369 protein-coding genes, 1 tRNA gene and 1 riboswitch (1 of these 371 only partly in view) are annotated in these 373,011 nt (G+C 70.0%); of the genes, 227 read left to right on the top strand and 143 right to left on the bottom strand.

The window, feature by feature from the left end:
- Nucleotides 1-374: 374 nt before the first annotated feature.
- From rpmH to ACSQ18_RS15480, 9 genes are all read left to right on the top strand, one after another.
- Nucleotides 375-512 (top strand): 50S ribosomal protein L34, encoded by a 138-nt coding sequence (rpmH, locus tag ACSQ18_RS15520; RefSeq protein ID WP_033105593.1) that lies wholly within the window; start codon nt 375-377, stop codon nt 510-512.
- A gap of 12 nt (nt 513-524) precedes the next feature.
- Nucleotides 525-863, top strand: a complete 339-nt coding sequence (gene rnpA, locus ACSQ18_RS15515; protein WP_436038367.1) for a ribonuclease P protein component — start codon at nt 525-527, stop codon at nt 861-863.
- Between the two features lie 41 nt (nt 864-904).
- On the top strand, nt 905-1,216 hold the full coding sequence (gene yidD, locus ACSQ18_RS15510; protein ID WP_436038466.1) for a membrane protein insertion efficiency factor YidD: 312 nt from the start codon (nt 905-907) through the stop codon (nt 1,214-1,216).
- Nucleotides 1,217-1,222: 6 nt separating this feature from the next.
- A complete protein-coding gene (gene yidC / locus ACSQ18_RS15505) occupies nt 1,223-2,374 on the top strand; it encodes a membrane protein insertase YidC (RefSeq protein WP_436038465.1) in 1,152 nt (383 codons plus the stop codon).
- A gap of 20 nt (nt 2,375-2,394) precedes the next feature.
- Nucleotides 2,395-2,883 carry a R3H domain-containing nucleic acid-binding protein gene (locus tag ACSQ18_RS15500; RefSeq protein WP_144806724.1) on the top strand — a complete coding sequence of 163 codons (489 nt, stop codon included), beginning with the start codon at nt 2,395-2,397 and terminating at the stop codon, nt 2,881-2,883.
- A gap of 19 nt (nt 2,884-2,902) precedes the next feature.
- The gene (gene rsmG, locus ACSQ18_RS15495; protein WP_436038464.1) at nt 2,903-3,532 is read left to right on the top strand and encodes a 16S rRNA (guanine(527)-N(7))-methyltransferase RsmG; all 630 of its coding nucleotides are present in this window, start codon (nt 2,903-2,905) and stop codon (nt 3,530-3,532) included.
- 836 nt (nt 3,533-4,368) lie between these two features.
- On the top strand, nt 4,369-5,301 hold the full coding sequence (locus tag ACSQ18_RS15490; RefSeq protein WP_436038366.1) for a ParA family protein: 933 nt from the start codon (nt 4,369-4,371) through the stop codon (nt 5,299-5,301).
- A complete protein-coding gene (locus tag ACSQ18_RS15485; RefSeq protein WP_436038365.1) occupies nt 5,301-6,248 on the top strand; it encodes a ParB/RepB/Spo0J family partition protein in 948 nt (315 codons plus the stop codon). Before ACSQ18_RS15490 ends, ACSQ18_RS15485 begins: the two co-directional genes overlap by 1 nt.
- 49 nt (nt 6,249-6,297) lie before the next feature.
- The gene (locus tag ACSQ18_RS15480; protein ID WP_301038738.1) at nt 6,298-6,636 is read left to right on the top strand and encodes a tryptophan synthase subunit alpha; all 339 of its coding nucleotides are present in this window, start codon (nt 6,298-6,300) and stop codon (nt 6,634-6,636) included.
- A 70-nt stretch (nt 6,637-6,706) separates the two neighbouring features.
- Here the strand turns inward: ACSQ18_RS15480 and trxA are convergent, their stop codons facing one another.
- The 4 genes from trxA to ACSQ18_RS15460 form a co-directional block, all read right to left on the bottom strand.
- Complete coding sequence (gene trxA / locus ACSQ18_RS15475) at nt 6,707-7,030, bottom strand: thioredoxin (protein ID WP_144806720.1); 324 nt, start codon at nt 7,028-7,030, stop codon at nt 6,707-6,709.
- A 72-nt stretch (nt 7,031-7,102) separates the two neighbouring features.
- Complete coding sequence (trxB, locus tag ACSQ18_RS15470; RefSeq protein WP_144806719.1) at nt 7,103-8,089, bottom strand: thioredoxin-disulfide reductase; 987 nt, start codon at nt 8,087-8,089, stop codon at nt 7,103-7,105.
- Nucleotides 8,090-8,202: 113 nt separating this feature from the next.
- A complete protein-coding gene (gene murJ / locus ACSQ18_RS15465) occupies nt 8,203-9,807 on the bottom strand; it encodes a murein biosynthesis integral membrane protein MurJ (protein WP_436038364.1) in 1,605 nt (534 codons plus the stop codon).
- Nucleotides 9,800-11,908 carry a DUF6049 family protein gene (locus ACSQ18_RS15460; RefSeq protein ID WP_436038363.1) on the bottom strand — a complete coding sequence of 703 codons (2,109 nt, stop codon included), beginning with the start codon at nt 11,906-11,908 and terminating at the stop codon, nt 9,800-9,802. The genes murJ and ACSQ18_RS15460 overlap by 8 nt, the downstream gene beginning before the upstream one ends.
- Nucleotides 11,909-12,016: 108 nt before the next feature.
- Between ACSQ18_RS15460 and ACSQ18_RS15455 the strand changes: the two genes are divergently transcribed.
- From ACSQ18_RS15455 to ACSQ18_RS15430, 6 genes are all read left to right on the top strand, one after another.
- Nucleotides 12,017-13,576: a DUF7059 domain-containing protein gene (locus ACSQ18_RS15455; RefSeq protein ID WP_436038362.1), complete on the top strand. Its 1,560-nt coding sequence runs from the start codon at nt 12,017-12,019 to the stop codon at nt 13,574-13,576.
- A 23-nt stretch (nt 13,577-13,599) separates the two neighbouring features.
- Nucleotides 13,600-15,057 carry a CCA tRNA nucleotidyltransferase gene (locus ACSQ18_RS15450; RefSeq protein ID WP_436038361.1) on the top strand — a complete coding sequence of 486 codons (1,458 nt, stop codon included), beginning with the start codon at nt 13,600-13,602 and terminating at the stop codon, nt 15,055-15,057.
- A 90-nt stretch (nt 15,058-15,147) separates the two neighbouring features.
- Nucleotides 15,148-16,467: a GAF domain-containing protein gene (locus ACSQ18_RS15445; RefSeq protein WP_436038360.1), complete on the top strand. Its 1,320-nt coding sequence runs from the start codon at nt 15,148-15,150 to the stop codon at nt 16,465-16,467.
- Between the two features lie 61 nt (nt 16,468-16,528).
- Nucleotides 16,529-18,658 carry a 4-alpha-glucanotransferase gene (gene malQ / locus ACSQ18_RS15440; RefSeq protein ID WP_436038359.1) on the top strand — a complete coding sequence of 710 codons (2,130 nt, stop codon included), beginning with the start codon at nt 16,529-16,531 and terminating at the stop codon, nt 18,656-18,658.
- Between the two features lie 297 nt (nt 18,659-18,955).
- Entirely contained in the window at nt 18,956-20,503 is a 1,548-nt protein-coding gene (exaC, locus tag ACSQ18_RS15435) for an acetaldehyde dehydrogenase ExaC (RefSeq protein ID WP_436038358.1), read from the top strand.
- A 205-nt stretch (nt 20,504-20,708) separates the two neighbouring features.
- Entirely contained in the window at nt 20,709-21,104 is a 396-nt protein-coding gene (locus tag ACSQ18_RS15430) for a DUF779 domain-containing protein (RefSeq protein WP_436038357.1), read from the top strand.
- Between the two features lie 56 nt (nt 21,105-21,160).
- Here the strand turns inward: ACSQ18_RS15430 and ACSQ18_RS15425 are convergent, their stop codons facing one another.
- The 3 genes from ACSQ18_RS15425 to ACSQ18_RS15415 all read right to left on the bottom strand — a co-directional run bounded on the left by ACSQ18_RS15425 (nt 21,161) and on the right by ACSQ18_RS15415 (nt 24,195).
- On the bottom strand, nt 21,161-21,901 hold the full coding sequence (locus ACSQ18_RS15425) for a FadR/GntR family transcriptional regulator (protein WP_144806710.1): 741 nt from the start codon (nt 21,899-21,901) through the stop codon (nt 21,161-21,163).
- Nucleotides 21,902-21,918: 17 nt separating this feature from the next.
- Nucleotides 21,919-23,115: a mandelate racemase/muconate lactonizing enzyme family protein gene (locus ACSQ18_RS15420; protein WP_436038356.1), complete on the bottom strand. Its 1,197-nt coding sequence runs from the start codon at nt 23,113-23,115 to the stop codon at nt 21,919-21,921.
- Between the two features lie 81 nt (nt 23,116-23,196).
- The gene (locus tag ACSQ18_RS15415; protein ID WP_436038355.1) at nt 23,197-24,195 is read right to left on the bottom strand and encodes a hypothetical protein; all 999 of its coding nucleotides are present in this window, start codon (nt 24,193-24,195) and stop codon (nt 23,197-23,199) included.
- A 141-nt stretch (nt 24,196-24,336) separates the two neighbouring features.
- Between ACSQ18_RS15415 and ACSQ18_RS15410 the strand changes: the two genes are divergently transcribed.
- The 7 genes from ACSQ18_RS15410 (at nt 24,337) to ACSQ18_RS15380 (ending at nt 31,754) form a co-directional block, all read left to right on the top strand.
- Nucleotides 24,337-25,098, top strand: coding sequence for an SDR family NAD(P)-dependent oxidoreductase (locus ACSQ18_RS15410; RefSeq protein WP_436038354.1), 762 nt, complete (start codon nt 24,337-24,339; stop codon nt 25,096-25,098).
- 74 nt (nt 25,099-25,172) lie between these two features.
- Nucleotides 25,173-26,492 (top strand): ABC transporter substrate-binding protein, encoded by a 1,320-nt coding sequence (locus tag ACSQ18_RS15405; protein WP_436038353.1) that lies wholly within the window; start codon nt 25,173-25,175, stop codon nt 26,490-26,492.
- Between the two features lie 68 nt (nt 26,493-26,560).
- Nucleotides 26,561-27,427, top strand: a complete 867-nt coding sequence (locus ACSQ18_RS15400) for a carbohydrate ABC transporter permease (RefSeq protein WP_160142572.1) — start codon at nt 26,561-26,563, stop codon at nt 27,425-27,427.
- Nucleotides 27,424-28,263, top strand: a complete 840-nt coding sequence (locus ACSQ18_RS15395) for a carbohydrate ABC transporter permease (protein WP_436038352.1) — start codon at nt 27,424-27,426, stop codon at nt 28,261-28,263. Before ACSQ18_RS15400 ends, ACSQ18_RS15395 begins: the two co-directional genes overlap by 4 nt.
- The gene (locus tag ACSQ18_RS15390; protein WP_436038351.1) at nt 28,260-30,158 is read left to right on the top strand and encodes an alpha-galactosidase; all 1,899 of its coding nucleotides are present in this window, start codon (nt 28,260-28,262) and stop codon (nt 30,156-30,158) included. The genes ACSQ18_RS15395 and ACSQ18_RS15390 overlap by 4 nt, the downstream gene beginning before the upstream one ends.
- Nucleotides 30,155-30,829 carry an SDR family NAD(P)-dependent oxidoreductase gene (locus tag ACSQ18_RS15385; protein WP_436038350.1) on the top strand — a complete coding sequence of 225 codons (675 nt, stop codon included), beginning with the start codon at nt 30,155-30,157 and terminating at the stop codon, nt 30,827-30,829. Before ACSQ18_RS15390 ends, ACSQ18_RS15385 begins: the two co-directional genes overlap by 4 nt.
- Nucleotides 30,830-30,887: 58 nt before the next feature.
- The gene (locus ACSQ18_RS15380; protein WP_436038349.1) at nt 30,888-31,754 is read left to right on the top strand and encodes a fumarylacetoacetate hydrolase family protein; all 867 of its coding nucleotides are present in this window, start codon (nt 30,888-30,890) and stop codon (nt 31,752-31,754) included.
- On the opposite strand, the gene ACSQ18_RS15375 is transcribed toward ACSQ18_RS15380, so the two are convergent.
- Both ACSQ18_RS15375 and ACSQ18_RS15370 read right to left on the bottom strand, forming a co-directional pair.
- Complete coding sequence (locus tag ACSQ18_RS15375; RefSeq protein ID WP_436038348.1) at nt 31,735-32,955, bottom strand: hypothetical protein; 1,221 nt, start codon at nt 32,953-32,955, stop codon at nt 31,735-31,737. The genes ACSQ18_RS15380 and ACSQ18_RS15375 overlap by 20 nt on opposite strands.
- A complete protein-coding gene (locus ACSQ18_RS15370) occupies nt 32,952-33,950 on the bottom strand; it encodes a hypothetical protein (protein WP_436038347.1) in 999 nt (332 codons plus the stop codon). Before ACSQ18_RS15370 ends, ACSQ18_RS15375 begins: the two co-directional genes overlap by 4 nt.
- Before the next feature lie 196 nt (nt 33,951-34,146).
- On the opposite strand from ACSQ18_RS15370, the gene rpsF reads away from it, so the two are divergent.
- The 4 genes from rpsF to rplI all read left to right on the top strand — a co-directional run bounded on the left by rpsF (nt 34,147) and on the right by rplI (nt 35,844).
- Nucleotides 34,147-34,485: a 30S ribosomal protein S6 gene (rpsF, locus tag ACSQ18_RS15365; RefSeq protein ID WP_284528807.1), complete on the top strand. Its 339-nt coding sequence runs from the start codon at nt 34,147-34,149 to the stop codon at nt 34,483-34,485.
- Between the two features lie 5 nt (nt 34,486-34,490).
- On the top strand, nt 34,491-34,985 hold the full coding sequence (locus ACSQ18_RS15360; protein WP_144806697.1) for a single-stranded DNA-binding protein: 495 nt from the start codon (nt 34,491-34,493) through the stop codon (nt 34,983-34,985).
- 140 nt (nt 34,986-35,125) lie between these two features.
- On the top strand, nt 35,126-35,380 hold the full coding sequence (rpsR, locus tag ACSQ18_RS15355) for a 30S ribosomal protein S18 (RefSeq protein WP_005054609.1): 255 nt from the start codon (nt 35,126-35,128) through the stop codon (nt 35,378-35,380).
- Nucleotides 35,381-35,391: 11 nt separating this feature from the next.
- The gene (rplI, locus tag ACSQ18_RS15350) at nt 35,392-35,844 is read left to right on the top strand and encodes a 50S ribosomal protein L9 (RefSeq protein WP_436038346.1); all 453 of its coding nucleotides are present in this window, start codon (nt 35,392-35,394) and stop codon (nt 35,842-35,844) included.
- A gap of 150 nt (nt 35,845-35,994) precedes the next feature.
- Here rplI and ACSQ18_RS15345 read toward each other — a convergent pair whose 3' ends face one another.
- From ACSQ18_RS15345 to ACSQ18_RS15335, 3 genes are all read right to left on the bottom strand, one after another.
- Nucleotides 35,995-37,182 (bottom strand): chaplin family protein, encoded by a 1,188-nt coding sequence (locus ACSQ18_RS15345; RefSeq protein WP_436038345.1) that lies wholly within the window; start codon nt 37,180-37,182, stop codon nt 35,995-35,997.
- Nucleotides 37,183-37,275: 93 nt separating this feature from the next.
- Nucleotides 37,276-38,154 carry a hypothetical protein gene (locus ACSQ18_RS15340; RefSeq protein ID WP_436038344.1) on the bottom strand — a complete coding sequence of 293 codons (879 nt, stop codon included), beginning with the start codon at nt 38,152-38,154 and terminating at the stop codon, nt 37,276-37,278.
- Between the two features lie 169 nt (nt 38,155-38,323).
- Nucleotides 38,324-39,241, bottom strand: coding sequence for an NADP-dependent oxidoreductase (locus tag ACSQ18_RS15335; RefSeq protein ID WP_436038343.1), 918 nt, complete (start codon nt 39,239-39,241; stop codon nt 38,324-38,326).
- A gap of 401 nt (nt 39,242-39,642) precedes the next feature.
- Between ACSQ18_RS15335 and dnaB the strand changes: the two genes are divergently transcribed.
- A complete protein-coding gene (gene dnaB, locus ACSQ18_RS15330; protein WP_144806692.1) occupies nt 39,643-41,013 on the top strand; it encodes a replicative DNA helicase in 1,371 nt (456 codons plus the stop codon).
- Nucleotides 41,014-41,139: 126 nt separating this feature from the next.
- Here the strand turns inward: dnaB and ACSQ18_RS15325 are convergent, their stop codons facing one another.
- Nucleotides 41,140-41,466: a DUF6221 family protein gene (locus tag ACSQ18_RS15325; RefSeq protein ID WP_436038342.1), complete on the bottom strand. Its 327-nt coding sequence runs from the start codon at nt 41,464-41,466 to the stop codon at nt 41,140-41,142.
- Nucleotides 41,467-41,861: 395 nt separating this feature from the next.
- Here ACSQ18_RS15325 and ACSQ18_RS15320 point away from each other — a divergent pair, with 395 nt between their 5' ends.
- The 3 genes from ACSQ18_RS15320 to ACSQ18_RS15310 all read left to right on the top strand — a co-directional run bounded on the left by ACSQ18_RS15320 (nt 41,862) and on the right by ACSQ18_RS15310 (nt 45,899).
- Nucleotides 41,862-43,031, top strand: a complete 1,170-nt coding sequence (locus ACSQ18_RS15320; RefSeq protein WP_436038341.1) for a helix-turn-helix domain-containing protein — start codon at nt 41,862-41,864, stop codon at nt 43,029-43,031.
- A gap of 1,524 nt (nt 43,032-44,555) precedes the next feature.
- Nucleotides 44,556-45,173: a dihydrofolate reductase family protein gene (locus ACSQ18_RS15315; protein WP_436038340.1), complete on the top strand. Its 618-nt coding sequence runs from the start codon at nt 44,556-44,558 to the stop codon at nt 45,171-45,173.
- A gap of 12 nt (nt 45,174-45,185) precedes the next feature.
- Complete coding sequence (locus tag ACSQ18_RS15310; protein ID WP_436038338.1) at nt 45,186-45,899, top strand: tyrosine-protein phosphatase; 714 nt, start codon at nt 45,186-45,188, stop codon at nt 45,897-45,899.
- A 40-nt stretch (nt 45,900-45,939) separates the two neighbouring features.
- On the opposite strand, the gene ACSQ18_RS15305 is transcribed toward ACSQ18_RS15310, so the two are convergent.
- Nucleotides 45,940-46,389, bottom strand: coding sequence for a DUF6326 family protein (locus tag ACSQ18_RS15305; protein ID WP_436038337.1), 450 nt, complete (start codon nt 46,387-46,389; stop codon nt 45,940-45,942).
- Nucleotides 46,390-46,495: 106 nt separating this feature from the next.
- Between ACSQ18_RS15305 and ACSQ18_RS15300 the strand changes: the two genes are divergently transcribed.
- From ACSQ18_RS15300 to ACSQ18_RS15270, 7 genes are all read left to right on the top strand, one after another.
- The gene (locus ACSQ18_RS15300; protein ID WP_436038336.1) at nt 46,496-47,155 is read left to right on the top strand and encodes a TetR/AcrR family transcriptional regulator; all 660 of its coding nucleotides are present in this window, start codon (nt 46,496-46,498) and stop codon (nt 47,153-47,155) included.
- 143 nt (nt 47,156-47,298) lie between these two features.
- Entirely contained in the window at nt 47,299-47,619 is a 321-nt protein-coding gene (locus ACSQ18_RS15295; RefSeq protein ID WP_436038335.1) for a hypothetical protein, read from the top strand.
- A 91-nt stretch (nt 47,620-47,710) separates the two neighbouring features.
- Nucleotides 47,711-48,433, top strand: coding sequence for a class I SAM-dependent DNA methyltransferase (locus ACSQ18_RS15290; RefSeq protein WP_436038334.1), 723 nt, complete (start codon nt 47,711-47,713; stop codon nt 48,431-48,433).
- A gap of 25 nt (nt 48,434-48,458) precedes the next feature.
- Entirely contained in the window at nt 48,459-48,686 is a 228-nt protein-coding gene (locus ACSQ18_RS15285) for an RNA-binding S4 domain-containing protein (RefSeq protein ID WP_144806685.1), read from the top strand.
- Nucleotides 48,687-48,693: 7 nt separating this feature from the next.
- Entirely contained in the window at nt 48,694-49,188 is a 495-nt protein-coding gene (locus ACSQ18_RS15280) for an N-acetyltransferase family protein (RefSeq protein ID WP_436038333.1), read from the top strand.
- A 65-nt stretch (nt 49,189-49,253) separates the two neighbouring features.
- Nucleotides 49,254-49,583: an ArsR/SmtB family transcription factor gene (locus tag ACSQ18_RS15275; RefSeq protein ID WP_436038332.1), complete on the top strand. Its 330-nt coding sequence runs from the start codon at nt 49,254-49,256 to the stop codon at nt 49,581-49,583.
- A complete protein-coding gene (locus ACSQ18_RS15270) occupies nt 49,565-50,269 on the top strand; it encodes a cation diffusion facilitator family transporter (protein ID WP_436038331.1) in 705 nt (234 codons plus the stop codon). The genes ACSQ18_RS15275 and ACSQ18_RS15270 overlap by 19 nt, the downstream gene beginning before the upstream one ends.
- Nucleotides 50,270-50,272: 3 nt before the next feature.
- Here the strand turns inward: ACSQ18_RS15270 and ACSQ18_RS15265 are convergent, their stop codons facing one another.
- The 6 genes from ACSQ18_RS15265 to ACSQ18_RS15240 all read right to left on the bottom strand — a co-directional run bounded on the left by ACSQ18_RS15265 (nt 50,273) and on the right by ACSQ18_RS15240 (nt 56,147).
- Nucleotides 50,273-51,121 (bottom strand): helix-turn-helix transcriptional regulator, encoded by an 849-nt coding sequence (locus ACSQ18_RS15265; RefSeq protein ID WP_436038329.1) that lies wholly within the window; start codon nt 51,119-51,121, stop codon nt 50,273-50,275.
- An 87-nt stretch (nt 51,122-51,208) separates the two neighbouring features.
- Entirely contained in the window at nt 51,209-52,147 is a 939-nt protein-coding gene (locus ACSQ18_RS15260; protein WP_436038328.1) for an SDR family oxidoreductase, read from the bottom strand.
- Nucleotides 52,148-52,258: 111 nt separating this feature from the next.
- Nucleotides 52,259-52,717, bottom strand: coding sequence for an SRPBCC family protein (locus tag ACSQ18_RS15255; protein WP_436038327.1), 459 nt, complete (start codon nt 52,715-52,717; stop codon nt 52,259-52,261).
- Nucleotides 52,718-53,226: 509 nt separating this feature from the next.
- A complete protein-coding gene (locus ACSQ18_RS15250) occupies nt 53,227-53,766 on the bottom strand; it encodes a YaeQ family protein (RefSeq protein ID WP_436038326.1) in 540 nt (179 codons plus the stop codon).
- A 37-nt stretch (nt 53,767-53,803) separates the two neighbouring features.
- Entirely contained in the window at nt 53,804-55,198 is a 1,395-nt protein-coding gene (locus ACSQ18_RS15245; RefSeq protein ID WP_436038324.1) for a serine hydrolase domain-containing protein, read from the bottom strand.
- A gap of 34 nt (nt 55,199-55,232) precedes the next feature.
- Nucleotides 55,233-56,147, bottom strand: coding sequence for a DUF808 domain-containing protein (locus ACSQ18_RS15240; protein WP_144806675.1), 915 nt, complete (start codon nt 56,145-56,147; stop codon nt 55,233-55,235).
- Between the two features lie 124 nt (nt 56,148-56,271).
- Here ACSQ18_RS15240 and ACSQ18_RS15235 point away from each other — a divergent pair, with 124 nt between their 5' ends.
- The 4 genes from ACSQ18_RS15235 (at nt 56,272) to ACSQ18_RS15220 (ending at nt 60,056) form a co-directional block, all read left to right on the top strand.
- The gene (locus ACSQ18_RS15235) at nt 56,272-57,138 is read left to right on the top strand and encodes a 3-methyladenine DNA glycosylase (protein WP_436038463.1); all 867 of its coding nucleotides are present in this window, start codon (nt 56,272-56,274) and stop codon (nt 57,136-57,138) included.
- A 118-nt stretch (nt 57,139-57,256) separates the two neighbouring features.
- The gene (locus ACSQ18_RS15230) at nt 57,257-58,789 is read left to right on the top strand and encodes an MATE family efflux transporter (RefSeq protein ID WP_436038322.1); all 1,533 of its coding nucleotides are present in this window, start codon (nt 57,257-57,259) and stop codon (nt 58,787-58,789) included.
- Between the two features lie 60 nt (nt 58,790-58,849).
- Nucleotides 58,850-59,617: an alpha/beta fold hydrolase gene (locus tag ACSQ18_RS15225; protein WP_436038462.1), complete on the top strand. Its 768-nt coding sequence runs from the start codon at nt 58,850-58,852 to the stop codon at nt 59,615-59,617.
- 142 nt (nt 59,618-59,759) lie between these two features.
- A complete protein-coding gene (locus tag ACSQ18_RS15220) occupies nt 59,760-60,056 on the top strand; it encodes a hypothetical protein (RefSeq protein ID WP_436038320.1) in 297 nt (98 codons plus the stop codon).
- Nucleotides 60,057-60,285: 229 nt separating this feature from the next.
- Here ACSQ18_RS15220 and ACSQ18_RS15215 read toward each other — a convergent pair whose 3' ends face one another.
- Nucleotides 60,286-61,209 (bottom strand): NADP-dependent oxidoreductase, encoded by a 924-nt coding sequence (locus ACSQ18_RS15215; RefSeq protein WP_436038318.1) that lies wholly within the window; start codon nt 61,207-61,209, stop codon nt 60,286-60,288.
- Nucleotides 61,210-61,279: 70 nt separating this feature from the next.
- Between ACSQ18_RS15215 and ACSQ18_RS15210 the strand changes: the two genes are divergently transcribed.
- From ACSQ18_RS15210 to pdxH, 8 genes are all read left to right on the top strand, one after another.
- Entirely contained in the window at nt 61,280-62,230 is a 951-nt protein-coding gene (locus ACSQ18_RS15210; RefSeq protein WP_436038316.1) for a Gfo/Idh/MocA family protein, read from the top strand.
- Between the two features lie 137 nt (nt 62,231-62,367).
- Nucleotides 62,368-63,555, top strand: coding sequence for a cytidylyltransferase domain-containing protein (locus ACSQ18_RS15205; RefSeq protein WP_436038461.1), 1,188 nt, complete (start codon nt 62,368-62,370; stop codon nt 63,553-63,555).
- Between the two features lie 247 nt (nt 63,556-63,802).
- The gene (locus ACSQ18_RS15200) at nt 63,803-64,675 is read left to right on the top strand and encodes an N-acetylneuraminate synthase family protein (protein WP_436038314.1); all 873 of its coding nucleotides are present in this window, start codon (nt 63,803-63,805) and stop codon (nt 64,673-64,675) included.
- Nucleotides 64,672-65,985 (top strand): DUF6716 putative glycosyltransferase, encoded by a 1,314-nt coding sequence (locus tag ACSQ18_RS15195; RefSeq protein WP_436038312.1) that lies wholly within the window; start codon nt 64,672-64,674, stop codon nt 65,983-65,985. The genes ACSQ18_RS15200 and ACSQ18_RS15195 overlap by 4 nt, the downstream gene beginning before the upstream one ends.
- Nucleotides 65,986-66,106: 121 nt before the next feature.
- A complete protein-coding gene (locus ACSQ18_RS15190) occupies nt 66,107-66,481 on the top strand; it encodes a helix-turn-helix transcriptional regulator (protein WP_436038460.1) in 375 nt (124 codons plus the stop codon).
- Between the two features lie 10 nt (nt 66,482-66,491).
- Nucleotides 66,492-66,923, top strand: coding sequence for a VOC family protein (locus tag ACSQ18_RS15185; protein WP_436038310.1), 432 nt, complete (start codon nt 66,492-66,494; stop codon nt 66,921-66,923).
- The gene (locus tag ACSQ18_RS15180) at nt 66,916-67,362 is read left to right on the top strand and encodes an iron chaperone (protein ID WP_436038308.1); all 447 of its coding nucleotides are present in this window, start codon (nt 66,916-66,918) and stop codon (nt 67,360-67,362) included. The genes ACSQ18_RS15185 and ACSQ18_RS15180 overlap by 8 nt, the downstream gene beginning before the upstream one ends.
- A gap of 1 nt (nt 67,363) precedes the next feature.
- Nucleotides 67,364-68,023, top strand: a complete 660-nt coding sequence (gene pdxH / locus ACSQ18_RS15175) for a pyridoxamine 5'-phosphate oxidase (RefSeq protein ID WP_436038307.1) — start codon at nt 67,364-67,366, stop codon at nt 68,021-68,023.
- A 126-nt stretch (nt 68,024-68,149) separates the two neighbouring features.
- Here pdxH and ACSQ18_RS15170 read toward each other — a convergent pair whose 3' ends face one another.
- A complete protein-coding gene (locus ACSQ18_RS15170; RefSeq protein ID WP_436038305.1) occupies nt 68,150-69,325 on the bottom strand; it encodes a PQQ-dependent sugar dehydrogenase in 1,176 nt (391 codons plus the stop codon).
- Between the two features lie 102 nt (nt 69,326-69,427).
- Here ACSQ18_RS15170 and ACSQ18_RS15165 point away from each other — a divergent pair, with 102 nt between their 5' ends.
- The 4 genes from ACSQ18_RS15165 (at nt 69,428) to ACSQ18_RS15150 (ending at nt 73,943) form a co-directional block, all read left to right on the top strand.
- Nucleotides 69,428-69,802: a nuclear transport factor 2 family protein gene (locus tag ACSQ18_RS15165; protein ID WP_436038303.1), complete on the top strand. Its 375-nt coding sequence runs from the start codon at nt 69,428-69,430 to the stop codon at nt 69,800-69,802.
- Between the two features lie 103 nt (nt 69,803-69,905).
- Nucleotides 69,906-70,553, top strand: coding sequence for an acyl-CoA synthetase (locus tag ACSQ18_RS15160; RefSeq protein ID WP_436038301.1), 648 nt, complete (start codon nt 69,906-69,908; stop codon nt 70,551-70,553).
- Nucleotides 70,550-70,924 carry a hypothetical protein gene (locus tag ACSQ18_RS15155; RefSeq protein ID WP_436038299.1) on the top strand — a complete coding sequence of 125 codons (375 nt, stop codon included), beginning with the start codon at nt 70,550-70,552 and terminating at the stop codon, nt 70,922-70,924. The genes ACSQ18_RS15160 and ACSQ18_RS15155 overlap by 4 nt, the downstream gene beginning before the upstream one ends.
- Nucleotides 70,925-71,141: 217 nt before the next feature.
- The gene (locus ACSQ18_RS15150) at nt 71,142-73,943 is read left to right on the top strand and encodes a hypothetical protein (protein ID WP_436038298.1); all 2,802 of its coding nucleotides are present in this window, start codon (nt 71,142-71,144) and stop codon (nt 73,941-73,943) included.
- Between the two features lie 4 nt (nt 73,944-73,947).
- Here the strand turns inward: ACSQ18_RS15150 and ACSQ18_RS15145 are convergent, their stop codons facing one another.
- The 4 genes from ACSQ18_RS15145 to ACSQ18_RS15130 all read right to left on the bottom strand — a co-directional run bounded on the left by ACSQ18_RS15145 (nt 73,948) and on the right by ACSQ18_RS15130 (nt 77,383).
- Nucleotides 73,948-74,658 carry a sigma-70 family RNA polymerase sigma factor gene (locus tag ACSQ18_RS15145; protein WP_436038296.1) on the bottom strand — a complete coding sequence of 237 codons (711 nt, stop codon included), beginning with the start codon at nt 74,656-74,658 and terminating at the stop codon, nt 73,948-73,950.
- Between the two features lie 214 nt (nt 74,659-74,872).
- A complete protein-coding gene (purB, locus tag ACSQ18_RS15140) occupies nt 74,873-76,264 on the bottom strand; it encodes an adenylosuccinate lyase (RefSeq protein ID WP_436038294.1) in 1,392 nt (463 codons plus the stop codon).
- A gap of 32 nt (nt 76,265-76,296) precedes the next feature.
- A complete protein-coding gene (locus ACSQ18_RS15135; RefSeq protein ID WP_436038292.1) occupies nt 76,297-76,812 on the bottom strand; it encodes a low molecular weight protein-tyrosine-phosphatase in 516 nt (171 codons plus the stop codon).
- A gap of 55 nt (nt 76,813-76,867) precedes the next feature.
- Entirely contained in the window at nt 76,868-77,383 is a 516-nt protein-coding gene (locus ACSQ18_RS15130; protein WP_436038290.1) for a DUF3060 domain-containing protein, read from the bottom strand.
- A gap of 160 nt (nt 77,384-77,543) precedes the next feature.
- On the opposite strand from ACSQ18_RS15130, the gene ACSQ18_RS15125 reads away from it, so the two are divergent.
- Together ACSQ18_RS15125 and ACSQ18_RS15120 are read left to right on the top strand one after the other, a co-directional pair.
- Nucleotides 77,544-77,780 carry a hypothetical protein gene (locus ACSQ18_RS15125; protein WP_436038288.1) on the top strand — a complete coding sequence of 79 codons (237 nt, stop codon included), beginning with the start codon at nt 77,544-77,546 and terminating at the stop codon, nt 77,778-77,780.
- Nucleotides 77,777-79,105: a lipase family protein gene (locus ACSQ18_RS15120; protein ID WP_436038286.1), complete on the top strand. Its 1,329-nt coding sequence runs from the start codon at nt 77,777-77,779 to the stop codon at nt 79,103-79,105. The genes ACSQ18_RS15125 and ACSQ18_RS15120 overlap by 4 nt, the downstream gene beginning before the upstream one ends.
- A gap of 1 nt (nt 79,106) precedes the next feature.
- Here ACSQ18_RS15120 and ACSQ18_RS15115 read toward each other — a convergent pair whose 3' ends face one another.
- The 3 genes from ACSQ18_RS15115 to ACSQ18_RS15105 are packed head-to-tail and all read right to left on the bottom strand — an operon-like array spanning nt 79,107 to nt 80,081.
- Entirely contained in the window at nt 79,107-79,502 is a 396-nt protein-coding gene (locus tag ACSQ18_RS15115; protein WP_144806651.1) for a phage holin family protein, read from the bottom strand.
- 7 nt (nt 79,503-79,509) lie between these two features.
- Nucleotides 79,510-79,878, bottom strand: a complete 369-nt coding sequence (locus ACSQ18_RS15110) for a type II toxin-antitoxin system death-on-curing family toxin (RefSeq protein WP_436038283.1) — start codon at nt 79,876-79,878, stop codon at nt 79,510-79,512.
- Nucleotides 79,875-80,081, bottom strand: a complete 207-nt coding sequence (locus ACSQ18_RS15105; protein WP_436038281.1) for a ribbon-helix-helix protein, CopG family — start codon at nt 80,079-80,081, stop codon at nt 79,875-79,877. The genes ACSQ18_RS15110 and ACSQ18_RS15105 overlap by 4 nt, the downstream gene beginning before the upstream one ends.
- Nucleotides 80,082-80,166: 85 nt before the next feature.
- Between ACSQ18_RS15105 and ACSQ18_RS15100 the strand changes: the two genes are divergently transcribed.
- From ACSQ18_RS15100 to ACSQ18_RS15065, 8 genes are all read left to right on the top strand, one after another.
- Nucleotides 80,167-81,228 carry a histidinol-phosphate transaminase gene (locus ACSQ18_RS15100; protein ID WP_436038280.1) on the top strand — a complete coding sequence of 354 codons (1,062 nt, stop codon included), beginning with the start codon at nt 80,167-80,169 and terminating at the stop codon, nt 81,226-81,228.
- Nucleotides 81,229-81,425: 197 nt separating this feature from the next.
- Nucleotides 81,426-81,632, top strand: a complete 207-nt coding sequence (locus tag ACSQ18_RS15095; protein WP_436038278.1) for a hypothetical protein — start codon at nt 81,426-81,428, stop codon at nt 81,630-81,632.
- 37 nt (nt 81,633-81,669) lie between these two features.
- Nucleotides 81,670-82,335 (top strand): hypothetical protein, encoded by a 666-nt coding sequence (locus tag ACSQ18_RS15090; protein WP_436038277.1) that lies wholly within the window; start codon nt 81,670-81,672, stop codon nt 82,333-82,335.
- A 25-nt stretch (nt 82,336-82,360) separates the two neighbouring features.
- Nucleotides 82,361-83,959: a hypothetical protein gene (locus ACSQ18_RS15085; RefSeq protein WP_436038275.1), complete on the top strand. Its 1,599-nt coding sequence runs from the start codon at nt 82,361-82,363 to the stop codon at nt 83,957-83,959.
- 92 nt (nt 83,960-84,051) lie between these two features.
- Nucleotides 84,052-85,683: an alpha-amylase family glycosyl hydrolase gene (locus ACSQ18_RS15080; protein WP_436038459.1), complete on the top strand. Its 1,632-nt coding sequence runs from the start codon at nt 84,052-84,054 to the stop codon at nt 85,681-85,683.
- Between the two features lie 116 nt (nt 85,684-85,799).
- Nucleotides 85,800-86,939: a thiamine pyrophosphate-dependent dehydrogenase E1 component subunit alpha gene (locus ACSQ18_RS15075; protein ID WP_436038273.1), complete on the top strand. Its 1,140-nt coding sequence runs from the start codon at nt 85,800-85,802 to the stop codon at nt 86,937-86,939.
- A complete protein-coding gene (locus tag ACSQ18_RS15070) occupies nt 86,936-87,952 on the top strand; it encodes an alpha-ketoacid dehydrogenase subunit beta (protein WP_436038271.1) in 1,017 nt (338 codons plus the stop codon). Before ACSQ18_RS15075 ends, ACSQ18_RS15070 begins: the two co-directional genes overlap by 4 nt.
- A gap of 47 nt (nt 87,953-87,999) precedes the next feature.
- Nucleotides 88,000-89,334 carry a dihydrolipoamide acetyltransferase family protein gene (locus tag ACSQ18_RS15065; protein WP_436038269.1) on the top strand — a complete coding sequence of 445 codons (1,335 nt, stop codon included), beginning with the start codon at nt 88,000-88,002 and terminating at the stop codon, nt 89,332-89,334.
- A 239-nt stretch (nt 89,335-89,573) separates the two neighbouring features.
- On the opposite strand, the gene ACSQ18_RS15060 is transcribed toward ACSQ18_RS15065, so the two are convergent.
- The gene (locus tag ACSQ18_RS15060; RefSeq protein WP_436038267.1) at nt 89,574-90,584 is read right to left on the bottom strand and encodes a LacI family DNA-binding transcriptional regulator; all 1,011 of its coding nucleotides are present in this window, start codon (nt 90,582-90,584) and stop codon (nt 89,574-89,576) included.
- A 184-nt stretch (nt 90,585-90,768) separates the two neighbouring features.
- Between ACSQ18_RS15060 and ACSQ18_RS15055 the strand changes: the two genes are divergently transcribed.
- From ACSQ18_RS15055 to ACSQ18_RS15030, 6 genes are all read left to right on the top strand, one after another.
- Nucleotides 90,769-91,788, top strand: coding sequence for a glycoside hydrolase family 68 protein (locus ACSQ18_RS15055; RefSeq protein WP_436038265.1), 1,020 nt, complete (start codon nt 90,769-90,771; stop codon nt 91,786-91,788).
- Nucleotides 91,785-93,029, top strand: coding sequence for a serine hydrolase domain-containing protein (locus ACSQ18_RS15050; protein ID WP_436038264.1), 1,245 nt, complete (start codon nt 91,785-91,787; stop codon nt 93,027-93,029). The genes ACSQ18_RS15055 and ACSQ18_RS15050 overlap by 4 nt, the downstream gene beginning before the upstream one ends.
- A 109-nt stretch (nt 93,030-93,138) precedes the next feature.
- Complete coding sequence (locus tag ACSQ18_RS15045; protein WP_436038262.1) at nt 93,139-94,446, top strand: ABC transporter substrate-binding protein; 1,308 nt, start codon at nt 93,139-93,141, stop codon at nt 94,444-94,446.
- Between the two features lie 4 nt (nt 94,447-94,450).
- Entirely contained in the window at nt 94,451-95,422 is a 972-nt protein-coding gene (locus ACSQ18_RS15040; RefSeq protein WP_436038260.1) for a carbohydrate ABC transporter permease, read from the top strand.
- Nucleotides 95,419-96,243: a carbohydrate ABC transporter permease gene (locus tag ACSQ18_RS15035; protein ID WP_144806640.1), complete on the top strand. Its 825-nt coding sequence runs from the start codon at nt 95,419-95,421 to the stop codon at nt 96,241-96,243. Before ACSQ18_RS15040 ends, ACSQ18_RS15035 begins: the two co-directional genes overlap by 4 nt.
- A 245-nt stretch (nt 96,244-96,488) precedes the next feature.
- Complete coding sequence (locus ACSQ18_RS15030; RefSeq protein WP_436038258.1) at nt 96,489-97,538, top strand: metal ABC transporter solute-binding protein, Zn/Mn family; 1,050 nt, start codon at nt 96,489-96,491, stop codon at nt 97,536-97,538.
- Between the two features lie 36 nt (nt 97,539-97,574).
- Here ACSQ18_RS15030 and csrA read toward each other — a convergent pair whose 3' ends face one another.
- The 14 genes from csrA to ACSQ18_RS14960 all read right to left on the bottom strand — a co-directional run bounded on the left by csrA (nt 97,575) and on the right by ACSQ18_RS14960 (nt 109,792).
- A complete protein-coding gene (csrA, locus tag ACSQ18_RS15025) occupies nt 97,575-97,829 on the bottom strand; it encodes a carbon storage regulator CsrA (protein ID WP_144806638.1) in 255 nt (84 codons plus the stop codon).
- 18 nt (nt 97,830-97,847) lie between these two features.
- The gene (locus ACSQ18_RS15020) at nt 97,848-99,914 is read right to left on the bottom strand and encodes a flagellar biosynthesis protein FlhA (RefSeq protein ID WP_436038256.1); all 2,067 of its coding nucleotides are present in this window, start codon (nt 99,912-99,914) and stop codon (nt 97,848-97,850) included.
- Nucleotides 99,911-101,008: an EscU/YscU/HrcU family type III secretion system export apparatus switch protein gene (locus ACSQ18_RS15015; RefSeq protein WP_436038254.1), complete on the bottom strand. Its 1,098-nt coding sequence runs from the start codon at nt 101,006-101,008 to the stop codon at nt 99,911-99,913. The genes ACSQ18_RS15020 and ACSQ18_RS15015 overlap by 4 nt, the downstream gene beginning before the upstream one ends.
- Nucleotides 101,005-101,766, bottom strand: coding sequence for a flagellar biosynthetic protein FliR (locus ACSQ18_RS15010; protein WP_436038252.1), 762 nt, complete (start codon nt 101,764-101,766; stop codon nt 101,005-101,007). The genes ACSQ18_RS15015 and ACSQ18_RS15010 overlap by 4 nt, the downstream gene beginning before the upstream one ends.
- 22 nt (nt 101,767-101,788) lie before the next feature.
- On the bottom strand, nt 101,789-102,064 hold the full coding sequence (gene fliQ, locus ACSQ18_RS15005; protein ID WP_144806634.1) for a flagellar biosynthesis protein FliQ: 276 nt from the start codon (nt 102,062-102,064) through the stop codon (nt 101,789-101,791).
- Nucleotides 102,061-102,900: a flagellar type III secretion system pore protein FliP gene (gene fliP / locus ACSQ18_RS15000; RefSeq protein WP_436038458.1), complete on the bottom strand. Its 840-nt coding sequence runs from the start codon at nt 102,898-102,900 to the stop codon at nt 102,061-102,063. The genes fliQ and fliP overlap by 4 nt, the downstream gene beginning before the upstream one ends.
- 96 nt (nt 102,901-102,996) lie before the next feature.
- Nucleotides 102,997-103,491: a flagellar biosynthetic protein FliO gene (locus ACSQ18_RS14995; protein ID WP_436038250.1), complete on the bottom strand. Its 495-nt coding sequence runs from the start codon at nt 103,489-103,491 to the stop codon at nt 102,997-102,999.
- A 61-nt stretch (nt 103,492-103,552) separates the two neighbouring features.
- Nucleotides 103,553-104,200: a flagellar motor switch protein FliN gene (fliN, locus tag ACSQ18_RS14990; RefSeq protein ID WP_436038249.1), complete on the bottom strand. Its 648-nt coding sequence runs from the start codon at nt 104,198-104,200 to the stop codon at nt 103,553-103,555.
- The gene (locus tag ACSQ18_RS14985; protein WP_436038247.1) at nt 104,197-105,123 is read right to left on the bottom strand and encodes a flagellar motor switch protein FliM; all 927 of its coding nucleotides are present in this window, start codon (nt 105,121-105,123) and stop codon (nt 104,197-104,199) included. The genes fliN and ACSQ18_RS14985 overlap by 4 nt, the downstream gene beginning before the upstream one ends.
- A 233-nt stretch (nt 105,124-105,356) precedes the next feature.
- The gene (locus ACSQ18_RS14980) at nt 105,357-106,184 is read right to left on the bottom strand and encodes an OmpA/MotB family protein (protein ID WP_436038246.1); all 828 of its coding nucleotides are present in this window, start codon (nt 106,182-106,184) and stop codon (nt 105,357-105,359) included.
- Nucleotides 106,181-106,984 carry a motility protein A gene (locus tag ACSQ18_RS14975; protein ID WP_436038245.1) on the bottom strand — a complete coding sequence of 268 codons (804 nt, stop codon included), beginning with the start codon at nt 106,982-106,984 and terminating at the stop codon, nt 106,181-106,183. The genes ACSQ18_RS14980 and ACSQ18_RS14975 overlap by 4 nt, the downstream gene beginning before the upstream one ends.
- Entirely contained in the window at nt 106,984-107,340 is a 357-nt protein-coding gene (locus tag ACSQ18_RS14970; protein WP_436038244.1) for a flagellar FlbD family protein, read from the bottom strand. The genes ACSQ18_RS14975 and ACSQ18_RS14970 overlap by 1 nt, the downstream gene beginning before the upstream one ends.
- Nucleotides 107,341-107,644: 304 nt before the next feature.
- Nucleotides 107,645-109,174: a DUF222 domain-containing protein gene (locus ACSQ18_RS14965; protein ID WP_436038243.1), complete on the bottom strand. Its 1,530-nt coding sequence runs from the start codon at nt 109,172-109,174 to the stop codon at nt 107,645-107,647.
- Between the two features lie 249 nt (nt 109,175-109,423).
- Complete coding sequence (locus ACSQ18_RS14960; RefSeq protein ID WP_436038241.1) at nt 109,424-109,792, bottom strand: winged helix-turn-helix transcriptional regulator; 369 nt, start codon at nt 109,790-109,792, stop codon at nt 109,424-109,426.
- A gap of 111 nt (nt 109,793-109,903) precedes the next feature.
- Here ACSQ18_RS14960 and ACSQ18_RS14955 point away from each other — a divergent pair, with 111 nt between their 5' ends.
- Complete coding sequence (locus ACSQ18_RS14955) at nt 109,904-110,779, top strand: SDR family oxidoreductase (RefSeq protein WP_436038240.1); 876 nt, start codon at nt 109,904-109,906, stop codon at nt 110,777-110,779.
- A 294-nt stretch (nt 110,780-111,073) separates the two neighbouring features.
- Here the strand turns inward: ACSQ18_RS14955 and ACSQ18_RS14950 are convergent, their stop codons facing one another.
- The gene (locus tag ACSQ18_RS14950; RefSeq protein ID WP_436038238.1) at nt 111,074-111,427 is read right to left on the bottom strand and encodes a metalloregulator ArsR/SmtB family transcription factor; all 354 of its coding nucleotides are present in this window, start codon (nt 111,425-111,427) and stop codon (nt 111,074-111,076) included.
- An 85-nt stretch (nt 111,428-111,512) separates the two neighbouring features.
- Between ACSQ18_RS14950 and ACSQ18_RS14945 the strand changes: the two genes are divergently transcribed.
- From ACSQ18_RS14945 to ACSQ18_RS14925, 5 genes are all read left to right on the top strand, one after another.
- The gene (locus ACSQ18_RS14945; protein WP_436038237.1) at nt 111,513-112,832 is read left to right on the top strand and encodes an NAD(P)-binding domain-containing protein; all 1,320 of its coding nucleotides are present in this window, start codon (nt 111,513-111,515) and stop codon (nt 112,830-112,832) included.
- Nucleotides 112,829-113,338 carry an N-acetyltransferase family protein gene (locus ACSQ18_RS14940; RefSeq protein ID WP_436038236.1) on the top strand — a complete coding sequence of 170 codons (510 nt, stop codon included), beginning with the start codon at nt 112,829-112,831 and terminating at the stop codon, nt 113,336-113,338. The genes ACSQ18_RS14945 and ACSQ18_RS14940 overlap by 4 nt, the downstream gene beginning before the upstream one ends.
- A gap of 65 nt (nt 113,339-113,403) precedes the next feature.
- Nucleotides 113,404-114,369 carry a metalloregulator ArsR/SmtB family transcription factor gene (locus ACSQ18_RS14935; RefSeq protein WP_436038234.1) on the top strand — a complete coding sequence of 322 codons (966 nt, stop codon included), beginning with the start codon at nt 113,404-113,406 and terminating at the stop codon, nt 114,367-114,369.
- A gap of 49 nt (nt 114,370-114,418) precedes the next feature.
- Nucleotides 114,419-114,844, top strand: coding sequence for an arsenate reductase ArsC (locus tag ACSQ18_RS14930; protein WP_436038233.1), 426 nt, complete (start codon nt 114,419-114,421; stop codon nt 114,842-114,844).
- Nucleotides 114,841-115,545 carry an aquaporin gene (locus tag ACSQ18_RS14925; protein ID WP_436038231.1) on the top strand — a complete coding sequence of 235 codons (705 nt, stop codon included), beginning with the start codon at nt 114,841-114,843 and terminating at the stop codon, nt 115,543-115,545. The genes ACSQ18_RS14930 and ACSQ18_RS14925 overlap by 4 nt, the downstream gene beginning before the upstream one ends.
- 163 nt (nt 115,546-115,708) lie before the next feature.
- Here the strand turns inward: ACSQ18_RS14925 and ACSQ18_RS14920 are convergent, their stop codons facing one another.
- From ACSQ18_RS14920 to ACSQ18_RS14850, 15 genes are all read right to left on the bottom strand, one after another.
- Nucleotides 115,709-116,866: a flagellar hook protein FlgE gene (locus ACSQ18_RS14920; RefSeq protein WP_436038230.1), complete on the bottom strand. Its 1,158-nt coding sequence runs from the start codon at nt 116,864-116,866 to the stop codon at nt 115,709-115,711.
- 25 nt (nt 116,867-116,891) lie between these two features.
- Nucleotides 116,892-117,314 (bottom strand): flagellar hook assembly protein FlgD, encoded by a 423-nt coding sequence (locus ACSQ18_RS14915; RefSeq protein WP_436038229.1) that lies wholly within the window; start codon nt 117,312-117,314, stop codon nt 116,892-116,894.
- 15 nt (nt 117,315-117,329) lie between these two features.
- Nucleotides 117,330-118,847, bottom strand: a complete 1,518-nt coding sequence (locus ACSQ18_RS14910) for an NlpC/P60 family protein (protein ID WP_436038228.1) — start codon at nt 118,845-118,847, stop codon at nt 117,330-117,332.
- Entirely contained in the window at nt 118,844-119,284 is a 441-nt protein-coding gene (locus ACSQ18_RS14905; protein ID WP_436038226.1) for a hypothetical protein, read from the bottom strand. The genes ACSQ18_RS14910 and ACSQ18_RS14905 overlap by 4 nt, the downstream gene beginning before the upstream one ends.
- On the bottom strand, nt 119,281-120,576 hold the full coding sequence (locus tag ACSQ18_RS14900; protein WP_436038225.1) for a FliI/YscN family ATPase: 1,296 nt from the start codon (nt 120,574-120,576) through the stop codon (nt 119,281-119,283). The genes ACSQ18_RS14905 and ACSQ18_RS14900 overlap by 4 nt, the downstream gene beginning before the upstream one ends.
- Nucleotides 120,573-121,193 carry a FliH/SctL family protein gene (locus ACSQ18_RS14895; RefSeq protein WP_436038223.1) on the bottom strand — a complete coding sequence of 207 codons (621 nt, stop codon included), beginning with the start codon at nt 121,191-121,193 and terminating at the stop codon, nt 120,573-120,575. Before ACSQ18_RS14895 ends, ACSQ18_RS14900 begins: the two co-directional genes overlap by 4 nt.
- On the bottom strand, nt 121,183-122,187 hold the full coding sequence (gene fliG, locus ACSQ18_RS14890; protein ID WP_436038222.1) for a flagellar motor switch protein FliG: 1,005 nt from the start codon (nt 122,185-122,187) through the stop codon (nt 121,183-121,185). The genes ACSQ18_RS14895 and fliG overlap by 11 nt, the downstream gene beginning before the upstream one ends.
- A complete protein-coding gene (gene fliF / locus ACSQ18_RS14885; protein WP_436038220.1) occupies nt 122,184-123,800 on the bottom strand; it encodes a flagellar basal-body MS-ring/collar protein FliF in 1,617 nt (538 codons plus the stop codon). Before fliF ends, fliG begins: the two co-directional genes overlap by 4 nt.
- Nucleotides 123,800-124,102: a flagellar hook-basal body complex protein FliE gene (fliE, locus tag ACSQ18_RS14880; protein WP_436038218.1), complete on the bottom strand. Its 303-nt coding sequence runs from the start codon at nt 124,100-124,102 to the stop codon at nt 123,800-123,802. Before fliE ends, fliF begins: the two co-directional genes overlap by 1 nt.
- Nucleotides 124,102-124,494 carry a flagellar basal body rod protein FlgC gene (locus tag ACSQ18_RS14875; RefSeq protein ID WP_436038217.1) on the bottom strand — a complete coding sequence of 131 codons (393 nt, stop codon included), beginning with the start codon at nt 124,492-124,494 and terminating at the stop codon, nt 124,102-124,104. The genes fliE and ACSQ18_RS14875 overlap by 1 nt, the downstream gene beginning before the upstream one ends.
- The gene (locus tag ACSQ18_RS14870; protein ID WP_144806607.1) at nt 124,491-124,832 is read right to left on the bottom strand and encodes a flagellar basal body rod protein FlgB; all 342 of its coding nucleotides are present in this window, start codon (nt 124,830-124,832) and stop codon (nt 124,491-124,493) included. The genes ACSQ18_RS14875 and ACSQ18_RS14870 overlap by 4 nt, the downstream gene beginning before the upstream one ends.
- Nucleotides 124,833-124,970: 138 nt before the next feature.
- A complete protein-coding gene (locus tag ACSQ18_RS14865; protein WP_436038215.1) occupies nt 124,971-125,237 on the bottom strand; it encodes a hypothetical protein in 267 nt (88 codons plus the stop codon).
- The gene (gene fliS / locus ACSQ18_RS14860; protein ID WP_436038213.1) at nt 125,234-125,614 is read right to left on the bottom strand and encodes a flagellar export chaperone FliS; all 381 of its coding nucleotides are present in this window, start codon (nt 125,612-125,614) and stop codon (nt 125,234-125,236) included. The genes ACSQ18_RS14865 and fliS overlap by 4 nt, the downstream gene beginning before the upstream one ends.
- The gene (fliD, locus tag ACSQ18_RS14855; RefSeq protein ID WP_436038212.1) at nt 125,611-126,990 is read right to left on the bottom strand and encodes a flagellar filament capping protein FliD; all 1,380 of its coding nucleotides are present in this window, start codon (nt 126,988-126,990) and stop codon (nt 125,611-125,613) included. The genes fliS and fliD overlap by 4 nt, the downstream gene beginning before the upstream one ends.
- A 213-nt stretch (nt 126,991-127,203) precedes the next feature.
- Nucleotides 127,204-128,007 carry a sigma-70 family RNA polymerase sigma factor gene (locus tag ACSQ18_RS14850; protein ID WP_436038210.1) on the bottom strand — a complete coding sequence of 268 codons (804 nt, stop codon included), beginning with the start codon at nt 128,005-128,007 and terminating at the stop codon, nt 127,204-127,206.
- A gap of 247 nt (nt 128,008-128,254) precedes the next feature.
- Between ACSQ18_RS14850 and flgN the strand changes: the two genes are divergently transcribed.
- The 4 genes from flgN to fliW are packed head-to-tail and all read left to right on the top strand — an operon-like array spanning nt 128,255 to nt 131,450.
- On the top strand, nt 128,255-128,737 hold the full coding sequence (flgN, locus tag ACSQ18_RS14845; RefSeq protein ID WP_144806604.1) for a flagellar export chaperone FlgN: 483 nt from the start codon (nt 128,255-128,257) through the stop codon (nt 128,735-128,737).
- A gap of 7 nt (nt 128,738-128,744) precedes the next feature.
- Complete coding sequence (flgK, locus tag ACSQ18_RS14840; RefSeq protein ID WP_436038208.1) at nt 128,745-130,154, top strand: flagellar hook-associated protein FlgK; 1,410 nt, start codon at nt 128,745-128,747, stop codon at nt 130,152-130,154.
- 49 nt (nt 130,155-130,203) lie between these two features.
- Nucleotides 130,204-131,085, top strand: a complete 882-nt coding sequence (gene flgL, locus ACSQ18_RS14835) for a flagellar hook-associated protein FlgL (protein WP_436038206.1) — start codon at nt 130,204-130,206, stop codon at nt 131,083-131,085.
- Nucleotides 131,082-131,450: a flagellar assembly protein FliW gene (gene fliW / locus ACSQ18_RS14830; RefSeq protein WP_436038204.1), complete on the top strand. Its 369-nt coding sequence runs from the start codon at nt 131,082-131,084 to the stop codon at nt 131,448-131,450. The genes flgL and fliW overlap by 4 nt, the downstream gene beginning before the upstream one ends.
- Before the next feature lie 437 nt (nt 131,451-131,887).
- On the opposite strand, the gene ACSQ18_RS14825 is transcribed toward fliW, so the two are convergent.
- Together ACSQ18_RS14825 and ACSQ18_RS14820 are read right to left on the bottom strand one after the other, a co-directional pair.
- The gene (locus ACSQ18_RS14825) at nt 131,888-132,988 is read right to left on the bottom strand and encodes a sugar-transfer associated ATP-grasp domain-containing protein (protein ID WP_436038202.1); all 1,101 of its coding nucleotides are present in this window, start codon (nt 132,986-132,988) and stop codon (nt 131,888-131,890) included.
- Nucleotides 132,989-133,101: 113 nt separating this feature from the next.
- Nucleotides 133,102-133,926: a flagellin gene (locus ACSQ18_RS14820; protein ID WP_144806599.1), complete on the bottom strand. Its 825-nt coding sequence runs from the start codon at nt 133,924-133,926 to the stop codon at nt 133,102-133,104.
- A gap of 171 nt (nt 133,927-134,097) precedes the next feature.
- On the opposite strand from ACSQ18_RS14820, the gene ACSQ18_RS14815 reads away from it, so the two are divergent.
- The 11 genes from ACSQ18_RS14815 (at nt 134,098) to rpsN (ending at nt 142,383) form a co-directional block, all read left to right on the top strand.
- Nucleotides 134,098-134,895 carry a metal ABC transporter ATP-binding protein gene (locus ACSQ18_RS14815; protein WP_436038201.1) on the top strand — a complete coding sequence of 266 codons (798 nt, stop codon included), beginning with the start codon at nt 134,098-134,100 and terminating at the stop codon, nt 134,893-134,895.
- A complete protein-coding gene (locus ACSQ18_RS14810) occupies nt 134,892-135,758 on the top strand; it encodes a metal ABC transporter permease (RefSeq protein ID WP_436038199.1) in 867 nt (288 codons plus the stop codon). Before ACSQ18_RS14815 ends, ACSQ18_RS14810 begins: the two co-directional genes overlap by 4 nt.
- Before the next feature lie 176 nt (nt 135,759-135,934).
- Nucleotides 135,935-136,339 (top strand): Fur family transcriptional regulator, encoded by a 405-nt coding sequence (locus tag ACSQ18_RS14805; protein WP_436038197.1) that lies wholly within the window; start codon nt 135,935-135,937, stop codon nt 136,337-136,339.
- 40 nt (nt 136,340-136,379) lie between these two features.
- A complete protein-coding gene (locus ACSQ18_RS14800) occupies nt 136,380-137,324 on the top strand; it encodes a permease (RefSeq protein ID WP_436038457.1) in 945 nt (314 codons plus the stop codon).
- The gene (locus tag ACSQ18_RS14795; protein WP_436038196.1) at nt 137,317-138,147 is read left to right on the top strand and encodes a TIGR03943 family putative permease subunit; all 831 of its coding nucleotides are present in this window, start codon (nt 137,317-137,319) and stop codon (nt 138,145-138,147) included. The genes ACSQ18_RS14800 and ACSQ18_RS14795 overlap by 8 nt, the downstream gene beginning before the upstream one ends.
- 2 nt (nt 138,148-138,149) lie before the next feature.
- Nucleotides 138,150-139,592 carry a hypothetical protein gene (locus tag ACSQ18_RS14790; RefSeq protein WP_436038194.1) on the top strand — a complete coding sequence of 481 codons (1,443 nt, stop codon included), beginning with the start codon at nt 138,150-138,152 and terminating at the stop codon, nt 139,590-139,592.
- Nucleotides 139,589-140,260, top strand: coding sequence for a DNA-3-methyladenine glycosylase (locus ACSQ18_RS14785; RefSeq protein ID WP_436038192.1), 672 nt, complete (start codon nt 139,589-139,591; stop codon nt 140,258-140,260). The genes ACSQ18_RS14790 and ACSQ18_RS14785 overlap by 4 nt, the downstream gene beginning before the upstream one ends.
- A gap of 32 nt (nt 140,261-140,292) precedes the next feature.
- On the top strand, nt 140,293-141,294 hold the full coding sequence (locus ACSQ18_RS14780) for an SDR family oxidoreductase (protein WP_436038190.1): 1,002 nt from the start codon (nt 140,293-140,295) through the stop codon (nt 141,292-141,294).
- A 372-nt stretch (nt 141,295-141,666) separates the two neighbouring features.
- Nucleotides 141,667-141,903 (top strand): 50S ribosomal protein L28, encoded by a 237-nt coding sequence (rpmB, locus tag ACSQ18_RS14775; RefSeq protein WP_047543954.1) that lies wholly within the window; start codon nt 141,667-141,669, stop codon nt 141,901-141,903.
- Entirely contained in the window at nt 141,903-142,073 is a 171-nt protein-coding gene (gene rpmG, locus ACSQ18_RS14770; protein WP_005051772.1) for a 50S ribosomal protein L33, read from the top strand. Before rpmB ends, rpmG begins: the two co-directional genes overlap by 1 nt.
- 4 nt (nt 142,074-142,077) lie before the next feature.
- On the top strand, nt 142,078-142,383 hold the full coding sequence (gene rpsN, locus ACSQ18_RS14765; protein ID WP_144806591.1) for a 30S ribosomal protein S14: 306 nt from the start codon (nt 142,078-142,080) through the stop codon (nt 142,381-142,383).
- A gap of 97 nt (nt 142,384-142,480) precedes the next feature.
- Here the strand turns inward: rpsN and ACSQ18_RS14760 are convergent, their stop codons facing one another.
- Nucleotides 142,481-143,299, bottom strand: a complete 819-nt coding sequence (locus ACSQ18_RS14760; RefSeq protein ID WP_436038188.1) for an alpha/beta hydrolase — start codon at nt 143,297-143,299, stop codon at nt 142,481-142,483.
- 133 nt (nt 143,300-143,432) lie between these two features.
- On the opposite strand from ACSQ18_RS14760, the gene ACSQ18_RS14755 reads away from it, so the two are divergent.
- From ACSQ18_RS14755 to ACSQ18_RS14745, 3 genes are all read left to right on the top strand, one after another.
- On the top strand, nt 143,433-144,041 hold the full coding sequence (locus tag ACSQ18_RS14755; protein ID WP_436038187.1) for a TetR/AcrR family transcriptional regulator: 609 nt from the start codon (nt 143,433-143,435) through the stop codon (nt 144,039-144,041).
- A 219-nt stretch (nt 144,042-144,260) separates the two neighbouring features.
- Complete coding sequence (locus ACSQ18_RS14750) at nt 144,261-144,539, top strand: HU family DNA-binding protein (protein ID WP_067165507.1); 279 nt, start codon at nt 144,261-144,263, stop codon at nt 144,537-144,539.
- 127 nt (nt 144,540-144,666) lie between these two features.
- Nucleotides 144,667-146,637, top strand: a complete 1,971-nt coding sequence (locus tag ACSQ18_RS14745) for a cytochrome c oxidase assembly protein (protein ID WP_436038185.1) — start codon at nt 144,667-144,669, stop codon at nt 146,635-146,637.
- A 46-nt stretch (nt 146,638-146,683) separates the two neighbouring features.
- Here the strand turns inward: ACSQ18_RS14745 and ACSQ18_RS14740 are convergent, their stop codons facing one another.
- Nucleotides 146,684-147,193, bottom strand: coding sequence for a MarR family winged helix-turn-helix transcriptional regulator (locus tag ACSQ18_RS14740; RefSeq protein WP_436038183.1), 510 nt, complete (start codon nt 147,191-147,193; stop codon nt 146,684-146,686).
- An 82-nt stretch (nt 147,194-147,275) separates the two neighbouring features.
- Here ACSQ18_RS14740 and ACSQ18_RS14735 point away from each other — a divergent pair, with 82 nt between their 5' ends.
- The gene (locus tag ACSQ18_RS14735) at nt 147,276-149,372 is read left to right on the top strand and encodes an MMPL family transporter (protein WP_436038181.1); all 2,097 of its coding nucleotides are present in this window, start codon (nt 147,276-147,278) and stop codon (nt 149,370-149,372) included.
- Here ACSQ18_RS14735 and ACSQ18_RS14730 read toward each other — a convergent pair.
- The gene (locus tag ACSQ18_RS14730) at nt 149,361-150,458 is read right to left on the bottom strand and encodes a hypothetical protein (protein WP_436038180.1); all 1,098 of its coding nucleotides are present in this window, start codon (nt 150,456-150,458) and stop codon (nt 149,361-149,363) included. The genes ACSQ18_RS14735 and ACSQ18_RS14730 overlap by 12 nt on opposite strands.
- A gap of 35 nt (nt 150,459-150,493) precedes the next feature.
- Here ACSQ18_RS14730 and ACSQ18_RS14725 point away from each other — a divergent pair, with 35 nt between their 5' ends.
- Nucleotides 150,494-151,879 carry an ATP-dependent DNA helicase gene (locus ACSQ18_RS14725; protein WP_436038178.1) on the top strand — a complete coding sequence of 462 codons (1,386 nt, stop codon included), beginning with the start codon at nt 150,494-150,496 and terminating at the stop codon, nt 151,877-151,879.
- A 29-nt stretch (nt 151,880-151,908) separates the two neighbouring features.
- Here ACSQ18_RS14725 and ACSQ18_RS14720 read toward each other — a convergent pair whose 3' ends face one another.
- Nucleotides 151,909-152,565 carry a heme oxygenase (biliverdin-producing) gene (locus ACSQ18_RS14720; RefSeq protein ID WP_436038456.1) on the bottom strand — a complete coding sequence of 219 codons (657 nt, stop codon included), beginning with the start codon at nt 152,563-152,565 and terminating at the stop codon, nt 151,909-151,911.
- A gap of 482 nt (nt 152,566-153,047) precedes the next feature.
- Nucleotides 153,048-153,248 (bottom strand): hypothetical protein, encoded by a 201-nt coding sequence (locus ACSQ18_RS14715; RefSeq protein WP_436038176.1) that lies wholly within the window; start codon nt 153,246-153,248, stop codon nt 153,048-153,050.
- Nucleotides 153,249-153,658: 410 nt separating this feature from the next.
- Here ACSQ18_RS14715 and ACSQ18_RS14710 point away from each other — a divergent pair, with 410 nt between their 5' ends.
- The 4 genes from ACSQ18_RS14710 (at nt 153,659) to ACSQ18_RS14695 (ending at nt 156,417) form a co-directional block, all read left to right on the top strand.
- Nucleotides 153,659-154,828: a hypothetical protein gene (locus ACSQ18_RS14710; RefSeq protein ID WP_436038174.1), complete on the top strand. Its 1,170-nt coding sequence runs from the start codon at nt 153,659-153,661 to the stop codon at nt 154,826-154,828.
- Nucleotides 154,825-155,322, top strand: coding sequence for a hypothetical protein (locus tag ACSQ18_RS14705; protein WP_436038173.1), 498 nt, complete (start codon nt 154,825-154,827; stop codon nt 155,320-155,322). Before ACSQ18_RS14710 ends, ACSQ18_RS14705 begins: the two co-directional genes overlap by 4 nt.
- A 226-nt stretch (nt 155,323-155,548) precedes the next feature.
- Nucleotides 155,549-156,076 (top strand): hypothetical protein, encoded by a 528-nt coding sequence (locus ACSQ18_RS14700; protein ID WP_436038171.1) that lies wholly within the window; start codon nt 155,549-155,551, stop codon nt 156,074-156,076.
- Between the two features lie 143 nt (nt 156,077-156,219).
- Nucleotides 156,220-156,417, top strand: coding sequence for a hypothetical protein (locus ACSQ18_RS14695; protein ID WP_436038169.1), 198 nt, complete (start codon nt 156,220-156,222; stop codon nt 156,415-156,417).
- Here ACSQ18_RS14695 and ACSQ18_RS14690 read toward each other — a convergent pair.
- A complete protein-coding gene (locus tag ACSQ18_RS14690; protein ID WP_436038168.1) occupies nt 156,407-156,562 on the bottom strand; it encodes a hypothetical protein in 156 nt (51 codons plus the stop codon). The genes ACSQ18_RS14695 and ACSQ18_RS14690 overlap by 11 nt on opposite strands.
- Nucleotides 156,563-156,863: 301 nt before the next feature.
- On the opposite strand from ACSQ18_RS14690, the gene ACSQ18_RS14685 reads away from it, so the two are divergent.
- From ACSQ18_RS14685 to ACSQ18_RS14675, 3 genes are all read left to right on the top strand, one after another.
- The gene (locus ACSQ18_RS14685; RefSeq protein WP_436038167.1) at nt 156,864-157,436 is read left to right on the top strand and encodes a hypothetical protein; all 573 of its coding nucleotides are present in this window, start codon (nt 156,864-156,866) and stop codon (nt 157,434-157,436) included.
- On the top strand, nt 157,436-157,960 hold the full coding sequence (locus ACSQ18_RS14680; RefSeq protein WP_436038166.1) for a hypothetical protein: 525 nt from the start codon (nt 157,436-157,438) through the stop codon (nt 157,958-157,960). Before ACSQ18_RS14685 ends, ACSQ18_RS14680 begins: the two co-directional genes overlap by 1 nt.
- A gap of 112 nt (nt 157,961-158,072) precedes the next feature.
- Entirely contained in the window at nt 158,073-158,813 is a 741-nt protein-coding gene (locus ACSQ18_RS14675; protein ID WP_436038165.1) for a hypothetical protein, read from the top strand.
- Nucleotides 158,814-159,442: 629 nt separating this feature from the next.
- Here ACSQ18_RS14675 and ACSQ18_RS14670 read toward each other — a convergent pair.
- Complete coding sequence (locus ACSQ18_RS14670) at nt 159,443-159,754, bottom strand: DUF2470 domain-containing protein (RefSeq protein WP_436038163.1); 312 nt, start codon at nt 159,752-159,754, stop codon at nt 159,443-159,445.
- Between the two features lie 122 nt (nt 159,755-159,876).
- Between ACSQ18_RS14670 and ACSQ18_RS14665 the strand changes: the two genes are divergently transcribed.
- The 12 genes from ACSQ18_RS14665 to ACSQ18_RS14610 all read left to right on the top strand — a co-directional run bounded on the left by ACSQ18_RS14665 (nt 159,877) and on the right by ACSQ18_RS14610 (nt 173,295).
- Nucleotides 159,877-161,133, top strand: coding sequence for a serine hydrolase domain-containing protein (locus tag ACSQ18_RS14665; RefSeq protein ID WP_436038162.1), 1,257 nt, complete (start codon nt 159,877-159,879; stop codon nt 161,131-161,133).
- The gene (locus ACSQ18_RS14660; RefSeq protein ID WP_436038160.1) at nt 161,130-161,999 is read left to right on the top strand and encodes an EamA family transporter; all 870 of its coding nucleotides are present in this window, start codon (nt 161,130-161,132) and stop codon (nt 161,997-161,999) included. Before ACSQ18_RS14665 ends, ACSQ18_RS14660 begins: the two co-directional genes overlap by 4 nt.
- Nucleotides 162,000-162,134: 135 nt before the next feature.
- Nucleotides 162,135-163,382, top strand: a complete 1,248-nt coding sequence (locus tag ACSQ18_RS14655; RefSeq protein WP_436038159.1) for an extracellular solute-binding protein — start codon at nt 162,135-162,137, stop codon at nt 163,380-163,382.
- A gap of 56 nt (nt 163,383-163,438) precedes the next feature.
- On the top strand, nt 163,439-164,317 hold the full coding sequence (locus ACSQ18_RS14650) for a carbohydrate ABC transporter permease (protein WP_301038554.1): 879 nt from the start codon (nt 163,439-163,441) through the stop codon (nt 164,315-164,317).
- Nucleotides 164,304-165,146, top strand: coding sequence for a carbohydrate ABC transporter permease (locus ACSQ18_RS14645; protein ID WP_436038156.1), 843 nt, complete (start codon nt 164,304-164,306; stop codon nt 165,144-165,146). Before ACSQ18_RS14650 ends, ACSQ18_RS14645 begins: the two co-directional genes overlap by 14 nt.
- Nucleotides 165,147-165,160: 14 nt before the next feature.
- Nucleotides 165,161-166,588, top strand: coding sequence for a glycoside hydrolase family 5 protein (locus ACSQ18_RS14640; protein WP_436038154.1), 1,428 nt, complete (start codon nt 165,161-165,163; stop codon nt 166,586-166,588).
- A 17-nt stretch (nt 166,589-166,605) separates the two neighbouring features.
- Complete coding sequence (locus ACSQ18_RS14635; RefSeq protein WP_436038152.1) at nt 166,606-167,853, top strand: ROK family transcriptional regulator; 1,248 nt, start codon at nt 166,606-166,608, stop codon at nt 167,851-167,853.
- A 228-nt stretch (nt 167,854-168,081) separates the two neighbouring features.
- Nucleotides 168,082-169,362 (top strand): ABC transporter substrate-binding protein, encoded by a 1,281-nt coding sequence (locus ACSQ18_RS14630; protein WP_436038150.1) that lies wholly within the window; start codon nt 168,082-168,084, stop codon nt 169,360-169,362.
- Between the two features lie 5 nt (nt 169,363-169,367).
- Nucleotides 169,368-170,372, top strand: a complete 1,005-nt coding sequence (locus tag ACSQ18_RS14625; RefSeq protein WP_144806576.1) for a carbohydrate ABC transporter permease — start codon at nt 169,368-169,370, stop codon at nt 170,370-170,372.
- Entirely contained in the window at nt 170,362-171,285 is a 924-nt protein-coding gene (locus tag ACSQ18_RS14620; RefSeq protein ID WP_144806575.1) for a carbohydrate ABC transporter permease, read from the top strand. The genes ACSQ18_RS14625 and ACSQ18_RS14620 overlap by 11 nt, the downstream gene beginning before the upstream one ends.
- 8 nt (nt 171,286-171,293) lie before the next feature.
- Nucleotides 171,294-172,415 carry a Gfo/Idh/MocA family protein gene (locus ACSQ18_RS14615; protein ID WP_436038148.1) on the top strand — a complete coding sequence of 374 codons (1,122 nt, stop codon included), beginning with the start codon at nt 171,294-171,296 and terminating at the stop codon, nt 172,413-172,415.
- Nucleotides 172,408-173,295 (top strand): DUF6807 family protein, encoded by an 888-nt coding sequence (locus ACSQ18_RS14610; RefSeq protein WP_436038146.1) that lies wholly within the window; start codon nt 172,408-172,410, stop codon nt 173,293-173,295. The genes ACSQ18_RS14615 and ACSQ18_RS14610 overlap by 8 nt, the downstream gene beginning before the upstream one ends.
- A gap of 57 nt (nt 173,296-173,352) precedes the next feature.
- Here the strand turns inward: ACSQ18_RS14610 and ACSQ18_RS14605 are convergent, their stop codons facing one another.
- The 10 genes from ACSQ18_RS14605 to ACSQ18_RS14560 all read right to left on the bottom strand — a co-directional run bounded on the left by ACSQ18_RS14605 (nt 173,353) and on the right by ACSQ18_RS14560 (nt 188,215).
- Complete coding sequence (locus ACSQ18_RS14605; RefSeq protein ID WP_436038144.1) at nt 173,353-174,366, bottom strand: LacI family DNA-binding transcriptional regulator; 1,014 nt, start codon at nt 174,364-174,366, stop codon at nt 173,353-173,355.
- Between the two features lie 36 nt (nt 174,367-174,402).
- On the bottom strand, nt 174,403-175,788 hold the full coding sequence (locus ACSQ18_RS14600; RefSeq protein WP_436038142.1) for an FAD-dependent oxidoreductase: 1,386 nt from the start codon (nt 175,786-175,788) through the stop codon (nt 174,403-174,405).
- Nucleotides 175,785-176,564, bottom strand: a complete 780-nt coding sequence (locus ACSQ18_RS14595) for an enoyl-CoA hydratase/isomerase family protein (RefSeq protein ID WP_436038140.1) — start codon at nt 176,562-176,564, stop codon at nt 175,785-175,787. The genes ACSQ18_RS14600 and ACSQ18_RS14595 overlap by 4 nt, the downstream gene beginning before the upstream one ends.
- Nucleotides 176,561-177,736 (bottom strand): CaiB/BaiF CoA transferase family protein, encoded by a 1,176-nt coding sequence (locus tag ACSQ18_RS14590; protein ID WP_436038138.1) that lies wholly within the window; start codon nt 177,734-177,736, stop codon nt 176,561-176,563. The genes ACSQ18_RS14595 and ACSQ18_RS14590 overlap by 4 nt, the downstream gene beginning before the upstream one ends.
- A 57-nt stretch (nt 177,737-177,793) precedes the next feature.
- Nucleotides 177,794-178,849: an NAD-dependent epimerase/dehydratase family protein gene (locus tag ACSQ18_RS14585; RefSeq protein ID WP_436038136.1), complete on the bottom strand. Its 1,056-nt coding sequence runs from the start codon at nt 178,847-178,849 to the stop codon at nt 177,794-177,796.
- 17 nt (nt 178,850-178,866) lie between these two features.
- Nucleotides 178,867-179,946 (bottom strand): dihydrodipicolinate synthase family protein, encoded by a 1,080-nt coding sequence (locus ACSQ18_RS14580; protein WP_436038134.1) that lies wholly within the window; start codon nt 179,944-179,946, stop codon nt 178,867-178,869.
- 108 nt (nt 179,947-180,054) lie between these two features.
- Entirely contained in the window at nt 180,055-181,491 is a 1,437-nt protein-coding gene (locus ACSQ18_RS14575) for an enolase C-terminal domain-like protein (protein ID WP_436038133.1), read from the bottom strand.
- Nucleotides 181,488-184,562 carry an alpha-mannosidase gene (locus ACSQ18_RS14570; protein ID WP_436038131.1) on the bottom strand — a complete coding sequence of 1,025 codons (3,075 nt, stop codon included), beginning with the start codon at nt 184,560-184,562 and terminating at the stop codon, nt 181,488-181,490. Before ACSQ18_RS14570 ends, ACSQ18_RS14575 begins: the two co-directional genes overlap by 4 nt.
- On the bottom strand, nt 184,555-187,047 hold the full coding sequence (locus ACSQ18_RS14565; protein ID WP_436038130.1) for a hypothetical protein: 2,493 nt from the start codon (nt 187,045-187,047) through the stop codon (nt 184,555-184,557). The genes ACSQ18_RS14570 and ACSQ18_RS14565 overlap by 8 nt, the downstream gene beginning before the upstream one ends.
- A gap of 142 nt (nt 187,048-187,189) precedes the next feature.
- On the bottom strand, nt 187,190-188,215 hold the full coding sequence (locus ACSQ18_RS14560) for an SDR family NAD(P)-dependent oxidoreductase (protein ID WP_436038129.1): 1,026 nt from the start codon (nt 188,213-188,215) through the stop codon (nt 187,190-187,192).
- A 134-nt stretch (nt 188,216-188,349) separates the two neighbouring features.
- Between ACSQ18_RS14560 and ACSQ18_RS14555 the strand changes: the two genes are divergently transcribed.
- Nucleotides 188,350-188,904 carry a TetR family transcriptional regulator gene (locus ACSQ18_RS14555; RefSeq protein WP_436038127.1) on the top strand — a complete coding sequence of 185 codons (555 nt, stop codon included), beginning with the start codon at nt 188,350-188,352 and terminating at the stop codon, nt 188,902-188,904.
- Between the two features lie 7 nt (nt 188,905-188,911).
- On the opposite strand, the gene ACSQ18_RS14550 is transcribed toward ACSQ18_RS14555, so the two are convergent.
- The 3 genes from ACSQ18_RS14550 to ACSQ18_RS14540 form a co-directional block, all read right to left on the bottom strand.
- Nucleotides 188,912-189,520: a dihydrofolate reductase family protein gene (locus ACSQ18_RS14550; RefSeq protein ID WP_436038125.1), complete on the bottom strand. Its 609-nt coding sequence runs from the start codon at nt 189,518-189,520 to the stop codon at nt 188,912-188,914.
- Nucleotides 189,521-189,595: 75 nt separating this feature from the next.
- Nucleotides 189,596-190,069, bottom strand: coding sequence for a MarR family winged helix-turn-helix transcriptional regulator (locus ACSQ18_RS14545; protein ID WP_436038123.1), 474 nt, complete (start codon nt 190,067-190,069; stop codon nt 189,596-189,598).
- A complete protein-coding gene (locus tag ACSQ18_RS14540; RefSeq protein WP_301038522.1) occupies nt 190,066-190,572 on the bottom strand; it encodes a glutathione peroxidase in 507 nt (168 codons plus the stop codon). Before ACSQ18_RS14540 ends, ACSQ18_RS14545 begins: the two co-directional genes overlap by 4 nt.
- A 93-nt stretch (nt 190,573-190,665) precedes the next feature.
- On the opposite strand from ACSQ18_RS14540, the gene ACSQ18_RS14535 reads away from it, so the two are divergent.
- Nucleotides 190,666-191,541: a zinc-ribbon domain-containing protein gene (locus ACSQ18_RS14535; RefSeq protein ID WP_436038122.1), complete on the top strand. Its 876-nt coding sequence runs from the start codon at nt 190,666-190,668 to the stop codon at nt 191,539-191,541.
- 13 nt (nt 191,542-191,554) lie between these two features.
- On the opposite strand, the gene ACSQ18_RS14530 is transcribed toward ACSQ18_RS14535, so the two are convergent.
- Nucleotides 191,555-192,583 carry a LacI family DNA-binding transcriptional regulator gene (locus ACSQ18_RS14530; RefSeq protein ID WP_436038121.1) on the bottom strand — a complete coding sequence of 343 codons (1,029 nt, stop codon included), beginning with the start codon at nt 192,581-192,583 and terminating at the stop codon, nt 191,555-191,557.
- A gap of 159 nt (nt 192,584-192,742) precedes the next feature.
- Between ACSQ18_RS14530 and ACSQ18_RS14525 the strand changes: the two genes are divergently transcribed.
- From ACSQ18_RS14525 to ACSQ18_RS14515, 3 genes are all read left to right on the top strand, one after another.
- On the top strand, nt 192,743-193,678 hold the full coding sequence (locus ACSQ18_RS14525) for a dihydrodipicolinate synthase family protein (RefSeq protein ID WP_436038120.1): 936 nt from the start codon (nt 192,743-192,745) through the stop codon (nt 193,676-193,678).
- 90 nt (nt 193,679-193,768) lie between these two features.
- Nucleotides 193,769-195,085 carry an Nramp family divalent metal transporter gene (locus ACSQ18_RS14520; protein ID WP_436038118.1) on the top strand — a complete coding sequence of 439 codons (1,317 nt, stop codon included), beginning with the start codon at nt 193,769-193,771 and terminating at the stop codon, nt 195,083-195,085.
- A 147-nt stretch (nt 195,086-195,232) separates the two neighbouring features.
- Entirely contained in the window at nt 195,233-196,003 is a 771-nt protein-coding gene (locus tag ACSQ18_RS14515) for a GntR family transcriptional regulator (protein WP_436038117.1), read from the top strand.
- 276 nt (nt 196,004-196,279) lie between these two features.
- Here ACSQ18_RS14515 and ACSQ18_RS14510 read toward each other — a convergent pair whose 3' ends face one another.
- Nucleotides 196,280-196,579 carry a helix-turn-helix domain-containing protein gene (locus tag ACSQ18_RS14510; protein ID WP_436038116.1) on the bottom strand — a complete coding sequence of 100 codons (300 nt, stop codon included), beginning with the start codon at nt 196,577-196,579 and terminating at the stop codon, nt 196,280-196,282.
- Between the two features lie 179 nt (nt 196,580-196,758).
- Here ACSQ18_RS14510 and ACSQ18_RS14505 point away from each other — a divergent pair, with 179 nt between their 5' ends.
- Complete coding sequence (locus ACSQ18_RS14505; RefSeq protein ID WP_436038115.1) at nt 196,759-197,388, top strand: hypothetical protein; 630 nt, start codon at nt 196,759-196,761, stop codon at nt 197,386-197,388.
- A 92-nt stretch (nt 197,389-197,480) separates the two neighbouring features.
- On the opposite strand, the gene ACSQ18_RS14500 is transcribed toward ACSQ18_RS14505, so the two are convergent.
- Entirely contained in the window at nt 197,481-197,831 is a 351-nt protein-coding gene (locus ACSQ18_RS14500; RefSeq protein WP_436038114.1) for a hypothetical protein, read from the bottom strand.
- Nucleotides 197,832-198,108: 277 nt separating this feature from the next.
- Here ACSQ18_RS14500 and ACSQ18_RS14495 point away from each other — a divergent pair, with 277 nt between their 5' ends.
- Nucleotides 198,109-198,831 carry a DUF2599 domain-containing protein gene (locus ACSQ18_RS14495; protein WP_436038112.1) on the top strand — a complete coding sequence of 241 codons (723 nt, stop codon included), beginning with the start codon at nt 198,109-198,111 and terminating at the stop codon, nt 198,829-198,831.
- A 179-nt stretch (nt 198,832-199,010) separates the two neighbouring features.
- Here the strand turns inward: ACSQ18_RS14495 and ACSQ18_RS14490 are convergent, their stop codons facing one another.
- Nucleotides 199,011-199,181: a hypothetical protein gene (locus ACSQ18_RS14490; RefSeq protein ID WP_160142570.1), complete on the bottom strand. Its 171-nt coding sequence runs from the start codon at nt 199,179-199,181 to the stop codon at nt 199,011-199,013.
- Between the two features lie 176 nt (nt 199,182-199,357).
- Between ACSQ18_RS14490 and ACSQ18_RS14485 the strand changes: the two genes are divergently transcribed.
- The 9 genes from ACSQ18_RS14485 (at nt 199,358) to ACSQ18_RS14445 (ending at nt 209,338) form a co-directional block, all read left to right on the top strand.
- Complete coding sequence (locus ACSQ18_RS14485; RefSeq protein ID WP_436038111.1) at nt 199,358-200,068, top strand: hypothetical protein; 711 nt, start codon at nt 199,358-199,360, stop codon at nt 200,066-200,068.
- Between the two features lie 223 nt (nt 200,069-200,291).
- Nucleotides 200,292-201,266, top strand: coding sequence for a sugar ABC transporter substrate-binding protein (locus tag ACSQ18_RS14480; RefSeq protein ID WP_301038510.1), 975 nt, complete (start codon nt 200,292-200,294; stop codon nt 201,264-201,266).
- A 101-nt stretch (nt 201,267-201,367) separates the two neighbouring features.
- On the top strand, nt 201,368-202,837 hold the full coding sequence (locus tag ACSQ18_RS14475) for an ATP-binding cassette domain-containing protein (RefSeq protein ID WP_301038509.1): 1,470 nt from the start codon (nt 201,368-201,370) through the stop codon (nt 202,835-202,837).
- Nucleotides 202,834-203,892, top strand: coding sequence for an ABC transporter permease (locus ACSQ18_RS14470; RefSeq protein ID WP_436038110.1), 1,059 nt, complete (start codon nt 202,834-202,836; stop codon nt 203,890-203,892). The genes ACSQ18_RS14475 and ACSQ18_RS14470 overlap by 4 nt, the downstream gene beginning before the upstream one ends.
- 53 nt (nt 203,893-203,945) lie before the next feature.
- The gene (locus tag ACSQ18_RS14465; RefSeq protein ID WP_436038109.1) at nt 203,946-205,304 is read left to right on the top strand and encodes an aspartate aminotransferase family protein; all 1,359 of its coding nucleotides are present in this window, start codon (nt 203,946-203,948) and stop codon (nt 205,302-205,304) included.
- Complete coding sequence (locus ACSQ18_RS14460) at nt 205,301-205,963, top strand: HAD family hydrolase (protein WP_436038108.1); 663 nt, start codon at nt 205,301-205,303, stop codon at nt 205,961-205,963. Before ACSQ18_RS14465 ends, ACSQ18_RS14460 begins: the two co-directional genes overlap by 4 nt.
- An 86-nt stretch (nt 205,964-206,049) precedes the next feature.
- Nucleotides 206,050-207,486 carry an amidase family protein gene (locus ACSQ18_RS14455; protein ID WP_436038107.1) on the top strand — a complete coding sequence of 479 codons (1,437 nt, stop codon included), beginning with the start codon at nt 206,050-206,052 and terminating at the stop codon, nt 207,484-207,486.
- Nucleotides 207,483-208,403 carry a hypothetical protein gene (locus ACSQ18_RS14450; RefSeq protein WP_436038106.1) on the top strand — a complete coding sequence of 307 codons (921 nt, stop codon included), beginning with the start codon at nt 207,483-207,485 and terminating at the stop codon, nt 208,401-208,403. Before ACSQ18_RS14455 ends, ACSQ18_RS14450 begins: the two co-directional genes overlap by 4 nt.
- A complete protein-coding gene (locus ACSQ18_RS14445; RefSeq protein ID WP_436038105.1) occupies nt 208,403-209,338 on the top strand; it encodes a phosphotransferase in 936 nt (311 codons plus the stop codon). The genes ACSQ18_RS14450 and ACSQ18_RS14445 overlap by 1 nt, the downstream gene beginning before the upstream one ends.
- Before the next feature lie 28 nt (nt 209,339-209,366).
- Here the strand turns inward: ACSQ18_RS14445 and ACSQ18_RS14440 are convergent, their stop codons facing one another.
- Nucleotides 209,367-209,912, bottom strand: coding sequence for a Dps family protein (locus ACSQ18_RS14440; RefSeq protein ID WP_436038104.1), 546 nt, complete (start codon nt 209,910-209,912; stop codon nt 209,367-209,369).
- A 322-nt stretch (nt 209,913-210,234) separates the two neighbouring features.
- On the opposite strand from ACSQ18_RS14440, the gene ACSQ18_RS14435 reads away from it, so the two are divergent.
- Entirely contained in the window at nt 210,235-210,723 is a 489-nt protein-coding gene (locus ACSQ18_RS14435) for an FBP domain-containing protein (protein ID WP_436038103.1), read from the top strand.
- A gap of 49 nt (nt 210,724-210,772) precedes the next feature.
- On the opposite strand, the gene ACSQ18_RS14430 is transcribed toward ACSQ18_RS14435, so the two are convergent.
- Both ACSQ18_RS14430 and ACSQ18_RS14425 read right to left on the bottom strand, forming a co-directional pair.
- On the bottom strand, nt 210,773-211,759 hold the full coding sequence (locus ACSQ18_RS14430) for an aldo/keto reductase (RefSeq protein ID WP_436038102.1): 987 nt from the start codon (nt 211,757-211,759) through the stop codon (nt 210,773-210,775).
- A gap of 18 nt (nt 211,760-211,777) precedes the next feature.
- On the bottom strand, nt 211,778-212,674 hold the full coding sequence (locus ACSQ18_RS14425) for a helix-turn-helix domain-containing protein (RefSeq protein ID WP_436038101.1): 897 nt from the start codon (nt 212,672-212,674) through the stop codon (nt 211,778-211,780).
- Nucleotides 212,675-213,211: 537 nt separating this feature from the next.
- Between ACSQ18_RS14425 and ACSQ18_RS14420 the strand changes: the two genes are divergently transcribed.
- Nucleotides 213,212-213,508 (top strand): hypothetical protein, encoded by a 297-nt coding sequence (locus ACSQ18_RS14420; protein ID WP_436038100.1) that lies wholly within the window; start codon nt 213,212-213,214, stop codon nt 213,506-213,508.
- A gap of 39 nt (nt 213,509-213,547) precedes the next feature.
- The gene (locus tag ACSQ18_RS14415; RefSeq protein ID WP_436038099.1) at nt 213,548-213,937 is read left to right on the top strand and encodes a VOC family protein; all 390 of its coding nucleotides are present in this window, start codon (nt 213,548-213,550) and stop codon (nt 213,935-213,937) included.
- A gap of 63 nt (nt 213,938-214,000) precedes the next feature.
- Here the strand turns inward: ACSQ18_RS14415 and ACSQ18_RS14410 are convergent, their stop codons facing one another.
- Nucleotides 214,001-215,044: a LacI family DNA-binding transcriptional regulator gene (locus tag ACSQ18_RS14410; protein WP_436038098.1), complete on the bottom strand. Its 1,044-nt coding sequence runs from the start codon at nt 215,042-215,044 to the stop codon at nt 214,001-214,003.
- Between the two features lie 185 nt (nt 215,045-215,229).
- On the opposite strand from ACSQ18_RS14410, the gene ACSQ18_RS14405 reads away from it, so the two are divergent.
- The 5 genes from ACSQ18_RS14405 (at nt 215,230) to ACSQ18_RS14385 (ending at nt 222,080) form a co-directional block, all read left to right on the top strand.
- Entirely contained in the window at nt 215,230-216,552 is a 1,323-nt protein-coding gene (locus ACSQ18_RS14405; RefSeq protein ID WP_436038097.1) for an ABC transporter substrate-binding protein, read from the top strand.
- A gap of 68 nt (nt 216,553-216,620) precedes the next feature.
- Nucleotides 216,621-217,508, top strand: coding sequence for a carbohydrate ABC transporter permease (locus ACSQ18_RS14400; RefSeq protein WP_436038096.1), 888 nt, complete (start codon nt 216,621-216,623; stop codon nt 217,506-217,508).
- 2 nt (nt 217,509-217,510) lie between these two features.
- Nucleotides 217,511-218,419 (top strand): carbohydrate ABC transporter permease, encoded by a 909-nt coding sequence (locus ACSQ18_RS14395; RefSeq protein WP_436038095.1) that lies wholly within the window; start codon nt 217,511-217,513, stop codon nt 218,417-218,419.
- Nucleotide 218,420: 1 nt separating this feature from the next.
- Nucleotides 218,421-221,021, top strand: coding sequence for a family 78 glycoside hydrolase catalytic domain (locus ACSQ18_RS14390; protein ID WP_436038093.1), 2,601 nt, complete (start codon nt 218,421-218,423; stop codon nt 221,019-221,021).
- A 21-nt stretch (nt 221,022-221,042) separates the two neighbouring features.
- The gene (locus tag ACSQ18_RS14385; RefSeq protein WP_436038092.1) at nt 221,043-222,080 is read left to right on the top strand and encodes a family 43 glycosylhydrolase; all 1,038 of its coding nucleotides are present in this window, start codon (nt 221,043-221,045) and stop codon (nt 222,078-222,080) included.
- 67 nt (nt 222,081-222,147) lie between these two features.
- Here the strand turns inward: ACSQ18_RS14385 and ACSQ18_RS14380 are convergent, their stop codons facing one another.
- Nucleotides 222,148-223,134: a type I phosphomannose isomerase catalytic subunit gene (locus ACSQ18_RS14380; protein ID WP_436038091.1), complete on the bottom strand. Its 987-nt coding sequence runs from the start codon at nt 223,132-223,134 to the stop codon at nt 222,148-222,150.
- A 78-nt stretch (nt 223,135-223,212) separates the two neighbouring features.
- A complete protein-coding gene (locus ACSQ18_RS14375) occupies nt 223,213-224,289 on the bottom strand; it encodes an HAD family hydrolase (RefSeq protein ID WP_436038090.1) in 1,077 nt (358 codons plus the stop codon).
- Here ACSQ18_RS14375 and ACSQ18_RS14370 point away from each other — a divergent pair.
- The 3 genes from ACSQ18_RS14370 to ACSQ18_RS14360 are packed head-to-tail and all read left to right on the top strand — an operon-like array spanning nt 224,243 to nt 227,966.
- Complete coding sequence (locus ACSQ18_RS14370; protein WP_436038088.1) at nt 224,243-225,628, top strand: PTS sugar transporter subunit IIC; 1,386 nt, start codon at nt 224,243-224,245, stop codon at nt 225,626-225,628. The two genes, ACSQ18_RS14375 and ACSQ18_RS14370, sit on opposite strands and share 47 nt — an antisense overlap.
- Nucleotides 225,629-225,687: 59 nt before the next feature.
- Nucleotides 225,688-227,133 (top strand): glycoside hydrolase family 1 protein, encoded by a 1,446-nt coding sequence (locus tag ACSQ18_RS14365; protein WP_436038087.1) that lies wholly within the window; start codon nt 225,688-225,690, stop codon nt 227,131-227,133.
- Nucleotides 227,133-227,966: a 3-keto-disaccharide hydrolase gene (locus tag ACSQ18_RS14360; protein WP_436038086.1), complete on the top strand. Its 834-nt coding sequence runs from the start codon at nt 227,133-227,135 to the stop codon at nt 227,964-227,966. The genes ACSQ18_RS14365 and ACSQ18_RS14360 overlap by 1 nt, the downstream gene beginning before the upstream one ends.
- Nucleotides 227,967-228,028: 62 nt before the next feature.
- Here ACSQ18_RS14360 and ACSQ18_RS14355 read toward each other — a convergent pair whose 3' ends face one another.
- Together ACSQ18_RS14355 and ACSQ18_RS14350 are read right to left on the bottom strand one after the other, a co-directional pair.
- Nucleotides 228,029-228,322: a PTS sugar transporter subunit IIB gene (locus ACSQ18_RS14355; protein WP_436038085.1), complete on the bottom strand. Its 294-nt coding sequence runs from the start codon at nt 228,320-228,322 to the stop codon at nt 228,029-228,031.
- Between the two features lie 52 nt (nt 228,323-228,374).
- Complete coding sequence (locus ACSQ18_RS14350; protein ID WP_436038084.1) at nt 228,375-230,273, bottom strand: BglG family transcription antiterminator; 1,899 nt, start codon at nt 230,271-230,273, stop codon at nt 228,375-228,377.
- A gap of 217 nt (nt 230,274-230,490) precedes the next feature.
- Here ACSQ18_RS14350 and ACSQ18_RS14345 point away from each other — a divergent pair, with 217 nt between their 5' ends.
- From ACSQ18_RS14345 to ACSQ18_RS14305, 9 genes are all read left to right on the top strand, one after another.
- Entirely contained in the window at nt 230,491-230,835 is a 345-nt protein-coding gene (locus ACSQ18_RS14345) for a PTS lactose/cellobiose transporter subunit IIA (RefSeq protein ID WP_436038083.1), read from the top strand.
- Nucleotides 230,836-230,838: 3 nt separating this feature from the next.
- Nucleotides 230,839-231,582 (top strand): ribulose-phosphate 3-epimerase, encoded by a 744-nt coding sequence (locus ACSQ18_RS14340; protein WP_436038082.1) that lies wholly within the window; start codon nt 230,839-230,841, stop codon nt 231,580-231,582.
- Nucleotides 231,579-231,845 carry an HPr family phosphocarrier protein gene (locus tag ACSQ18_RS14335; protein WP_436038081.1) on the top strand — a complete coding sequence of 89 codons (267 nt, stop codon included), beginning with the start codon at nt 231,579-231,581 and terminating at the stop codon, nt 231,843-231,845. Before ACSQ18_RS14340 ends, ACSQ18_RS14335 begins: the two co-directional genes overlap by 4 nt.
- 78 nt (nt 231,846-231,923) lie before the next feature.
- Nucleotides 231,924-233,336: a glycoside hydrolase family 1 protein gene (locus ACSQ18_RS14330; RefSeq protein WP_436038080.1), complete on the top strand. Its 1,413-nt coding sequence runs from the start codon at nt 231,924-231,926 to the stop codon at nt 233,334-233,336.
- A 1-nt stretch (nt 233,337) separates the two neighbouring features.
- Complete coding sequence (locus ACSQ18_RS14325) at nt 233,338-234,411, top strand: Gfo/Idh/MocA family oxidoreductase (RefSeq protein WP_436038079.1); 1,074 nt, start codon at nt 233,338-233,340, stop codon at nt 234,409-234,411.
- Nucleotides 234,408-235,385 carry a Gfo/Idh/MocA family protein gene (locus tag ACSQ18_RS14320; protein WP_436038078.1) on the top strand — a complete coding sequence of 326 codons (978 nt, stop codon included), beginning with the start codon at nt 234,408-234,410 and terminating at the stop codon, nt 235,383-235,385. The genes ACSQ18_RS14325 and ACSQ18_RS14320 overlap by 4 nt, the downstream gene beginning before the upstream one ends.
- Nucleotides 235,386-235,537: 152 nt before the next feature.
- Nucleotides 235,538-235,987 (top strand): MarR family winged helix-turn-helix transcriptional regulator, encoded by a 450-nt coding sequence (locus tag ACSQ18_RS14315; RefSeq protein ID WP_436038077.1) that lies wholly within the window; start codon nt 235,538-235,540, stop codon nt 235,985-235,987.
- On the top strand, nt 235,984-236,967 hold the full coding sequence (locus tag ACSQ18_RS14310; protein WP_436038076.1) for an alcohol dehydrogenase catalytic domain-containing protein: 984 nt from the start codon (nt 235,984-235,986) through the stop codon (nt 236,965-236,967). Before ACSQ18_RS14315 ends, ACSQ18_RS14310 begins: the two co-directional genes overlap by 4 nt.
- Nucleotides 236,939-237,571, top strand: a complete 633-nt coding sequence (locus tag ACSQ18_RS14305) for a hypothetical protein (protein ID WP_436038075.1) — start codon at nt 236,939-236,941, stop codon at nt 237,569-237,571. Before ACSQ18_RS14310 ends, ACSQ18_RS14305 begins: the two co-directional genes overlap by 29 nt.
- Nucleotides 237,572-237,745: 174 nt before the next feature.
- Here ACSQ18_RS14305 and ACSQ18_RS14300 read toward each other — a convergent pair whose 3' ends face one another.
- Nucleotides 237,746-238,573, bottom strand: a complete 828-nt coding sequence (locus ACSQ18_RS14300; protein ID WP_436038074.1) for a CPBP family intramembrane glutamic endopeptidase — start codon at nt 238,571-238,573, stop codon at nt 237,746-237,748.
- A 214-nt stretch (nt 238,574-238,787) separates the two neighbouring features.
- Here ACSQ18_RS14300 and ACSQ18_RS14295 point away from each other — a divergent pair, with 214 nt between their 5' ends.
- Nucleotides 238,788-239,042 carry an SDR family NAD(P)-dependent oxidoreductase gene (locus ACSQ18_RS14295; RefSeq protein WP_436038455.1) on the top strand — a complete coding sequence of 85 codons (255 nt, stop codon included), beginning with the start codon at nt 238,788-238,790 and terminating at the stop codon, nt 239,040-239,042.
- A 4-nt stretch (nt 239,043-239,046) separates the two neighbouring features.
- Here ACSQ18_RS14295 and ACSQ18_RS14290 read toward each other — a convergent pair.
- Together ACSQ18_RS14290 and ACSQ18_RS14285 are read right to left on the bottom strand one after the other, a co-directional pair.
- Nucleotides 239,047-239,120: transfer RNA gene (locus ACSQ18_RS14290), tRNA-Gly, on the bottom strand.
- 215 nt (nt 239,121-239,335) lie between these two features.
- Nucleotides 239,336-240,016 carry a response regulator transcription factor gene (locus tag ACSQ18_RS14285; protein WP_436038073.1) on the bottom strand — a complete coding sequence of 227 codons (681 nt, stop codon included), beginning with the start codon at nt 240,014-240,016 and terminating at the stop codon, nt 239,336-239,338.
- Between the two features lie 242 nt (nt 240,017-240,258).
- Between ACSQ18_RS14285 and dcd the strand changes: the two genes are divergently transcribed.
- Together dcd and ACSQ18_RS14275 are read left to right on the top strand one after the other, a co-directional pair.
- Complete coding sequence (gene dcd, locus ACSQ18_RS14280) at nt 240,259-240,864, top strand: dCTP deaminase (RefSeq protein ID WP_144806521.1); 606 nt, start codon at nt 240,259-240,261, stop codon at nt 240,862-240,864.
- A 24-nt stretch (nt 240,865-240,888) separates the two neighbouring features.
- Complete coding sequence (locus ACSQ18_RS14275) at nt 240,889-242,781, top strand: BCCT family transporter (protein ID WP_436038072.1); 1,893 nt, start codon at nt 240,889-240,891, stop codon at nt 242,779-242,781.
- 96 nt (nt 242,782-242,877) lie between these two features.
- Here the strand turns inward: ACSQ18_RS14275 and ACSQ18_RS14270 are convergent, their stop codons facing one another.
- Nucleotides 242,878-243,570, bottom strand: a complete 693-nt coding sequence (locus ACSQ18_RS14270) for a MarR family winged helix-turn-helix transcriptional regulator (protein ID WP_436038071.1) — start codon at nt 243,568-243,570, stop codon at nt 242,878-242,880.
- A gap of 120 nt (nt 243,571-243,690) precedes the next feature.
- On the opposite strand from ACSQ18_RS14270, the gene ACSQ18_RS14265 reads away from it, so the two are divergent.
- Nucleotides 243,691-244,299 carry a MarR family winged helix-turn-helix transcriptional regulator gene (locus tag ACSQ18_RS14265; protein WP_436038070.1) on the top strand — a complete coding sequence of 203 codons (609 nt, stop codon included), beginning with the start codon at nt 243,691-243,693 and terminating at the stop codon, nt 244,297-244,299.
- A gap of 29 nt (nt 244,300-244,328) precedes the next feature.
- Here the strand turns inward: ACSQ18_RS14265 and ACSQ18_RS14260 are convergent, their stop codons facing one another.
- Both ACSQ18_RS14260 and ACSQ18_RS14255 read right to left on the bottom strand, forming a co-directional pair.
- The gene (locus ACSQ18_RS14260) at nt 244,329-245,816 is read right to left on the bottom strand and encodes an MFS transporter (protein ID WP_436038069.1); all 1,488 of its coding nucleotides are present in this window, start codon (nt 245,814-245,816) and stop codon (nt 244,329-244,331) included.
- A gap of 87 nt (nt 245,817-245,903) precedes the next feature.
- A complete protein-coding gene (locus tag ACSQ18_RS14255; RefSeq protein WP_301038455.1) occupies nt 245,904-246,485 on the bottom strand; it encodes a GNAT family N-acetyltransferase in 582 nt (193 codons plus the stop codon).
- A 171-nt stretch (nt 246,486-246,656) separates the two neighbouring features.
- Between ACSQ18_RS14255 and dnaK the strand changes: the two genes are divergently transcribed.
- Genes dnaK through ACSQ18_RS14235 form a run of 4 tightly spaced genes read left to right on the top strand, consistent with a single transcriptional unit; the run spans nt 246,657 to nt 250,614 of the window.
- Nucleotides 246,657-248,525, top strand: coding sequence for a molecular chaperone DnaK (gene dnaK, locus ACSQ18_RS14250; RefSeq protein WP_144806517.1), 1,869 nt, complete (start codon nt 246,657-246,659; stop codon nt 248,523-248,525).
- Between the two features lie 2 nt (nt 248,526-248,527).
- The gene (locus ACSQ18_RS14245; protein WP_436038068.1) at nt 248,528-249,172 is read left to right on the top strand and encodes a nucleotide exchange factor GrpE; all 645 of its coding nucleotides are present in this window, start codon (nt 248,528-248,530) and stop codon (nt 249,170-249,172) included.
- 15 nt (nt 249,173-249,187) lie between these two features.
- Nucleotides 249,188-250,180 carry a DnaJ C-terminal domain-containing protein gene (locus ACSQ18_RS14240; protein WP_436038067.1) on the top strand — a complete coding sequence of 331 codons (993 nt, stop codon included), beginning with the start codon at nt 249,188-249,190 and terminating at the stop codon, nt 250,178-250,180.
- A complete protein-coding gene (locus ACSQ18_RS14235; protein ID WP_301038449.1) occupies nt 250,177-250,614 on the top strand; it encodes a heat shock protein transcriptional repressor HspR in 438 nt (145 codons plus the stop codon). Before ACSQ18_RS14240 ends, ACSQ18_RS14235 begins: the two co-directional genes overlap by 4 nt.
- Nucleotides 250,615-250,663: 49 nt before the next feature.
- On the opposite strand, the gene ACSQ18_RS14230 is transcribed toward ACSQ18_RS14235, so the two are convergent.
- Genes ACSQ18_RS14230 through ACSQ18_RS14220 form a run of 3 tightly spaced genes read right to left on the bottom strand, consistent with a single transcriptional unit; the run spans nt 250,664 to nt 253,401 of the window.
- A complete protein-coding gene (locus ACSQ18_RS14230) occupies nt 250,664-252,013 on the bottom strand; it encodes a DUF2252 domain-containing protein (RefSeq protein ID WP_436038066.1) in 1,350 nt (449 codons plus the stop codon).
- Between the two features lie 4 nt (nt 252,014-252,017).
- Nucleotides 252,018-252,740, bottom strand: coding sequence for a potassium channel family protein (locus ACSQ18_RS14225; RefSeq protein ID WP_436038065.1), 723 nt, complete (start codon nt 252,738-252,740; stop codon nt 252,018-252,020).
- A 55-nt stretch (nt 252,741-252,795) separates the two neighbouring features.
- Nucleotides 252,796-253,401 carry a hypothetical protein gene (locus tag ACSQ18_RS14220; protein WP_436038063.1) on the bottom strand — a complete coding sequence of 202 codons (606 nt, stop codon included), beginning with the start codon at nt 253,399-253,401 and terminating at the stop codon, nt 252,796-252,798.
- Between the two features lie 30 nt (nt 253,402-253,431).
- Between ACSQ18_RS14220 and ACSQ18_RS14215 the strand changes: the two genes are divergently transcribed.
- From ACSQ18_RS14215 to ACSQ18_RS14200, 4 genes are all read left to right on the top strand, one after another.
- Complete coding sequence (locus ACSQ18_RS14215) at nt 253,432-254,652, top strand: endonuclease/exonuclease/phosphatase family protein (RefSeq protein ID WP_436038062.1); 1,221 nt, start codon at nt 253,432-253,434, stop codon at nt 254,650-254,652.
- 90 nt (nt 254,653-254,742) lie between these two features.
- On the top strand, nt 254,743-255,963 hold the full coding sequence (locus ACSQ18_RS14210; protein WP_436038061.1) for a glycosyltransferase: 1,221 nt from the start codon (nt 254,743-254,745) through the stop codon (nt 255,961-255,963).
- Between the two features lie 10 nt (nt 255,964-255,973).
- Complete coding sequence (locus ACSQ18_RS14205) at nt 255,974-257,065, top strand: glycosyltransferase family 4 protein (protein ID WP_436038454.1); 1,092 nt, start codon at nt 255,974-255,976, stop codon at nt 257,063-257,065.
- 375 nt (nt 257,066-257,440) lie between these two features.
- Complete coding sequence (locus tag ACSQ18_RS14200; RefSeq protein WP_436038060.1) at nt 257,441-258,415, top strand: GlxA family transcriptional regulator; 975 nt, start codon at nt 257,441-257,443, stop codon at nt 258,413-258,415.
- A 15-nt stretch (nt 258,416-258,430) separates the two neighbouring features.
- Here the strand turns inward: ACSQ18_RS14200 and ACSQ18_RS14195 are convergent, their stop codons facing one another.
- Complete coding sequence (locus ACSQ18_RS14195) at nt 258,431-259,678, bottom strand: DUF2254 domain-containing protein (RefSeq protein ID WP_436038059.1); 1,248 nt, start codon at nt 259,676-259,678, stop codon at nt 258,431-258,433.
- A gap of 107 nt (nt 259,679-259,785) precedes the next feature.
- Between ACSQ18_RS14195 and ACSQ18_RS14190 the strand changes: the two genes are divergently transcribed.
- The 3 genes from ACSQ18_RS14190 to ACSQ18_RS14180 all read left to right on the top strand — a co-directional run bounded on the left by ACSQ18_RS14190 (nt 259,786) and on the right by ACSQ18_RS14180 (nt 263,421).
- Nucleotides 259,786-261,948 carry an ATP-dependent Clp protease ATP-binding subunit gene (locus ACSQ18_RS14190; protein WP_436038058.1) on the top strand — a complete coding sequence of 721 codons (2,163 nt, stop codon included), beginning with the start codon at nt 259,786-259,788 and terminating at the stop codon, nt 261,946-261,948.
- A 149-nt stretch (nt 261,949-262,097) separates the two neighbouring features.
- Complete coding sequence (locus tag ACSQ18_RS14185; RefSeq protein ID WP_436038057.1) at nt 262,098-262,556, top strand: hypothetical protein; 459 nt, start codon at nt 262,098-262,100, stop codon at nt 262,554-262,556.
- A gap of 7 nt (nt 262,557-262,563) precedes the next feature.
- Nucleotides 262,564-263,421, top strand: a complete 858-nt coding sequence (locus ACSQ18_RS14180) for a UbiA family prenyltransferase (protein ID WP_436038056.1) — start codon at nt 262,564-262,566, stop codon at nt 263,419-263,421.
- 21 nt (nt 263,422-263,442) lie between these two features.
- Here ACSQ18_RS14180 and ACSQ18_RS14175 read toward each other — a convergent pair whose 3' ends face one another.
- From ACSQ18_RS14175 to ACSQ18_RS14160, 4 genes are all read right to left on the bottom strand, one after another.
- A complete protein-coding gene (locus tag ACSQ18_RS14175; protein WP_436038055.1) occupies nt 263,443-264,591 on the bottom strand; it encodes an FAD-dependent oxidoreductase in 1,149 nt (382 codons plus the stop codon).
- Entirely contained in the window at nt 264,584-265,276 is a 693-nt protein-coding gene (locus ACSQ18_RS14170) for a methyltransferase domain-containing protein (protein ID WP_436038054.1), read from the bottom strand. The genes ACSQ18_RS14175 and ACSQ18_RS14170 overlap by 8 nt, the downstream gene beginning before the upstream one ends.
- Nucleotides 265,273-266,490 (bottom strand): type III polyketide synthase, encoded by a 1,218-nt coding sequence (locus ACSQ18_RS14165; protein ID WP_436038053.1) that lies wholly within the window; start codon nt 266,488-266,490, stop codon nt 265,273-265,275. The genes ACSQ18_RS14170 and ACSQ18_RS14165 overlap by 4 nt, the downstream gene beginning before the upstream one ends.
- A 68-nt stretch (nt 266,491-266,558) precedes the next feature.
- Nucleotides 266,559-267,923, bottom strand: coding sequence for an MFS transporter (locus ACSQ18_RS14160; protein ID WP_436038052.1), 1,365 nt, complete (start codon nt 267,921-267,923; stop codon nt 266,559-266,561).
- A 56-nt stretch (nt 267,924-267,979) separates the two neighbouring features.
- Here ACSQ18_RS14160 and ACSQ18_RS14155 point away from each other — a divergent pair, with 56 nt between their 5' ends.
- On the top strand, nt 267,980-268,477 hold the full coding sequence (locus tag ACSQ18_RS14155) for a helix-turn-helix domain-containing protein (protein WP_436038050.1): 498 nt from the start codon (nt 267,980-267,982) through the stop codon (nt 268,475-268,477).
- 29 nt (nt 268,478-268,506) lie between these two features.
- On the opposite strand, the gene ACSQ18_RS14150 is transcribed toward ACSQ18_RS14155, so the two are convergent.
- Nucleotides 268,507-269,088, bottom strand: a complete 582-nt coding sequence (locus ACSQ18_RS14150) for a nitroreductase family protein (protein WP_436038049.1) — start codon at nt 269,086-269,088, stop codon at nt 268,507-268,509.
- 305 nt (nt 269,089-269,393) lie between these two features.
- On the opposite strand from ACSQ18_RS14150, the gene ACSQ18_RS14145 reads away from it, so the two are divergent.
- On the top strand, nt 269,394-269,774 hold the full coding sequence (locus ACSQ18_RS14145) for a VOC family protein (RefSeq protein WP_436038048.1): 381 nt from the start codon (nt 269,394-269,396) through the stop codon (nt 269,772-269,774).
- Between the two features lie 214 nt (nt 269,775-269,988).
- Here ACSQ18_RS14145 and ACSQ18_RS14140 read toward each other — a convergent pair whose 3' ends face one another.
- The 4 genes from ACSQ18_RS14140 to ACSQ18_RS14125 all read right to left on the bottom strand — a co-directional run bounded on the left by ACSQ18_RS14140 (nt 269,989) and on the right by ACSQ18_RS14125 (nt 274,082).
- On the bottom strand, nt 269,989-271,086 hold the full coding sequence (locus tag ACSQ18_RS14140; protein WP_436038047.1) for an ABC transporter permease: 1,098 nt from the start codon (nt 271,084-271,086) through the stop codon (nt 269,989-269,991).
- The gene (locus tag ACSQ18_RS14135; RefSeq protein ID WP_144806497.1) at nt 271,083-271,967 is read right to left on the bottom strand and encodes an ATP-binding cassette domain-containing protein; all 885 of its coding nucleotides are present in this window, start codon (nt 271,965-271,967) and stop codon (nt 271,083-271,085) included. Before ACSQ18_RS14135 ends, ACSQ18_RS14140 begins: the two co-directional genes overlap by 4 nt.
- Before the next feature lie 148 nt (nt 271,968-272,115).
- Nucleotides 272,116-272,778: a response regulator gene (locus ACSQ18_RS14130; RefSeq protein WP_436038046.1), complete on the bottom strand. Its 663-nt coding sequence runs from the start codon at nt 272,776-272,778 to the stop codon at nt 272,116-272,118.
- Nucleotides 272,775-274,082 carry a sensor histidine kinase gene (locus tag ACSQ18_RS14125; protein ID WP_436038045.1) on the bottom strand — a complete coding sequence of 436 codons (1,308 nt, stop codon included), beginning with the start codon at nt 274,080-274,082 and terminating at the stop codon, nt 272,775-272,777. Before ACSQ18_RS14125 ends, ACSQ18_RS14130 begins: the two co-directional genes overlap by 4 nt.
- A gap of 411 nt (nt 274,083-274,493) precedes the next feature.
- On the opposite strand from ACSQ18_RS14125, the gene ACSQ18_RS14120 reads away from it, so the two are divergent.
- Entirely contained in the window at nt 274,494-274,751 is a 258-nt protein-coding gene (locus ACSQ18_RS14120; protein ID WP_436038044.1) for a hypothetical protein, read from the top strand.
- Nucleotides 274,752-274,776: 25 nt separating this feature from the next.
- Nucleotides 274,777-275,406: a dihydrofolate reductase family protein gene (locus ACSQ18_RS14115; RefSeq protein ID WP_436038043.1), complete on the top strand. Its 630-nt coding sequence runs from the start codon at nt 274,777-274,779 to the stop codon at nt 275,404-275,406.
- 46 nt (nt 275,407-275,452) lie between these two features.
- Here ACSQ18_RS14115 and ACSQ18_RS14110 read toward each other — a convergent pair whose 3' ends face one another.
- On the bottom strand, nt 275,453-276,289 hold the full coding sequence (locus ACSQ18_RS14110) for an exodeoxyribonuclease III (protein WP_436038042.1): 837 nt from the start codon (nt 276,287-276,289) through the stop codon (nt 275,453-275,455).
- A 38-nt stretch (nt 276,290-276,327) separates the two neighbouring features.
- Between ACSQ18_RS14110 and ACSQ18_RS14105 the strand changes: the two genes are divergently transcribed.
- On the top strand, nt 276,328-276,873 hold the full coding sequence (locus ACSQ18_RS14105; protein WP_436038041.1) for a hypothetical protein: 546 nt from the start codon (nt 276,328-276,330) through the stop codon (nt 276,871-276,873).
- Between the two features lie 12 nt (nt 276,874-276,885).
- Here the strand turns inward: ACSQ18_RS14105 and pntB are convergent, their stop codons facing one another.
- Together pntB and ACSQ18_RS14095 are read right to left on the bottom strand one after the other, a co-directional pair.
- Complete coding sequence (pntB, locus tag ACSQ18_RS14100) at nt 276,886-278,301, bottom strand: Re/Si-specific NAD(P)(+) transhydrogenase subunit beta (protein ID WP_436038040.1); 1,416 nt, start codon at nt 278,299-278,301, stop codon at nt 276,886-276,888.
- On the bottom strand, nt 278,298-279,845 hold the full coding sequence (locus ACSQ18_RS14095; protein WP_436038039.1) for a Re/Si-specific NAD(P)(+) transhydrogenase subunit alpha: 1,548 nt from the start codon (nt 279,843-279,845) through the stop codon (nt 278,298-278,300). Before ACSQ18_RS14095 ends, pntB begins: the two co-directional genes overlap by 4 nt.
- 136 nt (nt 279,846-279,981) lie before the next feature.
- Between ACSQ18_RS14095 and pyrE the strand changes: the two genes are divergently transcribed.
- Nucleotides 279,982-280,560, top strand: a complete 579-nt coding sequence (gene pyrE, locus ACSQ18_RS14090; protein WP_144806489.1) for an orotate phosphoribosyltransferase — start codon at nt 279,982-279,984, stop codon at nt 280,558-280,560.
- Nucleotides 280,561-280,757: 197 nt separating this feature from the next.
- Here the strand turns inward: pyrE and ACSQ18_RS14085 are convergent, their stop codons facing one another.
- The gene (locus ACSQ18_RS14085) at nt 280,758-281,567 is read right to left on the bottom strand and encodes an HAD-IIA family hydrolase (RefSeq protein ID WP_144806488.1); all 810 of its coding nucleotides are present in this window, start codon (nt 281,565-281,567) and stop codon (nt 280,758-280,760) included.
- Between the two features lie 42 nt (nt 281,568-281,609).
- On the opposite strand from ACSQ18_RS14085, the gene ACSQ18_RS14080 reads away from it, so the two are divergent.
- Nucleotides 281,610-282,563 carry an SDR family NAD(P)-dependent oxidoreductase gene (locus ACSQ18_RS14080; RefSeq protein WP_436038038.1) on the top strand — a complete coding sequence of 318 codons (954 nt, stop codon included), beginning with the start codon at nt 281,610-281,612 and terminating at the stop codon, nt 282,561-282,563.
- Between the two features lie 122 nt (nt 282,564-282,685).
- Here the strand turns inward: ACSQ18_RS14080 and ACSQ18_RS14075 are convergent, their stop codons facing one another.
- Nucleotides 282,686-283,324, bottom strand: coding sequence for a metal-dependent transcriptional regulator (locus tag ACSQ18_RS14075; protein ID WP_436038037.1), 639 nt, complete (start codon nt 283,322-283,324; stop codon nt 282,686-282,688).
- 8 nt (nt 283,325-283,332) lie between these two features.
- Nucleotides 283,333-284,607, bottom strand: a complete 1,275-nt coding sequence (locus ACSQ18_RS14070; protein WP_436038036.1) for an Nramp family divalent metal transporter — start codon at nt 284,605-284,607, stop codon at nt 283,333-283,335.
- A 447-nt stretch (nt 284,608-285,054) separates the two neighbouring features.
- Here ACSQ18_RS14070 and ACSQ18_RS14065 point away from each other — a divergent pair, with 447 nt between their 5' ends.
- Nucleotides 285,055-285,669 carry a TrmH family RNA methyltransferase gene (locus ACSQ18_RS14065; protein ID WP_436038453.1) on the top strand — a complete coding sequence of 205 codons (615 nt, stop codon included), beginning with the start codon at nt 285,055-285,057 and terminating at the stop codon, nt 285,667-285,669.
- Between the two features lie 227 nt (nt 285,670-285,896).
- Here the strand turns inward: ACSQ18_RS14065 and ACSQ18_RS14060 are convergent, their stop codons facing one another.
- A complete protein-coding gene (locus tag ACSQ18_RS14060) occupies nt 285,897-287,216 on the bottom strand; it encodes an MATE family efflux transporter (protein ID WP_436038035.1) in 1,320 nt (439 codons plus the stop codon).
- Nucleotides 287,217-287,267: 51 nt separating this feature from the next.
- Between ACSQ18_RS14060 and ACSQ18_RS14055 the strand changes: the two genes are divergently transcribed.
- The 3 genes from ACSQ18_RS14055 (at nt 287,268) to ACSQ18_RS14045 (ending at nt 292,105) form a co-directional block, all read left to right on the top strand.
- On the top strand, nt 287,268-289,070 hold the full coding sequence (locus ACSQ18_RS14055) for an alpha/beta fold hydrolase (RefSeq protein ID WP_436038034.1): 1,803 nt from the start codon (nt 287,268-287,270) through the stop codon (nt 289,068-289,070).
- Between the two features lie 20 nt (nt 289,071-289,090).
- A complete protein-coding gene (locus ACSQ18_RS14050) occupies nt 289,091-291,070 on the top strand; it encodes a M13 family metallopeptidase (protein ID WP_436038033.1) in 1,980 nt (659 codons plus the stop codon).
- Nucleotides 291,071-291,151: 81 nt separating this feature from the next.
- Nucleotides 291,152-292,105: a serine hydrolase gene (locus ACSQ18_RS14045; protein ID WP_301038401.1), complete on the top strand. Its 954-nt coding sequence runs from the start codon at nt 291,152-291,154 to the stop codon at nt 292,103-292,105.
- A 223-nt stretch (nt 292,106-292,328) separates the two neighbouring features.
- Here ACSQ18_RS14045 and purU read toward each other — a convergent pair whose 3' ends face one another.
- The 3 genes from purU to ACSQ18_RS14030 all read right to left on the bottom strand — a co-directional run bounded on the left by purU (nt 292,329) and on the right by ACSQ18_RS14030 (nt 296,294).
- Nucleotides 292,329-293,210, bottom strand: a complete 882-nt coding sequence (purU, locus tag ACSQ18_RS14040; protein WP_301038400.1) for a formyltetrahydrofolate deformylase — start codon at nt 293,208-293,210, stop codon at nt 292,329-292,331.
- Nucleotides 293,211-293,280: 70 nt separating this feature from the next.
- Nucleotides 293,281-294,843, bottom strand: a complete 1,563-nt coding sequence (locus ACSQ18_RS14035) for a peptide MFS transporter (protein WP_436038032.1) — start codon at nt 294,841-294,843, stop codon at nt 293,281-293,283.
- Nucleotides 294,844-294,899: 56 nt separating this feature from the next.
- Nucleotides 294,900-296,294 (bottom strand): MFS transporter, encoded by a 1,395-nt coding sequence (locus tag ACSQ18_RS14030; protein ID WP_436038452.1) that lies wholly within the window; start codon nt 296,292-296,294, stop codon nt 294,900-294,902.
- A gap of 93 nt (nt 296,295-296,387) precedes the next feature.
- Here ACSQ18_RS14030 and ACSQ18_RS14025 point away from each other — a divergent pair, with 93 nt between their 5' ends.
- The 3 genes from ACSQ18_RS14025 (at nt 296,388) to ACSQ18_RS14015 (ending at nt 297,732) form a co-directional block, all read left to right on the top strand.
- Nucleotides 296,388-297,116: a GNAT family N-acetyltransferase gene (locus ACSQ18_RS14025; RefSeq protein ID WP_436038031.1), complete on the top strand. Its 729-nt coding sequence runs from the start codon at nt 296,388-296,390 to the stop codon at nt 297,114-297,116.
- The gene (locus tag ACSQ18_RS14020; protein WP_436038030.1) at nt 297,113-297,490 is read left to right on the top strand and encodes a hypothetical protein; all 378 of its coding nucleotides are present in this window, start codon (nt 297,113-297,115) and stop codon (nt 297,488-297,490) included. The genes ACSQ18_RS14025 and ACSQ18_RS14020 overlap by 4 nt, the downstream gene beginning before the upstream one ends.
- A gap of 116 nt (nt 297,491-297,606) precedes the next feature.
- Nucleotides 297,607-297,732 carry a hypothetical protein gene (locus ACSQ18_RS14015; RefSeq protein ID WP_436038029.1) on the top strand — a complete coding sequence of 42 codons (126 nt, stop codon included), beginning with the start codon at nt 297,607-297,609 and terminating at the stop codon, nt 297,730-297,732.
- A gap of 2 nt (nt 297,733-297,734) precedes the next feature.
- On the opposite strand, the gene ACSQ18_RS14010 is transcribed toward ACSQ18_RS14015, so the two are convergent.
- A complete protein-coding gene (locus ACSQ18_RS14010; protein ID WP_436038028.1) occupies nt 297,735-298,247 on the bottom strand; it encodes a hypothetical protein in 513 nt (170 codons plus the stop codon).
- A 91-nt stretch (nt 298,248-298,338) separates the two neighbouring features.
- On the opposite strand from ACSQ18_RS14010, the gene ACSQ18_RS14005 reads away from it, so the two are divergent.
- From ACSQ18_RS14005 to ACSQ18_RS13990, 4 genes are read left to right on the top strand one after another with little or no spacing between them, the layout of a single operon-like run.
- Nucleotides 298,339-298,893, top strand: coding sequence for a cysteine hydrolase family protein (locus ACSQ18_RS14005; protein ID WP_436038027.1), 555 nt, complete (start codon nt 298,339-298,341; stop codon nt 298,891-298,893).
- 29 nt (nt 298,894-298,922) lie between these two features.
- Complete coding sequence (gene menC, locus ACSQ18_RS14000; RefSeq protein WP_436038026.1) at nt 298,923-300,086, top strand: o-succinylbenzoate synthase; 1,164 nt, start codon at nt 298,923-298,925, stop codon at nt 300,084-300,086.
- 58 nt (nt 300,087-300,144) lie between these two features.
- Nucleotides 300,145-301,023: a hypothetical protein gene (locus tag ACSQ18_RS13995; protein ID WP_436038025.1), complete on the top strand. Its 879-nt coding sequence runs from the start codon at nt 300,145-300,147 to the stop codon at nt 301,021-301,023.
- Between the two features lie 58 nt (nt 301,024-301,081).
- Nucleotides 301,082-301,489, top strand: a complete 408-nt coding sequence (locus ACSQ18_RS13990; RefSeq protein ID WP_301038388.1) for a DUF4870 domain-containing protein — start codon at nt 301,082-301,084, stop codon at nt 301,487-301,489.
- 12 nt (nt 301,490-301,501) lie between these two features.
- On the opposite strand, the gene ACSQ18_RS13985 is transcribed toward ACSQ18_RS13990, so the two are convergent.
- Complete coding sequence (locus ACSQ18_RS13985; RefSeq protein ID WP_436038024.1) at nt 301,502-302,560, bottom strand: class I SAM-dependent methyltransferase; 1,059 nt, start codon at nt 302,558-302,560, stop codon at nt 301,502-301,504.
- A 77-nt stretch (nt 302,561-302,637) separates the two neighbouring features.
- Nucleotides 302,638-303,246, bottom strand: coding sequence for a hypothetical protein (locus ACSQ18_RS13980; RefSeq protein ID WP_436038023.1), 609 nt, complete (start codon nt 303,244-303,246; stop codon nt 302,638-302,640).
- Between the two features lie 1,037 nt (nt 303,247-304,283).
- Between ACSQ18_RS13980 and ACSQ18_RS13975 the strand changes: the two genes are divergently transcribed.
- Entirely contained in the window at nt 304,284-305,672 is a 1,389-nt protein-coding gene (locus ACSQ18_RS13975; RefSeq protein ID WP_436038022.1) for a glycine--tRNA ligase, read from the top strand.
- A gap of 187 nt (nt 305,673-305,859) precedes the next feature.
- Here the strand turns inward: ACSQ18_RS13975 and ACSQ18_RS13970 are convergent, their stop codons facing one another.
- The gene (locus ACSQ18_RS13970; protein WP_436038021.1) at nt 305,860-308,559 is read right to left on the bottom strand and encodes a S8 family serine peptidase; all 2,700 of its coding nucleotides are present in this window, start codon (nt 308,557-308,559) and stop codon (nt 305,860-305,862) included.
- Nucleotides 308,560-308,679: 120 nt separating this feature from the next.
- Nucleotides 308,680-309,252: an HhH-GPD-type base excision DNA repair protein gene (locus ACSQ18_RS13965; protein ID WP_436038020.1), complete on the bottom strand. Its 573-nt coding sequence runs from the start codon at nt 309,250-309,252 to the stop codon at nt 308,680-308,682.
- Between the two features lie 82 nt (nt 309,253-309,334).
- On the opposite strand from ACSQ18_RS13965, the gene ACSQ18_RS13960 reads away from it, so the two are divergent.
- The 6 genes from ACSQ18_RS13960 (at nt 309,335) to ACSQ18_RS13935 (ending at nt 313,462) form a co-directional block, all read left to right on the top strand.
- Nucleotides 309,335-310,735: a protoporphyrinogen/coproporphyrinogen oxidase gene (locus ACSQ18_RS13960; RefSeq protein WP_436038019.1), complete on the top strand. Its 1,401-nt coding sequence runs from the start codon at nt 309,335-309,337 to the stop codon at nt 310,733-310,735.
- 99 nt (nt 310,736-310,834) lie between these two features.
- Nucleotides 310,835-311,266, top strand: a complete 432-nt coding sequence (locus tag ACSQ18_RS13955) for a hypothetical protein (RefSeq protein ID WP_436038018.1) — start codon at nt 310,835-310,837, stop codon at nt 311,264-311,266.
- 1 nt (nt 311,267) lies between these two features.
- Complete coding sequence (locus ACSQ18_RS13950) at nt 311,268-311,678, top strand: phage holin family protein (protein ID WP_144806466.1); 411 nt, start codon at nt 311,268-311,270, stop codon at nt 311,676-311,678.
- The gene (locus tag ACSQ18_RS13945) at nt 311,668-311,940 is read left to right on the top strand and encodes a hypothetical protein (RefSeq protein WP_436038017.1); all 273 of its coding nucleotides are present in this window, start codon (nt 311,668-311,670) and stop codon (nt 311,938-311,940) included. Before ACSQ18_RS13950 ends, ACSQ18_RS13945 begins: the two co-directional genes overlap by 11 nt.
- A gap of 175 nt (nt 311,941-312,115) precedes the next feature.
- A complete protein-coding gene (locus tag ACSQ18_RS13940) occupies nt 312,116-312,919 on the top strand; it encodes a uroporphyrinogen-III synthase (protein WP_436038016.1) in 804 nt (267 codons plus the stop codon).
- A gap of 81 nt (nt 312,920-313,000) precedes the next feature.
- A complete protein-coding gene (locus ACSQ18_RS13935) occupies nt 313,001-313,462 on the top strand; it encodes a hypothetical protein (RefSeq protein WP_436038015.1) in 462 nt (153 codons plus the stop codon).
- 8 nt (nt 313,463-313,470) lie between these two features.
- On the opposite strand, the gene ACSQ18_RS13930 is transcribed toward ACSQ18_RS13935, so the two are convergent.
- The gene (locus ACSQ18_RS13930; protein WP_436038014.1) at nt 313,471-314,307 is read right to left on the bottom strand and encodes an ABC transporter permease; all 837 of its coding nucleotides are present in this window, start codon (nt 314,305-314,307) and stop codon (nt 313,471-313,473) included.
- Entirely contained in the window at nt 314,304-315,329 is a 1,026-nt protein-coding gene (locus ACSQ18_RS13925; RefSeq protein WP_436038012.1) for an ATP-binding cassette domain-containing protein, read from the bottom strand. Before ACSQ18_RS13925 ends, ACSQ18_RS13930 begins: the two co-directional genes overlap by 4 nt.
- A 188-nt stretch (nt 315,330-315,517) precedes the next feature.
- On the opposite strand from ACSQ18_RS13925, the gene ACSQ18_RS13920 reads away from it, so the two are divergent.
- The 3 genes from ACSQ18_RS13920 to ACSQ18_RS13910 all read left to right on the top strand — a co-directional run bounded on the left by ACSQ18_RS13920 (nt 315,518) and on the right by ACSQ18_RS13910 (nt 317,747).
- Nucleotides 315,518-315,670, top strand: a complete 153-nt coding sequence (locus tag ACSQ18_RS13920; RefSeq protein WP_436038011.1) for a hypothetical protein — start codon at nt 315,518-315,520, stop codon at nt 315,668-315,670.
- Between the two features lie 103 nt (nt 315,671-315,773).
- Nucleotides 315,774-316,811 (top strand): enoyl-CoA hydratase/isomerase family protein, encoded by a 1,038-nt coding sequence (locus tag ACSQ18_RS13915; protein WP_436038451.1) that lies wholly within the window; start codon nt 315,774-315,776, stop codon nt 316,809-316,811.
- 3 nt (nt 316,812-316,814) lie between these two features.
- Nucleotides 316,815-317,747 carry a DnaJ domain-containing protein gene (locus ACSQ18_RS13910; protein ID WP_436038010.1) on the top strand — a complete coding sequence of 311 codons (933 nt, stop codon included), beginning with the start codon at nt 316,815-316,817 and terminating at the stop codon, nt 317,745-317,747.
- Between the two features lie 56 nt (nt 317,748-317,803).
- Here ACSQ18_RS13910 and ACSQ18_RS13905 read toward each other — a convergent pair whose 3' ends face one another.
- Nucleotides 317,804-319,390, bottom strand: a complete 1,587-nt coding sequence (locus ACSQ18_RS13905) for a D-alanyl-D-alanine carboxypeptidase (RefSeq protein WP_436038009.1) — start codon at nt 319,388-319,390, stop codon at nt 317,804-317,806.
- Nucleotides 319,391-319,438: 48 nt separating this feature from the next.
- Nucleotides 319,439-319,548: riboswitch (TPP riboswitch) on the top strand.
- Between ACSQ18_RS13905 and ACSQ18_RS13900 the strand changes: the two genes are divergently transcribed.
- From ACSQ18_RS13900 to ACSQ18_RS13875, 6 genes are all read left to right on the top strand, one after another.
- Nucleotides 319,541-320,170: an ECF transporter S component gene (locus ACSQ18_RS13900; RefSeq protein WP_436038008.1), complete on the top strand. Its 630-nt coding sequence runs from the start codon at nt 319,541-319,543 to the stop codon at nt 320,168-320,170. Its footprint overlaps the riboswitch before it by 8 nt.
- On the top strand, nt 320,167-321,648 hold the full coding sequence (locus ACSQ18_RS13895) for an ABC transporter ATP-binding protein (protein WP_436038450.1): 1,482 nt from the start codon (nt 320,167-320,169) through the stop codon (nt 321,646-321,648). Before ACSQ18_RS13900 ends, ACSQ18_RS13895 begins: the two co-directional genes overlap by 4 nt.
- Nucleotides 321,645-322,433, top strand: a complete 789-nt coding sequence (locus ACSQ18_RS13890; protein WP_436038007.1) for an energy-coupling factor transporter transmembrane component T family protein — start codon at nt 321,645-321,647, stop codon at nt 322,431-322,433. Before ACSQ18_RS13895 ends, ACSQ18_RS13890 begins: the two co-directional genes overlap by 4 nt.
- Nucleotides 322,434-322,552: 119 nt before the next feature.
- Entirely contained in the window at nt 322,553-323,314 is a 762-nt protein-coding gene (locus tag ACSQ18_RS13885) for an SDR family NAD(P)-dependent oxidoreductase (RefSeq protein ID WP_436038006.1), read from the top strand.
- Nucleotides 323,315-323,351: 37 nt separating this feature from the next.
- On the top strand, nt 323,352-324,128 hold the full coding sequence (locus tag ACSQ18_RS13880) for an enoyl-CoA hydratase/isomerase family protein (RefSeq protein ID WP_436038005.1): 777 nt from the start codon (nt 323,352-323,354) through the stop codon (nt 324,126-324,128).
- Nucleotides 324,125-324,970: an SDR family oxidoreductase gene (locus ACSQ18_RS13875; protein ID WP_436038004.1), complete on the top strand. Its 846-nt coding sequence runs from the start codon at nt 324,125-324,127 to the stop codon at nt 324,968-324,970. Before ACSQ18_RS13880 ends, ACSQ18_RS13875 begins: the two co-directional genes overlap by 4 nt.
- A 44-nt stretch (nt 324,971-325,014) precedes the next feature.
- Here the strand turns inward: ACSQ18_RS13875 and ACSQ18_RS13870 are convergent, their stop codons facing one another.
- On the bottom strand, nt 325,015-325,932 hold the full coding sequence (locus ACSQ18_RS13870) for a Cof-type HAD-IIB family hydrolase (RefSeq protein WP_436038003.1): 918 nt from the start codon (nt 325,930-325,932) through the stop codon (nt 325,015-325,017).
- A gap of 32 nt (nt 325,933-325,964) precedes the next feature.
- Nucleotides 325,965-326,603 (bottom strand): LysE family translocator, encoded by a 639-nt coding sequence (locus ACSQ18_RS13865; protein ID WP_436038002.1) that lies wholly within the window; start codon nt 326,601-326,603, stop codon nt 325,965-325,967.
- A 73-nt stretch (nt 326,604-326,676) separates the two neighbouring features.
- Here ACSQ18_RS13865 and ACSQ18_RS13860 point away from each other — a divergent pair, with 73 nt between their 5' ends.
- Together ACSQ18_RS13860 and mmuM are read left to right on the top strand one after the other, a co-directional pair.
- Nucleotides 326,677-327,528 (top strand): helix-turn-helix domain-containing protein, encoded by an 852-nt coding sequence (locus ACSQ18_RS13860; protein WP_436038001.1) that lies wholly within the window; start codon nt 326,677-326,679, stop codon nt 327,526-327,528.
- 26 nt (nt 327,529-327,554) lie between these two features.
- Nucleotides 327,555-328,412, top strand: coding sequence for a homocysteine S-methyltransferase (gene mmuM / locus ACSQ18_RS13855; RefSeq protein WP_436037999.1), 858 nt, complete (start codon nt 327,555-327,557; stop codon nt 328,410-328,412).
- A gap of 99 nt (nt 328,413-328,511) precedes the next feature.
- Here the strand turns inward: mmuM and ACSQ18_RS13850 are convergent, their stop codons facing one another.
- From ACSQ18_RS13850 to ACSQ18_RS13840, 3 genes are all read right to left on the bottom strand, one after another.
- Nucleotides 328,512-329,930 (bottom strand): glycoside hydrolase family 1 protein, encoded by a 1,419-nt coding sequence (locus ACSQ18_RS13850; protein ID WP_436037998.1) that lies wholly within the window; start codon nt 329,928-329,930, stop codon nt 328,512-328,514.
- Nucleotides 329,931-330,015: 85 nt separating this feature from the next.
- On the bottom strand, nt 330,016-331,872 hold the full coding sequence (locus ACSQ18_RS13845) for a beta-glucoside-specific PTS transporter subunit IIABC (protein ID WP_436037997.1): 1,857 nt from the start codon (nt 331,870-331,872) through the stop codon (nt 330,016-330,018).
- A gap of 199 nt (nt 331,873-332,071) precedes the next feature.
- A complete protein-coding gene (locus ACSQ18_RS13840) occupies nt 332,072-333,010 on the bottom strand; it encodes a PRD domain-containing protein (protein WP_436037996.1) in 939 nt (312 codons plus the stop codon).
- A gap of 236 nt (nt 333,011-333,246) precedes the next feature.
- Between ACSQ18_RS13840 and ACSQ18_RS13835 the strand changes: the two genes are divergently transcribed.
- The 14 genes from ACSQ18_RS13835 (at nt 333,247) to ACSQ18_RS13770 (ending at nt 349,254) form a co-directional block, all read left to right on the top strand.
- The gene (locus ACSQ18_RS13835; RefSeq protein ID WP_436037995.1) at nt 333,247-334,833 is read left to right on the top strand and encodes a peptide ABC transporter substrate-binding protein; all 1,587 of its coding nucleotides are present in this window, start codon (nt 333,247-333,249) and stop codon (nt 334,831-334,833) included.
- Between the two features lie 104 nt (nt 334,834-334,937).
- Nucleotides 334,938-336,284, top strand: a complete 1,347-nt coding sequence (locus tag ACSQ18_RS13830; protein ID WP_436037994.1) for a M14 family zinc carboxypeptidase — start codon at nt 334,938-334,940, stop codon at nt 336,282-336,284.
- Nucleotides 336,281-337,213, top strand: coding sequence for an ABC transporter permease (locus tag ACSQ18_RS13825; protein ID WP_144806441.1), 933 nt, complete (start codon nt 336,281-336,283; stop codon nt 337,211-337,213). Before ACSQ18_RS13830 ends, ACSQ18_RS13825 begins: the two co-directional genes overlap by 4 nt.
- Entirely contained in the window at nt 337,206-338,096 is an 891-nt protein-coding gene (locus ACSQ18_RS13820; protein WP_436037993.1) for an ABC transporter permease, read from the top strand. The genes ACSQ18_RS13825 and ACSQ18_RS13820 overlap by 8 nt, the downstream gene beginning before the upstream one ends.
- Complete coding sequence (locus ACSQ18_RS13815) at nt 338,093-339,520, top strand: serine hydrolase domain-containing protein (RefSeq protein ID WP_436037992.1); 1,428 nt, start codon at nt 338,093-338,095, stop codon at nt 339,518-339,520. The genes ACSQ18_RS13820 and ACSQ18_RS13815 overlap by 4 nt, the downstream gene beginning before the upstream one ends.
- On the top strand, nt 339,517-340,038 hold the full coding sequence (locus ACSQ18_RS13810; protein ID WP_436037991.1) for a GbsR/MarR family transcriptional regulator: 522 nt from the start codon (nt 339,517-339,519) through the stop codon (nt 340,036-340,038). The genes ACSQ18_RS13815 and ACSQ18_RS13810 overlap by 4 nt, the downstream gene beginning before the upstream one ends.
- Nucleotides 340,035-341,660 carry an ABC transporter ATP-binding protein gene (locus ACSQ18_RS13805; protein ID WP_436037990.1) on the top strand — a complete coding sequence of 542 codons (1,626 nt, stop codon included), beginning with the start codon at nt 340,035-340,037 and terminating at the stop codon, nt 341,658-341,660. The genes ACSQ18_RS13810 and ACSQ18_RS13805 overlap by 4 nt, the downstream gene beginning before the upstream one ends.
- Nucleotides 341,661-341,690: 30 nt before the next feature.
- Nucleotides 341,691-342,914 carry a 23S rRNA (adenine(2503)-C(2))-methyltransferase RlmN gene (gene rlmN / locus ACSQ18_RS13800; RefSeq protein WP_436037989.1) on the top strand — a complete coding sequence of 408 codons (1,224 nt, stop codon included), beginning with the start codon at nt 341,691-341,693 and terminating at the stop codon, nt 342,912-342,914.
- A 116-nt stretch (nt 342,915-343,030) separates the two neighbouring features.
- On the top strand, nt 343,031-344,044 hold the full coding sequence (locus ACSQ18_RS13795; protein ID WP_144806434.1) for an aldo/keto reductase family protein: 1,014 nt from the start codon (nt 343,031-343,033) through the stop codon (nt 344,042-344,044).
- A gap of 15 nt (nt 344,045-344,059) precedes the next feature.
- Entirely contained in the window at nt 344,060-344,545 is a 486-nt protein-coding gene (locus ACSQ18_RS13790) for an NUDIX domain-containing protein (protein WP_436037988.1), read from the top strand.
- A gap of 374 nt (nt 344,546-344,919) precedes the next feature.
- Nucleotides 344,920-345,552 (top strand): LuxR C-terminal-related transcriptional regulator, encoded by a 633-nt coding sequence (locus ACSQ18_RS13785; RefSeq protein WP_436037987.1) that lies wholly within the window; start codon nt 344,920-344,922, stop codon nt 345,550-345,552.
- A 414-nt stretch (nt 345,553-345,966) separates the two neighbouring features.
- Complete coding sequence (locus ACSQ18_RS13780; protein WP_436037986.1) at nt 345,967-347,439, top strand: SpaH/EbpB family LPXTG-anchored major pilin; 1,473 nt, start codon at nt 345,967-345,969, stop codon at nt 347,437-347,439.
- A gap of 74 nt (nt 347,440-347,513) precedes the next feature.
- Nucleotides 347,514-348,584 carry a class C sortase gene (locus tag ACSQ18_RS13775; RefSeq protein ID WP_436037985.1) on the top strand — a complete coding sequence of 357 codons (1,071 nt, stop codon included), beginning with the start codon at nt 347,514-347,516 and terminating at the stop codon, nt 348,582-348,584.
- 307 nt (nt 348,585-348,891) lie between these two features.
- The gene (locus ACSQ18_RS13770) at nt 348,892-349,254 is read left to right on the top strand and encodes a VOC family protein (RefSeq protein ID WP_436037984.1); all 363 of its coding nucleotides are present in this window, start codon (nt 348,892-348,894) and stop codon (nt 349,252-349,254) included.
- Nucleotides 349,255-349,330: 76 nt separating this feature from the next.
- On the opposite strand, the gene ACSQ18_RS13765 is transcribed toward ACSQ18_RS13770, so the two are convergent.
- The 4 genes from ACSQ18_RS13765 to ACSQ18_RS13750 are packed head-to-tail and all read right to left on the bottom strand — an operon-like array spanning nt 349,331 to nt 352,891.
- Nucleotides 349,331-349,864, bottom strand: coding sequence for a ribonuclease H family protein (locus tag ACSQ18_RS13765; protein WP_144806428.1), 534 nt, complete (start codon nt 349,862-349,864; stop codon nt 349,331-349,333).
- Between the two features lie 10 nt (nt 349,865-349,874).
- Nucleotides 349,875-350,342, bottom strand: coding sequence for a GbsR/MarR family transcriptional regulator (locus ACSQ18_RS13760; RefSeq protein ID WP_144806427.1), 468 nt, complete (start codon nt 350,340-350,342; stop codon nt 349,875-349,877).
- A 9-nt stretch (nt 350,343-350,351) separates the two neighbouring features.
- Nucleotides 350,352-351,971 carry an ABC transporter permease gene (locus tag ACSQ18_RS13755; protein ID WP_436037983.1) on the bottom strand — a complete coding sequence of 540 codons (1,620 nt, stop codon included), beginning with the start codon at nt 351,969-351,971 and terminating at the stop codon, nt 350,352-350,354.
- Nucleotides 351,968-352,891 (bottom strand): ABC transporter ATP-binding protein, encoded by a 924-nt coding sequence (locus ACSQ18_RS13750; RefSeq protein ID WP_436037982.1) that lies wholly within the window; start codon nt 352,889-352,891, stop codon nt 351,968-351,970. Before ACSQ18_RS13750 ends, ACSQ18_RS13755 begins: the two co-directional genes overlap by 4 nt.
- Nucleotides 352,892-353,075: 184 nt before the next feature.
- On the opposite strand from ACSQ18_RS13750, the gene ACSQ18_RS13745 reads away from it, so the two are divergent.
- From ACSQ18_RS13745 to ACSQ18_RS13710, 8 genes are all read left to right on the top strand, one after another.
- On the top strand, nt 353,076-353,705 hold the full coding sequence (locus tag ACSQ18_RS13745; RefSeq protein ID WP_436037981.1) for a GntR family transcriptional regulator: 630 nt from the start codon (nt 353,076-353,078) through the stop codon (nt 353,703-353,705).
- Nucleotides 353,702-355,237, top strand: a complete 1,536-nt coding sequence (locus ACSQ18_RS13740) for an MmgE/PrpD family protein (protein WP_436037980.1) — start codon at nt 353,702-353,704, stop codon at nt 355,235-355,237. The genes ACSQ18_RS13745 and ACSQ18_RS13740 overlap by 4 nt, the downstream gene beginning before the upstream one ends.
- Before the next feature lie 109 nt (nt 355,238-355,346).
- Nucleotides 355,347-356,255: a methylisocitrate lyase gene (prpB, locus tag ACSQ18_RS13735; RefSeq protein ID WP_436037979.1), complete on the top strand. Its 909-nt coding sequence runs from the start codon at nt 355,347-355,349 to the stop codon at nt 356,253-356,255.
- An 88-nt stretch (nt 356,256-356,343) separates the two neighbouring features.
- On the top strand, nt 356,344-357,528 hold the full coding sequence (locus tag ACSQ18_RS13730) for a bifunctional 2-methylcitrate synthase/citrate synthase (RefSeq protein ID WP_436037978.1): 1,185 nt from the start codon (nt 356,344-356,346) through the stop codon (nt 357,526-357,528).
- A 1-nt stretch (nt 357,529) separates the two neighbouring features.
- A complete protein-coding gene (locus tag ACSQ18_RS13725; RefSeq protein WP_436037977.1) occupies nt 357,530-358,702 on the top strand; it encodes a thiolase family protein in 1,173 nt (390 codons plus the stop codon).
- 125 nt (nt 358,703-358,827) lie between these two features.
- Entirely contained in the window at nt 358,828-364,878 is a 6,051-nt protein-coding gene (gene pulA, locus ACSQ18_RS13720) for a pullulanase-type alpha-1,6-glucosidase (protein WP_436037976.1), read from the top strand.
- Between the two features lie 213 nt (nt 364,879-365,091).
- Entirely contained in the window at nt 365,092-366,300 is a 1,209-nt protein-coding gene (locus ACSQ18_RS13715) for an acyl-CoA dehydrogenase family protein (protein WP_436037975.1), read from the top strand.
- 38 nt (nt 366,301-366,338) lie between these two features.
- The gene (locus ACSQ18_RS13710) at nt 366,339-367,115 is read left to right on the top strand and encodes an enoyl-CoA hydratase-related protein (RefSeq protein WP_436037973.1); all 777 of its coding nucleotides are present in this window, start codon (nt 366,339-366,341) and stop codon (nt 367,113-367,115) included.
- 1 nt (nt 367,116) lies between these two features.
- On the opposite strand, the gene ACSQ18_RS13705 is transcribed toward ACSQ18_RS13710, so the two are convergent.
- Nucleotides 367,117-367,629: a MarR family winged helix-turn-helix transcriptional regulator gene (locus ACSQ18_RS13705; RefSeq protein WP_301038314.1), complete on the bottom strand. Its 513-nt coding sequence runs from the start codon at nt 367,627-367,629 to the stop codon at nt 367,117-367,119.
- 99 nt (nt 367,630-367,728) lie between these two features.
- Here ACSQ18_RS13705 and ACSQ18_RS13700 point away from each other — a divergent pair, with 99 nt between their 5' ends.
- The 3 genes from ACSQ18_RS13700 to ACSQ18_RS13690 are packed head-to-tail and all read left to right on the top strand — an operon-like array spanning nt 367,729 to nt 371,194.
- Entirely contained in the window at nt 367,729-368,505 is a 777-nt protein-coding gene (locus ACSQ18_RS13700; RefSeq protein ID WP_436037972.1) for an electron transfer flavoprotein subunit beta/FixA family protein, read from the top strand.
- 11 nt (nt 368,506-368,516) lie between these two features.
- Nucleotides 368,517-369,488: an electron transfer flavoprotein subunit alpha/FixB family protein gene (locus ACSQ18_RS13695; RefSeq protein WP_436037970.1), complete on the top strand. Its 972-nt coding sequence runs from the start codon at nt 368,517-368,519 to the stop codon at nt 369,486-369,488.
- Complete coding sequence (locus ACSQ18_RS13690; protein WP_436037968.1) at nt 369,488-371,194, top strand: cytochrome b/b6 domain-containing protein; 1,707 nt, start codon at nt 369,488-369,490, stop codon at nt 371,192-371,194. The genes ACSQ18_RS13695 and ACSQ18_RS13690 overlap by 1 nt, the downstream gene beginning before the upstream one ends.
- Nucleotides 371,195-371,277: 83 nt before the next feature.
- On the opposite strand, the gene ACSQ18_RS13685 is transcribed toward ACSQ18_RS13690, so the two are convergent.
- The gene (locus ACSQ18_RS13685; RefSeq protein ID WP_144806412.1) at nt 371,278-371,781 is read right to left on the bottom strand and encodes a GNAT family N-acetyltransferase; all 504 of its coding nucleotides are present in this window, start codon (nt 371,779-371,781) and stop codon (nt 371,278-371,280) included.
- Between the two features lie 131 nt (nt 371,782-371,912).
- Here ACSQ18_RS13685 and ACSQ18_RS13680 point away from each other — a divergent pair, with 131 nt between their 5' ends.
- On the top strand, nt 371,913-372,473 hold the full coding sequence (locus ACSQ18_RS13680) for an acyl-CoA thioesterase (protein ID WP_436037967.1): 561 nt from the start codon (nt 371,913-371,915) through the stop codon (nt 372,471-372,473).
- 33 nt (nt 372,474-372,506) lie between these two features.
- Here the strand turns inward: ACSQ18_RS13680 and ACSQ18_RS13675 are convergent, their stop codons facing one another.
- On the bottom strand, nt 372,507-373,011 hold the 3' portion of the coding sequence (locus ACSQ18_RS13675; protein ID WP_436038449.1) for a LysR family transcriptional regulator. It continues 374 nt past the right edge of the window; only the last 505 of its 879 coding nucleotides appear in the window; its start codon lies beyond the right edge, outside the window; the stop codon is at nt 372,507-372,509.

The following is a 373,011-nucleotide window of genomic DNA, read 5'->3' as shown; positions in this document are numbered from 1 at the left end:
GGGAACGTCGGGAGCTTCTTGGTGTGTCATGACTCCCCGTGTCGAAGCAGTGCGGGTGCAGGCCCGCAGATGGCGGCTGGCGGAAAACGGCCGACGCCCGTGGATAACCTCGGGACGAGCCTGTGGATAACTGGCCCGTGCCACGCTAGTCATGTGGCCCCGAACCGGCCAAATCCACTGTAGTTCCGGCCCGCGTGTCCTCGCCAGGCCACCTGTGAGGTCGGTGGACAATGTCTCCTTCACATGTTGCCGGTTTGAGTTCGTGCGGGACTCGACGTACCCTAGGTCAGTTGACTTATGCCCTTTCGGGCAGTCCCCTGTACCCGTGTCTCCGGCTCCAGCTTTCCGGTGACCGCCGATCCGGAGTGATCCTCATGACCAAGCGCACGTTCCAGCCCAACAACCGCCGCCGCGCCAAGAAGCACGGTTTCCGCGCCCGCATGCGCACGCGTGCCGGCCGTGGCATCCTCTCCGCTCGCCGCGCCAAGGGGCGCACCGAGCTCTCGGCCTGACCTGACATACCGGTGCTGGCGCGCGGGAACCGCATCACCCGCGGAGCGGAGTACAAGGCCGTCGTCCGCGGGGGTGCGCGGTGCGCCGGCGCGCTGACGGTGACCTACGTCGTGAGTTCCGGTGAAGACCGCCCGGCGCGATTCGGCTTCATCGTCAGCAAGCAGGTCGGCTCGGCTGTGACCCGCAACACCGTTCGTCGTCGACTCAAGGCGGTCTGCGCCGAGGCGCTGCCGTCTGTTCGCGACGGCGCCGACATCGTCATCCGTGCCCTTCCGGGCTCGGCGTCCGCGACCTTCCCGTCCCTGAGGGACGAAGTGGCGCGGTGCCTGAGCAGGAAGGCACTCGCGTGAGCACGTCGACGCTGCCGTCCTATGCGCTCGGCGAGGGCCGGCTGACGGCGTCCGATCCGCTCGGCTTCGTGACGCTGCTGCCCCGGAACATCGTGCTCGCCGCGCTGCACGGCTACCGCGCGACGATCTCGCACACGTACGGCGACGTCTGCAAGTACTACCCGTCGTGCTCTGCCTACGCAGTCGGGGCGGTGCAGCAACACGGCGCCCTCAAGGGCGCCGCGCTCACCGCCGCGCGACTCGCCCGCTGCCACCCCTGGGCTCAGGGCGGGATCGACGACGTTCCTGCGCATGCGCACTTCCGACACCGCCTCACTCCGCACGGCTTCGTCGTGCACCCGAGAAAGGACTGATCCTTGCTGGATCTCTTCGCCGCGACCCCGACGCCGGCCGTGCCGACTCCGACCACCGCTCCGCCGGCGGAGGGTCTCGACTTCTTCAGCGCCATCATGTGGCCGTTCAAGTGGATCGTCGAGACGATCCTCGTGTTCTGGCATTGGGTGTTCACGACCCTCGGCATGGAGCCCGATGCGGGACTCACCTGGGTGCTGTCGATCATCGGTCTCGTCATCGTGGTGCGCTCGGCGCTCATTCCGCTCTTCGTGCGTCAGATCAAGAGCCAGCGCAAGATGATGGAAATCGCTCCTGAACTGCGTAAAGTTCAGGAGAAGTACCGCGGCAAGAAGGATCAGCTGTCACGTGAGGCGATGAGCCGCGAGACCATGGCGCTGTACAAGAAGCACGGTACGACGCCCGTGTCGAGCTGTCTCCCACTGCTCGTGCAGATGCCGATCCTCCTCGGCATGTTCTACACGCTGAGTGACGTCAAGCGGCACGCCGAGTGGGGCGTGGGCGGTGTCGGGCTGCTGAACGCGGACCTGACGAAGCAGTTCTACGACGCACAGCTGTTCGGGGTGGCCCCGCTTCACACCAACATGATGGAGGCCATCGGCCTCGGTCAGACGGCCACCGTCGTGATCCTGGTGATCCTCGTCGTGCTGATGATCGCCTCGCAGTTCTTCACGCAGTTGCAGATCATCTCGAAGAACCTGTCCCCCGAGGCCAAGACCGGCCAGGCGTACCAGATGCAACGCATCATGCTCTACATCCTGCCGCTCGCCTTCATCTTCTCTGGCGTCTTCTTCCCGCTCGGTGTCGTCCTCTACTGGTTCACCAGCAACATCTGGACGATGGTGCAGCAGTTCCTCGTCATCCGGAACCTTCCCACGCCCGGTTCCGAGGCCGCCAAGGCGCGTGAAGAGCGCCTGGCCCGCAAGGGGAAGGCCCTCGATGCGCAGGGCAAGATCGTTCCGCTCGAGAAGTACCAGGCCGAGCAGCAGCGCCTCTACGAAGAAGCGCAGCGCGCCAAGGAGCAGGCCCCGAAGCGTCAGCAGCCGATGGGCAAGCAACGCGCGAAGAAGCAGTCGCAGCAGAAGAAGCCCGACGAGTCGCCGAAGCCCGCGAAGCGTACCGATCCCGAAGACCCGTCCACGCCGAAGAACCCGGCCTGATTGAGCCACTGAGGAACCCCATGACCAGCGCCACCGAGTCCACCGCCACCGTCGCGCAGCTCGAGGAGGAAGGCGACATCGCCGCCGACTACCTCGAGGCGCTGCTCGACATCGCCGACATCGACGGAGACCTCGCTCTCGACGTGCGCGCGGGTCGTGCCTATGTGACGGTCGAGAATGACGACGAAGCATCGCTTCGACTGCTCTCCTCCCCCGACACCGTGCAGGCGCTGCAGGAGCTCGTCCGCATCGCGGTGCAGGCGAAGACGGGTCGCTTCTCGCGCCTCATCCTCGACATCGGCGGCTCGCGCGACGCTCGACAGCAGCAGCTCGAGAAGCTGGTCGATCGCGCGATCGCGCGCATCGAGGACGGTGCGTCGCAGGCATCTCTGCCCGCTATGTCGAGCTACGAGCGGAAGCTCGTTCACGACGTCGTCGCGGAGCGTGGATTCGTGTCCGAGTCCTACGGCGAGGGTGCCGACCGCCACACCGTCATCCGCCGTGGCTGATGTTTCACGTGAAACATCGATGATTGAGATTGAGCCGGAACCGGCATCCGCGGCGGTCGTTTTCGGTGATCGCCTCGACGTGGCGCGGGCTTTCACCGCGGCACTCGGTGAGCACGGCGAAGAGCGTGGGTTGATCGGCCCCCTGGAGCCGCCACGGCTCTGGACGCGTCACATCCTGAACAGCGCCGTGGCAGCGCCGCTCTTTGCGCCCGGAGCACGCGTCGGCGATATCGGCTCCGGTGCCGGTCTGCCCGGACTCGTGCTGGCGATTGCGCGGCCCGATGTGGAATGGGTGCTCATCGAGCCGATGGAACGTCGTGTGGCGTGGTTGGACGAGCAGGTTGCGGCATTGGGTCTTTCCAACGTCGAGGTCGTACGAGCGCGGGCTGAGGACTGGAAGCGCGGCCCGGTGCTGGATGCCGTGACCGCACGCGCGGTGAGCGCCCTGCGCACCCTCGTGCCGCTCGTAGCGCCGCTGGTTCGTGATGGTGGAGAGTTGGTGCTTCTCAAGGGCGCCAACGCTGCGAATGAAATTGGTGCGGCCGAGAAGGTCATCCGGAAGCACCGGTTGACGAACGTCCGCGTGGAACCCATCGGTGAGGGTGTCATCGAGGAGCCCACTCGCGTCATCCGCGCGACCGTGCGCTGAGCTCACTGAACAGACGGCTTTCGATGTTTCACGTGAAACATCGGATAGGGCGCGTCGACTGAGGGCCTCCCGTGGCTCCACCGGCTGACTTAGTAACGTGATCTCCGGAAGCTCGCGGAGGTCGCACCAGTCTGGGCTACTCCATCTGTTGGGCGACGCGTGCGCGGGTGGCGTCGTCATGTGAGGCATCGCGCGAGCGCCTCGTGCGTGATGTGCGCTTGCACAACCTGGCCGAGGAGTCGGCCCTGGGCTGAGGGAAAGCCCGTGACCGCGCGGATGTTTCACGTGAAACATCGCGTCAGGGCGACCAGCCTCGGAGTCGTGGGACGTGGACCGACAGTCTGGTGAAGGACTGAGCTATCTGGAAGCGATGTTTCACGTGAAACATCGTGCTCGGTGCCGAGCCCTCTGCTCCGACGCGGCCTCACGCACATCGACCTGCACCCGAACGCGTCGAGGCCCACAGGCGGTTCGCGGGGCAGGCGGGGTGCGGGCACACCCCGCCTGCGTGCCACTCGCACGGGCCGCCAGCCAAATCGGGATCTCAAAGTGGTCAACGCCGCTGGGATGTTTCACGTGAAACATGCCAGCCGTGTTGTGAGGTCGACCGAGACGGACAAAGCCGGGCCGAGCCGAGCCGAGCCGGACCAGACCGGGCTTGGCAGTAACCACGAGGCCGAGTTCGCAATGTATGTCGAATTCGGGTGCACGGCCCAGCACAGCGCCTCCTCCACACGCTCAGGCCGGATCCGATGTTTCACGTGGAACGGCATCCGGCAGCCGGTGGGGGTGGGCTCGACTACAGTGGGAAGGTCCCCGAACGACAGGAGATGCAGGTGCCGGATCAGGAGAACTCGACGTCCTCCGCACCCTTCTCCTTCGATGACAGTCCGATCGCGCGCGAACTCGCCGATCTGACGTCCCGCCGCAAGGCATTGGAGGGCGTGGAGGTCGACTTCACGGGTCCTGCCCGGATCATCACGGTGTCGAACCAGAAGGGCGGCGTGGGGAAGACGACCACGACCGTCAACATCGCGTCAGCACTGGCATCCCTGGGCGCGCGCGTGCTGGTGGTGGACCTCGACCCGCAGGGCAACGCCTCGACGGCGCTCGGTGTGCCACATACCGCTGACATTCCCAGCGTGTACGACGTGCTGATCGATGAGTTCCCGCTCGCCGACATCGTGCAGACGAGTCCGGAGTCCGACCTCCTGCTCTGTGCTCCGTCGACCATCCACCTCGCGGGAGCCGAGATCGAGCTCGTCTCTCAGGTGGCGCGCGAGCATCGCCTCCGCACGGCGCTGGAGGACTACCTCGCCACGGCCGAGCAGCCTCCGCAGTTCGTCATCGTGGACTGCCCGCCGTCTCTCGGCCTGCTGACGATCAACGCCTTCACCGCTGCCGACGAGCTCATGATCCCCATTCAGTGCGAGTACTACGCGCTCGAGGGTCTCAGCCAGCTCCTCGGCAGCGTGCGCATGATCCAGAAGCACCTCAACCCGCGCCTGCACCTGTCGACGATCCTGCTCACCATGTACGACGGCCGGACACGGCTGGCCCAGCAGGTCGCCGACGAGGTGCGATCGCACTTCCCACGGGAGGTGCTCGCGACCGTCATCCCGCGTTCCGTGCGTGTCTCGGAGGCGCCGAGCTTCGGTCAGACCGTCATCGCCTACGATGGGGCGTCAGCCGGCGCCGTGGCCTATCGCGAAGCAGCCGTGGAGATCGCCCGGCGCGGACATCAGCACAACGACGAGGAGACCACCTGATGGCGAAGCGAACTGGTCTCGGCCGCGGCATCGGCGCGCTGATCCCCACGGCGGAGAGCTCGGAGGCCCGTCCGGTAGACGTTTTCTTCCCCGGTGCTCCGTCGGCTGTCGTCGAGGAGGAGACCGCGGAGCTGCTGGCGATCCCGGGCACGCGCCTCATCGAGATCGATCCTCACGACATCGTTCCGAACCCCCGTCAGCCCCGCACGCACTTCGACGCCGACGACCTGGCCGAGCTCGTCCACAGCGTCCGCGAGTTCGGCGTGCTGCAGCCCGTCGTCGTGCGTACCAACGAAGACGGCAAGTACGAGCTCATCATGGGTGAGCGACGGACGAGGGCGTCGCGCGAGGCAGGGCTCACGTCCATCCCGGCGATCGTCCGCGACACGTCCGACGAGAACCTCCTGCGCGACGCGCTCCTCGAGAACCTCCACCGGTCGCAGCTCAACCCGCTCGAAGAGGCGTCCGCCTACCAGCAGCTGCTCGACGACTTCGGCATCACGCAAGAGGAACTCGCCACCCGCATCGGTCGCTCGCGTCCGCAGATCAGCAACACGATCCGCCTCCTGCGCCTCCCGGTACCCGTGCAGCAGCGCGTCGCCGCCGGGGTGCTCAGCGCCGGCCACGCCCGTGCGATCCTGTCGCTCGACGACGCGGATGCCATGCAGCGCCTCGCCGACAAGATCGTCAACGAAGACCTCTCGGTGCGGGCAGCGGAGGCCGCCTCGAAGGCACCGGATGCCGGTCCGCGTCGTGTCGCTCCGAAGGCCGGCGCCCGTCGCGCCCACCTGGACGATGTCGCCCAGCGGCTCGGCGACCGCCTCAACACGACCGTGAAGATCTCGTTGAACGCGAAAAAAGGCCAGATCAACATCGATTTCGCCACCATTCAGGATCTCAACCGCATTCTCGCGGAACTCGGCGAGACCGAGTACGGATCCTTCTGAAAGCTCGTCCGGTCGTGCCGGCGTCGTCCATGGGTCGTACCCTGGATAGGTGACCGACGACCCCCGCGTTCCGCGCCGCGCCAGCCTCGAGCTGCTGCGTGCCGAGGCGGGCGACGAGCTCTCGGTCCTGATCGAAGAGCGACTGCGCGACGGGCAGGATCCGTGGGAGTTCATGGAAGACCTCCCGTCTGTCGATGAGCTCGTCGTGCTCACCCTCCGCGCCGAGAACATCGCCTCGGACGGCGGCGTGCGTCCTACGGCTGCTCGCAACTACCGTGTGTTGCGCCAGATCGCCATGGAGTACCCGCCGCTCACGCGGGCCGTCTGGCGGTTGCTGGGCAGCGAGCCGCACCGCGCGTGGGACGCATCGGTGCGCGAAGCCTCCTGACCCTCGCTTCCGAGCAAGAGAAAGCCCCGGTCAGATCAGAGATCCAACCGGGGCTTCCGTACGTCTGGGTTCAGCCGATGTAGGCGGCGAGGTCCTGCTCGAGGGCGAACTTCGGCTTGGCGCCGATGATCGTCTTCTCGACCTCACCCTTGTTGAACACCTTCATCGCCGGGATCGAGGTGATCTGGTACTTCATGGCGAGGTTCGGGTTCTCGTCGACGTTGAGCTTGAGGACCGTGATCTTGTCGCCGTTCTCGGACTGGATCTCATCGAGGATCGGTCCGACCATGCGACACGGACCACACCACTCGGCCCAGAAGTCCACGAGGATGGGACCCTCGGCGTCGATGACGTCCTGCTGCCAGGTGCTCTCGTTGGTGGCCTTTGCGGTCATGTCAGTGTCTCCTTCAGGAAGCTGTCTATCGGTGAAACGCGCGACCTCGCTCGTTTGTTCCTCGGGCGTGGTTCAGGCGACGGCGGCCTCGGGGAGACCGTCGATCGGCGACGCGTCGACGGCCGGTGCCCCCGCGTCGGCGAGGGATGCCAGGTAGTGCTCGACGTCGAGGGCCGCGACGGTTCCGCTGCCGGCGGCGGTGACCGCCTGGCGGTACGTCGGGTCGATGACGTCGCCCGCGGCGAAGACGCCGGGCACCGACGTGCGCGACGAGCGGCCGTCCACCCAGATCGTGCCGTGCTCGGTGAGGTCGAGCGTGCCGTGGACGAGGTGCGTGCGCGGGTCGTTGCCGATCGCGACGAAGAGGCCGTCGAGCGGCAGCTCACGACGCGAGCCGTCGGTGGTGTCTTCGAGGACGACTCCGGTGACGGCATCCTCACCGAGGACGTCGACCACGGCGCTGTTCCACACGAACTCGATCTTCTCGTTCGCGAAGGCGCGCTCCTGCATGATCTTCGACGCACGCAGCTCTTCGCGACGGTGGATGACGTAGACCTTCGACGCGAACTTCGTGAGGAAGGTGGCCTCTTCCATCGCGGAGTCACCGCCGCCGACGACGGCGATGACGCGCTCGCGGAAGAAGAACCCGTCGCACGTGGCGCAGTAGGAGACGCCGTGACCGGACAGTCGCGCCTCGCCCTCGATGCCGATCTTGCGCGGTGCGGAACCGGTCGCGTAGACGATGGCATCCGCTTCGTGCGTGGCACCGGAGCCGAGCGTGATCTTCTTGACGCGGCCGGAGAAGTCGACCTCGGTGACGTCGTCGTAGACGACCTCGGTGCCGAAGCGCTCCGCCTGCTCCTGCATCTTCGTCATGAGGTCGGGGCCCATGATGCCCTCGGGGAACCCGGGGAAGTTCTCGACCTCGGTCGTGTTCATGAGCTCGCCGCCGGCCTCGACCGAGCTGGCGATGAGCAGCGGCTCGAGGTTGGCGCGGGCGGCGTAGATCGCCGCGGTGTATCCCGCCGGACCCGACCCGATGATGATGACCTGCCGCACGTCTGTGTCCCTTCCTCAGCGGGGCGAATCGCCCCGGCACATTCAACCCATGGTAGCCGCGGGACATTCCCGCAGCCTGGGCGTCGGCGGCGCGTTCGCCGGGCGGATGCCACTCAGCGCCCGGGGAGGAAGCGGCGCACCGCCCGCAGGGCCGTCTGCAGCTCCGGAGCCCGCAGGATCGCGAGGAACACGACGTACACGAGGAGGGTGACGACCCCGATGATCGCAGCGGCGAGGAACCCCGCGAACCGATCGGATGCCGGCCAGCCGGCGACCCCGCCCAGCAGCTCGAACGTCAGCCATCCGGCGCCGGCGGCGGGGATCGCGGCCACGAGGAACCGGACGACGGCGCGGACGGCCCCGCCGAGCCCCAGCGGACGGCCGAGCTTGCGACGGAGGAGCACGATCGCGAGGGCGAACTGGACGATGTTGGCCGAGGACTGGCCGAGCGCGATGCCGACCGCGAGCCACTGCACGGGGAGGGTCGCGGAGGCGATGAGCGCCGTCGTCACGACGAGGATCGCCTGGACCAGCGTGTAGAAGAACGGGGTGCGGGTGTCGCGCAGGGCATAGAACGTGCGCTGGAGGCCGAACTGGAACGACAGCGGCAGCAGGGCGACGAGGTAGGCGGCCAGCACCCAGGCGAGCGACACGGCGCCTTCGGGGTCGTCGGTGAAGATGCGGGCGAGGGGCACGGCCGCCACGATCATCGCCACGAGGATGCCCACCATGAAGACGCCGATCGTGCGCGTCAGCGCGGCGAGGTCGGCGGTGACGGCATCCGTTCGTCCCTCCGCGACGTGCTCGCTGAGCTGCGTGTAGTACGGGGTGCCGAGCGAGATGACGATCACCGAGAACGGCAGCATGAACAGCAGCCACGCGGTCTGCATCGACGCGACGGCCGCCGCAGCCTCGGACGCGGCGCCCACCGACCGCACCTGCACGAGCGCGGCGAGCTGTCCCACGATGACCATGAGGAAGGTCCACCCGGCGAGCCGGCCGATGTGGCGCAGGCCGATGCCGCGCCAGCGGAAGTCGGGGCGCACCTGCAGGCCCGCGCGTCGCCAGAACAGCAGAAGGATGCCGGCCTGCAGGACGATGCCGAGGGTGGCGGTGCCGCCGAGCAGTGCGACCATCTCGGGGGTCCAGCCGATGGCCGAGCGCTGCGGTCCGAAGATCCAGATGAACGCCCCGAAGCCGACGATCGAGACGATGTTGTTGACGATCGGCGACCACGCGTACGGACCGAAGATGCGGCGCGCGTTGAGCACTTCGCCCACGAGGGCGTACAGGCCGTAGAAGAACAGCTGCGGCAGGCACCAGTAGGCCAGGGCGAGCGTCAGCGCTTGCGTCGCGGGCGGGAGCGCCGCGCCGTACAGCTGCACGAGCAGGGGCGCGGCGATCACCGCCACCACGGCGACGGCGCCGAGGGCGATCACGCCGAGGGTGAGGAGCTTCGACACGAACGCGCTGCCACGGTCGTCGTGGGTGCGCACGGCGGACACGATCTGCGGCACGACGACGCCCGCGAGCAATCCCGACGAGATCAGCGCGTAGATGCTGTTGGGGAGCTGGTTGGCGATCGCGAACGCGTCGCCCGCACCGGCCATGACGACACCCACGGCAGCGGCGAGCACGATGTTGCGGACGAGTCCCGTGATGCGCGACACGAGCGTGCCGGCGCCGACGAGGGCACTCGCCCGGCCGAGGCTAGCCATCGGCTCTCCCGTCGCTGCGGGGAGCTGCTCTGCGGCGAAGGCGCAGGACCGTGCGCACGATCCCGAGCACGAGGAAGGTTCCCACGAGCACGGCCATGACGGCGATGCCGACGCTCTCCCACTCCGCCTGCACCGAGACGACGACGGTCGTCGTCGTGCCGATCGGCACCATCGTGGGGCTGCGCAGCTCGAGGTCGAGGCTGGACTCGCCGCTTCCCACCCGGGCCTGGACGGGCACGTCGACACGCGTGGTCTGCGCGGCGCCCGCCGCGACCTCGATCCGGTTCTGGACGACGAGGCGAGGGTCGTTCGGCTCGGCGAGGAGCACGAGGGTCGCCGGCCACGGCAGGTCGTTGCGGACGGAGAAGGTGAGGGGCGCGCTGGAGCCGAGCAGGTTGATGTCGGGCGAGGGCACGATCGCCACGGCATCGAGCGTCGCGGCCGTCTCGTTGAGGTGGTCCTCGACCGCAAGGCGCCACGCGTCGGGATGCTCTGCCCACCCGTTGCCGAGGAGCTGCAGGACGGCCGCCCGCTCCGTCGCGGTCAGCACCGTCGGGTCGGCGAGGATCGTGGCGAAGTCGGCGAGATCCCGTTCGCCGTCGATGAACCGCTCCAGCGCCGCCACGCGGTCCGCATCCGGTGCGCCGCGCCCGACCGACACGGCCTTCGCGGTGCCGGTGTGCACGGCGGTGAGGCTGACGGCATCCCGGTCGTCGAGGCGCACGGCCGCGCGCACGGCGGCGCGGAGGGCGGGGAGCGTCCGGTCGCCGGAGCGCCCGACGGTGACGAGCAGGTCGGTGTCGGCGTCGGCGAACGACGCGTAGGCGGATGCCGTGGCCAGCGCCGCCGTCCGGTCGATGCGCCGGGGAGCCGAGGTGGCCGTCTGCAGCGCGGCGGACACGTCGGCGTCGTAGACGAGGAGGTCGCTGTCGCCGGCGCGGGCGCGGGCTCCGGCCTCGCCGCCGACGTCGGCCGACGACACGATCGTGACCGCCTCGGGCGAGAGGGCCCCGAGGGACGCGACGAGATCGGCGTCGATGGTCCCCTCCGCGGGCCAGAACACGTCGCCGCGCGCGTCGCCGATGTCGGTGAGCGCGGCCATGTCGGCGGTCACCGGGCTCTCCGATCCGGGTGCGGGCGTGGGAGTGGCGGTCGGCGTGGGGCTCGGGGTGGAGGTGTCGACGCCCGCGGCGACGATGGCGGGGGCGAGCGTGGGGACGGTGAGCGGTTCGGTCACCCCTGCGGCGTACTGGGCGGCGAGATCGGCGTCGCCGAACTGCAGCGCGAACCGGGTGTTCGGCAACGCGAGGAGGTCATCGAGCCACTCGGTGGCCGTGGGCGGGGCCGTCGTGCCGAGCACGCGGATCGCGGCGACGACGGCGGGATCGACGGCGAGGATGGCGGCCGTGCCGGTGACGGCATCCACCTGGGCGCGCAGTCCGCCGCCGGGGGCGGTCAGCTCGGCGAGCTCGTCGGAGGACAGCAGGTCGTTCTCCAGGGGGCCCGCCGTGATCGGCACGAGCACGGCGATGTCACCGTCGACGTCGTCGCCGACCACGAACACTCCGCGCGAGACGAGCGTGCCTCGCGGCGACGGGGACGTCGCCCGCAGGGCGTACACACCGGGATCCAGCTCGTCGCCGACCTCGACGACCGTCGTGGCGGTGACGGCGGACAGCGACGGCACGGCACCGAGCGTCGCGGTGCCCACGTCGCGCAGACGCGTCGTCCTCGTGCCCTCGAGCCAGGCGGAGACGGCCGAGCGGGATGCCAGCGGCACGCGGCCGACGGAGATGTCGGCCGTGCCTGCCGGAACGGTCGTGGCCGTCTGGTTCACCATCGACAGGGCCACACGCAGGCTGCCGTCGTCGCCGACCACACCGTCGCCCTCCGCGGCGACGCGGAGCTCCAGCCCTGATGAGGTCTCGACGTCGGCGGCCGCCGCGGACGGCGGCGCACCGAACGCACCCGCGAACACCGACACGCCCAAGAGCACCGCGGCCGCCGCCGCGACGATGCGAGACGTCGGCGCGAGCCGGTGCGTGCGCGCGCCCGGGCGCCGCGCGTCGGGCGCCACGGAGGCAGGAGGAGTCATGGTCATGGCAGCGGGGTGTGCGATCCATGACCGCACGACTGGTGGCATTCTACGGTCGTGCCGCTGTGCGCCCCCTCGACGGCGCCGCGAAACGCGGGCTGCCGGTGGGGTTGAATGGATGCCGTGACCGACCCGCAGCCCGATCCGACCCGCTGCGCCGCGCTCGGCGCCGACCTCCGCGCCGCCGGCTACACGGCCGACGCGGTGCGCGCCGCCTGGGGTCCGCTGGCGGACGAGGCGGTGGGTCACGGGCTGACCGCCCCGGCGCTCGCCGCGCTCGCCGCCCGACCCGCAGACCCCGCCGACGATCCACTGGCGGTGCTCGCGCGACTCTTGTTCCTCGGTATCCCGACCGCGCTCGATCTGGTCGACGCGGCCCTCCCCGCCTGCCGCGGGGCGGGCCTGGTCGCTCTGGGGCTTGCCACGATCGACGAGGGCCTCGTCGTGCCCGCCGCCCTCGTCCGCCCGCAGGACGTCGCCGACGAGGCGGGCGCGGGGCAGTGGTGGATCGCGAGCGATCTCGACGAGGGGGCGCTCACCGCCCAGGCGCACCGCGGCGTGCTCCCGATCGGTCACGTGCTGGGGGTCGGTGGAGCGTCGCTCACGCTCGCCGGGCTCCAGCTGCCGGCTCCCGTGGGGCGAGTGCTCGACATCGGCACCGGCTGCGGCATCCAGGCGCTGCGCGCGCGGCACCACGCCGACGAGGTCGTCGCGACCGACGTGTCGGAGCGGGCGCTGCGCTTCACCGAGCTGAACGCGCTCCTCAACGGCGTGACCGGCATCCAGACGCGGCACGGCAGCCTGTTCGAGCCCGTCGCGGGCGAAGAGTTCGAGCGGGTCGTCTCCAACCCGCCGTTCGTCATCACGCCGCGCGTCGCCGGAGTGCCCGAGTACGAGTACCGCGACGCCGGCTTCTCGGGCGACGCGCTCGTCGCCGCGTTCGTGTCGCAGGTGGGCACCGTGCTCGCTCCCGGCGGGGTGGCGCAGCTCCTCGGCAACTGGGAGTACCGCGACGACGAGGACGGCCTCGACCGTGTCCGCGGCTGGGTCGCCGCCTCGCCGGTGCCCCTGGACGCGTGGGTCGTGGAGCGCGAGCGGCTCGACCCGCTCGCCTACGCCGAGTTGTGGGTACGCGACGGCGGCACCGTCGCCGGCACCCCCGAGTACGCGGCCCTCGTGCAGGCGTGGCTCGACGACTTCGCCGCCCGGGGCGTCACGGCCGTCGGCTTCGGCTACCTGCTGCTGCACCGGCCACCGTCGGGCGCGCCCACCCTCGCCCGCTACGAGCGGATCGCTCAGCCCGTCGCCGGCGCCCTCGGCCCCCACCTCCTCGCGGCGACCTCCGCCTGGCACCGGCTGAGCAGACTCGACGACGACGCGCTCGCGGCATCCGTGCTGGTCGTCGCCGACGACGTCACCGAAGCGCGCCATCATCTGCCCGGCGCGGCCGACCCGAGCGTCATCGAGCTGCGTCAGGGTGGCGGATTCGCCCGCACGATCGAGGTCGACCCGGCGCTCGCCGCGCTCGTCGGCGCGTGCGACGGAGACCTCGCCGTCGGGCCGCTCGTCGCCGCCATCGCCGACCTGCTGGAAGTGGATGCCGCGGCCCTCCGCGACGACCTCCTGCCCCGCGTGAGAGAGCTCGTCTTCACGGGCTTCCTGACGTTCGCGTGACGCCGCGCGGATAGGCTCGACGCATGCTCAACATGGCCGAGGGCCTCGCCCGTATCGGCGCGCTCGCCGCCTCGCCGGTGACGTCCGCGCTCGGTGCCGCGTTCGCCGCGGCCGGGTTCGAACTGGCGCTCGTCGGCGGTCCCGTGCGCGACGCGCTGCTCGGCCGCGAGACCCACGACCTCGACTACACGACGAACGCACGGCCCGACGACATCCTCCGGATCGTCGCGCCCCTCGCGACCGCGACCTGGGACGTCGGGCGCGACTTCGGCACCATCGGGGCGAAGATCCGCGACCCCGAGACCGGGCGGGCCGAACAGGTCGAGATCACGACGTACCGCGCCGACAGCTACGACGGCGTGACCCGCAAGCCCACCGTCGAGTTCGGCGACACTCTCGAGCAGGACCTCGTGCGCCGGGACTTCACCGTCAACGCGATGGCGCTGCGGGTGCCGGGCCCGACGCTCGTCGACCCCACCAGCGGTGTCGAAGACCTCCTCGCGGGCGTGCTGCGCACTCCCACCGATCCGTCGGTGAGCTTCGGCGACGATCCGCTGCGGATGCTCCGCGCCGCCCGCTTCTCCTCGCAACTCGGCTTCACGGTGGCTTCCGAGACGGTGGATGCCATGGCGCGCCTCCGCGAGACGCTCCGCATCGTGAGCGCCGAGCGGGTGCAGGGGGAGCTCGTGAAGCTGCTCCAGACCGACGATCCCTTGCGCGGCATCCGGCTGCTGGTCGACACGGGCCTGGCGGGCGAGTTCCTGCCCGAGGTGCCGGCGCTGCAGCTGGAAGTCGACGAGCACCACCACCACAAGGACGTCTACGAGCACTCGCTCACCGTGCTGCGGCAGGCGATCGAATTGGAGCGGACCCGGCATCCCGAGGCCGGCCCCGACGTCACCCTGCGGCTCGCGGCCCTCTTGCACGACATCGGCAAGCCCGCGACGCGGCGTCTCGAACCCGGCGGCGGCGTCAGCTTCCACCATCACGACGTGAAGGGCGCGCGGCTGGCCAGGAAGCGCCTCAACGCGCTGCGCTTCGACGCCGCGACGATCACGTCGGTCACGCAGCTCATCGAGCAGCACCTGCGGTTCTTCGGCTACGCGGAAGGGGTGTGGACCGACTCGGCCGTGCGTCGCTACGTGCGCGACGCGGGTCCCGAGCTCGAACGCCTCCACATCCTCACGCGCGCCGACGTCACGACCCGCAACAAGCGCAAGGCGGCGACGCTGCGCGCCGCGTACGACGACATCGAGCGCCGCATCGCCGAACTGGCCGCGCAGGAGCAGCTCGACGCGATGCGCCCCGCCCTCGACGGCAACCGCATCCAGGAGGTGCTCGGCATCCGTCCAGGTCCGGAGGTGGGTCAGGCGTACCGGTTCCTCCTCGACCTGCGCCTCGACGAGGGGATCCTCGAGCCGGCGGATGCCGAGGAGCGCCTGCGCGCGTGGTGGGCCGCCCGGACGTCCGACCAGGGCTGACCGCGGAGGCGGAGGGCGACCTACACTGGGGGCACTCGTCCTCACCCGCCCTCGCACCCGGGGGACTCCTTCACTGCGGAAGGGAGCGCCGTGCCCTCGTCCTGGTCGTCGCGCCGCGAGGTCTCGCCCGAGAACTCGCGTCTGCTGATCGAGCGCGCGCACGAGGAGCTCGTGGGCGGCAACGCGGGTGACGCGCGGCTCGGCGACGTCCGGCCGCTCGTGCGCGAGTCGTGGCGTCGCTCCCTCGCCCTCCTGGTCGGGGCGGAAGGAGCACCGGCGCTCGACCTCAGCGAAGACGAGCTCGAGGCCTACCGCAGCGCCCACCCCCTCGCCGGGGCGATGGAGATGGTGCGCGCCCTCCTCGCGCCCGACGCCGACTCGGGAGTGATCGTCGCCGTCGGGGATGCCGCGGGGCGGCTGCTGTGGGTCGAAGGCGACCGCCACGTGCGCGCGCTCACCGGCGACATGGGCTTCGTCGCGGGGGCGGACTGGTCGGAGCGCTCCGTCGGCACGTCGGCTCCGGGCACCGCACTCGCCCTCGACCGCTCGGTGCAGATCCACGGCGCGGAGCACTTCAACCGACTCGTCCAGCCCTGGTCGTGCACGGCCGCGCCGTTGCACGACCCCGAGACCCGGCGTCTCGTGGGCGTGATCGACGTGACCGGTGGTGCTGACGCCGCGACCCCGCAGGCGCAGCTGCTCGTCGACGCGACGGCGCGCGCGATCGAAGGCGAGCTGCTCGTGGCGCGACTGCGCGCACGCGCTGCCGCTCCCGCCGCGCCGGCCCCCGTGCGCCGCGCACCGGTGCGGGCGCCCGAACGCAGCGTCCTGCGCGTGCTGGGACGCGACCGTGCGCTGCTGGAAGTGGCCGGCGACACCGGCGAATCGGTGACCGAGCTCTCGGCGCGCCACGCCGAGATCCTCCTCATGCTCGCCGTCCATCGGCAGGGGCTGTCGTCGGAGCGGCTGTCCGAACTCGTGTACGGCGAAGAGGCCGAGGGCACCCTCCGACCCGAGATGGTGCGGCTGCGCAAGGCGCTCGAACGCACGGCTCCCCACCTCGTGCCCACGTCGCGGCCCTACCGGCTGCCGGTCGACCTGGAGACCGACGCCCACCAGGTGGTCTCGCTGCTCGACCGCGGCGCCCACCGTGTCGCGCTCGCCGCCTACCGAGGCCGGGTGCTCCCCGAGTCGGTCGCGCCGGGCGTGGAGGAGTTCCGCGACTCGGTGCGGGGCGCGCTCCGCGAAGCGCTGCTGGCCGAGGCATCCGCCGATGTGCTGCTCGCCTACGCCGACACCGACGACGGGGCCGACGACGCGGAAGCGCTGCGGCTCGCGCTGAGCATGCTGCCGGCCCGGTCGCCCAAGCGCGCCGGGGTGGTCGCTCGGCTGGAGCGCCTCGACGCGTGACCGGCTGATCCGGAAACGGCGCGCCGCGGGTGGCAGGATGGCCGTGACGGAGGGAGCCGACATGACCGACGACCACGCGGCACTGCTCGCGCTCGCAGAGGCGCACGGCATCGCGACGGAGTACTGGTCGTTCTTCGGTGACCGCGTCTCCGTGCCCGACGACACCCTCCGCACGGTGCTGCGGGCGATGGGGGTCGATCCTGCCACGGATGCCGCGGTGTCCGCCGCCCTGACGGATGCCGACGAAGCGCCGTGGCGTCGCCTGCTCCCGCCCTCCCACGTCACCCGCCCCGGCGCGCGGGTGCTGCCCGTCCACGTCGCCGACGGCCACGACGTGACCGTCTCGGTCGCCCTCGAAGACGGATCGTGGCGCGAGCTGCAGATCCCCGAGCAGCGACCCGCCGCGCGACTCGTCGGCGGGGTGCTCGTGTGGCGCGTCGAGGTGCCCGTGCCTGCGGACCTTCCACTCGGGTGGCACACCCTGCACGCGGCCCAGCGCGCGTTCGGCCACGACGACGCCGACCGCACGGCATCCTGCCCCCTCGTCATCACGCCGGAGCGCCTGCCCGACCCGCCCGCGCGCCCGGGCCGGTCGCGCGGCTGGGGCCTCATGGCCCAGATCTACTCGGTGCGCTCGCGGGCCTCGTGGGGCATGGGCGACTTCGCCGACCTGGGCGACCTCGCCGCGATCGCCGGCGCACGCGGCGCCGACTTCCTGCTCGTGAATCCGCTGCACGCGGCGGAGGTCACGAGCCCCATCGAGCCCTCGCCGTATCTGCCCGCGACCCGCCGGTTCCTCGCGCCGCTCTACGTGCGGCCCGAGGATGTCCGCGAGGCCGCGTACCTGACGGCATCCGACCGCGCCGTCGTCGACGCCGCGCGCGCCGCCGTCGTCGCCGACGACACCGACGCCGAACGCATCGACCGCGACGCCGTGTGGGCGGCGAAGCGGCGCGCGCTCGAGGTGATCCACGCGGCACCGCGCTCCGCCGGCCGCGCCGCCGAGCTCGCCGCGTTCACCGAACGCGAGGGTCAGCCGCTCCAGGACTTCGCGCTGTGGTGCGCCCTCGAAGAGCACTACGAGGGCGAGGAGCGACCGGCCGAGGCCTGGGACATCCGCTCCCCCCTCGTCGCGCGGCTGCGCACGGAGCTGTCGGCGCGCGTCGACTTCCACGTGTGGCTGCAGTGGATCGCCGACGGTCAGGCACGTGACGCGCAGGCCGCCGCCCTGGCATCCGGCATGGCGATCGGCGTCATGCACGACCTCGCCGTCGGCGTGCACACGAAGGGCTCGGATGCCTGGTCGCTCCACGACATGTACGCGCCCGGCATCACGGTGGGCGCCCCGCCCGACATGTACAACCAGCAGGGTCAGAACTGGAACCAGCCGCCGTGGCTGCCGGCGGCCCTGGCCGAGGCGGGATACGCGCCGCTGCGCGACATGATCCGCACCCTGCTCCGCCACGCCGGCGCACTGCGGATCGACCACGTCATCGGGCTGTTCCGGCTGTGGTGGATTCCGGAGGGGTTCGGTGCGGGCGCCGGCACGTACGTCCGCTACGACCACGAGGCGATGATCGGCGTCCTCGCTCTCGAAGCCCACCGCGCCGGCGCGGTGCTCATCGGCGAAGACCTCGGAAACGTCGAACCGTGGGTGCGCGACTACCTCGCCGCCCGCGGCATCCTCGGCACGAGCGTGCTGTGGTTCGAGCGCGAGGGCGACGGCTTCCGCCCGCCCGAGCACTACCGGCGGGCCCTCCTCGCGACCGTCAACACCCACGACCTGCCCCCGACGGCGGGATACCTCGCCGACGAGCACGTCGCGCTGCGCGCGCGGCTGCACCTCCTCACCCGTCCCGTCGAGGACGAGCTCGCGGATGCCGAGAAGGAACGTTCCGCGATGCTGTCGCTCCTCCACGACCGCGGTCTCATCGACCAAGCGCCCAGCGAGCAGCAGGTGATCGAGGCGCTGAACCTGCTGATCACTGCATCGCCGTCGGTGCTGCTCGGGGTCGCCCTCGTCGACGCCGTCGGTGAGCGGCGCACGCAGAACCAGCCGGGCACCGACAAGGAGTACCCCAACTGGCAGGTGCCCCTCGCCGACTCCGCCGGTCGCGCGGTGCTCCTCGACGACCTCGCCGCGCACGCGCGGTTCGCGTCGCTGCTCGCGGCGGTCGACCGGGCGATCTAGCGGTCGCCGTCGGGCCGCTGTCACTCGGCGGTCGCGTAGCTAACTCCTTCGATTCGGTGCCGGTGTGGGCCGAAACCGCCGGATCCGGCCCTTCGGCGCCCGAAATGGAGGAGTTGGCCACACGGGACCGGGTGTCGCCGCCGTCCTCCTCTCCCGGACGTTGAGCGAGCCCGGACGTTGAGCGAGGCGCAGCCGAGACGAAACGCACCGCAACAGGATGCAACGTGGCGCGACCTAGCCTCGACGGCATCCGAACGCGGCACCGTTGCCGCGACTCATGTCGTCGAAGGAGACACCATGACCATCGTCGAAGAAGGCGTCTCGAGCGTCTACGCCGCCCCGGGCCAGCGGGGGTCGGTCGCCGAGTACCGCGCCCGCTACGGCCACTACATCGGCGGCGAGTTCGTCGAGCCGATCAAGGGCCAGTACTTCGAGAACATCACCCCCGTCACCGGCAAGCCGTTCACCGAGGTCGGCCGGGGCACCGTGGAGGACATCGACCGTGCCGTCGACGTCGCCTGGAAGGCGTTCGAATCGTGGAAGCGCACGACGCCCGCCGACCGCGCCGTGATCCTCAACAAGATCGCCGACCGTATCGAACAGAATCTCGAGCGGATCGCCGTGGCCGAGACGTGGGAGAACGGCAAGCCCGTCCGCGAGACGCTCGCCGCCGACATCCCGCTCGCCGTCGACCACTTCCGCTACTTCGCGGGGGTGCTGCGCGCGCAGGAGGGCTCGCTCAGCCAGATCGACGAAGACACCGTCGCCTACCACTTCCACGAGCCGCTGGGCGTCGTGGGACAGATCATCCCGTGGAACTTCCCCATCCTCATGGCCACGTGGAAGCTGGCGCCCGCGCTCGCCGCCGGTAACTGCGTCGTGCTGAAGCCGGCCGAGCAGACGCCGGCATCCATTCTTTTCCTGTTCGAGATCATCGGTGACCTGCTGCCCGCGGGCGTCGTGAACATCGTCAACGGCTTCGGCATCGAGGCCGGCGCGCCGCTCGCCCAGCACAAGCGCATCCGCAAGGTCGCGTTCACGGGTGAGACGACGACGGGCCGCCTCATCATGCAGTACGCGTCGCAGAACCTCATCCCGGTGACGCTGGAGCTCGGCGGCAAGAGCGCGAACGTCTTCTTCGAGGACGTCGCCCGCGAGAAGGATGCCTACTACGACAAGGCCCTGGAGGGTTTCACGTTCTTCGCCCTCAACCAGGGTGAGGTGTGCACCTGCCCGTCGCGCGCGCTCATCCAGCGTTCGATCTACGACGGCTTCCTCGCCGACGGGCTCGACCGGGTCTCGAAGATCGTGCAGGGCAACCCGCTCGATCCGGCCACGATGATCGGTGCGCAGGCGTCGAACGACCAGCTCGAGAAGATCCTCAGCTACATCGACATCGGGAAGCAGGGCGGCGCGAAGCTGCTCGCCGGTGGGGAGAGGGTCGACCTCGGAGGCGAGCTCAGCGGCGGGTACTACGTCGCGCCGACGGTGTTCGAGGGCACGAACGACATGCGGATCTTCCAGGAGGAGATCTTCGGTCCGGTCGTCTCGGTCACGAGCTTCGACGACTTCGACGACGCCCTCTCGATCGCGAACGACACGCTCTACGGCCTGGGCGCCGGGGTGTGGAGCCGCTCGGCCGACACGATGTACCGCGCCGGCCGCGGCATCGAAGCCGGTCGCGTGTGGACCAACACGTACCACCAGTACCCGGCCCACGCTGCGTTCGGCGGGTACAAGCAGTCGGGCATCGGCCGCGAGAACCACCTGAAGATGCTCGACCACTACCAGCAGACGAAGAACCTGCTCGTCTCGTACGCCGAGGGAGCGATGGGCTTCTTCTGAGCTCAGCTGCGTTTCGTCTCGTCTGCGTTTCGACTCGTCTGCGTTTCGTCTCGTCGCTGCGCTCCTCGCTCAACGACCGGGGGCGTCCCCCACTCCCGGTCGTTGAGCAGCGTCCCCCACCCGGTCGTTGAGCGAGCGCAGCGAGACGAAACGCGGACGCGAAACGCAGACACGGAACGCACACAAGACCCCGAGGGAGGATGCCATGACCGCCGACGATTCCTTCACCCGCGTCGAGGTGACGGATGCCGCGGCCGCGCTGCTGCGTGACCTCACCGCGCAGCACGGTCCGCTGATGTTCCACCAGTCCGGGGGGTGCTGTGACGGCAGCGCCCCCATGTGCTATCCCGTCGGGATGTTCCTCACCGGTCCGAGCGACGTGCACCTGGGCGGGCTCGACGTCGGGCTCGACGACCCGGTCGACGTCTTCATCTCGGAGTCGCAGTTCGAGTACTGGAAGTACACGCACCTGACGATCGACGTCGTGCCCGGCCGCGGGGCCGGATTCAGCGTGGAGGGTCCGACGGGCATGCGGTTCCTCATCCGCTCGCGCATGCTGACCGGTGCCGAGCTGGCGCACTTCGGGCTCGCCCCGGCGTAGGACGAGGAGGAGGATCCTCCGGCGCCGATCCCGTCTGTGCGGGCGACCGGGCAGCGTCAGCTCTCTTGATCGCGCAGTGCCGCGACGAGGGCGACCTTTCCGTCGAGCACCACTTGCAGCATCCGTTCGCCGGCGGCCTCGGTGTCGCCGCGGGTGATGGCCTCGAGCACGGCGACGTGGCGTGCCGCATCTTCTTCCAGCGAGAGGGTCGTCGCTTCCTGCTGAAGATCGAACGACAGCTTCATGAAGTCGGCCACGAGTGTTCCGAAGCGGGACAGGAAGGTGTTGTGCGAGGCGGCGTAGACCGCCAGATGGAACTCCACGTCGTGCTCGGCGTAGGCGGTGTGGTCGTGGGCTGCGCCGGCGAGGTCGAGCGCTGCCTGTTCGATGCGTCCCAAGTCGTGCATGGTGGCGCGGCCGGCGGCGAGGCGTGCCGCGCTCGGCTCGACGATCTGCCGGAGCTCGACGAGGTCGCGCATGAGCTCGGTGGCCATGCCTTCCACGTAGGTCCAGGTGAGAAGGTCGGAGTCGAAGCTGCTCCAGAGCTCGCGGGCCCGCACGCGGGTGCCTACCTTGGGACGGATGTCCACGAGCCCTTTCGCCGCGAGCACCTTCATCGCTTCGCGAACCGAGGTGCGGCTGACGCCGTACTCCTCGGTCAGCTCCGCCTCGCGCGGCAAGAGGTCGCCGGGGCGGTAGGTCCCCCCGACGATGGCGCGGCCCAGCGCCTCGATCACGTGACCCTGGCGCCCGCGCAGCGAGTATCCGGATCCCGCGTCGGCAGTCGTCCCGCTCACGTGCCTCCGAACGTTCGTCACGACGACAGCGCAGCGCTGTCGGACTGCGGGCTAGAGTACAGGCTTTCCCCGTCCACCGTGATGTCCACTCGGCGCAGGTACCGGCTCAGAGCGAGGACGTCCACATTCATTCCCAGACCCGGGGAATCCGGCACGTGGATGAGCCCGTCGGCGTCAGGCGCGATGTGTGTGGTCGTCAGATCGATGGCGAGCTGTTTGGGTTCGGCTGGGTACTCGCAGACAACGTGCTCCGGCATGCCCGCGAAGGCCTGGAGGGATGCCGAGAGGGCGAGGTGCGAGGTGAAGGTGTGGTTGACGAAGGTGACGCCGGCTCGTTGCGCGACCTCCGCGATACGTGCCGACGGTCCGATGCCCCCTACCCGGCCCGTGTCGATCTGCACGAACCCGATGGCCGCATGCCGGATGAGGTTGCGCGCCATCGCCTCCTCGTGCGCCCCTTCGCCACCGGCCAGCCTGACGGCGCCGGAGCGCGCCGCGAGAGCGGCGTAGGCGTCGAATTCGGCTGCGGCGAAGGGTTCTTCCAACCAGAGCGCACGGACGTCGTTCAATGCACCCATGCGAGCGGCGGCGGCATCCACGTCGGCCTCCCAGACCTGGCCGGCGTCGATCATGAGCTGTCGGTCGGCACCGATGGCTTCTCGTGCCGCGTGCAGTTGGTCGGCGTCTGCCTCGACCGAGCCCGCGCCGAAGGGGCCCCAGCCGAACTTCACCGCTCGGAACCCGCGTGCGACTGCCTCGCGCCCTCTGGTGATCGTCTCGTCAGGGGTGTCGCCGAACAGTACGGATGCGTAAGGGAGCTTGGGGTGGGCGCGCGTGGCTCCGAGGAGCCGCCATACCGGTTCCTCACGCACCCGTCCGAGCAGGTCCCACAGGGCGATCTCGATTCCCGAGAAGGTGTGCGCCGCCTGCAGCAGGTCCATGCTGTTGCGCGCGACCAGGCGCGCGATCCGGTGGATGTCGTCGGGCCCGTCGATGCGCTCACCCAGCACGGAGTCGGCGACGGGGCGACACACCCCATGCGATCTCGGCGCGACGAAGGCGGCGATCGATGTCAACGGTGACGACTCGCACTCCCCCCACCCCTCGTGCTCACCGGCCCTCACGCGGACGAGCAGAGCATCCTGGCTGCCGTCGGCCTCGAGGGTCACCTCGGGCATACTCGCGTAGAAGAAGTCGACGCTATCGATCCGCACGGCATTCCTTTCTCAGATCGTATGAAAGCGATCTCCATCGCACAATCTCGGCATTGGCTGACGCGTGCAGACCAACTTTCATCATACTAATACCTCCACTGCGTGACGGATGAGGAGCGGGGCCCCTGCGGGCAGGTCGACCCAGGTCCGCGCGCCGGCCGCGGCGATCGGGTTGTCCGCCAGCGAGGTGGCGAGGGGGAAATCGAACGCGGATGCCACGGGCTCCACACCCAGCCCGCGATACCGCCCCCGCCACGGCGGTGCAGCAAGCCCTCGGTCCGACAGCCACAGCAGCACCGACGGAAAGACGACATGGTCCCATTCCACGACGACGACCGTGCCGTCGTCGTGCCGGATCCGCAACGGTGAGCGAGCGCCCACGAGCTGCACGATCTCCTCGGTCGGGTGGGGAGGGGGCAGCCGGGTGAGATCGGCCCGGCCCCCGCGGGCGGGAACGGCATCGAGCGCGGTGAACATCGCGTCGGGAAGCGGCCGCGCATCAGGATGGAGGCTCCCCGGCCACACCCGCCCCCACGCGAACGCGACGTCGATCGACGCCTCGCCGTCGTCGGGAAGAGCGAGGATCGGATGCAGACCCATCGAGGTGCGGTGATCCCTCCGCGACACGACCTCGAGCTCGAACTCGAGCCGCGCGCGGCCCGGCACGCCGCGCACCCGCCGCCGAAGGCGCTCCACGTCTCCCGTGGGCAAGGTCAGCTCTGCGTCGACAGTGGCGTCGTCGGCCGACCGCAGGCGCCAACGCGCATCGGCGGGGTGCCCGTGGGGAGGCTGGGGGATGCGCTGTCCCACGTGAGCTGCGCGACTCGCGTGACGCCACGCCGCCGGGGCATCCGAGGGGACCGGAGCGGATCCGAAGGGCAGGCAGACGAAGTCCCCGCCGAGCACGCGAAGGTGGCCGGGCGACGCCATCACGTCCTCGTCGTCCGGTGCCCACGGCGCCTGCGCGAAGGGTCGCGCGTGCCGAGGGATGCCGTGGAAGACGACGTCGGTGAGCATCGCCGCCGTCGCGGCGACGGAGGCGCGGCCACGATCCCATACGAGCTCGAGCGATTCGCTCATCGCACCCCCTCACATTCGCCCTTGCGCTAAAGGTATTATCTAAAGCACAATTGCGCTACATTCATCTGTGATGATTCTGGGGCTGGCAAACAATGACGGCTCTTAGGTAAGATCAAAGCGACTCGAACGCAAGGATGCCCGATGACTTCTGCTTCACGCACGGTGCTGGTCACCGGTGCCGCCGGCGGCATCGGCGCGGCCACCGCTCGCAGGCTCGCCTCCCTCGGCCATCGACTCTTCCTGCTGGATCGCGATGCGTCGCGGCTGTCTGCGTTGGCCGAGGCCCTCCCCGTCGCGACCGCGCTCGCCCATGACCTCGGCGACGCGACGATCGCGGACGCCGTGCGCGACGCGATCGGTTCCCAGAGCGACGCGCTGGACGCCGTCGTCCACGCTGCCGGCGTGGCTCCCGTCCTCGACGACGCGAGAGACGCTGTGGGCGATCTGGACCGCATGCTGCAGATCAACCTCGCCGCGGCCGTGCGCCTCACGGTCGCGCTCGTCCCCCTCCTGCGCCGTTCCGGGTCCGGACGCGTCGTCCATGTGGGGTCGGTGCAGGCCGACCGGTCGGCCGCGCGATCGGTCGCCTACGCGGCGAGCAAGGGCGGGCTCCACGCCGCGACCCGCGCTCTGGCCGTGGACCTGGCCGCTGACGGCATCCTGGTCAACGCCGTGGCACCCGGATTCGTCGACACCCCGATGGCGCTGCTGCCCGATGGTCGCAAGGAGTACGACACCGAATGGTTCCGCACCGTCTTCGTCGACCACGCCGGCATCCCCCTGCGCCGCCCGGGAACGCCGGACGAGGTGGCGGCCGTGATCGCGCTGCTGCTCGCCCCGGAGAACACCTACATGACCGGCGCGGTGATCGCCGTGGACGGCGGACTCGGGGCCGCGCTGTGAAGTGCCGTGCCGAAAAATTTGATCGATCAACCGCATCTCACTCCTGCACCACCAGTACCTCGAAAGGAAACGACATGAAGCTCAGCAGAGTCGGCGCTATCGTCGCGACGGGCGCCCTCGCACTCGGCCTCGCCGCGTGCTCGACGAGCAGTGACGACAGCGCGTCCACGACGCTGACCGTATGGGACCCGGGCCTGCTCACCAAGAAGACCGATGACGGCGCCGTCGCCGACAACTCCTTCCTGAACATCGCCGTCGATCAGTTCGAGAAGGACAACCCGGGGGTCACCGTCGACCTCGTCACTCTCTCCGGCGACATTTCGAAGGATGCCGCGCAGTTCCAGGCCGCCTCGATCGCGGGCAACGGGCCCGACGTGCGCATCGGCTACACGGGAGGCAACACGGTGGACTACGCCGACTTCCTGGAAGACCTCGACGGTGTCTTCTCCGATGAGACGATGAGCGACCTCTCCGGATGGAACACCGTGCGCGCCGGGTACGCCGAAGACGGCGCACTGCTCGGCCTCCCTTACGGCGGCGGCTCCTACTTCTACGTCTTCTACAACAAGGAGCTCGCCGAACAGGCCGGGATCGACCTGTCGACGCCGCCCGCCACATGGGAAGACCTCGTCGCACTCGGTCAGCAGGCGAAGGGCAAGATCGGGGATGCCGTGCCGTTCTGGACCCCCAACCAGGAAGGCTATGTCGGCGCGTGGGTCATGGCCGCGCTCGTCGGCGGCCAACTGGGTCCCACCGCGTTCACCGACATGTACAGCGGGAAGATCCCGCTGACCGACCCCGCGATGGTCGCCGCTTACGATGCGTACGCCCAGCCGTACGAGCTCGGGCTCACCAACCCGGACGCGGGCTCCATCGGCAACTCCGAGCAGCTCACCGGATTCGTGCAGGGCAAGGGCCTGTTCATGGTCTCGGGCGCATGGGAGAACGGTGCCCTCGAAGAGGCCATGGGCGAGAACGCCGGCGTCTTCCCGATCCCGACCCTCGCCGGTTCCGCCTATCCGACCGCTCTCGCGGGGGGTCCGAACGTATCGGTGTCGATCACCAACTACTCGGAGAACAAGGACCTCGCCAAGAAGTTCCTGCAGTACCTCGCCGAGCCGGCCACCATCGATCAGTACGTCGAGCTGTTCCAGACGGAGCCGTCCAACAGCGCCTCCGCCGACACCTCCGTGATCACCAACTACTACTTGAAGTCCGAAGCCGAGTTCGTCTCCAGCACCGATGCTGTCGTGTACCCGTTCGACAACGTGATGCCGCAGTCGGTCATCGACCTGTTCTACCGCCTCAACGCCACCGTCTACACGGGGCAGACGACGCCTGAAGACGCCGTGTCACAGCTCCAGGACGCCTACGAGGCCGAGTTGGCGGGCTGATGACCGTATCGACCGGGGTGTCCGCGCGCATCGCATCTCGCGCGGACACCCCTCCCCCTCGCCGAGGCATGAGCCGATGGCGCCGGCGCGAGCGGGCGGTCGCGCTCGCCGCGGTCGCCCCCGCCCTCGTACTCGCACTCGGGTTCATGGTCTACCCGGTGGCCTACGCGATCTTCATCTCGTTCCACAAGACCAACGGCCTCCGGTTCGAGTTCGTCGGGCTCGGCAACTACGTCAAGCTGCTCACCGACCCGCTTCTCTACAAGGTCTTCGGCACCAACCTGCTGTTCCTGGTCTCCGTGCCGATCGTGATCTTCGTCGCCCTCGTCTGCTCGGTGCTCCTCTACGAGCGCATCCGAGGGTGGAAGTTCTACCGGGTGCTGTTCTTCGTACCCAACGTGCTGTCGACCGCGGTCATCGGACTCATGTTCAAGACCCTGTTCGCCTACAGCGGCCCGGTCAACGCTCTGATCGTCGCGTTCGGCGGTGAGCCGGTCGACTTCTTCGCCGGCGCGGGCTCCGCGATCTTCGTGATCGTTCTCGCGCTGGTGTGGTCGGGCTTCGGCTACCAATCGCTCATCCTGCTGTCCGGTCTCAGCTCGATCAACCCCGAGGTGTTCGAGGCGGCCGTGCTGGACGGTGCGGGATGGTGGCGTCGTCTGTGGTCGATCACGCTGCCGAACATCCGCCGCGTCGTCGTGCTCGTGTCGATCCTGAACGTGCTGTACACCTTCACCTCGCTGTTCGGGTTCATCTTCGTGATGACCGCGGGCGGGCCGGGCTACGACACCACGACGCTGGACTACCTCATCTACACCCTGGCCTTCTCGTCGTCGCGCCTGGGCGAGGGCTCGGCGCTCGCCGTCATGGTGTTCCTGTTCATCGGCGGGCTCACGCTGCTGCAGCTCCGCTTCTTCCGATCGGCGGACGAATGACAACCAATCACGTCGGCGTGCCCCGGCGCGCGCGCCTCCCCATCGGCATCGGTCTGATCGTCATCGCGATCACGATCGCCTATCCGGTGCTCTACCTCGCGACCGCTGCGTTCCGCACGAAGGCCGACTACCTCGCGAACCCGTTCGGGCTCCCCTCGGAGTGGACGTTCCAGAACTTCATCGTCCTCTGGAACAACTACGACCTGGGCAACGCGCTGCGCAACAGCGTGGTGGTCGTCGTGATCGGGCTGGTGCTGCAGCTGGGTGTGGCGATGCTGGCCGGCTATGCGCTCGCTCGACTCGACGTGCCCGGCGCACGGGCCATCAACGCGACGTTCGTCTCGGTGATGCTCATCCCGAGTCAGGTGCTCATCATCCCGATCTACCTGCTGCTGTCGCGGATCGGATTGGTCGGTTCCCTCGAAGGCCTCATCCTCGTGTACGTCGCGACGGGACTTCCCTTCGCGGTGTTCTTCATGACGGCCGCCTTCGGCGGTGTCGATCAGAACGTGCTCGAGGCCGCCCGTGTCGACGGGGCGGGGTTCTGGCGGACGCTGCTCAGTGTGGCCTCGCCGATGGCAGCCCCGGGAATCGCGACGCTCGCCGTCCTGCAGTTCCTAGGGATGTGGAACGAGCTCCTCTTCGCCTACATCCTCCTGCCCGACAACGATCTCCGCCTGCTCACGCCCGCGCTCGCTCAGATCGGGGGCCGCTTCACGAGCGACCAGCCCCTCGTGTCGGCCGGTCTCATCGTCACCGCCCTGTTCCCGATGCTCCTGCTCGCCTTCGCCTCGCGCTATGTGATGAGCGGTCTCGCGGCGAGCTTCGGTCGATGACCATGAACACGCTCGAAGTCGACGGCATCCCGCTGGCGCGCGTGATCGACCAGCCCCGCGCCGACCCCGGGGTGCGCGACGTGCGGGCGTGGCTGTCGCGCGGAGCCGGATGGGAGGCGACTCTGCACCGCACGGGCGAGGGTGCGCAAGCAGTGCGCATCCGCCGACTCGACGCCCTCGAACTCCAGCTCGAGGCGCACGATTGGAAGGCGCGCTCGTTCTCGTCGGCGTGGGGAAGCGAGTTCGAGCCGGTCGTCCACGATCGGATCGAGGGTCTGCGCATCGGTGTGCGCACCGGCAGGTCGTCGCACGGTGCCCACCCGCTGCTGGTGCTGGAGAGCTCGGCCGGCGTCGTGCTCGTCAGCGTCGCGTGGAGCGGCAACTGGCGCATCGAGATCGACGAGGCGCGTGTTGTACGCGCCGGGATCTCGCCCGATGACTTCTTCCTCGATCTCGCACCCGGTGAGACTGCTGCAGCGCCCGGCGTGTTCGTGGTCAGCGCTCGAACCCTGGCCGAGGCGGGCGCACGGCTGGCGGCCGCTGCGGGTACCGTGATCCCGCGGACGACGTGGAGCGACGCGATGCCCACGGAGTGGAATCACTGGTGGCCCTTCGAGGATCGCGACATCGATGCGGCGACCTTCCTCGCCGAGACGGCGCGTGCCGTCGACGTCGGCATCGAGGTCTGCACGCTGGACGCGGGCTGGTTTGGGCGGGCCGACGATGCGGCGGACTGGCAGACCGAGCGGGGCGATTGGGAGACGGAGAACACGGCCCGATTCCCCGAGGGTGTCGACGGCCTCGCCGCCGCCGTGCGCCGAGCGGGCGCAGAGTTCGGCATCTGGATCGAGGCAGAGGCGCTGGGCGCCGACGCACGGGCGCGACGTGATCGTCCCGACATCGTCGCGACGCGATCTCAGCCCGACGGCGCGCCACGGATCACCGTCTCACTCGATGCGAACGATCCGAGCTTCCTCGGCTACGTATGCCTGGGCAGCCCTGCCGGCCGCCGCTTCGCCGCCGAGGCGATGGATGCCGTGGTGGCCCGCACGGGGGCACGCTGGCTAAAACTCGACTTCAATGTCGACCCTGGCAGCGGGTGCGATCGAGAGGACCATGGGCACGGCGCGGGCGACGGGCTCTACCGTCACTACGAGGGGCTGTACGCCGTGCTCGACGACTTCCGACGACGGCATCCCGACGTCGTCCTCGAGTCGTGCTCCTCGGGCGGGCTGCGTCTGGACATCGGCCTCGCTCGTCACGTGCACTGTCACTTCCTGTCGGATCCGGACTGGACCGAGCATCACCTGCAGGTGCTCTGGGGTGCATCGCTGATGCTGCCTCCGGCCGCGCTCCTTCATTGGGCGTGGTCGCAGTGGCGGGGTGATCACCCGGCGCAGCGACGTGATCTGCAGACGATCGAGACCGCCTCCTTCGACCGATCCGTCCGCGCCGCGATGCTCCATCGCACGGGGTTCTCGCTCGGACTGACCGCGTTGCCGGAGGTGCTGCTCGACCGTGTGCGAGATCATGTCGATGCGTTCCGCACCCACGTCGCGCCCCTGCTGCCAGACGGCGTGCTCCTGCCCTTGACCGACCAGCCGCGTCGAGGAGGTGACGGATGCCGGGTGCCCGCGTTCCAGCTCGACTCTCGCCGAGGTCACCTGCTGGGTGTGTTCGCTCTCGACGGCCTCGAGGAGGAGGCTCTGCTGCGATTCCAGGGCCTCGACCCGGATCGCGTGTACGACGTCCTTCCGTTGGCCGACGACGAGCCCTCTTTCGCCGCTACCGGGTCGTCGCTTCGCGGGGGCGTGCACAGGCGCGGTGCGTCGTGGTTGTGGCTCGCTGTCGGCCGGGAAGCCCCGGGCGACGTCGTCGAGGGGGTGGCACGGTGAGGCGTGCCCTGGTGACGGGCGGCTGCAGCGGGCTGGGCGCGGCGGCGACCCAGCGGCTGCGCGCAGAAGGCGTCGAGGTCGTCACGCTCGATCTCGATCGATCCGCCGACATCGTGGTCGACGTGGCGGACGAGGCCGCCCTCAGAGCGGCCGCTCGAGCGGTGGGGTACGTCGATGTGCTGGTGAACTCAGCCGGGATCGTCGGACCGAATGCGCCACTGCTGGAGACGACGGCGGCCGAGTGGGAGAGGGTTTTGCGCGTCAACGTGCTCGGCATCGTGTCCACCCTGCGGGTCTTCGTTCCCGCCATGGTGGACAGGGGGTGGGGACGGGTGGTCAATCTCGCCAGCATGGCGGGCAAGGACGGAAACCCCGGGCTGTCGGCCTACTCGGCCAGTAAGGCCGCGGTCATCGCGCTCACCAAGTCCGCCGGGAAGGAACTCGCCAAGACCGGCGTGCTCGTCAATGCGATCGCACCGGCCGTCATCGCGACCCCTATGAACGCCGAAACGGCTCCCGACGTCCTCGCCCACATCACCGGACTCATCCCGATGGGGCGGGTCGGCCGCGCGGAAGAGGTCGCGGAGCTCATCGCGTGGCTCGCCTCCGAGCGGGTCTCCTTCTCGACCGGCGCCGTGTACGACATCTCCGGCGGCCGCGCGGTGTACTGACGAGCTGCCGGCATCCCCCGACTCCACATCCCTCGCGACATCCTGTGAAGAGGCATCCATGAAACTCCTCCGACTCGGCGCGCCCGGCCACGAGCGACCCGTGGTCCGACTCGACGACTCCCATCACCTTGATCTCAGCGGGGTCGCGGACGACATCGACGCGGATTTCCTGGCGGGCGGTGGAGTCTCGCGCGCGCAGAAGCTGCTCGACGAGTTCGATCCCGCACGTGTTCGGACGACCGATCCGAATGAGCGGATCGGTGCGCCGATCGCGCGCCCGCACCAGATCATCTGCGTCGGACTGAACTACTCGGATCACGCACGCGAGACCGGGCAGGAGGTGCCCGCCGAGCCGATTCTGTTCACCAAGTCGCCGAACACTCTCGTCGGCCCCGACGACGACGTCCGGATGCCGCGCGGTGCCACCAAGCTCGACTGGGAAGTCGAGCTTGGCATCGTGATCGCCCGCCGGGTGCATGAGCTCGACTCCGACGCCGAGGCGGCCGCGGCGATCGCGGGCTACGTGATCGTCAACGACGTCAGCGAGCGCGCGTTCCAACTGGAGCGCGGAGGACAGTGGCTGAAGGGGAAGTCTGCGCCCACTTTCAATCCCACCGGGCCTTGGCTCGTGACACCCGACGAGATCGCCGACATCCTCGCTCTCGGCATGCGCCTCGACGTCAACGGCATCCGCCGCCAGGACGGCACGACGGGAACAATGATCTTCGATCCGGTGACGATCGTCCGGTACGTTAGCCAGTTCCTCGCGCTCGAGCCCGGCGACCTGATCAACACCGGCACGCCACCGGGGGTCGGCATGGGGATGGTCCCGCCGCTCTATCTTGCGCCCGGTGACGTCATGGAGGTCTCCATCGACGGGCTCGGCGCGCAGCGTCAGCGCGTCGTCAGCGCACGATCCCGCTGAGGAACGCGCCCAGCACGCCCGACTGCATGAGCAGCCACATCCCGACGAAGATCGCCACGACGACGATCGCGCCCCACGGCACCCCGCGCTTCAGGCGGCGGCCCTGCGGCGCCACTCCCGGCGGCGGACGGAGGAGCGCCGTCGGCGCGGCGAACGGCAGCGGGGTGGCTCCCGACGGCGAAGCGATGTCGGGCGAGGCGATGTTCAGGGGCGCCCCGGTCGGAGCGGGAAGCCCGGCGGGCCCGGGTGCGGTGCCGCCGGCGAGCCGGTCGTCGCGCCATCGTTCCCACTGGGCGAACTTGTCGAGGAACGCTCCCACCACCGAGAACAGCCAGCCCCACGTCGCCGGGTCGAGCGTGACGAACTGCCGCTTCGCGTACAGGAACATCCAGTCGTCGACGATCTCGACGTCGAGCGCGGCGGCGTTGTCGACGAAGCGCGCCATGATGTCCGGCGTGAACAGGTACAGCGCGTCGGCCTCGTACCCCTGGGGGCAGTAGAGGGCGAAGTGCTTGTCGAAATCGCCCTCCAGGCTCAGCCGCTGGTCGCGGTCGAAGGATGCCGGCAGATTCGACCCGAACAGGGCGTTGTTGCTCGTGGCATCCAGGACGATATGCGGCAACGGTGTCGAGAGCTTCACCGCGACGTACCCCCAGTGATGGGTCGTGCGGTTCTTCCCCGAGCCGGTCGTGTACTCGTAGTTGCCGAACTCGACGAAGCGGGGCCGGGCGCCGCGCACGACGTCGGTCGACTTCCGCGCGCTCCCGTGGCCGAAGATCATGCCGGGCAGGGGCGGGTGCGCCGACACCGGATGCCACGTCATCCCGTTCGCCTGGGCGAATCGGTCGAGGCGGTACCAGCGTGCGGCGCCGCCGCCGTTGACCGCGCGCCAGATGCCGATCCCGACGACCGTCAGCACGATCACGAGGAACACCACCGGCACCACGGCGAACAGCCCTGCACCGCCGCCCGATCCGACGGCGGAGGCCATCGTGAAGAACGCGCTCAGAATGCCGATGAACACGCTGCCGAAGAGGAACACGAACACGACCGCGACGACGACGCCGATGACGATCCCGGCGGCGCCCATGCCGGCGGGCGCGCGTCCGGTGCGGCGCAGCTCCTGCGTGTACGCGCGCGCGGTGGCCCTGTCGACGGGCTCCACCAGGGGGCGGGCGTCGAACGGCACGGGGGCGCTCATCGGTTGACCTCGTCGGCCTCGAAGGTGAGGTCGGCGTCGGCGGGGATCTCCCACGCTTCCAGCCGCGGATCGGCGACGAGGGCGGCGATCAGCTCGCGCCCGCCGCCGACGATCGTGGAGTCGTAGTCGACCTCGGTGACCGAGACCCAGGTGCGGTCGGCGGGCCACACGATGCTCGGCGTCTGCGCGGAGGGCGGGAAGCCGTGCGCCTCGGCGACGCGATCGCGCCACGGCACGGAGAGCACCCAGTCCGGGTCGCCGAGTTCCGACACGCCCCCGCGGAACAGCACGTGTCCCCGGCCGGGGAGTTCGAGGCGCGGACCCTCCGAGATCTCTCGGGAGAGGATGCCGTCCTGCCACGTCGCCGTGCGGAACACGTTGTTGAAGGGGTCGGGCATCGAGCGGCCCAGCATCGCGTTGTGGTGGTCGAGCTCGGGGCTCGCGTCCCCGATCTGGAAGAAGGTGCGCGACGGCGAGGTGCCGAGGTGCCCCACCAGTCCCCCGACGCCCTCCCAGAGCGCGATGTACCCGTCGTCGGGCGTCGTGGTGTGGGCGGCGAGGATGCCCGCGAGCGTGGAGAGCACGTCGGCCGGCATCCCGCCCTCTTCCGGGTCGTGATAGCGCCAGCCCTCGGCATCCCGCGGGTCGTTCTCCCGATCCGCCCAACGGTCGATGCCGACCAGGCTCCCCCACTGGGCGAGCGGGTGCATCGTCTTGCCGAGGGCGGCGGCCACGGTGGCCCAGTCGACGCGCTCGTCGATGACGTCGAGGTCGGGGTGGGCGCGCTGGAAGGCGTCCCATGCGCGGTGGTCGGAGTACGGCTGCGGCGGCCACTCGGCACCCACCGGGCGGTCGCGCGTCGCGGGGTGGAACACGCGGGCGTACGCCGCGAAGCCGCGGGGCACGACGCCGTGCATGCCGCGTCCCCAGTCCTCGCTGTCGTCGAGCCGGTCCCGCAGCCAGTCGCCCGCCGTCACGTCTGCCGTCCACTCCATGCGGCCACGCTACCGGCGACCCGGACGATTGGGCCGCTGACCGGGCTTCGGCTAGACTGTTGAGGTTGTCCGGCTGCACCCCTGTGTGCGGAAGTCCGCGACACGTGCATCAACCCTCCTGATGCCGGGAACCGCCCGGCATCCGTTCTAGTCCGAAGGAGGTGGGTTAGTGACGCACACGCACCAGTACGAACTCATGGTCATCCTTGACCCCGAGGTCGACGAGCGCCAGGTCGCTCCCAAGCTCGACGGGTTCCTGAAGGTCATCACCGCAGATGGTGGCTCGATCGACAACGTCGACGTGTGGGGCAAGCGCCGTCTCGCGTACGAGATCCAGAAGAAGAACGAGGGCATCTACGCCGTCGTCAACTTCACCGCCACCAGCGCCGCCACGCAGGAGCTCGACCGTCAGCTGAAGCTGAACGAGCAGATCATGCGTACCAAGGTCCTCCGTGCCGAGGAGGCGATCGCTCAGGTCGCCGCCGAGAAGGAGCGCGCCGAGGCCAAGGCCGCCCGTAAGGCAGCGAAGGCGTAACGACGATGGCCGGCGAAACCGTCATCACCGTCGTGGGCAACCTCACGGCAGACCCCGAGCTGCGCTACACGCAGAACGGGCTGCCCGTCGCGAACTTCACGATCGCGTCGACTCCGCGCAACTTCGACCGTCAGGCCAACGAGTGGAAGGACGGCGAAGCGCTGTTCCTCCGCGCGTCGGTGTGGCGCGAGTTCGCCGAGCACGTGGCAGGTTCGCTCACCAAGGGCATGCGGGTCATCGCGACCGGCCGTCTGAAGCAGCGCTCCTACCAGGACCGCGAGGGCAACAACCGCACGGCGATCGAGCTGGAGGTCGACGAGATCGGCCCCTCGCTCCGCTACGCGACCGCCCAGGTCACCCGCGCCGCCTCCGGTGGCGGCGGTGGTGGCCAGTCGCGTCCCCAGGTCCAGCAGGAAGAGCCGTGGGCGACCCCCGGCTCGGCTGCTCCGGATGCCTGGAGCGCTCCCGGCGCCGGCTACGGCGACGACACCCCGTTTTGAGTCGGCTCGGGTCACTGTCGCGACGCGACATTGACGCGAGATCGACTCAAGGTTGAGCGAGGCCCGCAGGGCCGAGTCGAAACCCAAGATTCCCGGATGCGCGGGTCACCGGCATCCACTCTTCGTACAAAGGAAAAACAATGGCTGGAAAGGCTACCGGCGATCGCCGCAAGCCGCGGAAGGGCGCGAAGAACGCCGCTCCCGCGAAGGCGATCCGCGTCGGCGTCATCGACTACAAGGACGTCGCGACGCTTCGTAAGTTCATCTCGGAGCGCGGCAAGATCCGCGCCCGTCGTATCACCGGTGTTTCGGTGCAGGAGCAGCGTCTGATCGCCAAGGCGATCAAGAACGCGCGCGAAATGGCGCTCCTGCCTTACGCCGGCGCTGGCCGCTGAGGGGTACCGACATGGCAAAGCTGATTCTCACGAACGAGGTCGCCGGGCTCGGAAGCGCCGGTGACGTCATCGAGGTCAAGAACGGGTACGCCCGTAACTACCTCATCCCCCAGGGCTTCGCGGTGGCCTGGACCCGCGGTGGCGAGAAGCAGGTGGCGTCGATTCGCGCCGCCCGCGAGTCCCGCGCGATCCACGACCACGAAGAGGCCGTGGCGCTCAAGGACGCCCTCGAGGGCACCAAGGTCAAGCTGGCCGTCAAGGCCGGCGCCGAGGGCCGCCTGTTCGGTTCGGTGAAGACCGCCGACGTGGCCGACGCCGTCAAGGCGGCCGGTCTGGGCGACCTCGACAAGCGCAAGATCCACATCACCGCGCCCATCAAGGCGGTCGGTGAGCACGAGGCGACGGTCCGTCTGCGCGACGACCTCACCGCCGTGATCACCCTCCAGGTGGTCGCCGCGAAGTAATTCGCTGCACGACAGAAGGGCCGCGGGGCACATGCTCCCGCGGCCCTTCCGTTTTGCCCGCGTACCCCGGTTCCCGGACGGCCGAGACCACGTGAACGGTCGCCACGGGACCGAATCCGCAGCAGTTCGCGCAATCTCGACGGGGGTTCGTCAGGCGCGGGTCAGACGCATCACCCCGCCTGCGAGCATGAGGAACCCTCCGAAGAGGACGAGTGGGAGGACGGAACCGCCACCGGTCTCGGCGAGGGCTCGGACGGCCGTGGACTCGCCGGCGACCGCCCCCACGACGTCGTCACCGGTCATGGAGCCGTCGCTTCCCGGGTCGGTCGTTCCCGGGTCGGTCGTTCCCGGGTCTGTGGGATCGGTGGGATCCGTCGGGTCGGTGGGAACCGTCGGATCGGTGGGATCCGTCGGGTCGGTCGGCGTCGTCGGTGCCTCGGTCGTGGTCGTGCTGTCGCCGATCACGGAGACGGCGTTGCCGCCGAGGCCGATCGGGATGCCGATAGGCGCGATCACCTGCGTCCCCGAGCCGATCCCGTCGCTGCCGCCGGTGGTGCCGTCGGTTCCGGTTGTTCCACCGCCGTCCCCGGCCGATCCGGACCCACCGGTGGTGGTGGACTCGCTGTCGCCGATCACCGAGACGGCGTTGCCGCCGACGTCGACGGGGATGCCGACGGGCGCGATCACCTGGGTGCCGCCGAGGATGCCGTCGCTACCGTCGGTCGTGCCGCCGACTCCCCCGGTCGTGTCACCGGTCCCATCCGTCGAGCCGTCCCCGGTCGATCCAGACCCGCGGGTGGTGGACCCGCTGTCGCCGATCACGGAGATGGCGTTCCCGCCGACCGTCACCGGCACGGAGACCGGCACGATCGCCTGCGTTCCCGATGCGGTGCCGTCTTCACCGGAGGTGGATGCCTCGGTGGTCGACGGTTCCGACGGGGAGCTGTCGGCGGGTTCGGTGGCCGCGGCATCCGTGTCGGACGAACTGTCGCCCACGACCGAGACGGCTGTGTCTTCCACCGTGACGGGCACGCCCACCGAGATGAGCGCCTGCGTTCCCGAGGCGGTGCCGTCCGACCCGCTCGTGGATGCCGAGCTCTCCTCCGCAGGAGCAGTGGGGGTGGCATCCTCGTCCGAGGTGGACGACGAGTCGCCCAGGATCGAGATGCTGTTGCCCTCGACGGTGACGGGGACCGCCACGTCGATGAGGGCCTGAGTGCCGGAAAGGAGGCCGTCCTCTCCGTCTGTCTCAGCCGCCATGGCGACCGAGGTGCCGACGAGCGTGAGCCCGCCCGCCAGCAGCGTGCCCCAGAGGGCGCGCGTGATGAACTTGCGCATGATGTCTCTCCTTGAGTGAGCTGAGTGGTCGGCGCACGGGCGTGCGTCGATGGTGTGCCGCCGAACCGCGAGAGCGGAGGCGGTGCACCTGACTCAGTCGGGAGAGACAGCTGGTCGTACGGGCGGTCCGGGCGGCGCGTCGCGGTCGTCGTGGCCGACGGTGCGCGACCAGGCAGAGCGCGCGTGCGTCGGTGGCGACGGCGGGACGGATCCGGCCGCAGCGGAGGCTCCGGCGGAGCCCGAGGACAGGGAAGAAGTGACAGGGGCCGCAGACAGCGGCGTGAGCGCACCCGGGCCACCGGCATCGGCGCCCCTCCCGGTGGCCGAGGGGAGGTGGGCGGCGGCCGACGCGCGCGAAGACGCGTCGGCCGCACGCCACAGCGCCGACACCGAGGAACGATCCGAGACCGTGGACACGCTCGTGGCGAGGGGAGCCTCGGGCGTGGTCGCGGAACTGCCGGCGGCACCCGCCGTGGGGGCGGCGGGGTCAGTGGGATCCGTCGGTATTTCAGGGGAGGCCGCCTCGGACGGCGGAAGCTTCACAATGGTGTCGATGACGGCATCCACGGTCTGATCGACGGCATCCACCGTCTGATCGACGACACCCACGGCATCCGTCACGGTTTCGCGCACCGCGTGGGTCACCTTCGTGACGGACGCCTTCACGACCGTCTCGGCGGTGTTCTTCACGCCGGTCGCGGCCTTCTTCGTCGTCTTCTCGGCGGTGTGGGTGACGGCTTCGACGGCCGTGTCGACCGGCTCCTCCACCGCGTCGGGAAGGATGTCGGTCACCGAATCGACCGATCGGACCACGCCGCTGAGCAGCCCCTCGGATTCGTCATCGGACGCGTGTGATGCGGGTGCACCCCAACCGAACGCGGCGGACAGCGCGAACCAGCCGACGGCCACGCCGACGGCGCACAGGACGAGCCTGACCCAGGGGGTCTGCTCTGTCGTTCGCACCGCGTCCACGTTCACCTCCGTCGCATGGGACGTACTCACGGCCTCGGGGGGCGAGACCGCGTTGGGGTGCCTGGTGCGCACGAAAGTAGACCCACCGCTCGCGCGTTGTCCAGGGGGGTTGCGCGCGCGAGGGCTTCGTGGCAATCGCGAGCGCGCGCCCGCGCGAGAGGGCGGGGTGTCAGAGCGTGACGATCACCTTGCCGCGCACGTGACCGGCTCGCTGGAGCGCGATCGCGTCGTCGATCTGCGAGACGGGGAAGCGTGCCGCGATCGGGAGCGTAACGGTGCCGTCAGCGAGCAGTCCCGCGATCTCGTCGAGGGCGTCGGGGTGCGCATCCCGTCCACCGGTCGCCTTGGCGCCGTGCGGGGGGTTCGACGCGGCGATCGTGGCGATCCGATCGCCCGGCACGCCGAGCTCGGCGGCGGCTTCGACGGTCGCAATGCCGTGCAGGTCGATCGCGGCATCGACGCCCTGGGGCGCGAGGGCGCGCACGCGATCGGAGAGACCCTCGCCGTAGCGGGTCGGCGTCGCGCCCAGGCTGCGGAGGTAGTCGTGGTTGGACGCGGATGCCGTCGCGATCACGGTCGCACCCAGCCGCACCGCCAGCTGCACCACGAGCACGCCGACGCCGCCCGCTGCCCCGCCGATCAGGATGGTGTCTCCGGATGCCGCGCCCACCGTGCGCAGGGCGGCGTCGGCCGTGCGGCCGGCGACCTGCAGCGCGCCGGCCACGTCGTCGCTGAGGCCGTCGGGGGTGTGACGGATGTCGTCGGCGCCGACGGTGAGGATGACGTGCTCCGCCACGGCGCGGCCCCGAGCGCTCGCGAAGACGCGGTCGCCCACCGCGAACTCCGTCACGCCGTCGCCGACCTCGTCGATCTCACCGGCGACGTCGTTCCCGAAGCCGGTCGGCGCGGAAATGCCGAACGCGGTCGCCGCCTGCGGCGAGGAGGCGATCTTCCAGTCGACGGGGTTGAGTCCCGCGACGCGGGCGCGGAGCCTCACCTGGCCGGGTCCGGCGTGAGGCTCGTCACGGTCGACGATGCGAAGGACGAAAGGGTCGCTGATCTCGGACTGTTCGACGAGAAGGCTCATACGGTGTTCGACGCTCGGATGCCGTGCGGCATTCCCGGAGGCCTCAGAGGGCTCCGAACGGCGTAAAGAAATGTGTGTCGACGCGGCGTTTCCGCACTTGACAAACGCTGTCTTGCTCCCCACGGTTTTCCCCAACCCTCCACGGAAGGCTCAACCTTCAAGCAGCACTTCACCCACGTTCCCCGTCCACAGGGCGTGGAAAAGAAAAGACCCGGTGAGAGCACAGATGAGAATCGTGGTTCGATGTTATCCCGGGCGTTTTCCACAGGTTCTGTACACAGCCTCTGCGGCGTTTCCCGCAATCTCTCCACAGAGTTATCCACAGGGTGGTTTGCGGCTGTCGGAGGCCGTGCCTAGCGTGTCCGATGGTCCGGTGAGTGGGGGCCGTGGAAGGAGTGCGTATGTCGATCGCCGATATCTCCGAGGAGCGCCTCGGCGGGCGTCGCGAACCCGACCGCACCCCGCCGCACGACCTGCTCGCCGAGCAGAGCACGCTCGGGGGAATGCTCCTCTCCGGCGACGCGGTGGCCGACGTCATCGAGGCGCTCCGCAGCACCGACTTCTACGTGCCGAAGCACGAGCTGATCTTCGAGGCCATCCTCTCCCTCTATTCGCACGGCGAGCCGACCGACGTCATCGCCGTCACCGACGAGCTCATCAAGACGGGCGATCTGCAGCGCTCCGGCGGTGCCGACTATCTGCACTCGCTCACCTCCATCGTCCCCACCGCGGCCAACGCGGCCTACTACGCGTCGATCGTGCGCGAGCGCGCGCTGCTGCGCCGTCTCGTCGAAGCGGGCACCCGTATCGTGCAGATGGGCTACAACGGGCAGGGCGACGCGCTCGACCTCGTGAACAACGCGCAGGCCGAGATCTACTCGGTCACCGGCGCCGAACAGGCCGAAGACTACGTGCCCCTGCAGATCGCCGTCGACGCCGCGGTCGAGGAGATCGAGGCCGCTCGCGGCCGTGACGGTCAGATGACCGGCATCCCCACCGGCTTCGCCGGGCTCGACCAGCTCACCAACGGTCTCCACGGCGGTCAGATGATCGTCGTGGCCGCGCGTCCCGCCATGGGTAAGTCCACGCTCGCGCTCGACTTCGCCCGCGCCGCGGCCATCAAGAACAACCAGCCGACGATCTTCTTCTCCCTCGAAATGGGCAAGAGCGAGATCGCGATGCGCCTCATGAGCGCGGAGGGCGCCGTGCCCCTGCAGAGCATGCGCAAGGGAAACCTCGACAGTCGTGACTGGACCACGATCGCGTCCACGCGCGGCCGCATCAACGATGCACCCCTCTACATCGACGACAGCCCCAACATGACGCTCGTCGAGATCCGCGCCAAGTGCCGCAAGCTGAAGCAGCGCGTGGGGCTGAAGATGGTCGTCATCGACTACCTGCAGCTCATGACGAGCGGCAAGCGCGTCGAGTCGCGTCAGCAGGAGGTGTCGGAGTTCTCCCGCGCCCTCAAGCTGCTCGCGAAGGAGCTGCAGGTGCCCGTGATCGCGCTGTCGCAGCTGAACCGTGGCGCCGAGCAGCGGGCCGACAAGAAGCCCGCCATCAGCGACCTGCGTGAGTCGGGCTCGATCGAGCAAGACGCCGACATCGTCATCCTGCTGCACCGCGAAGCCGCCTACGAGAAGGACAGCCCCCGCGCCGGCGAGGCCGACCTGATCGTCGCGAAGCACCGAAACGGCCCCACCGACACCGTCACCGTCGCCTTCCAGGGCCACTTCTCGCGCTTCGCCGACATGGCCAACGACTTCCAGTAGCCCAGCTCAACGCGGCTGTCGGATCCGGATGATCTTTGCGCAAACCGCGATATCGACCGGGCCACTCTGCGATTACGAAAAGTACGGCTGGATTGATCGAACCTCGACTGCCGCTGATGAGGGATGCTATCTACGCCAGACGTCGCGGTAGTCGGCGTGGTCCTGATGCGCGGACGCGAGTTGCATCAAGACACGTTCGAGAGTCGTCAACGCTGGATCTGACGCGACCAGAAAGTCGTTGATGATGCTGCGCTTAGCGGCGCACTCGGCGATCACTCGTCGATAGTCCGCTGCAACGATCATCCGCTCCTGGGTCGAAGGCGAACTGGTCGCCCACAGGCAGAACTTGGTGTCGGTAGTTGGCGAGACGGATGCAACGTGGTCGGCGATGCGTTCGTCCTCCTCGATACGGGCGAGCAAGAACTCTGCGAGATCCGCTGCGTCGTCGGTCATGGCCGCGTCCTTCGCTCGAGTAACTGGCCAGGATGCCACATCCCGTGCTCAACGAACAGTGGCCACCTGAGCCGCAACGGTCCCGTCGAAGAGCGCTGACACGCCTCGATCAATGAGCTCTCTCGCTGCGCCAAGCAGGACTTCGCGAGCGCCAATGCGTACGACGAACTGCCCAACGGCCGTCCGTGCACCGGCAGACTCCGCGAGGGCGACTGCCCCCAACCCCACTCCCGCGCATGTGAGCGCGACCGCGACTTTTCCCGTAGTTGACATGGATCTCCGATCTCTCTGACCTGACTCATCGTCGGGTTCTCATCCCGATGGATTGCAAAGTTAGCGCGCTAAACTGGATTGTTCAACCGCAAATCATTGTGAGCCGCGCTATGCTTGTGGTCATGACGGTGTCGGAGTCGGCATTCGGGCAAATTGTCCGTGACCTGAGGCGCGAGAAGGGCCTCACCCAGGGAGCCCTCGGTGCCGCGGCGGGGTACCAAGGAGGGGCGGGCGTCACCGTATCCCGAATAGAGAATGGTCTTCTGGAGCCGAGTGCGGAGAGGCTCGAAGGAATTGCTACGGCCCTCGGCCTGACGAGCCGCGATCTTCTACACCTCGCAGCCGTACGCGCAACCACCGAGCGCGAGCAGTCACCGAGTGGGGTCGAGAGCTTTGACCATCGAATTGCCGCTATCCAAGAGGTGAATGAACGCCGGAAGAGCCTTGCAACGGCTTATCGTGCGTATACGGAGGCTGGAGCTGCCGCCGATTCAAGCTTCCTCGCCCCATTTCGTGCGATCGCCGCGCGGATGGAGGGGGTCGAGGTCGAGGATGCGCCGCACGTTGAGCCTGAGGGCGGCGGAGATCACAACGCAAGCGCCGAAGCTGCCTATCAACTTCGCCTCACGACTTACGGGGTGAAGGAGGCGCTGGCAAGGTCCTCAAGGATCGGATCAGCCGGTGGTGCGAGCTTCGACAGTTTCGCGGAAGTAGTCGCGCTCTCCACTGTGGCAGCGGGAGCCGCCGCAGCTAACGCCAGCATGACGTCGGCCATGAGTAGTCTAGGCGCGGCGCTCAACGTCGCGTCTTCCGTGCGTGGCGCGCGGTCCACTGGGTGGCTCGCAGTCGCGGGAGGCGTCGTTGCGGGTGCCCTCGTCGCCGCCCTGACCGCCTCCGGAGCGAAGCGCACGAGGAAGCAGCGGCAGGTTCTTGATGAGGAGCTCATTAAGGTCGAGGAACAGATCGCGGACACCCAACCCGGTCTCGATGCGCTCCTCGAAGTCCTCCCGGCCGCTACGAGGACGCTGAATTACATCGCTGTTCACGCTGGACATGCACTTCATCGATGGGATGTCGTCGGCGCCTCTGGTCACGTCGACTGGCGGAGTCTTGGCGGCCTCGATCGTGCGCGGTACGAGGCTTTCACCGAGATCGCCGCTGCGCAGGTTGCTGTCCAGACCATCAGCGTCCGCGACCTCGTCGAGAGTCGCGGGCAGGAGTTGGATCGCACGAAGTCGCTCGTCGATGAGGTCCTGACCCAGTCGTGGGACAGGGTCACTCAACAGGTCTAGATGGGGTTCGCCCTCCCTGTCGGAGCGCGGACGTACACTCCGAGAGCCAACACCCTCAGGAAGCCGCCCGCCCTCACTCGGTCCGCGTACTACCTGCCGCTCATGGGCCTGTCAACGACAACGAACTCGGCGACCGTTCGCCTCAAAGTCCCCATGAGCAACCTCCTGACCGCAGACGCTATGCGGACGCTCATGGATGCCCAGGCAGCAAGGTGGGCGGCGTGATGGCGTCGCAGGAGTATGCATCCGAATCCGTCGCACCGGCCGATGTTGGGCAGTGGCTGAGAGCTCACGGGTGGCGTCGAGTCGCACAACTTGGCGACATCGCTCAACGCTGGCAGGGCCAAGAGGCTCAGGTAGTCGTGCCGATGCTTGTGTCAATGACGGCACGCTCCACCTCAACGAGCGTCTCGGGTTCATTGAGGTGGGCGGCCACCGGAACTCTTCGGTACCGGACGCGCAGGTGACGGTTTCCCTTGCGGACCTCAAATCAGTGCTTCTGACGATGCCATCTGCGCGCGCGAAACCAGATGGTACTGCGACTGTGAATGACCCGGATGGTCGCCTTGTGATTCTCACCGAACGACTGCGGGATGAGTCAGCGGGTGACTGAGCAGTGAGCTCGTTCGCGTCGAGTTCGTCGGATTTCGCAATCTATGACGTTCGAGATCGGTCTTGAGCTCCGCAAACTACGCCACATCTTCTCGACTTTTCCGCAAGCTCGATCGGGATCCGACAGCTCTGTCTGAGGAATAGGTGACCGCACTTCCGCTCGGCCGCATGCGTCGCAGCGAATCTCGCCTGCCGCGACTCCTCAGGGCCGCGTCGGTGCGCAGTGCTTGCGGCCCAGGGTGGCGGCCGCGGTCGTTGAAAGGATTGCCACGATCGCCGCGCTGATCACCGTCAGTTGGACGAGTACAGGGCTCTGAACGACTCCCAGGCATGCCGCAACGGTTGCGGCGCCGACCACGGTAGCGGCGACCGAGGGCAAGATCACGCGAAAGGCGGCAGTTGTCCTCGCGGACGCAGTCCACACCAGAAGTCCCGCCGCCAAAGCGAGGACGCCAGTCGCGGCGCCAACGATCGCCCCGCCCACAACTATCCAGGGGAGGAATCCTGACGCGGGGTCCGTCGCAACCGCTACGGCACCACCGGTGATCGCGCCCAAGGCGGTCGCGCTGAGAAGAATCGGGCGCACTGTCATGCTTCCTCTTTGGGCGGGTGGATATGGCGGACATCGCCGGGACTGCTCTGGTGACTATTGCCAGTCCCCGTCGGTTGGCCAAACGCCGTGCGGCGAGACTGGAGCCCGTTCAGGACCCAGTGGATGCTCCACCCGGCCTAGATCACCGCCACTCACCGACGGCTCGTCACTCCCGACCATCGTTCGCAACCCGGGATGCTGCCGGTGCAGCCTGCCGCTGCGAAGAGGTGCGAACTCTCCGGGGTGCCCATCGGCCGAGGCTGCCCATGCCCCACCCCCACCCCTGTTCCCTGCACGCGTCGTGTGGAACACTCGGCGAGATGCGACCCACCGCTGTGCAGCCCCTTCGGTACGCGATCAACGTCACCCTCGACGGGTGCTGTCATCACGAGGCAGGGTTGCCGCCGGATGCCGAGTCGATGGCGTTCTGGACTGACGAACTCCGCCGGTCCGACACGTTGCTCTACGGTCGCGTGACCTACGAGATGATGCAGTCCGCGTGGCGCCGACCTGCGTCGGGGGTGTGGCCCGACTGGATGGATGCCGCTGACATCGCTTTCGCGGACGTGATCGATGCGATCCCCAAGAGCGTCGTCTCGAACACGCTCGAGGTCGTGGACTGGAACGCGGAGCGGACGAACGGTGACCTTCGCACCGCCGTGGAGGCTCTGAAGGCTCGGCCGGGACGGGGCATCTCGCTCGGCGGTGTCGCGCTGCCGGCCGCGCTCGCCGAGCTCGGGCTGATAGATGAGTACACGTTCGTCGTGCATCCGGTCGTCGCGGGTCGGGGGCCGCGGCTGCTCGACGGCCTCCACGACCAGCTCGCGCTGGAGCTGGTCGAGCGACGCGAGTTCGCCTCCGGCGCCGTGGCGCAACGGTACCGACCGGCAGCGGTACCGATCGGCACATCGGTACCGACCGGCGGTAGCGGCGCGTGAGAGGCTGACCGCATGGGTTCGGTTCTCGCGGTCGACGGGCTCGCCAACGCACGAGATCTCGGCGGCATCCCGCGCAACGACGGTTCGCTCACGCCTGCGGGCGTCTTCGTTCGCGCGGAGAAGCCCGACCGGATCACTCCGTCGGGCTGGGCCGCCCTGCGCGACCACCGCGTGCACACCGTCGTCGACCTACGTCGGCCGGAGGAGCAGCTCGGGCCGGTGCCCGACGGCATCCATCGCGTGCGCGTCGACCTCGACGGGGACGAACGCGACTTCTGGGACCCGATAGAGGCCGACGGCCGCTGGGGCACCCCGCTGTACTACGCGGCGCACCTGCACGAACTCCCGCACCGGCTCGTCCGCGTGCTGGCGGCCATCGCGTCGGCCCCCGATGGGGCGGTGCTCTTCCACTGCGCCGCCGGCTGGGACCGGACGGGACTCGTCGCCGCCGTCCTGCTGAAGGCGGCGGATGCGACAGAGGATGCCGCGGCCGCCGACTACCTCACGTCGTACGCCAACGCCGACGCCCTCGCGGCCCTCCACGGTCGCTCGTCCGATGTCGAGCTGCGGCTCGGCGTGCTCGCCCGGTTCGGCCACACCCCGGAGTCGGCGTTCCGGGAGATGTACCGCCACCTCGACGTCGACGCCTGGTTCCGGCATGCGGGCGTGGACGAGCGCACGGCACGCGCGATCATGACCTGGCGCGGGCACATCGACGCACGCTGACGGGCGACCGACAGGAACGCCGGTCACCCGCCGGGTGCGATCAGGCATCCCGCACAGCCGCACGAGGCCATGCCCAGGCGGTGCGCAGGACGTACGCGAGGAGCAGAACCTCCAGCCCGATGCTGATCGTGTAGAAGCCCGCCCATTCCCACGTCGAGCCTGCCGCGTTGAACAGGGTGTACGGGATGAACAGCGCCGCGACGACGAGGTTGGTGATGCGGTTGAGGCGGGCAGGGAGCGCCGTCGACAGCACGATCATCAGTGCGGGGATCGACATCGAGACCAGGAAGACGCTCAGCAGTCCCGCGCTGACCTCGAACCTCCAGATCTGGCCCTGCAGGATGCCGTCGATCACGCCCGGCTTATAGAAGTTCAGGATGTCGACGTAGATGTACAGGAACATCGCGCTCGCCCATGCGGCGGCGATCTTGAGTTGTGCGGGGATCGCCGATGTGATCAGCGCGCGCGGCGCCTGAGTGGTGGTGGTCATGTGTTGCCTCCTTGAGCTGTGGATGGTCTTCGTACACTGTACGCGTACACCGTACTATAAATCGTACGGTGTACGGTTGTCACGCATCGACAACCGAGGAGTCACCGTGTCCGCGAGCGATACGCCCGATGCCGCGCTGAGCAAGCGGAGAGTGGTGGCCGAGGCCGTTCGCCTCGCCGACGGCGATGGCGTGGCCGGCCTGAGCATGCGCCGGTTGGCCGCGGCCCTCGGGGCGGGGGCGATGTCGCTGTACCACTACGTCGCCCACAAGGACGAGCTCGTGGATGCCATGATCGACGCCGTCTTCGAGGAGATCGCCCCGCCCCGCGACGACCCCGACTGGCGATCGGCCATGCGGGAGCGGACGATCTCCGTGCGCGAAGCCCTCGCACGCCACCCGTGGGCCATCGGCCTCATGGAGCGCTCGACGCCGGGGCCCGCGAACCTCCGTCACCGCGAAGCCGTGACCGCATGTCTGCGAAAGGCCGGGTTCACCGTGCTGGCGGCGACGCACGCCAACTGGCTGCTCGACAGCTACGTCTACGGTTTCGCGCTCCAATCCACCGCGCTGCCCTTCACCGATGCAGAAGACTTCGCCGATCGAGCCGAGGATCTGTATCTGCCGCAGCTCCCTCCCGAGGAGTTCCCGTACCTGAGGGAGTCGGCGACGGGTCTCGTCGCGGCCGGCTACGACCCCGGGGCGGAGTTCACCGTCGGACTCGACCTCATCCTCGACGCGCTCGCGTCGCTGCTGCCCGCTTCGTAGACCCGCTTGACGGTCGTCCGTCCGGGCGCTCGTCGAGCGTCTGCTCTCACCGACCGTCAGGATCGTCCCGCGGACGCGTCTTCATAAGTGGCGGATGCCGTCGGCATCCGATCCCGCCCCCCTTTCCCGACCGGAGAAGACCCATGACGACGTTCCTCGTGCTGTACCGTTCCGCAACCTCCGCCGCCGAGCGCATGGCGACGATCGACCCTGACGCCGGCGCCGCCTCGATCGAGGCATGGATGCGGTGGGCGACGGCCGCAGGCGAGGCGCTCGTCGACCTGGGCGCGCCCACGCAGAGCCTGACCGGTGCCGACGGCCGCTCTCAGTCGCACATCAGCGGCTACTCGCTCATGCAGGCCGACGACCTGCCCACGCTCGAGCGCCTGCTGGTGGATCACCCTCACCGCGCCGACGGCGGCACGATCGAGGTGCTCGAGATCCTCGCCGTCCCCGGCATGTGAATCAGCGGGGCTGACCCGCTTGCCTGGGAACCCCCACCACATCGGCGCAGACGCGGCGGCGGCGAGGTAGCGTCACCCAGACACGATTCGAGTGACGGGAGCACACCGCGTGAAGGCAGACCACTACGACGCGTTCGCCGTGAGCTACGACCGCGAGAACGCGACGAGCTTGCTGAACGCCCACTACAACCGTCCCGCCCTGCTCGCGCTGGCGGGCGACGTCACAGGGCGGAGAATCCTGGATGCCGGCTGCGGCTCCGGCCCGTTGGCGGCGGACTTCCGGGACCGCGGTGGCTTCGTGACGGCGTTCGACGGAAGTCCGGCGATGGTCGAGATCGCGCGGGAGCGCCTGGGTGACGAGGTCACCGTGTTGGTAGCCGATCTCGCGGAGCCGCTGCCGTTCGACGACGACGCGTTCGACGACGTCGTGGCATCCCTCGTCCTTCACTACTTCGAGGATTGGTCGGCGCCTCTCGCAGAGGTCCGGCGGGTGCTGCGTCGGGGCGGACGGTTGCTCGTCTCGGTCAACCACCCCTTCGTCCGCTTCTTCACTCACCCCGAGGAGGACTACTTCGCGACCCGCGAGTACTCCGAGGAGTTCGAGTTCGACGGCCAACCGGGCACGCTGAGGTTCTGGCACCGACCGCTCCACGCGATCACCGACGCGTTCACCGCCGCAGGGTTCGACATCGTGACGATCGCTGAGCCGCCGCCCTCCCCGAACACGCCGCAAGATCTCCTGACGCCCCGCATCCGGCGAGGCGAAACGACCGCGTTCCTGGGGTTCCTGTTCTTCGTGCTGCGGGCTCGCTGATTCGCCCGTCGGCTACGATCCCAGCATGACGAATAACGCCCCGATCGATGATGTCTCGATAGGTGGCGACGGCATCCGGCTGGGTCAGTTCCTGAAGTTCGCGGGTCTCCTCGACTCCGGCGGCGACGTCAAGGAGGCGATCATCGACGGGTACGTGACCGTCAACGGTGAGGTCGATCGCCGACGCGGCGCGCAGCTGAAGCTGGGCGACGTGGTCGAGTACGACGGTCGTCGCGTGCGCGTCTGCGAGTGACGCGGCGATGACCTTCACGACCCGCGACGCGGTGCCGCATGACGTCAGCGTGCTCGCCGACCTCCACGTCGAGACCTGGCGTGAGGCGTACGCACACCTGCTCCCCGGCGGCTTCTTCTCCGCGGAGTACGTCGCGGCGCGCCATCGCACGTGGCAGCACGTGCTCACGAATCCCCGACCCGCGACGACGATCCGGGTCGCCGAGGCCGAAGGGGAGACTATCGGGTTCTCCTGGGCGGGCGAGCCCGAACCGGAGCCGGATGCCACGGCCCCGCGCGACCGGCAGCTCTTCGCGATCTATGTACTCGCCGCGCACTACGGCACCGGTGCAGGCCAGGCGCTGCTCACGGAGGCTATCGGCGACGAGCCGGCCTTCCTGTGGGTCGCGAAGGAGAATCCGCGGGCGGTCGCGTTCTACGAGCGCAACGGCTTCCGGTTCGACGGCGCGGAGCAGGCAGGCGCCCACGGCTCCGCGATGACGGCCGCACGCATGGTGCGCTGAGCTCGCGCTCGGCGCGGGCCACGAGACGCCGGCACACTGGTCAGCCATGACTGTATAGTCAGTACATGCTGACCATTTCCCCGCCGGAAGCGACCCTCGTCTCTGTGGGGAAGGCGTTATCCGACCCGACGAGGGCGAAAATCCTGCTGACGCTGCTCGACGGGCCTGGTTACCCGGCGGAGTTGGCACACGGTCTCGGGCTCACGCGCACCAACGTGTCGAACCATCTGGCGTGTCTCCGGGGGTGCGGGTTGATCGCGGCGACGCCGGAAGGCCGCCGCACCCGGTACGACATCTCCGATCCGCACCTCACTCAGGGCATTCGACAGCTGATCCAGGCGGTGGTCGCGGTCGACGAAGGGTGCACGATCGACGGATGCGCGTGCTGCGCATGACCGCGCGCGCCCAGGCGTTCACGGCTACCGATGCCGATCGCCGTCAGACGCTCCATCGCCGCATCCGCACGATCGTCGCTGTCACGATCGGCTACAACGTCATCGAGGCGGTCATCGCCCTGTCGGCGGGCACCGCGGCATCCTCGGTGGCGCTCATCGGATTCGGACTCGACTCCACCATCGAGGTGCTGTCGGCTGCGGCGGTGGCCTGGCAGTTCACGCGGAGGGATCCCGAGCGCTGGGAGCGAGGCACGCTCCGGGTGATCGCCGTCGCCTTCTTCGCGCTCGCCGCCTACGTCCTCGTGTCGTCGGCATTCGCTCTGCTCACCCGCGTGGAGGTTCAGCACTCGCCCATCGGCCTCGTCATCACCGGCCTGAGTGTCGTCATCATGCCGTTCCTGTCGTGGGCGGAGCGCCGGGCCGGCCGCGAACTCGGCTCGGCCACTGCCGTCGCCGACTCGAAGCAGACCCTGCTGTGCACGTACTTGTCGGCGGCGGTGCTCATCGGTCTGCTCGCGAACAGCCTGTTCGGATGGTGGTGGGTGGATGCCGTCGCCGGCGCCGTCATCGCGGTGTTCGCGGTGAGAGAGGGTGTCGAGGCGTGGCGCGGCGACGCGTGCGCGACGTCCGTCGGCATGCTCCTCGAAGACGGCGACGATCATCCGCACGACGACCACGCGCATTGATCGCTACTCGACGTCGGGGGTCATCCGCTGAGTGCCGATGACGGCGAGGAGTTTCAGCCGGTCGTAGCTCTCGGTGCCGGGCCGCGCCGTGATGACGAGCAGCGACTGGCCGGTGTCCGGATCGACGAGCACCTGGCACTGGGCCTCGATGACGCCGGTCTCCGGATGCTGCAGCCTCTTGTCGAGGGTGTGGTGGTCACGGAGTTCGTGCTGCTCCCACAGCCCCGCGAACTCCGGGCTGCGCGCCAGGAGTTCGGCTACCAGGGCGCCCGCGCGGGAGGTCGCGCCGTGCTGGGCGTACACGGCCCGGATGTCGGCGGTGAACGCGCGCGAGTGGCGGGGATGATCGGCTTCGGGGTACACGTCACGCGTCGGCGGGTGCAGGAACCAGCGGTATCCGATGCTGCGCCACGGACCGTCGAAGCGTGTTTCGTCGCCGAAAAGGACGCGTGCGGGCGGCGTCTGCGCGAGCGTCTCGCCGAGCGCCGACATGATCTGCGCGGGGGTGTCCGCGAGGCGATCGAGCACGCGCATCAGGCCGGGCGACACGTGGTCGGACTGTCCGCGCCGCTCCGGCGCGGTGTGTCCCGCGAGCCGGAAGAGATGATCGCGTTCGGCGAGGGTCAGCCTCAAGCCGCGGGCGAGTGCGGCGAGCATCTGCTCCGAGGGCTGCGGACCGCGCTGCTGCTCGAGCCTGCTGTAGTAGTCGACCGACATGTCGGACAGCGCCGCGACTTCCTCACGGCGGAGCCCAGCGGTGCGACGCCGTCGACCCCGCGTGAGGCCGACGTCTTCGGGCTGCAGCGCCTCCCGCCGTTTGCGTAGGAAGTCGGCGAGCTGCGGCCTGTCCATCACCTGAGTCTCCCGTCGCGCCGGGGACCGTGCAAGGGACTGCCGATCCCCCCGTTGCGGCGCTTGCCCTTCCGGTGGGGATTGTCGCTACAACCCGATCGGCATCCCGAGTAGACGTTCCGTCAACTCCCACGCTCGCCGAGCGTCGTCGACACCCGTGAGCCGGGAGTACATCTTCTGCTCGGCGGGCGCCCCGCCGAGATGACGGAAGCCCCGGGGTCCGTAGAGTCGACCGCCCTCCGCCGAGGGACTCGTCGCGGCCAGCGCAGCGGGCAGCGCTGCGGAGGCGGGGGTGCCGACCAGGATGCCGCGGCGCGACAGCGCCCGGATGACACGCACGGCCCGAGTGTCGTCCGCGCGTCCCATTCCGGGCTGGGCCGCGAGGAGGTTGGTCGGCGTGATGCCGGGGTGGGACAGCATGCTCCGCATCCCCCACCCGGCCGCGCGGCTCCGTCGGTCGAGTTCTGCGGCGACGAGGCCCAGCAGGATCTTCGACGAGCTGTACGCGCTCATGGCGTGATAGTTGCGCTCGGAGTTGGGGTCGTCCCATTGCACGGCTCGCTCATCCGCCGCGATGCTGACCTGGCTCACGACCCGAGCATCGCCCGCTCGCAGGAGCGGCAGGAGCCCGGCGACCAGGGCCACGTGGCCCAGGTGATTCGTCGCGAGCTGGAGCTCGAAGCCGTCGGGTGAGACGACGCGCTCCGGCGGCGTCATGACACCCGCGTTGTTGATGAGGATGCCGATAGGCCTGCCGTCGTCGTTCAACCGTGTGGTGAGGTCGGCCACCGACGCGAGAGAGGACAGCTCGACCGGCAGCAGCTCGACGGCGGCCGACGGAGTGCGTTCGCGGAGCCGGGCCACGGCATCCTCGCCTTTCGCCGGGTTGCGCACGGGCAGCACCAGCTCCGCGCCGGCGCGAGCGAGACGCGCGGCGATCTCGAAGCCGACACCGTCGCTGGCGCCGGTGACGACGGCGCGCGCTCCGTGGAGGTCGGGTACGGGAATGTCGATGGGGGTGGGCACGATGCTCCTCGGGGTCGCGACGGCCGATCGGACGTCACGAGCCATGCTGTCCGCGGAAACCGCCCGCGTTCAGGGCAGAATCATCCGCGGATCGCCGGTCCTCCTTTCCGGTCAGGAGGACTCGGCGACCGCCTTCAGCTTGGTCAGACCTCGGTCGAAGTCTTTTTCGATCGACTTCTGGATGCGCAGCAGCGGCGCCAGCACCGCCATGAGCCCTCGGTTCTCGCCCTCCATCGTCCAGCTGACGCGGGTGCCCTCCCCGACCGGCGTGAACTCGAAGCGCGTCGGGCAGAGTGCCTTGAACGGTTTGATGAACTCCAGACGGATGCCGATGGCCTCCGGCGTGGACGACTCGATCGTCATCTCGCCCTGACCCACCTTGCCGTCGCCGGTCCACGAGTAGTGCGCCCCGACACCCGAATCGGCGCCGCTGTAGGCGCGACGCATCGACGGGTCGAGGTCTTCCCAGGGCGACCATGCGGACCAGTGGCGGAAATCATCGACGAACGCGTGAACGCGGGAGGGCGATGCGGAGGTCTCGATCGATCGGGTGACGATGTACGTGCTCATGTGCACACGGTAGCGCCGCAGAAAATTCTGCGAAATCCCGTCATGTTTTGGGGGTTGCTCCGTCTTCTTCTGCGAGTGCCGCTTCTGGGCCTGCTCGCTTCTTCCCGTGGAGGCGAGCGCCTACTCCGGGGGGAGTGGCGGTACTCGCCGGACGATCCCCGGGTGTGGGTGGTCAGCCGGTGGGCGGTCGGGAGCTTTCCCAGGGTTGCCGACCGCCCCTTCCCCTCCCGTCCAGCCCTTCGTCGGGAAGCTCAGGTTTCCCCAAAGAAAGCCGTCGGAAACCCCGAAGCGCGCCGTCGGCGTCTCCGGCCCGGGGTACCGTGAAACCAATGAGTTGAGCGCTTCGGTTCTCTGGGGGGAGAGCGGAAGAAGCGCCCGACACATTGACTTGGGCTTCGGCCCACAGCAACGAAGAAGAGCCTCGGCTCGCGGTCCCGGGGGAGGGAATGCGAGCCGGGGTTCTTCTGATTTCGGGGTCGCGGATCTCGCTTCGCGCGCCCCACTCCGCCCTACTGCGCCGTGCGCGTCTCGATCGCCGACGTGAGAGTCGTGCCGTTGAGGTCGAGATACACGCGACGCTCCGTCACCGACAGGGTCATCTCGTTGCGACGTTCCACGAGAGCCGCCGCGGCCTCGACGAAGCCGGGCTCGAAGCTGTGCAGCAGTACCTGATCGGCGCGGTGGATGCGCTTCCCGGCCCACAGCGCGGCGACCTTCTCCGGGTCGCGATGCGTGTACACGACGGTGCGGTCCGCCGCGCTGCTGCCGCGGTGGAGGCGCGCGGCATCCGGGGCGCCGACTTCGATCCACGCGAGCAGGCGGCCCGTGAGATCGCGCAACGATACGGCCGGCTCGTCGGTCGCGGCGATCCCGTCGCTGAACGCGATGCCCTCCTCGTACTCGAGGCAATGGGCGAGCACGCGCGTCATCATGAATGCGTCGGTCTCGGACGGATGCCGCGCCACGCGCAGCGACAACTCCTCGTACACGCCGCGATCGACATCGGCGAGCTGGACGGTGAAGGTGTGCAGAGTCGCGCCGATGGCCATGACGAACGAGCCTACGCGCGCGGGCGGCGCGCGGTGGTCACGCCGCGACCCACGCCGGCACGGCCACGGTGGCGAGCGTCCCGCCGCGCAGCGGCGCCGTGTGCCACGCGACGGTGATGTCGCCGTCGACGCTGCGGCGAACGATCAGCCGGTGTGGTGACGTGGCGACCACGACGTGGACCAGGATGCCGTCGGCATCCGCTTCGCCGCGCGCTTCGACCACGACGACGGTTCCCGTCTCGGCCGGGCGGACGGTGACGACCGCCGGTGCCGTGTCGGCCGGAGCCGGCAGGTCGAGGACGGTGCGGGTCCACCCCGCGGCCCCGACGGCGAAGGTCTGTGCGGCACCGCCGGTGACGGCGGGCGGGAGGGTGAGGCTCCAGCCGCCGCCGGTGTCATCGAGGCGGGCTCCCGTGGCATCCATCGTCCCGTCCGGCGCGGGAGCGAGGGCGGAGCGGGAGTCCCACGCGTCGGACGCGCCCACGCTGCCCGGTTGCGCACCCGCTGCGGTGTCGGCGTCCGCCGCCGCATCGGCCACGTCGACCGCTTCGGCGAAGCGCCAGAACGCGCGCATCGTACGCTGCGTATCGAGCGTCGCGCCCTGGTAGGCGATCACGAGGCCGCGCTCGGGGAGCACGACAGCGAACTGCCCGTAGGCGCCGTCGACCCGGAAGCCCTCGCGACCGCGCCAGACCTGATAGCCGTACCCGTAGGTCCAGTCGTTGTCGGGGTCGTCCGGTTGCGCGGGGTCTCGAGTGTCCGACCACGCGCGCGACAGTTCGTCGATGTACGACGCCGGCACGAGCTGCGCGCCCGCGAAGCGCCCGCCGTCGCCGAGCATGATGCCGAGCCGCGCGAGATCGTCGGTGGTGAGGTGGAAGCCCGATGCGCCGAGATCGACACCGTGCACCGGCGTCATCCAGCGCCGGCCGATCCCGAGCGGATCGAGCAGCCGCGGACGGAGGTAGTCGGTCAACTGCTCACCCGTGAGAGCAGTGACGATGCACGACAGCGCGTACGTGGCATCCGAGTTGTAGGCGAACGCCGTGCCCGGGGCGGCCGCGGGCGGGGTGGCCAGGAGAGCGGCCACGTCGAAGTCGAAGGACTCGATCTGCGACATGTTGTGGCCCGTGTTCATCGTCAGCAGGTGACGCACGGTGATGCCGTGCGGGTTCGGCAGGCCGAGGAGGTCGCCCGCCGACGCGTCGAGCGTGAGCCGCCCCTCGGCCTCGAGCAGTCCGATGGCGAGCGACGTGAACGTCTTGGATGCCGAGTACGACAGTGCCGGGCGGTCGATCGCCCACGGCGTCCACGCGTGCGACGCGACGACCTCGCCGTGACGCGCGACGACGAGGGCGTGCGGGTCGAGCCCTTCGGACGACAGGCTCTCGGTGAGAGCGAGGACGGCGGCCGGGGGCACGGGGGAAGTCATACTCCCAGTCTGCCCCGGACCGAGCCGCCCGGGCTCAATGCGCGGAGTTCGGGGCCTCGCCGCCCTCGGAGAACGACGGCCGGCGGCCGAACAGCTTCGCGACGCCGAGCACGACCCCGACGATCACGAGCCCCGCCGCCAGCCCCGCGACGGCCGATACGGCCGTGTCGCCCAGCCAGACGATGAATCCCCCGAGCGGCTCGAGCGCGTGCTCGACGCCGTGCAGCACGTCGACGGGGAAGTGCCAGCCGACCTCGCCGAGGTTCACGAGGAGGAGGTGTCCGCCGACCCAGAGCATCGCGACCGTGCCGACGATGCTGATGACGCGGAAGACGACGGGCATCGACCGGACGATGCGCGTACCGGTGTGGCGCACCCGACGCGACGGGTTCTTGGCCATTCGCAGTCCGATGTCGTCGATCTTCACGAGGAGGGCGACGGCGCCGTAGACGAGACCGGTCATCAGCAGGGCGATGAGAGCGAGCACGGCGAGCCGCATCCACACGTTGAGGTCGGGGTCGATGTTGGACAGCGAGATCAGCATGATCTCGGTGGACAGGATGAGGTCGGTGCGGATCGCTCCGGCCACGAGCCGCTTCTCGTCGCGACCGCCCTCGTCTTCGTGCCCGTGGTGGAACCCGAACCACTCGAGCACCTTCTCGGCGCCCTCGAAGCAGAGGTACGCGCCGCCGACGATGAGCAGCCACGGCAGCACCCCCGGGGCGAAGGCCGTCAGCAGCATGGCCGCGGGGATGATGAGCAGGAACTTGTTCGCGAGCGACCCGAGAGCGATCTTGCCGACGACCGGGAGTTCGCGGGCGGGGGTGATGCCCTGCACGTACTGCGGGGTGACGGCGGCGTCGTCGATCACGACACCCGCCGACTTCGCCGACGCCTTGAGCGCAGCACTGAGGATGTCGTCGACGACGGCGAGCAGACCAACGGACACAGTGACCCCCGAGTGTTTTCCGGCGGAGCCAACTTACGGCACGCGCGGCCCCGCCGCGTATCCTCGTGGCGTGCCCGCTTCCGCCACCGTCCTCGCCGCGCTCGCCGACGCGGCTTCCGGCGAGGTGGTCGAGGCGGCCGAACCCGCACTCTGGCGCGAGCGGGAACGTCTGCACGCGGAGCGCGCCGACCTGCTGACCGCCGGGCGCCGCGAGCGCGCCGCCCGCGGCCTCACCCACCCGGTCGACGACTTCCTGTACACCTACTACAGCTACAAGCCGTCGGTGTTGCGCCGTTGGCATCCGGGTGGGGGAGTGCGCCTTGTGGATGCCGCGGCCACCGCCCGCGCGCACTGGCGGGGGTACCGGCTTGACGGTGACGACGTCGTCGTCGACGTCGCGGGGTTCGCGGGGGAGAAGGAGCTCATGCTGCGCGGCATCGCCGGCATCCTCCGGGCGACGGAGAGCCGGCGCGCGCAGTTCGGGTGCTTCGGGCTCCACGAGTGGGCGATGGTCTACCGCCAGGGCGCGCACCGGCATCCCGTGCCGCTGCGTCTCGGACAGGACGAGACGGATGCCGTCGTCGATGCGCACGCGCTCGGGTGCACGCATTTCGATGCGTTCCGCTTCTTCACCCCTGACGCCGTGCCACGCAACCGCGCGCCGTTGTCGCGGGAGGCGCAGGCGGCGAGCGAGCAGCCGGGGTGTCTCCACGCGAACATGGACCTCTATAAATGGGCCGTGAAGCTCGGTCCGCTCGTCCCCGGCGACGTGCTGCTCGACGCGTTCGAGCTCGCGCGCGACATCCGCACGCTCGACATGCGCGCCTCCCCCTACGACCTCGCCGACTGGGGATACGCGCCGGTGGCGATCGAGACCGCGGACGGGAAGGCCGAGTACGTCGCGCAGCAGCGAGGCTTCGCCGAACGCGCCGCGCCGCTGCGGGCGACGCTGCGCGCGATCGTCAGCGGCGCGCTGAGCGCAGCGCGGTAGAGCCCGAAGACACATCCGGGCCGTTTCCCTTCCCCGCGCCCGAATCGATTCGATACACTGTCCGGGTCGCGTTCGCGACGGCATCCCCTTCTTCCCTTCTCGTCCTGGAAGCATCCGCATGGCCCGCACTCTCACCACCGGAAGCCCCTGGCGCGTCATCCTCGCGTTCTCGGTGCCCCTGCTGATCGGCAACGTCGTCCAGCAGCTCTACCAGGTCGCCGATGCGATCGTGGTGGGCCGCTGGCTGGGCGTCGACGCTCTCGCCGCGGTCGGGGCGACGGGCAGTCTGCTGTTCCTGCTGCTGGGGTTCGCGTGGGGACTCACGTCGGGCTTCGCGATCCCCACCGCACAGGCCTTCGGCGCCCAGGATCACGCGGCCGTACGTCGGTCGGTCGCCTCCGGCGCGGTGCTCACGGGCATCACGAGCGTCGTGCTCACCCTCTTCGCCCCCATGCTGGCCCGCCCCGGCCTCGAACTGCTCCAGACGCCGACGGAACTCATGGAGGATGCCGTCGTCTTCGCGCAGATCAGCTTCCTCGGCGCGAGCACGATGATGTTCTTCAACTTCCTGTCGGCGATCATCCGCGCCATCGGCGACTCCCGCACGCCCCTCGTCTTCCTGACGCTCGCGTGCGTGCTGAACGTCGGCCTCGTCGTGCTCATGGTGGGTCCGTGGGGCTGGGGTGTCGCCGGGGCGGCGCTGGCGACCGTCCTGTCGCAGGCGGTCTCCGTGCTCCTGTGCCTCGAGTACGTGCGCCGCCGTGTGCCGGTGCTCCACGTGCGCCGCCACGACTGGCGCGTGACGCGCCGCGACCTCGCCGAGCACCTCCGCCTCGGCCTGCCGATGGGGTTCCAGGCCTCGATCATCGCGATCGGGACCCTCGCGGTGCAGGTCGCGCTCAACGAGCAGGGCGCGGCTTCGGTCGCGGCGTACACGACGGCATCCCGTGTCGACGGCCTCGCGGTCGCACTGCTCATGTCGCTCGGCCTCGCCACGTCGATGTTCGTCGCACAGAACCACGGCGGCGGACGCCCCGACCGCATCCGCCGCGGCGTCGTCCAGGCCACCTGGTTGGCGCTCGGGGCGGCGGTCGTGCTCGGGGCGCTGCTCATCCTCTTCGGTGCCGGCATCGTGCGCCTGTTCGTCGGCGACGGCTCCGACGAGGTCGTCGACCTCGCTGCGCTCATGCTCATCATCAACGGCGCCAGCTACTCCGCGCTCGCCGTGCTGTTCATCCTCCGCGGCGCGCTGCAGGGACTCGGCCACACGATGATCCCCACCGTCACCGGCGTCGTCGAGCTGTTCGCGCGCACGGGAGCCGCGGTCGTCCTGGGGGCCTGGTTCGGCTTCGTCGGCGTCGCCTGGAGCAACCCCCTGGCGTGGTTCGGCGCGGTCGTCATCCTCATCCCGGCGTACGTGCGCGCGCACCGGAGCCTGGCACGGATGCCGGTGACGCCCGCCGCGCCGACCCCCACCGACGCCATCCCCGTCATCGGTCCGAGCGACGGCTCGATGGTCGTCGACGCGATCGTGACCCAGCCGATCGCGCTCCCGCAGCAGCCGGCCGCGGCCGCCACGGCGACCCGCGCGCATCTGGTCCGCGTGTTCACCCGCCGGGGCGCTCGCCGGGAGGGCAGCCGGCGCCGCTGAGCTCGCGGGGGTGCGGGCGGGTGCAGAATCGGGGGTGTGAACCTCCCCCAGCTGACCGAGATGCCCGACCCGCAGTACATCATGGTCGGCGAGGGCCATCGCATCGCCACCTACTCGTGGGGTGACGAGGATCAGCCGACGGTCGTGATGGTGCACGGGTTCGCCTCGAGCACGAAGGACAACTGGGTCAGCACCGGCTGGGTGCGCGACCTGCAGCGCGCGGGCTACCGGGTGCTCGCGCTCGACCAGCGCGGCCACGGCGCCAGCGACAAGCCCCATGACGCCCGTGACTACCGCCTGCGGCAGCTGGCCGGCGACGTCGAAGCGGTGCTCGACACCTACCTCGTCGACGAGGCGCGCTACGTCGGCTACTCGCTCGGTGCCCGCGTCGGGTGGGAGGTGCTGCAGGACATCGCCCCCCGCATCCCCCGCGCCGTGCTGGGCGGGGTGCCCGACGGCATCCCCCTCGCCCGTCTCGATCTCGACCAGGTGCGCGCGCTCGCCGACCACGGCACCCCGGTGACGGATGCCGTGACCCAGAACTACATCCGCCTCACCGAGCGCGTGCCGGGGAACGACCTACGGGCCCTGCTCGCGATCGCCACCGGCCTGCGCGAATCGAAGCAGGCCGACCCCGACCCGGCCCACGCGCCGCACCAGCCGGTGCTGTTCGCGACGGGCACCCTCGACGCGATCATCGAGGGGTCGCGTGCCCTCGCGGCCGCGTGCCCCGAGGGGCAATTCCTCGAGATCCCCGACCGGCACCACTTCAATGCGCCGGGATCACGGGTGTTCCGCGCCGCCGCGCTGGAGTTCCTCGCCGGCTGAGCGGGTGGCGCGGCGCGCGCGGTGGGGCGCTGGATTGGGGCGCAGGATCGCGGATTGCCGGCTGATACGTCACTGATAACTTCGACTGACCATGGCAAAGCAACGGTTGACCGTAATCTTCCGACGCCGAGCCGTCGCCGCGGTGGCCGCCGTGGCGGTCTTGCAAATCGTGGCTGCGGTGGTCACCACGGTCGTCTGGGTCTCCCGCACGTTGTTCGCGGGAAACGCGTGCTCTCCGGACTGCGATCTGGCCGACGCGGATCGTGCGGGCATGGTGTACGTGGCGCTCGTCGTCGCGAGCTTTGTCCTCACCGCGGGGGCGATGTTCGTCGCATGGCGGACGCGCCGCGATCTGACGTGGGTCCCGATCCTCGGCATCGCGGTCATCATCGGGGGACTGGTGCTAGCCCTCGGGATGTTCGACCGCGCTATGAGCTGAGCGGGTGGCTCGGCCCGCGTGCAGCGCGCAGCGCGGCGCGCAGGGGCGTGCAGGATCGCGGAGATGGACCACATTTCGGATCGAAGTGCCTCGTGGCATCCGAAATCGTGCACATCTCCGCGATTCTGCACGCGCCCCGTCGGGCGCAGCCCCGTGTGCGGGCACATCTCCGCAATTCTGCACGCGCCCCGTCGGGCGCAGCCCCGCTACGCCCCCCGCGCGGCGGAGGTCAGACCGTGACGACGATCTTCCCGCGCGTGTGGCCCTCCTCCAGCTGCGCGTAGGCGGCCGCGCCCTCATCGAGCGGGAAGGTCGCGGCGATCTCGACCCGCAGCGTGCCGTCGGCGACGAGAGCCGCGAGCTCGCCGAGCTGCGCCGCGTCGGGACGCACCCAGACGTAATCGCCGCCGAACTCGGTCCGGGCGCGCGGGTCGGCGATGGAGACGACGCGACCGCCGTCCTTCGAAAGCGCCGATGTCGAGTCGAGGGACGACCCGCCGGCGAAGTCGATGATGACGTCGAATCCTTCGGGCGCGAGCTCCTTCGCGGCATCCACGAGGCCGTCGCCGTACGCGACCGGTTCGGCGCCGAGGTCGCGCAGGTAGTCGTGGTTGCGGGGCGAGGCGGTGCCGATCACGCGGGCACCGCGCAGCTTCGCGAGCTGCACGCCGAACGAGCCGACCCCGCCGGCCGCGCCGTGGATGAGCACGGTGGAACCCTCGCCGAGACCCGAGCGCTCGATCGACTGCAGCGCCGTCAATCCGGTGAGGGGGAGAGCGGCGGCCTGCTCGAAGCTGATGCCCTCGGGCTTGAGGGTGGCCGTACGCACCGGCACGGGCATGAGCTCGGCGAGCGAGCCGTGCTGCACGACGTCGGCGCGCGCGTAGGCGAGTACCGCGTCGCCCACCGCGAACTCGGGGGTGTCCAGGCCGGTCTGCTCGACGACGCCCGCGACGTCCCACCCGGGAACGGCGGGGAGGGTCGTGTCGATCAGGCCGCGGAGGTAGCCCTCGCGCACCTTGTAGTCGACGGGGTTGAGCCCTGCCGCGACGACCCGCACGACGAGCGTGTCGGGTCCGATGTGGGGAGCGGGGAGGTCGGTGATCTCGAAGCGGTCGGAGCCGCCGAAGTCGCGATAGACGAGTGCCTTCATGCCGGATGCCAACGACAGCGGCCCCGCGCGCATTCCTGCCCCCGGCGCACACACGCCTAACGTGGATGCCGTGATCAGACTCGCGACCATCGGCACCAGCACCATCACCGAGCGCTTCATCGAGGCGGTGTCGCGCGTGGACGGCGTCGCCGTCGAGGTGGCGTATTCGCGTGACCTCGACCGGGGTCGTGCGTTCGCGGAGCGCACCGGCATCCCGGATGCCGTCGACGATCTCGCCGCTCTCGCCGGGCGCGTCGACGCGGTGTACGTCGGCTCGCCGAACGGTGCGCACGCGACGCAGGCGCGCGCCGCGATCGATCTCGGCCTGCACGTGTTCCTCGAGAAGCCGGCGACCCCCACGTCCGAGGAGTTCGCCGACCTGGTTGCCCACGCCGCTGCGCGGGGCGTGGTGGTCTTCGAGGGCATGCGCAACGCGTACGACCCGGGCCTGCGGACGGTCCGCGACCTGCTGCCGAAGGTCGGCGTCGTCCGCCGCGTCTCGTTCGCACTGTGCCAGCGGTCGGCCCGCTACGACCTGGTCCTGCAGGGGGAGACGCCGAACATCTTCGACCCTGCGTTGTCGGGAGGGGCGCTGTTCGACCTCGGCGTCTACCCGTTGAGCGCCGCGATCGCGCTGTTCGGCGCACCGGATGCCGTCACCGGCGTCACCGTGACAATCGCGACGGGTGCTGACGGGGCCGGCACCGCGCTCCTCACTTATCCCGGTTTCGTCGCCGACATCGGCTTCTCGAAGATCACCGCCTCGACTCGGCCCAGCGAGATCCAGGGCGAGCTCGGCACGCTCACGATCGATCGGATCACCGACCCCCGCGTCGTCGTGTTCACGCCGCTCGGAGGCGAGCCGGAGGAGCACCGCATCGACGGCGACGACAACAACATGACCTACGAGGTGGCGCGCTTCGTGGCGCTGGTGCGCGGCGAGGACGATCCGAACGTCGATCAGCAGCGCACCCTCGCGGTGCTGCGCGCCGTGGAGGTCATCCGCGGTGCGGCGGGCTGACGGCATCCCGGGCTGACGGCATCCGCGACGCCCGTCGTTCACTCGCGGTTCTCCGTCCGGTCACCGCGCACGGGCACCCTGACGTGGTGCGCGCGGCGAACGACCCGCGCGCGGAGGGAGCCGACGTGGCCGAGTCCGTGAGCGACCGACCGGCTGAGGCCGCTCGATCCGGCACCGCGATCACGGTCGCGATCATCCCCGCCCGGGGAGGGTCGCAGGGCGTTCCCCGGAAGAACGTGCTCCCCGTGGGCGGCGTTCCGCTCGTCGCCCGTGCGGTGGCCGCCGCCCGCGCCGCACAGAGCGTCGACCGGGTGGTCGTGTCCACCGACGACGCCGAGATCGCTCGGATCGCCGCCGATGCGGGCGCCGATGTCGTCGCGCGCCCCGCCGAGATCGCCGGCTCGACGGCATCCTCGGAGAGCGCCCTCCTCCACACCCTGGACGAGCTGGCACGACAAGGCCACGAGGTCGGCACCGTCGTCTTCCTGCAGGCGACGTCGCCGTTCATCTCGTCGTCGGGCATCGACGAGGCCGTGGCGATGGTCGACGGCGGCGGGTACGAATCGGCCTTCTCCGCGTTCGAAACGTACGGCTTCCTCTGGGCGAGAGACGCGGATGCCACCGCCACCGCCCTCAACCATGACGCCGCACGCCGTCCCCGGCGGCAGGACCGCGACCCGCACTACTGGGAGACGGGCGCGTTCTACGCGTTCGGGGCGGAGGGTTTCCGCCGGTCCGGGCACCGCTTCTTCGGTCGCGTCGGCATCGTGGCCGTGCCGGAGTTGTCGGCGGTCGAGATCGACGACCACGCACAGCTTGCGCTCGCCCGCGCGATCGCCCCGCTCGTCGACGACACGTCCGAACCGATCGACGTGGATGCCGTCGTCACCGACTTCGACGGCGTCCACACCGACGACACCGCCCTCATCGACGCGCACGGTGACGAGCGGGTGCGGGTGAGTCGCTCCGACGGCATGGGGGTGGCGCGGCTGCGACGTGCCGGCATCCCCGTCCTCATCCTGTCCACCGAGACCCACCCGGTCGTCGGTGCGCGGGCGGCGAAGCTGCAGGTCGAGGTGCTCCAGTCGATCGACGACAAGGCCGCGGCGATCGAGCGCTGGGCGGCGGCCCGCGGCATCCCGCTGTCGCGCATCGCGTACCTCGGCAACGACGTGAACGACGTCCCCGCCATGGAACGGGTGGGCTGGCCCATCGCGGTGGCCGACGCGCGTCCCGAGGCGCGCGCGATCGCCCGCCGAGTACTCAGCCGCCGTGGCGGCGACGGCGCGGTGCGCGAACTGGCCGAACTCGTCCTCGGCGCCTGACGCTCCCTCTCTCTCGCCCTCTCCCTCTTTCTCCCTCCCCTCGAGAAAGTGGCGCAATCTGCGGCCATACCGCGCGGGATGCCGCAACCTGCGCCACTTTCTCGCCGCGGTGTCGCAATCTGCGCCAGCGAATCGACACCGCCGCGCGAGGCCCGCGTCACCTGCGCGTGGCCGTCCGTTCACCTCGCGAGCGGACACTGGCCGCACGGCGTCGCTGAGCGAGCGACGTCACGAGAGGACCACCACCATGACTGTCAGCATCGGAACGCGCACCGTCGGCCCGGGCCACCCGGCCTACGTCATCGCCGAGATCGGCCTGAACCACAACGGTGATGTCGAGATCGCGAAGCAGCTCATCGATGTCGCCAAGCGCGCCGGCGCCGACGCCGTGAAGTTCCAGAAGCGCACCCCCGAGATCGCGACGCCCGCCCACATGCGCGACGTGCCCCGCGAGACCCCCTGGGGGACGATGTCGTACCTCGAGTACCGCTACCGCGTGGAGTTCGGCCACGAGGAGTACGTCGAGATCGGCGACTACGCCACGATGTCCGGGCTGGACTGGTTCGCGTCGCCGTGGGACGTGCCGTCGGTGCACTTCCTCGAAGACCACAACGTGGTCGCGCACAAGGTGGCATCCGCTTCTCTCACCGACCGCGAGATGCTCGAGGCGCTCCGCGCGACGGGCAAGCCGATCATCCTGTCGACGGGCATGTCCACGCTGGAGCAGATCGATGCCGCCGTCGACGTGCTCGGGCGCGACAACCTCATCCTCATGCACGCGACCTCCACGTATCCGATGGAACCGGCCGAGGCGAACCTCCGTGTGATCCCCGCACTCCAGGCGCGCTTCCCCGGTGTGCCGGTGGGCTACTCGGGTCACGAGCGCGGGCTGCAGATCTCGCTCGCCGCCGTCGCGCTCGGCGCCGTCGCGGTGGAGCGTCACATCACGCTCGACCGCACGATGTGGGGTTCGGACCACTCGGCATCCCTCGAGCCTGCGGGCCTCGAGCACCTCGTCCGCGACATCCGCGTCATCGAGGAGGCCCTGGGCGACGGCGTGAAGCGCGTCTTCCCCGGTGAGCTCGCACCGATGGCGAAGCTGCGTCGCGTCCCGGCATGACCACGGGCCGCCTGCGGGTCGTCGCGGTCGCCGACGCCGACTCCTTCGTCAAATGGGCAGCCGCCCTGCTCGACTCCGTCCCGCAGGCGGATAGCCGCATCGTCCTCGTCCGCACGCCCCTGACGGTGAGCGCCGCGCAGGAGGAGAGCGCGCTCGACGGCACGCGCTTCGGTGCGGGCGACGTCACGCGGCTGCCGCACGGCGCGCTCGCCGGCTGGCTCACGCGGGAACGCCCCGACGTCGTGGTGATCGCCGGACGCGGCCCCTTCGCGCGGCTCGTCATGCGCGAGATCGATCGCGTGCACCCGCGACCGGTCGTGGTCACGGGTCTCCCCGGCATCTCGATTCCCGCGCAGCGCGGCGCCGTGACCTACCGCCGCGAGAGCGATCTCTTCCTCGTGCACTCGCACCGTGAGGAGCGCGCGTTCCGCGATCTGGCTCGTCGACTGGATGCCGATCTCCGCATCGGACTGGCGAGCCTCCCGTTCGCCGCCCCGCGGCCGCGTCCTGCCGGCGGCACCGATCTCGTGTTCGCGGCACAGGCTCTCGTGCCGCTGACGAGTGCGGACCGTCGGGAGGTGGCGGCCGTGCTGCGCGACGCCGCGCTCGCGCACCCCGACCGCCGCGTCGTGGTGAAGCTGCGGTCGCGCGCGGGCGAGAACGAGACGCACGTCGACCGCGAGAGCTACGAGGGGCTGCTGGCCGACCGGCCGGCGAACCTCGTCTTCTCGTACCAGCCGATGCGGGCCGCCCTCGCCTCGGCCGAGGGTCTCGTCACCGTCAGCTCCACGGCCGCCGTCGAGGCCATCGCGCTCGGCGTCCCCGTCATCGCGCTCGACACCTTCGGGGTGAGCAAGGAGAACCTGAACACCGTGTTCCGCGGTTCGGGTCTGTTCGGCGACGCAGCGGCCGTCATCGCGCGGCGGTTCCGGCATCCCGCACCGGGCTGGCTCACGCAGAACTACTTCCACGACCCGGCCGACGCGACCTGGTGGGACGACGTGGAAGACCTCGTGACGCAGCGCCGGCTCGGGCTCCTGTCCGCCCGGGAGCAGCCGGTGCGGCGGGGTGGCGCGCTGCGCGTGGCGTGGGAGCGACGCATCGTCTTGGGCGGCGAGGACCGTTCCCTCTCGGGCATCGTGGCACTCGCGGTCGGGATGCCGCTGCGTGCCGCGATCCTCGTGCGCCGCCGCCTGCGCGGCAACCGCGGTGCGCACTCGTGGGCCGACGCGGCCAGCGACATCACCGTGACGCCGGCGCTCCGCCAGGAGCCGCTCCTGCGCCGTCGCCCCGTCGGCGTCGACGGCTGAGCCTGCTCCCTCTGCCCGTCGCCGCCCGGGTCGGCCGCGGGAGGCCCCGTGCGATGATCGGACGGTGGCCACCGGGCAGGATCTCGAGACGCTCGTCGCGCTCCGACGGGTGCGCGACCGGATGGACCGCGAGTACGCGCGTCCGCTCGACGTCGAGTCGCTCGCGCGCGGCGTGCACATGTCGGCCGGCCATCTGAGTCGGCAGTTCCGCCTCGCGTACGGGGAATCGCCCTACGCGTACCTCATGACGCGCCGCATCGAGCGCGCGATGACCCTCCTCCGACGCGGCGACCTCACGGTCACCGAGGTGTGCTTCGAGGTGGGATGCCAGTCGCTCGGCACGTTCAGCACGCGCTTCACCGAGCTCGTCGGGGTGTCGCCGAGCGTGTACCGCGCGCAGGGGGCGCCGTTCCGCCCGGGCATGCTGCCGTGCATCGCGAAGCAGGTGACCAGACCGGTCAGGAATCGAGAAGCGGCCGGCGGCACCCGGTCGTAACGTGGTGCCCATGGACATCACGATTCACTCGAGCTTCCTGCCGCACACGGATGCCGAGGCATCCCTCGCCTTCTACCGCGACGTGCTCGGGTTCGAGGTGCGCCTCGATGTCGGCTACGAAGACATGCGGTGGATCACGGTGGGCCCGGAGGGACAGCCGTCGACGGCGATCGTGCTCCACCCGCCGGCCGTCGGCTACGACGTGACCGAGGAGGAGCGCACGCTGCTGCTCGAACTCATCGCGAAGGGCAGCTACTTCGGCGTCAACCTCGCCACCGACGACCTCGACGGCACGTTCGCGCGCATCGAGGCGGCCGGGGCCGACATCGTGCAGGAACCGATCGAACAGGACTACGGCGTGAGGGATGCCGCGTTCCGCGACCCGGCGGGCAACCTCATCCGCATTCAGCAGACCCCGCAGAAGGAGAACGGCCATGAGTGAGAAGCGCGATACGAAGAGCGGCTTCAGCGACAGCGAACGCGAGGCGATGCAGCAGCGCGCGGCGGAGCTGAAGGAGATGAAGGGCGTCAAGGGCGCGGCCAAGAAGGCGAAGGAGCTGGAGGCGTGCCTCGCCGCGATCGAGGGGCTGTCCGGCACCGACCGGGTGATCGCCGAACGGCTGCACGTCATGGTGTCGGAGGAAGCTCCGGGCCTCGACCCCAAGACCTGGTACGGGTTCCCGACCTATGCGAAGGACGGCAAGAACATCCTGTTCTACCAGCCGGCATCCAAGTTCGACACGCGGTACGGCACCGTTAACTTCGCCGAGGATGCGGCGATCGACGACGGCGAAATGTGGGCGGTCTCCTTCGCCCTCTTGGAGATGACGCCGGCGGCGGAGAAGAAGTTGCGCGCGCTCATCGCGACGGCGGTCGCCTGACGTGGCGCCCGCGCACGACGACGACGCGGCGCTGTCGCGTCACACCGACTACGGCGTGGAGCGTCTCGAGGAGCGGGATCTGGCGAGCGACCCGGTCGCGCAGTTCCGCCGGTGGCTCGGGGAGGCGGCCGAGCGCGGCGTGTACGAGCCCAACGCGATGGTCCTCGGCACGATCGGCGCCGACGGCGATCCGCAGAGCCGCACCGTACTGCTGCGCGGCGTGGACGAGCGCGGCTTCGTGTTCTTCACCGACCGCTCCTCGCGGAAGGGTCAGGCACTGGCGGCGCACTCGGCCGCGACGCTGCTGTTCCCCTGGTACGTGCTGCACCGGCAGGTGATCGTCACGGGAGACATCGCGTTCGCCTCGGATGCCGAGTCCGACGCGTACTGGGAGAGCCGCCCGCACGGCTCGCGCGTGGCGGCGACCGCGAGTGCGCAGTCGCAGCCGGTCGCGGGCCGGGCAGAGTTCGAGGCGCAGGTGCGCGCCGTCGAGGAGCGTTATCCCGAGGGCGCCGACGTTCCGCGACCGGCGCGCTGGGGCGGATACCGGCTCACACCGCGCCGCGTGGAGTTCTGGCAGGGCCGCACGTCGCGCTTACACGACCGACTGGTCTTCACGCGCGCGGGCGAGAGCTGGAGCGTCGAGCGCCTGCAGCCCTGACCCTGCGGCATCCGACGCGGAATGTGCCGAGAAGGTGGCGCACTCTGCGGCATCCGTCGTCGGGATGCCGCGCGTTGCGCCACTTTCCGGTGGCGGTCCGGTGCCGGTCCGGTGCCGGCGCAGGGGTCAGTCAGCGGTGACGGATGCCGGATCGACCCGCAGGATGCGGTCGTCGCCGCTGCGGGGGTCGCCGCGGCCGTCGGTGTTGTTCGTCAGGATCCACAGGGCGCCGTCGGGGCCCACGGCGACGTCGCGGAGCCGTCCGTATTCGCCGGCGTAGTACTCGGTCTGCGTGCCGGGGTCGTCGGTGGAGATGGCGCGCAGCACTTCACCGCGCAGGTTCGCGATGACGATCGTGCCGTCGACGAGCGTGATGCCGCTGGGGCTCGCCGATGACGTCCGCCACGTGGCGATCGGGTCGATGAAACCGCGCCCCTCTCCGCCGGTGCCCTCGACGATCGGCCAGCCGTAGTTGCCGCCCGGTTCGATGACGTTGAGCTCGTCCCACGCGTTCTGGCCGAACTCGCTCGCGTACAGGGTGCCGTCGTCGTCCCACACGAGTCCCTGCACGTTGCGGTGGCCCATGCTGTAGACGGGCGATCCCTTCGTGGGATTGTCGGAAGGCACCGAACCATCGGGTTCGACGCGCAGGATCTTGCCGCGCCGCACGTCGGGGTCTTGCGCCGCCGAGGGGTTGCGAGCGTCGCCGACCGGCACGTACAGCATGCCGTCGGGCCCGAAGGCAATGCGCCCGGCGTTGTGCACCGGCGAGAACGGCAGCTCCTCGAGGAGGGTGTCGCGGTCACCGAGGCGGTACCGGCCGGCCGTGCCGAGGAGGTCGTAGCGGACGACCCGGTTGCCGTCGGATGCCGTGAAGTACACGAACAGGTCGCCCTCGTGCACGGCGAGGCCGAGCAGTCCCCCTTCCGTGCCGTGACGGATGCCGGCGACCGTGCCGACCTCGCGCGCCTCTCCCTCGTCGTCGAGCTCGAGGATGCGGCCGGTGTCCCGTTCGCTCACGAGAGGGATGCCGTCGGCGGTCCAGGCGATCGACCACGGCGCGTCGAGGCCCTCGGCGAACGTCTCCGGCTCGTCGGGGAGGGGCTCGGCATCCGGAGTCGGCGTGGGCGTCGGAGTCGGCGTGGGCGTCGGCGTGGGGGCCGCCGTCTCGCTCGTCGGGGCGGGGGACGTGGGTGCCGCCTGGGGCGCACCGCACCCCGTGAGGAGCAGGGCACCCGCCAGCACCGCCGTCAGGGAGGCGCCGACGGTGCGTCGGACATCGGTCGAGGGGGAGGGGCGCATCAATCCACGGTAGTCGGGGCCATCCTGCCTGTCATCCACCGCATCCTGCCAAAGGGGCCGTCACGAGCTTCCTCAGGGCGTCGGTTCTGGCACTGTCGCCCTATGACTCGAACCTCTGCTCTGCACGACGCCGTCGACGCGTACTTCCGCGGCCTGTACCACTGCGATGTCGACCTGCTCGACACCGTCTTCCACCCCGCGAGCAGCCTCTTCGACGTCGACGAGGGGGTCGTCACCGTCGACCCCTACCCCGTGTGGCGTGAAGTGGTTCGCACGCGCACGTCGCCCGCCTCGGTCGGCCAGGAGCGCGAGGAGGAGATCGTCGTCATCGACGAGCTCTCGGACACCGCCGCCTCGGTGCGGGTGCGCCTGCGCGTGCTGGACAGCATCTTCGTCGACCACCTCTCCTTCGTCGACGGCCCCGACGGCTGGCAGATCGTCGCGAAGGTGTGGCACCTGGAGCGCACGGTCGCGTAACCGCCCCCGTCCGGAGGGGGAGGCGGACGACGATCGGATGCTCGCACCCCGGACGACCTAGACTGGACGGGTACCGCGTCCGTCCCGATCGATGAGTTCCGCCGTGTCCGCTGCCCCCGTCCGCACCTTCGAAGTGCGCAACGTGCAGGTCGCCCGCGCCCTCTTCGCGGCGCTGGCGGCGGCGATGGTCACCTTCTCGCCCGACCACTCCGCCGGTGTGGGACTCGCCGTCTTCAGCGGCTGGGCGATCGCCACGGCGCTCGTCCTCCTGTTCGGCGCGTGGCTCGCCTACGGTGCAGGCGCGCGCGCGACCCCCGTGCTGCTGGGCGTGCTGACACTGGTCGCCGGCATGATCGCCGGGCTCCCCGGCATCCGCTCGACGACGCTCTTCTTCGTGCTCGTGATCGCGTGGGCGCTCGCGACCGGACTCGTCGAGCTGATCTCCGGCATCCGTCGCCGCGGCACCGACGAGCACGCGCGGGATGCGATCCTGATCGGTGCCGTCACGCTGGCGCTCGGGGCGGGGCTGCTGCTCGTGAATCCCGCCTACAGCCTGGAGTACTTCATCCGCGAAGCGGGGCAGACGGGCGTCCTGACCGGCATCACGATCGGCGTCGGGCTCTTCGGCGGGTACGCGGCCGTCGTCGCGGTGTTCCTGGGGATCGCCGGGTTCTCGCCGCGCCGTCCGGTCGTCGACGCCACGGCCGAGGTCGGCCCCGTCGTGGGCCACAACGCGGAGGAGCGCGCATGACCGATCCGCACCCGACCCGCCGCGAGCTGATGAAGCCCGCGCAGCTGCTGGGTCTCGCGTTCATCGCCGCCGTGTTCGGCGGCGCGATCACGCTCATGTCGATGGGCATCTTCCAGGAGCCCCGTCCCGTGGCGCCCGGTGAGATGCACCCGCACCTGAAGGCGTGGGTCGTCGCGGGTGTCGTCGCGGGCATCGTGTTCATCGTCACCCTCGTGACGATCGCGCTGCTGCTCCTCGCCGTCGACCCCGCGCAGCTCCAGAAGCAGATCGACCGTCCGGTGCTCGTCCCCGAAGACGAGACGCCGGGAACGGATGCCGCGCCGTCGCACCCGGCCGCGGGCGCCTCCGACGTCGATCCGCCCCAGCGCTAGGCGCAATCTCCCTTCGCGCTTTCTGACGTGCCGATGCGTATCGGTACGTCCTCGTCGTTCCCGCTTGTCGGCCTCTCCGTGCCGTTCCCTTCCTTCTTCTGAGTGATTCCTCGGATCGCCGACAGATTCTGCCCTCTCATACGTCGTCATTAGGGGGGTATCCGTACATCCGGGCCCCGTCGTGCGCGTTCACGCGCAGAGGGAGCAGGGAGAACTGATGTCGAGCGAGAACGCTGTGTCCACCGCTAGAGGGAAGCGCCGTCGATCGGCGCGCGCGTGGGGAGCCGCGCTCCTCACGCTCGTGGTGACCTCCGGATCGTTCCTCGTGGCCGCCACCCCCGCGGTCGCCGCCGTTCCCGCACCGACGTCGACGACCTCCGTCATCACCGTGAAGGTCGGAGGCGACCGCGTCGGGCAGGGCGTCACCGATGCGGGAGCCACCATCGCCACGCCGCTGGCCGGCGTGCAGTTGGGCCTGTACTCGTCGCTCACCGCCGCGAACCCCATCAATACGACGTGGGCCCGATGCACCTCGGATGCCGACGGCGACTGCTCCTTCATCGTGCCGAACACACAGGTCGGCGGCGTCAACCGCGACCAGCGCTACTACGTGCGTGAGGTGTCGGTGCCCGCGGGGTGGTACAGCAACCCTCGGTTGCGCACGGGTGGTGCAACATTCCCGCCGTCGCCCGCCACGGTGTACGGCTTCCAGACGGGCGTCCAGCTGCGGGCGAACACGACCTACCGGTCGTCCGCCGATTTCATGTTCATCTCCCAGTCCACGTCCACCGTGACGCAGGTCGCTTCGGGGGGCGTCTGGACGCCGTCGCGGAACAACCCCGCCCTGCCGCAGGAGTGCGGCCTCGATGTCGCTCTGATCCTCGATCTCTCCAGTTCGATGACGCTGACACCCGGCGAGCCGTTCGCGACGGCCTCGGCGATCACCGACGCCTTCGCCGGCACCCCGACGCGCATGGCCGTCTTCACCTACGGTGATCTCTCGCCCGCGCAGAACGGAGGAAACCGTCCCGCTCTCCTGCCGGTCTCTACGACCGCCGGCGCGACGGCCTTCAAGAACCAGTGGGTCGGACAGTGGGGGGTCTTCGGAGGCACGAACTGGGATGCCGGCCTCTACCAGGCGGCCGCAGCCAGCCCGCACTATGACCTCGCGATCCACGTCACCGATGGGCAGCCGAGCCTCTTCGGAGCCCCGTTGCCGACACCGAACACCTCGAGCTGGAACCGAATTAAGGAGACGGAGTACGCCATCCTCTCCGCGAATCGGCTGAAGTCGGAAGGCACCCGCATCCTCGGCGTGGGAGTCGGTCCCAGCTACATCGACAACGGCTACCTGAACCTTCGCGCGACGAGCGGCCCCGTCGGCTTCAACGGCAGCAACGCCGCTACCGCCGACTACATCGAAGCGACTGACTTCGCGCCGGCGATCGCTGCTGTCCGGCAGATCGCCCAGGCCAACTGCGTCGGCTCGATCAGCGTCGTGAAGCAGATCGTGCCGTCGACCAACACGGGTGAAGACGTGACCAGCTCCACGCTCGCGCCGGCCGGATGGCAGTTCGACGCCACGACGACGGCGGCGGGGATCGGCGGACTCCCGGCGACGAAGACGACCATCAACGACGGAACCGGCGCGGTGAACTTCCCGTTGACCTTCAACGGCACCACCTCCGGGCCGGTGACCGTCGCCGAAACTCAGCAGGCGGGATACGAGATCGTCACTCAGGGAGGAAAGAACGCCGTCTGTGTCAACACCGTGACGGGCGCGCCGGTATCGGTCACCAACGCAGGAACGGTGGACGACCCGGGATTCACCCTCACCGCCTCCGCCCCCGCAGCCATCTCCTGCACGGTGTACAACCGCGAGATCCCGGAACTCCCCGCCGATCTGACGGTCGAGAAGGTCTGGGAGGTCGACGGTCAGACCTTCGACGAGGGCGACCAGCCCGCGGGACTCGACGCCCAGTTGCAGCTCACCGGGCCCGACGCCGCGGGCGCCACCGACCAGGACTGGGGCGCGACGCGCACGGGTTACGTCCGTGATGACGTGGCAACCGTGACCGAGGAGGCAACGGTGAGCGGTGACTACGAGCACTGCACCGTCGAGGGCGAGGTCACCGACATCAACGGCGCTCCCCAGTCGACCGCGCTGGATGCCGACGGCGTCGATGTCACGCTCACCGAAGAGCACAACACCGTGGAGATCACCAACACGGTCACCTGCGAGCAGACGCTGTCCCTCGTCAAGGAGGTGGGCTACGGCGACGAGCCCACGTCGTCGTGGACCCTGTCCGCGAGCGGTCCCGGCTCCGCGCTCCCCGGCCCCTCGGGCACCTACACGGCGACCACGCCGGTGTCGGCTCCCGTCTCCGGCGGGGCGACGTACGGACTCGAGGAGTCCGGCGGTCCCCTGACCTACGTCGGTGCCGGATGGGAGTGCGCACTGGATGAAGACGGCACTGCCGTCACCGTGACCGACGGGTTCATGACCATGCCGCGTGGCCAGGACGTCACGTGCACGATCGTCAACTCCACGGCATCGCTCACGATCCTCAAGCATGTGATCGACCCGCAGCCGGGGTTCGAGGCGGACGCGTGGGAGCTGACGGCTACGCCCGACACCCTCTCGGATGGTCCCCTGCCGACGGCCACGCTCGTCGGCGCCGAGACCGATGTGGCGGGTGCCAACACGGTCGAGGTGCGTCCGGGGCACGGCTACACGTTGTCGGAGGAGTCGACCTCCGAGACGCTGGCCTACCGACAGGTCGCGTTGCAACGCCTCGAGGGCTCGACGTGGGTAGACGTCGACTCCGCGGACATCGTTGCGCCCGGCCCGGGCGACACCGCGGTGTACCGCTTCGTCAACGAACGGATCCCCAGCGTCGCGCTGCCGCTCACGGGCGGGGCGAGCGCCGACGCGTTCCTCATCGGGGGCAGCGCGACCATCGCACTCGCCGTGTTCGCCGGCCTCTGGCTGATGGTTCGCCGGCGCCGGGTGGCGTAGTCGCTCAGCCCGCCGGCAAAGCGGCGAAGCGGTCCCAGGCCGCGGAGCACGCCTCGCACCCACCCAGGTGTTCGAACCCGGGTGCGGTGCGGGCGTTCTCACGGTCGAGGGGGAAGATGTCCGGAAGCGCATCGGCGAACGCTCGGCAGTCCCCTGACCGGTCCCCCTCGCTGAGCAGCTGACGGAGGATGGCCCGACGCAGCCCCAGCTTCGCCCGGTAGACCAGCGAGGAGATCGACGACGCGGGCCGCGCGAACTCGGAGACGAGGTCACGCGGCCTCTCCTCGTGGACCACGACGCGGAGCAGCGCGCGCTGCTGCTCGCGCGGAAGGGTGTGCAGTGCTCGCCGGATCAGCGCGCGCTCACGGAACAGGTCCGCCGAGCGGAACGCTCCCTCATCGGCGCAGACGTCGTCCTCCGCCAGCGCGACGACCCGCGAGCGCGGCGAACGCCGCTCGTCGTGGACGCGATTGCGCATCGTCGTGAACAGGTAGGCGCCGACCGCCGCGATCCGCTGCCCGTGAGCGATCTGGGCGACAGCGGATGCCACGGCATCCGCAACGAGATCCTGCGGGTCGATGACGCCACCGGCGATCTTGCGTGCGAACGACAGCAGCATCGCGCGGTTCTCGGCGAAGTAGACCGTGAGCTCCTCGTGCGCGTCGTGCGATGCGCGCGCTGTCGGCGCCCCGGCGAAAACAGTGACGACGGACATGGCGACACCCCCCAGCGGCTGATCGACGATGACGATCAGCGCGCCGACGAGCCGGTGCTCGTCGGGTGCCGCTCAGCGCTGGCGTCCCCGTGGGGAGACCGTAGGGAGGGTGAGCGTCGATTCTGCAGCGTTTGGGGCGAAATCCCGCGGAGATGAGGGACGCGGGCGACGGGTGCCGCCGACGTCAGCCCTCAGTAGTGAGGGGCCGCTCGTATCAACCGAGTTCGTCCACGAGACGGTCGGCGAGGCCCGTGTACGTGGCCGGCGTGAGAGTCAGCAGGCGCTCTTTCGCGGCGTCGCCCACGTCGAGGGTGCGCACGAACTCGGCCAGCTCCGTGCCGCCGACGCGGCGGCCCCGGGTGAGCTCCTTCAGGAGCGCGTAGGGGTCGGTGATCTCCGACCGCCCGGCCACGATCTCGGCGCGAACGACCGTCTGGATCGCCTCGGCGAGCACCTCCCAGTTGGCGTCGAGGTCGGCCAGAAGCACGTCGCGCGACAGCGAGATCTCGGTGAGGCCCCGCTGCAGGTTGTCGAGCGCGAGCAGGGAGTGGCCGAACGCCACGCCGATGTTGCGCTGGGTCGTCGAGTCGGTGAGGTCGCGCTGCATGCGGGAGGTCACGAGGGTCGAGGCGAGCGTGGTGAACAGCCCGCCGGCGATCTCGAGGTTCGCTTCGGCGTTCTCGAAGCGGATCGGGTTGATCTTGTGCGGCATCGTCGACGATCCCGTGGCGCCGGCGACGGGGATCTGAGCGAAGAACCCCATGGCGATGTACGTCCAGATGTCGGTGGCGAGGTTGTGCAGGATGCCGCCCGCGTGCCGCACCCGGTCGTACAGCTCCACCTGCCAGTCGTGCGACTCGATCTGCGTCGTCAGCACGTTGAAGTCGATCCCGAGGCTCTCGATGAACGCTCGCGACACCTCCGGCCAGTCCACCTCGGGAGCGGCCGCGAGGTGGGCCGACCACGTGCCGGTCGCGCCGGAGAACTTCGCGAGGTACTCGCCCCCCTCGATCTGCTTCGCGACGCGCTCGAGGCGCCACGCGAACACCGCCAGCTCCTTGCCCATCGTCGACGGGGTGGCCGGCTGACCGTGCGTGCGCGAGAGCATCGCGGCATCCCGGTGCTCGCGTGCGAGGTCGCCGATCGCGGAGATGACGGCACGCAGCTTCGGCAGCCACACGTATTCGACGGCGCGCTTGACCGTGAGGGCGTACGACGCCGAGTTGATGTCCTCGCTCGTGCACGCGAAGTGGGCGAGCTCGGCGACGGCATCCAGCCCGAGGGATGCCAGGCGGTCGCGCACGAGGTACTCGACGGCCTTCACGTCGTGTCGGGTGACGGCCTCCTTCTCGGCGAGCCAGTCGATCTCCGCCTGGCCGAAGTCGCGGTAGAGGCCGCGGAGGCTCTCGCGCTGGTCGTCCGTCAGGGGCGCCGAGCCGAACAGGGAGCGATCGGAGAGAGCGAGGATCCACTCCACCTCGACTTCGACGCGGGCGCGGTTGAGCCCTGCCTCGGACAGGTAGTCGCTCAGGCCGGCCACGGCGGTGCGGTACCGGCCGTCGAGCGGGCTCAGGGGCTGGGGCGGGAGGGCGGACGCAGAAGTCACAGGAAGGGCTCCGATCGGGGAGGATCGGGCGCTCAGGACGTCGGGCGGATAGCGGGCTCGAGCTGCCGGAAGAGCGCCCGGCTCGCACTCTCGATCATACCGAGCACCTCGTCGAACATCGCCGGGCCCGCGTAGTACGGGTCGGGGACGTCGAGATTGCCCTCCGCGGCAGCGTCGAACGCGAGCAGGAGCGCGAGCTTGTCGGTGTCGGCGGGGGTGCGCGCCCAGCCCGCGAGGATGCGTTCGTGCGATCGGTCGAGCGCGACGATCAGGTCGTGACGGTCGAAGTCGGCGACGGTGAACTGGCGCGCGCGATGGCGGGAGCCGTCGTAGCCCCGGCCGGTGAGAGCGTCGAGGGTACGGGCGTCGGCGCGTTCGCCCACGTGCCAGTCACCCGTGCCGGCGCTCGCCGACGTCACGCGATCGCCCAGTCCTGCCTGGTCGGCGAACCAGCGGAACACGACTTCGGCCATCGGCGAGCGACAGATGTTGCCGGTGCAGACGAACACCACCCGGAAGGGGTCGTCTCGCGTAGCCACGTCCCCCATTGTGCGCGATTCAGCGTTTCCTGCACAGGCTGTCGTGCCGAATGCCTCCGCGCGATCACCCGCCGTTGTAGATGAGCGTGTTGCCGTTCCCCGTGTCGGAGCCGCCCTGCGCGCCGGAATCCCAGTTCACCGTGTTGTCGTCGCCGGAGACGGTCAGCGTCTCGATGACGGTGGCGATGACGGTGCCGCGCGTCCCGTCGACGTTGACGGTTCCCATCTCCGAGCCGTTCACCTTGTTCCCCTCCCCGTTGACGGTCAGCGTCTCGACGCGCCGGTTTGCGAGGACGGTCACGTCACTCCCATCGATGACGAGAGACGTCGCGGCGTCGAGGTTGATCGTCACGTCGTCGGCATCGATGACGACGTCGCCGCACTCTCCGTCGAGTGCGAGCTGCGCGCCGTCCTCGGACACGGTGAAGGACCGGCCGGAGCAGGGGCCGTTGGTGACCTCGAGCGACCCGGTCCCCGGGGCGTAGCCGACGCAGCCGGCGAGAGAGGTGGCGACGCCGAGCATGACCACCGCGCGAGCGGTCCGCCGGGCCGATGACGGGGTGTGACGCGCAAGAGCCATGACTCGACCGTAGAGGACGGCCCGACACGGTGGTTCCTCCACCCTGCTTCCTCCACAGTGCGGCAGTCCCAGATGTTGGCCACGGATCGCGATGCGCGCGGTGGCGGACGGTTCGCGGGGCGGGATGCTCGCAGTGCGGGGGAGGGAAAGGGGAGAAGGCATGGCGGACGAAAGCGCTCTCGTCGAGGCGCGGGAGCTGCTGGCACGCGCGCACGACGAACTCGCGACGCTGCACGCGCGCGCACCCGCCGTGGCGGCCGCGGTGAGCTGGCGGTCGCCGTCGGCCGCGGAGTTCGCCGACGCGTTCGCCGAGTGGGTCGCGCTGCTCTCACGTGTCGATGAGGAGGTGAGGCGCTGGGATGCCGTGCTCGCGGCGCGAGCGGGAGCGGCACCGTGACCGACGACGACGCCCTCGACATCCGGTTGGGAGGTCTGATCGCGGTCGACACCGAGTCGCTGCGTCACGCGGCGGGCCTCCTCGATCGCCTCGCCGCCGAGTGCGACGACGTCGGTGCGATCCTCCGGCTCGCGGATCTCGCCTCACGACGCGGTGGCCTATGGGAGCCGCTGCCGGCCGGGCGGGCCGATGAGGCGCGCGACCGTGCGATCGACATCGCCTTCGCGCTCCGGCACCGGGCCGAGGTGTACGAGCTGATCGAGTCGCACGCGGTCGCTGTCTCGCGCGGGCTCGAACTCGCCACGGGCGACGTGGACACCGCGGTCGGCGCCACGGGCGAAGCGATGCGGATGTGGGAGAACTGGCGAGCATCGCGCCAGCAGGTGATCGATGCGCAGCTCAGCGGCGCGGCAGGCCCGTGGATCACCGCGGCGTTCGTGCTCGGGTCGGCGACGGCGGCGATACGCGCGGTCGGTGCCGGCACGCTCCCCGTCGACGCCCCGCCGCTGCGTCCGGTGACGCGACCCGCCGTCGTCCACGAGGTGTCGCGCACCGAGGTGGCGCCGCCGCGCACGCTCGAAGAGATCGCCGCACGGATGCCGGGCGGCGGCGAGAGCAGAGTCCGCGTCGAGTCGTACGTGACGGCCACCGGAGAGCGCGAGTACGTCGTCTACATCGCCGGCACGCAGGATCTCGGGGCGCCCTACGCGGAGCCGTGGGACATGGCATCCAACCTCGAGCTGTATCTCGGACAGGGGTCGTCGTCGTACGACGCGACACGGCGGGCGCTCGCCGCGGCGGGGGCGGAGGAAGGCGACCGCGTGCACATCGCGGGCCACTCGCAAGGGGGGATGATCGGGGTGAGGCTCGCGCGCGAGGGTGGTTACGACGTCGGCACGGTGGTCACTTTCGCCGCCCCCGTCGAAGCCGATCTCGACGACGACGTGCTGGTCGTCACCGTTCGTCACCCCGACGACCCGATCGTCGCGTTGACGGGGGGCGGGCTTCCCACGAGCGCGGGCTCGCCCGAGAGCTTCGTCGCGGAGCGGGTCGTCGATCCGTCGATCCGGTGGGGCGATGTGGGCATCGGGGTGCACCAGATGGACGAGTATCGCGAGACGGCCGCGCTCGTCGATCGGTCCGACGATCCCCGCGTGAACGCTCTGCACGTCCAGCTGGCGACACTCGGCACCGCCGTCGGGACGGCCGTCGTCTACGGCGCTCGACGAGACTTCGGTGCCCGCGATCCCGGTGCCCGAGATCCCGGCGCCCGCGGTCCGGCGACCCCGGGGCGGGTGGGGGAGGTGCCGCCGCGGCGTGGGTGAGTCAGCGTCGCTTCAGCTGCGGGCGCAGGATGATGCCGAAGATCCAGTTGATCAGCGAGATCACGAGGGCGGCCAGCACGCCGAGCCAGAAGTCCTCGACCCGCAGGCCCCACGACCACCAGTGGGTGGCCCACGCCGTGATCCACAGCAGGAGCCCATTGACGATGAGGGAGATCAGGCCCAGCGTCAGGATGTACAGAGGGAACGCCACGATCTTGATGAGCGTGCCGATGACCGTGTTGACGATGGCGAACACCGCCGCCACCGCGAGGAGCGTCAGGACGAGCTGCAGCGTCTCGCCGGGTGCGAAGGCGATGACGTCGACCTCGAGCGGCTGGATCAGGGTGACGACCCAGATGGCGAACGCATTCACGATGACGCGGATGAGGAATCTCATGGTGCCGTCATTGTGCCACGGACCGCCGACGCAGGGCCCCAGCGATCTGCGCCAGCCCGGCGTGCCCCTGGGCCACAGCGAGCACGAGATCGAACGCCTCCTCGAGAGGCATGTCGGTGCGGATGCCGTTGAGCTCCAAGAAGGTGAGCGTGGTCACCCAAGCGAATCGCTTGTTGCCGTCGAAGAAAGCATGATTCTGCGCCAGCGACGAGAACAGCGCGCCGGCCTTCAGGAAGACATCGGCATAGGCCTCGACACCGAACATCGCGCTTTCCGGACGCGCGATCGCCGATGACAGCAGGCCGATGTCGCGCAGGCGGAGGTCCATGCTCGCCGCGATGGCCACGGCCTGCGGCAGATCGAGGTAGATCGTCATGCGTCTTCGAGGCGTGTCAACAACTCGGCGTATCGGCTCCGAACTCCTGTCGCGATCTCGACGGCCACATCGGTCTTCGACTCCAAGTCGACGATCATCCGCGTCGCCTCGACCACGAGCGCGTGCTTCGACATCCCTCTCGCGTGGGCGAGCTGTTCGAGCCGGGAGTCGAGTTCTTCCGGAAGCCGCAGTGTCATCGCCATACCAAAATGGTAGCGCTTCGGGAGCTGGTCCACGCCGGTCAGCAGCGATCTGCGCCAGCCCGCTCGCCGTCCGTAGACTCGACGGGTGACCGACCTGCCCGTCCGCCTCCGCCCCGAGATCGCCGCGCTCCCCGCCTACCGGCAGGGCAAGCAGGCCGGCGACGACGCGTTCAAGCTCTCCAGCAACGAGAACCCGTTCGACCCGCTGCCGTCGGTGGTCGAGGCGATCCGATCCGCCACCGGGATCAACCGGTACCCCGACGCGTCCGCATCGCGGTTGCGCGCGCGGCTCGCGGAGCGGTTCGACGTGGCATCCGATCGGGTCCACGTCGCGGCCGGGTCGGTGTCGATCCTCTACCAGCTGACGCAGGCCACGAGTGGTCACGGCGACGAGGTGCTGTTCTCGTGGCGGTCGTTCGAGGCGTACCCGGGGCTGGCGGTCGTCGCGGGAGCGACGGCGGTGACGGTGCCGAACACGGCCGACGGTCGGCACGACCTCACGGCGATGGCGGCGGCCGTGACCGACCGCACCCGCATCGCCATCGTGTGCAGCCCGAACAACCCGACGGGGCCCGTCGTCACGCAGGCCGAGTTCGACGCCTTCCTCGAGGCCGTGCCGAGCGACCTCCTGGTGGTGCTCGACGAGGCGTACGCCGAGTTCGTCACCGATCCGGATGCCGTCGACGGCCGCCGAGTGCTGGCATCCCGCCGCGAGAACGTCGTCGTGCTGCGCACGTTCTCCAAGGCCTACGGACTGGCGGGGCTTCGGGTGGGCTACGCGATCGGTCACCCGCGCATCCTCGACGCGGCGCGCGCCACCGGCATCCCGCTGTCGGTCACGGCGGCCGCCGAGGCGGCCGCTCTGGCGAGCCTCGACGCGGAAGAGGAGCTGCTCGACCGCGTGCGGACGATCACCGCGCGCCGTGACGACCTCGTCGCCCGGTTGCGCGAGACCGGGTGGGACGTGCCGCAGGCGCAGGGCAACTTCGTGTGGCTGCCGGCCGGTGGGCGGACCGCGGAGATCGCGGCGGCGTTCGAGGCGGCGGGGCTGATCGTGCGCGCCTTCGCCGGCGACGGCATCCGCATCTCCGTCGGTGAAGCGGAGTCGATCGACCGCATCGTCGCCGTCGCCTCAGCCGTCGCCTGAGCCCACGCCCAGGCCGGGTCTGGGCTGACTCCTCAGGGCTCGAACAGGCCCCATCTCGGGCCAGGGACGCCTCCGGCAATTTGACCGGCAGTGTCCTTGTGCACTCTTGTGAACATCTCATTGATGCCATAGCTTTCCTGCATGTCCCCGTGGCCGACCGGCCGTGGCGGATGGCGACCAGCAGACGGGAGAGCGCTGTGGCGGCGAGACGCAACGACGGATTCGAGACGGCAGGACTGAGCCTGATCGTCGTGGGCGGTCTCATCTGGGCGGTGGCCCTCGTCTCCGCCATCACCGTCGGAGCCTCACCGCTGACGATCCTCGTCGCCGTGGCGCCCGTGCTCATCGGCGGATTCGTGCTCCTCGCCGCCGACAGACTTCCCCCGCGATCGGACGACCGCTAGGTCGACCGATCATCGTCCCATCAACGGAGGAGAATCCATGAAGGCAAGTCATGCCCTACTGGCCGGTGCCATCGCCGCGCTGTGCGTTCTGAACGGAGCACTCGCGGCTCACGCGACGGAGGCGCCGGTCGACGATCCCGGGAAGGTCGCGGAACACAAGTCCACTCTGGTGAGCACAGACGTGGTCGGCACGACGGTGCGGCTCCAGGATGACCTCTCGCGAGGATCGCTGACGACCGACCCGGATGCCACGGTGAAGCCCATCATCCACCGCACCGTCTCCATCAGCGACGTGGGCTCGAAGGTGATCCGCCCGTCCGGTGGAGTCCGCGGGACGATCACGACCGGGTTCTCCAGCAGCGTCACGTGCCCGGGAAACTGCAGCCGTTACGAGATCGAGGGCAAGTCCTACGGCAAGTGGCTCGGCACGACTCCGTACAACGCGACCTCCATCTCCTTGCGCGACAAGTACTGGGTGGCGGGCATCGCGACGACGGTGTCCATTCCCTGGGGTGCCGGGTTCTCCGCCGGGGGCGAGTCGGCCACGTGGTCCGGCTCCGTCAGCAAGGCGTGGAAGATCACGCACCAGTACTCGGGGGTGCACTTCTCGGGCCTTCCGCTCTTCAGCTACTCGCAGAAGTCCACCGCGACGTTCAAGTTCGGCACGGAATTCTTCACGACGGACAGTGACTACGCGGCGTGATCGGTGGCGGCGACCAGCGCGCGCGGTGGTCGCCGCCCTCTCCGCCGGTGCCGTGGCGACTGCGCTGGGCGCCTGCGCGTCGACGGTGGAGATACCGGCCGAGTGCGAGTCGCTCATCGCACAGGCGAACGCGCTGAGTACGCCGCCCTCACCGACGGGCGGCGACGGCGGATTCGTCGACGTGTACGACACGACATCGCCCTCGCTGTACCGCACGAGCTGGATGGTGCAGGCCGTGGGCCAGGTCGGCGTGCCGTCGACGGTCGATCTCGAGGCCGTCGCGGACTTCTTCCACGACACCCTGTCAGCGCCGGACGCGATCTCGGAGACGGAGCCGTTCTCGAAACTCGCCGCCGTGCGACTCGCGTGGGCAGGCCTGCGCGCGCTCGGGGACGACCGTTCCGCCGACGCCGTCGCCGTCCTCGCAGCGTACGAGGCCGGTGACGGCTACGCGGAGGAGCCCGGCGACGAGCCCACCACGTATGCCACCTTCCTGGCGGCCGAGATCCTCCGCGGAGAGAAGCTCCCCGTTCCTCCGGGTGCGCGTGAGTTCGCCCGCGCAGACATCCCGCGCCTGATTCCCGACGTTCCCCTGGCGAGCACGGTCGATCAGCTGCTGGTCGACCTTCGTGCGGCCGCCGTCGCCGATCCGGAAGCCCTGAGGTCCGCCCACCCGGAACTCGCCTCTCGTGTGTCAGGGTGGTTGAGAGAGGTGTTCGACGATGGCTACGGCATCGCGCAACTCTCGATCCTCACGGATCTGCGCGCACTCGCCGACGTTGCCGGCGTCCACGTCGATCTCCCCGATGACTACGCCGCCCGAACGGTCGCGGCGGTCAGCTCCGAGGGCGCCGGCATCGACCCCCATCTCACGGCGCTGCTGGCGCGGCTCGATCCCGACGACTCTGGCGCCGACGCGTCGCTCGATCCCACGGTCGGGGCCACGCCGCGGGGATGGCTCGGCGCGACGACGCCGCCCGACGTGGCGTCCAATCTCCGCGGCCTGCTCATCCTCGAGCTGTGCGGCGCGATCGATACGGCAGCCGCGACGCGCGCAGAGGACTTCCTCAACACCTACCTCGGCGACGCGTCCGAGTGGACGGTCGGTGACGCGTACGCTGCGGCTCGACTCGATCTCCGCGGGTCGCTCGCTGAGGGTCCGCGCAGTGTCGCGACGGAGCGTCTCGCGACGATCGCTCCGAGCACGCCCCAGGAGCAAGCCCTGCTCGCGTGGAGCACCCGCCACTTCGATGACGGTCGCGGTACGCCGGGCGCGGATGCCATGCCGAACGGAGGCGGAACCCTGGTGGATCTCGCGGCTGAGGCGATCGTCGGGGATCTCGACGTCGACGACGAGAGGTTGGCGCCGTTCGAGCGAGGAGGCGGCTACTCGTACGAGAGCGGCATCGGCATCCCCGACCTCTACTCGACGGCCCTCGGCGCATGCCTCGGCGGTGCAGACGAGAAGGCGCGCGCACGCCTCCTTGCCCATTTCGAGGACGACGACCATCCGGGGTATTACGTGCTCACCACTCAAGCGCCCCCGTCACTGGCGAGTACGACCCTCGCTGCGGCGCTCCTTCTGGCCGACGACTGTTCGATGGCGCTCGCCGTCTATCTCTGAGAAGACCGGTCCTGACGGCTCCTGCCGCCTTCAGCGGCGCCGCAGACGATCCACGCCCGACCTCCATCGGGTACGGTGACGCGGTGGAACCCATGCCCGCATCATCGCCGCTGCTCACTCTCCGCGATCGCCTCGACCGCGTCGTCCTGTACCAGGCCTACCCGCAGAGCTTCGCCGACGGCGACGGCGATGGCATGGGCGACCTCGACGGCATCGCCGCCCGGCTGGACTACCTGGCCTGGCTGGGAGTGGATGCCGTCTGGCTCAATCCGTGCTTCGTCTCTCCGATGCGGGATGCCGGCTACGACGTCGCCGACTTCGACCACGTCGACGCGCGCTACGGCGGCGATGCGGCCCTGGACCGGCTCGTCGCGGCGGCCGACGCGCGGGGGATCGCCGTCGTGCTCGATCTCGTCGCGGGACACACGTCCGACCGGCATCCCTGGTTCGCCGCCTCCGCGGACGACCCCGGCGACTCCCGCTACGTGTGGAGCCCCGCGCCGGCCGAGGGATTCGTCGCCGGACCGGGCTCGCGGGGCGAGTTCTACAAGCCGAACTTCTTCGACTTCCAGCCGGCGTTGAACTTCGGGTACGCCCGCCCCGACGATGCCGAACCGTGGCGGCAGCCGGTCGACGCCGAGGGGCCGCGGCGCAACCGCGACGCGCTCGTCGAGATCATCTCCCGCTGGTACGACCGCGGCGTGCAGGGCTTCCGCGTCGACATGGCGGCGTCGCTCGTGAAGGACGATCCGGGACACGTCGAGACGGGGCGCCTGTGGGCGGAGGTGCGCGCGCGTCTGGACGCCCGGCATCCGGGGAACATCCTCATCTCCGAGTGGGGAGACCCGGCACGGGCGGTGCCCGCCGGCTTCGATGTCGACTTCTTCCTCCAGTTCGGCGGCGACGACGACGGCGCCGCGCTGAAGTCGCTTTGGAACAACGGGGCCGGCACCGTGCATGAGGCGTGGGCGGAGCCGAACGCGTGGGCGGATGCCGCGGGCACCGGCGATGCGGCGTACTTCGTCGACGCGTGGCGGCGGGCCGTCGACGCGATCGAGGCGTCGGGGGCCACCGGCATCCCGGGGCTCCCGACCGCCAACCACGACTTCACGCGCCTGGTCTCGGGAAGCCGGGATGCGGTGCAGGCGCGCAGTGCGCTGCTGCTCGCGCTCACGTGGCCCGCCCTGCCGTCGATCTATTACGGCGACGAGATCGGTATGCGCTACGTGCCGGGCCTCGCGTCGCTGGAGGGGTCTTCCCTGGGCCCGGCCTACGAGCGTGCCGGCTCGCGCACCCCGATGCAGTGGGGCGATCTCCCGCCGACGACCGCCGTCGGGGCCGCGCCGGCGTTCGAGTCGCGCTACCTTCCGCAAGACCCCGACCCCCTGCGGCCGACGGTGGCCGACCAGCTCGACGATCCGGGATCGCTGCTGCGGTTCGTGCGGGCGGCGATCGCGCTGCGGCGCTCCGATGCGCGCCTCGGCGCGCGCGAACCGGTCGAGGTCGTGCAGACGGGCTATCCCTTCGTGTTCCGGCGCGGCAGTCTGCTCGTCGCCCTCAACCCCTCGGACAGCCCGCACGCGGTCGACGTGGGATCGTCGAGCGGAGCGGCGCCGGTGTTCGCGGTGTCGTTCCGCGCCGACCTCGCCGGCCGCAGCCTGCGTCTCGCGCCGTTCGGCTGCGCCGTCGTCGACCTCGCGGGTGCCCCGACGTCACAGGACTGACCCCGGGGCATCGACCGATTTGTTCCGGCCGGGTTGTCCGGCGCGCACCGCGGATCGCGGCATCCATTGTCGAACTCATGCAGTCCTCCGCATGTGGGGAGCGTTAGCGTGGGTACATGACCCCGCCTGACGATCCGGCGCTCGTGCGCGTTCTGGCGGCGGACGGGACGTTCGCCCCCACCCCCGAAGCCGAGCGCTATCTGCCGCTCATCGACGCTCTCCCCGACAGCGACCTCGAGACGTTCTACCGCGACATGGTCACGGTGCGCGCCTTCGACCGGCAGGCGACGAACCTGCAGCGCCAGGGCCAGTTGGCGCTCTGGCCGCCGTCGTTCGGGCAGGAGGCGGCGCAGGTCGGCTCGGCCCGCGCGGCCCGCCCCCAGGACCACCTCTTCCCGTCGTACCGCGAGCACGTGGTCTGCACGATCCGCGGGGTCGACCCGATCGACATCATCCGCCTCATGCGCGGTCTCACGCACGGCGGCTGGGATCCGACCGACCCCAAGAACGGCAACACGCGCATCTACACGCTCGTGCTCGGCTCCCAGACGCTGCACTCGGCGGGCTTCGGCATGGGGCTCGTGTTCGACGGACGCACCGGCACGGGCGACCCCGAGAAGGACGAGGCGGTCATCGTCTACTACGGCGACGGTTCGTCGAGCCAGGGCGACGTGCACGAGGCGATGGTGTTCGCCGCGAGCTACCGCACCCCGCAGGTCTTCTTCCTGCAGAACAACCACTGGGCGATCTCGGTGCCCGTGAGCACCCAGTCGCGCACGCCGCTCTTCCAGCGTGCCGCCGGATACGGGATGCCGTCGATCCAGGTCGACGGCAACGACGTGCTCGCCAGCTACGCCGTCACGAAGACCGCCCTCGACGAGGCTCGCGCCGGTGAGGGCCCGCGCGCCATCGAAGCGCTCACCTACCGGATGGGCGCCCACACGACGAGTGACGACCCCACGAAGTACCGCACGTCGGAAGAGGAGCAGTCGTGGGCGCAGCGCGACCCGATCGCCCGCATGCGCGCGTACCTCCAGAGCCGCGGCGCCTCCGACGCGTTCTTCGAGGGCGTGGATGCCGAGGCCGCCGCCTACGCCGACGACGTGCGGGTCCGCACGAACGCGCTGGGCGACCTCGACCGCGAAGTGATGTTCGGCCACGTGTACAGCGAACCCCACCCGCTCGTCGACGAGCAGCGCCGCTGGCTCGCCGACTACGAGGCGTCGTTCGCGTCGACCGAGGGAGGCCACGCATGAGCGTCGTGGAGCAGGGGACGGATGCCGTGGCATCCTCCGTCGTGACGATGCCGTTCGCGAAGGCCGTCAACGCGGGACTGCGCGCCGCGCTCGCCGCCGACGACCACGTGCTGTTGATGGGCGAGGACATCGGTCCCCTCGGCGGAGTGTTCCGCGTCACCGAAGGGCTCCAGGCCGAGTTCGGCAACACGCGCGTGCTCGACACGCCGCTGGCCGAATCGGGCATAGTCGGCACCGCGATCGGGCTCGCGATGGCCGGCTTCCGACCGGTGTGCGAGATCCAGTTCGACGGGTTCGTCTTCCCCGCCTTCGACCAGATCACCTCGCAGCTGGCCAAGCTCACCAACCGTCACGAGGGCGTACTGCCGTTCCCCGTCGTCATCCGCATCCCGTACGGCGGTCACATCGGCGCCGTCGAGCACCACCAGGAGAGCCCCGAGGCGTACTTCGCGCACACCCCCGGGCTGCGGGTCGTGTCGCCCTCGACGCCGAACGACGCGTACTGGATGATCCAGGATGCGATCGCCTCGAACGATCCGGTGATCTTTCTCGAACCCAAGGCGAAGTACTGGATGAAGGGTGAGGTCGACACCGCCGCCCGCGCGCTGCCGCTCCACGCCTCGCGCGTCGTCCGCCGCGGTACCGACGTGACCCTCGTGGGCCACGGCGCCATGGTCACGACGATGCTGCAGGCCGCCGCGCTCGCCGAGGGCGAGGGTACGTCGTGCGAGGTCATCGACCTGCGGTCGCTGTCGCCGATCGACTACGGCCCCATCCTCGACTCGGTGCGCCGCACCGGCCGCATGGTCTACGCGCAGGAGGCGTCGGGGTTCACGTCGGTGGGCTCGGAAGTCGCGGCGACGGTCATGGAGAAGGCGTTCTTCGCGCTCGAAGCTCCCGTGCTGCGCGTCTCGGGGTTCGACGTCCCCTTCCCGCCTGCCAAGCTCGAGGGACTGTTCCTCCCCGACGCCGACCGCATCCTCGAGGCCGTCGACCGCGCCCTCGCCTACTGACATGTCGTACTCTCGGTCCACGACCGGGGCCTGACGAAGGAGCCGCCATGAGCACCCAGACCTTCCACCTGCCGGACGTCGGCGAAGGCCTCACCGAAGCCGAGATCGTCCAGTGGCGTGTCGGCCCGGGCGACACGATCGCCGTCAACGACGTGATCGTCGAGATCGAGACCGCCAAGTCGCTCGTGGAGCTGCCGTCGCCCTTCGAGGGCGTGATCGGTGAGCTCCTCGCGGCCGAGGGCGACACCGTGACCGTCGGCGCCCCGATCATCACGATCTCCGGCGGCGAGGCCGACGCCTCGGCCGGGCTCAGCGAACACGGGGAGAAGCCGGCCGAAGCGGATGCCGGGGGAGCGGTGCTCGTCGGGTACGGCACCGGTGGCGCCGTGACCTCGCGTCGGAGCAAGCCGGCCCCCCGTGACGAGGCCGTCCGCGCGTCGGCGGGCGTCGTGGCCAAGCCGCCGGTGCGCAAGCTCGCCCGCGACCTCGGCGTGGACCTCGCGCAGGTCACGGCATCCGGACCTGCCGGCGAAGTGACGCGCGACGACGTCGTCCGCCACGCCGACCAGGCGTCGGTGTTCCGCAACATCGCCACCCCCGACCGTCCCGCCGAGCGGGAGCAGACCATCCCCGTGCCGGTGGCTGTGGCATCCGTCGCCGCGCCGGCGCTCGTCGAGGGTCGCGAGGAGGCGATCCCCGTCAAGGGCGTGCGCAAGGCGACGTCGTCGGCCATGGTGCGCTCGGCCTACACGGCCCCGCACGTCTCGGTGTGGACCGACGTCGACGCGACGCGGACCATGGAACTCGTCAAGCGGCTGAAGGCATCCCCCGACTTCGCCGACATCAAGGTGTCGCCGTTGCTGATCATGGCGCGCGCCGTCATCTGGGCCGTGCGTCGCACGCCTCTCGTGGGTGCCGCATGGATCGACCGCGAGGACGGCACGGCCGAGATCCGCGTGCGCAACTACGTGAACCTCGGGATCGCTGCCGCCACGCCCCGCGGCCTGCTCGTGCCCAACATCAAGGACGCGCAGGACATGAACATGCGCGAGCTCGCGAAGGCGCTCGAGAAGCTCACCCTCACCGCCCGCGAGGGGAAGACGAGCCCCGCCGACCAGCAGGGCGGCACGATCACCATCACGAACATCGGCGTGTTCGGGATGGATGCCGGAACGCCCATCATCAACCCGGGGGAGTCGGGCATCGTCGCGATGGGAACGATCCGTCAGAAGCCGTGGGTCGTCGACGGCGAGGTGCGCCCCCGCTTCGTGACGACCGTGTCGGGCTCGTTCGACCACCGCGTCATCGACGGCGACGGCATGAGCCGCTTCATCGCCGACATCGCCTCGATCCTCGAGGAGCCTGCGCTGCTGCTCGACTGAGCCGTGGCATCCGGGGTTCGCTTCTCGCTTCTCGCGCCTCCAGTTCGCCGAGCTGGTTCGCCGAGCTGGTTCGCCGAGCTGGTTCGCCGATTCAACACCTTTCCCACGAGACAACACGATTCTCGCGCGGAAGTCGTGTTGTCTCGGCGAAATGCTGTTGACTCGGCGAAATGCTGTTGACTCGGCGGAGGGAGTGGCGATCGGGGAAGCGGGGAGCCGCGCCGGGGAAGCGCGTCCGCTCAGGAGATCGAGGCGCGGATGACGGCGGGCATCTCGATCAGGGTCTCCCCGTGCGGCTCGGACGACAGCAGGATCTCCACGGCCCGGCGACCCATGGCCTCGTGCGGCAAGGCGACGGTCGTGAGGCCCGGCCGGAGGTAGGCGGCGAGCTCGTCGTTGTCGAACGAGACGAGCGAGATGTCGTCGGGGATCGACCGGCCCGACTCGAGGATCGCCTGGTAGGCGCCGAAGGCGAGACGGTCGTTCATGCAGAGGATGGCGCCGATGTCGGGATGCCGGTCGAGCAGCTCGACGGTCGCGTGATACCCCTCGTCGGGTTCCCACAGCCAGATGGACACCTCGTCGACGAACGACAGCCCGCGTGCGGCCATCCCCTCACGGATGCCGGCCACGCGCCGGGCGACGGTGGCGGAGCGGAAGAGGTCACGCTCGACGTCGTCGTTCTGGCCGAGGAGCGCGATCGAGCGGTGGCCGCGGTCGGCCAGCAGGTCGACGGCGCGCCGGCCGCCGCCGTGCTCGTCGGGGAGGACGGCGGCGGGGTGCTTGGCGTTGGTCGCGTTGAGCATCACGACCCCGGTCGACGGCGGCAGATCGGGGACGAAGAACTCCCGCGCGCGCATGCTCGCGAAGATGATGCCGTCGACCTGCCGGTCGAGCACCGCCTCGACGGCCTCGCTCTCTCGTCCGGGGTCTCCGCCGGTCTCCAGCACCAGCATCACGTGGTTGGCCTGCTCGGCCGCCGCGAGGGCACCGCGGATGAGGCCGCTCGCGAAGCGCGTGGTCGCGACGACGTCGGAGATGAACGCGATCGTCAGCGTCTTGTCGGTGCGCAGGCCCCGCGCCGCGACGTTGGGACGGTAGCCGAGCGCCTGGGCGGCGGCGAAGACGCGGTCATGCGCGTCTTGCGACAGGCGGGTGCCGGGGCGGCCGTTGAGGATCATGGATGCCGACGTCGGCGACAATCCGGCCAGACGAGCCACGTCGGCGAGCGTCGCGCGCTTGCTGGACATCGACTCTCTCCTCACGGCGCACGGCGGACCGGTGTCGCTTGACATCCGGCGCAGCGCGCGGAACCATTCTAGCTAAACCCATTTAGCGGGAACTGTCGAGACTGCCGACGATGGCAGCCGCACCCGCGACTCTACGGGGTGACGGCGTGCGACGCTCATTCCGTCGCCGGTCAGGATCGACACGATGACGTTCGCACGGGAAGACCACTGGGTGTGGGACTTCTGGATCGCCGACGACGGCGACCGCTACCACCTGTTCTATCTGCACGCCCCGACGTCGCTCGGCGACGAACGACTCCGGCACCGCAACGCCCGCATCGGGCATGCCGTCTCGCGCGACCTGCGCGAATGGGTCGATCTCGGCACGGTGCTCGTGCCCGGGGGGCCCGGCGAGTTCGACGCGACCGCGGTGTGGACCGGCTGCGTCGTCCAGGGCGGCGACGGGGTGTGGCGCATGTTCTACACCGGCTCGCACTTCCTCGGCGAGGAGTCGATCGCGAACATCGAGTCGGTCGGCGTGGCCACCTCGCGCGACCTGCACACGTGGGAGCCGTCGCGGCATCCCGTGGCCACCGCCGACCCGCGCTGGTACGAGACCCTCGCCGACGGCACGTGGCGGGAGGAGGCCTGGCGCGACCCGTGGGTCTTCCCCGACCCCGACGGCGACGGCTGGCACATGCTCGTGACGGCTCGCGCGCGCAGTAGCCACGCGGGCGCCGACGGCGTGCTCGACACCGACGGCCTGGTCGACACCGACGGCCTGGGTGACGACCGCGGCGTCATCGGCCACGCGGTCTCCGCCGATCTGGAGCACTGGGAGGTGCGACCTCCCCTGAGCGCGCCGGGGGCGGGCTTCACGCATCTCGAGGTGCCGCAGCTCGTGAAGGTGGACGGGGCCGACGTCCTGCTCTTCTCGTGCGATGCGCGGGCTCTTGCCGGGCCCCGCTCCGGCGGACGCGGCGGAGTGTGGCAGCTTCCTGTCGAGGCGGTCACCGGCCCGTTCGATCCGTCGCAGGCCCGGCTGCTCGTCGACGACGGACTGTACGCCGGTCGTATCGTCCACGATCGCGCGGGCGATCCCGTCCTGCTCGCGTTCGAGAACGGGAGCGGCGAAGAGTTCGTGGGACGCATCAGCGATCCCGTCCCGCTGCGCTGGGATGCCGAGCACGGCTGCGTCGCGGTCGCCGCGGAGTCGCGCGCATGAGCGCCCCGATCGAGGGGACGGTGGATGCCGGTTACGAGCCGGTGGCGGATGCCTTCCGCGACGTATTCGACGACCCCTCGAGCACGGGGGCCGCACTGGCGATCGTGCACGAGGGCCGGCTCGTCGTCGACGTGTGGGGCGGAGTCGCGGATGCGCGGACCGGCCGCCCCTGGAATCGCAACACCCTGAGCGTGGTGTTCTCGTGCACCAAGGGGCTCATGTCCATCCTCGCCGCGCGGCTCGTGCAGGAGGGTCTGCTCGACTACGAGGCGCCCGTGACGGCGTACTGGCCGGAGTTCGCGGCGGAGGGCAAGGGCGACACGACGGTGGGCGACCTGCTCGCGCATCGCGCGGGGCTTCCCGCGCCGCGGACGCCGATTCCTCGGGAGATGCTCTCGGACGGCAAGCTGATCGCCGATCGGCTCGCGTGGCAGGCGCCGCTGTGGACGCCGGGCAAGGCGCACGCCTACCACCCGATCACGCACGGCTGGCTCATCGGGGAGGTGGTCCGCCGGATCACGGGCGTGAGTCCCGGGGCGGCCTTCCGGCGGTACGTGGCCGACCCCGTGGATGCCGAGTGCTGGGTCGGCTTGCCGGAAGAGCACCTGTCGCGGGTTGCTCACATGGCGGTGGGATCGTCGCTGGCGGCGCTGACGGCGCAGCAGGAGGCCGACGCCCGCGCGGCGGGCGGCATCGACTGGCCCGGCGTCGCGATGACGCTGGGCGGCGCGCTGCCGCGCGAGCTCGTGGGCGACGACCCCGCGGCGCCCGGGGGCGAGGGCTTCAACGATCCCGTCGTGCAGCGCGCCGAGATCCCGGGGGCCGGAGGCATCGCCACCGCACGCGCCCTCGCGTCGGTGTGGGCGGCGACCCTCCCCGCGGCGAACGGTGACGGACTGCTCGCACCGGAGACCCTCGGCATCGCGACGGCGCTCCGGTCGGCCGGCGAACCGTTCTTCCCCGCGCCACCGCCGTGGCCGCGGTGGGGCGCGGGCTTCCAGCTCGACAGCGGCGCGCGACGGTACCTGACCCGGCGCGGCTTCGGCCATGACGGCGCGGGCGGACAGGTCGCGTTCGCCGACCCCGAGGCGTCGGTGGGTTTCGCGTTCCTCACGAACCGGATGGAGGCGGGGGAGGATCCTCGCGCCGCCCGCATCGTCGACGCGCTTCGCGAGATCGTCGTCGGAACCGTTGACAGCGGCGACGGCATCCCTCATGATGAGGGTGCTAAGTCGATTTAGCACCGCGGATTGCACTCCCCGCGGACCCGAGTCCTTTTGACGAAGGGAGACATTGGTGTCTCAATCACGTTCCCACAGGTCCATTCCGGCAGCAGGGGCTTTGCTCGCCGTGGCCGCGCTCGGCCTCACCGCCTGCGCCCCTCCCGGCTCCGGCACCCCGGCGCCGACGTCCTCGGCGCCCGCCGCGGGTGCGGAGGCGACGTGCGGCACCGACGACGTCGTGCTGAGCGCCTACATCGAGACGGGCTTCCCCCTCCCGAAGGCGCTGTTCGACGAGTTCACGGCCCAGTACCCCAACGTCACCTTCGACGTGCGGGAGGACCAGTTCGCCGTCCTCACGCAGAACGCTCCGCGCGTGCTGCAGGACAACCCGCCCGACCTCATGCGCCTGCCGCAGATGTCCGAGCTCGCGTCGGGCGGCCTCCTGCTCGACCTCGACCCGTACGCCGAGCAGTTCGGCTGGACCGAGTGGCCGGAGTCGCAGCTCGCCCAGCTGCGCGTCGACGACGAGGGCCGCCGAGGCAACGGCCCGCTGTACGCCATGGGGCTCAACTTCTCGATGACGGGCGTCTTCTACAACAAGGACCTCGCCGCCGAGATCGGCATGACCGAGGCTCCGAAGACGATCGACGAGCTCGACGCCGCGCTCGAGGCCGCCAAGCAGGCCGGGATCACGCCGATCGCGCAGTTCAACGGCGGCGCGACCGGCGGACTCATGTTCCCGCTGCAGGCGCTCATGGCCTCCTACGGACCGACCCAGCCGCTCAACGACTGGATCTTCCACACCGAGGGCGCCACGATCGACACCCCCGAGAACCTGGCCGCCGCGGAGCACCTGCAGAAGTGGGTCGAAGCGGGCTACTTCGCCGACGACGTCAACTCGATGGACTACTCGCAGATGATGAGCCGCTTCATCGGCGGCGACAGCCTGTTCATCTTCAACGGCGACTGGGAGTCGGGCAACCTCGACACCCAGATGGCCGGCAAGGCGGGCTTCTTCCTGATGCCCCCGCTCGAAGAGGGCGGCACCCAGTTCGGCGCCATGTCGGCACCGCTCACCTACGGCATCGCGGCGGGCGCGAAGAACCCCGACTGCGCGGCCTTCTTCCTCGACTGGGTCGCCACCGACGAGAAGGCGCGCACGATCACCGTCGAGGTGGGCGGTTCGCACCCGATGGGTCCGGCTGACGCGTTCATGCCCGAGGTCGACGCCGACTCGGTGACGGCTGCGACCCTCGCCGCCGGCACGCAGGTCAACGAGGTGAACGGCGCGATGGACTTCCTGGCGAACGCCACCGGATCGATCTACGCCCAGAGCTGGACGCCCAACATCCAGCAGCTGGTCGCCGGCAAGCAGGATGCCGCGGGCCTGCTGAGCGCGGTCGAGGCGGACTACCAGGCAGAGGTCGGCGGCTGACCCGATGAGCCGTCTGCCCGAGGGTGCTGCGCCGGTGAAGGCCGGCGCAGCACCCTCACCTTCCTCCCCCCGCCCGGCGGCGGCCCGGCGCTCGCCGCGCCGCCGCCGGTTGCTCCGGTCGCTGCCGGTGTACCTCCTGGTGCTGCCCGCCGCGCTCTTCTACGGCATCTTCGTGCTGCGACCGATCGTCCTGACGGCGCAGTACTCGCTGTACGACTGGAACGGCATCCAGCCCGCGACATGGGCCGGCTTCGCCAACTACGTCGAGGTGTTCACGAACCCGAAGCTCGTCGGCTCGATCCTCAACGCGTTCGAGCTGATCATCTACTTCAGCATCGTCCCCGTGATCCTGGCCCTCTTCGCGGCCAATGTGATCCGCGGGATCGCGACCAGCCGGCTCTCGGGCATCGCGCGCACGGTGCTCTTCCTCCCGCAGGTGATCCCGCTGGTCGCCGCGGGCATCATGTGGAGCTGGCAGTTCTCCAGCAACGGCATGGTCAACGAGGTCTTGCGCGCGGTGGGGCTCGGTGCGTTCGCGCGGGCGTGGCTCGGCGACTTCGACACCGCGCTCCCCGCCGTCGGCGTCATCGGCGCCTGGGTGGCGGTGGGCCTGTGCCTCATCCTGCTGCTGGCCGGAATGTCGAAGATCGACCAGAGCCTCTACGAGGCGGCGCGCATCGACGGCGCAGGTCCCATCCGCGAGTTCGTGTCGATCACGCTGCCCGGCGTGCGGCAGGAGCTCGCCGTGTGCGTCATCATCACGGTGATCGCGGCGCTCGCGAGCTTCGACATCATCTACATCTCCACGCAGGGCGGCCCGGGCAACAGCACGTTGGTGCCGGGCCTGCAGGTCTACTACCTCGCGTTCTTCGACCGCGAGATCGGCACGGCATCCGCCCTTGCCCTCACTCTGATGGCGCTCGTCCTGCTGGTCGTGCTGCCGCTGCAGCGCCTGCTGCGGGGGAAGGAATCATGATCGTCGCGGCGAGGGAGCGGTGGCTGGGCGTCGTGCTGCTCATCATCCTGATGGCGGTGACGATCGTCCCGTTCGTGAGTCTGTTCATCACGGCGCTCCACCCGCAGGGCACGTATCCGCCGGGGCTGACCTGGCCGGAGACGCCGCACTGGGAGAACTTCGCGCTGGCGTTCCAGTCGGCCGACATGCTGAAGCTGCTCTGGTCGAGTGTGCTGATCGAGCTGGCGGTGGTGCCGGTGGCGATCCTCATCGCGACGCTCGCGGGCTTCGCGCTCGGACACCTGCGGCCCGTGGGCGGACGCGCGGTGTTCATCGTGTTCCTGCTGGGCCTGACGCTGCCGCTCGAGGGCATCATCGTGCCGCTGTACTACCAGATCCGCGACATGGGACTCCTCAATACCCGCTGGGCGCTCATCCTGCCGCTGATCGGTCTGTTCATGCCGTTCGCGGTCGTGTGGATGCGGGCGCACTTCATCAACATGCCGACCGAGCTCTCGGAGGCGGCGCGGGTCGACGGCGCGACGACGTGGCAGCTCTTCTGGCGTATCCACGTGCCCCTGTCGAGGCCGGCGATCAGCTCGCTCGCGATCCTGCTCTTCCTGTGGACGTGGAACCAGTTCCTGCTCGCGGTGGTGCTGGTGAGCGACCCGACCCAGCGCACGATGGCCGGCGCGCTCGGGGCGTTCCAGGGGCAGTGGGGCACCGACATCCCGCTCCTGTGCGCCGGATCGCTGCTCATCCTCACCCCGACGCTCATCGTCTTCCTCGTGTTCCAGCGCCAGTTCGTCTCCGCGCTGCTTCAGGGGTCGCTGAAGGGCTGAGGCGGGCGGATCCGCCGCTTCTTCTCTCCGCCGCCGCCCGTCGCTTCTTCTCCCCGCCGAGACAACATGTTTCGCGCGAGACCACATCGTTGCAGCGCGAGAACGATGTTGTTTCGCACGACACGTGTTGTCTCGGCGGGGGTGGAGGGCTTGGCGGGGGGTGGAGGGCTTGGCGGAGCAAGGGCTCCCGGCATCCGCCTGCTCGCGATTTGAGAATGATTATCAGTAGTGCATAAGATCGGGGCATGGCCCGGAAGATCCTCACCCCCTGGAAGACCCTCACCCCGCGGAAGACGCTGATCCCCGGCGCGCTGCTCGGCGCGACCGCGCTCGTGCTCGCCGGCTGCGCGTCGACGCCGACAGACGCGACGGACGACGGCGCCGTGCAGGTCGTCGCCTCGACGAGCGTCTACGGCGACATCGTGCGCGCCATCGCGGGGGATGCCGTCGGGGTGACGTCGATCATCAGCTCCACGAGCCAGGACCCGCACTCGTACGAGGCGTCCGCGAGCGACCAGCTCACCGTCTCCCGCGCCGACCTCATCATCGAGAACGGCGGCGGCTACGACGTTTTCATCGACGGTCTCATCGATGCGTCGGGCTCGACCGCGCACGTCATCACCGCCGCCGAGTACTCGCACGACTGGCCCGACAACGAGGGCCACGACCACGCGGAGGGCGACGACCAGGGCGACGATCACGCCGACGACACGGCGACCGAGGATGCCGCGGCCGACGATCACGATCACGCCGGGCACGACCACATCGAGGGCTTCAACGAGCACGTCTGGTACGACCCGCACACCGTCGAGCACGTCGCGGAGGCCATCGCGGAGGAGCTCACCGAGCTCGTCCCGGGGGAGAAGGCCACGTTCGACAGCGGCCTGGCCGACTTCGTCGCCGGCATCGGCGACCTGGAGACGTCGCTCGCCGACGTCGCCGCCGCCCACGAGGGCGACAAGATCTTCGTGACCGAACCGGTGCCCCTCTACCTGACGGCCGCCGCCGGACTCGAGAACGTGACGCCGGAGGCCTTCAGCGAGGCGGTCGAAGAGGGCCAGGACGTTCCGCCCGCGACGCTCCTCGAGGCCACACGGCTGCTCGACGCCGGCGACGTGCGCGCCGTCATCGTGAACGCGCAGACCGGTGGCGCCGAGACGACGCAGGTGATCCAGACGGCGGAGGCCGCCGGCATCCCCGTCGTGGAGTTCTCGGAGATCCTCCCGGACGGCCAGTCCTACCTCACCTGGATGGCGCAGAACATCGACGATCTCGAGGCAGCACTGGCGTCCTGATCGGAGTCGGACTCCTGATCAGGAGCGCAGAGACGCTCAGTCGGCCGGCGCGGCAGGATCGCGCCGGCCGTTCAGCGCGCGCTGGAGCGCGTCCTGCGTGGCGGCGGGCGACTGCACGGCGGCCCGGTTCTCGGACTCGACGGCCGCGACGATCTCGGCGCGCTGAATGCGGGTCTCGCGCGGAGCCTGGATGCCGAGCCGCACGCTGTCGCCCTTGATCTCCACGATCGTGAGCTCGATGTCGTCGCCGATGAGCACGCGCTCACCGATCCGCCTCGTCAGAACCAGCACTCGTTCACACTACTTTCTTCAGCCCGCTTCGATCGCGTGCGGTTCGGAGACGGTGTCGCGGACGACGCCGATCGTGTCGATCGCGAGGCCGCCGGCAGTCGCCTCGGTGTACGACAGCACGGGGAGTCCGTCGGTCTGGGTCGAGACCAGCCGCCGCACCGCGGTCCGCAGCGACGGTGCGCACACGAGCACCGGTTCGGGTCCCGGTCCCGACGCGGCCACCGCCGCCTTCGTCGAGGCGATGACCGCCTCCAGCCGTCGCGGGTCGAGCGCGAGATGCACGCCGTCCTCGCTCGTGCGCAGCGACTCGAGCATCGACTGCTCGAGCAGCGGATCGATCATGACGATCCGCAGGCGTCCGTTCTCGGCGAAGCGGGATGCCACGGCCGGCCCGAGCGCCTGGCGCGCCGCCTCGATGAGGCCCTCGGGGTCGGCGGAGGTCTTCGCCCGCAGCGCCAGCGCCTCGTAGATGCGCACGAGGTCGTTGATCGCGACCCGTTCCGCGAGCAGTCCTTGCAGCACCCGCTGGATCTCGGCGAGGGAGAGGAGCGCGGGAGTGAGCTCCTCGACGGCGGACGGACTGATCTGGCGCAGTCCCTCCGTGAGCTGGCGCACGTCTTCGCGGCTCAGCAGTCGCGACGCATGCGCCTGGATGACGCTGGACAGGTGCGTGATGATGACGCTCGCCCGGTCGACGACGGTGGCGCCGGCGAGCTCCGCGCTGTGCCGCAGCTGCGACGGCACCCACTTGCCGTCGATCCCGAACACCGGGTCGGGCGCCGACGTGCCCGGAAGGGCGTCGAGTCCCGTGCCGAGGGCCAGCATCGAGCCTCGGGGGGCTACGCCGCGCCCCGCCTCGACCCCGGCGACGCGGATGACGTACGTCGAGGTCGGCAGTTCGATACTGTCGCGGGTGCGCACCGGCGGCACGATGAGCCCCATCTCGATCGCGGTCTTCCGCCGGAGCGACTTCACCCGGCCGAGCAGGTCGTCGGGTCCGCCCGTGACGAGATCGACGATGTCCGGCGCGAGCAGGATCTCGAGCGTGTGCACCCGCATCCGCTCCGCGAGTTCCTCCGGGGCGTCGACGGGACGCTCGTCGACGGCGGGGGCGTCGTCGACGGCCTTCGCCTCGGCCGCTCCCACGCGCTGGGCGATGAGGAGAAGGATGCCGCCGATCGCGAGGAACGCGAGCATCGGCATCCCGGGGATGAACGACATGGCGATCGCGGCGCCGCCGGCGATGAGGAGCGCCGTGCGCGACTGGGTCAGCTGGCCCGTCGCCGAGGTGCCCATGTCCGCGTCCGCATTGGAGCGGGTGACGATCATGCCCGTCGCGACGGCCATCAGCAGCGCGGGGATCTGGGTGACGAGGCCGTCGCCGATCGTGAGGATCGCGTAGGTGCTGAGCGCCTCGTCGATCTCCATGCCGTGCGACATCAGTCCGATCGCGATGCCGCCCACCAGGTTGATGACGATGATGACGAGGCCCGCGATCGCGTCGCCCTTCACGAACTTCGAGGCGCCGTCCATCGCCCCGTAGAAGTCGGCCTCGGCGGCGATCTCCGCCCGCCGGGAGCGCGCCTCGGCATCCGTGATGAGTCCCGCGTTGAGGTCGGCGTCGATGGCCATCTGCTTGCCGGGCATCGCGTCGAGCGTGAACCGGGCGCCGACCTCGGCGACGCGCTCGGCGCCCTTGGTGACGACGACGAACTGGATGACGATGAGGATGAGGAAGACGACGATGCCGATGACGAGCGAACCGCCCACGGCGATCGCGCCGAACGCGTCGATCACCTGCCCCGCGTGCGCCTCGCCCAGCACGAGCTTCGTCGAGGCGACGTTGAGCCCGAGGCGGAAGAGGGTCGCGACGAGCAGCAGCGACGGGAACACGGAGAAGTCCAGGGGCTTTCGCACGAACATCGTCGTCAGCAGTATCAGCAGCGCGAACAGGATGTTCGTGATGATGAGCACGTCGAGCAGCGGGGGCGGCACCGGCACGATGAGCAGCAGGATGATGCCGACGACCGCGACCGGGATCGCGGACTTCTTCAGCAGGCCGTTCAGGCCGGAGGTGCGGTTCATGGCCGGGGGGCCTTCCTCTCGGGGACGGTGTGCACGCCGCGGGCGGAGCCGCGCCGCTTGAGACCGTCGACGAACACGAGCACGCGGGCGACCGCGGTGTACAGGTCGGCCGGGATCTCCTGGCCGAGATCGCACGCGCCGTGCAGGGCGCGGGCGAGCGGGATGTCGCGCACGAGCGGGACGCCCGCCTCGGTGGCGCGCTCCCGGATGCGTTCGGCGATGACGCCCTTGCCCTTCGCGACCACGCGCGGGGCCGACTTGCCGGGCTCGTAGCGGAGCGCGACCGCGACGTGCGTCGGGTTGACGAGCACCACGTCGGCGTCGCCGACCGCAGCGATCATCCGGTTGCGGCTCATCGCCATCTGGCGTGCGCGACGCTGGCTGCGGATGAGCGGGTCGCCCTCGGAGTTCTTGTGCTCGTCGCGCGCCTGCTTCTTGGTCATGCGGGTGTGCTTGCGGTTGCGGCGGGCGACGACGAGGACATCGGCGAGCGCGAGGGCGACGCCCACCGCCACGGCCGTGGCCAGCAGACTCGCGATGCCCGACGACGCCACCTCGAGGAGCCGCTGCACCGGCGACGCCCCGCTCGCGATGAGGAGCGGCATGAGCCCCGCGACCACGACGTACAGGGCCAGGCCGATCGCCGCGGTCTTCAGCAGCGCCTTCGCGCCCTCCCACAGCGCCTGGAGGCCGAACAGGCGACGCACGCCGGAGACGAGGTTGAACTGCTCGAACCGGGCGGGGACCCCGCGCAGGTGTACCCCGCCCTGCACGACCGAGATGATCAGCACGACCACCGACACCGTCACGAGCGTCGTGCCCATGATCGCCGGGATGTCGGACAGCGCGGTCGACAGCGCGGTGAGAGCGCCGTCGACGTCGGGATGCCGGATGACGGAAACGATGCCGACGAACTGCTCCGTGCCGGCGTTCGCCCCGGCGCCGATGAGGGTCGGCAGCATGACGCAGAAGGCGCCGATCGCGACCCACGCGGACATGTCCTGACTGCGGGTGATGCGGCCCTTGCGGTAGGCCTCGCGGAGCTGACGACGCGAGGCCATCTCGGTGCGCTCGCCGGAGTCGGCATCGCTCATCGCACACCCCCGATCAGCAGCTCGACGGCATCCTGGGTCAGCGCGCCCACGACGTTCGGGAGCGCGAGCACGACCGTTCCCGCGAGGACGAGGGTCAGCATGATCTTCACGGGGAAGCCCATCGCGAACGCGTTGAGGGCCGGGGCGACGCGACTCACGAGGCCGAGACCGATGTCGGCGAGGAACAGCACGAGCAGCAGCGGCCCGGCGATCTGCACGGCGGAGAGCATGAGCTGTCCGGCCGTGTCGACGAGGAGCTCCACGGGACGATCGAGCGCGATCATCCCGTCGACGGGCACGGCGGAGAAGCTGCGCGCGAGGCCCGCGAGGATGAGCGCATACCCGTGGGAGGAGACGAGGAGGGCGAGCGCCGTCATCTGGAACAGCCGGGTGAACTGCGCGCCGTTGACGTTCATCTGCGGATCGAAGGCCTGCGCCAGTTGGAAGCCGCCGAAGAGGTCGATGAGGCTTCCGGCCGACTGCACCGCCGAGAAGCACACCGTCACGAGGAACCCGAGGAGCGCGCCCGTCACGAGCTGGGCGAGGAGTGCGAGGATGAACGGCCCCGTGGCGAGCGGCTCGTAGCCGGGGGCGACGGCACCGCTCAACGCGATGGCGATCCCCACGCCCAGCGCCGCCTTGATGCGCGACGGGAACCCGCGGTACGAGAACGGGGGCGCGAGGAAGAGGAACGCGGTCGTGCGGACGGCCGCGAGCCCGGTGGCCTCCAGCCAGGCGAAGTCGATCGGGATGTTCACGGCATCCGCCCCATCCCCGTCCTCAGCCGCCGCTCAACAGCTGAGGGATGCGGTCGAACAGCGCGTGGGTGAAGGTGACCGCCTCGGTGATCATCCAGTTGCCGCAGACGACGAGGGCCACGCCGACGGCGATCGCCTTCGGCACGAACGAGAGGGTGACCTCCTGGATCTGGGTGATCGACTGCAGGAGCGAGATGGCGAAGCCGACGACGAGCGCGGTCACCAGGAGCGGCGCGGCGAGCTTGGCGGTGATGAGCACGCCTTCGAGGGCGATGTCGAGGACCGATTCCGGGTTCATCCCGACCCCGCATAACTCTGCACGAGCGTGCGGAGGATGAGCCCCCACCCGTCGACGAGCAGGAAGAGCAGGATCTTGAACGGCAGCGAGATCATGACGGGAGGGAGCATCATCATGCCCATCGACATGAGGGCCGCCGCGACGACGAGGTCGATCACGAGGAACGGCACGAAGATGACGAAGCCGATGATGAAGGCGGCGCGCAGCTCCGAGATCATGAACGCGGGGATGAGCGTGATGAGCGGCGTGCTGGCGGGTTCGTCCGGGTTGTCGGCGCCGGAGAACCGCGTCATGAGCGCGAGATCCTCCTCCCGCGTGAACTGCAGCATCCAGGTGCGGAGGGGATCGGATGCCGCGCCCACGGCATCCGTGAAGGTCAGGCCGCCGTCGGTATAGGGCTGGACGGCGACCGTGTGGATCTCGGTGAGCACCGGCCACATGATGAACAGCGTCAGGAACAGCGACAGGCCCGCCAGCACCTGGTTCGGGGGGATCGTCGGCAGCGACAGCGCGTTGCGGGTCATGGCGAGCACGACGAAGATCTTCGTGAACGACGACATCATGAGCAGGAGCGCGGGGGCGACCGACAGCAGCGTGATCCCGATGAGGGTCAGGATGGAGGCCGAGGGCGTTCCGTCGATGCCGTTGATGTCGACCGTCACGCCGCTCGGCGGAGGTGTCGCGGGGAGCGTCGGGTCGATCGTGTCCGCGAAGGCCGGAGTCGCCGAGAGCACCTGCACCGCCAGGAGGATGCCGAGGACCGCGACCGTGCGCAGCGCCCGGCGCGGGCTGCGGCCCGGGGTGCGGCGGGTGGTGCGGCGAGGCCCGTCGGTGATGCGCGGCCCGTCGGCGTTACGCGGCGGCGCTGTGTTGCGCGGCGGCGCGGTGTTGTTGCGCGGCGGCGCGGTGCGATCCGTCACGAGGGTGCTCCGTCAGGCGCCGATGGCGCGGCGCAGGGCCTGGGACGCTTCGCGGGAGAGCGCCGCCCCGAAAGTCGGACGGGCCTCGCGCTGCGCCTCCCGGTGGGCTTCTCGGTGGGCGCGACGCAGGGGCAGCGAGCCGGGAGTGTCGGTGGAAGCGGCGGTGGCGGTGGCGACGTCGGATGCGGCGGTCGTCACGGGGGCGGCGGCGGTGTCGGTGTCGGCGCTCGGCAGGGAGCTCCGCAGGGCGCGCACGGGCGCGAGGCGCGGGGCGGATGCCGGCACGTCGGGCGCGGCTGTGCCGTCGGTCGGGCGGCTGTCGATCACCGAAACTCCGCCTTCGCCCACGCCGAGGACGTAGCGTACGTTGTCGATCTCGACGACGACGAGCTGCGTCTTGGGGGCCAGGCTGCGCTTGGCGACGATGGTGACGGCGTCGCGGGCGCGGTCCTTCTTCGACTTCTTCGTGACGCCGCCGCGGGCGAGACGCCGCTGCAGCAGCCACACGACGCCGAGGACGGCCGCGAGCGAGACGACGACGCGGGCGGCGAGGAGCAGATCGTCCAGGTCAGACCTCCGCGCTTTCGATGATGCGCGTGATGCGCACCGCGTAGTCCTGGTCGACGACGACGATCTCGCCGTGGGCGATGAGACGACCGTTGAGCTTGACGTCGGCGGGTGCGCCGGCGGACCGGTCGAGTTCGATGATGCGGCCCGGTTCCAGGTCGAGCACGTCGCGCACCGTCATCCGGGTGCGGCCGACCTCGACCGTGAGGTCCATCTCGACGCCCGCGATCCGCTGCAGTCGCCGGGGCGAGGCGGCGCGCGTCTGCGAGATGCGCACGGCGAGGCGGCCGATGGTGCGGCCGGTCTCGTCGGCGAGTTCGAACACCTGCGCGTTCGGGTGCGAGAACAGGGAAGATGCGTCGCCGATCGTCGGCTCACCGAGCACGCTCGGTCCGAACGCGGCGGCCGCGGCATCCAAGGCATCCCGCAGCCGGTCGGCGAGGGGCGTCGCCGCGTCGCCGAGGAGCGCGGACTCGTCGAAGATGACGACGGCCAGCGCGGCGCTCGTGTCTCCCACCGACGAGACCATCACGGCGTCGCCGGTCTCGCCCGACCCGCTCGCGGGGTGGGCAGTCGTGCGGGTGGCGGTGGGGAGCCGGTCGGCGAAGGCTGCGGCGGCGGCGGCTTCGTGGGTCATGGTGCTGGTCATGCGGTCTCCTCGGCGAGGGTGCGGGGAAGGTCGGACGAGGTGACGACGCACGCGAGCCGCGCGCCGTTGGCTCCCACGGCGGCGGATGCCACGACGTGCTCGCCGACCGCGAGATCGAGCGGACGGTCCTCGCCGTGGGGGAGCGAGAGGATGTCGCCGACGGCGAGGTCGAGCACCTCGTCGGGGCGCATGCTGCGCGTCGCGAGGCGCAGCACGAGTTCGACGGGCGTCTCCTCGACGTGGCGGCGGACGACATCCGGGTCGGGTGCGGCGTGCGGAGTCGACGTGGTGTCGGTGAGTCGTTCGAGGAGCACGGCGGCGGGCAGCGCGATGCTCGCGGCCTCCGTGCGGTCGCCGAGGCGCATCGAGAAGCGGGCGACGACGACGAGATCCTGCGCCGAGACGATCTGCGCGAACGCCGCGTTGTACTGCACGGCGCTGACCGCGAGCTTCTCGGACAGGAGGCCGCCGAGCGAGCCGCGCAGGTGACCGAGGGTCTCGTCCATGAGCGACCGCAGCAGCGCGAACTCGATCGGGGTGAGCGCGCGGGTGTCGAGCGTGTGGGCGGCGTCGCCGCCGAGCATCCGCACGATCCACTGGAGGGCGGTCGACACGGGGAACTCGATGATCGCGCGGTCGTCGGAGCCGTCGTCGGTGCAGAGGATGAGGGTCGTCGTGGTGGGCACCGTCGACACGTACTCGTCGTACGTCTCGAGGGTGACGCGGTCGACGGTGATGTGCGACCGCAGCCGGGCCTTCGAGGTCAGCTGCATCGCCCAGAGGCGTGCGAACGCGTCGAACGCGGCGGCGAGGGCACGCGTATGCTCGCGGGACAGCGCGGCCGGACGACCGAAGTCGTGGCGCTCGGGCGCCGCCGGGGACGCTGCGGCGTCGCCGACCCGCACGGTGTCCTCGATCTGCACGGCATCCCTCGCTCTGTGCAGGGTCTTCGACCTGCACGGGCGGGACTATCGGACGCGTGCGCAGGGTCGTTAGCCGCGCGTGGGTGGGGATGCCGCGGTGCAGGCGGTGCGGCTCGTGCGGAGCGGAGCGGTGCGGTGCGGTGCGGTTCGTGCGGTGCGGTGCGGTTCGTGCGGTGCGGTGCTGTTCGCGCGGTGCCGGTGCAGTTCGCGTGGTGTGGTGTGGCGCGGTGCGGTCAGGGGCCTCCCGCAGCGAGCGCATCGAGGCGCGGGAGCTCGGCGCGCACGTCGTCTTCGGCAGCCGACAGCACGACGATGTCGACGCGGCGGTTCTGGGCGAGGGCGGCAGCGCTCGTCCCTTCGGCGAGGGGCCGCGAGGAGCCGTAGCCGACGGAGCTGATCCGGTCGTGCGCCACCTCGCCTTCGTTCGCGAGGTAGCGCAGCACTCCGGTCGCGCGGGCGGAGGACAGCTCCCAGTTGTCGCGGAACGGCGGCGAGGGGCGACGGAAGTCGGCGTGACCCTCGACGGAGATGTCGTGGGTGTCGTCGGCGAGGACGGTGGCGGCCGCGTCGAGCACGGCGCGCGCCTTCGCGCTGAGGGCGGTGCTGTTGGTGGCGAAGAAGGTCTCGGCGCTCTTGAGGCCCATGGTGAGGCCGCGCTCGTCGATCGTGAAGGTCGCCGCCTCTTCGAGCCCCTCCTCCTCGAGTGCCTGCTCGAGCCGCTCGCGCAGCAGGGCGAACGAGTCGTATTCCTCTTCCGCGGTGTTCGGGGGCAGCTGCGGCAGTTCGAAGAACGACTCACCCTCGTCGTCGACGAGATCGGGCGGGACGACGACGCCGGTCGAGACGTCGATGGCATCCGTCTGCTCTGCACCGAAGCCTGTGGCGAGCGATGCGCGAAGCGCCTCGAACTTCTCCTGGTCGACGTTGGACATCGCGAACATCACGATGAACATGCACATGAGCACGGTGATCATGTCGAGGTACGACGCCATCCACCGTTCGTCGGGACCGTGTCCGGCGTCGGCGTGGGCGGGGATGCGGCGGCGACGGGAGACGCTCATGCGGACTCCTCCGCGGGTTCGGCGGCGGCCTTGTCGCCCGGCTTCTCGCGGCGACGCTTGCCGCCGGCGTCAGGCGCGAGAGCGCGCAGGCGCTCCTCGACGAGGTGGTGCGGACTTCCGGCCTGAACGGCGAGCATGCCCTCCGTGAGGAGCGTCATCCGGTCGACTTCGATCTCGGCGAGCCGCTGCAGGCGTGCGCCGATCGGCAGCCAGATGAAGTTCGCCGACAGGAGGCCCCAGAGGGTGGCGACGAACGCGGCGGCGATGAGCGGGCCCAGCGTCGAGGGCTCGTCGAGCTTCTCGAGCACGTGGGTGAGGGAGACGACCGTACCGACGATGCCGACGGTCGGGGCGTATCCGCCGAGGGTCGTGTAGAAGCGCGCGGCGGTGCGACGGACCGACGCCGTGGTGGCGACCTGGTCTTCCATCAGGATGCGGAGGTCTTCCGCGTCGGTGCCGTCGGCGATGTTCTGGAGGGCCTGCCGCAGGAACGGGTCCTTCTCCTCGGCGACGGCGTCCTCCAGCGCGAGCAGTCCCTCGGACCGGGCCTTCTCGGCGTAACCGACGACGGTCACGATGAGATCTTCCGAGGAGCCCTTGAGCCCGCGGAGCGCGCGGGGCAGCGCGCGGACGGCTTCCTTCGCGTCGCGCACGGTGCCGCCCGCGAGACCGATGGCGATCGTCGCGCCGAACACGAGGATCATCGGCGCCGGGAGCAGGAGCGCTTCGACGTGCGCACCTTCGAGCGTGATCATCGCGTAGAGGCCGGCGAAGGCGATCAGGATGCCGATGATGAGCATCAGTCGTCACCGCCTTCGGTGGTGGTGGGGGCGGCGGCGTTGGCGGTGGCGGTGGCGGTGGCGGTGGCGGTGGGGCCGGTGGGGGCCGGCGCGTGCGTGTCGGCGACTGTCGCGTGCGTGTCGGCGACTGTCGTGGCCGTGGCGGCGGAGGTCGTGTGGTCGCCGTGGAGGGCGGAGGTCAGCACGCGGGAGCGGAAGGCGACGACGGCGTCGATGACGGCATCCATCGTTTCGGCGACGACGAAGGTCGCGCCGTCGACCATGACGAGCGTGGTGTCCGGGGTGGCCTGGATGCGCTCGATGAGGTCGGGATTCACCGCGAAACGGGTGCGGTTCAGTCGCGTGAGGACGATCACGAGCACCCCTTCCCTGGTTGATGGTCGGCGAACGCTGGGCGACGCCGGCGGGCCTGCGACATCGTGTCTTCGGCTCGTGGGGGGACTGTCGGCCAGCACGGGCGATCCGTTAGTTCGGTCGTGATCCCGGGGTGGGGGACGGCGGGCTGGAGAACCGGTAGGCGAGGAGGCGCGGAGGCGGGGCGGCAGGCGGGGCGGCGCGGAGAAGGGGCGGCAGGCGGGGAGGCGGGGCGGCAGGCGCGGGGAGGCGGGGCGGCGCGGAGGCGGGGCGGCGGGAAAGCGGGGCGGCGCGGAGTAGCTCGGGTCAGAACGGTGGCGGTTCAGGTGACGCCGCGGGCGGCGGCTGCGTGTCGGTATCGTGCGCGACGACGAGCGCGAGGTGCCCGTGGGTGCCTTTCGCGACCGTCGTGGCCGTCGCTGTGGTGAAGGTGAGGGTGCGTGCGGGGTGGTCGGGGTGTTCGCGTCCGGTGGGGCTGGTCCAGTGGAGGATGCCGTCGGGTGTCTGCCGGACGCGCCACGCTGAGTGGTGTTTCAACGTGTGGTGGCGGCGGCAGAGGTGGGCGAGGTTGGTCAGCTCGGTGGGTCCGTCGTGTTCGCGGGCGGTGGTGTGGTCGATGTCGGACCGATAGGTGGGGATGCGGCAGCCGGGGAACCGGCAGTGCTCATCTCTCACCCGGAGGGTGCGTTTGAGGTGGTCGGACGGGCGGTACCGGTCGATGGCGAGGACGGTGCCGGTGACGGGGTGGGTGAGCACCCGGTCCCACCCTGTGGCGGTTCCGGCGAGGCGGAGGGCGGTGGCGGTGTCGATCGGTCCTTTGCCGATGAGTTCGGCGGGGGTGTCGTCCGCCCCGAGCGCGGTGAGGGCGGGGACGGTGACCTGCACGCGGGCGATGATCGCTTCCCCGGCTGGGATGGCGTCGTTGGTGGATTCGGGGGACGCGTGTCCGGTGAGGAGCAGGTCGGCGAACACGTCGGCCCGCACCTCGCTGATCTGGCGGGTGTCGGTGGTGGTGTCGGCCGGGCGGGTGTTGGTGGGGTGGGTGGCGTTGGTCGTGTCGGGGTGGGGGAGGAGTGCACCGTCGGAGGTCGCGCCGACCGCGGCGCCCGCGCTGCCGGCGGTACCACTCGTGCTCGCTCCACCGCCCGCGCGACCGGCGGTACCAATCGTGCTCGCTCCGCCGCCCGCGCTGCGAGCATCCATGACGCGTCTCGCGTATTGGTCGAGGCGGTCGCGGATGCCGTGGGCGATCGCGGCGGGGAGGATCGCGATGAGTTCCGCCATGCCATCGTCGAGGTCACGCACCCACACCTCCCGCTTGGTCGCGGCGACCGTGTGACGTTCCTTCAGGGGAACCAGGTGCAACCGCGTGGCTAACAGCCGTGCGGCGGGCTTGAGCCGTCCCGGTGTCTCCCGCCGCGCGACCTCCAACGTCGCGTCTTCGAACACCGCCCGTGCGGCATCGTCGTCGATCGCAGCCCCGGCATCGACCAGAACCCGCACGTGACCGCGTGACACGTCCCCAGCGGCCCACGCGGCGAACGTCGCGGGGAACTTCTCGACGAGTACGACGGCATCCGACATGTGCTTCTGCACCGTCCTGTCCGACACCCGCGCCGCGGCACCAATCTGCGCCGCAAGAGACCGCATCGGGATGTCCGCCACGGACGTCGGGCCACCGGCATCCTGTGCCATCGCCTGGGCGATCTCGACCGCTTCGGCCAGCAGCGCGACCTCACGGGCTTGGGCTGCGGCGGCGTCGCGGCGGGCGTCGGCGAGCGCGCACAGCAGCGTCTCGATGCGCTGTTGCCATGCGGTGCCGGTGCTGCCTGTCATGCTCCGATTCTTCTCCGGGCCACCGACATTCCAGGCGACAAAACCCAGATCAAGAGTGCTTCCTGTGGATAACTTCCGACACGCCGGGACTGTGGAGAAGGCGACGGCGTTTCGTCTCGCTGCGCTCGCTCAACGACCGAGGGGCGACGCCGACCACGGACCGTTTCGTCTCGCTGGGCTCGCTCAACGACCGGGCTGCGCTCGCTCAACGACCGGGCTGCGCTCGCTCAACGACCGGGCTGCGTTCGCTCAGCGACCGGGGGTGACGATGGTCCCGGCGTTCTCGCCGATCCACGCCATGAGCGGCATCATCCGCTCCATCAACTCGTCGCCGAGCGGGGTGAGCGCGTACTCGACGCGGGGCGGCACCTCGGGGTACGCCGTGCGTGCGACGAGACCGTCCTTTTCGAGCGTGCGGAGCGTCGACGCGAGCATCTTCTCGCTGATGCCCTCCACGGTGCGTCGCAGCTCGCCCCAGCGGATCGTGCCGTCGGTGAGGGCGAGAAGCACGAGCACGCCCCACTTGCTCATGACGTGGTCGAGCACGACGCGCGACGGACACGCCTCTTCGTACACGCCCGGCAGTTCGGCCCGGATCTCCGCAAGACTCACCATCATGTGGGTACCTTACCAAAAAGTGGGTACCCTCTCCGGGGAATGTGATCATCGCGCCCCCGTGTTCGTTCGGGTGAGCGCGGATGCCGTGCTCCTCCCGTGAAAGGACACCCCATGACCATTCTCGTCACCGCCGCCGGCGGCCAGCTCGGACACCTCGTCGTCGATGCGCTCCTGCGCCGCGGCGTCGCCCCGGAGCAGATCGTCGCCGGCGCCCGCACCGTCTCGAAGGTCGTCGACCTCGCCGACCGCGGCGTGCGCGTCGTGCCCCTCGACTACGACGTCCCCGAGACGATCGCGGCCGCCCTCGACGGCGTCGACTCCGTGCTGTTGATCTCCGGTTCGGAGCCCGGTGCCCGCTTCGAGGGTCACCGCCGCGTCATCGAGGCGGCGAAGGAGGCGGGCACCGCGAAGCTCGTCTACACGAGCCTCGCGCACGCCGACACGATCGACTTCGTGCTCGCGCCCGAGCACAAGCAGACCGAGGAGGTGCTCGCCGCCAGCGGTGTGCCTGCCGTCGTCCTGCGCAACAACTGGTACGCCGAGAACTACGTCGCCGACGTTCTCCGTGCCGCCGACACCGGCGTGATCGCCGCGTCCGTCGGTGAGGCGACCGTCGCCGCTGCGAGCCGCGCGGACTACGCGGAGGCTGCCGCCGTCGTGCTCATCGAAGACGGTCACCTCGGCCGCACCTACGAGCTCTCCGGCGACCACGCCGTGTCGTACGCCGACATCGCCGCCGCCGCGACCACCGCGCTCGGTCGCGACGTGGCTTACGTCCCGCTCACGAGTGAGCAGCTGCAGTCGGGGCTCGCGGAAGCGGGACTGGATGCCGGCACGATCGGCTTCGTCTCGGCCATGGAGGACGGCATCGCCCGCGGCGTGCTCTCGCCCGTGCACGACGACCTCGCCCGCCTGATCGGCCGTCCGACGACGCCTCTCGTCGACGCGCTCGGCGAGGCCGTCAGCGCGGCGCGCGTCGCCGGCTGACCCCAAAGAAAGAGAGTGGCGAGCCGACACGATCGCGCCGACGTGGTCGTGTCGGTTCGTGGCGTGTCGGCTCGCGGGGACCCCCCTGCAGGATCTGGGGGAGATCCGAGGGATCCGGCCGGGACCTGGGGGGATCCCGGGATCGGTCGCCATACCGCGGGCTGCGGCTTCCTGGCACGTCTTCCGGGCCGCGCAGCTCGCCCGCGAGGGGTGAGGGAAGCGAGGCTCGAGGGCGACTATCGGCAGGTCGGCCCCGCGCGTTAGGCGGGTGCGCGCACGAGTTCGCGGCCGAGGCTACGTGGTGGCGAGCAGCGCCGACACGCGTAGGAGCGAGCCCGGGACGAGGCGGTAGTACGCCCAGGTGCCGCGCTTGGAGCGGGAGAGGAAGCCGGCCTCGGTGAGCACCTTCAGGTGGTGGGAGACGGTCGGCTGGGAGAGGCCGATCGGCTCGATGAGATCGCACACGCACGCCTCCTCGCCCTCGGACGACGCAACGATCGACAGGAGCCGGAGGCGGGCGGGATCCGCGAGCGCCTTCAGGGTCGCGGCGAGGTGCTCGGCATCGGACTGGCCGAGGGGCTCCTGCACCAGCGGGGCGCAGCACGCCGGGGCAGGGGTGGCGTCCGTGAGCTCGAGCATCGTGACCATACATCGACCATAGTCGATATTGACAGTTATCGATACATGTGGCGATACTGAACATCGACAACCGTCGATCTTTCGAAGGGTCCTGATGACGCTGCTCGACCTCACCCCTCGCCCCGTGACCACCGATCGCCTCGCCGCCCTGCCGGTGCTGATTATCGGCGCCGGTCCGATCGGACTCGCCGCCGCCGCGCACCTCGTGGAGCGGGGCATCCAGTTCACCGTGCTCGAAGCCGGTGACACCGTGGCATCCTCTGTCCGCCGCTGGGGTCACACGCGGCTGTTCTCGCCGTGGCGGCACCTCATCGACCCCGCCTCCCGCCGCCTGCTCGAGAGGGCGGGCTGGACCCCGCCGACCGACGAGGGTGCGTCGCCCACCGGTGGCGAGCTCGTCAACGACTACCTCGCCCCGCTGGGAGCCCTGCCCGAGATCGCCTCGCGCATCCGGTTCGGTGTGCGGGTGGTCGCCGTGACCCGCGAGGGGATGGACCGCACCCGCTCCGCCGGTCGTGCAGCGACGCCGTTCCTCTTGCGCCTCCACACCGCCGACGGTGACGTCGAGGAGATCACAGGGCGCGCGGTGATCGACGCGTCCGGCACGTACACGACGCCCAACCCGCTCGCCTCGACCGGCCTGGACCCGCTCGGCGCGGATGCCGTGAGCGCCCGGGTCATGCACGCGCTGCCCGACGTCCGAGGTGTCGATCGCGCCCGCTTCGAGGGGGCGCACACCGTCGTCGTGGGCGCTGGTCACTCGGCGGCGAACACGCTGATCGCGCTCGCCGAACTGACGGCGGAGAACCCGGCGACGCGAGTGACGTGGCTGATCCGGCATCCGTCCGCCGTCCGGGTGTCGTCGTCGCCGGACGATGAACTCTCCGATCGCGCCGAGCTCGGCTCGCGCGTGGAACGGCTCGTCGGCTCCGGCCGGGTCGCGCTCGTGGACTCGTTCGAGATCTCCCGGCTGAGCCTCCACGAGGAGGCGGTGCGCATCATCGGGAGGCGGCGCGGGGAGGACGCGTTCCTCGACGCGGACGTCATCGTCAACGCCACCGGCTTCCGGCCCGACCTGTCGATGCTCCGCGAGGTGCGGCTCGAGCTGGACGAGGTCGTCGAGGCGCCGAAGCGTCTGGCGCCGCTGATCGACCCGAATCTGCATTCCTGCGGCACCGTCGCCCCTCACGGGTTCACGGAGCTGCGGCATCCCGAGGAGGGCTTCTTCGTCGTCGGGATGAAGTCCTACGGGCGCGCGCCGACGTTCTTGCTGGCCACCGGCTACGAGCAGGTGCGTTCCGTCACCGCGTGGCTCGACGACGACCTCCCGGCTGCCACGCAGGTGGAGCTCACGCTCCCCGCCACGGGCGTCTGCTCGACCGACGTCGGCGGCTCGGGCGCGTGCTGCGCATGACCGCCGTACGCGCGATGACCGCCGCGGACTGGCCGCAGGTCGAGGCCATCTTCGCGGCGGGCATCGCCGGGGGCGAAGCCACCTTCGAGACCGCGACGCCCGCGTGGGACGCGTTCGACGCCGGCAAGCTCGCGGAGTCGCGGCTCGTGGCCGTCGGCGACGACGGAGCGGTACGGGGGTGGGTCGCGGCGTCGCGCGTGTCGACGCGCGAGGCCTACCGGGGGGTGATCGAGCACTCCGTGTACGTGCATCCCGAGCATCGCGGTGAGGGAATCGGACGACTCCTGCTCGACGCGTTCATCGCTGCCTCCGAGGATGCCGGGGTGTGGACGATCCAGTCGAGCGTCTTCCCCGAGAACACGGCCAGCCTCCGACTGCACGAGGCGGCCGGGTTCCGTGTCGTCGGGCGCCGGGAGCGCATCGCCCGCAGCGCGCTCGGGCCGCACGCCGGATCGTGGCGGGACACGGTCCTGATCGAGCGCCGCTCGGCTCGCAACGGCGGCTGAGCGACCCTTCTCCGCGGCTGAGGCGACTCGCGCCACTCGATCCGCCCGCCGATAGACTGCCGTCTATGAATACGGTGGGGGACGCTCCGGCGCTGGCGGTGCTCGCCGACCCCACGCGCGCCCGCATCGTCCGTCTCATCCGCGAGGCCGACGGCGGCCGGGCGATGGTCAGCCGGCTCGCCGAGCAGCTCGGCCTGCGCCAGCCCACCGTGAGTCATCACATGGCCGCGCTGCACGCGGAGGGCCTCGTGGTTCGCGAACCTGAGGGGCGCCGCGTCTGGTACTCGATCCACCCCGACGAAGCCGAACGCGTCGCCGCGCTCCTCGGCACGCCCGCGGCCTCGGCGGAGGAGCCGGATTGGGAGCGGATGGTCGACGACCTCGCGGCCCGCTATCGGGGCGTGTTCAGTCGCGAGACCGTCGAGGGATGCCTCGACGACTCGCGCGCCCTGCTCGCTGCCCGCGGCCCTGCGCCGCTGTTCGCCTCGCGCGTGGCGGCGTTCACGGCATCCCGCCTGGACGACCTGCACCGCATCGAGGAGCACGGGGTCGAGGAGCGCGGGGTCGAGCCGGGCGGCGAGGGGAGCGGGGCCGAGCCACGTGGCGAGAGCGCGAGGTTGGCCGAGAGCCCGACGGTGCTGTTCGTGTGCGTGCAGAACGCCGGACGGTCGCAGCTCGCCGCCGGCATCCTGCGCCAGCTCGCCGGGGACAGGGTCGTCGTCCGCACGGCGGGGTCGGCCCCCGCCGCCGAGGTGCGCTCCGCGATCGTGACGGCGCTGGACGAGATCGGTGTGCCGCTGGGCGGCGAGTTCCCCAAGCCCCTCACCGACGAGGCCGTTCGGGCGGCCGACGTCGTCGTGACGATGGGATGCGGCGACGCCTGCCCGGTCTATCCCGGGCGTCGCTACCTCGACTGGGATCTCGCCGATCCGGTGGGTCAGCCTCTCGCGACGGTCCGCGCGATCCGCGACGACATCGCGGGCCGTGTCCGCGCACTGCTGGCCGAGATTCTTCCCGCCCCGACTTCCTGATTCATAGACAACGGTCTATGCTTCTCGGTGAGAGAGAGCGAGACCTGCCATGACCGGGAAGCCCACCGTCCTTTTCGTCTGCGTCCACAACGCCGGCCGTTCGCAGATGGCCGCCGGCTACCTGCAGCACCTGGCCGGCGATCGCGTCGAGGTGCTGTCCGCGGGCTCGGCGCCCAAGGACCAGATCAATCCGGTCGCCGTCGAGGCGATGGCCGAAGAGGGAATCGACATCGCGGGGGGCACGCCGAAGCTGCTGACCGTCGACGCCGTCAAGGAGTCCGACGTCGTCATCACGATGGGGTGCGGCGACGCGTGCCCGATCTTCCCCGGGAAGCGCTACGAGGACTGGCAGCTCGACGACCCGGCGGGCCAGGGCATCGATGCCGTCCGTCCCATCCGCGACGAGATCCGCTCCCGCATCGAAGGCCTCATCGCCGAGCTGCTCCCGGCGGGCGACGCGGCACACCGATCGTGACGCCGCTTCCGCTCTGGCGGCGCGGCATCGCCGAGTTCGTGGGCACCGGACTGCTGGTGGCCGTCGTCGTCGGCTCGGGGATCGCCGCCCAGCGGCTCTCCACCGACGTCGGCCTGCAGCTGCTCGAGAACTCCCTCGCCACCGCGCTGGGGCTCGGGGTGCTCATCGTCCTGCTCGCTCCCGTCTCGGGCGCGCACTTCAACCCCGTCGTCTCCCTCGCCGACGTCGTCCTGCGCCGCCGCAACGGACTGCCTGCGCGTGAGCTCGCGGTCTATCTCCCCGCGCAGATCGCCGGCGGCATCGGCGGTGCGGTGCTGGCGGGCGCGATGTTCGCCGCGCCGATCGCGATCTCGCGCACCGACCGCGCCGACGCGGCGACGTTCCTCGCGGAGGTCGTCGCGACCGCGGGACTCGTCCTGCTCATCATGGGACTCGTCCGCGCCGGTCGGTCCGCCGCCGTGATCGCGTGCGCCGTCGGTGCGTACATCGGGGCGGCCTACTGGTTCACGAGCTCGACGTCGTTCGCGAACCCGGCCGTGACGATCGCCCGGATCTTCACCGACACGTTCGCCGGCATCGCTCCGGCATCCGTGCTCCCCTTCCTCGCCGCACAGCTGCTGGGCGCCGGGGTCGGGGTGCTGCTGACGGTCGTACTCTTCCCGCGCACCGCACCGGCGGAACCGTCGACGCCGGCTCCCTGAGCGACCCGCGCGGGATGCCGTGGCATCCATCTCGCGGGCCGGGGTGACCGGATTGCGGAGATACGCAGGATCGCGGATGCCGCGGGGCCATCCGCTCCGAAATCGTGCACATCTCCGCAATCCTGCGCGCGAGAGTGGGAGAGGAGCACACGCACCCCCCGCACTACCTCTTCAGGTTGGTGAGCTCCTGCAGCACCTCGTCGCTCGTGGTGATGATGCGCGCGTTCGCCTGGAAACCGCGCTGGGCGACGATGAGGTTGGTGAACTCCTGCGAGAGGTCGACGTTCGACATCTCCAGCGCGCCGCTGACCAGCTCGCCGAGCCCGTCGCTGCCGGCGACGCCGACCTGGGCCGCACCGGAGTTGGCGCCCACGCGGTACTGCGACGAGCCCGCCTTCTCGAGGCCCTCCGGGTTGTCGAAGGATGCCAGGGCGATCTGCGCGAGCACCTGACTCGCTCCGTTGCTGAACGAGCCGACGAGGCTTCCGTCGGCGGTGAGCGTGTACGACACGAGGGCACCGGAGGCGCGGCCGTCCTGACCGGTGAGGGCGACGGTGCGGAGGTTCGCGAAGCCGGTGACGCCGGACAGGTCGACGGTCACCCCGCCGGAGACGAGGGATGCCGGTGCCGTGAGCGCGCCATCGGTGAACGCGAGCGGGGTGGTGGCGGTGCCGTCGCTGGCATCCCATCCCGCGGCCGTGCGCGTGAAGGTGAGCGTGAGCTGACGGGCGGTGCCCTCGCCGTCGTAGACCGTGATGTCGCGGACGATCTCGGTGCCCACCGCGGCGTCGGCGGGGAGGTTGCCGGTGACGCTGGCGTTCTCGGTGGCCACGGCGGGGGAGGTCGCTCCGACGGGGAGCTCGACGGTGCCGATGGGGGTGCCGGTGGCGATGACGCCGTTGGCGGCGGTCCACCCCTGCACGAGGGCGCCGTCGGCGGTCGTGAGGCGACCCGCGGCGTCGAACGAGAAGCCGCCGTTGCGGGTGTAGAGCGTCTCGGCGCCCTTGCGCACGACGAAGAAGCCGTCGCCGGCGATCATGAGGTCGGTCGGCACGCCGGTGGTCTGGGCGGAGCCCTGCGCGAAGTTGGTGCGGATCGCGGCGATCTGCGTGCCGAGGCCGACCTGGGCGGCGTTCGAGCCGCCGGCGCCGTCCTGCGCGGCACGGGAGTTCTGGACGATCTGCGACAGCGTGTCCTGGAACTGCACCGAGCCGGCCTTGAAGCCGATGGTGTTGACGTTGGCGATGTTGTTTCCGGTGACATCGAGCATCGTCTGGTGGGAGCGGAGACCGGAGATGCCGGCGTAGAGCGAACGGAGCATGGTGGGGGTGCCCTTCTGGTGGGGGTCAGGAAGCGGAGATGCCCGACACGGCGTCGAGCGGGACGGTGGCGTCGCCGATGGTGACGAGGGGAACGCTGTTCTCGAACGAGACCTTCGTGACGAGGCCCGTGCGGGTGACGCCGTCGGCGTCGACGTAGGAGGCCTGCGTGCCGACGAGACCGGCGGCGGTCTGGCGCATGCTGAGCGCGAAGCTCTCGGTGAACGTGTCGGCTAGGGCGGTGAGCTGCTCCATCATGGCGAGCTGCGTCGCCTGCGCCATCATCTCGTTCGTGTCGAGCGGGGAGCTGGGGTCCTGGTTCTTCATCTGCGCGACGAGAAGCTGCAGGAACACCTCCGCGTCGAGCGCCTTCTTCGGTGGCGTGGCGGGGGCGGTGGCGCCCGTACCGGCGGTGGCGGTGGGGGCGGAGACGGCGGCGACGGGCGGCATGGGGGTCCTCTCGGGTCAGGCGTACAGGTCGACGCCGGTGCCGGCGGTCGAGGTCGGGTCGGGTGTGGCGGAGACGGATGCCGCGAGGGCGACGGGCGCCTCGGCATCCCTCGAGGCGGTGCGGTCGGAGCCGCTGTGGCCGGACCCGTTCTGGCCGGACCCGTTCTGGCCGGGACCGCTCTGGCCGGGGCCGGGGCCGGTGCTCCCGCCGCCCGCGCCCGCGAGGGTGCCGGATGCGGTGCCCAGCGTGCTGCTCAGCGTGGTGCCGTCGCGGCCAGCATCCGCGGCCGTCACGGCGATCGAGGAGTGCGGCATGAGAACGGCGAGGTCGCGGCGGAGGTCGACGAGCAGCGACCGGAGGGCGTCGCGGCCGGCGGCGGTGCCCGAAGCGAGCTCGACCGAGATGCTGCCTCCGGAGATGCGGGCCTTCACGGTGACGGGCCCGAGGTCGTCGGGGGAGACGCGGAGCGTGAGGGTGTGCTGGCCGTCACCGCCGCGGACGAGGGATGCCACGGGCGCCGCGAGTTGCTGCGTGAGCGGGGGTGCGGGGGCGGCCGGAGCGGCGACCGCGGCCGGCGCCGACACCGTCGCGGCGGCGGCCGGAGCGGCCGTTCCGGCGAGAGCCGGGTTCGTGAGCCCCGGGAGGAGGTCGGCGCCGCCGGTGGCGGTGGTGCCGGTGGCGGTGGTGCCGGTGGCGGTGGTGGCGGTGGTGCCGAGCTCCCGCAGCGCGACCGCGGCCAGCGAGGCGACGCCCGCCGCGGCACCGCCCGAGCCGCTGCCGGAGGTGAGGAGCGGAGCGACAGACGCGAGCAGCTGCGACGCGGCCGCCTGCGTGACCGATCCCGACGACGAGCCGGAGGCCGCGGCGACGGCGGAGAGCGTCGCGGCGAGCGTCGGGGCACCGGAGGGCGTGACTGCTGCCGTTGCCGCCTGGACGCTCGCCGCCTGCCCGCTCGCCGACTGCCCGGGCGGAGGCACGACGCGACGGATGGTGGCGAGGTCGGCATCCTTCAGCCAGTTGTTGCGATACTCGACGACCTTGCCCGGGCTCGGCGCGTGGATGACCATGCCGTCGCCCGCGTAGATGACGATGTGCCCCTCGCCCTTCGTGACGAGGAGGTCGCCGGGCTGGGCGTCGGCCAGTGACGGCACCTCGACGCCGATGTCGGCCTGATCCTGCACGACGCGCGGCGCGTCGATCCCGAGATCGGCGAGCACGCGCTGCACGAGCCCCGAGCAGTCCATGCCCGAGCGGTCCTCGCCGCCGAAGACGTACGGCACCCCCAGGTACGACTTCGCCTGCGCGACGATGTCGCCGCCGTCGACAGGTCCCGAGGGGAGGGCCGGTACGGCGCCGACGGCTCCGGCATCCTTCACCGCCGTCGCGAACGCGGCGGCCGTCGAGCTCGTCGCGCTCGCCGTCTCGCCGGTCGTCGCCGGCACGGCCGCGTCGACGGAGAGCGTGCGGATGCGCTGCTGGATGTCGTCGATGCGGCCCAGTGCGGACACGAGGGTGGGGGCGACGGGAGTCATGCGTGCTCCTCCGGGGACGGGGTGGCGGATGCCGGTCGGCCCACCGCGATCTCATCGAGTGCGGCCTGTTCCGCGCGCAGCGTGCGCTGCTGCTCGCGTCGGTCGTGCGCCTCGGCGAGGCGTTCGAGGCCGTGCTCGTCGATGCGGGCGGCGGCGTGCGCGGCGCGGGCGGTCTCGACCTCGGCCGCCTGTGCGTCGCGCAGCGCGTGGAGGTCGGAGAGCAGACTGCGGGCGGCGACCCGACTGGCCGCCAACGCCGCGAGCGTGCGGACGTCTTCGGGCGCGTCGACGTCTGTCGTCAGCGACGCCCGCAGGTGCCGGTCGCGCGCTTCCGTGTGCGCGTGCTCCAGGGCCGCGCGCGACAGGCGCTCGGCGGCGGCGCGCTCCTGCACGCCGCGCACGCGCAGCAGTCCGGCGAGGGGGAAGCCGCGGCTCATGAGAGGTCTCCGAACGAGGCGACGAGGTCGTCGAGTCGGCGCCAGGACTGCTCCGGGGTCGACCGCTCGTCGAGGGACTGGGTGAGGAACGCCGTGATGTCGCGTTCGTGGGCGATCGCGGCGTCGACCCGCGGGTCCGCCCCCGCGCGGTAGGCGCCGATGCCGATGAGGTCGCGGGCGTCCTGGCGCGCGGCGAGGACCGTGCGCAGGCGCGCGGCCAGGGCGCGCTGGTGCGGGGCGGCGACCTTGCCCTCCAGGCGCGAGACCGAGCCCAGCACGTCGATCGCGGGGTGGTGGCCCGTCACGGCGAGGGATCGGTCGAGCACGAGATGGCCGTCGAGGATCGAGCGGACCGTGTCCGCCACGGGCTCGTTGTGGTCGTCACCCTCCACGAGCACCGTGTACACGCCCGTGATCGACCCCTGCCGGTCGGTGCCGGCCCGCTCCAGGAGCCGCGCGAGCACCGGGAACGTCGATGGCGGGTAGCCGCGCGTCGCGGGGGGCTCGCCCGCCGCCAGCCCGATCTCGCGCTGCGCCATCGCCACCCGTGTGAGCGAGTCCATCATCAGCATGACGTGGCCCCCGGCATCCCGGAACGCCTCCGCGATGCGCGTGGCGGTGGACGCGGCGCGCAGCCGTGCGAGCGCCGGCTGATCCGAGGTCGACACCACGACGACCGACCGTGCCAGGCCCTCGGTGCCGAGGTCGTCCTCGATGAACTCGCGCACCTCGCGGCCGCGCTCGCCGACGAGGGCGATCACGTTCGCGTCGGCGCCCGACCCGCGCGCGATCATCGACAGCAGCGACGACTTGCCCACGCCGGAACCGGCGAACAGTCCCATGCGCTGTCCGCGGCCGATCGGGGTGAGCGTGTCGATCGCGCGCACGCCGGTCGCGAGCGGCTCGGCGATCCGCACCCGCTCCATGACGGGCGGCGGCTCGTGGTCCAGCCCCACGCGCGGCGCCGTGAGGGGGCCGAGGTCGTCGATCGGTCGGCCCAGGCCGTCGATGATGCGGCCGAGCACGCCCGCGCCCACGGGCACACGCACCCGGCCCGCCTGCGATCGTGCGCGCTCGCCGACCCGGATGCCGTCGCTCACCGTCAGCGGCATGCACCGCAGCGCTCCCCGCTCGGCGGCGACCACCTCGGCCGTCACGTCGTCGCCGATCGTGACGAGGTCGCCGACGGCGCCCGTGAGGCCGCGCACCTCGACGCCCAGCCCGACGACGCGCGACACGGTGCCCGTCCGCTCGGGGCGGGCGGCGTCGAGGATCGCACCCCAGCCGCTCACGTCGTCTCCTCCGCGAGGGCGGCCCGTGCCCGGGCGAGCGCCTCCGCGACGCGCAGGTCGATGTCGCCGTCCGACACGCGCACGACCGCGTCGCCCGACGCGAGCGCGGGCGAGGACTCGATCGCGACACCCTCGGGCACCTCGCCGAGTCGCTCCAGAGTGGCGAGGTCGTCCGCGCTGAGCACGACGACGGCATCCGCGGATTCGCCCACCGCGCGCTCGGCGCGGGACACCGCGACGCGGGCGGCGTGCACAGGGTGCGACAGCTCCCGCGCGAGGATCGCCTCGGCCACGTCGAGCGCGAGGGTCCAGATCTTCTCCTCGGCGAGCCCGGCGATCATGTCGAGTCGGTCGCGGAGGGATGCCGCGGCCTTCTCGAGCCCGGCCCGTGCCTCGGCGGCGGCCGCCGCGTCGGTCTCCCGCGCGCTGCGGCGTTCGGCATCCGCGCGCTCCGCCGCCTCGGCGGCCTCGGCGGCGGCGATCCGCAGACCCTCCGCGTACCCGAGGGCGTGTCCCTGCGTGCGGGCGCGTTCGCGTTCCCGGTCGCTGCCGGCGGGGGTCAGTCGGGGGATCTCCCGACGCACGAAGGGGATCGGGGCGGCGGGTTCAGGCGACATACTCGTCCTCGTCGCCGCGTCGCACGCGGATGTCGCCGTCGGCGGCGAGGCTGCGGATGGTGCGGACGATCTCGGCCCGCGCCTCCTCCACCTGCGAGACCCGCACCGATCCGAGCACGCGCGACTCCTCGTCGAGCGTCTCGCGGTTGCGTTCGGTCATGTTCCGGCGGATGACGGCGGCGACCTCCTGCGGGGCACCCTTCAGCGCGAGCGCCAGCACGCGGATCTCGATGCCGCGGAGCACCCGCTGCGCGTCACGGTCGTCGAGCACGACGAGGTCGGCGAACGTGAACATGCGGGAGCGGATGTCCTCGGCCAGGGTGCTGTCGCGCGCCTCGAGGTTCGACAGCAGTGCCTTCTCCACCGTCGCGTCGGAGCGGTTGATGATGTCCACGAGCGGCTGCACCCCGCCGAGCGTCTCGCGGGAGTCGCGCGTCGCGAACACCCCCGACCGGGCGCGGAGGGCGCCCGCGACGATCGACACGGCATCCTGTGACGCCGTGCCCATCGTCGCGATCGCGTGGGCGACGTCGGTGCGCGCCGGGTCGGACAGCTCCGCGAGCACGGCGGCGGCGCGGTCGACCGGCAGGTGGGCGAGCACGAGGGCGATCGTCTGCGGCAGTTCGCTCTCGACGACCGAGGCGATCTGGGCCGGCTCGATCGCCGTGAGGAAGTCGAACGACGAGCCGGTCATCGCCGACGACACCTTCGTCAGCACGCCGGCCGCCCGCTCCGAGCCGAACGACGCCTCCAGCAGTCCCGTGGCGAGATCGCGACCGCCGCGCGCCGGCGGGAGGTGACCCTGCGCCACGCGGTGGAAGTCGGTGAGGGCCGCGTTCGTCGTCTCGGCGTCGAGATCGCGCAGGCGGATGATCTCCGCCGCGATCGCCTCGGCTTCGTCGTCGCCGAGGTGCTTCATGACCTCGACCGCGAGGCTGCGGTCGAGATTCATCATCACGACCGCGGCCGTCTGGGCCCCCGTCAGCGCACTCATGCGTCCTGCCGATCGCGGACGAGCTGTCGGAGCAGGTCGGCGGCCTTCGCCGGGTCGCGGCGCGCGAAGTCGCCGATCTCGGCGCGGCGGCGGTCGAGAGTCACCTGGCTGAGCTCGGGCTCCGGGTCGGGCTCGAGGGCCGCCGTCGCGAGCAGGTCGGGCGTGATCGGGTCGAGCTGCGGCGTCGGCAGCCCCTGCGTCAGGGCGTCGAACGCGTCGAGCGGTTCGCCGACCGGCGTGAGCGTCAGCACGCGCGACTCGGCCGCCCGGCGGCGCCGGCGGTTCACCACGACGATCGTGACGATGCCCACGACGACGGCGAACAGCACCGCCCCGGCGATGACCGCGATGCGGGTCGTCTCGGCAGCGCGTTCGGCGGCCTCCGCCTCGCGCGCCGCCTCCAGCGCCGCCTGCGCGTCGGTGGCGGCCACCGCGCTGAACGGGACGACCTCGACGGTCACGGCATCCCCGCGGTCGGGATCGATGCCGGCGGCGGTGGTGACCAGTGCGGTCAGCTGGTCGACGTCGAGGCCTTCTGCGGCGGCCGCATCGACGGCGACCGCGACGGTCTGGCGGGTGAGCGCCCCGGCGGGCGTCGTCGTGCTCTCGACCGACTTGCTGATGACGTTCGTGCGGGTCGTCTGCGTCGACTCGTAGGTTCCGCCGTCGCCGGCACCCGCCGCGACCTCCGCGCCCAGCACGCCGGGGTCGGCTCCGGTGCCCGTGTAGGTCTCGGACGAGGTCTCCTCGGTGGCGGGCGGGGCGCCTTCGACGGGCACGTAGGTCTCGTCGATGCGTTCGCTCGTCGCGTGCTCCATGACGGCCGAGACCGAGACGGTCGCGTGGCCCGCGCCGACGACCGTGTCGAGCAGGTCCTGCACGTTCGCCGCCGTGCGCACCTCGTAGGCGCCCGCCTGCTGATCCGTCCCGCGGGTGAGGTCGCCCCCGACGGCCGACAGCGTGCGGCCCGTGCTGTCGATGACGGCGACGTCTTCGGGCTTCATGCCGCTGACCGCGGCCGACGTCAGGTGCACGATCGCCTCGACCTGCTCGGCCGACAGCGTCGTACTGTTCGCGGTCTCGATGAACACGGATGCCGTCGGGTCGACCTTTTCGGAGACGAACACGCTCTCCTCGGGGATCGCGAGCTGCACCGACGCCGTCGTGACGTTGTCGAGCGCCCCGATCGTGCGCGCCAGCTCGCCCTCGATCGCCCGCTTGTAGGTGACGGACTGCTGGAACTCGGAGCTCGTCACCCCCATCGTGTCGAACAGGGAGTACCCGTCGGTGCGGGCGCGGGGCAGGCCCGACGCGGCGGCCGCGAGTCGCTGCTCGTACACGTCGGCCTCGGCCACGAGCACCGTCGAGCCGCCGTCGGCGAGCTCGTAGGGCACGGATGCCGCGCGCAGCTGCTCGACGACGGCGCTCGCGTCTTCCGCGCCGAGGCCTGAGAAGAGGGGCGACATCGCGGGGCGCGACAGCCAGCTGGACAGCGCGACAGCGCCCATCACGAGCACGGCGATCCCGATGATCGCGATGGTGCGCTGGGCGAGGGAGAAGGAGGAGACGGCGGCGCGCAGGCGGCCGAAGACGGAGGTGACGGCGGCGGGCATCAGGCTTGCATCCGCATGATCTCGTTGAACGCCTCGACGCCCTTGTTGCGCACGGCCGCGACCAGCTCAAGGGTGACCGACGCGCGGGTCGACGCGATCATCGCGGAGTGGATGTCGTCGAGGTCACCGGTGACGGCGGCGACGCTCAGCGCGTTCGAGGTGGACTGGAGGCTCCGCAGATCGTCGATCGCCCCCGTGATGCTCTCGCCGAAAGAGGCGCCCGCGTCGGTGGACGAGGTCGTGAGCGAGGGGAGGGGCAGCGACGATGCGTCGATCCCCGAGATCCCGGACAGCGGCGGCATCAGTGCCTCCCGATCTGCAGCGCTGCCTCATACGAGGTCTTGGCGCGGTCGACGACGGCGGCGTTGGCCTGGTAGCCGCGCTGGGCGAGGATGAGATAGCTCATCTGCTCGCCCAGATCGATGTCGGGGTAGCGCACGTAGCCGGCCTCGTTGGCGAGCGGGTTGGTCGGTTCGTAGACGAGACGGCCCTCGCCACTGCCCCAGACGACGCCCGCGACGTCGACACCGCCCCGCGCATCGTCGGCCTGCACCGCCACGTACCGCTGACGGAACGCCTCCTCGTCGCCGGAGACGGCCGTGTTCATGTTGGAGATGTTGTCGCTGAGGGCGTCGAGCCACACGCGATGCGCGGTCATGCCGGAGCCCGCGATGCCGATGGCGTCGAACGTCATGATGTCCTCAGCGCCGTCTGCACCGACGAGAACGCGCCACCGACCGCCTGCGAGGCGAACTGGAACCGCAGCACGGTGTCGATGTTGGCGAGGGTCTCGGTGTCGAGCTCGACGTTGTTGCCGTTGAGCCGGGTCGCGGCCGTCGACTCCGACACCGACGCGGCGACGTGGCCGTCACCCCGCGCGACGGATGCCGCGAGCTCCCGTTCGAACGACACGATCTTCGCGTGGTAGCCGGCGGTGTTGACGTTGGCGATGTTGTCGGCGATGGCGCGTTGGCGCTGCGACAGCCCGTCGAGTGCGCTCGTGAGCGCGGCGGTGGTCACTGATTCGAGCACGAAACTGCTTTCGTCTTCGGATGAGTGGCCGATCCGTGGCCGGGGACGAGCGATCCGTGCTCATCCCCCTCTATCGGCTGCGCCGCCGCATGCGTTAGCCGACGGCATCCGTTCGACTTCTTGCGGGGCGGCCGCGCGTCAGCCGTCGCGTTCGACGTACGCGGCGTCGTCGGTGCGGCGGCCGGGGATGAGGCGCGCGGCATCCAGCTGTGCACGGGTGGAGGCGAGCTCGCCGCGCAACTGCGCCGTGCGTTCCAACTGGCGCGCCGCGATGCTGCGTGCCCGCTCGAGCAGGTGGGCGGGGAGCGGACCGAGCGTGGGGTCGGGATGCCACGGCGACGCGTCCGGGCACTCCAGATCGCGTTCGAACCGGTCGAGCTGTGCGGTCCAGGCGTCGGTGTTCACACGACCGCCAGGGCATCCGCGGCCGCATGCCACGCGTCGCGCAGCGGCAGGAGGAGCTCGAGGCATTCGCGCGTGCGGACGGCATCCCGCCCGATGTTCGCGCCGATGAGGGTGCGGGTGAGGTAGCCGTAGACGGCGCGGAGGTCGCCGCTGCCCGCCCAGTCGTCCGACAGCGAGCCCGCCAGTTCGACGACGATCTGCTGCGCGTGCTGCAACTCGGTGTTGGCCGTGTCCCAGTCGCCGCGCAGCTGCGCCGCCTCACCGCGTTCGACGTCGAGCACCAGCCGGTCGTAAAGCATCGTGAGCAGTCGCTGCGGGCTCGCTGACAGGATGGCCTCCTCGCGGTAGCGCTGCTGCGCCCGCAGGGCCGGGTTCACGAGTCGCTCCCGGAGGAGAGGCCGTCGATCTGCGACGTGAGGTACGACGACTGCGACTGCAGCCGCGAGAGCATCGTCTCCATCGCGGCGTACGTGCGCTCCAGCGTCGCGCGGCGCTGTTCGAGGCGCACGTCCCACCGGTCGAGCTGCTCGGTGATCCGCTTCACCTCGTCCTGCTGCCCCGTGATGCGGGCGGTGAGCAGACCGTCGTACTTGTCGGAGTACTGCTCGGTCACCTCCTGCACGCGGGTCGCGATGCCGGAGAACACCGCCTCGACGGCGGCGGGGTCTTTCGCGAGAGCGTCGGCGAAGGTGTCGGCGTCGAAGGTGAGCGTTCCCGTCCGGTCGATCGAGATGCCGATCGTCGACGGCGACTTGCCGTCCACCGGGTACTGCACGGCGTTGGCGAGCGCCTGTCGCAGCGCCCGCACGGTGCTGTCGCCCGTGAAGACGCCCAGCGTCGTGTTCTCGCCCGCGGTCGTGGCGGGAGTCGCGCTCGACCCCTTCGCGATCGTCGTGAGCACGGCCGCGATCTGCGTCACGAACGCGGAGGCCGCTTTCGTGCGCGCCTCCGGGTCGGCGCTGACGGTGATCGTGACGGGCGACGCGGTCACGGTCGACACCGACACGTCGATGCCGGGGAAGAGGTCGGTGAAGGTGTTGCTCGCCGACGTCATGGTCTGCTCGGCCGCCGTCCCCGCCCACAGGCGCACCTGCGCGTCGGCGCCCGCCGTGACGACGGCGGCACCCGGCTGCGCGGCCAGGTCGACGGCGGTTCCGTCCGCGACGGCCGCGGCATCCCCGAGGTGAACGCGGAACGCGCCGTCCGCGCCGGTCGTGGTCGCCGTCAGCTGCAGCCGGAAGAGCGGGTTTCCGTCGCCGTCGGTGCCGGCGGCGACCGCGGATGCCGTCACCCCGGCGCCGGCGGCGGTCAGCGCGCGGGCGACATCGGCGGGCGACCCCGACGTCGGGTGCACCTCCACGAGCTCCCCGTCGGAGTTCTCGATCGTGAGGACGGGCGGATTCCCCGGGATGCCGGTGACGGCGGCGCTCACGACGCTGTGCGCCGTGGCGATCCGGTCGACGACGATCTGGGTCGAGAGCGAGGCGACGCCGGCGCTGGGCGTCACGGTGACCGAGGCGTCGGACGACGTCGCCGACACCTGCGCGAGCGCCGTCGCACCGGCGGCGGTCTTCGCGCGCGTGAACAGGTCTTGCAGCGACGTGTTGAGCGACTGCAGGTGGGAGATGACGACCTTGCGGTCGTCGGACTTCGCACTCAGCAGGGTGCGCGGGATCTTCTCGACGTCCATGAGGGCGTTGATGATCGCCGTCGTGTCCAGCTTCGACGCGAGGCCGTCCAGCGAGATGGCCACCGACACCCCCGAACGTCCGGATGCCGAGGGCTCTCCCCGGCATCCCGACCTATCGGCCGGGTCGGCGGGCGCGTTAGAGATTCACGACTCCGGAAATCCGGTGGGCTGGAGCGGTGGATCGGCTCGATCGGCCGTCTGCCGTGGCGAATCTCCGGAGTTGTGAACGCGGCGTAGCGGGCAGCGGCGCGGTGTCGCGGTCAGGCGGCGCGGCGGTCAGGCGGTGGCGGCGGTCGCCGACGGGGTGCTCAGGGAACGGCGGCGCGGATCGAGGGCGTCGATGCGGGCGAAGTAGGCGTCGCGCGCGTCGAGGGACACCCGGGAGACGGGAGTCATGTCGGCGCCCTCGGTGTCGCGCTCGAGGGCGTCGTGGAGCAGTCGCACCGCTTCGGCACGCTGCTGCGAGACGGCGGAGTGGGAGACGCCGAGCTCTTCGGCGATCTCCTTCACCGGGCGCTCGTCGACGTAGACGGCGTGGACGATGCGCCGCATCCGCTCGGGCAGCGCCTGCACGGCGCGGGCCAGGGCCTCGCGACGTTCCTTCACGACGACCGACTCGTCGGGGAGGATCATCCCGGCGGGAATCTCGTGGACGGTCGCGTCGTCGAGGCTCGTCACGGTGCGGGCCGCGTCGTCGAGCGCCTCGACGACCGCCTCCCGGGGGAGTCCCATCGTCGCGGCGATCTCGTCGGCCGTGGCGGCGCGGCCGAGGCTCGCCGTGAGGGTGTCGCGCACCGCGGTGGTCTCCTTGATGCGCTTGCGGATGCCGCGGGAGGCCCAGTCCATCGAGCGCATCTCGTCGGCAAACGCGCCGAGGATGCGCCGGCGGGCGTACGCGCCGAAGGGCACGCCGAGGCTCGGGTCGAAGGCATCGGCCGCCGTCACGAGAGCGAGCGCGCCGACGGAGGCGAGGTCCTCGAGAGGCACGTGAGTGGCGCGCGAGTGGAGTTCTCGAGCGAGATATCCCACGAGTGGGAGGTTCTCTTCGATCAGGGAATTGCGTTGGGTACTGCCAGGCATCGGGGGATGTCTGCCTTTCGTCCATCGAGCAGGGGGGGTACTCGGACTTCGGCCTGGCGGGGGGATCCGGGCCGATGCACATCAGACTATGAGAAAACTCTCATAAAACTGAAGTACTTCCGGTTTCTGGCTCGTTACGTATCGTCGAATCAAGCCGATAGACAGGCATGAGCCCCGCTCCGGGTGCTGCGCGAATTGGGGTCGCACAGTCCGGAGCACATCGGGGAACCACTGGGGAGGAAGAACTATGGGAGCCAACGAGTTGTCGATGCAGCTGTGGCGAGAGCGCGAGTTGCTGGAGATGCTCATCTTCAAACTCGAGGAACAGCGACTGCTGCTCGAGTCGGGCGGGATGAGGTGGATCCACTTCTCGACGCGCGAGATCGAGCAGGTGCTCGAGCGCCTGCGCGAGTCCGGGCTCGGCCGCGACGTCGAGGTCGCTGCGCTCGCCCGTGAATGGGGGGTCGCCGAACCGGCCACCCTCAACCAGCTGCTGGATGCCGCGCCCACCGAGTCGTGGCGGGAGATCTTCAGCGACCACCGCGTCGCACTCACCTCGCTCATGAGCGAAGTGGCGCAGCTCAAGGGATCGAACGAGGTGCACCTGCGCGCCGCCGGCCGCGTCGTCGAGGAGACGCTCGCGGGACTGGACTCGAGTGCGGGCGTGTACGACACGCACGGCGGACGAGCGCGCGAGGACCAGGCGCGCATCGTGGACAGAGAGATGTGAGGAACCGATGTCGACATTCAGCGGACTGAGCACGGCCGCGAGCGCCCTCACGGCGGCTCGCCGCGGAATGGACCTCGTCGGTCAGAACATCGCGAACCAGACGACCGCGGGATACACGCGCCAGCGGCTGGAGACGTCGTCGGTCGCGGCGGTCGCCGTGTCGGGGCGCTTCTCCACCGGAGCGCAACCGGGAGGAGGCGTCTCGATCGACGGGATCGCGCGCCTCGGGGATGCCGTGCTCGACGCCCGCGTGCGCGACACCCTCGCCGCCTCGGGCTACTGGTCGACGCGGGCCACGGCATCCTCGGCTGCCGAAGTGAGCCTGCGTGAGCCGACCGCCGACGGGATCGCCCACCAGCTCACCGAGTTCTGGGCGTCGTGGCAGGACCTCGCGAACTCGCCAGACTCGACCGCCGCCGCCGCCACCGTCCTCACGCACGCGCAGACTCTCGCGGCCCGTATCGCCGACGGATACCGCACGGTCGCCGGTCAGTGGTCCGACGCGCGCTCTTCCGCCGACATGACGGTGTCGCGGATCAACGCCGCCGCCACCGAGATCGCCGACCTGAACGCCACTATCCGCGACGCCGTCGCCGCCGGCGGCGCACCCAACGAGCTGATCGACCGGCGGAACCTGCTCGCCCAGAACGTCGCCCGCCTGTCGGGGGCCACGGCATCCGTCGAGTCCGACGGCACGCTCACGATGCGCATCGACGGGAACGCGCTCGTCTCGGGTGCGCACGCTCGGGCTCTCACGCTGTCCGGTCCGCCGTCGATCGAGTCGACCGACCCGCTCACGCTCTCGTGGGTGTCCGACGGCGACCTCGTCGTGTCCTCCGCGGGGGGCGAGCTGGGCGGCCTGCTCTCGGTGCTCGCGCCCGCCGGCGAGGGCGGCGTCCTCGCCGGTCTCGCGGACGACATCAACGCGCTCGCAACCGCCCTCGCGGATGCCGTCAACACGCAGCACCGGGCCGGCGTCACCGCCACGGGCGTGCCTGGTGGCGACTTCTTCTCGCTCGCCGCCGGCATCCCCGCGGCCCTGGGCCTCGGCGTCATCCCCACCGGGCGCGCCGACCTCGCCCTCGCCGCGCCGGGCGCGGGGCCGCTGGACGGATCGAACGCCGACGCGCTCTCCGGGGTCGGCGGACTGGCGGGCGGACCCGACGACCTGTGGGGCGACGTGGTGGCACGGCTCGCCGTAGGCACGGCCGCCGACGCCGGTCGCGCCGGACGGGCCGACGCGGCCGCCACTGCCGCCGTCATCGCGCAGCAGTCGGTCGCCGGCGTCGACAACGACGAGGAGACGGTCAGCCTCCTCACCTTCCAGACCGCGTACCAGGCCGCCGCGCGCGTGCTGACGGCCGTCGACGAAGCGCTCGACGTGCTCATCAACCGGACGGGACTCGTCGGCCGCTGACCGACCCGCCGACCACCGACCCGCCGACCACCGACCTCCAGGGAGCGCCATGATCACCCGAGTCACCACGCAGGCGATGACGCAGACCGCCCTGCGCAACCTGCAGTCCGGGCTCGACACGCTGTCGCGGCTGCAGGACCAGGCCACGTCGCAGCGCGCGTTCGCGGTGCCCTCCGACGACCCCGCCGCCGCGGCGCGCACCCTCGACCTCCACGCCGCCCAGCGCCGCACCGCGCAGTACACGCGCAACATCGACGACGGCCTGGCGTGGCTCACCACCGTCGACAATGTGCTGACGGCATCCACGGGTCTCCTCTCGCGGGCGCGCGACCTCACGGCGCAGGGCGCGAACTCCGGAGCCCTGGATGCGACGGCGCTCGAAGCGATCGCCGTCGAGCTGGAGGGCATCCGCGCGGAACTGCTCGCCCAGGCCAACACGAAGGTGCTGGGCCGTTCGGTGTTCGCCGGCACCGCCGACGGACCCGCCTTCGCGGCCGACTACTCCTTCTCGGGCGTTGCCGGGGGCGAGGTGCATCGGCGCATCTCGGACGGCGAGACGGTCCGTGTCGACGCGAACGGGGCGGAGGCGTTCGGCGAGGGCGCGAACTCGGTGTTCGCCGTCATCGACGCGGTCGTCGCCGACCTCCGCTCGGGCCAGAACGTGGGCGCCCGCCTCGCCGAGATCGACGCCCACCGGAACACTATGCTCGGGGTGCAGGGCACCGTCGGCGCCCGTCAGAACCAGGTGCTGCGAGCGAAGGAGGCCGTCATGGATGCCACCGTGTCGCTCGAAGCGCAGCGCGCCGCCGTCGAGGACGTCGACACCGTCGAGGTGCTCGTGCAGCTGCGGGCGCAGGAGCTCGTGTACCAGTCGGCGCTGTCGGTGACGGCCCGCGTGCTGCAGCCCACCCTGCTGGACTTCCTCGCATGAGCCCGCTCGCCTTCCTCGCCCCGCCGCCCGGACTCGCGCCGCACGTGGCGTTCGCGCTCGAGCCCGTCGAGGCCGCCGAGGGCCTGTTCACGCTCACGGCCGTCGCCGACCCGGAGGTGCGGCTCTTCGCGGTCGACCCGGCCACGGTGATGCCCGATTACGCACCCGTTCTGAGCGACGAGCAGGCCGAGAGCCTCGCGCTGGAGTCGCCCGACGACGCGACGCTCCTCGTGGTGGCGCAGCTCACCGACGAGGGCATCGGCGTGAACCTGCTCGCCCCCGTCGTGGTGAATCACCGCACGGGGAGCGCCGCACAGGTCATCCTCGAAGGTCAGGACCTCCCGGTCCGCGCGCTGCTGCGCTGAGCCTTCGCTCCCGCTTCCGTTTCCGGTTCCGCTTCCGCTTCGGTTTCAGTTCCGGTTCCGCTTCCGCTTCGGTTTCCGCTCCGGTTCCGGTTTCCGCTTCCGCTTCCGCTCCGGTTTCCGCTTCCGCTTCCGCTTCGGTTCCGGTTCCCTGGGGCGGTGCGCTCTGGGGCATGTCCCAATTTGTGCTGGTTCGGGGTGCCTGCAACGACCGAAAGTGGGACATGCCGGACCGAAAGTGGGACATGCCTGGCGGCGCGTGGCCCCTGGGGCGGTGCGCTCTGGGGCATGTCCCAATTTGTGCTGGTTCGGGGTGCCTGCAACGACCGAAAGTGGGACATGCCGGACCGAAAGTGGGACATGAACTACCCAAAGTGGGACATGCCCCACCGAACCCTCGAACCCGACGGATGCCACGCCGCAGGGGCGCGGTGGCGGACTCAGGCCGCGACGGGCTGCCGCGCGGCGGGGACCGACCCGACCGACCCGACCGACCCGCCCGACCCGCCCGGAAGTGGAGCGGCGGCGGTGATCGCGGCGAGATAGCGGTCGCGATGACCGGTGCGGATGCCGGTCGCGCTCGGCTTGTTCTCGTAGACTCCCGCAGCCCAGTTGCCCTCGACGAGCACAGGCCCGTCGGGCGTGACGGCGACGTCCCAGCCCACGTAGCGCACCTCGGGGACGACGCGCGCCGCGCGGTCCACCAGGGCGATCACCTCGTCGAACATCGGCAGCCGGAAGTCGGCGATCCGCACCGCGGTCTCGGGGTGGGCGATGTGCACACTGCCGCACGAGTCGTAGCCGGCGCCGGTGGCCCGTCCCTGCTCGTCGAGCATCGCGTAAAAGCCTCCGAACGCGTTCTGGTCGCTCACGGCACCGCGACCGAACTTCTGGGCGACGGCGAGGATGTGGGTGCGCTGTCCGTCGAAGAACGCGGTGACGCGCGTCGTGTTGACGGTGCCGGCGCACAGGGCGGCGAGCTCGTCGTGCTGACGGATGACCTCTTCCACGAGCGTCTCGCCGCGGGCCAGCAGGCCGCGGTGGAAGGCGGTCCAGTCGAGCACGTCGGCTGCGTGGTAGCGGTGCACGCCGAGGCCGGCTCGGCCGAGCGGCTCCTTCGTGATGATCGTCCCGTGACGCTCCGCGAACGCGCGAACCTCGTGGGCGTTGCCCTCCGCCACGACGATCCACTCTCGCCGCAGGAACGCATCGAACGTGCCGTTGAAGGCGACCTTGTCGTGGAACAGGTGCCGGTAGGCGGGATCGTCGAACTGCATCGCGAGACGGTCCGACAGCGGGCTCGTCATGTACGTGGCGCGCTCGGCGGCCGTGAGGATGGCGAAGTCGTAATCGATGTAGTCCTGGAAACCCACCGCGCGGAAGGCTGCCTGCCACAGCATGTCCACGACGACGGCCGGCGTCCACCGGCCATGACGCCGCGCCGCCTGCCGCGCGCGGGCGAGGAGGGCCGAGGCGTCGAAACGGCGAAAACGCCGCGCGAGGTAGCGAAGGCGCGGCGTGATGACGGTGGCGGATGACATCGTGCTCCTGGCGGTTCTCGGGGGAATGGGCGGAGCGTCCCCGAATCGACGGTGAGTCCCGTAGCCGGATGCCACGGGACCCACCGTCCAGTTGGTCATGCAGCTGCTGTGCGTCAGCGCAGCAGCTGCAGAACGCCCTGGTTCGACTGGTTGGCCTGCGCGAGCATGGCGGTGCCCGCCTGCGACAGGATGTTGGACGCGGTGTACTTGACCATCTCGGAGGCCATGTCGGTGTCGCGGATGCGGCTGTTGGCCGCCGACAGGTTCTCCGCCGACACGTTGAGGCTGTTGATGGTCGATTCGAAGCGGTTCTGGAGCGCACCGTAGCTGGCGCGCGCCGTGGAGACCGCCGTGATCTGCGTGTCGATCGCCGTGATGGTGGTCAGCGCGTTCGCCGACGTGTCGACCGTGAGCGCGCCCACGGTCGCGCCGAGGGTGGCGAAGTCGGTGAGGGAGATCGCGATCTGGTCCTCCGCGGCGGTGGCGCCGGCGCCGACCTGGAAGGTCAGCGTGGAACCGCCCGACAGCAGCTTGATGCCGTTGAAGTTCGTGCTCGAGGCGAGACGCGTGAGCTCGGAGCCCAGGGCGTCGATCTCGGTCTTGATCGCGGAGCGCGAGTCGGCGTTGTTCGAGTCGTTGCCGGCCTGGACCGCGAGGTCGCGCACGCGCTGCAGGATCGAGTGCACCTCGGTCAGGGCGCCCTCCGCGGTCTGGATGACCGAGATGCCGTCCTGGGCGTTGCGGGCGGCGACGTTCAGTCCACCGATCTGGGACTTGAGTCCCTCGGAGATCGCGAGACCGGCGGCGTCGTCCGCGGCGCGGTTGATCCGCAGACCGCTCGAGAGCTTCTCGAGCGACTTCGACAGGTCGTTCTGCGTGTTCGACAGGTTGCGGTAGGCGTTGAGCGCCGACACGTTGGTGTTGATCTGCATACCCATGGTGTGTTCCTCCGTGACTGGGGTCAGCGGGAGCCCTTCCTGGACTCCGGGAGTCCATCCGTGGACTCCGTGATGTGCCCTATCGGCGCACCCGGCGATCGCGTTAGGCCCGCAGTCGGATTCGGTCGCGGGAGCCGCTTCCGCCGCTTCGTGCGCCGATAGGCTGGAGCGGTGAGCGTGCTCGAGATCCGCGGCGCCGCCCTGCGTCGGGGGGAGCGCGAGCTGTGGAGCGGCCTCGACCTCGACGTCGAACCGGGCGAGCTGGTCGCCGTGCTCGGCCCGTCGGGCTCCGGCAAGACGACACTGCTGCGGGCGATCCTCGGCTTGGAGCCCCTGAGTGAGGGAACGATCACCGCCCTCGGCGAGCGCGTGCACCACCGCGGCAACCGCCGCATCGGCTACCTGCCGCAGGCCCGCCCGCTGAGTGAGACGACGCTGCGCGGGCGCGATCTCGTCGCCCTCGGCGTCGACGGTCACCGTTTCGGCCTGCCGTTCCCGCGCCGCGGCGACCGCGCGCGCATCGACGCCCTCATCGAGTCCGTCGGGGCCTCCGCGTTCGCCGACGAACCGGTCGGCGTGCTGTCGGGGGGAGAGCAGCAGCGCCTCCGCGTGGGTCAGGCGCTCGCCGACGACCCGCGCCTCCTCCTCTGCGACGAGCCGCTGACGAGCCTCGACCTCGCCAACCAGCAGGCGGTCGTGCGACTCATCGACGATCACCGCAAGACGGGCGCGGCGGTGCTGCTCGTCACCCACGACGTCAACCCGATCCTCGGCAAGGTCGACCGCATCCTCTACATCGCCCACGGCCGTTTCACGCTCGGCAAGCCGCAGGAGGTCCTCACCTCTCCCGTGCTCACCGATCTCTATGGCGCCCCCGTCTTCGTGCTGCGCGCGGGCGACCGCCTCGTCGTGGTCGGCGCGCCCGACGCCGAGGAGTCGCACCACCATCACGAGGGGGACCACGCGTGAACTGGTCCGACATCGGGGATGCCATGTTCGGCGGTCTCGCCGACTACGGCGCGATCCTCGCCCTCGTGTCGAACTCCCTGTGGGCGGGCGCGATCCTCGGTCTCGTCGGCGGCCTGATCGGGGTCTTCGTGATGCAGCGCGACATGGCGTTCGCCGTGCACGGCATCAGCGAGCTGTCCTTCGCCGGCGCCGCCGCCGCGCTCCTCATCGGCGTCGACGTCGTGTCGGGCTCGGTCGTCGGGTCGCTCATCGCCGCCGGACTCATCGGCTGGCTCGGCGCGCGCGCCCGCGACCGCAACTCCATCATCGGTGTGCTCATGCCGTTCGGTCTCGGTCTCGGCATCCTGTTCCTGTCGCTCTACGACGGCCGCAGCGCCAACCGGTTCAGCCTGCTGACGGGGCAGATCGTGTCGGTGCAGAACGCGCAGCTGGGCTGGCTCGTCGCGATCTCGGCGTTCGTGCTGATCGCGCTGCTGCTGATGTGGCGGCCGCTGCGGTTCGACTCTCTCGACCCGCAGTCCGCTGCCGCTCGCGGCGTGCCGACGACGATCGTGTCGCTCGGGTTCATGCTGCTGCTCGGCCTCGTGGTGGCCGTCGCGGTGCACATCATCGGCGCGCTCCTGGTCATGGCCCTCCTGGTCACGCCGGCGGCCGCGGCGATGCGCGTCGCCAGCGGACCGGTCGCAGTGCCCCTGCTGTCGGCCGTGTTCGGCGTGACGGCGGCGGTCGGCGGCATCCTTCTCGCGGTCATGGGCACGCTTCCCGTGAGCCCGTACATCACGACCATCTCGTTCCTCATCTACCTGGTCTGCCGCCTCGTCGGCTCCCGCCGGGGCCGCGTCGTCCGCGCCCGCCCCGCCTGATCGCCCGCGGCGCCTGATCGCCCGGGGCGGTGGCTAACTCCTCCAGATCGGGCGACGCACCCGCCGCAACCGGCCGGGAGGGCGGCTCGACGCGACGGATCGAAGGAGTTACCCACGCCGGGCCCGGGGGTCCGCCTCCCAGCCGCCTCTGAAACGGCGGCGGTAGACTCGCCGGCATGGCCCAGCGCAACACCTGGCAGCGCGACCGCGTCCGCGCGGCGCTCTCCGACACCCAGGGGTTCGTGAGCGCACAGGACCTCCACGCGGCTCTTCGCGACGACAACACGGGCATCGGCCTGGCGACCGTCTACCGGGCCCTCGCGACGCTCGCCGCCAGCGGCGAAGCCGACCAGCTGCAGAGTCCCGAGGGCGAGGCCATCTACCGCGCCTGCTCGAGCGACGGCCACCACCACCACCTGATCTGCCGCAACTGCGGCACGACGGTCGAGATCCAGGCCACCGACGTCGAGGAGTGGGCGCAGCGCACGGCCGCCGCGAACGGCTTCACCCGCGCGGAGCACGTCGTCGACATCTTCGGACTCTGCGCCGACTGCACCACCGCGGCGGGACGTGACCGCTGACACCCGCACCGCGCCGCTGCGCACAGCGGGCGCGGTCGCCGTGGGAGTGGGGGTCGTCGGGGCGATCCTGGCGCTCGCGCTCCTCGCACCCGGGCCGGAGCTGCCCACGCGGGCGCAGGACGGCCTGACCCTCGCCCTCAGCGTGCTCATCGAGTCGCTGCCGTTCGTCGTGCTGGGCGTCATGCTGTCGATCGTCGTGCAGGTGTGGGTGCCGCCGGGGGCGATAGAACGATGGATGCCACGCAACCCCTGGGGTCGCCGCGCCGTGCTGTCGCTGCTGGGCATGCTCGTCCCGGTGTGCGAATGCGGCAACGTACCGTTCGCGCGCGGCCTCCTGATGCGCGGCTTCACGGTGCCCGAGTCGCTCACCTTCCTGATCGCCGCGCCCATCGTCAATCCGATCGTCATCATCACGACGCACCAGGCGTTCGGGTTCGACGACGGCATCCTCATCGCGCGCCTCGTCGGCGGGTACGTCGTCGCCAACCTCATCGGCTGGCTCTACAGCCGCCACCCCGACCCCGACGGGCTGCTCACCGACCGCTTCCGCGCGACGTGCGAGATCGTCGAGACCGAGAGCGGCGGACGGGGGCGCCGCAGCCTCGCGCAGTTCGTCGTGGAGCTCCGCGCCGTCATGCCGGCCCTCGTCATCGGTTCGGCCCTCGCCGGTGCGGTGCAGGTGATCGTGCCGCGCGAGGCGCTCCTGGCGATCGGCTCGAACCCTGTGCTGTCGATCGTCGCGATGATCGCGCTCGCGATGATCGTCTCCATCTGCTCGAACGTCGACTCCTTCGTGGCGCTGTCGTTCGCCTCGACGTTCACTCCCGGGTCGATCGTCGCGTTCCTGCTGGTCGGTCCGCTCGTCGACGTGAAGATGCTGGCGCTGCTGCGAACGACGTTCCGTACGAAGGTGCTCGCCGCGCTCGTGGTCGTCATCGTGCTCTTCGCGATCGCCGTCGGAGGGGTGGTGAACCTCCTTGTCTGACCTCCTCGGCCGTTTCGGAACGCGCCTGCTCGGCGTGGGACTGGCGTCGGGCCTCGCCGCCGTGACGATCGCGCTCGCCGTCACCGATCAGCTCGCGCTCTACATCAACCCGTCGTCGAACTGGTTCGCGGTGTCGATGTCGGTGCTCGTGCTGCTGGGGTCGATCGTGAGCTTCGCCCTGCCGCTCGGCGCCGAGGCCGACCACGGCCACGACCACGGCGATGCGGGCGCCCACGGCCACCACACCGACGACGACCACGACCACGACCACGACCACGCTCACGACACCCGCCGACCGCTCCGCCCCGCGGCGGTGCTCGGCGGCGCGGCGATCGGCGCGGGCGGCGTGCTCGCGACGGGCATCGTCGCCGCCATCGTGCTCGTCCCGCCCGCGACGCTGTCGGCCGAACTGGCGATGTCGCGCGACACGGGAGCCCCGCCCCTCTTCCAGGGCGCCGACACCGTCGCCCTCGCCGCGACCGGAGACACGGCGTCGTTCGGGGTCGGCGAATGGGCGAGCGTGTTCGCGACGGCCACCAACCCCGAAGCCTTCGACGGCGACGAAGTCACCCTCACCGGCTTCGTCACCCCCTCCGACGCCGGGTTCGGACTCACCCGTCTCGTCATCACGCACTGCGTGATCGACGCCCAGCCGGCGAGCGTGCCGATCACGGATGCCGCGGCATCCGCTGCGCCTGCCGATCTCCCGACGGGGCAATGGGTGACCGTGACGGGAACCATCCGCGACATCGACGGCCGGCTGCAGGTGCAGGCGACGTCGGTCGACACGATCGACGAGCCCCGCGACCCCTACGAGTACTGACCGTGACGACCGACGCCCGTTCGCGCACCCCCGACGCCACCCGCCGCGCCCGCACCCGCCGTCGCCGCGGGCGGGCGTTCGCGGTCGCGTTCGCGGTGGTCGTCGGCGTCCTCGCAGCGGTGGCGCTGGGCGGGGCGGCACTGACGACGGCGCAGGGGCCGCGGGTCACGTCGGTCGAGTTCGATCCGACCGCGGCGGTCACGGCATCCGGGTCGCGCGTCATCTTCACGACGAGTCAGTCGCTCGAGGAGATCGACCCGTCGCAGGTGACCGTCACCCCGGCGGCGGACTTCACGGTCGACACGTCGGGCCGCAGCGTCGGGCTGCGTTTCGCTCTGCCGCTGTGGGACGACACCGAGTACACCGTGCGCATCGACGGCGTCACGGGCCTCGGCGGCGGCCCCGTCGTGACGATCGAGAAGACGCTCGCGACGCCGCCGCTGCAGGTGTACATCCTGCAGCGGGCCGAGAGCGGCGACACGGTCTTCCGCACCGACCTCGCCGGCGACGCCGCCGTGCCCGTCTTCACCGACCCCCACATCGAGGACTTCCGCGCCACCGCGGGGCACCTCGTCATGTCCACCGTCGACGACGCGGGTCTGTCCCACCTCGTCGTCACCGACCTCGAGGGCGAGGGGCGGCGTGAGCTCCCCCTGCCCGGCGACGGCACCGTCACCGACCTGCAGAGCGCCGACCGCGGCAACCTCATCGGCTACCTGTTCACGGATGCCGGTATCGACGCGGAGTCGGGGCGGGAGGCGGCGCTGTTCACGGCATCCCTGTCGGCGTCGCGCGGCGACGAGGCTCCCACGCTCGTGGAGCGCGAGGGGGGCGACTCGCGCGTGGACGACTGGCGGTTCGTGCCCGGCACCGACAGCCTCCTCATGCTCACGTTCGACGGCGCGCTGACCCTCGTCACCCCGGGCGGTGCGCCCGTGTCGTTCGGCAACGCGATCGCGATCGATGGCATCGCGCGCGGCTCGGCGACGGCCATCGTCGAGCGGGTCGACGGCCTCGTCGCGATCGACCTGGCGACGGCGGAGGAGCGGGACCTCCCGCCCACGGATCCCGCCCTCGGCCAGGCCTGGTCGGTGATCGGACTCCCGGACGGCTCGGGCGGTACCGTGCGCGTGCTGTCGAAGCTCGACGACGCGGGGATCACCGTCGAGTCGACCTCGGTCGCCGTCGTGAACGCCGACGGGGAGGCCCGCACGGTCTTCGACGTCGCCGCCGACGCGACGCTCATGCAGGCGTGCGTCTCGCCGAGCGGCCGGTACGCCGCCTTCCTGGTGGCGCCGGAGATCGTGGACAACCCGTACGACGGCTACCAACTGCCGCTGCCCGAGCGGTTGCAGACGCACGTCGTCTCGCTCGCCGACGGCAAGGAGGTCGTCGCCCTGCGCGGCTTCGACGTCTCGTGGTGCCAGTCGGCCCCGCGGCCATGACCACCGACCTCGTGCCCGCGACGCGGGAGGCGCTCCGGGGGCTCCCGCTCGAGGTGGCGCCTCGGCTGCTCGGCGGGCTCCTGCGGACGACCGTCGACGGTGCGACTGTCGCGGTGCGGATCACGGAGGTCGAGGCGTACCACGGTCGGGGCACCGGTCCCGTGGCCGATCCCGGCTCCCACGCCCGCATGGGGCCGACTGCCCGCAACGCCACGATGTGGGGCGAGCCGGGCCACCTGTACGTCTACCTCAGCCACGGCATCCATTCCTGCGTCAACGTCGTGACCGGTCCCGAGGGCGTCGCGGGCGGAATCCTGCTGCGCGGCGGTGAGATCGTCGAGGGACAGGATGCCGCGGTCGCGCGGCGCCCGGCGGCGCGTTCCGCGCGTGACCTCGCGCGCGGCCCGGGGAGGCTGGGCGACGCCGTCGGCCTGCGGCATCCGCGCCACGACGGCATCGACGCCGTCACGGGTGCGCCGCAAGAGGGGGCGGCGGCCCGGTTGTACCTCCCGTCGGCTCCGCTCGCCGACGTCTCCAAGGGACCTCGCGTGGGAGTGGCCGGGGTCGCCGGCACGGATGCCTTCCCGTGGCGGTTCTGGATCCCGGGGGATGCCACGGTGTCCGCGTTCCGCTGGGGTCGCGGTGCCGCCCCCGCTGCCGACGTGTGATGCTGGGGGAGAGTCTGCGAAGAGGGAGAGCCATGTCGGCGCTGCGTGTTCTGTTCATCGGCGGTACCGGGATCATCAGCACGGCGTGCGTCGCGGAGGCGCTCGCGCAGGGGCACGAGGTGCATCTGCTGCACCGCGGTCGCGAGCAGCGCCGGGCGGTGCCGGACAGTGCGATCGTGCACACGGGCGACATCCGCGACGAGGCGTCGGTGCGCGCGGCCCTCGAGGGCCTCGACTTCGACGTCGTGGCGGAGTTCCTCGCGTTCGAGCCCGAGCACATCGAGACCGACCTGCGTCTGTTCGCCGGGCGGACGCGCCAGTACATCTTCGTCAGCTCCGCGTCGGCGTACCAGACGCCGCCGACGCACCTGCCGATCACGGAGTCCACGCCGCTGCGCAACCCGCACTGGGCGTATTCCCGCAACAAGATCGCCTGCGAGGACGCGCTGGTGGCCGCCTATCGGGAGACCGGCTTCCCGATGACGATCGTGCGCCCCTCGCACACCTACGACGCGACGCTGCTCCCGATCGACGGCGGCTGGACGGCGATCGAGCGGATGCGGGCGGGTAAGCCCGTCATCGTCCACGGCGACGGCACCTCGTTGTGGACGATCACGCACAGCACCGACTTCGCGCGAGGGTTCGTCGGTCTGTTCGGGCGCGCCGACGCGATCGGGGAGCCCTTCCACATCACCGGGAGCGAGGCACCGACGTGGAATCAGATCTACACGGAGCTCGCCCACGCCGCCGGGGTGGCCGAGCCCGATCTCGTGCACGTGCCGTCCGAGGCCATCGCGGCGCTGGATGCCGAGTGGGGCGCGTCTCTGCTCGGGGACAAGACGCACTCGGCGGTCTTCGACACGTCGAAGATCTCGCGGATCGTGCCCGGCTTCGGCACCACCGTGCCGTTCGCCCGCGGGGCGCGGGAGATCGTCGACTGGTACGACGCGCACCCCGAGGCGCAGACCGTCGACGCCCATTACGAGGAATTGGTCGAGGTGCTCGTCGAGCGGCACCGACCGCGCGGCCGGTGAGCGCCGCCGCCACGGGTCGTTGAGCGAGCGGAGCGAGACGAAACGGCCGACACGCCCCCCGGTCGTTGAGCGAGCGGAGCGAGACGAAACGGCCACACGACGCCGAGCCCCCGGTCGTTGAGCGAGCGGAGCGAGACGAAACGGCCGACACGCCCCCCGGTCGTTGAGCGAGCGGAGCGAGACGAAACGGCCGACACGCCCCCCGTGCTAGACTGACTCTTCGTCTGCGCGCACTCCAGCACGCAGTTCGCGTTTCGACTCGCTTCTCGTTCAACGGCCGGTGCATCCGGGCGGGGTTTGGCCGCGTGCGAAATGCAGACAAGGGATCTTGGGTGGGGCCGTCCGGCCTCACGGTACTAAGGAGACATCACTATGGCAGCAGTGTGCCAGGTGACTGGAGCAGTTCCCGGCTTCGGTCACAACATCTCGCACTCGCACCGCCGGACGAAGCGCCGCTTCGACCCGAACGTGCAGAAGAAGACCTACTACGTTCCTTCGCTTGGTCGCAACATCAAGCTGAACGTCTCGGCTAAGGGCATCAAGGTCATCGACGCCCGCGGCATCGAGTCGGTCGTGAAGGACCTCCTCGCGAAGGGTGTGAAGCTCTAATGGCGAAGAAGGCTCAGGACGTCCGTCCGATCATCAAGCTGCGTTCGACCGCCGGCACGGGGTACACCTACGTGACGCGCAAGAATCGCCGCAACAACCCCGACCGCATCGTGCTGAAGAAGTACGACCCGGTGATCCGCAAGCACGTCGAATTCCGAGAGGAGCGCTGATCTCATGGCCAAGAAGAGCAAGATCGCGCGCAACAACCAGCGCGAGGAGGTCGTCGCCCGTTACGCCGAGAAGCGTGCCGAGCTGAAGAAGACCCTCGTCGACCCGAACGCGACCGACGAGGCCCGCGAGGCGGCCCGCGTCGGCCTGCAGAAGCTGCCGCGCAACGCGTCGCCGGTGCGTCTTCGCAACCGCGACGCCATCGACGGTCGCCCCCGTGGCCACCTCTCGAAGTTCGGCATCTCGCGTGTCCGCTTCCGCGACATGGCGCACCGTGGCGAGCTGCCCGGCGTGACCAAGTCCAGCTGGTAAGCACCCGCACAGCACACGAAGGCCGGAACCCTCTCGGGGGTTCCGGCCTTCGGCGTTCCCGGATGCGGACTCGTCGCGGGGGACGTGACGGATGCCGTCAGGCGGCGGCGTGGGCGGTGGCCCACTCGAGCGCGAAGTCGGCGACCTCTTCCCAACCGTCCTGGCTGACGATGCGGTGGCTGCGTCCGGGGTATTCGCGGTAGTCGACCACGGCGGGGCTGCCGGTCGCACGGTACTTCTTCACGATGGCCTGGGCGATGGCGGGCGGCACGACGTGGTCGATCTCGCCCGCGATGACGAGCAACGGGGCCCGGTCGGTGCGGCCGTAGTCGACGTGCGAGGCGCCGCCCTTTTCGTTGAAGGCGCCGGCGACGCCCTCGAAGAACACACGGTTGTACGAGTTGACCGCGAACTCCTCCCACAGGGCGTCGGAGGCGGCGCGGTCCAGGTCGTTGCCGAACGTGAAGTGGAAGTGACGCTTCGTGAGCGGCTTGGCGCCGTTCTTGTCGAAGGGGTTGGCGAGGATCGGTGTGCCGGTCCACAGGGTCGACAGCGGCAGTGTTGTGATGCCCGCCGGCTGACCGGGCGTGACGCCCACGTAGGCGACGCCGAGTCCGCGGTCGGCGAGCATCTGGGTGAAGAGGCCGCCGAAGGAGTGACCCATGATGATGGGCTTCTCGGGCAGCGCGCGGATGATGCGCTCGTAGTGGTCGACGATGTCGCGGATGCCGATGCCCTTCAGAGCTTCGGGGTGGCGGCGGATGTCGTCGACGGTGCGGTCGTCGATGCCGGGCCATCCGGGGACGATGACGTCGTGGCCGGCGGCACGGAAGCGGTCTGCCCAGGTGTCCCAGCTCTTCGGGGTCATCCAGAGGCCGTGGATGAGGACGATGGGGGTCTTGGTCGAGGTGGTCATGTCGTGCTCCTTGGTCGAGTGGTGCGTGTCGGTGTGGCTCGGGGAGCCGGTTGTTCCCGGCTGATGTATCCTGATGGTAGACCGAACGTTCTATCTACACAAGGATATTCCCCGAATGATCGAGAATGTGACTATGAGCTCCGCACCCGTCGCCGTCGGCGACATCGCCGCCTCCGGCCTGTCCGCCCGCGACCGGCTCCTCGCGGCCGCGACCGCGCTCTTCTACCGGGAGGGCATCCACTCCGTCGGCGTCGACCGCGTGATCGAGGTCGCCGGGGTCACGCGCGCGACCCTGTACAAGCAGTTCTCCGGCAAGGAGAACCTCGTGCTGGCCTACCTCGAGGGGGAGGATGCCGGGCTGCGCGCCCTCTTCGCCGAGGCCGCCGCTGAGGCCGCCGCCGCGGGCGCTGCGCCCGACGGAATGCTCGACCTGGTGGTGTCCGGCATCCAGGCCGACATCGCCCACCGGCACACGCGCGGGTGTCCCTTCATCAATGCGGCGGCCGAATACCCCAACGAGGGACCCGTGCGCTCGCTCATCGCGACCCATCGCGACTGGTTCCGCACGACCCTGCGCGACCTCGCCGCCGCGGCGGACCTCCGCGGCCCGGACGAGGTCGCGGGCGCGCTCGTGCTGCTGCGCGACGCCGCCCTCGTCGGGGGCTATCTCGACGGCACCGACGTGGTCGCGCCGGTCTTCGCGCAGTCGGCGCGCACGGTGATCGACGCGCACCGCCGCTGACGGCATCCCCTCCCACGGGCGTCGAAAGCTTCGCAAATCGTCACTTTCGGCCCGAATCGGGGCGACACGCCGCCCAAACTGCCGGTTCAAGGGCGGAAATCCGCGGAATCACGCGCATCGTAGGTATATTCGGGGGCGGTCCAACCGACCAGCCGACGGCGCAAGCCGCTCGGTCCGAAGTAACTGAAGGCGGCCCCTCGCCGTCTGGAGGACAACCCCATGGCCATCACCAAGACCGAGCTCGTCGCCAGCATCGCTTCCGCGACGGGCCAGAGCCAGTCCGCCGTCTCGGGCGTGCTCGACGCGCTGTTCTCGACCGTCTCCGAGGCCGTCGCCAAGGGTGACAAGGTCACCATCCCCGGCTGGATCGCGTTCGAGCAGGTCGAGACCTCGGCTCGCACGGGCCGCAACCCGCAGACCGGTGCGGAGATCAAGATCCCCGCGGGCAAGCGCGTCAAGGTGACCGCGGGCTCGAAGCTGAAGGCTGCCGTCAAGTAAGACTGCTGCCGCTGCAGGATTCCTGCACAGAAGGGGGATGCCATCCGGCATCCCCCTTCGTCGTTCCCGCGCGAGGTGAGCGGCGTGAGCGGTCGGGGGCCCGCCCGCACCGAACTACGCTGGACGAGTGAACTCCCGCGCGCTCCGGCTGGCCGGGCCGGTGATCCTGGCCGCGGCGGCGCTCGTGACCCTGCTGCTCGGGCTGGCGTACGGCGGCGGGGCCGCGCCATTGGTCGTGGGAGACCCCGGGCCCATCGTGCGGTGGGGGCTCCCCGCCGTCAAGCTGGTCGTGAACCTGACGGCAGCGGGGATGATCGGCTCACTCGTCCTCGCGCTGTTCTCCCTTCGCGCGGGGGAGCGCCCCTTCGACGCGGCGCTCGACACGGCATCCGTCTCTGCCGCGGGCTTCACGATCAGCGCGGCCATCACGGCCTTCCTCACGTTCCTGAGCGTCTACAACCAGGCCCCCAGCGCCGATGCGCAGTTCGGGCAGCAGCTGGGGCGCTTCCTCGTCGACACGGATCTCGGCCGAGCCTGGCTGCTGACGACGATCGCCGGCGCGGTGCTCACCGTGCTCACGTTCGCCGTGCGCGGCTGGACGACCACGCTGATCGTCGGCGTCCTCGCCGTGGCCGCCCTGATCCCGATGGCGTCGCAGGGCCACTCGGGCGAGGAGGCGAACCACAACACCGCCGTCATGGCGCTCGCGCTGCACGTCATCGGTGCCGCCGTGTGGCTCGGGGGACTGCTGCTGCTCATCGTCGTGCGTCCCCTCCTCGACCGCGGCGGCGTCGCGGCGGTGCTCGGTCGCTACTCCAGCATCGCCCTCGCGGCTTTCGTCGTCGTCGCGCTGTCGGGCACCGTCCGCGCGGTGGCCGGCGGCGTGGGGATCGCGCAGCTCGCCACCCCGTACGGGGCGCTGCTGCTCGTGAAGATCGTTGCCCTGCTGTCGATCGGCGTGCTCGGCGCCTGGTACCGCCGGCGTCTGATCGCGCGCATCGCGGAGGATGCCGCATCCCGCGTGTTCTGGGGCCTCATCGCGCTGGAGTTGGCGTTCATGGGCATCGCGAGCGGTGCCGCGGCCGCCCTGGCCCGCACGCCGCCCGCCGTGGACACCTCGCTGCCCGACGTGCAGACGCCCGCCGAGGTGCTGACGGGGGCCCCGCTTCCTCCGGAGCTCACGATCGACCGCTGGTTCACGTCGTGGGACGTCGATCCGCTGTGGGCGTTCGCGGTCGGGTTCGGCCTGTTCTTCTACCTGGCGGGGGTGCGGCGTCTGCAGCGCCGCGGCGACCGGTGGCCCCTGCACCGCACGGTGCTGTGGATCGTCGGACTCCTGCTGCTCGGCTGGGTCACGTGCGGACCGATCAACGCGTATCAGGACTACCTGTTCAGCATGCACATGGTGGGTCACATGCTGCTGTCCATGGCGATCCCGATGTGTCTCGTCTTCGGCGCTCCGGTCACCCTCCTTGCTCGCGCCGTGCGCAAGCGCGACGACGGCACGCGCGGAGCGCGCGAGTGGGTGCTGTGGGCCGTGCACACTCCGTTCGCCCGGGTCGTGACGCACCCGCTGTTCGCCGCCGCGATGTTCATCGGGTCGCTCTGGGTGTTCTACTACAGCGAGCTCTTCCGCTGGTCGCTGTACGACCACCTCGGTCACGAGTGGATGATCGCCCACTTCCTCATCTCCGGCTACCTGTTCGTGCAGTCGCTCGTCGGGATCGACCCCGTGCCGTACCGCCTGCCCCACGCGTTCCGGTTGGTGCTGCTGATCGGCGTCATGGCGATGCACGCGTTCTTCGGCATCGCGATCATGATGGCATCCGGCCTCTTCGTGGCCGAGTGGTTCGGTGCGATGGGTCGCACATGGGGCGCGTCGCCGTTGGCCGACCAGTACACCGGCGGCGGCATCGCGTGGTCGGTCGGGGAGATCCCGACGCTCATCCTTGCGATCGTGGTGGCCGTGCAGTGGAGCCGCTCCGACGAGAGGGCGCAGCGCAGCGCCGACCGTCAGGCCGAGCGCACGGGCGACGCCGAGCTGGAGGACTACAACCGGCGGCTCGCGGAGCTCGCCGAGCGCGACGCCCGCCGCTGAGCGTCGGCCGCCGGAGTGACCGAACCGGGGGAGTTGTCGGAGCGGGTCAGTCCGCCGCGTCGTCGCCCGTCACGCGACGCCGGTAGGTGCCGACGACGCGCGTGAGGTAGTCGGTGATGACCCGCTGCTCGTCGTCGGTGAAGTGGTCGATCTCGGCGTCGATCGCGAGGATCATCGGCATCAGGAGCGACATCGCCTCGCGGCGGGAGTCCTCGGTGGGAACGACGAGCACGCGGCGCCGATCCGTGGGATGGGGCTCGCGGGTGACATGCCCGAGCGCCTCGAGGCGGTCGATCGCCGTCGTCATGGATGCCGTGGAGATCGCGAGTCGCTCGGACAGCTCCGACGGGGGAAGCGGCCCGGAGGCGATCAGGTTCTCCATCATCTCGAGGTCGGTCGCGTTGACCTTGAGCTCTCGCCTCATCATGCGTTCGAACGCTTCGCTGACCTCCAGGAAGTCGCGCAGGAGCATCGTCGCCGGCCGGAGGGGGAATCCCCCCGGCTGGGTGATCCGCTCCGAATCGTCGTCGGAGGGACGCGGTCGAAATTCCGCCATCTTTTGATTGTAGGCATCGATACGCTAGCTTGTCATGTAGCTAGATAAGCTAGCGAGATACATCCACTGCGAGAGAGCCCTCATGTCGTCTTTCCTCCGCCTCATCACGTCCGCGCGCACGTCGTGGATCGTCCTCGTCCTGGCTGTCGCCGCCGTCGGCGCCCTCTTCGCCTGGGGCTCCACCGAGGAGGCCGAGACCGCCCCCGCGGTCGGGCTCCCCGACTCGGCGGAGTCCGTCCAGGTGGAGAAGCTGCTGGAGGACTTCCCCGGCGCCGACAGCACGTCCGCTCTCGTCGTGTTCGCCGGCGAGGACGGGGCGCTCAGCGATGAGCAGCGCGCCGCGATCGACGCGAAGGCCTTCGGCGAGCTCGTCGACCTCACTCCCGACGGGTTCATCCCGCCCGCGCAGGTCGCCGACAACGGCGAGGTCGCGCTCCTGGTCGTGCCGCTGGACCCCGAGCCCGACGTCGAGAAGCAGGCCGAGCGTGCGCAGGAGATCCGCGATCTCGCCGCCGAGGACCTCGACGGCGTGCGGGTCTACCTCACCGGTGCCGAGGGCTTCGAGGTCGACGTCGCCGCGGTGTTCGCGGGAGCCGACTTCACTCTCCTCCTCACGACCGTCATCGTCGTGGCCATCCTCCTGCTGATCACCTACCGGAGCCCCTGGCTGTGGCTCGTTCCGCTCGTCGTGATCGGCGTCGCGGACGCCTCGGCAGGCATCGTCGCCCGACGCGTCGCCGCTGCCGCCGGTGTGCAGCTCGACGCGTCGGTCACCGGCATCCTCTCGGTGCTGGTCTTCGGCGCCGGAACCAACTACGCCCTCCTCCTCATCGCGCGCTACCGCGACGAACTGCGGCTCCACGAGGATCGCCGCGAGGCCATGCGCCGCGCGGTGCGGGGAGCGGGGCCCGCGATCCTCGCCAGCGGCTCGACCGTCGCCCTGGCCCTCGCGACCCTGCTCCTCGGCGAGCTCGCCGGCAACCGCGCGCTGGGACTCGCGTGCGCCGTGGGCATCGTCGTGGCGATGGCGTTCGCGCTCATCGTGCTCCCCGCCGCCCTCGTGCTCTTCGGGCGGGGCCTGTTCTGGCCCTACGTCCCGCGGTTCGGCTCCCCGGATGCCATCTCGCGCAGCCCGTGGGGCAAGCTCGGCGTCGCGGTCTCGCGCCGCCCGGGCTGGGTCGCCGCCGCCGGGTTCGTCGTCCTCGCAGCCCTCGCCAGCGGAATGTTCTTCGTGCAGACCGGACTCTCGCAGAACGACCGCTTCCTGCAGAAGCCGGAGGCGGTGCGCGGCCAGGAGATCCTCGCGGAGGCGTTCTCCGCGGGAACGACCTCGCCGGCCGTCGTCGTGGCCCCCCGCGCGGAGGCGGCCGAGACCGTCGACGCGCTGCAGGGACTCACCGGGGTCGACACCGCCGTCGCCGGCGACGAGTCCGGCGACCTCGTGCGCATCGACGTGACGCTCAACGCCGACGCCGAGACCGCCGAGGCCTTCGACGCCGTGCGGGAGATGCGCTCCCAGCTCGACGACGTCGGATCGGGGACGGCGCTGGTCGGCGGGCTCGACGCACGCGCCCTCGACGTCGCCGACGCACAGGCCCGGGATCAGGCGCTCATCATCCCGCTGATCCTCGTGCTGGTGCTCATCGTGCTCATCGTGCTGCTGCGCGCCCTCGTCGCCCCGCTCCTGCTGCTGCTGGCCGTCGTGGCGAGCTTCTTCTCGGCGGTCGGCGCCAGCTGGTGGCTGTTCCAGACGCCCCTCTTCGGCTTCCCCGCCATCGACGTCAACGTGCTGCTGTTCAGCTTCCTGTTCCTCGTGGCGCTGGGCGTGGACTACAGCATCTTCCTCGTCACCCGAGCGCAGGAGGAATCCCGCACGCTCGGCACGACGCGCGGCATGATCCGAGCCCTGGCGGCGACCGGTGCCGTCATCACGAGCGCCGGCATCCTGCTGGCGGCGGTATTCGCCGTGCTCGGGGTGCTGCCCCTCATCACCCTGACGCAGATCGGCATCATCGTCTGTATCGGTGTGCTGATCGACACTCTGCTCGTGCGGACCGTCATCGTCCCGGCGCTCGCGTTCCTCACCGGCGACCGCTTCTGGTGGCCCCGGCGACCGCTCGTCAGCGACGCCGACGCGGCGGCATCCGCTCCCGCACCGGTGTCGGCGTCAGTCGGTTGACGAGACGGTGATGGATGCCGTGCCGTCCGGCAGCACGGTGATGTCACCCTCGAGGAAGAAGGGCACGTCCTCGTCGACGCGCCGCACGGAACCGTCGAAGATCGACTGGATGTCGACCTCGATGTGAGCGACGGCCTGCGTCCGGGTGATCTTCCAGTCGGCGCCGTCGGGCTCGATCGACACGACGGGCTGCTCCGCGATCGACCACGTCGGCACGTCGACGATGCGGTTGCGCACCGTGAACCCGAACGGGCATCCGGTCGGCTGGAGCACCTCCTGGGTCGCACACGTGTCGAGGAACGACTCCACCTCCTTCTGCACGACGTCCGTGAAGGTGTCCGTCGCCTCCGTCTGCAGGTCGACGGGGATCTCCGCCCGCGGCTTGTCCGACAGCACGGCGACGCCGGGGCTCGTCGACAGCGGGGTGTCGACGGCGATCGAGTAGAGGCCGGGCGAGAAGACGAGCAGCGGCACCGGCTCCAGCGGGTCGGCGTCGACGCCCGCCTCGAGCACCTGGCGCTTGTCGATCTCGAAGCCGTTGACCGAGAACTGCATCGCCCCGCGCACCGTGAGGTCGATCACGGCCAGAGGCGTCTTGGCGAATCGCCACGCGGGCGCCACTCCGATCATGCCGGCCTGCTCGACGGCGAACGACGTCCGAGCCCGGTGCGGTCCGGCATCGTATTCGACCGTGACCGTCGACACGCCGTCCTTCTCGGCGGTCGAGACGACCTCGATGGCGTCGAGCGGGGCCAGGGCGGCGCCCCGGAGCAGCGCGTCGGCGGCATCCGTCGGAAGACCGGCGGCCTCCAGCTGCGAGGACTCCACGCGCACCCCGGGGACGGCGAGGGCGTCGGCGGCCCGCCCCTGGGCGAGGAGATCGAGGTAGCGGCTCACGAAGGCGGCCGGGCTGTAGAGCTGCTGGTACACGACCGCCCCGGCGGCCGCGAGGGCGCCGGCCAGGAGCACGCCGACGACGGCGAGGGCGGTCAGATCGAAGGCGACGGGACGGCGACGGGCACGCCGGCGGGTCGGGACCACGGGGGTCTCCGCCGCGGCATCCGGCCCGCTCGTCGCATCCTGCATCGTGTCAGTCTAGGAAATCCCGGCTGACAACTAGCATGGACCCGGTGAGCATCCCCGCCCTGTCCGCCGAGCAGGAGGAGCTCTTCCGCCTGATCGAGGACACGCGCGAGCACGTGTTCGTCACGGGCCGGGCGGGCACCGGAAAATCCACGCTTCTGCAGCACCTCGCGTGGAACACGCACAAGCAGATCGCCGTGTGCGCGCCGACGGGCGTTGCGGCCCTCAACGTCGAGGGGCAGACGATCCACTCGCTCTTCCGACTGCCGATCGGCCTCATCGCCGACAGTGAGCTGGAGCAGTCCGAGCCCGCGCGGAAGATCATGAACGCGATCGACACGCTCGTCATCGACGAGGTCTCGATGGTCAACGCCGACCTCATGGATGCCATCGACCGCTCGCTCCGCCAGGCGCGTCGTCGCCGGTCCGAACCGTTCGGCGGGGTGCAGATCGTCATGTTCGGCGATCCGTACCAACTGTCGCCGGTGCCGCCGCGCGGCGACGAGCTCAAGTACATCAACGACCACTACCGATCGTTCTGGTTCTTCGACGCGCAGGTGTGGGCAGGACCGCGCGCCGACGCCGGCGCCATCCGCTCCGACGGTCTGCTCGATCTCGGCCGCGTCGGGGCGCCGCTCCACATCAAGGAGCTGCGGGAGATCCACCGGCAGTCCGACGACGGGTTCAAGGCGATGCTCAACGCCGTGCGGCACGGGGTGGTGACGGCGGAGATCGCGGGGATGCTGAACGCGGCGGGGGCGCGCCCCGTGCCGGAACCCGTCGACGGCGAGCCGCCGATCATCACCCTCGCGACGCGCAACGACATCGTGAACCGCATCAACCAGCGCCACCTCGACGCCCTGACGGGGCCGGTGCAGACGGCGCGCGCCGACGTGAGCGGCGACTTCGGTCGGGGCGAGGCCTACCCCGCCGATGTCGAGCTGCAGCTGAAGGTGGGGGCGCAGGTGATGTTCCTGCGCAACGACCTCGGCGGGAAAGAGGGGCCGCGCTGGGTCAACGGCTCGATCGGCACCGTCACGCGCATCGCGGGCGGCACCGTCCGCGTCGAGCTCGACGGCGAGGAGCACGACGTCGAGCCGACCGTCTGGGAGCGTTTCCGCTACGCGTACGACCCGGGCATCCGCAAGCTCACCCGCGACATCGTGGCCGAGTTCACCCAGTTCCCGTTACGGCTGGCGTGGGCCGTCACCATCCACAAGTCGCAGGGTAAGACGTACGATCGCGCCGTCATCGACCTCGGCTCGGGGGCGTTCGCCCCGGGGCAGACGTACGTGGCGCTCTCGCGTCTCACGAGCCTCGACGGCCTGTACCTCAGCCGTCCGCTGCGCCCGAGCGACATCCTCGTGGATGCCGACGTGCGGCGGTTCATGGCCGGCGTGCGCGCCGCCGAGCGCGCCGGCTGACACCGGCGCCCGCGCGCGGTGTCGCGGCGTCAGGCCGTGGCGGCTGCCGACTTCGCGGCCGCGAGGTCGGTGAACAGGTCGGTGTTGAACTGGTACGCGACGAGGACCTCGTCGATCACGCGCTCCTGCTCGGCGGCGTCCCATGGGGCGGCGTCGAGCTGCTCGCGGTACACCTCCTTGAAGGCTTTGGGGTCGGCGATGTCGGCGAAGAGGTAGAAGCCGATGCCGTTCGTCTCGAAGCCGAACTGCCGCGCCATGAGCCGGCCGATGAACTGCCCGCCCGAGAGGTCGCCGAGGTAGCGGGTGTAGTGGTGGGCCACGAAGCCCCCGGCCCACGTGGCGGCGACCTGACGGATGCGATCGACGTAGCGACGGGTGGTCGGCAGCGGCTCGACGCGGTCGCGCCAGTCGGCGCCGATCAGGAATTGGAGGTCGGCCTCGAGCGCGGGGAGGCGGGTGAGCTTGTCGCTGATGAACGTCGCGGCGACCGGGTCGGCCTTCATCCGTTCGGCGGCCGCTTCGAGCGCGTCGTAGATGAACCAGTGCTGCACGACGAGGGCGATGTAGTCATCGCGCGTGCCCTGGCCGCGCATGAGGTCGGCCATGAATCCGGCGTGCTCGCTGCCGGCGTGGGCGGAGGACGAGCGCTCGCGGAGCGCCGTGGAGAACGGGATCAGCTCGGGCATGGCACGAGCATAGCGGAAGTTAGGTACAGCTAACCTGAAGGTTTCTCGCGGAGGTCCTGTCACTAGTGCGGGGGCGGGCGAGAGCAGCTGCTCGTCGAAGCCCTCGATCTTCAGCGACATGTCCTCGTCGGTGACCGCGAACGAGACGTCCGCGATCTTGTCGAGCATGACGGGCACGGAGCCCTCGGTCGCGTCCTGCAGCTGGATGCCGTTCCGAGCCGTAGTCCACGTGGACCAGCGGGCCGAGGAACGTCGACTCGTAGAGGGTGGCGAGCACCTGCTTCGCGATAGCGCCCACCGTGAGGCGGGTGTTTGCCCCGCTCGATTACCTGGTTCCGCTCGTTCTCGGCGCGCTCGACGAGCACGGTCGGGTCTGGCGGGGTGTCGTCCTTGACCAGCCCGAGGGCCTTGTCGATCGACTGCGCGAGCTCGGTCTTGACGGCCTCAGCGGCGGCTGCCGCGTCGGTCTTCGCCTTCTCCCGCTAGCTCGCGGCCTCACGGCGCAGCTTCTCGACGTACTCCTTGGAGAACGTCTCGTCCCCGGCGGGCGGCTGCGCGAGCTCGGCCGGTTCGGCCGGGGGCGCAGCAGGTTCCGCGGGCGGGTCGGCCGGTGCCGGTTCCGCAGGCGCAGGTGCGGGTGCGGGGTCGGTCGATGCGGGGTCGCCACCTCCGGGCTCCGTCACCGGGCGAAGAACCGCAGGAACGGTCGGTCCCGGGCCGGCGGGAAACCGGGGCCCAGCGCGCTGATGCTGATCGTGGACATGGGGATGCTCCTTCTCCGCCACCGGGACGGGTTCGGGGTCACCCGCGGGCGCACCGGACGTCTTGCGGGCAGTGGTCCGTCACGGTCGCGATGGGGGTCTGTGGGGGTTCGGACGGGCGCAGGTCCGACTCGAGCTCGGAACAGTTGTCATGGGCGCCCTTCGCGGCGTCCAGTCGCGTTGACGCCTCTCCCGGGCGATGAGCGTCGCCCGGATCTGCGGGCGAGCGTGAATGTTTTCCTGGACGGTGGCGGCGTGTCTGGGTCAGACTCACGATAACGCTGACTGATCGCAACGGAGCGCCATCGGCGGCGGACAATACGGAGGCGATCATGCGCCGATTCAAAACAGTGGGGGCCTTGGTACTCGCGGCGGGACTAGTCGCTTCACCATTGACGGCATCGGCGACCGATCCGAATGTTGACGAGGTAACGGGCTTGCAGTACTCGAGCACGCTGCCGGGGACGGCACAGTTCATCGGAACCGCGAAAAATGTAGCTGGTGCGGCGTTTCCCAACGCCAGAGTGGAACTGATCGCGTGGCCGAGCAACGCCGTCCTATCGGGGTTGGCGTACGACGCAGATGTTCCCACGAAGGTTGTCGCCGTGGATCGAACGTCCTCCAGCGGCTCGTTCAAACTCACGCCTAGTGTGACAAGCCTTTACCCCTACGCGTCGGCTGAAGGTTTCGTTGACTTTGAGGTGGTTGTCTTCGCCGATGGATACCAGTCGTCGCAATTTCTCGAATCGACGCCTGTCCCCAGCAACCCGAACGCTCGTTCCGCGGAGGCAAGCGCCGCGACTCTCTCCACATCCCTCGGCACGTTCACGATGAGTGCATCCACCGATACTCACGCCAACAGCACAGGCGACGCGACCCTCGCCCCGGACCCTCTCAAATTCAGTTCCTGTGGTTGGAGGAAGCGGGACTCCGCAGGCGCAAAGTGGGTTGCAGTGGGTGCGGCCTACGTAAAGAAGACGGGCATCACAGCCAAGTTCACCTACCGAACGAATTCGGAGTCCAAGTTGGGCATCGCTGTGAGAATGGGTGGCTCCGCCGGAGCTTGGCGTGCATCCGGGACGTCGACGGTCACAGTAGATAGCACTGACGGCTTTCCGCTCCTCACGGGCAATGCCAGCCGCAGGTGGCGCACGCAATGGGAGTACTTCAACTTCAAGCGCAGGTGCGGGCAAGAGGAAATGGTGCGTGCTGTCAATTTCATCGGAGGAACAAGCTCGGTAAGCCTGTCCGGCACCCCGAGCACCGTCGGGTTGTGCGCTCAGTACGAGGCCGGGTCTGACAAGGAAAAGACGAACGGAACCGCTAGCACCTTCACAGGCGGCGTAGATCTCGGCCCGGCCATCGGGATCGACGTAAACGCGCAATCCAACTACTCGTCGAACACCAAGATATTCATCGACTTCACTAGCGCAGCGACCCTCTGCGGGACCACCGGCACTCCAGGTGGCAACAGTTCGGGAACGCTTGTGGTGAAGCCGTGAGACGGATCGGTGCGGCGAGCGCAGTCATCGCCATCGCGGTGATCACGAGTGGCTGCGCCGTCGCACCGGCGGCCGGACCGATGAATCTTGGTGGCCCCGACGAGTGGGAGACCTGCATGAGTTCCGGGGGGGAGAAGGTCACGTTCGGCGACGTCTTTTCCATACCTGGGACAGCGCCCGCGAAACTGACCGCACTTCGACTAGCGGAGCCGCAGGGCCTCAGTCTTGAAGCGTCGTACATTCTTCCCCCCGATGACGGATACATCGGGGCTGCTGGTTATCCTCCCAAGATCAAAACCTGGGATCAGCGCGAGGAGGTGGCAGGGGCGCTCATTGAGCCTGGGGGCGAACAATCGTTCGCTCTCGTAGTCGCCCCAACGGGTGATGGTACGCATACGGCCGACGGATTCATCGTCACCTACGAGATCGACGGGAAAACATACGAGAATCAAAACTTCGTCGCTTTCGAGGTGCAGAAGAACTGCAATGAGTGAGCGGGTGGGCTGACTCGGCCCGAGGTCATCGCTTACCAGCCGGCAGGGTTGAGGGATCTGGCACCCGCTCGTACGCACTTCGTCTCTCGGGCGCGCGCGACCCTCTGCATGGGGCCGGAGTACCCCTGGGCGGTCAGCGACGACGCTCGGCCGTCGGGTAGTAGTGGTGCCCCGTGTGCGTGGGGCCAACCCGGCCGGGAGGCCGGGAAGTCGATACAGTTCGCTCATGGACCCAGCGCTGCCCTTGAGCATCGGCACCTTCGTCGTCTCCGCAGGAGCCGCGGCCATCGCGTGGTGGCAGGCGATAGAAGCCGGTCGCAGGAGAGATGCCGCGGAGACAGCCAGTAAGGCTGCAGAGGAAGCGCGGAAGAAGGCTGTGACCGCGCAGGAGTCCGCGGCGACGGCGCTCACGGAAGCCAACGCGATCGCGCGAGAAGCTCGCGACATCGTCGCGGCCAGCGAAGCGCGGAAGATCGAGGTCAACGACGTCCACTGGGAGCCGACGTGGGTATCCGCGCAGGGCGAGTTCCGGCTCTACAACCACGGAGAAGACCCGGCGCTCAACGTGAAGGTGAGGGTCCGAGCCATCGGCAAGCTCCGGACCGAGAAGGCCGACCAAGTCCCCAGCGAAGGGCACGTCGTCTTCGAGTTCCCGCCCTACAAGGGTCAAGGCGGCTTTCCTCGGATCGAGTGGGAGGTGACCTGGGTCACACCGCTCGGGACGCCCCAGTCCCTCGAAGGTGTGTGGCGCTGATCAGCCGGTGAAGGTCTCGGGGTCGGTCGCTAGGATCGCAAGCTCCGCCCGAACTCGCGTGGCCGGACAGCGGGAAGCCTCTCCCATGCTCGCCTTCAGCGGACATGGGCACGGGCGCCGCGAACGGTTCGTACGCTGAGGCCATGAAGAATCAGCGAATCGAGATCAAGACCGTCACCTACCGCGGTGACCCGTACAGGTGCGCCGTGAAGCACCAGCTAATCGCGAACGGGACGATCGGGGCATCCTGGTTCGACTCAGCACGCGACCGTTTCGGGCAGCTCGTCACCGACGACGAGACGATCAACGCGCTTCGACTGTTGCTCGGGCTCAGCCTGTGAGCTCTGCCGGGTCGGGCGCCGGCATTCCGCGCTCCGTCTGAATACCCGCGACTTCACGCGCGACCCGCTCGGCGTCCCAGTCGGGATTCGCGCGCCGGACCTTCGTCTCCGTGGTGATCGCGGATGCCGCGTCCAGGAGTGACACGATCCGGATCTCCTTTTCGGGTCGACCTGCGACACCTAGGGGAACTCCGCCACCACGTCGACGGCCGGACGTCCGCCTCGGCCCCGGAAGATGAGCCCGTCGAGCTCCTGGCCGTGCAACTCACGCGCGAGCGCCTGGTCGAACACTGCGGCCATGTGCGGGTTCACCTCCGCTTCAGGGACTCGATCCCGGTGTCAGCGTGTGCGCGATGGGCGCGGCTGGGGCGGAATGGTGGGCGCGTCGTCGGCAGTGCGTGGCATTCTCGGGGGTGCATCTGACTGGAGTGAGGAGAGTGTTGGCGATGGCACAGGATGAGATCGAGAGTGCGCGTGCTGAGGTCGAACAGGCTCGGGCGGCGCTGCTCAAGGCTTGGGCGGAGTGGGCGGGGGCGCAGGGCGAGCACCTGCGTGAGTCGATGCTGGCCGAGGGTAAGTTCACTGCGATGAAGCAGCCGGAGGTGACCGTCGCGCTGGGGGATGGTGTCCCTGCTCTGCGCGCAGATCTGGCGGCGCTCGCGGAGTGGCACCGGAAGGCTCTGGAGGACTGGGGGCGCGAACTCAAGGCCGTCCCGGGGGAGTCGGCGGATGTCGTGTGGAAGTCCGTAGAACGCGCGCGTCTTGCGTTCGGTGCGCTGTTCCACGGGCGAGGGTATTGGCCGAGCAGCCACGCCAACCGCGAGTGGGAGGGGCCCTCCGACTGGCAGTTCTACGTGCCCGGTACTGGAACGGCTCGCACGAGCCACATTCCGCCCCTGGGTGCGGCGGGCGCCGCGCTCGTGGACGCCGAGCGAGCTTTCTCACAAGCCTCCAGCAATCTCCGCGCCGAGGAGTCACTCGCTGCGAAGCATGCCGCTGAAGAGCTTTGGGAGAACTGATGGATGCCGCGACGTTGTGGGTGACGCTGGTCGGTGCCTGCGCGGCAGTGGCGGCGGCCGTGTTCACGTTCGTGCAGGCGCGGGCCGCGACGGAGAGCCGGCGGGACGCGCAGGAGGCACGCAACGAGGCGCGGGAGGCGCGTGACGAGAGCGTGCGACTCGCGACTGAGGCCAACGCGGCCTTCATTCGGCAAGCGGAGGCTCAGGAGGAAGCGAACGAGATCGAGCGGGAGAAGTCGCGACCGGATGACTGGAGCGTTGGCCCCGCGGGTGGCTCGATGTACCGGGCCACCAACACGTCCAAGCGGTTGATCATTGTCGAGTCCATCACCGTGCAGCCGGAGAGGACTAAGGGGCTTGTGCATATCGAGACCAACCACCCTGATGGGCGCTACGAGTTCGGCGACTCGTTCGAGTTCGCGGTGTTGCGCGTTTCCGGGCCCGGCCCGGAGAAGATGACGATTCGGTACCGGTACGAAGACAACGGCCAGGGTGACTGGCGGTCGCTCCACATCACCCTTTAGCACCCGGCTTCGTCGTGGGCAGAGTCCGCCAAAGCCGTCCAATCGTGACGGCTTTGACGAATATCCGCACGTCGTTCTCATCGGCGTGTCGGCCCGCCGCTACTCTCGCCGCATGGGGAACCCTGCACGTGAACTCGCGGACTACCTGGACGACGTCAAACAGGTCACCGCTCGACAGTCAATGCGGGATCTGCGTGGGGTGAGCGCTCAACACGATCAGGTGGTCGGGTGGGCAAATCAGATCGATTACGCCAGCCGCTTGGCTCGGGTATCTGAGTTTCTCGATGCTTTCGAGCGTTCGGGGAAGGACGTCTTGCACTATCGACGAGCTTTCCCGAAATGGGCTGAGGGAGTTTTCGCCCCGGACGTCGACTGGGCTGGAGGCGCTCAAACCGCGAAGGTCATCATCAACTCCGCGTCGATCGATCTGCTGCGCGCGTTCGCTGATCTGATCGATACGAGCGGCATCGCGGTGTCGATGTCGCCGGCGCGCACAGACTCCAGCCTGTCGGCCCTCGACGAGATCGTCGAGATGCTCGAGTCGGATGACATCCCCCTGTCCTTCGTCGAGCGGCGGTATGTGTTCGAGCTGATCTCGTCGTGCAGGCGGGTGATACAGGAGTCTGCGATATTCGGCGAGGCAGACCTGATTGCCCGCGTCCACGAGTTGATCGGCGTGATGACGATGTTGGCCGAGACCTTGAGTAAGGCGGCGGATACGCGGACCGCGGGGCGGAAGTTGCTCGCCGCCGCGAAGCGGGTCGCGCCGTACGTGAGCTTCGGCGGCCGTGTTGCGGAGGGTGCTATAGGGACGACCGCGAACATCCTGTCCATCACCGGCGGCGGTGGCTGACGGAGCTGCGGGGACGTCCTTGCTTGACCTCCGACTCGACTCTCAGCACGGCCTCGAGAGCGCCTCGGTCATGCCGTTGGAGTTGACGCGAGTCGCAAGTCGGTGCGCGCTGATCCACCGATGGATCTGTCACTTGTCTCGTCCCACGAGCAGCGCGGCCTGCTGCACCGTGGCCCACATCTTCATATCGCTCATGCCGCGCCTCTCCTCTTGAGTTTGATGGGGGCGTCCCCCCTGTAGTTCGCGAGCGTGCGCAGTCCGAGCGGGTTCCGCATCCCGCTCGGATGGTGGTGGTTCGCGGCGGTCTGTGTTGGATCTGGAAGTCGATCGGCAGGCCCTTTCGCGTGGGAAGGTACTCGCCGATAGCGGGGCCGAGGAACGCGAGTCCCGTCGAGCCGATCGCCTTCCGGAGTCGCGCGTACTTCTTGTCGCCGAGGATCAGCCGCACGTCGACATCTGGCGAGGACTGAGCGCGCTCAAGCGGTCCTCCTTACCTCGGCCGGCGTGTGCAGGATCGTCTGGGGTTCTTTCAATCGCCCACTTGTCGCGGCGGGGGTTGGCTGGCGCGGCGGTGCGCAGGTCCGCATCCCACAGCGCGGCCACGCCGAAGGTTTGTCGCGGCGGTCCTGTCACTCGTGAGGGCGCGGAGTCACGCCGAGGCGCGCGCACGCGAGGTCGTAGAGCGCCACGATCTCGCGCCGCACCTCGTGTCGCTCCGTGATGGCCCCGCCAGGCCACGGAATGCGCACGGTGTCGTCGTCCCCGGAGGCCGTCACGACCCGCCACTGGCCGCCGTCGCCGTCGAACCCGGTCATCTCGGCCGCGACGACGTCGGGCACCGTCGAGAAGGCGCGCGCGATGAGCACATTGTCGTCGATGTGATCGTTGTTCATGTGGCCGAGCACGCCGCGCAGCGCGGCGTCGTCGAAGACGTGGGTCATGGGGACACTGTCGCATATCCTCGGCATCCGATCCGGGCGAGCCGCCCCCCGCGGGGCGCCGACCCGGGGCCGCGGGAAGCCATGACGTAGGCTGGAATCCGATACGAATCGGGGGGTCACGGATGCCGAGCAGTCATCGTCGACATCGTCTGCTCGCAGCGCTGACCGTCGCCGTTCTGGGCCTCACGGCCTGCGCTCCGGGTGCCTCGATCGAACGCGAGCCCATCGCCCAGGCGGAGGGCGACCTTCCCGGCGACATGCAGGAGCGGCTTCAGGCGGCCGTGGAGACGGCGATGGCCGCGACGGGATCGACCGGCGCCATCGTCGAGGTGCGCGCGCCGTGGTCGGGAGTGTGGACCAAGGCGCTCGGAACGACCACGCCCGAGGGCCCGGCGGTGACCACCGACATGAAGTTCCGCATCGGCCCGGTCACCCGGACGATGACGTGCGACGTGCTGTACGGGATGGCCGATCGCGGCATCGTCTCGATCGACGACGCCCTGGGCGAGTGGCTCAGCGGGTTCCCCTCGCTCGCTGAGGTCACCCTCGGCGAGCTCTGCGACAGCTCGAGTGGCCTGAGCACCTACGCCGACGAGGTCGCCAGCCGCTGGTACGCCAACCCCACCCGCAAATGGAGCGCGAAGGAGCTCGTGGCCTACGGTGTGGCGAAGGGGGTCGACGGCGAGCCCGGCGCCGCGTACAAGGACTCCGACACCGGCTACCTGCTGCTCGCGCTCGCTCTCGAGCGCGCCTCGCACCAGACCGCGGCCGAGCTCTTCGAGGAGTACGTCTTCGCGCCCCTGGAGATGGACGGCAGCAGCCTCCCGCAGACGACGAGGGGCTCTGACGGCTGGCTCAACGGCCTTCGCTCGGGCACCGCGAAGGGCGCCACGAACTGCGCCGCCCCCACCGACCTGACGTCGATGTCGCCGACGACCGGCTTCACTGCCGGCGGTGCGGTGTCCGATATCGACGAGCTCAGCGACTACATCCAGGCGGTGGCGCTCGGGGTGCGCTCGTACGACACCGACGAGCGGTTCGCCGATCCTTTGCCGATCTCGGGGAGCGCACCATCGTGGTTCACCGCGAAGGGCGGAGCGTTCCAGGCGGGTTCGCTCCTCGGCAACTCCGGCTCCGTACCCGGGTACCTGACGGCCGCGTACGCCGACACCGAGACGGGCCTCTCGGTCGCCGTCGTGCTGAACAATTCGCGCGCGAGCGGCACCGTCGCCCGGCAGCTTGCGTGGCAGCTCGCCGCCGTGGCATCCAAGGCTCCCGCCGCGTCGGGAGAGACCGCGCCGGAGGCCGGCGGCCTCCCGTGGGAGGCCGCGACGTTCGGCGAGGCGATCGTCGACAGCGCCATCTGCCCCCTGCCGTGAACGCGAGGGCGACCTCCGCGGTCGCGTTCGTCGTCGTCGGGCTCGCGTGCCAGGAGGTGGGCGCCGCCCTCGCCTTCCAGCTCTTCCCGCAGGCGGGTCCGCTCGGGATGGTGATGCTGCGGCTCGTCTTCTCGGCCGCGATCCTGCTGGCGATCGCGCGCCCGGGGTGGCGCGGCTACGCGCGCGCCGACTGGCGGGCGGTGCTGCGGTTCGGCACCGTGCTGGCCGTCATGAACGCCTGCTTCTACCTCGCGCTCCAGCGCCTCGACCTGGGCGTCGCGGTGACGATCGAGGTGCTGGGGCCGCTCATGCTCTCGGTGATCGCGAGTCGCCGCGCCTCCGCGTGGCTCTGGGCCGCGCTGGCGCTCGCGGGCGTCGTGGCGCTGGGCGGAGGGGGCTGCGACCGGCTCGACCTGCTCGGCGTCGTGTTCGCGCTCGGGGCGGCGGTCAGCTGGGCGCTGTACATCCTGGCATCCGCGCGGGTGGGCGCTGCGTTTCCGCGGCTCGACGGACTCGCGTTCGCGATGACCGTCGGCGCGGTGCTGTCGCTGCCGTTCGGGATCGCGAACGCGGGGGAGGCGCTCCTCCGCCTCGATCTGCTGGCGCTCGGCGCCGCCGTCGCGGTCCTGAGTTCGACGATCCCATACGCGCTCGAGCTGCTCGCGCTGCGGCGCCTGCCGGCGTCGGCCTTCGCGATCCTCATGAGCCTCGCGCCCGCGACGGCCGCGGTCGCCGGCTTCGTCCTGCTCGGACAACGCCTCACCCTCCTCGAGATCGTCGGGATGGGGCTCGTGATCGCGGCATCCGTCGGGGCGGTGCGCGCGGCGGGACGGCGGGTGCGGGAGGCGGCAGAGCCCGTCGGGTAGCGTTGGCATCCGACTTATTCTTTGGGCTTGACAAAGTCGAAGAATAAGCGCCACACTGACGGTGGGCACCGAGCCCGCACAGCGTGTACGTCGGCATCGCCGCGGACGTACGAACCTTCTGGGAAGGAAACCTCAATGAAGAGCACCCGCATCACGGCGCCCGCGTTGCTCGCGGTCGGCGCCCTCGTCCTCGCCGGCTGCACCCCCACTCCCACCGCCGAGGAGAGCGCCGCCCCGGGCGATCTGACGGTGTGGATCATGGGCGACAGCTCCGCGAACTTCGACGCCCTCGTCGCCCCCTTCGAGGAGGAGACGGGCATCGCCGTCGAGACCGTCGCCGTGCCGTGGGACGCGATCGACCAGAAGTTCACGACCGCCGTCGCCAGCGGCGACGGACCCGACATCATCCAGATCGGCGTCTCCAAGCTCCGCACCTTCGCAGACAGCGGTGCGCTCCTCGAACTCGACGCCGACACCCTCGCCGACCACCCCCACCTCGCGGCGGAGAACTTCATCGACGGCGTGGCCGGGGATGCCACGGCGATCGGCGGCAGCGTCGTCTCGCTCCCGTGGGTGTCCGACACCCGCGTGCTGTTCACCCGCACCGACATCCTCGGCGAGGCGGGCATCGACGCACCGCCCGCGACGTGGGACGAGCTCCGTGCCGACGCGAAGACGCTCGCCGGTCGCGGCGACGGCCAGTACGGCTACTACATCCCCCAGTGGGACAGCGCGCTGCCGGTCGTCATGACGTGGGACCAGGGCGGCGAGATCGTCGACGCCGACGGCATGATCGACTTCGACACCCCCGAGTTCCAGCGGGCGGTCGACCTGTACACCGGCCTGTACGCCGACGGCAGCGTGCCCACCAACAGCGACTTCGACCAGACGCAGGGCTTCGTCTCGGGTGTCGCCCCGATGCTCGTGAGCGGGCCGTACCTCGCCGGAGCCATCGCGGATGCCGCCCCCGAACTCGACGGCAAGTGGACCGTCACCACCCTCCCGACCGGCGCGGCCGGCACGTCGCTGCTGGCCGGATCGAACCTCGGCGTGTGGGGTTCGAGCGACAACACCGACGGTGCGCTCGACCTGCTCGACTACCTCTCCACGCCCGAGACGCAGGTGGCCTGGTTCGAGAGCGACGGTCAGCTGCCGACGGTCAAGGACGCCCTCAGCGACCCGGCGCTCGCCGCCGACCCGATGGTCGAGGTGTACACCCAGCAGCTCGCCGACGCGCGCCTGCTGCCGCTGGTTCCGAACTGGGACGGCGAGACGGGCAAGGCCCTCCTGGACGCGCTCAACAGCATCGTGCTGACGGGCGCCGACCGCGACCAGACGCTCGACGCCCTGTTCCAGACGACGTCCGGCACCTCGGTCAACTGACCCACCGTCCGACGGGGCGCGGCCACCGGGTCGCGCCCCGTCTTCCCGGGAGAACGATGAGACCACGACTGACCGGCTACGCCTTCATCACGCCGGCGATGCTGCTGCTGATCACGTTCGGCGTGCTGCCCATCGCCGTCGCGATGATCGTCAGCCTCACCGACATGAACCTCGCCGGGCTCGGCGACTGGAGCCGCATCCGCTTCATCGGCACCGACAACTACGCCGCGCTCTTCGCCGATCGCGCCTTCTGGCAGGCGATGGGCAACACCGCCCTCTTCGCGATCGTCGGGGTGCCGAGCGTCGTCGGGCTGTCGCTGCTCATCGCGCTCGGCCTCAACAGCTCCCAGAGCCGGTTCTTCCGGGCGCTCCGCTCGTTCTACTTCGTCCCGGCGATCACCGCGATCGTCGCGGTCGCCCTCGTGTGGGGGTATCTCTTCAACACGCAGTTCGGCCTCTTCAACCATCTGCTCTCGCTCGTGGGCCTGCCGCCCGTGCCGTGGCTCTCCGACCCGGTCGTCGTGAAGTTCTCCGTGGTCTGGGTCGCGGTGTGGCGCGGCATCGGACTGAACGTCATCATCCTGCTCGCGGCCCTCCAGGGCGTGCCGCGGGAGTACCTCGAGGCGGCATCCATCGACGGAGCCTCCCGGCTGCGGCAGACCGTGTCGATCGTGCTCCCGCTCCTGCGCTTCGCCCTCTTCTTCGTGACGATCACGACGATCATCGCGTGGCTGCAGTTCTTCGACGAGCCCTTCGTGCTGACCAAGGGCGGACCGCTCGGCGCCTCGACCTCCATCTCGCTGTTCCTGTATCAGAAGGGCTTCTCGGCGAGTCAGTTCGGCTACGCCTCGGCGGGATCGGTCGTGCTGTTCGTCGTCATCGCGGTCATCACGGTCGTGCAGCTGCGCGCGAGGAGGGCCGATGTCGACTACTGAGATCCGTCGCCGCCGACGCGTCCGCCCGGGCGTGATCGTCATCGGCGCCGTGCTCGCCGTGGGGGCGATCCTGACCGCCTTCCCGTTCCTGTGGATGATCTTCGGCTCGGTGAAGCCGCGGAGCGAATCGGTCGCCTACCCGCCGCAGCTGCTCCCGCAGGAGCCGACCTTCGAGTACTTCGTCGAGCTGTTCGTGAAGCTCGACTTCGGCCGCTACCTCGTGAACACCCTGCTGATCGTCGCGATCTGCATGGTCGGCCTGCTGCTGATGGCGGCAGCGGGGTACGGGTTCGCGAAGTTCTCGTTCCCGGGGCGCGACGCGCTCTTCTTCCTGGTGCTCGTGACCATGATGATCCCCGGGCAGGTCACGATGATCCCGAGCTACCTGATCCTCAACGGGCTCGACCTCACGAACACCCTCATCGGCATCGCCCTGCCGATGCTCGTGTCGGGTTTCAGCGTGTTCCTCTTCCGTCAGTTCATGACGACGATCCCGGACGAGGTCATCGAGGCGGCCCGCATGGACGGCGCGGGGGAGTGGCGCATCTTCCTGCGGATCGTTCTGCCGATGTCGGGGCCCATCCTCGCCGTGCAGGTGGTGCTCACCTTCATCGCCGGGTGGAACAGCTTCCTGTGGCCGCTCATCATCGCCAACGATCAGCGGCTGTACACCCTGTCGGTCGGTCTCTCGCTCCTCAACCAGCAGATCGCCACGAACCCGGCTCTGCAGATGGCGGCCTCGACGCTGATGGTCGTGCCGATCCTCGTCGTCTTCGTCATCTTCCAGCGCTACATCGTGCAGGGCTTCGCCCTCTCCGGACTCAAGTGAAGGACACCGAACTGATGAGCACGACCCGCTCCGGATTCGTCCGCGCCGACGGCGCGCGCCTGATCGACGACCAGGGTCCGCTCCTGCTGCGGGGCGTGGGACTCGGCAACTGGCTGCTGCCCGAGGGCTACATGTGGCGCTTCGGCGACGGCCTCGCCTCGCCCCGGCAGATCGAGGCGCGGTTCGCGTCGCTCGTCGGCGCCGAGCGCGCCGCCGAGTTCTGGCGCCGGTTCCAGGATCGCTTCGTCGCCGAGCACGACTTCGCCCTCATCGCGGGACAGGGTTTCGACCACGTGCGGCTGCCGTTGAACGCGCGGGTGCTGCAGGACGAGGAGGGTCGCTTCCTCGAAGACGGGTTCGCGCTCGTCGACCGGGCGATCGCCGCCGGCCGCCGCCACGGGCTGCGGGTGCTCCTCGACCTGCACGGCGCCCCGGGCGGACAGACCGGCACCAACATCGACGACTCCCCCCGGGGGATGCCGGAGCTGTTCATGCACGCGGGCTATCGCGATCTGACGATCGCGCTGTGGGAGGAGCTGGCCCGTCGCTACCGCGATGAGGAGACGGTGCTCGGCTACGACCTCCTGAACGAGCCGCTGCCCCACGAGTGGCAGCACCGCTACGGCGACGATCTCGTCGTGCTGTACCGCGACCTGACGGATGCCATCCGCGCGATCGACGACCGGCACCTCCTCATGTACGAGGGGAGCCACTGGGCGACGAACTGGGAGCCGCTGGCGGAACGGTTCGACGCGAATCAGGTGCTGCAGTTCCACCGGTACTGGTGCCCGCCCGACCGCACGAGCATCGCCCCGTACCTCGCGGCGCGCGACGCTCTCACGACTCCGATCTACATGGGCGAGGGTGGCGAGAACACCCCCGCCTGGGTGTATGCCGCGACGCGACTGTACGAACGGCACGGCATCGGCTGGAACTTCTGGCCCTGGAAGAAGCTCGATACGCAGACCTCGCCGCTGTCGGCATCCGCGCCCGAGGAGTGGTCGCTGATCGCCGAGCCTACCGCCGACGTGGAGCCGCATGCCGCGTGGCGCATACTCGCTGAGTATCTCGACGCCGTGGGTGCGGAGCGCTGCGCCGTCCGCACGCCCGTGCTCGATGCGCTGTTCGCCCGCCCCGCGCTCATCCTCCCCGGCTGGGCAGGTGCGCGGGCCGACGAGCGCCCTATCGCCGAGACCGCCGCCGAACCGATCCCGGATGCCGTGTGGGATCGCCCCTCGGGTGCCGACTACGCCGCGGACGAGGTCGCAGGCAGCATCCTCGACCCCGGCGAGGTCATGCGCTTCGCGTTCGCGGCGGAACCGTCGTCGTGGACGGTGGATGCCGACGACCCCGCCGCGCTGACCGTGCGGTGGGACGGGGAGGCCCTCACCCTGACGGCATCCGCGCGGATCGTCGTGCATACCGTGACCGTGCGCCCGTGACCGGATACCTTCGGAGGATGAGCGCACCCGGAGGCCGGCACCTCGCGGCGGCGGAGTCGCTGACGGTCACCGATCTGCGTCACCGCAACCGCTCGGCGGCGCTGCAGTTCATCATCCGCGAGCGCGAGACGACGCGCGCCGACGTGGCGCGCCACTGCGGGCTGTCGACGGCAGCCGTGGCCAACATCGTCACCGAACTCATGGCGGCCGGGCTCGTCGCCGAGAACGGGAGCCGGGCTTCGCGCGGCGGCCGCCCGATCGCGATCATCGGTCCGCGCCGCGACGGTGCGTACGCCGTCGGCGCCGACGTCGGCGAGCGGGGTGTCGCGGTCGAGCTCTTCGACCTGGGCCTGAACCTCGTGGACCGGGAGTTCCGCGGCGGTGCCCACCAGGAGACCCCCGAGGACATCCACCGCGACCTGCGAGAAGCGATCGCCGCGCTCCGCGAGCGCAACGCCGACCGCTGGCCCCGCGTGCTGGGCATCGGCCTCGGGCTTCCCGGCGTCGTCGAGACCTCGCCCGACGGCACGCAGACGCTCTTCGCGCAGTCGCTGGGGTGGGAGCCTCACGGCATCCCCACCGACCTCGCGGGCGATCTTCCGGTGTTCGCGGAGAACGGTGCGAAGACGCAGGCGCGGGCGGAGCTGTGGTTCGGGGCCGCGCGGGGGACGGCGCACGCGCTCGTCGCGCTCCTCGGCCGCGGCGTCGGTCTCGGTGTCGTCAACGACGGCGAGCTCGCGCACGGTGCCTTCAGCAGTGCGACCGAGTGGGGGCACACGAAGATCCGCTTCGACGGCGAACCGTGCCGCTGCGGCGACCGCGGCTGCGTCGAGGCGTACGTCGGCGCCGATGCGATCCTCGGTGCGTGGCGGGCCGCGGGCGGCGTGTTCGAGGGGAGCGGCTGGACCGCACTCGGCGCGCTCCTCGACGCTGCCGACGGGGGCGACCCCGTGGCATCCCGTGTCGTCGACGGCGCGATCGACGCGCTCGGTGCGGCCCTCGGGAGCATGGTGAATCTCGTCAACCCGCAGCGCATCGTGGTCGGCGGCTGGGTGGGGCTGCGGCTCATGGAGCGCCGGACGGATGCCGTGCTCGCCGCGACCCGCGCGCGGAGCCTGCGCCGACTGGCCGATCAGTTCGATCTGGTGCCCGCGACGTTCGGCGGAGACACCGTGGCCCTCGGTTCGGCACTCATGCCGATCGAGCAGCTCATCGCGCAGGGACGCGCGGTGGATGAGGCGATCGACGCCCGCACCGTCGGATGACGCGCGGCGTGCGCCGCGGACGACTTTACGCATTCGATTGCGCACTTGTCGGAATATGGCGTTGACCGATCTTCTGGCAACTTCTATAGTGATGCTTCAAGCGGTAGTGAAATCGATTGTGCAAAAGAGTCTGCTCGTTGTCCGATCGCACTGCGCCCCTGACGCGTCGTACCCGTGACGCGACGACGCCAGAGTTCAGCAACTCTCAATGAAGAGAAGGAAGACACAGTGTTCACACGACGCAAGACACTCACCATCGCCGGGGTGGCCGCGGCCGCTCTGGTGATCGGCCTCGCGGGGTGCTCCTCGGAGCCCGCAGCCGAAGAGGGGCCCGTCGAGATCCGCTTCACCTGGTGGGGCGGCGACGCCCGCCACGAGCTGACCAACGCAGCCCTCGACGCGTTCGAAGCGGCCAACGACGACATCACCGTCGTCCGCGACTTCGGCGGCTTCGACGGCTACCTCGACAAGATCACCACCCAGTACGCCGGCGGCAACTCGCCCGACGTCATCCAGCTGTACAACGAGGTGCTCGTCGAGTTCGCCGACCGCGGCCAGCTGTACGACCTGAACAAGGCCGTCGACGAAGACCTGCTGAGCCTGGAGGGATGGCCGCAGGACGTCGTCGACATGACGACCGTCGGCGGCGAGCTCTCCGCCCTCACGTTCGGATCCACGACCCACGCCTACTTCTTCGACGAGACGAAGTCGGCCGAGCTCGGTGTGGAGACCCCCGCCGAGGGCTACACGTGGGACGACCTCGGCGCCTACTCGGCCGCGATCGCGAAGGCCAGCGACGGCAAGGTGTGGGGCACGACCGACCTCTCGCACAGCTACCAGATCTTCGAGGTGTGGGCCAAGCAGCGCGGCGAGGAGTTCCTCACCGCCGACGGCATCGGCTTCACCCAGGAGACGCTCGAGTCGTTCTGGCAGTACTGGGCAGACCTCCGCGACGCCGGCGCGGTGCCGAGCCCCGACGTGTCGACCGAGTACCTCGGCACGCCCTACGATGCCGTCGTGCAGGGTGTCGTGACCTCGACGTTCCTGTTCACGAACCAGTTCCAGTCGGTCGCCGACAGCACCCCGTCGGAGCTGTCGATCTCGCGGATGCCGGGAGAGAGCCCCGACCCGGGCCAGTACCTGCGCTCGGCGATGAACCTCACCGTCTCGAGCCAGTCGAAGCATCCCGAGGCGGCCGCCCGTCTCGTGGACTTCCTCCTCAACAGCGAGGAGGCCAACGAGATCCTCGGCACCGACCGCGGATTCCCGTCCAACGCCGACGTCTTCGGCCCCGCGACGACCGGTCTGGAGGGTCCGTCGGCTGAGGCCGCCGACATCTTCGAAGCGGTGCGCGCCGACGGCTCGCCCGCGCCGGTGCCCGCACCGATCGGATCGGCCGCGGTCAACACGCTGTTCAGCGAGTACGCCCAGCAGGTGCAGTTCGGCCAGCTGAGCGTCAGCGAGGCCGCGACGCAGTTCCTCGCGGCCGCCGAGTCGGAGCTCGGCTGACCACGATGAAGAGCAACGCCACTACCTCGGAGCGCGCAACGTCCGCCGGCGACGGCGGAGCGCGCCCGGGGAGGGGCCGGGTGCGGGCCTCCTCGGGGCCCGCACCCGCTCGCTCGGTCTCGCTGCGTCGGGCCGTCCGACGCAACAAGATCGCCCCCTACCTCTTCCTCCTGCCGTGGTTGATCGGCTTCTTCGTCATCACGCTCGGCCCGATGCTGTATTCGTTCTACCTGTCCTTCACCGACTTCAACCTGCTCGGATCGGCGGAGTGGGTGGGGATCGACAACTACATCGAGCTGTTCACCTCCGACCCGAAGTACCTCGAGTCGGTGCGCGTCACCCTCGTGTACGTGTTCGTGTCGGTGCCGCTGCAGCTCGCCTTCGCGCTGCTGCTCGCGGTCCTTCTCAACCGCGGCCTGCGCGGTCTCGCGATCTATCGCTCGATCTACTACCTGCCGTCCCTCATCGGCGCGAGCGTCGCGATCGCCGTGCTGTGGCGCCAGATGTTCGGCCGCAACGGCCTCGTGAATCAGGTGCTGGACTGGTTCGGCATCGTCGGGGAGAGCTGGATCGGCAACCCCGACACCGCACTCGGCACGCTCATCATCCTCAACGTCTGGACGTTCGGCTCGCCGATGGTCATCTTCCTCGCAGCGTTGCGGCAGGTGCCCGAGTACCTGTACGAGGCGGCCGCGGTCGACGGCGTCTCGAAGTGGAGCGCGTTCTGGCACATCACGCTGCCCATGCTCACGCCCGTCGTGCTGTTCAACCTGGTGCTCCAGCTGATCGGGGCATTCCAGGCCTTCACCCCCGCGTACGTCGTCTCCGGCGGCACGGGCGGGCCGGTCAACTCGACGCTGTTCTACACGCTGTACCTGTACCAGAAGGGCTTCGCGAACTTCGAGATGGGGTACGCGAGCGCCATGGCCTGGGTCCTGTTCTTCTTCATCGCGATCGTGACGGCCGTGAACTTCTGGCTGTCCAAGTACTGGGTGCACTATGACGACTGAGACCGCCGCTCTGATCACCGCCACCGGACGACGACGTCGCTCCGGCACGGGACGCGCACGCCGCAACGCCGACGGCAGCATCCGTCCGCCGCGCCCGCGGCCGCTCGCCCACCTCATGCTCGTCGGGTTCGGCCTGCTCATGCTCTACCCGCTGATCTGGATGCTCGGCGCGTCGTTCAAGGAGAGCGAGTTCATCTTCTCGGAGGTGAACCCGTTCCCTAACCCGGTGACGTTCGACAACTATCGGCAGGGGTGGCAGGGGTCGGGTGTCGGCTTCGGCACCTACTTCCTGAATTCCACGATCGTGTCGGGGCTCTCGGTCGTCGGCAACATGTTCGCGTGCTCGCTGGCCGGCTACGCCTTCGCCCGCCTGGAGTTCCGCGGTCGCAAGTTCTTCTTCGCCGCGATGCTCGCGACGCTCATGCTGCCCACCCACGTGCTCCTCGTGCCGCAGTACATCCTCTTCTCGAACCTCGGCTGGGTGAACTCGTTCCTCCCGCTCGTCGTTCCGAAGTTCCTCGCCGTCGACGCCTTCTTCATCTTTCTGATGGTCCAGTTCCTGCGCGGGCTGCCGCGTGAGCTCGATCAGGCCGCGATGATCGACGGCGCCGGCCCGTGGCAGACGTACTGGCGCATCATCCTGCCGCTCACGCTGCCCGCTCTCGCCACGACCGCCATCTTCACCTTCATCTGGACCTGGAACGACTTCCTCACCCCGCTGCTGTACCTCCAGGACCCGCGGATGTACACCGTTCCGCTCGGCCTCAACGCGTTCCTGGATGCCAGTGGCGAAAGCGCGTGGGGACCGATGTTCGCCATGGCGGTGCTCTCCCTGGGCCCGCTGTTCGGCTTCTTCCTGGCCGGGCAGAAGTACCTCACCTCCGGAATCGCGACCACAGGTCTGAAAGGCTGATCCTTCGCATGTCCCCTCATTCCCTCGCCCGTATCGCCGTCGTCGGCGCCGGCGGCATCGGAGCGGCAGCCCACCTGCCGGCGGTCGTTTCGCTGTCGGAGGAGGCCGAGCTCGTCGCCATCGTCGACCTCGACGAGACTCGCCGCGCCGAGGCGGGCGAACGATTCGGATGCCGCAACCTCTACGGCGACATGGCCGTCATGCAGGCCGAGCAGCGCCCCGACATCGTGATCGTCGCGACGCCGCCGCATCTGCACGAGCCCCTGTCGATCCAGGCGATGCGCGCCGGGGCCTGGGTGTACTGCGAGAAGCCGCTGACGGGGTCGCTCGCCAGCGCCGACCGCATCATCGCCGCCGAGCGCGAGACCGGACAGTGGACGGTCAGCGTCTCGCAGTTCCGGTACGCGGGCGGGTCGCAGCAGGCGCGCGCCGCGCTCGCCGACGGCCGATGGGGCCGCCCCCTCATCGGCGTGGCGCACACCACGTGGTACCGGGGGCCGGAGTATTGGGACATCCCGTGGCGGGGCAAGTTCGCCACCGAGTTCGCCGGAGCCACCACGACGCAGGCCTACCACGCGGTCGACCTGCTCCTGTGGCTCATGGGAGGCGACTGGCGCACCGTGTCCGGCATCGCCGACACCCTCGCCCGCCCGATCGAGGTCGAGGATGCCTCGGCGGCCGTCGTGCGCTTCGACTCCGGCGCGATCGCGACGCTGCTGTCGACCGTGCTGAGCAGCAAGCAGGAGACCCGCCTGCAGGTGATCGCCGAGCGCGCCACGCTGGATCTCGACACGCTCTACCTGCCCCAGGTCGACGAGTGGTCGCTGCGACGCGTCGACGAGGAGGGTCAGACCGTGGTCTCCTCGGAGTGGCCCGAGCCCGAGCCTCTGCTGGAGGTCAACGCCCACCGCTCACAGCTGCGCGCGATGATCGCGGCGTGGCGGGAGGGGCGGGTGCCGGAGGTCACCGCCGCCGACGCGCGGGGTACGCTCGAGTTCTTGACCGCGCTCTACAAGAGTTCGGCGGTGGGGATGCCGATCGCCCGCGGCGACATCGCCGCCGGGGATCCGTTCTACGAGGCATTGGATGCCGCCGGGCCGTCGCGGGCGGGGGTGAACGCGCATGTCTGAGATCCGCATCGCGCACGACGGCGACGACCGCGTGCTGAGCTACGACGACCGTGAGATCGCGCGCTACCGCGTGGCCGATCCCGGCATCCCGGCCCTGAACACGCCCAAGCCGTACCTGCATCCCGTGCGCACGCCGGCGGGCATCGTGGTGACGGGCTTCGCCCCGGACGACCACCCCTGGCATCACGGGCTCTCGTTCGCCTTCCCGCGGGTCGGCGCGCACAACCTCTGGGGCGGGGGCACGTACTTCGGTCCGGAGCGAGGCTACGAGGTCGTCGAAGACCAGGGCTGGATCGCGCACGGCGAATGGCGGGATGCCGACGAGGCGAACGGCGAGTTCGCGCACCGGCTGGAGTGGCGCGGCCACGACGCCGAACTCCTCCTGGTCGAGGAGCGCCGCCACCGCATGACCGCGGTCACCGTGGGCGCGACGACCGGGTGGATGCTGCAGCTCGACACGGTGCTCCACAACCCGGGCGACGCCGATCTGCCCCTGGAGACGCCCGCCCAGCGCGGCCGTGTCGACGGCGGCTATGGCGGCTGGTTCCTGCGCTTCGCCGAGGGGTTCACGGCGGCAGCGCTGACCGCCGACGGATACTCCGTGACGGCCTCCGGCGCCGCCGGCTCGACGTTCGTCATCGACGGACGCACCGCTGCGGGCGAGGCGGTGACCGTCGGGATGCACTACGGACCGGGCCCGAGCGCCGGTGAGCAGCGGTGGCTGTACCGGTTCGACCCGTTCTCGCTCGCGGGCTTCGCGGTCGCCTACGACGAAGGGCTGACGGCGCCCGCCGGCGGCGAGCTCGCCTTCTCGCACCGGATCGCGGTGTTCGACGGTTCTGTCGACGCCGACCTGCTGACGGACGTGCTGGCCGGCTGACCCGCTCGAGGCAGCGGCAGCGTGGCGGGCCCCGAGCGCGTCACACCGCTGTCGCGCTCATGCTCCCGGTGCGGCCGTCGATTCCCGCGCGATCAGCTCGGGGGCGGGGTCGGACACCATCTCGTCCGACAGCGGCTCGCCGCCGAGGTGATCGAGCAGCATGGTCGCTGCGCGCGCTCCCGCCTGCAGCATCGGCATCGCCACCGCGGTGAGGGTGGGGACGGTGTACTGCGCCATCCAGGCATCCTGAATCGTCACGATGCTGAGCTCCGACGGCACCGACACCCCGGCGTCATGCGCGGCGCGCAGCGCTCCGATGGCGGCGTTGAGGCTCGCGGTGACCAGCGCCGTCGGACGGTCGGGGCGCGAGAGCACCGTGGTCGTGGCGGTCGCGCCGGCGGGAGCCTCCCAGCCGGCGGGGACGATCCACTCCTCGTGGACGGGGAGGTCGGCGGCGGTCATCGCGTGGCGGAAGCCCTCGAGGCGTCGGAGCGCCGCATCGTGCCGGGGCGCGCCGGCGATGAAGCCGATCCGCTCGTGACCGAGTTCTCTCAGATGGGAGATCGCGATGGCGACGGCACGCCGGTCGTCGAGGGCGACCGAGCCCAGGTGGCCCTCGAGTCGCGTGTTGAAGAGCACGACGGGCACGTCGAGGCGCGTCGCGGCCAGGAGGTCGCCGTCGGTGAGGTGCTCGTTGCGCTGCAGGATCACCCCGTCGACGCGTCCGTTGCCCACGACTCCCGCCAGCGCGTGGGCGTCGGCCGACTCGCCGTCGAGCTGGGCGAGGAAGACGGACGAGTTCCGGGCGTGCACGACCCCCTGCACGCCCTGGTGGAGGCTCGAGAAGATCGCGTTGTTGACTTCGGGCACGATGAGCGCGATGGCTCCGGCGCGGGAAAGGCGGAGGGCGCGCGCGCGATGATCGGGGACGTACTGCAGCTCGGCGGCGGCGGCGAGGACCCGCTCCCGCGTCTGCGGGTTGATGCGGGCCTCCGCGTCGTTGTTGAGCACGCGGGAGGCGACGCTCACCGACACCTGCGCGCGCGCAGCGACGTCTCTGAGCCGGGCCATGCCGCCGATCCTATCGATTGCGCACCCCACCGGCCGTCATATCGTGCTCCCCGACGCGCGGAGGTCGGCGGCCACGCTCTCGCCGGCGATGTCCCGGTACGCGACACGGTCGCGCAACGATCGCAGCGTCGCCCACGCGGCCGCGTGGCCGTACTCGAAGCACTGCGCCGTCACCCGCGCCGAGGCGAGCGCGCGGTGCTCCGCGCCGAGGCAGCGCCCCGCGACGATGACGTTCTCGCCGGCGCGAGGGACGAGGCTCAGGTAGGGCACGTCGTACCAGTCGTCGATCAGCCAGTGCAGCGTCGGCTTCGCGCCGTCGTGCAGCTCGATCGGCCACGGCGAGCGCACGATGCCGTCGGGACGCTTGCGGCACGCCACGACGTCGTCGTCGCGGAGCATCTCGACCGCCTCGATCGATCGGGTCTGACGGATGCCGGCTTCGACGCCGGTGTCCACGACGTACGCGTCGGTGCATCCGTCGACATGGTCGCGGAGGAAGGCGGCGTAGGAGCGCACCTGACGGCGACCGCGGATCTCGGCGATCGTGAAGTCCTCGGGGTCGACGACGTTGAGCATCCGGCCGTCCTCGGCCTCCAGCCGCGTCGCGTTCACCATGAGCTCGCCCGGCCGCGTGGTGGCGAACACCCAGATCTTCTCGCGCGGCAGGTCGGCCCCGTCCGCGCGGGCGCGGAGGATGGCCTCGCTCACGTGCGGCGGACTGATCGTGTCGTCGCCGAAGTCGCGCCAGAACGCTGCCGTGTCCACACCGCCGAGGCGGAAGAACATGGTCGGGTTCTGGATGCGGCCGCCCTCGCCGTAGCGGTACGCGCCACCGGCGCGGGCGACGACCGCGGCATCCCCTGACGCGTCGATCGTGCGGCGGGCATGGATCGCGGCGCGTCCCGCCTTCGAGGTCACCACGACGCCCCGGTGCTGGTCGCCGTCGAGGATCACGCCGGTGACGGAGGCGTGGTAGATCACACGCACGCCGGCCGAGGTGAGCAGATCGTCGGCCGCCTCGCGCCACATCAGGGGGTCGTGCGCACTGGCCCACGTGCGTCCGTATCGCTGCGGGGCGGTGAGGCCGCCGCGATCGTGGAGGGCGCGCCGGAACCGTTCCGTGAAGCCGTGCACCACCTGCTGCGGGGCGGCGTGGTCGCCCGCCAGGTACATGCCGCAGATCGTGCCGCTCATGCCCGCGACGGCGGCGCCGCCGGCGAAGCCGTACTGCTCCAGCAGCACGACGTCGAGACCCTGCTCGGCGCACACCGTCGCCGCAGCGACGCCGGCGGCGCCCCCGCCGACCACGACGACATCGACGTCGGCGAGCACGGGGATGCCGTGATCGGGCCCGAAGACGTTGCGCTCCTGCCAGGCCTCCGCGTGGCGGTGGCCGTCGGTCGACGTCGCGGCGGCGTTCATCGTCCCTCGAACCGCGCGGCGCGCTTCTCGACGAACGCGCGGACGCCCTCGCGCCCGTCGTTGCTGGCGAACAGTGCCAGCAGCGACCGCGTCTCCTCGTCGGTGCCCGCGGAGCGGCCGGCATCCTCGTACGACGCGCCGATGGCCCGCTTGGCGGCGGCGAGCGCCAGGGGGGCGCGCTGTCCGAGATCGGCGACGACCTCCTCGACGAGGGCGGGCAGGCGCTCGGGCGAGGTGAGTCCGTTGAGCAGGCCCGCCCGCTCCATCTCCTCGGCCGAGAACGCGCGCGCGCGGAGGATCGCCTCCTTGGCTCGGGTGGGGCCGAGGTGACGTACTAGCCGCTGCGTGCCCTCCCATCCGGGGATGAGTCCGAGGGTGATCTCGGGCAGTCCGAAGCGAGCGCGGTCGCTCGCGTAGACGAGGTCGGCGGCGAGCACGAGCTCGAAGCCGCCGCCCATCGCGATCCCGTCGACCGCGGCGACGACGATCGGCGGGCTCGTGCTGAGACGGTGCATGAGCGACTTGGCGCGGGCGCCGAAGTCGGCCAGGGCGTCGAGGTCGTCGATCGCCTCGACGTAGGTGGCGATGTCGGCTCCCGCGCAGAACGCCGCGCCCGCCGCCGAGATCACCATCACGGGGATGCCGTCGGCTTCGGCCAGGTCGACAGCGGCGTGGAGGTCGTCGAGCATCTCCCTCGTGAGCGCGTTGCGCTTCTCCGCGCGGTCGAGCCGCACGCGCAGCACCGCATCGTTCCGCTCGACGCGGACGTTGCTCATGACCGCACCGCCCCGGCTTCGTGCAGCGCCTCGATGTCGTCTTCCGAGTAGCCGAGGCCGTGGAGCACGGCGCGGGTGTGCTCACCCAGTTCCGGTGGGGCGGTGCGTACGCCCGGGCGCACGCCGTCGTAGCTCACGGGGTGCTTGAGCACGCGGACGTTCCCTGCCACCGGATGCTCGTACTGGTCGAAGCTGTCGTTGTGCTGCACCTGCGGGTCGGCGATGACCTCGTCGTGTCCGTTGACGGGCGCCCACCACATCCGTGCCGCGCTGAACACGTCCGCCCACTCGGCGGTGGTGCGCGTGGCGACGTGCGCCGCGATGCGTCCGTTCACGGCTTCGCGCTGATCGAAGGCCTCGCCGGCGGCGAGGTCGTCGAAGCCGGCGTCGGCGAACACCTGGCGCAGCGTGGCGGGGCTCGTCAGCGAGAGGCAGATCCAGCCGTCGGCCGTCGCGAAGACGCCGTAGGGCGCCGTGTAGAAGGGGCTCGAGATGCCGCTGGCCGAACGCGCGCCCGTGAACCCGTTGAGGGCATATGTGAGCGGCTCGATCTGCAGGTCGAGGGCGGCGTTGAGGAGATTGCTCTCGACCTTCACCCCCGTCCCCGTGCGCTCCCGGCCGTGGAGGGCGGCGAGGATGCCGAACGCACCGAGCACCCCTGCATGCTGGTCGACGATGCAGGCGCCCGCCGGCTGGGGCGGTCCGTCGGCGCGCCCGGTCGCCATGGCGATGCCCGACAGCGCCTGCACGAGCACGTCCTGTCCCGGCCGGTCGACGTAGGGACCGTCGGAGCCGTAGCCCGAGAGCGAGGCGTAGACCAGTCGCGGGTTGCGGGCGTGGACGGTCTCCCAGCCGAGCCCGAGCCGGTCGAGCGTGCCCGGGCGGAAGCTCTCGATGAGCACGTCGGCGGAGTCGATCAGGTCGAGCAGCGGCGCCATGGCCGCCGGGTTCTTCAGATCGACCACCATGCTGCGCACGTTCCGGTTGCCGAGGGCGAAGAACGGACTGTGGTCGCCCTCCAGGAACCAGCCCGGCGCGGTCCAGGTGCGCTCGAACGCGCCGGTCCGCGGCTCGATCTTGATGACGTCGGCTCCGAGGTCGGCCAGCAGCTGGCTGGCGGACGGGCCCTGGAGGAAGTGGGTGAAACTGATCACCCGGATGCCGGAGAGCATGGCGTTGTCTCGTTTCGCTAGGTGAGGGCCGGCGGTCGGCAGGTCGGGATCCATCGCTCAGAACACTCCCGTGCGCACCTGGAACTTGCTCGGCTTCCCGTACAGGGGCTGCTCCCGTTCCACCCAGTCGGCGACCCAGTCGATCATCCGCTCGACGCCGACGACGGGGTTGCCGAGGAGGCGCTGCGCGCGCTCGCAGTTGACGTAGAGCACGCTGTCGCTCTCCTCGCCCTCGAAGACGGGGTCGATGCCGAAGCGGCGCCCGAACTCCTCGGCCACGTGGCGGACGCTCACGCACTCCGGCCCGCCGATGTTGATGGGCGAGGAGGGGGTCTCGCAGTGGCGCAGCAGACGCGCGAAGTGGTTGATCGCGTCGCCCTGCCACTGGATGTTGACGTTGCCGGTGGCCAGCGGGATCGGCGTGCCGGTCTTGACCCACTGGGCGATCTCCTGGAGCACGCCGTAGCGCATGTCGATCGCGTAGACGAAGCGGACGACGCGTCCGGGGGTGCCGTGGAGGCGGGAGAAGTACTGGAAGGTGCGCTCCCGCCCGACCACCGAGTTGGCGTACTCACCGGCGCGGGCCAGCGGCGGATCGTCCTCGTCGACGCCGCCGCGGCGCGGATCGCTCCACGGGTAGACGTGGATCGTCGACAGCGCCACGATGCGGCTGTCGCGGAAGGCGTCGGCGACGTAGCCGGGGACGAGGGTGTTCATCGCCCAGAGGAAGTCCTCGCGCCCGCGGAAGTCGAACTTCAGCCCGGCCATGTAGATGACGTTGGGCAGCCGCGGGAGGTCTTCGACGGCGCTCCGGTCGAGGAGGTCGGCGGTGATCGCCTCGACGCCGTGCTGCTCGAGGTACTCGCGCGAGCCCTCGTCACTGAAGCGGGCCACGCCGACGACGCGCTTGTGCGGCGCCGCGCGCTTGATGAGGCGGGCCAGGCCCAGCCCCATCTTCCCCGCGACCCCCAGGATGATGATGTCGCCGTCGAGGGCGGCGAGGTCGGCGACGGTGGCCGAGGTGGGGCGGGACAGGAACTCGTCGAGCGCATCGACGTCGTCGAAGCGCTCGGGGAGCGGGTCGACGTCGAGCAGGTGGGCGGGTTCGGTCATCGGGTGTTCCTCCAGGGTCACGAGAGCCAGGCGTCTCGGTGCTCGGTGACGAAGTCGTCGTCGGTCAGATGCGGGTAGGCGGCGATCACGCGGGAGATGTCCTCGTGCTGACCGGGGGAGAGCGTCTCGCTCTCGTCGAGGCACCAGACACCCTCGAGCAGCCCCTGCCGGCGCAGCACCTCGTGCACGCCGGGGATGCACCCCGCGAAGTCGTTGACCGCGTCGTAGACGGCGCGATTGGCATCCGTGACCTGGCTGTCGAGGGCGAGCAGCTCGCGCGGCACCGCGTCGGCGCTCGCCGTGGCGCGCAGCCGGTCGAAGAGCTGGACCGCCTGTCGGGTCCACACGCTCCAGTGTCCGAGCAGGCCGCCGACGATCTGCACGGTGACGTCCTCACCGTCCCGCCGGAGGGTGAACGGCTGCAGCAGGTCGAGGACGATGTGGTCGTCGTTACCGGTGTACAGCGCGATCCGCTTCTCGGCGCGGGCGTCGACCACGGCGCGGACGATGTCGAGCGTGCGGTACCGGTTGAAGGGCGCCATCTTGATCGCGACGACGTTGTCGAGCTCGGCGAACGCCCGCCAGAAGTCGTAGCTCAGGTGCACCCCGCCCACTTCGGGGAGGAGCGCGAAGCCGATCACGGGGGTGACCTCGGCCACCGTCCGGCAGTGGGCGAGGATGTCGGCTTCGGGAGCGCCGCGCCACGCGGCGAGGTTCAGCAGCACGGCGTCGTAGCCGGCGTCCCGGGCCGTCGCGGCCTCGGCGAGCGCCTGGGACGTGCGTCCGGTCACGCCCGCGATGAGGGCGACGGGCCGGTCGACCCACGTCGTCGCCTCCTCGGCGGCCAGTCGCAGCACGTCGGCGTACAGGCCGGCCGCGCGGATGCCGAACTGGGTCGTGTGGACGCCCACGGCCAGCCCGCCGGCCCCCGCGTCGAGGTAGTAGCGGCTGAGGGCGCGCTGACGTCGTTCGTCGATCGTGCGGTCCGCCGTGAGCGCGAGAGGGTGGGCGGGAATGACCGCGCCCTGCGCGATGATGCGCAGCGCATCGGCGCGGGTCGCCTCGTCGGGGGAGGTCTCGGAATCCTGGAGCGGCACTGCTCGCCTTTCGTTCTGAGGGGAATCAAATCACAGCGGATACGCGTAGCGCAACCGTTTGTTCACGAGGATCGCACTCGCCTGGCCCCGTCGTGCACAATCCATTGCTCAGACGGCGGCGCGCGCGGTCTGCAGAGTCAGCAGCGGCAGCGCCGAGACGTCGAGCCCAGGGGCGAATCCGAACGGTGCCGCCAGCGCCGAGCCGAACTCCACCACGCCCGCCGACACCCGCAGCCGGGCATCGACGCGGGAGTCGGCGCGATACAGGTCGGGGTGACTCTCCCTCGCGAGTGCCCCGATGCCGGGCATGAGCGGGGCCAGCCGTCCGAAGTAGTGGTGGCCGTTGCGCTCGATGTGGGTGAGTCCGAGCGTCGCGGCCACCACGAGGTCCTGGGCGACGGTCAGGGGAGGGAGGGTGGAGAGGTCCTCCGCCGTCATGATCGTGGGGCGATCCGGTGTCGCGCGATGGCCGGCCAGCACACCGTTCGCGAGGCCCCGGAACACGCCCTTGCACCCCTTGTACGTGCCGCCCGCGTAGCCGAGGTCCAGCGCGCGTCGCACGGCATCGACGCCGTCGTCGGACTCGTCGATGATCACCGGCATCCCCTGGGCCGACAGCTCGCGCAGCACCCCGCCGAGCTCGGGTACGAACGCGGCATCCCGGTGCACGGGCTGTTCGACGGCGATGAGAGCGTCCCGCAGCCGCGGACCGACCTGCGCATGGGACAGGAGCGCCCGCGCCCAGCGATCGAGGTGGTCGCCGTCCCGCATCGACTCGTTCGCGTCGACTGTCAGCCGGGGTTCCACGCCGAGAGCGTCGCAGACCGCGAAGATGCGACCGAGTCGGATGAGGTCGGCCGTGGCATCCCCTGCCGTCTTGATCTTCAGGTGATGCACGCCGTCACGTCGGATCACCTCGTCCAGGCTGACGGGCAGATCGTCGTCCGGCCGGTCGACGACCTCGTCGGCGGTGAGCGCGTCGGCGAAGCCCACGGTGTGGCGGACGGCGATGGTCGGGGCCGGCTCCGCCCGCAGGTGCGCGCGCCAGTCGACTCCGACCAGCTCGGGGTGGAGCGATCCGGGATCGAAGCCCAGCGCGCCGCTGTGGAGAGCGGTGACGAACGGTGTGCCGGCGGCCCGGCAGACGGCATCGATGACGGCGCGTTCCACGAGGGCGGTGCCGAGCCCCGCCAGGAGTCCCGGGATGCCGTTGCTCTCCGCCCACCGCGTCTGAGCGCGGTCGAGGGCGTGCCAGAGCGCGAACGCCGACACGGCGCGCAGCCCGGCCGCCGCCTCGACGGCGTGCTCGACGACGCCCACGAGCCCGATCAGGTCGTCGGCGAACGAGCTGTCCGGATTCTTCGTGAACCACTTGGGAGGAAGGTGCTCGGACGCCCAGCCGCGGGAGGCCGTGCCGTCGCCCAGGCGCAGCGCCACCTCCACCACGACGTGCGGGGCCGCCGTCATCTCGGCGATCCCGTAACGGAAGGGGAGCCGCGTCTGCACCGGCACGACCCGCGCGGTGACGCCCGTGACCTCGATCATCGCCGTGCTCCTTCCGGGGTGCGGGGCTGTCGCATCCATCGCACAGTAGCGAGCTGGAACGGGCGCAGCTCGATGTCGACCGCGCCGTCGGGGCCGTGTCCCCGCACGATCGCGGGCTCGCTGTCCCGTTCGAGCAGGTCGGTCTCGACGACGCCCGCGACGGGGAACCGCGGGGTGAGGGTGCCGCGCGTGCGCGTGCCCCACGCCTCGTAGAGACGCACGATGACATCGTCGCTGCCGTCGTCGGCCGCCTTCACCGACTCGACCATCACGCCGGGGGCAGCGACGGTGAGGAGCGGAGCGAGCTCGGTCGTCTCGGCATCCGCGATGCGCCGCAGCGGCACCCCCAGCCGGTAGCCCTCCTCGACCGCCTCCGCGACGCCGGCGCCGGGTCGCAGGGTGAAGCGGAAGGAGTGCCGGCCGCGATCGGACGTCGGATCGGGATAGCGCGGCGCACGGGCGAGGGAGATGCCGATCACCGCCGCCGTGCGACCGCCGGCGCTCTCGCGGGTGATGTCGTAGCCGTACGTCGCTTCGTTGGCGAGCGCGACGCCGTAGCCGGGTTCGCCCACGTGCAGCCAGCGGTGGGCGACGACCTCGAAGCGCGCTTCGTCCCACGACGTGTTCGTGTGGATCGAGCGCCGGAGATGGCCGTAGGCGACCTCCGCTGTGGCGTGGTCGGTGTGCAGGTCCAGGGGCAGCTGGAGCTTCAGGAGCTTCTGGTCCTCGTGCCAGTCGAGGTCGACGTCGATCTCCAGGCGCGGTGCTCCGCGGCGCAGGGTGTAGTCGAGACGGACGCTCGACGCACCGAAGGAGCGGCTCACCCGCACCGTGACGACGTCGTCGGTGTGCCTGATCGTCGTCACCTCCACCGTCCCCGTGATCTCCACCGGCCGCGCCCGGTAGTGCTCGTCGAGGTCCCAGGCATCCCACGTCGTCGGGGTGTCGTGGTGCAGGCGCAGGCGGCCGGCGCGCATCCCCGCGGGCACGAGATCGCGTCCCGCGGGGCGGTCGATCAGCGACGAGATCTCACCGGCGGGGTCGACCGTGAGGCGAAGGATGCCGTTGTCGACGACCGTTCCCTCGGCCGTCTCCTCGACCGTCACGGCAGTCGCGGTCGCGGTGCTTTCCGCGGCCGCAGAAGCACCGCCTGCGAGAGCGGCGATCCCGCTCTGGGACACCGGCGACGCGTTCACGGCGAGCTCGTGGTCGCCGGTGCCGACGAGCGCGCGCAGAGCGGTAGCGACGATCTCCTCGAGCTCGGCGTGGATCCGCTCGTACGCCTCGTGGGCCTCGCGATGCACCCACGTGATCGAGGACCCCGGGAGGATGTCGTGGAACTGCAGCAGCAGCACTTCTCGCCAGAGGGTGCGCAACCGCTCACCGGGGTACGCGGCGCCGGCCTGCACCATCGCCGCGGTAGCCCACAGCTCGGCCTCGCGGAGCAGTCGCTCGGCGCGTCGGTTGCCGCGCTTCAGGGGGATCTGCGTCGTCGCGACCCCGCGGTGCCGCTCCAGGTACAGCTCCCCGACCCAGACGGGCGGGTCGGCGAGGTCGGCCGCAGCCTCGGTGAAGAAGCGGTCCGGCGACGACAGGATCACCCGAGGGGCACCCTCCAGGTCGGCGTAGCGGGCCGCCGAAGCGAGCATGTCCTCGGTCGGGCCGCCCCCGCCGTCGCCCCAGCCGAACGGGAGCAGCGACAGGTTGGTGGCGCCCTTGTCGGCGAACTGGCTCTCCGCGCGCCGCAGATCGGCCGCCGACACCTCGGCGTGGTACGTGTCGGCCGACGGGAAGTGCGTGAAGATCCGCGTGCCGTCGATGCCCTCCCAGAGGAAGGAGTGGTGGGGGAAGGTGTTCGTCTCGTTCCACGAGATCTTCTGCGTCAGGAAGTAGCGCGCGCCGGCAGCCGCCGCGATCTGTGGGAGGCCCCCGCTGTAGCCGAACGAGTCGGGGATCCACACGTCGTCGGTCTCGATCCCGAACTCCTCCAGGAAGAAGCGCTTGCCCTCGATGAGCTGGCGGGCGAGGGATTCGCCGCTGGGGAGATTGCAGTCCGGCTCCACCCACTGGCCGCCGGTCGGGATGAACCTGCCCTCGGCGACGCGCGCGGCCACCCGCGCGTACAGCTCGGGGTAGTCCTCCTTCACCCACGCGTACTGCTGGGCGGAGGTCGCGGCGAAGACGAAGTCGTCGTGGCGGTCCATGAGGGCGAGGACGTTCGCGAAGGAGCGCGCGACCTTCCGCCGCGTCTCCCGCAGCGGCCAGAGCCAGGCACTGTCGATGTGGGCGTGGCCCACCGCGTGCAGCCGGTGCGCCGACGCGGCGGCGGGACGGGCGAGCACCTCCGCCAGCTCGGCGCGAGCGGCCGGAGCCGAGCCGGCGACGTCGCCGGGATCGACCCGATTGAGCGCGGACTCCAGGGCCGTGAGCACCTCTTCCCGGCGGGCATCGGGCTGCACCGACTCGCGGACGAGACCGGTGAGGGCATCGAGATCGCGCAGGAGTTCGGTGGTCGGCACGTGGCGTCGTGCGAGCTCGATCCGACCCCACCGGTACAGCTCTGCCTCGCCCGCCGTCTGCGGATCGCCGAGGGTGGTCGGACGGAAACTGAAGTGCTGGGCCACGTCGGGGTTCGCCGCGGCCTCGATGTAGTAGACGAACTCGTCGCCGGCATCCTCGGGCACCACGAAGTGCCGCTGGGCCGGCTCGATCCCTTTGAGGGCACGACCGTCGACGCTCCACACGAGCGCCTCGCACTGGAAGCCCGGTCGCCAGTCGAGGAAGCCGAGGTCGATGGCGAGCTCGTTGCGCGCATCCGGACTCGGATGCCAGTGCCCCGGCACCCTTCCGCTCACGCGCACCCATACGGTCCCCCATGGCCGCCCCCAGGGGTCGCCGGTCGCGATCGGCGTGAACGGGGCTGCCACCGCATCGGCGAAGGGCACCGGCTCGCCGGGCGCCGACCAGGCTGCCAACGACACGGGCGCCGTCTCGGAGTGGAGCGCGGGACGGACGTCGTCACGGATCGCGCGCTCGGTGCGGGCCAGGACGCGCTCTCGGCGGTCACGCATGGTCGGGGTTCCTCTCGGCGGCGCTTGCCGCGGTCTCGGGGTGCAGGGATGCGTCTCGCGGATCGTCGCCGACGGGGAGCAGGGCGAAGCGCTCGAGGGCGACCGCCATGATTCCGAACTGCTCGGTGAGCTGGCCCTCGTAGCCGCACGGCGCACCGTCCCAGTAGCGCCAGTCGACGCCCGTCTGCGAGCCGCCGAAGGCGCTGCCGTCGGCGAGGGTCGTGCAGAGGGCCTCCAGCAGACCGTCCGCCTCCTCGGTCATGCCCACGCGGTAGAGCGCAGCGACGAAGTGACGCGACTGCGAGTGCGACAGGGCGCCATTGAGGTAGAAGCCGTGGGGGAAGCCCTGCATGGGCGCGGTGAGGTCGGCATCCGGGATCGGCCAGAGGTTGTTCGGCAGGCCCCAGTGCGGGTCGGGAGCGCCCACCCGCAGGTATTCGCGCCACAGGGCGGCGATGGTCGGCCGCTCCCGCTCGGCCGGCAGCACCCCGCTGTTCACGACGATCGCGTTGACGGCGAGGAAGGCGTGGTCGTGCAGACGATCGTCGGCCGACCGCCACCCGGCGATCCAGCCGGAGTCGGGGTGCAGGAACGTGGGGACGAACGACTCCGCGATGCGGTCGGCCCACGGGGACAGTCCTTCGGCGAGGTCTCCCGCGCCGAGGGCCGGGAGCACCTTCGCCAGCAGCCGCAGCGCCCGGAACAGCAGGGCGTTGACGTATGCGTCCTTCCAGCCGAACGACACCACGTCGTACCAGTTCGTGCTCCAGTCGTGCTCACCGCTCACACCCCGGCGGTGAGGGCTCTCGATCAGGCCGTCGCCGTCGAGGTCGCGGGCGGCGAGGCGAGCCAGCACGGCAGCGATGCGGGGGCGATAGCGTGCGAGCCACGCGGCATCCGGCACGGCCTCCAGGTACTCGGCGAGGCCGAGGAGCGTGCCCACGCCCGAGATGAGGTACTCGTCCTCGGCGGGACGCAGCCGCCCGCCGTCGCGCATCGTCCCGCTCGCGTAGCCCGGACCCCCGTCGAGCCAGCGCTCGAGCGAGTCGCGCAGCATGGCCCGGGTGTCGATCCCGGCCACCGTGCCCCGGCGCACCGCGAGGGCCGACCAGGTGTCCATGCTCATGGGGCAGTGGATGGACACGCTGTTGTTGCTGAACGTCCCCGTGTCGGCCCGGTACGACAGCCCCGTGATCGCGGTGCGGCGCAGGGCGCGGGCGACTCCCGCGGGGGTTCCCTCGCGCGCGTCGACCCCGCCGTCGACCGGTCGCCAGGTGAGGAGGGCCCGGTGGATGCCGGAGCGCAGCACCGTGGTGCCGCGCTCGGTGGGCTCTTCACCGAGACGCAGTTCGCCCAGCAGCCAGCCCCGGGCGCGGTCGGCGTCGGAACGCCAGGTGGCCTCGGCGCTGTCGGAGGTGATGCTGAGCGACCCGTGCCCGGGGGCGTGGAGCAGCAGCGGCAGGTCGAGCAGCCCGGTGCGGCCCTCGCGACGAAGGGTGCCGAGGGTCGCCGTGGCCGCGACGCCGGGATCGAACGCGGTCTGCCAGGCCGAGCTCTCCCACGCCTCGACGTCGTCGTCGCCCTCGCGGGTGGCGGAGAGCTCGATACGGTCGGGCCGCATCGTCCAGACCAGGTGCAGGCGTTGACCGGCATCCGGAATCGCGATGTCGTACGAGACGACGTTGCCCGACACCTCCACGGTGCCCTCGACACGGCAGCGTAGCGCCGGTGAGATGAGCGACGGTCCACCGACGGGGTGCAGCATGGGGCCCTGCAGGTCGACGCCCGGCCGGTGCAGCAGCAGGTCGCGGTCGACCCGGCACGTGCCCTCGTCGTCGAGGGCGAGGAAGCTGAAGCCGGCCCGTCCCAGGGAGAAGCCCACCGCGTAGAAGGCTGTCGCGAACCGCACGGTGCCGCGGTCGGCGACGGCGCTCACCCCCTCCGGGATGCCGGAGAGGTCGATGGTGCCGACCCGCAGCCGGGTCTCGCCCTGGAGCGGTGCGGGGGGCGGGTCGCCCCGCAGTTCGAAAGCGTCGTCGGCGAGGTTCCAGGGCGTCCACGGGCCGTCGAGGCCGCTGCGGCGGATCTCGATCACCGCCGAGGCCGTGACGATCCCGCCGAGGTCGTACTCGACGGGGGCGGCATCCGGACCCGACGGCACGGGTAGGTCGGTGACGTCGAGCACCGTGTGCCACCCGGCCCCGTCGTGCACCCGCAGGCGGAACGCGGACACCCAGTCCCACTGATCTTCGCTTCCGCACTTGTGGTAGCCGCGACCGGGTCGCACGAGGAGCGTCCGCAGCGCCGTCGGTGCGCCGAGGCGCAGGGTCCGCGCATGCACGATGCGGCGGCCGACGATGTCGTCGTGCTCGTCGCCGTCTGCCCACGTCGCGACGGTGACCCCCGCTGCATTGCGAAAGCCCATGCCCCCGAGCGGCGGTGTGCGCTCGGTGATCGCCAGCAGATCGGTCGTGGTGTCGTTCATCAGCATCCCGGGTTGCGTGCACGTCGTCGTGCGCTGCGCATCACGTGTGCGCAATCGATTTCCCAAGATGCTAGCGCATGTCGCCACGCGCGCAAGTCACCACCGGCGGCATCCACCGTGCCGCCGGTCGTCGGGTGCGGTCCTAGACCGCCGACCAGCCGCCGTCCGACGGGAGGATCACGCCGTTGACGTTGGTGCCGTCGTCGCTCAGCAGGAACGTGATCGATGCCGCGAGCTGTTCGGGCTCGGCGATCGGCGGGAGCATGGCCATCGCCGCGGCGATCCGCTGCTGGTACTCGCCCGACATGTCGGGGCCGGCGATGTTGGTCGCGACAGGCCCGGGAGCGACGGCGTTGATGCGGATGCCGCGGGGTGCGTACATGAACGCGGCGCTGCGCGTGAGGCCGACGACGGCGTGCTTCGACGCGGTGTAGGCGGCACCGGCGGCCGAGCCGCGGAGTCCCGCCTCGGAGGCCACGTTGACGATCGCGCCCGTTCCCGCCGCGAGCATCACCGGCAGTACGGCGCGGCTGAGCCGGAACATGCCGTCGACGTTGACGGCGAACACGCGCTCCCAGATCGCGTCGCTCACCTCGTGCAGCGGGCTCATGTCGTCCATGATCCCGGCGATGTTCGCGAGCCCGTCGATGCGGGGGCCGGCGGCGGCCACGATGGCGGCGACGCCGTCGGCATCCGTGATGTCGGCCGTCACCGCGACGATGTGCTCGTCGCCGTGTTCCGCGGCGAGCTCCTCGAGGCGGGACGCCGAGACGTCGACGGCGACGACGCGGCCGCCCTCGCGGACGATGCGCGTCGCCGTGGCGCGGCCGATCCCCGAGCCGGCGCCGGTGACGATGACGGTGCGACCGTCGAACCGGCCGGGGGTGATCTGCTCGCGCCACACGGCGTCGTCGTCGTCTTCGGTGTCGTCGCTCTCGACGGGGGCGGTGCCGCCGTTGGCGCGCCGAACCATGTCGTCGATGACCTCCTGGGGCAACTGACCCTTGCTCATGCTGACCAGGCGCTGCAGCGACAGCAGGCGGACGGGCGCGAGGGCCTTCTCGGTCTGACCGCCCTGGGCCAGCAGGTCGCGCAGCAGCGGGCCGCCGACGGGATGCTTCAGCCAGTCGCCGATCGAACTCTTCGCGGTCAGGGGCTTGTCGGCCATGGTCGTTCCTCTCGGGTGCCGGCACCGGTGCCGGGTGTCCTCGATTCTCGGCCGTGAAAAACGCAATGTCAACACTGTTGACTTGTGTGCGATGCGGGTCGGCCGAGTTGGCATACTCGGGGGAGGAGGTGGTCATGGGCGGTGCGAAGGGCAAGACCCGGGAAGCGATCGCGGATGCCGCGGCATCCCTGTTCGCGACGGACGGCTACGCCGCCACCTCCGTCCGCAGGATCGCTCGGGAAGCCGGCGCCGATCCCGCCATGGTGATCCGTCACTACGGCTCGAAGGAGCAGCTGTTCCTGCACACCATGCAGGTACTACCGGGCGACGCGCTGCGCTTCGACGAACCCTGGGACACCCTCGGCACTCGGATCGTCGAGTACGTGCTGGATGCCGACGACCGGCTGCGGTCGGTGTACCTCGAGCTCATCCGCGGCAGCGACGCCGGTCGCATCGGCTCGGCCCTGAGCGCTGCGCACGAGGAGAACTTCGTCGCGCCGCTGGTCGAGGTGCTCCCCGGACCACACGCGGAACTGCGCGCTCGGCTCGTCGCCGCCATGGTCGGCGGACTCATGTACGCGCTGTGGATCGTCGAGGACGAGAACCTGTCGCGCACCGATCGCGCCGACGTCATCGCCCACTACGCGCCCGCACTCCAGCGCCTCATCACCCCCGACCCGGCGGCGTAGCGCAGACTCAGCGCCCGATCCGCCGGTACTTCACGTGCGTGGCGAGCGGGGAGTGCAGCACCTCGACGGGCTCGAAGTCGAAGGTCGCGTCGTCGTCGAAGATGCGCTCGCCCGACCCCAGCAGCACCGGCGCGATGTCGAGGGTGAGCTCGTCGACCACTCCGGCGGCGAGGGCCTGTCGCACGGTCGACGCGCCGCCGGCGATGGCGACGCCGCGGTCGCCCGCCGCCTCGACGGCGCGCGAGTACGCCGCGTCGAACCCCGCCGTCACGAAGTGGAAAGTCGTGCCGCCGGCCATCTCGATCGGCTCGTGCGGATGGTGCGTGAGCACGAAGACGGGTGCGTGGTAGGGCGGCTCGTCGCCCCACCATCCCCGCCAGTCCTCGCTCCACTCGCCGCGCACGGGGCCGAACATGTTCCGGCCCATGACGTACGCGCCGCGCGGTCGGCCCAGCCAGGCGGACGCCTCGGCATCCGCCGCCGTCGCCCGCGGATCGCCGAGGTGCCAGCGGTGCAGCTCCATGCCCCGCGCGCCGAGCGGCTGCTCGAGCGACTGCTCCGGCCCGGCGATGAAGCCGTCGAGCGACATCGACACGTGACAGGTGGTATCCGGCATCCTCGCGCCTTTCGTCGGTTCGCTCGCACGGTACCGCACGCTGCCGACACGGCTCGAGGGGTGACCGCCGGTACCTCAGCCGAGGGCGGCGACGGCGGCGTCGCGGTCGAAGTCGAGCATCGACGCGCGCAGCCGGCCGAGGGATGCCGTGAGGTCCGCCGCCGCGTCGGGATCGAGCCCGATCGCGTCGGCGATGCACCGCTCCAGCCAGTCGTGATGACCGGCGATCTCCTGAGCCCGGTCGGTGGCGGTCACGACGATCCGCCGACGATCGGCGGGGTCGATCTCGCGGGTCACGAGGCCTGCCGCCTCCAGCCGTCCCAACAGGCCGGCGACGCTGCTGGCATCCAGCATCAGCACCTCGGCGATGCGTCCCGGCGTCGTGCGCGGCTCTTCGGCGAGCACCGCGAGCACGAGCATCTGCGGGTAGCTGATCCCCCAGGGGGCGAGCAGGTCGCGGTACAGCTGCACGGTCGCGTTCGCGGCGGCGTACAGCGACAGGCACAGCGACCGCTCGATCGCGAGCGCCGGCGCGGGATCGCCGGTCACGCGTCGCCGGCGTCGCCCGCCGAGGGCAGGGCCGCCTCGATCGCGGCGATGACGGCGGGGTCGTCGGGCAGCGTCCGCGGTGAGAAGCGCGCGACGTCGCCGGTGGGGCTGATGACGAACTTCTCGAAGTTCCAGCTGATGCCGCCGGCCTTGCCGTCGGCGCCGGGCACCGTGGTGAGCGCCTGGTAGAGCGGGTGGGCCTTCTTCCCGTTGAGCTTGACCTTCTCCGACATCGGGAACGTCACGCCCCAGGTGGCCGAGCAGTACTCGGCGATCTTCTCCTCGGAGCCGAGCTCCTGCAGGAACTGGTTGCTGGGGAAGCCGATCACCGTGAAGCCGCGGTCGGCGTACTTCTTGTGGAGCGCTTCGAGCGTCTCGTACTGGGGGGCGAGCCCGCAGCGGGAGGCGACGTTGACGACGAGGGCGGCGCGGCCGGCGGTGAGCTCGCCGAAGGTCGTGTGTTCGCCGCGGAGGGTGGTGACGGGGATGTCCTGGAGTTCCATACCTTTAGTCTCGCGCGCAAATAGTGGGGATGCAAGATAAATCCTCGGATGCCGCGGGCCGGCATGTCGGTAGCCGCTCCTACCCTCGGGTTCATGGCGGAGCGGGTCGAGGCGTGGTGGGCGCGTCGACAGTGGTCGAAGGGGGTAGCCGAGCCCTACGCCGTCGGCACCTATCGCGAGGCGTGGGCGGCGTATCCCGCCCTCATCCGTCAGTACCACCCCGAACTCAACGCGGGCATCACCCTCACGCAGATCCCCCCGGCGGCCGACGTGCTGCTGCTGTGGGAGTGCGACGCGGGCCACCGTTTCGCCGCCACCCCCGAAGAGCAGCGGGCCCGGCCGGGGCGGGAGCGACGCCGCAGCGCGTGGTGCCCGGAGTGCGCCGAACGGGCGAATCCGCGCCGGGTCGTCGCGCTCCCGATGAGGGATGCCGTCCCCGCCCCGGAGGCTCCCCTCGTCACCGAGGCGAGCCTTCTGCGCGCCCGGCGTCCGAAGCGTGCCGTGCGCCTCTGCGACAAGACGCCCGCGCTCCCGGTCGGGGAGCCGTTCGTCTCCGAGTGCGCTCCGGCACCGGCATCCGCTGTCGAAGACCGCCTGCGTGCCGACCTCTTCGGGCGGGTCGCGGTGACGCCGGGCCGCAACGCCGTCCGCGTCGCTCGTCCGTTCTTCACGCACCTGGAGGTATGGCCGGATCTCCTGCTTCCGGAACTGCGGATCGCGATCGAGTACGACACGATCGGCAGGCACGGCCTGGAGCACGTCGGCCGCCGCGAGGACGCCGACCGGAGGAAGGACCGTGCACTCCGGAGCGCGGGATGGGAAGTGGTGCGACTGCGCACCGGCCGTCTCGAACCGCTGGGCCCGCACGACCTGCAGCTCGGCGCCTGGAATGCGCGCGCTCTCGGGAGGCTCATCGACGTGCTGCGCGACATCCGCGGGCCGCTGATGGTCGACGCCTACCTGGTGTGACCCTTAAACGAGGTCAGTGCGGTGTGGTTCCGCGGGGCTGGCCGGGGCGCGCGGTCGACGCTCGCGGGATGAGGGTGGGGAGCGCGCGGCGGGACGAGGGGGTCTCGGCGCCGTCGAGGAGGAGCTCGATGGCGGTGGCCGCGATCTGGTCGAACGGGGTGTGGACGCTCGTCATGGGAGTGGGCAGTCGCGATGCGAGCGGGATGTCGTTGTAGCCGACGACCGACAGATCGCGGGCCACCCGGATGCCGAGCGAGAGCGCCGCGCTCACCACTCCGATCGCGAGGTTGTCGTTCGCGGCGAAGACCGCCGTCGGGCGCTTCTCCGAGTCGACCAGGAGTTGTCGGCCGGCCTCCACCCCGTGGTCGACGCCGTAGCCGGCCCAGACGATGCGCTCGTCGGGCACCGTCAGACCTGCCTCGCCGAGAGCGCGGAGCGCGCCGGCGTGGCGGTCGACGCCCGTGGACGTGAAGCGCGGCCCGTTGACGAGGGCGATCTCGCGATGCCCGAGGTCGATGAGGTGCCGTACCGCCAGGTACCCGCCGGCTTCGTCGTCGCCGAGAGACGACGGGCTCACGCGATCGGTTCGCAGCACCAGGACGTGCGGGATGCCGCGAGAGCGGAGGGAGGCGGGGAGGTCGTCGTCGAGCCGCGCGGTTGCCAGGATCAGCCCGTCGAGTCCGCGGTCTAGGAGTGTCTCGGTGGCGCGGCGCTCCTCGGCGGGGTCATCGCCGCAGGTGGCGACGACGGCGAAGTAGCCCTGGCGTCGCGCCGTGCGCTCGATCGCTTCGAACATGAGCGCCATCACGGCATCCGTGAGGCGCGGCACGAGCACACCGATCGTCGCCGTTGCGCCGCGACGCAGACTCGACGCGTACATGTTGCGGCGGTAGCCGAGGCGGTCGGCGGTGTCGCGCACCTTCTGCGCCGTCGCCGTGCGCGAAGAGGGCATGCGCTCGTCGAGCACTCGACTCACCGTCGAGATGCTGACGCCCGCAGCATCGGCGACGTCGCGCAGCGTGACGGTCTGCCGTTCGGCCATCGGTCCTCCTCGTTCCTGCCGAGTCTAGGCGTCTTGGGAACGTTTGCAGACCCACTCTTGACATCGCGCGCGAGGTCGGCGCATACTCATTTCTGCAAACGTTCCTGCAATCGTTATTGTGAACGTTTCTACACCGACGTGAAACGCAAGGAGAACATCATGGTCCTCGACCTCCGCGGCCTGAACCCCGCCCCTGTCACCCCCTTCACCGAGGACGGCGATGTCGACTTCGCCGCCATTCAGCGCCTCGGCTCCTGGCTCGGCTCCATCGACGGCGTGAAGAGCCTCGTCGTCCTGGGCCACGCCGGTGAGGGCACCTTCCTCACCGAGCCGGAGCAGCTCGACGTCATCCGCGCCTTCCGCGACTCGGTGGAGGGACGGCTGCCGATCATCGCCGGCATCACCAAGGAGGGGAACAAGACCGCCGCGCTCGAGGCGAAGGCCGCCGCGGATGCCGGGGCCGTCGGCGCGCTCGTCTACCCCTCGCACGGCTGGCTCCGCTTCGGCTTCCAGCCGGGCGCCCCGCAGACCCGTTACCGCGCGATCTGGGAGGAATCGGGCCTCGAGGAGATCCTCTTCCAGTACCCCGACAACACCAAGGCGACGTACGACCTGGATACGCAGCTGGAGATCGCCGGGCAGGAGGGCGTGAACCACACCAAGAACGGCGTGCGCAACATGAAGCGGTGGTACACCGAGATCCCCGCGCTGCGTGCGGCCTACCCGGAGCTCCAGATCCTCTCGTGCCACGACGAGTACCTGCTGCCCACGATGTTCGACGTCGACGGTCTGCTCGTCGGCTACGGCAACATCGCACCCGAAGCGCTCGTCGACCTCATCGCCGCCGGCAAGGCGAAGGACTACGCCGCCGCCCACGCGATCCACGAGAAGCTGTTCCCCGTCACAAAGGCCGTCTACCACCGTGGCTCGCACATGGAGGGGACGGTGGCGCTCAAGTGGGGTCTCGTCAACCGCGGCATCCTGAGTCACGCGACGGTGCGCACGCCTCTGCTGCCACTGCCCGACGGGGCGTCGGCGGAGATCGCCGCGGCGTTCCGCTCGGCTGAACTCGCACCGGTCACCGTCTCGGCCTGACCTCCTCCTCGTCGCATCATGCGACAACCCCTCGTCGTCAATGAAGACCGAGCGGCCAGTGGCCGCCCTCCTCGAAGGAGAGCAACACGCATGAACGAACACGTCGCCTCACGGCCGCCGGCAACACCGGGCACCGGCCACGGCCGCATCGATACTGAGACGGTGCGCAACATCGTCGAGTCACGGAAGACCCGCCGCACCCTCTGGCGCCAGCTCGCGCTGATCGGGCCCGCATTCGTCGCGGGCGCCTGGCAGTTCGGGCCCGGCAACCTGACCACGGCGATGAACGCCGGTGCCCTGTACGGATACGCGCTCATCTGGGTGATCATCGTGTCGACGATCCTCATGATCTTCCTCACCGACATGAGCGTGCGCCTCGGCATCCGCACTCCCGTCTCGCTGATCTCCTCGATCAAGGAGCGCCTGGGCGGATGGGTCGGCGTCGTCGCCGGTGTCGGCGTCTTCCTCATCACCCTGTGCTTTTCGGTCGGAAACGCCGTCGGCTCCGGCGTCGGCCTGTCGATGCTCATCCCTGGCACGTCGCCGGTCATGTGGACCGTCATCTGCACGGTCGCCGTGGCCTCGATCCTGCTGCTCAAGGGAATCTACGGAATCGTAGAGAAGGTTCTCATCGTGATCGTCGCGCTCATGGCGGTCAGCTTCATCGTGTCGGCATTCGTGTCGAACCCCGACTGGGCTGCGGCCGGCGCGGGCCTCATCCCCGTTGTCCCGGATGGGGCGTGGCTGCTGATCATCGGCCTCGTCGGCACGAACTTCTCGATCAACGCGGCTTTCTACACGTCGTACGGCACCAAGGCGCGCCGCCGCACCGAGACCGACTACCGCGACATCACGATGGTCGACACGATTCCCGGCATCATCGCGCCCGGCATCATGACGGCGCTCGTGATCGTCGTGGCTGCCGCCGTTCTCAACTCGACCGGCACCGACGCTCCAGGAGCGTTCGGTGGACTCGCGAAGATCTTCGAGCCGATCGCCGGCCCTGTCGGGGCGTGGATCTTCGCGCTCGGATTCTTCGGCTCCGCGTTCTCCTCCATGATCCCGAACTGCATCGCCGGCGGAACGATGCTCTCCGATGCTCTCGGGAAGGGCGCATCGGCCGACACCCGCACCGCGCGGCTCGGCAGCGCCTTCATTCTCGCCTTCGGCCTCACGGTGACGATCGTGTTCGCCGGATCGTCGCCGGTGGAGCTGATCATCATCGCGCAGGCGCTGACGGTACTGTTCGCTCCGATCCTCGCCGCCCTCATCCTGATCATGGCCAACGACCGCAAGCTCATGGGCCAGCTGCGGAACCGCTGGTGGCAGAACGCCTTCGGCGTCCTGGGCCTCGTCACGGTCGTCGCGCTCTCGGTGCGCCTCATCGTGAGTCTCGTCGGCGGCTGACCCCCGGCGCCCCGACGGACGCCCCCCGGCTACCACCGGGGGGCGTCCGCGCGCCGCGGCCTCCCCGCGGGCAGAAACACGCGTGAAACGCCGACCGCCTACCGTCTACTCCCAGGGAGCGGGTGAGACGGGGAGGGGGATGCCGCGATGCTGACGCCCGAACTGGTCCGAGCCGTCGAGGCGCTGCGCGGCATGGTCGATGTCGCCGTCACCCAGGGCCTAGAGAAGCTGCCCGCCGAACGCGGCCTCGCCGACCGGCTGGGGGTCTCCCGCAACATGGTGCGCCGGGCGCTGGAGATCCTCGAAAGCGAGGGAGCGGTCGTTCGCTCGCCCGGGCGTGGCGGCGGGGCGTTCATCACGGCGGTCACCGACGCCGCTCCCGTCTCGCCGACGCTGTTCGACGCGCACGAACGCAAGCTCGAACGCGATCTCAACGCCATCAAGGGCATCCCGCAGATGCTCGCCGAGCAGGGGTTCGAAGCCACCACGCGCGTACTGTCGGAGTCGATCGAGCCGGCGTCGCCGGGCATCGCGGCGGCCCTTCGGCTGCGCGAGGGGGCACCGGTCGTGTCGCTCCTGCGTCTGCGGCTGGCCGACGGGCAGCCACTGTCGCTCGAGCGCATGTTCCTCGACGCGGAGCTGTTCCCCGACCTCCTCGACCACAGTCCGATCGGGTCGCTCTACGCACTCCTGGCCGCGCAGTACGGGGTGACCGTCGCGACCGCCGAGGAGCAGGTGGAGGTGGTGGAGGCATCCCGTCAGGTCGCTACTCTCCTCGACCTGAAGCCCTGGGCACCGGTTCTGGCGTTGCGTCGGGTGAGCCGCCGCGACGACGGCACTCCCGTCGAGGCATCCATCGATCTGTTCCGCCCGGAGCTCACCCGCCTCATCGTGCGCACCGTCGTCGGCGAGCACTGAGATCGCGCCCGGCCGCGCAGCGCGGGGTGGCGTCGCCCACCAGTACGACGTCTTGTGGGGCGACTGGCCCCGAGGCGAAAGCACCTTTCAGCAGATCCTCGATCAGCTCGCCGGTATCAACGGATAGCGCGCGCGGAGTGCAGAAGACCAGGTTCCCCGGCCCAATTCTGCCGATTTCTCGTGCCGGTACAGCGAACTAGGTCGATGGACAGTTAACTCGTTGAAGCCGCGTGGAGGCATCGCACACCGAGCCGAGCACCAAAGACGCGTCGGCTCTTAGCCCCGCCCCCGTAGCGACCTTGAGTAGTCTTCTTCGGAGTACGGCTTTACGGTGTGCGGAAGGTCAGCGGCCGACAGCCCCCGAACCAGTTGCTCTACCTGGGTATTCAGCGCGGTCGCGATCTGGACCAGCAGGTGTAGCGTCGGATTGCCCTTGCCCTGTTCGATCTTCGCGAGGTGGGCGGCGTCCATATCTGCTCGGTTCGCTAAAGCGCTCCGGGAAGCGCCCTGCTGCTCACGAAGCGAACGCACTCGGTGTCCAAGCCGAGCTGACGCGGAAGAACGTGGCCTAGTCACCCCCCGAATGTATGGCTGTGATCATCGAGTGCGGTGAAGTTATCCACAGCCTCGCTCTAACCATTGAGGGCGATGGCTTTCGTCCCTAGTTCTGAATCCTTTGGTGACGATGCAGAGAAGCGGACATAGTTCTAGTCCGCCACGCAGGAGCGTCGCGGCTGAGAAAGGACAACAGCTTCATGTCTGCACGCAAGATTCACCGAAACGTGCTGTTCGTCGCAGCAATTGCGGCTCTGTGTCTGACGGTGTCACCTGCCGCAGCGACCGCCGCCAACCATGTGAATGAGAAGACCGGTAGGGGGTCGATGTCCACTGTGAACCGTTCCACTCCACCAGACGACCGCCTTGCCGGGCTCAGCCGAGCGGAGATCAACCTCTACAAGTCCGACGCAATGAAGAGGATCGTGATCGACGCTTCAGACGGATCGGTAGAGTCCGTCGAGCCGCTCACTACCTCCCAACTGCGGAAGCTGCAGTCGCGCGCTGAAGGACTCGCCGTTGGGCCGCGGAGCCAGGGAGTCTCGCCTCTTGCGGTCTCCGCTGGATGCTCGTCCACGACTCCCTGCTGGTACGGGGTGGGTCCCGTCTACAACTACTCCTTTACTGTTGGCACAACCAACGGGACCTGGGGCAATCGCGGCGACTTCTACACGGGAAACTACTTCGCGAAGCTCTGCTGGATCGACCCGATGAGCCTTCCAACGCGCCCCATCACTTACTGCATGCCGGAGCGGAACGGCAAGAAGGCATGGATTTCGCTCGGACAGAGCGTCACTGGGACACGAGTCAACCTGTCGACCAGCCGCTAGCACAGTCACCCGCTAGCACAGTCGTCCTTGGCGCAAAACGTGGAAGCCCGTACCGGGCGACTGCGTCAGCCGATAGGTGATCCTTGGTCCGGTCAGACGAGGAACACCATCCAGGCCACATACGCAAGGAAAAGTGCGACGCCGACTCCGCCGAGCGCGACGCCGACTGCCGGCATCAAATGGAGTCCGACTCTCTTGCGAAGAGCGACGAAGAGCACGGCCCAGACAAGAGCCAATGTGGCGCCGATCGGCCACAGCGCCCTCCCCCACACCCATTGCGCCTCTTCAGATGTCGTCGCACCGTAGGGCGGGAACTCACCGCTCAACGAAGACTGCAGGGCGCTGCCGACCGCGAGGGAGGCAACGGCGACGAGAAGGAACACTCCCAGTACAACTCGAGGCAGTGTCGTTCCGGATGTTGCAGCCCGCTGTATCTGAGTCATGCCCGAAATATACCCGCCGCGACGGACCAGAACCTGGGGCTTCAAGCTGCGTCATCAAAGCCTCCACGAAAGGAACCCAATGAAACATGACAACAAGCTCGCCTCCGCAGCGATGATCTGCGCCCTCGTCCTGTGCGGCTCGATCTCCGCTCCAACTTGGGCGGCCAGCGAGCCGGAGCCGGTCGAACCAGTCGAGCTTCTCATGGCTGCGGAGCCCGCGTTCGCCGACACTATTGCGCCCGCCACGTCAGACTCGACTCGTTCGCGAGGTGTGGAAGTGAGCGTCACAGATGCCACGATCACTTTGGCGTCCGCCGATGGTGCGCTGTCGGTTAGCGTCCCCGAGGCGACCGCGAGCTCGTCTGTGACTCCCGTGCTGTTGGAGGACGCGGAGGCGCTATTTGCGATTAAGCTCGACGAGCCCGATGCGCCCACGCGATACGACTTTCCCGTAGAGCTGCCCGAGGGCGGGGCGTACGAGATCCTCGACAACGGCGGAATCTTCTTCTTCAACGGGGCGGGCGGGTACATCGGAGGCGTCGCGCCTCCCTGGGCGAAAGATGTACACGGCAATGATGTGCCGACCTGGTTCACATATGACGACCAGACGATCACGCAGCACGTCGATACGGAGGGACTGTCCGCTGCCAATTTCCCCGTGATCGCTGACCCCTACATGGGGAAGTGGCTTATCAGTGCGGCATGGGTTACGTACCAGTCTGATCCGAAGAAGTACAAGATCAACGCCACGCCGACGCAGTACGGCCGAGACCTCGGTAGCCAGGGCGGTCAGAAGTATTTCTCATATCACCTCGCCGACTTGAAGTCCCGCCTCGGGACGAACGCCTCGAAGATCAACGCCACCATCACGAACCAGTTCTTCTGCCATGTCGCCTACAACAAGCACGGCGGCGGCCCAACGTACAACCTCGAATCGTGGACGCCGAGCCACGGATGGAACTCGCTCGTGATGATCGCCAACGCGTGCAACCCCACCTAGAAGCGCGATGACCGTATGCCCTTCTCGCCCTCGTCCCACTGTTGAGAGCGAGAGGGGGATACGGCCCAAGGGAGCGGGTGAGACGGGGAGGGGGATGCCGCGATGCTGACGCCCGAACTGGTCGGCGAGCACTGAGATCGCGCCGGGGGTGGTGCCCGGGTGCGCCTCACGAGACCGAGTCAGGAGACCGTGAACGGCAAGCTCAGCGGCGTCACGAGGGCTCCGGATTCATGTTCAGAATCGATCTTCGCGGCGTACGCGTCGGCATCTGCTTCCGAGGCGAATGCGCCCAGGACAGGAGTGTTCACGGGCGAGTCCTCAGCCCAGACGATCCACACGATGTCAGTCACGCGGTGACCCTATCTCGCTCGACGAGGCGGTCGAACCGGAGCCGCTGAACGCCTCCGAGAGCGCTCGAGACTACGCGCCGGCTTACGACCTAGGGCACGACTCGAGACGAAGTCGAGCGTTGCGACACTTTGAAGGGCACCTAGTGTGTGAGGCCCAGGCCCACGAGGAGGCAGCAATGCGCAAAAGCCGGTACCTTGCCGTCGGGGCCGCGCTCGCACTCACGATCGCTATGGGTGGGTGCGCCGCGCCCGAGAAGGCGAGTGACCCTTCCACCGTCGCGAGCGAAGTCGATGGGGAGACGTTGCGCGGCGACGCGGAGTACGACTACGACGTCCACAGGTCGATGCTCGGAGTTGTGAAGACTTCCGAGACGGCAGTCACGGGCCGCATCACCTCCTGGGCGGAGGGTCGCCAGATTCAATGCGGGGACATGCTCGATAAGCGCGCAGTCGGGGAGGTCGCCACCGACACGATCCTCGCTGGGACCGGGAAGCCTGTCTCCGTCTTCGTCGAGGTACGCCGAGGAGCGGTCGTCGTCGATGCCGACGGTGTGGAGGTGCCTCTCGAGAAGGGCACCTCCTATATCGACCCCTCCTTGCAGGAGTTGGAGGCGGCTGCCCCCGTAGGGACTCGTGTCATCGTGGCGGCGGTGAATGCAACGCCCGCGAGCGAGTATGAGAAGGACAGCTGCAAGGTCGTCAACCAAGGTGCGACCAGTGCCGAACAGCTTCTGGGTCCGGTGCCTCAGGGCTTCATTCTCGAAGACGGGGACGGTAACCACGTGAGTGGCGTCGCGGACCAGCACGACGTCGAATGGGGCGACTGGCCCCGAGGTGAAAACACTTTCCAGCAGATCCTCGATCAGCTCGCCGGTATCAACGGATAGCGCGCGCGGAGTGCAGAAGATCAGGTTCCTCGACACGAGACCCTGATGGTTCGCAGGGCGCGCGTGTTACGACCAGAAATGGTTGCCCCGCCTGACGGCCCCATCTTTTACACGGCGTTCACAGTCGTCCGCCGGACCAGAAATGGTCCACGACGAACCTTGACCTCGAAGAGTCGTCCCGAGCTGCCCCACCCGAGCAGCCATCACTTCCGAGGAGTTTCGCGTGAACAGCACTGTCACCAAGCGGATCCTGGCCGCCGGCGTCGCCATCGCCGCGCTGAGCCTGACCGCCTGCACCACCGCCGATGCCGGCACCGGCGAGGCCCCCGAGTCGAAGGGTGCCGTCGCGATGGGCTTCGCCGGCGCCGACATCACCATCTGGAACGACCAGCTGGAGATCATGCGTCCGATCGTGGAGGCGGCCGGTTACGAGTTCCTCACCGACGACCCGCAGTGGGACGTCAACCGCCAGGTCTCCAGCTGGCAGGCCTGGATCAACCGCGGCGACGTGAAGGCCATCGCCGGGTACCCCGTGACCCCGGATGCCATGGTGCCCGTCACCCAGCAGGCGGAGGCCGCCGGCATCCCCGTCTTCGGCTACCTCGTCGGCTGGGAAGGCACGTCGGGCACGACGGTCGTCGACTCCTACGACGGCGGCTTCGAACTGGCCGCCAACGCGGCCACCGAGCTGCAGGCCGCCGGTGCCGACGACGACCTCACCGTCGTGATCGTCGGGAGCCGCGACAGCGACTTCAGCGCCGACGCGATGGACGGCCTGACGGAGGGCTTCACGTCGGTGATGCCCGACGCGTCGATCGTCGAGCAGACCGCGATCACCCGTGAAGACGGCTACAACATCACGAAGGCCCAGATGACGGCCGACCCCGAGAGTCACGTGTGGCTCGGTGCGTCGAACGACACGATCCTCGGCGTCTACCAGGCGCTCATCGAGGAGGGTGTGGCCGAGGATGACCCGAACTTCTACCTCGCCAGCCGCGACGCGACGAACGAGACGCTCGACCTCATCAAGATCGAGAACTCGATCTACCGCACCTCGCTCGTGGTGCCCGCCCAGGCGCTCGCCGAAGCCAACGCAAAGCTGCTCATCGACGGTGCTGAAGGCAAGGAGACGAGTGACATCGTCGTGCCGGGTGTGCTCGTGACCGCCGAGGATGCCGACGACTACTACGTCGGCTGACCCCTGCCACACCCCGCCGGGGGTGCCGCCCGCCGCGGCATCCCCGGCTCCCTCCCCGCACGATCCGCCCGTTCCGCCCGTTTCACCCAGAGGAGCCGCGCATGACCACTCCCCGCCTCGCCTTCGACGACGTGACCGTCGACTTCGGCGTCACCCGGGCTCTCGACGGCGTCCACCTGGCCTTCGCCCCCGGTGAGATCGTCGGTCTCCTCGGCCACAACGGCGCGGGGAAGTCGACCCTCGTCAACGTCGCCACGGGTGCCGTGCGCGCGACGGGCGGCCGGATGCTGGTCGACGGCGAGCAGGTCTCCGCCGACACCCCGCGGCAGGCGGCTGAGCTCGGCATCACGGTGATCCACCAGACGCCCGCGCTCGTGGGCAACCTCACGGTGCTCGACAACCTCTACCTCGGCCGCGACCGCACGGGCCGCGCGAAGGCCGACCGGGATGCCGCCCGCGCCGCACTGGTCGAGGTCGGCGGCGAGGATCTCACCCTCGACACGATGGTGTCGAGCCTCGAACTGGGGCAGCGTCAGGTGGTCGACCTCGCCCGCGGCCTGCTGCACGGCGCGATGAAGGTGCTTCTGCTCGACGAGCCGACGGCAGCGCTCGGCCAGGCCGAGACCGACGCGCTCCACGGCCTCATCCGCCGGCTGGCGGCATCGGGCACCACCGTGATCTACGTCTCCCACCGCCTCCCCGACATCATCGAGGTGTGCGACCGGGTCGCGATCCTCCGCGAGGGTCGCGTCGCCGGGGAGCACGCCGTGACGGGGCTCACCGCCGGGGCCCTGGCTACAGCGCTCGTGCCCGACCTCGAGGAGGCCGAGCACGTCGCGGCCGTCGTCGGGTCGCCCGTGCTGGAGATCACCTCGCCCCACCCGATGACCTTCCGGGCCGGTGAGGTCGTGGGACTCTTCGGCGTCGCGGCGGGGGAGCAGTTCGAACTGCTCAACGCCCTCCACGGCGCCGGCGGGGTGACGGCCATGCTCGACGGATCCCCCTACCGTGCCCGCACGCCCCTCGAAGCGATCCGCCAGGGCGTGCACCTCGTCGTCGCCGACCGCGATCGCGACGGCCTCATCGCGGGGCTGTCCGCGCGCGACAACGTCTACCTGCCGTGGCGCGGGCGCCGCGTGAACGGCGCGAAGGTCGCTCCCACGCAGCGCACCCGCCACGACGGCTACGCCGACGCGCGCCGCCGCCTCGGCATCCTCGGCCCCGGCGCCGACTCGCCCATCTCGGCGTTCTCCGGCGGCAACCGGCAGAAGCACCTCCTCGCCGCGTGGCTGTACCCCGCGGCGCCGAAGGTGCTGCTGCTCGCGCAGCCCACTCAGGGCGTCGACGTCGGGGCGAAAGCCGACATCCGCCGCGCCGTGCGGCAGGCGGCAGCCGACGGAGCCACGGTGCTCGTCGCGAGCGCGGAGAGCGACGAGATCGCCGGCCTCTGCGACCGCAGCTACGTGCTCTCCGGCGGCGGCATCGCCGAACTGGACCGCACCCCCGATTTCGACGCGGCCCTGCTGCAGACCCTGCTCGACCTCATCCCCACGAAGGGCGTACTCGCATGAACGTCACACAGTTGAAGATCCTGCTCGCCAAGAACGGCGCGATCGTCGCGCTGATCCTCCTCGTGATCGTCTTCACGATGCTGAACCCCCGCTTCGTCCAGCCCGGCAACCTCATCACCATCGTCCTGTCGATGGCGGAGGTCGGGATCATCGCCATCCCGCTCGCATACCTCGTCATGAGCGGGTCGATCGACCTGTCGGTCGGCTCGGTCGCGAGCCTCGGGTCGGTCGTGTGCGGCATGGTGGCGACAGGCAGCGGCAGCATCTGGCTCGGCATCCTCGCGGGGACCGCCGCCGGCGTGGTGACGGGGCTGGTCACCGGCATCCTGGTCGAACACCTGCGCCTGAACCCCCTCGTCGTCACGCTCGGTCTCCTGAACGTCTGGGCGGGACTCGCGCTGTTCCTCACGAACGGCCGCACCATCACGGGCCTTCCCGCCGACTCCCGTGCCGTGGCCGGGTTCGCGCTCTTCGGCGTCGTCCCGCTCCCGATGCTGCTCCTGCTGATCGTCACGGTCGCCGCGTGGTGGGTGCTCAACTACCGTCCGTTCGGCCGCCAGCTGCTCGCCGCGGGCGGCAACCAGCGCGCCGCGTTCCTCATGGGCATCAACGTGCGCTCGGTGCGGCTGCGGCTGTTCGTGCTGACCGGGGTCGCCGCCGCCTTCGCCGGTGCGCTCATGACCCTCAAGCTGCAGGCCGGGTCGCCCACGACCGGTCAGGGGCTCGAGTTCAGCGCCCTCACGGTGGTGCTGCTGGGCGGCGTCGCCGTCGCCGGCGGCGCGGGACGCATCAGCGGCGTCATCGCCGGTCTGCTGTTCGTCGGCGTGCTCCGCAACGGCCTCGTGATCCTCGGCGTCAGCCAGTTCCTCCAGACGATGATCGTCGGCCTCACCCTCGTGGTCGCGATCTCGCTCGACGAGACCCTGCAGCGGGTGCTCAAGTCCGCCTGGAACAGCCTCGCGAAGCAGCGCACGGCGCAGAAGACGGCCGAGCCCGAGGATGCCGACACCGGCGCTTCCGCTGACACAGACGCCCCCGCGCCGGTGCGCAGCTGATCCCGCGTCGCCTCCGTCGTCACCCGCCCCGAGAACCACAAGGACCCACCCCGATGACCACCGACGCGCCCGTCTCGCTCTCGTCGATCATGGACGGCAACAGCTTCCGCATCGCCGACCTCGACCGCCTCACCCCCACCGCCCAGCAGCTCGTGCTCCGCCGCCAGGCCAGCCTCGGCCCGAGCTACCGCCTCTTCTACCGCACGCCCGTCCACGCCGTCTCGGGGTCGGGCGCCTACCTCTACGACGCCGACGGCACCCGCATCCTTGACGCCTACAACAACGTGCCGAGCGTCGGCCACGCCCACCCCGCCGTCGCGGATGCCGTGTCGGCACAGATGCGGAAGCTCAACACCCACACCCGGTACCTGCAGGACGGTATCGTCTCCTACTCCGAGCAGCTCCTGGCGACCCTGCCTGACCACATCGGCTCGATCATGTTCACGAACTCCGGCTCGGAGTCCAACGACCTCGCCATCCGGATCGCGCGGCTGTGGACCGGCGGCCGGGGCATCGTCGTGACGGCGGAGGCGTATCACGGCACGACCGAGCTCCTGAGCCGGGTGTCTCCCGCCATCTCGGGGGGATTCCCCGACGACGACACGGTGCGCATCATCCCGGCCCCCGACGCCTACCGCGTCGACACCGACGACATCGGCGCCTGGTTCGCCGACCGGGTGCGAGAGGCCTTCGACGACTTGCTGGCCCACGGCATCCGCCCGGCGGCGTTCCTCGCCGACTCGATCTTCTCCTCCGACGGCATCTACCCCGACCCGCGTGGCTTCCTCGCCCCCGCGATCGACGTCGTCCACGCCTACGGCGCGCTGTTCATCGCCGACGAGGTGCAACCGGGCTTCGTCCGCACCGGTTCCACGTTCTGGGGCTTCGAGCGCCACGGCGTCGAGGCCGACCTCGTGTCGATGGGAAAGCCGATGGGTAACGGCATCCCCGTCGCGGCGCTCGCCGGCCGGGACGACATCCTTGCCCGCTTCGGCAAGGAAGTGCCCTACTTCAACACCTTCGGCGGCAACTCCGTGTCGATCTCCGCGGCGCAGGCCGTGCTCGACGTGATCCAGTCGACCGACCTCATCCGATCGGTCGACCGCACCGGCCGCCTCATCCGGGAGGGGATCGCGGCGCTCGCCGTCGGCCGTCCTCTCATCGGCGACGTGCGCGGATCGGGGCTGTACATCGGTGTCGACATCGTCACCGACCCCGAGTCGAAGACGCCTGACTCCGCCGCCGCGCTCGCGATCGTCAACGCGCTGCGGGAACGGAACGTGCTCATCAGCGTCGCCGGCCCCGGCAACAACGTCCTGAAGATCCGGCCGCCGCTCGTCTTCGGCGAGCCGGAGGCGGCCCTCCTCCTGGAGACGCTCGACACCGTGCTCGAGGAGGTCGCACCCCGATGACCTGGCCGGACGCGGTGCTGTGGGACATGGACGGCACGCTCATCGATTCCGAGCGTGCCTGGCTCGATGCGGCCGGTGAGCTCGCGGCACGCGCCGGCGTGACCCTGCACCGCGGCGACCTCGACCGCCTCGTCGGCGCCAGCATGGCCACGACGGCCCGCGTGCTGCAGGAGGCGGGGATCGCGGGCGACGCGGCGGCCATCGTCGACGACCTCACCGCGCGCGTCCAGCGCGGTCTCGCCGAGCACCTCGTCTTCCGTCCGGGGGCGCTCGCGCTCGCCGCCGAGGTGGCGGCCGCCGGCATCCCCCAAGCCATCGTCAGCATGTCGAACCGCGTGATCGTCGATCACGTCGTCGCCGCCGCGCCGGTCGCCCTGGCATCCGTCGCGGGCGACGACGTGGTCCACGGCAAGCCGCATCCGGAGGCGTACCTCACGGCGGCCGCGCAGTTGGGTGTCGAGATCGAACGGTGCGTCGTGCTGGAAGACAGCGCCACGGGACTCGCCGCGGGCGTCGCCAGCGGCGCCGTCGTGATCGCCGTACCCCTCTACCTCCCGGTCGACGCGTCGGCCGCCGCCGCCGAGTGGGACGACCTCGCCGGCCGCACCCTCGCCGACCTGCAGCAGCTCGCGCCGCCCGCGGCTGTCCGCACCCCCTGACCGGGACCACCCTGACCGGCACCACCCTGACCGGCACCACCCTGATCCGCACCAACTCGCATCACCCGCCCGACCCTGGAGAAACGATGACCGCTCCCACCCCGACCGCCACGCTCGCCGCCGCCACCGCCGCCGACCTCGTCGCGGGGTACCGCGACGGCAGCATCTCGCCCGTCGACGCGACGCAGGCCGCCATCGACATCGCCGCCACCGCCGGGGTCGAGCTCAACGCGGTCGCCGTCATGAACGCCGAGCAGGCACTGGAAGATGCCGCTCTGAGCGCCGCGCGCTGGGCTGCGGGCGCTCCGCTGAGCGAACTCGACGGCGTTCCCGTGTCGGTGAAGGACAGCTTCCCGATGGTGGGGCTCCCGCGCTGGCACGGCAGCAAGCTCAACGACGCCGCCCCGGCATCCGTTCACGACGGCGCTCCCGTCCGGCGTCTGCGGGAAGCGGGCGCGACGCTGTTCGCGAAGACGTCGATGCCCGACTTCGGGCTCATCGGCGCGGGCGTCAGCTCGCAGTTCGGCATCATCCGCAACCCGTGGAATCCCGAGCTCAACCCCGGAGGCTCGTCGAGCGGGTCGGGTGCGCTCGTGGCGCTCGGCGCCGGGCCGCTGTCGATCGGCACCGACATGGGCGGCTCGGTGCGTCTGCCTGCCGCCCTGTGCGGACTCGCGGGCCTCAAGCCCACCCAGGGGCGCATCGCGTACGACCCGCCGAAGCTCATCGGCAGCGCCGGCCCCATGGCGCGGACCGTGGCGGATGCCGCGGCGCTCCTGCGCATCATCGGCAAGCCCGACGCGACCGACCACCTGAGCCTTCCGGGTGTCTTCGACGGCGACGGCCTCCCCGTCTCCTCTCTCGCCGGCGTGACCGTGGGGCTCCTCCTCGCGACCGACGTGCCCGGCGGTGTCGACGAGGAGGTGGCCGACGCGGTGCGCGCGCAGGCCGCGGTGCTCGCGGCGCACGGCGCGACCGTCGTGGCGATCGATCAGCCGCTCACCACCGCCGCCGACCGCGAGAGCTTCATGACCGTGCTCTCCACGCGCGGACTCCCGGAACTTCTCGCGGTGCCGGAGGAGCTGTGGCCGCTCCTGCCGCCTCAGCTGCTCGAGCAACTGCTGAGCCGTACCGAGATCACGGCCGTGCAGCACGTCATCAACGAGAAGAAGCTGGATGCTGTGCGGGCGAAGATCGCCGCCGTGCTCAACGCCTACGACTACGTGCTGTCGCCGGTCACCCCCGTCGTGTCGTTCCCCGCCGAGAACGTCACCCCCGTGCGCAACGACTACTCCCTCGACCACATGGTCTTCACCTCGGCGTACAACCTCACGAGCCTCCCCGCCGGGACGGTGCCTGTCGCGATGTCGGCCTCCGGCATGCCGATCGGGGTGCAGGTCGGCGGTCGCCGGTTCGACGACGCGGGCGTGCTCGGCATCCTGGCCCTCCTCGAGCAGGAGCGCGGGTTCAACCTCGCCTTCCCGATGCCCGCGTTCCCGACCAGCGGGGGCGCCGGAGCATGAGCGCACGGCTGAGCGGACTCCCGGGGGAGTGGGCGGCGCTGGACTGGCAGCCCACCGGGATCGGTGCGGGCCTGCTCAGCTGGCAGGGCGCCTCGCACGAGAGCTGGCGTGCCACGACAGATGCCGGTGAGACCGTCATCGCGAAAGCACCGCGCGCACACGCGGCGGCCAGCGCGGCGGCGATCGCCCGCGAGGCCGCGTCGCGCGCCGGTGTCGGGCCCGCCGTGCGGGCGATCGACGTGGCATCCGGGGTCACCGTGGAGGTAGCCCTGGACGAGCGGTGGCGCGTCGCGACCGGCCTCCGCGTGCAGCAGACGCCCGGTGCCGTGGCGGCGGTCGGTGCCGCACGGCGGGCGTTCCGCGAATCGGGGACCGAGCTGCCGCCGCGCGATCTCGGGGCGGAGGCGCAGGCGATGCTCGACGCGTTCGCCGCCGTCGAGGCTCCGCTCCCGCTCGCGCTCCGGCCCGTGGCGGACGCGCTCCCGAGCGTGCGTCTCGCCGTCGCGGGCGGCCTGCCCGCCGCACCCGCGTGGCTGTCGTCCGAGCTCTCCGACCTCCAGCTCGGCCCCGACGGCGCGGTGCTCCTCACCGGGGGCACCACGGCAGGGCTCGCCGATCCGCTCGCCGACGTCGGCAGCATTCTCACGGAACTGTCGCCCACCGTCCTGCCCGCCGACGAGGCGTTCGCCCTGCTCTGGGGCAGCGACCACCCCGGTGCGTACGCCCGAGCCCGCCTCTGGGGGATCATCGTCGACCTGTGGGTGCTGCTGCGGGCGATGCAGGCCCACGCCCTCGAACCGGCGTCCGAGGTGGGCTACCTCGGGTACCTCATGTTCCGCACGTGGCACGCCGAGCATCCCGTCGCCACCGGCGAGATCGATGCGCTCATCGCACAGGCGGGGAAGGGATGGAGATGATGACGACCGAGACGGCGTGGCACGCGCTGGGGGCCGGCGCGCTCGCCGCCGCACTGCCGGCGCTCCCGCACTGGCCGTTCGGGTCCGACCTGCGGATGGAGCGCATCTCGTCGGGAACGACGAACGTCAACTGGCGGATGCTGTCGCCCGACGGCATCCGTTTCCTGAAAGTCCCGGGGCTCGGCGCCGACGCCTTCGTCGACCGGCAGGCGGCGCACGAAGCCGCCGTCGTCGCCGCCACGACGGGCGTCGGACCGGCCGTGCTGTACTTCGACGCGGCGACGGGCATCGAAGTCAGCGCGTTCCTCGACGGCTACCGGTCGTCGGGTGCGGGCGATCTGCTGTCGCCCGAGGGGATGTCGGAGGTGATGCGCCTCTACCGCCAGCTGCACGGCGGCGAACTCCTGTCGGTCACCAAGACGCTGTTCGACATGATCGACGAGCATCGTGCCCAGATCGCCGACACCGGCCGCACGCTCCAGCCCTACCAGCGCGAGGTGCAGGAGCGGTGGCAGCCGATCCAGGAGCGCTACGTCGCTGCGGGGCTCGAACTGGTCCCCGGGCACAACGACCCGAACCCGCCGAACTTCATGGTGAAGGCGGGCGCGCCCATGATGCTCATCGACTTCGACTACGCCGCCAACACCGACCGGTACTACGAGCTGGGCGCCTACCTCACGATCCTCGGCATCCCGGCCGACGTCAGGTCCGCCCTGTTCGCCCGCTACGCCGGCGCAGAACCGACCGAAGGGCAGCTCGCCCGCCTGTACCTCTCGGGAGTCGGCACCCTCGTGAAGTGGGGGCACTGGGCGCTGTACAACTCGGTCGTCCGCGACATCGACTTCGACTACGAGAAGTACGGTGCCGGGATGCTGCTCGGGGCGCTCACGATGCTCCGCAGCGACGAGTGCGCCCGCGCGGTGGCGGCGCTGTAGCGACGCGGTGTCGGCGTCGTAGCGGGGATCAGGAGGACGCGCGCGGCGTCCGGTTCTCCGCACTCATCATCCACGCGAACTGCTCGAGCTTCTCGATGACCGCGTGAAGGATGTCGGCGCTCGTCGGGTCTTCCTCGTCGACCGCGTCGTGCACCTCGCGGCAGGTGCTCACGGCATCCTCCAGTCGCACCGTCACGAGGTCGATGACGTCGGTGGTCGAGATCTCGCCCTGGGGGAACTCGGGCAGCGTCGTCGTCTCCGACACCGTGTCGCTGCGTCCGTCGGGGAGGGCGTGCAGCGCGCGCATGCGCTCGGCGATCGTGTCGCTGAACTCGCGTGCCGCCTCGATGACCTCGTCGAGCTGGAGGTGCGTGTCGCGGAAGTTCGTGCCGATCACGTTCCAGTGCGCCTGCTTGCCCTGCGAGGCGAGCTCGATCAGGTCGACGAGCACGCGCTGGAGGTTGTCGCTGAGCGTCTTCGACGCGGTGAACCCGCTCTCGGCGTTCTGCTCGTCGGTGAGGCGCGCTCCGCGGGCGGGCTTGCGCTTGTTCTTGGTCGTCGTGGTGGTGGCCATGCCAGCGACGTTAGGAGGCGCGCGTCACCGTCGCACGGGGATTGCCGGATGCCGTCAGCGGTGCTATCGCGGGAGCCTTCACGTCTGGCCCGACGTCCGCGGAGGCGGCGTAGACTCGGCGGATGCTTTCCGTGTGGCGCACCTCGCAGGTGCAGGAGGAGGTCGCCGGCGCTCACCGCGCCGGCGGCACAGACTGACGCCCCCGCCGACACCGATCCGGTCGTCGGTGCCTTCGTCATCCTCTTCCACGGCCCTCCCGTCGGCTCCTCGCTTCGACGCGGCCACACCTCCTCGCCTCCCCGTGAGGCAGAAAGCAGCCCTCATGCTCCCCGTAGACGAGCGCGCCATCCGCGCATCGTTCCTCAACGCCTCCCGTAAGGAAGCGGCATCCCTCACCCTCCCCGCCGGCTTCGACGACCTCGAGGTCGACGCCCTCGACTTCCTCGGCTGGGCCGACCCGAAGATGCCGCGCCGTGCTTACCTCGTCACCCAGGACGACACGGGCGACACCGTCGCCGTGCTCCTGCAGCAGGCCGAGCAGCGTACGCTCGCCCGCGCGCAGTGCTCCTGGTGCGAGGACGTCACGCTCCGCAACGACGTTCAGTTCTTCGCCGCGCGCAAAGCCGGACCGGCCGGGCGGCGCGGCGACGTCATCGGCACGCTCATCTGCGCGAACTTCGCCTGCTCGGCCAACGTGCGGCGGCTCCCGCCGCTCGCGTACGAGGGGTACGACCGGGAGGCTGCGCGCGATCTGCGGATCCTTCGTCTGCAGGAGCACGTGCAGGGATTCCTCCGCGAACTGCGGGGGTGACGGTCGGCAGCGCCAGGAGGGTGGTGCGTGGCGGGCGGCCCGCTACGGGTCAGCGCCCCACCATCCTCATTCCGGCCTCGTTGTAGCGGTCGCCGCTGACCGGCACGTGCTGGGTCAGCGCGTCGAGCGCCGACAGGTCGTCGGCCGACAGGGCGATGGTCGTGGCGCCGGCGTTCTCCTCGATCCGCTCGACGCGTCGCGTTCCCGGGATCGGGACGATCCACGGCCGCTGGGCGAGGAGCCAGGCGAGGGCCACCTGGCCCGAGGTCGCGCCGCGACGGGCGGCGATGTCGCGCACGAGGTCGAGGAGTCGCTGGTTCGCCGCGAGGTTGTCGGGTTCGAACCGGGGCACGCGGGTGCGGATGTCGCCTTCCGTGAAGTTCGTCGTCGCGTCGACGGTGCCGGTGAGGAACCCCTTCCCCAGCGGGCTGAACGGGACGAATCCGATGCCGAGTTCGGCGAGCGTGGGCAGCACCTCGCGCTCGGGATCGCGCGTCCACAGGGAGTACTCGCTCTGGAGCGCCGTCACCGGCTGCTCGGCGTGAGCGCGTCGGACGGTGCCTGCGCCGGCCTCCGACAGTCCGAAGTGACGCACCTTTCCTTCGGCGATGAGCTCCCCGACCGTTCCGGCGACGTCCTCGATCGGCACGTCGGGGTCGACGCGATGCTGGTAGAAGAGGTCGATCACGTCGGTGCGCAGCCGGGCGAGGGAGGCGTCGGCAACCCGACGGATCTGCTCGGGTCGCGAGTCGAGGCCGACCATCGCCCCGCCCTCGATCCGCCACCCGAACTTCGTCGCGATGACCACCTCGGAGCGCACGGGCTCGAGCGCCTCGCCGACCAGTTCCTCGTTGACGTAGGGTCCGTACACTTCCGCGGTGTCGAAGAAAGTGACGCCCCGGTCGACGGCGCCTCGCAAGACCCCGATCATCTCGTCGCGGGAGCCGGGATTGGGGCCGTAGCTCATCGACATCCCCATGGCGCCGAGGCCGATCGCCGACACGGTGAGGTCTCGGCCGAGTGTTCGCGTGTGCATGTGGTGGTTCCTTCTGCGTCAGTGGCCGTCGCTCGCGGGTCGCGAGAGGATGCTCGAGTCGTGATCGCTGTGCGCGCTCGTCGCGGCCCAGCTCGCGAGCATCCGCAGGGCGTCGGCGGAGGGCGAACCGGGCTCTGCCGTGTACGTGGAGAGGGTCAGCCCCGGATCCGCCGGGAGTTCGAACGCCTCGTAGGTGAGTTCCAGATCTCCCACGACAGGATGCCGCAGTCGCTTCACGCCCGTGCGGTGATAGCGCACGTCGTGAGCCGCCCACAGCGTGCGGAAGTGCTCCGAGCGCGTGGACAGTTCCCCGACCAGGTCGGTGAGCCGCTTGTCGAAGGGGTTGCGTCCGGCCTCGCCTCGCATCGTGGCCACGAGTTCCCGCGTGGTCTTGTCCCAGTCGACGTAGAAGTCGGGAGCTGCGGCATTGAGGAAGCTGAACCGCGCGCTGTTGGGCGCCGGCTCCGCGAACACGGGGGAGTAGAGCGCGCGCGCCAGGCTGTTGGCGGCGACGTAGTCGAAGTAGTTGTTGCGGATGAGAGCGGGGGCGTCGGTGATCGCGTCGAGCAGGCGCACGATGCTCGGGCGCAGTTCCGTCGAGCGGGCGCGGGCCTTCTTCGTCACCGGGGACGCGTTGGCGGTGCGGGCCAGGTCGAACAGGTGCGCGGTCTCCGCGTCGTCGAGCTGGAGTGCGCGGGCGAGGGCCTGGAGCACACCGTCGGACGCCCCCGACAGGTCGCCGCGTTCGAGCCGTGTGTAGTAGTCGACGCTGACCCCGGCCAGGAGCGCCACCTCTTCGCGCCGCAGTCCGGGAACGCGCCGCCGCCCCCCGAAGGCGGGAAGGCCCGCGCGGTCGGGGGTGAGGCGATCCCTGCGTGTCGAGAGGAACTCGCGCACGTCGCTGCGGTGGTCCATGCCTCGACCGTACGCGCGCTTCGGCCGGGGTGGGAGGGTCTGTCAGTACCGGGGAACCGGGGTCCATCGGGTGCCGCTTCGCCGACGGCTCGGGCCGAGATGTCGCCAACCGTCAGTAGTGGTGGCGAACGCCCGCCTCACCGCGAACTAGCGTGGCCGATGGGAGCGTGACGGACGGATCTTGGCATCCGTCGCAGCCGAAAGCGAAGGTGTGCCCGCGCGAGGGCGAGAAGGGGCAACGTGAGGCACAGGTATGCGCGTGCGAGTGCGATGACGAGCGCCGCTCTTCTCGCTCTTACCGGTTGCTCTGCCGAGCCGGCGCCTGCTCACCAACAGCAACCCTTGAAGCTCGGCACATCCGCATCCGCGGACGTCGACATGGACACGTGGACGACGAGTGTGTCGTGGTGGACACATGAGCAACCTGCAACGACCTTCGGGATCGATGTGTGCCTGCGTGGGGCGTCAGCAGCGACGATCACGTCCGTCGATGCGCTCAAGAGCATCGGAAAGGTGGAGATCTTGGAGCCGTTGGTCATGACGAGCACCAGCCCGGGCAGCGCGATCATCTACACCGATTCCTACCCACCGGAGCTCGCCGACGGTTCCACGGTCGCGCTGGCCGAGGGAGCGACCTTCACGTACCAGTGCGGAAGCGCGGTGCCCTTCCAGCAGGTCCTCGTCGGCCTCCGCGCGACAAGCGCCGACGGCGGTGGGTGGGACGGTGTCGTCATCAGCTACGACGTCGATGGGCAGGAGTACGAGTTGACCGTTCCGACACGAGTGTTCATGTGCGGTGATGAGACCGAAGCGTGCAAAGAACCGGACGCGTAGTCGCCTTCATCGGTCGCTATGCGCCGATAGGGTGCGAGTGTGCAGTGGAGCCTCGAGGTCATACCTGTGTGCGTCGACGACATCGACGAAGCCAAACGCTTCTACGAGGAGCAGGTCGGATTCCATCTCGACCTTGATATCGAGACAGGCGTGACGGGCCGCGTGGTTCAGCTGACGCCGCGTGGCTCCGCGAGCAGCATCCACCTTCGGAGCGGCGCCACGCGCGTGGACGGTCTGCAGCTGGTCGTGGACGACGTGGACGCTGCCCGTGCGGAGCTGATCGCACGTGGTGTCGATGTGAGCGCCGTCCAGCATGTCGAGGACGGCGAGTTCCGGGAGGGTCGCGGCGGCGACTGGAACTCGTTCGTCTTCTTCGCCGACCCCGCCGGCAACGCGTGGGTGATCCAGGAGCGCCCATCCGTTCGCTGACACGTCGCCAGGCAAGAGGTAACGACGCCTGATTCGGTCTGCCGGTAATCCGCCGGCTCCGGATCAGTCTCGCCGCCAGGTGCCACCGAGGGAAGAGGTCCGGGGTATGAGGTGCGGCTCGAGCGTCACCGTTCGGTTCGGAGTGGTCGGATTCTCTATCCGGTCCAGCAGGAGATCCGCAGCAGCCTGCCCCATCTCCTCTCCGGGCTGAGCGACGGTGGAGATCGGCACGGCGCTCTCGGACGCGAAATGGTTATTGTCGTACCCCGTGACGGCGATGTCGCCCGGTACGGAGAAACCCGGCACCTCACCGAACACCTGAACGAGACCGATCGCGAGGAGGTCGGAGGCGGAGATCACCGCATCGAACCGGCCAGCGCTCTGGCTCGTGAGCCGCTTCGCGACCTCGCGACCGTGACGGATGTTGAGGCCGCGCGTTTCGATCACCTCGAGCGAGGCGCCAGGAACCTGTGCGACGGCCTCACGGGCACCGTCCAGTCGCGCAGAGACCGCGGACAGGAAGAGTGGACCACCCGCGAAGACCAGCCGCCGTCGACCGAGAGCAAGAAGGTGCTCCGCGGCCAAGCGGCCACCGTGACGCTCGTCGACGATGACGCCGGAATAGGCGAGCGATGGAGATTCGAAGTTGACGAGGACTGTCGGTGTCGAACGAGTCGGCAGCACGCTCGAACGAGCGAGGGCCGTGTCGAGGGGGGCAATGATGATGCCGGCAACCCTCGAGCGATCGAGCAACTCCAGGTTGTGAACTTCTCTGGTGGGCTCGATATCGGAGTTGACGATCAGGACGTCCATGCCGCGTCGCCGCATCACCGCTTCGACTCCTCGCGCGATGTCGACGAAGAACGAGTTGCCGAGGTCGGCTAGAACGAGGCCGACAGAAGTACTGACTCCGGCGGCCAGAGATCGCGCCGCGTCATTCCGCACGAATCCGAGTTCCGCGATGGCCGACAGAACTCGTCGCCGCGTCGCCTCCCGAACCTTCTCGGGGTTGTTGAGCGTGTTCGACACTGTGCCCAGCGCGACCCCCGCGTGGGCAGCCACGTCGGCCATGCTGGGCTGCGGCTTCGGCGCCGGCGACCGCTCCATGACCATGTGATCCTTCCGCCGCGCTGGGTCGGGCGACATCTGCGGCTGTTGCGATCATATCCGGCGAGCCCGATAAATGAAGCGTTTCACATTCGTTATCTTGCACATGCTTGACACCCCGGAATCCTGCTGTCATCGTGCATTGGAGCGCTTCAATAGTGAGGCGTCACGTTCAAGGAGGAATAGTGTCCAAAGCATCGCGGCGCGCCCGTCGCCTCGTTCCTGCTCTCGCCGTTCTCGGCGTCGGCGCTCTCGCGCTCGCGGCCTGCGGGCCGGCGGGAAGCCCGTCGCCTTCGGGGGAGTCGACGGGCGAGTTCACCTATCTCGGCCAGACCGAGAACACCACCATCATCGGCACTCTGGAGACGCTGGCGAAGGACCAGTGCGCCGCGGAGGAGGAAGCTGCGCCGCTGAAGGCGGACGACATCGCCGGCACGCAGTGGGACCAGCAGCTGCAGCTGCTGGCCAGCCAGGACGGCCTGTCCAACATGTCCATGGCGGCGGGGACTCCCTCATTGATGAGCCAGTTCATCGAAGCCGGGCAGGTTCTCAACCTGTCCGAGACGCTCGATGAGCTCGGCGTGGCCGATCGCATCCAGCCCGCAGCCGAGTCGACGATCAAGGCCCTCTACGGTGACGGTAGCCTCTACGCGCTCCCCACCGAGTTCAACATCGAAGGCTTCTGGTACAACAAGGAACTCCTCGCCGACAACGGGGTCGAGGTTCCGGAGACGTGGGACGATCTCGTCTCTGCAGCCGCAACCCTCGATGCCGCCGGCGTGCAGCCGTTCAGCGCAGCAGGCAAGGACGGCTGGCCTGTCACCCGACTCGTCGGCGACTACATCTTCCGCGACCTGGGTGCCGACGCGCTCCAGAAGGTCGCCGACGGAGACGCGAAGCTGACGGACCCCGAGTACGTCGCCGCGGCTGACGCTGTAGCCGAGCTCGGGAAGGCCGGCTACTTCGGCGATGCGGTCGGATCGGTCGACTACAACGCCGCAATGAACACGTTCCTCACAGGCAAGGCGGCCTTCTTCTACATGGGCAGCTGGGCCCTGGCGAACTTCGCCGACGAAGCCCAGAACCAGATCGGCGGACCCGACAACATCGGCTTCGCTCGTTTCCCCGCAGTAGACGGAGGCGTCGGCAGCATCGACGAGATCCCCGCCAACGTCGGCATCCCCGTGATGTTCGCCCAGAAGAACTACGGCGAGGACACCGGTGCGTGGATCAAGTGCATCGCGGAGAACTATGGTGACACCGTTCTGAAGGACAGCGGAGTGGTCTCCGGCTTCGTCGTCGACAACCCCCCGGCGGATCTCCCCTCGACGACGCAGGCTGTGCAGGCAGAGATCGCGGCCGCGCCGTCAAGTGTTCTCTGGTTCGAGGCGCTGTTCACCTCAGAGGGCACCAGTGTGAGCCAGACCAACGGTGGCGGCCTCGCCACGGGCTCGGTGTCCGGCCAGCAGTTCATGGAACTGGTCCAGGCAGCCAACGACAAGGGCTGAGCCACCTCACGGTCAGGGCGGGCAACGGCCCGCCCTGACCTCCGCTCGACCACCTCCGAAAGACCTCAATGAACAAAGTCCTGGGCGACAAGCGCGCCATCTTCGTCCTCGTAGGCCCAGCCCTGCTGGTCTACTCCCTGATCATGCTGATCCCGATCGTGTGGTCGCTGTTCTACACGGTGCAGGACGGCAACCCGATCACAGGGTTCGAGTTCAACGGCGTCGACAACTTCGTCACGTTCTTCCAGGACCCCGCCGCGTGGAACGCCATCGGATTCACCCTGATGTACGCCGCGATCCTGACCGTCCTGCAGGTGGGCGTTGGTTACCTGCTCGCTCTCATGTACGTCTTCTGGCTGAGGAAGGCGTCGGGCCTCATCCGGACAATCGTGTTCTTCCCCGTCGTGCTCCCCACCGTCGCCGTCGCTCTTCTGTTCCAGCGGCTCTTCGAAGCGGCACCCACCACAGGCCCCGTGAACTCGCTCCTGAATGCCTTCGGGCTCGAGTCGGTCGACTGGTTCGGAACGCCGGGCGCCGCCTTCTGGATCATCATCCTTATGGACCTCTGGCGGTCGATGGGGTTCTACGCCGTGCTCCTTTACGCAGGCCTCGTCGACATCCCGGACGAGCTCCTCGAATCCGCGCGCATCGACGGTGCCGCCGGGTGGAAGCTCGTCCGGAGCATCGTCCTTCCGCTGTCGCTGCCCGTGCTCCTGTCTGCGCTCATCTTCAGCATCAACGGCACCCTCAAAGTCTTCGACACCGTCGTCGCGCTCACCAACGGTGGTCCGGGCAGCGCGACCACCCCGCTCACCCTCTACATGTTCCGCACGTCCTTCACCTACGGCCAGTACGGGTACGGCAGCACGATCGCACTCATGCTCACGATCCTCTGCCTGCTGTTCACCGTGTTCATCTTCCGGTCAACGCGCCGCGACCTCACGAAGGAGAGCTGACCATGACGACCACCAGCCTGCTGGTCTCCGGCAAGCGCCTCGAGAGCGCGACGCGACCCCCCACTCGACACCGCAGAGGACCGAGGGACTTCTTCGGACGCCTGCCGCTGCGGATCGGGATCGCGATCCTGCTGATCATCGAGATCTACCCGATGGTCTGGATGCTGCTCGGTTCTTTCAAGACCCAGGACGAGTTTCTCAATGAGCCGTTCTGGGCGCTCCCGAGCTCCTTCGGGTTCGAGAACTACGTCGAGGTGTTCACTACCGGGGAGTTCGGCAAATACGTCCTCAACAGTGTGATCGCCGTCTTCCCATCCCTCGCGATCATTCTCGTCTTCGGCGCAGCAGCCGGCTTCGCCCTAGAAGTGATGGTCTGGAAAGGACGGGGCACGGTGCTCCTCCTCTTCCTCGCAGGGATCATGGTGCCCGCGCAGATGATCCTTCTGCCCCTCTTCACCATCTACTTCCGAACCGGCCTGAACGGCTCGCTGTGGCCGCTGATCCTGACGTACACCGCCATCGGCATGCCCCTGACCGTCTTCATGATGGCCACCTTCTTCCGAGCCGTGCCCCGCGAGATCTTCGAAGCCTCGACACTGGATGGCGCCAACATCTTCCGGTCCTTCTGGTCCGTGGGTCTTCCGCTCGTGCGGAACGCGCTGTTCACCGTGGGTCTGGTCCAGTTCTTCTTCCTCTGGAACGACCTGCTCATCGCCCTGACGTTCACCAACAGCAGCGACCTCCGCACGATCCAGGTCGGCTTGCTGAACTTCACCGGCCAGTACGGGGCCGTCCAGTACGGTCCGACGTTCGCTGCCATCGCCGTGAACGTGTTCGGCACCCTCCTGATCTACCTCTTCCTCAACCAGCAGGTCATGAAGGGCCTCACCGCAGGATCAGTGAAAGGCTGACATGACGATCATCACCGAACTCTGGCTCGAAAACAGGCGCGGCGGAAAGACGATCGGCATCGGGGAAGCAACACCCCGCATCTCCTTCACCGCGGCCGACCAAAGACCGGTCGACCTTCGCTTCACGCATGACGACGGCCGCGAAGAGACAGCCACCGTCCTGGACTCACAGCTCGTCCCCTGGCCCTTCACGCCGCTGAACGCCCGGCAGGGAGGGGAACTGCGCGCCGGTTCCGAAGACGACGCCCTCACCGTCCGGGTCGAGGCAGGTCTGGGGGACGACTGGAACGTGGACTTCGTCTCACCCTCCGTCGCGGCGGACCGCGAAGGCCCTCGCCCCGCATGGCTCCTTCGCGCAAGTTTCGACCTCGCGCGGATCCCCGACGACATCGCTCGTGCCCGCGTGTACATGACGGCCCACGGAGTCTACGAACTCGAACTCAACGGGGTACGCGTCGGGGACGACGTGCTGGCACCCGGCTGGACCAGCTACAGACACCGAATCCGCTATCAGACGCATGATGTCACCGACGGGCTCGTCCGCGGGACGAACGTCATCGGGGCCTGGCTCGCCGACGGCTGGTACCGAGGCCACATCGGCTTCGATGGCGGCCTCTGGGACATCTACGGCACCGACGTAGCCCTCCTCGCCCAGCTCGAGATCACCACCAGCGACGGCACTGTCCATCCCGTGCCTCTGACCTGGTCGTGGTCTGCGTCGCCGATCACTGCGGTGGGGCTGTACGAGGGTGAGACCTTCGACGCTCGCCGCCTTCCGGAGGGATGGTCTACGGCGTCATTCGACGCAACCGGGTGGACGCCCGCGAGGATCCTGCCGCGGGCGGACTTCCCTGCTCGAATCGAGCCGCCAACCGCATTGCCGGTCGAGCAGATCGAGACGCTCGCACCGGTGTCCGTGGAGCGTCGGCCGGGTGGCCGCATCCGACTCGACTTCGGTCAGAACATCTCCGGTGTGCTCCGCATCAGAGTGAGAGCAGCCGAGGGCCACACGATCAAGTTGCACCACGCGGAGGTGATCGAGAACGGCGAACTCGGAACTCGGCCCCTGCGGGCGGCAACATCAATAGACACCTACACCGCCCGGGGGAGTGGCGGCTACGAGGCCTACACGCCTCGCTTCACCATCCATGGTTTCCAATATGCGGAACTGGAGAACTGGCCGGGCGACCTGCTCGACGGCGATGTCGAGGCAGTAGTCATCCACACTCGTATGCGCCAGACCGCCTGGTTCGATTCCTCCCACGTCGGATTGAACCAGCTGCACTCCAACGTGCAGTGGAGCATGCGCGACAACTTCGTTGATCTCCCCACCGACTGTCCGCAGCGAGACGAGCGGGTCGGATGGACCGGAGACATCCAGGTGTTCGCACCTACCGCCCTCCGCCTGTTCGCCGCCCAGGGGACCCTCACCGGCTGGCTTCGCGACCTCGCCTTCGAGCAAGCGGACCAGGGGCATGTGCCTCAGTTCGTTCCATGGATCGAATGCGGATTCCCGAACTTCCCGACCGCTGCGTGGGGGGATGCTGCCGTGATCGTGCCGTGGGAGCTCTATCTGGCCGACGGCGACACTCGAGTCCTTGCGGAACAGTACGCGAGCATGCGCGCTTGGGTCGACCTCGTCGACGACCTCACAGAGCACACCGGTCTGTGGGCGGGTGGGTTTCAGCTCGGCGACTGGCTTGATCCCACCGCGCCCCCCGAAGACCCGGGAAAGTCCCACACCGACAAGTACCTCGTCGCCACCGCGTATCACGTCCGCACGTCACGCATCCTGGCGGACACGGCGGCACTTCTCGGCAACGCGGAAGACGCTCAGCACTATCGCGCGATCGCGGAACGCGCCACACGGGCATTCCAGAGCGAGTTCATCTCCGCGTCGGGCCGTGTCGTCAGCGACACCCCCACGTCCATCGCCGTGGCTCTGGTCTTCGGCCTCTTCGCCAGCGAAGCCCAGGCATCGCGTGCGGGAAAGCGGCTGCTGGAGTTAGTGGAGCAGGGGGGCTTCCACATCTCGACCGGGTTCGTGGGCACACCCATCATCTGCGACGCGCTGGTGCTCGCTGGCAGCGTTGACCACGCCTATCACCTGCTGAGTCAGGACGAGCTGCCGTCCTGGCTCTACCCGGTGTCGATGGGGGCGACCACGATCTGGGAGCGGTGGGACTCGATGCTGCCCGACGGGAGCATCAACCCCGGTGACATGACGTCGTTCAATCACTACGCGCTGGGGGCCGTGGCAAGCTTCCTGCATCAGTCGGTCGCTGGTCTCGCCTGCGACGCCCCCGGGTGGGAGAGAGTCCGGTATCAGCCACTACCGGGCGGTGGGCTGACGCATGCCTCCGCACGTTACGACTCGGTTCGCGGCACGGCATCCATCCGATGGTCCCGCGACGCAGACGCCCTGACGATCGACGTCGAGGTACCCGCTGCCTCGACCGGTGTTGTCGTTCTGCCTGGCACGGGCCAGGAGATCGAGGTCGGCCCCGGCACGCACACCTTCGTCGACACCTTCCGGCCCGTGACCGACGACCCGCCCGCACCGGTCGTCGGTTGGCGCAGACCTGAACCCGTCGACGCCTGAGCACTAAAGAAAGAGAACTTCATGCAGACATCCATCAAGCCCGGCCAGGTCTGGCTGGACACCAAGGGCGAACGCATCCACGCGCACGGCGGCTCCGTGATCACCGTCGACGGGGTCCACTACTGGTACGGCGAGAACAAAGAGTTCTCCACCCCAGGGAGCGGCATCTGGCACTGGGGCGTGCGGTGCTACTCCTCCACGGACCTCTACAACTGGGAGGACCGCGGGCTGATCATCCCGCCCGTCGAAGACGACGAAGAATCCCCGCTTCATCCGAAGCAGCTCGTCGACCGGCCGCACATCATCTACAACGCCGAGACCAAGAAGTTCGTCGCGTGGCTGAAGATCATGACCAAGGGCTCTCTGCAGCGCTCCACCGTCTTGGTGGCGGACAACATCCTCGGACCATATGAGATCGTGCAGACGTGGCTGAAGCCGCTGGACATGAGCGCCGGCGACTTCGACCTCGTCGTCGACCCGCACGACGGGAAGGGCTACTACTACTTCGAGCGCGTGCACTCGGAGATGATCTGCGCGGATCTCACCACCGACTACACCGACGTCACCGGCTATTACTCCACCCACTTCCCGCAGCCCCAGCCTCCCTTCGTGCGCGAAGCTCCCGCTCACTTCTCCCGCAACCGGCTGCACTACCTGCTGACCTCAGGTACGACCGGCTACTATCCGAACCCGTCAGAAGCGGCGGTATCGCGGTCCTACCACGGTCCGTTCGAGGTGTTCGGCGACCTGCACCCCACCGACGAATCCCGCACCTCGTTCCACTCGCAGATCTCCTCCGTCTTCACACATCCCGACAAGAAGGACCTGTACATCGCGATCGCCGACCGGTGGCTACCGAAGTACCTCGACCACGGCGACCGCGCGCACAAGGCCTTTGTCGAGCACTTCGCGCCCGGCAAGGACGGCGACGAGCCGATGGAAGAGTTCGCCGACGTCGACACGACCATCGCTGATTACGTGTGGCTGCCCATCCGCTTCGAAGGCGACCGGCCCGTCATCGAGTGGCGCGACGAATGGACCATAGACGAGTTCGACTGAACCACCGATGCCGGGCGAGATAGCGAAGCCGGGGTCTGGACCCGAAAATTCTGCGGAGCGGTCACCGTCAGGTCAGCAGATCGGCCAGACGCTCGCGCTCGACGAGCAGGTCGGGGACGTGCGTCTCCAGCAGCGTGCCCGTCCCGGTGAGACTGTACGCACCGGTGGATGCCGCGAGCAGCGCGCTCTGCCCGGCGACGAGCGACGACGCACCCGAGCCGGTGGTGAGTTCGAGCTGCCCGGTGAGACACGTGAGGATCTGGAATGAGGTCGGCTCGGTGCGCCCCGCGAACGATCCGTCGACATCGATGTGCGAGACGGCGAACCGCTGCGTCAGGGACAGCGAAGAGTGGTCGAAGCCCTCACCGGTCGTGCGGAGACCGCGGTGGGGCGCCGCGACGGCGTCCACGTCCACGACCTCCTGACCGTCTTCGAGGTCGAGTCCGCGGTCGCGGCCGTAGTCGTACAGGCGGTACGTCGTGTTGCTGTACTCGCAGATCTCGATGAGGGTGATGCCCGCGCAGATCGCGTGAACGGTGCCGGCCGGGATGTAGATGAAGTCGCCGGGCTTCACGGTGCGCTTCACGACGAGGTCGGAGAGGCTCCCGTCGGCGCCGGCGGCCTGGAACTGCGCGCGGGTCGTCCCGGGCTTGAGCCCGGCATACACGAAGGCGTCGGGTGCGGCATCAAGGATGTACCAGGCTTCGTCCTTGCCGGAGGGCTCACCCTTCTTGTGCGCATGAGCCTCGGTGGGGTGCAGTTGGATGGAGAGGTTCTCGCGCGAGCTCACGTAGCGGATCATCACTGGAAACGGCCGACCGACGTTCAGGGTTCCGACAAGGTCGGCACCGAGCTCGTCGACGACGACCGAGAGCGGCTTCCCATCGTGCTCGCCGCCGGTGACGACGGTGTCGCCCTGCGGATGCGAGGACACGTCCCACGTCTCGCCGATATCTCCCTCGGGGAGCTCGCCCTTGAACTTCTCGAGCGTGCGACCGCCCCAGGGCTTGTGAATGAAGACGGGCGCGAAACGGAGCGGAGCGATGCGGGTCACGTCATCCACGCTACGAACCGGCAAGGAACCGTGCGAATGAAGGCGGTTCCGCGACAGCGGAAGCCGGCCGGACTCACGTCAGTCACTGCCGAGGGCGTGCGCAGACCGAAGCGCCATCCACAGCCCGTGGTTCTCCGCAGCCGGCGCGACCCAGTCCGCGGCCGCACGGACTGTGTCGTTTGCGCCGCCCATGGCGATGCCACGACCCGCCATCGAGAGCATCTCGATGTCGTTCTCTCCGTCGCCGACGGCGATCGCTGCGGTCCGGGGGAGTCCGAGCCAGTCGAGCGCGATCTGCATTGCCGCGCCCTTATGGACGTCGTCGGGCATGAGCTCGGTCAGGTGATCGGCGAGCTGCGGGATGGAGGTAGGCAGACGACGGACGCCCGCGGGGAGCGACGGATTCCATTCCGGACCGGCGAGGCAGACGAGCTTGGTGACCTGATCCGGGATGTCGGGCGCCGCGGATGCCAGCCCGGTGACGAAGAAATGCTCCCAATGCGCTCGCCCGGCTTCATCCGCCACCACGGCGAAGAGCCTCTGGAGGGCCGAGCGCACGTCGTTGTCGACGACCAACCCGTGGTGAGTCTCGAAGTAGAAGCGGATGCCGGTAGCGCGCAGCATCCCTACGATCTCCGCTACCGTGCGGGGGTCGAACTGTGCGTCATGAAGCCGCTGACCGTCGGGCAGCTCGATGCGCCACCCGGAGCCGGTGATGACCGCGTCGAACTCCAGATCGCGCACCTCTTGGGGCACTTGCGCGGCAGAACGCCCGGTGCTGAGGATGAGCGCATGTCCGGCTTCGCGCGCCAGCGCGAGCGCACGTCGCGCAGACAACGGAATGGCGCCATTTGCAGTCATGATTGTTCCATCAAGATCCAAGAACACGGCACGGCGGGGCGAGGACGCAGACACGCTCTCAGGTTGACGGATCGGGCACGGTCCGGCCAGCGTGGACACTTCCGCGATCGCGGAACGCGATGCACCGGAAAATGGTTCCTCGGTCGCGGAACGTCGCCTACTGGAGGCCGCCCCGGGCGCATCGCAGACTCGGAACCGAAGCGCACCGTCACGCATTGGCGGCACCCGAAGCAAGAGGATTCCGTCCATGAAACGTGACAGTGTTGTCGATCGGTTCCAGTTGGTGGCGACCAAGATCCAAGAGAACGGCTACGTGAAGTCGATCTCGAACGGATTCATGGCGACGTTGCCCATCCTGATGTTCGGAGCCATCTGCTCGCTCATCGTCGGCTTCCCCATCCCGTCGTGGACCGAGTGGGTGCGCACGACGCCCTTCGGTGCCGCCCTCCAGCTCGGCAACGATGCGACCATCGGCCTCCTGGCGCTGTACGTCGTCGTAGGTGTGTCGTATCAATTCGCCCGCGAACTGAAGACGGACACGCTCGCCGCGGTGATCGTCGCCCTCGCATCGTTCGTCATCGTCCTTCCGTTCAGCACGGTGTACGCGCCTGAGGGCGCCGACCCCGTAACGATCGGCGGAGTCCTGCCCACGCAGTGGCTGGGCCCGCAGGGCGTCTTCACCGCGCTCCTCGTCTCACTGTTCTCCACCCGGATCTACGCACTGATCGTTGCCGCCGGTTGGAAGATTCGGATGCCCGGAAGCGTTCCGCCGGCGGTGTCGCGGCCGTTCGAGGCCATCATCCCGGCGGCGATCATCGGAGCGTTCTTCCTCGCGGTGCACACGGTGTTCGCGCTCACGCCGTACGAGCACATGAGCAACTTCATCTTCACGATGATCGGTCAGCCCCTCGCCAGCCTCGGCGACAGCTACTGGGCGTGGCTCGTGATCATCTTCCTCTCGCAGCTCTGCTGGTCGCTGGGCATCCACAACTGGGCAGTGTGGGGCGTGGTGTTCCCGATCATGCTCGGACCCGCGTTCGAGAACCAGGCGGCCGGCACCGCGGGCAGCCCGCTGCCGTACCTTGTGACGATCACCTTCGTTCTCGCTATCACCCAGTGGGTGGGTGGCCCGGGGAACCTCCTCGGGCTGTCGACCAACATGCTCCTGTTCGCGAAGAGCAAGCGGTACAAGACGCTCGGCCGTCTGGCGTTCCCGCCCAGCATCTTCAACATCATCGAGCCGCTCATGTTCGGGTTCCCCATCGTCTTCAACCCGCTGATGGCCATCCCGTTCATCCTCGTCCCGCTCGTCGCATTCACCGGTGGGTACCTGCTGCTGGCCGGGGGCATCATCGGCAACCCGTTCATCGCGCTGCCGGCAAGCGTGTTCACGATGCCGTTCATTCCGGGCGGGTTCATCATCGGCGCGGGGATCGGCTTCGGGATCTTCCTCATCGCGGTCTACCTGTTCTCCGTTGTGGCGTACTACCCGTTCTTCCGCATCGCTGACCGCCGCGAGTTCGCGATCGAGCAGGCCGCCGAGCGTGAGGCCGCGGAGGCCGAGGCGACCGCCCCGGTGACCGAGGTCCCGTCGGCGCCCGCCGACGACCCGTCACCGACGCGATCGAACTGACCCATCACACGGGACGGGCCCGGACGACAGTCCGGGCCCGTCCCGATTTCAGGAGAAACATGACGAACCAGCATCAGGCCCTCCCGTTCCCCCGCGACTTCCTGTGGGGTGGGGCCACCAGCAACGTCCAGGCCGAAGGTGGCATCGACGAAGGTGGCAAGGGGATCAACGTCTACGACTCGCTCGTGGTGACACCCGAGCCGGGCGTCGAGCCCATCTACTCCGACACGGCCGTCGCCTCCGACCACTACCACCGGTACGCGGAGGACATCGCGCTCATGGCGCAGATGGGGCTGAAGGCGCACCGCTTCTCGATCGTGTGGTCGCGCATCTTCCCGAACGGTGACGAAGCCGAGCCGAATGAAGCGGGACTCGCCTACTACGAGTCGATGGTCGACGAGCTGCATGGACACGGCATCGAGCCGGTCGCGTCGCTGCTCCACTTCGACATGCCCGACCACCTGCGTGTCGCGTACAACGGTTTCGCGAGCCGCGAGGTCGTAGACCTGCACACCCGGTACGTGGAAGCCGTCCTGACCCGCCTGGCCGGCAAGGTCCGCTACTGGATCACCGCGAACGAGATCAACACTGCGCCGCTCTTCCCGCGCCTGGTGGCGGGATCAGAGCAGCCCGACGGCGACGACCCGATCGCGTACCAGGCGCTCGTGCGCCACAACATCCTGCTGGCTCAGGCCCGGGCCGCGCTCGCCATTCGCGATCTCGCTCCGGACGCGAAGATCGGCTGCATGATCTACTACGGGCCGTCGTACCCGGCCTCGTCGAAGCCGCAGGACGTCACGGCTGCGCGCTGGGTCAACGACCTGCTCTTCCACCTGCCGCTCGACGTCATCGTCCGGGGGGAGTACCCGGCGTGGTACCCGCTTTACCTGAAACGTCGCGGCGTCGCCCTGCCCGCGCAGCCGGGGGATGTCGAGACGCTCGCGGCCGGTGCCGCCGTCAACGACTACATCGCCTTCAGCTACTACCAGACCGGAATGATCACCGGCCCGGATGGGTGGGGTGCCCCTGCGGCTGAAGATGCCCTCGTGCAGAACTACTTCTTCGGTGGCGAGAAGAACCCGCACCTCGACCGGACGGCGTGGGGCTGGCAGATAGATCCGGAAGGCATCCGCACGGCGGCGGCATCCCTGTATGCGCGTTATGGCAAGCCCGTATTCATCGTCGAGAACGGAATGGGTGTCGACGAGGAGCCGTCGGAGGCGTCCGGCATCGTCGAGGACGACTACCGCATCGCCTTCCACACCGGCCATGTCGAGGCGCTGCGCCAGGCGATCCACATCGACGGCGTTCCGGTGATCGGGTATCTCGTGTGGGCGCCGTTCGACATCCTCAGTAGCCACAAGGAGATGCGGAAGCGCTACGGCTTCATTCATATCAACCGCACACACGACGACCTCCGCGACCTCGCGCGCACCCCGAAGAAGTCGTTCCATTGGTACCGCCGCGTCATCGCCTCGGACGGTGTCGACCTCGGAGCCGAGTGATGGCATCGACCGAGGCTGGGTTCGCTCCTCTCTTCGACGGGGTGACCCTCGACGGCTGGCACGCAGAGCCGCGCGTCTACGGTCGCGCGTTCCCCGGAGGCCCGGAGCTGTCGGAGATGCAGGCGAAGCTCGGCTTCGCCCTGCCGGCCGAGCCCGAGAAGCATCCGGCGGTGTGGACGGTAGAAGACGGTGCGATCGTCGGACGGCAGGACGAGCCGGGCAGCGGCTACGGCGGCTACCTGGTCACCGACGAGGCGTACGGAGACTTCGAGCTCGTGCTCGAAGCGCGACCTGACTGGCCGGCCGACACCGGCATCATGATCCGCCGCACGCCGGGCGATTGGGCGGGGTTCCAGGTGCTCCTCGATCACCGCGAGCACGGCGGCATCGGCGGGTTCTTCGGGAACGGTCTCGGGAACTTCTCCGCGGCTCCCTTCACCGTGTGCGCCGAGCTCGACGCCGACGGCCGGCCGGTCGGGCTCCGCGCTGATGTCCCGGTCGCACCCGAGCGCTCCGGGCGCCTCTCGTACGGCGCGACGATCGAGGAGTTCCTCGCGGTGTGGAAGTGGGGCGAGTGGAACGAGATCCGCATCCGCTCCGTCGGGGCGCTGCCCGTGATCACCACGTGGATCAACGGTCTGAAGATCGCCGAGCTCGACGCGGCGACGCTCGATGCTCCCGACTATGACGCGGATGCCGTGCTCGCGCACATCGGCCGTCGCGGTCACATCGCGCTCGAGGTGCATGACAACGACCCGATCTCCGGCCTCGGACGATGGGGGCGGGACGCGGCGTGCCGCTGGCGCAACATCCGCATCCGCGACCTGGGCTAGGCATCGCAGAAACGAAGAAGGGGGCTTCAATGACGGAAGCCCCCTTCTTCATCGAAGTCAGGTCAAGCGAGCAGCCCGCGTGCCTGCGCCATCACGGTCGGGCCGTCCATGGTGCCGTACGCGCGCATGTCGATGACATCAACAGGTGTTCCCGAGGGCTGAAGCTTCTCGGACGCTTCGCGGAGGCGGAACCGGATCTGCGGGCCGAGGAGCACGACGTCGTAGCCGGCTACCACGTCATCCATTTCGCTGTACGGCACGGCGACGACCTCGTCGCCGGGCTCTGCGACCTTTCGCATGCTGTTCATCAGCAGACTCGTGGACATTCCTGCCGAACAGACGAGCAGTACTTTCATGGGTTTACCTCCTGGTCGTGTGACGGCGCGCCGTCCTTCGGGTCGTGCGGGGTCATGCGCTGATCTCGGCGAGCAGGGCTGTCGAGAAGGCGTCGTAGTCGGTGGCGGCTCTCACGATCCGGCTGATGCGCGCCGGGTCGGCCAGCGTCGCGATGAAATCGTCGAGGACGTCGCGGAAGACCTGTCGCCCGTGTGAGCTGAGCGCGAACAACGCGACGAGATGCACGCGGGAACCGGCCCACTCGATGGGCTCTTCGCTCACCAGGATGGAGATCGCGGTGCGCTGCGCATTCATGTTCATCGAATGGGGAACGGCGATCGATCCGCCGAACGCGGTCGGCGAAAGCCGTTCGCGGTCTTCGACATCACGCAGGAAGTCGGCGTCGACGACGCCTTCAGACTCGAGCTGAGCGGACATCCGAGAAAGCGCCTCTTCGCGGGTCGTGGACGTCACGCGAGTGAACAGTCGGGGGTCGATGAGCTCCGTCAGCGCCCAACGGATGCGCGCGCCCGACTTGGCCGCGCGCGCCGCTCGGACGGCGTCAACGATCACGTCCAGGTCGGACTCGGAAGGGATCGGCGACACGTGAACCACGGTCGCGGCGAGTCCGGGCGGCAATGGAGTGCTCGTGGCTATGAGGTCGGCGTCCAGCGTCGACCAGTCGTGATCGAGCTCGGTCACGGTGTCGATCACACTCGCCGCGTCGCCGAGGCGCGACGCGACGCGACGGGTGAACTCGTCGGCCGTGGAGTAATACTGCGGAACGACGCAGACGACGCGAACGTGACTGGCCGACTCCAGGGTGCGCTGCAGGTAGGCGCCGATGTGGAAGGCGATGAAGACGATCTCGTCTTCCTCCATCCGGATCCCCGCGCCTTCCTCGATACCCGCCGCCACGAACACGGCCAGTTCGTGGATGAGTGGGTGGTCCTGCTTGAACGAGTCCCCGAGAGGGTTGCGAGCGGTGGTTCCCGACCGCGCCCGGGCGATGAGGTTGCGCACGTGAAGGCTGAGATTGACGACGAACGTGTCATCGTCGACTTCGAAAAGGTACCGGTCGGCGAGGCGGGCGAGGATCGACTGGACGAGCGTCAGATACTCGTCGCCCACGGCCGCGGCTCCGGCTGACGACGTCCCCGTGCGGGTGAGGATGAGGCGAGCGAGTTCGGCTCGCTCGGCGTAGGGCATGCTCACCGCGTGGCGCTCCTCGATCAGTGCGGCGAGTTCATCGGCGGCCGCGAGGACAGCAGGCTCGGCCAGTGGACCCTCCACGCGGTCCCGAGTATGACCCGCAGCAACACGGGTCACCGCGATCGCAACATGGAGAGCGAGATCGTGAAGCCCGTACTCCTGCGTGACGAGAGCGTGCCGATCGAGAACCGACCGGATCCACCCGGTCAGCTCGCGCAGGTCGATGCTCTGAAGCTCGAGCAGTGCCGTGCCCAGTCCCGCCGCGGTGACGCCACGGGCTGACTCGAGGAGCAACTGCCGTACGAGGCGACGCTGCCCCAACTCGCTGCCGACTATGCGAACACTCGAACGGTTGCGCTGCAACTCCAGGTCGTATTCCGCCAGTAGGCCTCGAACCTTGCTGAGGTCGCCTTCGATCGTGGAGTCGCTGACGAAGAGCATCTCGGCCAGGTCGTAGACGTCCTCACCGTCGACCGAGGTGACGAGGCGACGTGTGATGTAGTACAGCCGCTCCATCGGAGTCTCGACTCGTCGCTCCGACGCATCCGATATCGATGCGCGCCACACCTGCTCGTCGAGCGTGTAGCCGCGGTGGGACGTGAGGATGATCGCGGCGTCGGCGCGCCCATTGACCTCTTGCACGTACTTCCGGACGCTGCGCGCCGAGACGCCGAGGAGGGCGCCCAGCTCATCGCCCGACAGAGGATGCGACGTGGACCGCAAGGCGTCGACCAGACGCTGCTGCCGGCTCTGCTGCATTGCTCCCCCCATCGGAACGGACTCCGGTGATACGGCCCACGGCGGTCGTATCGACTGCTCCAGTGTCAGCCGAATGCCTCGTCCCCTCCAGTATCGGCGGTTCCGCCATGGCGGAACATGGGGTGCTGGCGCCGAGAGTGGCACGTGGGCGAGCGTATGACTATAGACGTGGCGCGACCCTCTCTGAGGTGCTCGCACAGACGCCGTGCAGAGAGAGATGAGACCCATCACCATGGATGAGGACTACAAAGTCGCATTCGAGCTGATCGCGTTCGCCGGTAACTCCCGGTCGAACTCGATGGAGGCCTTGCAGCTTGCCCGCGCGGGCAAGTTCGGAGAGGCGCGGGAGGTGCTCGCCCAGGCGGATGCGGACCTCGGACTCGCCCACAAGGCGCAGACCACCCTGATCCAGCAGGAGGCTGGCGGCGCTCCCGTCGCAGTGAACATCATCCTCGTGCACGCTCAGGACCACCTCGCCAGCGCGACCGTCATCTTCGAGCTCGCCGGCGAGTTCCTTCACCTGTACGAGCGCATCGCCGCCGTCGCCCCCGAAACGGCCTGACCGGTGAACAGCGCCACCCCGACCGCCCGCCGCGACGCTGCGTGGGAGGACGACGCCCAGACGCCCCTCCTTATCCCCTCGATGATGTGCGCCGACTTCAACGACCTCGTCGGCGAAGTAAATGCTCTCGACGACGCCGGTGTCGACGGCTACCACCTCGACATCATGGACGGCTCGTTCGTCCCGAACTACGCTCTCGGACTGCACGACGTCGAGGCGATCCGTCGCCACACCGACAAGCCCATCGATGTCCACCTCATGGTCTCCGCACCCGCTCAGGCCATCGAGGTCTTCGCCGCCGCCGGAGTCGACATCGCCTATGTGCACGTCGAATCCGACCCCCACATCGCCAAGACGCTCGGACGCGCCCGTGAACTGGGCATCGCGCCGGGCATCGCCCTCAACCCAGGCACCTCGATCGCGGCGGTAGAGGAGCTGCTGCCGCTGGTCGACTACGTGCTCGTCATGACCGTGAACCCCGGATTCGCCGCGCAGAAGTACCTCGACTTCGTCGATGCGAAGATCGCTCGACTCGTCGCCCTCAAGGCGGAGCATGGCCTGCGCATCGTCGTCGATGGGGCGATCTCCCCCGCGCGCATCTCCGCGCTGTCCGCACTCGGAGTCGACGGGTTCGTCCTCGGCACCTCGACGCTTTTCGGCAAGACGGAGTCGTACGCCGAGATCGTCGCCGACGTGAAGAAGACCGTGCGGTCCAGCGCCGCCACGACTCAGGAAGCCCAGTCATGATCCTCACCGCCGACGTTGAAGTCACCAGCCGCTCGGGCCTGCACGCCCGGCCGGCCGCCACCCTCGCCAAGCTCGCCGGCCGCGTGTCTTCCTCGGTGACTCTGCGGTCCGGTGAGAAGACGGTCAACGCCGCGAGCGTTCTCGGCCTCATCTCCGCTGGCATCACCCAGGGGCAGACCGTGACTGTCGCCTGCGAGGGCGAAGACGCCGAGAAGGATCTTGCCGAGATCGTCGCCGCCATCGAGTCCGGACTCGGCGACTGACTCAACCCACAGACTGAGGAGGGGTGTTGCTGGTTGGACGCCGTTGCGCCCCTCCTCAACCACCCGAGGAGCAACGCGATGACATCCCCCTTCCCGTCCACATTCCTCTGGGGCGGCGCGACCGCGGCGAACCAGGTCGAGGGTGCCTACGATCAAGGCGGCAAGGGCCTGTCGGTCCAGGACGTCATGCCGCGCGGCATCGTCGGACCGCGGACGGCCGAACCGACGCCCGACAACCTTAAGCTCGAAGCGATCGACTTCTACCACCGCTACGCGGAGGACATCGCCCTGTTCGCCGAGATGGGCTTCACCACGTACCGGTTCTCGATCGCGTGGAGCCGCATCTTCCCGCAGGGCGACGAGACCGAACCCAACGAAGAGGGCCTGGCGTTCTACGACCGGGTGCTCGACGAGCTCGAGAAGCACGGCATCGAGCCGCTCGTGACGATCTCGCACTACGAGACGCCGCTCCACCTCGCCGAGACCTATGACGGCTGGACCGACCGCCGCCTCATCGGCTTCTACGAGCGTTACGCCCGCAGCCTGTTCGAGCGGTTCGGCTCGCGGGTGAGGTACTGGCTGACGTTCAACGAGATCAACTCCCTCCTCCACGCCCCGTTCATGTCGGGCGGCATCAACACCCCGAAGGACGAAATCGCCGAGGAACAGCTCTACCAGGCGATGCACCACGAGCTCGTCGCGTCTGCCCGCGCAACTCGCATCGCCCGCGAGGTGGCCCCCGCCGCGCAGATCGGCTGCATGGTTCTCTCGATGCCGGCCTACCCGCTCTCGCCGTCGCCCGCGGACGCGCTCGAGGTGATGGAGTTCGATCACTCGAATCTCGTCTTCGGCGACGTGCACGCGCGCGGTGCCTACCCCGGCTACTTTCTCCGCACCCTGCGTGAGAAGGGCATCGAGCTCGACATCACCGACGAGGACCGCGAGGACCTGACCAACACGGTCGACTTCGTGTCGTTCAGCTACTACATGTCGGTCGCCGCGACCGCCGACTCCGCGAAGAAGACTGCCGGCGAGGGCAACATCATGGGCGGGGTGCCGAACCCGACGCTCGAGGCGAGCGAGTGGGGTTGGCAGATCGACCCGGTTGGCCTTCGCCTGGTGCTCAACCAGTTCTGGGACCGCTGGCAGAAGCCGCTCTTCATCGTCGAGAACGGTCTGGGCGCGAAGGACGATCTCATCGAGGTCGACGGAGTCAAGACCGTCGTCGACGACTACCGCATCGCCTACCTGAACGATCACCTCGTGCAGGTCGGGGAAGCGCTGCAGGATGGCGTGAACGTGCTCGGCTACACCACGTGGGGCTGCATCGACATCGTCAGCGCCTCCACCGCACAGCTCAGCAAGCGCTACGGGTTCATCTACGTGGACCGGAACGACGACGGCACCGGCACTCTCGATCGCTTCAAGAAGAAGTCGTTCGACTGGTACGCGGACGTCATCCGCACCAATGGCGCCAGCCTGAGGGCTTGACGTGCTGAACGTCGCATTCATCGGCAACGGCAAGAGCACCAACCGGTACCACGCTCCTTTCCTCCTCGCCCGCCCGGAGAGTTTCCGAATCAAGACGATTTACGGGCGCAGCGCCCCCACCTGGGAGTTGATCCCCGGGACGCAGTACGTGTCCGACATCGAGCAGGTCTGGGCTGACGACAGCATCGACCTCGTCATCATCACGACCACCACGCCGGCATCACACATCGAGTTCGCACGAATCGCTCTCGAGAGGGGCAGGAACGTCCTGGTCGAGAAGCCCTTCTCGGACACCGCCGCAGAAGCCGAGGAGCTCTTCGCTCTTGCGCGTGAACGCGGCTTGTTTCTGCAGGGGTATCAGAATCGCCGGTTCGACTCTGACTTCCTCACTGTTCAGCGAGTCATCGCCAGCGGCGTGCTCGGGGACCTGCTCGAAGTCGAGATGCACTACGACTACTACCGCCCGGAGTCGTCGCACGCGTTCCCGCCCTCGGCAGAGCCGGGATTCTCCTTCCTCTTCGGGCACGGCGTCCACACCATCGATCAGGCGCTCAGCCTCTTCGGCAGCCCTGACCGCATCCACTACGACGTGCGGCAGCTGCTCGGCCCAGGGCGCGCGAACGACTACTTCGACGTCGACCTCTACTACGGCACGCTGAAGGTCACCATCGGTTCCAGCTTCTTCCGACTCGTGAGCCGACCGCGCTTCGCCGTCTACGGGACGAAGGGCGTCTTCGTCAAAGAGACCGAGGATCGCCAGGAAGAGCACCTCAAGGTGTTCTCCACCCCATCGGCGCCGGGCTTCGGGGTTGACGCGCCGAGGGACTACGGCACGCTCACCTACATCGACGACGACGGCGTCCGCCACGAGGAGAGGATGATCTCCGAGGTCGGCGACTACGCGCGCTTCTACGACGGCGTCCATGCGAGCATCGTCGACGGCGCACCCAAGGTCGTGCGAGACGAGGAGACCGTCGAACTCATCGGCATCCTCGAGGAAGGCCTGAAACTCTGGGTGCCCGCATCCGCCGAGGAGATCGCCGCCTACTCCGCCCGCGTCAGGGCTGCCGAGTGAAGCTCGGAGTCTTGGGCGCGGGGCAGCTCGTCCACGACTTTCTGCCCCACGTCGCGGACATCTCCGGTATCGACCTCGTGGCAATCTACGGTCGCCCGCCCGCGAATGAGAAGCTCGTCGAGTTGAGCGAGCGCTTCGACATCGATCGCGTGTACCTCGACCTCGACGAGTGCCTCGCCGACCCAGATGTCGACACGGTATGGATCGCCGTACCCAACTCGCTTCACGCTGACTTCGCGCGGAGGGCGCTGGAAGCAGGCAAGCACGTCATCTGCGAGAAGCCGTTCGTCCTCCGCGAAGAGGAGCTCGCGAAGCTGCGGCGGCTCGCGGTCGAGCGAGACCTCATCCTCGTCGAAGCGATCACCACGCAGTATCTGCCGAACTACCGTTGGATCGTCGACCACCTCGACCGCGTCGGTGACGTCCGGGTCATCCAGTCCGACTACTCGCAGTACTCCTCGCGCTACGACGCGTTCCGCAGCGGAACGATTCTGCCCGCGTTCGACGTGTCACTCGGCGGCGGCGCCCTGCTCGACCTCGGGATCTACGCCATCCACTTCGTCGTCGGCATCCTCGGACGACCGCTGGGCGTCACCTACACGGCGAACGTGCAGCGGGGAGTCGACACCTCCGGCGTGCTCGTCCTCGACTACGGCGACCGCACTGCTGTCTGCGTGTGCGCGAAGGACTCGGACGGCCCGATCCGATCGAAGATCCAGGGCGAGGACGGCTGGATCGTCGTTGAGGGATCGCCGAACGTGATGGCATCCGTGCGGGCACAGGGGCGAGGCGGCGACGTCGAAGAGGTCGACGATAACGTGCACGATCACCGCATGGTCGACGAGTTCGTCGCGTTCGAGCGAATGATCCGCCTTCACGACATCGAGGAGCGAGACCGACGTCTCGACCACAGTGAAGCTGTCCTCTCGGTCGCGGCGTCTGCGCTGAGGTCGGCTGGACTTACTCCTCGCTGAAGCGGCCTCCGAGCGCGCGGCCGCGAGCCCCATCTCCTCCCCGGGCTGAGCGACCGTGCGGCCGCAGCGCACGCGGTTGATTAATCTACCTGCCGTGGAAATATATTCCAAGTAATGTAGGTTGGATCGACGGTACAGGATGAGGTGGACAGATGACGTCGAGCGCAACCCGGGTAGAGCTGCTCGAGGAACTTGTGAGATACGAAACGTTGTTGTGGAACACGGTCGAGCGTGGGCTCAGCCGCGCCGGCTCGAGTTCGCTGGCGACGCTTCTCGCGCTTCGCTACCTCCACCAACGAGAGTCGCTCGGCCGCGTCCAGGATCTCGCTTGGCGCCTGGGGGTGACCGTCGGTGCTGCGAGCAAGATCGTCGATCGGCTCGAACGCGACGGCCTCGCAGTGCGAAGACCGCATCCCGATGACCGTCGTTCCTCGCTGATCGCCCTGACGCCGCACGGCGTACGGGCACTGGCCGACGCAGAAACAGTCGCTGAGGACGTGCTCGCCACGGTCTTGCCAGCGGATGCGGACGCGACGAAGCTCGGGGAGGTCCTCCGAGTCGTTTCCGTAGACCTCGACTCGTTCGGGAAGGGAGCAACATGACTGAAATGATGCGAGCCATCGTGATCGACGCCCCGGGCGGGCCCGATGTGCTCACAATGCGGAACGTCCCCGTTCCGTCGCCTCGGGCGGGGGACGTCCTGATCCGGGTGAAGGCGTTCGGGCTGAACCGCTCGGAACTTCACTTCCGCCGGGGAGTTGCCAGTTTCGGTTCATTCCCGCGGATCCCGGGTATCGAGGCGACCGGCGTCGTCGCTGCTGATCCCGGCGGCGAGTTCGAGGTCGGTCAACAGGTCATGACGATGATGGGCGGGATGGGCCGCACCATCGACGGCGGCTACGCCGAATACGTCTCGGTGCCCGCTGATCAGGTCTTCCCGTTCGCGAGCGACCTCCCCTGGGATCAGTTGGGCGGCGTCCCCGAGATGCTGCAGACCGCCGACGGGTCGCTCCGCATCGGCCTGGAAGCCACGGCGGGGCAGAGTCTGCTCATCCGCGGGGGAACGTCGTCGATCGGTCTCGCGCTGGCCGTGCTCGCGAAGCGTCGCGGGATGCGTGTCTTCTCCACGACCCGACGCGCGGAGGCGTTCGACGCGCTCCGCTCGGTCGGCGTCGATCATCCGCTCCTGGACGACGGTGATGTGGCAACGCAGATCCGGAAGGTGATCCCGGGAGGCGTGGACGGTGCTGTCGAACTGGTGGGCACGAACATCATGAAGGACACGCTCCGTTCGGTGCGTACCGGAGGGGTCGTGTGCTTCACCGGAATGCTGTCCGACGAATGGACGATCCCGGATTTCTATCCGATGGACTGGATTCCCAATGGAGTTCGGTTGACCTCGTACTCGGGCGGGGCCGCTGACCTTTCACCGGCGGCGCTGCAGGACTACCTTGACGCCGTCGCCGCCGGAGAGGCGATCATCCCCATCGGGAAGGTCTACGCATTCGACGAGGTCGCCCAGGCGCACGCCGACATGGAAGCGGGGTCGGTCGGTGGCAAGGCCGTCGTCGTCGTGGAGTGACCTGGCTTCGGGTACCCCGATCGGCGTCGTCGTCGAAGCGGGCGCAGCGGGGGCGGTTCGCGTGCGGCTGGATCCGGGGAGGGAAGCCGGCGTGCCGGGTATCGACTACGTCGACCAGCCCACCTTCCTCGTCCTGCCGGACGTCGTGGATGAAGGGACGATATCCGTCGACATCCGGAGCACGATCCGGCCGGGTGTGTCAGAGATGTCGAGGGGATTCGCGGGGATCGCATTCCACATCGCCGAAGACCACTCTCGCTTCGAGTGCGTCTATCTCCGGCCCGCGAACGGTGCCCGCGAGGAGCCGCCGGCGCCCCGAGTCCAGCGCGCCGTGCAATATTTCTCGTACCCGCATTGGCCGTTCGATAGGTTGCGCGAGGAGCGCGTCGGCGAATACGAGGCGGGTGCCGATATCGGGCTCGACCAGTGGGTGCGGCTGCGCGTGAACGTCGCGGCCCAGACGGTCGTGGCGCTCGTGGATGACGTCGAGGTGCTCTCCGTCCCCAGACTCGACCCTGCTCCGACGGGGTATGTCGGGCTGTTCGTCGACATCGGGACGGAAGCAGTCTTCCGATCGCTGGAGATTGCTCCTGATCGACGCTGAAGCGGGGTCGTGAAGTGAGTGAACGCTGTGCCCGTGACCACTGCACCGCTTCACGACATCCGATTCTCCGATTGGCCACCGACGCGGGATCGACGCGGGCATCGATCGCTCGCCTCCTCCACGGTACGGCTCGAGTGAGCGCGATCTCCGGCCGAGAAGGTCCGTGAGGCCCGGCTAGTTCACGCGCGCTTCCGCGCGGTTCTTGACCAGGAAGATCGCGACGAGCGCGAGCAGGATGTACACGATGTTGAAAAGGCCCGCGAAGGCGATGAGGCTCGACGTGCTTCCGGTGTCGGAGTGAGCGTCGATCCCTCCCGTCGCGAGGATCGTGATCGGATCGGTCGCTGCGTGAAGCAAGATCACCCAGACGAGGCGTCCCGTGATGCGGAGGGAGAGGTACATCATCGCGCCGAAGCCGAACGTGTATACGACGGTGATCGCCACCGTCGCGAAGGCCTGGCCGGAGAGAGCGTTTCCGACGTGGAGCAGGGCGAACAGCAACGCGGAGACAACAAGGACGAGTCGCTCACCGTGGCCGCCCTTGCGCAACATGCTGACCACGAGTCCGCGTGTGAGGAGCTCTTCCGCGAAGCCCACGCAGAGTCCGACGAAGAGCAGCGCGAGCACAACGCTGACCGAGTACGCCGACCAGTTCGTCCCGACCAGTCGCAGGATGATCGGAATGAGGACGAGTACGACGGCGAGCCACATCCATCCCCGTCCGCGCACCGGTTGGCGCGCGAAGAGCTCGCCGAGCCACCCGACCGACCAGGCGAACAGGACCAGGCACAGGCCAGCCAGCAGAATCGGCAGAGCGAGCGAGAAGAAGATGCTCGCGGGATTCGACAGCGGGTTCGCCGGGTCCACGAAATCGTGGAACAGCGACCCCACGCCGAGGCCGATGAGCTGATACACCCCCCAGTACACGGCGACCAGGAGGAGAGCCTTCCACCAGGTTCCCCGACTCCAGAAGCGTGCCCACGCAGACTCGAGGTCGACCATTTCCGTGTTCCCTTCGCCGTCCGTCGCCCGTTCGCCCCGACTCTATCCGCGCGAACAACGATCGCGGGAGCGGGCCTCGCACGAACCGTACTGGTTCTCGTCTCGCAGGGCACGGTCGCTCTGGGCGGAAGCGCCCGACTCTGTGACGGACAAAAGTGACAAAAGTGGTGTCTACGTGTCGGCGGCTCAGGCGGTGCTCGACTAAGTCAGGTGCATCCCGATCTCCACGATCGGCGGTATCGGCGCCCTTCCTTCGCTCGATGGCTACCACGCCTCCAAGTGGGCCCTGGAGGGACTGTCGGAGTCGCTGGCGCAGGAGGTTGTCTCGTTCGGAATCAAAGTCGCGCTCATTGAGCCGGGCGCACCGGGAAGGAGTGGGAGTGGCTGTCGATCGAGGCCAATGGTTGATCTGACGTCGGTCCGGACTGCCTCTGGAAGTGGCAGAAGGAGATCCGGGCCTGACAAGTGACAAGTGGAGGGGCTGACGGGAATCGAACCCGCGCTGTCTGCTTGGGAAGCAGAAGTTCTGCCATTGAACTACAGCCCCATGCGCCGAGGCGCCGTCCCATCATAACCATCGTTGATGGTGCGACCCCGCCTCGTCGTCCCCCCAGAACCCACGGTTCTCAGGATGGTCTGGCGCTCCGGGCGGAGCCACAATGGTCGCATTCCCCCCGGAACCAACTCCAGACAGCGACCTGCCCGCCCCCTGCCCCCACGCTTCGGCGTTGCGACGGCGGGCAGGTCGTGGGGGCGGCGGCCTCAGTCGCCGCGCACCAGGCCGTCTTCCAGCGCCCTCCGGTACAGCGCGGTCTTGCTCGCGACGTCGCGCCCGAGCAGCGTGTACTTCGCTCGGATGTTGCGGATGTGATCGACCACCGTGTTGCGCGAGATGAAGAGTGCGGATGCCACGGCATCCGCTGTCGCCCCTGCCGCGTAGAGCGCGAGCACCTCTTCTTCGCGCGGCGTGAGGTCGGGACGCAGGGGGCGACGGGTGGGCGCGATTCCGTCGCCACGGGCGGCGCGGCGGGTGAGGGAGGCGCGCGCGGCGGCGCGGATTGCCGCGACGAGCGCGTCGGGACCGTCGGACGTGCGGACGGCACCCACGATGCCCGGGGGCATGTGAACGCGGTGCGGAGCCCCCTCGTCGTCGCCGCTCACGTACGCGACGATGGCGATGCCCTGCGCGACCAGGGTGCGGATGTCGTCGACGGGGGTACGGGGAGTGGATGCCGGGTCGAGCAGCACGACATCGAGGTCGAGGGTCTGCGCGAGCAGGCTCGTCACCGTGGGTGCTGCGGCGGTGAGGTGCATGTCGGGTCGGATGTTGATGATGGCGGAGGCGCCCACGACCATCGCCGGCTGATCTTCCACCAGGCCGACACGCGTGATCGGGCCCGCCCACCCCGATTGCGTGGCCTCCGCCGCACTCGACCGATCCATGACACTCCTCGGCTTCACGCCTGCTCGTCGGTGGGCGCCGGCCCCCCAGCCGACGCCCACCGAGGTTGAGAATAGGCATCACGCGTGCGTCCGCAGCGGTCTGTGCACAGCCGCACCCCCAACACTGAGGGTGCTGGCGTCGACAACCCCTACTTATAGGGGCCGTACGGCGGATGCCACCCTCATCGACGGCTGGTCGTCACAGCCGGAGCGGAGGTGCGGCCGCCCGCTACGCTGGTGCCGTGCTGCTCAGTGATCGCGACATCCGCCAGGAGATCGACAACGGCCGCGTCGGCCTCGACCCGTGGGATCCCGCGATGGTCCAGCCGTCGAGCGTCGACGTGCGCCTCGACCGCTACTTCCGGCTCTTCGACAATCACAAGTACCCGTTCATCGACCCGGCCGAAGACCAGCCCGACCTCACGCACCTCATCGAGGTGGCGCCCGACGAGCCGTTCATCCTCCACCCGGGGGAATTCGTGCTGGGATCGACCTTCGAGCTCATCACCCTCCCCGACGACGTCGCCGCGCGCCTCGAAGGCAAGTCCTCTCTCGGCCGGCTCGGACTGCTCACCCACTCCACCGCGGGCTTCATCGACCCCGGCTTCTCAGGGCACGTCACGCTCGAGCTGTCCAACGTCGCCACGCTCCCCATCAAGCTGTGGCCGGGCATGAAGATCGGGCAGCTCTGCTTCTTCCGCCTCTCCTCGGCCACCGAGACCCCCTACGGCTCCGGCCCGTACGGCAACCGGTATCAGGGTCAGCGCGGGCCGACGGCATCCCGCTCGTTCCAGAACTTCCATCGCACCGACGTCGGAACCACCGACGCCGGGGCTCCGGGGCACTGACCCCGACTCGCTAGGGTGGGCGGCATGACGGCCCCCGACGCATCCAGAAGTCCCGCACGATCCGAACGAGGGAGCCGCGGCGGCCGCTCCGCCATCCAGCGGTGGGTGTTCTGGCCCGCTGCCGGCGTCATCGTCGCCTTCAGCGTCTTCGCGCTCGTCGCCCCTCACCTCGCCGAAGCGGTGTTCCTCGGCATCCAGTCCTCGATCGTCAACGCGTTCAACTGGTACTACGTCCTCATCGCCGCGTTCTTCGTCGTCTTCGCTCTGTTCCTCGGGTTCAGCAGGTTCGGTGACATCCGGCTCGGGAAGGACGACGACCGCCCGGAGTTCTCGCTCGGCGCCTGGTTCTCGCTGCTGTTCGCCGCCGGGATGGGGATCGGTCTTGTCTTCTACGGCGTGAGTGAGCCGCTCAGCCACTTCGTCACGCCTCGCCCCGGAGTGAGCGGCACACCGGAGCAGCTCGCGCAGGCCGCGCTCAGCCAGACGTATCTGCACTGGGGGATCCACGCGTGGTCCATCTACGTGATCATCGGACTCGGCCTCGCCTACGCCATCCACCGTCGGCGGCGCCCCATCTCGATCAGATGGACCCTCGAACCGCTACTCGGTCGCCGCGTCGCCGGCGGCTGGGGCAACGCGGTCGACGTGGTCGCGCTCGTCGGCACCGTGTTCGGGGTGGCCACGTCGCTGGGGCTCGGCGTCATCCAGATCTCAGCCGGACTGGGCGCGGCCGGCATCGCCGAGCCCAGCGAGACGATGCAGGTCGTCATCATCGCCATCATCACCGTCTTCGTGCTCGCATCGGTGCTGTCCGGGGTGAACAAGGGGATGAAATGGCTGTCCTCGTTCAACCTCGCGCTGGCGGCGATCCTCGTGCTCTACCTGCTGATCTTCGGCCAGACCGAGTTCCTGCTGCGCGAGTGGGTGCAGTCGATCGGGAACTACATCCAGAACTTCGTCGGGCTGTCCTTCACGGTGAGCGCCTTCCAGGGCGCAGCCGGAGAGCAGTGGCAGGCGTCATGGACCTCGTTCTACTGGGGCTGGTGGATCTCATGGGCGCCGTTCGTGGGGATCTTCATTGCACGGATCTCCAAGGGCCGCACCGTTCGCCAGTTCGTCGCCGGCGTCATCATCGTCCCCACCCTCATCACGATCCTCTGGTTCGCGGTGCTCGGCGGCTCCGCGCTCTACCTCGAGCTTCAGCAGCCGGGCGCCCTTCGCCAGCCCGACGGCTCCGTCGACCTCAACACCGCCCTCTTCCAGTTGCTGGAGACCATCCCGGGCTCGACCGTGCTGACCTTCGGGGTGATCCTGCTGATCGGGATCTTCTTCATCACGTCCGCTGACTCCGGCTCGCTCGTGATGGGCATGATCGCCACCGGCGGGCAGCAGGAGCCTCCGCGCTGGGTCCGTACCTTCTTCGCGATCGCGACCTCGGTGCTCGCGATCGCCCTGCTGCTGACCGGCGGCCTGCTGGCGCTGCAGACGGCGGCGATCATCATCGCGCTGCCGTTCAGCGTCGTCATGCTGCTCGTGTGCTGGTCGACGGTGGTGGCCTTCACGCGTGAGCGCCGTGCGTACGATCGCGCCGCGCGCGCCCAGTTCGTCGACCAGATCGGCGAGTACTACGGCCTCGAGGTCGAGGCGCGCGAGGCGCAGGGCGAACTGCACGAGCCCGCGTGGATGCGGCGCCTCACACGTGTCTTCGGTCGGCGGCGAACGGTGCCCGTCGGGGACCACGCCTCCCGCGCGACGTCGGCGGAGGCGCTCGCCGCCGCCAACGCGGAGCCGGCGGACGTGTTGACCGCCGACATCGACGCGGTCGTCGCCCAGGATCCGTATCGCGAGGGGGATGCCGCCGAGATCCCTGACCGCACCCGCACCGCCCGCGGCAACGACCCCCTCTCTGGCGACTGAATCCGTCGACGGCTCCGGGGGTCTGACTCGGGCCACGATCCCGACAGACGAAACGGCCGCTCCCCGAGAGGGAAGCGGCCGTCGTCGTGTGCGCGATCAGGCGCTCTGAGCCTCGCGACCGCGCTGGAATCCGGCGTCGAAGCCGCGCTCGTAGGCGCGCTCGCTGTGACCGTGATCGTGACCGTGGTGGCCGCCCTCGCGGCGGTCGTGACCGCGGCGGCGGTCGTCGCATCCGCCGGCGTGCGGACCCGGCTCGCCGAAGCGCGGACCGAAGCCGCGCTCGCCGAACCGCGGGCCGAAGCCTCGACCGGGCCGGAACCCGCGACCGGGGCCGAAGCCGCGACCGCCGAAGCCGTGGCCGTGGCCGCGGTGCGGGTGCGACGTGTTCTCGTCCCAGCCGAGCGCGCGGGCCATCGCCTCGAGCGACGCGACGGTCGTGGCGTAGTCCTCGTCGGACACGGCGCCGGCGACCTTGGAGCGGATGCCGTCCACCGTCTCGGCCAGGCGGGCTTTCGCCGCCGTGCCGTCGTCGGTGAGGGTCCAGGCGCCGTCCACTTCGGCCACCCAGCCGCGCTCGCTCAGGGAGCGGAGCTTCTTCCCGCCGCGCTGGATGCGATCGGCGAGGTGAGGAGCGTCGACGGTGCCGTCGAGGACGTTGAGGATCATCCACTCGCGGCGCGTGACGCCTTCGGTCTCGAAGGCCGTCGCGAACTCGCGGGAGATGAGGCGATCGGTGGCTCGCAGCCAGTAGCCGATCGGGCGGGGTTCGTGATGTGCAGTGTTTTCCATGAGAAGTCCTTTCGTGGGGCCGCGGGTCAGATCCGCCGGCCGAGATACATGTCAGATGGCATGTGCATGTAGCATGACATGAACTCACAAAGCATGTCAAGTCGCATGTAAGTTGGAGGCATGACGGATGCCGAAGACCTCGACGCGATCGCCGCCGCCCTCGCGCAGCTGCGCGGCCGTCCCCGCGCCCCCTTCGGCTCCGGCGAGCGCGGCGACGGCGGCCGAGACGGGCACCCGCGCCACGCGGGCCACGGCGACCACGGCGGCCGCGACAGTCACGGCGACCACGGTGGTCACGGCGGTCCGCCGTGGTCGCGTGGTCACACCCAGGGTCCGTTCGGTCCGGGCCCGTTCGGCGCCGGACCCTTCGGACCGCACGCGCGGTTCGGCGGCGGCCCCGCGCGGATGCGGCTGCTCGACGCGCTCGCAACGGCATCCCACCCGCTGTCGGTCAGCGAGGTCGGCGAGGCGATCGGCGTCGATCAGCCGCGCGCGTCACGACTCATCCAGCAGGCGGTCGATCTCGGCCTCGTGCAGCGCGAAGCCGACCCCGCCGACGCGCGGCGCACCCGCGTCGCCCTCACCGATCAGGGCTCGCGCATCGTCCGCGGGTTCCGCGGGGAGCGCCGCGAACGGCTGCAGACGGCGCTCGCATCGTTCAGCCCTGAGGAGCGCGCAGAGCTCGCGCGGCTCCTCACGAAGCTCGCCGGCGCCTGGCCGGCATCCTGAGTCCCCGCGCGAACCTCAGTTGTCTACGCTCAGCTGTCTACGCGGTGCGCCGGCAGGCGGACGAACAGCAGCATGACGAGCCCGATGAGCAGCACGAGCCCGATCCCCAGCACGCCGTAGACGATCCCGCCGAACCACGCGAGGAACAGCGACCACGCCAGCGGCGAGAGGAACGACGCCACCCGGCCGGTCGTCGCGTAGAGACCGAAGATCTCGCCCTGCATGCTGGGCGGGGTGAGACGGGTGAGCATGCTCCGGCTCGCCGCCTGGGCGGGGCCGACGAACGCGCACAGCAGGAGGCCGCAGATCCAGAACACGATCGTGCCGAACTCCTTCAGCGCGAAGACGACGAACGCCATCGCCACGAGGCCCGTCAGCGCGATGATGATGAGCTTGCGCGCGCCGATGGCATCGTCGATGCGGCCGGCGAGGATCGTCGAGATGCCCGCGACGAGGTTGGCGGCGAGTCCGAAGACGATCACCTCGAGGAACGAGAATCCGAACCCCTGCGCCGCGAGCACCGCGCCGAACGCGAACACGCCCGCGAGGCCGTCGCGGTAGACGGCCGCAGCGACGAGGAACCAGAACGTCGGACGGTTCGTCGTGAACAGCCGCTTGAGGTTCTTCCCCAGTACGACGTAGGAACGGAAGAAGCCGACCTTCTCCGATCCGCCGTACGCGGGCGACTCGGGCACGTTGCGGAAGAAGGGGATGGCGAACACGACGGTCCACACAGCGCACACCACGGCGACGAGCTTGTAGGCGAGCGGGTTGTCCTGCCCCAGGCCGAACAGCACCGGGATGCAGACGATGAGCGCGACGACGCCGCCGATGTAGCCGAGGCCCCACCCGAGGCCCGAGATGCGCCCGACGGTCTTCGGCGTCGACACCTCGGAGAGCATCGCGTAGTAGCTGACGTTGCCGATCTCGGCCACGACCGCGCCGAGCGCGACCGCGAAGGCGCCGAACCAGAAGTAGCGCGGGTCGGCCTCGACGAAGTACAGCGAGAACTGCACGAGGGCGATCGCGAGCGTCGCGCCGATGATCCACTTCTTCTTGCTTCCGCGGGCATCGGCCTGCTGGCCGAGCACCGGCGCGAGGAGCAGGATCAGGATGCCGGCGGCGAAGTTCGCCCAGCCCCACCACTCCGCGAGATCGGTGAGGCCCTGGCAGTAGGCGCTGCCCATGCTGGCTGTCTCGTTGCAGTTGAGGTAGCTGCCGTCGGCCAGCATCCCCGACTCCCGCACGGCCGGGTCGAGGAATTGGCGGGACGTCAGGTACAGCGCGACCCAGACGAAGGTGAGGATGACGGTGTTGAACGGCTGCATCGCCCAGTCCCACATCGCCCAGGAGATCACCTGCTTGCGCGGGATCTCGCGGTCGACCGCCGTGTTCTGGAACGAGGCGCCGATGGCGCCGAGCGCGCGGGCGTTGGCGGCGGTCGGCGGTGTCGCGGCGTTCGCCCCGCCGGCATCGGTGTGCGCGGCGTCGGGGGAGGGCTGGTCGGGAGGCGACATGTGGGTCACGCTAGGACTCTTCCGTGAACGGACGGTGCCGCACCCGCCGAGCGGATGCCGCGTCCCCGCGCCGGTGCGGGGGTGTGCTCAGGCTACCGGCGACGCGCTCCGCCGCTGCGACCATTCGCGATCGAGGATCGCGTAGCGGCCCGTGTCGGTCCATTCGCCCTTCAGGAACATGTCCTCCACGAAGTGCCCCTCGTGCCGCATGCCGAGTCGGAGGCACAGCGCGACGGATGCCGTGTTGCGCGGATCGAGCTCGGCGTACACGCGGTGCAACTCCAGCTGATCGAAGCAGAAGTCGAGCAGGAGGCTCGCGGCCTCGGCGGCGTAGCCGTGGCCCTGCGCGGACGGCAGCAGGATCCAGCCGATCTCGGCGGCGCGGTCGTCGACGCTCTTGAGCTCGAGGTACAGAGTGCCGGCGAAAGCACCGTGCTCGTCGCGGATCACGGGCTGCAGGTAGTCGCCCGGCTTCTCCAGCAGGATCGCGCCCGCGTCGCGGGCGAGGACCTCCTCGACCTTCTCCCTCGACCGCGGTTCGTAGAGCAGGTACCGGCAGACCTCCGGATCGGACTGCATCGCGAAGAGCGGCTCGAGGTCGTCGGGGCGCAGCGGGTCGAGAGTGACCCGGCGCCCGACGAGACGGGAGAAGGTCCAGGGCAGCGGCATGGGGTCCATCCTGCCCGCGAGGTCGCTCCCTGAAAACTTGATATGAGTCGTATCAAGTTGGTTTGACAGTGGCGGAGGGCGGGACTATCGTGGACGCCAGAACGAAGTTGAGCCCGCAGCGCTCAATGTTTGCAGACTTACCCAGATCCATTCCGCGAAGGAGAAACACACATGGCACGTGCAGTGGGAATCGACCTCGGAACGACGAACTCCGTCGTCGCCGTCCTCGAAGGCGGCGAGCCGAAGGTCATCGCCAACGCCGAAGGCTTCCGCACGACCCCCTCGGTCGTCGCATTCACGAAGGACGGCGAGGTGCTCGTCGGCGAGACCGCCAAGCGCCAGGCCGTCACCAACGTCGACCGCACCCTCACCTCCGTCAAGCGCCACATGGGCACCGACTGGAAGACCCAGGCGATCGACGGCAAGAACTACACGCCGCAGGAGATCTCGGCCCGCATCCTGCAGAAGCTCAAGCGCGACGCCGAGCAGTACCTCGGCGACACGGTGACCGACGCGGTCATCACGGTCCCCGCGTACTTCAACGACGCCGAGCGTCAGGCCACGAAGGATGCCGGTGAGATCGCGGGCCTCAACGTGCTTCGCATCATCAACGAGCCGACCGCTGCGGCCCTCGCCTACGGCCTCGACAAGGGCAAGGAAGACGAGCTCATCCTCGTCTTCGACCTCGGTGGTGGCACGTTCGACGTGTCCCTGCTCGAGGTGGGCAAGGACGACGACTTCTCGACGATCCAGGTGCGCTCGACCGCCGGTGACAACCGCCTCGGTGGCGACGACTGGGACCAGCGCGTCGTCGACTACCTGATCAAGCAGTTCAAGGACACGACCGGGGTCGACGTCTCGGGTGACAAGATCGCCCTCCAGCGCCTCAAGGAGGCCGCGGAGCAGGCGAAGAAGGAACTGTCCTCGTCGAGCTCGACGAGCATCAACCTGCCGTACCTGTCGCTCACCGACTCGGGCCCCGTCTCGCTGTCGGAGACGCTCACCCGCGCCAAGTTCGAGGACCTCACCAAGGACCTCCTCGACCGCACCAAGAAGCCGTTCGAAGACGTCATCCGCGAGGCCGGCATCAAGGTGGCCGACATCGACCACGTCGTGCTCGTGGGTGGCTCCACCCGCATGCCCGCCGTGAGCGAGCTCGTGAAGAAGGAGACCGGCAAGGAGCCCAACAAGGGTGTCAACCCGGACGAGGTCGTCGCCGTCGGCGCGGCCCTCCAGGCCGGCGTCCTCAAGGGCGAGCGCAAGGACGTCCTCCTCATCGACGTCACCCCCCTGAGCCTCGGCATCGAGACCAAGGGCGGCATCATGACGAAGCTCATCGAGCGCAACACCGCGATCCCCACCAAGCGCAGCGAGACCTTCACGACTGCCGACGACAACCAGCCGTCGGTCGCGATCCAGGTCTTCCAGGGCGAGCGCGACTTCACCCGCGACAACAAGCCGCTGGGAACGTTCGAGCTCACCGGCATCGCGCCGGCGCCCCGCGGCATCCCGCAGATCGAGGTCACCTTCGACATCGACGCCAACGGCATCGTGCACGTGTCTGCGAAGGACAAGGGCACGGGCAAGGAGCAGTCGATGACGATCACCGGCGGCTCGTCGCTGCCGAAGGACGACATCGAGCGCATGGTGCGCGAGGCAGAGGAGCACGCCGCCGAGGACAAGAAGCGTCGCGAGGCCGCGGAGATCCGCAACCAGGCCGAGACGCTCTCGTACTCGATCGAGAAGCTCATCGCCGACAACGCCGACAAGCTGCCCGACGACGTGAAGACCGAGGTCCAGGCCGACGTCGACGCGCTCAAGACGGCGCTCGCCGGAGACAACGACGACGCCGTGAAGGATGCCTTCGACAAGCTCAACGCGTCGCAGGGCAAGCTCGGCGAGGCGATCTATGCGTCGTCGCAGGCCGAGCAGTCCGCCGACGCCGGAGCGCAGGGCGCGCCGGAGGGCGAGGGTGCGGCATCCTCTGAGGAGGACGTCGTCGACGCCGAGGTCGTGGACGAGGAAGACGAGAAGAAGTAAGCATGGCGAACAAGGACTTCGAAGAGCCGGACAACGGCGACGAGGTCCTCGGCGATGAGGGGTCGGAGGCCTCGGCTGCACAGCAGTCCGAGGCGGCCGGCCCCCACTCGCAGGGGACGGGGTCGCAGGGGACGAGCTCGCAGGACGACGCGGATGCCGACGAGCTGACGATCGAGGACATCCTCGGCGCCGCCCAGAGCGACGAGGCGGCGGTGGCCGACGCCCCCGCCGAGGAGCACGACCTGCTCCTCGACCTCAAGCGCCTCCAGGCGGAGTACGCCAACTACCGTCGCCGCACGGAGGAGCAGCGAGAGGTCGAGATCGCGCGGGCCAAGGGCGCCGTCGCGAAGGGCCTGCTGCCGGTGCTCGACGATCTCGACCGCGCCGAGAAGCACGGCGATCTGACCGAGGGTTCCGCGCTCACGGCGATCGCCGAGAAGCTCCGCGGTGTCGTGGCGCGTCTGGGTGTGGAGACCTACGGCGCGGCGGGCGATGCTTTCGACCCGCAGCAGCACGAGGCGATCTTCCAGGCGCCGACGCCGGGCACCGAGTCGCCGGTCATCCTCGAGGTCGTCGAGGTGGGCTACCGCCTGGGCGCCATCGAGCTGCGGCCGGCCAAGGTCGTCGTCGCGGTTCCGGCCGAGTAAGTCGAGGGGAGGGACATGGCCAGTCAGGACTGGTTCGACCGGGACTTCTACAAGGTCCTCGGTGTCGCCAAAGACGTATCGGATGCCGATCTGAAGAAGACGTACCGGAAGCTGGCGCGCCAGTACCACCCCGACTCCACGCAGGGAGACGCGGCCGCCGAGGCGAAGTTCAAGGAGATCAGCGAGGCGTACGCCGTGCTGAGCGACAAGGACCAGCGTCAGGAGTACGACCAGATCCGCGCGATGGGATCGGGCAGTGCCCGCTTCCAGGCGCCGGGTTCGGCCGGCGGCGGGTTCGAGGACGTCTTCAGCCGCTTCGGCGGCGGCGGCGCCACGCGCGGGCAGCAGGCCGACTTCGACGACCTGTTCGCGATGTTCGGCGAGCAGGCGGGCGGTCGGTTCGGCAGTGGGCGCTTCGGGCAGCCCACCGGCGGATTCCGCGGGTTCGGCGGTCCGCAGCGCGGAGCCGACGTGACCGCGCGCACGACCCTCGACTTCCAGACCGCCGTCCGCGGCGAGACGATCACGCTGCAGGGCGAAGACGGCAAGCCGTTCAAGGTGAAGATCCCCGCCGGGGTGTCTGACGGTCAGAAGGTGCGCCTGCGCGGCCGGGGGCGTCCGTCGCCCGACGGCGGAGAGCCCGGCGACATCGTCGTGGCGGTCACCGTCCGCCCCCACCCGGTCTTCACCCGCGACGGCCTCAATCTGCGCGTCACGGTTCCCGTCACGTTCACGGAGGCGGCCCTCGGTGCGACGATCGAGGTGCCGACGCTGGGGTCCGACCCCGTGAAGCTGCGGGTCGCCCCCGGAACCCCGTCGGGGCGCGTGCTGCGCGTCAAGGGGCGCGGCGTGGAATCCGCCAAGGGCACCGGCGACCTGCTCGCCGAGGTCCAGGTGGCCGTGCCCGCTCACCTCGACGACCGCGCGCGCGAAGCCCTCGAGCGGTTCCATGAACTGGAGCCGAAGGAGAATCCTCGCGCCGACCTGATGAGCAAGGCGCGCGAATGACCGAGCCCGAGGTCGACGAGGAGACCCCGATCTTCGCGATCGCGGTCGCGGCGGAGCTCGCGGGCATGCACCCGCAGACGCTCCGGCAGTACGACCGGCTCGGCCTCGTCGTCCCCGGTCGCACACAGGGCGGGTCGCGGCGCTACTCGCTGCGTCACGTCAAGCAGCTGCGCGAGGTGGCGGCGCTCTCGGCGGAGGGCATCAGTCTGCCCGCCATCTCGAGGATCATCGAACTGGAGAACACCGTCCGCTCGCTCCGCAGACAGGTGGGCGAGTTGGAGCAGCGGGTGCGCGACGAAGTCGACCAGCGCCGCGGCGCGCGCGTCTTCGCCGCAGGTGCCACCGGGTCGGTCGTGACCCTGCGCCACGGCACGCGCGTGCGCCGCGCGACGGAGGTCGTCGTGTGGCGACCGCCCGAGGCCGAGCTCGACTGACCGGCGCCACCGAGTCGGCGAGCGCGCCGAGCGGCCCGCGCAGGATCCGCTACGGCTGCGCGGCCAGGAACGCGTCGTAATCCGCCCGGGAGACGGCCGCGTAGGCAAACGCCCACTCCAGGAGCGCGGCTCCGGCCCGCCGTCCACCGCCGATGTAACCGGCGACGAGTGTCGCGTTCGGCGACTGGCTGTGCGCGCGGGCGAGCGTGGTCGCGCACGCCTGCGCGTAGAGCGCGAACGGGTGGTCATCGAGCGTCTCGATGTCGATCCCGCCCTTCATGTCGCGGAACTGGCGAACGTAGTAGTCACCCGTCGTCCCCCGCAAGTACCCGAGGAACGGGTCGGACACGCCCTGCAGGATGCGCTGCATCCCCACGACCCGCGCTCCCTCGCCGTGGGTCCGATGCAGGGCGGTCAGGTCAGGGGGCTGGATGCAGCCGCCGTACTCGACGAGCACGCTCCTCCCCGCCTCCTTCGTCTGCAGCAGGAGCGCGTGGCCGTCGCCGTCCTGCAGGAGCGTGACGTAGCAGCGCGTGCCCACACTCCCGACGCCCACCGCCCGGCGCACGGTGTCCGACACCCGGTAGTGCTGGAGCAGCAGGCGGATGTCGTCGCGCGCGGTCTCCAGGTAGCCGGCGATCGCCCCTTCGACGAGCGCCGCCGTCGCCGCGTCGAGGTGGGTCATGGCCGGTGGCACCTCGATGAACCGCAGCCGTCCGTCGGCATCCGGTTCGGTGAGCTTGCGGGCCGCGCGCTCGCCCGTGCGCCGCTCCGCGTGACGCACCGCATCGCGCACGACACGCCGACCGGCCTTGTCGCGCAGGGCCCGCGCGCCGGAGACGTCGAAGTGCTCGTAATAGCGCGAGAGCGCGCTGCGGCGCGTATAGGCGTCGATCGCGTGCGCGTAGGCGCGGACGGTGGCGATGACGGCATCCGTCACGACCTTCTCATCGCGGCCGGTCGCCTGCCCGGCGATGACGATGCTCGTGACCAGCCGCTTGAGGTCCCACTCCCAGGGCGCCCAGGCGGACTCGTCGAAGTCGTTGAGGTCGAACACGAGCGTGCGCTGCGGCGAGGCATAGAGGCCGAAGTTCGCGACGTGAGCGTCTCCGCACGAGGCGACGGGGATGCCGCTGCCGCTGTCGCGGGAGAGATCGGCGGCCATGAGGGCGGCGGTGCCCCGGTAAAACGCGAACGGGCTCGCCGCCATGCGCTCCCGGCGCAGCGCCAGCAGCTCCGGCACGCGCGTCGCGTTCTGAGCGGTGAGGATGCCGAGGGGGTCCCGGTCCGTCGTCGTCAGGTCGGCGAGACGGTCCAGTGGAGCGGTCCGCCGCGCGGCGCGGCCGGCCGCGAGCCGAGCCGCGCGAGACGGCAGAAGGTCCCAGGAGTCCACGGTCATGCGCTCATCCTGGCATCCGCGGGTCGTTCGGATCGTGAGGAGCGTCGTCGTCTCGCTCGTGGGCGCGCAACGTGGCGGTGCGGCGGATCTGATCACCCAGGGCGGAGATGACGGTCGCGCTCGTGACGCCGAGCACGACCAGCCCGCCCATCATGAGGCCGACGGCGATCGTCCGCCCGGCGAACGTGACGGGCGCGAAGTCGCCGTATCCGACCGTGGAGATCGTGGTGAAGCCCCACCAGATCGCGTCACCCAGGTCGACGATGGTCGCGTGGGGGTCGTGACGCTCCGCGAGCCAGACCAGCGTCGACCCCGTGAAGACGAACAGGAACGTGAACATCGACACCATGAGGAGGAGGCGCGCACGCTCGCGCGCCGCGGTCGCCCGGAACCACGGGAGGCGCCAGATATACGCGATGATCACGAACGGCCGCAGATACACCGCGAGGAGCGAGACCCCCTCGAACCACCGCGTGCGCAGAAACGCACGAGGTGCGCCGCTGAGAACGAGCCGCAGCACGAAGTCGGCGATGAAAAGCGCCCATGCCACCGAGACGAAGGCCGTGAGCGCTCCCCGGTAACCCCGGTCCAGCTCTGGATCCGCCAGGAGCCACACCCACGCCGCGAAGAACGCGAGCGACAGGAGGAACATCGGCCACGCGGTGCGATCCTCCCACGTGAGCGCGCGCGGGGAGATCCGGCCATGCGAGGGCATGCGGGTCGTCATGCGCTCATCCTGGCATCCCGCCCGCCCGAGCCGCGCGAGGACGGCGGCGCGACCGTCAGCTCGGGTCGAGGCGCAGGATGCCGGGGGTCTCGCCGACCGTCAGATCGTCGATGATGCGCAGCGAACGGGCGAGGTCGTCGACGGCGCCGAGCACCGTGCCGAAGCGCTCCCGGTCGGAGCAGACCGCGGTGACCGTCACGAACTGCGCGCCGGTGTCCCACGTGTAGGTGGCGAACGGGGGAGCGGTCGACCCGTCGGGCCGCGCCGGCGGGAGCGGCAGCACGAGCTTCTCGCCCGCCCCGAGATAGGTGCCCCGGAACGTCTCCGTGTCGTCGTACTCGATGGGCATCATGGCCCGCGCCGCGCGCAGCTGGGGTGTCGCCTGCTGCACCTGAGCCATGACGACGAGGAGTTCGGGGTCGTCCTTCCAGACCCACACGAGCACCCTGCCGGCCGCCTTCCGCATGAGCGCGGGGGCGGCTTGGCTCATGGCCCAGGCGGCCATTCCGCTGCCGGGGCGCCCCGTCGCGCCCATGGTCGCGTTCGCCTGCGTGAGCAGCATGCGGATCGCGCGCTTGCGGGCGCGACGGCCGCGCAGACCGAACGAGCCCGTGACCGGAACCCAGCGAGAGCGGTCGGCGTCGGCAGACAGTCGTACCATTCCTCCAGCGTAGGTTGCTAGCATCCCGCTATGCGCCTCCTCTCCCCCCGGGGGGCCGTCGCCGTGCTGGCTACCGTCGCCCTGCTCGCCGCGACGCCCGTCGCCACCGCCACCGCTGCCGCACGCCCCGACCGGGTCGGCCTCGTCAACGTCGTGGGCGCATCGCTCACCGCCTCGGGGGCCACTCTCACGGTCGACTGGACCGACGTGCCGGGAGCCGACCGCTACGAGGTGTTCGCCTCACCCTCGTTCGACAAGCTCCCCACGAAGACGACACCGTCGGCGACCGTCACCGCATCGAAGGCGACGGTGGGGCGGCTCGATGCCGGCCGCGACTACTACATCCAGGTCCGCGCGGTGAACAGCGCCGGTCCGGGGCTGCGTTCGCTGCGCATCGGACACGGGACCATCGCCGACGAGGTGGCCCTGCGCGCAGACACGCCCGTGTACCGCCTGCTCACCTGGAACGTCTGCTCGAACGCGTGCGGGTCGTTCTCCACGCGCGCGAAAGTGATCACCTCCCGCATCCGCGAGCTCGCGCCCGACGTCGTGGCGCTCCAGGAGGCGTCGAAGTACACGACCGCGCCGACCGGATATCGCCACGTGGTCGACGGCCAGAACGACATCCTCGTCCGTCGGGGGGAGTTCGGGGCCGTGCCCGGGACAGCTTCCAAGCCCACCAGCGGCAGCGTCCGGTTCTCGAGCAAGTACACGACGTCGGGCAAGGGCGTCGCATGGGCTGCGCTCCATCACCGGTCCGGTGCCTACATCCTCGTCCTCGACGTGCACCTGGTCACCGGCACGTCGCGTTCCGCGGTCGCCCAGCGCGAGTACGAGGCGGGCCGAGTCGCCTCGCTCGTCACGTCGCTGCGGAAGAAGCTCGCGGCGTCGCATCGCTCGGTCGCCGACTGGACGCGGGTGCCGGCGATCTTCCTCGGCGACTTCAACACCCACAAGTCGCGCACGGACGACGACACGATGGCGGTGCTCGAGGGGCGCGGCTATCGGGATGCGTTCGATCAGGCGCGCACCCTCACGCGGCAGCACCACAACACCGCGAACCCGGAGTGGAGCACCCGTCCCGTCATCGGACAGCTGTGGGGTGCTCACGTCGACAAGGTCGTCGTCCGCCCGTCGCGCGCCGTCGTGCGCAGCTGGGCGAACGCGGGAGAGATGTCTTCGAGCAAGAGGTACGTCACCCCGCTCGGCTCCGATCATCATCCGCTCCTCGTGGAGGTGTCGCTGCGCTGAGGCTTCGAGTCTCGTGAGGGTGCTCCGGTAGACTCGGACCGGCGCGCACGCGACCGCGTTCCGCCGCCGCACAGATTGGCCCCGTACCCCGTGACCGAATCCGCGACGCCTGCCGAAGACCAGCACCGCGCCCGCAGCCCGCTCACCATCGTGATGGCCGCCGACACCTTCGCGCCCGATGTCAACGGTGCCGCGCGCTTCGCCGAGCGGTTGTCCGCCGGCCTCGCGGCGCGCGGCCACGACGTCCACGTCGTCACCCCGAGCGTCGGGCACCGCAACCACGGTGTCTTCACGGAGCACATCGAGGGGCAGGATCTCACCGTCCACCGCCTGCCCGGTGTGCGCTGGCCCCCGCACGACTGGCTGCGATTCGTGTGGCCGTGGCGCAGCAAGTACTACGCCCGACGGGTGCTGAGCGCCGTGAAGCCCGACGTGGTCCACAGCCAGTCGCACATCGTCATCGGGCGCGGGCTCACGCGCATCGCGCGCCAGCGCGGCATCCCCGTCGTCGCGACCAACCACGTCATGGCCGAGAACATCATCGACTTCACGACGCTGCCTCCGCTGCTCGACAAGGTCGCGATCAAGCTCGCCTGGGACGACGCGGAGCGCACGTTCAAGATGTCGCGCGCCGTGACGACGCCCACCCGTCGCGCGGCCGAGTTCCTCGAGTCGACGATCGACATCTCCGGGGTCATCCCCATCAGCTGCGGCATCGACAAGCGGAACTACACGCCCGATCTCACGCCGCGCGCGCCGCGTCGGGTGCTCTTCGTCGGACGCCTCACGACCGAGAAGCACGTCGAGCTGACCCTCGAGGCGGTCGCGCGGCTCGCCCCCGAGTTCCTTGACCTCAGCTTCGACGTCGTCGGCGGCGGCGACCAGCGGCGCAACCTGGAGCAGACGACGCAGCGCCTCGGGATCGCCGACCGCGTCGTGTTCCACGGTCGCGTCGAGGAGGACCAGCTTCGCGCCGCGTACACGAAGGCCGATGTCTTCGCCATCGCGTCGATCGCCGAGCTCCAGTCGATCGCGACGATGGAGGCCATGGCATCCGGTCTCCCGATCGTCGCCGCGAACGCGGTGGCCCTGCCGCACCTCGTGCACGACGGGGAGAACGGCTACCTCTTCGAGCCGGGCAACGTCGACGACCTCGCCGACAAGCTGCGCCGCGTGCTCACGGCGTCGCCGGAGGAGTACCGCCGGATGCAGCAGGCGTCGCTCGACGGCGTCGACATCCACGACATCGAGAAGACCCTCGACACGTTCGAGGCGCTGTACCGCGGCGAGCCCATCCCCGACCGTCGGTGAGGGTCGCGTGATCCGGCTCTTCTTCGACGCGCGCTATATCCGCACCGACTTCCACGACGGCATCAGCCGCTACTCGGCCGAGCTCGCCGCCGCCGTGGCCGCGCAGGCGCCCGAGCGCGGTGTCGAGGTGACGTTCCTCATCCACGACGAGCGTCAGCGCGCTCTCCTGCCGCGGGATGCCGTCACCCTCTCCATCGGGTCGCCCACCGCCGTCACCGAGCCGCTGCGCGCGCGGGAGCTCAACCGTCACGCCCCCGACGTCGTGTTCTCGCCGATGCAGACGATCGGCACGCGGGGGCGGCGGTATCGGCAGATCCTCACGCTCCACGACACGATCTACTACCGCCACCGCACGCCGCCGAAGGACCTTCCCTGGTTCGTGCGTCTCGGCTGGCGCCTGTTCCACCTGTCGTACGTGCCGCAGCGTCTCACGCTGAACGCGGCCGACGTGGTGGCCACCGTCAGCGACACCAGCGCCCGGCAGTTCGCGGCGGTGCGCCTCACGAAGCGGCCGGTCGTCGTCATTCCGAACGCGCCCCAGCGTCTGGCCGAGCTGCTGCCCGCCGGCGTCGGCGTGCACCCCGGCGCGCAGAATCTCGTCTACATGGGCTCGTTCATGCCGTACAAGAACGTCGAGACCCTCGTGCGCGCGATGGCGGAGCTCCCGGGGCGCACGCTGCATCTGCTGTCTCGCATCAGCCCTTCCCGTCGTGCCGACCTGGAGGCGCTCATCGCGCCGGGGTCCGACGTGGTGTTCCACGGCGGGGTGACCGACGCGCAGTACGCGGCGCTGTTGGCCGACCGCGCAGTGCTCGTGAGCGCGAGCCTCGACGAGGGCTACGGACTCCCCGTGGCGGAGGCGCTGGAGTTGGGCGTGCCGGCGGTCGTCACCGACATGCCGATCTTCCGTGAGGTCGCCGGGTCGGGTGCGCTGTACGCGCCGGGGACGGATGCCGCGGCTTTCGCGCGCGCCGTGCGCTCCCTCGACGACCCCGACGAGTGGGGACGCCTCGTGGCGGCGGGAACTGCGCACATCGCCCGCTTCGAGTGGGGTCGGTCGGCCGGCATCCTTCTCGACACGGTCGTCGATCTGGCGCGCTGACCACGGCCCTGCGCGGGCGCGCTGTGCGTATGCCCGCGTGCAGGATTTCGGAGATGTCACGATCTGCGGAGCCGTAGGCCCACTGGCATCCGCGATCCTGCACATCTCCGAAATCCTGCACACCAGCGCGGGAGGGATGCCACGGCGCCCCGCCGGCCCATCCGCCGGCGTGCGTGACGAACGCGCGTCAGGGCAGACGCTTGGGGTCGGTGGGAACGCGGCGGTAGCCGTCGGCGGGGAGGGCGCGCAGTGTCGCAATGACGCCCGCGAGGGCGAGGCCGCCAATCATCAGCAGAATCATCATGGCAGAAACGCTACGCGCGTCGTATAACGGCCACTAGTGGCAGGACTGCACATAAGTGTAGGATTTCTGCCATGAAGACCGTCGCCTGTGTCGTCCTTCCCGGCTTCGCCCCGTTCGAGTTCGGGCTCGCCTGCGAGGCGTTCGGTCTCGATCGCTCCGACGACGGCATCCCGAACTTCGACTTCCGCATTGTGACGCCCGACCCGGGCGCCGTGCCCAGCAACCTCGGCTTCACCATCAACGTCGACGCCGACCTCGCCTTCGCCGACGAAGCCGACCTCGTCGTGCTCTCGCCCATCCCCCGTGAGCGCTGGGCGCACGTCGACCAGCGCACGCTGGACGTCGTCCGGCGCGCCGTCGCCCGCGGTGCGTGGGTGCTCACGGTGTGCAGCGGGTCATTCGTGGCCGCCGCCGCCGGCATCCTGAACGGACGTCGCGCGACGACGCACTGGCGCTACGCCGACACGATGTCGGAGATGTACCCCGAGATCGAGGTAGACCCCAACGTGCTCTACGTACAGGACGGCCGCATCATCACGAGCGCGGGAACGGCCGCGGGGATCGACGCGTGCCTGCACCTGCTGCGCATCGAACTCGGCGCCGAACTCGCCAACAAGATCGCCCGCCGCATGGTGGTGCCGCCCCAGCGCGACGGCGGCCAGGCCCAGTTCATCGACAAGCCGCTGCCGCAGACGGCGTCCCTCTCCCTCGCGCCGGTGACCGATTGGATGCTGCAGAACCTCCGCTCCGAACTCTCGGTCGACCAGCTCGCGGCGCGCGCACACATGTCGCCGCGCACGTTCGCCCGACGGTTCAAGGCCGACTTCGGCACGACCCCGGCGGCGTGGCTCGGCCGTCAGCGGCTGCTGCACGCCCAGCGGCTGCTCGAGCAGACCGAGTTGGGACTGGATGCCGTGGCCTACGAGTCGGGCTTCGGCTCGGCCGCGGTGCTGCGTCAGAACTTCGCCCGCGCGCTCGGCACCACCCCGACCGCGTACCGCGCACGGTTCACCTGCCGAACGGACATGTCGGCGCTCGCCTCCTGACGCGGGCGCGGATCCTCAGCCTCTGTCGCGGCGACCCCAGGCCGCGCGACGTGCCGCGCGCAGCGCCGCTGCATCCTCCGGCACCAGCTCACGCTTCGCGCGGGCCCAGGCGTCATCGGCCGAGCGCCGGAGAAGCTCGCGGTGGTCGGGCGTCACTGCGGCGAGCGCGCTCAGGCACTTCTGGAGCCGGATCTGCACCTCCACCATGCTTCGGCCGTCGCGAGCCAGAGGGCGCACGGCGTCTTCGAGCAGATCCTCGAAAGCGATCGGGCGCACCCGCACGCGGTCGAACTCGACCTCGGGGTCCGGCTCTCGCGAGAGCACGGTGGTGAGCACCCGTTGGACGGCGCCGATCACCTGGATCGCGGTGCCAGGGTCGTTGGTCGACGGCGAGAGGGCGCGGCTGGCGATCTCGGCCAGGGCGATGATGCCGAGGCGAGGGTCCTGCTCGTAGGTGCGGTGGGGATCGACGGTGAAGGCGGCGCGGACGGCCGCCTCGATGTCCTCGCCGAGGGGGCGCGAGGAACGCAGGAGCGGCGTCGTGGCATCGGCGACCCGCCCCGGCAGTGACTCGAGATCGAGGGTGATCTCGTGCTTCTCGGCGATCCGCTGCAGCGCGGCCACATCGACGTGTGTCACGTAGCCCACCGACGCGGCGTGCACGGCGGTGCCATCAGACGGCCCCCGCAGGACCGCGCCCCCCAGGGTGGGTCGGCGGGCGAAGGCCGCCGCCGCATCGGTGGCGGCCTTCTCCACGCGGTCGATGACGTCGCTCATCCGACCGAACTCGGCCAGGTGCGCGATCCACCGCAGCAGTGTGACGACGATCAGTGCGATGACGACCAACGTGCCGAGGAACAGGACCGTGCGCCCGCGGTCGCTGTAGTACCCGGTGGACAAGGCGATGATCCCCACCAGGGAGAACACGAAGGCCCCGACGAACGTCGAGAGCACGCTCTGCGAGGTCGTGTCCTGGACGAGAAGCTGAGTGGCACGCGGCGTCGCCGTCGTCGTCGCCGACGAGTACGCGGTGACCATCGCGGTCAGCGAGAAGGTCGTCACCGCGAGCATGGAACTCGCAAGGATGTGCAGCAGGTCGTCGACGGCGCCCTGGCCGAGGTTCACCGACGGCGTCCACGGCAGAAGCGTCTCGATGAGGCCTGTCGCGAGGGCGAACACCACGGCGGCGAGAGAGACGAGCGCTGCGCGGAACCACACGCGGCGAGCGAGTCGAGAGAGGAAGACGCGCACGGACGATGCCATCCCGCCACCCTATGCGGTCGCGATCCGCCCTCCCTTCGCTCTCGGACGCGTGGTAAACTTGAGCCAAACGGACTCAAGTTTGAGTCTCACGCCATCCAGGAGCACCGATGAACGCACAACCCGCACCCGGGCAGGAGGAGCAGCAGAGCGCCCTCGAACAGTTCGGGATCAACCTGACCGATCGCGCGCGGCAGGGCAAGCTCGACCCGGTCATCGGCCGTGACAGCGAGATCCGCCGCGTGAGCCAGGTGCTGACCCGTCGCACCAAGAACAACCCCGTCCTCATCGGCGAGCCCGGCGTCGGCAAGACGGCCGTCGTCGAAGGGCTCGCGCAGCGCATCGTCGCCGGCGACGTCGCCGAGTCGCTCAAGGACAAGGAGCTCGTCACCCTCGACATCTCCGCCCTCGTCGCCGGCGCCATGTACCGCGGTCAGTTCGAGGAGCGCCTCAAGAGCGTCCTCAAGGAGATCACCGAGTCCGAGGGTCGCGTCATCACGTTCATCGACGAGCTCCACGTGCTCATGGGTGCGGGCGGCGGCGAGGGGTCGGTCGCGGCATCCAACATGCTCAAGCCCATGCTCGCCCGCGGGGAGCTGCGCCTCATCGGCGCGACCACCCTCGACGAGTACCGCGAGTTCATCGAGAAGGATGCCGCGCTGGAGCGCCGTTTCCAGCAGGTGTACGTCGGGGAGCCGTCGGTCGAAGACACCATCGCGATCCTCCGCGGGCTCAAGGGCCGGTACGAGGCGCACCACGGGGTGACGATCAGCGACGGCGCCCTCGTGGCAGCTGCGGCGCTGTCGAACCGCTACATCCCCTCGCGCCAGCTGCCCGACAAGGCCATCGACCTCATCGACGAGGCCATGAGCCGCCTGAAGATGGAGATCGACTCCAGCCCCGTCGAGATCGACCAGTTGCGGCGCCGCGTCGACCGGATGCGACTGGAAGACCTCGCGCTCAAGAAGGAGAAGGACGACGCGTCCAAGGAGCGTCGCGCCAAGCTCCGCGAGCAGATGGATGCCGCGGAGTCGGAGCTGCGCGTGCTCGAGGCGCGGTGGGAGCGCGAACGCGCCGCCCTCAACCGCGTCGGCGATCTGAAGAAGCAGCTCGACCAGGCCTACACCGACCGCGACCGCGCGCTGCGCGAAGCCGACTACGCGCGCGCGTCGAAGCTCGAGTACGAGACCATCAAGCGGCTCGAGCAGGAGGTCGCCGCCGCCGAGCGCGCCGAGGCCAACCCGACCGCCGGCGAAGAGCGGATGGTCAACGAGCAGGTCACCGACGAGGACATCGCCGCCGTGATCGCCGCCTGGACCGGCATCCCCGTCGGACGCCTCCTCCAGGGGGAGGGCGAGAAGCTCGTGCACCTCGAGTCCGAGCTCGGCAAGCGCCTCATCGGGCAGAAGGACGCGGTGAAGGCCGTGTCGGATGCCGTCCGCCGCTCGCGCGCGGGCATCAGCGACCCGAATCGACCGACGGGTTCGTTCCTCTTCCTCGGTCCGACCGGGGTGGGCAAGACCGAACTCGCCAAGGCGCTCGCCGATTTCCTCTTCGACGACGAGCGCGCCATGGTGCGCATCGACATGAGCGAGTACGGCGAGAAGCACTCGGTCGCGCGCCTCGTCGGCGCCCCTCCGGGCTACATCGGCTACGAGCAGGGCGGACAGCTCACCGAGGCGGTACGTCGCCGGCCCTACTCGGTCGTGCTGCTCGACGAGGTGGAGAAGGCGCACCCGGAGGTGTTCGACATCCTCCTGCAGGTGCTCGACGACGGTCGTCTCACCGACGGTCAGGGTCGCACGGTCGACTTCACGAACACGATCCTCGTCCTGACGAGCAACCTCGGATCGCCGATCCTCATCGACCCGACGCTCACGCCGGAGTCGCGTCGGGAGCAGGTGATGGCGCTCGTGCGTCAGGCGTTCCGTCCGGAGTTCCTCAACCGGCTCGACGACATCGTCATGTTCCAGGCGCTCAGCGAGGACGACCTCGCGCAGATCGTCGAGCTCTCCGTCGATGCCCTCCAGCGTCGCCTCGCCGATCGCCGGCTCACCCTCGCCGTCACCCCCGACGCGCGGGCGTGGCTCGCGGAGCGCGGGTACGACCCGATCTTCGGCGCGCGGCCGCTGCGCCGGCTCATCCAGTCGGAGATCCAGGACCGCCTCGCGATGGCGCTGCTGTCGGGTGGCATCCGCGACGGCGACCTCGTGCGGGTCGACGTGGCATCCGACGGGTCCTCGCTCGTGCTGACGGGCGAGTCGGCGGGCTGAACCCGCCCCCGCCGCGCCCCCGCCGAAACAACACCCCGCGCGCGAGACCACACGTCCCCAGCGCGCGGGAGGTGTTGTCTCGGCGGGAAGGTGTTGACTCGGCGAAGTGGGCGAGCCGAGCGGGCGAGCGGATGCCGTACGGTCGGAGGATGCAGTTCGCCTCCTCCGGCCGCATCGTCGTCGTCGCCCAGTGGGTGCTGGCGGTGCTGATGCCCGTTTTCCTCTTCATCGGGCGCGGATTCGTGGGGGCCGAACTCGGCTGGATGTCGGTCATCGGCATCGTGTACGGCTGGATCCTCATCGTGCTGCTGCTGATTCCGCCGATCCTGACGCTCTTCGACACGGAGGCGCGCCGCTCGGGCACGGTGCGCGAGGGGTACGCGATCTTCGCGGCGCTCGTGTGGTTCGGGCTCCTGGTCGCCGGCATCTCGATCCCCGACTCCGGCGACAGTGGCCACCTGCAGACCGCGCTCACGACATGGACCGGCGCGTCGGAGCAGTTCTCGACCGCCGTCTTCACCACCGGGTTCGGGCTCGCGGTGTTCGCGTGGCTCGTGACGATCGTGCAGGCGATCCGCGGCATCGTCTACTCCCGCCGCGCGGGATGACGGACGCATGACAGCGCCGTCGCGACTGCGCGCCCTGTGGGGAGCGTCGCACCCCGGACCGACCCTCGTCGTGACCGCGCTCGCCGTCGCGTTGGGGGTCGCGGCGGGGCTCGAGCCCTGGCGGGTGGTCGTCCTCGCGTTCGCCGTCTTCGCCGGCCAGCTCTCCGTGGGCATCTCGAACGACGCGATCGACGCGGCCCGCGATCGCGCCGTCGGGAGGACGGACAAGCCGATCGCCCGCGGCGACGTCTCGGTGCGTACCGCCTGGACGGCCGCCGGCCTGCTCGTGCTCGTCGCGCTCGTCGCCTCGGCCGCGCTGGGGCTGGTCATGGCCGCCGTCCATGCGCTCGCGCTCGCCTCGGCCTGGGCGTACAACGCGGGGCTGAAGAACACGCCGGTCTCGATCGCCCCCTTCCTCGTGAGCTTCGGGCTGTTCCCCTCGCTCGCGACCCTCTCCGCCTCCTCACCCGCCTTCGCGTCGCCCTGGGCGACGGTCACGGGCGCCGCGCTCGGCGCCGCCGTGCACCTCACCAACGTGCTTCCCGATCTCGACGACGACGCACAGACGGGCGTGCGCGGTCTCCCGCACCGGCTGGGAGTGCGGTGGGCGGTGATCCTGGCGGTGATCGGCATCCTCGTCGGCGCGCTCGCCGTGCTTCTCGGGCCTGTGCTGCTCGGTCCAGCGCTGCAGGGCGCCGCCGGGGTCGGGCCCGTGGCCGTCGCGTTCTTCGCCGCCGTGGCGATCGTCGCCGGCGCGACCCTCGTGCTGGCCCTCACGCGTCGCCCCACCCGCGCGCTCTTCCGGCTCACGATGCTGGCGGCGCTGCTCCTGGCGGTCCAACTGGTCGCGACCGCCGCGGTCTGAACCGCTCCCTGGCGAGCGCGGTCACGCGCCCCGGTCGAACCCCATCGCGTAGGCGTGCGCGAAGAGGCGCCCCCCGGCGCCCGAGAGCGCCGCACCCAGCACCCCCGACCGCACCCCGTGGATGCCGGAGGCTCCCGGGCGGCCGAGAGCCGTGTTGGCGCTCGCGATCGCGGCGGCGATGCGCGCCGACCGCACCCGCCGGCGCTCCCACCGGTCGAGTTCCGTCTCGGGTGCGTCGCCCGTCGCGATCCACCGCGCGAGCAGCGGCGCGAGCCCGGCCGCGTCGAGCAGCCCCAGGTTCATCCCCTGGCCCCCGATGGGGCTCACTTCGTGCGCCGCGTCGCCCACCACGAACACGCCGCCGCGACGCAACCGGGGAGCGACCACCCGCCGCACCCGGAACGAGGTCGCACCGGACACGAGCGCCGCGGCATCCGCTTCGCCCCTCGTGCGCATCGCGGCCCGCAGCCGTTCGTCGCGCTCGGCGTCGGTGGTGTCGGTGTCGTCGCCGCGGCCGTCCCACGCGACGAAGCGCCGCCTGCCGCCGGGGAGCGGGAACGACTCCAGCACGCCGCCGCGCGAGAGGTGGACGACCGCGACCTCGGCGTCGGGGCGCGGCGCGACGTCCGCGTCGGCCATCAGGTAGCGGTCGGCGTACGTCCGCACCGCGACCGCACCCGGGCGGTAGACGAGGTCGCGTCCGCCCGCGCCGGATGCCACGACCGCTGCCGTGGCATCCCACTCCTGCTCTCCCGAGGCGGTCTGCGCCCGCACGCGCACGTGTCCGGCGACCGTCCGCACACTCGTCACGGTCGCCCCGCGCACCACCTCGGGCGCGCCGACGGCGAGAGCGGCCTCGGTCGCGGGCTGCGGAAGGGTCGCGACGAAGGGGAACCGCGCGGACAGGGCGTCGAACCGCACGACGCCGAGCACGCGTCCGTCGGTGCGACACTCGCCGCGGTCGACGCGCGTCGCCGTGGCGAGGATGCGGTCGGTCGTGCCGCTGTGCTCGAGCGCGGCGAGCACGGGCGCGTGGAGCCCGATGGCCCGTGACCGTGAACCCGGTTCGGGCCGACGCTCGAGGGTGACGACGTCGATGCCCCTGCGGGCGAGCTCGGCAGACAGCAGGATGCCGACCGGTCCCGCCCCGATCACGACGACGTCAGGCACGACCGGCCCCCACCGCGAGGAGCCGGAACGGTGCCGGCTGGTGGACGGTCCAGCAGCTCCCCAGGGCGGCGCCGAGCTCGGCGGGGCGGTAGCTGCGGCGGATGGAGCGGAGCCCGTCGGTGCGCAGGAACGTCCCCGGCGCGAGCGGCGTGATGCCCACCGCGTAGAGCGCGTACGCGGCGGGGGAGCGCCGGATGTCGGCGTGGAGCACCGGTCCTCGGGAGAGCGCGAGCGAATCGGCGGCGAACGCCGCGAGCCCGGGCGCGTCGAGGTGGTGGAGGACGTGGTTCGACAGCACGACGTCGAACGCGGCACCCTCGCGGAGCAGCTCGGCCGAGTCGGCGCACCGGAAGTCGACGCCGGGCTGCGAGCGAGCGGATGCCACGGCGTGCGCCCGCGGGTCGGGGTCGGCGCCGAGCCACGTCGCGTCGAGACCGTCGCGGCGGGCGAGGGCGGCGAGCCGGGATACGACGTCGCCGCCGCCAGAGCCGAGGTCGAGCACCCGCGCGGGACGCCCGAGGGTGGCGAGGTGCGGCGCCAGCACGCGGCGGTACACCCGGCCCCACCCCGAGATGAGCCGGTTCACGGTGTCGAAACGGCGGAGCGTCGCCGCCAGGCGTGCGGGGTCGCAGTCGGGATCGTCCATGAGCTCGCGCACGACGGTGTCGCGCTCGCGCAGGCTCATACCTTCGCCGCCACCCCGGCGACAGGCCCCGACGCGACGGGCGCCGACTCGACCGACGCCGACGCGACCGACACCGGTGCGACGGGTGCGGACGTGACGGGCGACGCGCGGCGCGTGAGCAGCGCCGACTCGACCGTCAGGCCGGGGCCGAACGCGAGCGCGGCGAGCGTCTCGGACGGCGGGCCGTCCATGAGCGTCCTCAGGATGAAGAGGATGGTCGCGCTCGACATGTTCCCGTGCGTGCGCAGTACGGCGCGGGATGCCGCGAGCGCATCGGGCGCAAGGTCCAGCCCCGACTCGACGCGATCAAGCACGCTGCGGCCACCCGGGTGCACCGCCCAGGTCGTCGGCGTCTCGCCGGCCAGGAACGCGCCGACCGCCGCGCGGATCTCGCGGCCGATGATGCGGGGGACCTCCGCCGACAGGGTCATCTCGAAGCCCGCGTCGCCGATGGTCCACGCCATGTCCTGCTCGCCCTCGGAGGTGAGCGTCGTGCCGAAGCGGCCGAGTTCGAGCGACGGTCGGATCGTGCGCCCGGGAAGGTCGGGCCGCGCGCTCACGACGGCCGCGGCCGCGCCGTCGGCGAACACCGAGGCGGCCACGATCTGCTCCGGATCGGCGGACGGGCGGAAGTGCAGCGTGCACAGCTCACCGCACACGACCAGCACGACCGCCTCGGCATCCGCCGCGCTCAGCGCCGACGCGAGACGGAGCGCCGGGAGCGCTGCGGCGCAGCCCACGAATCCGAGATGGAACCGCTGGACCGCGGCCGGGAGGCCGAGGTCGCGGACGAGCCGGTAATCCGGTCCCGGCGCGAACAGGCCCGTGCACGAGACGGTGACGACGTGCGTGACCTCGTCGGCTGCCACCGCGGCGTCGGCGAGCGCGGCGCGCGCCGCTTCGGCGAACAGCGGCGGTGCGGCCCGCACGTACTCCGCATTGCGGGCACCCGTCGACGGCGTGAGGAGAGCGCCGTCGGCATCCAGGACCGGGAAGCGGCTGTCGGCATCCGTCGACGTCTCGCCGTCGTCGGGGAGGAACCCGGACAGGACCGTATGGCGCGTGTCGATCGCCGCGGCGTCGAACGCGGCGTGCACGAGCCGTCGGGTCAGCCGGTCGATGCCGGGCTGCGATGCGAACAGGTCGCGGACGTGCTGCTGCGGCAGGCGCGTCGGGGGAACGGCGGTGCCGATCGACAGGATGCGGGCGGGCATGGTTCACCGTAACCGGGTCGCGCGGATTCCGGCACGGGGGTTGCGCGCGTCAGCGGATCAGTTGTGCGTCAGCGGATGCCGGGCGGGAGGTCGCGCGTGCGCCAGAACGGTCCGATGACCACCGGCAGCGCCGACAGCACCGAGCCGGCGGCACCGATCCACAGGGCGGGGACCGTCCCGAGCCACGTGCCCAGCCAGCCCGCGGCCAGGGCGGACAGCGGCATGACGCCCCACACGCAGAACCGGATCGACGCGTTCATGCGGCCGAGAAGGCGCGAGGGGGTGATCCGCTGCCGGAACGTCACCTGCGTGATGTTGTAGACGAGCACCGCGAAGCTCATGACGAATCCCTGCACGACCAGCAGCGCGAAGGCCCCGGGCGTCGGCAGGAGCACCGCGAGCGGGAACGGGATCACCGAGAGGCTGAAGGCGATCGCGCTCAGTGGGATGGCGCGCCCCTCGCCCACGCGCGCCACGATGCGCGGGGTCGCGATCGCGCCGAGCAGGCCGCCGACGGCCCCCAGCGAGAAGACGAGCCCCATCACCTCCGGCGTGAAGCCGATGATGCGCAGGTAGTAGATCGGCATGAGCGTGAAGATGAACGTGCTGAAGAGGTTCGAGATGCCCGTCGTCCCCACGATGCGGCGCAGGAACGGGTTGCCGAACACCCAGCGGAGGCCCTCTGCGATCTCGCGGTGGAGCGGGGCGTGGTCCTCCGGCGCGCGCAGCTGCTCGTGATCGCGGGTGCGCAGCAGGGCGATGAGGGATGCCACGTACGTGCCGACCGTCGTGAGGATCGCGAGCGGCGCCGTGAGGATGCCGACCAGCCAGCCGGCGACGGCGGGACCGCTGAGACCGGCGATCTGCTGCGTCGACTCGAGCTTGCCGTTCGCCTCGGCGATCTGGTCGGGGCGGACGAGCGAGGGGACGATCGACTGGTACGACACGTCGAAGAAGACGGTGGCGATCCCCACGACGAGCGCGACGGCGTACAGGTGCCACATCTCGAGGTGACCGGTGAGGTAGAGCACGGGTACCGCCGACAGGGCGAGCGCGCGGACGGCATCCGCCCAGATCATGACGTGGCGTTTGCGCATGCGGTCGATCCACGCCCCGGCGGGAAGGCCGACGAGGAGGAAGGCCGCCATGGCCGCCGCGTTGAGGTAGCCGACCTGCGCCTCCGTGGCCTGGAGCAGCAGCACGGCGAGCACGGGGAGGGCGAGCTCGGTGATCTGCGACCCGAACTGGCTCAGCGCCTGGCCGCCCCACATGGTCAGGAAGTTGCCGTCGCGCCACAGCGACCCGCGGGGGCCCGGGGCCGGGGGTGCTCCCTGATCGGCCTCGACGGCATCGCCGGCGTCGGCGCGCGACATGCCGGACGGCGACTCGGCGCGGGCTGCCGCGATGGTCTCGGGCGACTCCGATTGGGACATGCCAATCAGTGTTGCCGAGTGATTGAGAGAAGTCAATCGCGCGCTACCATGGCCGCATGGACGACGACACGGTCCAGACGACCGCGCGGGCATTGAGCTCGCCCCTGCGCCTGCGCATCCTTCGCCTCTGTCGCTTCGACGCGCGCACGAACAAGCAGCTCGCGGAACTGCTGGGGGTCAACCCGGGCACGATGCTCCACCACGTGCGCACCCTCGTCGACGCCGGCTTCCTGGAAGCGCAGCCGGCCCGCGCCGGCGCGAAAGGCGCCCGCGAGGTGCCGTATCTGGCGACGGGGCGATCGTGGAACGCGCCGATGGACGAGGCGGTGCCCGTCATGATGGAGACCGTGCGGCAGCAGGTCGCGCTCGCCGACCCCGGACGAGTGCAGCTCGCCTGGCTCGGGCTGCGGCTGTCCGCCGAGCACCAGGCGGCACTCAGCGAAGAGATCGTGGCGCTCTTCGACCGCTACAAAGACCTCCCGCCCGATCCGGACGGCGAGGCCTACTCGCTGACGATGATCCTCCACCCCGACCTCAACCCCCGCCAGGACTGAAGCCGCCGGGGGCCGAGGTTCGGGCGGTCTCAGCCGCCGGCGACCACGAGGGTCGAGAGGGGCAGTCGCGTGCGCGGGGCGAGCTCGCGCTCCCGCAGTGCTTCCGGAGCACCGTCGAGGTCGCCGAGCGCACCGACGGCCATGACGGTCACGGCGGCGAGGTCGTCGCCGAATCCGAAGGCCTCCGCGATCGCGGCGCGATCGAATCCGCCCATCTGGTGGGTGTGCAGGCCGGAGGCGTGCGCCTGGATCGTGAAGTAGGCGGCGGCCTGTCCCGCGTCGTACGACGCCCAGGCGAGGGGCTTGCCCTCGATCGAGGTCGTCGTGGCGAACACCACGAGCGCGGCAGCGTCGGCGGCCCACGCCTGGTTGAAGCCCATGAGCGACGCGACGATCGCGGCATGGGCGTCGGAGCCGCGTCGCGCGACGACGAAGCGCCACGGCTGCGTGTTGTTGGCCGACGGTGCCCAGCGGGCCGCCTCGAGGGCGCTGCTCAGCGCGGCTTCGTCGATCGGCGTCTCGGGGTCGAACACGCGGGTGCTCCAGCGTTCGGCCATGACGTCGAGGATCTCGGCGTCGGTCTGGGCGGTGTGGACGGTGATGGTGCTCATGGCGTCTCCTCGGGTCTTCCAGTACGGTCGGACGCCATCGTCCACGTGTATGCAACCGCATGGGATGCCGTTCTGTTCCCACCGCCCGGTCGTTGAGCGAGCGCAGCGAGTCGAAACGCAGCACCGAAACGCACCCCGCCCGGTCGTTGAGCGAGCGCAGCGAGTCGAAACGCAGAGTCGAAACGCAGAGTCGAAACGCGGAGCCGAGTCACTGCACCGAAACGGCACACCCCTGGCGCCGCCGCGCCGGGAACGACAGGCTGACATCGTCGACGCATCTCAGCGCCGTACCTCAAGGAGGAGAAATGGTCGCGTTCGTCTCATCGTTCTCGGGGTTCTCCGTGAACGACATCCCCGCCGCGGAGACGTTCTACCGCGATGTCCTCGGCCTCACGGTCGAGAGCAACAGCATGGGCATCCTCGACATCTCGCTCCCCGGAGGCGGACACGCGATCGCCTACCCGAAGGACGATCACGAGCCGGCCACCTTCACGATCCTGAACTTCGTGGTCGACGACATCGACGTCGCCGTCGATGCGCTGCAGGCGGCGGGGGTGGAGACCAAGATCTACACCGACCCCGACTTCGGCACCGACGAGCGGGGCATCGCCCGCGGCAACGGCGGGCCGGACATCGCGTGGTTCCGCGACCCGGCGGGCAACGTACTGTCGGTACTCGTCGACTGAGGCGTTTCGTCTCGTCGCTGCGCTCCTCGCTCAACGACCGGTGGGGCACCGCCTATCGGGTGGCGTTTCGTCTCGTCGCTGCGATCCTCGCTCAACGACCGGTGGGGCACCGCCCTCGGGAGCGGCACCCCACCGGTCGCTGCTCGGTCGTTGAGCGAGCGCAGCGAGTCGAAACGCAGAGACGAAACGCAGAGACGAAACGCCGCGCCGCGCGTCAGGCCTTCAGCGCCTCCGCGAGCTTCACGCGGGCGCCCATCCGCAGGAGCGAGTTCTCGTAGATCTTCGCCCCGACCGCGATGGCGGCCGCGCACGTCGCGAGCAGGATCGCCAGCGACACGAGCGGCTCCCACCACTGCGCCTCGCCGAGGAAGATGCGCACCGGCATCCCCACCGGCGCCGAGAACGGCACGTACGACATGACCGTCATGACGACGGGGTTGTCGTTGAAGAAGATCACCAGGAAGTACGGCGCCATCACGAGGAAGGTGAGCGGGGTCGTCGTGGAGCCGATGTCCTCCTGACGCGACACCATCGCCGCCGCCGCCGCGAACAGCGACGCCAGCAGGATGAAGCCGAACAGGAAGAAGACCGCGAACCACACGAGCGGAGCCCCGAGCCCCGTCAGCAGCGCACCTTGATCGGTGACCGTGAGGCCGACGATCGCGATCGCCGCGAGCCCGATGATCTGACCCATCGCGAGCACCGTGTTGCCGAGCACCTTGCCCGCCAGCAGGGCGCGGGTGGGGATCGCGGAGATCAGCAGCTCGACCACTCGCGTCTGCTTCTCCTCCACGACGCTCTGCGCGATGGTCGATCCGAACGTCAGCGCGGCCATGAAGAAGATGAGCCCGAACCCGAGGGCCACGAAGTACCGCAGCGCCCAATCGACGCCACCGGTGTCGAGCAGCTCGACGGTCGGCGTGATGCTCAGGAGCTGAAGCAGCCCGCTCGGCGGCGCCTCGTCAGCGACCACCGTGAAGCCGAAGGTGTCGCCGGCCGCGTCGGAGGGCACGAGTGCCGCATCGACGTCGCCGGCGCGGACCAGGTCGCGCGCGGTGTCGGCATCCGTCGCCTCCGTCACCTCCAGGGCGTCGGCATACGGCGCGACGGCCGACGACGTCTGCGGTGTCACGGCGACGGGGATGCGGTTGTCGGCACCGGCCGAGATGCCACCCCAGACGACGGATGCCAGGGCGATCACGAACAGGATGCCCGTCGAGATGAGGAACGCCTTGCTGCGCAGCTTCGAGCCGATCTCGCGCTCGGTGACGAGCCAGACGCTCTGGGCGAAGGAGGGGGCGGACGCGGTCACTGGATGACCTCCTTGAAGATCTGGGCGAGGGACGGATGGCGGGGGGCGAAGCTGGCGACGTCGCCCGCGTCGACGGCGCGGCGGAGCACGCGCTGCGCGGCCTCCTCGGTGTCGGCGTCGAAGAGCGCGTACCCGCCGTCGAACTCGAGCACCTCGATGCCCGGCTCGTCGCGGAGCCAGCCGGCATCCCCTGTCGAAACGAGCTCGAACCTGCGCTGCGCGTGCTGCGCTCGCAGGCCCTCCCGCGTGCCCGAGGCGCGGATCGTGCCGCCCGCGATGATGACGAGGTCGTCGCACAGGCGCTCGACGACGTCGAGCTGGTGCGAGGAGAACAGCACCGCAGTGCCTTCGGCGGCGCGGGCCTGCAGCACCGCGGCGACGACGTCGACGGCGAGCGGATCGAGTCCCGAGAACGGCTCGTCGAGGATGAGCACCTTCGGGTCGTGGACGAGCGCGGCGGCGATCTGCGCACGCTGCTGGTTGCCCAGCGACAGCGTCTCGATGTTGTCGTTCAGCCGCTCGCCGAGGCCCAGGTCCTGGAGGAGCACGGTCGCGCGCGACGTGGCATCCGCCTTGGAGAACCCGTGGAGCCGCGCGAGGTACACGATGTGCTCCAGCACCCGCATCTTCGGGTACAGGCCGCGCTCCTCGGGCATGTAGCCGAACTGCCGGCGGTCGCTCGCGGTCACGGGCTCGCCGCCGAGCGTGACGGTGCCGCCGTCGCGGGCGAGCACGCCCAGCACGATCCGCATCGTGGTGGTCTTTCCGGCGCCGTTGCCGCCGACGAAGCCGGTGAGCCGGCCCGGAGCGACGGTGAAGCCGACGTCGTCGAGCACACGGCGCCCGCCGTAGCTCTTGGTGATCCCGCTCAGTTCGAGCATGCGCTCCTCCTCAGGTGGTGTGGTTCCACGCTACGGAGCGGCGCGTGCGGTCGCCTCCGCCCGGTGGGGGAGATCCGCGTCTCCATCGGGTGGCGGAGTGCGGCGGAGTGCGGCGGAGGGTGGCGGAGTGCGGCGGAGTGAGCGAGGGTCAGGCCAGACCGTGCCGGTGGGCGAAGACGACGGCGGCCACGCGATCGCGCGCGCCGAGCTTCTGCAGCACGTTCGACACGTGCGTCTTCACCGTCGCCTCGCCGATGTACAGCTCCTGCGCGATCTCCGCGTTGCTGCGCGCCTGCGCGAGCAGCCGCAGCACCTCCGCTTCGCGCTCGGTGAGATCGATCGGCGGAGGCGCCGGTGCGGCGGCGGGCTCCGGCGGGGTGGCACCCGCGGCGAACCTCTCGATCACGCGCCGCGTCACGGCCGGCGCGAGCAGGGCGTCGCCGGCTGCCGCGACGCGCACCGCGGCGATCAGCTCCTCCGGTCCGGCGTTCTTCAGCAGGAAGCCGCTCGCCCCCGCCGCGAGCGCCTGGAACAGGTAGTCGTCGCGGTCGAAGGTGGTGACGATGACGACGGATGCCGCGACCGCCGGATCGGCGACGATCCGCCGAGTGGCCTCCAGCCCGTCCATGTCGGGCATCTGGACGTCCATGCAGATCACGTCGGGGCTCAGTCGCGCCGCGGCGGTGACGGCTTCGATGCCCGTCGCCGCCTCTCCGACCACGACGATCCCCTCCTGGCTCTCCAGGATCATCCGGAACCCCGCCCTCATGACGGCGTGGTCGTCGACCAGCAGCACCCGCACGGCGCTCATCGCGCGGCCCTCGCGGCCCCCGCGGCGGTCACGCGGGCCGAGACCGGCACTCGCGCGCGCACGAGCCAGCCGTCGCCACGGGGCCGCGGTCCGGCGTCGAGCACGCCCCCGGATGCCGTGGCCCGCTCCCGCATGCCGACGAGCCCCAGCCCGGGCCGCCCGCCCCCGCGGACGACGCCCGTGCTGGACACGTCGAGTTCGATCACGTCGACGCCGTAGCGCAGTCGCACGTCCGCGGTAGCGCCCGGACCGCCGTGCCGACGCGCGTTCGTCAGGGCCTCCTGGGCGATCCGGTACAGGTTCACCTGCACGAGATCCGGTGCGTCCAGCGGTTCGCCGACCACCGACAGCGTCGTCGGGAGCCCGTTCGCCGTCGCGTGCGCGACCAGGTCGGGAAGGGCGACCAGGCGGACGGTGGATGCCGGACTGTCGGTGCCGTCGGCATCCGTCGCATCCGAAGTGCGCAGCGTGTCGAGGAGGTTCCGGAGGTCGGTGAGCGCGCCGCGCGCGGAGGTCTCCACCGCGGCCAGGGCGGTGCGGGCCGCCTCGGGGTCGCGGTCGAGCACGGCCCGCGCCGCCCCCGCCTGTACCCCCATGGCGGAGACGTGATGGGCGACGACGTCGTGGAGTTCCCGCGCGATGCGCACGCGGTCGAGGGCGACGGCCTGCGCCGCCGTCAACTCCCGTTCGCGCTCGAGCTCGGCCGTGCGCTCCTCGAGGGCGCGGCGCGACTGGGCGTCGGCCCACGCGCGCTCTCCGAAGAAGTACGCGCCGCCGAAGAACGCGGCGTTCACCAGGAACTGGATGAGGATCCACGCCGCGAACGGGGAGAACAGTCCGGCGCGGGAGAAGCCGTCGTCGCCGGGTTCGGTCGCCGCCTGGAACGTCGTGACGAGGAGCCACACGAACATCCCGACGATGACGGCGAGCCGCACGAGGGTCGCCCGACGCCGGTCGGCGACGTACGCGCCGACCGTGTACATCGCGAGGAACAGCGACACGTTCGCGACGTACACCTCCGGGATGCGGAGGGTGACCCCGACGAAGAAGGCGATCGCCACGACGACGAGCACGATCTCGGGGTGCCGGCGGCGGAGCGCGATCGGCAGCGTCAGCACGGCGGCGTACACGAGCGACCACGCGAAGGGCGGCGACTCCTCGCCGTAGAAGCCGGCCACCTGACCGAGCCAGGCGCTCACGATCGCGGCGACGAACAGACCGGCGGCGAGCCACACGTCCCGCCGGGAGATCGGGGCGCGCGAGGTGGCGCCGCCGGTGAGGGGCGCTGAGTCGGGGGAGCTCATGCCTCCACGGTACGGGGGAGGCGCCGGTGCGACCTCCCCCGTGAGACGGAGCCGCGGGCGCGTGGGGCGGGGCGGGTGCGGGGGTGCGGGGGTGCTGGGGCGCGGGGGTGCGGGTGGCGTGAGCGCGGCTCGGGCACGTGGGCACGGTGTGGCGAACTCCTTCGATTCGTCGCGCGGGGCGGTGGCTTGGCCCGGAAACACGCGCTGCGGCATCCGAGCCGTCGACGGATCGAAGGAGTTACCCACGCCGGCGGCGGAGCACATGCGCGCGCGACCCGGCATACGACCCCGGCCCCGCTCCGCAACCGGCCATCGCTCCGCCCTGCCACCGCTCGCTCCACCCCGACCGGCCCCGGCCCGGCCTCACGGCCTGCCCTGGTGGTGCAGCGCGCCGGCCGATACTGTCGGGGCATGGCAGAGCAGCCGGGCGCGCGGGGCGCATGGAACCTCGTGGGAGCGATCGTCTCGAGTGTCGCGGCGACGGTGCTCGTCGTGGCCGCCGTCGCGATGGTCGTGTTGTGGAGCGCCCAGGGCATGATGCCGTGGTCGGGCGACAGCGCCGGCTTCATGTTCTGGTGGGTCGCCCCGCTCATCGGACTGATCGGCGTCTCCCTCTTCGCCGTCGGCTCCAGCTACGCGAAGCAGTGGCGGCTCGGGCGGATGCCGTGAACCTCCGACGCGGGGAGCGCCGGGCATGACCGGGCGCATCGTCATCGACGTGTTCAGCACGCTCGACGGCGTAGGGCAGGGTCCCGGCGGTCCCACGGAGGACACCTCGGGCGGGTTCCGCCACGGCGGGTGGCAGGGCCCTCTCACCGACGATGTCGTGGGGCGCGAGATCATGGCCGGGATAGAGGCGCTCGACGCGCTGCTGCTCGGACGGAAGACCTACGACATCTGGGCTCCGTACTGGCCGTCGTACGGCGACGGCGCCGCGAATCCGATCGCCGCGAAGTTCAACAGCGTGCCCAAGTACGTCGCGTCACGCGGTCGGCCGGCTCTGGAGTGGGAAGGATCGGAGCAGCTGGGCCCCGACACACTTGCCGAGGTCGCGGCGCTGAAGGAGCGTCACCGCGAGATCCACGTCGTCGGCAGCCTCGACTTCGCTCGCACCCTGATCGACGCCCAGCTCTTCGACGTGCTCAACCTGTGGATCTTCCCCGTCGTGCTGGGCGAGGGCAAGCGGCTCTTCGCCGAGGGGATCGCCCCAGGGCAGCTCGTGCTCCAGGAACCACCGCTCGCGGCGGGCACCGGGGCCGTGCTCCTCCGTTACGGCCCGGCAGGCCGGCCGCGGATGGCCGACATCGACCCGCGCGACGACTGACCCGGCGAACAGGCCCCGGCGCCACGGCCCATGCCGGAGCGCGGCGTCAGAAGATCATCGGCCGATCGTCGTCGGCGCCGTCGAGGTCGAGGTCGACGACCACGGGGACGTGGTCGCTGGGGATCTCGCCTTTGCGCTCCTCGCGGTGGATCGCGGCATCGACGACGGCGTCGGCGAACGCGTGGGATCCCAGGATGAAGTCGATGCGCAGGCCCTCATTGCGGGGGAAGCGCAACTGCTTGTAGTCCCAGTAGGTGTAGCCGGTCGGTACGAGCGGGCGCACGGTGTCGGACAGCCCGGCGCCGAGGAGCGCCTGGAACGCGGCACGCTCCGGAGGCGACACGTGGGTGGTCACGCCTTCGATCACCGTGGGGTCGCCGTTGTCGGCATCCGTCGGCGCGATGTTGAAGTCGCCTGTGAGCGCGAGGGCGAGGTCGGGGGATGCCGCGAGCGTCTCGGCGGTGTAACCGCGCAGGGCTTCGAGCCAGTCGAGCTTGTAGCGGAAGTGGGGGTCGTCGAGCGACCGGCCGTTGGGAACGTAGAGGCTCCACACCGTGACGCCGCCGATCGTCGCGCCGATCGCACGGGCCTCCTGCGGGGCGTCGGGTCCGTCGTGACCCTTCGCGAACCCGGGCATGCCGGGGAACCCGATCTGCAGATCCTCGATGGGCTCGCGGCTCGCGATCGCGACGCCGTTCCACTGGTTCAGGCCGTGCGCCTCGACCGTGTACCCCGCGGCCTCGAACTCCGCGTAGGGGAACTGCTCCGGCTTGCACTTGATCTCCTGCATCGCGAGCACGTCGATGTGCTCGCGCACGGCGAAGTCGACGGTGCGGGCGACGCGGGCGCGGATCGAGTTGACGTTCCAGGTGGCGAGGCGCATGGCATCCAGCGTATTGGCCGTCGCCGACGTCGCCGTCCGTGTCCCTCGCCACCGCCGAGGCCGAAGGGCCGGCCGTGACGGCGGGCGGCGGATACTCCCGGCGCGAGCGGCGGGAGCCGGCGCCCGCGGCGGGTAGCGTCGGCGGCATGTCCGCAGCGGTTCCTCCGCCCGTGTCCGCCGTCTCCCGCGGAGTGCGGGCGGGGTTGCTCGCGGTGGCGTGGTTCCAGGCCGTCTCGGCGCTCGTCGGATGCGCGGGCCTCACGTTCGGCGGGGGTCTCGGCATCCCGCTGGAGTGGTTGGAGGCGACGCCCTTCGACTCCTACGTCTGGCCGGGCATCGTGCTGGGGGTGGTGGTCGGCGGGGCGCAGGCGGTCGCGCTCGGCGCCCATCACGCGCGCTACCGCCTCGCGTGGGGGCTCCATGCGGCGGCGGGGATCGTGATGATGGTCTGGATCTTCGTCGAGATCTCTCTGCTGCTGGTGTGGTCGCCGTTGCACGGCGTCTACTTCGTGACGGGCACGGTGCAGGTCGTGCTCGCCGTCATCGCCCTGGGCGCGTGGCCTCACCCGTTCCTCTCCCGCTGAGCGTGCCCGGGCTCAGGCGGAGAGCGCGGTCAGGATGTCGGAGACCCGCTCCTTCGCGTCGCCGAAGAGCATCTGCGTGTTCTCGCGGAAGAACAGCGGATTCTGCACACCGGCGTAGCCCGAGGCCATCGACCGCTTGAAGACGATGACGTTCGCCGCCTCCCAGACGTGCAGCACCGGCATTCCCGCGATGGGGGAGCCGGGGTCTTCCGCGGCGGCGGGGTTGACGGTGTCGTTCGCCCCGATCACGAGGACGACGTCGGTCGCCGCGAAGTCGTCGTTGATCTCGTCGAGTTCGAGCACGATGTCGTACGGCACCTTCGCCTCGGCCAGCAGCACGTTCATGTGCCCCGGGAGTCGGCCGGCGACGGGATGGATGCCGAAGCGCACCTCGATCCCGCGGGAGCGCAGCGCCGCCGTCAGCTCGGCGACCGGGTACTGCGCCTGCGCGACGGCCATGCCGTACCCGGGCGTGATGATGACCGTCGACGCGGATGCCAGGAGGTCGGCGGCGCCGGCGGCGTCGATCTCGCGGTGCTCGCCCTGCTCCTCGTCGCCGCCGCGGGGAGCCTCGATGCCGAACCCGCCCGCGATCACCGACAGGAACGACCGGTTCATCGCCTTGCACATGATGTACGAGAGGTAGGCACCGGAGGAGCCGACGAGGGCGCCGGTGACGATCAGCAGGTCGTTGTTGAGCAGGAAACCCGCGGCGGCCGCCGCCCATCCCGAGTAGCTGTTGAGCATGGAGACGACGACGGGCATGTCGCCGCCGCCGATCGACGCGACCAGGTGCCACCCGAGCGCGAGGGCGAGCACGGTGACGGCGACGAGCAGCCAGATCGACGGCACGACGACGTACCAGACGGTCAGGGCGACGAAGGCGACGAGAGCGCCCACGTTGAGGGCGTTCTTGCCGGGCAGCATGAGGGGCTTGGAGCTCATCCGCCCCGAGAGCTTGAGGAACGCGACGATCGACCCGGTGAAGGTGACCGCGCCGATGAAGACGCCGATGAACACTTCGGCGTGGTGGATGTCGACGAGTTCGGCGGGCACGTCTGCCGCCGCCAGGTGTCCGTTCCAGCCGACGAGCACCGCGGCCAGGCCCACGAAGGAGTGGAGCAGGGCGATGAGCTCCGGCATCCCGGTCATCTCGACGATGCGGGCGCGCCACAATCCGATCGCGCCGCCGATCGCGACCGCTCCGATCAGCAGCACGAGACCGATCGTGGCTCCCGGGGAACCCCACGCGCCTGCCGCGGTGACCCACACGGTGGCCACGAGCGCGATCGTCATGCCCGCGATGCCGAAGCCCACCCCGCGCCGCGAGGACGCGTGGGTCGACAGGCCGGCCAGGCTCAGGATGAACAGCAGCGCCGCGACGACGTAGGCGGCGGCCGCGACGGAAGACGCGAGATCGAGGGTCACTTGTCGGCCCCCTTCTGGAACATGGCGAGCATGCGCCGGGTGACGGCGAATCCGCCGAAGACGTTGATGGATGCCACGAGCACCGCGATCGCGGCGAGGACGCGCACGAGCGGGTCGTCGCCGGTGATCTGCACCATCGCGCCGACGACGATGATGCCGCTGATCGCGTTGGTGACGCTCATGAGGGGCGTGTGGAGGGCATGGGCGACCTTGCCGATGACGTAGAAGCCGACGACGACCGCGAGCGTCAGCACGAGGAAGTGCTGCGGCAGGGGTGGCGGCGCGACGGCGCACACGAGGAAGAGCGCGGCGATACCTACGGCGGTGAGGGCCGTCCTTCCGCGCCGCGACAGCGTGCGGCGAGGCGTCGGAGCGGCGACCTCGGCCGCGGCGGCGGGCGCGGGTGCGGCCGAGACCTGGACGGGAGGCGGCGGCCACGTGACGGTGCCGTCGTGGGTGACCGTCACGGCCCGCTGCACGACGTCGTCGTGGTCGAGGACGAGCGCGCCGTCCTTGCCCGGGGTGAGCAGCGCGAGGAGGTTGACGAGGTTGGTGCCGTACAGTTGCGACGCCTGCTGCGGCAGGCGCCCTGGCAGGTCGGTGTAGCCGAGGATGACGACGCCGCCCTCCGTCACGACGCGCTCGCCCGCGACCGATCCGACGACGTTCCCGCCCTGCGCCGCCGCCATGTCGACGATGACGGAGCCGGGCTTCATCGACGCCACGTCGGCGGCGGTCAGCAGCACCGGCGCCGCGCGGCCGGGGATGAGGGCGGTGGTGATGACGATGTCGACGTCGGCCGCCTGCTCCGAGTAGATCTCGGCCGCGCGACGGTCGTACGCCTCGCTGGTCGCCTTCGCGTAACCGTCGGACGACACCTCCTTGTGCTCGTCGGGCACGACGACCTCGAGGTACTCGCCGCCGATCGAGCGCACCTGGTCGGCGACCTCGGGGCGCGGGTCGGTGGCCCGCACGATCGCGCCGAGACTGGATGCCGCGCCGATCGCGGCCAGTCCGGCGACACCCGCCCCCGCCACCAGCACCTTCGCCGGCGGCACCTTTCCCGCGGCGGTGACCTGGCCGGTGAAGAAGCGGCCGAACTCGTGCGCCGCTTCGACGACGGCGCGGTAGCCGGCGATGTTGGCCATGGAGCTCAGCACGTCCATCGACTGCGCCCGCGAGATGCGGGGCACGGCATCCATCGCGAGCGCCGTCACGCCGTGAGCGGCGAGACGCTCGAGGAGGTCGGGGCGGAAGGCCGGACTCAGGAGCCCCACGAGGGTGGCGCCCGAGCGGAGCAGGGCGATGTCGGCATCCGTCGGCGCGCCCACGGTCAGCACGACGTCGGACCCCCACGCCTCGCGGCGGTCGACGAGGGTCGCACCGGCTTCGACGTAGGCGCTGTCGGGGAACGACGACGTCGCCCCCGCACCACGCTCGACGACGACCTCGTGGCCGAGGCCCCGGATCTTGACGACGGTCTGAGGTGTCGCGGCGACCCGCGTCTCCCCGTGCTGCTCCGCGACGACGGCGATGCGGGCCATGGTGCTCCTTCTGGTGCCGGTCGCGGTGCCTCGGGAGTCGGCGACGGCGACTTTCCCGACTCTAGGCCCCGTGTCCACCGTGCCGGCGCAAAAGTCACGTGAAAAACGGCGGTTCTTGCTCAATAGACTCGGGGGCATGACCGCCGCCTCCACCCCCGCGCTCGAAGCCGACCGTCAGTCCCTCATCGGCCTGATCCGCGAGGAGGCCGTCTTCCACGGCGACTTCACGCTGTCCAGCGGCAAGAAGGCCTCGTACTACGTCGACATGCGCAAACTGACGCTCGACCACCGTGCCGCACCCGCGATCGGGCGCATCATGCTCGACCTCATCCGCGACGTCGACGGCATCGTGGCGGTCGGCGGGCTCACGCTCGGCGCCGACCCGATCGCCAACGCGGTCATGCACGAGTCGGCGCGCACCGACACCCCGCTCGATGCCTTCGTCGTGCGCAAGGAGCCGAAGGACCACGGGCGCGGCCGTCAGGTCGAAGGCGCCGACGTCGTCGGCAAGCGCGTCGTCGTGGTCGAAGACACCTCCACCACCGGGCAGTCCGCCCTCAAGGCGGTCGAGGCGCTGCGCCGCGAAGGCGCCGAGCCGGTCGCCGTCGCCGTGATCGTCGACCGCAAGACCGGCGCGCAGGCGGCCGTCGAGGCGGCGGGACTCACGTGGCTCGCCGCCATCGACCTCGACGACCTCGGCCTGCAGCCGCAGTGAGGCGCCGCCGCTCCGGCGGCAGCCCTCGCCCCTGAGCCGCGCGCGTCAGTCGCGCGTCAGTCGTCGTTGCCGCGGTTGCGGAAGAACTGCACGGCGAGCACGATGACCGTGCCGACCATGACGACGCCGGTCGCGGCGAACAGCAGCGTCTGTTCGAACTCGTTCATGGCATCCCCTCGTTCACGGCCGCTCGGGCCTTACAGCAGCTCGGGCATCTCGGACTCGACGGGCTCGGATGCCAGCAGGTCGGCGACCGAGTCGAGGATCTCGTCCGGACGGAACGGGTAGCGCTCGATCTCCGCGTCGTCGGAGATGCCGGTGCGGACGAGGATCGTGTGGAGGCCCGCCTCGATGCCGGCGATGACGTCGGTGTCCATGCGGTCGCCGATCATGCCCGTGTTCTCCGAGTGTGCACCGATCCGGTTCATCGCGGAGCGGAACATCATCGGGTTCGGCTTGCCCACGACGTAGGGCGCCTTGCCCGTCGCGTGCGTGATGAGCGCCGCGAACGACCCCGTCGCGGGGACGACACCCGACGGCGTCGGGCCCGTGGCATCCGGGTTGGTGATGATGAAACGCGCACCCGCGTTGATGAAGCGAATGGCCTGCGTGATGCGGTCGAACGAGTAATTGCGCGTCTCGCCGACGACCACGTAGTCGGGATCGGTCTCGGTCATGACGAAACCGGCCTCGTGGAGCGCGGTCGTGAGCCCCGCCTCGCCGATGACGAACGCCGTGCCGCCGGGGTGCTGCGACTTCAGGAACTCCGCCGTCGCGAGCGCCGACGTCCAGATGCGGTCCTCCGGCACCTTCAGCCCCGAGCGGGCCAGGCGCGCGCTCAGATCGCGCGGCGTGTAGAACGGGTTGTTCGTCAGCACGAGGAACGGGGTGCCCGTTGCGCGCCACTGCGCCAGAAGCTCCGCGGCCCCGGGGATGGGGCGGTTCTCATGGACGAGGACGCCGTCCATGTCGGTGAGCCAGCACTCGATATCGGCGCGTGTCCGCATGGGGCCAGCCTATCGGGGCGAAGCCGTCCTAAGGTCGGTTGCGTGGCACGCGACGAGTGGGACCCGCACGACCTGCCCGACCTGACGGGCCGGCGCTACCTCGTCACGGGCGCGACCGCCGGACTCGGCTTCTTCTCCTCGCTGCAGGTGGCCGGCGCGGGCGGCCACGTCATCATGACGGGACGCAACCCGCATCGCCTCACCGCAGCTCGCGCCGCCGTGATCCGCCACCATCCCGACGCCTCCGTCGAGACGCTGCTGCTCGACACGAGCAACCTCGGCTCCGTCCGCGCCGCTGCCGCCACCGCGCGCGGCCGCACGGGGCTCCACGGCCTCCTGCTCAACGCGGGCATCGTCCACCCGCCCCGCGAACGCGAGGAGACCCGCGACGGCCACGAGATCGTGTTCGCGACGAACGCGCTCGGCCACTACGCGCTCGCCGGGGAGCTGCTGCTCGCCCTCGCCGCGGGGCGCGGCCGGATGGTGTGGGTCGGCTCGATGTCGACGTGGCTGACCCCCATGGAGCTCATCGACCCCGAACTGCAGAACGAGTACACGCCGTGGCGGGCGTACGTGCAGTCCAAGATCGCTACGGCGTCGCTCGGCTTCGAGGCCGATCGGCGCCTGCGGGCCTCGAACGTGCCCATCGAGAGCGTCGTCGCGCACCCCGGCTACTCGATCAGCGGACGCACCCGCGGCATCATCGGCGTCAACACCCCGAGTCGGCTCAAGCGCTTCGGGGCGAACCTGCAGGCGCCCATCACCCAGTCGAAGGAGCACGGCGCGTGGACGCTCGTGCGCGCCCTCGTCGACCCGCTCGTCGAGGGCGGTCAGTTCTGGGGCCCCTCGCGCGGCTTCTCCGGCCCGCCGCGCCTCGCCGTCCCCACCCGCTCCGCCCGCGAACCCGACCTCGCCGCGCGCCTGTGGAACTACTGCGAACACGCCACCGGCACCGTCTGGCCCTACCTCAAAGCCAGCAAGGCCCGTCGGCGCTGACGACGCTCTCTGCTGAGCTCGGCGCGGTCGAGCATGTCCCGGTTTCGGTCGTTCTGGGCCGTCTCTAGCAGCCGAAAGTGGGACATGCCCTGCCGAAAGTGGGACATGCCCTGCGGGCCGGCTCAGGCCGTGAGCCACACGGCGGCCGCCGCGCCGTCGGGCAGCGTGAGTTCGCGACCGCCGTCGACGCGCACGGCATCCGCCGCCGTCACCGTCACCGTGTGCCCCACGTCGATCCCCGCCTGCTCCAGCGCGCGTAGTAGGGCAGGATCCCGGTCGCTCACGCGCAGCACCTGGCCGGTGTGGCCAGCGGCCGCTTCGTCGAGACGCACGAACGCCGACCGGTCGACGCGGCCCTCGGCATCCGGGATCGCATCACCGTGCGGATCGAATCGCGGATGCCCGAGCCGCGTCGAGATGCCCTCGAGGAGGCGGTCGCTGATCGTGTGCTCCAGCACCTCCGCCTCGTCGTGCACCTCGTCCCACGCGTACGCGAACTCCCGCACCAGCCACGTCTCGATCAGACGGTGGCGCCGCACGATGGCGGCCGCGCGCTTCTCCCCTTCGGCGGTGAGCGCGATCGGCCCGTACGGACGGTGCGACACCAGGCCCTGCGCGGCGAGCTTCTGCACCATCTCGGTCACCGTCGACGGGGCGAGCCCCAGTTCGGTGGCGAGCTGAGACGGCGTGATGTGCGCCGTCTGCCACTCGGTGTGGTGGTAGATCGTCTTGAGGTAGTCGTCGACCGCGGCGGAAGGCACGCTCCAGGTTAACCGCCCGAGAACACCAGCCACAGAAGCACGACATTCAGCGTGATGAGGAATGCGGATGCCGCCACGCCCGTCGCCGTCGTCAGCCACCGATTGCGGTAGTCGCCCAGCACGTCGCGGCGCGCCGTCAGCGCCACGAGGGGCACGAGCGCGAACGGGATGCCGAAACTCAGCACCACCTGGCTCAGCACGAGGGCGAGGGTCGGATCGACGCCCGACGCGAGGATGACGAGCGCCGGCACGAGCGTGACGAGCCGTCGGGCCAGGAGCGGCACCCGCACCCGCAGGAGGCCCTGCATGATCTCCGCCCCCGCATACGCGCCGACCGCGGTGCTCGCCAGGCCGCTCGCGAGCAGCCCCACCGCGAACAGTGACGCGACCACCGGGCCGATCCCGTCGCGGAGCGCCGCATACGCCCCCTCGAGGCTGTCCGTGCCGGGGACGCCCGAGAGCGCCGACGCCGCGAGGAGCAGGATCGCGAGGTTCACCGTGCCCGCGATCGCGAGGGCGATGGTGACGTCCCAGCGGGTGGCCCGGAGCAGGCGCGGCGTCGCGATCGCCCGGTCGGCGGGGTCGGACGTCGCGGCGGTGAAGCGGTCGCGGGCGAGGGCGCTGTGCGCGTAGATCGCGTGCGGCATGATCGTCGCGCCGAGGATCGACGCGGCCAGCAGCACCGAATCGGTGCCCTCGAAGCGAGGGAGGAGACCGCCCGCGACGCCCGCGGCATCCGGCGGCGACGCGAACACCCCGTACGTGAAGCCGAAGGCGATTACCAGGAGCAACCCGATCACGACGAACTCGAAGCTGCGCGCCCCGCGCCGCTGCTGCACCAGCAGGAGCGCGAGCGAGATCGCCCCCGTGGCGAGACCGCCCCACAGGAGGGGCACCCCGAACAGGAGCCACAGGGCGACGGCGCCGCCGATGACCTCCGCGACATCCGTCGCCATCGCCACCAGCTCCGCCTGCAGCCAGTACGCCCGCCGCCCCCACCGGTTCCGCAGGCGTGTGCCGAGCGTCTCGGCGAGGCTCCGGCCCGTGACGACCCCGAGCTTCGCCGACAGGTACTGGATGAGCCAGGCCAGCACGTTCCCCAGCACGACGACCCACACCAGGAGGTAGCCGTACCGCGCCCCCGCGGTCATGTTGCTCGCGACATTGCCGGGGTCGAGGTAGGCGACGCCCGCGACGAGCGCTGGCCCTAGCAGCCACGCGACGCGGCCGGGGCGCGCGTTCGTCGTTCGCCGCGACGGTGCGGTGACGGGAGATTTCGGCATACCGAAAACTGTAGCAGGAGTGCTTTCGGGTCGCCGAAAAATCGGCCCGATGTGGCGAACTCCTTCGATCCATGTGCGGGCGTGCGGGCGGCCCGCGGAAGGGCGCGGTGTCTGGCGGCGGGGCGGGGTGGATCGAAGGAGTTTGCCACGAGCCGCAGTGGCCACCCCGGAGGGACGCTGGGCCGATTGCCCACGCTCCGCGGTCGCAACTCCGGTAGAACGGTGGGCCGGATGCCCACTCCCCGCGGTCACGACTCCGGATGAACGGTGGATCTACGTCCGCTTACCGTGGCTGCGCGGGCCGTCCTTCGGCGGCGCGGCCGTCCGCGCCGCGCAGGATTCCGCAGTTGTGGCGACGGCGCTGGATACCCTGAGTCGGTGACCGTCCCCCACACCCCGCCCGAGCCGGCATCGCCCGAGGCTGCAGAGCCCGAGGTCGCGCCGGAGCTGCCGGTCGAGCCGGAGCTCCCCGTCGGCGTCGGGCCGTGGGCGGACGGACCGTGGCCCGACGACGAGCGATACGACCGCGAGCTGCTCGCGGCCGGCGATCGGCGCAACGTCATCGACCGGTATCGGTACTGGACGATGTCCGCGATCGTTGGCGACCTCGATGAGCACCGGCATCCGTTCCACGTCGCGATCGAGAACTGGCAGCACGACATGAACATCGGATCGATCGTGCGCAGCGCCAACGCGTTCGGTGCGGCCGAGGTGCACATCATCGGACGGCGCCGGTGGAATCGCCGCGGCGCGATGGTGACCGATCGGTACCAGCACGTGCGTCACCACGAAGACGTCGCCGGGTTCACGGCCTGGGCCGCCGGAGCGGATCTCCCCGTCGTCGCGATCGACAACGTCGACGGCTCCGTTCCGCTCGATCGTGCGGATCTGCCGGAGCGCTGCGTGCTGCTGTTCGGTCAGGAAGGTCCCGGACTCTCCGCGGAGGCGCTGGCCTCGGCATCCGCTGTCGTCGAGATCACGCAGTACGGATCGACGCGCTCGATCAACGCGAGCGCGGCCGCTGCCGTCGTCATGTACGACTGGTGTCGGCGCTGGGCCTGACCCCGCGCCGCGCTAGCTGAGTCGCACCGTGGCGGCCGGGGCATGTCCCTTTTGGGCGGGGCATGTCCCAGTTCTGGTCGTTTAGGGATGCCGGTTTCGACCGAAAGTGGGACATGGTGGTGCCCCGGCTGGGGCGGTGGCGGGGCATGTCCCCGTTCTGGTCGTTTAGGGATGCCGGTTTCGACCGAAAGTGGGACATGCCCCCCCCCGGCCCCCCGGCCGCGGGGTCACACCTCGACGGTGAGCCACTCCGGGCGGCGGACGCGCCAGCCGAGCGTCGCGAGCCGCGCCACCATGTACACGCCGAAGAAGCACGCCGCCAGCCACGCGAGTCCGGCCGCGCCGCCCGGCTGCAGCACGCCCACCAGCACCAGGGCCGGCGCGTACGGCACCAGATTGAGCACGCCCGCCAGCGCGAGGTACTTCGCGTCGCCCGCCCCCATGAGCACCCCGTCGAGCACGAACACGACACCGCACACCGGCTGCGCGACGGCGAGCACGAGCAGCGCCGGCTGCACGAGGGCGGCGACGGCGGCATCCCCCGTGAAGGCGAGTCCGATCACGCCTGACAGTGCGGCGATGAGCGCCCCGACCAGGATGCCGAACCACGCGCCCCATGCGACGGTCCGCCCGAGCACGCGTCGCACGAAGGGCTCGTCGCGGGCGCCGAGGCCCCGGCCGATGAGGGCTTGCGCCGCGATGGCGAGCGCGTCGAGGGCGAAGGCGGCCGTCGAGAAGATCGTGAACGCGACCTGCCAGCCGGCCAGCTCGTCGGTGCCGAGCGCGGTGGCCACGGCGACAGTCGCGAGCAGGGCGACGCGCAGCGAGACCGTGCGCAGGAACAGCCATCCTCCCGAGCGGGCGGAGCCGCGCACCCCGTCGCGCTGCGGCAGGACGGATGCCGAGTGCCGCCGCGCGAGGCGACCCACCACGAGCGCGTACGCGCCGACCATGCCCCACTGGGCGGCGACGGTGCCGGCGGCGGAGCCCGCGATGCCCCAGCCGAACCCGTAGATGAAGAGCCAGTTGAGGAGCGCGTTGGCGGCGAACCCGAAGCCCGCGATCCACAGCGGGGTGACGGTGTCCTGCATGCCGCGGAGAAGGCCGGTCGCCGCGAAGACGATGAGCATGGCCGGGAGTCCCCACATTGACAGCTGCAGGTAGATCCGCGCCTGCTCGGCGACATCGGGGGATGCCCCGAACATCGCGACGAGTGTCGGAGTGAGGACGGAGCCGGCGACGGCGAGGAGCGCCCCCAATCCGAGGGCGAGCCACAGCCCGTCGATCCCGGCGCGCACCGCGCTCGTGTGGTCGCCCGCGCCGAATCGGCGGGCGACGGCCGGGGTCGTCGAGTAGGCGAGGAAGACCATGAGGCCGACGATCGTCTGGAGCACGGCCGAGGCGATGCCGAGGCCCGCGAGCGGCACGATGCCCAGGTGTCCGACGAGGGCGGCGTCGACGATGAGGAACATCGGCTCGGCCACGAGCGCGCCCAGCGCGGGGACGGCGAGGCGCAGGATCTCCCGGTTGAGGGTCAGCGCGGCCATGGGACGAGCCTAGGCTGGAGGTACGACGCGCACGTCGAGCGGAGGAGGGGTATGTCGCTGTCGCGCCTCTCCCGCCCCGTCGCCCGCCTCCGGCGCCGCCTTCCCACGTGGGCTCGCGTCGTGCTCGACGTCGCGGCGATCGTGCTGGGTGCGGTCCTGGCGATCCGCCCCACGACGGCGCTCGACGTGCTGGCGCTCCTGCTGGGCGGCGGCATGGTGCTGACCGGCATCCTGCAGTTCTTCGACGACGCGCGCGCGGAGTCGACGCGCGCCCGCTGGCGGTTCGCTCTCGTGGGGGTGTGGCTGGCGGGTGGCGTGTTCGTCCTGGTGTGGCCGGGCCTGACGGTGCGTGTCGCGGCGGTGCTCGTCGGCGGTGCGCTCCTCCTGGCAGGCACCCTGGGTGTCGTGGGCGCGTTCCGTCGCGGGCGGGGCCTCGACGAACGGATCTCGGATGCCGCGTTCGGCGCATCCGGACTGATCTTCGGTGCGGTGGCCCTCGCGTGGCCCGACATCACGCTGCTGGTGACGGCGGTGGCCTTCGGGGCGTGGCTGCTCGTGCTGGGGATCTCGGGGCTGTGGACGTTGCTGCGCGCGCGACGCGACCGCGCCTCGCGGGGCACGCGCACCCCCGCCCGCCGCTGGGGCCGCACGGTCGTGGCGCTCGGCGCGGTGGCGCTGGCGGTGACGACGGCCCTCGTGACGACACCGCTGCGCGAAGGTTCCTCGGTCGTCGACGAGTTCTATGCGGCGCCCCGTGACATCCCCGACGAACCGGGCCGCCTCATCCGCGCGGAGCCGTTCGAGAATCAGGTGCCGGCCGACGCGAACGCGTGGCGCATCCTGTACACGACGACCGGTGTCGACGGTGCGGTGCGGGTGGCGAGCGGACTCGTCGTCGCGCCCCGGAAGGGCGACGGCCCGTGGCCGGTGATCGACTGGAACCACGGCACGACGGGGTTCGCGCAGCATTGCGCGCCGTCGCTGCTGGAGAAGCCGTTCTGGGCGGGCGCGCTCTTCCAGCTCCCGCAGATCATCGACGAGGGCTGGGCGCTCGTGGCGACCGACTACATCGGGCTCGGCACGGAGGGGCCGCACCCGTACCTGATCGGGCCTCCCAGCGCCTACGCGTCGCTCGACGCGGTGCGCGCGGCGCAGGAGCTCGACGAGGCGAGACTCAGTGCGAACACCGTCGTGTGGGGCCACTCTCAGGGCGGTGGCGCGGCGCTGTGGACGGGCGCGCTGGCCCGCTCCTATGCGCCGGAGATCGTTCTGCGCGGCGTCGCGGCGCTCGCCCCCGCCGCCGATCCGGCCGCGCTCGTCTCCCAGCTCACCGATGTGACGGGCGGCAGCATCTTCGGCTCCTTCGCCTTCGCGTCGTACGAGGCGATCTACGACGACGTCTCCTCCCGCGAGTACCTTCGCCCGGGGGCGGTGGTGACGGTCCGCGCGATGTCGGAGCGGTGTCTGAGCGACCCCGGCACGATCGTGTCGGCGCTCGCCGCGCTCGGCCTGTCCGGCGATCCGGAGATCTTCGCGACGTCGCCGACGTCCGGCCCGCTCGGGCGTCATCTGCGCGAGAACACTCCGCCGCCGACCGTGTCCGCCCCGCTCCTCATCGCGCAGGGGAGCACGGACGGAATCGTGCGTCCGTCGACGCAGCTCAGCCTCGTCGACCGCTACTGCGAGGCCGGGCAGCTGCTCGACTACCGCCTGTACGACGGATTCGGTCACACGCAGATCGTCGAGCTGAAGTCGTCGCCGCTGCGCGAGGAGCTCCTCGCGTGGACGGCCGACCGCTTCGCGGGCGAGCCGGTGGAATCCGGATGCCGTCAGACCGAGATCCCGTCACCGTGACGCCCTCTAGCATGGATGCCATGACCGACACTCCCCGCCGTTCGGGCATTGTGCTCGCCGAACTCAGCTCCGAGATCCGCCCCCAGGACGACCTTTTCCGTCACGTGAACGGGGCGTGGCTGGAGCGCACCGAGATCCCCGACGACAAGGCGCGGTGGGGTTCGTTCCACCTCATCGCCGAGCAGGCCGAGAAGGACGTGCGGGCGATCATCGAGGAGTCGCAGTCAGCCGACGAGGGGTCGGAGGCGCGCAAGGTCGGCGATCTGTACGCGAGCTTCATGGACACCGCCCGCATCGAGGAGCTGGGTGCTGCGCCGCTGCAGCAGCAGCTCGCCCGCATCGACGCGGTCGACGGCATCCCGGCTCTGCTGCGCACCGTCGGCGAGCTGGAGCGCGAGGGCGTCGGCGGCTTCCTCGGCACCTACATCGAGCCCGACCCGGGCAACCCGCAGCGCTACGTGGTGTTCTTCGTGCAGGGCGGCCTGTCGCTTCCCGACGAGAGCTACTACCGCCTCGAGAACTTCGACGCGACCCGCTCGGCGTTCCGCTCGTACGCCGCGACGGTGCTGGGCCTCGCGGGCGTCGCCGATGCCGACACGCAGGCAGAGAGGGTGCTCGCGCTCGAGACGGAGCTGGCATCCCACCACTGGGACAACGTCCGCAGCCGCGACGCGGTCGCGACGTACAACCTGCTGACATGGGATGCCGTCGTGGACCTGCTGGGGGTCGACCTCGCGCCCTGGCGTGACGCCGTGGCTCCCGGCCACGAGCAGGGCTTCGCGGAGATCGACGTCAACCAGCCGAGCTTCCTCGAGGGCTTGGGCGCGCTGCTGACCGAAGAGCGACTCGACGACTGGAAGGCGTGGCTGCGCCTGCACGTCGTCCGCTCGTCGGCGCCGTTCCTCTCCGACGCGTTCGTCGATGCGAACTTCGCCTTCTACGGCACGGAGCTCACGGGCGTGCCCGTCAACCGCGAGCGCTGGAAGCGCGGCGTCGGCTTCGTCGAGGCGGCGATGGGCGAGGCCGTCGGCAAGGTGTACGTGGAGCGTCACTTCCCGCCGGCCGCGAAGGAGGCGATGGATGAGCTCGTCGCGAACCTCATCGAGGCCTACCGGCAGTCGATCTCGCAGCTCGAGTGGATGACGGCGGCGACCCGGGAGCGCGCGCTCGAGAAGCTCGCCGCGTTCACCCCGAAGGTCGGGTACCCCGTGCGCTGGAAGGACTACGGCGCGCTGGAGGTCGATCCCGCCGACCTCATCGGCAACGTTCGACGCACGAACGCGTGGGAGCACGAGCGCCAGCTCGCCAAGCTCGGCAAACCCATCGACCGCGACGAGTGGTACATGACGCCGCAGACGGTCAACGCGTACTACAACCCGCTGATGAACGAGATCGTGTTCCCCGCGGCCATCCTGCAGTACCCGTTCTTCGACCTCGAGCGGGATGCCGCGGCCAACTACGGCGGCATCGGCGCCGTGATCGGCCACGAGATCGGCCACGGCTTCGACGACCAGGGGAGCGCCTTCGACGGCACCGGCGCGCTCAACGACTGGTGGACCGACGACGACCGCGCGGCCTTCCAGGAGCGCACGGCGGCGCTCATCGAGCAGTACAACGCCCTCGTGCCGCTCGGTCTCGGCGAGGAGCACACCGTCAACGGTGCGCTCACGATCGGCGAGAACATCGGCGACCTCGGCGGACTGGGCATCGCGATCAAGGCCTACCGGCTCCACAACGCGGCCGTCGGCGCCGACCCCGACGGTCCGGTGATCGACGGCTTCACCGGCATCCAGCGTCTGCTTCTCAGCTGGGGGCAGATCTGGCAGCAGAAGGGCCGGGATGCCGAGACGATACGGCTGCTGACGATCGACCCGCACTCGCCCAACGAGTTCCGGTGCAACCAGATCGTCCGCAACGTCGACGAGTTCTACACCGCCTTCGACGTCACCGAGAGCGACGCTCTCTGGCTCGACGCCGATCGTCGCGTCACCATCTGGTGACGCGCGCCGCGTGAGCGGCACCCTCCGTCCTCCGCAGGGGGCACGGAGCGATCGCAGGGAAAGTCCAGCGGGAGGATCAGCGTGAACGCCGCCGAGCCGTTCGAGTCGCACGCCGCCGCACTCGCGGCCGGCGGACTCCGCCGCGATGCCGCCTCGGGGGCGGGCGCGCGGCGGTCGGGAGGCCGCACGCGACGGTCGGGGGCGGGGCGTCGGTCGTTCACGGCGACGTTGCGGGCCCTCGACGGACTCGCGTCGTCCGGGGCGCAGGTCTCCGTGCGCGTGACCGACCTCGATCGCGACACGGAGGTGTTCGCCGGCGACGACCACTTGACCCTGCCGGTCGGGGGCATCGGGGTCGTGCCGCTCCTTATCGAGACGGCCTCGCAGCTGGAGACCGGAGCGCTCGACGCCCTCGAGATCGTCGACCGGTCGACCGTCGATCCCGTCGACGTCGGGGGGCTGTGGCGGCACCTGAAGGCACCGGCGCTGCCCGTGTGCGACCTGGCCGTGCTCGCTGCCGCGACCGGCGACGCCCTCGCGACCAATGCGCTGCTGGCCCGCGTCGGGCTCGACGCCGTGCGGGAGCGACTGGAGCGGATCGGGCTCGTGCGCACCGCCCTCATGGACGGGTTCCGTGACCGCCGCGGCCCCGACGACGCGCCGCATGTGGCGCTCGCGTCAGCGGGGGAACTGGCATCCCTGTTCGGCGCTCTCGTCAACGCGCGGGTGGTGTCGCCCGCCGTCAGCGCGCAGGTGTCGGAATGGTTGAGCCTCGGCCACGACCTGTCGCTCGTGGCATCCGCCACCGGGCTCGACCCGTTCGCCCATGACGACGACCGGCACCAGCTGCTGTTCGTGAACAAGACCGGCCGGGCCGACGGGGTGCGCGCGGAGGCGGGGGTGCTCGCCGGGCCGCGCGCGGGCGTCGCCTACTCGCTGATCGTCTGCTTCGACGACCTGTCGGTCGCGCACCGGCTGCGCGCGCACGACGCATTCCGCACCCTCGGCGTCGAACTGATGGAGTACATCCACTGACCTGGGCGGGGTATGTCCCGGTGTGGGTGGGGGCATGTCCCAGTTTGGGTAGTTCGGCCAGTCTGGTCAGGGCATGTCCCAGTTCCGGTGGGGGCATGTCCCAGTTTGGGTGAGGCATGTCCCAGTCTGTGCCGTTTCGACCTGCCCGAAACGACCGAAGGTGGGACATGGTTTGTGGCGGATGCCAGTGACGGAGGCTCTGCGGGGAGGCCGCCGAGCCGGCTCAGAAGATGATGGTGTGGTTGCCGTGGCGGATCACGCGGTCCTGCGCGTGCCACAGCACCGCGCGCGAGAGCACCTGACGTTCGACGTCGGCGCCGCGACGCGCGAGCTCCGTGACCGTCTCGGCGTGGGTGACGCGGATGGTGTCCTGCTCGATGATCGGGCCCTCGTCGAGGTCGCTCGTGACGTAATGGCTCGTGGCCCCGATGAGCTTGACGCCGCGTTCCTTCGCCTTCTTGTAGGGCTCGGCGCCGATGAAGGCGGGCAGGAAGGAGTGGTGGATGTTGATCACCGGTACGCCGAGCTGCTCGAGGAATTCGGGCGATAGGATCTGCATGTACCGCGCGAGCACGACGAAGTCGACGTTGCCGACGAGGAGCTTCAGGATCTCCGCCTCCGACGCCGACTTGTCGGGGCCCGTGACAGACGGCACGTGGAAGAAGGGCACGCCGAAGCTGCGCACGTCCTCCGCGGTGGTCGTGTGGTTGGAGATCACCATCGGGATGGTCACGGGCAGGTCGCCGCGGCGGTGACGCCACAGCAGGTCGAGCAGGCAGTGGTCCTGCTTGGATGCCAGGACCGCCATCCGCTTGGGCACCGACTGATCGGTCAGCGACCACTCCAATTCGAAGTCGGCGAGGGTCCGGTCGATCTCCGCCTCGATCTGCGGCCGGTCGGCGGCGAAGTCGGGGCGGTGGAACACCACCCGCTGGAAGTACGCGCCGCCGCGCGGGTCGTCGGAGTACTGGTCGAACGCGACGATGTTCCCGCCGATGCGCGTGATCATCGCCGAGACGGCGGCAACGATCCCCGGAGTGTCCTTGCCGTGCACGATGAGGCAGGCGTGAGCGGGAAGCAGGTGCGGATTGTGCACGGGAGGCATGCATCGATTCTGCCGTGTCCGAACGGATGCCACGGCATCCGCCCGTCGCCGGGGCGTCGCGCGCCCGCCGTCAGCGCACCCCGCGCATGAGCGACAGGACGGGCTTCACCGCCACCAGCAGGGCGACGCCCACGCCGATCGCGAGAAGACCGAGCGTCGCGAAGTAGGGCACCTCGTTCTCGGGGTCGTAGAGGGTGGCGAGCTGGCCGGCGACAGCCGTGCCGAGCGACACCGACAGGAAGAACAGCGCCACCATCTGGGTGTGGAAGCGCTCCGGGGCGAGTTTCGTCGTGACCGACAGTCCCACGGGCGAGAGGAGCAGCTCGGCGATCGTGAAGACGAGGAGGATGCCGACGACCGCCAGCAGCGGGGTCGAGTTCGCGCCGCCGCCGGCGAACGGCAGGAACAGGAGGAACGCGGCGCCCATCACGATGGCGGACAGACCGAACTTCACCGGCGTCGACGGCTGGCGCGAGCCGAGCTTCGTCCACAGCCAGGCGAACACCCCCGACAGCACGATGATGAAGATCGGGTTGATCGACTGGATCCACGGCACCGGCATCTCCCAGCCGAAGAGGTTCCGGTCGAGTCGTTGGTCGGAGTAGAACGTCAGCACCGTGAACTGCTGCTGGTACAGAGACCAGAACGCGACCGACGTGAGGAACAGCGGCAGGAAGCCCCACACGCGCGACCGCTCGACCGACGTGATGGCGCGGCTGGTGAGGATGACGGCGAAGTAGGCGATCGCGGCACCGATGACGGCGACGATCACGACGAGCGCGAGATTGTCGGCGCGGATGACGCCCACGAGCACGAGCACGACGATCAGCGCGAGGCCTGCCACGCCGACGCCGATCATCAGCGGGTAGCGCTGCCGGGGGAGCGGGTTGGGAACGAGCGATGCCTCGGCCGGGAGCACCTTCCGGCCGAACGAGTACTGCAGGAGGCCCGCGGCCATCCCGACTGCGGCCAGTCCGAAGCCCCAGTGGAAGCCCAGTCGATCCTGCAGCAGACCGGTCAGGAGCGGACCGGCGAACGCCCCGAGGTTGATGCCCAGATAGAACAGGGAGAACCCGGCATCCCGTCGGGTGTCCTCCGGCGCGTACAGGGTGCCGACGACGCTCGTCGCGGTCGCCTTGAGGCCTCCCGAGCCGACGGCCACCAGCACGAGTCCGACGCCGACCCCGAGGAACCCGGGGAGGAGAGCGAGCGCGATGTGCCCCGCCATGATGACGATCGCGCTCAGGAACAGCACGCGCTCGGCTCCCAGCAGCCGGTCGGCGATCCACGCGCCGAGGATCGTCGACAGGTACACCGCGCCGCCGTACGCCCCCACGATGCTCGCCGCGACCGTCTGGTCGACGCCGAGACCGCCGTCGGACACCGAGAAGTACAGGTAGATGAGCAGGATGCCCTGCATGCCGTAGAAGCTGAAGCGCTCCCACATCTCCACGCCGAACACGTGGGCGAGCGCCCACGGCTGCCCGAAGAAGCGCGTGTCACCGGCATCCCGTGCACCGGTATCCCGTGCACCGGAGTCTCGGGTCGCCGCGTCGCGGGCCGGAGTGCCGGGCGTGTTCCCCGCCGACGCCGTCTCGGGGCCGACGGGCTTCTGGGTGCGGTTGTCGTCCATGGCATCCACGCTAGCCGCGCGCCCGCCGCCGCGTCAGGTCGCGGCCGTCTACCGGCTCACGCGGGCATCGCCGGGTGGGCCTCTTCGGCGGGCCGCGTCGGGATGAACGCGGCCACGACCAGGGCCACCACGGCCGCGCCCCCGCCGAGCAGGAACGACAGATGGAACGCGGATGCCGTCGGCACCTGCACGTCGCCCTGCGTCGTCGACATCGTCGCCAGCACCGCGCCGATGACGGCCGCCGCCGTGCTCGTGCCGAGCGAGCGGAACAGCGCGTTCAGGCCGTTCGAGGCGCCCGTCTCGCTCTGCGGCACCGACCGCATGATGAGCATCGGCATCGCCGCGTACCCGAAGCCGATGCCCACGCCCACGAGGATGTTCGCGACCAGCAGGTGCCACACCTCCGACGAGAACAGGAGCGTGAAGCCGTAGGCGACGATGAGAGCGACGGCGCCGAGAACCAGCAGCCGCCGCGGGCCGACCGTGCGTGCGAGTCGGCCGGAGTACGGCGACAGCACCATCATGACCAGGCCCGCCGGCATGATGACGAGGCTCGCGGCCAGGAGCGACAGCCCGAACCCCGCCGGCGGCGGCAGCTCCAGCAGCTGCGGATACGACACGTTCGACGCGAACAGCGAGAAACCCATCGCGATCGAGGCGATGTTCGTGAGCAGCACGGGACGTCGCGCGGCGACCCGCAGGTCGAGGAGCGGTTCGGCGATGCGCAGCTCGTACCAGCCCCACACGAGGAGCACGACGATGCCGCCGATCCCGAACGCGAGCACCGGCGCCGACGTCCAGCCCCATTCGTTGCCGCGCGAGATCGCCAGCAGGATGCCGGTGAGCCCGACGGCCAGTCCGGCGGCTCCCGCGTAGTCGAAGCGCCCGGCCGTCCGCAGGACGCTCACCGGCACGATCCACAGGACGAGCCCGAACACGACGGCGCCGAGGCCCGCGGACATCCAGAACAGCGCGTGCCAGTCGGCGTACTGCGTGACGAGGGCGCTCAACGGCATCCCCAACGCCCCGCCTACACCCAGCGTGGCGCTGATGAGCGCGATCGCGCCGTCGACGCGGTTCTCGTGCAGGATGTCGCGGAGGATCGAGATGCCGAGCGGCACGACGCCCGTGACGGCGCCCTGGAGGCCGCGACCCACGATCACACCGATGATGTCGGTCGACAGCGCCGCGATGATCGACCCGACCACGAGCGCGGCCAGCAGCACCAGCACGATGCGCCGTTTGCCGTACATGTCGCCGAGGCGCCCCGCGATCGGCGTGACGACGGCGGCCACCAGCAGCGTGACGGTGACGACCCACGCCGTGTCCTCACGGCTCGCGTGGAGGAGCTCGGGCAGGCGCGCCTGGATCGGCACGACCAGCGTGAACATGAACGACGAGCACAGTCCCGCGATGGCGAGGACGGCGACGACCGCGCCCTGCGGCGGGATTCGGGTGAGGCGGCGGCGGGCATCATCCTCACGGTTCACCGATTCAGGCTACCGGGGCCGCGAGGGGTGGAGGGCCGGGGCTAGGGTGCTGACATGGCCGACTTCGAAGACGCCACCGCTCCCGAGGGTATCGAGATCCGCGCCCTCGAGACGGTCGAGCAGGTGTTCGCCGCTTCCGAGGTGCTCTCACAGGTATGGGGCGGGGACCGCACCGGCATGCCCCCGAACCTGCTGCGCGCGCTCGCCCACTCGGGCAACTACGCCGTCGGGCTGTACGACGGCGAACGGATGATCGGGGCTTCCGTGGCCTTCTTCGCCGCCCCGGCGTCCCGCTCGATGCACTCGCACATCACGGGCGTCCTCGACGGCTACCGGTCGCAGGGGCTCGGACGGGTGCTCAAGCAGCACCAGCGTGCGTGGGCGTTCGCGCGCGACGTGGGCCACATCACGTGGACGTTCGATCCGCTCGTCGCCCGCAACGCGTCGTTCAACCTGCGCGTGCTCGGCGCCCGCGTGACGGAGTACCTGATCGACCACTACGGCGCGATGGACGACGGCGTGAACCGCGGCGACGAATCCGACCGGCTCATGACCTCGTGGGCGCTCGCCGCCCCGGCGCCGATCCCTGCCGAGGAGACGGTCGTCACGACGGTGGCGATCCCGCGCGACATCGAGCGGCTGCGGCGCGACGACCCCGCCGAGGCCCTCGAGTGGCGCTATCGCGTGCGCGACGCGTTCGGCGGACTGCTCGACGACGGATTCGTCGTCGTCGGGTTCGACGAGCGCGGCTATCTCTTCGCGCGCGGTCCGGCGAAGCCGTGATCGACGCCGACTGGACTCCGCATCGGCGCGACGACGGCGAACTCGTCGGCTGGATCGCGCCTGAGGGCGACCAGTGGGTTCCGTTCGATCTGCTGGGCCGCCGCGCGTCGGAGCCGACCGAGTGGCTGGATGCCGAGGCGGTGCTCGAGACGCTCGGCCTCTCCTATCTCGCCGAGCCCTGGATGCTCGAGGGCGAGGCGGACCGTCCTCTCCGCGTGCGGTTCGTCGAGGTCACGCCCGAGCGCATCGTCGTCAAGGGCGAGGACTTCGGCGCCATCGACGCGTACGCGCGCCGCTGGGAGCTCCCCTGGCCCGTGCCGTCGACGTTGCGCCCGACGCGGTCCGACGACCCCGACGCGTTCGTCATCGACTGAGCCCCTACGGCGTGCGGGTATCACCGCGATGACGCCCCGCTCTTCACAGAAGGAGCCGTCGATCCGCGTCATAGAACGCGGAGGACCGCGTCTCTCTGATGAGGAAAGGGGATGCCATGCCCGCACTGTTCGACACCATCGCGCGCCGCTGGCGTGCCCCCCGCAGCCTCCGCCGCTCTCGCGGCCGACGGAGCACGTTCGTCGCCCCGCGCGACCGGCTGCTCGCTCGCGCCCTTCGCTGAGGTCAGCGCCGCACGGCGGCTTCGGCGAGCGCGCGGATGTCGGAGTCGGTGAAGAGGGCGGTGGGCAGCACGTACGTCACGCCGCGCGCGTGCGAGAGTCGGACAATGAGCGCCTTGCCGGAGACGTCGACCGTGTGGATCGCCGCGAGACGCACGTCGCTCGCCCCCAGCGCCGACGAGACGCGAAGCAGCTCATTCGTCACGCGGGCTTCGATAGTCGTGCCCTCGGGGTACGCGACGCGCAGTGATCGCAGAGTCGCCCGATAGGCGACCACGGGGATGGCGGTGACCAGGACGACGAGCCCGAGGGCGACGAAGAAGAGGAACCCCCACCGAACTGTCGACGACCAGAGCACGGTCCATCCGAGGAGCAGCAGTGCGGCCACGACGATCGCAAGCCACGGCCCCCGCATCAGCATCCACCGCAGGTAGGCGAGCGCAACCGTGCGGGGGAGGGTGCCGTCGACCGTCAGAGTGCGGGTCTCATCAGGGGTCTCACGGCCGGCTGCGTCCACGGCTCGATCCTGCCACGCGCGGTGCCTTCCCCGGCCCCTCTCGTGCGTGTCGGAGGCCGGTGTCATGCTGTCGGTGACACAGGAGGTCGCCATGAGCAGATTCCCCGACCGTGACGCCACGGCGCTCGTCGTCATCGACATGCAGCGCGGTGTGGTCGCCGGCAACTACGAGGTCGAGGCCGTCACGCGCAACGTCGCGGCGCTCGTCGAGCGGGCGCGTGCCGACGGGGTCCCGGTCGTGTGGGTGCAAGACCACAACGAGCTCGAGAAGGATTCGCCCGAGTGGCAGCTCGTCGACGGACTCGTCCCCGCGGAGGGCGAAGCGCGCGTCGACAAGATCTACGGCGACTCCTTCGAAGACACCGACCTCGACGAGCGGCTCGCCGAGCGCGGCGTCGACCGGCTGGTCGTCGCGGGCGCGCAGACCGACGCCTGCATCCGTTCCACCCTCCACGGCGCACTCACCCGTGGGTACGACGTGACCCTTGTCTCCGACGCCCACACGACGGAAGACCTGCGGCAGTGGGGCTCGCCGATCAGTCCCGAGCAGGCCGTCGGGTACGCGAACCTGTACTGGTCGTTCTCGCGCACTCCCGACGCCGCCGGCGACGTCACCCCGACGGCCGAGGTCGCCTTCACTCGCTGACCGCGACGCGGCGGGGCTAGCCTGAGCGCATGCCGATCGACCGCCCCGCCGCGCCCGTCACGATCGACGCCGTCGAACTCGAAGCCATCGAACTCGAAGCCATCGAACTCCGGGTGGTGCATTTGCCGCTCGTCGCGCCTTTCACCACGTCGTTCGGCACCGAAACGGTCCGCGAGGTGATCGTCGTCCGCGTGCGAACGTCCGCCGGCGACGGGTGGGGTGAGATCGTCACACAGCAGGCGCCGCTGTACTCCTCCGAGTACACACAGAGCGCCTGGGACGTGAGCCGTCGGTTCCTCGCTCCCGCGTTGCTCGAGCGGGGCACCGTCACGCCGGAGGAGGTCGCCGGCATCCTCTCGCCGTTCGTCGGCCACCGGATGGCGAAGGCCGGCCTCGAACTCGCCGTACTCGATGCCGCCCTGCGCGTCGCGGATCGCTCGCTCGCGACCCACCTCGGCGCCGTGCGCGACCGCATCCCGAGCGGTGTCTCCGTCGGCATCCAACGCGACCCCGCGGCTCTCGTCGACACCGTCGCGGGTTACCTCGACGAGGGCTACGCCCGCATCAAGATCAAGATCAAGCCCGGACGCGACCTCCGTGACACCGCCGCCGTCCGCGACGCGTTCGGCTCGATCCCCCTTCAGGTCGACGCGAACTCGGCGTACACCCTGGCCGACGTCGACACCCTCGCCGAACTCGACCGGTTCGACCTCCTCCTCATCGAGCAGCCGCTGCAGGAAGACGACATCGTCGACCACGCGACCCTCGCGGCTCGGCTGCGCACGCCCGTCTGCCTCGACGAGTCGATCGTGTCGGCGAAGGCCGCCGCCGACGCGCTCGCGCTGCGCGCGGCATCCGTCATCAACGTCAAAGCCGGCCGAGTCGGGGGCTACCTGGAAGCCGTTCGAGTGCACGACCTGTGCCGGTCGGCCGGAGTGCCCGTGTGGTGCGGGGGAATGCTTGAGACGGGCATCGGGCGCGCGGCGAACGCGGCGTTGGCCGCCCTCCCCGGATTCACGCTCACCGGCGACGTCTCGGCATCCGATCGGTTCTACCGCCGCGACATCGTGACCGCGCCGATCGTGCTGGAAGACGGACACGTGAGGGTGCCGTCGGGGCCGGGCATCGGGGTCGAGGTCGACACCGCTTTCCTCGACGAGGTCACCGTCGACAGGGTCGAGATCCGGCGCTGACGTGCGCACAACTCCGGAGCGAGACGGCCGGCGGAGGCCGAAGGGCCGTCGTGGCCGCGTGACCGGACCGTTCTTCCGGAGTTGTGTCGCGCTCGGGCTGCTCACCCTGCTGGCGGCGGGCTGCGCCCCGGCCGCTGACCCTCCACATCCCCACGCGTCCGACGACGGTCTTCCCGCCGGCGTCACCGTGGAACTGCGGCAGACGCGCGCCGACGTGGCGGGGCGGCAGGCCGCCGTCGCCGTGCACAACGGCAGCGGGCGACCGATCGAGATCGGTGCCGTGTCCGTCGCCGATCCGCGGTTCGCGGAGCCCGCCACACGCGCCGTCGCACGCACCTCGACCGTGCCGCCCGGCGCGACCGTCGACATCCGAGTGCAGCTGGCGCGAGTCGCGTGCGATGCCCCGGCCGACGCGGCCGCCACCGTCACCCTCGACGTCCGCGACGCCGAGACGGATGCCGTGACGGCACGCACCGCGCCGATCGTCGACGTCGTGCCGTTCGTCGCGGCGCTCCACGAGAACGAGTGCCTGCAGGTCGCGGCCGAGCGGTCCGCGGCGGTGAGCCTCGGCACGTTCACGGCATCCGCGGCGGGGGAGACTGCCCGTCTCGTCCTCGACGTCGTGCCCGCGCCCGGCGAGGGGACGCTGCGGATCGTCGGCATCCACGAGACCAACCTGCTCACGTTCCCCGGCCTCGTCGACGCGGTCTACCCGCTCGATCTCGACCAGATCGGCACCGATCGGACGCCCCAGTCCGTCGAGCTGCCGCTTCTGCCGGCACGGTGCGACGCGCACGCCGTACAAGAGGACAAGCGCGGCACCGTCTTCCGGCTGCTCGTCGAGGTCGACGGGCGCGCGGGGTCCTACGACCTGGCCGCGACACCCGAGCAGCGTGGCGAGATCCTCGCGTGGGTCGCCGCGTGGTGCGGCCTGTGAGGCGGAAATTCGGGGTAACCGGATGTCGTCGACCCCGCGCCGCCCCTAGGCTGACACCGTGACCACTCCTCCGCAGCCTCCGCAGCAGCCCCCGTTCCCGCCTTCGCAGCCGCCCTACGGCGGTCCGACTGCGCCTCAGGCGCTGAACCCGTCGGACGAGAAGCTGTGGGCGACGCTCGTGCACATCGGCGGCATCTTCTTCAGCTTCCTGCCCGCCCTGATCGGCTACCTCGTGCTGAAGGACCGCGGGCCGTTCGTCCGCGCGCACACCGCGACAGCGCTGAACTTCCAGATCACGATCGCGCTTGCGTTCTTCGTGGGCGGCGTGCTCAGCATCATCGGCATCGGCTTCCTGATCATCCTCGCCGCGTGGGTCGTCGACCTCGTGTTCTCGATCATCGCGGCCGTCAAGTCGAACCAGGGCCAGTGGTACACCTACCCGCTGGCCATCAAGTTCATCAGCTGACCGGCGGCAGGATCAGGGCCTGAGGGCAGAGAACCGGAAGGCCGCGAAGCCTTCGATCGGCAGCACCTCGACCCGGGAGAATCCCGCTCCGCGTGCGTAGCGCTCGAGAGTGGGCTGACGCATCACCGTGCCCGTCGCGACCGAGCCCGGCGTCGACATCGAGTCCGGCAGGCAGATGAACAGGCTGTAGCCGTACATGACGCGCTCGATATCGTCGCCGGGCCCGCCGTCGCCGGGCGGGGCGAACACGTCGGCCACCGCCTCGTCCATCACGACGAGCATCCCATCGCGCCGCAGTGACCGGCGCACCGCCGTGAGCACCGCCACGGGGTCGGGCATGTCGTGCAGTGCTTCGAACACGAACGCCGCATCGAACGTCCCCTCCCTGCCCTGGTCGAGGCGTTCCCCGTCGAGCAGGGTGAACGACACGGATGCCACACCCTCGGCGTGCGCGCGTGCCGCCTCGATCGACGGGGCGTCGATGTCGAAGCCCTCCACCTTCGCCGACGGATAGGCGCGTGCGAGCGCGAGCGTCGACCATCCGTGCCCGCACCCCACGTCGGCGATGCGCGCCCCCGGTCGGGAGAGCACGGCATCCACGTCCGGCACGGAGGAGAGTGCCGCTCCGAGACGCTGCTCGAACCAGGGCCGGTTGACGTCGCCCTGCGCGTCACGCGCGTCGGGCCCGAACTGCGCCCACCCCACGCCGCCTCCCGACCGGTACGCGGTGAGCAGCTCGGGGAGGCGCATCGCGGCGGCGGCCATCATCCTCGCCAGCGGCGCCGACGACAGCAGCGAGTCGGGATCGGCGAGCACCGCCGCGTGAGCCGGAGGAAGCGCGAACACATCACCGTCCGCGGTGAGGATGCCGGCGGTCGCCTGCTGCTCGAGCCACTCCCGGGCGTACCGCGGATGAATCCCGGTGGCCTCGGCCAGTCCGCTGACCGTGCGTGGACGCTCCGCGAGCGCGCGGTACAGGCCCAGCCGATCGCCGACATAGATCGACAGGATCTCGAATCCGCCGACGAGCCGATGGAACACCTCGTCCGCGAACGCCTCCGCCTCGTCCATCGCGCCCCCTCACCCGACCCGCGACATGGTAGTCCCGCCTGTGCGCCGGTGCGAGAGGGGCAGGCTCCGAGGTTGTGTCAGGCGGAGGCGAGCCATTCCTGCGCGCGAAGCTCGGGCAGCGAGATCAGCCGGTCGAGCAGTGTGTCCGGTCCGTGCACGATCGTCGCGCCGGTATCGGGCGGTGACGCGACGAACACCGAGCGATCATCGGTCCAGAGGTAGCTGAGCTCGACGATCGGGAACGGCGCGCCGGGCAGGAAAGTCCGCCCTGACCCCCAGCGTCGGTCGACACCGGCGTAGGCGCATTCGTGCAGTTCTCCCGAGAAGAGCACGTAGTTCAGCCGACCGCGATGCCAGGTTCCGCTCGGTTCGTCGAAGCCGTCGGAGCGACCGTCATCGCTCTCCGAGAGGAAGCCCGCGTACAGCGCGATCGAGCACCGCGCACGCGGACCGAGAGTGTCGTGCAGGCACTGTTCCAGCAGGAGTCGCTGCTCCTCCGACGCCCGGGCATCGTCCGGACCGTTCTCGTACGGGGGGAGTCCGAGACGGACGCGCCCGGGCGCCCACCTCGCACCCGGGTGGAGAATGACCACGCGACGGGCCGCTTCAACCGGCGGCGTCAACCGTTCCTGCTCGATCCACTGCTCGAACCACGTGAGTTCCGTGCGAGAGATCTCGCCGATCATCGTTCCTCCAACTCGCCGATCGCAGGCCCGCGCGACTTCGATGCTGTCTCAGTTCGCACCTGTGGAATAAGTGCGCGGCCACTGCCACATTCTGTGACACTGCTGCTCTGCTCAATGAGGGGACGTTGTCATGATATGGGACGCAGATCGCGCCATTTCCAGAGTGCTGCTGGTGGCGGCAGCGGCAGCGCTGATCTGGTCATTCGTCACGGCTGCGCCGCCGGCCGCGTTGGCGGCGGAGCAGGAGCCGGAGCCGAACGGTTTCGTCATCGGCGAGGCGGTCCGAGTGGACGGGGTCTCGCCTGATGCTCGCGATCGTGTCTACGCGATCGCGGATGGCCGGAACACGCTCGGTACGCTGCCGACAGCCGTGTCAGGACTGAAGACGATCACGTGTAAGGGGCGCTATGACTACCCACACGCGGGAGATAGTTCAGGCTATAAGCGAGTGAACGCTCATCTGATCGTGACATGCACAGGCACCGTCCCGTTGGAAGCTCAGTTCACACAGATCACGGCATCTTCGAGAATGACAGACATCACGGGTGGACGCTTAGGCCCCGTGTCAACGAAGTCCGGGCGGGGAAGTTTGCGTGTCGGTGGCGATCTCGCATGTCTCGCTGCCACGCGCAGCTACCAGGCTGTAGGTAGTGTTTCGTTGCTCTTTCCGCCCGGTTACACACCGGGCGCGACCAAGAGCGGAGCCAAGAGCGTAATCCGTGACTTCGCGCGGAACCCCAACACCGGCAACTGTGTCTTGGAATAACGTTGCTTGCGGCGACGCTTGAGATTGCGGCGGGATCTTCTCCTGGATTCTGAAACTGGCGAGAGGGCGCTCTAACACCACCTTGACGAGCAAGCCTCGCGTCCTCCAACTCGCTCTCTCGCTCCCGCGCGACATGGTAGCCGGTCGCCTGGGGGCGGCCCGTGGGGCGAACTCCCCGCGGCTAGACTTGACGGATGCCGGAGCGCGCTGCGCGTGCCCCCGGCATCCGCGGGCTTCCGCACCCTCTCGAACCGACCATTTGGAGCCACCTGTGGCCGAGCAGTCCCGTCTCGACAAAGTCATCGCCCTCGCCCGCCATCGCGGGTTCGTGTTCCAGGCCGGTGAGATCTACGGCGGTTCGCGATCGGCGTGGGACTACGGCCCCCTCGGCACCGAGCTCAAGGAGAACATCCGCCGGCAGTGGTGGCAGACGTTCGTCCGTGGACGCGGCGACATGGTCGGCCTCGACTCCTCCGTGATCCTCCCGAAGCGCGTCTGGGAGGCGTCGGGTCACGTGGCCACCTTCACCGATCCGCTCGTGGAGTGCCTGCACTGCCACAAGCGCTTCCGTGCGGACAACCTCATCGAGGACTTCGAAGCACGCAAGGGTCGCGCCGCCGAGAACGGCCTGGCCGACGTGCCCTGCCCGAACTGCGGCACCAAGGGCCAGTACACCGAGCCGAAGGCCTTCTCGGGTCTCGTGAAGACGTACCTCGGCGTCGTCGACGACGAGTCCGGCCTGTACTTCCTGCGCCCCGAGACCGCGCAGGGCATCTTCGTGAACTTCTCCAACGTGCTCACGGCATCCCGCAAGAAGCCGCCCTTCGGCATCGGCCAGGTCGGCAAGGCCTTCCGCAACGAGATCACCCCGGGCAACTTCATCTTCCGCACGCGCGAGTTCGAGCAGATGGAGATCGAGTTCTTCACGCCGCCCGCCGAAGCGCAGCAGTGGTTCGAGCACTGGGTGCAGGCGTGCTGGGACTGGTTCATCGACCTCGGCCTCGACCCCGAGAACATGCGCCAGTTCGACGTGCCCGAGCACGAGCGCGCGCACTACTCCGCCGGCACGATCGACTTCGAGTACCGCTTCGGCTTCCCGGGCAAAGAGTGGGGCGAGCTCATGGGCGTCGCCAACCGCACCGATTTCGACCTGTCGAGCCACATCGAGGCATCCGGTCAGTCCCTGACGTATTTCGACCAGGCGTCCGGTGAGAAGTACGTGCCGTACGTCATCGAGCCGTCGTTCGGTCTCACCCGGTCGATGATGGCGTTCCTCGTCGACGCCTACGTCGAGGAGGAGGTGCCGAACGCGAAGGGCGGCACCGACACCCGCACCGTGCTGAAACTCGACCCGCGCTTGGCGCCCGTGAAGGTCGCGGTGCTGCCGCTGAGCCGCAACGAGAAGCTGTCGCCGCTGGCGCGCGAGACGGCCGACGGCCTGCGCGCGCAGGGCTGGAACGTCGATTTCGACGACGCCGGCGCGATCGGGCGCCGCTACCGCCGGCAGGACGAAGTGGGCACGCCCTTCTGCGTCACCGTCGACTTCGACTCGCTCGACGATCACGCCGTCACCGTCCGGGACCGCGACACGATGGCGCAGGAGCGCGTGCCCCTCGACGCGCTGCAGGGCTACCTCGCCGAGCGCCTCCGCGGCGCCTGACGCCGCGCGCACCGTCGCGGTGCTCGCCGTATCCCGTCGATAACTCCTTCGATCTGGCATCGCGCCGGCCGAGGGGCCGCGCCACCGCGCCCCGCCGGTCCGGCCCATGCACCGGATCGAAGGAGTTTGCGACGAACGGCCGCCGGGAGCGAGGCTCCACGACGGCCGTTCCTCCGCGAAAGAGCGGTCAGCGCTTGACGGTCGCCGTCTTCGCGCTCGTCTTCGCGGTGGTCGTGTATCCGCTCCTGCTCGCCGTGACGGTGACCGTGATCCGCTTCCCGGCCCGAGACGACGTGATCGTGTAGGTCTTGCCGGTCGCGCCCTTGATGACCTTGCCGTCCGCCTTCCACTGGTACGTCAGCTTCGAGGGCTTGGGAGACCAGGTGCCCGCGGATGCCGTGAGCTTCTTGCCGACCTTCGCGGTGCCGGTGATCTTCGGCGTCGGCGCCGTCGTGAACGGCCGGACGACGACCGCCGTCTTCGCGCTCGTCTTCGTCGTCTTCGTGTAGCCGGCCGCCGTCGCGGTGACCGAGACCGTCAGCCGCTTGCCGACGTCCGTCGAGCTCACGACGTACGTGCTCTTCGTCGCGCCGCTGATGTTGCGGTCGTTGGACTTCCACTGGTACGTGAGCGTGGTCGGCACCGGCGACCACGTGCCGACGGCGGCGGTGAGCTTCTTGCCGACCTTGAGTGTGCCGGTGATCTTCGGTGCGGGAGCCGCGGCGAACGGCTTGGTGATCGTTCCGGTGTACGCCGAGGCCACGGTGGCCGGGGTGAACGCGGGGCGTGCGCCGGTCGCGTCGACCCGGATCCGCTGGCCGTCGTCCTCGGAGGTCAGCGTGTACGTGGCGGCGGTCGCGCCGGCGATCGCGGTCTCGCCGCGGTACCACTGGTAGGTCACGGTGCGAGGCTTCGGCGTCCAGGCGACGGATGCCGTCAGCGTCACGCCCACGGTCCGCGATCCTGAGATCGTGGGGGCGGGGGTGGAGCTGAAGGTGGCGACCGGCAGCGGCTTCATGATGAGCTCGCCGGTGCCGTAGGTGTTGTCGACGCCGACTGCGCCGCGGTCGGTGGTCTGGGTGCGTAGATACTCGACCAGCTGTGCGGGACTCTTGGTGTCGAAGCGCTCGAGCGCGACGGCGGCGGCGCCCGCGACGACGGGTGTCGCGGCGCTGGTGCCGTTGAAGCGTCCGCCGCCTTCGCCGGTGTAGGCGCGGCTGGTGAAGTTCGACCCGGCGCTCAGCTTGGGGTTGATGCGCCCGTCGTTGGTCGGTCCGCGGGAGCTGTAGCCGGCGATCGTCGTTCCGGCGACGGGGTCGACGGCGCCGACAGCGGCCATGCCCTTGTTCTTGCTGTCGATGAACGCCTGTCCGGCGCTGCCGGCGGACACGGGGGCGTAGGCGATGTCAGCGCTGTTGCCTGCGAGTTCGAGGATGTCGCTCGCGCTGCTGCTGCCATTGCGGGCCTTGTAGATGCCGACCTCGATGAGAGAGCCTTCGGTGCAACCCCAGTGGGCGACGCTTCCGTTGCGCATCTCCAGCGGCGCCACGCCCTTCTTCTGGGCGACGTTGTAGTAGCCCGCCGTCGAGCCGCTGGGCCGGATGCGGTAGATGTCGTAGTCGGTCGGGTCGCTGACGCCCCAGTCGCTCCAACGCAGGCGGAAGCTGTCGGAGCACACGACGGTGAGGCTTTCGTAGTACTCGTACACGGTGTTGCCGTCCGCGTCTTTGACGACTGTGCCGTCGTCGGTGCGCACGGGGTGGGCGAACTCCATCCACTTGTTCTTGTTCGTGTCGCGCCACTTGCCGCGCCAGTATCCGCCGACGGCGACCTTCGTGCCGTCGCCCGCGGTGGTGAGGTAGGCGCCGGCATTGCCCGCCGCGTTGAACCAGGTCATCCCTTGGGACACGGCGTAGTCCACGAGCTTGGCCGATGTGCCGGTGCCGTCGCCGGGACCGTCGTAGAAGCCGCCGAGCGAGCGGCTGATGATCTTGACCTTCTTGGCCGCCAGGTAGTCGATCGCCTTGCGGAGGTCTTCGTTGCTGGCCACCGTGACGAGGTAGAGCTTCGCGCCGGGGGCCATGTCGTGGATCGCCTCGGCGACGGCGACGCCGTGCGTGCCGCTATCGGCCGACGCCGGCGTGTCGAGGGCGTTGCACGACGCGCCGCCCCAGCGGCAGTAGGTGCCGGCCGCGGCGGGCACCTCGCCCTGGGCGCGGGCGTCGTTCCAGGTGCTGCTGCGGAAGTAGTCGATGATGCCGACCGAGACGCCCGCGCCGGTGAGTCCGAGCCCGTGCCACTGAGCGATCTGGGTCTTGTCGTAGACGTCGCCGCCGTTCGTGCCGACGGTTGCGGGGACAGCGATCTGCGCCGGCTGCGGAACTGCGAAGGTCGGGAGAGCGACGGCGCGAACCGCGTCGGATGCCTCGAGCCGTGCGACCTCCGACGCCGGCACCGAGACCGCGAGGAGGTCGTCGGTGACGGTGACGATGTTCTCGCCGCCGACGGCGGCGATCGCCGATCGGACCGCGGCCACGTCGTCGAAGGAGACCTCGACGCGGATGAGATCGCCGTCGACGGTCACCTTCGAGGCGAGACCGGCGGGAAGCCTGCGGTCGTTCTCCAGCGAGTCGACGACGGCGTCCAGCGCTCCGTCGGCGATCGTCGAGGTGTCGGGCGCGCCCGGCGCGGCGGTCGCGGTGCGCACCTTGGGCTGGTCCGCGATCGGACCGGGAACCGGCATCCCGGTCGTGTGAAGGGTCACGCCCGGGGCGGCCGCAGCCGACACCTCGGATGCCGAAGGCTCGGCGACCACGGCGGCGGCGAGGGCGCCGCCTCCGGTCACGAGGGCGAGGGCGGTCACGACGGCCGCGGCGCGATGCTTCATGAGTGGGCTCCCAGATTCCCGAGCGCACGGAGGACCGCGCAGATGTCGACGCCGCCCGCACGGCGTCTTCACCACCCTCCCGTACCGCGCGCGGTGGGGCAAGTCCGAATCGACGAGAGGTCAGGAGGTCTTGGCGGCGGCCTTCATCGCGCGCTTGTGCTCTCGCACCTTGGTGAGCGACTCGGGCGAGACGATGTCGGCGACGGATCGGAACGAGCCCTCCTCGCCGTAGGGTGCGGAGGCCTCGCGCCAGCCCGTGCCGGTGAAGCCGTACTGTTTGCCGAGCAGCGCGAGGAAGATCTTCGCCTTCTGCTCGCCGAACCCGGGCAGCGCCTTGAGGCGCTTCAGCACCGTGGGGCCGTCGGCATCGCGCCACAGCGCCGACGCGTCGCCGCCCCAGTCGTCGACGAGCGCCTGACAGAGGGCTTGCACCCGAGTGGCCATCGAGCCGGGGAAGCGGTGCACCGCAGGCGTCTCCTTGAAGACCGCAGTGAGCGCGTCGGGATCGAAGGCGGCGAGCTGAGCGGCATCAAGGCGCTCCCCGGACCCGGTTCGCTCGACGATCTTGCGAGGACCGGTGAAGGCGGTCTCCATCGCGATCTGCTGGTCGAGGAGCATGCCGACCAGGAGGGCGAGCGGGTCGTCGGTGAGCAGGCGGTCGGCGTCGACGTCGCCGGTGATGTGCAGGGCCATGCGTCCATCGTCGCAGGTCGCGGCGCGACAGGGCAGGGCGGGCAGGGGTGGGGCGGGGCGGGGCGGTGGGAGGATGGATGCCATGCCCGACGCCGCCGATCTGATCGCCCACGCTCGGGAGTCCCGTGTCGTCGTCATCGGGGCGGCGGGCGCGATAGCGGCGCTCGAGTGCGCGCGCGTGGGGCTGTCCGTCACGCTGGTCGACGACGAGACCCGGCCGACGTGGGCCGACCTCGCCGGGGTGGTCGTCGGCGCCGATCTCGACGGCTTCCGTGCCGACGACCCGGCGCTCGCCGGCCTGCACGAGGAGCTCGGTGTCACCGGCTCCCGAGAATCGGTCCTGCCGGTCGCGACCTGGATCGGCCACCTCGACGGCGACGACCCCGCGGTCGCGCCGTTGTCCGAGGGTGCGCTCTTCGGCATCCCGGGGAATCCGTGGGACCCCGCGGCGCGGCGCATCATCGGGTGGGCGGGCACGTGGCGCGCCTATCTCGACCGGCTGCGCCCGCCGCTGACGATCGGGCGCGAGCGCAACCTGGGCGCACTCGTGCGTTCGCGGATGGGCGATCGCGTGTGCGACCGGCTCGTCGCGCCGGTCACGCGCGCCCGCTTCGATCTGAGCCCGGACGAGATCGATGTCGACCTGCTCATCCCCGGCCTGAACACCGCGCTGACCCGCACCGGCTCGCTCGCGGGTGCGGTCTCGTCGGAGGGAGAGCCCGCCCCGGCGCGCTCGGTGCTCCGCGACGCGGGCGAGCGGGATGCCGCGCTGGCGGCTCGACTGGAGGAGTTCGCCGTCGACCGGCGCACCGACGTGCGTGCGACGGGACTCGCCCGTGTGGACGGGCCCCGTGTGGAGGGGCGCTGGAGTGTCGCGTTCGACGACGGCACGAGCCTCGCCGCCGATGCGGTCATCGTCGCCACGGGGCACGCGCGGGCCGTCGCCCTGCTGGCGGACGTCGCGCCGCTGCCCGAAGTGTCCCTCACCGCGCCCACCGACATCGCGCTGCTTCGGCTCCGCGGTGCGGCAGCCGGTGGCGGGGGTGCGCCGGAGGTCGCGTGCGTCTCCGGTGACGTGCGTCGGATCGTCGATCTGACGGCCGCGCGGCCCGATCTGCGGGCGCGCCTCGCGACGGATGAGCGCATCGTCGCGGTCGTCCAGCACGCCACGGATGCCGAGGGCGTCGCGGTCGTCGCGGACGCTCTGGCGGCCTCGGTCGCGGTCTGGGGCGCCTCGGTGCGCGAGGCCGAGGTGGTCGCCGCCGCGCGTTTCACCGTCGACGGGACGATACCTCGCGTCCGCCTCGGGGCCGCGGACGACCTCGACGCGATCCGGGCGGCCGTGCGCGACGTCGAAGGGTTGGGCCTCATGGGTGCGTGGCTGACCGGAGGGGACGAGGCGGCACTCGTCGCCGATGCGATCGCGGAGGGCGATCGCATCCGTCGACGGCTCCTGTGGGGCGCCGAGGACCAGCCGCTCTAGCACTCCCGCCACCTTGTGAAAAGGGGGCATGCCGGATTCGGCATACAGGGTTACGCTGGAGGGACGTACGCACCATCGCCACCAGTGTGAGGAGACCCCATGAGGGGCAAGATCGGAATCGTCGTCGGACTCGCGGCGGGCTATGTGCTCGGCTCGCGGGCCGGTCGAGAGCGCTACGAGCAGATCAAGTCGAACTTCCTGAAGGTGTGGAACACCGACCCGGTGCAGAAGCAGGTGGGCAAGGTCACGGATCTCGGCAAGTCCGCCGCTCTCGCTCTGCCGAGCGCGCTGTGGGACGGCGCCGTCAAGATCACGAAGGCGGCCACGAAGAACGGCACGGCCGGCCAGCGTCTCGACGCGGCGATCCGCGCCGGGAAGGACTCCGCCGACGAGGTCACGCGTGCAGCCGAGACCACCGCCGCCAGTGTCGAGAAGGCCGCGGACTCCGCCGCGAAGAAGACGACGACGCGCAAGAGCACGACCTCGTCGGGCACGGCATCCACGCGTACGAAGAAGTCCTCGGGGAGCTGAGATGACGACGCCTCGCGGCTTCCGCGACCGTGCGGACGACAGCCTCCTCACCCTGCTGGGCGAGGTGCCCGAGCTGGTGCGCAACCTCATCGTCGCCGAGATCGACTCCGCCAAGAAGTGGGCGATGAGCGCGGGCAAGGAAGCCGGCATGGGGGGCGTGTGGTTCATCGTCGCCCTCTTCTTCCTGTTCTGGTCTCTCCCGGCCCTGGGAGCGTTCGCGATCATCGGACTCGCATCGTGGATGCCGGCGTGGCTCGCCAGCCTGATCGTGCTGGTGCTCGGGCTCGTCTTCGTGGCCGTGTTCGCACTGCTGGGCCTCCTCCGATTCCGCCGCCTCCGCCGTCTGCAGAGTCCTGCCAAGGCTGTCGCCACCGACACCCGCATCGTGAAGGACGTCGTCAATGAGTACTGAGATCCCCGTCCCCCGTACCGCCGTTCCGCTCGGCATCACCGATCCGGTCGAGAAGGCGCGCGCCGAACTCAAGGCCGCCCTGTCGGCGATCGAGGAGAAGACCAACGTCCCCAAGCGGGTCGCGCGGGCGACCGATCGCGGCGTCACCGCGGCACGTCGCTTCCACCGGGAGAACCCCACGGGTGCCGTGGCCGCCGCCGCCGGCATCGCCGTCGCTGCGGGTCTCGTGGTCTGGGGATTCGTCCGTCTGTACACGCGCTGAGGGTCGGCGGTCGCGGCGTCCGCGCTCCGGCCGGGGGTAGTATCCATCTACAGGCAGTGGCGATGAGGCGGATGCTGCCGGCGATGCACGCCCGAGTGCACGACCGCGTGCGGCGAGGGCATCGCATTGTCGGGCGCTCTTCGTGCGTCCGATCCGAGCACCACGAGAGTCGACGATGAACGCACACAGCACGGCGAACGCGCCGCAGAAGCCCCTGAAGGGCTGGCGTGTGCTCGTTCCCCGGGGTGGACCGTGGGGAGACTCCGTCGCGGCGACCCTTCGTGCGCAGGGTGCCACGCCCGTCATCGCCCCGCTCATCAACTTCGCGCCCTCGACCGATCAGACGACGCTCGAGTCGGCACTCGCCGACCTCGCGGCGGGCGCATTCGACTGGGTCACTCTCACCAGCGCGACTACGGTCGACGTGCTGTACGCCTATCGGGCGGCTATTCCGGCCACCACGAAGGTCGCCGCCGTCGGCGAGACCACCGCGACGGCCCTCACGGCCGTCGGCTATCGCGTCGATCTCGTTCCCGACGAGGACAACTCCGCCGCGGGCATGGCCGCGCAGCTCATCGCGCTGGAGCCGGAACCCCGCCGCATCCTCACGCTGCGCAGCGAGATCGCCAAGCCGGTGCTCACCCGCGAGCTGTCGGCCGCGGGCCACGACGTGCGCAGCGTCATCGCGTATCGCACCGTCGGTGTGCCCGTGACCGACCGGATCGCCGCAGACGTGCGCTCTGGCCGCATCAACGCGATCCTCGTGACGAGCGGGTCGGTCGCCGAGCAGGTGCGGCTGCAGTTCCCCGACATCCCCGCGGATACGGTGATCGCCGCGATCGGACCGCGGACGGCGAAGGATGCCAAGCGCGCCGGTCTCGGCGTCAGCGTCGTGGCGCGTGAGCAGACCGTCAATGGGCTGATCTCCGCCGTCTCCACCTTCCCGCTCCCGCACGCGACCGACGAGTTCGCCGTCTGATCACGCGCCGGTCGTACCGAAGCGGGGGATCGTTGCCGCTCTGTGAGGAAACGCGCAGACGAAACGCGGCAGACTGAACGCATGGTGACTCTGCTGCTCGACTCGGCGCAGCTCGAGGTCGTGCTGTCGCCGATCGAGCGAGCGCTCTCCTTCCGGTCGGCCGGAGTGCGCGTCGACCGCTCCGCCATCGTCAAGGTCCAGCTCACCGACGACGCGTGGACGTGGCTGCGCGGTGTGCCGAGTCCGGGAACGCACGTGCGCGGCATCCTCGCCATGGGCACGTGGAAGTCGTCGGGGGGTGCCGACTTCGTCGTCGTGCAGCGTCACAGGCCCGCGGTCGTCATCGATCTCGACCCGTCGGTCGGCGTCGGCGCGGAGTTCGAGCGCCTCGTCCTCACCACGCGGCACGGCGTCGCGCTCGTGCAGGCCCTCCAACTCGAGGCCGAGACCGAGGCCGCCGACGTCGTCGACATCGTCGCGCCGCACTCCGCGGCGCGACCACGTCGGGCCCGCGCCCCGAAGGTCGCTCCGGCCACGCCCTGACGGGGCGGTCAGCTGACGTCGCGCCGCCAGCTCACGAGGTATCCGAGCACGAGCAGCACGACGGCGTAGGCCAGGAGTACGAGGCCGCCGATCCACCACTCGAGCGGCTCCGCCGTCGCCCCGCCGGTGGCTCCGCCGAGGCTCGTGTAGAGGCTCGCGCCCACGAGCGCGTCGGAAGTGGCGCCCGGGAGGAAGCGCGCTGCCTCCGAGACGCCGTCGACGAAGCCCGCGACCGTGCGGAGGATCGGCTCGAGGAACTGGGTGAACACGATGACGCCCACGACGGCGGCGACCTGATTGCGCACGAGCGTGCCGATGCCGATGCCGATCAGCACCCACAGCACGAACGCGAGCACGATCCGCCCGAGCATCGCCCAGATGTCGGGGTCGCCCAGCTGGGTGTCGATGTCGAACAGCGCCAGGATGCCGGCTCCCGGCCCCACCGTGGAGACCACCGCGACGGCGGCGTAGAGGAGACCCATCAGGATGCCGGAGATCGCCTTGCCCGTGAGCGCGACCCCCCGCCGCGGCGTCGCGAGGAACGTGGGGGTGAGCGTCTTGTGCCGGAACTCGCCCGTGACCACGAGCGTCCCGATCAGCAGGGGGAAGATGTAGCCGACGGCGGTCGCCAGGCTGTAGATGATCGGCGGCAGGATCTCGGCGGGGATGCTCGGGGTGGTTGTGCCGCTGTCGGGCATCGCTCCCGAAGAGACGGCGCCGAAGACGGCGGCGAGCCCGCCCGCGGTGCTGCCGACATAGACGATCAGCACGAGCGCCAGCACCCACCACTGGGAGGTGGTGAACTGCTTCGTCAGTTCCGAGCGGGTCGCGCGCGCGAGGCTCATCGCTGCTCACCGCCTTCGTGGTGCTCGTCGGTATGGTCAGCTTCCGGGGTGGCGGCATCCGTCTCCGCGTCGACCTGCGGCTCCACGTCGAGCGCAGGAGGCGCTGCACCTTCGGCGGAGGCGTGCACACGGACGCCGTTCACGAGGTCGAGGAACACCTCCTCGAGCGCGGGGCCGCGTCGCTGCAGCGTCGACAGGGCGACACCGGCGTCCGCAGCGATCGCGCCGACCGCAGCCGTGTCCGCGCCGCGCACCGTGAAGCCGGTGCGCAGCACCTCGAAGTCCTGACCGGCATCCGTGAGGGCCGCCGCGAGCGCCGCACGATCGGGGGCGTCGACGACGGCGGCGTACTCGTCGCTGGCCGTGAGCTCGTCGATGCGCCCCTGGAAGACGAGCCGTCCGCGCGCGATGATCAGCAGCGCCTCGGCGGTCTGCTGGATCTCGGCGAGCAGGTGCGACGACACGAGCACCGTGCGTCCCTGGCGAGCGAGCTCGCGCAGGAAGCCGCGCATCCATCGGATGCCTTCGGGGTCGAGTCCGTTCGACGGCTCGTCGAGCACGAGCACCCCCGGGTCGCCCAGCAGCGTGTAGGCGAGCCCGAGGCGCTGGCGCATGCCGAGTGAGAAGCCGCCGACCTTGCGCCCCGCGACGTCAGCCAGCCCCACCGTGCCGAGCGCCTCATCGACGCGGGATGCCGGAAGCCCGGCGGCGTGGGCGTACACGCGCAGGTGGTTCGCGGCGGAGCGGCCCGGGTGGAAGCTCGACGCCTCGAGCGCCGCGCCGACGGTCTGGAGCGGCTGGGCGAGCTGCGCGTAGCGCTTGCCGCCGATCGTGGCGGTGCCGCTCGAGGGGGAGATGAGCCCCAGGAGGATGCGCAGGGACGTCGTCTTGCCGGCGCCGTTGGGGCCGAGGAAGCCCGTGACGACTCCCGGCTCGACGCGCGCGCTGAAACCGTCCACGGCGGTCACCGCGCCGAAGCGCTTCGTGACGCCGGTGAACTCGAGGACGTGGCCGTCGGGCATGGAAAACGTCTCCTCTTCGCGGGCTGTCTCTCCATCCTGGCGGAAAGGCACCGGGGGCGAGGGATCTGCGTACGTCGGGAGTGGCGCCTGTGGACAATCCGCGCTCGTGACGCGTCGGCTCGGGACAATGTGAATGATCCATGCACCCCTACGCATGAAAGCATGTCCACTCGCCGACGGGAGTCACCATGTTCCACATCACGCCGACCCTGATGATCGCGACCGTGGCCGTCGTCTGCGCGCTCGTGATCTGCCTCGCGCCGGTCGTCGCTCTGCGGCGACGCCGCGAACGCGCGTCCTCACGGTCCGTGCCGCCGTCCGCGCCCGACCGGCTCGGGTAGCGTGAGCGGCGTGAGTGAACCCGCCACGCCGCCCGCCGCGATCCCCGGCACCGATTCCATCTCCGACTCCGCCACCGCGTCCGACCTCCGCACGCCCGCGCGCGTGCGTGCGCACGCCGACAGCAGCGTCGGCCATCTGACGCTCGACCGGCCCGAGGCGATCAATGCGCTCGACCTCGGCATGATCGAGGCCCTGGCCGCCGCGCTCGACCGCTGGGAGAAAGACACCGACATCCAGGTGATCCTTCTCGACGGTGCCGGCGAGCGGGGGCTGTGCGCGGGCGGCGACGTGCGCGGGCTGCACGCGCAGATCGTCGCGGGCGATGCCGACGAGGCGGCGACCTTCTTCCACGCCGAGTACGCCCTCAACGCCCGCATCGCCGAGTACCCGAAGCCGATCGTCGCCCTCGCAGACGGCATCACGATGGGCGGCGGCGTCGGACTCGCCTGCCATGCCGCAGTACGGGTCGTCACCGAGCGGTCGAAGCTCGCGATGCCCGAGACCCGCATCGGGTTCACGCCCGACGTCGGCGGCAGCTGGCTGCTCGGGCGCGCGCCGGGACGCGTGGGCGAGTACCTCGCGCTCACCGGCGCGACGATGGATGCCGCCGATGCCATCTATGCCGGATTCGCCGACCACCTGGTGCCCTCCGAACGGCTCGGCGACCTGCATGACGCGCTCGTGACGCGCGCCGACCCGCACACCCCCACCGAACTCGTGCTGCTCTTCGACGAGACGGCCGAGCCGTCGCGGCTCGAGGCGGCGCGCCCGTGGATCGACGACGCGTTCTCGGCCGACACGGTCGTCGAGATCATCGCGCGTCTCCGGGAACGCTCGGAGCCCGAGGCCGCCGCCACGGCGGACACGCTCGAAGAGCTGTCGCCGACGGGTCTGGTCGTGACCCTCGCGGCGGTCCGGGCCGCGCGCGAGCTCCCCGACCTGCGCGCCGCACTCGCGCAGGAGTACGGACTCGTGATGTGGTTCGCGACGACGCAGCCCGACCTGCCCGAAGGCATCCGCGCGCAGCTCGTCGACCGGGACCGGACGCCCGCATGGACGCCCGCGACGCTCCACGAGGTCGATCCGGACATCGGCGCGCGCGCCCTGGCATCCGTCCCCGACCGCGGATTGTGGGACTGACCCGTGTTCGACAGCCCCCTATCCGCGTCGGCCTACGAGATCCTGGCGGTCGCGCCCGACGTCGACGACGATGCGCTGCGTCGCGCGTATCGCCTCCGCCTCCGCCAGACCCACCCCGACACCGGAGGCGACGCCGCGGTGTTCGTCCAGGTGCAGCGGGCGTGGGAGCTCATCGGCACCCCCGAGGCGCGCGCCGCCTACGACCGCGGCCACGGATTCGGCGACGCCGCGCCCTCGTTCGCGCCCGACGCTCCCGGCTGGCGGCCGCCGTCCGCGCCGGCCGACACGCGTCCTCGCGCGCGTTCGTTCGGCCACCCGGGCGGCTGGCGTCGCGAGCGCTACCTCACGCTCATGCGCGAGTGGGTCGGGCGAGGGGCGCCGCTGGAGAACCCGTACGACCCCGCCCTGGTGCGCACGGCGCCCCGAGAGGTGCGTCGCCTCCTGGCCGACGCGCTCGCCGAGGAGGCGACGGCACGGATCGTCGGCGACCTCGGGATGGGGTACACCGTGTGGCACGACGTCGCCGCCGACGTCCGCGAACCCGACGCCAAGGTCGATCACATCGTCCTCGGGCCGAGCGGTCTGTACGCGGTGCTGTCGGAGGACTTCGGCGGCCCGGTGCGCGTGCGCCGCGGCGAACTCATCGGTGAGAGCGTCGGACGCGGGGCGCCCGTGGCATCCCTCGTCGCGCGCACGCGCGCCGTCGCCCGCTCGGCGCGCGTGAAGTTCAGCGGTGCGCTCGTCGTGCTCCCCGACGACGACATCGAGGCCGCCATCGTCGAACTCGGCAAGGTGCGCGGGCTGGCGGTGGCCGTCGTGTCGCGCTCGGCTCTGTCGACCGTGCTGCGTCGTGGCGTCGCCGGCGCCCGGGAGATCGGCGGCAACGAGCTGTTCGACGTGCGCACGCGCCTGCAGCAGACCGTGCGCTTCGTCTGAGGCAGCCGCCCCGACGATCCGCCCCGACGCCCGGTTCGCCTAGCGCCCGGTTCGGCCTAACCGATGCCGAGCAGCTGCAGTGGATGGGTGAACCGCCACCACGCGTCGGGTTCGCCCAGATCGCCCGTGAGCGTCACGTCGGTCGTCGCGTCGTCGAGGGGCCCCGCGAGGGCGACCGTGCCGACGGTGTCGCCGTCGTCGCGCGCGTCGCCCAGCTCGAGCTGCGGCTCCGCGGTCGCCGAGGCGCCGTTCCACAGCAGCACGGACAGGTCGGATGCCGTCACGAGCTCGCCCGACGTGCCCCACGCCGTCGTGACCTCGCCGACGACCGTGCCGGCGGCCACGGTCTGACGCACCGCCGCCTCTTCGGCGACCTGGTCGAGGAGCTCGGCGGTCTCGTCGGCGCGGAGGGTCTCGGTGGGCTGGCCGACCACCACCGCGTAGACGCGGACGGTCGTGTCGTCGACGGCCACGTCGCGCGCCGCGAGCAGGTTGTAGTGCCCGAACAGTCCGCCCGTCTTGATGCCCACGACGGTGTCGTCGGACAGGAGCGGGTTGGTGTTGTCGATCTCGCCGACCCCGTCGATCTGCGCCGTCCGCGTCGCGACGATCTCGGCGACGACGGGGTCGGCCATCGCCAGCTTGCCGAGCGCGATGAGCGAGGCGGCGTCGGCGGAGTTGCCCTCATCGATGCCGGTGGGCTCGACGACCGTGATGCCCTCCAGTCCGTTCGCGTCGAGCCAGTCCCGCGCGGCCGACGCGAACGTCTCCTCGGTGGGCCACAGGTCCTGGATGAGCATGTCGACGTAGTTGCCGGCCGAGGCGATGAGGGCGCCCTGCATCAGCTGGTACTGCGTGAGGGTGCCGCCCACCGGCACGTCGAGCGCCGACTCCCCGCGCCCGAGGAAGCCCCAGTAGTCTGCGCGGTCGGCGTAGACGATGTCGCGCACGGGTCCCTCCTCACCGACGGCGATCGGCTTCTCGTCCTGCACCATGAGCACCGCGATGAGCTTGGTGATGCTCGCCATCGCGTCGGCATTCGGCGACGAAGCCGCGACGGTGTCGACCCCGTCGATCCCGACGGCGCCCTCGCCGTCGGCGGGCCAGGACACCGCGGATGCCGGTGCCGTCACCGTCGGCGCCTCGGCGGCTTCCACCACGGGGGTCACGTTGTCGAGGGTCCACAGCTGGGTCGCCGCGGTGTACCCGCCGGCGAGCGCCAGCAGGACGATGACGGTGACGATGAAGCCGGCGGGGGAGCGGCGCCGACGGCGGGGGACGAGGTCGGGCAGCACGGGGACGTACGCGCTCGCCGCCGCGGAGAGATCGTCGGGAGCACGGCGGACGCCGACGGCATCCACGTCGATCCACGACAGGGCCACCGGTCGGCGGGGCGTCATGGGCGGGACGTCGCCCGCCGCGGCGGCCGCGGGCGCGGCAGCGACGGGTGCGGAGGCCGCGACGGGTGCGGAGGCCGCGACGGGTGCGGAGGCCGCGACGGGTGCGGCGGCCGCGACGGGTGCGGCGCCGGCGTCGGCCGAGTCGGCGACCGTGGGGATCTCGGCGGAGTCGGCGCGAGAGCGCTCTTCGGCTTGAGCGCGCAGCTCGCGCCGCGACGTGGGGGGTGCGTCGGGCGAAGTCACGCCCTCCAACGTACCCGCCCCGACCTCTGCGCCGGCTGACTATACTCATCGCAGAACCACGGGAGTCCGGTGAGCCGGGCTGAGAGGAAGCGATCCACGCTTCGACCGTCGAACCTGATCCGGATCATGCCGGCGCAGGGAGGAGAACACATGCACGCGTCCGCGTCGCCGACCACCGTTCGCACCGCCCCGATGGGCCGCTTCCGCTGGCGCATCGTCGACATCGTCACCGCCAGCGTCATCGGCGTGGCATCCGGGCTGATCTTCCTGGCCTGGAACATCGGCTACCTGGGTCCGAAGGCCCTGCTCGAGCCGCTGCTGCCCGGGCTCCAGGGCCTCCTCGACGGCCCGTGGCTGTTCGCGGGCGTGCTGGGAGCGCTCATCATCCGCAAGCCGGGGGCCGCTCTCTACACCGAGACCCTCGCGGCCGTGGTGTCCGCACTCATCGGCAACCAGTGGGGCGGCTTCCTCACGATCGAGGCGGGCCTCGTGCAGGGCCTCGGAGCAGAGCTGATCTTCCTGCTCTTCCTGTACCGCGTCTGGTCGCTGCCGGTCGCGCTCCTCGCGGGAGCGGGTGCGGGACTGGCGGGGGCCATCAACAACCTCATCCTCTGGTACGCCGGGGCGGATGCCACGTTCACGCTCGTCTACGTCGTGAGCGCCGTGGTGTCGGGAGCCGTGATCGCCGGAGGGCTGTCCTGGTTCCTCGCTCGCGGCATCGCCGCCACGGGCGCCCTCGACGGCTTCGCATCGGGTCGCGACCGCCGCGAACGCGTCTGACCGACGTGTCGTCGCGGTCCGGAGGGGCGCCGGCGCCCTCGGCGGTCGAGGCGCGCGGCTGGGGCTGGCGTCACGCCTCCCGTCGCGCGTGGGCCCTCGACGGCGTCGACCTGCGGATCGAGCCGGGGGAGCGGGTGCTGCTCCTGGGTGCGTCGGGTGCGGGGAAGTCCACCTTCCTGCACGGCCTCGCTGGCGTCCTCGGCGGCGAGGAGGAGGGCGAGTCGCGCGGGGAGCTGCGCATCGACGGCACGCCCGCGGCCGCCACGCGCGGGCGGGCCGGCCTCGTGCTCCAAGACCCCGACGCGCAGGTGATCCTCGCCCGGGTCGGCGACGACGTCGCGTTCGGGTGCGAGAACCTCGGTGTCCCGCGCGACGAGATCTGGCCGCGAGTGCGGCACGCCCTGGATGCCGTCGGCCTCGACGTCGAGCTCGACCGCCCGACCAAAGCGCTGTCCGGCGGTCAGAAGCAGCGTCTCGCGCTCGCCGGGGCGCTCGCGATGCGGCCGGGTCTGCTCCTGCTCGACGAGCCCACGGCCAACCTCGATCCGGACGGCGTCGCCGAGGTCCGGGATGCCGTGGGCCGTGTCCTCGACGCGACGGGGGCGACGTTCGTCGTCGTCGAGCACCGCGTGGACGTGTGGCTGCCGCTCGTGCACCGGGTGGTGGTCCTCGGGGAGGGCGGCGTCGTGGCCGACGGGCCGCCCGACCGGGTGCTGCGCGACCGCGGACCCGAGCTCGCCGACGCGGGTGTCTGGGTTCCCGGCATCCCTCCCGCCGTGCCCCCCGCGCCGGTGCGCACGCCCGGTGCTCCCGTGCTCACGACGGAGCGCCTCGCGGTGGCGCGGGTACGCGGTACAGCCGTGGCGACGGGGGTCGACCTGCAGGTCTGCGCCGGAGAGGCCCTCGCCATCGTCGGCCCCAACGGCGCCGGAAAGTCCACCCTCGGGCTCACCCTCGCCGGCCTGCTGCCGCCGCATGCGGGTGAGGTCACGGCATCCCGCGACCTCGCCGAGGGTGCCGGGTCGTCGCCCATCGGCTGGCGATCCCGCGCGTTGCTGACCCGCATCGGCATGGTGTTCCAAGATCCCGAGCACCAGCTGCTGGCCCGCACGGTGAGGGACGAGCTCGAGATCGGTCCGCGCGCTCTGGGGCTCGCGCCGGATGCCATGACCGCGCGAGTCGACGAGCTTCTCGACCGCCTGCGGCTCGCCGCCCTCGCCCGCGCCAACCCGTACACGCTGTCGGGCGGAGAGAAGCGCCGACTGACCGTCGCCGCGGCGCTCGCCACCGCACCGCGCGTGCTCGTGCTCGACGAGCCCACCTTCGGCCAGGACGCCCGCACGTGGGCGGAGCTCGTGAGCATGCTCGCCGGGCTGCGCGACGAGGGGCGCGCGATCGTCACGATCACGCACGACGAGGCCGTCGTCGCCGCCCTCCACGCGCGACGGTTCGCTCTGACGAGGCGGGACCACGCATGACGCTGTTCGACTCCCGGGCCCGCACCGGCCCCGTCGCTTCGATCAACCCGGTCGCCAAGCTGGCGGCCAGTGCGCTCATCGCGGTGCCGCTCGTCCTCACGCTCGACGTCGTGTCGGCATCCGTCGCCCTCGCCCTGGAGTGCGTGCTGTTCCTGTTCGCGGGCCTCGGGTGGCGGGAGTTCTGGCTGCGCACCTGGCCGGTCTGGCTCGCCGCGCCGTTGACGGCCCTCACGATCGCGCTCTACGGCGAGGCCTCGGGCCAGGTGTACGTCGAGTGGTTCGTGGTGCGGGTGAGCGACGGGTCACTCGCACTCGCGGCGGCCACGTTCGTGCGCGTGCTGGCGGTCGCGCTGCCGTCGGTCGTCCTCTTCGTCACCGTCGACCCCACCGACCTCGCCGACGGGCTCGCGCAGATCATGCGACTGCCCGCGCGATTCGTGCTCGGCGCCCTCGCCGGGCTGCGCATGGTGGGGCTGTTCGTCGACGACTGGCGCGCCCTCGAACTCGCCCGTCGTGCGCGGGGCGTCGCCGATCGGGGTCGCATCCGCCGGTTCGTCGGCATGGCGTTCGCGCTGCTCGTGCTGTCGATCCGCCGTGGGGCGAAGCTCGCCACGGCCATGGAGGCCCGCGGTTTCGGTGCGCCCGGCACCCGCACCTGGGCGCGTCCGTCGCGGTTCGGGTGGCGCGAGTGGGTGCTCGTCGCGATCGGCGCCGCCATCTCCGCGATCGCCGTCGCGGCCGCCGTCGTCGCGGGCACGTGGAACTTCATCCTCGGCCCTTCCTGAGCCGGCCGGCCGGCGCGACTGCCCGGATGCCGCGTGACAGGCCCCGTCGCCCCCACGCGGAGACGGAACGCAGTCCCGGCTACACTGGGATGCGGTTTCACCCGTTCGAAGGAGAGCGCATGGACATCGCCGGCACATCGGCCCTCGTGACGGGCGGCGCGAGCGGGCTCGGCCTCGCAACGGCCCGGCGCCTCGCCGCCGCGGGCGCCCACGTCGTCGTCATCGACCTTCCCACCTCGGCGGGAGCCGACGTCGCGGCCGAACTCGGCGGTACGTTCGCGCCGGCCGACGTGACGGATGCCGAACAGGTCGCCGCCGCGGTCGCCACGGCATCCGCCGCCGCGCCCCTGCGCGTGGTCGTGAACTGCGCGGGCATCGCACCCCCCGCGAAGGTCCTCGACCGCGAGGGTGCACCCACGCCGCTCGCCGACTTCGAACGCATCGTCCGCGTCAACCTCATCGGCACCTACAACATCGTCGCCCAGGCGTCGGCGGCGATGGCCGCGGCCGAGCCGTCGGCCTCCGGTGATCGGGGCGTCATCGTCAACACGGCCTCGGTCGCGGCGTTCGACGGGCAGATCGGCCAGCCCGCCTACGCCGCGAGCAAGGGCGGGGTGCACGCGATGACGCTGCCGATCGCCCGGGAGCTCGCGCGCCACGGCATCCGGGTGTGCACGATCGCGCCGGGGATCATGGAGACGCCGATGCTCGCGGGGCTGCCGCAGGCGGCGCAGGATTCGCTCGGCCAGCAGGTGCCCTACCCGCAGCGGCTCGGGCGACCCGACGAGTACGCGGCGCTCGTGATGTCGATCGTCGACAACGGCTACCTCAACGGCGAGACCATCCGCCTCGACGGCGCGATCCGGATGGCCCCCAAATGACCCGCCACTCCTCGTCGCCCCGCGGGAAGGACCGCTCATGACCGACTCGATCCTCTACACGAGAGACGGCGCGCTTGCCCGCCTCACGTTCAACCGGCCCGCCTCCCTGAACGCGATGGGGTTCGAGATGGGCGCGCGCTGGCGCGACCTGGCGCACGAGATCACGGCAGACGAGACCGTGGGAGCCGTGCTGCTCGACGCGAACGGCCCCGCGTTCTGCGCGGGCGGCGACGTCGTCGAGATGGCCACGTCGGGGGCGACCGGCGCGCAGGTGACCGACGCCGCGCGAACGATCCATGACGGCATCCGCACGTTCACGGAGTCCGCCCTGCCGATCGTCGCGGCCGTGCAGGGCGCGGTCGCCGGGGGCGGACTGGGGCTCATGCTCACCGCGGACTACATCGTCGCCTCACCCGCCGCGAAGTTCGTCAGCAAGTACGCGAACATCGGACTCACGCCGGATCTCGGTGTCTCCACGCTCCTGACGGCCGCCGTCGGCCCGCGGCGCGCGCTGCAGCTGCTCCTCCAAGACCTCACGATCGACGCCCCGACCGCCTGCGACTGGGGCCTCGTCACCGAGGTCGCCGACGACCCGGGCGCGCGAGCGGCCGATGTCGCCCGGTTCTGGCTCGACAACGCGACCGGGGCCTTCGGCCAGGCCAAGCGCCTGGTCCGGGCGGGTGCCGGACGCTCCTTCGCCGACAACCTCGACGACGAGGCCCGCACGATCGGTGCCGCCTTCGAGACCGACGCGTCGAAGCGGCGCGTGGCCGCGTTCGCCGCGGCATCCCGCACCCCCAAGGAGAACCGATGACCACCCCCGGCTCCGGCGCCCTCGCCGGCAAGACCATCCTGATGTCGGGCGGCAGCCGCGGCATCGGGCTCGCGATCGCCCTCCGCGCCGCGCGCGACGGCGCGAACATCGCCCTGATGGCGAAGACCGACACGCCGCACCCCAAGCTGGAGGGCACGGTCCACACCGCCGCCGAGCAGATCCGTGCCGCGGGGGGACAGGCGCTGCCGATCGTGGGCGACGTGCGCAACGACGACGACATCACCGCCGCCGTGCTGACGACGCAGGGCGAGTTCGGCGGCATCGACGTCGTCGTCAACAACGCGTCGGTGATCGATCTGTCGGGGTCGCTCGAGCTGTCGGCGAAGAAGTACGACCTCATGCAGGACGTCAACGTCCGCGGCACGTTCCTGCTGTCGCGCGCCGCAGTGCCGATCCTGAAGGATGCCGAGAACCCGCACATCCTGTCGCTGTCGCCCCCGCTGAACACGACCCCTCGCTGGCTCGGCGCCCACACCGGGTACTCGCTTGCGAAGTTCGGCATGACGATGGCGACCCTCGGGATGGCGGCCGAGTTCGCCCCGCACGGGATCGCCGCCAATACGCTCTGGCCGGAGACGACCATCGCGACGGCGGCCGTGCAGTTCGCGCTCGGGGGCGACCGCATGATGAAGGTCAGCCGCACGCCGGAGATCTACGCCGATGCCGCGTACGAGGTGCTCACGCGTCCGGCCCGCGAGTACACGGGACAGACGCTCATCGTCGAGGACGTGCTGCGGGAGGCCGGGGTGACCGACTTCTCCGGGTATGCGGCGACGCCCGGCACTCCCGACTCGGAGCTGTTCCCCGACATCTTCCTCTGAGCGGTCCGCGCTGAGCGGTCTGCCCCGTACGGTCCCGCCCGCGGTCAGATGAGGTCGAGCGCGACGAGCGCGTTGTGCACGCCGTCGTCGAGGACGCCCGTCGTCACCCGATCCGCGAGCGCCCGGAGCTGCGGGTCGGCGCCGGCCATGGCCACCGACGTGCCGCAGACCTCGAACATCTCGACGTCGTTCCAGCTGTCGCCGATGCCGACGGCCTGCGCCGGATCGAGGCCCAGCATGTCGAGGATCTCGACGATCGCGGCGCCCTTCGTCGTGCCCCGCATCGAGATCTCGCCGTTCGAGCCGCCGGGGAGCGGGATGCTCCCGGGGATCACGTGGAATCGGTCTCCCAGATCGGCCTGCATGCGATCGACGCCGTCGGAGCGGTCGCTGACGAACGTCGCCTTCGCGATCTCGTCGAGGGGCGCTTCCGAGACGTCGCCGTACCGCTCGGCGGCCTCCTGCAGCACCGATCCGAGCAGGTCGTCGCCGCTGCGTCCGTCGCCGTGGGCGCCCTGGGCCGCGCCGAGGTGTGCGAGGTCCTCCGCGCGGCGCTCGGCGCGCTGGCGGAGGAAGTCGCCCATCAGGTCGACGATTCCGGCGCTGGCGTACACGCGCTCGTGCGACTGCAGGAAGTACTGGATGCCGCCGTCCTCGAAGTACCGGATGAGGCGCTCGACGTCGCCGCGCGGCATCGTGTGCCGGACGACCAGCTCGCCTCCGCGCGTCGCGAAGGCGCCGCCGTTGGTGATCGCGCCGTCGAATCCGATGGCGCGCACGTCGGGGTGGATGTCGCCGTCGGCACGGCCCGTGCACAGGTACACGAGATGCCCACGGGCCCGCGCCGCGCGGATCGCGGTGACCGTCGAGGGGGCGATGACCGAGCCGTGCTCGAGGATCGTCCCGTCGATGTCGATGAACACGATGCGCTGCGAGGATGCGGGGGAAGTCACGGCATCCATCCTCTCAGGGCCGGATGAACGCCTCCTGCACGTCAGTGCTTCTGGCCGGTGACCAGCAGCACTCCGCCGAGCCCGATCATCATCGTGCCGCCCGTCGCGGTGAGCGTCTCGATGCGTCGCGGTGAACGCGCGAACCACGTCCGCGCGGCGGCGGCGGCGAACACCCACACGCTGTCGGAGACGAGGGCGATGACGGCGAAGACGAGCCCGAGCTCCATCATCTGCCACGCGACGGCACCGGCGTGCACGTCGACGAACTGCGGCAGCACGGCGACGAAGAAGGCGATGGTCTTCGGGTTGGTGACGCCGACGAGGAATCCCTGCCAGAGCTGACGCGCGTGCGAGCGGGGGAGCCGGGCGACCTCGACCTCTCGGGCGGCGTCCTTGCGATGACGGATCGCCTGCACGCCGAGGTACATGAGGTACAGCGCGCCGACGATCTTCAGCGCCGTGAACAGCTCGACCGAGCGCGCGATGATGCCCCCGACGCCGAGCGCGACGAGCGCCACGATCGGCACGAGAGCGAGGGTGACGCCGGCGACGCTGAGCAGTCCGCCCGCCCGGCCGAGCGCCAGCGTGCGACCGACCGAGAAGAGCACGGCCGGTCCGGGGATGACGATCAGTACGACCGCAGCCACCGTGAAGGCGAGGAGATTGTCGAGGGGAACCACAGCGAAGAGCGTAGACCGTCGTCAGGTTCTCGTCGCTCGCGCGTCGTCTATGGATGTGACAGAAGACACGAGAATGCGACGGCAGGCGGCGATGCAGGAAGCGGCCGCCCGCGCGATCCGCCGTACGCGCCAGCATCTGGGCATCAGTCAGGAGCTCCTGTCGGAGCGCGCGGGGGTCAGCGTCCGCACGCTCCGGTCCCTCGAGCGGGCGAACACCGTGCGGCCACGACCGGAGACGCTCGCCCGCATCACGGCGGCGCTCGACCTCGACCCGGTGAGCAGCGGGCGCGTGCTGGCGGCGTGGGCGACACCCCCGCGCGAGACGGGAGGCGAGATCACCTTCGGTCCGGTGCCGTATGCCGACGAGATCCGGGAGTTCGCGGCATCCGCGACCCTGCTCCATGTCGATGAGACGGTGCAGGTCAACACGGCGCGGCTGCGGGTGCGGGAGACGACGCGCGTCGCGCTCAAGTCCCGCAGCGGCACGCTGACCCACGTGTACGTCGTGAGCGTTCCGGATCCCGCGCTCCGCGATCCGGAGATCGTCGACCTGGAGGGATGCTCGGTGGCCGACGACGTGACGGCCGGCGACGGCGTGCGCGTCGTGCAGCTCGCGCTCCACCGAGCCGTGCGGGAACACGAGATCGGCACGCTGCGCTTCTCGCGGCTGCGGCGACCCGTGTTCGACACGGCGCCGGCGTTGGACTACGCGGGCACCGGGTTCCAGACGCCGACCGATCTGTACACGCTGCGGGTCAACTTCGACTCGCGCGTGAGGCCGGTGCGTGTGCTGCGGTGTGTGCAGGATAGACCGTTCGGCTCGCGCCGTGCGCTCCGCTCGATCGAGGTCGGTCCGGATGGCAGCGCCGTGCTCGCGATCCAGAAACCGCGGCCCGCGGCCCATCTCATTCGATGGGACTGGTGAGACGGCGCGCCCGCTAGCGTGTCGTCATGAGCGATCTGTCCACTGCCGTGCGCCGCGGTCCGCTCGTGCTCGACGGCGGACTCGGCACGCTCCTGGAGGCGCGCGGCAACGACCTGAGCTCTGAGCTGTGGTCGGCGCGACTGCTGCGCGACGACCCCGACGAGGTGCGGGGTGCGCACGCGGAGTTCGCCGCGGCGGGCGCCGACGTGCTCATCACCTGCTCCTATCAGCTCGCGTACGGCGGGCGCATCGACGACGACGAGGTCACCGCGCTGCTCGCGCGCAGCGTCGCCCTCGCCCGCGATGCCGGCGAGGGGTTCGTCGCGGCATCCGTCGGACCCTTCGGCGCCGCACGCGCCGACGGCAGCGAGTACCGCGGCGACTACGGGGTGAGCGTCGACCATCTCGCCCGGTGGCATCGCCGTCGGCTCCACACCCTCGCCGAGGCGGCGCCTGACGTGCTGGCGGTCGAGACGATCCCGTGCATCGAAGAGGTCGAGGCGCTCGTCTCCGAGATCGACGGCCTCGGCATCCCCGCCTGGATCAGCCTCTCCGCCGCCAGCGACGCGTTCACCGACGCTCTGCTCGAGGAGGCGCTGCGCATCGCCGCATCGGCGCGAGGGGTCGTCGCGGTCGGGGTCAACTGCTGTCCGCCCGAGCGGGTGCCCGTGACGCTCGCCCTGGCGCCCGCGGCGACGCCGCTCGTCGCCTACCCGAACAGCGGAGAGACGTGGGATGCCGAGGCCCGGCGATGGCGCGGCGCCCCCGGCATCCCGGCTCGCGACGCCCGCGCGTGGATCGACGCCGGGGCGCGCCTCGTCGGCGGCTGCTGCCGCACGACCCCGGCGCACATCGCCGCGCTCGCTGACGCCGTCCACGGGTGAACCGACGCGAAGAAGGTGACGCAATCGGCCGCTTCGCCGGAGTGGAGGCGACCGATTGCGCCACCTTCAGGTGGCCTGCCCGAGGAGGGGGGAGGGGGATCAGGCGGAGAGGCTGGCGCCGTTGGTGCGGATGACCTCGGCGTACCAGTCGAAGGACTTCTTCTTGAAGCGGTCGAGCGTGCCCGAGCCGTCGTCGTTGCGGTCGACGTAGATGAACCCGTAGCGCTTGCTGAGCTGCGCGGTGGAGGCCGACACGAGGTCGATGCAGCCCCACGTCGTGTAGCCGAGCAGGTCGACGCCGTCTTCGATCGCTTCGCCGACGGCATCCAGGTGCGCCTGGAGGTAGGCGATGCGGTAGTCGTCCACGACCGTCTTCACACCGTCGATCTCGACGAGCTCGTCCTTCGCGCCGAGACCGTTCTCCACGATGAACAGCGGCTTCTGCCAGCGGTCCCAGAACTGGTTCAGCACGAGGCGCAGCCCGACCGGGTCGATCTGCCAGCCCCACTCCGACTCCTTCAGCGTCGGGTTCCTCACGCCGCCGAAGAGGTTGCCCTCGCCCATGACGCGCTTGTCGTCGTCGGCGGTCTCGCAGATCGACGAGTAGTAGCTGAACGACACGAAGTCGACGGTGTGCTCCTTCAGCAGCGCCCGGTCCTCGTCGCTGATGACGAGCTCGACGCCCTGCTCCCGCAGGCTCCGCAGGTAGTACCCCGGGTACTCGCCGCGCACGTGGATGTCGCCGAACGCGAGGTTCACGCGCTCGGTGGTGAGCGCGGCGAAGACGTCGTCGGGGTCGGGGGTGAGCGGGTAGACCGGCATCGACAGCACCATGCAGCCGATCTGCGCGTCGGGTGCGACCTCGCGCGCGATCTTGGTCGCCAGGGCGGATGCCACGAGCTCATGGTGGACGGCCTGGTACAGGTCGGTCTTCGACAGCTGCTCCTTGGGCGTGTTGATGCCGCCCGACATGAACGGCGCGTGGACCACCGAGTTGATCTCGTTGAAGGTCAGCCAGTACTTCACGCGCGCGCCGTAGCGGCTGAACAGCACACGGACGTAGCGCTCGTAGAAGCCGATGAGGTCGCGGTTGACCCAGCCGTCGTACTTCTCGGCGAGGTGGAGCGGCGTCTCGTAGTGCGAGATGGTCACGAGCGGCTCGATGCCGTGCTTCTCGAGCTCGTCGAGCACGCGGTCGTAGAAGGCCAGACCGGCCTCGTTGGGCTCGGTCTCGTCGCCCTTCGGGAAGATGCGGCTCCACGCGATGGAGAAGCGGAACGTCGTGAAGCCCATCTCGGCGAAGAGGGCGATGTCCTCCGCGTAGCGGTGGTAGAAGTCGATGCCGACCTGCTTCAGGTTGTCATCGGTGGGGCCGTCGGTGCGCGGCGTCATGATGCCCTTCGGCATGACGTCCTGGATCGAGAGGCCCTTGCCGTCCTCGAGGTACGCGCCCTCCACCTGGTTCGCGGCGGTCGCGCCGCCCCAGAGGAAGCCGTCGGGGAAGCGGGTGGTGCTCATGCGGGGTGTCTCCTGTTCGAGGGGCGGGTGGGATGCCGCAGCGAGCGTGCCTCGGCATCCCACCCGCTGATGCGGGGTACGCGGGTTACTTCGCGACGGCGAGGGAGTCGACCGACACGGCGGTGAACAGCGGCTCACCGTGGGCGATCGGACCGGCCGCCGACGCGGTGATCTCCGGGTACAGGTCGGGGTTGGTGACGATGACGGGCGTCGTCAGGTCGTAGCCGGCCTTCTCGATCGCGTCGCCGTCGAACTCGACGAGGAGGTCGCCGGCCTTCACCTGCTGGCCCGCGGTCACCTTGGTGGAGAAGTGCTCTCCGCCGAGCTTGACCGTGTCGATGCCGATGTGGATCAGCAGCTCGGCGCCGTCGGCGTGACGGAGGCCGAACGCGTGGCCCGTGGGGAACGCGGCGACGACGATGCCGTCGAACGGCGCGTACACGGCACCCGAGCGGGGCTGCACGGCCACGCCGCGGCCCAGCGAGCCGTCGGCGAAGGCCGCGTCGGGCACCTCGCTGAGTGGCACGACGGTGCCGTCGACGGGGCTCAGGATCGCGACGTCGTTGGCGGCGACGGGCGTGGGAGCGGCCGCCTCCTCGGGCTCCTTGAAGCCCACGATCGCGGTGAGGAGGAACGGCACGGCGATCGCGACGAGCAGGCCGATGGTGAGCATGATCATGTTCCCGTTGCCGAACAGGGCGGGAAGCGCCAGGCCGGAGGGCACGACGAACGCGGTCGAGAAGACGCCGCCGATCGAGATGATCGCGCCGCCGATCGCGCCGCCGACGATGCCGAAGGCGAACGGGCGCTTGAGCGGCAGGTTGATGCCGTAGATCGCGGGCTCGGTGATGCCGGCGAGGAAGCCGGACAGCGTCGCGGGCGCGGCGAGCGACTTGAGGCTCTTGTTGCGGGCGCGCACCCAGACGCCGGCGACGGCGGCGGCCTGCGCGAGCACGGCGGCGAACACGGGGCCGACGAGGAGGATCTGTCCGGTGGTCTGGAACTCGAGCGTGAACAGCGGCACGAGACCCCAGTGCAGACCGAAGATCACGAAGACCTGCCACAGGCCGCCCATGATCGCGCCACCCAGCCACGGCACGTACTCGAACACCCAGCCGATGCCGTTGCCGAGCCAGCCGCTGAGGACGGCGGAGATCGGACCGATGACGACGAAGACGATCGGCACGGCGAGCAGCACGACGATCATCGGGGTGACGAAGCGCCGCACCGCGCCGGGGAGCTTCGCGTAGAGGAAGCGCTCCGCGTGCGACTGCAGCCACACGATGACGATGATCGGGATGACGCTGGAGACGTAGGTGACCATCGTGAAGGGGATGCCGAAGAACGTCAGGTCGGGGGCGCCGACGAGCGGGGTGATCGTCGGGTAGAGGAGCGCGGCGGCGATCGCGAACGCCGTGAACTCGTTGGCCTTGAAGTAGCGCGCGGCCGTGAAGGCGAGCGCGAGCGGGAGGAAGTTGATGAACGCGTCGGAGAGGGCGTTCAGCACGACGTAGGTGCTCGTGGTGGCGTCGATCCAGCCGAACGTGACGGCGGCGGCGAGGAATGCCTTCAGGAGGCCGGTGCCGGCCAGGGCCCACAGCAGCGGCGTGAAGATCGCCGAGATCATCGCGATGAACCGGTTGAAGAGATTGCCCTTCGGTCCGGCCGGGGTGTCGGAGCCGCCGGCGCCGCCGATCCCGGAGATCTTGCCGATCTCGGCGAACACCTCCGGCACGTCGTTGCCGATGACGACCTGGTACTGGCCGCCGGCCTGCGCCGTCGTGATGACGCCGGGGGTCGCCCGCAGCGCGGATGCGTTCGCCTTGGACTCGTCCTTGAGGACGAATCGCAGCCGTGTCGCGCAGTGCACGAGCGACTGCACGTTCTCCTCGCCGCCGACTCCGGCGAGGACGCCGGCCGCGGTCTTCGCGTAATCCGCCATTGGGATCCGCCTTCCTTTCGCCGCAGCTCTGCGGCACTCCTGTGGTTCTCACGAGGCCGGTCCGCCCGCTTTCGGGCAAAAAAATAACCTGGACTCGTTCACCTCGACCCGATCGGAATCGGTCGTGATGTGAGTCCAGGTTTCGCCCGCTGTCGCGGTAACGATCCGGAGATCTCGGCAGGACGGGGTCCTGCGGAGGTCAAGTTACCACAGGACCCGCGCCGCCGCCAGTGGTGACCTGAGACCGCAACCGCTCGACGTGGACGATGAGGTACAGCACCTCCTCGTCGGTGAGGGCGGCCTCCGTCGCGGCGAAGACGTACTTCTTGACCTCTTCGGCGATGGCGTGCGACTGCGGGTAGCTGTGCTTGGCGAACTCGAAGAACGAGCTGTCGTTGCCCACGAGCATCGTGCGGTTGACGAGCCGCTGCAGCAGGAACTGCACGTGCAGGATGAACCGCGCGTAGTCGGCGCTCCCGGCATCCAAGGTCACACCGAGCCGCTGTTCGACGACGTCGACGACGTGTTGCAGGCGGCGCAGCAGCAGCGCGGCGGTGCCGTTGGGCTCGTCGCGCGTCGCGTTGAGGAGGTGCATCGTGAGGAACACCGCCTCCTCGGGGGGAAGGGGGCGACCCAGGGATGCCGCGAGGGAGGCGGCCATGCGATCCGCTGCCGCGAACTCGTGCGGGTAGAGCACGCGCAGCTCCGGCATCGACGTGGTCGGGATGCGGAGCCCTTGGTCGAGGCGTTCGAGCACGTAGTGGACGTGGTCGATCACCGCGATCGTCAGGTGGCGGTCGAGGTGTCGGCCGAGCATGCGCTCCGCCTCGTCGACGGCGCGCGTGACGGCCTCGATCGTGGCGTACGGCACGTCGACGAGCAGTCGCCGCTCGCGCTCGCCCTGCGCGCCGGCGTCGAGGATGAACGTCTTCTCGACTTTCGACGGGTCGATCACGTCGTGCGGCTTCAGTTGGAATCCGAGGCCCCGGCCCATGAGCACCCGCTCGCGCCCCGACTCGTCGATCGCGATGACGACGTTGTTGTTGAGCACGCGGTGCACCGGAACGGGGTGCGCGACGGGCGGTCGCGCGGGCGCGGATGCCGGTCCCGAGGGGGCGGCATCGCCGGGGGTGCTCATGCCGAGCATTCTAGGAGGCGCCGCCGAGCAGACAGCCACTCCGCGGCATCCCGCGGTGCGTTTCCGAAATGTAAAGGTTTCATTTCGTATTGAAAGTTCGAAAAGACCAGCCCCTATGGTGAGCGTACGTACACACCCCGTACGCGCCGCCGCGGCCCGCGCAGCCCGGCCCGTGCTGACAACCCGGCACCGTGTCCCGCACCATCCCTGTCTCAGTGATTCCTTTGTGAGGAAAAATGAACAAGAGGCTCTTCGCGGTGGCAGCCGCCGCCGCCGTCACCGCCCTCGCGCTGTCCGCGTGCAGCGGCGGCACCACACCCACCGACGACGACGCACCCACGGAGATCAGCGTCGCCGCCACCGACCCGCAGCTCATCATCCCCGGCCGCCAGTCGGTCGCCTACGACGTCAACATGGCGGTCTGGGCGCCGCTCGCGTTCCTCGAGTCCGACGGCACGCTCGAGTACGTCCAGGCGGAGTCCATCGAGTCCGACGACGCGATCACCTGGACCGTCACGCTCCGCGACGGCTGGACCTTCCACGACGGCACCCCGGTGACGGCGCAGACCTACGTCGACAGCTGGAACGCGGTCGCCTACGGGCCGAACGCGTTCGAGAACTCCGGTCAGCTCGCCAATATCGTGGGCTACGCCGACCTCAACCCCGCCGAGGGTGAGCCGTCGACCACCGAGATGTCGGGCCTCGCCGTCGTCGACGAGCAGACCTTCACGGTCGAGCTCACCGGCGCCGACAGCCAGTTCCCGCTGCAGGTCACGCAGGCTCAGACGGCGATGTTCCCGATGCCCGCCTCGGCGCTCGAGGACTTCGACGCGTACAACACCCACCCGATCGGCAACGGCCCGTTCGAGTTCGCGGAGGACTACGTCGAGAACGAGCCGATCGTGCTCGAGGCGTACGAGGACTATCAGGGCGAGGAGCCCACCGTCGACCGCATCACGTTCAAGCCCTACACCGACAGTGAGACCGCCTACACCGACGTGCTGGCGGGCAACCTCGACGTCGCGGGCGTGCCGGCATCCAAGCTGACGCAGGCCGGCGGCGACTTCGGCGACCGCCTCTACTCGTTCGAAGCCCCGGGCATCTCCTTCCTCGGCCTTCCGCTGTGGAACGACGCGTACAGCGACATCCGCGTGCGTCAGGCGATCTCGATGGCCATCGACCGCGAGGCGATCATCGACGTCATCTACGGCGGCACCTACGACCCGGCCACCGCCTGGACCCCGGCGATCGAGCCCGGCACCCCGACCGGCATCTGCGGCGAGTACTGCGAGTACGACCCGGATGCCGCCAAGGCCCTGCTCGACGAGGCCGGCGGCTTCGACGGCCCGCTCGAGATCTACTACCCCGGCGGCAGCGGACTCGACCCGCTGTACGAGGCCATCGCCAACCAGCTGCGCCAGAACCTCGGCATCGAGGCGACGGCGAAGCCGAGCGCCGACTGGGCCGAGTTCCTGCAGAACCGGAACGACGAGAACATCGACGGTCCGTTCTTCTCGCGCTGGGGTGCGCTCTATCCGAGCCAGCAGGCGACGCTCCGGGTCTTCTTCATCGAAGGCGGCGGGTGCACGAACTGCATCCCCTGGTACAGCGACGACGTCGCGGCGGCGATCGCCACCGCCGACGCGGACCTGTCGACCGACGGCTCGGCGTACGCCAAGGTGCAGGAGCTGATCCAGGCCGAGTTCCCGGCCGTGCCGCTCTTCTTCGAGAAGTACTCCTACGTCACTTCGGAGCGGGTCGCCGACCTGGTGACGTCGCCGGTGGGCAACCCCACCTACCGGTCGATCGTCCTCGGCGACTGACGCGGCGGTGCGGAGCGCCCACCCCCCGGGGCGCTCCGCACCCCCTTCCCCCTCGACCCCGCCCCCGTCACCCCCTTCCCCCTTCCCCGTCACGAGAGCTCTCCATGACGCACGATCCGCTCCTCGCGCTCGCCCGCCGGCTGCCGCCGATCGACGGCTTCCCGACGATCGACGAACTGCGCGCCGACCTGCTGGCTTGGCGCGACGAGAACCCCGACCGCATCCGCCACGCCGTCATCGGCCAGTCGCGTCTCGGCTCGCCGATCGATCACTTCACCCTCGGCGACGGTCCGCTGCAGGTCGTCATCGCCGGCGGCGTGCACCCGAACGAACCCATCGGGTTCCGCACGGTGCAGCACCTCGTCCGACTCCTCCTGGAGGCGCCCGAGCTGTCCGCCCTCGACGCCACGTGGCACATCGTGCCCTGCGCCGACCCCGACGGCGCGCGTCTGAACGAGTCGTGGTTCGGCTCGGCCGATCGTCTCTCGTACTTCACCGGGTTCTACCGCCCCGCCCCCGCCGAGCAGGTGGAGTGGTCGTTCCCCTTCGACTACAAGCAGGCGTGGTTCGACCACCCGATCCCCGAGACCCGCGCTCTCATGGCGCTGTTCGACCGCGTTCGTCCCGACGTCTTCGTCGGCCTGCATAACGCCGAGTTCGGCGGGGTGTACTTCTACCTGAACGAGCACGACACGACCCTCGCCCGCGAGCTCCGCGACCTTCCCGCGGCGTTCGACCTGCCGCTGGACGTCGGCGAGCCCGAGATGGACGGGCTGGCCCGGCTCGACGACGCGGTCTTCCGCGCCCCTCTCGCCCGCGAACGCTACGACCATCGCGAAGCGCTCGGACTGCCCCCGGAGACACGCTCGGGCGGGGCCGGCACCGCCGACTACCTGGAGCGCTACGGCACGACGACGATGATCGCCGAGCTCCCGTACTGGACGCATCCCGACGCCGCCGACACGACACCCACGTCGCGCGTGTACCGCGACGTCATCGCCGAGAAGGCCGACGCGCTCGAGGAGCTGAACGTCCTCCTGGGGCGGATCCTGGATGCCGTGCGCCCGGCGCTGGTGATCGATTCGCCCTTCCGCCGCGCCAGCGAGGCGTTCGCGCCGGGCATGGGCGAAGCCGCGCGCGCCGAGCGTGCCCGCCTCGCGGACCCCGCCCTGGACCGCCCCGCGACGGTCGCGGAGGTCTTCGGCAACCGCGAAGTCGCGCGCACCTTCCGGCTCCGCTTCGGCGGCATCCTTCGTCGTGCACTCGCCGTCGAGGTCGAGGCCGGCGTGGCCCGCGAGGCGGTGCGGTCGGCCTCGATCGAGCTGGAGGGCATCTTCCGGGAGTGGCTCGCCGCAGAAACCGACACCGACCTGGTACCCGCTCCCGTGTCGGCGCTCGTGGGTGTGCAGCTGGCTGCCGTGCTGGCGACGGTGAGACGGAGGCACGGATGATCCTCGCGCGCCGCATCGGCGCTCGCATCGCGGAGTTCGCCCTCGTCTTCGTCGGCGTGACGTTCATCATCTACGCCACCGTGTGGGCGCTCCCGGGCGACCCGATCGCGGCGCTGGGCGGCGATCGCCCGCTGCCCGACAACGTCGTGGCGCAGCTGCGGGAGCAGTTCCACCTCGACGATCCGCTCTGGCAGCAGTACCTGCGCTACCTCGGAGGTCTGTTCACCGGCGACCTCGGCACGACTTTCTCGGGCGTTCCCGTCGCCGACCGGATGGCCTCGCGCTGGCCCGTGACGATCACGCTCGCCCTGACGGCCTGGGTCATCGAGGTCGTCATCGGGGTGGCGCTCGGCCTGATCGCGGGACTGCGCCGCGACAGCGCGATCGACCGCACCGTGCTGTTCGGCACGATCCTCGCCACCTCGATCCCCATCTTCGTCGTGGCCGTCTCCGCCCAGCTCGTGTTCGGACTCCATCTGGGCTGGCTGCCGATCGCGGGCACGGATGCCGGGTGGCCCGTCGCCTATATCCTCCCGGCCACGGTCATCGCGCTGTTCGGCCTCGCCTCGATCGCCCGCCTGATGCGCGGCAGCGTCATCGACTCGATGGAGTCCGACTTCGTCCGCACCCTGCGGGCCAAGGGGATGCCAGGCCGGCGCATCGTCGGGCTGCACGTCATGCGAAATTCGGTGGCCCCCGTGCTCACCTTCGTCGCGATCGACCTCGGCTTCCTGCTGGGCGGAGCGGTGGTGGTGGAGGGCATCTTCAACCTCCCCGGCATCGGTCAGCTGCTCTTCAGCGCCATCCGGACGCACGAAGGTCCGACCGTCGTGGGGGTGGGGACGACGCTGATCCTCATCTTCCTCATCCTCAACGTGGTGGTCGACCTCCTCAACTCACTGCTGGACCCTCGGAGCCGTCATGACTGAGACCGCCGCGGCCGCCCTCGAACACGTCACCGTCAGCCGGGGCGTGTGGACGAGCCTGCGCCGCCGTCCCCTGTTCTGGATCAGCGCCGCCATCCTCGCCGTGCTCGCCGTGATCTCGCTGTTCCCGGATGCCGTGGGCGGGCTGTTCGGTCAGCCCGATCCGCGCGCGTGCGAACTGCGTGACAGCAAGCTGCCCCCGAACGCCGCGCACGTCTTCGGCACCGATCTGCAGGGCTGCGACATCTACGCGAACGTCATCCACGGGGCGCGCACGTCGCTGTTCATCGGTGTGACTGCCACGGTCATCGCCCTGGCGATCGCGATCGTCGTGGGCACCCTCGCCGCCTACTTCGGCGGCTTCGCCGACATCCTCATCTCGCGCCTCACCGACGTCTTCCTCGGCTTCCCGTTCATCCTCGGCGCGATCATCGTGCTCAACAGCGTGGGGGAGCGCACGCCGTTCGTCGTGGCGGTCGTGCTGGCGGCGTTCAGCTGGCCGACGCTGGCGCGGCTCGTGCGCACCTCGGTGCGCACCGTGCGGAACATGGACTACATCAGCGCCGCGCGGGCCATGGGCATCTCCCACACGCGCACCCTCGTCATGCACGTCGTGCCCAACGCGATCGGACCGGTGCTCGCGATCACCGCGACCATGGTGGGCAGCATCATCGTGGCCGAGTCGACCCTCACGTTCCTCGGCGTCGGCCTGCGATCGCCCTCGATCTCGTGGGGGCTGCAGATGGCGAACGCCCAGTCGTACTTCGGGAGCTCCCCGCACATGCTCGTCTTCCCCGCCCTCTTCCTCAGCGTGACGGTGTTCGCGCTCATCACCCTTGGCGACATCCTGCGGGATGCGCTCGACCCGAAAGGACGCCGACTGTGACCGTCACCTCTCCCGATGTGGATACCCGTCGACGGGATGCCGTGCGCAGCGCGGCCGAGTACGCCGCGCGGTGGTTCGCGTACGCCGGCGAGCACCGCGAGGTGCCCGGCATCCAGGCGGCGATCCGCTACCGGGGCGAGCTCGTCCTGGAGTTCGCCTGGGGCTCGGCCGACCTCGAGACCGGCGAGCAGCTGACCCCCGAGAGCCTCTTCCGCATCGCGTCGCATTCGAAGACGTTCACCGCGACCGCGGTCTTCCAGCTGGCCGAGCGCGGCGCGCTCCGCCTCGACGACACGGTGTCCCAGTGGGTGCCCGAACTGGCCGATTCCGACCTGGCATCCATCACGGTGCGTGAGCTGCTCGCCCACCAGGGAGGTGTCGTGCGCGACGGCCGCGACGCCGACTACTGGCAGCGCGGGGCGGCCTTCCCCGACCGGGAGCGCATCGTCGACATCTGCCGGACCGAGGGACGCATCTTCGCCCGCAACGAGCACTTCAAGTACTCCAATGTCGCCTACTCGGTCCTGGGGCTCATCATCGAAGCGGCCTCGGGGACCGACTACGACACCTTCACCCGCGAGAACATCTGCCGGCCGCTGGGCCTGGAGCGCTCGGGCTCGGAGTGGCAGTCGGCGCGGGCAGACGAGTACGCCGCCGGTCACACCGCCCGCTTCGCGCTCAAGGGCGCGCGGCGCGTGATTCCGCACGTCGACACGCGGGCGATGGCCGCGGCGACCGGGTGGTTCTCGACGGCGACCGAGACGAGCGCCTACCTGGCCGCCCACGCGCTGGGCGATGACCGCCTGCTCGGCGACGACAGCAAGCGTCAGGCGCAGTACCGCGTCTCCCGCATCGACATCGGCGGCGCGCACCGGCACTACGGCCTCGGCTTCGAGCTGTTCGAGCTCGACGGCGACCTGCTCGTCGGGCACAGCGGCGGCTACCCCGGCCACATCACCCGCACGTGGCTCGACCCGAAGAACGACCTCGTCGTGAGCGTCTTCACGAACGCGATCGACGGACCCGCCGACACGCTCGCGACCGGCGCCGTCTCGCTGCTGCGACTGGCGCTGTCGCACGCCGACGACGACGACCGCGTCGACGGGGTCGAGGGGCGCTACGCGAGCCTGTGGTCGGTGCTGGATCTGGCCCACCTGGGCGGTGCGACCTTCGCGCTCCACCCGCAGCTGGACGACCCCGCCCGCTTCGCCGAGAAGGTGGAGACGGATGCCGACGGCACACTCCGTATGCCCGCCCGCGCCAGCTTCGGCGCGGCGGGCGAGCCGGTCGAGGTGGCGCGAAGCGGCTCGGGTGCGGTGGAATCGATCACGTGGAGCGGCATGACGATGTGGCCGTTCGACGTTTTCACCGACGCGATGGCTCAGCCCGAGCCCGGGCGGCTCCTGGAGGGGATGGCACTGTGACGGATCCAGGCACGGACGACGTGGCGACCCTCGATCTGCCCGAGGAGCTGCGCACCTTCGTCGAGGACTTCGCCTTCGCGTGGGGAGCTGCCGGCAACCCCCGCATGGACGGCCGCGTTCTGGGGCTGCTCCTCATCGTCGATCGCCCGTTCCTCTCGTCGGCTCAGATCGCCGACATGCTCGGCGCGAGCGCCGGTGCCGTTTCGATGTCCACGCGGGCGCTCGTGAGCCTCGGCTTCCTCAAGCCGCACTCCCTGCCGGGCGACCGCAGTCGCTACTTCCGCGTCGAGGAGGACGTCTGGGGCAGCTTCCTCGCCGGAGAACGCGACTACGCCCGTCGCATCACGTCGACGATCGAGTACGGACTGGATGCCGTGGCGCCCGACGCCGTGGGCCCGCGCACGCGGCTCAACAACGCGCGGCGCTACATGGTCTGGCTCGTCGGATATCACCGCAAGATGCTCAGCGACTGGGAGGCCTACCGGGACTCCGGCGCCGACGAGGACGACGCCTCGTGAGCGGCGCGCTGCTGGAGGTGGCCGGTCTGTCGGTCGACTTCGTCGTGGGAGCCGAGACGGTCCACGCGGTGCGCGACGTCTCGTTCACGCTGGATCGCGGCGAGGTGGTGGCGCTCGTGGGGGAGTCGGGTTCGGGCAAGAGCGTGACCGCCCTCTCGCTCGTCGGCCTGCTTCCGCGCGGGGCGCGTGTGCGCGGCACTGCACTGCTCGACGGCGATGACCTCCTGGCCATGAGTCCCGCTCAGCGCGAGGCCGTGCGCGGCACCCGCATCGGCGTCGTCTTCCAGGACCCGGGGAGCGCCCTCGATCCCGTTTTCACGATCGGTTCGCAGATCGAGGAGATGCTGATCGTCCACCGACCCGGGATGACCCGGTCGGAGCGCCGCGCGCGAGTGATCGAGCTGCTGGAGCAGGTCGAGATCGCCGATCCTGCGTCTCGGCTCGGGAGCTACCCTCATCAGCTGTCCGGGGGCCAGGCCCAGCGCGTCATGATCGCGATCGCGCTCGCGTGCGATCCCGAGATCCTCATCGCGGACGAGCCGACGACCGCGCTCGACGTCACCGTGCAGCGGGAAGTGCTCGACGTGCTCCGGCGGCTGCGTGACCGCATCGGCACCTCGATCATCATGATCACCCACGACATGGGGGTCGTCGCCGACATCGCCGACCGGGTCGTGGTCATGCGCGACGGACGCGTGGAGGAGTCGGCGGGGGTGCGTGAGCTCTTCGCCGCGCCGCAGGCCGACTACACGCGGCGGCTGCTGGCCGCCGTCCCACGGCTCGGTGCTCCCGAGCGTGCCGTGCCGGCCGCCGAGACGGCCGTCCTCGAGGTCGACGCCCTCTCGGTCGTGTACGGGCGCGGAGCCCGCGCGGTCGCCGCCGTCGACGACGTGAGCCTCCGCGTCGGAGAGGGGGAGATCGTCGCCCTCGCCGGCGAGTCCGGCTCGGGGAAGTCGACCATCGGTCGGTGCGCGCTCGGGCTCGCGCCCATCTCGTCGGGCGCGGTCCGCATCGACGGCGTCGACCTCGCACGCGTGCGCGGTCGCCGCGCCGTGGCCGTCAAGAGTCGCGTCGGCGTGGTCTTCCAGAACTCCACCGCCGCGCTCGATCCGCGTCACACGATCGGCGACTCCATCGAGGAGCCGCTCCGCGTGCACGGCGGCCTGCGTGGCGCGGAGCTCCGGTCGCGCACGGCGGAGCTGCTCGACGCCGTCGGACTCCCGTCGGCGTGGCACCGGCGCTACCCGCACGAACTCTCCGGGGGCCAGCGGCAGCGCGTCGCCATCGCGCGTGCGATCTCGCTGCGGCCGCGCCTGCTGATCGCCGACGAGCCGACGAGCGCTCTCGACGTCTCCGTGCAGGCGACCGTCCTCGACCTCCTGCGCGACCTGCAGCGCGAGCTCCGCTTCGCCTGCCTGTTCATCAGCCACGATCTGGCCGTCGTCGACGAGCTGTGCGACCGGATCGTGGTGCTCCAGCGCGGACGGGTGGTCGAAGAGGGCTCGCGCGTCGACGTGCTGCGGAGGCCGCAGCATCCGTACACCCGAGCACTCATCGCCTCGTCGCCCGTGCCCGACCCCGTCGAGCAGGCCCGCCGACGCGAAGCGGTCCCGACGGGCTGACGCCCAGGCGCCTCGTCTACCCTGGATCCCATGGAAGACTCCACCCCCGTGCGCGCGACCGGCCCCCGTCAGGTGCGCCCGCGCACCGAGGGCTGGACGCAGCGCACCGACGCCGAGGGCAAGCCGCTGCTGCAGTTCGCGGCCCCCAAGCGCGGGATGCCCCCCACGCACCTGGCCGACCTGACGCCCGAACAGCGCGTCGAGCGCGTGAAAGAGCTCGGGATGCCGGGCTTCCGCGCGAAGCAGCTCGAGAAGCACTACTTCCAGCACTACACGTCCGACCCCGCGGCCATGACCGACCTGCCGGCGGCGGGGCGTGAGGAGTTCGTCGCCGCGATGCTGCCCCCGCTGCTCACCGAGGTGCGGCGGCTGGAGACCGACAAGGGCGACACGATCAAGTTCCTGTGGAAGCTCCACGACGGCGCCCTCGTCGAGTCGGTGCTCATGCGCTATCCGGGCCGCATCACGCTGTGCGTGTCGAGTCAGGCCGGATGCGGCATGAACTGCCCCTTCTGCGCCACGGGCCAGGCGGGTCTGACCCGCAACATGTCGGCGGCCGAGATCGTGGAGCAGATCGTCCGTGCCAATCGCCTCATCGCCGACGGCGGGTTCGGACGCGCGCACCACGAGGGCGAGCGCGTCACGAACATCGTCTTCATGGGCATGGGAGAGCCGCTCGCGAACTACAACCGCGTGCTCACGGCGGTGCGCGCCATGGTCGATCCGGCGCACGGACTCGGCATGAGCGCGCGCGGCATCACCGTCTCCACGGTCGGTCTCGTCCCCGCGATCAACAAGCTCGCCGCCGAGGACATCCCCGTGACGTTCGCGCTGTCGCTCCACGCGCCCGACGACGGCCTGCGCGACGAGATGATCCCCATCAACTCGCGCTGGAAGGTCGACGAGGCGTTGGATGCCGCGCGCAACTACTTCGAGAAGACCGGTCGCCGCGTGTCGATCGAGTACGCGCTCATCAAGGACATGAACGACCACGCGTGGCGCGCCGACCTGCTGGCCGACAAGCTCAACGCCCGCGGGCGGGGCTGGGTGCACGTCAACCCCATCCCCTTGAACCCCACACCGGGGTCGGTGTGGACGGCATCCGAGGTCCCCGTGCAGAACGAGTTCGTCCGCCGCCTGAACGACGCCGGCATCCCGACGACCCTCCGCGACACCCGCGGCAAGGAGATCGACGGCGCGTGCGGTCAGCTCGTCGCCACCGAAGAGGACAAGGCCGCCGCGACTCGCGCCTGAGCCTGTCGCCGAGCGATTCGTCGGCGTCATCGTGCGGGTCAGGGAGCGCTCGACCCGCATTACGGCGCCGACGAACGTCGCGCCCACCCCCCCTCCCGCGGGACTAGCGTGGACACATGGTCAACTATCGCTATCTCGGCAACAGCGGCTTCAAGGTCTCGGAGATCACCTACGGCAATTGGGTGACGCACGCTTCTCAGGTCGGCGACGACGCCGCCATCGCGACCGTCCACAAGGCGCTCGATCTCGGGATCACCTCCTTCGACACCGCCGACACCTACGCCAACACGGCGGCGGAGGTCGTGCTCGGCAAAGCTCTGAAGGGGCTCGAGCGTGCAGAGTACGAGCTCTTCACGAAGGTCTACTGGCCGATCGGCAAGAAGGGGCCGAACGATCAGGGCCTGTCCCGGAAGCATGTCTTCGACGGCATACACGGCTCGCTGCGCCGTCTGGGCGTCGACTACGTCGATCTCTACCAGGCGCACCGCTACGACTACGAGACCCCGCTCGAGGAGACGATGCAGGCATTCGCCGACATCGTCCGTCAGGGCAAGGCGCTCTATATCGGCGTGAGCGAGTGGACGGCCGAACAACTCCGCGACGGTCACGCCCTCGCGAAGGAGCTGGGCTTCCAGCTGGTGTCGAACCAGCCGCAGTACTCCGCGCTGTGGCGCGTCATCGAGGGCAAGGTCGTCCCCACCTCGGAGGAGTTGGGCATCTCGCAGATCGTCTGGTCGCCGATGGCGCAGGGCGTGCTGTCCGGCAAGTACCTTCCCGGACAGCCGGTGCCCGAGGGGTCCCGCGCGACCGACGAGAAGAGCGGGGCCAACTTCATCCAGCGCTTCCTGCAGGACGACGTGCTCGAGGCGGTGCAGCGATTGAAGCCCATTGCGGCGGATGCCGGACTGACGATGCCGCAGCTGGCGATCGCCTGGGTCCTGCACAACCCGAACGTGGCCGCGGCCCTCGTCGGCGCCTCGCGCCCCGAGCAGCTCGAGGACTCCGTCAAGGCCTCCGGTGTCGTCCTCGACGACGACACGAAGGCCGCGATCGATGCGGCCCTCGCTCCGGCCGCCGTCACCGACGTGGAACTGACGTACACGGTGTCGCCGAAGAGCCGTCCGGCCTGATCGGACGGATGCCGTATGCCCGCGACGAGCGCCGGCATCCTGCTCTATCGCCTCGACGAGGCGGGCGGGGTGACGGTGCTCGTCGCGCATATGGGCGGACCGTATTGGTCATCGAAGGGCAAGGGGGCGTGGTCGATCCCCAAGGGCGAGGTGGAAGACGGTGAGGGCATGCTCGATGCAGCCCGCCGCGAGTTCCGCGAGGAGCTCGGCGTCGAGCCTCCCTCGGCATCCGACGTCTCATATGCCGAACTCGGCACATTCGCGTACTCGTCGGGAAAGCGGGTGACGGTCTTCGTCGCCGACGGTGCGTCCTTCGCGCCGACGGAGTTCACGTACGGCACGTTCGAGATCGAGTGGCCTCCGCGCTCGGGGCGGCGGGCGACCTTTCCCGAGGTCGATCGAGCCGAGTGGATGCCGGTGCCCGCTGCACGCGAACGCCTCGTCGCGGGACAGCGTCCCGCGCTGGACCGCCTGGTCGACCTGCTGCGTGAGGCTCGCTGAGTCCCCGCCGTCGGTCGCGTCGGGGAACCCGGACCGCGCACCCCTATAGATGGGGGTTGCCCCGCGGCCGCGTCGGCGCAGCGGCCCCTTAGTAGTACGGGCTTTCGGGCGTTCGGCTTGATCGTGGCGTCTCCGGCCGTGTTTGCTGTGACTGCTCACGCACGTCGACGCACGGACGCTCCCCAATCCGATCGGGCGTCGACTTCGCTGCGGGCACGCGAGCGCCGATCGGGGGATCGGCGGCCCTGCCGAGCGACTGGGCATGCCGGGGCGGGCTTCCCCAGCCCCGCCCCGGCTCCCCCCCCCTGCGCGCAGCGCGGGCGAAGACTAGTGTGTGCGCTGAACGCACCCGCGACGAGGTGGCTGGAGGGCGGATGAACATTCGCATCGGCATCATCGACGACCATCCCGCGATGGTCCTCGGCACCACCGCGCTGTTCGCCGCCGAACCGGGCGTCCAGGTCGCCGCCAGCGGAGCGACGGTGACGGAACTGTTGACGTGGCGGCTGAAACTCGACGTCGTCCTGCTCGACCTCGTCCTCGCCGACGGCAGCTCTCCGGCCGAGAACATCCGTCGGCTGCACCCCGTTGGCGCGCGCGTGCTCGCCTACACCTCGGGTGACCGGGCGCACCTGGTGCGCGAGGCGGCGCGAGCGGGCGCGATCGGCATGATCCGGAAGACCGAGGACCCGGCGGCCATCGTCGCCGCCGTCCGCCACGCCGCTGCCGGCGAGCCCGTCGCGACAGTGGACTGGGCGGCGGCTCTGGACTCCGACGTGCCGTTCGTGAGCTCCAAGCTCACCTCGCGAGAGGCCGAGGTCCTCACCCTGTACGCCTCGGGGGAGACCGCCGATCAGGTGGCGGCGGCCCTGTTCGTGTCGACCGCGACCGTTCACGACCACATCCGTCGCATCCGGGCAAAGTATGCGGCATCCGATCGCGCCGCCCCCACGAAGGTCGATCTGTTCCGTCGAGCGGTCGAGGACGGGCTCGTCCCGCCGCAGTAGGCCGGCACCCGCGACCAATACCCCCATCACTGCGGGTGTGCTCGCGCGAGCACTCCGGGTGTAGACCCTGAGCGCTGAGGGATTCCCCGACTTCCGCTGGGTCGTGCTCGTCGGTGCTCCCTAGGGTCGTGCAGGCACCGCGAGCCGACCGGCGAATCACGCGCACCCCCGCATCTGATTCACCTGGGGGAAAGAGCGTGAGATTCGGAAGCCTCGCTCGTCTTCATCCATAGGCACTCCTCCACGCGCGCCGCGCGTCATGGGTGCTCGACGCGTCGACACCGCCGCGTCCTGGCCTCCGGAACCCGAACCCGAATGCGAACCGAACCCGAATTCAGAGTCGCACCGCCACACCAGACCGCCACACCCCAGACCCCCACCAACCCGTCATCACAGAGAAAGAGCAGTGCAGTCATGAATCACTCGATCCGAAACCGCCGCGCCGGCCGCTGGGCCGCCGCAGCGGGGGCAGCAGCCCTCGCGCTCGTCGGAGCGGTCGCCGCTGCGGCGCCCGCGATGGCCGCGACGCCGTACGACCTCCCGGACGGTCCGGGCTCGCTCACCATCCACAAGTTCGAGCAGCCGTCGCCCGTCGGCGCCGCCAACGACAGCGGTGAGCCGATCGACACGACCGGACTCGTGGCCCTCGGCAACGTCGAGTTCACCGTGTACCCGATCACCGACATCGACCTCACGACCGAGGCGGGTTGGGACCTGGCGAACGACTACGCGGCAGACCCGTCGCTGGCCACCGCGCTCGGCACCCCGATCGTCCTCACCACGGCGGCCGACGGCTCGACGCCGACGCAGAGCCTCCCCAACGGGGCCTACCTGGTCGTCGAGACCGACTCCTCGGGAGCGACGCTGCCCGACGGCTCGCCCGCCAACGTCATCCTCGAAGCGGCGCCGTTCGTGGTGACCGTTCCCGTTCCGCTCGGCAACGGCGAGTGGAACTCCGACGTCAACGTGTACCCGAAGAACTCGCTCACTCAGGTCGCCAAGACTGTCGACGACCCCGACGGTTCGGGTCTCGGCTCGACGGTGACCTGGTCGATCGAGGCCACCGTCCCGGCCCTCCCGGACGGCGAGTCGTTCACCGAGTTCCACTTCGTCGACACGCTCGACGGTCGCCTGGAGTACACCGCGCCCGCTCGCCTCACCCTCGACGGCACGCCGCTGACGTTCACCGAGACGCACGTCGGTGCGGATGCCGAGGGCCTCGGCGGCACGGTCACGGTCACCCTCGACGCCGCGAGCCTCGCCGCGCTGGAGGCCGCCCCGGGCGGCTCCCTCGTGCTCGAGCTCGACACGATCGTGCGCGGCACGGGCGACATCCCCAACACCGGCACCGTCTTCATTAACGAGCCGACCACGGGCAACGGCACCGACACCAACACGGTGAACACCTACTGGGGCGCGGTCGAGATCCTGAAGCACGCTGAGGGCGACGTGAACGCGGTCCTCACGGGCGCGGTCTTCAGCGTGTACCCGACGGAGGCCGACGCCAACGCCGGCACCAACGCCATCGTGGTCGACGGTGAGACCACCTTCACCACCGCCGCCGACGGCACCGTCGTGATCCCCGGGCTGTGGGCCGGAGCCGATGCCGCCGGTTCGGTCACGTACTACCTCAAGGAGCTCGAGGCACCGGACGGCTACATCACGTCGGGTACGCCGATCCCCGTCGTCGTCTCCGCGGCATCCCTCGCCACCCCGGTCGAGGTCGCCGTTCCCAACCCGCAGGAGCCGGCCATCAGCCTGCCCCTCACCGGTGGCAACGGCACCCTGGTGCTGATGTCGGCGGGTGTCGGCCTCGTGGCCCTGGCCGTCGGTCTGGCGGTCCTCGCCGCCCGTCGCCGCCGCCACGCGGACGCAACGCTGAGCTGATCGGCTCGAGCACCGTTCGATGAACACCGGCGGCGGGGACCAGTTCCCCGCCGCCGGCTTCGACAGGACACGTCATGACTTCTTCCGTCTCCACGGGACGTCGCGCTCGGCGCGAACGGCGCAGGCCGAGCCGCCTGGTGCCGTTCCTCGTCGCGGCGATCTTCGTCGTCGGCGCGGTCACGCTCCTCTACCCCACGGCAGCCGCGTGGATCACGCAGTATCAGCAGTCGCAGATCATCGCGGCCCTGTCGGACGAGGTCGACCAGCTCCCGGCGGAAGGACTCGGTGCGGCACTCGAGGCCGCTCACGCGTACAACGCGCGGCTCACGGGCGAGGCGGTCGTGGGAGCGAACGCGAACGTTCCGACCGCAGAGGCCGAGGAAGACGCGGAGAGGCCGTACGGCGAGCAGCTCGTCGCAAACAGCGGCGGACTCATGGGTCGCTTGAAGATCCCCTCCATCTCCGTCGATCTCCCGATCTACCACGGCACGAGCGACCTCACGCTGCTGCGCGGCGTGGGGCACCTGGAGGGCACGTCGCTCCCCGTCGGCGGCACGTCCACGCACTCCGTACTCACGGCGCATCGCGGTCTCGCCAGCGCCGAGCTCTTCACGAACCTCGACCGCGTCGAGGTCGGCGACACCCTCACGATCGAGATCTTCGGCGAGACGCTCACGTACCGGGTGCGCCAGACACAGGTGGTCGAGCCGACGGAGACCGAGACGCTGCGTCCGGTCCGCGGCGACGACCTCGTCACCCTCGTCACCTGTACTCCGCTCGGAATCAACACCCAGCGCATCCTCGTCACGGGGGAGCGCATCACGCCCACGCCCATCGAAGACGTGAAGGCGGCGGGCCAGGTGCCCGACATCCCCGGTTTCCCCTGGTGGGCCGTGCTCCTCGGCGCGGTCGTTCTCGCCGCCGCACTCTACGTGTGGCTCGCCGGCCGGCCGCGCCGACGAACGGCGGATGCCACAAAGCCCCCCGAGCCGACGCCCCCCGAGCCGACGCCCCACGAGCCGACGTCCACCGAGCCGACGCGCACCGACGCGGATACCGGCGACACCGGCAGCGATAGCGATGACAGCCGTTCAGACACCGGTCCCGCCACCGACACGGAGGTACACGCCCTCCTCCGTCCTTGACTCTCCGCACCGGCGCCTCCCCAGCCGACGGTGCGGAGCCGGAGCGTCCTTTTCGGGAAGGCGCTCCTGAGGGGCCGGTCGTCCCTGCGATACCGGCCCCTCACTTTCTCCACCCGACCACGACCCCGACTCCCACCCGAGCCCACCCTCTGGTTCCGCACCGATCCCCACCCGGTCCTGCACAGATCGCAACGATCCCGACCCGATCCGACGAGACGTGACACACCTGGCGGATGTCGGCGGGTGGGAGCACACTGGCCGCACGCACGCACACACCCACACACCCACACAGAGAAGGGCGACCGACATGGCGCACGGAGACATCACCCACATCGACATCCCGGTCTCAGACCTCGCGAAGGGCGCCGCGTTCTACTCGACGCTGTTCGGCTGGCAGCTCGCGGAGATGCCCGGCTTCGAGGGCTACCCCATGTGGCAGGCGCCGAACGGCATCAGCGGCGGAGGTCTTGCGCCCCGGTCGGAGGGGTTCACCCAGCCGCGCTCGTACGTCGAGGTCGACTCCATCGATGACACGATCGCCCAGGCAGAGGCCGCCGGCGGCTCCGTCGCGCTCCCCAAGGACAACATCACCGAGACCAGCTGGTGGGCCGTGATCGTCGATCCCGACGGCAACCACATCGGCCTCTTCGAGGGCACGACGGGCCTCTAGCCCGCACGCTCCGCTTCGCGGGTGGTCACGCCACGCCCTGCTCGTCGGTCGCCGCGCCCGCGCTCGGCGCGTCGACTCAGCGCTTGCGCGACGGTGCCGCCGACACGTCGAGCACCTCGTGGTGGCCGCTGAGCGACGACCACGCACTCGCCGTCCCGGATGCCGCGTGCTCCGCCGCGCGCACCGCACGCTCGTCCGCCCACTCGTTGAGCACGTGCCCGCGGTGGCCGCGTACGTGCTCGAGCACGACGTCGGGGAGTCCCGCCGCTCGACGTGCGTCGCGCGCGACGATCAGCTGCTCGAGCAGGTCGCGGTTCTTGGTGGGCGCGCCCGTAGAGGTCTTCCACCCGCGGCGACGGTGCGCATCCATCCACGACGAGTAGGTGTCGATCGCGTACTTCGAGTCGGCCTGCACGACGAGTTCGCGCACGGCGGGATGGTCCTCGATGGCCTTGAGAAGACCGAGCAGTTCGCCGATGTTGTTCGTCCCCTCGGGGAGCGACCCGGCCGCCCAGTGACCGTCCTCACCGACCCAGGCCCAGCCCGTCGGTCCGGGGTTGCCCTTGCACGCGCCGTCGGTGGCCACGACGTATCGGGAGGTCTCGCTCACTCGGACAAGGCTACCGGCGGCGCGACTGGCGTTCGGCCTGCCACTCGTCGGCGAGGAGTGGCATCCGCTCGGCGAGGTAACGCAGGAAGTCGGCGACGTCGCGCGCACGGGCCACCGACAGGGGAGCGTCGACGTTCTCGTCGGCGATGTCGTCCATCGCTGCCGCGAGCGTCGCATACATCGGCGCGTTCGCCGTGATCATCCCTGCCCACGCGTCGTCGACGAGGTCGTAGCGGTCGCGACGCTCACCCGGCTTCGACACCCGCTGGATGAGCCGCATCGACACGAGATACCGCACGGCGCCCGAGACCGCGGCGGGCGACACTCCCAGTCGTTCGCCGAGTTCGGCGGCGGTGTATCCCGCGTCGGGGGAGCCGACGAGCGCCATCATTACGCGGGCCGGCATGCGCGACATCCCCGCGGCTGCCAGCAGGGCTGCCGCCTGCTCGGCCGGTGCGGTGCCGGGATGATCCCCCATGTTCTGACCCTAACCCGCCGGGGCGAGCTCACGCCGACGCATGAGGGCGAGGGATGCCGTCGCTCCGGCTGCCGTCGCCACGAGGAGCCACCACAGTCCGCGGAGATCGACGTCCTCCCCGTCGACGAGCGGAGTCACAGCGATCGGGGAGACGTGGACGAGCCACTCGGGGAACTGGAACAGCGGCCCGAAGAGGCCGAGGACCATCGCGACGAGCACGAGCGTCCACCCTGCCGGGATCGTGAGTCTGGGCGCCACGACGAACAGGAGCGCCGTGACGACGAGGAACACGGATGCCGCGGCGACCTGCCCCACACCGGTGATCACGACCGTCCGCATCAGTGACGCGTCGCCGTCTCCGCCGGCGATACCCGCCGCCGCACCGAGGACCCCCGCTCCGATGACGGCCGTGATGCCGAGCAGCGCGACCGCCAGGTAGCCGGCGAGCCAGCGCACACGGTGTACGGGGGCCGACAGGAGTGGTTCCGCCGTGCCGTGCGCCTCCTCCTGTCGTGCTCGGCAGACGGTCTGCACCGCTACGCACGCGGCGAACACTCCAATCATCGTGAAGAACGTCGTGACCGTTCCCTGGGCGATGCTTCCCTGACCCGCGATCTGTCGGAGGACGTCCTCGACGGCGGGGTTCGTCGCGCCGACCTCGGCGACGATCGAGGCGAGCGACGTCGACAGCACACCGACGAGGAAGCCGCCGATCGCCCAGCCCAGCAGTGCGCCGCGGGTGAGTCGCCACACCAGCCCGACCGGGTGGGAGAGCAGCGCGGACCCCTCTGCGCGGCCGCGACGTTCGCCGAGGAAGCTGCTGCCCAGGTCGCGGACCGACGCGAGAGCGACGGCGATCGCCGCGAGCGCGAGACCCACGAAGAGGCACAGGTACACCGGGCCCCATTGGTCGGCGTCGAACGCGCGGGTGTTCTCGCCCCACCCGAACGGCGACAGCCACGTCACCCATGAGCTCTCCATGCGCGTCAGGTCGTCGCTCGGTGTGCCGAGGGCGTTGCCCGTCCCCGCGAGGACGAACGTGACCAGCACCGTCCAGACGGAGGCGCTGTTGGCGGCCCGCGACGAGCGGACGAGCGGTGCGGCGAGTAGCCCGACACCGAGGAACACGACGCCGACAGCACCGGCGGCGACCCCGGCGAGTGCCGCTCCGGATGCGTCGAGGCCGACGGCGATCAGCGCCCCTGCAATCAGGGCGGCGAGCAGAGCGTTGGCGAGGATGCCGTGCACGACGGTGGTGACGATGGGAAGCGTTCGACCGGCGGGCGTCGCCGCGACGAGCTCGGCGCGGCCCGCCTCTTCATCGCCGCGCGTGTGCCGTACCGCGAGGAACGTGCTCATGAAGGCGGCCAGCAGCGCAAGCCAGGGGAAGATCAGGAACACGATGAATGCGCCCGGTGCCGTGCCCGACGGCAGCCCGCGGAACAGCAGGATGACGGGGTTCGCGAGGGCGGCCGCGAGGAGCGATGTCCGATCGCCCTCGCTGCCGTACGTCCCGTCCACCCCTGCATACGCAGCGAACGCCAGCAGGCCCGCGCCCCCGGCCCACAGCGCGACCTGCGCACCGTCCCGACGTGCGCGCTGCCCGAGAAGGACGCGAACACGGTTCATCGCGCGTCGCCCTCGAGCGCTGCGAGGTCGTCGCCGTAGTGACGCAGAAAGAGCTCCTCCATCGAGGGGGGAGCGACCCGGAGCCCCACGACACGACGCTTCGCCAGCTCTGGAAGCGTGTCGGCGACGGCGTCGCTGTCGACGCTGAAACTCACCCGCCCGTCGGCTGCGGCGACGTCGTGCGCGCCGGGGATGCCGGCGGCGGCCGTGGCATCCGGGGCCTCGAACGAGATCTGGGTGCGTGTGAGGTGACGCAGTTCGGCGAGCGTGCCGGTCTCGACGACCTGACCCGACCGGATGATCGAGACCCGATCGCACAGCTGCTCGACCTCCGAGAGGATGTGGCTCGACAGCAACACCGTGGCTCCGGCCTGCCGCACGCGCTGGATCTCCTGCCGGAACATCACCTCCATGAGCGGGTCCAAACCGCTGGTCGGCTCATCGAGGATGTACAGATCGGCGGGCACGGCGAAGGCGGCGATGAGTGCGACCTTCTGCCGATTCCCCTTGGAGTAGGTGCGGCCCTTCTTGCGCGGATCGAAGTCGAACACCTCCGAGAGGCGTTCCTTCTCGGCGCGGTAGGCGGCATCGTGACGCCGGGCGCCGCGGAGGCGTGACAGGAGATCGATCGCCTCGCCGCCGGTGAGGTTCGGCCAGACGCTCACGTCTCCGGGGACGGAGGCGATGCGCCGGTGCAGGTCGACGGCGTCGCGCCAGGGATCGCGACCGAAGACGGTGACCTCGCCGGCGGTCTTTCGCGCCAGCCCGAGGAGGATGCGGATCGTCGTCGACTTCCCGGCTCCGTTGGGTCCGAGGAATCCGTGGATCTGGCCTTCGTCGACACGGAGGTCGAGGCCGTCCAGAGCGTGGGTGCGCGTGTAGATCTTGGTGAGCCCGCTCGTGCGGACGACAGTGGTCATGCTCCGGAGGCTACACCGATTTCACAAATTTGTGAATATACGGATGCCGGAGGATCGGGCCGGATCTCCATCAGTGCGAGTCTCCTCGCTGTGTATGCATCATGCGCATGATGCGCAGCTAAAGTGCCACATTCCCTGGCTTGTGTATACAGTAGAAGGGTCGAATCGGCGGAGGGAGCCAGCGATGCGAGCGAGCGACCGGGCGTACGCGACCCTCCTCGACGAGATCCAGTCGGGCACTCTGCCCGCCGGCGCCGTGCTGGCTGAGGTGGAGCAGGCCACGCGACTCGGCGTCAGCCGCACCCCGCTGCGCGAAGCCCTCAGCCGGCTCGCCGCCGACGGACTGGTCGCCCAGGCCTCACCGCGCGTCACCGTCGTCACGGCGATCGACGCCGACGACATCCGCGAACTGTTCGAACTCCGCCGGGCCCTCGAAGAGAGCTCCGCTCGACTGGCCGCGCGCCGGGGTGATCCGACCGTGTTCGCCGCCCTCGCCACGGAGTTCTCGGCGGTTGACCCGAGCGCCGCGCCCGACGACTACTACGCCCTCATCGCGCGCTTCGACGCGGCCGTAGACACCGCCGTCGCCAACGACTACCTGACCGCCGCCCTCCGCACCGTGCGTACCCACCTCGTGCGCGTGCGTCGCCTGGCGCGTGACCGGCCGGCGCGGCTGACGGCATCCGTCGCCGAGCACCGGGTCATCGCCGACGCGATCGCCGCCGGAGACGGAGACCTCGCCGCGCACGCCACGCACGTCCATCTGCACAACGCCCTGACCGGCATCCTCGACTCCCTGGAGGCAACCCCATGACCGTCGCCCACACCGTCCGCGTCCACCGCAGCGACGAGAACCTCGCCCGGGAGGACCAGCTCGCGCACAAGATCGCGGAGGTCGCCGTCGATCCCGTCGCCGTCGATCATGACGTCGTCGACATGATCATCAACCGGATCATCGACAACGCGGCCGTCGCAGCCGCCTCGCTCACGCGTGCCCCCGTGAGCGCCGCGCGCGCCCAGGCCCTCGACCACCCCGTCTCGCGCGGCGGGGAGGGCGCGAGCATCTTCGGCGTGCCGAGCGACACGGCCGAGACCCGCACGAGCCCGGAATGGGCGGCATGGGCCAACGGTGTGGCGGTGCGGGAGCTCGACTACCACGACACCTTCCTCGCCGCCGACTACTCCCACCCCGGCGACAACATCCCCCCGATCCTCGCCGTCGCCCAGCACGTCGGCGCCGACGGCGCAGCGCTCGTGCGCGGCATCGCGACGGGATACGAGATCCAGATCGACCTCGTGCGGGCGATCTGCCTCCACCGCCACAAGATCGACCACGTCGCCCACCTCGGCCCCTCGGCGGCGGCGGGCATCGGCACCCTGCTCGGGCTCGACGTCGAGACGATCGAACAGGCCGTCGCTCAGGGCCTGCACACGACCACCGCGACCCGGCAGTCCCGCAAGGGCGAGATCTCCACGTGGAAGGCCCACGCTCCGGCTTTCGCGGGCAAGATGGCCGTCGAGGCGGTCGATCGTGCGATGCGCGGCGAGACGTCGCCCAACCCGATCTACGAAGGCGAGGACGGCGTGATCGCTTGGCTCCTCGACGGGCCCGAGGCGTCGTACGAGGTTCCCCTCCCCGCGCCGGGCGAGCCCAAGCGCGGCATCCTCGACTCGTACACGAAGGAGCACTCGGCCGAGTATCAGGCGCAGGCGTGGATCGACCTCGCGCGCAAGCTCCACAGTGCGCATCCGGAGCTCGTAGACCCGGCGAACGTCGCCTCGATCGTGCTCCACACGAGCCACCACACCCACTACGTGATCGGCTCGGGCGCGGGCGACCCGCAGAAGTACGACCCGACGGCGTCGCGCGAGACGCTCGATCACTCGATCCCGTACATCTTCGCGGTGGCGCTGCAGGACGGCGGCTGGCATCACGTCGACTCGTACACGCCGGAGCGCGCCTCCCGTGCCGACACCGTGGCGCTGTGGCAGAAGATCACGACGGCCGAGGATGCCGAGTGGACGCGCCGCTACCACTCCGACGATCCCGCCGAGAAGGCGTTCGGCGGACGCGTGGAGATCACGCTCACCGACGGCTCGACTCTCGTCGACGAGATCGCCGTCGCCGACGCGCACCCGCTCGGGGCCAGGCCGTTCGCGCGCGCCGACTACGTGCGCAAGTTCCGCCTCCTCGCCGAGCCCGTGCTGGAGCCGGCCGAGATCGACCGGTTCCTCGCGCTCGCCGAGCGCCTGCCCGAGCTCACGGCCGACGAGGTGCGCGCGCTCGGATTCGTCGCCCGCGCGGGCGTGCTCGACGCGGCGCCGCGACCGTCGGGACTCTTCTGATGCTGCGTTTCGTCTCGCTGCGCTCGCTCAACGACCGGACCCCGGCCCCGGTCGTTGAGCGAGGAGCGCAGCGACGAGACGAAACGCCCGAACCCGCGAGGAGCTTCTGATGCTGTACTCCACCGTCCCGGCCACCGAGAAGCGTCGGCGGCTCCGCGAGCGGCTCGCCGCGGGCGAGCTGCTGCAGTTCCCCGGCGCGTTCAATCCCCTCTCCGCGCGCCTCATCGAGCGGAAGGGCTTCGACGGGGTCTACATCTCGGGGGCGGTGCTGTCGGCCGACCTCGGCCTCCCCGACATCGGCCTCACGACGCTCACCGAGGTCGCCACTCGCGGCCAGCAGATCGCGCGGATGACCGACCTTCCCGCGATCATCGACGCCGACACCGGCTTCGGCGAGCCGATGAACGTCGCCCGCACGATTCAGACCCTCGAGGATGCGGGTGTCGCCGGCGCGCACATCGAAGACCAGGTGAATCCCAAACGGTGCGGCCATCTCGACGGCAAGGCGGTCGTCGACGCCGACACCGCGATCAAGCGCATCCGCGCGGCCGTCGACGCCCGCCGCGACCCGGACTTCCTCATCATGGCGCGCACCGACATCCGCGCCGTCGACGGACTGGACGCCGCGATCGATCGGGCGAAAGCACTCGTGGATGCCGGAGCCGATGCGATCTTCCCCGAGGCCATGCGCGATCTGGGCGAGTTCGAGGCGATGGCCTCGGCGCTGGGGGTGCCGGTTCTCGCCAACATGACCGAGTTCGGCAAGTCCGAGCTGTTCTCCTCGGCGCAGCTGCGGGACGCCGGAGTCGCCATCGTCATCTGGCCGGTGTCCCTCCTGCGCATCGCGATGGGCGCGGCCGGCCGTGCACTGGATACGCTGACCGAAGACGGACACCTCACGTCGAAGCTGGGAGAGATGCAGCATCGCGCCGACCTGTACGACCTCATCGACTACGAGCAGTACAACCACTTCGACCAGGACATCTTCAACTTCCAGATCGACACTCCCGGTCGTTGAGCGAGCCGAGCGAGACGAAACGCGTTTGGTCTCGTCGCTTCGCTCCTCGCTCCTCGCTCAACGACCGGAACGACAGAAGGGCTACGCCATGACCGACATCAAGAAGGGGCTGGCCGGCGTCGTCGCCGACGTCACCGCCATCAGCAAGGTCAACCCCGACACGAACTCCCTGCTGTACCGCGGGTACCCCGTGCACGAACTGGCGGCGACGCAGTCGGCCGAGGCGGTCGCGTACCTGCTCTGGCACGGCGAGCTGCCTGACGACGCGCAGCTGGCCGAGCTCCGCCGCGTGGAGCGCTCGCACCGCGCGCTGGCCGACGATGTGCGTGCCGCGATCGAACTCACTCCGCTCGATGCGCATCCCATGGACGAGGTGCGCACCGCCGTCAGCGTGCTCGGCGCCCGTGACCTCGCCGGCACCGGGTCGGTGCTCGACGCGAGCGGAACGCGCGAGGACAACCTCGCCCGCAGCATCCGCCTGTTCGCCGCCCTGCCGGCCATCGTCGCCTACGGGCAGCGCCGCCGGCGCGGGCAGGAGCCGATCGCCCCGCGCGACGACCTCGACTACGCCGCCAACTTCCTCTGGATGACCTTCGGCGAGGAGAGCGACCCCGTCGTCGTCGACGCGTTCAACCGGTCGATGATCCTCTACGCGGAGCACTCCTTCAACGCGTCGACGTTCACGGCCCGCGTCATCAGCTCGACGCTCAGCGACTTGTACTCCGCCGTCGTCGGCGCGATCGGTGCACTCAAGGGGCCGCTCCACGGCGGCGCCAACGAGGCGGTGCTGCACGTGTTCGACGAGATCGGCGACGCGGATGCCGTCGTGCCCTGGCTCGAGAAGGCGCTCGCCGAGAAGCGCAAGATCATGGGCTTCGGGCACCGCGTGTACAAGCGCGGCGACTCCCGGGTGCCGACGATGAAGGCGGCCCTCGACACGCTGATCGCCCACTACGACCGCCCCGACGTCGAAGCGCTCTACGCGACGCTGGAGGCGGAGTTCGTCGCGCGCAAGGGCATCTACCCGAACCTCGACTACCCGTCGGGTCCGGCGTACAACCTCATGGGCTTCGACACCCTGACCTTCACGCCGCTGTTCGTCGCGGCGCGCGTCGTCGGCTGGACGGCCCACATCATGGAGCAGACTGCCGCCAACGCGCTCATCCGGCCGCTGTCGGAGTACGTCGGTCCCGATGAGCGTCACATCGCGGGCTTCGTCGACGACGTCGGCACCGCCGCGATCTCGCTGCGCGAGGCGGAAGCCGAGGGCTGACATGGGCCGCACCGCCGTCATCGTCGACGCCGTCCGCACCCCGTCGGGGAGGGGCAAGCCGGGAGGAGCGCTGTCCGGCATCCATCCCGTCGACCTCGCCGCGCTCGTGCTGCGGGCCGTCCTCGAACGCAACGGCCTGGAGTCGGCGCAGGTCGACGACGTGCTGCTCGGGTGCGTCAGTCAGGTCGGTGAGCAGTCGTCGAACGTGGCGCGGCAGGCGGCGCTCGCCGCGGGTTTCGACGAGACGGTTCCGGCGGCGACGATCGACCGCCAGTGCGGGTCGAGCCAGCAGGCCGCGCACTTCGCGGCGCAGGGTGTCATGAGCGGGCAGTACGACATCGTCATCGCGGGCGGGGTCGAGTCGATGAGCCGGGTGCCGCTGGGGACGTCGTCCGCGGTCGGCGGATCGCCGGTGTCGCCCCTCCTGCGCGCGCGGTATCCCGAGGGCCTCGTCAACCAGGGGGTGTCGGCCGAGCTGATCGCGCAGCGCTGGGGCTTCACGCGCGACGACCTCGACGCGTTCGCGGCGGAATCGCACGAGCGAGCGACCGAGGCGACGGATGCCGGGCTGTTCGCGAGTCAGCTGCTCGAGGTCGACGGGGTCGCCGCCGACGAGACGGTCCGGCGCGGCACGACGACCGCGGGGCTCGCGGGGCTTCCACCGGCCTTCCGCACGCCGGAGACGTCGGCACGGTTCCCCGAGGTGGACTGGCGGATCACGGCGGGCAACTCCTCCCCCTTCACCGACGGGGCATCGGCGGTGCTCATCATGGCCGAGGAAACTGCCCTCGCGCTGGGCCTCACGCCGCGCGCGCGGTTCCACGCGTTCGCGGTCACGGGTTCTGACCCCCTCCTCATGCTCACCGGTCCGATCCCCGCGACGCGGCGCATCCTGTCGCGGGCCGGGCTGTCGATCGACGACCTGGATGCCTACGAGGTCAACGAGGCGTTCGCGTCGGTACCGCTCGCCTGGGCGGCGGAGCTGGGCGCTGATCCGGCGCGGATGAACCCCTGGGGCGGCGCGATCGCGCTGGGCCACGCGCTCGGGTCGAGCGGCACGCGGCTCCTCGGCACGCTGGTGGCCCACCTCGAGCACACGCGAGGCCGGTGGGGTCTGCAGACGATGTGCGAGGGCGGCGGCATGGCGAACGCGACGCTCATCGAGCGCCTCTAGCCGCGGATGCCGGCGGCCGCGCACGCATGAGGGCTTTCTCACGCGCGACTGTGACCGGTCTGAGTATCGTCGGTCGGACAGCACCAGGCACGACGACGTGTCTGCGAACGCTCGGGAGCATCACCGTGTCGACATCCTTCACCGCCAGCCGTCTGCGTCGTTTCACCGCCGTTCTGAGCGCGACCGCCCTCCTCGCAGGGGGTCTCTCGCTCGTCGCCCCGCCGCCCGCCGTCGCTGCCGACCCGCGCACGTTCGCCCTCGTCGGCGACCTGCAGAGCGAGCTCGGCTGCTCCGGTGACTGGCAGCCCGACTGCGCCGAGACCGAACTCCAGCCCACCGACGATCCCGACGTGTACGCCGCGGAGTTCGAGGTGCCGGCGGGCTCGTGGAGCTACAAGGTCGCGGTGAACGACGCGTGGGACGAGTCGTACGGTCTGAACGGCGGCGGCGACGACATCCCGCTGACGGTGGCCGGTCCGTCGACGCTGCGCTTCCTCTTCGACGACGCCGCCCACCGCGTCGGCCTCGAAGCCGTGTCGCTGCGCGCCGGGTACTCCGCCGCCGACGACGCTCTCGTGGCCGAGCCGGTGCGGCAGGCCGGTGCGGGCGAGCAGTTCTACTTCGTCATGACCGACCGCTTCGCCAACGGCGACACCGCCAACGACGAAGGCGGACTCACGGGAGACCGCTTGAGCACCGGGTTCGATCCCACATCGTCGGGCTTCTACAACGGCGGTGACATCGCCGGCCTCCGCGCGCAGCTCGACTACATCAAAGGCCTCGGGACGACCGCCATCTGGCTCACCCCGAGCTTCCGCAACAAGCCGGTGCAGGGGGAGGGCGACAACGCCAGTGCGGGCTACCACGGGTACTGGATCACCGACTTCACCCAGATCGACCCGCACCTGGGCACGAACGCCGAGCTCGAGGCGTTCATCGACGACGCCCACGCCGAGGGCATCGACGTCTACTTCGACATCATCACGAACCACACCGCCGATGTGATCTCGTACGAGGAGGGCCAGTACTCCTATATCGATCAGGAGACCTCGCCCTATCGCGACGCATCCGGCACGTCCTTCGATCCCGCCGACTACGCGGGCACGGGAGACTTCCCCGACCTGGATGCCGCGACGAGCTTCCCCTACACGCCCGTCGTCTCCGCGGCCGAAGCCGACGTGAAGGTCCCCGCGTGGCTGAACGACGTGACGCTATACCACAACCGCGGCGACTCGACGTATTCGGGGGAGTCGACGACGTTCGGCGACTTCGCGGGCCTGGACGACCTGATGACCGAGCATCCCGATGTCGTCAGCGGCTTCGTCGACGTGTATCAGGACTGGATCGACCTCGGCATCGACGGCTTCCGCATCGATACCGCCAAGCACGTCGACTTCGCCTTCTGGAAGCAGTGGACGACCGAGGTGCTCGACTACGCCCACGCGCAGGGCAAGGACGACTTCTTCATGTTCGGCGAGGTGTACGACGCCGACCCGGCGGCGCTGTCGCCGTACGTGCGCGGCACCGACATGAACTCGGTGCTCGACTTCGGCTTCCAGTCGGCGGCGACGAGCTTCGCGAAGGGCGGCAACGTCTCAACGCTCTCCAAGCTGTTCGCGGGCGACGACCGCTACACGACGACCGACTCCTCCGCCACGGCGCTGCCGACGTTCCTCGGCAACCACGACATGGGGCGCATCGGCTACTTCCTGAAGGACTCCGGCGACGCCGTGCGTCGCGACCTCCTCGCGCACGACCTCCTGTTCCTGAGCCGCGGCCAGCCGGTCGTCTACTACGGCGACGAGCAGGGCTTCGCGGGCGCGGGTGCCGGCAACGACAAGAGCGCGCGGCAGTCGCTCTTCGCGAGCGAGGTGGCCGAGTACCGGGACCAGACCCTCCTCACGGGCGAGACGGTGGGTTCGGTCGACCGCTACGACATCGACGCGCCGCTGTACACGCACATCGCCGCCCTCGCCGACCTGCGCGAGGCCCACCCCGCGCTGGTCGACGGCGCGCAGATCGAGCGGTACGCCGCCGACGGCGTGTACGCGTTCTCCCGCGTCGATCCGACCGACCGCGTCGAGTACCTCGTCGCCCTCAACAACACGGACTCCGCCGCGACCGTCGACGTGCCGACCCTCACCGCGGATGCCGCCTTCACCGGCCTCTGCGGCGAGACGGCCGACACCGCCTCCGACGCGGCGGCCGTGGCATCCGTCACGGTCCCGGCCCTATCGGCCGTCGTACTCCGCGCCGATGGCCCCGTCACGGCACCCGCCGAGGCGGCGCCCCTGACGGTGTCGGTGCCCGAAGCAGGGGCGGCGCTCACCGGGTCGGCACCCGTCGCCGCGTCCACCGACCAGTCGTGGCGGCAGACGAGCTTCGCGTGGCGGGTCGTCGGCTCCGACGAGTGGCATCCGCTCGGCACGGCCGAGACGACCTCGCCCCGCGTCTTCCACGACGTCGGCGGGCTCGACGACGGCACGCTCATCGAGTACCGCGCGGTGTCGACGGATGCCGCGGGCCAGCGGTCGGCGGCATCCACTTACGCGTCGGCGGGCAACCGCATCACGCTCGCCGCGGAAGAGGAGCCAGAGGAGCCCACCGAGCCGACCGCGTACGACTTCGTGAGCATCCCGGGCAACCTCAACTCCGAGATGGGGTGCGCCGGCGACTGGGCGCCCGACTGCGACGAAGCGCAGATGGAGCTCGTCGACGGGATCTGGCGGCTGACCGTCGATCTTCCGGCGGGCGACTACGAGTACAAGGTCGCCACCGAGAAGAGCTGGGACGAGAACTACGGCGCCGACGGGGTGGCGGGGGGCGCGAACATCGCCATCTCCCACGACGGCGGGTCGATCACGTTCTACTTCGACCCGCTCACCAAGCGCGCGCAGTCGACGGCGGAAGGCCCCGTCGTCACCCTGCCGGGATCGTTCCAGAGCGAGATCGGGTGCGCCGCCGACTGGTCGCCCGACTGCCTGCGCAGCCTCATGCTCGACGGCGATCGTGACGGGGTCTACGAGTTCGCGACCGACCGCATCCCCACCGGGTCCTACGAGCTCAAGGTGGCGCACGGGCTGAGCTGGGATGAGAACTACGGCGCGGACGGCGTCCGCGACGGCGGGAACATCTCGTTCTCGGCCACCGAGGGCAAGCGCGTCGTGTTCCGCTACGACGTGTCGACGCACGTGCTCGAGATCGAGGTCGCCGACCCGCCCCTCGCGGGCACCGGCGAGTCGCGAGCCCACTGGATCGACGCAACGACCATCGCCTGGCCGCAGGCCCTCGGCGCAGCCGCAGCGGATGCCACGTGGGCGCTTTACGGATCGAGCGACGCGGGCCTCGCAATCGAGGAGGGCGAGGTCGTGGGCGGCGACGCACCGCTCGCGCTCGAGCCCGTCGAGGGCGGCCTCACCGACGCCCAGAAGGAGCGCTTCCCCGCGCTGGCGACGTTCACGGCTCTCCGCGTGCCCGCCGACCGTGCCGCCGGGGCCGATCTGCTCCGCGGTCAGCTGCGTGTCGCGCAGCGGGATGCCGACGGCGCTCTTACAGCGTTCACCGGCGTGCAGATCCCCGGCGTGCTCGACGACCTGTACGCCGACGCCGTCGACGACGACGCGCTCGGCGTGACGTTCCCGCGCACGGGGGCGAAGGCCAGCCCGACCTTCCGGCTGTGGGCGCCGACCGCGCAGGCGGCGACGCTCCTCACGTGGCCGGCGGGAGGCGACGGCGATCCCGTCCGGCATCCCGCGTCGTTCGACCCAACCGCCGGAACATGGACGGTCGCCACGGGCGCGCGCAAGGGCGACGAGTACCTGTGGGAGGTCGTGGTCTACGCGCCGACGACCGACGCGATCGAGACGAACACGGTGACCGATCCGTACTCGGTCGGGCTGACGCTGAACTCGACGAGGTCGGTCGCCGTCGACCTCCGCGACAAGAGCTGGATGCCGAAGGTGTGGCAGAAGGCGAAGGCGCCGCGCATCGAGCGCGCCGTCGACCGGGCGATCTACGAACTGCACATCCGCGACTTCTCCATCACCGACGAGACGGTTCCGGAGCAGGAGCGGGGCACCTACCTCGCGTTCGCCCGCGACAGCGCGGGCACGACGCAGCTGCGCCAGCTGGCGAAGGCGGGGATCAACACGGTTCACCTGCTCCCCTCCTTCGACATCGCGACGATCGAGGAGGACAGGGCGGCGCAGGAGACGCCCGACTGCGATCTGGCGTCGTTCGGCCCGGCATCCACCGAGCAGCAGGCCTGCGTGGAGGCCGTCGCCGACACCGACGGCTTCAACTGGGGCTACGACCCGTTCCACTTCTCCGCGCCGGAAGGCTCGTACGCGGTGGAAGCCGACGGCGGGGCGCGGGTGGCCGAGTTCCGCACGATGGTGGGCTCGCTCCACGGCATGGGGCTCCAGGTCGTGCTCGACGAGGTGTTCAACCACACCGCGGCGTCCGGGCAGGCGGACCGCTCGGTGCTCGACCGCGTCGTGCCGGGCTACTATCACCGGCTGAACGCCGCCGGCGGCGTCGAGACGTCGACGTGCTGCCAGAACGTCGCGACCGAGCACGAGGTGGCGCAGAAGCTCATGGTCGACTCCGTCGTCACCTGGGCCCGTGACTACAAGGTCGACGGCTTCCGCTTCGACCTCATGGGCCACCACTCGAAGGAGAACATGCTCGCGATCCGCGACGCCCTCGACGGTCTCACGCTCAAGAAGGACGGGGTCGACGGGAAGGCCATCTACCTCTACGGCGAGGGCTGGAACTTCGGGGAGGTCGCCGACAACGCCCTCTTCGAGCAGGCGACGCAGGGGCAGTTGGGCGGCACGGGCATCGGCACGTTCTCCGACCGGCTGCGGGATGCCGTGCACGGCGGCAGTCCTGTCGACAGCGGCTCCACGTTCCGGCAGGGGTACGGCACGGGCCTCGGCACCGACCCCAACGGCGACGGCATCAACGGCACGACGGAGCAGGCGCTCGCCGACCTGGCTCGGCAGACCGACCTCGTGAAGCTGGGTCTCGCGGGCAACCTCCGCGACTTCGCGCTGACGACCGCTGACGGCAGCGTCAGGACGGGCGCGGAGCTCGACTACAACGGCCAGTCGGCGGGGTACGCCGACCAGCCCGACGAGATCATCAGCTACGTCGACGCGCACGACAACGAGACGCTGTACGACCTGTCGGTGCTGAAGCTGCCGCGGGACACGTCGATGTCCGATCGCGTGCGGATGAACACGCTGTCGCTGGCGACCGCGACGCTGTCGCAGACGCCGTCGTTCTGGCACGCGGGCACGGAGCTGCTGCGGTCGAAGTCGCTCGATCGCAACAGCTACAACTCCGGCGACTGGTTCAACCGCATCGACTGGACGGGACAGGAGTCCACCTTCGGGTCGGGCCTACCGCGGGCGGCCGACAACGGCGAGAAGTGGTCGATCATGGCGCCGCTGCTGGCCGATCCCGCCCTCAAGCCGGGACCCGACGACATCGCGACGGCGGAGGCGGCGGCGCTCGACCTGCTGCGGGTGCGCTCGGAGGTGGGCCTGCTGCGGCTGGGTTCGGCCGAGCGGATCGAGCAGAAGGTATCGTTCCCCGCGAGCGGTCCGGATGCCACGCCCGGCGTCATCGTCATGCAGATCGACGACCTCGTGGGCGCCGACGCCGATCCGGCGCTCGACGGCGCGCTCGTCGTCTTCAACGCCTCGCCGGAGGAGACGACGCAGGTGCTCCCGGAGCTGGCGGGTCGCGGGTTCGCGCTCACGCCGGCGCAGGCGAAGGGCGCCGACCCCGTCGTGAAGTCGACGTCGTGGACGGCGGCATCGGGCACGGTCACGGTCCCGGCACGCACGGTGGCGGTCCTCGTCGACGCGGCGCCCACGAAGACGGTGACGAAGGCGGCTCCGACGCGGCTGATCGCGAAGAAGGGGACGCCGGTGCGCGTCGTCGGCACGGTCGTGGCCGCGGACCGCAGTGCGCCGGTGGGCACGATCACCGTGACCGACGGCACGAAGACCATCGCATCGGTGGCGCTGCCGGCATCCGCGAAGGGGAAGATCGACATCGCGCTGCCGACGCTGTCGCGCGGGGTGCACCTGCTGCGGGTGACCTTCACGGGCGGGAGCGACCACCGCGACTCCCGCTCCTCGGTGCGGCCGCTGATCGTGTACTAGCCGCACCCCCGCGCCGGCGCACCGATGGCGCCACTTCCTCGTCGCGGCGCCGCCGCTCTTTGGCGCCATCGCGGGGAAGTGGCGCCATCGCGTTCTGCGTGGCGGGTGGGGCGAGGGTGGCGAGCCAGATACTAGGACGTCCATGTAAACTGATCACAGTGCCCTCACCGGGGCCGCCCTTGCTGTCGTTTTGTCTCACAAGGATGTGAACACATGAGCATGACCGCCACCGCTTCGCTGTCTCGGGACGAACGAGACGCGATCCTGGATGCCGTCCGCGACTTCGCCCGAACCCGCCTCGCTCCGCATGCGCTGGAGTGGGACCAGCAGAAGCACTTCCCGCGCGATGTGCTCGCGGTGGCGGGGGAGCTGGGCCTCGGCGGCCTCTACGTCCGCGAAGACGTCGGCGGCACCGGACTCACGCGCAGCGACGCGGTCACCATCGTCGAAGAGCTCGCCCAGGGCGACCCGACCATCGCCGCGTACATCACGATCCACAACATGGTGGCGTGGATGATCGACCGGTACGGGAGCGAGGAGCAGCGGCAGCAGTGGCTGCCCGGGCTCACGGCCATGACCGACCTGGGCGCGTACTGCCTCACCGAGCCCGGAGCCGGATCGGATGCCGCCGCGATCACGACGTCGGCCATCGCCGAGGGCGACACCTACGTGCTCACCGGGGTGAAGCAGTTCATCTCGGGCGCCGGCGAGGCGGGGGTGTACGTCGTGATGGCGCGTACCGACCCGGGCACCGGCTCCGGCGCGGGAGGCGCGCGCGGCATCACCGCCTTCCTCGTCCCGGGGGATGCCGAGGGCCTCTCGTTCGGGCCGAACGAGAAGAAGATGGGCTGGAACGCGCAGCCGACGCGCCAGGTGATCCTCGACCGCGTGCGGGTACCGGCATCCGCGGTTCTCGGTTCGGTCGGCGGCGGGTTCGCGATCGCGATGAGCGGACTCAACGGCGGGCGCATCAACATCGCCGCCTGCTCGCTGGGCGGTGCGCAGTGGGCCCTCGACCGGGCCGTGCGCTACGTGCACGAGCGCTTCACGTTCGGCGAGCCGCTCGCCGACAAGCAGGCGATCGTCTTCCGCCTCGCCGACATGGCCACCGAGCTGCGCGCCGCGCGCGCGCTCGTGCGCGACGCCGCTCACGCGCTCGACGCGTTGACGACGGGCGACCCCGACGCGCCGTCGCGCGAGGAGGTCACCGTGCAGTGCGCGATGGCCAAGCGCTTCGCGACGGATGCCGGGTTCACCGTCGCCAACGAAGCCCTCCAACTGCACGGCGGATATGGCTATCTGCAGGACTACGGGATCGAGAAGGTCGTGCGCGATCTGCGCGTGCACCAGATCCTCGAGGGGACGAACGAGATCATGCGCGTCATCATCGGCCGCCACGTCCTGTCTGACACGTCGCGATGACGGGGCGCGCGTCGGCGGGCGGTGACACGATGGGGGACATGACCGAGTACGCGACCATCCGGACCGAGACGCGCGGACGCGTCGGCTGGATCACCCTCGACCGCCCCGAGGCGCTCAACGCGCTGAACTCCACGCTCGTCACCGAGCTCGCGCACGCGGCCGCGGCGTTCGACGCCGACGAGGGCATCGGCTGCATCGTGCTCACCGGTTCCGACCGTGCCTTCGCCGCGGGTGCCGACATCAAGGAGATGGAGGCGAAGACGCCGCGCGAGATGACGATGGACAACCCCTTCGTCGGGCTGGAGGCGTTCAGCCGCGTGCGCACGCCCGTCGTCGCCGCCGTCGCCGGGTACGCCCTCGGCGGCGGATGCGAACTCGCCATGACGTGCGACATCATCCTCGCCGCCGACACCGCGAAGTTCGGTCAGCCCGAGATCACCCTCGGGGTCATCCCCGGCCTCGGCGGCACGCAGCGCCTGCCGCGCGCCATCGGCTACTACAAGGCCGCCGAACTCGTCCTCACGGGTCGGATGATGGATGCCGGCGAAGCCGAACGAGCGGGCCTCGTCTCCCGCGTCGTGCCCGCCGCCGATCTGCTCGAGGAAGCCGGAAAGGTCGCCGACGCGATCGCCGGCAAGTCGCTCCCGGTCGTGTACGCCGCGAAGGAGGCGCTGCGGGCGTCGCTGGAGACCACGGCATCCGAAGGTCTTCGCTTCGAGAAGCAGGTGTTCTCCTCGCTGTTCGCCCTCGACGACCAGAAGGAGGGCATGGCCGCCTTCCGCGAGAAGCGCGCCGCCGACTTCCGCCACCGGTGAGTCAGGCTGTCGTGTCTCCCGAGGCCGCCCGCAGTCGCGAGATCGTGCCGATGAGCGCCTCGAGGTCGGCGTCGCCGAGGCCCGTCCGGGAGAACACCTCCTCGTTGAGCGCCGCGGTGGCCCGCTCCGCCGTCGCGCGACCGGCATCCGTGAGCGCGACGAGCGTCGCCCGTCCGTCGGTGGGATGCGCCTCGCGACGGACGAGCCCCGCGGCCTCCAGGCGGTCGACCGTGTTCGTCACGCTCGTCGGGTGCACCTGCAGCCGGCGTGCGGCCGAGGTCAACGGCATCCGTCCCTCTCGCGAGAAGCTCAGCAGGGTGAGGAGCTCGTACCGCGCGAAGCTGAGGTCGAACGGCTTCAGGGCGTCGCCGACCCGCGCGAGCAGCAACTGGTGGGCGCGCATGACCGACGTGACGGCGGTCATGCCGGCGGCGGCATCCGCCCAGCCGTGCGCGACCCACTGGCGCCGCGCCTCGTCGATGGGGTCGAGACCCGGGGGTGTCACGCGAGCCACAAATCGCCTCCTGCCGTCGGGCATCACGCTAGTCGGTTTCCCTGCACGCGCTGGTCGGCGTGCGGAGCCGGTCAATAGACTCGAAGGTCGGAGGACGTCATGAAAATCGTGGTGCTGGTCAAGGAAGTCCCGGACACATACGGCGACCGCAAACTCGATCTCGAGACCGGGCTCGCCGACCGCGGTGCGTCGGAGCGCGTGCTCGACGAGATCGGCGAGCGGGCGCTCGAAGTGGCGCTGTCCTACGCCGACGCGCACGACGGCGTCGAGGTCGCCGTCGTGTCGATGGCCGCGGAGGCCTCTGCGGCGACGATCCGCAAGGGACTCGCGATGGGAGCCGCGACCGCGCTGCAGGTGACCGACGACGCCCTCGCCGGCGCCGACCTGGGTGTCACCGCGAAGGTGCTCGCGGCGGCGGCCCGCCGCGTCGGCTTCGACCTCGTCATCACGGGCAACCTCTCGACCGACGGCACGGCGGGCGTCCTTCCCGCGATGCTCGCCGAGCACCTGGGGGTGCCGCAGGCCACGGCCCTCTCGTCCGTCGAGATCACCGACACCGCCGTCTCGGGCACGCGCGCGACGGATGCCGGCACGGCCCGCGTCACGGCGCCGCTCCCGGCCGTCATCTCGATCACCGAGGCGCTCCCCGACGCGCGCTTCCCCAACTTCAAGGGCATCATGGCCGCGAAGAAGAAGCCGTTCGAGACGGTGTCGCTGGCCGACCTCGGGGTGGACGTCGACGTCTCGGCCGCGCCGCAGACGATCCTCACCGCGGTGTCGGAGCGTCCGCCGCGCGGTGCGGGCGTGAAGGTCGTCGACGAGGGCGATGCGGGCGAGAAGCTCGCCGCCTACCTCATCGAGAACCGTCTGGTGTGAAGGGAACGACGATGACTGATTTCGCCTCCGATGCCATCCTGACGGTGCTCGACGTCACTCCCGCAGGTGAGCTCGCCGCCTCCGCGGCCGGGCTTCTCGGCGCAGCCGCCGCCGTCGGAACGCCCGTCGCCCTCGTGCCCTCCGACGATGCCGCGCTGGTGGCGCGGGCGGGCGAGCTCGGGGCGCACGTGGTGCTGACGGCCGTGGTCGACGGCACGGCCCTCACCGTGCCGGTCGTGGATGCCGTGGCATCCGCCTTCGCCCTCGTGCAGCCCGATGCGGTGCTCGTGTCGAACTCGATCGAGGGCCGCGACATCGCCGGCCGCTTCGCCGCCCGCCAGAGCCTCGCGCTCTCCGTCGACGCCGTCGGTGTGGAGCGCGACGACCAGGGCGTGCTCGCTCGACACTCCGTCTACGGCGGCGCGTACGACACCACGAGCGCGCCGACCTTCGGTGCCCCCGTCATCACGGTGCGTCAGGGTGCGGTCGACGCTCGCGCTGAGGCGCAGTCGCCGCGGGTCGTCGCCCTCGACGTCACGCCCTCGGGAGCCGCTGCTGCCACCGTCGAGTCGTTCGATCCCGCCGTCGCCACGTCGAGCCGGCCGGAACTGCGCGGCGCCGCGAAGGTCGTCGCGGGCGGCCGGGGCCTCGGATCGCCCGAGAAGTTCACGCTCGTCGAGCAGCTCGCCGACACCCTCGGTGCGGCGGTAGGCGCCTCGCGTGCCGCGGTCGACGCCGGGTACATCCCGTACGCGCACCAGGTCGGTCAGACCGGTGTGTCGGTGTCGCCGCAGCTGTATGTCGCTCTCGGCATCTCGGGCGCGATCCAGCACAAGGCGGGCATGCAGACGGCGAAGACGATCGTCGCGATCAACAAAGACGGCGACGCCCCCATCTTCGACATCGCCGACTTCGGCATCGTGGGCGACGTGTTCACCGTCGTCCCGCAGCTGATCGCGGCCCTCGAAGCCAAGAAGTCCTGATGGCGACGCCCCGCCCGGATGCCACGGCGCTCCGCCGCGGTCTGCCGCGCCGGCCCGGCGGTGACCCGTGGCCGCCCGCGGATGCTGCGCCGGTCGCGTCGGCTGAGGCGCCCGAGGTTGCGGTAGAGGCTGCCGCTGGCGTGACCGCTGCAGTGATGCCTCTGCGGCGAGGGCTTCCGCGTGTCGCCGGCGGCGACCCGTGGCCACCGGCATCCGCCTCCGCAGCCATCGGAGACGGCGGCGACCTCAGCGATGGCGCCACCTCTTCGGAAGGGCGCCAGAACGTTGCGGCGCCATCGCAGGAGAGTGGCGCGACGGAGACCGCGTCCGTGAGCGTCTCACCGACAGCCCCCACGAGGGAGGATGCCGCGGCGACGACGGCTGCTGGACCCGCACACGACGGGGCTCCCGGGGCCGGAGCCGCGGATGCCGGAGCCGCCGCGGTGCGCCGAGGACTGCCGCGCGTCGCGGGCGGCGAGGCGTGGCCCCCCGCAGGCACGATTCCGGCCGCCACCCCCAATAGCGCTGGTGCCCCCACCACCCCCGCGCCCACCGAGGCCCCCGTCGCGCCCGCGCCCACCGATGGCGCCAGTTCGTCGTCGGGGCGCCAGGAAGATCCGGCGCCATCGCCGCAAACAAGCGCCATCGCACCAACACCCGCACCCGCCACCGCACCGGCACCCGCACCCGCCACGGCGGACCGGGCGCCGCTCACGGTGCCGCGCACGGTGTGGCCGGGCCGCGCGGCGTACCACCGCCCCGCACCGCGGCCCGAGCCCGTCCGCGTCGGACCGTTCACGCGCGGTCAGTGGATCGGCGCACTCCTCGTCGGCGGTGCGGGTCTGCTCCTCGCCGCAGGAATGGCTGTCGCACTCGTGCGTGTCATCCTTTCGCTTCCCGCCATGCAGGACTTCCTCGCCGCGTACCCCGGCGAGTATCACCTGCCGGATGCCGCACCCGTCGGCATCCCGGCGTGGATCGGCTGGCAGCACTTCTTCAACGCGTTCTTCATGCTGCTGATCATCCGTACCGGGCTGCAGATCCGCACCGAGAAGCGCCCCACTGTGTTCTGGACGCCGCGCCGCGATAGGAAGGGCAAGACGAGCCTCACGATCTGGTTCCACCAGGCGCTCGACCTGCTGTGGCTCGTCAACGGCGTGATCTTCGTCGTGCTCCTGTTCGCCACGGGGCAGTGGATGCGGATCGTGCCGACGAGCTGGGAGGTGTTCCCCAACGCGCTGTCGGCGGTACTGCAGTACGTGTCGCTGGACTGGCCGACCGAGAACGGCTGGGTCAACTACAACTCGTTGCAGCAGCTCGCGTACTTCACGACGGTGTTCGTCGCCGCGCCGCTCGCCGCCGTCACCGGCTTCCGGATGGGCGGACTCTGGCCGAAGAAGAATGCCCGCCTCAACGCCGCGTACCCCATCGAGTGGGCACGCAAGGTGCACTTCCCCGTGATGCTCTACTTCGTGGCGTTCATCGTGGTGCACGTCGCGCTCGTGTTCGCGACCGGTGCGCTCCGCAACCTCAACCACATGTATGCGGCCCAGGGGTCGGTGGACGGCGTCGCCTACGCCGACAACTGGGCGGGGTTCTGGATCTTCGTCGCCTCGGTCGCGGTGATGGTCGGCGGGTGGATCGCCGCGCGACCGCTCGTCATCGCGCCGATCGCGAAGCTCTTCGGCACGGTCAGCGGCCGCTGATCATCGAACCGGCCGCGACCCGCGGCACGCGGATGCCGTCAGCCGACACCGCCGGCCAGCACCGCCGACACCGCCGGCCGCACTCAGCGGACGAAGCGGACTTCGGTGAGCGTCTCGCCGAGGAACGGCTCGGTGTGCGTCGCACCGTCGAGCGCGAAGCCGTTGCGCGTGTAGAAGCGGTGCGCGCGGGGGTTGTCCTCCGCGACCCACAGGTACAGGTCTTCGTCGGCGCCGACCGCGTCGAACAGCTTCTGTCCGATGCCGGTGCCGTGGAAGCGGTCGAGCAGGTAGATGAAGTACAGCTCGCGGTTGCGGGGAGCGTCGCGGTCGCGGGCGGGACCCGAGCCGGCGAAGCCGACGATCTCACCCTCGACGAGCGCGGCGACCATGCGGAAGTCCTCGCCCTGCTGGGCCCAGTGGGTCCACAGTTCGGCGAGCCGCTTGGGCGAGACGTTCTCGAGCGCGGCCTTGCTGATCAGGTGATCGTAGGTCTCGTGCCAGCAGGTCGCGTGCACGCGGCCGAGGGCCTCGGCATCCACGTCGCGAACGGGACGGACGACGGTGTCGGTCAGCGGTTCGGCTTCCATGGGGCGACTCTACGTCCGGCCCGGGCAATCGCGAAATCGGGCCGGGCCGTATCAATCGGCCCTGCGCGGACTGTCGGAATCCCACAACGGATTTCGCGCCCGGCTGGGGTGCATCGCTAGCATCACGCTTCGTGAATGTGTGGTGGCGGACCCTCCTGACGATCTGGCGCGCGAAGGTGCTGCTGCGCCGCCGCGGCCCCATTGCGCCGACCTCCGTCGGCCGGGTGCGACTGCGCACGCTCCCGACCGACATCGACCTGCTCGGGCACATGAACAACGGTCGCTACGCCTCGCTGTTCGACCTCGGCCGGTTCGATCTGCTCATCCGCACCGGCATCTGGGATGCCATGAACGCGCAGGGCTGGTACGCGGTCGTCGCCAGCGAAACCGTGACGTTCCGCAAGTCGCTGCAGCTGTGGCAGCGCTTCACCGTGGAGTCGCGGCTGTACGGGCACGACGATAAGGCGGTCTACCAGATCCACCGCGCTGTCGTGGGTGGCGAGGTGTACGCCGAGATGATCGTCCGCGCGCGGTTCCTGCGCAAGACGGGCGGCGTCGTGAACACCGAGGAGCTGTTCGAAGCCCTGCACCGTCCCGACGACCTGCCGCCCCTGCCGCAGTGGGTGACGGAATGGGCGGCCGGTGCGGCGCTGCCGTCGACGAAGGCTCCCGCCCCGAGCGTCTGGGAGTAGGCCGGCTCGGTTCCGGCGTAGCGGCCGCCCCGGCTACGCGCGGGCGGCGAACGCGTCGGCGAGGGCGTCGCGGACGAGTCGGATGCCGGAGCGCTCCCTGTCGGAGCGCCGCACCGCCGTGAACACCTCGCGGGCCGCCGCGCCCGGCAGGTCGGTGAGCTGCACGGGCGGGGCCTCGCCGGCCCACAGGAGGTCGGGGAGGAGCCCCACGGCGTGACCGGCGGCGATGAGGCGCACATGGGCGGTGAGGTCGGCCAATTCGAACCGCACGTCGGGTTCGAACCCGGCGGCGCGGCACTGCTGCACCGCCCAGTCGCGGGCCGCGGTGCCGCGCGGCTCCAGCACCCAGGCCCGGTCTCGGAGGGATGCCAGGTCGGGCGCGCCCGCGGCCGTGGCGATCCGGACGGGGTCGCTGCCGAGCACTTCCCGCTCGAGCCCGGAGCGGTGCTCGCGGGTGTGGCCGGGGTACTGCTCGGCGATGACCAGATCGAAGCCACGGGCGGCGAGCTCGAAGAGGCCCTCCTCGGGCGGGCGCTCG

This window comes from Microbacterium sp. LjRoot45, assembly GCF_964253325.1.
Taxonomy (GTDB): domain Bacteria; phylum Actinomycetota; class Actinomycetes; order Actinomycetales; family Microbacteriaceae; genus Microbacterium.
The sequence above is the reverse complement of the archived record's forward strand: the minus strand, read 5'-3'. Positions and strand labels throughout refer to the sequence as shown.

What these genes read in the sequence shown, in the direction of transcription:
- ACSQ18_RS14255 (WP_301038455.1), bottom strand. Translation starts at nt 246,485, where the DNA reads ATGCCGCTGCCCTGGACCTTCTCCCGTCTCGTCGGGCGCCGGGTCACT.
- ACSQ18_RS15405 (WP_436038353.1), top strand. Translation starts at nt 25,173, where the DNA reads ATGAAGCTCAGCAGAGTCGGCGCTATCGTCGCGACGGGCGCCCTCGCA.
- ACSQ18_RS15430 (WP_436038357.1), top strand. Translation starts at nt 20,709, where the DNA reads ATGACCGCCGACGATTCCTTCACCCGCGTCGAGGTGACGGATGCCGCG.
- ACSQ18_RS14185 (WP_436038057.1), top strand. Translation starts at nt 262,098, where the DNA reads ATGCAGTTCGCCTCCTCCGGCCGCATCGTCGTCGTCGCCCAGTGGGTG.
- ACSQ18_RS14950 (WP_436038238.1), bottom strand. Translation starts at nt 111,427, where the DNA reads ATGGTCACGATGCTCGAGCTCACGGACGCCACCCCTGCCCCGGCGTGC.
- ACSQ18_RS14085 (WP_144806488.1), bottom strand. Translation starts at nt 281,567, where the DNA reads ATGCGGACACGCGCCGATATCGAGTGCTGGCTCACCGACATGGACGGC.
- ACSQ18_RS13840 (WP_436037996.1), bottom strand. Translation starts at nt 333,010, where the DNA reads ATGAGCACCCCCGGCGATGCCGCCCCCTCGGGACCGGCATCCGCGCCC.
- ACSQ18_RS14875 (WP_436038217.1), bottom strand. Translation starts at nt 124,494, where the DNA reads ATGACGTTCGACGCCATCGGCATCGCGGGCTCCGGCATGACCGCGCAT.
- ACSQ18_RS13685 (WP_144806412.1), bottom strand. Translation starts at nt 371,781, where the DNA reads ATGGAAGCCGAACCGCTGACCGACACCGTCGTCCGTCCCGTTCGCGAC.
- ACSQ18_RS13900 (WP_436038008.1), top strand. Translation starts at nt 319,541, where the DNA reads ATGCACGCGTCCGCGTCGCCGACCACCGTTCGCACCGCCCCGATGGGC.
- ACSQ18_RS14850 (WP_436038210.1), bottom strand. Translation starts at nt 128,007, where the DNA reads ATGCCTGGCAGTACCCAACGCAATTCCCTGATCGAAGAGAACCTCCCA.
- ACSQ18_RS14195 (WP_436038059.1), bottom strand. Translation starts at nt 259,678, where the DNA reads ATGGCATCGTCCGTGCGCGTCTTCCTCTCTCGACTCGCTCGCCGCGTG.
- ACSQ18_RS15230 (WP_436038322.1), top strand. Translation starts at nt 57,257, where the DNA reads ATGGCCCGCACTCTCACCACCGGAAGCCCCTGGCGCGTCATCCTCGCG.
- ACSQ18_RS13770 (WP_436037984.1), top strand. Translation starts at nt 348,892, where the DNA reads ATGGCGCACGGAGACATCACCCACATCGACATCCCGGTCTCAGACCTC.
- ACSQ18_RS15150 (WP_436038298.1), top strand. Translation starts at nt 71,142, where the DNA reads ATGTCGAGCGAGAACGCTGTGTCCACCGCTAGAGGGAAGCGCCGTCGA.
- ACSQ18_RS15450 (WP_436038361.1), top strand. Translation starts at nt 13,600, where the DNA reads ATGCTCAACATGGCCGAGGGCCTCGCCCGTATCGGCGCGCTCGCCGCC.
- ACSQ18_RS14095 (WP_436038039.1), bottom strand. Translation starts at nt 279,845, where the DNA reads ATGGCCCGCATCGCCGTCGTCGCGGAGCAGCACGGGGAGACGCGGGTC.
- pyrE (WP_144806489.1), top strand. Translation starts at nt 279,982, where the DNA reads ATGACCGCCGCCTCCACCCCCGCGCTCGAAGCCGACCGTCAGTCCCTC.
- ACSQ18_RS14805 (WP_436038197.1), top strand. Translation starts at nt 135,935, where the DNA reads ATGGCCCAGCGCAACACCTGGCAGCGCGACCGCGTCCGCGCGGCGCTC.
- ACSQ18_RS15335 (WP_436038343.1), bottom strand. Translation starts at nt 39,241, where the DNA reads ATGAGCCTTCTCGTCGAACAGTCCGAGATCAGCGACCCTTTCGTCCTT.
- ACSQ18_RS15090 (WP_436038277.1), top strand. Translation starts at nt 81,670, where the DNA reads ATGAAGGCAAGTCATGCCCTACTGGCCGGTGCCATCGCCGCGCTGTGC.
- ACSQ18_RS14005 (WP_436038027.1), top strand. Translation starts at nt 298,339, where the DNA reads ATGAGCAGATTCCCCGACCGTGACGCCACGGCGCTCGTCGTCATCGAC.
- ACSQ18_RS15055 (WP_436038265.1), top strand. Translation starts at nt 90,769, where the DNA reads ATGACGTTCGCACGGGAAGACCACTGGGTGTGGGACTTCTGGATCGCC.
- ACSQ18_RS15050 (WP_436038264.1), top strand. Translation starts at nt 91,785, where the DNA reads ATGAGCGCCCCGATCGAGGGGACGGTGGATGCCGGTTACGAGCCGGTG.
- ACSQ18_RS14475 (WP_301038509.1), top strand. Translation starts at nt 201,368, where the DNA reads ATGACCACTCCCCGCCTCGCCTTCGACGACGTGACCGTCGACTTCGGC.
- ACSQ18_RS14520 (WP_436038118.1), top strand. Translation starts at nt 193,769, where the DNA reads ATGAACGAACACGTCGCCTCACGGCCGCCGGCAACACCGGGCACCGGC.
- ACSQ18_RS14315 (WP_436038077.1), top strand. Translation starts at nt 235,538, where the DNA reads ATGACGTCGAGCGCAACCCGGGTAGAGCTGCTCGAGGAACTTGTGAGA.
- fliW (WP_436038204.1), top strand. Translation starts at nt 131,082, where the DNA reads ATGAGCCCGCTCGCCTTCCTCGCCCCGCCGCCCGGACTCGCGCCGCAC.
- ACSQ18_RS14370 (WP_436038088.1), top strand. Translation starts at nt 224,243, where the DNA reads ATGAAACGTGACAGTGTTGTCGATCGGTTCCAGTTGGTGGCGACCAAG.
- ACSQ18_RS14750 (WP_067165507.1), top strand. Translation starts at nt 144,261, where the DNA reads ATGGCCATCACCAAGACCGAGCTCGTCGCCAGCATCGCTTCCGCGACG.
- ACSQ18_RS15500 (WP_144806724.1), top strand. Translation starts at nt 2,395, where the DNA reads ATGACCAGCGCCACCGAGTCCACCGCCACCGTCGCGCAGCTCGAGGAG.
- ACSQ18_RS15400 (WP_160142572.1), top strand. Translation starts at nt 26,561, where the DNA reads ATGAGCCGATGGCGCCGGCGCGAGCGGGCGGTCGCGCTCGCCGCGGTC.
- ACSQ18_RS13760 (WP_144806427.1), bottom strand. Translation starts at nt 350,342, where the DNA reads ATGGGGGATCATCCCGGCACCGCACCGGCCGAGCAGGCGGCAGCCCTG.
- fliF (WP_436038220.1), bottom strand. Translation starts at nt 123,800, where the DNA reads ATGCCCGCCGCCGTCACCTCCGTCTTCGGCCGCCTGCGCGCCGCCGTC.
- ACSQ18_RS14390 (WP_436038093.1), top strand. Translation starts at nt 218,421, where the DNA reads ATGACGATCATCACCGAACTCTGGCTCGAAAACAGGCGCGGCGGAAAG.
- flgN (WP_144806604.1), top strand. Translation starts at nt 128,255, where the DNA reads ATGGGAGCCAACGAGTTGTCGATGCAGCTGTGGCGAGAGCGCGAGTTG.
- ACSQ18_RS14430 (WP_436038102.1), bottom strand. Translation starts at nt 211,759, where the DNA reads ATGCACACGCGAACACTCGGCCGAGACCTCACCGTGTCGGCGATCGGC.
- ACSQ18_RS14540 (WP_301038522.1), bottom strand. Translation starts at nt 190,572, where the DNA reads ATGGAACTCCAGGACATCCCCGTCACCACCCTCCGCGGCGAACACACG.
- ACSQ18_RS14610 (WP_436038146.1), top strand. Translation starts at nt 172,408, where the DNA reads ATGTCTGAGATCCGCATCGCGCACGACGGCGACGACCGCGTGCTGAGC.
- ACSQ18_RS14635 (WP_436038152.1), top strand. Translation starts at nt 166,606, where the DNA reads ATGAGCGCACCCGGAGGCCGGCACCTCGCGGCGGCGGAGTCGCTGACG.
- ACSQ18_RS14625 (WP_144806576.1), top strand. Translation starts at nt 169,368, where the DNA reads ATGAAGAGCAACGCCACTACCTCGGAGCGCGCAACGTCCGCCGGCGAC.
- ACSQ18_RS14200 (WP_436038060.1), top strand. Translation starts at nt 257,441, where the DNA reads ATGAAGACCGTCGCCTGTGTCGTCCTTCCCGGCTTCGCCCCGTTCGAG.
- ACSQ18_RS14300 (WP_436038074.1), bottom strand. Translation starts at nt 238,573, where the DNA reads ATGGTCGACCTCGAGTCTGCGTGGGCACGCTTCTGGAGTCGGGGAACC.
- ACSQ18_RS15040 (WP_436038260.1), top strand. Translation starts at nt 94,451, where the DNA reads ATGAGCCGTCTGCCCGAGGGTGCTGCGCCGGTGAAGGCCGGCGCAGCA.
- ACSQ18_RS14115 (WP_436038043.1), top strand. Translation starts at nt 274,777, where the DNA reads ATGACCGGGCGCATCGTCATCGACGTGTTCAGCACGCTCGACGGCGTA.
- ACSQ18_RS15295 (WP_436038335.1), top strand. Translation starts at nt 47,299, where the DNA reads ATGACGACGTTCCTCGTGCTGTACCGTTCCGCAACCTCCGCCGCCGAG.
- ACSQ18_RS15190 (WP_436038460.1), top strand. Translation starts at nt 66,107, where the DNA reads ATGGACCGCGAGTACGCGCGTCCGCTCGACGTCGAGTCGCTCGCGCGC.
- ACSQ18_RS14465 (WP_436038109.1), top strand. Translation starts at nt 203,946, where the DNA reads ATGACCACCGACGCGCCCGTCTCGCTCTCGTCGATCATGGACGGCAAC.
- ACSQ18_RS13700 (WP_436037972.1), top strand. Translation starts at nt 367,729, where the DNA reads ATGAAAATCGTGGTGCTGGTCAAGGAAGTCCCGGACACATACGGCGAC.
- ACSQ18_RS15165 (WP_436038303.1), top strand. Translation starts at nt 69,428, where the DNA reads ATGACTCGAACCTCTGCTCTGCACGACGCCGTCGACGCGTACTTCCGC.
- ACSQ18_RS14215 (WP_436038062.1), top strand. Translation starts at nt 253,432, where the DNA reads ATGCGCCTCCTCTCCCCCCGGGGGGCCGTCGCCGTGCTGGCTACCGTC.
- ACSQ18_RS14365 (WP_436038087.1), top strand. Translation starts at nt 225,688, where the DNA reads ATGACGAACCAGCATCAGGCCCTCCCGTTCCCCCGCGACTTCCTGTGG.
- ACSQ18_RS14330 (WP_436038080.1), top strand. Translation starts at nt 231,924, where the DNA reads ATGACATCCCCCTTCCCGTCCACATTCCTCTGGGGCGGCGCGACCGCG.
- ACSQ18_RS15310 (WP_436038338.1), top strand. Translation starts at nt 45,186, where the DNA reads ATGGGTTCGGTTCTCGCGGTCGACGGGCTCGCCAACGCACGAGATCTC.
- ACSQ18_RS14755 (WP_436038187.1), top strand. Translation starts at nt 143,433, where the DNA reads ATGAGCTCCGCACCCGTCGCCGTCGGCGACATCGCCGCCTCCGGCCTG.
- ACSQ18_RS15270 (WP_436038331.1), top strand. Translation starts at nt 49,565, where the DNA reads ATGCGCGTGCTGCGCATGACCGCGCGCGCCCAGGCGTTCACGGCTACC.
- ACSQ18_RS15280 (WP_436038333.1), top strand. Translation starts at nt 48,694, where the DNA reads ATGACCTTCACGACCCGCGACGCGGTGCCGCATGACGTCAGCGTGCTC.
- murJ (WP_436038364.1), bottom strand. Translation starts at nt 9,807, where the DNA reads ATGGCTAGCCTCGGCCGGGCGAGTGCCCTCGTCGGCGCCGGCACGCTC.
- ACSQ18_RS15415 (WP_436038355.1), bottom strand. Translation starts at nt 24,195, where the DNA reads ATGAGCGAATCGCTCGAGCTCGTATGGGATCGTGGCCGCGCCTCCGTC.
- ACSQ18_RS14565 (WP_436038130.1), bottom strand. Translation starts at nt 187,047, where the DNA reads ATGAACGACACCACGACCGATCTGCTGGCGATCACCGAGCGCACACCG.
- ACSQ18_RS14735 (WP_436038181.1), top strand. Translation starts at nt 147,276, where the DNA reads ATGTCGTCTTTCCTCCGCCTCATCACGTCCGCGCGCACGTCGTGGATC.
- ACSQ18_RS13845 (WP_436037997.1), bottom strand. Translation starts at nt 331,872, where the DNA reads ATGGCGGATTACGCGAAGACCGCGGCCGGCGTCCTCGCCGGAGTCGGC.
- ACSQ18_RS15015 (WP_436038254.1), bottom strand. Translation starts at nt 101,008, where the DNA reads ATGAGCGATGCCGACTCCGGCGAGCGCACCGAGATGGCCTCGCGTCGT.
- rpmH (WP_033105593.1), top strand. Translation starts at nt 375, where the DNA reads ATGACCAAGCGCACGTTCCAGCCCAACAACCGCCGCCGCGCCAAGAAG.
- ACSQ18_RS13790 (WP_436037988.1), top strand. Translation starts at nt 344,060, where the DNA reads ATGCCCGCGACGAGCGCCGGCATCCTGCTCTATCGCCTCGACGAGGCG.
- ACSQ18_RS14450 (WP_436038106.1), top strand. Translation starts at nt 207,483, where the DNA reads ATGAGCGCACGGCTGAGCGGACTCCCGGGGGAGTGGGCGGCGCTGGAC.
- ACSQ18_RS13730 (WP_436037978.1), top strand. Translation starts at nt 356,344, where the DNA reads ATGACCGACATCAAGAAGGGGCTGGCCGGCGTCGTCGCCGACGTCACC.
- ACSQ18_RS13785 (WP_436037987.1), top strand. Translation starts at nt 344,920, where the DNA reads ATGAACATTCGCATCGGCATCATCGACGACCATCCCGCGATGGTCCTC.
- ACSQ18_RS15170 (WP_436038305.1), bottom strand. Translation starts at nt 69,325, where the DNA reads ATGCGCCCCTCCCCCTCGACCGATGTCCGACGCACCGTCGGCGCCTCC.
- ACSQ18_RS14050 (WP_436038033.1), top strand. Translation starts at nt 289,091, where the DNA reads ATGACCGACACTCCCCGCCGTTCGGGCATTGTGCTCGCCGAACTCAGC.
- ACSQ18_RS14145 (WP_436038048.1), top strand. Translation starts at nt 269,394, where the DNA reads ATGGTCGCGTTCGTCTCATCGTTCTCGGGGTTCTCCGTGAACGACATC.
- ACSQ18_RS13795 (WP_144806434.1), top strand. Translation starts at nt 343,031, where the DNA reads ATGGTCAACTATCGCTATCTCGGCAACAGCGGCTTCAAGGTCTCGGAG.
- ACSQ18_RS14670 (WP_436038163.1), bottom strand. Translation starts at nt 159,754, where the DNA reads ATGACCCACGTCTTCGACGACGCCGCGCTGCGCGGCGTGCTCGGCCAC.
- ACSQ18_RS14695 (WP_436038169.1), top strand. Translation starts at nt 156,220, where the DNA reads ATGAAGAATCAGCGAATCGAGATCAAGACCGTCACCTACCGCGGTGAC.
- ACSQ18_RS15410 (WP_436038354.1), top strand. Translation starts at nt 24,337, where the DNA reads ATGACTTCTGCTTCACGCACGGTGCTGGTCACCGGTGCCGCCGGCGGC.
- ACSQ18_RS13985 (WP_436038024.1), bottom strand. Translation starts at nt 302,560, where the DNA reads ATGGACGAGGCGGAGGCGTTCGCGGACGAGGTGTTCCATCGGCTCGTC.
- ACSQ18_RS15250 (WP_436038326.1), bottom strand. Translation starts at nt 53,766, where the DNA reads ATGGCCATCGGCGCGACTCTGCACACCTTCACCGTCCAGCTCGCCGAT.
- ACSQ18_RS15115 (WP_144806651.1), bottom strand. Translation starts at nt 79,502, where the DNA reads ATGAGATTCCTCATCCGCGTCATCGTGAATGCGTTCGCCATCTGGGTC.
- ACSQ18_RS14355 (WP_436038085.1), bottom strand. Translation starts at nt 228,322, where the DNA reads ATGAAAGTACTGCTCGTCTGTTCGGCAGGAATGTCCACGAGTCTGCTG.
- ACSQ18_RS15305 (WP_436038337.1), bottom strand. Translation starts at nt 46,389, where the DNA reads ATGACCACCACCACTCAGGCGCCGCGCGCGCTGATCACATCGGCGATC.
- ACSQ18_RS14525 (WP_436038120.1), top strand. Translation starts at nt 192,743, where the DNA reads ATGGTCCTCGACCTCCGCGGCCTGAACCCCGCCCCTGTCACCCCCTTC.
- ACSQ18_RS15265 (WP_436038329.1), bottom strand. Translation starts at nt 51,121, where the DNA reads ATGGACAGGCCGCAGCTCGCCGACTTCCTACGCAAACGGCGGGAGGCG.
- ACSQ18_RS15225 (WP_436038462.1), top strand. Translation starts at nt 58,850, where the DNA reads ATGCCCGACCCGCAGTACATCATGGTCGGCGAGGGCCATCGCATCGCC.
- ACSQ18_RS13965 (WP_436038020.1), bottom strand. Translation starts at nt 309,252, where the DNA reads ATGGCCCTGCACATCACCGGCGACGTCGACGCCGACCGCCTGCTCACC.
- ACSQ18_RS15035 (WP_144806640.1), top strand. Translation starts at nt 95,419, where the DNA reads ATGATCGTCGCGGCGAGGGAGCGGTGGCTGGGCGTCGTGCTGCTCATC.
- ACSQ18_RS15275 (WP_436038332.1), top strand. Translation starts at nt 49,254, where the DNA reads ATGCTGACCATTTCCCCGCCGGAAGCGACCCTCGTCTCTGTGGGGAAG.
- ACSQ18_RS14710 (WP_436038174.1), top strand. Translation starts at nt 153,659, where the DNA reads ATGCGCCGATTCAAAACAGTGGGGGCCTTGGTACTCGCGGCGGGACTA.
- ACSQ18_RS14930 (WP_436038233.1), top strand. Translation starts at nt 114,419, where the DNA reads ATGACCGGGAAGCCCACCGTCCTTTTCGTCTGCGTCCACAACGCCGGC.
- ACSQ18_RS14060 (WP_436038035.1), bottom strand. Translation starts at nt 287,216, where the DNA reads ATGGCCGCGCTGACCCTCAACCGGGAGATCCTGCGCCTCGCCGTCCCC.
- ACSQ18_RS14550 (WP_436038125.1), bottom strand. Translation starts at nt 189,520, where the DNA reads ATGCCGGATACCACCTGTCACGTGTCGATGTCGCTCGACGGCTTCATC.
- ACSQ18_RS14530 (WP_436038121.1), bottom strand. Translation starts at nt 192,583, where the DNA reads ATGGCCGAACGGCAGACCGTCACGCTGCGCGACGTCGCCGATGCTGCG.
- ACSQ18_RS13930 (WP_436038014.1), bottom strand. Translation starts at nt 314,307, where the DNA reads ATGAGCCTCGCGCGCGCGACCCGCTCGGAACTGACGAAGCAGTTCACC.
- ACSQ18_RS14585 (WP_436038136.1), bottom strand. Translation starts at nt 178,849, where the DNA reads ATGACCGAACCCGCCCACCTGCTCGACGTCGACCCGCTCCCCGAGCGC.
- ACSQ18_RS15070 (WP_436038271.1), top strand. Translation starts at nt 86,936, where the DNA reads ATGAGCGTCGTGGAGCAGGGGACGGATGCCGTGGCATCCTCCGTCGTG.
- ACSQ18_RS15320 (WP_436038341.1), top strand. Translation starts at nt 41,862, where the DNA reads ATGACGGTGTCGGAGTCGGCATTCGGGCAAATTGTCCGTGACCTGAGG.
- rpsN (WP_144806591.1), top strand. Translation starts at nt 142,078, where the DNA reads ATGGCCAAGAAGAGCAAGATCGCGCGCAACAACCAGCGCGAGGAGGTC.
- ACSQ18_RS14515 (WP_436038117.1), top strand. Translation starts at nt 195,233, where the DNA reads ATGCTGACGCCCGAACTGGTCCGAGCCGTCGAGGCGCTGCGCGGCATG.
- ACSQ18_RS13830 (WP_436037994.1), top strand. Translation starts at nt 334,938, where the DNA reads ATGACGCACGATCCGCTCCTCGCGCTCGCCCGCCGGCTGCCGCCGATC.
- ACSQ18_RS13750 (WP_436037982.1), bottom strand. Translation starts at nt 352,891, where the DNA reads ATGACCACTGTCGTCCGCACGAGCGGGCTCACCAAGATCTACACGCGC.
- ACSQ18_RS14615 (WP_436038148.1), top strand. Translation starts at nt 171,294, where the DNA reads ATGTCCCCTCATTCCCTCGCCCGTATCGCCGTCGTCGGCGCCGGCGGC.
- fliQ (WP_144806634.1), bottom strand. Translation starts at nt 102,064, where the DNA reads ATGAACCCGGAATCGGTCCTCGACATCGCCCTCGAAGGCGTGCTCATC.
- ACSQ18_RS14935 (WP_436038234.1), top strand. Translation starts at nt 113,404, where the DNA reads ATGAATACGGTGGGGGACGCTCCGGCGCTGGCGGTGCTCGCCGACCCC.
- ACSQ18_RS14645 (WP_436038156.1), top strand. Translation starts at nt 164,304, where the DNA reads ATGTCGACTACTGAGATCCGTCGCCGCCGACGCGTCCGCCCGGGCGTG.
- ACSQ18_RS14620 (WP_144806575.1), top strand. Translation starts at nt 170,362, where the DNA reads ATGACGACTGAGACCGCCGCTCTGATCACCGCCACCGGACGACGACGT.
- ACSQ18_RS15395 (WP_436038352.1), top strand. Translation starts at nt 27,424, where the DNA reads ATGACAACCAATCACGTCGGCGTGCCCCGGCGCGCGCGCCTCCCCATC.
- ACSQ18_RS15285 (WP_144806685.1), top strand. Translation starts at nt 48,459, where the DNA reads ATGACGAATAACGCCCCGATCGATGATGTCTCGATAGGTGGCGACGGC.
- rplI (WP_436038346.1), top strand. Translation starts at nt 35,392, where the DNA reads ATGGCAAAGCTGATTCTCACGAACGAGGTCGCCGGGCTCGGAAGCGCC.
- ACSQ18_RS14070 (WP_436038036.1), bottom strand. Translation starts at nt 284,607, where the DNA reads ATGCCGAAATCTCCCGTCACCGCACCGTCGCGGCGAACGACGAACGCG.
- ACSQ18_RS14385 (WP_436038092.1), top strand. Translation starts at nt 221,043, where the DNA reads ATGCAGACATCCATCAAGCCCGGCCAGGTCTGGCTGGACACCAAGGGC.
- ACSQ18_RS15020 (WP_436038256.1), bottom strand. Translation starts at nt 99,914, where the DNA reads ATGAACCGCACCTCCGGCCTGAACGGCCTGCTGAAGAAGTCCGCGATC.
- mmuM (WP_436037999.1), top strand. Translation starts at nt 327,555, where the DNA reads ATGAGCGATCTGTCCACTGCCGTGCGCCGCGGTCCGCTCGTGCTCGAC.
- ACSQ18_RS14120 (WP_436038044.1), top strand. Translation starts at nt 274,494, where the DNA reads ATGGCAGAGCAGCCGGGCGCGCGGGGCGCATGGAACCTCGTGGGAGCG.
- ACSQ18_RS15180 (WP_436038308.1), top strand. Translation starts at nt 66,916, where the DNA reads ATGAGTGAGAAGCGCGATACGAAGAGCGGCTTCAGCGACAGCGAACGC.
- ACSQ18_RS14265 (WP_436038070.1), top strand. Translation starts at nt 243,691, where the DNA reads ATGACGGATGCCGAAGACCTCGACGCGATCGCCGCCGCCCTCGCGCAG.
- ACSQ18_RS13745 (WP_436037981.1), top strand. Translation starts at nt 353,076, where the DNA reads ATGCGAGCGAGCGACCGGGCGTACGCGACCCTCCTCGACGAGATCCAG.
- purU (WP_301038400.1), bottom strand. Translation starts at nt 293,210, where the DNA reads ATGCCTCCCGTGCACAATCCGCACCTGCTTCCCGCTCACGCCTGCCTC.
- ACSQ18_RS15130 (WP_436038290.1), bottom strand. Translation starts at nt 77,383, where the DNA reads ATGGCTCTTGCGCGTCACACCCCGTCATCGGCCCGGCGGACCGCTCGC.
- ACSQ18_RS14035 (WP_436038032.1), bottom strand. Translation starts at nt 294,843, where the DNA reads ATGGACGACAACCGCACCCAGAAGCCCGTCGGCCCCGAGACGGCGTCG.
- ACSQ18_RS14130 (WP_436038046.1), bottom strand. Translation starts at nt 272,778, where the DNA reads ATGAGCGCCGTGCGGGTGCTGCTGGTCGACGACCACGCCGTCATGAGG.
- ACSQ18_RS14685 (WP_436038167.1), top strand. Translation starts at nt 156,864, where the DNA reads ATGGCACAGGATGAGATCGAGAGTGCGCGTGCTGAGGTCGAACAGGCT.
- ACSQ18_RS15110 (WP_436038283.1), bottom strand. Translation starts at nt 79,878, where the DNA reads ATGACGATCTACCTCGATCTGCCGCAGGCCGTGGCCATCGCGGCGAGC.
- ACSQ18_RS15255 (WP_436038327.1), bottom strand. Translation starts at nt 52,717, where the DNA reads ATGAGCACGTACATCGTCACCCGATCGATCGAGACCTCCGCATCGCCC.
- ACSQ18_RS14160 (WP_436038052.1), bottom strand. Translation starts at nt 267,923, where the DNA reads ATGTCCCAATCGGAGTCGCCCGAGACCATCGCGGCAGCCCGCGCCGAG.
- ACSQ18_RS14640 (WP_436038154.1), top strand. Translation starts at nt 165,161, where the DNA reads ATGAGCACGACCCGCTCCGGATTCGTCCGCGCCGACGGCGCGCGCCTG.
- ACSQ18_RS13690 (WP_436037968.1), top strand. Translation starts at nt 369,488, where the DNA reads ATGGCGACGCCCCGCCCGGATGCCACGGCGCTCCGCCGCGGTCTGCCG.
- ACSQ18_RS13945 (WP_436038017.1), top strand. Translation starts at nt 311,668, where the DNA reads ATGAGTACTGAGATCCCCGTCCCCCGTACCGCCGTTCCGCTCGGCATC.
- ACSQ18_RS14825 (WP_436038202.1), bottom strand. Translation starts at nt 132,988, where the DNA reads ATGTCATCCGCCACCGTCATCACGCCGCGCCTTCGCTACCTCGCGCGG.
- ACSQ18_RS14725 (WP_436038178.1), top strand. Translation starts at nt 150,494, where the DNA reads ATGGACCCGGTGAGCATCCCCGCCCTGTCCGCCGAGCAGGAGGAGCTC.
- ACSQ18_RS13835 (WP_436037995.1), top strand. Translation starts at nt 333,247, where the DNA reads ATGAACAAGAGGCTCTTCGCGGTGGCAGCCGCCGCCGCCGTCACCGCC.
- flgK (WP_436038208.1), top strand. Translation starts at nt 128,745, where the DNA reads ATGTCGACATTCAGCGGACTGAGCACGGCCGCGAGCGCCCTCACGGCG.
- ACSQ18_RS14170 (WP_436038054.1), bottom strand. Translation starts at nt 265,276, where the DNA reads ATGAGCCTGCGCGAGCGCGACACCGTCGTGCGCGAGCTCATGGACGAT.
- ACSQ18_RS13920 (WP_436038011.1), top strand. Translation starts at nt 315,518, where the DNA reads ATGTTCCACATCACGCCGACCCTGATGATCGCGACCGTGGCCGTCGTC.
- ACSQ18_RS14275 (WP_436038072.1), top strand. Translation starts at nt 240,889, where the DNA reads ATGACGGCCCCCGACGCATCCAGAAGTCCCGCACGATCCGAACGAGGG.
- ACSQ18_RS15325 (WP_436038342.1), bottom strand. Translation starts at nt 41,466, where the DNA reads ATGACCGACGACGCAGCGGATCTCGCAGAGTTCTTGCTCGCCCGTATC.
- ACSQ18_RS14700 (WP_436038171.1), top strand. Translation starts at nt 155,549, where the DNA reads ATGGACCCAGCGCTGCCCTTGAGCATCGGCACCTTCGTCGTCTCCGCA.
- ACSQ18_RS14180 (WP_436038056.1), top strand. Translation starts at nt 262,564, where the DNA reads ATGACAGCGCCGTCGCGACTGCGCGCCCTGTGGGGAGCGTCGCACCCC.
- ACSQ18_RS14435 (WP_436038103.1), top strand. Translation starts at nt 210,235, where the DNA reads ATGCTCCCCGTAGACGAGCGCGCCATCCGCGCATCGTTCCTCAACGCC.
- ACSQ18_RS14785 (WP_436038192.1), top strand. Translation starts at nt 139,589, where the DNA reads ATGACCACCGACCTCGTGCCCGCGACGCGGGAGGCGCTCCGGGGGCTC.
- ACSQ18_RS14500 (WP_436038114.1), bottom strand. Translation starts at nt 197,831, where the DNA reads ATGACTCAGATACAGCGGGCTGCAACATCCGGAACGACACTGCCTCGA.
- ACSQ18_RS14190 (WP_436038058.1), top strand. Translation starts at nt 259,786, where the DNA reads ATGAACGCACAACCCGCACCCGGGCAGGAGGAGCAGCAGAGCGCCCTC.
- ACSQ18_RS15245 (WP_436038324.1), bottom strand. Translation starts at nt 55,198, where the DNA reads ATGACTTCCCCCGTGCCCCCGGCCGCCGTCCTCGCTCTCACCGAGAGC.
- ACSQ18_RS14975 (WP_436038245.1), bottom strand. Translation starts at nt 106,984, where the DNA reads ATGCTCATCATCGGCATCCTGATCGCCTTCGCCGGCCTCTACGCGATG.
- ACSQ18_RS14730 (WP_436038180.1), bottom strand. Translation starts at nt 150,458, where the DNA reads ATGCAGGATGCGACGAGCGGGCCGGATGCCGCGGCGGAGACCCCCGTG.
- ACSQ18_RS14910 (WP_436038228.1), bottom strand. Translation starts at nt 118,847, where the DNA reads ATGACTCCCGTCGCCCCCACCCTCGTGTCCGCACTGGGCCGCATCGAC.
- ACSQ18_RS14820 (WP_144806599.1), bottom strand. Translation starts at nt 133,926, where the DNA reads ATGGGTATGCAGATCAACACCAACGTGTCGGCGCTCAACGCCTACCGC.
- ACSQ18_RS14125 (WP_436038045.1), bottom strand. Translation starts at nt 274,082, where the DNA reads ATGAGCTCCCCCGACTCAGCGCCCCTCACCGGCGGCGCCACCTCGCGC.
- ACSQ18_RS13925 (WP_436038012.1), bottom strand. Translation starts at nt 315,329, where the DNA reads ATGCCCGACGGCCACGTCCTCGAGTTCACCGGCGTCACGAAGCGCTTC.
- rlmN (WP_436037989.1), top strand. Translation starts at nt 341,691, where the DNA reads ATGGAAGACTCCACCCCCGTGCGCGCGACCGGCCCCCGTCAGGTGCGC.
- ACSQ18_RS14895 (WP_436038223.1), bottom strand. Translation starts at nt 121,193, where the DNA reads ATGTCGCCTGAACCCGCCGCCCCGATCCCCTTCGTGCGTCGGGAGATC.
- ACSQ18_RS15460 (WP_436038363.1), bottom strand. Translation starts at nt 11,908, where the DNA reads ATGACCATGACTCCTCCTGCCTCCGTGGCGCCCGACGCGCGGCGCCCG.
- ACSQ18_RS14165 (WP_436038053.1), bottom strand. Translation starts at nt 266,490, where the DNA reads ATGCCCGCCCGCATCCTGTCGATCGGCACCGCCGTTCCCCCGACGCGC.
- ACSQ18_RS15345 (WP_436038345.1), bottom strand. Translation starts at nt 37,182, where the DNA reads ATGCGCAAGTTCATCACGCGCGCCCTCTGGGGCACGCTGCTGGCGGGC.
- ACSQ18_RS14555 (WP_436038127.1), top strand. Translation starts at nt 188,350, where the DNA reads ATGGGCGGTGCGAAGGGCAAGACCCGGGAAGCGATCGCGGATGCCGCG.
- ACSQ18_RS14345 (WP_436038083.1), top strand. Translation starts at nt 230,491, where the DNA reads ATGAGACCCATCACCATGGATGAGGACTACAAAGTCGCATTCGAGCTG.
- ACSQ18_RS13820 (WP_436037993.1), top strand. Translation starts at nt 337,206, where the DNA reads ATGACTGAGACCGCCGCGGCCGCCCTCGAACACGTCACCGTCAGCCGG.
- ACSQ18_RS14915 (WP_436038229.1), bottom strand. Translation starts at nt 117,314, where the DNA reads ATGCCGCCCGTCGCCGCCGTCTCCGCCCCCACCGCCACCGCCGGTACG.
- dnaB (WP_144806692.1), top strand. Translation starts at nt 39,643, where the DNA reads ATGTCGATCGCCGATATCTCCGAGGAGCGCCTCGGCGGGCGTCGCGAA.
- ACSQ18_RS13960 (WP_436038019.1), top strand. Translation starts at nt 309,335, where the DNA reads ATGCCCGACGCCGCCGATCTGATCGCCCACGCTCGGGAGTCCCGTGTC.
- ACSQ18_RS15155 (WP_436038299.1), top strand. Translation starts at nt 70,550, where the DNA reads ATGACCGATCCGCACCCGACCCGCCGCGAGCTGATGAAGCCCGCGCAG.
- ACSQ18_RS14590 (WP_436038138.1), bottom strand. Translation starts at nt 177,736, where the DNA reads ATGCTCTCCGGCATCCGGGTGATCAGTTTCACCCACTTCCTCCAGGGC.
- ACSQ18_RS13850 (WP_436037998.1), bottom strand. Translation starts at nt 329,930, where the DNA reads ATGAGCACCACCCGCTTCCCCGACGGCTTCCTCTGGGGCGGCGCGACC.
- ACSQ18_RS15315 (WP_436038340.1), top strand. Translation starts at nt 44,556, where the DNA reads ATGCGACCCACCGCTGTGCAGCCCCTTCGGTACGCGATCAACGTCACC.
- ACSQ18_RS14945 (WP_436038237.1), top strand. Translation starts at nt 111,513, where the DNA reads ATGACGCTGCTCGACCTCACCCCTCGCCCCGTGACCACCGATCGCCTC.
- ACSQ18_RS15030 (WP_436038258.1), top strand. Translation starts at nt 96,489, where the DNA reads ATGGCCCGGAAGATCCTCACCCCCTGGAAGACCCTCACCCCGCGGAAG.
- ACSQ18_RS15360 (WP_144806697.1), top strand. Translation starts at nt 34,491, where the DNA reads ATGGCCGGCGAAACCGTCATCACCGTCGTGGGCAACCTCACGGCAGAC.
- ACSQ18_RS13940 (WP_436038016.1), top strand. Translation starts at nt 312,116, where the DNA reads ATGAACGCACACAGCACGGCGAACGCGCCGCAGAAGCCCCTGAAGGGC.
- ACSQ18_RS15215 (WP_436038318.1), bottom strand. Translation starts at nt 61,209, where the DNA reads ATGAAGGCACTCGTCTATCGCGACTTCGGCGGCTCCGACCGCTTCGAG.
- ACSQ18_RS14410 (WP_436038098.1), bottom strand. Translation starts at nt 215,044, where the DNA reads ATGGAGCGGTCGCCGGCGCCGAAGCCGCAGCCCAGCATGGCCGACGTG.
- ACSQ18_RS14235 (WP_301038449.1), top strand. Translation starts at nt 250,177, where the DNA reads ATGACCGAGCCCGAGGTCGACGAGGAGACCCCGATCTTCGCGATCGCG.
- ACSQ18_RS15135 (WP_436038292.1), bottom strand. Translation starts at nt 76,812, where the DNA reads ATGGGGGACGTGGCTACGCGAGACGACCCCTTCCGGGTGGTGTTCGTC.
- ACSQ18_RS14600 (WP_436038142.1), bottom strand. Translation starts at nt 175,788, where the DNA reads ATGAACGCCGCCGCGACGTCGACCGACGGCCACCGCCACGCGGAGGCC.
- ACSQ18_RS14150 (WP_436038049.1), bottom strand. Translation starts at nt 269,088, where the DNA reads ATGAGCACCATCACCGTCCACACCGCCCAGACCGACGCCGAGATCCTC.
- ACSQ18_RS13875 (WP_436038004.1), top strand. Translation starts at nt 324,125, where the DNA reads ATGACCACCCCCGGCTCCGGCGCCCTCGCCGGCAAGACCATCCTGATG.
- rpmB (WP_047543954.1), top strand. Translation starts at nt 141,667, where the DNA reads ATGGCAGCAGTGTGCCAGGTGACTGGAGCAGTTCCCGGCTTCGGTCAC.
- ACSQ18_RS13710 (WP_436037973.1), top strand. Translation starts at nt 366,339, where the DNA reads ATGACCGAGTACGCGACCATCCGGACCGAGACGCGCGGACGCGTCGGC.
- ACSQ18_RS14400 (WP_436038096.1), top strand. Translation starts at nt 216,621, where the DNA reads ATGAACAAAGTCCTGGGCGACAAGCGCGCCATCTTCGTCCTCGTAGGC.
- ACSQ18_RS15200 (WP_436038314.1), top strand. Translation starts at nt 63,803, where the DNA reads ATGACTGTCAGCATCGGAACGCGCACCGTCGGCCCGGGCCACCCGGCC.
- ACSQ18_RS13950 (WP_144806466.1), top strand. Translation starts at nt 311,268, where the DNA reads ATGACGACGCCTCGCGGCTTCCGCGACCGTGCGGACGACAGCCTCCTC.
- rsmG (WP_436038464.1), top strand. Translation starts at nt 2,903, where the DNA reads ATGATTGAGATTGAGCCGGAACCGGCATCCGCGGCGGTCGTTTTCGGT.
- ACSQ18_RS14440 (WP_436038104.1), bottom strand. Translation starts at nt 209,912, where the DNA reads ATGGCCACCACCACGACGACCAAGAACAAGCGCAAGCCCGCCCGCGGA.
- ACSQ18_RS14940 (WP_436038236.1), top strand. Translation starts at nt 112,829, where the DNA reads ATGACCGCCGTACGCGCGATGACCGCCGCGGACTGGCCGCAGGTCGAG.
- ACSQ18_RS13870 (WP_436038003.1), bottom strand. Translation starts at nt 325,932, where the DNA reads ATGGATGCCGTGACTTCCCCCGCATCCTCGCAGCGCATCGTGTTCATC.
- ACSQ18_RS14665 (WP_436038162.1), top strand. Translation starts at nt 159,877, where the DNA reads ATGCCGAGCAGTCATCGTCGACATCGTCTGCTCGCAGCGCTGACCGTC.
- ACSQ18_RS15105 (WP_436038281.1), bottom strand. Translation starts at nt 80,081, where the DNA reads ATGGCGATGACACTGCGGCTTCCGGAAGAACTCGACTCCCGGCTCGAA.
- ACSQ18_RS14955 (WP_436038240.1), top strand. Translation starts at nt 109,904, where the DNA reads ATGACCATTCTCGTCACCGCCGCCGGCGGCCAGCTCGGACACCTCGTC.
- ACSQ18_RS13980 (WP_436038023.1), bottom strand. Translation starts at nt 303,246, where the DNA reads ATGATCGGCGAGATCTCTCGCACGGAACTCACGTGGTTCGAGCAGTGG.
- ACSQ18_RS14720 (WP_436038456.1), bottom strand. Translation starts at nt 152,565, where the DNA reads ATGCCCGAGCTGATCCCGTTCTCCACGGCGCTCCGCGAGCGCTCGTCC.
- ACSQ18_RS14445 (WP_436038105.1), top strand. Translation starts at nt 208,403, where the DNA reads ATGACGACCGAGACGGCGTGGCACGCGCTGGGGGCCGGCGCGCTCGCC.
- menC (WP_436038026.1), top strand. Translation starts at nt 298,923, where the DNA reads ATGCCGATCGACCGCCCCGCCGCGCCCGTCACGATCGACGCCGTCGAA.
- ACSQ18_RS14220 (WP_436038063.1), bottom strand. Translation starts at nt 253,401, where the DNA reads ATGGTACGACTGTCTGCCGACGCCGACCGCTCTCGCTGGGTTCCGGTC.
- ACSQ18_RS14905 (WP_436038226.1), bottom strand. Translation starts at nt 119,284, where the DNA reads ATGAGCCGCGGCTTCCCCCTCGCCGGACTGCTGCGCGTGCGCGGCGTG.
- ACSQ18_RS14310 (WP_436038076.1), top strand. Translation starts at nt 235,984, where the DNA reads ATGACTGAAATGATGCGAGCCATCGTGATCGACGCCCCGGGCGGGCCC.
- ACSQ18_RS15065 (WP_436038269.1), top strand. Translation starts at nt 88,000, where the DNA reads ATGAGCACCCAGACCTTCCACCTGCCGGACGTCGGCGAAGGCCTCACC.
- ACSQ18_RS15145 (WP_436038296.1), bottom strand. Translation starts at nt 74,658, where the DNA reads ATGTCCGTCGTCACTGTTTTCGCCGGGGCGCCGACAGCGCGCGCATCG.
- ACSQ18_RS13780 (WP_436037986.1), top strand. Translation starts at nt 345,967, where the DNA reads ATGAATCACTCGATCCGAAACCGCCGCGCCGGCCGCTGGGCCGCCGCA.
- rpmG (WP_005051772.1), top strand. Translation starts at nt 141,903, where the DNA reads ATGGCGAAGAAGGCTCAGGACGTCCGTCCGATCATCAAGCTGCGTTCG.
- ACSQ18_RS15375 (WP_436038348.1), bottom strand. Translation starts at nt 32,955, where the DNA reads ATGAGCGCCCCCGTGCCGTTCGACGCCCGCCCCCTGGTGGAGCCCGTC.
- ACSQ18_RS15370 (WP_436038347.1), bottom strand. Translation starts at nt 33,950, where the DNA reads ATGGAGTGGACGGCAGACGTGACGGCGGGCGACTGGCTGCGGGACCGG.
- fliE (WP_436038218.1), bottom strand. Translation starts at nt 124,102, where the DNA reads ATGCCGCCGCTGTCCGGGATCTCGGGGATCGACGCATCGTCGCTGCCC.
- ACSQ18_RS13755 (WP_436037983.1), bottom strand. Translation starts at nt 351,971, where the DNA reads ATGAACCGTGTTCGCGTCCTTCTCGGGCAGCGCGCACGTCGGGACGGT.
- ACSQ18_RS13825 (WP_144806441.1), top strand. Translation starts at nt 336,281, where the DNA reads ATGATCCTCGCGCGCCGCATCGGCGCTCGCATCGCGGAGTTCGCCCTC.
- ACSQ18_RS14535 (WP_436038122.1), top strand. Translation starts at nt 190,666, where the DNA reads ATGGCGGAGCGGGTCGAGGCGTGGTGGGCGCGTCGACAGTGGTCGAAG.
- ACSQ18_RS14920 (WP_436038230.1), bottom strand. Translation starts at nt 116,866, where the DNA reads ATGCTCCGTTCGCTCTACGCCGGCATCTCCGGTCTCCGCTCCCACCAG.
- ACSQ18_RS14395 (WP_436038095.1), top strand. Translation starts at nt 217,511, where the DNA reads ATGACGACCACCAGCCTGCTGGTCTCCGGCAAGCGCCTCGAGAGCGCG.
- ACSQ18_RS14155 (WP_436038050.1), top strand. Translation starts at nt 267,980, where the DNA reads ATGGACGACGACACGGTCCAGACGACCGCGCGGGCATTGAGCTCGCCC.
- ACSQ18_RS14460 (WP_436038108.1), top strand. Translation starts at nt 205,301, where the DNA reads ATGACCTGGCCGGACGCGGTGCTGTGGGACATGGACGGCACGCTCATC.
- ACSQ18_RS14455 (WP_436038107.1), top strand. Translation starts at nt 206,050, where the DNA reads ATGACCGCTCCCACCCCGACCGCCACGCTCGCCGCCGCCACCGCCGCC.
- ACSQ18_RS14485 (WP_436038111.1), top strand. Translation starts at nt 199,358, where the DNA reads ATGCGCAAAAGCCGGTACCTTGCCGTCGGGGCCGCGCTCGCACTCACG.
- ACSQ18_RS14595 (WP_436038140.1), bottom strand. Translation starts at nt 176,564, where the DNA reads ATGAGCAACGTCCGCGTCGAGCGGAACGATGCGGTGCTGCGCGTGCGG.
- ACSQ18_RS14025 (WP_436038031.1), top strand. Translation starts at nt 296,388, where the DNA reads ATGGCCGACTTCGAAGACGCCACCGCTCCCGAGGGTATCGAGATCCGC.
- ACSQ18_RS13860 (WP_436038001.1), top strand. Translation starts at nt 326,677, where the DNA reads ATGCGACGGCAGGCGGCGATGCAGGAAGCGGCCGCCCGCGCGATCCGC.
- ACSQ18_RS14560 (WP_436038129.1), bottom strand. Translation starts at nt 188,215, where the DNA reads ATGGCCGACAAGCCCCTGACCGCGAAGAGTTCGATCGGCGACTGGCTG.
- malQ (WP_436038359.1), top strand. Translation starts at nt 16,529, where the DNA reads ATGACCGACGACCACGCGGCACTGCTCGCGCTCGCAGAGGCGCACGGC.
- ACSQ18_RS14230 (WP_436038066.1), bottom strand. Translation starts at nt 252,013, where the DNA reads ATGACCGTGGACTCCTGGGACCTTCTGCCGTCTCGCGCGGCTCGGCTC.
- ACSQ18_RS13775 (WP_436037985.1), top strand. Translation starts at nt 347,514, where the DNA reads ATGACTTCTTCCGTCTCCACGGGACGTCGCGCTCGGCGCGAACGGCGC.
- ACSQ18_RS14270 (WP_436038071.1), bottom strand. Translation starts at nt 243,570, where the DNA reads ATGGAAAACACTGCACATCACGAACCCCGCCCGATCGGCTACTGGCTG.
- ACSQ18_RS14360 (WP_436038086.1), top strand. Translation starts at nt 227,133, where the DNA reads ATGGCATCGACCGAGGCTGGGTTCGCTCCTCTCTTCGACGGGGTGACC.
- ACSQ18_RS14055 (WP_436038034.1), top strand. Translation starts at nt 287,268, where the DNA reads ATGTCGCTGTCGCGCCTCTCCCGCCCCGTCGCCCGCCTCCGGCGCCGC.
- ACSQ18_RS15060 (WP_436038267.1), bottom strand. Translation starts at nt 90,584, where the DNA reads ATGTCCAGCAAGCGCGCGACGCTCGCCGACGTGGCTCGTCTGGCCGGA.
- flgL (WP_436038206.1), top strand. Translation starts at nt 130,204, where the DNA reads ATGATCACCCGAGTCACCACGCAGGCGATGACGCAGACCGCCCTGCGC.
- ACSQ18_RS14470 (WP_436038110.1), top strand. Translation starts at nt 202,834, where the DNA reads ATGAACGTCACACAGTTGAAGATCCTGCTCGCCAAGAACGGCGCGATC.
- ACSQ18_RS14425 (WP_436038101.1), bottom strand. Translation starts at nt 212,674, where the DNA reads ATGGACCACCGCAGCGACGTGCGCGAGTTCCTCTCGACACGCAGGGAT.
- ACSQ18_RS15185 (WP_436038310.1), top strand. Translation starts at nt 66,492, where the DNA reads ATGGACATCACGATTCACTCGAGCTTCCTGCCGCACACGGATGCCGAG.
- ACSQ18_RS13715 (WP_436037975.1), top strand. Translation starts at nt 365,092, where the DNA reads ATGAGCATGACCGCCACCGCTTCGCTGTCTCGGGACGAACGAGACGCG.
- ACSQ18_RS15380 (WP_436038349.1), top strand. Translation starts at nt 30,888, where the DNA reads ATGAAACTCCTCCGACTCGGCGCGCCCGGCCACGAGCGACCCGTGGTC.
- ACSQ18_RS14575 (WP_436038133.1), bottom strand. Translation starts at nt 181,491, where the DNA reads ATGATCGAGGTCACGGGCGTCACCGCGCGGGTCGTGCCGGTGCAGACG.
- ACSQ18_RS13695 (WP_436037970.1), top strand. Translation starts at nt 368,517, where the DNA reads ATGACTGATTTCGCCTCCGATGCCATCCTGACGGTGCTCGACGTCACT.
- ACSQ18_RS14760 (WP_436038188.1), bottom strand. Translation starts at nt 143,299, where the DNA reads ATGACCACCTCGACCAAGACCCCCATCGTCCTCATCCACGGCCTCTGG.
- ACSQ18_RS14980 (WP_436038246.1), bottom strand. Translation starts at nt 106,184, where the DNA reads ATGAGCGTCTCCCGTCGCCGCCGCATCCCCGCCCACGCCGACGCCGGA.
- ACSQ18_RS14225 (WP_436038065.1), bottom strand. Translation starts at nt 252,740, where the DNA reads ATGACGACCCGCATGCCCTCGCATGGCCGGATCTCCCCGCGCGCGCTC.
- ACSQ18_RS13740 (WP_436037980.1), top strand. Translation starts at nt 353,702, where the DNA reads ATGACCGTCGCCCACACCGTCCGCGTCCACCGCAGCGACGAGAACCTC.
- rpsR (WP_005054609.1), top strand. Translation starts at nt 35,126, where the DNA reads ATGGCTGGAAAGGCTACCGGCGATCGCCGCAAGCCGCGGAAGGGCGCG.
- ACSQ18_RS13970 (WP_436038021.1), bottom strand. Translation starts at nt 308,559, where the DNA reads ATGAAGCATCGCGCCGCGGCCGTCGTGACCGCCCTCGCCCTCGTGACC.
- dnaK (WP_144806517.1), top strand. Translation starts at nt 246,657, where the DNA reads ATGGCACGTGCAGTGGGAATCGACCTCGGAACGACGAACTCCGTCGTC.
- ACSQ18_RS15195 (WP_436038312.1), top strand. Translation starts at nt 64,672, where the DNA reads ATGACCACGGGCCGCCTGCGGGTCGTCGCGGTCGCCGACGCCGACTCC.
- trxA (WP_144806720.1), bottom strand. Translation starts at nt 7,030, where the DNA reads ATGACCGCAAAGGCCACCAACGAGAGCACCTGGCAGCAGGACGTCATC.
- fliG (WP_436038222.1), bottom strand. Translation starts at nt 122,187, where the DNA reads ATGAGTGCGCTGACGGGGGCCCAGACGGCCGCGGTCGTGATGATGAAT.
- ACSQ18_RS14135 (WP_144806497.1), bottom strand. Translation starts at nt 271,967, where the DNA reads ATGCTCGAACTGAGCGGGATCACCAAGAGCTACGGCGGGCGCCGTGTG.
- prpB (WP_436037979.1), top strand. Translation starts at nt 355,347, where the DNA reads ATGCTGTACTCCACCGTCCCGGCCACCGAGAAGCGTCGGCGGCTCCGC.
- ACSQ18_RS14245 (WP_436038068.1), top strand. Translation starts at nt 248,528, where the DNA reads ATGGCGAACAAGGACTTCGAAGAGCCGGACAACGGCGACGAGGTCCTC.
- ACSQ18_RS14335 (WP_436038081.1), top strand. Translation starts at nt 231,579, where the DNA reads ATGATCCTCACCGCCGACGTTGAAGTCACCAGCCGCTCGGGCCTGCAC.
- ACSQ18_RS14015 (WP_436038029.1), top strand. Translation starts at nt 297,607, where the DNA reads ATGCCCGCACTGTTCGACACCATCGCGCGCCGCTGGCGTGCCCCCCGC.
- ACSQ18_RS13880 (WP_436038005.1), top strand. Translation starts at nt 323,352, where the DNA reads ATGACCGACTCGATCCTCTACACGAGAGACGGCGCGCTTGCCCGCCTC.
- ACSQ18_RS14285 (WP_436038073.1), bottom strand. Translation starts at nt 240,016, where the DNA reads ATGGATCGGTCGAGTGCGGCGGAGGCCACGCAATCGGGGTGGGCGGGC.
- ACSQ18_RS14650 (WP_301038554.1), top strand. Translation starts at nt 163,439, where the DNA reads ATGAGACCACGACTGACCGGCTACGCCTTCATCACGCCGGCGATGCTG.
- ACSQ18_RS14505 (WP_436038115.1), top strand. Translation starts at nt 196,759, where the DNA reads ATGTCTGCACGCAAGATTCACCGAAACGTGCTGTTCGTCGCAGCAATT.
- exaC (WP_436038358.1), top strand. Translation starts at nt 18,956, where the DNA reads ATGACCATCGTCGAAGAAGGCGTCTCGAGCGTCTACGCCGCCCCGGGC.
- ACSQ18_RS14240 (WP_436038067.1), top strand. Translation starts at nt 249,188, where the DNA reads ATGGCCAGTCAGGACTGGTTCGACCGGGACTTCTACAAGGTCCTCGGT.
- ACSQ18_RS15080 (WP_436038459.1), top strand. Translation starts at nt 84,052, where the DNA reads ATGCCCGCATCATCGCCGCTGCTCACTCTCCGCGATCGCCTCGACCGC.
- ACSQ18_RS13725 (WP_436037977.1), top strand. Translation starts at nt 357,530, where the DNA reads ATGGGCCGCACCGCCGTCATCGTCGACGCCGTCCGCACCCCGTCGGGG.
- ACSQ18_RS14605 (WP_436038144.1), bottom strand. Translation starts at nt 174,366, where the DNA reads ATGGCCCGGCTCAGAGACGTCGCTGCGCGCGCGCAGGTGTCGGTGAGC.
- fliN (WP_436038249.1), bottom strand. Translation starts at nt 104,200, where the DNA reads ATGACCAGCACCATGACCCACGAAGCCGCCGCCGCCGCAGCCTTCGCC.
- ACSQ18_RS15125 (WP_436038288.1), top strand. Translation starts at nt 77,544, where the DNA reads ATGGCGGACGAAAGCGCTCTCGTCGAGGCGCGGGAGCTGCTGGCACGC.
- ACSQ18_RS14675 (WP_436038165.1), top strand. Translation starts at nt 158,073, where the DNA reads ATGGGGAACCCTGCACGTGAACTCGCGGACTACCTGGACGACGTCAAA.
- ACSQ18_RS15075 (WP_436038273.1), top strand. Translation starts at nt 85,800, where the DNA reads ATGACCCCGCCTGACGATCCGGCGCTCGTGCGCGTTCTGGCGGCGGAC.
- ACSQ18_RS13955 (WP_436038018.1), top strand. Translation starts at nt 310,835, where the DNA reads ATGAGGGGCAAGATCGGAATCGTCGTCGGACTCGCGGCGGGCTATGTG.
- ACSQ18_RS15485 (WP_436038365.1), top strand. Translation starts at nt 5,301, where the DNA reads ATGGCGAAGCGAACTGGTCTCGGCCGCGGCATCGGCGCGCTGATCCCC.
- ACSQ18_RS14680 (WP_436038166.1), top strand. Translation starts at nt 157,436, where the DNA reads ATGGATGCCGCGACGTTGTGGGTGACGCTGGTCGGTGCCTGCGCGGCA.
- ACSQ18_RS13890 (WP_436038007.1), top strand. Translation starts at nt 321,645, where the DNA reads ATGACGCTGTTCGACTCCCGGGCCCGCACCGGCCCCGTCGCTTCGATC.
- rpsF (WP_284528807.1), top strand. Translation starts at nt 34,147, where the DNA reads ATGGTCATCCTTGACCCCGAGGTCGACGAGCGCCAGGTCGCTCCCAAG.
- ACSQ18_RS13935 (WP_436038015.1), top strand. Translation starts at nt 313,001, where the DNA reads ATGGTGACTCTGCTGCTCGACTCGGCGCAGCTCGAGGTCGTGCTGTCG.
- ACSQ18_RS14260 (WP_436038069.1), bottom strand. Translation starts at nt 245,816, where the DNA reads ATGTCGCCTCCCGACCAGCCCTCCCCCGACGCCGCGCACACCGATGCC.
- ACSQ18_RS14740 (WP_436038183.1), bottom strand. Translation starts at nt 147,193, where the DNA reads ATGGCGGAATTTCGACCGCGTCCCTCCGACGACGATTCGGAGCGGATC.
- ACSQ18_RS15390 (WP_436038351.1), top strand. Translation starts at nt 28,260, where the DNA reads ATGACCATGAACACGCTCGAAGTCGACGGCATCCCGCTGGCGCGCGTG.
- ACSQ18_RS14420 (WP_436038100.1), top strand. Translation starts at nt 213,212, where the DNA reads ATGACGAGCACCAGCCCGGGCAGCGCGATCATCTACACCGATTCCTAC.
- ACSQ18_RS14960 (WP_436038241.1), bottom strand. Translation starts at nt 109,792, where the DNA reads ATGATGGTGAGTCTTGCGGAGATCCGGGCCGAACTGCCGGGCGTGTAC.
- ACSQ18_RS14110 (WP_436038042.1), bottom strand. Translation starts at nt 276,289, where the DNA reads ATGCGCCTCGCCACCTGGAACGTCAACTCGATCCGCGCCCGCGTCGCC.
- ACSQ18_RS15455 (WP_436038362.1), top strand. Translation starts at nt 12,017, where the DNA reads ATGGATGCCGTGACCGACCCGCAGCCCGATCCGACCCGCTGCGCCGCG.
- ACSQ18_RS14780 (WP_436038190.1), top strand. Translation starts at nt 140,293, where the DNA reads ATGTCGGCGCTGCGTGTTCTGTTCATCGGCGGTACCGGGATCATCAGC.
- ACSQ18_RS14570 (WP_436038131.1), bottom strand. Translation starts at nt 184,562, where the DNA reads ATGCGTGACCGCCGAGAGCGCGTCCTGGCCCGCACCGAGCGCGCGATC.
- ACSQ18_RS14655 (WP_436038159.1), top strand. Translation starts at nt 162,135, where the DNA reads ATGAAGAGCACCCGCATCACGGCGCCCGCGTTGCTCGCGGTCGGCGCC.
- ACSQ18_RS14350 (WP_436038084.1), bottom strand. Translation starts at nt 230,273, where the DNA reads ATGCAGCAGAGCCGGCAGCAGCGTCTGGTCGACGCCTTGCGGTCCACG.
- ACSQ18_RS13885 (WP_436038006.1), top strand. Translation starts at nt 322,553, where the DNA reads ATGGACATCGCCGGCACATCGGCCCTCGTGACGGGCGGCGCGAGCGGG.
- ACSQ18_RS14965 (WP_436038243.1), bottom strand. Translation starts at nt 109,174, where the DNA reads ATGACAGGCAGCACCGGCACCGCATGGCAACAGCGCATCGAGACGCTG.